Source organism: Aromatoleum evansii, from assembly GCF_045689615.1.
Taxonomy (GTDB): domain Bacteria; phylum Pseudomonadota; class Gammaproteobacteria; order Burkholderiales; family Rhodocyclaceae; genus Aromatoleum; species Aromatoleum evansii.
This window is the reverse complement of the sequence record NZ_CP141259.1, coordinates 685,214-1,139,385: the sequence shown is the minus strand read 5'-3', so window position 1 is coordinate 1,139,385 and position 454,172 is coordinate 685,214. Positions and strand designations below refer to the sequence as shown.

Below are 454,172 nucleotides of genomic sequence, written 5' to 3'. Positions count from 1 at the left end.
CGGGATGTTCACGTCCTTCAGGCGTCGCACGCCTTCGAGGTCGCCGAGCTCGAGCTTGGGCATGCCACAGCAGGCTTCCTGGCGGGCGAGCACGGCCGGGATCTCGTTGTGCGCGAGCACGGCGACGAGGTCGTGACCGATGCCGGGCTCGTTGTAATTGATGTAGCAGGTCGAGAAGATCGCGACCTTGCCGGGGGTGCGCTCGCCGTCGCGCACCGGCCACTCGGCCCGGAGCTTGGCGGCGCGACGGAAGCGAGTCGGCGCGTAAGGCGGCAGCTCGCGCCGCTTGTCGACGCCGAGCACGGATTGCAGCACGCGGCGCGCGGCACCGTTGCGGTTGGCGGCGTTGACGGTCTGGGCGACGACCGGGATGGCGGCGAGCTTGCCGAGCGCGTCGGTGCTGGTGAGCACCTTGTCGCGCAGGCGCACTTCGCCCTTGCGGAACTTGACCGCCTTGGCGCGCAGCATCAGGTGCGGGAAATCGACGTTCCACGGATGCGGAGGGACATACGGGCACTTCGTCATGAAGCACAGGTCGCACAGATAACACTGGTCGACGACCTTGGCGAAGTCCTTCTTGCCTACGCCGTCGAGTTCGCCGGTACTGCCCTCGTCGATGAGGTCGAAGAGGGTCGGGAACGCGTTGCACAGGTTCACGCAGCGCCGGCAGCCGTGACAGATGTCGAACACCCTCTCGAGCTCGTGGGCCAGCCGGGCTTCGTCGTAGTAATCGGCCCGCTGCCACGCAATCGGATGGCGCGTGGGGGCTTCGAGACTGCCTTCCCGCTTGGACATGCGACCTCCCTTGGCGCGCGACCCGCAGGCCGCGCGGCGTGGAAGAAGGAGTCAGGGCATTCGCCCGCGGCCGGATACGGCCGAGGACTCAGTCCTGCAGGGCGTCGAGCGCCTTCTGGAAGCGGTTGGCGTGCGAGCGCTCGGCCTTGGCAAGCGTCTCGAACCAATCGGCGATCTCGTCGAAGCCCTCGTCGCGGGCGACTTTCGACATGCCCGGGTACATGTCGGTGTACTCGTGCGTCTCACCTGCGATGGCGGCGCCGAGATTGGCGCGTGTGGCACCGATCGGCAGCCCGGTGGCAGGGTCGCCGCAGGCTTCGAGATATTCGAGGTGGCCGTGCGCATGCCCGGTTTCGCCTTCCGCAGTCGAGCGGAACACCGCGGCAACGTCATTCTGGCCTTCAACGTCGGCCTTTGCCGCGAAGTACAGATAACGGCGGTTGGCCTGCGATTCGCCCGCAAATGCGGCCTTCAGGTTCGTTTCAGTCCTGGATCCCTTGAGTTCCATGGTCGTCTCCTCGTTCGGTGCGTCGAAGATCCGCCCCGGTCTGTCGCCGGGGATGCTTGAAGCCTAGAACCCGCCGGCGCCATGCGAAAATTGAATGGAGCTATGTTTTCGATGGCGTCCGGCTATGGGGATGTGTCGACCGCTCAGGCCGCGATGGCGGCTTCGATCTCGGCGAAGGTGCGCGCGATCTCGGTGATCATCGGTTGCGGTTCGCCGAGTTGCCGGGCGATCTGCGAGGCGGAGAAGATGCCGCGGATCAGACCGCGACCGCCCTCCTCGCGCTCCAGCACCAGGGCATGCTGTCGCCCGGAACGCCGCAAGGTCGCGACGATGTGGCCCACGTCGGCACGCATGACCTCGCCAAGTTCGACGGCCTCAATCTTCTCGAGCGGGGTCATCACGCTGTCCACCGTCAGTTCCCCGAGCGGCACGCCGCGTTCGCGTGCCGTATGGACGGGGCGCTCGCCGAGGAGGTCGGCGACGGAGAGGACGCCGCGCACGTGGTGGCGCGCGTCGGTCACGAGGAGGAGCCGGACGCCGCGCAGCAGCATGGCGCGGTTGGCCTCGTCGAGCAGAGTTTCGCCTGAAATGGTCGCGGCCGGCACCCGGGTGAAATCGGTCATGACCTCGACTGCGGGCGAAGACGCGGAGACCTTGCGACTTTCATCCGTTCTGGCGACTTCGCAGAGCAAGCCCGCCAGGCGGGCTTGTGGCAGCGGTTCGAATTCCCGGTTCATGAGCACCTCCCATTGCAGACGATGGCGTGGAGGGGCGCTTGCGCGCCATGCAGACATCGCTCGACCGAAATCGCGCGCGCCCCGCAGACGGCGCCGTCGATGTGCGCCGCGGCCGGTCGGAAGCCGGCACAACCACTTCGACCTGCCATTCGTTCAACGGTTCAGCAGCACGTGGGAGGGGCCGAAAAAAGAACGCCGCGCCGCCCCCGGAAGATCCGGCGGTGGCGCGGCATCGTCGATGCCACATTCAGGGCTCGCGCGCTTCCGCGGCGGCCCGGTAGGCTTCGGGCAGCTCTCCGGGACGGACCCGGAACAGGTTTTTCGCCAACTCCAGCAGTGCCTGCTGGTAAACCTGCCGCTTGAACTCTATGACAGCTTCCAGCGGCACCCAATACTCGCTCCAGCGCCAGGCATCGAACTCCGGATGATTGCTGGCTCGCAGGCAGACGTCGGAATCACGGCCGACCAGCCGCAGGAGAAACCAGATCTGTTTCTGCCCGCGGTAGGTGTTGCGCCATTCCCTCTTTATCCAGTGTTTCGGAACGTCATACCTCAACCAGCCGCGCGTGCGGCCAAGAATCTTGACGTGCTCGGGGCGCAGACCCACTTCTTCGAAGAGTTCCCGGAACATCGCCTGCTCGGGGGATTCCCCGTGCTTGATGCCGCCCTGCGGGAACTGCCAGGAATGTTCGCGAATCCGTTTGCCCCAGAACACCTCGTTGCGCGCGTTGACCAGAACGATGCCGACGTTCGGGCGATAGCCTTCACGGTCGAGCATGATCAAACCTTCAATTCATGAGAGTTGCAGCAATTTTTTCACACTTACCCTGCCTTGGAAAGGCACGACCGGTGGCATGTTCCCGTATCGGCAGGGCTTTTTGCCGCACGCGCGACGAATTTTGCGCGAGCCGCGGGTCGGCTGCACGGCACATACCCGAGGCGCACGCGACCGGCTAAAATCCGTGGTTTGCCCAACCGACTACCGCGGACCCCAGAATGCGTGCCAGCCAGTATTTCATCTCCACCCTCAAGGAAGCCCCCGCCGACGCCGAGGTCGTCAGCCAGAAGCTGATGCTGCGGGCGGGCTTCATCCGCAAGGTTGCCGCAGGCATCTACAGCTACCTGCCGATCGGCCTGCGCGTCATCCGCAAGGTCGAGGAGATCGTGCGCGAGGAGATGAACCGCGCCGGCGCCCTGGAGCTGACGATGCCGATGGTGCAGCCGTCCGAGCTGTGGGCCGAGACCGGCCGCTGGGAGAAGATGGGCGAGGAGATGCTGCGCTTCAAGGATCGCCACGAGCGCGACTTCGCGCTGCAGCCGACCTCCGAGGAGGTGGTGACCGACATCGCACGCCAGGAGCTGAAGAGCTACCGCCAGCTGCCGAAGAACTTCTACCAGATCCAGACCAAGTTCCGCGACGAGCGCCGTCCGCGCTTCGGCGTGATGCGCGGGCGCGAATTCACGATGAAGGACGCCTACTCCTTCGACCGCAACGTGGACGCCGCGGGGCGCAGCTACGACGCGATGTACGCTGCCTACTGCCGCATCTTCGACCGCCTGGGCCTGACCTACCGCGCGGTGGCGGCCGACACCGGCGCGATCGGCGGCGACCGCTCGCACGAGTTCCAGGTGATCGCCGACACCGGCGAGGACGCGATCGTGTACTGCCCGGATTCGGACTACGCGGCGAACATCGAGTTGGCGGAGGCGCTGCCGCTGCTGGGGTCGCGCGCCGCGCCGATGCACGGACTGGAGAAGACCCCGACCCCGGGCGCAGCCACCTGCGCCGACGTGGCGAAACTGCTCGGCCTGCCGCTGGCGACGACGGTGAAGTCGCTGGTGCTCGCGACCGACGACGTCGATGAGAAGGGCAAGCCGGCCGGCGTGACGGTGTGGCTGCTGCTGGTGCGCGGCGACCACGCACTGAACGAGGTCAAGGCCAGCAAGGTCGAGGGCCTGAAGGCGGGCTTCCGCTTCGCGACCGAGGCCGAGATCCACGAGCACTTCGGCTGCAAGCCCGGCTACCTCGGACCGATCGGCATGAAGAAGCCGGTGAAGGTGGTGGCGGACCGTACGGTCGCGAACATGTCGGACTTCATCTGCGGCGCCAACGACGAGGATTATCACTACACCGGGGCCAACTGGGGGCGCGACCTGCCCGAACCGGACCTCGTCGCCGACCTGCGCAACGTGATCGAGGGCGACCCGAGCCCGGACGGCAAGGGGCGGCTCGCGATCCAGCGCGGCATCGAGGTGGGCCACGTGTTCTACCTCGGCACGAAGTACTCGAAGGCGATGAACGCGACCTTCCTCGACGAGGACGGCAAGCCCAAGCACTTCGAGATGGGCTGCTACGGCATCGGCGTGACGCGCATCCTGGGCGCAGCGATCGAGCAGAACAACGATGCGCGCGGCATCATCTGGCCGGACGCGCTCGCCCCCTTCCGCATCGTGGTGTGCCCGGTGGGCTGGGGCAAGTCGGAGGCAGTACGCAGCGAGGCGTTGAAGCTCTACGAAGGGCTGCTGGCCGCGGGCGTGGATGCGATCCTCGACGATCGCGACGAGCGTCCGGGCGTGATGTTCGCCGACTGGGAGCTGATCGGCGTGCCGCATCGCGTGGTGATCGGCGAACGTGGTCTGAAGGAGGGCCTGGCCGAGTACCAGGGCCGGCGCGATGCCGAGGCGACCAAGGTGGCTATCGGTGACCTGGCGGGGTTCGTTGCCGCAAAGCTGCGGGGCGAATGACTTTCGGCTATAACGGACGCATGACGAGCACGCTCCGACTGCTGCTGCGCACTGCCCTGACGGCCACACTCGCCGTCAGCGGCCTCGCATCGGCCGGCAACCAGCTGTACGAACCGATGGCCGCGAGCGTGCGGGCGGCGCTGCACGCGGCGGTAAGCGACGCGGGAGCGCCGGAGCTACTGATCGCGGACGCGGGCGAGCGTGCCCGCTGGCTGGGCGAGATGTCGCAGCGCCTGGCGAAGCGCATCCCGGATCGCATCTATCGGGAGGATCTGCTGACCTCGGTGCATTACGAGGCGACCCGCGCGGGGCTCGATCCGCAGCTCGTGCTCGGCCTGATCCAGGTCGAGAGCGGCTTTCGCAAGTACGCGGTGTCGAGCGCCGGGGCGCGCGGCTACATGCAGGTGATGCCGTTCTGGGTGAAACTGATCGGCGGAGCCGACGACAATCTGTTTCACCTGCGCACGAACCTGCGCTACGGCTGCACGATCCTGCGCCACTACCTCGACATCGAGAAGGGTGACCTGTACCGCGCGCTCGGGCGCTACAACGGCAGCCTCGGCCGGCCCGAGTACCCGAACATGGTGCGCGCGGCATGGGAACGTCACTGGAGCTATCAGCCGCTGACGCTCGCGGTGACGGAGGCTCGCGGCCAGGCAAACTGAGCCGTCCAATCTTCAGACGCGGGAACCGACGACATGGAACACCGACTGTTTCGCCGCCGATCGATCTCGATTTCGTTTCGCGTGTACGACGCCGAGACGGGGAAATTCATCGGTCGCATCGGCGACATCAGCAAGGGCGGCCTGCTCGTGTACGGCCCGAGCCAGCTGCTGACGGGCCAGCTGTACCGCCTGCGCATCGACCTGCCCGACGATCACGGCAAGGCACGCAGCGTGGTGTTGCCGGCCAAGGCGATGTGGTCGGGCTTCGACACCAATCCCGAGTTCTGCAGCACGGGCTTCCGCCTGTTCGAGCTCGACCGCCCGGAAAACGAGACAGCCCTGAAAACGATGCTGTCGCGCTTCACGGTCGGCTTCGAGGACGAAGACGACGACAGCTGAAGGATCGCAGGCAGCCGGCCTCGTCGGAGGGCGGCTGCCGCTTGCCTGAGCGCGGGGAGCCCGTCAGGCGCCGACGGCGACCTTCACGCCGGGCTCGTCGCGCCCGACCGCGCGCACGGTTTCGCGCCCGCCATCCTTGGCGTCCTTCGCGTTGGCCAGCGACTGGACGTCGCCGGAGATCTCGCCGCCTTCCTCGATCAGGATCTTGCCGTAGCGGATCTTGCCGCTGACCCGGCCGGTCGAGTGGATGATCAGCTGGCTGCGGGCGGTCAGCTCGCCTTCGAAGCGGCCGCGCACCTCAGCGACGTCGATGCCGACGGTGCCCGCGAACGAGCCGTTTTCGGCGATACGAATCACGCGGCTGTCCATCGTCGCCTCGACCCGACCTTCGACCACCAGGGTGTCGCAGTCGAGGATCTCGGCGCCCTTCAGCTTGACGTCCGGCCCGACGATGAGGCGGCTGCCGGTGTCCTGGGCGTTGTCGTCGATCGCTGCGGCGGCGGGGCTGGCCGAGACCGGCGCCTTGTCCTCAGCGACCGGAGAGGAGTCGCTGGACGAGGCCGGCAGTTCGGTCGAACTGCGCGACAGGCTTGCACCGGAGGACGCCGCCCCCGAGGTCAGACTGCCCGAGGGCGACCGCATGGTGCCGTTGTTACGCGAAGCCGGGGTGTCTGGAGCCTTGGGGAACAGGGCGGGTTTGTTGAACATGGTCTCTCCTTGAATCCATAACGTTTCCGGGTCGACGATCATCGCCCCCGTGGTTCGCCTAAGCAGCTGCCGTGCCATGAATCCAAGGTCATGAATTTAATGAAGTTATTCCCGGGAAACGGAATCTCGCGCCGAACAAGCACAGATTCTGTCGCCTGGCGGCGACACAACTTGCGTCATTAATCGTCATCCATCTGTTTTTGTTGTTTTTTTTGATGTCGCCTGGAGGCGACACTGAAATCGTCCGGAAACACTGCCTTGCACTTGCTTACGACGCGGGCGCGCGGGCGCAACCTAAACTGTCGCGCTGGTTTACGAAGATCCTCCAGCCATGTCGCGCCTGTCCTTCAGTCACTCGCTGCTTGCCAGCTTCCTGCTCGTTGCGGCGATCCTGGGCGCCACCGCGCTGGGGGGGCTGATCACGCTGGAGGAGTTCGCGTCACGACACCGCGAGAGCGTGGGCGATGCGCTGAAGTACTCCAGCGCGGTGCAGCAGTTGGGCGAACGCAGCGTGGACATGGAGCGCAGTGCGCGCCAGTTCCTCGTCCTGAGGGATCCGTTGCTGCGCGACCGCTTCGAGCTGGCGCGCCGGGAATCGCTGGCGGCGCTGCAGACGATCGCCGCGCTGCGTGCGCCGAGCGTGAGTGCGCTGGTCGAGGAATGGCAGGCTGCCGCCGACGCGGCCGGCGCGAGCCTCGCCGAAGACGCTCCCGCGGAATCGGCCGTCGCCGCGCTGGGCCGTGTGCCGCCGCTCAACGAGCAGCTCGCCGGAGAGGTGCAGGCGCAGCTCGGCCACCAGAGCCAGGCCCTGCTCGAGCAACTCGATGCGAACCGCGGCAGGCTGGCCTGGCACGTGCTCGCCGCCATCATCGCGGCCTGCACCTTCGCGGCGCTCACGGGCTGGTGGCTGCTGCGCCCGATCAACCGCCTCGAGGCCGCGATCGAGGCACTGGGCGAGAGCCGCTTCGACGAGCAGGTAGCGATTCCCGGCCCCGCCGACCTGCGCCGCGTCGGACGCCGCCTGGACTGGTTGCGCCTGCGGCTCGCGGATCTCGAGGCAAACCGCAATCGCGTGCTGCGGCATGTGTCGCATGAGCTGAAGACGCCGCTGGCTTCCCTGCGCGAAGGGATTGCATTGCTGGAGGACGGCGTGGTCGGGGAGCTGAGCGGCGAACAGCGCGAGGTGGTGGCGATCCTGCAGCACAACACGCACGCGCTGCAGGAACGAATCGAGGATCTGCTCGGTTATAACGCCGCGGTGTTCCATGCACGCAACCTGCGCCGCCGTCCGGTGCAGTTGCGCGCACTGGCAGAGTCCGTGATCGCGGAGCAGCAGCTGCCGATCCAGACGCGCAATCTCCGGGTCGTGCTGCATGGAGATCCGCCGCCGTTCAGCGCCGACCCCGACAAATTGCGCATCGTGCTGGCGAATCTGCTGGCAAACGCGGTGTCCTTCAGTCCGCGCGACGGCGAGATCCGCCTGACGCTGAGCACGCCCCCGGGCTGGGTGCGCATCGACTGCCTCGACCAGGGACCGGGCGCCGCTGCCGAGGAGGTCGAGCGCATCTTCGACCCTTTCTTCCAGGGCTCGCGCCAGCCCGAGGAACCGCGGCATGGCAGCGGCCTCGGCTTGTCGATCGTGCGCGAGTTCGTCGTCGCCCACGGCGGACGCGTGGGACTGCAACCGTCCGCCCGAGGCGCCTATTTCAGGATCGAACTTCCGAATGAGAGCTGATTCCGCCCACGAGCAGCCGCGCTGCGGCCCCGCCGCGTGGCGCTGCAAACGCAGAGCCCTTGCCTGTGTTGCGCTGGCGTTTGCAGCGGCCCTGGCCGGCTGCGCGAACGTGCGCAGCGCAACGGCGGAGTTGCCCGCCTTGCCGCAGATGCCGCCACTGCTGAGCAACGGCAGTGCGCCGGTGCGCAGCGCCCTCGCCTACCATGAATCGATTCGCGGCATGAATGCTGCGGACCTCGCACGCGAACGCTCGGCCCTGGCCGGCGCGGGCAATGCCCCGCTCACGCAGATGAAGCAGGCGATGCTGCTGAGCCATCCGCAGGGAAACAACAATCTTCAACGTGCGCAGTCCTTGCTGGAGGCGATCAACGGATCGGAGAAATCGGACGCGGTGGCGCTGCAGCCCCTCGCCCGCCTGCTGGCGGAGCAATTGCAGGAACGCGTGCGCCTCGACAACACCGCCGAACGCCTTACGCAGCAGCTCGAACGAACGGGGCAGCAGCTCAAGGACGCCCAGAAACAGAGCGAACAACTGCAGGAGAAGCTCGACGCATTGACCGAAATCGAACGCACGCTGCCGGCGCGCCCGTCCGCGCCGACGCCGCCGCTGCCGTCATCGCGGGAAAAGAGAAGCGAGAAATGAGGATGAACCCTTCCACGGCAGGTGAAGCCCGGACAGCGCCGGAAGGCGCCCATCTGCTGGTCGTCGACGACGACGCCGACCTGCTGCGGCTGCTGTCGATGCGCCTGCGCGCGAGCGGGTATCGCGTCAGCACGGCCGGAAGTGCCGAGGCTGCGCTGGCCTGCCTGGCAGTGGAACGCTTCGGCCTGGTGTTGAGCGACGTGCGCCTGCCCGACCGCGACGGGCTGGTGCTGTTCGAGGAGATCCGCCAGACCTGGCCGGCGCTGCCGGTGATCCTGCTGACCGCCCACGGCACCATCCCGGATGCGGTGGAGGCGACCTCGCGCGGGGTGTTCGGCTATCTGACCAAGCCGTTCGACAGCAAGGCGCTGCTCGGCAAGATCGCGCAGGCGCTGCAGATCGGCGGCACGCCCCACACCTCCTGCGAGGAGGGCAAGGCGACCGCAGGATGGCGCGACGGGATCATCAGCCACAGCAGCCGCATGGCGACGGTGCTGGACGAGGCGCAGCTCGTCGCCGCCTCGGACGCCAGCGTGCTGATACGCGGCGACAGCGGCACCGGCAAGGAGCTGCTGGCGCGCGCGATCCACGACGCCAGCCCGCGCGCCGCCCGTCCCTTCATCGCGATCAACTGCGGCGCGATTCCGGAGCAGCTGCTCGAATCGGAACTCTTCGGCCACGTGAAGGGCGCCTTCACCGGTGCGGCCAGTGCGCATACGGGCCTGTTCCAGGCTGCGAACGGAGGCACGGTGTTTCTCGACGAGATCGGCGACATGCCGCTCGCGCTGCAGGTGAAGCTGTTGCGGGTGCTGCAGGAGCGCGCCGTGCGCCCGGTCGGCGCCAGCCGTGCTCAGGAGATCGACGTGCGCATCCTTTCGGCGACGCACCGCGATCTCGAGGCTGCGCTGGTCGCCGGAACCTTCCGCGAAGACCTGTTCTATCGCCTTAACGTGGTCAGCCTCAACCTGCCGACGCTGGACGAGCGGCGCGAGGACATCCCGCTGCTGGCTAACCATTTCCTGCAGGGTCTCGCGCGCAAGTATCGGAAGCGTCTGCGCGGCTTCGCGCCGGAGGCGCTCGAGGCGCTGACCACGGCCGCATGGCCGGGCAACATCCGCCAGCTCCAGAATGTGGTGGAACAGGCCAGCGCGCTCGCAACGACGCCTTTGATCCCGCTTGCGCTGGTCGAGCGTGCGCTGCGCGGGCCGAGCATCGAGGCGCTGAGCTACGCCGAGGCGAAGATGCGATTCGAACGCAACTACCTGATCCAGCTGCTGAAACTCACCGACGGCAACGTGTCCGATGCGGCCCGCCTCGCGGACCGCAACCGCACCGAGTTCTACCGCCTGCTGCAGCGGCACTCCCTGACGCCCAGCCTGTTCCGCGGCGAAAGTGCCGATGTCGCCCGAGAGCGACAACACGAACTCCACTGAATCAGGCACTTACGCGACACCGCGGATCGACGTCGGGGTACAACGACAGTTTGTTGGCGCCAGCCGGGATTCCGGCCGCCGCGAGGATGCGGAAATGCGCGGGGACACCCGCACGGCCCGCATCGGCAGCGGCCTTGACGGGAGCTGGCACGCCACCTGCTGCACGAAGAGCGAAGCGCGTCCCCTAGCGCGCGCACAGAGCTACATGACTCTTTGCAGAAGGAGCCCCGACGTGATCACCCGCAAGAACATCGTTTCCCTACTCACCACCAGCGCCATCGCATTCGGTATCGGTACGCCGGCACGGGCCGACAGCCTCGTGGCGGTGGCTCAGGCAACCGCGGCCGTGGTGCGCGACGAACACGACCACAACCTCCAGCGTGAGATCAAGACGGCGATCGGGGCGGACCCCGAGCTGAACAGCGCGCACATCGCGGTCTCGGCGCATGCGGGGCGCGTGACGCTGGCCGGCGTCGTCGTCAACGAGGAACAGCGCGCGCGCGCCCAGCGCACGGTGCTGAACGTGCGCGGCGTGCGTCTGGTGGAGAACGCGCTGGAGCTGGCGGAACGCTGAACGTCGGCGCGCCGCCTGAGCCGGCATCCCCCCGCCTGCTCAGGCGGTGCCGCCGACGGTCAGCCCGTCGAGGCGCAGCGTGGGCTGGCCGACGCCGACCGGGACGCTCTGGCCGTCCTTGCCGCAAGTGCCAACGCCTGGATCGAGCGCCATGTCGTTGCCGATCATCGACACGCGCGTGAGCGCATCGGGACCGTTGCCGATCAGCGTGGCGCCCTTCACCGGACGCGTGACCTTGCCGTTCTCGATGAGGTAGGCCTCGGCGGTCGAGAACACGAACTTGCCCGAGGTGATGTCGACCTGGCCGCCGCCGAAGTTCACCGCGTACAGGCCCTTCTTCACCGACTTGATGATCTCTTCGGGCGCCTTGTCGCCATTCAGCATGTAGGTGTTGGTCATGCGCGGCAGCGGCAGGTGGGCGAAGGATTCGCGCCGGCCGTTGCCGGTGGGCTTCACGCCCATGAGCCGCGCGTTCATCGTGTCCTGCATGTAGCCGGTGAGGATGCCGTCCTCGATCAGCACCGTGCGCTCCGTGGGGTTGCCCTCGTCGTCGATGGTCAGCGAACCTCGACGGTCAGGCAGCGTGCCGTCGTCGACGACGGTGACGCCCTTCGCCGCGACCTGCTGGCCCATGCGCCCGGAAAACGCGGAACTGCCCTTGCGGTTGAAGTCGCCCTCGAGGCCGTGGCCGATCGCCTCGTGCAGCAGGATGCCGGGCCAGCCGGGACCGAGCACGACGCTCATGGTGCCCGCCGGCGCGGGGCCGGCAGCGAGGTTCACGCTCGCCTGATGCACCGCCGCGCGCGCGTACTCCTGCAGGCGGCCGTCGTCGAAGTAGCCGTAGTCGAAGCGCCCGCCGCCGCCGGCACTGCCCTGCTCGCGGTGGCCCTTGTCTTCCATGATCACGGTGACCGACACGCGCACGAGCGGACGCACGTCGGCCGCCATGTGGCCGTCGCTGCGCGCGACGAGCACCACTTCCCACGAGCCGGCGATATGCGCCATGACCTGGGTGACACGCGGATCCTCGCCGCGCGCGAAGCCTTCGAGGCGCTCGAGGAGCTTCACCTTGGCGGTGTCGTCGAGCGAGGCGAGCGGATCCTCGCCGCGGTACAGGCGCGATTTGCCGGCATGCGGGGCGATCGCGACGCTGCGCCGGCCGCCTGCGTCGGCGATCGCGCGCGTCGCCTCGGCCGCCGCGGTGAGGGCGGGCAGCGAGATGTCGTCGGAGTAGGCGAAGGCGGTCTTCTCGCCACTGATCGCACGCACGCCAACGCCCTGCTCGATGTTGAAACTGCCCGACTTGACGATGCCTTCCTCGAGGCTCCAGCCCTCCGAGCGGTGGTACTGGAAGTACAGGTCGGCATAGTCGAGGCGATGGCGCATCAGCTTGCGGAATACCTTCTCGAGCTCCACCTCGCCCAGATCGTAGGGGTTGAGGAGGTAACGGTCGGCGACCTTGAGGGGGTTCTGTGCTCGGCTCATTGTTCGTCCAGGTTGGGGTTGTCCGTCCGGTTCGACACGGGCAACGCGAATAAGGTCAAAAAGGGCGGTGCCGTCGTCAGGCGTTCGCCGTGCCGAGGCAGCGGTGGCGCAGCGCCGGCAGGCTCTCGCGCACGGCCGCAATGCGCGCGGGGTCGAGATCCGCCCACACCACGCCCGGCCCTTCGTCGCGGCACGCGAGGATTTCGCCCCACGGGTCGGCGATCAGCGTGTGGCCCCAGGTCACACGGCCGCTCGGATGGCGCCCGCCCTGGGCCGGAGCCATCACGTAGCACTGGTTCTCGATCGCGCGGGCGCGCAGCAGCACTTCCCAATGGTCGCGGCCCGTGGTGTAGGTGAAGGCGGCCGGCAGGATGATGAGATCGATCGGCCCCATCGCGCGGAAGAGCTCGGGGAAGCGCAGGTCGTAGCACACCGATAGCCCAGTGCGGCCGCAGGGGGCCTCGAAGGTCACGACTTCGCGGCCGGCCTCGATTGTCGCCGCCTCGTCGTAGCGTTCGGCGCCCTTCTGGAAGCCGAACAGGTGGATCTTGTCGTAGCGTGCGACGCGCTCGCCGCGGTCATCGAACACCAGTGTCGAATTGCGCACCTTGGCATCGGAGTCCGCGACCAGCGGGATCGTGCCGCCGACGAGCCACACGCCGTGGCGCGCGGCGGTCTCGCGCATGAAGTCCTGGATCGGACCATGCCCGTCGGCTTCGCGGATCGCCACCTTGACAGTCTCGTCGGCGGTGATCAGCGGGAAATATTCGGGCAGGGCGACCAACTTCGCGCCCACGGCCGCGGCGTCGGCGATCAGCTCGCCGGCGACGCGCAGGTTGTCGCCGACGTCGGGGCCGGAGACGGTCTGGACCGCGGCGATGCGTACGGGGGCGGAACGGTTCAAGCGGCTCACTCCTGCTTCGATGGGTCCGCCGTGCCGGAGCTCGCGGCGGAGAGTTTCTCGACTTTCGGGTCGGCCCAGTTGCCGGTGATCGAATAACTGAACGCGAACATCTTCTCGATCGGATCGCTCAAGGCCTTCTGCGCGACGTAGGCAACGACGCCCGCGACCGGATTGATGAGCCCGGCCGCGGTACCCAACGCGACCGATTCGGCCAGCGTCGGCTGCACCCTCACGCGCAGGTCCTGCGTCTCGTCCTCGAGGTCGACCGACCCGCTCATCCGCACGCGCGCCGAGGGACCGCGGATCTGCAGATCGTCGGTACGCAACTGCCCCGAAGCCGCCTTGATGCTACCGGAAATGCTGTCGAAGGCGAATCCTTCGCTGAACACGTCGCGGAAGTCCAGCGTGAGACGCCGCGGCAACGACTGCAGGCTGAGCACACCGAGCAGGCGTCCCATGCCGGGGTTGAGCTTGCGGAACTGACCGTCCTCGGCCTCGACCATCATCGTGCCGGTCAGCGAGGGATAGTGGATGCGCGTCGGCGCACCGCGCCACGCGAGCTTGCCCGCCAGCACGGCCTTGCCGCCGCGGACAACTTCGCCGTAGCCCAGCCGGCTCGCGAGCTGGCCGATATCGCGCGCCTCCAGGCGGAAATCGAGATCCGTCTGCGGCCGCGTGCCGGGACGCCACAGGCCGGAACCGCCCAGACTGCCATCCGGATTGGCGAGCGAGACCGATTCGAGATGCCACATCCCGCTGCGGTTGCGCGCCTGCAATTCGAGGCGGCCGAACTCGATGCCGCGCAGCGAGAAGCGCTCGACGACGACATCGAGCGCGGGCAAGCGGCGCGGCGGCTCGTCCGTGTCGGCGCCCCCCTCTGCCGCATCCGCGGTTTCCGGCGCGGCGTCGTGGCTGGCGCCGAGCACGAGCCGCTTAAGCCGCGCACGCAGGGTACCATCGCCGCCTTCCCGCCAGTCGAACTCACCCTCGGCCTCGCGGCTCTCGATGCGCCCCTTCCAGCCGCCCGCGTCGGAACGCACGCTGAGGTGCGCATCGCCCAGCTCATGGCCGAAGCCGATCAGGCGCTTCGCCCGCAGGTCCACCGCCGAGACGGCGACTGCGCCCCCGTCGGGTTCATCCTTGTGCACCCCCGCCGCGGCGGCATCGAACACCTTGCGCCAGGCATCGACGTCGAGCTCGTCGAGCTTGGCGGCGATTGCGAAACCGGATTCCCCGGCGGGAACGCCGGCATGCACGCCGACGCCGCCGCGCGCTGCTCCCCAGGCATCGCCTTCGCGACGGCGCTCCAGCAGCAGTTCGCCACGCCCTTCGAGCGCGATGCCCAGGCTCTCGGACTTGCCGTTGGCGGGGAAGTCCAGCGTCACGCGCAGCGGCCACGCGGCCGTGGCGCTCTTGTTCAGCGGTTCGGGCAGGCTCGACGCGACGCCCGCCAGCGTGGAGTCGACCACCACGCGCGTGCCCTGCGAGCGCACATCGATGTTGGCCTGCCACGCCGAGCCGCCCGAAAGGTGATCGAGACCGGGCCAATCGTGCGCCTCGCGCACGGCCTGCACCTTGAGCCCGCCGCGGGCATCGAACACCACGCCCCCGTCCTTCGCCGTGCTCGCCATGAGCTGCATCGGTTCACCGTACAGGCGCGCGCGCGCCTCGGGGATCGCGAGGTCGTTCTCGGTGAAGCGCACGACGCCTGCGGCCTCCGTGAGCGGCGGCAGACCCTCGACCACGGCAAGGCGATTGGCCGCGAAGCGGTATTCGCCCTTCACCGTGCTCGCATCGATATTGCGCAGCGGCAGCACCAGCTTCAGGTCGAGTGCGCCCGTGCCTTCGGCGCGCATCGCATCGGTGAATCCGTCGATGCGCCGCGATACCGGGCTCTCGGAGACGAAGCGCAGGAAATCCGCCGTCGGCCCCGATGCGCGGCCATGTATGCTCATGATCTCGCCGCCGGGGGCGTCGAGATCGGGCACATCGGCGACGACCTTCGCGAGTGCGACACCGAAGATGCGCGCGCGATCGGCGGTGATGCGCATGCCCGGCCCCTCGAAGCGCACTTCGCCGTCGATGTCGGTGATCGACGGCCACCCTTCCGCATAGTCCAGCCGCGCACCGAACACGCGCGTGGTCACGAGGAACTCGCCCGACTTGCGGTCGCGGAAGGGGAAATCGTCGAGATTGCCCCTCAGGCGCAGCCGCGCATCCGGCACGCGCCCGCCGACGATGCCGTGCCGCAGCCAGGTCCGCGTCTCGTCGTTCACGACGTGCGGCAGGTAGCGCCACACCGCACCGCTCTCGGCGCGCGTCAGGCGGGCGCTCAGGTCGATCTCGCCCGCTCCCTCGGCCGCGGGCCAGTAGCGCCCGGAAGCCGTGCCGGTCGCATCGGGATTCTCGAAGCTTGCGCTGTCGAGCGCGATTTCGAGACGTCCGGCGGATTGCGTCCAGCGCCCGTCCGCACGCAGGCTCGAAAAGCCGATGTGCGATTCGGGGAACACCGCCGGCAACTCCAGCGCGGCGTTCTGGCCGGCGATGCGGAAGCGTCCGCCGCGCTCGTCGCCCTCAACCTCGCCGGACATGCCCGCGAGCCCCGGAAGCACCCCCTGCGGATTGAGCCCGATTCCGTCGAAACGCGCATGGAGCTTCCATGTCTCGAGCTGCTCGGGCGGGCCGCGCCACTCGAGACGCAGATCATCAAGGGTACCCTGCGGGGCGAACGCACCAAGACGCTCGCGCACCGCGGGGTCGAAGGGCAGGTGCGCCGCGAGCTCGCTGAGCACGCGAAAATCGAGGCGGCCGCTGGTGAATTTTCCGCCGTCGGGTGTGCCGTCATCGGTGCCGCGCAGCGTCAGGTCCATATCCGTCGGCGCAACCACGAGGCCATCGACCGTCGACAATTCCAGTCCGTGGGCGGAAAACTCCATGCCATCCGGCGTGCGCCGCCCCGCGAGGCGCCCGCGCACGCCGGCGAGTTCGAGCACCGGCAGGTCGTCGCCGAGGCGCGTATTCACGTCGTCGAGCGCGAGATCGACCGCCAGCGATTCGATACCGCCCTTGTCCACTCCCACCCAGGCATGCACTCCGCCTTCGCCTGCGAGCGCGACGGGATAATCGATCCATGTCCGCCACCCGCCCAGGCTCGCCTCGTCCGCGGCAAGGTACAGTTGTCCCGCCCACGACGACGGATCGGCCGGCGTGCGGCTCTCCAGATCGCCACGCACCTCGACCATCGGCGCAAGCTCGGCCGGCGCGTGTGCCTGCAGCGCGAATTGGTAGCGCGGCCCGCTGCGCAGCAGGCGGAACTGCACCCCCGCGAGATTCAGCTCCGGCGCACCGCGCAGCGCGTCGGTCCAGCCGACGCTCGCATCGCGCACGACGATCTCGCGCTGTGCGAACAGCCAGTCCGCCAGCGTCCCGTCCGCGCTCGCTTCCGGGTCGATGCGCACGCCCGCGACGTAGATCGCGCCATCGACCTCGCGGCGCATGGCGAGCACCGGCCCTTTCAGCTCGATGCGATGGAAATGCGGTTCGGCGCGCAGCAGCGAGGACCAGGACAGGGTCGCGTCCACGCTTTCCAGGCGCAGAGCCGGACGCCCCGAGGCATCCTTCAGCTCGACGCCGGCCAGGTGCAGGCGCGGGCGCACGCCCGACAGGTCGGCGGACAGATTCTCGATCGACACCGGCAGGCCGGCCGCGGCCGAGATCGCGTCCGCCACCTCCGCGCGGAACTCGCCCACGCGCGGCACCAGCACCTCGCGAACCAACAGGAACCCCGCCCCCGCGACGAACCAGGCCACCAGCACGACGACCGACAGCACGCGCCACAGGCGGCCGCGGCGCGCGGTCGCGACGATGTTGCGGACGTCAGGAAGATGGGCGTGAGGAGCGTTCATCGGCAATAAGGCGGAAGCGTCACCGCAAGACGACTGAATGCGGACCGGCTTCGATACAATCCAGTGTGCATCCTGAGCGTCGGCACCAGCTCAAGCGTCCGGGGAACCGCGCATTCTATCAACGATCCTGAGCTCGCCTCCCATGTCCGAGACATCCACGCAGCCCTCCGTAGCAATTTCTTACGCCGCCACGCTGTCGCGCTACCTCCTGCGCATGCTCGACAGCCGCAGCTGGCTTGCCGAACGGCTCGCTGCCTCGCTCGACCGGCCGCTCGACGCGGAGGCGATGCAGGCCTTCATGGCCGCCTCCGGCCTCGACGAGGCCCGACTGCGCGGCACGCTGCGCAATCTCCGCACCTGGGTCATGTGCCACCTCATCGTGCGCGACCTCAACGGCATGGCCGATCTCGCCGAAGTCACGGAGACCATGACCGTGCTCGCCGAAGTCACCATCCGCGCCGCCCACGACGTGCTGCGCGAGGCCCTGGTCCAGCGCTACGGCGCGCCGGTGTCGCAGACCGGCTGGGAGCAGGAGCTGCTCGTCGTCGGCATGGGCAAGCTCGGCGGACGCGAACTCAACGTGTCTTCTGACATCGACCTGATCTTCATCTATCCCGAGGACGGCGAAACCGGCGGCGCGAAGGTCATCAGCAACTTCGAATTCTTCGAGCGCCTCGGCAAGCAGCTCATCCAGGCGCTGGCAGAGATCACCGAGCACGGCCAAGTCTTCCGCGTCGACATGCGCCTGCGCCCGAATGGCGACTCGGGTCCGCTAGTGTGCTCCTTCGACATGCTGGAGAACTACTTCATCACGCAGGGCCGCGAATGGGAGCGCTATGCGTGGATCAAGGCACGCGTGCTCGCCGGCGAACGCTTCGAGGAGCTGGAGAAGATCGCCCGCCCCTTCATCTTCCGCAAGTACCTCGACTTCGGCGCCATCAACGCGATGCGCGACCTGCACGCGCAGATCCGCCGCGAGGTCGCGCGCCGCGACCGCGCCAACAACATCAAGCTCGGCCCCGGCGGCATCCGCGAAATCGAGTTCATTGCCCAGGTCTTCCAGATCATCCGCGGCGGGCGCGAAACCCAGCTGCAGGTCCGCCCGACGCTCAAGGTGCTCGCGCGCCTCGGCGAGCGCAGCTTCCTCGCCCCCGAGGCGGTCGCCGAACTCGGCGAAGCCTACGAATTCCTGCGCCGCCTCGAACATCGCCTGCAGTACCTCGACGACGCACAGACGCACGACCTGCCCGGCAACGACGAGGACCGCGCACGCATCGCGCAAGCAATGGGCTTCCCTAACTTCGCCGCCCTGCTCGAGGTGCTCGACCGCTACCGCACAATGGTCAGCCGGCACTTCGAGCGCGTCTTCGGCGACCCGGCCGAGGAAGGCCACACCCTCGACAGCATGTGGGCCTCGGCGGGCGACTCCGGCCAGGCCGAAGCCACGCTCGCCAAGCTGGGCTACCGCGACCCGCCCGCCGCCGCACGCCGCCTGGCGGCGATCCGCACCGGCAACCGCTACCAGCAGCTGCCCAACCACATCCGCAGCCGCCTAGACGCGCTGATCCCGCGCGTCGTCGAAGCCGCAGCCAGCACCTCGGGCGCCGACGAGACGCTCGGTCGCTGCCTGGATCTGCTCGAATCGATCAGCCGCCGCGGCGCCTATCTCGCGCTGCTGCAGCAATACCCCCAGGCGCTGCGCCGCGTCGCCGACCTGATGAATGCGTCGCGCTGGGCCGCACAGTTCCTCATCCGCCACCCCATCCTGCTCGACGAGTTGCTCGACGCGCGCCTGCTGCAGACCGCCCCCGACTGGCCCGAGCTGCGCCGGCAGATCGCCGAGGCCGTGGACGCCGTCGAACCCGACATGGAGCGGCAGATGGACCTGATGCGCGAGCAACACCACGCCCTCGTGTTCCGCCTGCTGATGCAGGACATCGCCGGCATGCTCACGGTGGAAAAACTCGCCGACCACCTCTCGGCGCTCGCCGACCTGATGGTGGACCTGAGCATCCCGACGATCTGGCGCAAGATCAAGATCCGCCACCGCGACGAGCCCAAGTTCGCCGTGATCGCCTACGGCAAGCTCGGCGGCAAGGAACTCGGCTATGCGAGCGACCTCGACCTCGTGTACCTGCACGACGACGACGCGCCCGAAGCGCCCGAGGTGTACACCCGCCTCGGCCAGCGCCTGAACACCTGGCTCTCCAGCCAGACGGCCGCGGGCATCATGTTCGAGACCGACCTGCGCCTGCGCCCCAACGGCGAATCAGGCATGCTGGTGTGCTCGCTCGACTCCTTCCGCAAGTACCAGCTCGAATCCGCCTGGGTATGGGAGCACCAGGCACTCACGCGCGCGCGCTTCGCCGCGGGCGACGCCGCACTCGGCGAAGCCTTCGAGCGCATCCGCTGCGAAGTCCTGCGCCAGCCGCGCGACCTCGACAAGCTGCGCGCGGACGTGCTGGAGATGCGCCACAAGATGCGCGACGCGCACTCGGGCAAGAGCGAGCTCTTCGACCTGAAGCACGATTTCGGCGGCCTCATCGACGTCGAGTTCCTCGTCCAGTACCTCGTGCTCGGCCATGCGCACCAGTACCCGGAGCTCACCGGCAACCTCGGCAACATCGCGCTGCTGCGCATCGCCGGCGAGCTCGGCCTCATCCCCGCCGGCCTCGCCGGCCGCTGCGGCGACAGCTACCGCATGTTCCGCCACCTGCAGCACCGCCAACGCCTCAACGACCAGCCCTCCCGCGTCCAGCCGCTGGAAGTCGCATTCGCGCGCGAATCGGTGTGCCGGCTGTGGCAACTGGTGTTCGGCGAGGACTGACGCCCGTCCGGGCAGCGCGGCGCGGACCTGCCGACTGAAATATTTCAGTTCGCGCGTCCGCGCATGACGCGGACTTGGCGCCGGACTAGAATCAGCCTCCTTCCCACGGGTGAACGAGCCTCATGAGCCAGGAAATCGAACTCAAACTCGCGCTGCCCCCCCAGGCCCTGCCGGCGCTGAAGCGCCACCCGCTGGTGGCCGGCGCCGCGCGCCAGGGAAGCGCGAAGACGCTCGACAACACCTACTTCGACACCCCGGACCTGCGGCTCCAGGCCCGCCGGATTGCCCTGCGCACCCGCAAGCAGGGGCGCGTCGAACTGCAGACCGTGAAGTGCGCGGCCGAATCCACGGCCGGCCTCACGAGCCGGCCTGAGTGGGAGCAACCCTACTGCGGCAGCTTCGACTTCAGCGCGGTCGATGCCCCCAAGGTGCGCAAGCTCCTCACGCGCCACGCAGCGGCGCTCGTCCCCGCCTTCTCGACCCGCTTCCGGCGCGAAACGCGCCTGTATGCGCCCGACGACAAGGTGCGCATCCTGATGATGATCGACACCGGCGAAGTCATCGCCGGCGACCGGCGCGCGCCGATCTGCGAACTCGAGCTCGAACTCGTCGCCGGCGAGCCGCTCGACCTGCTCCTCCTCGCCTGCCGCCTCGCCGCCGACAACCCGCTGATGCCCAGCGACATCAGCAAGGCCGAACGCGGCTACGCCCTGCACCTCGGCACGCGGCCCGAACCCGCACGCGCCGAGCCGTCCACGATCCGCAGCGACGAATCCCCGCTCGCGGCCTTCCGCGCCCTCGCCTCCGCCTGCCTGCGCCAGTGGCAGGCCAACGCCGTCGGCGCCACCGAGGACGGGGCGCCCGAATTCATCCACCAGCTGCGCGTCGCCCTGCGGCGCCTGCGCACCCTGTTGAGCCTCTTCGCGCCGATCCTGCCGCCCGAATTCGTCGAACACTGGCGCGCGCGACTTGGCGAAAACGCCCGCGCCTTCGCCGAGGCGCGCGACCTGGACGTCCTGTACGAAGAGATCCTCGCCCCGGTAGCCACCGACGAGGCCGAACACAGCGGACGAGAAGCCGATTCCGTCATCGCGCTGGCCGAGCGCATCCGCAGCGAACGCGAGCGTGCGCGCGGCGAAGCCCTGCTTGCGCTCGATCCGGCCGCCCAGGGCCGCCTCATGATCGGGCTGACCGCGGCGCTGCACGCCTTGCCGGACGAACGCGCCCGGGACGAACGCGCCCTCGCCGACTTCGCCGTCCGCGAGCTGGAGCGCCTGCGCAAGAAGGTCCGGCGCCGCCATGCCGCGGCGGCCGACCGCAGCCGCACGCATCTGCACGCGCTGCGCATCGCCCTCAAGCGCCTGCGCTACGCACTCGAGTTCTTCGCCCCGCTGTTGCCGGCCAAGCCCACCCGCCGCTATCTCGCGACCATCGTGCGCGCCCAGAACGCGCTCGGCTTCGTACACGACGTCGATGTCGCCCGCACCCGCCTCGCCCACTTCGCCGGCGACGACGCACAGCTGGGCGCAGCGGTCGCCTTCGTGTGCGGCTGGCATGGCCCCGGCTACGCCCGTCTCGGCCGCCGCGCGCTGCGCGACGTCGAACGCCTGCTGCAAGAAGACGCGCCCTGGGCCGCCTCGCGCGACTGAGCCGTCATCGCATGGCAACACACACCGCATAGGCTGCGCAGCTTTGGACACGGAGGACACGATGGACCTGCTGCTGTGGCGCCATGCTGAAGCGGTCGACGGCAGCCCCGACCACACGCGTGAACTCACCGAGCGCGGCCTGCGCCAGGCGCAGCGGATGGCAGCCTGGCTGGAGGAGCACCGCCCCAAGCGCCTGCGCGTGCTCGTCAGCCCGACCGTGCGCACGCGCCAGACCGCCACGGCCTTCACCGACCGCTTCGAGATCGTCCCCTCGCTGGGCCCCGACGGCAGCGTCGCCGACCTGCTCGCCGCTACCGGCTGGCCCGACTCGGCCGGCCCCTGCCTGGTCGTCGGCCATCAGCCCGCACTCGGCCGCATGGCCGCCCTGCTGCTCGCAGGCGAAGAAGCGGACTGGACGGTCAAAAAAGGCGCATTATGGTGGTTCAGCAACCGCGTGCGCGACGGCGAAACCCAGACCGTGCTGCGCGCCGTCGTCCCGCCCGATCTCGCCTGACGGCGGCCGGGGCGCGGCCGCAGCGCCGCGTAAATATTTGTACGCGGCGCAGTTTCGCGCCAGCACGCTTGCCGTAAGATTCGCCCTGCGACAGAGGCGCAGCCCGCCAGCACCTTCCGCTCAACTCGTCCGGGCATCCACTGATGAATACTACCGTTACCGCCAACGGCACCAAGCGCGTCATCGACGGTGTCGAACGCGTGTTCTACGACGGCTACTGGATCAAGGCCTACGATCCGCCGGCCGACTCGCTGCGCATGAAGCGGCAGCTGATCGAGGGGCTCACGCGGCGCCTCTTCAACCACGTCGAACACGGCATCAACATTCCCGGCAAACGCCTCGCCGAAGCGCGCGCGTCCTACAACACCGAGCAGGATCCGGAACGCAAGCGCGTGAAGGGAGCGATGCTCGCCGGGGCGCTGTTCAACCGCGCCACCGACATCTTCACCAAGCTGATGGAGATGCAGGAACTCGGCATCGAGATCCAGACCGACAACGCCCTGATGCGCGAATGCGGCTTCTGCCTGCAGGAGGCGCTCAACCTCGGCAAGCTCGTGCGCCACCGCAGCGGCGAGGAAGGCATCGACGAACTGTGGGGCGAACCCTTCCGCGCGTTCTCGATCCCCATCGAAGCCTTCTACGACAGCCGCTACATCAAGATCTCGCAGACCCTGCGCGACATCGACCGCATCGGCGGAGTGATGGTGGAGACCTTCGCCGGCTCGCGTTTCTTCGAAGGCATCGAGGATCCCACGCTGCGCTTCACCGAAGCCGCCAAGGTCAAGTGCGAGACGCTGCGCACCGACCCGGCGATCTTCGATGTGTGGTCCGACTTCGCCGTGGCGGCGGAAAGACTTGCCACGGTCACGCCGCGCCTGGCCGGCGCGACCGCCCCCGAGGACCTGCAGCTTGCCATCGACGGCGTGGCCCTCATCGTGCAGGGCCGCGACCTCGTCAGCTACATCACCCGTGCGCGCGTGCCCATGCCCAAGAGCACGAGCGAATACGTGGAACGCTGCGAACACTGGCGCCGTGGCCTGTGCCTGCGCCTGCACCCCTCGCTGGTCGCCCCCTGAGCGCGTCTGCCACGACCGCCCTCCACAACGCGCCGCACTGCGGTGGGAATCCACACCTCATGAAAAAGACCGACCTCGAAAAACTCAACGGCCTCAAGATCCGCAGCCGCATGAAGAACACCGACACCCCTGACCGCTTCGCCAAGGCGTCGGGCGGGGCCAATGCCGGCGCCGGCGTCAATCCCCTCGTCGCAAAGTTGCTCAGGAAAGGCCTCGACGACCAAGGCAAAGCGTAAGAAGCAACGCGTAAACGGCGACGCCCGGACGGCGATCGGCACCGTCCGGGCGTCCGCGAACTGCCGCCGGGCGTCGGCTCAGACGATCACGCCACCACCCAGGCACACCTTCGATTCATACACGACGACGCTCTGCCCGGGCGTGAGCGCCCACTGCGGCTGGGCGAACACGATCTGCGCGCGACCGTCGCCCAGAGCGTCGATCTCGCACGGCATGTCCGGCGTGCGATAGCGCGGCTTGGCCGTATACACCCAGTGGGTGTGCGGGTCGCGCCCCGATATCCAGTTGAGCTCCGTCGCCGTCAGGCTGTGCTTCAGCAAGGCCGGATGGTCGTGTCCCTGCACGACGTGGAGCACGTTCGCCTTCACGTCCTTCGCGGCGACGTACCACGCGTCGTGCTCGCCCGCCTCGTCCTGCTTGCCCTTGATGCCGCCGATGTGCAGCCCCTTCCGCTGGCCGATGGTGTGGTACATCAGCCCCTGGTGCTCGCCGAGCACGCGCCCGTCGTCCAGGTTGCGGATCTCGCCCGGCTTCGTCGGCAGGTAGCGCATCAGGAACTCGCGGAACGGCCGCTCGCCGATGAAGCAGATGCCCGTCGAGTCCTTCTTCTCGGCGACATGCAGGCCCGCATCGGCCGCGATCCGCCGCACCTCGCGCTTGTACAGGCCGCCCAGCGGGAACAGCGTCTTCGCGAGCTGTGCCTGCGTCAGGCGATAGAGGAAATAGCTCTGGTCCTTGGTGCCGTCCTCGGCCTTCAGGAGCTGGTATTCGGTGCGCCCGTCATTGACCCACTCGCGCACGCCCGCGTAGTGCCCCGTCGCGATCTTGTCCGCCCCAAGCTGCATCGCGTGGTCGAGGAAGCAGCGGAACTTGATCTCCGAGTTGCACAGGATGTCCGGATTAGGCGTGCGCCCCGCCTCGTATTCGCGCAGGAAGTCGGCGAACACGCGGTCCTTGTACTCGGCCGAGAAGTTCACGACTTCGAGGTCGATGCCGATCACATCGCACACCGAGGCCACATCGACGAGATCCTGACGCGTCGAGCAGTACTCGTCGTCGTCATCGTCTTCCCAGTTCTTCATGAACAGGCCGGTCACCTGATAGCCCTGCTGCTTGAGCAGCAGCGCGGTGACCGAGGAATCCACGCCGCCGGACATGCCGACGACCACCTTCATCCCGTTCGCATCCTTCTTACTGGACATTCGGTCCTTCTCCATTCAGCCATTCCGCCAGCGGCAGCACCACCGCCGGCTCGCCATGATCCACGAACCAGCTGTCGACCGCAAAGCGCGCGCCCGGATTGTGCCCCGGCGCAAGCGCCGGCTCCAGCCCCGAAGCGGCGACGGCCGCCGGCGCGATGTCGGCCAGCACTTCGCCGCAGTCGCACAACGCCAGCATCGGCGCGACATAGTCGGGAACCCCCGCAGCCGCGGTCGGGGCGGCAGCCGGCGGCACCGGATCATCCAGTTCCTCGATCGCGGCGGAAAAATGCTGCAGCACCAGCCAGGGCGCCCGCCGCTCGACCGGCAGCACGCGATGAAAGCGCAGCCAGCCGCGCGCGGCCATCAACTCAAGAAATTGCGTCGTCGTCGTCGAATGGTCGATGCAATCCATGCGCCCGTCGACATCCCCGTCGCGGTAATTTCCGCCACGGTCCACCTCGATCGGCGTCTGCGCTGCGGCAAGCCGCTGCATCATGCCGACCGCACGGGCAATGGCTGCGCGCTCCGAGTCCGCGTCCACGGCCTGCGCCAGCACGGCCGCCACGGCGGCGAGCCCTTCCTCCGCCAGCACCACCTCGACCCGGGTCGCACAACCGTAGTTGAAGCACACCTCCAGCGCCGCCGCCCCGCGTGCCGACGGCAGCCAGGCGAGGAGGCAGGCGGACAGGCAGGTGAGCAGCGCGGCACGCATCGCGGCGGCGCTCAGCCCGGATAATGCCGGATCAGCTCGAGCGCATAGCGGCGTCCCGCGATCCAGTCATCCACGCACTGCAGCACCAGCGGGCTGCGATGCCGCTCGCGGCATTCGAGCAGTTCGTCGCGCGTCAGCCACAGCGCCCGCACGATGCCGGCATCCAGCGCGCGCCCTGCCTCCTCCCCGGCGACCGAGCCGCCAAACGCAAAGCGCAGGTAGGTGATTCCCCCCTGCGGCACCGGCCACTGATAGATCCCGACCATATACTCGGGGACGAAGCGGTGCGCCGTTTCCTCCAACGTCTCACGCGCCGCGGCCGCCACCAGCGACTCCCCCGCCTCGAGGTGGCCGGCGGGCTGATTGAAGCGCAGCCCGTCCGCGGTTTCCTCCTCGACCACCAGGAAACGTCCCTCGCGCTCGATCACCGATGCCACCGTGACATTCGGCTTCCACACTCTTTCCATTGCAGCCATCGCAGGCAAAACCGCGATATTAACGCGCCCTGCCGACCACGATGTTCGAAAGTGCAAGCGGAAGCATCCCGCGGAACGCACATAATAGGCTGCGAGGGATTATCATTCGTGGTCCTCCACGTCAGACCAAGAAGAAGATCGTGCGAAGGAGACAGCTCGTCCGAACAAGACCAACTCACAACGATCATGACACCCACTCTCGCTGGCATCCCCGTCGATTTCATCCTGTTCGCGTTCACGCTGCTCGGCGTGGCGCTGTTCCACCACTACACCCTGTATGTCGCGCTGACCGGCTTCGCCGTCATCAGCCTGTACAAGATCGTGTTCACCGGCTTCGCCGCCGGCGCCGGCGTTGCCGGATGGCTCGGACACCTCGGCCACGAATGGGTCACCTTCGCCAACCTCTTCTGCCTGCTGATGGGCTTCGCGATCCTCGCGCGCCACTTCGAGAAGAGCCACGTGCCGGTGATCCTGCCGAAGTTCCTGCCGCATGACTGGAAGGGTCCCTTCGCCCTGCTGGTGATGATCTTCTTCATCTCGGCGATCCTCGACAACATCGCCGCGGCCCTGATCGGCGGCGCGATGGCGCATCAGCTCTTCCGCGCCAAGGTGCATATCGGCTACCTCGCGGCCATCGTTGCCGCCTCCAACGCGGGCGGAGCGGGCTCCGTCGTCGGCGACACCACCACGACGATGATGTGGATCGCCGGCATTTCGCCGCTCGCCGTGCTCGAAGCCGCCCTCGGCGCCGCGGTCGCGCTGTGCATCTTCGGCACCATCGCCGCCAAGCAGCAGCACGCTTGGTCGCCGATCAACAAGCACTCGCACGAGCACACCCGCATCGACTGGGGCCGCATCGCCATCGTCGGGCTGATGCTGGGTCTCGCGATCGGCACCAACGTCACGGTGAACATCGCCGCCCCCAACATCGCGAGCAGCTTCCCCTTCATCGGCGTCGCCGTGTGGGTCGCGATCTTCATCACCACCAAACTGCGCCGCCACGACTGGGAAGTCCTGCCGGAGACGGCCAAGGGCTCGATCTTCCTGCTGTCGCTCGTCGGCTGCGCGTCGATGATGCCGGTGAACGAGCTGCCGCCCGCCTCGTGGATGAGCGCACTCGCGCTGGGTTTCGTCTCCGCCGTATTCGACAACATCCCCCTCACCGCGCTGGCGATCCGCCAGGGCGGCTACGACTGGGGCTTCCTCGCCTATGCGGTAGGCTTCGGCGGCTCCATGTTGTGGTTCGGCTCCTCGGCCGGCGTCGCTCTCTCCAACATGTATCCCGAGGCCCGCTCCGCGGTCCTGTGGCTGCGCAAGGGCTGGCACGTGCCCATCGCCTATGTCGCCGGTTTCGTCGCGATGATGGTCTTCATCGGCTGGCATCCGCAGTAAGCCGCCGCACCCGCGCATCCCGGCATTCCCGCCGGGATTGCGCTAAAATCGCGAATTCGTTCCGCCCTCCGGGGCGGATCCCCCCTGAATACAATTCCGCTGGAGAATCCCACCATGTCCATGGCTGACCGCGACGGTTTCATCTGGCAGGACGGAAAACTCGTGCCGTGGCGCGAGGCGACGACGCACGTCCTGACCCACTCCCTGCACTACGGCCTGTCCGTATTCGAGGGCGTGCGCGCGTACAAGACCGCCAAGGGCACTGCGATTTTCCGGCTCCCCGAGCACACCCAGCGCCTGATCAACTCCGGCAAGATCTACATGATGGACATTCCTTTCTCCAAGGAAGAACTCATGGAAGCCCAGCTGGAGGTCGTGCGCGCCAACAAGCTCGAATCCTGCTACCTGCGCCCGATCGCCTTCTACGGTTCGGAGAAGATGGGCATCTCGACGCGCGGCGCGCGCGTGCACGTCGCCATCGCCGCCTGGCCGTGGGGCGCCTACCTCGGCGAGGAAGGCCTCGAGAAGGGCATCCGCGTGAAGACCTCGTCCTTCGCGCGCCAGCACGTCAACGTCACCATGGCGCGCGCCAAGCTCGCCAGCACCTACGCCAACTCCATCCTCGCCAACCTCGAAGTCACGCAGGACGGCTATGACGAGGCGCTGCTGCTCGACACCCAGGGCTTCGTCGCCGAAGGTGCGGGCGAGAACCTCTTCGTCATCAAGGACGGCGTCGTCTATGAACCGGAAATCGCCTCCGCGCTGACCGGCATCACGCGCGACTCGGTGATCAACATCGTGCGCGAACTGGGCCTGCGCTTCGAATCCCGCCGCATGACGCGCGACGACATCTACATCGCCGACGAAGCCTTCTTCACCGGCACCGCGGCCGAAGTCACCCCGATCCGCGAGCTCGACAACCGCGCGATCGGCGCCGGCAAGCGCGGCCCGATCACCGAGAAGATCCAGGCGCGCTTCTTCGACATCGTCAACGGTCGCGCCCCCGAATACGAGCGCTGGCTCTCTTTCATCTGAGGATTCCTCCGCCATGGCCGACAACCAGGACAAGACCCAAACCATCGCCGTAACGGCGCACGACCTGCCCCTGCACTGCCCGCGCCCCGACGCGCCGCTGTGGGCCCGTCACCCGCGCGTCTTCCTCGACGTGCTCGCCGAAGGCGAAGCGGTCTGCCCGTACTGCAGCACGAAGTACGTGTTCACCGGCGAGCGCCCGAAGGGTCATCACTGATCCTGCGGCACGCATCAAGCGGAAATGGGGGCAGCGATGCCCCCATCGCTTTTCCGAACCCGCCCACCGTCAGAGCCGGCAGAACGTGAACAAACCCGTCTACACCACCGCACTGGAGGCCGAAGCCGCCTTCTACGACGCACTTGCGCGCTCGGACCTGGACGCGATGATGCAGGTGTGGTCCGAAGACGATGAAGTCGTATGCATCCACCCGGACGGCGCCCGCATCGTCGGCCTGCGCGCCGTGCACGAGTCATGGCGCCAGCTCTTCGCCGGCGGCACGCGTCTCGCGGTCAGCGTCTCGCAGCGTATCGTCGCAGGCAACTCCCTGCTCGCGACGCACAACGTCATCGAACACGTTGCCCTGCCGGGCGACGAGCGCATCGCCCCGCCGATGATCGCAACCAACATCTACGCCAGCGGCCCGCGCGGATGGAAGATGATCATGCACCACGCCTCGCCGGCCCTCGAAACGCAGCACGCCGTCACGCATGACGGCCCGCGCATCGTGCACTGACGCAATCGATGCGGCGCTGCAACATGCGCTTATGTTTTTTCCGCCGCCCCGAAACACCTGACTCACCCATCTGCGTTATCCTGCGCACCTCGGCGGCCCCCGACGCACGCGAGCGCCCGGCCGCGCCTCGAACCCAATCTCTGCACACGAACAGGGCGAACATGACCTCGACCTCCTATACCGTCCCGGCAGCTGAAATCTTCAAGGCCTACGACATCCGCGGCATCGTCGATCGCACTCTAACGGCCGACGCCGTGCGCGCCATCGGCCACGCCCTCGGCTCGGAAGCCGTGGCCCGCGGCCAGCGCGCGATCGCCGTCGGCCGCGACGGCCGCCTCTCCGGCCCCGAACTGGCCGGCGCACTCTCCGACGGCATCCGCGCCGCGGGTGTCGACGTCGTCGACATCGGCTGCGTGCCGACCCCGCTCACCTACTTCGCCGCCTACCAGCTCGGCACCGACTCCTGCGTCAGCGTCACCGGCAGCCACAACCCGCCCGACTACAATGGCCTGAAGATGGTGCTTGGCGGCCAGACCCTGTACGGCCCCCTGATCCAGGACCTGCGCCGCCGCATCGTCGACAACGACCTCGCCCACGGCGCCGGCCAGCTGCGCCAGGAAAACGTCGTCGGCGCCTACCTCGAGCGCATCGTTTCCGACGTCAAGCTCGCCCGCCCGATGAAAATCGTCGTCGACTGCGGCAACGGCGTCGCCGGCGCGGTGGCCCCCGAACTCTTCCGCCGCCTCGGCTGCGAGATCGTCGAACTCTTCTGCGAAGTCGACGGCACCTTCCCGAACCACCACCCCGATCCGTCCAAACCGGAAAACCTGCAGGACGTGATCCGCGCCCTGAAGGAAACCGACGCCGAACTGGGCCTCGCCTTCGACGGCGACGGCGACCGCCTCGGCGTCGTCACCAAGGACGGCGAGATCATCTTCCCCGACCGGCAGCTCATGCTGTTCGCGGCCGACGTGCTGTCGCGCGTGCCGGGCGGCGAGATCATCTACGACGTCAAATGCACGCGCAACCTCGCCGGCTGGGTGCGCCAGCACGGCGGCAAGCCGACGATGTGGCAGACGGGCCATGCCCTGGTGAAAGCCAAGCTCAAGGAAACCGGCGCTCCGCTCGCCGGCGAGATGAGCGGCCACGTGTTCTTCAAGGAACGCTGGTTCGGCTTCGACGACGGCCTCTACGCCGGCGCCCGCCTGCTCGAGATCCTGTCGCGCCACGCCGATCCCAGCGCCGTGCTGAAGGGGCTGCCGGACGCGGTCAGCACGCCCGAGCTCAACATAAAGATGGCCGAAGGCGAGCCCTTCGAACTCGTGCGCCGCCTCAAGGAAACCGCCCGCTTCGACGGTGCCACCGAGCTCATCACGCTCGACGGCGTGCGTGTCGAATACGCCGACGGCTTCGGGCTCGCACGTCCGTCGAACACGACGCCCGTCGTCGTGCTACGATTCGAGGCCGACAGCGAGGCTGCGATCGCGCGCATCCAGAGCGCCTTCCGCAACTCGATCGACCAGGTCTGGCCCGGCCTCAAGCTGCCGTTCTAAGAACACTCGATAACAAGAACAACAACAAACACGAGGCCCCGCTCCGCAAGGAGCGGGGCCTTTCCTTTTTCCCGCCATCCCGCCGTTCGCCCTGTCGAAGGGCACTGGCAAGGGCTTCGACAAACTCAGCCCGAACGGTAGTAGCGCGCTGCACGACTCCGGCCGCCCGCAGGGTGCTTCCATCGCCCAAACCGCGTAGCGCCCCCCGAATTCCTCCCCGCCAAATCACCCCTTCCGCCAGGCGCCGTCCCCTTCCCCCGCAGGGCTGTCGTGAGCGCCGCCGGCCTGGCCGTTGCGGGGGAAACACGGCGGCGCATGTCTGAGGGCGCGCAGCGCCCGAGTTTGCGCCGACGCCCCCGCGACGGTCAGGTTGGCGGGAAGCCGAAGGCCGCGAGCGTCTGCCCGGAGGGGGAAGGCGACGGCGCCGACCACGGAGTGCCTCTGCATCATCAACCGCGCCCCAAAAAAGGAAGAGCCTCGCCAGGCCATATAGCCCGCGAGGCTCTTCCCACGACCGCGCCAGCCCACGCCCTTCGACAGGCTCTGGGCGAACGGCTTACTCAGGCGACCGCTTGCAACCGGGTTCTTACAGCTTGCCCGCCACCCAGTCCGAAACCCCCGCCAGCGCCGCCGGCAGCTTCGACGGCTCGGTACCGCCCGCCTGCGCCATATCCGGCCGGCCACCGCCCTTGCCGCCCACCTGTTGCGCGACGAAGTTCACCAGCTCGCCCGCCTTCACCTTCGCGGTCTGGTCCGCCGTCACGCCCGCAATCAGGCTCACCTTGCCGTCGGCCGTCGACGCCAGCACGATCGCCGCCGACTTCAGCTTGTCCTTCAGCTTGTCCATCGTCTCGCGCAGCGTCGGCACGTCCGCGCCGTCCAGCATCGCCGCCAACACCTTGATGCCCTTCACGTCGGTCGCCTGCGCCACCAGATCGTCGCCCTGGCTCGCCGCCAGCTTCGACTTCAGCCGCGCCAGCTCCTTCTCCAGCGCGCGTACGTTGTCCAGCACCGCCGCAACACGCTCGGCCACCTCGTCCGGTTGCGCCTTCAGCAGGGCCGCAACGCCCTGCACGCGCCGCTCCTGCTCCTGCACGTACTGCAGCGCCAGCTCGCCCGTCACCGCCTCAATTCGGCGCACGCCCGCCGCCACGCCGCCTTCCGACACGATCTTGAACAGGCCGATGTCGCCCGTGCGCGCGACGTGCGTGCCGCCGCACAGTTCGCGCGTCGAGCCGATCGACATCACCCGCACCTCGTCGCCGTACTTCTCGCCGAAGAGCATCATCGCGCCCGTCTTCTGCGCCTCCTCGATCGGCATCAGCCTGGCATCGGTCGCCGCATTGGCGAGGATCTCGGCATTGACGATCTCCTCGACCTCGCGGATCTCCTCCGGCGTCATCGGCGCGGTGTGCGCGAAATCGAAGCGCGTCTTGTCCGGATCGACCTGCGAGCCCTTCTGCAGCACATGCGTGCCCAGCACTTCGCGCAGCGCCTTGTGCATCAGGTGGGTGACCGAGTGGTTGCGCTGCGTGCGCGCACGCGCCGCCGCATCCACCTTCGCCGTCACGCCCTGGCCGACCGACAGCCGGCCCGTCTTCAGCACACCGTGATGACCGAACACCGTGGCCTGGATCTTCTGCGTGTCCTCGACCGCGAAGATGCCCGCCGCGCCGCGCAGTTCGCCGCGGTCGCCGACCTGGCCGCCCGACTCGGCATAGAAAGGCGTGTTGTCCAGCACCACGACCCCCATCTCGCCTTCGACCAGCTCATTGACCGGCGCACCGTCCTTGTACAGCGCCAGCACGTTGCCGCGCTCCTCCAGCCGCTCGTAGCCGTGGAAAGTCGTCGCCGGACCGTCGTACTCGAGGTTCGCCGCCATCTTGAACTTGCCGGCCGCGCGAGCCTGCTCCTTCTGGCGCGCCATCGCCGCGTCAAAGGCCGCCGCATCGACGGTCACGTCGCGCTCGCGGCACACGTCCGCGGTCAGATCCAGCGGGAAGCCGTAGGTGTCGTGCAGCTTGAACGCCGTCTCGCCGTTGAACACCGTCACGCCCGCGGCAGCCAACGATCCCAGCTCGGCTTCCAGGATCGCCATGCCGTTCTCGATCGTCGCGAAGAAACGATCCTCTTCCTGCTTCAGCACCTCGGACACGCGCGCCTGTGCAGCCTTCAGGTCCGGATAGGCCTCGCCCATCTCGCCGACCAGATCGGCCACGAGGCGATGGAAGAAGGCCGCCCGCGCGCCCAGCTTGTAGCCATGGCGGATCGCACGGCGAATGATCCGGCGCAGCACGTAGCCGCGCCCCTCGTTGCCGGGAATCACGCCATCGGCGATCAGGAAGGAGCAGGCACGGATATGATCTGCCAGCACCTTCAGGCTGGGGCTGGAAAGATCCGTGACCTTCGTCTCGCGCGCGGCTGCGGCGATCAGCGTCTGGAAGAGATCGATCTCGTAGTTGCTATGCACATGCTGCAGCACCGCCGAGATGCGCTCGAGCCCCATGCCGGTGTCCACGCTGGGCTTGGGCAGCGGATGCATCACGCCGGCCTCGTCGCGGTTGAACTGCATGAACACGTTGTTCCAGATCTCGATGTAGCGGTCACCGTCCTCCTCGGGCGATCCCGGGGGGCCGCCCCAGATCTCGGGGCCGTGGTCGTAGAAGATCTCGGTGCACGGGCCGCAGGGGCCGGTATCGCCCATCATCCAGAAATTGTCCGAGGCGTAGCGTGCGCCCTTGTTGTCGCCGATGCGGATCACGCGCTCGGCCGGCACGCCCACTTCCTTGGTCCAGATGTCGTAGGCCTCGTCGTCCTCCGCATACACGGTGACCCACAGCTTGTCCTTCGGCAGCTTGAATTCCCCGGTGAGCAGCTCCCATGCGTAGGCAATCGCGTCGCGCTTGAAATAGTCACCGAAGCTGAAGTTGCCCAGCATCTCGAAGAAGGTGTGATGCCGCGCCGTGTAGCCGACGTTCTCGAGGTCGTTGTGCTTGCCGCCGGCGCGCACGCATTTCTGCGAGGTCGTCGCGCGCGTGTACGGACGCTTGTCGAAGCCGAGGAACACGTCCTTGAACTGGTTCATCCCCGCGTTGGTGAACAACAGGGTGGGATCCTCGTGCGGCACCAGCGAACTGGAGGCGACGATCTGGTGGCCTTTCGACTCGAAGAACTTGAGGAATTTCTCGCGGATTTCGGCGCTTTTCATGGCTGGAATTCGGTTGGGCGGCACCGCGGCGGCACCGTATCGTTCGGAAACGAAGATTCTAACCGATGCCCGCCCGCTTGCGCCCGCGCGTCAGCCCGCCAGTGACGCCGTCAACTGCATTCCCGTGTAGCCCGCCTGCGGCGAGAGCAACAAGGGAATCTGGATGAATGCGTAAGTCATGACCAGAAGGAACAAGCCCGACACGACCGCGACGAACTGACTGAAGAATTCCGTCTTGCTGAGTTTCATTGCACGCTCCCGTGGGCCCGCAAGCAGGCCACCTTGAACACGGGTCGATGCTAGGGTGACACTCGCCGCCGCCCGGTAAGACGATGAAACCCTTGGCAAGCCGATGAAACGGCTGCAGGCGGCAGCCGCCCCCGTGCGGAGCGCGGCCATCGCCTATAATTTCGGCCTTTACAGCTCAAAAGAACGGATCAACCCCATGGGACATCGACTTTCGAAGATTTACACCCGCACCGGCGACGCCGGCACCACCGGACTGGGCGACGGCAAGCGCGTGTCGAAGAACAGCCTGCGCATCCATGCCCTCGGGGAAGTCGATGAACTCAATGCCGCGATCGGCGTGCTGCTGTGCGAGGAACTGCCCGAGGACGTGCGCCCCCTGCTGACCGACGCGCAACACGATCTCTTCGACCTCGGAGGCGAAGTGTGCATCCCGGGCATGAGCATGATCACCTCGAAGCAGGTCGAGAAACTCGAACAGGAACTGGACCGCTTCAACGAACCGCTGGAACCGCTGAAGGACTTCATCCTGCCCGGCGGCACCCGCCCGGCCGCGCTCGCGCATCACGCACGCACGGTGTGTCGGCGCGCCGAACGCTCGCTCGTCGCACTGGCGCTCGAGGAGGCCGTCAACGACGGTCCGCGCCAGTACCTGAACCGTCTGTCGGACCTGCTGTTCGTGCTCGGCCGCGTGCTTAACCGCGCCGGCGGCCGGGGCGACGTGCTGTGGCAGAAGCGCAAGAACGCCTGACCGGGTACAAACCCCAGCGGTAACGGTTCCCGCGCCGCAACACCCCGGCGCGGGCAACCGCCTCACTCCAGATCGGCGCCCTTGCTGACACGCCGCTGGCGCACCGCTTCGGCAAGGATTTCGAGCACGGTCACACTGTCCTCCCAGCCGATGCACGCATCGGTGATGCTCTTGCCGTACTCCAGCTCCTTGCCGGGCACCAGATCCTGACGCCCTTCCTTCAAGTGCGACTCGACCATCACGCCGATGATGCGATCCTCGCCCGCCGCCATCTGCACCCCGACGTCGCGTGCGACGTCGATCTGCAGGCGGTGCTGCTTGCGGCTGTTGGCGTGCGAGGCGTCGATCATGACCTTGCCCGGAACGCCCGAGGCGGCCAGCTCCTTGCATGCCGCGTCGACGCTCGCCGCATCGTAGTTGGGGGCCTTGCCGCCGCGCAGGATCACGTGGCAATCCTCGTTGCCCATCGTCGACACGATCGCCGAATGGCCGGCCTTGGTCACCGACAGGAAATGGTGCGGCGACTGCGCGGCCTTGATCGCATCGACGGCGATCCTGACGTTGCCGTCGGTGCCGTTCTTGAAGCCGACCGGGCACGACAGCCCGGATGCGAGCTCGCGGTGCACCTGACTCTCGGTCGTGCGCGCACCGATCGCCCCCCAGGAAATCAGGTCGCCGATGTACTGCGGCGTGATCATGTCGAGGAACTCGGTCCCGGCCGGCAGGCCCATCTCGTTGATCTCCCACAGCAGCTTGCGCGCGAGGCGCACGCCCTCGTTGATGCGGAAGCTGTTGTCGAGGAAAGGATCGTTGATCAGCCCCTTCCAGCCGACGGTCGTGCGCGGCTTCTCGAAATACACGCGCATGACGACGAGCAGCTCGTCCTTGAAGCGCGCAGCCTCCGCCTTCAGCTTGCGCCCGTATTCGAGCGCCGCATCGATGTCGTGGATCGAGCACGGGCCGATCACGACCAGCAGGCGGTCGTCGGCACCGAACAGAATGCGATGGATCGCCTGCCGTGCCTCGAACGCCACTTCCGCCGACTTCGGGGTCGCCGGATACTCGCGCAGCACGTGCGCGGGCGGCACCAGCTCCTTGATTTCCTTGATGCGGACGTCGTCGATGTGGATCTTGACTGAAGCGGACATGGCGAAAACTCTGCAGGATGGCTTTGGCAAGCGTTCGATTCTAGCCCAAGATGGGCGTCCGCCGCTGAGACGCGGCACCCAGCGATGCTCATCGGCGCCGGTTTTGCGTTTTGCAGTACCTCGGCCGGAATAAACTGCACACGCCGATTGTTCATGGCGTAACGAACCCCGAAGGGAGCAAGTATGAACAGCCGGCACTGCGCGAACGTCCCCCGCCAAGCCCCTGTCGGACGCACGGATCCGACCTGACACGATTCGCCGCCCGCATGTTCTCCGACGACGCCCTCCTCGCCGAAATCCCGCGCCTGCGCCGCTACGCGCGCGGCCTCACGGGCGACGCCGCACGGGCCGACGACCTCGTGCAGGACACGCTGGAGCGCGCGCTGCTGAAGGGGCGCCTATGGCGCCCGGGCAACCTGCGAGCCTGGCTGCTGACGATGATGCACAACGTGTTCGTGAACCAGTACCGCGCCTCGGGCGCCTTGGACTTCCGCCCCCCCGAAGACCTGCCCGAGGTCGCGGTACGCCCCCAGCAACTGGACGGCATCGAGCTGCGCGAACTGGAACGCGCCCTGCAGCAGCTGTCGCCCGAGCAGCGCGAGGTGCTGCTGCTCGTCACCCTGGAAGACATGAGCTACGAGGACACCGCCCGCATCCTCGGCACGCCCATCGGCACCGTCATGTCGCGCCTGTCGCGCGCGCGCGAGCGCCTGCGTCAGGTGCTCGCCGGGCAATCCGCCGTACCCGATTATCTGAAGGTTGTGAAATAGCCATGCCCCGCCCGATCTGCGAAGACGATCTGCATGCCTGGGTCGACCGGCGACTAGACGCCGCCCGCCGCGCCGAGGTCGACGCCTGGCTGGCCGAGGATCCGGCACGCGCGGCGCGCGTCGAGGGCTGGCGCTCGGACAGCGAAATACTGCATCGCGCCTATCAACCTCTCCTCGCCGAGCCGATCCCGGCACGCCTGCGTGCCACGCTCGAACGGCGCCGTCCCGCGCGGACCCTCCGCTTCGCCGCCGTTGCGGCGTGGATGACCATCGGCGCGCTTGCGGGCACGGGTGTCGGCTACCATCTGGGCCAATCCTCCGTCCCGGCTGGCGACGCCCTCGCGTCCCTGCCGCATCGTGCCGCGGTCGCCCATGCCGTGTACTCCCCCGAAGTACGTCACCCGGTCGAAGTCGGGGCGGACCAGGAACAGCATCTCGTCGCCTGGCTCACGAAACGCCTCGGCGCCCCGGTGAAACTTCCTGACCTGCGTGAACAGGGGTTCGCGCTGCTCGGCGGACGGCTGCTGCCGGCAACCGACGGCCCCAGCGCCCAGTTCATGTACGAGAACGACGGCGGCCGCCGCCTCACGCTCTACCTCAGCGTGCGCGACGACGGCGACGGCACGACGGCGTTCCGCTACGCGCAGCAGGGCGAAGTGGGCGTGTTCTACTGGGTGGATGGCCGCTTCGCCTATGCCCTGTCCGGCCAGTTCGGCCGCGAGACGCTGCTGCCGCTCGCGAACAGCGTCTATCACCAGATCTCTCCCTGACCGGAGCGCCGCGTCGAGCGGGTCAAATTCCCCGATCAGACGGAACTTCGGCATCATGCGGATGCCGAACGAGCAAGCTTTCACCCCACGACATCAGGCGATGCGAATCCTCAGGCCCAGCGACATCCTGCCATCCGAAATCACGCCGCGTGCCCTGTTCGAGGAGCGGCGGCGCTTCCTCCTCGGCGCCGGTGCGACGCTCGCCGCCGGGGCCGCGATGTGGACCGGACTGCCCGCCGACGCACGCGCCACGGCCGCGAAGCTTGGCCCGCTGGCACGCTCGCCGCTCAGCAGCGACGAGACCCAGACGCCGTACAAGTCGGTCACGACCTACAACAACTACTACGAATTCGGCACCGACAAGGAAGATCCCGCAGCGAACGCCGGCAAGCTGGCGGTGCGCCCATGGACGGTGCGCGTCGAGGGGCTTGTCGGCAAACCACGCAGCTTCGACATCGACGAACTACTCAAGCTCGCCCCCCTCGAGGAACGCATCTACCGCCTGCGCTGCGTCGAGGCGTGGTCGATGGTGATCCCCTGGGTCGGCTTCCCGCTGTCGGCACTGCTGAAACAGGTCGATCCGCAAGGCAGCGCCAAATACGTCGAGTTCGTCACCCACTACGACCCTAAGATCATGCTCCGCCGTCCGGTGCTCGACTGGCCCTACACCGAAGGCCTGCGCATGGACGAGGCCATGCACCCGCTGACGCTGCTCACGCTCGGGCTGTACGGCGAAGTGCTGCCGAACCAGAATGGCGCCCCGGTGCGCATCGTCGTGCCGTGGAAGTACGGCTTCAAGAGTGCCAAATCCATCGTCGCGATCCGCCTCGTCGAGAAGGAACCCCGCACCGCGTGGAACAAGGCCGCGCCGAGCGAATACGGCTTCTATTCGAACGTGAATCCGAACGTCGACCATCCACGCTGGAGCCAGGCCACCGAGCGGCGCCTCGGCGAGTTCCGCAAGCGCCCGACGCTGATGTTCAACGGCTATGCCGAGCAGGTCGCCAGCCTGTACCAGGGCATGGACTTGCGCAAATCCTTCTGACCCGCGTTCCGGCCCGCGCGCCGACCTGAATTCCGCCCCCGCCCGCCTCCATGACGAAGACTCCGTCCGCCACCCAGCTCACCGCAATCAAGGTCGCCCTGTTCGCGCTGTGCCTCGTGCCGGTCGCGCTCTACGTCCAGCGCTGGTTCGACGACGCCCTAGGCGCCAACCCCATCGAAGCGATCACGCGCGGCAGCGGCGACTGGACGCTGCGCTTCCTGCTCATCACGCTCGCCGTCACGCCGCTGCGCAAGCTGACCGGGCTCAACTGGCTACTGCGACTGCGCCGCATGCTGGGCCTGTTCGCATTCTTCTACGCCAGCCTGCACTTCACGACGTATTTCTGGCTCGACCAGTTCTTCGACCTGCAATCGATCGCCCACGACATCATGAAGCGCCCCTTCATCACCGTGGGGTTCTCGGCCTTCGCGCTACTGATCCCTCTCGCCCTCACGTCGAACAACTATGCGATCCGGCGCCTCGGCGGCCGCCGCTGGCAATCGCTGCACCGCTCGGTGTACGCGATCGGCATCCTCGCGATCGTGCATTACTGGTGGCTGGTAAAGGCGGACGTCCTCGAACCGATGATCTACGGCCTGATCCTCGCCGCCCTGCTGGGTCTGCGCGGCTGGTGGCGCGAGCAGGAACGCCGCCGCCAGATTGCCGCAAGCATGCCGCACCCGATGCCGGGCGCAAAGGTCATCCCGCTCGTCGCGAAGTCGCGCTAGGACTGCGAATCAGCCCTGCTTCGGGCGAATCGCATTCTTCGGCCGGAAGGCCTTGATCACCGCCTCGTCGGTCTCGACATAAGGTCCGCCGATCAGGTCGATGCAGTAGGGAATCGCCGCGAAAATACCGACGTGCGCGACCGAACCGTCGGCCGCACGCAGGCCTTCCAGCGTTTCGCGGATCGACTTCGGCTGCCCCGGCAGGTTCACGATCAGCGACTTGCCGCGGATCACCGCGACCTGGCGCGACAGGATCGCCGTCGGCACGAAGTTCAGGCTGATGCGCCGCATTTCCTCGCCGAAGCCGGGCATCTCCTTCTCGCCCACCGCGAGCGTCGCCTCCGGCGTCACGTCGCGTACCGCCGGTCCGGTGCCACCGGTCGTCAGGATCAGCGAGCAGCCCACGGTATCGACGAGATCGACCAGCGTGCGCTCGATCATCGGCCGTTCGTCCGGGATCAACCGCGTCTCCGCGCGCCACGGCGAAGTCAGCGCCCTAGCGAGCCAGTCCTTCAACGCCGGGATGCCCTGGTCCTCATAGGTCCCATCGGAAGCCCGGTCGCTGATCGAGACCAGGCCGATGGTGATTTCGTCGCTCATTGCGTCTCCTTCATTGCTTCCCGATCACTCATTCTTCGGCAGCGTCTTCAGCCGCAGCATCCGCTTCGCTACCATCGCCCGCCCCGGCGTCGAGATCGCGCAGGATACGAAAGATCTCGCGGAACGCGCGCGGCGGCTTGTTCAGCTCGCGCTCCTTGATCGCATTGCGGCGCAGCGTGCGCAGCTGCTGGAAGTCGGCCTCCGGCCACTGCTCGCCGATCGCCTGCAGCGTCTTCTCGTCCTCGATCAGATCGGCGCGCAGGCGCTCGAGGCGGTGCTGGCGTGCAATCTCTGCCTTCGAGATACCGTTGAAGACATCCAGCTGCGCCTGGATCGGCGCCGGATCGACGTTGCGCATCAGCTTGCCGACATATTGCATCTGGCGCCGGCGCCCTTCGTGGCTGGTGATGCGCTTGGCCTCGCGCACCGCATCGGCGAGCGAATCGGGCATCGGCACCTTCTTCAGCTGGTCCAGCGACAAGGCCACCAGCTGCTCGCCCAGATCCTGCAGCGCATGCATGTCGCGTTTGCGCTGGCTCTTGCTCGGCCGCTCCGGAAACCCCGAATCGTCGTCCGGCAGCATTTCGTCGTCGTGGGCGTGGCTCATGAAAAGTACAGTCGGTTGGAACGGGGTAAGATTATAGCCTTTGCTCAACGGTCTCCCGCCCATGTCCGATCAAGGCTTCTCCTTCCCCTCCGACCGCCTGCAGGAAATCGCCAGCGACGTCCTCAAGTTCGCGAAGAAACGCGGCGCGTCGGCCTGCGAAACGGACGTCTCGGAAGGCTTCGGCCAGTCCGCGACGGTGCGCAAGGGCGAAGTCGATACGATCGAGTACAACCGCGACAAGGGCATCGGCGTCACGGTGTATCTCGGCCAGCAGCGAGGCCACGCCAGCACCTCGGACTTCTCGAAGGCGGCCCTCAAGGCCACCGTCGACGCGGCGATCTCGATCGCACGCTTCACTGCGCCCGACCCCTGCGCAGGACTCGCAGATGCTGCGCTGATGGCGAAGGACTGCCCCGATCTCGACCTGCACCACCCCTGGCGCCCGAGCGTCGAGGACGCGATCACCGCCGCACGCCGCTGCGAGGATGCCGCCTTCGCCGTGAGCCCGAAGATCACGAACTCCGAAGGCGCCAGCGTCTCGACGCAGGAATCGCACTTCATCTCCGCCAACAGCAACGGCTTCATGGGCGGCTACGCCAGCTCGCGCCACAGCCTGTCCTGCTCGGTCATCGCCGGCGAGGGCGACGGCATGCAGCGCGAATACTGGTACGACACGCGCCGCGACGCCGCCGAACTGACGTCCGCCGAAGAAGTGGGCCGGCGCGCCGCCGAACGCGCGCTCGCGCGCCTCGGCGCGAAGAAGATCAAGACCTGCGAAGTGCCCGTGCTGTTCGACGCGACGCTCGCCGTCTCGCTGATCGGCAACTTCGTGTATGCGGTGAGCGGCGGCTCGCTGTACCGCAAGTCCTCGTTCCTGCTCGACAGCCTCGGCCAGCCGGTGTTCTCGCCCGTCGTGAACATCTCCGAGCGCCCGCACCTGCCCAAGGCCTTCGGCTCCAGCCCCTTCGACAGCGACGGCGTCGCGACGCACGACCGCGAAGTCGTCACCAACGGCGTCCTGCAGGGCTACTTCCTGTCGACCTACTCGGCGCGCAAGCTCGGCATGCAGACCACCGGCAACGCCGGCGGATCGCACAACCTCATCGTCAAGCCGGGCGACATGGACTTCGCCGCGCTGGTCAAGCACATGGACCGCGGCCTCGTCGTCACCGAACTCCTCGGCCAGGGCGTCAATTACGTCACCGGCGACTACTCGCGCGGCGCCGCCGGCTTCTGGGTCGAGAAGGGCAAGATCAAGCATGCCGTGGAAGAAATCACCATCGCCGGCAACCTGCGCGACATGTTCCGCAACATCGTCGCGATCGGCAACGACGCCCTGCCGCGCGGCGCGAAAATCTGCGGCTCGATCCTCATCGAACGCATGAAGATCGCCGGGCGCTGAACGTCCCGCTCCTCCGCCCTCACCGCAGCGCTGTGGCATTCCCGCCGCGCTGGGCTATGATCTCGGGCACGATCCGGTGCGACGGCCTCGCATCGGATCATCTCATCGTCATTGTCTCGGTTCCAGAACGGATAACAAGGAGAGATCGTGGAACGTCGCAAGTTTCTCAAAGGGGCCGGCCTTGCCGGCGTGCTCGCCAGCGGCACCGCGCCGGCCATCGTCCATGCGCAGGAAAATATCCGTTGGCGCCTCGCCTCAAGCTTCCCGAAGTCGACCGACACCCTGATCGGCGCCGCCGAGGTGTTCGCCAAGACCGTCTCCGAGCTCACGGGCGGGAAGTTCCAGGTCACCGTGCATGCAGCCGGCGAACTGGTTCCGGCCTTCGGCGTGGTCGACGCGATCCAGCAGGGCACGATCGAATGCGCCAACACCGCCCCCTACTATTTCTTCGGCAAGGATGAAGCCTTCGCCTTCGACTGCGCCATCCCCTTCGGCATGAACGAGCGCCAGCTCAACGCCTGGATGTTCGAAGGCAACGGCATGAAGCTGCTGCGCGAGTTCTACGCGCCGTACAACATCATCAGCTTCCCGATGGGCAACACCGGCGCGCAGATGGGCGGCTGGTTCCGCAAGGAGATCAAGTCGGTCGCCGACTTCAACGGCCTGAAGTTCCGTGTCGGCGGCTTCGGCGGCCGCGTGCTCGCCAAGCTCGGCGTGGTTTCGCAGAACATCCCCGCCGGCGAAATCTATTCGGCACTGGAAAAGGGCGCGCTCGACGCGACCGAATTCGTCGGCCCGCACGACGACCTCAAGCTCGGCCTGTACCGCGTCGCGCCCTACTACTACTACCCGGCATGGTGGGAAGGCAGCGCGCAGACCACGCTGTACGTCAGCGCCAAGGCCTTCAACGGGCTGTCGAAGGAATATCAGGCCGCCGTGCGCGCCGCCGCCGCCGAGTCGCACGTCATCACCCAGGCGCGCTACGACGCGCGCAATCCGCCCGCGCTCAAGCAACTGATCTCCGAAGGCGCCAAGCTCCGCCGCCTGCCCAAGGACGTGATGGATGCCGCTTTCAAGGCATCGCGCGAGGTCTATGCTGAGCTTAACGACAAGAACCCGAACTGGAAGAAGATCTACGACGACTACTCCCGCTTCATGAAGGAGCAGTACCAGTGGACGGCGATCGCCGAGAGCAGCTACGACCAGTACATGGCGGCACAGAAGCTCTGATCCGCCGGAGCATGGGGGGCGGACTGCAACAGTCCCCGCCCCCCGTTTTCGCGCGCCGCAACGCCGTCCCGTCAGCCGCATTGCCGTTTATTAGGGTTTTCCGCGGCTTTTTCGACCTAGTCCGAACGGGGTACTCTCCGCGCCATTACAACCAGCAACACCTCTGAGAGGAGACTTCTTGTGGAACGTCGCAAATTCCTGAAGAACGCCGGTCTGGCCGGAATCATTGCTGCCGGCACGGCTCCGGCGATCGTCGGCGCACAACAGGCCATCCGCTGGCGCCTTGCGTCGAGCTTCCCCAAATCGCTCGAGACCCTCTTCGGCGGCGCGGAAACCTTCGCCAAGAACGTCACCGAAGCGACGGGCGGCAAATTCACCGTCAGCGTGCATGCAGCAGGCGAACTCGTCCCCGCCTTCGGCGTCGTCGACGCGCTGCAGCAGGACACCATCGAGTGCGCGCACACCGCGCCCTACTATTTCTTCGGCAAGGACGAGACCTTCGCGCTCGACTGCGCCATCCCCTTCGGCATGAACGCACGCCAGATGGCCGGGTGGATGCATGAAGGCAACGGCATGAAGCTGCTGCGCGAATTCTATGCCCAGTTCAACATCGTGAACTTCATGATGGGCAACTCCGGCGCGCAGATGGGCGGCTGGTACCGCAAGGAAATCAAGTCGGTCGCCGACCTCAACGGCCTCAAGATCCGCATCGGCGGCTTCGCCGGCCGCGTCATCTCGAAGCTCGGCGCCGTGCCGCAAAACATCCCGGCGGGCGAGATCTACCAGGCGCTGGAAAAGGGCACCGTGGATGCCGCCGAATGGATCGGTCCCTACGACGACCTGCGCCTCGGCCTGCACAAGGTCGCCAAGAACTACTACTACCCGGCATGGTGGGAAGGCAGCACGCAATTCTCGCTGCTCGTCAATGCCAAGGCGTTCAACGGCCTGTCGAAGGAATACCAGTCCATCGTGCGCCAGGCCGCCTCCGACGCCCACATCGAGGTGCTCGCCCGCTACGACGCCCGCAACCCGACGTCGCTCAAGCAACTCATCGCGGAAGGCGCCAAGCTCCAGCGCCTGCCCAAGGACGTCATGGACGCGGCCTTCAAGGCCTCGCGCGAAGTCTATGCCGAGCTGAACAGCAAGAACCCGGCCTGGAAGAAGGTCTACGCCGACTACTCGCGCTTCCTCGCCGACGCCTACCAGTGGCAGGGCATCGCCGAAGGCAGCTTCGACCAGTACATGGCGGCACAGAAGCTTTAAGCAGCACCCCGGACGGCCCGCTTCGGCGGGCCGTTTCCAATTCCGCCGCCGCCCGCTGCGACGCTGCAGCGGAACGGCGACGGGCAGGACCCCGCGGGCCCTGCACTTGTGTTTCCCCACGTTTCAGGCACACACCCCATGGGAACTCTACTCAAGCTCTCACAAACCATCGACGCAGTCGGGCGCCTGATCGGCCGGACCGTCATCTGGTTCATCTTCGCCACGGCGGTGATCAGCGCGTTGAACGCGGTAGCTCGCAAGGCATTCAACGTCGGCTCGAACGCCTTCCTCGAGATCCAGTGGTATCTGTTCGCGGCCGTGTTCATGCTCGGCGCGGGCTATGCGTTCCTGCAAAACGCCCATGTACGCATCGACGTCGTCGCTGGAAAACTCGGTGCGCGCACACGCAACATCATCGACATCATCGGCATCATCGTCTTCCTGCTGCCGCTGTGCTACTTCATGATCAGTTTCTCGTGGCCGGTCGTGCACGGCGCCTGGGTATCCGGTGAAATGTCCTCCAACGCGGGCGGCCTCATCCGTTGGCCGGTCTATGCGCTGGTCCCGGCCGGATTCGGCCTCCTCGCCCTGCAGGCAATCTCCGAACTCATCAAGCGCATTGCCTTCCTGACCGGCAAGGGCCCCGATTGCCTCGCCCACGACACGCATAACGACGCCGAGGAACACATCCACGCCGCCGTCGGCGACACGACCCCGAACAACGCAGCCGGCGAGTCCCAAAAATGATCGAATTCGTCACCGCCAACATCGCCCCGATCATGTTCGGGGTGATCATCTTCTTCCTCCTGTCCGGCTTTCCGGTCGCCTTCTCGCTGTCGGCCTGCGGCCTGTTCTTCGGTTTCGTCGGCCTCGAACTGGGCATCATCCCATCCACCCTGTTCCAGGCCCTGCCGCTGCGCGTGTTCGGCATCATGCAGAACGACACGCTGCTGGCGATTCCCTTCTTCACGCTGATGGGGCTCGTGCTCGAACGAAGCGGCATGGCCGAAGACCTGCTCGAGACCGTCGGCCAGGTCTTCGGTCCGGTGCGCGGCGGACTCGCCCTCGCGGTCATCTTCGTCGGCGCGCTGCTCGCGGCCACCACCGGCGTCGTAGCCGCCTCGGTGATCTCGATGGGCCTGATCTCGCTGCCGATCATGCTGCGCTACGGCTACAGCCGCCCGATCGCAGCCGGCGTCATCACCGCCTCCGGCACGCTGGCCCAGGCCATACCGCCCTCCCTCGTCCTCATCGTCATGGCCGACCAGCTCGGCCGCAGCGTCGGCGACATGTACAAGGGCGCGATGATCCCCGCGCTGGCGCTGGTCGGCCTGTACGCCCTGTTCATCATCGGCCTGGCGATCTTCAAGCCCAAGATGGTTCCCGCCCTGCCGCCCGAAGCGCTCGCCTACCGTGAACCCGACGGCAGCTCCGGCCTGCGCTCGCTCGGCGTCCTCGCGCTGCTCGTCACCGCCGCATCGGTCATCCTCGGCCAGAACTACGGCGCCCTGCTGACCTGGATGAAGGGCCCCGACGTCATTGCGCCGGCGCTCGACGAAGTGATCGTCGTAGCGCTGACCTTCGGCACGATCTTCGCGCTCGTTCTCGCCCTTATCAACAAGGGGCTCAAGCTCGGTCTCCTCTCGCGCATCGCCGAGCGCGTCACCTTCGTGCTGATCCCGCCGCTGATCCTGATCTTCCTCGTCCTCGGCACGATCTTCCTCGGTGTTGCGACGCCGACCGAAGGCGGCGCGATGGGTGCGGTCGGTGCGATGATCATGGCTGCTTCGCGCAAGCGCCTCGACTTCAAGACCCTGGTGCAGGCGCTCGAATCGACCTCGCGGCTGTCGATCTTCGTGCTCTTCATCCTCGTCGGCTCGACGATCTTCAGCTTCGTGTTCACGGCCGTCGATGGCCAGATCTGGGTCGAGCACCTGTTCGACCGACTGCCGGGCGGCCAACTCGGCTTCCTGCTGTTCGTGAACACGGTGATCTTCTTCCTCGGCTGCTTCATCGACTTCTTCGAGATCGCGTTCATCCTCATGCCGCTGCTCGGACCGGTCGCCGACAAGATGGGCATCGACCTGATCTGGTTCGGCGTCATCATCGCGATGAACCTGCAGACCTCGTTCCTCACGCCGCCGTTCGGCTTCGCGCTGTTCTACCTGCGCAGCGTCGCACCGGCGAACGCCTACCTCGACCGCATCACCAACAAGCGCATCGAGGGATTCAAGACCGGCGACATCTACCGCGGCTCGGTGGCCTTCGTGATCATCCAGATCGCCATGGTTGCCCTGATCATTGCCTTCCCCGAACTCGTGACGGGCGGTCTGGACGAGAAGACGAACGTCGACCTCGACACCATCCAGATCCAGCAGCCGCAGGGCGATGGCGGATGGGGCGAGAGCGGCGGAGGCGCATGGAAGTGAAGCCCACTCGCCTGTGCCTGGTTCGGCACGGCGAAACCGCCTGGAATGCCGAATCGCGGCTGCAGGGGCACCTCGACGTGCCCCTCAACCGCACCGGCGAGGCCCAGGCTGCGGCCACCGCAGCCGGCCTCGCCACCGTGCATTTCGCCGCTGTGTACAGCAGCGACCTGCAGCGCGCGCGCCAGACGGCCGCCGCCATCACCCGCGATCGCGCAGCCGCAGTCGAATTCCACGACCACCTGCGCGAGCGCAACTACGGCGCCTTCCAGGGACTCACCTACGCCGAGGCTGCGGCCCGCTTCCCCGACGACTATCTCCGCTTCAAGCAGCGCGACCCGCATTTCACCTTCCCCGGCGGCGGCGAAAGCCTGGCCGCGTTCGCGGGCCGCGTCGAGGCCCTGCTCGCCGACCTCGCAGCAAGTCATCGCGGCGAGCAGATCCTCGTTGTCACGCACGGCGGCGTGCTCGACGTCGTCCACCGGCTCGCCGCCGGCAAGGCACTCGAAGCCCCGCGCGACTTCGCCATCCCGAACGCCGCGCTCAATTGGATCGAATACGACGGCACGCGCTGGCATCTGGTGAGCTGGGCCGACAAGCGCCACCTCGAAAGCACGCGCGACGAGCTGCCGAACGCCTGACGCCGGGCTTCGCGCCTCACGCTGCGCCACCGCAGGCTGCGCCGGGATGCGTTTCATGCGCACTCCCCGTGCGTGCTAATATCCGCCTTTAATCACCCCTTCGAGACCGTTTCATGTTCTCTGCGCAAGACACCCTCGCCAAGGTCGATCCGGAACTGTGGGCCGCAATCCAGTCCGAAAACCGCCGTCAGGAAGACCACATCGAACTCATCGCCTCGGAAAACTACGTTTCCAACGCAGTGATGGAAGCGCAGGGTTCCCAGCTGACCAACAAGTACGCCGAAGGCTACCCGGGCAAGCGCTACTACGGCGGCTGCGAGCACGTCGACGTCGTCGAGCAGGTCGCGATCGACCGCCTCAAGAAGCTCTTCGGCGCCGACGCCGCGAACGTCCAGGCGAACTCCGGCTCGCAGGCCAACCAGGCCGTGCTGATGGCCTTCGCCAAGCCCGGCGACACCATCATGGGCATGAGCCTCGCCGAAGGCGGCCACCTCACCCACGGCATGCCGCTGAACATGTCGGGCAAGTGGTTCAACGTCGTCGCCTACGGCCTGAACGAGAAGGAAGAGATCGACTACGACCAGATGGAGCGCCTCGCCCGCGAGCACAAGCCGCGCATCATCGTCGCCGGCGCCTCCGCCTACTCGCTGCGCATCGACTTCGAACGCTTCGCCAAGGTCGCGAAGGAAATCGGCGCGATCTTCTGGGTCGACATGGCCCACTACGCCGGCCTGATCGCCGCAGGCTACTACCCGAACCCGGTGCCGCACGCCGACGTCGTCACGTCGACCACGCACAAGACGCTGCGCGGCCCGCGCGGCGGCATCATCCTGATGAAGGCCGAGCACGAGAAGGCCATCAACTCCGCGATCTTCCCCGGCCTGCAGGGCGGCCCGCTCATGCACGTCATCGCCGGCAAGGCCGTTGCCTTCAAGGAAGCGCTGAGCCCGCAGTTCCGCAACTACCAGGAACAGGTCATCGCCAACGCCCGCGTGATGGCGCGCGTGCTCGGCGAGGAGCGCGGCCTGCGCATCGTCTCCGGCCGCACCGAGAGCCACGTGTTCCTCGTCGACCTGCGCGCCAAGAACATCACCGGCAAGGCCGCCGAGGCCGCGCTGGGCGCCGCCCACATCACCGTCAACAAGAACGCGATCCCCAAGGATCCCGAGAAGCCCTTCGTCACCTCCGGCATCCGCATCGGCTCGCCGGCGATGACCACGCGCGGCTTCACCGAGATCGAAGCGGAGCAGATCGCGCACCTGATCGCCGACGTCCTCGACGCCCCCGAGGACGAAGCCGTCCTCACCCGCGTGCGCGGCAAGGTCGCCGAGCTGTGCGCGAAGCACCCGGTGTATGGAAAGTAATCCGCGGACGACCAGTCCTGCGTGAACAACCGGGGTGTGCCGTCCTTGCACGGCACACCCCGTTTTTTTGTGCGAGTTGAGAAAGGCCGACACACACCATGAAGTGTCCGTTCTGCGGCGACCCCAACACTCAGGTTACCGACACGCGCGAGAACGAAGACGGCGAGGTCGTCCGTCGCCGGCGCCGCTGCGCCCACTGCGACAAGCGCTTCACGACCTACGAGCGCATCGACCTCAAGATGCCGCACATCATCAAGCGCAACGGCATGCGCACGGAATTCGACCACGACAAGCTCACGAGCAGCCTGAAGCTCGCGCTGCGCAAGCGCCCCGTCACCCTGGAAGCCCTCGAAGCCTCCGTCGACCGCATCGAGGCAAAGCTCCTGTCGATGGGCGAAACGGAAGTCCCGAGCGAGAAGATCGGCGAGCTCGTGATGAAGGAGCTCAAGAAGCTCGACAAGGTCGCCTACATCCGCTTCGCGTCGGTGTATCGCAATTTCGCTGACGTCGACGAATTCTCCGAAGTGATCCGCGAGGTGCAGACGCGCCCGAAGCGCGCGCGCAAGGAAAACTCCGACCCCGCCGGTGCCGAGAATGACCTTTTCGGCAACTGACCACCGCGCGATGGCCCGTGCGCTGCAACTCGCTGCGCGCGGCCTGGAGACCACCACGCCGAACCCGCGGGTCGGCTGCGTGCTGATGCGCGACGGCGAGATCGTCGGCGAGGGCTGGCACCGGCGCGCCGGCGAGGCGCATGCCGAGATCGAGGCCCTCAAGGTCGCCGGCGGCGCGGCACGCGGCGCGACCGCCTATGTGACCCTCGAGCCCTGCGCCCACCACGGCCGCACGCCCCCATGCGCCGAGGCGCTGATCAGCGCCGGCATCGCGCGGGTCGTCGCGGCGATGGAGGATCCCAACCCCCTCGTCGCCGGCCGCGGCATCGCAATGCTGCACGCAGCCGGCATCGCGGCGAGCAGCGGCCTGATGGCGGACGAGGCACGCGAACTGAACATCGGCTTCATTTCGCGCATGACGCGCGGACGCCCCTGGCTGCGCCTCAAGGCCGCGAGCACCCTGGACGGCAAGACTGCGCTCAACAACGGCGTCAGCCAATGGATCACCGGCGAGGCAGCCCGGCGCGACGGCCATTGCTGGCGGGCGCGCGCGTGCGCGGTGCTCACGGGCATCGGTACGGTGCGCGGGGACGACCCGCAGCTCAACGTGCGCGCGGTGCCCTGCGAACGCCAACCGCAGCGCGTGCTCATCGACGCGCGGCTGGAGGTGCCGCTCTCGGCCAAAATCCTGCAGGGCGGGCAGTGCCTCGTCGCGGCCGCCTTCGCGGACGAGCGCAAGATCGCCGCGCTCGCCGAGCGCGGCGTCGAGGTCGTCGTGCTACCGGACGCCGCCGGGAAGGTGGATCTGCCGGCCCTGATGCTGGAGCTCGGGCGGCGCGGCTGCAACGAAGTCCACGCCGAAGCCGGCTTCAAGCTCAACGGCTCCCTGCTGCGCGAAGGCTGCGTCGACGAGATCCTGCTTTACATGGCGCCCATGCTCGTCGGCGACGCCGCACAGGGGCTGTTCAACCTCCCCGAACTCGCCACCCTCGACAAGGCAGTGCGGCTCGACATGCGCGACGTGCGCCGCATCGGCAACGACCTGCGGATCATCGCCCGCCCACGCGCGGACTGACCGGAGTCGCGTTCAGGCTTCGCCGCGGCCGGCGCACACTGCACAGCCGGGATCCCGTCCCAGCGTCACGCTGCGCCATTCCATGCCGAGGCCGTCGAGCAGCAGCAGCCGGCCATCCAGCGTAGTGCCGCAGCCGACCAGCAGCTTCAGCGCCTCGGCCGCCTGGGTCGCGCCGATGATGCCAGTGAGCGGTGCGAACACCCCCATCACCGCGCAGCGGATCTCCTCCACTTCCTGCCCCTCGGGGAACAGGCAGTGGTAGCACGGGCTCTCCGCCTGGCGCAGATCGAAGACCGAGACCTGGCCGTCGAAGCGGATCGCTGCTCCCGACACCAGCGGCTTGCGATGACGCACGCACGCGCGGTTGATCGCGTGGCGCGTGGCGAAGTTGTCCGAGCAGTCGAGCACCACGTCGGCGGCGGCCACCTGCGCCTCGAGGGCATCCCCCTCCAGCCGCTCGGCCACCGTTTCCACGCGGGCAAACGGATTTAGGCGCAGCAGCGTATCGCGCCCCGATTCGACCTTCAGACGCCCCACGCCCTCGGCGCTGTGCAGGATCTGGCGCTGCAGGTTGGTGAGATCCACCGTGTCGCCGTCGCACAGGACCAGCGTACCGACCCCTGCCGCAGCGAGATACATCGCCGCCGGCGAGCCGAGGCCGCCCGCCCCGACGACGAGCACGCGTGCGGCAAGAATCGCCTCCTGGCCTTCGACACCGATTTCGGGCAGCAGGATGTGGCGGCTGTAGCGGAGAAGCTGATCGTCATTCATCGGCAAAAAGGTCCACACGGTGCCGGCCTCAGCGCCGGCACATCAACGCCCTGAGCGAACGGGCTCACTTGTATTCGCGGAATTCCGGCGGCGTATCGTCGTGATCGCCGTGGAGGTGGTGTTCATACACCTTCACGTAGACCTCGTTCGACTTCTTCAGCAGTCGCTCGGGCGACTCGACGTTGTGCCGCTGCGTTTCCTCGCAGAAGTACACGACGGCGCGCGTCAGTTTCACGTAGAGCGAGTTGTCGAGGTGGAAGCCCGCATCGCGCAGCGCATCCTCCAGCACCTCGAGCGAGAGCTCGAGGACCGAATAGGAAACGACGATGGAATGCGGACGCTCACCGTGGGGGGCGGCATGCAGCCCCTTCAACAGGCGCAGCGAGCGCAGCGCCTGCTCCGCCTGGCGCGGCGGGTACTCGGAGAAGCGGATCTCCCGCTCCTTGAACAGCCCTGCCGCCGCCACGGGATGCTCATGATGACGGCCGGCCAGTTTGTAGGCGGTTTCTCTGCGCATCCCTGCCCCCTTCAATAGCCCTTATCGGGTCATTGCTTTTTATTCTGGACGATCTGCAGGCCTTTGAGAAGATTCACCGCCTGCCCGAGCTGATAGTCGTCCTTGCCGGCGAATTCGAAACGGTGCGGCGACGCCGCCTCGTCGTCTCCACCCGGTGCCTTGCCGCCCTCGCCAGCCGGCCGCTGCGCTTCCTTGAGCTTGCGTTCGGCATCCGGGTCCTTGTCGTTGCCGAGGTGTCCGTCGAGGTCGGCCTCACGCAGGCGACGCGAGGAACCGTTGGCGCTTTCCTCCACGACGATATCCGGCTCGATGCCCTTGGCCTGGATCGAACGGCCGTTCGGCGTGTAGTAGCGCGCGGTCGTCAGCTTGATCGCGGTGCTGGCGTTGAGCGGCAGGATGGTCTGCACGGACCCCTTGCCGAAGGTCTGGGTACCCATCACCACGGCACGCTTGTGGTCCTGCAGCGCGCCCGCGACGATCTCCGACGCCGACGCCGAACCGGCATTCACGAGCACCACCATCGGCAGCGTGCGCGCGCCCTGCGGCAGCGCCTTGAGGAAATCCTCGCGCGTGCCGCGCAGGTAGTCCTCGGGGCTTGCACGGTATTCGCGCTTCGCGTCCTCGGTGCGGCCGTCGGTGGACACCACCAGCGTATTGCTCGGCAGGAAGGCGGCGGCGACGCCGACGGCGCCGTGCAGCAGGCCACCCGGGTCGTTGCGCAGGTCGAGGACCAGGCCCTTCAGCTCATTGCCCTTGGTCAGCTTGCCGAGGTGCTCCACCACCGCCTGCGCGGTGTTCTCCTGGAACTGCGCAACGCGCAGGTAGCCGTAGCCCGGCTCGACGACCTTGGACTTGACGCTCTGCACCTTGATCACCTCGCGGGTGATCTTCAGCACGACGGGCTTCTGCTCGCCCTTGCGTGCGATCGTCAGCGTGATGTCGGTCTTCGGCTTGCCGCGCATGCGCTTGACCGCGTCATTGAGATTCATGCCCTTGACCGGCGTGTCGTCGAGCTTGACGATGAGGTCGCCCGCCTTCACCCCGGCACGGTAGGCCGGCGTGTCCTCGATCGGCGAGATCACCTTGACGAAGCCGTCTTCCATGCCGACCTCGATGCCCAGCCCGCCGAACTCGCCATGCGTGCCGACTTGCAGTTCCTTGTAGGCCTCTGCGTCAAGATAGGCGGAGTGGGGATCGAGCCCGCTCAGCATGCCGCTGATCGCGTGATTGATGAGCTTCTTGTCCTCGACGGGTTCGACGTAGCCCTGCTTGATCGCGTTGAACACGTCGGCAAACGCGCGCAGCTCTTCCACCGGCAGGGGTGCCTGCGTGGCCTTGTCGGCGCTGGCGGAAAAATTGAGGCTGATCAGCACGCCGGCAACCACGCCGGTCATCACCAATCCCGCTTTTTGAAGCTTGTTGCGCATGAGCACTCCATCGAGGAAACGTCGCCCGGCCCACGCCGGAAAATCTAGTTGAACTGCACCCACTTCAGAGGATCGAGCGGCTGACCCCGATGGCGGATTTCAAAGTATAAACCCGATTCGCTGCCGCCTCCGCTGGCGCCCACGCTGGCAATCGCGTCACCTCCGGCGATGTTGTCGCCGAGTTCCTTGAGCAGCGCATCGTTGTTGCCATAAATGGTCAGGTAGTCGCCGCCGTGGTCGACGATGATGAGGTTGCCGTACCCGCGCAGCCAATCCGAAAAGACCACCTCCCCGGCCGCCACGGCGCGCACCTGCGAGCCCCCCGCCGCACGGATGAACACCCCGCGCCACGTCGTTCCGCCTTCCGCCCTTGGAGCACCGAAGCGCCCCACGAGTTCTCCCCGCACGGGAAATCTCATCTTGCCGCGCAACTGCGCAAAGCTCACGCCGGTGGGCGTCGGTCCGGCCGACTGTCGGATTTCGCCGACGACTGGCTCGGAGCGGGCCGGCGCCGGCCGCGACTGCCGGTGTTCCGGGGAGGCATCCGGGGCGGCCCCGCTGGCGGCAAGCGCGGGGCCGTCAGGCTGCGCGGCGCCGTCGCGGGCGGAGTCGTTCCTCGCGGCCTGCTCCCGGGCGGCCCTTTCACGCGCGGCGAGCTCACGCGCCGCCTGCTCGCGGGCTGCCTTTGCCGCTGCGGCTGCGCGCGCCGCTTCGCGCTCGGCCGCGCGCCGCGCCAGCACTGCGACCAGGCGCCCGAGGCGCTCCTGATCCTGGCGCAGCGTCCGCTCCTCCTTGCGCTGGGTGCGCAGCTGCTCGGCAAGGCCGGTCACGGCTTCCTTCCGGCGCGCCTGCACGGCCTCGAGTTCCTTGCGCCGCGCCTGCTGGTCGGCCTCGAGCGCGACCAGCCGGTCACGGCGCGCGACGATTGCCTCGCCCAGGCGGCTCTTTTCCCTGAGGTCGTTGCGCAGGGTCTCGATCAGTTCGAGACGCGCCTTGCCGAGATGCTCGAGATAGTAGGCATCGCGCGCGAGCTGGTTCGGGTCGCGCGTCGACAGGAAGGGAGCGACGCCGCCCGCCGCACCATGCACGTAATGCCGCCGCAACCAGTCCGCGAGTTCGGACTGGCGCGAGACGATGCGCTCCTCGACCGCCAGCCGCTCGGCCTCGAGGACCGCGAGATTCCGCTCCGCCGCGGCACGGTTCGACGCCAGCTGCTGCAGCTCGCGCTGCACCCGCGACACGGCCCGCTCGGCCTCGGCGAGTTCCTCCGATGCGCTCGAGCGGGATTCCTCGGTATCGGCGATCTCCTTCTGCAGTTCGCGGATGCGCTGGCGCACCTCTTCGAGGTCGGAGCGCTTCTGCGCCACTTCCGGCGCATCGGTGGCGTGCACGACGGCACCCGCCAACAGCACGCCCGTGGCCAGCGCGAGACGCAGGCCACGCGGCAACAGATGTCCCTTGATCGGCAATTGCAGTCTCAGCTTCCGATCCTGCCCGGGACGGACGCGCCGGCCTGTCCGGGGCGCATGGGATCCTCGTCCATCAGGGCGTAGCTCTTGATCGGGCGCAGATTCGCATCCAGCTCATACACCAGCGGCTGCGCCATCGGGATCTCGAGGCCGGCGACGTCCTCGTCGGCGAGCCTGTCCAGGTGCTTCACGAGGGCGCGCAGGCTGTTGCCGTGCGCCACGATCAGGACGCGACGGCCGGCCAGTATCTGCGGCACGATGACGGTCTCCCAGTACGGCACCAGGCGGACCAAGGTATCCTTGAGCGATTCGGCGCGGGGAAACTGCGCGCGCGGCAAGGACGCGTAGCGCGGATCGTTCATCGTCAGGCGCTCGTCGCCCTCGGCCAGTGCGGGCGGGGTGGCATCGTACGAGCGGCGCCATGCCTGCACCTGCTCCTCGCCGAAGCGCGCGGCGGTTTCCGCCTTGCTCTGGCCCTGCAAGGCGCCGTAACTGCGTTCGTTCAGGCGCCACGAGTGCTCGACCGGCAACCACAAGGCATCGAGCTCCTCGAGCACCAGGTTGAGCGTCTTGTTGGCGCGCTTGAGCACCGAGGTGAAGGCGAGGTCGAAGGCACACCCCTCGCGCCTGAGCAATCGGCCCGCAGCGCGAGCCTCCTCGACGCCCTTCCCGGTGAGGTCGATGTCGGCCCAGCCGGTGAAACGGTTTTCCGTGTTCCAGGTCGATTCGCCGTGACGAAGCAGAACGATTCTGTACATGAGCGCTCAGAGGATGTGTTGGGAGCGAAAAGGGCCGACGCCCCCGGCAGTTGCCGTGCGGATGCCCGAAACGGGCGGACTGCGCACGGAGGCACCGATGGCGCGCTTTTACGGGCCGCGGTATTTTATACTACTCGCCTGATCTGCACTTCCCGCCATCGTGGACACCAAGACCATCATCGACCTCATCGACAAGCACGAGCACATCGAGACTGCTGCGCGCGCGCTCAAGGCCATCGCGCATCCGCTGCGCCTGAAGATCCTTTGCGTGCTGGGCGGAAACGAGGTGTGCGTCCAGGACATCGTCGAGGCGGTCGGCACCTCGCAGAGCAACATCTCGCAGCATCTGGCGATCCTGCGCGACAAGGCGGTGCTGCAGACGCGCAAGGATGCCAACCGCGTCTATTACCGCATCTGCGACCAACGCACGCTACAGCTCATCGCCCTGATGCGCGAAGTGTTCTGCAACGACCCACCCGGCCGCAACTGACAGCCGGCAGGCGGCGCCGCGCCACACACGAGCCGCAAAAGCACAAGAAAAGCAAACGGAGTAAATCTACGTGGAATTCCTGCAGCAAAACTGGTACTGGGCCGCGCTCGCGGCCGCAAGCGGCGCATGGCTGCTGTTCGACCTCGCGCGCAGCCAGGGCGACAAGTCGCAGCTTTCGCCCGTCGAGGCGACCCTTCTGATCAACCGCGAGGACGCCCAGCTCGTCGACGTGCGCGACCAGGGCGAATTCGCCGGCGGCCACATCCCCAACGCGCGCCATATTCCGCTCGCCGAACTCGAACGCCGCAGCGGCGAACTGGAAAAGTTCAAGGACCGCCCCATCATCCTGTGCTGCGCCGCGGGCAACCGCTCCGCGGCCGCCCTCGCCACCCTGAAGAAGGCCGGCTTCGAGAAGCTGTTCAATCTGCGCGGCGGTGTCGCCGAATGGGAGAAGGCGGGCCAGCCGCTCAGCCGCAAGAGGAAATGACGATGCACGCGAAGATCCGCATGTACGCCACGGCCGTGTGCCCCTACTGCGTGCGCGCCGAGCAGCTGCTGCGGCGCAAGGGGGTGCAGGACATCGAGAAGGTCCGGGTCGACCAGGATCCTGCGCGCCGTGACGAAATGATCGAGCTCACCGGTCGCCGCACCGTGCCGCAGATCTTCATCGGCGACACGCACGTCGGCGGCTGCGACGATCTCTACGAACTCGAACACCAGGGCAAGCTCGACGCGCTGCTGCTGCAGGCCTGAGTCCCCTTCCCGCTTTACCTTTTCAAACCATCCCTCAGGCACCCATATGTCCGAAAACGCCCAAGCCCCCGTCTTCTCCATCGAAAAGCTGTATGTGAAGGATCTGTCGCTGGAAGTGCCCAACGCCCCGCGCATCTTCCTCGAGCGCGAGAATCCCCAGATCAACGTGCAGTTGCGCACCGAGGCGAGCGGCGTCGATGAGGGCGTTTACGAAGTCACGCTGACGGTCACCGTCTCGGCCAAGCTCGCCGATGAACGCACGGTGTTCCTCGTCGAGGCTGCCCAGGCCGGCATCTTCCAGATCCGCAACATCCCCGAGGGCGACCTCGAGCCGGTGACGATGATCGGCTGCCCGAACATCCTCTTCCCGTATGCACGCGAGGCGATCTCGGACGCGGTCACGCGTGCCGGCTTCCAGCCCGTGGTGCTCGCCCCGGTCAATTTCGAGGCGCTGTACCAGGCCCAGCAGCAGCAATCCGAAGCCCGCGAACCGGGCGAATTGCCGATCCAGTAAACGCCATGCGCACCCTGCTCCGCTGCATCGCGCTCAGCGCCGCCCTTGCCATCCCGGCGGCGGCGCACGCGATCGAATACCGCTCGGTAGCTGAACCTGCGATCCTGTACGACTCACCGTCGGACAAGGGCAAGCGGCTGTTCATCGTCGCGGCCGGAACACCGCTCGAAGTGGTCGTGGGCCTCGACAAGTGGGCCAAGGTGCGCGATGCCGGCGGCTCGATCAACTGGATCGAGCGCCGCGCACTGTCCGAAAAGCGCACGGTGATGGTCACGAGCGCCCGCGCAGTCGTGCGCCAGCGCCCCGCAGCCGACGCCCCGGCCGCATTTGAGAGCACCAAGGACGTGGTGCTCGAGGTCACGGGCAACGCGAACGAAGGTTGGCTCCCCGTGCGCCATAAGGACGGCGCGAGCGGCTTTGTCCGGGTGACCGAGGTCTGGGGGCTTTGAGCCCGACACGCATCGCCGTGTTCGGCTCCGGCGCGTGGGGCACCGCGCTGGCGCTGGCCTTCTCGGCACAACACCGCGTGACCCTGTGGGGGCGCGACGCCGACCACATCGCCACGCTCGCCGCCGAGCGCGTCAACACCCGCTACCTTCCCGACGTGCCGCTGCCGCGGGCGCTCGAACTGAGCGCCGACTTCGACGCCGCGGCCCGCGGCGCAGATCTTCATCTGGTCGTCACCCCGCTCGCGGGATTGCGCCAGACCGCGCGCCGCCTGCATGACGTCCAGGCGCACACGCCGCTGATCTGGGCGTGCAAGGGACTGGAGGCCGGCAGCGGACGTCTGCCGCACGAGATCGTGGCGGCGGAACTGGGCGAAGGCGCCGCCTGCGGCGTCCTGACCGGCCCCAGCTTCGCCGCCGAAGTCGCCCGCGGCATGCCGACGGCGATCACCCTGGCGGCAGCCGACATCGCCTTTGCCCGCGAATGGGTGCAGAAGCTCCACCAGCCGCGGCTGCGCATCTACGCCAACAGCGACGTCGTCGGGGCTGAAATCGGCGGCGCGATCAAGAACGTGCTCGCGATCGCCGCCGGCGTTTCGGACGGCATGGGCTTCGGCCTCAACGCGCGCGCAGCCCTGATCACGCGCGGACTCGCGGAAATCGCGCGCCTGGCCACGGCGCTGGGTGGCCGTGCCGACACGCTGATGGGCCTGGCCGGCATGGGCGACCTCATCCTGACCTGCACGGGCGACCTGTCGCGCAACCGCCGCGTCGGACTCGCGCTCGCGCAGGGCAAGACCCTCCCCGAAATCCTGCACGAACTGGGTCACGTCGCCGAAGGCGTGCCCACCGCCCGCGAAGTGGTGAGCCTCGCCGCCCGCCACGGCGTGGAGATGCCCCTGTGCGCTGCCGTCGACGAATTGCTCCACGGCAACCGCCTGGGGCCGCGGGAAGTCGTCGAACAGCTGCTGTCGCGCGAACCGCGCCAGGAATAGCCGCCGGCGGCAACGAATACGGTTCGGGCCGAGCCCTTCGATACGCTCGGGGTGAACGATTGCCGGGACTCGATAGCGACTTGCTGCCCGCGGACGCAACCCGGCCCCGCGCTATTCCGCCGCGCCCGCGAATCCCAGCTGCCGCCAGGCCTCGAACACCACCACGGCCACCGCGTTCGACAGGTTCACGCTGCGGTTCGACGGGCACATCGGAATGCGCAAGGTGCTCCCCTGCGGCAGTTTCGCCATCACGTCCGCCGGCAGCCCGCTGGTTTCCCGCCCGAACAGGAGTACGTCCCCTTCGCGGTACTCGACCGTGTCGTAACGCTGCTCGCCCTTCGTGCTCAGCGCGAACATGCGCCGGCCCGCGAGGACGCGACAGCACGCATCGAAGTCGTCGTGCACGCTGACGCTCGCAAGATCGTGGTAATCCAGCCCCGCGCGTGCGAGTTGCCGGTCCGAGAGGTCGAAGCCGAGCGGTCGCACCAAGTGCAGATGGGCGCCCGTGTTGGCCGCGAGCCGGATGGAGTTGCCCGTGTTGGGCGGAATTTCGGGTTGATAGAGAACGATATGGAGCATGTCAGACCGGAGATGGGGTTCGCGCGACGACCCGGTTCACCACGCAGGCGGCGCCGTGCGATTTTAACGTGCGGGCGAGCTCGTCGAGCGTCGCGCCGGTGGTCATCACGTCATCGACGACCACCACGACTCTCCCCGCGAACGAGCCGTTGCAGCGGAAGGCACCACGCATGTTGCGCCGCCGCTCTAGCCATGGCAGCGTTGCCTGCGGCGCGGTGTCACGGACTCGCTCGACCGCATCGATTAGCAACGGCACCCCCCAGGCGCGGGCGAGCGGTCGCGCGATCTCCGCGGCCTGATTGAAACCCCGCTCGCGCAGACGCGCGGGATGAAGCGGCATCGGCACCACCACGGCCGCCCCCTGCGGCGGCGCAAACGGCTCGAGCAGGCCGGAGAGGAAGCGCGTCAACGCCAGCCGCCGTCCGTATTTCAGAGCCTGGACGAGACGGTCGACCGGGAACACATAGGGCAAGGCCGCCGCCGTCGCATCGAACGCGGGCCGCGTGCGCTGGCAAGTGCCGCAGATCAGATCCTCGCCGGACGGGATCGCGCACACAGGACAGACCGCCGCCAATCTCGGCAAGCTCGCCCGACAGGCCTCGCAAACCAGCACGGATCCGGCCTCCTGGCCGCACACGAAGCATTCGTTCGGCATGAACCGGTCCGCCAGGTGCCGCGCCATCGCCTCCATACGGTAAAGTACGTTTGACAAGTTTTCGCCGAATGAACGAATATGGGAAACTTTGCATTACATCCCGGAACTGCTTTCATGACAATGACTTCCGCGTGCCGCAACATCGATACCCAGCCCGCCGCCAATGCCGCCCCCCGCAGGAAATGGAGCGTCGCCGAGGCCGAAGCATTGTTCGAGACTCCGTTCATGGATCTCGTCTTCCGCGCCCAGCAGGTGCACCGCGAGAACTTCGACGCCAATGCCGTGCAGCGCTCGACGCTGCTGTCCATCAAGACCGGTGGCTGTTCCGAGGATTGCAGCTACTGCTCGCAGTCGGCCCGCTACAAGACCGGCCTCGACCGCCAGCAGCTGATGGCGGTCGCCGAGGTCGTGGAGAAGGCCAAGGCCGCGAAGGCCAAGGGTTCCAGCCGCTTCTGCATGGGCGCCGCATGGAAGGGCCCCAAGGAGCGCGAGATGGAGACCGTCCTCGCGATGGTGCGCGAGGTGAAGGCGCTGGGCATGGAAACCTGCGTCACGCTCGGCATGCTCAAGGGCGACCAGGCTCAGCAGCTCAAGGAAGCCGGTCTCGACTACTACAACCATAACGTCGACACCGCCCCCGAGTACTACGACAAGGTGATCACCACGCACACCCTCGCCGATCGCCTCGACACCCTTGACCAGGTGCGCAACGCCGGCATCAACGTGTGCTCGGGCGGCATCATCGGCATGGGCGAGGGGCGCAGCGGCCGTGCCGGCCTGCTCGTGCAGTTGGCGAACATGGATCGTCCGCCGGAGTCGGTGCCGATCAACAACCTCGTCGCGATCCCCGGCACCCCGCTTGCCGATGCCGAGAAGCTCGATCCGTTCGAATTCGTGCGCACCATCGCCGCTGCCCGGATCATGATGCCGTCCAGCTTCGTGCGCCTGTCCGCGGGTCGCGAGCAGATGAGCGACGAGATGCAGGCCCTGTGCTTCATGGCCGGCGCGAACTCGATCTTCTACGGCGAGCGCCTGCTCACCACGGACAACCCCGAAGCCGACCGCGACGAGAAGCTGTTCGCCCGCCTCGGTCTGCGCGCGATCTGAGCGGCCCGCAAGGGATGGCCGACGACGCAGGCTTCGCGCTCGACCGCACACTCCTGATCCGGCGCTTCGGCCGCGCGGCCGCGAGCTGCGACGAGGTCGCCGTACTCGCGCGCGAGGTCGCGCGGCGCATGGACGAGCGGCTCGACTACATCCGCATCGAACCCCGGCGCATCCTCGACCTTGGCTGCGGCACGGGCGCCGACTTCGACACGCTGGGGCGGCGCTTCCCTGCCGCACAACGCGTCGGCGCCGACTTCGCGCTGCCGATGCTCGCCCGTGCACGCGGCTCGCGCGGGCTGCTCGACCGCCTGCGCGCGCTGGGACGGCCCCAGGGTCCTTCGCTCGCCTGTGCCGACGCGGGAGCCCTGCCTTTCGGCCGCGCCAGCATGTCGCTGGTGTGGTCGAACCTGATGCTCAACTGGCTCGCCGATCCGCTGCCCGCGCTGCGCGAGATGCATCGCGTGCTGGAAGTCGATGGCATGCTGATGTTCTCGACGCTGGGCCCCGACACGCTGCGCGAACTGCGCGCCGCCCTGCCCGCCACGCACGGCGAGCGGGTGCACCGCTTCATCGACATGCACGACCTGGGCGACGCCCTGGTGCAGGCGGGTTTTTCCGACCCCGTCATGGACATGGAAGTGCTGACGCTGACCTACGCGGATGTCGACGAACTGCTGCGCGACCTGCGCCTGTCGGGCTGTGCCAACGCGAGCGTCGCACGCCCGCGCGGCCTGTCGGGAAAGGGCGGCTGGGAGGCGGCCCGGAACACCCTCGAGACGCTGCGCCGGGATGGCCGCCTGCCCGCCACCTTCGAGGTCGTGCAGGGCCATGCATGGAAGGCCCAGCCGAAGACGACCGAGGACGGCCGCGCCATCGTCCGCTTCCAGCCGCGCCCGGGTAAGGCCTGAGGCCGACGTGAGCAAGCCCTGCGCGGGGCCGGTGTGGCTCTTCGACCTGGACAACACACTGCACAACGCCAGCGCGCACATCTTCCCGCACATCAACGTCAGCATGACGGCCTATCTCGCGCGTCACCTCGCCCTCGACGCCGAGGAGGCGAACGCCCTGCGGGTGCGCTACTGGCGCCGCTATGGCGCGACGCTGACCGGCCTCATGCGCCACCACGGCGTCAATCCGCACCACTTCCTTGCGGAGACGCACCGCTTCGAACGCCTGCACGCGATGATGGTGTTCGACCGCGCCCTCGGCGCACTGCTGCGCCGCCTTCCGGGGCGCAAGATCGTGTTCTCCAACGGACCGCAGCGCTATGCCGGCGCCGTCCTCGAAGCGATGGGCATCCGCCGCCACTTTGCGGCGGTATATGGCATCGAGCAGATGCGCTTCCATCCGAAACCGCAGATGCGCGCCTTCCGTCACCTGCTGCACGACCTGCGACTGCCGCCGCAATGCTGCATCATGGTCGAGGATTCGGCCGAGAACCTGCGCACCGCCCGCCGGCTCGGCATGAAGACGGTGCTGATCGGCCGCGGCGTGAAAAAGCCGGCCTACGTCGACGTCAGGATCGCATCCATCCTGGACCTGCGCCGCGCGGCCGGCCGCCTGCTACCCCGGTAGCAATACCGGGGCCGGACGTAGCGAACCTCAGCCGGCGGCCTTCAACCAGCGCGCCGCATCGAGCGCGAAGTAGGTCAGGATGCCGTCGGCACCGGCACGCTTGAAGGACAGCAGCGCCTCCATCACGCACGCCTCCTCCGCCAGCCAGCCATTGGCGATCGCCGCCTTCAGCATCGCGTACTCGCCGCTCACCTGATAGGCGTAGGTGGGCACCTGCAGCTCAGTCTTCACGCGGCGCACGATGTCGAGGTAGGGCATGCCGGGCTTGACCATGAACATGTCGGCGCCCTCGGCGATGTCGAGCGCGACCTCGCGGATGGCCTCATCGGTGTTCGCCGGATCCATCTGGTAGGTGTACTTGTTGCCCTTGCCGAGGTTGCCGGCCGAGCCCACCGCGTCGCGGAAGGGACCGTAGAAGCTGGAGGCGTACTTCGCCGAGTAGGCGAGGATGCGCGTGTAGATGCGATTGTCTCCGTCCAGTTCGGCACGGATGCGCGCAATGCGGCCGTCCATCATGTCGGACGGCGCGACCACGTCGGCGCCCGCCTGCGCGTGGCACAGCGCCTGTTTCGCGAGTGCCTCGAGCGTCTCGTCGTTGAGCACGTAGCCGCGCGGGTCGTCCGGGTCGATCAGGCCGTCCTGGCCGTGGCTGGTGTAGGGATCGAGCGCAACGTCGGTGATCACGCCGAGTTCCGGGAAGCGCGCCTTCAGCGCCTGCACGACGCGCGGCACGAGGCCGTCCGGATTCCACGCCTCCTCCGCACCTTCGGTCTTGCCGGCTGCATCGATCACGGGGAAGAGGGCAAGCGCGGGGACGCCCAGCGACACCGCCTCCTCTGCAACGTGCAGCAGCTTGTCCAGCGACACGCGCGTCACGCCCGGCATGGACGGCACGGTCTGCGTGACGTTGTTGCCTTCGAGGACGAAGACCGGATAGATGAGATCGTCGGCCGACAGACGCGACTCGCGCATCAGGCGACGGGAAAATTCGTCGCGGCGCATCCGCCGCATGCGGGTCGCAGGAAAGGTTCCGGTAGGACGCATGTTCGATCCAGCTCCAGTTCAGTTAATCGACGGGAAACATAAGGTAACGAATTCGGGTGGGAACTTATTCAAAGTCCATTTACTCTGAAACTCCGGATGGTGACGAGCCGTCCCCCGCTTCACCTCCCTGAGCGGGTGCCTTAATCCCGTTAAGGCGTTTGACCCCGGGCTTTATCCCCTTTAGCCCGGGGTCTTTTATTTTCCGGCACCGCCCAGCCGCGCTGCAGCGGGAATCGGACGCAACTCGTCCGTCGGAAGATTCAGCCAGCCCGCGACGGTATGCTCCACCTCTTCGGCCCCGACCTTCTTCAGGCTCGAAAACAGCTGCACCGTGACCTGTGCCCCCATCGGCGCCACTTCGCGACGCACCGCGGCCAGCGTTGCAGCGGCCTCGTTGCGCGTGAGCTTGTCCGCCTTCGTCAGCAGCACGTGAATCGGCCGCCCGCTGGGCAGGAACCAGTCGATCATCTGGCGATCGAGCGGAGTCAGCGGATGGCGGGAATCCATGATGAGCACCAGCCCGACGAGGTTCTCGCGCCGGCGCAGGTAGCTCTCGAGGAGATTCACCCACTGCCGGCGGATCGCCTCCGGCACCTTCGCGTAGCCGTAGCCCGGCAGGTCGACCAGCACCGCCCCACAATCGAGACGGAAGAAGTTGATCAGCTGCGTACGCCCGGGCGTCTTCGAAACATATGCGAGACGCGTATGATCGGCAAGCGTATTGATGGCACTCGACTTGCCGGCGTTCGAACGGCCGGCAAAGGCGATCTCGGCCCCGTCGGGAAGCGGCAGATCGCCCGGTTTTGCAATGGAAATCTCGAATTTTGCGTTGCGGAAGAGCGACATCGGAAAGGAGAGAAAAACGCTTATGGTTATGCCGGTCAGCCCACATTGCATCGCGCAAATCCGGCCAGCTGTTATAGAATACCGCGTTTGCGATAACCACTCACGGCTTTCTGAGGACACCATGATCAAGCGTTCCCTGCTGCTCTCGCTGCTGCTGGTTACGGGCGGCCTTCATGCCCAAGACCAGGCTCCCGACCTCGCCAAGGCGAAACAGACTGCAGAAACCCTCTGCGTCGGGTGCCACGGCGCCGACGGCAACAGCCCGATTCCGGTCAACCCGAAACTGGCCGGCCAGCATGCCGATTACCTGTTCAAGCAGCTCAAAAACTTCAAGGGCTGGAACGGCAAAGCAGCCGAACGCGAGAACCCGATCATGGGCGGCATGGTCGCCGCGCTCGAGGAAGCGGACATGAAGGCACTCGCCATCCACTTCTCGTCGCAGACGCTGCAGCCCGATTCGGCCAAGAACCCGGACCTCGCCAAACTCGGCCAGAACATCTGGCGTGCCGGCATCCCGGCCAAGGGCGTCCCCGCCTGTGCCGGCTGCCACGGCCCCGCCGGCGCCGGCCTGCCGGCGCAGTACCCGCGCCTCGCGGGTCAGTTCGCCGACTACACGGAAGCCCAGTTGAAGGCCTTCCGTGACGGCGTGCGCAAGAACGACCCGGCGCAGATGATGCAGACCATCGCACTGAAGATGACCGATCCGGAGATGAAGGCGGTCGCCGACTACGCCGCCGGCCTGCGCTGATCGTCCGGCTCCGCCGGAATCCCGAACGGGGTGAAAGGGGTGGCTTGGCCACCCCTTTTCCTTTTCCGGTACCGCATCGTCCCACACCCGCCTTCGCATGGCGCACAAGATCGGACGATAATGCGCTTTTCGCCAGACCGAGCGAACGCAGCATCCAGGAACGATAAACATGGTACAGAACCCCGGAAGCCCGAACTCCGCCCGCTCGCCCAACTACACTGCCGCCGAGGCAAGACAGGCCATTCTCGGACGGCTCGCACCAATCGGCGGATGGGAACGCGTCAGCGTCCGTAGCGCCCTCGGGCGCGTGCTCGCCGAGGATGTCATCGCGCCGTGCAACGTGCCGGCCCACGACAATTCCGCAATGGACGGCTACGCGGTACGCCATGCCGATCTCGCGGCGCAGGGCGAGAGCGTCCTGACGGTGGTCGGCACCGCGTTCGCCGGCAAGCCCTTTTCGGGCATCGTCGGTGCCGGACAGGCCGTGCGCATCATGACCGGGGCGCCGATCCCGGAAGGCGCCGACACCATCGTCGTGCAGGAAGTGACGCGCGCCGCCGAGGGCAAGGTGCACATCCCCGCCGGCCAGCGCGCCGGGCAGAACCTGCGGCGCGCGGGCGAGGACCTGGCGCTCGGCGGCGTCGCCCTGCCCGCCGGCAAGCGCTGCGGACCGGCCGAACTGGGCCTCGCCGCATCGCTCGGCATCGCCGAGGTCGTGGTGCGCCGCCGCCTGCGCGTGGCCTTCTTCTCCACCGGCGACGAGTTGGCGTCGATCGGCAAGCCGCTGGCCCCGGGAGAGGTGTATGACAGCAACCGCTACACCCTCTTCGGCGCGCTTTCGCGCTTGGGCTGCGATCTCATCGACATGGGCGTCGTGCGCGACGACCCGCAGGCGCTAGAAACGGCCTTCCGCGACGCATCGGCCAACGCCGATGTGATCCTGACGAGCGGCGGAGTATCGGTAGGCGAGGCGGACTTCATCCGCGAGCTCGTGAATCGGCTGGGCGAGGTCGCCTTCTGGAAGATCGACATCAAACCCGGACGACCGATGGCCTTCGGCCGCGTCGGCGATGCGTGGCTGTTCGGCCTGCCGGGCAATCCGGTCGCGGTGCTGGTGACCTTCTACCAGTTCGTCCAGGACGCCCTGCAAGCCCTGGCCGGCGTGTCGCCGCTGCCCGAGCCCTCCTTGTTCGACGTGACATGCGCAGAGCGTATCCGCAAGCAGCCCGGACGGCGCGAATTCATGCGCGGGCGCCTTGCCCTCGTGGAGGGGCGCCAGACGGTGCGGCTCGCCGGGGCCCAGGGTTCCGGCGTGCTGCGTTCGATGTCGGAAGCGAACTGCTTCATCGTGCTGCCCGAAGAGCGCGGCGACGTCGAGGCGGGCGAAACGGTGCAGGTGCAGATCTTCGACGGTCTCGTGTGAGACATACCAACAGGATGACGCAATGAATCAGGACGAACTGAAGAAGGCCGCGGCGCGCGCGGCGCTGGATTATGTCGAGGACGGCATGATCGTCGGGGTCGGCACCGGCTCGACGGTCAACCATTTCATCGACGGGCTGGCCGACATGCGTGACCGTATCGCCGGAGCCGTCTCCAGCTCGGAAGCGAGCGCACGCCGGCTCGAGGCGTACGGCATCCCGCTGATCGGCCTCAACGACGTGACCGAACTGCAACTCTATGTGGACGGGGCCGACGAGATCGACGGCGGCTTTGCCATGATCAAGGGCGGCGGCGGCGCGCTCACGCGCGAGAAGATCGTCGCCGCGGTCGCCGACCGCTTCGTCTGCATCTGCGACCAGTCCAAGCTCGTGAGCTGCCTGGGCGCCTTCCCTCTGCCGGTGGAGGTGATCCCGATGGCCCGTGCCTACGTCGAGCGCCGCCTCGCACGCATCGGCGGACGCCCCGTATTGCGCGAAGGCTTCGTGACGGACAACGGCAACCTGATCCTGGACGTGCATGGGTTGCGCATTCCAGACCCGCGGAGCCTGGAAACGGAGATCAACCAGATCACCGGCGTCGTGACCAACGGCCTGTTCGCGCTGCGCGGGGCAGACCTGCTGCTGCTGGCCACGCCCGCCGGGGTCGAGCGGCGCGTCGCGGCAACTTCCTGAACCGCAGACATCGGTGCAATATTTCCGTCACATTAAGCTGCTAACCTCGCGGACTCTCGGGACCGGAACATGATGATGAACAAGCACACCTACACGCAGTTCGACAACGAACTGGAGGCCATACGCAAGCGCCTGCTGGAAATGGGCGGACTGGTGGCGCAGCAGCTGACGCGTGCGATCGAAGGGCTCGGGACGGGCAACCAGGAACTGCTCGAGCAGGTCATCGCCGATGACCGCAAGGTCAACGAAGAGGAAGTCGCGCTCGACGATGCCTGTATCCACGTCATCGCGCGCCACGCTCCGACGGCGGGCGACCTGCGCATGGTCATGACCATGATCCAGATGATCACCGACCTCGAGCGCATCGGCGACGAGGCCAAGAAGATCGCCAAGGCCGGTCGCCAGATCATCGACTCGGACGCTGCCTTCGTTCCCAAGGTGGAGCTGCGCCACGTGTCGACGATGGTCGTCGAGATGCTGCAGGGGGCGCTCGACGCCTTCGCGCGCATGGACCCGACGGCATCGCCCGACATCGTGCGGCGCGACAAGGAGGTCGATGCGATCTTCAAGGGCATCATGCGCCAGCTCATCACCTACATGATGGAAGATCCGCGCGTGATCACGCGTTCGCTGGACGTGCTGTTCATCGCCAAGTCGATCGAGCGCATCGGCGACCACGCGAAGAACCTCTCCGAATACGTGGTGTACATGGTCAAGGGCCGCGACGTGCGCCACGAGGGGGTCGAGGCGCTGGAGCGCGCATCCGGCGCCGAGTGACGGCAATCACGCTGCCCTGTGGCGGCGGGCAATGCAAAAAGGGATGGCCGCGGCCATCCCTTTTTCATTGGCGCGCGCCGATCTCCGGCGCGCAGGCTCACTGCGCCGGCGGGACGTAGCCGCCGACCTGGTCGGCGCCGCCGCCGAAGAAGTGCTTTTCCATCTGCTCCGACAGGTACTTGCGCGCACGCGCATCCATCAGGTTGAGGCGATTCTCGTTGATCAGCATGGTCTGGTACTTGACCCACTGCTGCCAGGCTTCCTTCGAGACGTTGTCGAAGATGCGCTTGCCCAGCGCACCGGGAACCGGGGGCAGGTCCAGCCCCTCGGCCTCGCGACCAAGCTTGATGCAATTGACCATACGGGCCATCGTTCAGTCCTCTCTTCTGCAATCGGGTTCATGGGATTCGGTGGGGCTCATTCTAGCGGATTCGGGGCAGCTCGCTGCCATGGTCCATTGATCGCGGCCGCTGCTCTTCGAGCGGTACATCGCCTGGTCGGCTGCCGCGATGAGCTGTTCGGAGGACGATGCGTGACGTGGGTAAATCGCGATCCCGAGGCTCGCGGTGATGCCGACGGCACGCCCGCCAAAGTCGAAGCGCAGCCCCTCGATCACCTCTATGATGCGGCGCGCAAGTTCGCACAGCTCGTTCTCGCCGGCATCGGGCACGACGACCCCGAATTCGTCGCCGCCGAGGCGGCAGAACATCTCGTTGCGGCGGATGACGTCGCCGACCTTATCCGCGAGCGTGACCAGCACCTCGTCCCCGGCCTGGTGTCCGAACTCGTCGTTGATCGGCTTGAAACCGTCAAGGTCGATCGCGAGCAGGCCGACCTCCCCCCCGCGCCGCGAGGCGTCGGCGAGCTGCCGGTCGAGCTCCTCGTGGAAGCGCCGTCGATTGTAGAGGCCGGTCAGCGGATCGTGCTCGGCCAGTTCGACCAGCCGCTGCGCCGTGCGGCGCTGCTCGGTGACGTCCTCGTAGATCCACAGGCGCCCGATGCCGCGGCGCCCCTGCGCGGCCTCGACGAGCGCGGCGATATCGGTGACGATGCGACCGTCCTTGAAATGCACTTCGTGAGGCTCACTGACGACGTAGGTGCGCAACACCGCGTCGATGTGCTCGAAGTAGGCTTCCGGCTGCTCGATCAGCTCGGCGACGCGGCTTTGCAGCACCACGTCGCGCATGCCGATGAGGTTCTCGTCGGGCGGAAAACCCCAGATGTCGAGCATCGCGCGGTTGTAATAGAGCACACGGTGGTCGCGGTCCATGAACAGGATGCCCAGCCGGATGACGTTGAGCAGGGCCGACAGGCGCTGGCGCTCGTCGTTCGAACGCGCGAGGTAGCGCTCGCGCAGCGCCTGCGCACGTCGCAGCTCGGTGACGGTTTCCAGCAGCTTGTACTCGGCTTCCTTGCGCGCCTGGATGTCCTCGGCCGACATCCTCAAGCCCGCAGGCTGTGTGCCGTCCCTGCCAAGCGGCCGCCAATGGCAGGCGACCCAACAGATGTGGCCGTCCTCGCGCAACAGGCGCATCTCGAAATCCTCGCCGGGACTCCCCTCCGCCACGCGCTGCGCCATGCGCTGGCAGTAGCGGCGATCGGACTCGTGCACCAGCAGCGCGAGCGCATCGGGCGCCTCAAGGCAGGCCGAGGGACTCCAGCCCGTCAAGCGCTGGATCGACGGGCTGATCCAGGTGAGTCGCCCACGCATGTCGAACAGGGCTTCCACGCCATGCACGCCTTCCGCAATCTCGCGCAGGCGGGACACGCCGACGGCGAGCACATCCAGCCGCTTTGCGTGATCCGCTGCGGATTCGCGACCGCCGACCTCGGGGGAAAGGTGCACGACGATGTCCAATGCATCGAGACGCGACGCGATCGCGGCGTCGTTGCCGGTCTGCCGACGCAGCACCGCATTGACGTACAGGAGCGCGACACCGGCCCCCAGCCCCCCCGCCGCAAGCAGCACCAGGGCAAGCACGCCCACGTCGCCAGCCACGCCGAAGTGCGCGCCGCCCAGCGCGCCAAGGCCCGCGAGGAGGGCGCCCGCCACGCCAGCCAGCACCGGCGCAGCCCGCGAAGGGGCTTGCCTGCCGCTCACGGGGCCTCCGCACGCGGGCTGCACGCGCACCATCGGCCGGACCATGCGCGCGCATCGGTCATAGCTTCTTCACGAACACTTTCGAGCGACGCTGGTAGTTGTACAGCTCGCGCTTCTTCTGCGGCAGGGCCTCGGGGCCGATCTCGCTGAAGCCGCGCTCGCGGAACCAGTGTGCGGTGCGTGTCGTGAGCACGAAGAGACGCTCGAGGCGCTGATTGCGTGCGCGCTGCTCGATGCGACGCAGCAACTGGTCACCGAGCCCCGCGCGGCGATATTCAGGCGTGACGGCAAGGCAGGCGAGCTCCGCCGCACGTTCGTCCGAAAACGGATACAGCGCTGCGCAACCGACGAGCACCCCGTCATGCTCGACGACCGAGAAGCGGTCGATCTCCTGCTCCAGCAGTTCGCGTCCGCGCCGCACCAGCGTGCCGTCCGCCTCCATCGGCGAGATCAGCGCAACCAGCGCGGCGACATCCTCGAAGCTTGCGTCGCGCAGGCGGAACAGGGGATCGCGCGACACGACCGTGCCCACGCCGGCGTGGGTGAAGAACTCCAGCAGCAGGCCGCCGTCCTTGTCGTGATCGATGAGGTGCACGCGGGCGACGCCACGCCGCACCGCCCGGATCGCGCACGGCAGGTACAGGTCCAGGTCCTCGGTGAGTCCCTCCCCCGCATTGAACATGCGCTCGGCCTCGTCGGCGGTCACCGAGTCGATCAGGCGCTGGTCGGCATCCAGCAGGCCCGGCGCGTCGCACAGGTAGATCAGCTTCTCGGCCTTCACCGCAACGGCCACCGCCTCGGCGACCTCCTCCATGCTGAGATTGAAGATCTCCCCCGCCGGCGACACGCCCATCGGCGAGATCAGCACGACGTTCTGCTGGTCGAGGTCGGCGTTGATCTCCTCGGCGATGATCTTGCGCACGGCACCGGTGTATTGATAGTCGACGCCATCGACGACGCCGACCGGACGCGCCGTGATGAAGTTGCCGCCCGTCACGCGCATGTAGCTGCCGGCCATCGGCGTGTTGGGCAAGCCCTGCGACAGCAGGGCTTCCACTTCGAGGCGCGTCACCGCCATCGCGGCCTTGACGCATTCGAGCGCCTCGGCGTCGGTCACGCGCAGGCCGTTGTGATAGCGCGGCTCCAGTCCGCGCCGCGCGAGTTCGGCTTCGATCTGCGGCCGGGCGCCGTGCACGAGGACGAGGCGGATGCCCAGCGCGGCGAGCAGGTTGCAGTCGTAGGCGAGGCTCTGTGCGCGAGCGCCGGCGGCGACCTCCCCGCCGAAGGCGATGACGAAGGTGCGCCCGCGGAATGCATGGATGTAGGGTGCGGCCCCGCGCACCCAGGCCACGAACTGCTCCGTCGACGCCGCAATGTCGGATGCAGCCACACTGGCGCCGGCACTGGAGTTGGGGTTGGGGTTGGGGTTGCCGCTCAAATCATCACCATCAGGAAGTCGGAAAGCTCGCCGGAGCGACGCCGCGCACGCGTGCCCGACCCATTCTAGCGGAATACATTACACGTCGCGTCGCGCATCGGGGCGTTACTTCCGCACGCGATCAGGACATCGGCACCGCCGCGCCCGTCAGTGTCCCAAGGCGGACTCGAGCCGCTCGCACAAGGTACGCAGCACCTTGATGCGGGCAAACAGCTTGTTGTCCGCCTCGACCAGGGTCCACGGCGAGGTCTCGGTGCTGGTGCGATCGACCATGTCGCACACGGCACGGGCGTAGTCGTCCCATCGTTCGCGGTTGCGCCAGTCCTCGGCGGTGATCTTGAAGCGCTTGTGCGCTTCGGCTTCGCGCTGGCGAAATCGTTCCAGCTGCTCGTCCTTGCCGATCTGCAGCCAGAACTTGACCACCACCGCCCCGGCGTCCGCCAGCTGGTCCTCGAAGTCGTTGATCTCCGAATACGCGCGCATCCAGTCCGCCTCCGAGCAGAAGCCCTCCACCCGCTCGACGAGCACCCGGCCGTACCACGAGCGATCGAAGATCGCGACGCGGCCCTGGCGCGGCAGGTGGCGCCAGAAGCGCCACAGGTAGGGCTGGGCGCGCTCCTCCTCGGTCGGGGCCGCAACCGGCACTACCTGGTACTGGCGTGCGTCGAGCGCCGCGGTGACGCGACGGATCGTGCCGCCCTTCCCCGCGGCATCCGCCCCCTCGAACACGAGCACGAGCGCGCGGTTGCGGAAGGACTCGTCGCGCGTGAGCAGCGCGAGCCGCCCCTGATAGCGCTCGAGGAGCTCCTGGTATTCCTTCTTGTCCAGCGCCTGCCGCAACACCAGGCTGCCGAGCAGGTTGCGCGCATCGGGCGCGGGCGGCAAGGGAGGCGCCGTCTGGCGCGCCACCCAGTGGTGCGCATCGGCATCGAGGCGCTTGCGCATGGCATCGAGCAGGGTGCGTGCCGCGAAGAGCTCGCGGTAGCAAGGATCGGAACCGTCGACGATCATCCACGGCGCATCGCCCGTGCTGGTATGGCGCAGCGTGTGCTCGGCGACCTCACGATAGCGGTCGTAGTGCTCGTAGGCATGCCAGTCCTGCTCGGTGACCCGCCAACGCGTGCGCGGATCCTTTTCCAGCGCCTTGAGGCGCTTGCGCTGTCCGTCCTTGGACAGGTGAAACCACAGCTTCAGGAGCAGCACCCCCTCGCGCACCAGCATCGCCTCGAAGCGGTTGATCTCGTCGAGGCGCTGGTCGAGGTCGGCCTTCTTCGACACCTTCTCGACGCGCTCGCGCATCGGATCCGTGTACCAGTTGCCGAACAGGATGCCGATGCGCCCGCGCGGCGGCAGCGCCCGCCAGAAGCGCCACATGAAGGGGCGCTCTGCCTCGTCGGTGGTCGGCGAATCGAAGGCCAGGGTCTGGATGTGGCGCGGGTCCATCCACTCGTTGAGCAGATTCACCGTCTCGCCCTTGCCGGCGCCGTCGATGCCGTTGATCAGCACCACGACGGCGAAGGACTTCGCCTCGAGGAGATCGAATTGCGCGTCGAGCAACTGCGCACGCAGCTCCGGTTCGGCTGCGTCGTACTCTTCCTTGTCGACCTTGTGGCCCAGTTCAGCCGATTCGAACATCGTGCAGCCTCCTCAAAAGTCGCCCCATACGGCCTGCAGCGCGGCGATCGCGGCCAAGCCCGCGGTCTCGGTGCGCAGCACGCGCGGCCCCAGTCCCATGCCGGCGCAGCCCGCGCGGCGACAGGCCGCCAGCTCCTCGTCGGACCAGCCCCCTTCGGGGCCGATCAGCAGGTGCACCTCCCCCGCCGGACGCCCGGCGTCGAGCAGGCGCTGCGTGGCCGCCGGATCGAGGATCAGCCGCGCCCCCTCGCAAGGACGTGCCAAGTAGTCGTGCAATCCCGTGATCGGCGCGACCGCCGGCACGCGGTTGCGTCCGCACTGCTCGCACGCCGACACGGCGACCTGCTGCCAGTGCTCGACGCGCTTCGCCGCACGCTCTCCGGCCAGCCGCAGCACGGAGCGTTCCGCCTGCACCGGCACGATGGCGGCGACACCCAGCTCGACCGCTTTCTGCACGATCCAGTCCATCTTGTCGCCGCTCGCGAGTGCCTGCACCAGCACCAGCCGCAGCGGCGACTCGCGCTCGATGTCACGCCGCTCCAGCAGTTCGGCGAAACACTGCTTGCCGCGCAGCCGCAGCACGGCGGTGACCTCGCCGCCGCTGCCGTCGAACAGGATGACTGGATCGCCGTCGCGCAGGCGCAGCACGCGCGCGGCATGATGGGCCAGCGCCTCGGGCAGCTGGATCTCGCCGGCGGCCGGCAGCGGGAGGGGGCAAAAGAAGCGCGAAATCATCGTGGTGTATTATAAGGACACTACCTTCCCGCGAGACCCTGCGCCCGATCCGGCCATGATTTTCAGCGTCCCCGACCGCCCTTTGTGCACCTCCCCCGCGCCCGCCCGCACGGCGCACGGGTTTGCCCGCGCCGGCACCCTCGCAGCCGCAGCCGGGCACATCGCAGCGGGGCGACGCTGATGCCCACGGCCAGCCAAAGGCTCGCGCAGGCGCGGGCGCTCGAATCGCTGGTGCGCGACGTCGCGCGCGAGGTGATCCTGCCGCGCTACCTCAAGACCGCGCGCAACCGCAAGGCGGACGGCACGCTGTTCACCGAGGCCGATCTCGAATCGCAACGCCGCTTTTCCGAGGAACTGCCCAAGCTTGCGCCCGGGGCCGTGCTCGGCGAGGAGATGAGCGCCGCGGAGCAGGCACACCTGTGGAGCGACGGACGAAGCGGCCTGTGGTGCATCGACCCCATCGACGGCACCACGAATTTCGCCAACGGCATCCCCTTCTTCGCCGTCTCGATCGCCTATCTGGTCAATCACGAGCCACGCTACGGCGTCGTCTACAACCCGGTGACCGACGAATCCTTCTACGCGGCCAAAGGCGCCGGCGCCTTCCTCAACGGCGTCGAACTGCCGCTGCGCGTGGCTGCAGCACATCTGTCGGATGCGGTGGCCGGCATCGACTTCAAGCGCATCAGCCACCACCTCGGCGATGAACTCGCCGTGCGCCCGCCCTATTTTTCGCAGCGCAATTTCGGCTCCAGCGCGCTCGAATGGTGCTTCGTCGCCGCGGGACGGCTGGACGTGTATGTGCACGGCGGGCAGATGCTGTGGGACTATGCGGCGGGCAAGCTGATCCTCGAGGAGGCGGGCGGCAAGGCGAGCGGACTGGATGGCGGGACGGTGATCGCCGGCCCGTCGATCAAGCGCGGCGTGATCGCCGCTGCCAGCCCCTGCCTGTTCACCGAGTGGCGCAACTGGGTCAGCGCCCACTCCTGATCGCCCGGCACCCGGCCCGAGGCGAACGCACACGAACCCTGCCATGATCCCCCGCCGCAGCGTCCCCGGAACCGATTCATGACTTCATCCGTCCCCACACCCACCGGCTTGCAGGAACGCCGCTCTCATCACCGCGTCCGCGAGATCTTCATCGAGGCATGCGAACTGATCATGCCCTTCTTTGCCCGGGAAAACCGCTGGGGCAACTCGACCCTCGACCACCTCGCCTACCGCGTGCTGCGCGACCACTACCCCGAGCTCTCCTTCGAGGAAGTGCACGTGCTGGTCGTCGCCGCACACCGCGTCCATACCAGCCGCGGCCGTAGCCCCCGCCCCGCCGACGCCTGAGCGCCGCGCACCCACGCCCCCATCGCAACGGCCACCACCATGTCGACCAAACACCCCATCATCGCCGTCACCGGCTCGTCGGGCGCCGGCACCACGACGGTCAAGCACACCTTCGAGGCGATCTTCCATCGCGAGAACGTGAATGCGGCCATCGTCGAGGGCGACAGCTTCCATCGCTACACGCGCGAGGAGATGACCAAGCTGATCGAGGAAGCCGAGCGGGCGGGCCGGCGAGGCATCAGCCATTTCGGCCCCGAAGCGAACCTCGTCGAAGAGCTCGAAGCCTTGTTCCGCGCCTACGGCAAGTCCGCCACGGGACGGCACCGCAGCTACATCCATGATGCCGAACGCGCCGCACGCACCGGCCTTCCGATGGGGAGCTTTTCCGAGTGGGAGGATCTCCCGGTCGGCACCGACTGCCTGTTCTACGAGGGATTGCACGGCGCTCTCGTAACGGACAAGGTCGATGTCGCCCGCCACGTCGATCTCCTGATCGGCGTCGCACCGACGATCAACCTCGAATGGATCCAGAAGCTGCACCGCGACACGCGCGAGCGTGGCTACTCGCCCGAGGCGGTGCAGGACACGATCCTGCGGCGCATGCACGACTACGTGCATTACATCGTCCCGCAGTTCTCGCGCACGCACATCAACTTCCAGCGCGTTCCGGTCGTCGACACCTCCAACCCCTTCATCGCGCGCGAAGTGCCCACGCTCGACGAGTCGATGGTGGTGATCCGCTTCAAGGACCCGCGCGGCGTCGACTTCCCCTACCTGCTGCGCATGATCCACGATGCCTTCATGTCGCGCGCGAACAGCATCGTGATTCCCGGCGGCAAGCTCGACCTGGCGATGCAGCTCATCCTCACGCCGCTGATCTGGAAACTCATGGAGCGCCGGCGCGAAGCGATCTGACGCCATGCGGGACGCGCCCCGGAGCGACATTTGACCTGAACGCACAGGGGTTTGTGTGCGTTTTGCAGTGCAGCAGGCGCTACCCAAGCGCCCCCTTTTTCGGCGATAATCCGCGCTTTTCCCAGCCGGCCACCAGGCCCGAGAGATCCATGCAGGCAGCCCGCAACGAGAACCCGCGCAACGTGCGGCCCCCGGTCTTCAATCCCGTCACCGGCGCGATCCGCGCCCTGGCAATGGATGCCGTCCAGCAGGCCAACTCCGGCCACCCGGGCGCCCCGCTGGGCATGGCCGAGATCGCCGAAGTGCTGTGGCGCCATCATCTGCGCCACAACCCCGCGAATCCGAAGTGGGCCGACCGCGACCGCTTCGTGCTCTCGAACGGCCACGGCTCGATGCTGATCTACGCACTGCTGCACCTCACCGGCTACGACCTGCCGATCGAGGAGCTCAAGCGCTTCCGCCAGCTGCACAGCAAGACCCCGGGCCACCCCGAATACGGCTACACCCCCGGCGTAGAGACGACCACCGGCCCGCTCGGCCAGGGCATCACCAACGCCGTGGGCATGGCGCTCGCAGAGAAGATGCTCGCCGCCGAGTTCAACCGCCCCGGCCACGCGATCGTCGACCACCACACTTACGTCTTCCTCGGCGACGGTTGCCTCATGGAAGGCATCTCGCACGAAGCCTGCTCGCTCGCCGGCACGCTGGGCCTGGGCAAGCTGATCGCCTTCTACGACGACAACAACATCTCCATCGACGGCCACGTCGAAGGCTGGTTCACCGACGACACGCCCAAGCGCTTCGAAGCCTACGGCTGGCAGGTCATCGCCGACGTGCAGGGTCATGATGCGGCCGAGATCGACGCCGCCATCCGCGCTGCCCAGGCCAACACCACGCAACCGACGCTGATCTGCTGCAAGACCGTGATCGGCGCGGGTGCCCCCAACAAGCAGGGCAGCCACGACGTGCATGGCGCGCCGCTGGGCGCTGCCGAGATCGCCGCGACGCGCGAGCACATCGGCTGGACCCACGCGCCGTTCGAGATCCCGGCCGAGGTCTACGCGGCGTGGAATGTGCGCGACAAGGGCGCTGCCCTCGAGGCGGGCTGGGACCAGCGCTTCGCCGCCTACGCCCAGGCCTTCCCCGCCGAAGCCGCACAATTCAAGCGCCGCATGGCTGGCGAGCTGCCTGCCGACTGGTCGGCGCACGTCGACGCGGTGATCGCCAAGGTCGTCGACAAGGCCGAGACCATCGCCACGCGCAAGGCGAGCCAGAACAGCATCGAGGCCTTTGCGCCCAAGCTGCCCGAACTCGTCGGCGGCTCGGCCGACCTCGCCGGCTCCAACCTCACGCTGTGGTCGGGCGCCAGGGGCGTCACCAGGGAAGCCGGCGGCAACTACATCTACTACGGCGTGCGCGAATTCGGCATGGCCGCGATCGCAAACGGCATCAGCCTGCACGGCGGCCTGATCCCCTACACCGCCACCTTCCTGATGTTCAGCGAATATGCGCGCAACGCCCTGCGCATGGCCGCGCTGATGAAGGTGCGTCAGCTGTTCGTGTTCACGCACGACTCGATCGGCCTCGGCGAGGACGGCCCGACGCACCAGCCGGTCGAGCAGACCGCGACGCTGCGCCTGATCCCCAACATGGACGTGTGGCGCCCCTGCGACACGACCGAATCGGCCGTGGCCTGGGCACACGCGATCGAGCGCAAGGACGGCCCGAGCTCGCTGCTCTTCTCGCGCCAGAACCTGCCCTTCCAGGCGCGCTCGGCCGAACAGATCGCGGCGATCCGTCGCGGCGGCTACGTCTTGTCGGAAGCCGTGGGCGGCGCGCCCAGAGCCGTGATCATCGCGACGGGCTCCGAAGTCGCGCTCGCCGTCGCGGCACAGAAGTCGCTCGCCGAGGCCGGCATCGCCGTGCGCGTCGTGTCGATGCCCTCGACCAACGTCTTCGACCGCCAGGAGCGCGCGTATCAGGTTGAAGTGCTGCCCGCGGGCGTGCCGCGCGTCGCCGTCGAAGCAGGCGTCACCGACGGCTGGCGCAAGTACGTCGGCCTCGAAGGCGCGGTGATCGGCCTCGACCGTTTCGGCGAGTCCGCCCCTGCCGGCGAGCTGTTCAAGTATTTCGGCATCACTGCCGACGCGGTCGCTGAGGCCGTGAAGCAGATCGTGAAGTAAGACGTCGTCGCCGCGCTCCCGGCGCAGTCGGCGCCGGCAGTCCGCGGCGCCGACCATCGGATTGTGCTGTTCGTATCATTGCTCCGGGAGAACCCTCGATGACCATCAAACTCGCCATCAACGGCTACGGCCGCATCGGTCGCTGCACGCTGCGCGCGCTCTACGAACTCGGTCTGCGCGACCAGTTCGAGATCGTCGCGATCAACGCCTCCGGCGACCTGGCGACCAACGCCCACCTGACGAAGTACGACACGACCCACGGTCGTTTCGCCTTCCCGGTCGAGACCGAAGGCGACAACCTCATGATCGTCAATGGCGACCGCATCCCCTTCTTCTCGACCAAGGATCCGCTGGGCGTGAACTGGGGCGACCTGGGTGTCGACGTGCTGCTCGAGTGCACCGGTGCCTACACCGCCAAGGCCAAGGCCGAAGTGCTGCTCAAGCAGGGCGCGAAGAAGGTGCTGATCTCCGCCCCGGGCGGCGACGACGTCGATGCGACCATCGTCTACGGCGTGAACGACGAGGTGCTGACCTCGGCGATGACCGTCGTGTCCAACGCCTCGTGCACGACCAACTGCCTCGCCCCGGTCGCGAAGGTGCTGCAGGACAACATCGGCATCGAGAAGGGCCTGATGACCACCGTGCACGCCTACACCAACGACCAGGTACTGGTCGACGTGCGCCACAAGGACCTGCGCCGCGCCCGTGCCGCCGCGCAGAACATCATCCCGACCAAGACCGGTGCCGCCAAGGCCGTGGGCCTGGTGCTGCCCGCGCTGAAGGGCAAGTTCGACGGCTTCGCGCTGCGCGTGCCGACGATGAACGTCTCGCTGGTCGACCTCACCTTCACCGCCAGCCGTGCGACCTCCAAGGAAGAGATCAACGCGCTGATGAAGGAAGCCGCCAAGGGCCCGCTGAAGGGCGTGCTGGCCGTCAATGAGGATCCGCTGGTGTCGATGGACTTCAACCACGACTCGCACTCCTCGATCTTCGATGCGACGCAGACGCGCGTGATGGACGGCAACCTCGTCAAGGTGCTGGCCTGGTACGACAACGAGTGGGGCTATTCCTGCCGCATGCTCGACGCAGCCCGCGTGTTCCACAACGCGAAGTAATACACCCGCGCCAAAGCAATCCGACGCCCTGCCCTGCGGGGCGTTTTCACATCGGGAAGGAATCCATGCAAGTCAAGAAACTCGTCGACCTCAACGTCGCCGGCAAGCGCGTCTTCATCCGCGCCGACCTCAACGTGCCGCAGGACGAGGCGGGCAACATCGTCGAGGACACCCGCATCCGCGCCTCGCTGCCCTCGATCAAGTACTGCCTCGATAACGGTGCCGCGGTGATGGTGACCTCGCACCTGGGCCGCCCGACCGAAGGCGAAGTGCGCGCCGAGGACACGCTCGCCCCCATCGCCGTGCGCCTGGGCGAGTTGCTCAGCAAGCCCGTGCGCCTGATCCGCGACTGGGTCGACGGCGGCTTCGAAGTGAAGCCGGGCGAGGTCGTCCTGCTCGAGAACTGCCGATGCAACAAGGGCGAGAAGAAGGACAACGAGGAGCTGGCGAAGAAGATGGCCGCGCTGTGCGACATCTACGTCAATGACGCCTTCGGCACCGCCCACCGCGCCGAGGCAACGACGCACGGCATCGCCCGCTTCGCCCCGGTCGCCTGCGCCGGCATGCTGATGGGCGCCGAGATCGACGCGCTCTCCAAGGCCACCGAAAACCCCGCCCGTCCGCTCGTCGCCATCGTCGGCGGCGCGAAGGTGTCGAGCAAGCTGACCATCCTGAAGACCTTGGCCCAGAAGGTCGACCAGCTCATCGTCGGCGGCGGCATCGCCAACACCTTCCTGCTCGCTTCGGGCCACCGCATCGGCGACTCGCTCGCCGAGCCCGAGCTGGTCAAGGAAGCGCAGGCCGTCATGGACATCATGAAGGCACGTGGCGCCGAAGTGCCGCTGCCGGTCGACGTCGTCGTCGCCGACGAAGTCTCCGCGCTGGCGCGCGCGAACCGCATCCCGGTCGAGGAAGTCGGCCCGCACGACCGCATCCTCGACGTCGGTCCGAAGACCTCGGCAAAGCTCGCCGACATCATCGCCCACGCCGGCACCATCGTGTGGAACGGCCCGGTCGGGGTGTTCGAACATAACCAGTTCGCCGGCGGCACGAAGATGATGGCCTCGGCCATCGCCCACTCCGACGCCTTCTGCATCGCAGGCGGCGGCGACACGCTGGCGGCGATTGCGAAGTTCCATATCGCCCAGGACGTCGGCTACATCTCGACCGGCGGCGGCGCCTTCCTCGAGTTCCTCGAAGGCAAGACGCTGCCGGCGATCGCGGCGCTCGAGGCGCGCTTCAACGACTGAGGACGCCTTCGTGCAAGTTGGGCCCGGGCGATCCGGGCCCAACAAGGAAACGGCCACCCGCGGGTGGCCGTTTCGCTTCCTGCGCCGCGCCTGCGCTCAGCCGCAGCTGCAGCTCCCGCAGCCGCCGCACTTCTGCTTGCGTGTGACGAGGTAGTTGGCAATCTGGTCGCGGTCGAACTCGAAATCGTCACTGCTCTCGTAACCGATCCCCGGCTGGAAACTCTGGCCGTCGATCACGATGGTCAGCGCATGCATGTCGCTCGCGGGATCGTGAGCGACCGAAAGGTCGTAGCTGCCGCCGCGCGGCAGGCTGTCGAGCAGGGAGCGGGTAACGTCGTCGATCATGGGCGCTTCATCCTTCAGGAGTGATCATTCGCCGGGCGGCAATGCATCCGGCGGAGGTGCATTCTCGCGGATCGCCCGGTGTCGGATATTGTCGGAAGTCAACCGGATGCGTCAGCGCGTGTAGTAGCCGACACCGACCAGCATGCCGTCCACCCGCCGGATGAACGAGTGCTTGCTCTCCAGCTTGTCGGTGACCGGATTGCGCCACGCGTAGTCGAGTTCACCCTCGCCCTTGCGGCTGACGATGTTGACCATGTCGGCGACGATCGCCTTGCCCTTTGGATCGCGCAGATCGTGGCCATCACTGCCGACCAGCTTGGGCATCGCGCCATGCGCGAGGAAACGCTGCGAGTTCAGGTCGATCGCGAACACGTAGAGGTCGTCCTGCATGAATCCGCCGTCGAGCGCATTGAAGGCTGCGAGCGCGGCCTGTTGCCCCTTTTCCTTCACCGCCGCAACGGCACGCTCCAGCAGGTCCTTCGCCTGCGCGGGGGTCGCTCGCGGGATGTAGTAGCCGACGGCGATGATGCGCTCGCCGACCTTGCGGAACAGCGTCACCTTCAGCTCCTCGCGCTTGTCGGCACGATTCATCCAGCGATACTCGACGCGGCCCTCGCCGCTTTTCGCCGCCGTGTCGAGCATCTCGCGGAAGAAGGGCTTGCCGGCGGCATCCTGCATGGTCGCGACGTTGCGCCCGACCAGCGCCACCGAAGAGCCGCCGCTCGCGAGCATGGTGCCATCCATGCCCAGGGCGTACACATACAGCTCGCGGTCCTTGAACTGCGGCGCGTTGTTGAACTCGTCGAACGCCGCGTCGCCGGCCTCGCGGAAACGCGCCACGGCCTTGTCGAGCAGGCGCATGCTGCGATTCTCGTCGGCGCGCTGCACGAGTCCTCCCACCGCCGTCGCAGGAACCGGTTCGGCCGCCGGAACCGGCAGCGCCAACATGACGAGTGCACACAAGGAAGCGACAGGGGCGAGTTTCATGGCGTTCGCGGGTCCACGGATTGAATTGATGAAGACAAAACTATAGGAAGCTACAGCTTCTGTCGAGTACCTGAAGTGCGCACAAGGCATATGCATCGTGCGCGACGCAAATCCTCACCCGCCGGTCCCGTCGCCCGGCCGCGCGCAGGTAGAATCGTGTTCTTGGATGCATATCGACACGGAGACAACATGCCGCGCCACACGAAGATCGTCGCCACCCTGGGTCCGGCCTCGTCCGATCCGCAAGTCCTGGAACGCATGGTGCATGCGGGGATCGATGTCGTGCGCATGAATTTTTCGCACGGCAAGGCCGACGACCACATCGCGCGTGCCACCGCGATCCGCGAGGCCTCGGCACGTGCGGGCCGGCCTGTGGGCATCCTCGCCGACCTGCAGGGTCCCAAGATCCGCGTCGGCAGGTTCGCCGGCGACCGGGTGCATCTGCACAAGGATGCGGACTTCATCCTCGACGCGCACTGCGAGCTGGGCGACACCACGCGCGTCGGCCTCGACTACAAGAACCTGCCCAGGGACGTGAAGCCGGGCGACGTCCTGCTGCTCGACGACGGCCGCATCAAGCTGGTGGTCAATCGCGTCGTCGGCGCGGAGATCCACACCACCGTGCGCGTCGGCGGCGAGCTGTCCAACAACAAGGGCATCAACCGCCAGGGCGGCGGCCTCACCGCACCGGCGCTGACCGCGAAGGACATGGACGACATCAAGACCGCCGCCCTCATCGGCGTCGACTTCGTGGCCGTCTCCTTCCCCAAGAGCGCCGCCGACATGTACATGGCGCAGCAGCTCCTGCGCGCCGCGGGCAGCGAGGCCCTGCTGATCGCGAAGATCGAGCGCACCGAGGCGGTCGCCAACCTCGACGAGATCCTCGACGCCTCCGACGGCATCATGGTCGCCCGCGGCGACCTCGCGGTCGAGGTGGGTGACGCGGCCGTCCCGGCACTGCAGAAGAAGATGATCCGCGCCGCGCGAGACCGCAACAAGCTCACCATCACCGCGACGCAGATGATGGAATCCATGATCGGCAGCCCCGTGCCGACACGCGCGGAAGTGTCGGACGTCGCCAACGCGGTGCTGGACGGCACCGACGCCGTGATGCTGTCGGCGGAGACCGCATCGGGCAAATATCCGGTCGATGTCGTCGAGGCGATGAGCCGCGTGTGCCTGGAGGCGGAAAAGTCCGCCGAGGTCACGCTCGACCGCGAGGTGCTCGACCGCGTATTCACCCGCATCGACCAGTCGATCGCGATGGCGGCGATCTGGACGGCCTGGCACCTCAAGGTCAAGGCCATCGCCTCGCTCACTCAGACGGGCTCGACCGCGCTGTGGATGAGCCGCCTCAACAGCGGCGTGCCGATCTACGCGCTGACACCGGAAACCGCGGCCCGCAACCAGATGACGCTGTACCGCGAGGTATTCCCGCTGCTGATGTCGCAGACGCACCAGGATCGTGACCTGCTGCTATGGGAAGCCGAACAGATCCTGCTCGACCAGGGCGTCGTCGAGCACGGCGACCTGATCGTGCTGACGATCGGAGAACCGATCGGCGCCTCCGGCGGCACGAACACGCTCAAGATCGTGCGCGTAGGCGAGCATCCCGCGCCGCACCTGAACGAGCAGTGAGCGTGCAGCGCTCGCGCCACGACTGCTAGACTGGCAGGCTTTCCATGACGCCTCCCGGTGCCCGCGATCCGCGGGAGAATCGGGAATGCGGTGAGGCGGTGCTGCCGGCAGCACCGCGATTCCGCAACGTGCCCAGCGCTGTGAGGGGGACCGCCGCCGCAAGATGCCACTGACCCGCGGGTCGGGAAGGCGCGGCGCGGGACGAACCCGAGTCAGAAGACCGGCCGGGAGGCAGAACAACGGCGGACTGGTCCGTTCGCCGTCCACTGCGCTTCACAAGGGGAATCGATGAAGACCGCCACGCCCGGCCACCAGGCCCACCACCAGTTCGACGACGCCGAGCGCGCCGCCGTGTATCGCAACATCCTCGCGCGGCGCGACGTGCGCGGACAGTTCCTGCCCGAGCCGGTCGCCGACGACATGCTCGCCCGCATTCTCACCGCCGCACACTTCGCCCCGTCGGTGGGCTTCATGCAGCCGTGGAGCTTCGTCCTCGTGCGCGACCAAGCCGTGAAGCAGCGCGTGCACGACGCCTTCACGCTCGCCAACGCCGAAGCCGCACAGATGTTCGAGGGCAAGCAGCGCGAGGTGTATTCCGGCCTGCGCCTGCAGGGCATCCTCGAAGCGCCGATCAACCTGTGCATCACCTGCGACCGCGACCGCGCCGGCCCTGTCGTGATCGGCCGCACGCACATCAAGGCGATGGATCTCTACAGCTCGGTGTGCGCGGTGCAGAACCTGTGGCTCGCTGCCCGTGCAGAAGGACTGGGCGTGGGCTGGGTGAGCATCTTCCGTCAGTCGGCGATCCGCGAGATCCTGTCGCTGCCCGAGCGCGTGATGGCGGTCGCCTACCTGTGCATCGGCCACGTCAGTCACTTTTTCGACCAGCCCGAACTGCAGACAGCCGGCTGGCGTCAGCGCCTGCCGCTCGACGAGCTGGTGCATTTCGACGGCTGGGGCGGCGAGCACGCGGACGCCGAGTCGCTGCGCGCGGAGCTGCGCGCAGCCCAGGCGCTCGCCGCGCGGGGCCTGCCGCCGCTCTGACGACACGACGCGGCGGCGGGTATTTGCATGCCGTTTCCTTCGCCGGACCCGCTGCCGCCCAACAAACGCTAAAATGCGAGCCAATTCGCAACCCGGCACGCTTCGCGTGCCCGCACTTGATACCGGAGAAGGACAATGCCCCTCGTTTCCATGCGCCAGCTGCTCGATCACGCCGCCGAAAACGGCTACGGTTTGCCGGCGTTCAACGTCAATAACCTCGAGCAGGTCCAGGCGATCATGGAAGCCGCGGCCGAGTGCGACAGCCCGGTGATCATGCAGGCGTCGGCCGGCGCACGGAAGTACGCCGGCGAGGCCTTCCTGCGCCACCTGATCGATGCCGCCGTCGAGGCCTATCCGCAGATCCCCGTCGTGATGCACCAGGATCACGGCCAGTCGCCGGCGATCTGCATGGGCGCGATTCGTTCGGGCTTCTCCAGCGTGATGATGGACGGGTCGCTGCTGGAAGACGGCAAGACGCCGTCCTCCTATGAGTACAACGTCGCGGTGAGCCGCGAGGTGGTGAAGTTCTCGCACGCCATCGGCGTGACCGTGGAGGCCGAACTGGGCTGCCTCGGCTCGCTCGAGACCGGTCAGGCCGGCGAAGAGGACGGCGTCGGTGCGGAAGGAACGCTGGACCACTCGATGCTGCTCACCGATCCGGACCAGGCGGCCGACTTCGTCAAGCAGACCGACTGCGACGCGCTGGCGATCGCGATCGGCACGAGCCACGGCGCCTACAAATTCACGCGCAAACCCACCGGCGACATCCTCGCGATCGACCGCATCAAGGCGATCCACGCACGCCTGCCGAACACCCACCTCGTGATGCACGGCTCGTCGAGCGTGCCGCAGGAACTGCTCGAGATCATCCGCCAGTACGGCGGCGACATGAAGGAAACCTACGGCGTGCCGGTCGAGGAGATCCAGACCGCGATCAAGTTCGGCGTGCGCAAGATCAACATCGACACCGACATCCGCCTCGCGATGACGGGCGCCGTGCGCAAGTTCCTGTTCGAGAACCCGTCCAAGTTCGATCCGCGCGAATTCCTCAAGCCGGCCCGCGAAGCCGCGAAGCTGGTGTGCAAGGCCCGCTTCGAGGCCTTCGGCTGCGCCGGCCAGGCCAGCCGCATCAAGCCCATGTCGCTGGAAAAGATCGCCGCGCGCTACAAGTCCGGCGAGCTCACCCAGGTCGTCCGCTAAGCCCCGGACGGGCCCGCGCCTTCGGGCGCGGCGCACACCCGCGCAACCATGTCCAAGCCCAACCTGAAGCTCACGGTCAGCTTCGAGTTCGAACTCGAGGCGCCCGCCGCTTTCGTTGACGCCAGTCACGAGAAGCTGTGCAAGGCCGTGCAGGAACTCCTCGGCGCCATGGTGCTGCAGGGAATGCCGACGGTGACGGCAAAGCAGCTCGCGAAGGCGGGCGTCGCGGTGCTTTCCCACCACCATCACCTCGACGTGCTGAACACCGCCGCGACGTCGGTTCCGCGCGCGGAGCTCGTCGCCGCCGGCCCGCATCTCACCGACGACGAACTCGATCAGCTTGCGCGCCGCTCGGCCGGGCGCGTGCCCCTCGCCGACGCCGAGCGCGGGCGCTTCCTGCGGCGCCATGCCCTCGCGCTCGCGGGTGAATTCCGCATGGTGCCCTGCGTGGTCGGGGCGCGCCTGAGTTCCGGCAAGGACGCCACCCTCGCCGCACGGCTGAACCTCACCAACGGCAGCGTGCTGGTCAGCGAGCAAGACCGCCAGAGCCGCTTGCAGGCCAATCAGGACGGGCTGGTGGTGGCCATCCAGGGTTCGGAAGTCCGCCTGCGCGGCGCCTGTGCCGGACACACGCTGAGCGGCCCGGTGATCGAGGTGGCGCTCGGAGAGCTCGCGGCGCACCGCGACGCCCTGGTCGCCCTCTGGCAGAAGGGCGGCTGATCCCGCCCTGCAGTTGAGGGCCCGCCCGCCGCGCGGCGGGCGATCCCGGGCAATTCTGCCGCTTGGCGCCGCTCAGTACGAGTCGGCGTGCCCTTCCCACATCTCGGGTCTGAAGCGCACGACGCGGTTGCGCCCGTCTTCCTTCGCGCGGTAGAGGGCCACGTCGGCAAACTTCACGGCCTGCCAGAAGGTCTGGCTGTCCTCGGGGAACATCGCGACGCCGATCGAGATCGTCTTCTGCAGCACGGCGCCGCCGATCTGGATCTTCAGGCCCTCGACCGTGGCGCGGATGTTCTCGGCGACACGCAGCGCGTTCTCGGCCTCGGTTTCCTGCAGGACGATGAGGAACTCCTCGCCACCGAAACGGATGACCATGTCGGACGCCCGCACCGAGGTCCGCAGCACGGCAGCCAGGGATTTCAGCACGGCGTCGCCGGCATCGTGGCCGTAGGTGTCGTTGACCATCTTGAAGTAGTCGATGTCCAGCACCAGGATGGCCAGCTCGGTCTTGCGCCGACGCGCGGTGGCGACCAGGGTGTCGACGTATTCCTCGAGGAAGCGCCGGTTGTTCAGTCCGGTCATCGCATCGCGCAGCGAAGACTCGCGCAGCGTCTCGGTGAGGCGCTTGGCCTCGAGCACGGGCGCCATCTCGCGCACGTAGACGTTCACGTACGGGACCTGCGCGTGGAAGCGCGCGGCCTCGGATTCGCGCACCACGAGCTGGACGATGCTGCCCACCGAGCCGGACTGCATGATCGGCACGCAGTAGTGGCGCCGCGTCTCGCCCGCTTCCTCGGGCTGCTTGAACGCATAGCAGATGCCCGGCTGGGTGAGCCCGTCGACGGTATGGCCGGAGCGCTTGGCGCGGCACATGTCGCTGCGCACGAGGATCTGCGGATCGCACCAGCGGCACGGACTGCCCTGCACGCCATCGACCATGAAGGGTTCCAGCTGCTTCGGCCCGGACGTCTCGTAGATGGAGAATTCGCGCACGCCGAACTGGTCGGTCAGCACGCGCCCGAAGCGGTCGAAGATCTCGGACTTGGTCTCGTCCTCCTCGATCGCCTGCTTGAAGCTGGAGGCGTCGGCGAGGCCATTGACCATGTCGATCGCGACCTCGAGCTGGTTGTCGTCCTGCCTCAGGGTGCGGCCGGTGAGCTGCACGACGCGCTGGCTGATGCGCGCGAGGCCGTCGTCGAGGAAGGCGAGCAGGCTGTTTGTTTCGCTCGCGATCTGGCCGATCTCGTCGTCGGTACGCTTCTCCACGCGCCCCTTGAAATCGCCCTTCAGGGCGCGCTGCACCGCGCGCTCCACGGCCTGTGCGGTGGACCCCACGGGCAGGATCAGGCGCCGCGCGAGCACGATGGACAGCGCCGCGAACATGGCCATCGTGATGCTGATCCAGGTCACGGTCATGAGCGCCTTCGCCTTGAGTTCGGTGAGCGACAGCTCCATGGTCACCGCGCCGAGCACCGTGCCCTCGTTGACCTTGTGGCACTGCAGGCAGTTGGGCTTGCCGCTCGAGGAGGCGGCGAACGGGATGGTGCCGCGGAACACCGAATCGCCGGCCTCGTCGCGGATCTCGTAGCGGGGCTGGCCGTCGGCGAGCACGAGTTTCTCGATTTCGTCGGCGTTCATTTCGCGGTTCATGCCGGCGCCGAACTGCTCATTCACATGCGACGAGCGCACGACTCGCGCGGTGCGCAAGCCCTGGACCTCGACCAGGCGATTGAGGAACTGCTCGCGCTTGTCGATGACGCCCTGGATCATCGCCTCGGTCAGATGGACGCGCACGATTTCCGCGGCCGTGCGCACATGCGCGGTCGAGGAGGCAATCGAATAGCTGCGGAAGGCATAGAGGCTGATCAGGATGAGCAGCACGAGTGTTCCCACCGCGATGCCGCCGAACAGCAGGGTCATCTTACGATTCAGATTCATTCGGACTCCGAGGGTACGCGACGCCCCCGCTTGTTTATTTCGCCGGGGTGCAATTATGCCCGGAAAAGCTTTGTAACACCCGACGAAAGGGGTAGTCGGGCTTGCTCGTGGCATTGCCCGGACCGATGCGCGGCGAACTCGAAGCCGCCTTGGCGGTCACACTCGCACCCCAGCCCCAGACAGCGAGAAGAAGATGATCCGCGCATTCCTCGCGGCGGCGTGTGCCGCCCTGTTCCTCCCCCTCGGCGCGACTGCGGCCGGCCCGGCCGACGGACTTGCCTACCTGGATCACTCCCTGCGCCGACTGCATTCCGACGAAGTCGTCAACCTGCGCCAGCGTTATGGGGGCAAGCCGCTGCTGATCGTCAACACCGCCAGCCACTGCGGCTTCACGGGACAGTTCAAGGCCCTCGAAGCAGTGCACAAGGCATACACGGACCGCGGCCTGAAGGTCGTCGGCTTCGCTTCGAACGACTTTCGCCAGGAAGCCGCCAACGAGGCGGAGGCCGCGCAGGTGTGCTTCGTGAACTACGGGGTGAGCTTCGACATGTTCGCGCCGATCGGCGTCCGCGGCGACGGCGCCCACCCGGTGTTCCGTGAACTGGCGCGACAATCCGGCGCCCCGCGCTGGAACTTCCACAAGTACGTGGTGGATCGCAACGGCAAGGTGATCGCAGCGTTCCCGAGCCGGGTCGAGCCGGACTCGCGCGAGGTGCGCGAGGCGATCGAGCGCGCGCTTTAGGCGGAAAGGATCCTGCGGCGCCCTGCCCGGCGGCCGATGACCGGGGCGGGCATTCGTGACATCATCCCGCTCGCCGCGGGATCCGCCCGCATGAGACACCGCCGGGGCCGCCCATGTCACCTTCCGCCGTGCAGCTCGCCACCCTCGTCGCCGCGTGGGCGCTGTACGGCGTGATCCATTCGCTGCTCGCCTCGTTCACGGCGAAGGAATTCGTCGCACGGCGCTGGCCCGCCGCAGCGCGCGCCTACCGGCTGGCCTTCAACGCGATCGCGGGCCTGCTGCTCGTGCCCCCCGCGTGGCTCACCTTCGAGCTGCGCGGTCCTCTGCTGTGGGAATGGTCGGGCATCGGCGCGTGGCTTGCGAATGCCGTCGCGCTGGGCGCCCTGGCGGGTTTCCTGTGGACCACGCGCCATTACGACATGAACAGCTTTTCCGGTCTCGCGCAGTGGCACGCGGGCGGCAATCCGCCGCTGCACGACGAAGGGCGCCTGCAGTTGTCGCCGCTGCACCGCGTCGTGCGCCACCCGTGGTACTTCCTGGGCCTGCTGATCCTGTGGACGCGCGACATGGATGCGGCGCGGCTCACGTCCTCGCTGTGCATCACCGCCTACCTGTGGATCGGCTCGCTGCTCGAGGAGCGCAAGCTCCTCGCCCTGCACGGCACGGCCTACGCCCGCTACCGAGCCGCGGTCGCCGGGCTGGTCCCGCTGCCCGGCCGCTTCCTCACCCGCGAGCAGGCCGATACGCTGCTCGCGGGGACTGATTCCCCTCCCCGGGACAAGGCTTTCCGTAACGGGGGCGGGGGAGTATAGTCCGCGGAAATTTCCTTTTTGTTACGCGTTCTTACACTTCGCCTCGGGCGTCGGACCGGTCCCCGGCAGTGACCGCGTGCGGCGCCTGTGCAAGTCCCGGATCGCCTCACGCAATGACTCCGATCAAGACCATCCGCGGACTCCTGCTGACTGCTGCCGTCGTGTTCTCGACGGCGCTCGCGCTCGCCACCCAGTACGTCGTGTCCGGCCTCCACGAGCGCTCGATCCGCGAGGAAGCGATGCGCGACGCGCACACCTTCTCGGAAATGACCTTCCAGTCGATGTTCCAGCTGATGCGCACCGGCTGGACTCGCACGCAGCTCGAGGAATTCATCCGCGCGATCGAGCGTTCGGTGGACAAGACCAAGCACCAGATCGCCATCTATCGTGCGCCGCGCGTCACCGAACTGTTCGGCGAGATCCGCCAGCGCGAGATGGATGCCGCGATCCTCGAGGTGATCGCGACCGGGGAGAGCCGGCGCGTGGATGACGGCCCGGAGGTGCGCTTCATCAATCCCCTGCGCGCCGAGGCGGAATGCCGCCAATGCCACACCAACGCGAAGCCGGGCGAGGTGCTGGGGGTGATCGACGTGCGCCAGGACATCCGGCCGCTCCTCGAGGCCGGCAAGCGCCAGTTCATGTTCGCCTTCGCGCCGGTGGTGCCGGTGGCGATCGTGGCGACGCTGCTGATGGTGGTGTATATCCGCCGCCGGCTGGACAAGGCGATCGGAGGCTTTGCGAAGAACATTCGCTCCATCAGCCGGTTGTCCGACCTCAAGCAGATCGAAAAGGCCTCGCTCGATTTCGGCTTCAGCGAATTCAGCCCGGTCGCCACCGAAGTGAAGCAGCTCACCGAGCGGGTGCGCAGCGTGGCGGTCGACAAGGAGATGCTCGAGTTCGAGATCCGCCTGCTGGAGAAATTCATCCTCACCTCGGATGTCGTCAAGGACTGGCGCGAGTACGTGAATCGCCTGCTGATCGACATCGACGGGGTGATGCCCGCCTATGCGCTGTTCTCGATCTTCAAGACCGGCGACGACATCTTCGACCTCGAGGTGTTCTGGCGCTATACGCCGTCGACCGAGAGCCGGCAGCTGTTCGAGGAGACGGTGCGCGAATCGCTGCGCCGCAATCCCTACTTCGCCGACGGCTACGCGGTGCGCATCGAGCACAACATCGCCGACAGCTCGCGCAATTCGCCCGAACTGGTGCGCAGCGACATCGAAGTGCAGACGAAGTCACTGCTGGTCGAGGCCCCCAAGATCGGCGGCATCGTCGGCATCGGCATGCAGGCCCAGGCCGGCGCGGACACGACGCGCTGGCTGGTGGTCGAGAGCATCCTGTCGACCTTGCTGAACGTGGTCGGCTCGGTGAAGGCGATCGACAAGTACACCAAGGATCTCGAGTACTACGCGACGCGCGATCCCCTGACCAATCTCTACAACCAGCGCGTCTTCTGGGAACTGCTGGACAGCGAGGCGACGCGCTCGGGCCGTCACGGCTACAAGTTCGGCCTGCTTATGATCGACGCCGACAACTTCAAGTCGGTGAACGACACCTACGGCCACGGCTTCGGCGACGTGTTCCTGCAGGAGGTCGCGACGACCATCCGGCGTGCGATCCGCGAGGACGACCTGCTGGCGCGCTATGGCGGCGACGAGTTCGTCGCGATCCTGCCCGAGACCGACCTTGCGGGCACCATCGAGGTCGCCCAGCGCATCATCGACGCCGTCACCTCGCTGGCGATCGAGACGCCGGACAATACGCGCGTGAACGGCTCGCTGTCGGTCGGCATGGCGGTCTATCCGGACCACGCCATCGAGACCAAGGACCTCTTCCTCTTCGCCGACAGCATGATGTATCGCGCCAAGGCCGATGGCAAAGGCCGCGTGGCGATCCCGACTGAACAAGACGTGGTCGAGGTGTTCCGCTCGCTGTCCGAGAAGAGCATGCTGATCCTCGCCGCCGTCGAGGCGCGCGGGGTGATCCCCTACTACCAGCCCATCATCGACCCCAGGACGGGCAAGGTGGAGGCGCTCGAAGTGCTCTCGCGCATCCGCCTCGACGACGGCTCCATCCTCGTCGCCGACGCCTTCGTCGCGATCGCCGAGAAGATGGGCCTGATGCACAAGCTCGACTACATCCTGATGGAGCGCGCGCTCGAGGCCGCCGTCGCGGCCGATTACCAGGGCCTGCTGTTCCTCAACATGTCTCCGCGCGCGCTGGTGCTCACCGATTTCGTGCAGGAGACGCGGCGCATTGCCGGCGCATCGGGCTTCGATCCCGCGCGCATCGTGTTCGAGATCACCGAGCGCGAGACGATCAAGAACATGGCGCTACTGGAACGCTTCATCAACACCCTGCGCAGCGAAGGCTTCCGTCTCGCGATCGACGACTTCGGCTCGGGCTTCTCGTCCTTCCACTACGTGAAGCGCTTCCCGATCGATTTCCTCAAGATCGAGGGCGACTTCATCGTCGGCATGAAGCACAACGACAAGGACCGCGCCCTGGTGCGCAGCATCGTCGCGCTCGCGCGTGACCTGGGCATCCGCACGGTGGCCGAATATGTGGAGGATGCCGAAGTGCTGGACAAGGTGATCGACCAGTCGATCGACCTCGCCCAGGGCTATCACATCCAGCGCCCGACACCGTCCATCGAGCAGGCCATCGGCATCGGCAGCTAAGCCCGGCACTTACAATTCGTTATGCTTCCCGGAACCCCGGATAGGCGGACACGCTCAAAATATCTGCGTTTCCCCATTCAACTCAGGAGGCAATAATGAAAAAAACATTGGTTGTCACGGCCCTGTCGGTCCTGACGATCGCCGGCTGCGCACAGAATCCCTTCTACGGCGAGAACGCGCAGACGGCGCGCGGGGCCGCCATCGGCGCCGGCGCGGGGGCGATCCTCGGCAACGTCGTTGCCGGTTCGGGCAACCGCACGACGGGCGGCCTGGTGGGCGCGGCGATCGGCGCGACCGTCGGCGGTCTGGTCGGACGCCAGATGGACAAGCAGGAAGCCGAATTGCGCCAGCAGATGGCCGGCACCGGCGTGCAAGTGCAACGCCAGGGCGACACGATCCGCCTGCAGGCACCCGAGAACATCACTTTCGACACCGGCCGCGCCGACGTGAAGCCGCAATTCCAGCCGGTACTGACGCGCGTTTCCCACAGCATCCAGCAGTATCCCGACACCGTCGTGCAGATCGAGGGCCACACGGACTCGACCGGCTCGGCGAGCTTCAACCAGACGCTGTCCGAGAACCGCGCCGAGGCCGTGCGCAGCTACATGGCCCAGCGCGGCGTGGAATCGAACCGGCTGATCGCCGTCGGCTACGGCGCATCGCGCCCCGTCGCCGACAACGGCACGCCCCAGGGCCGCGCGCAGAACCGTCGCGTGGAAGTGCTGATCGTACCGGCACAGGCCCAGCAGCAGCCGGGCATGATGCAGCCGGCCCCTGCGCCGCGCTATTGAGCACTTCCCTTCCCAACCGCCCCGCCCCGCCGCGGCAGCACACCCGGCGCGGCGGGGCTTTCGCAATCGCCCCGCGGCCGTTAACCTAGCGCGCTCGACCTCGTTGCCGCGCCATGCCTCTCTTCGACGAATATCCGCTACGCCAGAAACTGAACGACGAAGTCCACGCGCGCCCCCCGGTGACGCTGGAGACACCGGAGTTCGTCACCTACCTTGCCTTCCTGCACGTCGACGGCAGCGCCGAACGTGAGGCGGATCATCTGCGCCAGCTCGCCGAGCAGTTCGAACTGCCGCCGCCGGACACGTCCTCGGGCCACGTCTTCCTCGACGCCGGCGGGTTCCGCCTGAAGTGGGAACGCCACAACGAGTTCACCAGCTACACCTTTGTGCGCCGCATCGACTTCAGCGGCGCAAGCGACGACAACCCCTTGCTCGACGTGCCTGCCGCATGGCGGCGCGAGATCCCCGGCCAGCTGCTGGTCGCCACGCACGTCGAGCTGCGCGGCGTCGACGAGGTCGCCCCCGAGACGGTGCTCGCGCAGCTCTCGCCGACGGGCACGACCTCGGTGGCGTCGCAGGTCGCGGACGGCGCGGGCTGGGTCTTCACGGACTTCCTCATCGCCGACGGCTTTTCGCGCTTCCTCGTCCTCGACGCCTCGCTGACCCCGCGCCAGGCCGGTCGCACGGTGCAGCGCCTGCTCGAGATCGAGACCTACCGCGTGATGGCCCTGCTCGCCTTCCCGGTCGCGAAGGAAGTGGGGCGCCTGCTCGCGCTCGCCGAGGACGAGCTCGCCGACCTGATGGACGCGATGGGCACGGCGACCTCGCCGGAGGACGAGCGCCAGGTACTCGGCCGCCTGACGCGGCTCGCCGCGCACGTCGAACGCTCGGTGGCGCGCACGACCTTCCGCTTCGGCGCGGCGGCCGCCTATTACCGGCTGGTGCGCCAGCGCATCGACGACCTGCGCGAGGTGCGCGTCAAGGGCTACCCGCCGGTACGCGAATTCATGGAGCGGCGCCTGACCCCGGCGATCGACACCTGCGCGACGGTGGCGCGGCGGCAGGAAGACCTGTCGAGCCGCATCGTGCGCAACTCGCAGCTGCTGCGCACGCGCGTGGAGATCGAGCTCGAGCGCCAGAACCAGGAGCTGCTCGCCCAAATGAACCGCCGTGCGAAGCTGCAGCTGCGCCTGCAGGAGACGGTGGAGGGGCTGTCGGTGGTCGCGATCACGTATTACGGCTCGCAGCTGGTGCAGTACCTCGCCAAGGGCGTGAAGGACTACATTCATCCGGCCACGCCGGAGATCGTCACCGCGGTGTCGATTCCGGTCATTGCGGGGATCGTGGCGCTGGGGCTGCGCCGCATGCGCCGCCAGCTCGCCGCCGAGGAAGGCGGGCACTGAGGGGCGCGCGGGAGCGCTTTCGGTGTGGGAGCGGCTTCAGCCGCGAATCCACCGGCGGGGCGCTCCCTGGGCCGATTCGCGGCTGAAGCCGCTCCCACAGATGCCCCCCAGTGCCGCGTGCGCGCGATCGCCTCGGCTTCGCTGCGGCCGGAGAGACGAGTAGCTTGCAAGCTGTCCTATAATCGCGTTTTGCCCTGAAAGAGCTTTCCATCGTGGCCACTCCCCTGTTCGAATCCTCCATCAAGAGCCTGCAGCTGCTCGGGCGCGGCAAGGTGCGCGACATCTATGCCGTCGACGCCGACAAGCTGCTGATCGTCACCAGCGACCGGCTCTCCGCCTTCGACGTGATCCTGCCGGACCCGATCCCGGACAAGGGCCGCGTGCTGACCGCGATGGCGAACTTCTGGTTCTCGCGCCTCGGCCACATCGTGCCGAACCAGCTCACGGGCATCGATCCGGAGTCGGTTGTTGCTGCCGACGAGCGCGAGCAGGTGCGCGGCCGCGCGCTGGTCGTGAAACGCCTGAAGCCGCTGCCGATCGAGGCGGTGGTGCGCGGTTACGTGATCGGCTCGGGCTGGAAGGACTACCAGGACACGGGCGCGATCTGCGGCATCAAGCTGCCGGCGGGCCTCAAGCAGGCGGCGAAGCTGCCCTCGCCGATCTTCACGCCGGCCTCGAAGGCCGACGTCGGCGACCACGACGAGAACATCTCCTTCGAGCAGGCGCAGACGCGCTGCGCCGCCGCGCTCGTCAATGAGCTCGCGGGCACCGGCAAGAACGGCGCCCAGCTCGCCAGCCAGGCGCGCGATGCGGCGATCGCGCTGTACACGGAAGCGTCCAACTATGCCGCCGGGCGCGGCATCATCATCGCCGACACGAAGTTCGAGTTCGGTATCGACGCGGCCGGCACCCTTCACCTCATCGACGAAGCCCTGACGCCCGACTCATCGCGCTTCTGGCCCGCCGACAGCTACCGCGAGGGCATCAGCCCGCCGAGCTACGACAAGCAGTACGTGCGCGACTACCTCGAGACGCTGACCTGGAACAAGAAGGCGCCGGGCCCATCGCTGCCCGCGGAAGTGATCGCGCGCACCGCCGCGAAGTACCGCGAGGCCTACGAGCGCCTGACCGGCCAGACCCTGGCCTGAGCGCACCGCGCCCTGCCAAGGCCCGCCCTGCCCGGCATCACGCCGGGGACGGCGGGCTTTTTCACATCCGCCGCCCGGCGATCGTGGGAACGAGCTCGCAAACCCGCCGCAAAACGGGTGAAAATCCCCGAACTTGCCCGACCAAGGCCGCTCTAAAACTCCACCCGGGGGCTATCCCCATCGCGGCCATGCCGGACGGAACCGCCCGCGGGTACTTCGAACCCCAAGGAGGCTGCCATGGACAAGTCGTTCAATACCCTCGACCGTCATTTCACCCTGCCCCACGTCAGGCAGGTCGAAGCATCGCGACCGCTGCAGTGGCTGCGCATGGGCTGGGACGACATGCGCGCGAACATGGGCGCGAGCCTGAGCTACGGCGTGATCTTCGCGGTGCTCGGCTATGTGATCCTCGCCTACGCGACGGACATGCCTTACCTGTTCACGGCGGCGGTCTCCGGCTTCTTCCTCGTCGGGCCGCTGGCCGCGGCGGGCTTGTATGAAATTTCGCGCCGCCACGAACGCGGCGAAGGCGCCAGCTTCCTCGAGTCGATCAAGGGATTGCGCCAGCACGGCGACCATCTGCTCTACTACGGCGCCTTTCTCGCCTTCGTGCTGCTCGGCTGGGAACGCCTGTCGGCAATCCTGTTCGCGCTCTTCTATCACGGCGTGACGCCCGACATGGCGAACTTCTTCCGCGATGTCTTCCTGTCCGGCGACTATGTGCACTTCGTCGTCTCCTACCTCGTCGTCGGCGGTGCGCTCGCCGGCCTGGTGTTCGCGCTGTCGGTGGTATCGGTGCCCATGCTCATGGACCGCAACAGCGACATGGTGACGGCGATGATGACCAGCGCCCGTGCGGTCGGTTTCAACCTCGGCGCGATGGCCATGTGGGCCGCGCTGATCGTCGTGCTGATCGGACTCGGTTTCGCGACGATGATGATCGGCATGGTGGTGCTCTTGCCGCTCGTCGGCCATGCTACGTGGCATGCCTACAAGGATCTCGTCGAGTAAGCCTGCAAGGCGCTTCCGGCGTGCAGCGGCAACGTCCGGCCGCGCGCACGCCCCCGGGCGTGGCGCGGCCCCTGCGGTTAGAATGACCGGCCGGGGCAGCGCGCGTGCGCGGCTCGCAACAGCCGCGCACTGGCTTCGCCCGCCCATTCCAGAACGATCATTGCGCCAGCCGAGAACCGCATGCCCAATCCCCTGCTCGATTTCACCAGCCTGCCGCGCTTCGACGAGATCCGGCCGGAACACGTCGCCCCCGCGATCCGCCAGCTCATCGACGAGAACCGCGCGCTGATCGCCGACCTCATCGCCGACCCGGCGCCGCCCACGTGGGCGAACTTCGTCACCCCGCTCACCGAGGAAGGCGAGCGCCTCGGGCGCGCCTGGGGCGTGGTCGGCCATCTCCACAGCGTGATGGACGTGCCCGAATGGCGCGAGGCCTACAACGCGCTGCTGCCCGAGGTGTCGAGCTTCTACGCCGAGGTGGGGCAGAATCTGGAACTATTCGAGAAGTACCGCCAGCTCTTCAACAGCGCTGAGTACGACCAGCTGCCGCCGGTGCGCCGGCGCATCATCGACCACGAGCTGCGCGACTTCCGCCTGTCCGGCGCGGAGCTGCCGGACGCCGACAAGCCGCGCTTCAAGGCGATCCAGGAGGAGATGTCGGCGCTCGCGGCGAAGTTCTCCGAGAATCTGCTCGACGCGACCAACGCGCACGCCGAGTGGATCGGTGACGAGGCCGAACTCGCCGGCCTGCCCGCGGACGCGATCGACGCCGCGCGTGCCGCGGCCGAGCGCGACGGCAAGCCGGGCTGGAAATTCACGCTGCACATGCCGTCCTACCTGCCGGTGATGCAGTACGCCGACAGCCAGGCGCTGCGCGAGCGCATGTACCGCGCCTATGCGACGCGCGCGTCCGAACAGGGCAAGGCCGAACTCGACAACGGCCCGCTGATCGGGCGCATCCTCGCGCTGCGCGCCGAAGAGGCGAAGATGCTGGGCTACGCGAACTACGCCGAGGTGTCGCTGGTCGCGAAGATGGCCGACTCGCCCGCCCAGGTGCTCGACTTCCTGCGCGAGCTCGCGGCCAAGGCGAAGCCCTTTGCGGAGCAGGATCTCGCCGCACTGAAGGACTTCGCGCGCACGGAGCTGGGCCTAGACCCGCTGCAGCCGTGGGACGTCGCCTACGCGTCGGAGAAGCTGCGCCAGGCGCGCTATGCGTTCTCGGAGCAGGAGGTGAAGCAGTACTTCCCCGAGCCCAAGGTGCTCGAAGGCCTGTTCGGGGTGATCAGGAGCCTGTACGGCGTCGATATCGTCGCCGAGGACGCACCGAAATGGGATCCGGCCGCGCATTTCTTCCGCATCGAGAAGGCGGGCGAGACGGTGGGCCACTTCTACCTCGACCTGCATGCGCGCGAGACCAAGCGCGGCGGGGCGTGGATGGATTCGGCGCGCAGCCGCTACTCGAACATGCGCGGCGTGCAGACGCCGGTGGCCTACCTGGTGTGCAACTTCCCCGGCCCGGTGGGCGGCAAGCCGGCGACCTTTACCCACGACGACGTGCTGACGCTGTTCCACGAATGCGGCCACGGCCTGCACCACCTGCTGACGCGCGTCGATGAGCTCGCGGTGTCCGGCATCCACGGCGTGGAATGGGACGCGGTCGAGCTGCCGAGCCAGTTCATGGAGAACTTCTGCTGGGAGTGGGACGTGCTCTCCGGCATGACCGCCCACGTCGACACCGGCGCGCCGCTGCCGCGCGCGCTGTTCGACAAGATGATCGCGGCGAAGAACTTCCAGAGCGGCATGCAGACGGTGCGCCAGCTGGAGTTCTCGATGTTCGACCTGCGCCTGCACAGCGAAGTCGATGCCTCCGCCGGCCCGGTGCCGGTCGAGCGCGTGATGGCTCTCCTCGACGAGGTGCGCCGCGAAGTCGCGGTGATGTTCCCGCCGGCCTGGCACCGCTTCCCGCACAGCTTCTCGCACATCTTCGCGGGCGGCTATGCGGCGGGCTACTACAGCTACAAGTGGGCCGAGGTGTTGTCGGCGGACGCGTTCGCGGCCTTCGAGGAGGCTGGCGCGGGCAAGGGGACGCTGCTCGACCGCGCCACGGGGGAGCGCTTCTGGCGCGAGATCCTCGCGGTGGGCGGCAGCCGTCCGGCGCTGGATTCGTTCAAGGCTTTCCGCGGACGCGAACCGCGCGTCGATGCGCTTCTGCGCCACAATGGCATGGTGGAAGCGTAACGCTCCCGAGGGGCACGGCGGGACGTACCCCTCGCTCACACCTCACGCCCTATGCGATCAGTGAATCGCGGCGTAGCCTTCCAGCACGCGTTCCTGCACGTGGACCGGCACGCCGCGTTCCGTCATGTTTCTCCGGGCATTCGCCTGCCCCCCGCCTCGGGCGAGGTATTGGACGATGGTCTCGACGTACTGGCGCATCACCCAATCGACGCGCTGCTCCGGCCCTTGATAGTCAACCATACCAAGCCTCCCCGCCCGAGTGCACGAACTGTCGGAGCCGGTGTGTCGGCCCCCTCGGCTCAAGCGAAGCATGATCTGGGCCATTTCAAGAATTTTCTGTCTACACAAAGAGATACACCGCAGTGTTGAGGCCGCCGCGAGCGCAGCGGCGCAATCTGTAAAAGCGGCCGACATGGCAAGCGCCGGCCCCCGTGTCGCGCCTCCGACAATATACCCCCCGCGACTCAGGCCCGGGCGTCGCCCCAGCGCAGTTCGGTGCGGTCGTCACCGACGTAGAGCGTCTCGCCCGAGCGGTCCACGCAGTACTGCGGCGAGAGGATCTTCTCGCTGAAACGCTGGCCTTCGCCGACTCGGGTGTACTCGAACAGGATGCTGCGCTCGACCCGCGAGCCGGCGCGCAGATGGCTGCCGTGGCCGATCCAGGTCGGGCCGATGACGGATACGCCGGGGTCGATGCGCACGCCCGAGCCGATATACACGGGGCCGACGACCTGCACGCTGTCCCACTCGATCGAGGTGTTGAGGCCGACCCACACGCCGGGGCGGATCTCCCTGCCGGGCATGTCCATCTGCGCGACCTCGCCACGCAGCACGCGCTGCAGCACCGCCCAGTAGTCGGTGAGGCGACCGATGTCGATCCAGTTGAAGAAGCGGGTCTGCGCGTAAAAGGGGCGTTCCTCGGCGACAAGCAGGGGGAAGAGTTCGCTGCCGATGTCGAACTCGCGCCCCGGTGGGATCAGGTCGATGACCTCGGGCTCGAAGATGTAGATGCCGGTGCTCGCGAGCGTTGATTTCGCCTCCGCGGGCCGGGGCTTTTCCTGGAAGGATTTCACGCGGCCGTTGGCGTCGGTGACGACGATGCCGTAGTTCTGCACCTGCTCGCGCGGCACCTCGAGCGTGACGACGCTCGCGAGCGCCTTCTTGTGGCGGTGCTCGTCGAGCGCCGCGCGGATGTCGAGGTCGATCAGCGCGTCGCCGCAGATCACCAGCGTGGTCTCGTCGAAGAAGCCGCCGAAGTCCTGGATGCGGCGCATGCCGCCGGCCGAACCGAGCGCCTTGGGCACGATCTCGCCGTGGTCGCGCACGCCCTCGTAGGAATAGCCGATCTCTACGCCCCAGCGGTGGCCGTCGCGGAAGTAGTCCTCGATCTTGTGGTGGTTGAAGGCGACGTTGATCATGATCTCCTTCACGCCGAAGCGCGCGAGATGTTCGATCAGGTATTCCAGCACCGGCTTGCCGAGGATCGGCACCATCGGCTTGGGCACGTTCTTCGTCAGCGGGCGCACCCGCGTGCCCTGCCCTGCGGCCAGGATCATTGCTTTTGCCATCGTGACACCTCTCTCTTGATTGGAAACGGAACCCCGCCGCGCGGTCGCGGGGGTTGGAAGCGGCTCGGAAGGGTGGGACTTCAGCCGCGCCCGATACCGAAGTACTCGATGCCTTCGAAACGCACGCGCGCGGGCTCGTACATGTTGCGACCGTCGAAGATCGCCGGTTGGCGCAGGCGACTGCGGATCGCCTCGAAGTCGGGGCTGCGGAATTCCTTCCACTCGGTGATGATCACCAGCGCATCGGCGCCTTCAAGCGCGCTCCGGGGACGCCCGGCGTAGCTGATGCGCGCATCGTCGCCGAAGATGCGTTCGGCTTCGCGCATCGCGACCGGGTCGTAGGCGGTGACGCGCGCACCACGGCGCAGGAGCTCCTCGATCAGCACGCGGCTGGGGGCCTCGCGCATGTCGTCGGTATCGGGTTTGAAGGCGAGCCCCCACAGCGCGAAGCGGCGACCGCTGAGGTCCTCGCCGAAGCGGCGCACGATCTTGTCGACCAGGACGTGCTTCTGCGTGTCGTTGGCGGCCTCGACCGCGGCGAGCACCTTGAGCTCGCGGCCGTGTTCGGACGCGCTGCGGATCAGCGCCCTGACGTCCTTGGGGAAGCACGAGCCGCCGTAGCCGCAGCCGGCGTAGAGGAAGTGCCAGCCGATGCGCGGGTCGGAGCCGATACCCTGGCGCACCAGTTCGATGTCGGCACCGAGCGTCTCGGCGAGGTTCGCGAGTTCGTTCATGAAGCTGATGCGGGTCGCGAGCATCGCGTTGGCGGCGTACTTGGTGAGCTCGGCCGAGCGCACGTCCATCACCACGAGCCTTTCGTGCTTGCGCTGGAAGGGGGCGTAGAGGCGGCGCATCAGCTCGATCGCGCGCTCGTCGTCGGCGCCGACGACGATGCGGTCGGGGCGCATGAAGTCGTCGACGGCGGCGCCTTCCTTGAGGAACTCGGGGTTGGAGACGACCGAGAAGGGCAGTTCCACGCCGCGCGCGGCGAGCTCTGCGGCGATCGCGGCGCGCACCTTGTCGCCGGTGCCGACGGGAACCGTGGACTTGTCGACGACGACGCGGTAGCCGTCCATGTGGCGGCCGATGGCGCGCGCCGCGGCGAGCACGTACTGCAGGTCGGCCGAGCCGTCCTCGTCGGGCGGGGTGCCGACGGCAATGAACTGGATCTCGCCGTGCAGGGCGGCGCGCTCGGCGTCGGTCGTGAACGCGAGGCGACCGGCCTCGACGTTGCGGCGCACGATGTCGAGCAGGCCCGGCTCGTGGATCGGGATGCCGCCCTCCTCCAGGATGCGGATCTTGGCGGGGTCGACGTCCAGGCACAGCACGTCGTTGCCGACGTCGGCAAGGCAGGCGCCGGAGACCAGGCCGACGTAGCCGGTTCCGATGACGGTGAGCTTCATTGGGTTTCTTCCTTTTCTCTGGATTGCATGGGGTGTGCCGCGCGGGACGCGTTCAGCGCCACAGGTCCCACGGGAAGGCGTCGAGGAGCGGCCGCGGATCGAAGGCGAAGGCCGGCATGCCGCCCATCTCGAGCGCCTGCGGAATCGAGCTCGCGTACTCGAAGTCCGTGCGCCCGGTGCCGTAGTAGTAGTCGCGGTACTTGAACAGGTCCTCGGTTTCGCTCAGGCGCACGTAGCGCGCGGGAATGCCGAAGGCTTCGGCGATCACGAGCCCGTGCAGCGAGCTGGCGATGACCAGGCGGGCCTTGAGGATCTCGGCGACGACGACGTTCCAGCCGGCGAGCGGCGACACGACGTCGGGCTTGCCGGCGACGAGCCGCAGGTCGTGCAGGTTGGGGACGATCACGTGCGGTTTTTCGCCGGTGGGCCGGAAGCGGCCGGCGAAGAGGTGCGGCACGAGCAGCGCAGGGTCGCCATACACCGCCGGCACGCGGTGCCCGCGGCTGCGCAGGAATTCCTCGGTGAGCGGGCCGCGCACCGCGCGGATGTCGAGCCGCTGCGCGGTGAAGGCGGACTCGGGCACCTTGCCGTTGACGCCCGAGCCCCACACGACGTCGTCGTGCGCGGCGAAGTGCAGGATGGAGCCGATCGCGAGCAGGCGCGCGGACTGCTCGACCTGGTCCTCGAGCGTCAGGCCGCGCAGGCCGAGCACGCGCGAGACGAGCACTTGCGACAGGTGGTCGCCGAAGTTCACGCTGCCGTTCGCAGGGCGCCAGTGGAACAACGAAACATGGCGGTAGGGTAGCGGCGCCGCGACGGGCGGCTGGGGCACGGGCGCGGGGCCGAAGAGGTTCTTGATTCGTTTGAGCATCGTTTCGTGCGCTTGATGAGAGATTCCGATGGGTGCGGCGCGGCCCGCTCCTCAGGCCGCACGCAGCAAATTGCGGCTGCGCAGGACGTCGGCGACGCTGCGGCGGAAGGCGGGCCACAGCGCGAGCAGCAGGAGCAAGGCGGCAAGCATGGCCCCGGTGCCGACCGCGAGGCGCCCGGCGAGCGAACCCGCCCATTCCAGCGCCGCCGCGGCGGATGCGAGGCCGCACAGGGAGTAGGCAAGCATCACGCGCAGCGCGTTGCGGCCCATCGCGCCGACCGGCGCGCCGGAGTCGCGCAGCCATACGAGGCCGCCCAGCCAGGCGAGCGCGACGCCGAGGGTGTAGGCCGTCGCCACGCCCTCAGCGCCCCACTGCGCGCCGAAGACGATGCCGGCGATCAGCAGCAGGCGGGAGACGAGCGTGAAGCGAAGGTTGGAACCGGTGAGCCCCTTCGACAGGAAGACCCAGTAGCTCGCCTGCGCGGCGACCTGGAAGGCGCCGCCCACGGCGAGGATCTGGAAGATCGGCACGGCGGGAGCCCATTGCGGACCGAGCACGAGCACGATGAGCGGCTCGGCCTGGGCGCAGCCGAAGGCGAAGCTCGCCACCGTGAGGTGCAGCATCACCGCCTGCCCATGCAGCAGGAAGCGGCCGTAGCGCTCGCCGTCGTCGTGGAGGCGGGACAGCACCGGCAGCGCGATCGAGGTCGCCGGCGCATTGATCTGGTTGAGCGGCAGCATCAACAACTGGTAGGCGCGGTTGTACAGGCCGAGCAGTTCGACACCGAAGCGCTGGCCGATGATCAGCGCGTCGACGTTGCGGCTGGCGTAGACGACGAGCTGGGTGCTCATGAGGTTGCCGCCGTAGCGCAGGAAGCCGCCCATGTCGGCACCGCGGCGCGGCAGCCCCGGACGCCAGCCGCTCGTCGCGGCGAGCAGCAGCAGCGTCACGAGCGCCTGGCCGAGCTGCTGGGCGACGAGCGCCCAGTGGCCGTGGCCGCGCAGCGCTAGCGTGACGCCCGCGGCGAGCCCGAGCGCCTGCCCGCCGACGTCGGCGGCGGCGAGGCGGCCGAAGCGCATGTCGCGGTTGAGCTGGGCGCGGTATTGCGTGGCGATGCCGTTGATGACGAAGCTCAGCGCGAGCGCCTGCGCGATCGGCTGCAGCGCCGGCTGGGCGTAGAAGGTGGCGATCGCCGGTGCGCAGGCGAACACCGCGAGGGCGAGCGCGAGGCCGATGCCGCTGTTGATCCAGAAGAGGTTGCTGCGCTGCTGCGGCGACACGCTGTGCGCCTGCACCGCGGCCGAGGACAGACCGAAGTCGCGCAGCACCTCGCCGACGCCGACGATCGCCGTGACCATCGCCAGCAGGCCGTAGTCGCCCGGCGACAGCAGGCGGGCGAGCACGATGATGCCGCCGAGCTGCAGCAGGACCTTGCACGCCTGACCGCCCATCGTGACGAGCGCGCCGCGTGCCGCCAGCCGCCCCAGTCGGGGGGCGACGGCGTTCGCCGCCGCGGACACGTTGCCGCTGCTCATTCAGTCCTCGACCGGCTCGCCGCGGATTGCCGCGAGGTAGGCACGGTAGTGGCGGGCGCCGGCATCGGCCCATTCGCGCCGGGAGAAATCCGGCATCGGGGCACGCTGCACGTTCCTGACCTGCCACAGGGCGCCGATCAGCGTGTCGCGATCGAGATCGCCGTCGTACATGTAGACCCAGCCCGGGCCGACCTCCTCGGCGAGCGCCTCGTTGGCCTCGTTGCGCGGCACCAGCACCGGGCGGTTGAGCGACAGCGCGAGCAGCAAGGAACCCGAGTTGAGCATGCGGCGGAAGGGCAGCACGACGAGCTCCGCCTGGCCTATCTCGGTCGCGAGCGTGGCGTCGTCCACGTAGCTCAGGCGCGCACCGATGCGCGGATCGAGGTTGCACGCCTCGACGATATGGCGGCGCAGCGCGTCGGTGGATGCGTGGCCGACGATGTGCAGCTCCGCGCCCGGAGCCGCTTCGGGGTCCATGCGGAGGAAGCTGTCGAGCAGGGTCTCGACGCCCTTGTAGGGCCGGATCAGGCCGAAATACAAGAGGCGGCCCGGCACCGACTCGGGCACGTCCAACTGCGCAAACCAGTCGCGGTAGTGCCCGTGCAGGATGGTGACGGTTTGCGGTGCGCGCTCGGCGGTCACGGGGTTGAGACGGATCCACACGCGGGTGCGCCGGTCGAGGAGCTCCAGCAGGAAGCGCTCGACGCGGCTCGCGCCTTCGTGTGGTTCGAGGTTGTGCAGGGTGCGCACGACCGGCCGTCGCGACAGGGTCGTCCGCGCGATCAGCGCGAGGAACAGCGCGTATTGCAGCAGCCTGCTGCGCTCGGGAGCCCGCAGCAGGAACTCCGGCCAATGCACGTGCAGCACGTCGTAGCGGCCGAACAGCGCGGTGCGCCACGAAAACCAGGAAACGTCCGCATGCCGCGACACGGCGGTGACGACCTGCTTCACGTACGGGTTGTCGTCGACCTGCGGCCGCAAGGACTGCAGCACCCGGATCGGCGCCTGCGTGGCGACTGCGAGACTGGCTCCCATGAATGTCTCCAATTGATCTCGTCCGGCCCCGGTGCTCGGGCTCAGAACTGGAAGTAGATGAACGAGGCCCCGCCCGAGGAGAAGGCCAGGAGGATGAACGCGAGGCCGGCGAGCGCTCCGCCCTGCAGCACCACCGGTGCCCGCAGGTAGCCGCGGGCGGCGTGCTCGAAGAGACGCGGCGACACGTAGTGCAGCAGCGCCGCGACGAGCAGCGTCGCAACACCGACTGCGGTGAAGGGGGCCGCCTGGGCGCTTGCCGGTTGCAGCATCGCCGCGAGGTAGGCCGCCGCGCCGTCGAGGTCGGGCGCGCGGAACAGGATTCGCGACAGCGCGACGATGTGGAAGGTCACGAGCATGGCGACGAGGCGCGGCGCGAGGCCCTGCGGTTCGGCCGGCAGCCCGCGGGCGGCACGCCGGCCGCGGCGCCAGCGCTCGAAGCACACGCAGCTGCCGTGGATGACGCCGTACAGCACGAAGTTCCAGCCCGCGCCATGCCAGCAGCCGATCGCGATGAAGGTGATGTAGAGGTTCACATACACGTTGCCGCGTTGCGAGCCGCCGACGCCGAAGTAGAGGTAGTCGCGAAAGAAACCCGACATCGAGGTGTGCCAGCGCTGCCAGAAGTTCGACACGCTGAGCGCCCGGTAGGGGCGGTCGAAGTTCGTCGGCAGCTCGAAGCCGAGGAGTTTGGCGACCCCGCGCGCGATGTCGGTGTAGCCGGAGAGGTCCATATAGAGCTGGAAGCTGAAGGCATACACGGCGACGAGCAGGAACAGCGGCGAATAGTCGGCCGGCGACGCGAAGGCCGGGTTCACCAGATGCAGCGCGAGCACGTCGGCGAAGGCCATCTTCTTCACGAAGCCGCGCAGGATCAGCACGAGGCCCTCCTCCACGCGCTCGCGGCTGTCCGGCAACGGCGCTTCGAGCTGCGGCAGGAACTGGCGCGCGCGCGTGATCGGCCCGGACAGCACGGTCGGGAAGAAGGCGACGAAGAGTGCAAAGTCGCGGAAGCTGCCGGTCGCACGCTCGCGGCCGCGGAAGATGTCGAGCGTGTAGGAGAGGCTCTGGAAGGTGAAGAAGGAGATGCCGACCGGCAGCAGGAGCTGCAGCACCGGCAGGTCCGCCTCGACGCCGAAGGACGCGGCGAGGCGCGCCGCGCTGTCGATGAAGAAGTTCAGGTACTTGAAGCAGGCGAGCACGCCGAGCGAGACGGCGAGCGCGAAGGCGAGCCACAGCTTCCTGCCGCGCTCGCTGGTGCTGTCCTCGATCCTGCGCCCGGCGAGGAAGTTCACCGCGCTCATGAGGAGCAACAGGCCGGCGTAGCGCCAGTCCCAGCACATGTAGAAGTAGTAGCTCGCGGCGAGCAACAGGTTCTTGCGCGCGTCGGGACGCTGCAGCAGGCACCGGTTGAGCGCGAACACGAGGCACAGGAACAGCAGGAAATGCAGGGACTGGAAGCTCATCGCAGGTCAGGCGCCGGGCAGGCCGCGGCGCACGAGGAAGGCGAAGATGGTGTCGGCCGCGAGCCGCTCGCCGGCGAGCGTGAAATGGCTGGCGTCGGCGAAGTACGCGCGCCCGCCGGGGATGCGTTCGTGCAGGGGCAGCACCGGGACGCCCAGGCGCCGGCCCGCGTCGAGGATCTCGCCGTTGTGGCGGTCGTAGAGGGCGTTGAGCCCCGGCAGGTCGAAGCAGGGGTTGAAATGGCGCGCCTGCGCCGACAGGCGCATCTGCTCCTCGAGCGGCTGCTCGGGGCGATAGGCGCGGGCGTTGGTCGCGAGCACGAGCGGCACGCCGGCCTCGCGCGCCCGCGCGACGAGGCCCTCCAGCCGCGCGCGATAGGGCTGCAGGTCGACCGCGGCGGGGTCGAGCAGCGTCTGCCGGCTCGGTGAGCCGGCGCGCAGGAACGCGGTGTGGCGCCGCACGGCCTCGACGCTGAGCAACCAGCCGGGCAGGGTCAGCAGCGGCAGGCCCTGGCGCGTGGTGGCCGGCGCCGCGGCGCGACAGTAGTCGGCGAAGTCGTTGAAGCCGGGATAGACGATGACGAGGTCGGGCTGCAGCGGCAGCACGACCTTCTCCAGCATGCGCAGCTGGTCGGCGAGTCGGTAGCCGGAGATGCCGGCATTCACGACCTCGATCGCGCGCTGCGGATGGTGCGCCCGCAGCCGTTCGGCGAGCAGGGCCGGGAAGGTCGCGTCGTTGCTCCGCGTGAGTTCGCCCATCACCGTCGAGGCGCCGACGACGGCGACGCGCAGGCTGCCCGGCGCGCGTTGCGGCGCGAGCTCGGGGCTGCGCAGGCCGAGGCTGTTGGTCCGGATCTCGACGTCCTGACCGGGGAACACGCGGTTCGGGCGCAGCAGCTTGAGCCCGGTGCGCTCGTCCTCGACGTAGCGCGTCTCGCCGCGCAGCGCGTTGAACACGCTCTGGCCGAAGCGCAGATGCGAGCGGACCTGCAGCGCGGTCTCGACGGCGACGAAGACGAGGGCGGCGGAGACGACGATCGTCGCGATGCGCCGGCCCGCTCCGGCTGTGCGATTCATCGCGCCCAGGCCGCGCGGCAGCGCCACGCCCGCAGCATGAAGAGCGGATTGCCGATGACGTAGCGGTGGAACAGGCGGCGCGGTTCGCGCACGAGGCGGTAGGCCCATTCCATGCCCACCCGCCGCACCCAGCGCGGCGCGCGCTCGACCTTGCCGCCGAGGAAGTCGATGACCGCGCCGCCGCACACGATCAGCGGGGCGCCGCCGGCGGTCGCGCGCACGAGGCGGGCGACCGTTTCCTGCTTGGGCATGCCCATGCCGAGCACGATCAGCTCGGGGCGCGTGCGCCGTACCGCGTCGCAATAGTGCGCGGGCGCATGGAAGCCGTTCTCGGACGAGACCACCTCGACACCGAACTCGGCCTCGCAGCGCGCGGCCGCTGCGGCGAGCCACTTGTCCGAGGTCCCCCACAGCGCCACGCGCCGGCCGCGATAGGCTTCGAGCAGGCGCGGGATGAAATCGGTGCCGTTCATGTTGAGGCCGGGATCACCGTCGAGCATGCGGAACAGCATCGCCATGCCCGAGCCGTCGCGCAGCAGCACGTCGGCATCGCACAGCGCCTTGTAGAACTCGAAGTCGCCGACGGCGGAATTCATCGCGTGCGCATTGACGAAGGCGAGCATGCGTGGCTGCCTGCCGGCGGCGAGTTCCTCGACGAGCCTTGCCGCGTCGTCGTCGCTGGGAATGGTCAGGAGATGGCGCAGGACCTGGGTCCAGCGCGCCTGCAATACGGTGGGCGGATTCATGAGGCATCCCTGCGGGAGCGTACCCAGTCGACCTGGCGGCGGACGAGGAAACGCAGGTAGAGGGGGATCTTCGACAGCGCGTACAGCGGCGCGCGGACGAGATCGGCGAAGGAGACGATGTCGCGCCCGCAGGCGGCCCAGGCCAGCAACACGGCCGTCGCAAGCAGCGCGCAGGCGAGCGTGGCCAGCGCGAAGGGCAGGACCGGCCCGGCGGCCGCGGCCAGCACGCTGGTGAGCGCGAACGCGGCCACGACGGCCAGCGTCAGCAGCGCGAGCGGCGGCACGCACAGGTCGAGGACCAGCGCGGCAAGCCGCAGGTTGCGGCGAGTGAGCGCCAGGCGCAGCAGGCGCGGCGCGTCGGCGACGATCATCGCGAGGTGGCCGTGCTCCCAGCGCGTGCGCTGCGTGCGCGCGCCCTCGTCCGAGCACGGGAAGTCGCTGCCCACCCGCGCTTCCGGGCAGAAAAGCGGCGCATGACCGGCCGCGGTCAGCTCCAGCCCGAGCTTGAGGTCCTCGACGATGTGGCCGCTCGCTAGCTCGGCGTCGCGCAGCGTCGCCCACGGGAAGACCATGCCCGAGCCCATCAGCTGGCACGGCAGGCCCAGCCGCGCATAGCCGAGCGGGCGCAGGCGGTTCTTCACCGCCCAGGCAAACTCGGCGATGCGCAGCTTGAGACCGGCGCCGGCCGGCGCATGCATCAGGTACAGCGCCTGCACCGGGCGCCCGCTCGCGCCGCAGCTGCGCGCGAGGCGGTCGAGCGCGCCGTCGGCGAGGCGACAGTCGGCATCGACGATCGCCACCGCCTGCGGCGGTGCCGCCTCCAGGAAACGCATGCCGAAATCGAGCGCATAGCCCTTGCCGCGGCGCTGCGGATCCTGGCGCACGATGACCTCGGCGCCGGCCTCGCGGGCGAGCAAGGCGGTGTCGTCGCTGCAGTTGTCGGCGATGACCACAAGCCGGTCGCCGTCGCCGAGCTGGGCGCGGATGTTGCGGACCGTCGCGACGATACCGAGCGCCTCGTCATGCGCCGGCACCAGCACCGCGACGCGCGGACGCGCGGACGCCCGAACCGATCGGGACCGGCGCCGCGGCAGCGCGGCGAGGACCTGCACGAACAGCACGACCACCGGCACGAGCAGCAGCGCGGGGACGATTGCAAGGACGGTCGCGAGGAGTGCGGACAGGATGCTCACTGGGCCCCCCTCCCTGCCGCACAGGCCCCATGGAAATAGTCCCCGAGCTTTGCCGCCTCGCGGTCGACGTCGTGGCGCTCGAGCACGCGCAGGCGCCCTGCCTCGCCCATGCGCGCGAGCTCCGCGGCCGGCGTCGCCAGTACCGTTTCCAGCACGGCGGCGAGCGCCTCGACCGACCCGGCGGGGAAGAGCCAGCCGTTCTCCTGCGGGCGCACCAGCTCGGGAATCCCCGCGACGTAAGTCGTCGCCACCGGACGGCGCAGCGCCAGCGCTTCCATGATCACCACCGGCAGGCCTTCGGCGAAACTCGGCAGCACCAGCGCGCGCGCGGCGAGGATCTCGTCGCGCACCTGCTCGCTGCTGATCCAGCCGGTGATGCGGACCTGCCGCTGCAGGCCGTGCCGGGCGACGAGGCGCTCGACCTCGCCACGCAGTTCGCCGTCACCGGCGAACACCATCTCGAAATCGACCTTCTTCTCCGCCAGCCGCGCCAGCGCCTCGACCAGCAGCAACTGGCCCTTCTGCTCGCACAGGCGGCCGACGCACACGAGGCGCGGCGCGGCCGGCAGCGGCGTCGGCGGCACGGCGTGGAAGGCGGGCTCCAGCCCGCAGTGCACGAGCTTCACGCGCTCCCAGTCGCGGTGCGCGGCCCAGCGGAAGAGCTGGCTGCGGCCGAAGGAGCTGATCGCGACGACGAAGGCCGAGCGCCGGATCTTCTCGCCGGTGCCGAGGAAGCCCGGCTTGTCGAACTCGTCCGGTCCATGCACGGTGAAGCTGTAGGGCAGGCCGGCGAGCGCCTCGATCAGCATCGCGACCTCGGCCGGATTGGTGCCGAAATGGGCATGTACATGGTGTGCACCGAACTCGCGCAGGGCCGGCAAGGCGCGGCAGGCCTCGGCGAGATAGACGAGGTGGTAGGGCCACGGCCGGTCGGCGCGGCGCCCCATGCGCAGCGCGAGGCGCAGTGCGGCGAGGAAGCGGCCAGGGTCGCGCAGCGCGGCCTGCGCGACCGCCTTCGCCAACGCCCCCAGGCCGTCCTGCAGCAGGTAGGTGGTGCGCGCCTGCTCGGCGCGGTCCTCGGCGTCGACCAGCTCCGCATCCCAGCCGCGCACGGCGATGCGCAGCACGTCGAAGCCCTGCCGTTCCAGCGCGAGGATCTCGCGACGGATGAAGCTGTGGCTCACCTTCGGATACTGGTTGATCAGGTAGGCGATCCTCAACGTCCGCCCTCCAAGATCAGCTCATCGTCTTCCACGTCTTCCCTCCTGTGTTCCATGCCGGGGAGCGGCACCGCGCGTTCCCTGACGATGCGTGCCGGCGCGCCCACCGCGGTCGCGCCGTCGGGCACGTCGCACAGCACCACCGACAGCGCGCCGATGCGCGCGCCCGTGCCGATGCGCACACCGCCCAGCACCTGCGCATAGGCGCCGAACTCGACGTCGTCGCCGATCACCGGCGCCGGGCCCCCCTCGTGGCGGTTGCCGATCGTCACGCCCTGGCGCAGCGTGCAGTTGCGCCCGATCACCGCGCCGGGGTGCACGAACACGCCGCCGAAGTGCCAGATGCGCAGCCCGCCGCCGATCCGCGCGGCCTTGGGCAGGCTGATGCCCACCGCGGTCTCGACGAGCCGGAAGGCGAGCCAGTAGACGGCCGTCAGCAGGCGCTTCGCGAGCCCGTCCGGCCGCGCATCGACGCGGCGGCCGAAGCGATACACGGCGACCGCCCAGATCGACTGCTCCTTCAGGAAAGGCCGACGCACACCGTAGCGGCGCCGGTCCGCGGCCCAGTCGCGATCCCGCCGTGCGCGCCATCCGGCACGGGCGGCGACTTCCTGCTGCACGCTCATCCGCCCGTCCTCAACAGTTCGCCGCGCACCGTCGAACCGGTGCCGACCCCGCTGATCACCGTCACCACCGGCGTCACTGCACCGGTCGGCCAGACGAAGTCGGCGACCTCGTCGTTGTTCAATTCCTTGCTGTCGAACAGCGTCGCGCCGCTGGCCTTGTCGCGCAGCTGCAGGCGCAGGCGCGCCCCGCCGGTCGCGATCGCGCGCAGGCGGTAGCCCTGGCCGGCGACGGGAAGCGCCCATGCGACCGGATGCAGGCTGCGGCCGCTGCTGTTCACCATCACCGTCGCGCTCGCCGTCGGCGGGAACACGACCGCCTGCTCCCAGGTTTCGAAGCTGCCCGATACGGTGCCGCCCGTGCGCGCCCACGGCCCGCGCATCGACAGCAGGTTGAGGTTGAGGTTGCGCTCCGGCTCGACCGACCTGTCGTCGCCATCGACCCAGCCATCGACCGCGACGACCTGCCGCAGCCCCTGGCGGATGCGTTCGAGATCCGCGGCGGCGACGGTGTTCCAGCCGCCGCGATGCAGGTTGAAGCCCGACCCGTTCTCGACGTAGATCACGTAGGGCGTGCCGCGATTGCGGTCGACGACGTAGGCGCCGTAGGTCTTCAGCGTCTCGGCGACCTTGCGCACGGCCGTGGTCTTGATGCTGTCCAGGTCGAACGCGGGCGGCAGCATCACCAGCGCGCCTTCCGGGATCTGGCCGGTATTGGTCGTCGCTGCGTCGCGGTCGGCCGAAGTCGCCGGGAAGACGTAGGTCGGGTTCGCCGACAGGGCGTTGTAGGTCAGCGACATCGCCAGCGCATGGCGGTACAGCGGCCGGCCGTCGTCGATCTCGTGCTTGCGCACCAGGCCGCCGGAGGTCGGCACCGCGGCCGCCCGCGCGCCCTGGAAGTAATGCGCCGGATCGCCCCAGCCGCGGCCGTCGAGGCGCGTCCACGCGTACTGCGCGGCCATCCACTGGCCCTCCGACTGGCGCAGCTTGTAGAAGGAATGGATGACGCCGGCGAGCGGATCGACGATGTCGGCGTGGCCATCCGCAGCGCTGGCCGGAATCACGCCGGCGGGCCAGCGCGGGATCGCCACCGTGCGATGGACGCCCGCATCGGGGTCCCACACGCCCTTGCTGTTCGGCAGCCCGACCACGGTCACCGGCGGATCCTCGCTGCCCGCGAGGAACACGCCGGTCGACCACGCGCCTTCGGCGATCGACGGGTAATAGTCCGACTTCGGGATCACGAATTCGCCGAACGTCGGGTTCACGGGCCGGCTGTTCCACGGCGAAGTGGCCGCGAACGGCGTCTCGTAGCTGCCCCACACCGTGCCGTTCTGCGCCGCCGCACCGGCGCATGCGAGTGTCAGCCCGCAGGCCGCCAGACGCGCGATGATATTCGTCATGTTGTCCCTCCTTGCGTCGGTCTCGCAGCCGCAACCGGCGCCGTCCGGCTCAGCGCGACCGCGCACGCGGCGCCGAGCACGAACCACACGTACCAGTTGAAGGCGAGATAGGCGAGGACGTTGTCCGACGCGGAAATGATCAGGTACTCGATGAGCAGTGCGATCGCGACGAAGGCGCCGAGGCGGTCGACCACAGCCATGCGCCGCAGCATCGAGAACAGGCGTGCGAACAGCCACGCGAAGGCCGCAAGGCCCAGCGCGCCGAGTTCGAACAGGATCTGCACGTAGATGTTGTGCGCGCCGAAATTCACGCCGCCCGAATAGGGGAAGAAGACCGGCGCAAAATGCTTGAACGCACCCAGGCCGTAGCCGAGCGGCAGGTTTTCCGGGCGGATCCAGCGCAGGCCGTACTCCCAGATCTGCAGGCGCCAAGCGAAGGAATTGAGCTTCGCGTACTGCACGACTTCGTTGCCGCTACCCAGGTCCAGCACCCGCTCGCGCACGCCCGGCACCAGCAGCGCGAGCGCCGGTGCTAGCAGCAGGTAGACGAGGTAGCGCCGCTCGAACAGCAGCGTGTACAGCGCGAAAATCGCGAAGCACGCAACCCATGCGCTGCGCGTCTGCGTGAGCAGCAGCAGGCCCAGCAGCAGCGGCACGTAGGCCGTCAGCAGCGTGCGGCGCAGCGGCGTCAGCGCGATCGCCGGGCTCTTCAGCGCGTACAGCGACAGCAGCAGCACCAGCGTCAGGTAGAACGCGAAGATGTTCGGATGGCTGAAGGTGCTCTTCAGCCGGAAGGCCTGCAGGCCGCCCGCGAGCCCGTGCAGCGCCAGCTCTCCCAGCCCGTACGCGGCCGGCAGCAGCGAGGACAGCAGCACCAGCTTCACGCACACCTTGAAGTCGCCCTCGCCCCTCACGAAGTAAAAGGCGCTGACGAAGACCGCGAAGTAGGACAGCAGGCCGAGGTAGCTCCGCACCGCATCGCCGAGGTTCGGCGCCATCCCCACTCCGATCAGCGCGGCGATCAGGAAGGCCGCCCAGGGCGCGGCGACGCGCGTGGGAAATCGCTCCGGCCGCGCGGCGACCAGCAGCACCGCGATCAGGATCACGAAGGCATTCACCAACCCGCCGAAGCCGATCGCGAGGCCGCCGATCTCCACGCGCGTGGTCTCGAACACCAGGTCGCCCGCAGCGCGCAACAGCAGCACCAGCGCGAGCAGCACGAGGCGGTCATACAGGAACAGGATCGCGAGCACCAGCAGGGCCGGCAGCGCCAGCAGCCGCACGGCGCTGCCGGACATCGCCTGCGCGTACAGCGGCAGCGCCAGTCCCACCGCCAGCGCGACGAGCAGCGCGCCGCCGGTCAGCACGGCAGGAGGGGGCGACTGCATCGAGTGTCCCACGTCAGTACCCGAAGCGCCCCGTCATGCGCCGCTTGGCGGCACGCGCCAGCGCCACGCCGCACTGCAGCGCGCTGCCCGGGTGGCGCGTCGTCGCGAGCATGCGGCGACCGAGCCGCAGCACGTCCTCGAACGACCCTGCGCCCGCGAACACGTCGAGGTAGCCCCGCAGCGCCTGCGCCGCCCGGTCGCGCGGCAGGCGCGCGTAGTCGTCGGCAAACTTGTCAAGCATGCGCCGATGGCCCTGGATCAGGGACGCGGGATTCGACGAGATGCGATGCTTGTCTGCGCCGTTGTGGAAGTACGAGACGAGGTAATCCTCGACGCAGCAGATCTTCGTCACCCGGCTCAGGCGGATCGACAGGTCCCAGTCCTGGCAGCTCCTGAGATCCTCATCGAGCCCGCCGACGCACTCGAACACGTCGCGCCGCACGACGATGCTGGAGAAGGTGCCGACATGGTTCGCGACCAGCAGTGCATCCGCGACGCTGCCGTCGAGGCTGTGGTCCGAGCGCGACACCTCGCCGCCGTCGCGGTCGCGCCCGATGAACCAGGTGTAGGCGAAGCCGTACTCCGGCCCGCGCTCGCCCAGCAGCGCGATCTGCCGCTCCAGCTTGCGCGGCGCCCAGCTGTCGTCGCTGTCGAGGAAGGCGATGAAGTCACCCCGCGCAACGCGCACGCCGGTGTTGCGCGCTGCCGCCCCGCCGCGGTTGCGCTCGTGCGCGACATAGCGAATGCGCGCATCGCCGATCGCGGCAACGCGCTCGCGCGTGTCGTCGGTCGAGGCGTCGTCCACGACGACGATCTCGAAGTCCTCCAGCGTCTGCCCCAGCACGCTGGCGATGCACGCGCCGAGCGCGTGGCCACGGTTGTAGGACGGGATCACCACGCTCACGAGCGGCGCGGGCGCGCGGCGCAGGCACTGCTGCGCGGCGACGATCCCGGGGTCATCGGTCAGGCGGCTCATGTCTCAATCCCCGTTCATCACGGAACCCGCCAGGCCCACGCCCGACTCGCGCAGTCGCTCCGCGTAGCGGCGCACGGCCGCCATGCGGCTCGTATTGCGCCGGGCCACCATCAGCGCCGCGCGTGCGCGCGCCGCGACCATCACGCCATCGGCGCAGCGCTCGCCCGCGGCGGTGTCCAGGATCACTACGTCGAACGCCGCCGAGTACTGCTGCAGCAGCTGCCCCAGCATCGGGCGCGACAGCAGCTCCTGCGGGTTCGGCGGCACCACGCCGGCCTGCAGCACCGCGAGCGAACGCAGGCCGGGCACCGGTCGCAGCGCATCGGGCGCGGGGCGGCCGAGCAGCAGGGTGGAGAGTCCGCTGCCGGTGTCGAGGCCGAACAGGGTGTGCAGCGAAGGCCGGCGCAGGTCGGCGTCGATCACCAGCGTGCGCAGCCCGAGCTGCGAGAAGACGACGCCGAGGTTCGCCGCCATCCACGAACGCCCCGCGCCGCGATCCGCGCTCACCACCGCCAGCAGCTTGCGCCCCGCGGACGGGTCGAACCAGCGCAGCATCAGCTGGCTGCGCAGCGCACGCAGCGCCTCGACCTGCGCCGAGAACGGGTTGAACGCCGCGATCACGCGGGGCGACACCTTGCTCTCGCCCGCCTGCAGGCAGGGGTAGTCGAACTGCCGCGCCATCGCGTAGCGGATGTCGGTCTCGCTCGCGAGGCCCAGCTTCACGGCAGCCTCGCCGAAGCGCAGGCCCTTGTCACGCTGCAGGCGCACGATGCGCTCGTTCTCGTCGGCACGCAGGCGGCCCGCCGCCATCAGGATCGCGCCGATCGAATGTTCGCCCTTCGGATCGAGGGCGCCGCTCAGGGGTGCATTCATGGGATCAATAGACTCCGGCAGTTCGACTCGACACGCGCGCCCGGGAGACCCGGTCGCCCCACCGGCTGCCCGGCACGCTGCCGAGCACCGGCACGCCGGGCAGCCCGGCGAGGTCGTCCTCGCCGCGCACCCGCCGGTCGATCAGTTCGATCAGGAGCGCGCTGCCCACGCCCAGCACCACGCCGACCACCAGCGCCAGCGCCAGCATGACCAGCAGGCGCGGGCCGGACGGCCACATCGGCGCCGTCGCCGGCGTCAGCACCGCCACGTTCACCTGCTGCGCCTGACTCTCCAGGCTCGTTGCGGAGAGGCGCTGCGCCACCTGGTCGTACGCCTTCTGCGCGCCCTCGACATCGCGCTGCAGCACCGAGATCTGGTCGCGATGCTGCTGCAGTTGCAGCACACGCGCCTTCTGCGCCTGCACCGCCGCCGCCACCTCCGCCTCGCGCGCCGCGCTCATGCGACTCGACGAGCCCAGCGACGCGGCAACACGCTGCGTCTCGGCGCCGATGCGCTGCAGCAGCGAAGCGATCACCGCAGCGAGCTTGCCCACCTCGGGGTGGTTGGGTCCCAGCCGGCCGAGCATCTGCTCGCGCTCGGCCTCGCGCCGCGCGAGCTCGGCCTTCAGGCTCGCGATCAGCGGGTTCTGCGTGACCTCGGGCAGCGACTCGGCCGCACCGGCCTGGCTGTAGCGCGACCGGCTCTCGGCGCGCTGCCCCTGCACCTGCACGAGCTGGCTCGACAGCTCCGCGAGCCGCGCCGTCTCGACATCCAGCCGTCCGTCCGCGGACACGATGCCGTGTTTCTGCTGATAGTCCGACAGGCGCTTCTGCGCCGCCTCCAGTTCCTCGCGCAGGCCCTGCGTGCGCTCGTCGAACCACTGCGCATACTGTCGCGCCGGCTCCACGCGCAACTCCAGCGCCGTCTCCATGTAAGCCTTGGCGAAGGTGTTGGCGATCATCGCCGCGAATTCCGGCTGCGATGCCGTATAGCGGACGCGGATCACGTTGCTCTCGCGCGCGGGCTTCACCTCCAGGCGCGAGCGCAGCACCGCGCCGATCCAGGCGCGCAGCTCGCCCGTCCCCCCGGTCGCTTCCTGCCACTGCTCGCGGAACTGCGGCATGCGCTCCAGCCCCGCCAGCTCCACGACGCGCAGCGCGACGCGCTCCGAGCCGATGATGTCGACCTGGGTGGCGATGTGGCTCGCCATCAGCTGCGACGGCATCATGCCGCCCGCGATCGGGTCGGCCGACTTCGCGTCGATGACCAGCGCCGTCTCGGCCGAGTACTTCTGCGGCAGCACGACGCTCACCGCGAAGGCCGCCGCCATGACGACCACCACCACCGCGCACACCAGCCACAAGCGCGCACGCAGGATGCGCAGGAATTGTCCGAGATTCATGATCGGCCCCGCCTCAGAAGAGGCTCTCCTTCACGTAGATGATGTCGTCCGGCCGCAGGCGGTCCTCCAGCGTGGGCTCGATCACCGCGACCTTGCCGTCCGCACCGCGCCGATGGATGCGCAGCCCGCGCACCGTGCCGCGCAGCGTCGGCCCGCCGCCCGTCGCCAGCGCCTGCATCACCGTCATGTTGCGTTCCAGGCGGAAGGCGCCCGGCTTCTGCACCTCGCCGTAGATGTAGAACACGTCCGCACGCCGCACGAAGATCACGTCGCCGGGCGACAGCATCATGTTCGCGTCGCCATCGCCACGCTGGAACAGCGCCGGCAGGTCCAGCTCCTGCCGGATCGGCTGGCCGTCGCGCGTACCGACCAGCACGATCACGTCGTCACCGCCCGTCGCGATTCCGCCCGCGTTCGCGAGCATGTCGGTCACGCGCACGTTGAAGGTGTCGAGCGGATAGCGGCCCGGCTTGTTCACATGCCCCAGCACCGCCACCTGATTGCCGCGGATCTGCACCGGCAGCACCGTCACCTGCGGCTGCAGCACGAAGCCGCCCGTCCGCAGACGCTCCGCGATCAGAGCCTCGGCCGCCGACACCGTGAGTCCGCCCAGCGGAATGCTGCCGATCAGCGGGAAGGTCAGCGCCCCCGTCTCCGACACCCGCCCCTCGGTCGTGAGGTCGGGGTTCTGGAACACGCTGATGCGCACGATGTCGCCCGGCCCCAGCACGTACTCGCGCGCGTCCGCCCCGACCGGCGCGGCGACCGCCGCCGGTGCAGGCGGCGGCACCTGGGCCACCGCCCACGCCGACGCGCACGCCAGCCAGATCAACAGCGGAATCCGGAAAACATCTCGAATCGTTATCGACAGCAACATGAATCTCTCCCTCGATCATCGCGGCACGGACGCGCGGGGCGGCTCCGCAGGGGCGACCGCATTCGGGGTCGCTGCCGCGGGCGCATACTCGATGCGCGCGCCATCGCGCAGGCGCTCGACCTCCGCCTTGGCCAGCGCCGTCTTGCGTTCATTCACCAGATAGCGTTCGATCATCGGGCGCGCGGTCGCCAGATCCACCGGCTGCTCGCGCGACGTGACGAGATGGACCAGCAGCGCGCCGCTTCCGGTCCGGCTCAGCACCATCTGTCCATCCTTCATGCGCGCAAAGCCCTTCAGGCTCTCGAGCGGCAGCTGCTCGGCCGGCTTCACCGCGGTGGTGACGCGGAACTCGATCCGTTCGCGCGCGAGCCAGTCCTTCACCTCGTCCACGCCCGCCGCCTTCGCGCTCACGCGCTCGAGCTCGTCGAAGCGCTCTACCGGCACGCGGACCTCCAGCTCCTGCAGGCTGTAGATGCGCCGGCGCGCGAACAGCTCGGGATGGGCCGCATGGAAGGCCGAGATCTCCGCATCGCCCGGCGGCGGGATCTGTTCCGTCACCTGCTCCAGATAGGCCCGTGCAAGGATCTCCCGCTGCGCCGCCTCGAAGGACTGCAGCACGCGCGGGTCGCGATCGAGCCTGCGTTCGCGCGCCTGCTGCACCATCAGCTCCTGGTCGATCAGGCGCTCTAGCGCTCCTGTCTCGGTCGCCCCCTGCGACGCCGCGCGGGCCGCGACCGAATTCAATTCATTGGCCTGGATTTCCTGCTCATTCACTTTCGCAACCACGTCGAACGCCGGCTTTCCTTCCGCCTCGCCCTTGCTGCAGGCATTGAGGAGGAAGACGGCCAGAAGTACGGCAGGAATTGCGCCAGGAAATGGGCCGGAGAATGGGCCAGAAAATGCGCCGCGTTCAAGCGAAGACATCGATCTACCCGATTGATGATTTGAATCAGAATATGTAAAGCCGCGGTCGGCAATTGCGCGGCGCACTGCCCCGCGCAATTGCGCACATCGGATCTACTGGAATAGGGCGGAATTACGGATGCGCGGCATTGCAGATAGCCGCTGGCGCGCAATCAGGGCAAACAGTGCGAGTCCCGCCAGCAGCAGCGAATCGACCCCGCCCTCCCCGTCATCCGTCCCGTCAAGGGAAAAGCGCAGGGCCACGCCTTCGGCAAAGGAGCGCGGCGTCGCCTCGCGGCCGACCGCCGAGACCGCCGCCGTCTCACCCTTCAACGCCAAGCCCGGCGCGGCTTGCAGCCCGACCGCCGGCGACGTCACGACGAATCCGGTGCCGGCGAGACTGGCCGGCGAACTCATCATCCCGGTTGCGATCAACGACGGGGCACCCGTCAGTCGAGCTGCCCGGTCCTCGTAATGGATCGTCACACCGCGCCCCGACAGGGTCACGGCATCGGCCATCGCCGCCGGCGCGGCGACAAGCATGAACATCGAAATAAGGACTGCTTTTTTATCGATGATGAACATGGGCATCACCTCTCTCTCGGGGTGCAGGCGATTCATTTGCGCCTGCACTGTTCCGTCCATCAGGCAATAACGAACAATTGTCTTTGGAAACTTTTCCGGAACTGTTTTTGGATATTGCATCGCACCATAACGAAATTAAAAGGCGCCAGTCAATGCAAGAGAGCTTCGTTTTCATTTCACAATTCAATTGTAAAAATCACGCAACAAATTCCGCTATTACCTGCCCCATATCCGTGCAATCGGCACCAGGCAGGTGCAATCCAACAAGCATCCGGCGCGGCGACGCCCCCTTGCGGGGCATTTCCATCCTTTTCGGCTAGAAACGAAAACGCATCGACAAATCCGCGGTATCGGCCGAATAGGCACGCAGGCTGCGCGAGCCGTCGCGCTCCTGGCGCTGCAAGCTGAAGGCGAAGCTCAGCGCACGCATCGGCCGGTACTCCGCGTGCAGGCCATAGCGGCGGCTGCGGTCCTCCGGCTTCTCGCGCACCGCCCCCCCCCCGATCAAGTCCGGGTCGCCGCGGTAATCGCGTCGGCGCCACTCCAGTCCCGCCCCCAGGCTGACCTTGTCCGTCACGTTCCATCTGGGCACCAGCCGCAGCGCATCGGTCACCGCGTAGTTGGCGGCGAGATCCTGCTGGGCGCCGATTTCCCGCCGCGCGCTCAGCTCCACCGACGTCTTCGCCGTCGCGTCCCAGACGACCCCGATGCGCCCGATCGTCCCGTGGAAGTCGCGTTCGGGCGCGAGGCGGTACTCCAGCCGCGTCCGTCCGATGTAGCCGGAAACCCGCGTAGCGCCTGAGAGTTGCCACTCCCCGCCGAGGCGCACCTCCTGCTGCCGGTAGTCGCGGATCGAGCCCGCCACCGCCGGCCGATTCGCGTACTGGCCGTCGGTGTCGCGCAGCGTCAGCACCACCCGATTGCCCGTGGGCGGCCGGTAGGTGAGGTTCAGATCCACCGTATCGGCATCGAACTCCGCCGCATCGGCATCGCTGCGATCGAACCTGCTCCGCGTATGGGCGAAGCCGGCTCCGACCGCCCAGCGGGGATGCCACCAGAAGTCTGCGCTGGCGTGCGTGCGAGCATAGGCATTCATGTTGCGCTCGCTCCCGCCCGCCTCGTCGAAGCCCGTCAGCGATTCGCGATACAGGTGGCTCAGCTCTCCGCTCCAGCGGTTCCCGAGTTGCCATTCCCAGGCCAGCCGCGCATCCGGACGGTCGTGATCGAGATCGCTGTGCACCGCATAGCGCGCACTGACGAGATTCAGATCCGCCAACAAGCGCTGACGGCCATAACGGCGATCGAACTTCAGTCCAATTCCCGTTTCGCTCACCGTATCGTGCGCCTTGTTTTCGGGCGCACGCTCGCCGTCGTCGAGCCGATAGAGATTGCTCTCGTAACGGATCGATTGACTGACACTGAAATTGAGTGCATCCCCTTCATCGGCTCGCGCCACCTGGTGCACACATACCGATGCAAAGGTCATCACGCACGTAATCGAACTGAAATATCGCATGCCTTGCTTGCCATTAGCTTCGGCACAAGAATAGTCGAAACGGATCGGAAGAAAATTGAGCTTGTAAGCACATTAAAAAACGCCCGCATCCATGAATCGCGAGAAACCGCAGCGGCCGCAGCGACACCTGCGCCGACATAAAACACCATATCGTGGCAATGGTTTATAAACCTAACAAACTGATTAAACGGTATTTTTATAGCTTAAATAACTAGCAATCGGACTTAACAAATGACAATAGTATTGTTATGGCGACCGTCACCCTCCCAACCCGTTTCTCATTTGCGCAAATATTTTCTTTTACATATCGGCGGTCGTATCGGAGCCCGTTCAGTAAGATGCGCCGGACGCTACCGTAAATCGCTCGCGGCACATTCATCACACCCGAATCGATGCGAATGGACGTGATCGTGCGGCGCACAAATCTCAAATTCCTTAAATGATGCTTGCAGCCCTGGATAGACAAGGCAGCCTGCTGCGCGGCAGCTTCACCTTGAGCGGCGCAATCGAGGCATTCATCGACCCGCTCACCGTCGTCGCGGTCCTGTACGCCTGCGCCGCATGGCACGGCGAACGCCTGCTGAGTCCGCCCTACATGATCCTGGGCGCGCTCGCGTTCGCGCTCACCTTTCCCGGCAATATCGGATTGCATGAAGACGCGCGCACCATGGTGCGCAAGGTCGCGACCAACTGGCTGCTGTTCGTGGCGGCGGTGGGCGCCTTCGGTTACGCCAGCGGCTACCTGCACTACTTTCCGCAGTCGATGCTCGTGGGCTGGATCGCAGCCACCCCGCTCGCGCTCCTCTCCGTTCACGCAGTCGCCCGACAGGCCTTGCCCAGGTGGATGGCGATCGGCGACAACCAGCGCATCGCGGTCGTCGCCGGCGTGAACGACATCGGCCTGAAGCTCGCGCGCGAGTTCGGCCAGCACGCCTACCTCGGCACCCGCGTCGTCGGCTTCTTCGACGACCGACCGCGTGCGCGCCTGCCCGACAACGGCGAAATCCCCCTGCTCGGCCCGCTCGCCGGGCTCGCCGAGTTCGTCAAGCGCCGCCGCGTCGAAGCGATCTACCTCGCCCTGCCGATGGCCCCGCAGCCCCGCATCCTTGCCCTGCTCGACGACCTCAAGGACACCACAGCGTCGATCTACTTCGTACCCGACATCTTCGTCACCGACCTGATCCAGGGACGCCTGGACAACGTCGGTGGCATGCCCGTCGTCGCCGTCTGCGAGACGCCCTTCACCGGCTTCAACAACATCGTCAAGCGCGGCTCCGACTTCCTCCTCGCGCTACTGATCCTGCTGCTGCTGAGCCCCCTGCTGCTGGCCGTCGCGGCCGGCGTCAAGCTCTCCTCCCCCGGCCCCGTCGTCTTCAAGCAGCGCCGCTACGGCCTCGACGGCCGCGAGATCCTCGTCTACAAGTTCCGCTCGATGACCGTCTGCGACGATGGCGCGAGCGTGCGGCAGGCCACGCGCAACGACAGCCGCATCACCCCCTTCGGCGCCTTCATCCGCCGCACCTCGCTCGACGAATTGCCGCAGTTCATCAACGTGCTGCAGGGGCGCATGAGCATCGTAGGCCCGCGACCGCACGCCGTCGCGCACAACGAGGCCTACCGCAAGCTCATCAAGGGCTACATGATCCGGCACAAGGTCAAGCCGGGCATCACCGGCTGGGCGCAGGTCAACGGCTACCGCGGCGAAACCGAGACACTCGACAAGATGGAGAAGCGCATCGAGTACGATCTCGACTACCTGCGCAACTGGTCGCTCGGCCTCGACCTCTGGATCATCGTCAAGACGGCGCTCATGGTCGTGCGCGACCCGAACGCATACTGAGGTGAGCGGGCGCGAAACTCGCCGCGCCGCGCACCGTCAAACCGCTGTCTACCGAAACCCGACCATGATCCCTGCCCGCCCCCTCCTTCTCCTCGTGCTCGGCCTGACCGCGAACGGCATCGCCGGCGCCGCGCAACCGACCGACATCCGTCCCGGCCTGTGGGAATTCCGCTCGACCCGGCTCAACATCGCCGGCCTGCCCGACATGTCCGCGCAGATGGCCCAGGCGCAGCAATACCTCCGCAACCTTCCGCCCGACATGCGCCGCATGGTCGAACAGGAGATGAGCACACGCGGCGTCAAACTGGGCAACGACGGCACGGTGCGCAGCTGCATCACGCCTGAGCAGGCGAAGTCGGACACCATCTACTCGGGCAAGACCGAAGGCAACTGCACGCTCGACCAGGTAGTGAAATCCGGCAGCACCGTGCGCGGTCAGCTCACCTGCACGCGGCCGGCGGCCACTGGCAACTTCGAGGCGCACGTGCAGACGCCCGAGCGCTTCACAACGCGGGTGCATATGAATTCCACGCGCGGGGACATGCAGATGGACACGGACGCACGCTGGATCGGCGCCGACTGCGGCGCTCAAGGCCAAGGCTGAGTTCCCGGGGGGCGCTGCAGCGCCACACCGCGCCGCAGCTCGTGCACAATGGCGCATCCGGCCGCGCACTGCATCCGGCTGACTCCCCGACACGAAGAACTCATGAAGATCGCCACCTGGAACGTCAACTCCCTCAAGGTCCGCCTGCCCCACGTCCTCGACTGGCTCGCCGCCAACCGGCCGGACGCCCTGTGCCTGCAGGAGCTCAAGATGGAGGACAAGGCCTTCCCCGTCGCTGAACTGGAAGCGGCCGGCTACCACGCGGTGTTCAACGGCCAGAAGACCTACAACGGCGTCGCGATCCTCAGCCCGCAGGCGCCGGACGCGACGACGCGGGACATCCCCGGCTTCGCCGACGAGCAGAAGCGCATCATCGCCGCCACCATAGGCGGCGTGCGCATCGTCAGCGCCTATTTCCCGAATGGCCAGGCCGTTGGTTCCGACAAGTTCGAATACAAGCTGCGCTGGCTTGCCGCCCTCACCGAGTGGCTGCGCGACGAGATGAAGACCCACGAGCGCCTCGTCCTCGCCGGCGACTTCAACATCGCCCCCGAGGACCGTGACGCCCACCCCGACTGGAAGGAGGAGATCCACGTCTCGCCGCCCGAACGCGCCGCCTTCGCCGCACTGACCGAGCTGGGCCTCGCCGATGCCTTCCGCCTCTTCGATCAGCCCGAGAAGAGCTATTCGTGGTGGGATTACCGCATGGGCGCGTTCCGCCGCAACTTCGGCCTGCGCATCGACCACATCCTCGTCTCCCAGGCGCTGCGCGCAAGCTGCCGCGGCTGCACCATAGACAAGACCCCGCGCAAGCTCGAGCGCCCCTCCGACCACGCCCCGGTGGTCGTCGAACTGGACCTGTGAGCCCCGCCCCATGAGCACGCCGCCCCCGGACCCGACCCTCGCCGCCAACCACTATCCGATGATCGCCGCGCTGCCCGAGGCCGCGCGCCAACGCCTGCTCGCCGCGGGCCGCTGGGCGCGCGTGCCGGCCGGCACCCTACTGTTCGACGACCACCAGGCCTGCGAAGGTTTTCCCTTCGTCGTCGAAGGCTCGGTGCGCGTGGTCAAGTGCGCGCCGAACGGGCGCGAGCTGCCGCTGTACCGCGTCACGCCGGGCGAAACCTGCATCATCTCCTCGTCCTGCCTGCTCGGGCACGAGGACTACAACGCGCGCGGCATCGCGGAAACGGACACCGTGCTGCTGATGTTGCCCAAGCCCGAATTCGACGCCCTGCTCGCCGAGCCGGCCTTCCGCAGCTTTGTCTTTCATCTCTTCGCCGAGCGCATCGCCGACCTGATGCAGCTCATCGAGGAAGTCGCCTTCCACCGCCTCGACCAGCGCCTCGCCGCCCAGCTGCTGGGCAAGGGGCGCGTGCTGCACGTCACGCACCAGCAGCTCGCCGACGAGCTCGGCAGCGTGCGCGAATTCGTCAGCCGGCTGCTGAAAGGCTTCGCCGCGCAGGAACTCGTGAAACTGTCGCGCGAGCAGATCGAGATCCTCGACCCTGCGGGCCTGCGGCGCATCGCCAGCGACGGCCGACAGACCTGAGCTTCGCGACGGGGGCTGTGTAACCGAGGTTACAGACCGGCAGGAGCGCGAGTGTTGAAATACGCTCGCAAACCTGAACAACCCCGGAGAAAATCATGAATGCAAACGTCGGCGGCATCGACAAGATCCTTCGCATCGTCGCGGGCCTGGTCCTGATCGTCCTCGCGATCATGGGCATCGGCGCCCCCTGGACCTGGATCGGCGTCGTGCCCCTCGCGACCGGCCTGATGGGCTGGTGCCCGGCCTACTCGATCTTCGGCCTCAACACCTGCCCGATGAAGAAGGCCTGAGCGTCGCGCGCGACCTCACAAAAAAGCCGGGGCGACCCGGCTTTTCTTCGTTTACGACCTCCGTTTCGCCCGAGCTATGCCGGAGCGCCCTTGCGCGACACATGGTTCGCGATATTGACGTAGTCCGCAACGCTCAAGCGCTCGCCACGCAGCCCCGGATCCAGTCCCAGCGTCGCGAAATCCTGCTCGTCGATGAAGTCGCGCAGCGTGTTGCGCAAGGTCTTGCGCCGCTGCCCGAAGGCCGCTGTGACGATGCGGCCGAGCAGTTCCTCGTCCTGCGCACCGAGCTGATCGGGCGGCAGCGGCACCATGCGCACGATGCTGGAGGTCACTTTCGGCGCCGGCCGGAACGCCCCCGGCGGCACGTCGAAGAGCCGACCCATGCGGAAGCGGTACTGCAGCATCACCGATAGCCGCCCATACTCCTCGGTCCCCGGCTCGGCCACCATGCGCATCACCACCTCCTTCTGCAGCATGAAGGTCATGTCCGAAACGCTTTCGGCAAAGGTCGCGAGATGGAACAGCAACGGCGTGGAGATGTTGTACGGCAGGTTCCCCACCACGCGCAGCGGCGCGCCGAGGCTGCCGAAATCGAACTTCAGCGCGTCGCCCTCGTGGATCGTCAGCCGTTCCGGCGAGTAGCGCTCCTTCAGGCGCGCGATCAGGTCGCGGTCGATCTCGACCACGTGCATGTGCCCGAGCCGCTCGACCAGCGGATCGGTCATCGCCGCAAGGCCCGGGCCGATCTCGACGATGGTGTCGCCCGCGGCGGGGCGGATCGCATCGACGATCTTGCGGATGATGTTGGGATCGGACAGGAAGTTCTGCCCGAAGCGCTTGCGGGCGTGGTGCTCGGTCATTCGATATCTCTACAGGTTGTCGGCAACGCCGAAGCGGCGGCGCTGCCGTGATGCAGCCCGCGCGATGGCGGTTTTCGGGCCGAGGCGTCCGCCACGCGCCAACGAGGACCGGAAGCCGCCGTCGCGCGGGCGGGCCGACCGGCACTCAGGTTCAAGGAATTCGGTTTTCAGCCGCGAGCGCCCGCCATCGCGATCGCCAGCTCGATTGCCGCGAACAGACTGCCCGGATCGGCCTTTCCCGTTCCGGCAAGATCGAGTGCGGTGCCGTGATCCACCGAAGTCCGGATGATCGGCAGGCCGAGCGTCACGTTCACCCCGCCACCGAAGCTCGCGTGCTTCAACACCGGCAGCCCCTGGTCGTGGTACATCGCCAGCACGGCATCGCCCTGCGCGAGCGTGTGCGGCACGAACAGCGTGTCGGCCGGCAGCGGGCCGGTGAGCGACATGCCCTCGCCGCGCAGCTTCTCCAGCACCGGCGTGATCACCTCGATCTCCTCGCGCCCCATGTGGCCGCCCTCGCCGGCGTGCGGATTCAGGCCGGCGACGAGGATGCGCGGCGCCGCCAGGCCGAAGTGCCGCACCAGGTCGCCATGCAGGATGCGCAGCGTCGCCTCCAGCAGCTCGCGCGTGATCGCCGCCGGCACCGCCGCCAGCGGCAGGTGCGTCGTCGCCAGCGCGACGCGCATGCCGCCGCCGACCAGCATCATCACGACCAAGGGCGTGCCGGTATGCTCGGCGAGATACTCGGTATGTCCGCTGAAGGCCACCCCGGCATCGTTGATGACGCCCTTGTGCACCGGCGCCGTCACCATCCCCGCGAACTCGCCGCTGCGGCAGCCCGCCAGCGCGCGGTCGAGCAGCGCGAGCACGTAGGGCGCGTTTGCGGCGTCGAGCACACCGGCGCGCGCCGGCACGCCCAGCGGGACGTGCAGCACTTCGATTGCGTCTTCCGGCGCTGCATCGCGTGCGGGATCGAAGGGCACCACCGCCGCCCGACCATCGGCACGCTCGCGGATCAGCCCGATGTCGCCGAGGACGACGGTACGCACCGGCCAGTCGCGTCCGGCCAGGTGCGCGCACAGCTCCGGCCCGACCCCGGCCGGCTCGCCGCTCGTGACGGCGAGAATCGGCAAGCGCGTCGGCAGCCCCGGCACGCCGGCTTACTCCTTCTCCAGGCGGTACTCGACGTAGGTACGGTCACGCAGCTGGCGCAACCATTCCTCGTAGGCCTCCTCGGCCTTGCGCTCGCGCAGCGCGTTGCGCGCGGCGGCGCGCTTGCGCTCGTCGGTAACGTCCTGCATGCGGCGCTCATCGACCATGATCAGGTGCCAGCCGAAGGGCGACTTGATCGGCGCGCTGACCTCGCCCGGCTTGAGCGCGTCCATGGCACGCTCGAATTCGGGCACCGTGTCGCCCGGATTGACCCAGCCGAGGTCGCCGCCCTTCGCGGCCGACAGGTCGGCCGAGTTCACCTTCGCCAGTTCCGCGAAGTTCCCGCCGTTGATGACGCGCTCGCGCAGGCCGTTGAGGCGGCTCTCGGCGTCGGCATCGGTCACGATCTCCGAGGTGCGGATCAGGATGTGGCGCGCGCGCGTCTGCTGCATCTGCTGCAGGCCCGCCACCGCGCCGCCGCGACGCTCGACGAGCTTGACGATATGGAAACCCGCCGGACTGCGGATGACCTTCGACACCTCGCCCGGCTGCATCTGGCGCACGGCCTCCGCGAACAGCGCCGGCAGGCGGTCACGGCCGCGCCAGCCCAGGTCGCCGCCGCTCAGCCCGTCCGGCGCGTCCGAATACGAGGCCGCGAGGCGGCCGAAATCCTCGCCCGCGCGCAGGCGCTCGACGACGCTCTCCGCGCGCGCCAGGCGCTCCGACTGCTGCTGCATGGTTGCGCTTTCGGGCACGCGCACCAGGATGTGGGCGACGTGGAACTCCTCGCCCGACAGCGCATCGGCGTTGTTCGCGAGGAAGTTCTCGATCTCGGCGTCGGTCACGACGATGCGGTTGTCGACCTCGCGCTCGCGCAGACGGGTGAGCAGGATCTCGGAACGGATCTGGTCGCGAAAGCGGTTCCAGGTGATGCCATCCTTCTCCAGCGCGAGGCGCAGATCGGTCATGCCCATGCGGTTGTTGTCGGCGATGCGGCCGATCGCCCGGTCAAGCGTCGCATCGTCGACCTTGAGCGAGGTTTCCGCGGCGAGCTGTATCTGCGCACGCTCGAGCACCAGCCGTTCGAGCACCTGGCGCTCGAACACTTCGGCCGGCGGCAGCGCCGTGCCCTGGCGCGCGAGCTGGCGCTGCGCCTGCTGCACGCGCTCGCGCAGTTCCAGCGTGGTGATGACCTCGTTATTGACGACGGCGACGATGCGGTCGACCGCGACCGGGCGCGCAGGGGCGGCGTGCGCGGGCAGCAGCGCGGGTGCGCCGGCGAGGCCGAGTACCAGGGCGATGCACAGGCGCGAGGGAATTCGGATCATGTTCTGTCGTGGTGTGGATGTTGAGGCGCTCATTCGGCGCCGAAAACGCGATCGGAAACGGGATCGTTGATCTTCCCATAACCGGCGACGCTGCGTTTGAGCAGATTGACCGGACTGGTGCCCACGCTTGCGAGGTCGTTGAGCTCGAGCTGGACGAACACCGCCTGGGTCACGTCATTGGGGTCGGTCGCGAAGCGGTGCACCGCGGTGCGCACGACCCAGCAACCGCCATCGTACTCGATGCCCGCGATCGCCTCGGTGATGCGGTCTTCCGTCAGCGAGCGCGTCACGCGCCCGACGCCGTACCAGCCGCCGCCCAGCGGCCACTGGCCGGACAGGGCGAGATCCTGGATCTTGTCGCTCTCGTCGGCAAGCCGGCCGCGCGAATAGCGGTAGGAAAGGTTCAGCGCCTTGGCGAAGTCGGGCTGGTAACGCACGCCGGCGTTGAAGCGTTCGGTCCAGTTGTCGCGCGGGTTGTACTGGATGTTCGAATCGAGCCAGGTCTTCGACATGATGTAGCCGCTGAAGAGCCCCAGCACGTCGGCCCGGCGGCCGGTGCGCGGCTCCTCGCCCGGCAGCGTCACACGCTGGTCGTCGAAATAGAAACGCTGGCCGACGGTCGCGCGCAGGCGCTCGCCGCCGGTTTCGGGGTCGATCAGGCGCGAGGTCACCGCCGCCGTCACCTGGTTCGCATCGGCGATGCGGTCGCCCCCCGAATACTGGTTCTCGGAGAAGATCTGCGCGAGGCCGAAGTCGTAGCGCGAGGAGTCGAACACCGGGATGTCGGACTGGTCGCGGTACGGCGTCTTGACGTAGAACACGCGCGGCTCCAGCGTCTGCAGGAAGTCCCGGCCGAGAAGGCTTGTGTCGCGCTCGAACATCAGGCCGCTGTCGACCGAGAAGATCGGCACGGAACGCGTGATCGAGCGGCTGTTGCCGCTGAGGTCGCGATCGAGGTCGTACTGCGTGTAATGCAGGCCGAGCTTGGGCGTGACGTAATAGCCGGCGCGCTCGAAGGGCAACGAAACCTGGGGATGCAGCGTGAAGCGGCTGCCTTCGGCAACATTCGAATCCGGATGGTCGAACTGCACGTACTCGCCGCGGAACGCGAAGGCCGAGCCGCCGATCAGCTCGCCGCGGTTGGCGTTCAGCAGCAGCTGCGGCAGCTTGCGGTACGGCTCCCCGCCCGACAGGGTCTGGTAGCTCTGCACCAGCGCGGAGGCATTCCACCACTCGCTGCCGGCATAGCTCAGCGTGCCCTTGCGCACGAGGTTCGCACGCGAGGCGACCGACACGCGCGAGCTGAGATCCTCGAAATACTCCTTGTCCGTGACGCCGTTCCAGTCGATCGCCGCGAACAGGCTGGGCGTGATGACCTGCGTATGCTGGAAGGAGCCCAGCGCACGCTCCTCGCCGGTGACGTTGTCGCGCGGCAGGTATTCGACGCGCGCCTCACCGGCCTGCGTCGGCGTCAGGTAACGGAATTCGGTCGCCAGCTGCACACCGCGGCGGCCCATCACGCGCGGGGCGATCGTCGCGTCGTAGTTCGGCGCGATGTTCCAGTAGTACGGCACCGAGATGTCGAGGCCGACCTTGTTCGACATGCCGAAGGTCGGGGCAAGGAAGCCGGACTGGCGCTGGCCGACGAGCGGGAACTCCGCCCACGGCCACCACAGCATCGGCACGTCCTGGAACACCAGGGTCGCGCCCTTCGCGGTGCCGAGCTCGCGGTCGTAGTCGAGGTGCAGGTCGCTCGCCTTGAGGTACCAGTCGGGATCGCTCGCCTCGCAGGTCGACCAGGTCGCGTTCTTCAGGCGGTACTGGTTCTCGCCCTCGAAATACAGCACGTCGGCCGAGCCGCCGCCGGCGATCTCGCGCGGCGTCTCGCCGGGCTGCACGGGCTGGGTCGACTGGCGCTTGATGCGGTAGGTCGGCTCCTCGAACGAACCCAGGCGCTCCTCGAGCTTCAGCCGCGCCTCCGGTCCGCTCATCTGGTCCTCGCCGCGCCTGAGCCGCACGTTACCCTCGGCATGCGCCTCGTCGTCGAGCTCGCGATAAGTCAGCTTGTCCGCTGAAAGCAGCAGGTCGTCGCGTTGCAGCTCGGCATCGCCTTCCGCCAGCAGTTCGACCGAACGCGTGCCGCGGATGCGCAGGGCACGTACCTCGGTCGCCCCCGGCGGCAAGGCGCTCGGCGCCTGCGCGGGCTTGGTCCCGCTTACAGCCCCGGCCGGCGTCGCCACGGTGGGCGCGGGAGCAGGCGCCTTCGCTGCGGGATGGACGCCGGCAGGAACCGGCTCCACCGGAGCCGCCGCGGGCGCCGGCTTCGCCGGCGTACGGGCGCTGCCGCCCCCCATCAGGTCAGGCGACACGACCAGCGGCGGCAATCCGGCCGCCAGGGCCGAGCCCGAGAAACAGCACAGCAGCAGCGGGATCGCCCGCAGCTGCGTTCTCAATCGCATTTCGCGCAAAGCGCTTTCCCCAATCCTGGTTTCATCGCCGGCGGCCCGTGCCCGGCACGGTCGCGGCCTTTTGATAAACTCGCGGATTTTACACGAAGCGTTGCGGAGAACCCGGTGCACAGACTTGCCCAACTGAACGACTGGCTGACCACACGAATGTCCGGGAAGGCCTTCGAGCTCACGCCCGCATCGGCCGACGCCAGTTTCCGCCGCTACTTCCGGGTGAATTTCGCCGACGGCAGCCCCAGCCTCGTCGTCATGGACGCGCCGCCCGAGCGCGAGGACTGCCGTCCGTGGCTGAAGGTCGAGGAGCTGTTCCGCGCCGCCGGCGCGCACGTCCCCGAAGTGCTCGCGCAGGACCTCGACCAGGGCTTCCTGCTGCTGTCCGACCTCGGCAGCACTACCTACCTCGCCGCGCTGAACAAGGACAACGCCGCCCACCTCTACGCCGACGCCCTCGGCTCGCTCATTGCGATCCAGCGCGCGAGCCGCCCCGACGTGCTGCCGGAATACTCGCGCGAACTGCTGCTGCGCGAGCTGATGCTCTTCCCCGAGTGGTACATCGAGCGTCACAAGGGCGTCACGCTAGACGATCGCCAGCGTGTCACGCTGATGGACACCTTCGACCGCATCCTCGCAGTGAACCTCGCCGAGCCCCAGGTCTTCGTGCATCGCGACTACCACTCGCGCAACCTGATGTACCTGCCCGACCAGGCCAACCCGGGCATCATCGACTTCCAGGATGCCGTGTACGGCCCGCTGACCTACGACCTCGCCTCGCTGTTCAAGGACGCCTACATCCACTGGGAGGAGGACTTCACCCTCGACATGCTCGCGCGCTACTGGGAAGCGGCGCGCAAGCTGGGCCTGCCGGTGCGGGAAGACTTCTCCGACTTCCACCGCGACTACGAATGGATGGGCGTGCAGCGCCACATCAAGGTGCTGGGCATCTTCGCTCGGCTCTATCACCGCGACGGCAAGGACGGCTACCTCGCCGACATGCCGCTGGTGATGGACTACCTCCGCCGCGCGTGCAAACGCTATCGCGACCTCGGCCCACTGCTGAAGCTGCTCGACCGCCTCGATCCCGAACCGGTCGAAGTCGGCTACACCTTCTGATGCGCGCGATGATCCTCGCCGCCGGCCGCGGCGAACGCATGCGCCCACTCACGGACGCCTGCCCGAAGCCGCTGCTGCAGGCAGGCGGCAAGCCGCTGATCGTGTGGCACATCGAACGCCTGCGCGACGCCGGCTTCACCGACATCGCGATCAACCACGCCCACCTCGGCGCGATGATCGAGGCGGCGCTGGGCGATGGCGGCGCCTTCGGCGTGCGCCTGCGCTACTCGCCCGAAGCGGAGGCGCTGGAGACTGCCGGCGGCATCCGCCAGGCCCTGCCGCTGCTCGGCGACGCCCCCTTCCTGGTCGTGAATGGCGACGTCTTCTGCGATGCCGAGCTCGCGGCCCTGCGTGCGACGGGCGAAGGGCTGACCGCCGACGGCGACCTCGCCCACCTGCTGATGGTACCGAACCCCGAGCACCACCCCGGCGGCGACTTCCATCTCGCGGACGGGCGCCTGCACCGCGACGGCGAACCGCGCCTGACCTTCTCCGGCCTCGGCGTGTACCACCCCGCCCTCTTCGCCGGCATCGCACCGGACACGCGTGCCGCGCTCGGCCCGCTGCTGCGCGAGGCGATGGACGCCGGACGCGCAAGCGGCGCCCTGCACGCCGGCTATTGGCTCGACGTCGGCACCCCGGCGCGACTCGCCGAACTCGACGCGCGGCTGCGCCGTACCGGCACCTGAACGCACTCCGGCAGGTCCGGTCGAATCCGACATCCGTGCCCATGCCATAATCCGCCGATGAACACGCCCCTCGACCCGAAGTTCGCCCCCCTCGCGCTCGACATCGCCCCCTTCCGCGCCCGCCGCGAGCGCCTGCTCGCGCGCATGAACGCACTCGGCGGCGGTATCGCCGTGTTGCCGACGGCTCCGGAATACGCGCGCAACCGGGACACGCACTACCCGTTCCGCTACGACAGCTATTTCCACTACCTCACCGGCTTCGGCGAACCGGAGGCAGTGGTCGTGCTGATCGCCGGCGATACGCCGAAATCGATCCTGTTCTGCCGCGAAAAGAACGAGGAGCGCGAAATCTGGGACGGCTACCGCTACGGCCCCGACGCCGCACGCGAGCGCTTCGGCTTCGACGAGACCTGGACCATTGGCGAGATCGACCAGCGCCTGCCCGATCTCATGTCCGGCCAGCCCGCACTGTGGTGCAGCCTCGGCCACGACACCGACTGGGACGCCCGCGTGCTGCGCGCCCTCAACACCGTGCGCGCGAACGCCCGCGCCGGGGCGATCCCGCCGCATGCGATCCGCGACGTGCGCGCCGAGCTCGACGAGATGCGCATCCTCAAGGACGCCTCCGAAATCGCGATCATGCGCCGCGCCGGCGACATCTCCGGCGAAGCCCATCGCCGCGCGATGGCCGCGACCCGCCCCGGCCGCTTCGAATACGAGATCGAGGCCGAACTGCTCCACGCCTTCCGCCGCGCCGGCAGCCAGGCCCCCGCCTACCCGTCCATCGTCGCCAGTGGCGCCAACGCCTGCGTGCTGCACTACATCGAGAACGACCGCCAGATGGCCGATGGCGACCTGCTGCTGATCGACGCCGGCTGCGAGCTCGACGGCTACGCCTCCGACATCACCCGCACTTTCCCGGTGAATGGCCGCTTCAGCGGACCGCAGCGCGACATCTACGAACTCGTGCTCGCCGCGCAGGGCGCCGCCAAGGCCGCGATCCGGCCCGGTGCGCACTGGAACATGCCGCACGACGCCGCCGTCGAGGTGCTCGCGCAGGGCATGCTCGACCTCAAGCTCCTTTCCGGCAGCCTCGCCGAAGTCCTCGAGCAGGGCCACTACCGCCGCTTCTACATGCACCGCACCGGGCACTGGCTCGGGCGCGACGTGCACGACGCGGGCGAATACAAGCTCGACGGGGACTGGCGCCCGCTCGCCCCGGGCATGGTGCTGACGGTCGAGCCGGGCTGCTACATCCGCCCTGCCGAAGGCGTGCCGGAAGCCTTCTGGAACATCGGCGTGCGCATCGAGGACGACGCGCTGGTCACTGCGGACGGCTGCGAATACCTCACCGAAGCCGCACCGCGCTCGGTCGCCGACATAGAGGACGTGATGCGCGAGGCCGCCGATGGCGCAGCATGACCTGCTGATCGTCGGCGCAGGCCCGGTCGGCCTCTCGCTCGCCCTCGCACTGAAGGACAGCGGCCTCGCGATCGCACTGGCAGACGCGCGGCCGCGCGATGCCGTCGCCGCCGACCCGCGCGCGCTCGCGTTGGCCCACGGTACGCGCCTCACCCTCGAACACCTTGGGGTGTGGAACGCGTTACCAGCCACGCCTATCCGCCACATCCACATCTCGCAGCAGGGCGGCTTCGGCCGCACCCGGCTCGATGCGGACGACTACGGCCTGCCCGCACTCGGCTATGTCGTCCGGGCGGGCGCTCTCGCCGAAGCCCTGCGCGACGCCGTCGAGCGCACCGGCATCACGGTCATGGACCAGACCGAAGTCACCGGACTGACCGCAGGCGCCGACGCGGTAACGGCCAGCCTCGCCGGCGACGGCAGCACCCTCCATGGCGCCACCGCCTGCGCCCGCCTCGTCGCCTGCGCCGAAGGCGGGCTGCAGGCGGGCACGCCCGACATCGTCGAACGGGACTACGGCCAGCACGCGATCATCGCCAACGTGGGCATTGCCGGCAGACACGGCGAAACCGCCTTCGAGCGCTTCACCAGCGAGGGCCCCATCGCCCTGCTGCCCCACGGCGACCACTATGCCCTAGTGCATGTCGCCTCGCCCCGGCGCGCCACCGAACTCCTGGCCCTACCCGACGCCGCCTACCTGCAACACCTCCGGCAGCGCTTCGGCAGCCGGGTCCAGCTCGCAAGCGTTGCCGGGCGGCAGCGCTACCCGCTGGTGCTGCGCTACCGTCGCGACCCCGTCGGCTCGCGGACGGTGTGGCTGGGCAACGCCGCTCAGACCCTGCACCCCGTCGCCGGCCAGGGTTTCAACCTCGCGCTGCGCGACGTCTGGGCGCTCGCCCGCACCCTCCTCGACTACCGCGGCGACCCCGGCCTCGCCGGCACGCTCGCCGCGTGGCGCGACGCCCGGCGACTGGACCGCTTCGGCGCGATCAACTTCACCGACAGCCTCGTGCGCATATTCAGCAACGACTTCGCCCCCCTGCACCATGCACGCGGCGCAGCGCTGTTCGCCCTCGACATGCTGCCGCCGCTGCGCCACTTCATCGCCCGCCGCATGATGTTCGGCGCCCGCGCCTGGCCGTGACTCCGGGGATGCCGACCCCGCCGGCACGCCATCGTTATATGATTGCGTCCGAACAATCCCGGACCTGACGTTTCATCACATGAACAAGAACATGCGGATTCGCTACAAGATCACCCTTGCAGTCGGCATTGCGGTCACTGCGGTCCTCGTGGCGATGGCGCTCTTCTACACGCACTTCCAGGAACAGTCGGTCCTGAGCCAGAACGAGCGCACGATGGAAAAGCTCACCGAAAGCGTGGCCCAGGGCCTGCAGGCGGTGATGCTGGCGGGTTCCGCGGACATCGCCGAGTCCTATGCCGACCGCCTCAAGAAGGTTACCGACATCATCGACTTCCGCATCCTGCGCACCAACGGCGACGAAGCCTTCCGCGACAACAAGACCATCGACGACGTGAACCGCCGCCGCGGCGAGGAAACCTTCACTCCGCGCGACCACGAACAGCAGATCCCGGTCCTGCCGGCTGACGACCCCAACCTGCTCGCGACAGTGAACGAAGGCCGCACGCTCGCGGTGTACGAACCCGGCCTCGATGGCCACCGCACCCTCACCTTCCTCGCCCCCATCAAGTACGCCGACGCCTGCAGCAAGTGCCACGGCACGGCCAACAGGGTGCGCGGCGTGATCAAGCTGACAACCTCGCTCGCCGCCGTCGAGCGCGACATCTACGAGGTGCGCCAGTACGCGATCGGCGGCCTCGCCCTGGCGCTGATGGCGACCATGCTGCTCACCGGCTACATGCTCGGTCGCACCATCGTCGAACCGCTCGAGAAGGTCACCCACGCGATGAGCCGCGTCTCCGACGGCGACCTCGACCACCAGGTGCCGATCCACAGCCGCGACGAGATCGGCACGATGGCCAACAGCTTCAACCGCATGACCTCGGAGCTGCGCACCACGTACGACGGTCTGCGCCGCGAGCAGGACAAGCTCACGACCATCATCCACGGCGCGGGCGAAGGGATCGTCGTCACCGACAGCACCGGCGAGATCGTGCTGGTGAACCCCGCGGCCGAACGCCTGCTCGAAAAACCCGCGAGCCAGATCGTCCGGGAAGGTTTCTATGCGCTCCTCGACGACGAGGAGCAGATGCGCCTGTGGCTGTCGGACCCCGAGCAGGGCGGCTCGATCACGACCGCCTACAGGGAGCGCGTCCTGCAGATCTTCGCGTCCACGATCTTCGGCAACGACCACAACATCGTCGGCTCGGCCGCACTGCTGCGCGACATCACCGAGGAGAAGCGCCTCGAGGAGGAGTTGCGGCGACTTTCGACCACCGACGGCCTCACCGGCCTGTTCAACCGCCGCCACCTGGATGCCACGCTGGACACCGAATACAACCGTGCCCAGCGCACCGGCACCTCGCTCGCGGTGCTGATGTTCGATATCGACCATTTCAAGAAATTCAACGACACCTACGGCCACGACCAGGGCGACCGCGTGCTGCAGTCCGTCGCGAAGAATTTCCACGACGCGCTGCGCAAGTACGACCTCGCGTGCCGCTACGGCGGCGAGGAGTTCGTCGGCATCCTGCCCAACACCACGCTCGAGGGCGCGTTCTGCGTCGCGGAGCGCCTGCGGGTGGAAATCGAGGCGGCCGAAGTCGACGGCCTCAAGGTCACGATCAGCGTCGGCGTCGCGGCTTTCCCCGAGATTCCCGTCGGCGGCCCCGAAGGCCTCGTCGAGGCCGCCGACGCGGCGCTTTACCGCTCCAAGGAAGGCGGACGCAACCGCAGCACGCGCGCGCTTCCTCCCGAGCCGAGCACGCCCGCGGCGACGGGCGCGGATACCACACCGGTGTGACGCAGTCGCTGCCCGGGGCGAGCATTCGGCTGCTCGCCCGGCTCGGCATGGGGTAAAATCCCGACCTTTCCCCCGCACCACGCCCCGCCCATGCAGTACGCCGGTTTCACCCTGCGCAACAATCTTTTCGTCGCCCCGATGGCCGGCGTCACCGATCGTCCCTTCCGCCAGCTGTGCAAGAAGCTCGGCGCGGGCGTCGCGGTGAGCGAGATGGTCACGTCCAACTCGCTGCTCTACGGCAGCGCGAAGACGCTCCGGCGTGCCAACCACGAGGGCGAAGTCGATCCGATCTCGGTGCAGATCGCCGGCGCCGACCCGCAGATGATGGCCGAAGCCGCCCGCCACAACGCGGACAACGGCGCCCAGATCATCGACATCAACATGGGCTGCCCGGCCAAGAAGGTGTGCAACGTGATGGCGGGCTCGGCGCTGATGCAGGACGAGCCGCTCGTCGCGCGCATCCTCGAAGCCGTCGTCGCCGCCGTGCCGAACACCCCGGTCACGCTCAAGTTCCGCACCGGCTGGAACCGACAGAACCGCAACGCGCCGACCGTCGCGCGCATCGCAGAGGAATCCGGCATCCGCGCCATCGCCATCCATGGCCGCACGCGTGCCGACCAGTACATGGGCGAGGCCGAATACGACACCATCGCGCACGTGAAGACCCTGGTGAAGATCCCGGTCATCGCCAACGGCGACATCACCTCGCCCGAGAAGGCGAAATACGTGCTCGACTACACCGGCGCCGACGGCGTCATGATCGGCCGCGCCGCCCAGGGCCGGCCGTGGATCTTCCGCGAGACCGAGCACTACCTCGCGACCGGCGAGCTGATGCCGCCGCCGCTCGTCAGCGAGATCCTCCAGGTGTGCCGCGAGCACCTGGCCGACCTGTACGCCTTCTACGGCGAAGATACCGGCGTCAAGGTCGCCCGCAAGCACATCTCCTGGTACACGAAGGGCCTGGTCGGATCGGCCGCCTTCCGTCGCGCCATGAACCAGCTCCCCGACGTCCGCTCGCAGCTGACGGCCGTCGAGGACTTTTTCGGCCAATTGGCCCAGCAGGACGCCCGCCTGCGCTACGAAGAAGACCTCCCGCAGGAACTTGCCGCATGAGCCGCCCCAACGAAATCGCCACTTCGGTGCAGCGCACCCTGGACCAGTATTTCCGCGACCTCGACGGTGAAAAACCGGCCGCGATCTACGAGATGGTGATCCGCAACGTCGAACGCCCGATGCTCGAATTCGTCCTCCGCCAGGCCAACGGCAACCAGACCGTGGCCGCGGAGATGCTCGGCATCAACCGCAACACGCTGCGGCGCAAGCTCACCGAATACGAACTGCTGTAAGCCCGACTGCCGCCGTGCGCCGCAACTTGCGCACGGCTCCCCGCCTTCCGATTCATTCCTGCGATACGAACGATGAAAGTCTCCCAAGCCCTGATCAGCGTCTCCGACAAGCACGGCGTCCTCGAATTCGCCCAGGCCCTGCACGGCCTCGGCGTGAAGATCCTGTCGACCGGCGGCACCGCCTCGATGCTGCGCGACGCCGGCCTGCCGGTCACCGACGTATCGGAGCACACCGGCTTCCCCGAGATGCTCGACGGCCGCGTCAAGACCCTGCACCCGAAGGTGCACGGTGGCATCCTTGCGCGCCGCGACCTGCCCGAGCACATGGAGACCATCGCCGCGCACGGCATCTCGCGCATCGACCTCGTCGTCGTGAACCTCTACCCCTTCGCGCAGACCGTCGCCAAGCCCGACTGCACGCTCGAGGACGCCATCGAGAACATCGACATCGGCGGCCCGACCATGGTGCGCGCGGCAGCGAAGAACCACGGTGACGAGAAGGGCGGCGTGGGCATCGTCACCGACCCCGAAGACTACGGCTGCATCATCGACGAGCTGAAAGCGAACGGCGGCGAGCTGAGCTACAAGACCCGCTTCGCCCTCGCGGTGAAGGCCTTCACCCACACCGCCCGCTACGACAGCGCGATCTCCAACCACCTCACCGCGCTGACCTTCGGCGACGAGGGCGAAGTGGCCAAGCAGGCCTACCCCGAGCGCTACCAGGTCGCCTTCGACAAGGTGCAGGACCTGCGCTACGGCGAGAACCCGCACCAGTCCGCCGCCTTCTACCGCGAGCCGAACGCTCCCGAGGGTGCGATCGCGTCCTACAGGCAGCTGCAGGGCAAGGAACTGTCGTACAACAACATCGCCGACGCCGACGCGGCGTGGGAATGCGTCAAGGCCTTCGAGGCGGCCACCCCCGCCTGCGTCATCGTCAAGCACGCCAACCCCTGTGGCGTGGCGATCGCCGAATCGCCGGTCGCTGCCTACCGCAAGGCCTTCTCGACCGACCCGACCTCGGCCTTCGGCGGCATCATCGCGTTCAATTGCGAAGTCGACCGCGCGGCGGCAGAAGCGGTCTCCGCGCAGTTCCTCGAGCTGGTGATCGCCCCGTCCTACACGGCCGATGCGCTGGCGCTGCTGGCCGCCAAGCAGAACGTGCGCGTGCTCACCTGCCCGCTCGGCAAGCCCGCCGGCGCACTCGACTACAAGCGCGTCGGTGGCGGCCTGCTGGTGCAGAGCGCCGACGAGGCCCGCATCGCCGTGGCCGACCTCAAGGTCGTCACCAAGCGCGCGCCGACCGAACAGGAACTGCGCGACCTCCTCTTCGCCTGGCGCGTCGCCAAGTACGTCAAGTCGAACGCCATCGTCTACTGCCGTGACGGCATGACCGTCGGCGTCGGCGCCGGCCAGATGAGCCGTGTCGACTCCGCCCGCATCGCCGCGATCAAGGCCGAGAACGCCGGCCTCACGGTCAAGGGCACGGTGGTCGCCTCCGACGCCTTCTTCCCGTTCCGCGACGGCCTCGACGTGCTCGCCCAGGCCGGCGCGACCGCCGTCATCCAGCCAGGCGGCTCGATGCGCGATGCCGAAGTGATCGCCGCGGCCGACGAACAGGGCGTCGCGATGGTGTTCACCGGCTTCCGCCACTTCCGCCACTGATCCGCAGCGCAGGTAACAGCATGAAAGTTCTCGTCATCGGCTCCGGCGGCCGCGAACACGCACTGGCCTGGAAACTCGCCCAGTCGCCCAAGGTCACGCGCGTCCTGGTTGCGCCGGGCAACCCGGGCACGGCCCGCGAGCCGCTGCTCGAGAACGTCGCCGTCACCGCGATTCCCGACCTCGTCGAACTCGCAAAGCGTGAGCAGGTGCAGTTCACCGTCGTCGGACCCGAGGCCCCCCTCGCGGCCGGCGTCGTCGACGCCTTCCGCGCGGCCGGCCTGCCGATCTTCGGACCGACGAAGGCCGCGGCCCAACTCGAGAGCTCCAAGGACTTCGCCAAGCGCTTCCTGATCCGCCACAACATCCCGACGGCGAAGTACCAGACCTTCTCCGACGCCGCCGCCGCGCACGACTATGTGAAGGCCCAGGGCGCGCCCATTGTCATCAAGGCCGACGGACTCGCCGCCGGCAAGGGCGTGGTCGTCGCGATGACGCTCGACGACGCGCACGCCGCGATCGACATGATGCTCACCGACAACCGCATGGGAGTGAGCTACGGTGAGGCGGGCGCCCGCGTCGTGATCGAGGAATTCATGGCCGGCGAGGAGGCAAGCTTCATCGTCATGGCCGACGGCAGGCAGGCGCTCGCGCTCGCGACCAGCCAGGATCACAAGCGCCTAAAGGACGGCGACGAAGGCCCCAACACCGGCGGCATGGGCGCCTACTCGCCCGCCCCGGTGGTAACGCCCGAGGTGCATGCGCGCGTGATGCGCGAGATCATCCAGCCGACGCTCGCCGGCATGGCGGCCGACGGCCATCCCTATACCGGCTTCCTTTACGCCGGCCTGATGATCGACGACGCCGGCCAGCCGCGCGTGGTCGAGTTCAACTGCCGCATGGGTGATCCGGAAACCCAACCGATCATGATGCGGCTGAAGACCGATTTCTCCGACCTCATCGAAGCCGCGATCGGCGGCCGCCTCGACCAGATCGAAGCCGAGTGGGACCGTCGCGTCGCGCTCGGTGTCGTCCTCGCGGCTGCGGGCTATCCCGAGGCACCGCGCAAGGGCGACGCCATCACGGGCCTACCGGGCACCGAAGTCGAGGACGTGCATGTCTTCCACGCCGGCACCGGCGAGCAGGATGGCCAGGTCGTCACCGCCGGCGGACGCGTGCTGTGCGTCACCGCGCTCGGCGACAACGTGCGCAGCGCACAGAAGCGCGCGTACGAAGTGGCCGACGCGATCGTGTTCGAGGGCCGCCAGTTCCGCCGCGACATCGGCCACCGCGCCGTCGCGCGCAAGAACTGAGGGCGCCGCCGCGATGAGTGCGCCCGACCGTTCCGTCGTCAAGAACTACCTCCTCGACCTGCAGCAGCGCATCGTCGCGGCGCTGGAGGCCTTCGACGGCGACGCATTCCGCACCGACGCGTGGGACCGCCCCGGAGGCGGCGGAGGCATCACCCGCGTGATCGAGGAAGGCCGTTTCTTCGAGCGCGGCGGCGTAAACTTCTCGCACGTGATGGGCGCCGGCATGCCGGCCTCCGCAACGGCGCACCGCCCCGAACTCGCCGGCCGCTCCTTCGAGGCGATGGGCGTGTCGCTGGTGCTGCACCCGCGCAACCCGTACTGCCCTACCGCGCACATGAACGTGCGCTTCTTCATCGCCCTGCCGCCGGCAAACGAGCCCGATGCGGCGCCGATCTGGTGGTTCGGAGGTGGCATGGATCTCACGCCCTACTATCCGTTCGAAGAGGATGTGCGCCACTTCCACCGCACCTGCAAGGCCGCGGTGTTGCCTTTCGGCGGCGAGGCGGAATACCGCCGCCTCAAGGAATGGTGCGACAGCTACTTCTTCCTCAAGCACCGCAACGAGCCGCGCGGCGTCGGCGGCCTGTTCTTCGACGACCTGGGCGCGGACGGCAAGATCGACTTCGATGCCGCCTTCGGACTGATGACCAGCGTCGGCGACGCCTTCGTGCCGGCCTACCTGCCGATCCTCGAACGCAGGAAGGACGTCGCCTATGGCGAGCGCGAGCGCGACTTCCAGGCCTACCGTCGCGGTCGCTATGTCGAATTCAACCTCGTCTTCGACCGCGGCACGCTGTTCGGCCTGCAGTCGGGCGGACGCACGGAATCCATCCTGATGTCGCTGCCGCCGATCGTGAAGTGGCGCTACGACTGGCAGCCCGAAGCTGGCAGCGCGGAGGCGAAACTCTACGACGAGTTTCTCAAGCCGCGCGACTGGTGCTGACGCACCCGAAATAGCCGGGCGGGAAGCGATTCAACCGCCGCCCCACTGTGGGCTTCAGCCGCGAAGGGACGTTCTCGCATGCGTTGCGGCCCATTCGCGGCTGAAGCCGCTCCCACGGGTATTGTGAACCCGCTCCCATCGGCATACGTTTCTAGGCGGCCGAACGCTGTGCCGCGGCGCGGTAGTGCGCCTGCGCCTCGTCTGCACGCTCAAGCTTTTCGAGCAGACCGGCCAGCGCCAGATGCGTCTCGACCGAGGGCGCGAGGTTGAGCGAGGCCTCGAGGTAGCTCTGCGCCTTGCCCCATAGCTGCGCGTTGAGGCACAGACGCCCGAGCGCGAACAGCAGGCCCGCATCCTTGGGATACATGCGCAGCCATTTCTCGCCGCGGGCGAGGCAATCGACCGCGTCGCCCTCGCAGCAATAACCGTACAGGCGGGCGAGTCCGCTGTCCCATTCCACGTCGAGCAGACGCTCCAGCGTACGGCGCGCAAGCGCCCCCTGCCCCGCCTCGGCGAGGTAGGGCACGGCCCGCTCGACCAGGCGCCGGTCGTTCAGCTCGTCCGCCGGGATCTCCCGCCAGTAAGCCGCCAGCCCATCGGCATCGCCGGCCAGCTCGCGCATGCGCTCGAGATGCGCGCGCCGCAGCACGGACCGCACCTGGTCCTCCGACATGGCCTTGTGCTTGTGCAGCTGGCGTGCAGTGCGCAGCACCTCGTCCCAGCGCGCCAGCGCCGACGCGACACGCAAGGACAGGCGCAGCGCGGCGATATGGCGATGCCCTGCGAGGCGCAGGTTTTCCAGCCGTTCGGCCGCCTCGTCGAAGCGGCGCCCCTCCACCGCAAGCTCGGCCTCGGTCATCAGGCGCGCGACGCGCGACTCGTCTTCCTGTTCGGCCGACTTTCCCAGCCAGATGCGATAACGCGTGTCGTCGCGCATCGCATGCGCAGCCCGCGCCGCAACGAGGGCTGCCATCGAGCGGTTGTCGCTGTCCCCGAACGCCGCCGCGGCGAACTTGACCGATTGTGCGAAACGCCCCTCGAACAAGGCTCGCAGCGCGTCGCGCAGGGCGCGACCGGCCTTTTCCTTGCGACGCCGCTCACGGTACTGGACGACGCGCCCGGGTAGCGCCATCGTCCGGCGCACGATCCGCAGCACGACGTAGGCGCTGACGAACGCGAGGACCAGGCCGACGATGAGCAGGTTGAGCGAAAGCTGGATTCGCCACGGCGGCACGACGACCAGCACGTAGCCGTCGTTGACGCTCGCGAGCATCGCGACACCGGCCGCGAGCGCGAAGATTCCGATGAGCCAGATCAATGCACGCATGATCGGCTCCTCAGCGCGTGGCGCCGGCAGGCTGGCGCGCAGCGTTCCCCTTCGCCGGCTCCTCGGCGGGCGGCGCGGCCGGCGGCACAACGACGGCCGGAGCATTCCGGCTCGCCTCGCCCGCGCGCGCCTGCAGGAGCCGCAGCGCGGCGATGCTCTCCACCGGCGCCGGCTGCTCCACCTTGACCGGCATCGCCCCGAGGGTCGCCAGCTCGGACAGGGTCTCCTGCACCTTGGCATCGCGCTTGTCGAAGTAACGTTCGATCCAGCCCTGGGCCTGCATCAGGTCCGCCGAGAAGGTGCGCCCGTCGCGCGCCAGCAGCGCGAGGCGGGCGGTCAGCAGGCGGATCTTGAGGTTCTCGCGCAGGTAGGTGCTCTGGGCGGGCGCGAGCAGCACCGGTTCGGGCTGATCAAGACGCTCGATGCGCACCAGAGCGAGGATCTCATGCCACACCTCGTGGGCCACGCCCTTGATGAAATCCATCGGCGAGGGCTCGGCCGCGGCGGGCGCAGCAGCCGTGTCGGCATCGACGGACGGCTGCGCGGCGAGCTCCCCTGCGAACGCCAGGGGCAGACGATCCACCCGCTCGAGCAGGCCCTGGAGGCGCAGCGCGATCCCCGGGACATCCACCTGCGGCGCGGCCTTAAGCGTTTCGATATCGCGCGCCAGCGCGCGCCGCAACGGCAACAGCTGTCCCCCGTCATGCGCGGCGATACGCGCCTCGGCCCCCTGCAGGGCAACCAGCGCAGCCTCGGCATTGCCGGCGAGCTGGAGCTGCTGCGTCGCCATCCCGACGGCGTATTCGGCCTCGGCGATGACGCGATCCTCACGCGTGCGCGAGAACTGCTGATAAAGCGTCTCGAGCGCAGCGGCCTGACCTTCGGTGGCAGCCACCTGTGCCTCGAGTGCGCCTAGCTTGCCCTGCAGCGCGGCGATGGCCTCCTGCTGCTGGCGGGCGAGCGCACGGTATTCGGTTGCCGCCGAATCGCCGGCGGCGAGGCGCTGGGCGACCTCCTCACGCACGGTGGCGACGCCGCCACGCATGTCGTACACGTACCAGCCGAGCACGCCGGTGCCGACGAGCGCAATCACGGAGATCGCAGCGACCAGGCCGCCACGGGAACTGCCGCCGGCGGCAGCGGAGGCTGACGATCGCCCGGTCGTTTCACGGTTCGGAGCGGGAGCGGCATCGGTCGAGCCGGACTGGGTGAGCGCAGATTGTTCTTGGTTCATGGCCTGAGTGTAACCGAGGCGTGTCGAAAATGAGACTCCAGGGCGCCGAGCAACCCCTCGTCGCCCGGCGGCGTCTCGAACACGAGCTCGAAGCCTGCCGCGCGGGCATGCGCGACGATGCGCGGATGCGGCGCGAAGACGGCGACCGTGCGCAGCGCGCGCCAGCCCTCGTCGCCGACCATGGTGCGCAGGTTGCCCACGCCTTCGCTGCTGGTGAGCGTGATCGCGTCGAGGTGCCCGTCGACGGCAAGGTCCAGCAGGGGCGCCGGGTCGGTCTCGGGGCAGTAGCGACGGTAACAGGTGACGTACTCGACCGTGGCGCCCCGCTCGCGCAAGGTCTCGCCGAGCAGGTCGCGCCCGCCGTCGCCGCGGAAGATCGCGACGCGCCTGCCGGCGACCGCATCCGCCTGGAACTCCGGCAGGGCCAGCACAGACTCGCTGTCGAAGCCGCTCCGCGGCGCGATGACGTCCTTGAATCCGTAGCCCGCCAGCGCCCGCTCGCTACCCTTGCCGACCGTGGCGACGCGCAGGCCGGGAGGCCAGGCGCGTCTTGCGAGGATTGCCCCGAGGGCGTGACTCACGGCATTCGGACTGACGAAGAAGGCGAGCTCGAAGCCGTCGAGCCGCGCGATCACCTCATCGAGGGCGCGGCCGTCCTGCGGCTCGCCGATTGCCAGCACGGGGAAACGCAGCGCGATGCCGCCCCGCGCTTCGATCGCCGCGCACAGGCCGTCCGCCTGTCCGGACGGCCGGGTCACCACGATGTGGCGCCCGGACAGCGTCGCCGCGGTCATGATCGCCACCGTCGCGGCCGGCGTCAGCCGATCTGGGCGAGGATGTCCTCGGCTCCCTGCTCACGCAGGTCGGCCGCCAGCGCCAGCCCCAGCGTCTCGCAGTCCGCCGGATTGCCCTCGAGCTCGGCGCGCACGATGCGGCTGCCGTCGGGCAGCGCGACAAAGCCGCGCAGCCACAGCTTGCCGGCGCGGATCTCGGCGTACGCCCCCAGCGGCACCTCGCAGCTGCCGGCGAGCGCGCGCGACACGGCGCGCTCCGCGCGCACGCATGCCGAGGTGTCGGCGTCGTTGAGCGGCGCGAGCCAGGCGGCAACGTCCTTGCGGCTGGCGAGGCATTCGATGCCCAGCGCGCCCTGCCCGGCGGCCGGCAGCGAAACCGTGGACGGCAGCTCGCAGCGGATGCGATCGGCCAGGCCCAGGCGCTTGAGGCCGGCCGCAGCGAGGATGATCGCGTCGTACTGGCCCTCGTCGAGCTTGCGCAAGCGCGTGTCCAGATTGCCGCGCAGGCTGGTCACGGCGAGCATCGGGTACATCGCGTGCAGCTGCGACTCACGGCGCAGCGAGGAGGTGCCGACCACGGCCCCCGGCGGAAGCTCGTCGAGGCTCGCGTAGCGCGGCGACACGAAGGCGTCGAGCGGAACCTCGCGCTCCGAGATGCAGGGCAGCGCGAAGGGCTCGGCGAGCTGCATCGGCACGTCCTTCATCGAATGCACGGCGATGTCGGCGCGACCTTCGAGCAGCGCCGCCTCGAGTTCCTTCACGAACAGCCCCTTGCCGCCGACCTTGGCCAGCGGGCGATCGAGGATCTGGTCGCCGCGGGTCGTCATGCCCAGCAGCTCGACCCGGCAACCTGGGTACAGCCCCTCGAGGCGGGCCTTGACGTGCTCGGCCTGCCACAGTGCGAGCCGGCTTTCGCGGGTGGCGATTACGATGCGTTCGGGCGGGTTGAATTCGGCGGAAATTGCGCTCACGGTAAACGGACTCGTCGGCAGATGATTTAGGATCCTGAAGGGCGCGGCACATGCCGCACTGCAACATCAGGGTTCGCGCCAATGGCGTCGTAGCAGGACAGCATTCTAGCATGGACGTCCGAGCGCACCTCTCGCCCCCGAACCCCAACACTGCCACGGAAAGATCATGACCCAGGACAAGGACGCACCACTGCGCGAAGACATCCGACTGCTCGGCCGCATGCTCGGTGACACCGTGCGCGACCAGCAGGGCGAGGCCGTGTTCGGCCTCATCGAACGCATCCGGCAGACCTCGGTGCGCTTCCGCCGCGACGACGACCGCGCCGCGCGCCAGGAACTCGAAGGCATCCTGGATGCGCTGTCGCGCGAACAGACGATTCAGGTCGCGCGCGCGTTCAGCTATTTCTCGCACCTCGCCAATATCGCCGAGGACCAGCACCACATCCGCCGCAGCCGCGCCCACCTCATCGCCGGCTCCGCGCCGCGCGAAGGCAGCCTCGCGCACGCGCTCGCCCGCGCCTTCGCGAGCGGCCACGAGGCGGCGGAATTGGCCGCGTTCTTCGACACCGCATCGATCTCGCCGGTGCTCACGGCCCACCCGACCGAAGTGCAGAGGAAGAGCATCCTCAACTGCGAAACCGACATCGCCCGCCTGCTCGACCGGCGCGACCGCATGGTGCTCACGCCGGAAGAGCGCGAGTACAGCGATGAAGCCATGCGCCGCGCGGTGCTGATCCTGTGGCAGACGCGCATGCTGCGCCCGGCCAAGCTGTCGGTCGTCGATGAGGTGGCCAACGGCCTGTCGTATTTCGACGCGACCTTCCTGCGCGAAGTGCCGCGCCTCTATGCCGCCCTCGAGGACCAGCTCGCGAAGCGCGACCCGGCGCTGGGCGCGCTCGAACTGCCCGCCTTCCTGCGCGTCGGCAGCTGGATCGGCGGCGACCGCGACGGCAATCCCTTCGTCACCGCCGAAGTGCTCGAACGCGCGCTCGCGATGCAGGCCGGCGCCGTGCTGAGCTTCTACCTCGACGAGCTGCACACGCTCGGCGCGCGCCTGTCTCTCGCGGCCGGACTCGTGAGCGCCTCGGACGCCCTCCTCGCCCTCGCGAACCGCTCGCCCGACCAGTCCCCCCACCGCAAGGACGAGCCCTACCGGCGCGCGATCTCCGGTATCTACGCACGCCTTGCCGCGACCCATCGCGCCCTGCTCGGCAGCGAACCGCCGCGCCACGCCGTCGCAGACGCCGAGCCCTACCTGAACGCGTACGAACTGTCCGAGGACCTCGACATCCTCCACCGCTCTCTCGTCGCCAACGGCTCGGCGGCGCTGGCGCGTGGCCGCCTGCGCCTGCTGCGCCGCGCCGTGCGCGTGTTCGGCTTCCACCTCGCGCCGATCGACCTGCGCCAGAACTCCGACGTGCACGAGCGCGTCGTCGCGGAACTGCTGGCGACCGCCCAGCCCGGCATCGACTATCGCGCGCTCGACGAGACCGACCGCTGCGAGGTGCTGCTCACCGAGCTCGCCACGCCGCGACCGCTCGCCTCGCCCCACGTGCGCTATTCCGACGAGACCGAGGGCGAGCTGGCGATCTTCCGTGCCGCCCGCAGCGCGCACCTGCGCTTCGGCAAGGAAGCGATCACCAACTGCATCATCTCGAAGACCGATGACGTCTCCGACATGCTCGAACTCGCCCTGCTGCTGAAGGAAGCGGGACTGCTGCGCCCGCATGAGCAGGCGCTCGACGTGAACATCATCCCGCTGTTCGAGACCATCGAGGATCTCGCCAACGCCCCGACCGTCATGGATCGCCTGTTCGCGCTGCCGGCCTACATGAGCCTGCTGGAATCGCGCGAGCGGATGCAGGAGATCATGCTGGGTTACTCCGACAGCAACAAGGATGGTGGCTTCCTCACCTCCGGTTGGTCGCTGTACAAGGCCGAGATCGGGCTCGTCGAGGTGTTCGCCAAGCACGACGTGCACCTGCGCCTCTTCCACGGCCGCGGCGGCTCGGTCGGCCGCGGCGGCGGCCCGAGCTACCAGGCCATCCTCGCGCAGCCTGGCGGCGCCGTGCAGGGCCGCATCCGCCTCACCGAGCAGGGCGAGGTCATCGCCGCCAAATACAACAACCCCGAGGTGGGCCGACGCAACCTCGAGGTGCTGGTCGCCGCGACGCTGGAGGCGAGCCTGCTCACGGATCGCGCCCCGGCGCCGCGCGCCGAGTTCCTCGACACCATGCAGGCGCTCTCGGACACGGCCTTCGCCGCCTACCGCGGCCTCGTCTATGAAACCGAGGGCTTCGAGCGCTATTTCTGGGAGTCGACGGTGATCTCCGAGATCGCCGAGCTCAACATCGGCTCGCGCCCCGCCTCGCGCAAGAAGGGCACACGCATCGAAGACTTGCGCGCGATCCCGTGGGTGTTCAGCTGGGCCCAGTGCCGCCTGATGCTGCCCGGCTGGTTCGGCTTCGGCGCGGCGGTGAAGGCATGGCGCGCCGCCCATCCGGACGACGGCCTCGCGCGGCTGCAGGCGATGTACAAGGAGTGGTCCTTCTTCGCGACGCTGCTGTCGAACATGGACATGGTGCTCGCCAAGTCCGACCTCGCAATCGCCTCGCGCTACGCCGGCCTGGTCAAGGATCCGGCACTGCGCGACGCGATCTTCGGCCGCATCCGCGCCGAATGGCAGGACACCGTCGACGCGCTGCTTGCCATCACCGGCCAGAAGGAGCTCCTGGACGACAATCCGCTGCTCAAGCGCTCGATCCGCAACCGCTTCCCCTACCTCGACCCGCTCAACCACGTGCAGGTCGAGCTGCTGCGCCGCCACCGCGACGGCCACGACGACGCGCGCGTGCGACTGGGCATCCACATCTCGATCAACGGGGTCGCGGCCGGCCTCAGGAACAGCGGCTGAGGGGGGGATACGGCCTTCAGATCCCGAGCGTCTGCTTCACCGCCGGCCACTGCCGGCGGCTGACCGGCAAGCCTTCGGCCAGCCCGCCGAGCAGGATGTCCCAGTGCGGCTCGCCGTCCTGCTCGCCCGCGCGCTCGACGCCGACCACGGCAGCGCGCGCGACGAGGCAGTTACGGTGGATGCGCAGGAAGCGGCCGGCGAACTCCTGCTCGAGCTGCACCAGCGATTCGTCGAGCAGGTATTCGCGCTCGGTCGTTCGCGCGGTCACGTATTTCAGCTCCGCACGCAGGAACAGCACGTCCGCGACCGGCACCAGCAGGATGCGGCCGCGCTCATTCACGCTGAAATGCTGCCGCGCACCGGGCGCCAGTGCCGCCAGCGCGGCATCCGGCAGCGGCTGGCGGCGGCGCACCTTCGCCAGCGCGTCGGCCAGACGCTGCGCCCGCACCGGCTTCAGCAGGTAGTCGACCGCCGACAGCTCGAAGGCCTGCACCGCGTATTCGTCGTAGGCCGTTGTGAAGATCACCGCGGGGGGCTTCTCCAGCCGGCCGAGGTGGCGAGCCAGCTCGACGCCGTCCATCACCGGCATGCGGATGTCGGCCAGCACGACGTCGGCGGGCTCGCTCTCCAGCAGGCGCAGGGCCTCGACGCCGTTGGCCGCGACACCGACGACGGCGGTCGGCTGCTCCTGCGCAATGTCGCCGAGCAGGTCGCGCAAGCGCGCGCGCGCGGGCGCCTCGTCATCGACGATCACCACCCGCAGCAGCTGTGCCGACTCCATCGAACACCTCCCCCTGCGCTGCACGCCGGGCCGGCCCGCCGGCCCCCAAGGCACGCAGGCCTTTTGCTTTATAATTTCGGCCTGTTTGCGCGGCGCCCGCAACAACCGGCGCCCCGCCCCTAGCCGGCCGCGAACGGCCACGCCATACCAATGACGGACATTATGACAGACACCACTTCCTCGCAGCCGGCCAAGGCCTGGTCGGGCCGCTTCAGCGAACCCGTCTCGGACCTCGTGAAACGCTACACCGCCTCGGTGTTCTTCGACCAGCGCATGGCGCGCCAGGACATCCGCGGCTCGCTCGCGCACGCGAAGATGCTCGCGCGCCAGGGCATCATAGGCGCGCAGGATCTAGCCGACATCGAGCGCGGCATGACGCAGATCCTCGGCGAGATCGAGCGTGGCGAGTTCGGCTGGAACCTCGACGACGAGGACGTGCATCTCAACATCGAAAAACGCCTCACCGCGCTCGTCGGCGACGCCGGCAAGCGACTGCACACGGGCCGCAGCCGCAACGACCAGGTCGCGACCGACATCCGCCTGTGGCTGCGCGACGCCATCGACCAGATCCTCGCGCTGATCGGTGACTTCCAGAAGAACCTGCTCGACGTCGCCGAAGCCAACGCCGCGACGCCGATGCCCGGCTTCACGCACCTGCAGGTCGCCCAGCCGGTGACCTTCGGCCACCACCTGATGGCCTATTACGAGATGAGCCGTCGCGATGCCGAGCGCTTCGCCGACTGCCGCAAGCGCGTGAACCGCCTGCCGCTGGGCAGCGCCGCGCTCGCCGGCACCAGCTACCCGATCGACCGCGAATTCGTCGCGCAGGAACTCGGCTTCGACGAGGTCTGCTACAACTCGCTCGACGCCGTCAGCGACCGCGATTTCGCGATCGAATTCTGCGCCGCCTCGGCGCTGCTGATGACGCACCTGTCGCGCTTCTCCGAGGAGCTGATCCTGTGGATGAGCCCGCGCGTGGGCTTCATCGACCTCGCCGACCGTTTCTGCACCGGCAGCTCCATCATGCCGCAGAAGAAGAACCCCGACGTCCCCGAACTCGTGCGCGGCAAGACCGGGCGCGTCAACGGCAGCCTGATCGCGCTGCTGACCCTGATGAAGGGCCAGCCGCTCGCGTACAACAAGGACAACCAGGAAGACAAGGAGCCGCTGTTCGACACCGCCGACACGGTGATCGACACGCTGCGCATCTACGCCGACATGATCACCGGCATCCGCGTGAAGACCGACGCGATGCGCGATGCGCTGAAGCAGGGCTACGCGACCGCGACCGACCTCGCCGATTACCTCGTCAAGAACGGCCTGCCCTTCCGCGACGCGCACGAAGCGGTCGCACTCGCCGTGCGAGCGGCCGACGTGAAGGGCTGCGACCTGCCGCAGTTCTCGCTCGACGAGCTGCGCACGGCCATGGCGCACGTGCCGGGCGCGGCCGAGCGCGTCAAGGACGACGTCTTCGCGGTGCTCACCGTCGAAGGCTCGCTCGCCTCGCGCAAGCACGTCGGCGGCACGGCTCCCGAGCAGGTCCGCGCAGCCATCGCGCGGGCGCGCAGCGCCCGGGCCTGAGGGCCCCACCAACGGATCGGCCAGTACGCAAAGAGGCGCCCGCCCGGGGGCGGGCCCTCGCACTCCGCTCGACTGGTGTGAATCCTCCGCCGGACGCGAGTTCTCGCGTACGAACAACACCTCGCCCGTCCTCCCTCATCGCCCCGGCGTCACGAAAGACCGGAATTCACCCGGCCCCCATGTGCAAGGTCGGCATGACGAAGGTCACGACGCCGAGGCCCTTGTACTTGAAGCACACGGGGCACTCGGCTAGCTTAAGGACGACGGATCAAGTCGCAGCGAGTCCGCCGAGCGAACGTCGGAATTATTTACACCTGACTAGAACCGGCACATCGCTCGCACCATAAGCCTCTAATTTTCAGCACCTTGGAACACCTGCGAATTCGGCACGAATCGTGCTCGAATGCTTGCGACAAGGCGCACGCATCGAAATTCGCCATCAGGAACCGAGAAAATGGGGATCCCCCCGGAACCGAGCGATACCTGCCGCAGCGAGCTGCCCGAGGGAAGTCCGGCGGCCCCGCCCAAGGGGTCACGTCGTCGCTTCATCGGGGCGACCGCTGGCGGGGTGGGTGTGCTGCTGGCCGTTCAGGCGAAGTCGGCGCTCGCCGGCACCTGTCTGAGCCCGTCAGCGCTGGTGAGCGGGAATCTGAGCCGGCCGGCGGATACCCAGAACTGCATAGGCGGTCTTTCACCGGCGGACTGGAAACGTCAAGACCAACAGGGCCAGATGGTCAATGCGTGGCCGGCCGGGTATGTTGCACCCACTTTCAGCACGGCCCTGGCGGATCAGACAAGCTGCAACGGGGGGCATGACATCACCAATCCGAAGGGGATCTTTGCGCTTGGCCCCTCAGGTCCGCTATTGGGTACGCTTGTGAGTGAAGTATTCGCCGGCGCCCCGCCAGACACCGGAATCTGGGAGGTCCTGGCCTTCCCTCACCTGTTTGATTCGCCGTCGGGCGAATTCATGAGCCACCTGCTGGCCGCGTTGTTCAATGCCCTGACCATTCCCGGCTACCCGGTAAAGACGTGGCACGTATTCGAAATGTGGGAAGCCTTGAAGGGCGGCGCGAATTCGCTGTATTGCCCATCGAGCCTGGTGTGCAATCCGGACTCGGGACTGAGGCAGGAAGACGTCATTGCCTACCTCAGCAGCACCTACGACGTGAAGTCCGGCCTGTTGGCGGTCTGCACGGTCAACGGCAACAGCCTTTCCAGCGTCGGCAAGGTCGGCGGTGGGAAAATCAATCCGTAGAATGATTAATCCGTGGCAAGAAACGAACCTGGTGCCCGTGACTCCGCAGCGCTGCGCGGCTTTCCGGGGCGCGTGATTGTCCGCTCGCCAGACTGGCGCGACGATCACGCGCACGTGCTGTTCGATGTCAACTCCGGTGATTACTGGATTGTTTCGTCCCTTGCATGCGAGATCGTGAAGCTGTCGACCCGCGACGGGCCGTCGGATGTCGCAAGCCTGATTCAGCACCTCGTCGGGCACGGAGCCGACAGCGGAGCCGACGACGTCGATGAAACGACGATCCGGCGCGTGATCGATGAACTGGTGCAGCTCTCGATTCTCGCGCACACTTGAGCCCAACTCGTTCCGCGATGCGAGCTGGCTACCGGATTGATCGACGTCACCCTCTACCTCGCCCCGGTCACGGTGCGCTTGCGCGCGCCTTTCGGCGCGGTGCGCCAGCATCTCGAAACCTTCTACCCGGAGGCGCTGCACCCGGGCGCGAGGGCGCGGCATTTCATCGACTTCGACATCCGCATCACCCACGGCGCGGGATGGCGCCGCTGGGTCCGGCCGCAGGCGCGCTTCCTGCTGGATCACACGGAACCCTTCCTGCCTCTGCCGGCCAGCCAGGCCGCCCCCCTGTTCGAGTGGGGCCTCAACTGGTGCCTGGCATCCCGTCCGCTCGGCTATCTCGTCATGCATGCCGCGGTCGTCGCCCGTGACGGCGACGCGATCGTGATGCCGGGATCACCGGGAGCTGGCAAGAGCACGCTCTGCGCGGCGCTGACCTTCATCGACCAGTGGCGGCTGCTGTCCGACGAACTGGCGATCCTCGCCCCCGAATCCGGCAAGCTGCAACCCAACCCGCGCCCAATCAGCCTCAAGAACGAATCGATCGACATCGTTGCGCGCTTTCCCGACGCCAGGCTCGGGCAGCGCTACGCGGACACCCGCAAGGGCACGATCAGCCACGCGGCCGCGCCCGCTTCATCGCGCGCCGCAGCCGCCAGTCAGGCGCGATGCCGCTGGGTGATCTTTCCCCGCTTCGCCCCCGGGGCCGATCCGCACTGCGAGGAAATCGGCCGCGCCGAGGCGTTCGCCCGCATTGCGGAGCAGTCCTTCAATCGTGATCGCATGGGCGAGACTGGATTTCATGCGCTGTGCGCGATGCTCGACACGGCGCGCTGCTTTGAAATCGGCTACGACTCGACCGACACCGCCCTCGCGATGGTACGCGACATCACCGGGCGCTGACGCGATGAGATCGGCAGCCTGCGAACGCCTGATCGCGGTCCTGAAGACGCCGAGACAGGCTGAGGCGCTCGACCTTGCCGGATGGTCCGAGCTGGTCGCCAGCGCGCGGGCGGCGAACCTTGCGGGCCTGCTCGCCGAACGTGTCGCAGCGGCAGGAATCACGGCCCCACCCGAGGCCACGCGACACCTCGAAGCCATACGCCAGCTCAGCCGGCGCCAGACGCAGTCGGTCCGCTGGGAGGTGCATGGATTGCAGCGCGCACTGTGCTGCCTGGGCATTCCGCTGGTGCTGCTGAAGGGGGCGGCCTATGCAGTCTCCGACCATCCCGTCGGCCGCGGCCGCCTGTTCGGCGACATCGACATCCTCGTCCCGCGCCACACGCTCGGCGACGTCGAACTGCGGCTGATGGTGGCCGGCTGGGCATCGGCCAAGACCTCGCCCTACGACCAGCGCTACTACCGCAGGTGGATGCACGAACTACCCCCGATGGTGAATGTCCGGCGAGGAACCGTGCTCGACGTCCACCACACCATCCTCCCGCTCACATCGCGCCACGCCCCCCAGGCCGAGACGATCATCCGGGCTGCATCGGCACTGCCGGACCTGCCTGCCGTCCGCATCCCGCGCCCCGAGCATCTGCTGGTCCACAGCATCGTTCACCTGCTGCACGAAGGCGAACTTCACAACGGCCTGCGCGACCTCTTCGATATCGACGGGTTGCTGCGCGCGGGAGCCGGCGAAGCGGATTTCTGGCCGCGGGTGGTCGAGGCCTCACGAACGCTCGACGTCGTCGCGCCGGTCGCATTCGGACTCCACCTTGCCAGGCATCTGCTCGACAGCCCGATTCCGCCGCAGGTAATCGAGGACTTGTTTAACGCAGCGGGCGGGCCGGCCTCGCGGCTGCTGACGATGCTGTACACAACCGCCCTGCGCCCCGAGAACGAGGCGGCCGAAAGCGCGGCGGCGACGCTCGCGCGCTTTGCCATCTACGTGCGCGCCCATTGGCTGCGCATGCCGCCGCATCTGCTACTGCGGCACCTCGCGCACAAATCGATCGTGCGGCTCAGAAAAGACGAGCCCGCCACAGACGGGCGGGCCTGATCGCTACCCCGGCACGGACGGACGCCGCGCCGGTCGAAGCAAATTACTTGACGCCGGCTTCGGCGAGCATCGTCTTCAGCTCGCCGTTCTCGTACATCTCGCGCATGATGTCACAGCCACCGACGAATTCGCCCTTGATGTAGAGCTGGGGAATCGTCGGCCAGTTGGCGAACTCCTTGATACCGCTGCGAATGTCCTCGTTCTCCAGCACGTTCACCGAAAAGAGCTCGGTCACGCCCAGGTTCTTGAGGATCTGCACCGCAGTCGCCGAGAAGCCGCACATCGGGAACTGGGGCGTGCCCTTCATGTAGAGGACGACCGGGTTGCTGGTGACCTGCTCGCGGATGACGTTCTGGATGTCCATGTTGCCGTTCCAAAAGTTGAGTAATTAACTCGGGAAATTCTAGGGATTGGCACCGCGGCCGTCAATAGGCACGGCAACGGGAGTGGATTCAGCGCGAGTCCTCGCGCCCCAGCCACTGACCGCCCGACACGCGCTCGATGCCGCCGAGGTCCTTCCACGACGTGATCGACGAGAATCCCGCATCGGTAAGCAAACCGCGCACGGCCGCCGCCTGGTCGTACCCATGCTCCATGAAGAGCCAGCCGCCCGGCTCCAGGTGGCGCGGCGCCTGCGCGGCGATCGCCGCGAGGTCGTCCAGCCCCTGCGGCCCCGCAGCCAGCGCCGTTCCCGGCTCGAAGCGCACGTCCCCCTCGCCCAGATGCGGGTCGTCCGCCGCGACGTAGGGAGGATTGGCCACGATCAGCTGGTAGCGGTCGCCCCCGAGCTGCGAAAACCAGTCGCCGAGCACGAAGGACACGCTCGCCCTGAGTCGTGCGGCATTGGCCATCGCAACCAGCAAGGCCTCGCGCGAGCGATCGACCGCCGTCACGTCGGCATCGGGCAACTCGAGCGCGAGGGTCACGGCCAGCGCGCCGCTGCCGGTGCCCAGGTCGAGCACCCGCGCGTGCGGCCTGTCGCCGAAATGCGCGAGTGCCAGCTCGATCAGCAATTCGGTATCGGGCCGCGGGATCAGGACCGCCGGGCCGACCATGAAGGCACGCCCGTAGAACTCGCGCTCGCCGATCAGGTAGGCCACCGGCTCCCCCGCCTCGCGCCGCTCCACCAGACTGAGAAATTCCGCCCATTCGCGTTCGTCGAGCCGCGCCTCCGGGTAGGCGGCAAGGCGTGCTGCGGAACATTGCAGCACATGGCGCAGCAGCACCCGCGCATCGACAACCGCGATGCGGGCTCGCGCCCAATTCAGTGCGCCGGCGATGTCGGGCGCCGCGTCGGGCGTATTCATCAGCGCCCCCACCCGCGCAGAGTCGACGTTTGCGGCCTCACGCCCATGTCACTCACCGGCGAGCGCCGCGAGCTGTTCGGCCTGATGTTCCGCGATGAGCGCGCCGATCAAGTCGTCGAGTTCGCCCTCCATCACCGCGTCCAGCTTGTACAGCGTGAGGTTGATGCGGTGGTCGGTGACGCGACCCTGGGGGAAATTGTAGGTGCGGATGCGCTCAGAGCGATCGCCGCTGCCCACGAGGCTCTTGCGCGTTGCGGCCTCCCGGGCCTGCTGCTCGCGCAGCTGCACGTCGTGGATGCGCGCAGCCAGCACGGACATCGCCTGCGCCTTGTTGCGGTGCTGCGAGCGGTCGTCCTGGCATTCGACGACGATGCCCGTGGGCAGGTGGGTGATGCGCACCGCCGAATCGGTCTTGTTGATGTGCTGACCGCCCGCGCCGCTTGCACGGAAGGTGTCGATGCGCAGATCCGCCGGGTTGATGTTGACGGCCTCGAGCTCGTCGGCCTCGGGCATCACCGCGACGGTGCAGGCGGACGTGTGGATGCGCCCCTGCGTCTCCGTCGCCGGCACCCGCTGGACGCGATGCCCGCCCGACTCGAACTTGAGTTTGGAATACGCCCCGGCGCCGATCACGCGCGCGATGACTTCCTTGTAACCGCCGAGATCCGATTCGCTCGCCGACACGATCTCGACCTTCCAGCGCTGGCGTTCGGCGTAGCGCGTATACATGCGCAGCAGGTCGCCGGCGAACAGTGCCGCCTCGTCGCCCCCGGTGCCGGCGCGAATCTCGAGGAACAGGTTGCGCTCATCGTCCGGGTCGCGCGGCAGCAGCGCGCGCTGCAGCTCGTCCTCCAGCGCGGAAATCCGCTCCGCACAGGCCGCCATCTCCATTTCCGCGAGCTCGCGCATCTCCGCATCGGCGAGCATCTCGCGCGCACTCGCGGCCTCGCTCTCGGTCTTGCGCCATGCCTCGTACAGGGCCACGACAGGTTCGATCTCGGCGCGCTCGCGCCCGAGCGCGCGGAAGGCATCCATGTCGCGCGCGGCATCCTCGGAGGCGAATTCGCGATCCAGTTCGGCAAGTCGACTACTCAGGAAATCGAGCTTTTCGCGGATGCTCTGCTTCATCGGGAACCGGAAAGGGGGCACGGAGGCCGGCAGCGCACCCGCAACGGGCGCGCACCCGACTAATCGTGCGAATTGAGATTGAAGAGTTGCTGCACCAGCCGCGAGGCGTCTGCCTGCTGCTCGCCCTCGGACTGGTTGAGGAAGCGGGTCGGCCCGTGCATCAGCTTGTTGATCAGGCCATGGCTCAGCGCATCGAGCACCTTCTGCGGATCCTCGCCCTTCGCAAGCAACTTGCTCGCGCGTTCGAGCTCCACGGTGCGCAGCATCTCGGCATGCTGGCGCAGCGCCTTGATCGTCGGCACCGCATCGCGCGCCTGCATCCAGTGCAGGAAACCATCGACGCGCGTATTGATGATCTCCTCGGCCTCGATCACCGCCTGCTGGCGCGATTCGAGACCGGCGTCGACGACCTGCGCCAGGTCATCGACCGTGTACAGGAAGATGTCGTCCAGCGCGCCGACCTCGGCTTCGATATCACGCGGCACGGCGAGGTCGACCATCACCATCGGCTTGTGGCGGCGCGCCTTGATCGCACGCTCGACCATGCCCAGACCGACGATCGGTAGCGGGCTGGCCGTACAGGAGACGACGATATCGAATTGCGCCAGCACGTCGCCGATCGCATCCAGCCGCATCACCTGCGCCCCGAAGCGGCTCGCCACCACCTGGGCACGCGCCTCGGTACGGTTGGCAACGACCATTTCCCTGGGGTTCGCCCCCGCGAAATGCGCGGCGCACAGCTCGATCATCTCGCCCGCGCCGATGAACAGCACGCGCTGGTCGGAGATGCGCTCGAAGATGCGCTCGGACAGGTGTACCGCCGCCGCCGCCATCGACACGATGTTCGCGCCGATTGCCGTCGTCGAGCGCACCTCCTTGGCGACCGCGAAGGTGTTCTGGAACAGCTTGTGCAGCAGGGTCCCCATGGTCCCTGCCTCTTCCGCCCGCCGCGCCGCGTCCTTGACCTGGCCGAGAATCTGCGGCTCGCCCAGCACCATCGAATCGAGCCCGCTGGCGACGCGGAACACGTGGCGGATCGCGTCGCGCTGCGGATAGGTGTAGAGATAGGGCGACACTTCCTTCAGCGACAGCTGGTGGAAGCTCGCCAGCCAGTCGGCCGCATGCTGCGGCTGCTCGGTGGCGAAGTACAGCTCGGTGCGGTTGCAGGTCGACAGGATCGCGGCCTCACGCACCGTGCGCGCATGCGTCAGGTTGTGCAGGGCATCGTCCAGCCGCTCGGGCTGAAACGCCACCCGCTCCCGTATGCTGAGCGGAGCGGTGTGATGATTCAAGCCAAGAGCATAAAGTTGCATGCGCGATCGCAAAGAAAAGCCTAATTCTGCGGATTATAGCACCGTGAAAAACGTCGCAATATTGCGCGAAATCAGACCTTTCTGTTGCGCATACTGCAACGTCAACGAAAACGGGCCGACAAGCGCCGACCCGTTTCGATTACAGGCGATTCTAACACGCCACGGACGCAAGCTGCGCCACGGGGCGCGAACGCACGGAGCCCCCGCACCCGCAACGCCCCCGCTGGCGGCCTTACCTTACCTTCCTCGCGACGGGCTTCGGGACGGTCAGCATGATCGACAGGATCGCGACGAGCACCATGAAGACGTTGAACATCAGAGCGATGATCGCAGCCTGGCGCACCGCCAGATTGTCCTGCCGCCCGTAGAAGGTGATCACGCCGTCCAGCCATGCCACGCTCTCCGGGTTCGCGCGCAGCGCCGTGAAGATCGCCGCGGAGACCGCCACGCCGAACGCGGCGCCGAGCGAGGACGCCATCTTGTAGATACCGGCCCCCGAGCCCGCCTGCGCGGACGGCAGGCTCGACAGCGCGGCGTCGGTCGACGGCGTGGCATAGAAGGCCAGCCCGATGCCGAACAGGGCATACGCCACCATGGCCATGAGCTTGTACGTACCGAGCATGACGTTGGCCGGAGAGAGCATCAGGATTGCCACCCCCGTGATGACACAGCCCCAGATCATCGGCTTGCGTGCGCCGAAGCGCTGCAGCAGCTTCTCGCCCACGCGGATGAAGGCGATGATCGCAATCGCATAGCCGAGCGTCAGCGTGCCCGCCTCCTGCGCAGTCATGTTGCCGCCCAACTGGACGAGCTGCAGCGATACGAGCAGGGTCCCGGCCACGCCATTGAGCAGGAAGTTCGAGATCGTCGCACCGGCATAGGTCCGATTGCGGAACAGCTTGAAATCGACGAAGCCATGTGGACTGACGCTCTCGATGCGGAAAAACAGCGAACCGACGATGATGACGACCGCGATCAGCCCCAGGATCAGCGGACTCGTCCAACCCAGCTTGTTGCCCTGGGTGACGACGATCTGCAGGGCAACCATCGTGATCATGAACGCGATCACGCCGGCGAAATCGAACTTGTAGCTGCCGCTCGTCTCCGCCTTGCTCTCCGGCGTGCCGCGCACCAGGAACAGGCCGACCAGGGCGACGACGATGGAGACCAGGAAGATGTAGCGCCAGCCGAAGTTCGCGGTCATCAGACCGCCGAACAGCGAACACATGCCCGATCCGCCCCACGAACCGATGGACCACAGGCTGACCGCGCGCTGCCGTCCCGCCCCGTCCCAGTAGGTTTTCACCAGCGCGAGGCTGGCTGGCATGATGCATGCCGCCGACACCCCCTGGAGCGCACGCCCGACCATCAGGAAGGCTGTGCCGAAACTGCCGACCGGAGCCGTTGCGATCAGGGCCGAACCTAGGACGCTCAGATAGAAGCCGATGGTCATCATCCGCAAGCGCCCGATGCGGTCCGCGAGCCCCCCGAGCACGACGGTGAAGATGCCGGAGAACAGCGCCGTCACGGCCACCGCAATATTCATGACACTTGGATCGAGCCCGAGATCCCGTTGCATGTCCGGCGCGATATTGAGCGTCGTCTGGGCAAACAGCCAGAAGGTGATGACCCCGAGAATGATGCCGACAAGCAGTCTGTCGGTACCCTGGTAACTGCTGGAACTGCTCGCCCCCTGGTTCATCGCGCCCTCCTCGAAACAAGTTGCAGATGTTAACATTTCGAGTACGTTGAAGTAATCAACTTTTTGAGGGCCGGACGCAGGACGCCACGGAGCGCCGACCCGCTCGGCCGGGCAGAGCAAGCCCTGACGCGAAATATGGCGTGTACGGGATTGGCAGAGGAACGTCAGAAAAGCAAAAAGCCCGCCGATGAGGGCGGGCTTTTTGCCTGTAATTCCTTGGTGGCCAGGGACGGAATCGAACCGCCGACACGCGGATTTTCAATCCGCTGCTCTACCAACTGAGCTACCTGGCCGGTGAAGACGCGCATTATAGCGGGTCTCGACGAAGTGTCAAAGATATTTTCGTCACGACATCGAAATATCCGCCAGGCAAAAAAATGGGGCAGCAATCGCCGCCCCGAATCATTCACCCAACCACCGGCCCGAAGGCCGGCGGCATTACAGCCCTCAGTGGCCGGAAGCGCCTTCCGCGCCGATACCGGTTTCCGAACGCACCTTCTGCGCGAGGTAGCCCGCACGGTCTTCCTGGGCACGCGCGCTGTTGTCGAGGATCGAGAACAGCCAGATGCCGATGAAGCCCGCGGCCATCGAGAAGAGCGCCGGCGAGGTGTAGGGGAACAGCGCCGAACCCTTCGGGTTGCCCAGCGTGGCTTCCCACACCGACGGCGACACGACGGTCAGCGCGACGGCGGTGATCAGGCCGATGAAGCCGCCGATGCACGCCCCGCGGGTAGTGCAATCCTTCCACAGCACCGACATGAACAGTACCGGGAAGTTGGCCGAAGCCGCGATCGCGAAGGCCAGCGACACCATGAAGGCGATGTTCTGCTTCTCGAACGCGATACCCAGCACCACCGCGATGATGCCCAGGGCGATCGTCGTCATGCGCGAAACACGCAGCTCCGATGCGGAATCGGCGTTGCCGTGCTTGAACACCGTGGCGTAGAGGTCGTGCGACACCGCGGAAGCTCCCGACAGCGTCAGGCCGGCAACCACCGCCAGAATCGTTGCGAACGCAACGGCGGAGATGAAGCCGAGGAAGACGTTGCCGCCGACTGCATTGGCGAGGTGGATAGCGGCCATGTTGCTGCCGCCGATCAGCCCGCCCTTGGCATCGAGGAAGCCGGGGTTGGTCGAAACCAGCACGATCGCGCCGAAGCCGATGATGAACGTGAGGATGTAGAAGTAGCCGATCCAGGTGGTGGCCCAGAACACCGACTTGCGTGCTTCCTTCGCATCGGGAACGGTGAAGAAGCGCATCAGGATGTGCGGCAGGCCGGCGGTACCGAACATCAGCGCCATACCGAAGGAGATCGCGGAGATCGGATCCTTGATGAAGGAGCCCGGGCCCATGATCGCCTGGCCGAGAATCCCGGCCTCTTCGGGGGTCTTGCCCGCTGCGGCAGCCACACCTGCCTTCACGCGCACGGCGTCGGCGAACAGCGCCTCCGGCGAGAAGCCGTAGGCCAGCAGCACCATGAAGGCCATGAAGGACGCGCCGGCAAGCAGCAGGCAGGCCTTGATGATCTGCACCCAGGTGGTTGCGGTCATGCCGCCGAAGAGCACGTACACCATCATCAGCGCGCCGACGATGACGACGGCCATCCAGTACTCGAGGCCGAACAGCAGCTTGATCAGCTGGCCGGCACCGACCATCTGCGCGATCAGGTAGAACGCCACCACGACCAGCGTGCCCGAAGCCGCGAAGGCGCGGATCGGGGTCTGCTTGAAGCGGTAGGCGGCGACGTCGGCAAAGGTGAACTTGCCGAGGTTGCGCAGGCGTTCCGCCATCAGGAAGGTGATGACAGGCCAGCCGACGAGGAAGCCGATCGAGTAGATCAATCCGTCGTAGCCGTTGGCCATGACCGCGGCGGAAATACCGAGGAAGGACGCAGCCGACATGTAGTCGCCCGCGATCGCGAGGCCGTTCTGGAAGCCGGTGATGCCGCCCCCGGCGGTGTAGAAATCGGCCGCCGACTTGGTCTTGGCCGCTGCCCACTTGGTGATCCACAGGGTGCCGACGACGAAGACCGCGAACATGATGATCGCGGTCCAGTTGGTTGCCTGCTTTTCCGCCTGACCGAGGTCAGCGCCGGCCGCCAGGGCTGCGCCCGCGGCCAGGGCGAGCGCGAGTCCGCCGCCGAGTTTCATGAAGCGGCCGCTCATTTGCTGCTCTCCTTGACGATATCCTGGGTCAGCGCGTCGAACTCGGAGTTCGCACGGCGTACATAGAGGCCGGTGATGATGATCGTAAACACGATCACGCCGAGACCGACCGGGATGCCCACGGTCATGACGCCGTCGCCCAGGCGCTGGGCGAACAGTCCCTTGTTGAACGCGATGACCGCGATGTAGCCGTAGTACACGACCATCATGATCGCCGTCAGAATCCAGCCGAACGACGAGCGGGCGCTCACGAGCTGCTGGTACTTCGGGTTGGCGACGATTCTTGTCACCATATCGTTTTGCATGTCTCCCTCCTTGAAACGGTGGTCAGCCGGGATTTTTCTCCGGTTGCCGCAACCTTAATGCGGGAGACTTACGATGCCCTTACGCGGGCCTGCAGGACCGCATCCGACCGCAACGCGGCCGGCCAGCCCATCTACCCGAGCGGGAAATCGCCGTATACCTGTATCGGCGGAGGGACGTGGCCGCGCGGGAAGACGACCTGGACGATCGTGCCCTGGCCCGCGGGATTGGGATTGAGCGTGACGGTCGCGCGATGCAGCTCGGCAATCTCGCGCACGATCGGCAAGCCCAGACCGGAACCGTCCTCGCCGCTGCCGAGCACGCGATAGAAGCGCTCGAACACCCGCTCGCGATCGGCCTCGGGGATGCCGACGCCGGTATCCTCGACTTCCAGGATCGGCGCACCGGCGTAACGCGTGTTGGCCGTGACGCTACCGCCCACCGGCGTGTATTTGATGGCGTTATCGACGAGATTCTTGATCATCTCCCGCAGCAGCACCGGATTGCCCTCGACCGTCAGCACGTCGGAGCCGCCCTCCACGCCGAGGTCGATGTTCTTCGCCTGGGCCCGCGGGAAGAGATCGAGCGCGACGTCACGCACGAGTGCGCGCAGGTCGATGGTTTCGACCGCGTAGAGCTTCTCGAAGCTCGCCTCGGCGCGTGCGAGCGACAGCAGTTGGTTGATGAGGTGGCTCGCGCGTTCCGTGCTCTGGGCGATGCGCGACAGCGACTCGCGCAGCGCGACGGGGTCGGTTTCCTGCAGCGCGAGCTCGGTCTGCATGCGCAGGCCGGTAAGCGGCGTGCGCATCTGGTGCGCGGCATCGGCGATGAAGCGTTGCTGGGCGTGCAGGTTCTCCTCCAGCCGCGCCATCATGTCGTTGAAGGCGACGATCAACGGGCGCACCTCCTCCGGCACGCTGGCCGCCGCGATCGGCGAGAGATCGGTGGGACGGCGACGGCGGATCAGGCTCTGCAGGCGGTTGAGCGGCGCGATGCCGCGCGTCAGACCGACCCACACCAGCACGACGGCAAGCGGGATGATGGCGAACTGCGGCAACAGCACGCCAGTAACGACGCGCGAGGCGAGATCGCTGCGCTTGTTGCGGGTTTCCGCGACCTGCACGAGCACGAGGGGACTGGCGGGCTCCGGCCACGGGCGCAGGAACTGATAGGCGATACGCACCTCTTCACCTTGGATCACATCGTCGCGGTAGAGCACGTCCTCGGGTATCAGGATGGGAGGGGCGGGCGTCCAGCCGATTTCGCGGTCGCCGGTAACCAGATCGCCGCTTTCGTTCGCGACCTGGTAGTAGACGACGTCGTCCTGGTCGGCACGGAACAGCGCCCGCGGCGGCGCGGGGAAGTGCACCGCCACCTTGCCCTCCTCCACCGTGACCAGGCGCGCCAGCGCGCGCACGCTGTCGGCGAGGGCGCGGTCGTAAGGCTGGTTGGCGATGTTGTCGGCGACGTTGTGCGTGACGATGATGGAGATCGGCCACAGGAACAGCAGCGGCGCGAGCATCCAGTCGAGGATCTCGCCGAACAGCGAGTTCGGCTGCGTCGGCGAGCGCCCGCCCGCCGCCGTCTTGTCAGGCTTTCGCCGCCTGGCCAGCATCCACCGTTTCCAGGCAGTACCCCAGCCCGCGCACCGTCACGATGCGCACGCCGCTGTCCTCGAGCTTCTTGCGCAGGCGATGGACGTACACCTCGATCGCGTTGCTCGACACCTCCTCGCCCCATCCGCACAGGTGGTCCACGAGCTGATCTTTGCTGACGAGACGCCCCACCCGCAGGACGAACACTTCGAGCAGACCGATCTCGCGCGCGGAAAACTCGACCACCTGGCCGTTGATCTTCACGACGTGGTCAGCCTGGTCGTAGGACAGGCTCCCCACCTCGATGCAGCGTGCCTGGCCGGTGCCACGGCGGGTGAGCGCACGCACGCGCGCCTCCAGTTCCGGCAACGCAAAGGGCTTCGTGAGATAGTCGTCGGCGCCCGCATCGAGGCCGCGCACGCGATCCTCGACGCCGTCCTGGGCGGTGAGGATCAGCACCGGGATGGTCGACTTGCGCGCCCGCAGGCGCTTCAGGACCTCGATCCCCGGCAGGCGCGGCAAGCCCAGGTCGAGAATCACAAGATCATACGGTTGCGATGCCAACGCGGTATCCGCCTCGATGCCGGAAGACACGTGATCGACTGCAAAGCCGCCGCGACGAAGCGCGCGACACAAACCGTCTGCAATGACGGCATCATCTTCAGCAAGCAGAATCCGCATGGAATCAGGATGTAAGTTACATGTAAGCGGGCGCGCCTAGATTTACACCCGCTGTTCTCCTTTACCCGGTCAGAGGAATGGCCGCGCCGCCAGCGCGCCCGCTCCCGGGAGCTTCCGGCCGACTGCGCCGGAAACTCCCGACCGCCTTTTTTTGCCCATCTCCCCGAATTATCACACGCTTCGAGCGCGACCGCGCAGCGAGGGCCGTCTTGCGTGCACAACGTCGGCCGAAAAGCACAACGGCCCCGCCGAAGCGGGGCCGTTGTGCACCGGACCCGAAGGCCCGGAAGGTGAGCTGGCGCTCAGACAGGCATTACATGCCCATGTCCATGCCACCCATGCCGCCCATGCCACCCATGCCGCCCATGCCGCCGCCCATCGCGGGCTTGTCTTCCTGCAGCTCGCCGACCATGCAGTCGGTGGTGAGCATCAGGCCGGCAACCGAAGCGGCATTCTGCAGCGCGGTGCGCTCGACCTTGGTCGGGTCCAGCACGCCCATCTCGACCATGTCGCCGTACTCGCCGGTGGCGGCGTTGTAGCCGAAGTTGCCCGTACCTTCATTGACCTTGTTGACGACCACCGAGGGCTCGTCGCCGGCGTTGGCGACGATCTCGCGCAGGGGCTGCTCCATCGCGCGCAGCACGATCTTGATGCCGGCGTCCTGGTCGTGGTTGTCGCCCTTGAGGTTGCCCAGGTTGGCGCGGGCACGCAGCAGCGCGACGCCGCCGCCGGGGACGATGCCTTCTTCAACGGCCGCACGGGTGGCGTGCAGCGCGTCTTCGACGCGGGCCTTCTTTTCCTTCATTTCGACTTCGGTGGCAGCACCGACCTTGATCACCGCGACACCGCCGGCGAGCTTGGCGACGCGCTCCTGCAGCTTCTCGCGGTCGTAGTCGGAGGTGGCTTCCTCGATCTGCACGCGGATCTGCTTGACGCGGGCCTCGATGCGGTCGGCCTGGCCGGCGCCGTCGATGAGGATGGTGTTTTCCTTGCCGATCTCGATGCGCTTGGCCTGGCCGAGGTCGTTCAGGGTGGCCTTCTCGAGGGTCAGGCCGACTTCCTCGGCGATGACCTGGCCGCCGGTCAGGACGGCGATGTCTTCCAGCATGGCCTTGCGACGGTCGCCGAAGCCCGGGGCCTTGACGGCGCAGGTCTTGAGGATGCCGCGGATATTGTTCACGACCAGGGTCGCCAGCGCTTCGCCTTCGACGTCTTCGGCGATGATCAGCAGCGGACGGCCGGCCTTGGCGACCTGCTCGAGCACCGGCAGGAGGTCACGAATGTTCGAGATCTTCTTGTCGAACAGCAGAACGAACGGGTTCTCGAGGATCGCGACCTGCTTGTCCGGGTTGTTGATGAAGTACGGCGACAGGTAGCCGCGGTCGAACTGCATGCCCTCGACGACGTCGAGTTCGTTCTGCAGCGACTTGCCGTCCTCGACGGTGATGACGCCTTCCTTGCCGACCTTGTCCATCGCACGGGCGATGATGTCGCCGATGTCCTGGTCCGAGTTCGCGGAGATCGAGCCGACCTGGGCGATTTCCTTGTTGGTCGAGCAGGGCTTCGACAGCTTCTTCAGCTCTTCGATCGTGGCGATTACGGCCTTGTCGATGCCGCGCTTGAGGTCCATCGGGTTCATGCCGGCGGCAACGTACTTCATGCCTTCGCGGACGATCGACTGGGCCAGCACGGTCGCGGTGGTGGTGCCGTCACCGGCGATGTCCGAGGTCTTGGAAGCGACTTCCTTGACCATCTGCGCGCCCATGTTGGCGAACTTGTCCTTCAGTTCGATTTCCTTGGCGACCGAGACGCCGTCCTTGGTCACCGTCGGGGCGCCGAACGAGCGCTCGAGCACGACGTTGCGGCCCTTCGGGCCCAGGGTCACCTTGACCGCGTCGGCCAGGATGTTGACGCCTTCGACCATGCGGGCACGGGCGGAATCACCGAACTTGACTTCTTTAGCTGCCATTGTTGATTGCTCCTAGGATTCGTTTGACGAGGCGGAACGGGAGGCTCAGGCCTCGACCACGCCCATGATGTCTTCTTCGCGCATGACGAGCAGCTCGTCGCCTTCGACCTTGACGGTCTGGCCGGCGTACTTGCCGAACAGGACCTTGTCGCCGACCTTGACGGCCATCGGGCGGACCTTGCCGTCGTCGAGGATCTTGCCGTTGCCCACGGCCAGCACTTCGCCCTGGTCGGGCTTCTCGCCGGCCGAGTCGGGGATCACGATGCCGCTGGCGGTCTTGCGTTCGGCTTCGAGGCGCTTGACGATCACGCGATCATGCAAGGGACGGATTTTCATTGACTCACTCCTTGTTATCACATCGAGCACGGGCAGGGCCCGTCTGGAAAATTCGCAGTGGCCGCGGGCGCTGCCCGGGCCGTTAGCACTCACTGCCAACGAGTGCTAATAATAGGGACGCACTTTTGGGATTTCAAGTGCGGGATGGACATTTCCTTCGCGCGCCTGTCAGGCTGACGGAACACCACCCTGCATGCCGTGAGCGGCGGAAAAAAGCGCGATGGTTGAAGGGCTGGCGGATTCAGCCCGGAGTGGCGCGGCCATTAACATCAGTGGCATTATAATTTGCATACATTTACTTGCTTTGCCCACTCCAGCATCGGGGTTAGCCCCACAGGGCCATGACAGAGACCGTCCAGATCACCCCAAGCGTGCTCCTAGTCGACGACGAGCCAAGCATCTTGTCGTCGCTGCGGCGGCTATTGCGCCCCGCCGGCTACAAGATCCACACGGCGGAGGGCGGCAGGGCCGGCCTGGAGATCCTGGAGCGCGAACACGTCGACCTGGTGGTGTCCGACATGCGCATGCCGGAGATGGACGGCGCGACCTTCCTGGAGCAGGTGCGCACGCGCTGGCCCGACGTGATCCGCCTGCTGCTGACCGGCTACGCGGACATGGGCTCGACCATCGACGCGATCAACCGGGGCGAGATTTATCGCTACATCGCCAAACCCTGGGACGACAGCGAACTGGCGCTGACGGTCAGGGATGCGCTCGAACGGCGCCGGCTGCAAGCGGAAAACGCGCGCCTGCTGGCACTTACCCAGCAGCAGAACGAGGCCCTGCGCGAGCTCAACGCCGGACTCGAGGACAAGGTGCGCGAGCGCACCGACGCGCTGGAGCAGGCCAATGGCTCGCTCAAGCAGGCCAACGAGCGTCTGAAGCAGAATTTCCTCGTCTCCATCAAGACCTTCTCGGGCCTGATCGAATTGCGCGGCGGCGGCGTCGCTGGCCATGCCCGCCGGGTTGCAGACCTCGCGCGCCGGCTGGCAGCTCGACTCGAAGTGGATGCCAAGGGCCAGCAGGACATTTTCGTTGCCGGCCTGCTGCACGATATCGGGAAGATCGGTTTTTCCGATGCGGTGCTCGCCAAACCGGTGCCGCGATTGACCAGCGAGGAGCTCGCGCATTACCGCAAGCACGCGATCGCCGGCGAATCGGCGCTGATGCCGCTCAACGAGCTCAAGGACGCTGCGCACCTGATCCGCTCGCACCACGAACGCTTCGACGGGCAGGGCTTTCCCGATGGGCTGCAGGGCCTGACCATTCCCTTCGGGGCGCGCATCCTGAGTGTCGTGAACGATTACGATGGCTTGCAGAACGGGACGCTGTCCGACAAGCGCATGACGCGCGACGAGGCGCTGGCGATGATCGTGCGGGCGCGAGGCAAACGTTACGACCCGCAGGTCGTCGATGCCTTCGTCGAGATGCAGGGCGGCGTCACACCCGAGCCGCCGTCGCGCGACCTGCCGGTGGCGGCGGCCGACCTGCGGCCGGGCATGGTCCTCGCTCGCGATCTGGTCGGCAGAGACGGTGCCCTGCTCCTCGCGGCCGATTACTTGCTCGACGAATCCCTGACGCGCCAGATCCAGAATTACGCTCGACGCGAAGGCATCACACTGACCTTGTACGTGCGCAACGACAAATGACACGCAGCACCGGCGCCCGGCGTGCCGGTGTTTCGCCTGGGAGGTCCCATGAGCCGCATCCTGATCGTCGATGACGAGGAGTCGATCCTGAAATCGCTGAGGCGACTGCTGTCGCTGACGCCCTGCGTGGCGGGAGGAAAGGTCTATCCGCTGCAGATCGACGTCTTCAGCAACCCGGCCGACGCTCTCGACAAGTCGTGCCACACCGCCTACGACCTGGTGCTGTCCGACTATCGCATGCCCGGGATGGACGGCGTGCAGTTCCTCAAGGCCTTCCGCGAGATCCAGCCGGATGCCGCGCGCCTGATCCTTTCGGGCTACGCCGACCTGAACGGCCTGATCGGCGCCATCAACGAGGCCGGCATCAGCCGCTTCCTGTCCAAACCCTGGAACGACTATGAGCTGGTCGCCGCGATCGGCCAGGCGCTGGCGGTTCGCGAGCTGACGCTCGAAAACCAACGCCTGGCGGATCAGGTGCGCGTCACGGCGGGCGCCATGTCTGCGGAAGAGCTAGAGCGCAAGCGCCTCGAAGCCGAGGAGCCGGGCATCACCAAGGTGATCTGGAGCGAGGACGGTTCGGTGCTGCTCGACGAGTCGCTGCTCGACGATCCGGACGCGGGGCGGCATTGAGATGCCGGAGCTGGAGCGTGACGCCGGCCGGCTGACGTTCAAGCTGGTGTATTACGGCCCCGCGCAGGGCGGCAAGACCACCAACCTGATGCAGTTGCACGATCTGGTGGGCGCCGAGATGAAGGGCGAGCTGATGACCCTCGAGACGCAGCACGACCGCACGCTGTTCTTCGACCTGCTGCCGCTGGGCTTTCGTGCGCCGTCAGGGCTGACGATCCGCTTCCGGTTGTTTACGGTGCCCGGCCAGGTCGCTCATGACGGTACCCGCAAAGCGGTGCTGTCGCGCGCCGACGGCGTGGTCTTCGTCGCCGATTCGCAGCGCACGGAGGCGACGAACAACGGCGAATCCTTCCAGAATCTGGTCGAGAACCTCGGCCGCGTCGGCCTCGACCTGGAGCACCTTCCGATCGTCGTCCAGTTCAACAAGCGCGACCTGCCCTCCATCCTCAGCGAGGACGAGGTGCGCGAACGCTATGAAGGGGCGCCGTGGCCGCTGGTGTTCGCCAGCGCGATCAGCGGCAGCGGCGTCGTGCAGACCTTCCGCGTCCTGTTGCAGGGGGTGTGGCGGCAGTTTGCGTCCGAGCTCGAACTCGACACGGTTCACGGGCTCGACGAGGCGGCCTTCCTCAGGGCCGCACTGGGAGAGGCGCAATGAGCGGCGAGGCCGGTTTCGATCGGGAGTTCGTGCTCGGCGAACTGATCGCTGCCCGCGATGCCGATGAACTGTGCGCCCAGTTGACGCCCGTGCTGGGGGCCCCGGTGGCGCTGCTCGACGCCACCGGAGCGCCGTTCGGCACCGCCGCCGAACCGCCCGGCGCGATCCGCGCGCCCCTGGTGCTGGAACTCGAACCGCTCGCTTATCTCGCCTGCGCCTGCGATGCCGCCGCGCTCAAGGCGGCGGCCCGTGTCGTACGCTGGGGGCTGCTGTCACGCGCACGCTTCCGCATGGTGTCGGATCTGCACCTCGAGGCGGTGCGTGCGGACTACGCCAAGCTACAGCAGCAGAACGAGGCGCTCAGGGCCTCCGAAGCGAAATACCGGGAGCTCGCCGAGGCGCTCGACGCGAAGGTGAAGGAACAGGTCCGGATCATCGACGAGCGCCAGCGCCAGCTCTACCAGGCGGAGCGCCTCGCGTCGATCGGACAGCTCGCGGCGGGCGTTGCGCACGAAATCAACAATCCCCTCGGTTTCGTCACCAGCAACCTCTCTTCGGCCGAACGCTACCTCGCACAGTTGGAAGCCTTGCGCGAATACGTCCCGGCAGAGCGCTGGAAGACGGCCGACATGGACTTCGTGCTGGAGGACTTTGCCGAACTGATCTCGGACTCTCAGCAGGGGGTCGCCCGCATCGCGCGCATCGTTCGCGACCTCAAGGGCTTTTCCAGCGTGGACAAGCCCGACGTGCAGCTCGCGAATCTGAACGAGCACCTCGAGTCGCTGTTTGCGGTGATCGCCGGCCAGAAACCCGCGGGCGTCACCCTCGAGAGCGAGCTGGGGCCGCTTCCGCCCCTGACCTGCCTGCCCGGCCATCTCAACCAGGCCTTCCTCAACATCCTGCAGAACGCGCTGCAGGCAGTCGATCAGCACGGCACCGTGACTTTGCGCTCCTCCGCGACCGACACCCACATCATCGTGCAGATCGACGACGACGGCCCCGGCATCGCGGCGGAGGTCCTGCCCCACATCTTCGACCCTTTCTACACGACGCGCGGCGTGGGCGGGGGCACCGGCCTGGGGCTGACCGTGGCCCGCGACGTCGTTCTCACGCACGGCGGCACGATCACCGCCGACAACCGCCCCGAGGGCGGAGCACGCTTCACCGTGGAGTTGCCGCTGTAGGCCCGCCATGAGCAATTACGCCGCCTTCTTCACCGGTCAGAAGGACGCCGCCGACCCTGCCGCGGCCGCCGAGAAGCCCCGCTACCGCATCCTGTTCGTCGACGACGAGCCGGCGATCCTCAAGGCGCTGACGCGCATCTTCCGCAGCCAGTCCTACGAGGTGCTGACGGCCGGCAACAGCACCGAGGCCCTTGCGCGCCTGAAGGAGGCGCCGGTGCAGGTCATCATCAGCGATTACATGATGCCCGGCATGAACGGCGCCGAACTGCTCAAGCACGTCAAGAAGCTGTATCCGGACACCATCCGCATCATGCTCACCGGCCACGCCGACACCGGGGCGGTGATGGGGGCGATCAACGAAGGAGCGGTCTACAAGTTCATCCTCAAGCCGTGGAACGACGACGACCTGCGCGTCACGGTGTCACTCGCGCTGGAGCAGTTCGACCTGGTGCAGAAGAACCGCGCGCTGACGGCGGAGAACGCGAAGAAATCGAAGGAGATTTCCGCGCTGTCGCGCATGGCGGTGTCCAACCGCAGCCAGCTTGGCACGATGCTGCACAAGAAAGGGCTGATCACCGGTACGCAATGGCAGGAGCTCACCCGGCTGCAGGGCATCCACAAGGAGCCCCTGATCAAGCTGCTGCTCGAGCGCGGCTGGGTGGCCGAGAAGGCCCTGCGCAAGATCCTGCGCGAGGACCTGCTGGTCGAGGAGGTATCGCTCGGCGAATTCCGCGTCGACCCGGCGATTGCAGAGCTTATTCCGCGCTCGTTCTGCCGCAAGCAATGGGTGGTGCCGCTCAAGCTCGAGGGACGGCGCCTGATGCTTGCGGTGGCCGATCCGATGGATGCGGGGCTGATCGACGACATCCGCTTCACGGCCGGGCTGGACCTGAAGGTCGTGATGGCCGACTCCGAGGCGATCCAGAGCAAGATCACCGAGGTATACGGCAGCGACGACGGCAGCGACATCCGCGAACTCGAGACCCTGGTAGGCAATATCGATCCCTACGAGGGCATCGAGATCGTCATCGACGAAGACGAGGCGGTGCCGCTCGACGAGTTGATGGCCGCGACCAACGAGCCCCCGGCGATCCGCCTCGTCAATGCCATCATCCTGGAGGCGATCCGCCTCGGCGCTTCCGACATCCACATCCAGCCGAAGACCAAGAATGTCGTAGTGCGCTTGCGCATCGACGGCGTGCTGCAGGACAAGATCCAGATTCCGCACGCACTGCACAGCCCGCTGGTGTCGCGGCTGAAGATCATGGCCGAGCTAGACATCTCGGAGCGCCGCCGCCCCCAGGACGGGCGCATCACCGTGAAGTCGCCGCTGCGCATCGTCGACCTGCGCATCTCCACCCTGCCGACGATCAATGGCGAAAAGGTCGTGATGCGCATCCTCGACCGCAACTCGCAGGTGCTGAGCCTCGCGGGCCTGGGCTTCGGCGAGACGGGGCTGGCCAAGGTGCGGGTGATGGTCGACAAGCCGCAGGGCCTCGTGCTCGCGACGGGACCGACCGGCAGCGGCAAGACCACCACGCTTTATTCGCTGCTGCAGGCAAACGCCTCGCCTGCGAAGAACTACATCACGATCGAGGATCCGGTCGAGTATTACCTCGACAGCGCGGGCCAGGTACTGGTCAAGGAAAAGATCGGGCTCACCTTCCCGGCGGTACTGCGCGCGATCCTGCGCCAGGATCCGGATGTCGTGCTGATCGGCGAGATCCGCGACTACGAAACCGCCGAGGTCGCGTTCCACACGGCGCTGACGGGCCATCAGGTGCTCTCCACGCTGCACACCAACTCCGCGCTGGCAACCATCGCGCGCCTGCTGGATCTCGGCCTCAAACCCTTCATCGTCGCGAGCGCTCTCGAAGGCGTCATCGCACAGCGCCTGGTGCGTCGCATCTGCCGTCACTGCCGCCGCGAGGCTGCTCCCGACCCCGCCCTCGCCGCCCGCGTCGGCAGCCGCTTTGCCCGACTCGAACGGGTCTTCGCCGGTGAAGGTTGCGCGCAGTGCGACGGCACCGGCTACCACGGACGACTGGGGCTGTACGAGATCCTGCTGCCGGACGAGCGGCTGCGCGATCTGATCACGCGCGGCGCGAGCATCCGCGAGATCACCGAGCACTCGCGGGCAAGCGGACATGAGACGCTGTGGGATGACGCGTTGACGAAGATTGCACGGGGCGACACCACGCTGGAGGAGATCCTGCGCGTGCTCGGCCCGGAACCCGAATGACCGATCAATCCGATGAATTGCTCAGTGAGTGAGTGACATGACCGAACAGGCGTGGGGCGAGGAATTCAGGACCGGCAACCCGGAGCTCGACGAGCGCATCCGGTGGACGATGGCGGATCTCGTGGCGCGGGTCGAGCGGACGCAGGGGCAATTGCTGCAATCGGAAAAGATGGCGGCGGTAGGCCAGCTGGCCGCGGGCGTCGCGCACGAGATCAATAATCCCGTCGGTTTCGTGAGCTCGAACCTGGGGTCGCTGGAACTCTACGTCAAGCGCCTGTTTGACCTCCTGACGGCTTATGAGGCGCTCGAGCAGGCGCTGCCGACGGACCATCCGGCGCGCATTGCCGTCGCCCGCGCGCGGGAAACGGCCGAGATCGATTACCTGCGGCAGGATATCCCCGACCTCTTGCGCGAATCCGGGGAGGGGCTCGCCCGGGTCAAGCACATCGTCAACGATCTGAAGAATTTCTCGCGCAACGACGAGGGCGAATGGCAGGACGCGGACCTCAATGGCGGACTCGCGAGCACGCTGAACGTCGTGTGGAACGAGCTGAAGTACAAGGCCCACGTGGTTCGGGAACTCGGCGACCTTCCGCCGGTGCGCTGCATCCCGGCACAGATCAACCAGGTCTTCATGAATCTGCTGGTGAACGCCGCCCAGGCGATCGAGGGCAGCGGCACGATCACCCTGCGCAGCGGCGCCGACGATGCCAATGCGTGGGTGGAGATTGCGGATACCGGCAAGGGGATGACGCCGGACGTCATGGAGCGCATCTTTGAGCCCTTCTACACGACCAAACCGGTCGGCAAGGGTACCGGCCTTGGACTGTCGATCTCCGCGGAGATCATGAAGCGCCACCACGGAACGCTGACTGTGCAAAGCCGGATCGGCGAGGGCAGCTGCTTCCGGCTGGAACTTCCCCTTGTGGCCGCCCAGCCGGATGAAAACAAGGAGTCCACGCCGTGAGCGGCAGCGTGCCCGTACCGGCGGCCTGGGACGCGCTCCCGTGCCTCGTCCTGGGCCTCGATCGCGATGGGCGGATATGCTCGGTCAATCGCCATGGACAGCAACGCCTGGGCCATGCGGCGCTGCCGGGCATGTTCTTGAAGGAGCTCCTGGTTGAGGACGATCCGGCCGGCGCGCGGCTGCGGGCGCAGTTTCAGGAAATCGGCCCCGGCAGCGAGACCTTGCACGGCGAGTGCATGTTCCTGTGTGCCGACGGCAGCAAATCGGCCCTGGCATGGAGCCTGGCGTGGCAGGGGACACCCGATGCTCCGGCTCCGCTTCAATTGGTCGGCGTCGAGTGCGACCTCGCGGCCCGGCAGGACGATAGCCACCTCTTCCGCGCACTCGCCATGCAGTCGCGACGCGGCATCCTCGTCACCGACCCCGACAACGTGATCCTGTTCGCCAATCCCGCGATGGCGCGGATTTGCGGTTATCCGCTGTCGGAACTGATCGGCCGTACGCCGGCCATGCTGAAGTCCGGCCAGACGCCCCGCGAGGTCTATCAGGACCTCCAGCGCGCACTCGACGACGACAAGGTGTGGCAGGGCGAATTCGTCAATCGGCGCAAGAACGGCGAACGCTATCTCGAGGCGCGCACGATCTGGGCCATTCGCGACAACCAGGGCGAAGTCCGCTACTACGTATCGATCAGCGAAGATCTTGCGGAACGCCAGCGGTACGAGCAGCACATTTCCCACCTCTCGAACATCGACCAGCTCACGGGACTCCAGAACCGTCCGTCCTTCATGCGCGCGCTGTCGGCGGAACTGGAGATGGCGCACCGCGACGGTCACCAGTTGCTGTTGCTGCATCTGGACCTGGACGATTTCGCCGAGATCAACCGGCGACTCGGAGCCGAACTGGCCGATCGGCTGCTCGCCGAGTTCGGCCAGCGGCTACGCGAAGTGTTGCGCCAGTCGGACCGCATCGCCCGCCTTTCGGGGGACAACTTCGCGATATTGCTCCGTCCGCGTGCCGACGACGGGGAGTCCGAGGGGCGTGACATCGCGGAGCGGCTGCTGGCGGCCATCCGGCGCCCCTTCGCGATCGCGGCCAGTGGAAAGAGCATCTTGCGCGCCTCCATCGGGATCGCCTGCTATCCGAACGACGCTGCATCGGCGGACGAACTCCTCGATTGCGCACTCACCGCAACGCAGTCGGCCAAACATGGCGGCGGCAACCGTTCATGCCGTTTTGAAACGACCATGGCACAGCACAGCGACGAATTGCGGCGCCTACGCGCGGCGCTCCCCGGCGTCGCCATGCGCGGGGAGCTGGTGCTGCACTATCAACCCCAGTTGAGCCTCCACTCGGGTCACATCGTCGGCGTCGAGGCCCTGGTGCGCTGGCAGCATCCCGAACTGGGACTACTGAGCCCGGCCGCCTTCATTCCGCTTGCCGAGGAATGCGGCTGCATCGCCGAGATCGACGACTGGGTGCTCGAATCCTCCTGCCGCCAGATGCGCGCATGGCGCGACGCGGGCCTGCCGCCGGTTCGCATGGCCGTGAATTTCTCGGCCCGCCAGTTCCGCCGTGAAGGGCTGCAGGAAACGGTCGCCCAGGCACTCGCGAAGCACGGCGCAGATGCGCGCATGCTCGAGATCGAGATCACCGAAAGCACGGTGATGCAGGACATGGGGGCTGCGATGCGCACCATCACCCAGCTCAAGTCCCTGGAAGTGCGCCTGTCGCTCGATGACTTCGGCACCGGCTACTCCTCGCTCGCCCATCTGTCGCGCTTCCCGATCGATGTCCTGAAGATCGATCAGAGTTTCGTGCGCGACATCGTGACCAACCCGGCCAATGCTGCGATCGTGCAAGCCACCATCGCGATGGCGCAAAAGCTCGGCAAGCTCGTGATCGCCGAAGGGGTCGAAACCGAAGAACAACTGCATTACCTGCGCCGCAGTGAATGCGACGAGTTGCAAGGCTATTTCTTTTCCCGCCCGGTCCCGGCCGACGCCCTCGCGCTCATGCTGCGTGAGGGGCGCGCGCTCAGCTTCACGTCCTCGGCCGAGCAGTCGGTGCGGGACATCGTGCTGCTCGTCGATGACGAAGCGAGCATCCTGTCCGCCCTGCGCCGCACCTTGCGCCGTGAGGGCTACGACATCCTTGCCGCGAACAGCGCCGAGGAAGGCTTCTCCATGCTGGCAAAGCACAATGTGAAAGTCATCGTGTCGGATCAGCGCATGCCCGGCATGAGCGGAACGGAATTCCTGGCGCGGGTGAAGACCCTGTATCCGCGCACGGTACGCATGGTGCTGTCCGGCTATTCGGAAATTTCAGCGGTCACCGATGCGATCAATCGCGGCGCGATCTATCGTTTCCTCGCCAAGCCCTGGGATGACGAACAACTGAAGGAGGAGATCCGCGCCGCGCTGCGCGAATGGCGTTCGCTGTTCGAGCGCCAGCGCGACTAGGCATCGCCGCGCCCGCCAACGGGCAGCCACACACGAACGGCCGTGCCGGCGCCCGGCGTGCTGTCGACCTCGAACCGGCCGTCGTGACTGCGCACGATGCTGTAGCACACCGACAGACCGAGCCCCGTGCCTTCGCCGACCGGCTTGGTGGTGAAGAACGGGTCGAACATGCGCGCGCGCTCGGCCGCGTCCATGCCGCGCCCGTCATCGGCAATCTCGATGCAGACCTCGTCGCCGACATGGCGCGTGCGCAAGGTGATCGTGCCGCGCTCGCGGATTGCATGCGCGGCATTGAGCAGCAGGTTGACGAACACCTGATTGATCTGTCCCAGATCGCAGCGCACGGGGGGGATCGGCTCGTAGTCGCGCACGACCTCGGCCTTTTCCTCGAGCGTCGCGTGCATCACACGGACAGTGTTGTCGAGCGCTTGCTGCAAGTCCGCATCGGCCGTCACATTCGTCGCGTCGAGACGCGCAAAATCCTTCAGATCGGTGACGATGCGCGCAATGCGCCGGACACCTTCACGCGTTTCGGAGAGCAGCACGGTGACGTCTTCGCGGATGAAATCGAGTTCCGAGCGCGCCTGCAGCTGCATGAATTCCTCATGCAAGCCGCTGTCGCCGCGCTGTCGAACGAGCATATCGAAATCCAAGATCAGCTCGAAGAGATCCTTCACGTAGGTCTCCAGGGCATTGAGGTCGGACTGGATGAAACCGATCGGATTATTGATCTCGTGTGCCATGCCCGCGGCCAGCTGACCGAGGCCGGCGAGTTTCTCGGCCTGCAGCAGCTGGCTCTGGGTTTCGCTCAGGCGCGCGTTGGTCTGTTCCAGCTGGGCGATACTCTCGCGCAACAGGCGATCGCTCTCCAGCCGTTCGCTGATGTCGTGGAATACCACCACACAGCCCCCCTGACCGTCGCCCGCGCGCAATGGGGCGCTGGTCAGTTCGACCGGAAAGTGCGAGCCGTCCTTGCGGAAGAACACATCGCCGACGTGCGTCACGACCTTTCCGGAACCACGCGACGCATAGACCGGACAGTCCGCGAGAGGATACGGACGCCCGTCGGCGTGATGGTGATGCATCAGCGTGTGCGAGTGCTGACCCAGCGGCTCGTGCTCCTCGTATCCCAGCATCGCCAGCGCCGCCGGATTGACGAAATTGATGCGGCCGGTCTCGTCGATGCCGTAGATCCCTTCCGCGACGGCATCGAGGACAGTGCGCTGGCGCTGCATCAGACAGGAGATGGCAACCTGCTTATCGCGCAGGCGGGTGACCGTGCGGTTGATCGCATCGGCGATGCGCGACATCTCGTCCTCGCCGCGCCCGTATGGCACCGGTCTGACCTCGCCGCCGGCGGCGACCTGCTCCAGCGCCGTCTCGATGTTCGCGACACGGCGCGTCATGTAGCGCATCAGGCCGATCGCGAAGCCGCTCAACAGTAGCATGCCGAGTCCGAGCAATGAGCCGACGAGCAGCTCGGCACGCCGGCGCGAATCGGCAAGATTCTGGCGGGCATGCTCGACATGCTGATCCTGCGCCGCAGCCAACTCCTGCAAGGGCTCGAAAATCGTCTGACGCAACGAGTACCAATCGAACCTGAGCAGCCGGTCGAGTTCCTTCGCGTCCTGGCTGCGGCTTGCCGTACTCGCGCGCTCCAGGAAGCTCCACAGCCCGGGCAAGGCCAGCTCCATCTCGGTAATGCGCCCCGCCTCGAAGGGATCCGTGGGCGAGACCCGGTGCGCCTGCAGGAAGGTCTGCCAGCTCTCCCGGATGAGCGCACCTTCACGCGTGATCATCTCGGGCATGCCAGCCGGCGACGCGATGCCCAGCAGGACGTCCTGCAGGTGCCCATGGATGGATAGCAGCCGCCGTTCGACGCCGTGCAGCTGTTTCGCCGGGGCGAGCTCATGCTCGAAGATGCGGCGCTCGGCTTCGTCCGACGCGCGCTGCGAGAGCAGGAACACGAAGGACAAGGCCAGCATCACAAATCCGGTCAGAACGACGTGCAGCGCAAGACGCCGTCGGATGCTCAACCGCTTGAACATGAGGTGCGGACGTGCCTTGTCATGAAGAATGGAATGATATTCTAATACCCCGAGTCCTCGGGATCGGGATACAGTTGGCGGAATCGTACGACGAAAGTGGTAAGAGGTGTGCACACGGATCGAATCAGCCTTTCGAGGGTATCGTCACCACGCCCGGCCACATCCATCATGATGCCCGCATGGCCTGAGCGTGCTCCGCGACGGACGGTTTCGGCACGAACCACCGGAACATCGCGACGACAACGCGCGCCGGCTTCGGTCGCCCGGCCGCGCCGGCACACGACCGAACGGAGAAACGGATGACAGCGCACGACGGCGGACAGCCCGGGCATGGAATCGACGCCGGGCTCTATTCGGGCCTGCAGGAGCTCGCCGCGAGCGCCTTCCCCAAACGCTGTCCGGCCTGCGGACGGAGTTATCGCGACGCCGCCGACTATGTCGCGCAGACCCTTCACGTTGGCAACGGCAGCAGCGGGCTCAAGCAGGCCATCGACGACGACGGGCAGGTCATCGTCGAATTGTTCCGCAACTGCGTTTGCGGCTCCACACTGATGGACAGCTTTCGCAACCGGCGCGACTGCAGCGAGGCCGGCCAGCGACGGCGCGCACGCTTCGCCGAAGTTCTCGCGACCCTCGTCGCGCGAGGGCTCGAGCCCAGTCAGGCTCGAGCGGAGCTGCTGAAGATGTTGCGAGGCGAACCGAGTCTGATTCTCAAGGTCCGCCCGCGCACGCCGTGACCCGCTTGCGGTGGTCAATCTGTCGCAAGCGGGGCGCGCAGCCCGTGTGCGAAAGCCCCAAGTACGGCAGTACTCGGCCCGGCCAGCCGGATACAAACGGGCCGCGCCCCCGCCGTGCCGCCAGATACGGGAATCGGCCGAGTCGGTGCCGGATGGTTCGCGACGGCCGCGATTGCCGCGCGGTATTCGGCGCGAATCCGGCGTGCGGCGGCCCCCCGGGCGACAGAACTGGTAAATTGTCGCATTCGAGCAGGAGCGCCCGCCAACCAATGTGCGAACCGGAAACCGGCGCCTTGCACCAGCCGACGGACATGCCGTGGAACGCCACAGCGCTTCCCACCTCTCGAACATGATGAACACAGAAGACACCCCCACGGTTCCGCACGTCGCCATCGTCGACGATGATGCGTTCTTCCGGCGCGCGCTCGAGCGCATCTTTTCTTCGGCCGGCTTCCGCGTCGAGAGTTTCGGCGATGCGGAAAACTTCCTGTCCGGCTACATCCCGAAGCCCGACGCCTGCATCATCCTCGACCTGCGCATGCCCTTCATCGGCGGCCTCGAGATCCAGCAGCGGCTCAAGGATCGGCACATCGACGTTCCGGTGATCATCTACACGGGAAACGCCGACGTCCCGGTGACGGTCGCCGCAATGCAGGCCGGCGCGTTCGCGGTACTCGAAAAGCCCTTGAGCAGCGAATTGCTCATCATGCAGACCCGCGCAGCCATCGCCAGTTCGAAAGAGCGGCGGGCCAAACGCGAGCAGACCACGCTCGCCAGAGCACGGCTAGAAATTCTCACGGAAAGGGAGCGCGAAACCGCCCAGCATCTGGCCGAGGGGCTCTCAGCCCCCCGGATCGGAGAGGCGCTCGGGATCAGCCCGCGCACTGTCGAAGCCCACCGCGTCAACGTGTTTCGCAAGCTGGAGGTCAAGTCGGCCGCCGAGCTGGCGCGTTTGATCGTTCTCGCCGAATTGGGCGAAACCTGACTGCCCCGGGGCGCGGTCCCGCGGCGCGGCGCAGGGCCCCGGTTGCACGACGATCAGTCACGTCGTCGATCGTCCGCAGCCCGCTCAGACCACCGCATGCAGCAGTTGGCCGGGCACGAGCCTGCCGACCGCCTCGTCGAGGACATGCGACCGCCCCAGCTCGTACTCCCGGATCACCTGGCCCGACTCCCGGTCGATGAGTCGCACGGCAAGCTTGCGCGGGTCCGGCGACATGGCAAATTCGAGCGACTTCGCCTGCACGCGAAGAACATCATTCGCCAGACGCACGAAGTCGCTGGCAACTACCGGCAAGGGTTGCTGCGCCGCGGCTCCGGCAGCGTCCTGTGGCAGTCCGCCCTGCCCGCCCCCGTTTGCTCGATCACCAGCCCCAGCGCGGGGCGTCCTGCCCGGCGGCAGGCGGCCTCCGGCATGGATAATCGCGTCGCCGACGGCCAGGCGGGGCGCAAAGTGCATCGATCCGATTTCCATTTCCCGTCCCTTCACGACCTCGATCCGACGATCGGACGCAATCCGGGCGCGAGCGGCGCGGCACTGCAAAACCGCAGCCTTGCACCCGTGCAGGAAGTCTAGGAAACAATCCAGTACGTGTGAATTCGCGAAATTTCCCGGTCGGCTAGGGGAATCTACGTAGTAAGGGCGAAAGGGCGAGCGCGGGCGATGCCAGGACGGGGCCCGGCACGCCCGACATGGCGTGAACGAGCCCCCGAACCAGGATCATGCCAAGCTTTCGGTCTCGGCCGCGGGATGCCTGGGCAGAACGACTCGAAACACCGCTCCCTTGCCGAGCTCACTCTTGACCTCGATGTGCCCTTGGTGCCGCTTGACGATCCCGTAGGACAGGGATAGCCCGAGGCCGGTGCCCTTGCCGACGTCCTTGGTCGTGAAGAACGGCTCGAAGATGCGGCTCAGATGCTCGGGCGGGATTCCCTTGCCCGTGTCCTCGACTTCGACCCACACGACGTCATCGTCGAAGCCGGTGCGCAAGGTGATGCGTCCGTGCGTTTCTATCGCATGCGCAGCATTCACCAGCAGGTTCATGAACACCTGGTTGAGCTGCGACGGAATGCATTCGAGTTCGGGGAGCTTGCCGTACTCCTTGACGACGTCGGCCTTGTACTTGAGCTCGTGCCACACGACATTGAGCGTGCTCTCCAGGCCCGCTTCGAGATTCGCCAGCTCGCGCTCGCCCTTGCCGACATGCGAGAAGTCCTTCAGGTCCTGCACGATGCGCCTGACGCGCTGCAGGCCCTCGAGCGATTCCTTCAGCAGGTCGCCGATGTCCTCGCGGAGGTAGGCGGCGTCGATGTCCTCCTTCATGCGCGCGATGTCAGCCTGCTGCGCGGCGTTGAGTGAGTCTTCGACGCCTTCGTAGGCGGCAAGCAGACGCAACAGGTCTTCGGAATAGCGCTGCAGCGTTCCCAGGTTGGAATTGACGAAACCGACGGGGTTGTTGATCTCGTGCGCGACGCCCGCGGCGAGCTGGCCGATGGATGCCATTTTTTCCGACTGGAGCAACTGGTTCTGGGCCGCCTCCAGTTTTCGGATCAAGGTCTCCTGGTGCCGCTTTTCCGCCTGCAGCGTTGCATTGGCCCTTTCCAGTTCGGCCGTGCGCTCGCGAACCCGGTCCTCGAGGCGGTCGCGCGACTCGCGCAGCGCTTCCTCGGCGAGCGTGCGCTCGGTGATGTCGCTGTACGCGAAAACCCGTCCGACGATCCGCTCGCCCATGTACTGGGGGTGCGAGCGGCACTCGAACACGCGGCCATCGGCCAGGCGATACAGATCCTCGGTGTCTGCACTATCGACGGTGGCTCGCAGCCGCGCGCGGCACAGCTCGCCGTCCGTCACACGGCTGGCAATGAATTCGAGGATTGCGGCATCGTCGCGCTCGCGCAGCAGTTCGTCGGGGATTCCCCACATGTTGCTGGCGAGCCGGTTCATGTTGGTGATTCTGCCCTGCCAGTCGATGACGAGGATGCCATTGCCCGTCGACTCGAGCGTTGCGCGCAGTTGGGAAAGCGTCTGCTCGAGTGCATCCTCCATCTGCAGCTCGTTCCGGGTATCGCGCGCGGATACCAGGATGAGCGGCGCGCCTTCATGGGTGACCACGCGGACGGACTTCATCACCGACATCATCGACTCGTCCGCGCAGCGGTAGAGCCCCTCCTGCTCCTCGATCTCCTGATACTGACCGTTGTGCACGTCCTCCCAATAGAAGACGTCCTGCAGGGAACTCTCGATGTCGGTGATGCACATCTCCGCCAGCTGATCGCGCGAATAGCCGAGCGTCCCGGTCACGGGCCGATTGACCAGCAAGATGCGTAGCGAGGCGGGGTCGACCGCCAGCATCATCTGCGAGCTGTGGTCGAGCATCAGTTCGGCGAGACTACTCATTGGGGCACCGCGTCCTGTCCGGCTTTTCCGGGGTCGAAATAATAGCTGACACGCTTGCGCGGGCTCAGGTAGTTGTAGATCTCGATCGGCACTTGCGCCGGCCGGAGCGCCTTGGCGATATTCAGGTCCTGCTCCCGCGCCAGGTCGACGAGTATCGCGTCGTCCCGGGGAATGCTTGCGTCGTAGATGACGATCACCGGCTTCATCGGCTTGGCGGTATTGACCGTGGCCACCATCGCAACCAAGCCGTTCGAGAGTTGCACGATGGTCCCCGGCGGATAGACGCCAAGGCAGCGAATGAACGCCTGCAGCATGCGCTGATCGAATTTCGGGCGCAGCTTCGCGTACATCCGCGAAAGGGCCTCGTGCGGCGTCAGGGCGCTGGCGATATCCGCCGGATTGCACAGTTCGTCGTAATAGTTCGCGACCGCGACGATGCGCGGCAGCAGGCCGATGGCATCCCCCTTGAGGCCGGCCGGATAGCCGGTACCGTCATAGAGCTCATGATGGTCGCGGATGACCTCCAGGGCAGGTTTGGACAGCTGCAGACGGCGACCGATGTCCACCCCGAACTGGCAATGCATCTGATAAAGATTGCGCTCGGCCTGGGTGAGCGGCTCGGTCTTGTGCAAGATCTTTTCCGGGATCTCCTTGCGCCCGATGTCGTGCAGCAGCGCGCCCATCCCGAGCGCCGAGAAGACTTCCTGCGGCGCCCGGACCTCACGGGCGATCATCAGCGACAGCATCGCGACGTTGAGCGAGTGGAAGTAGAGCTCCTCGCCGCCCGTGCGATCGCCCATTACGTGAATGGCAAGGTCGGGAGAAGACAGGATCGAGTCCGCGATCTGGTCCACCAGCAGCCCTGCCTGCTGCACCGACTCCGCGGGATTTGAGTACAGGTTCCGCTCGATATCCCGGATCGCCTTCGCCGCGTGCACAAAGGCCGCCTCGACCCTCACCGCGGCCTCGCGCTGCGCCCGGATGCGCTCGACCAGCGCCCGCTTCGCCGCCAGAGCAGGCAGGATCGCTGCGCTTGTTGCGCCGGCCGGGGCGTCGGAGTTCGCTGCCGGGGCCGCAGTCCCCTCCCCCGCATCGGGTGCGCCGGGGGGCGATGGCGGTGACGAAGGGTCGGGCGCCGCCGCGGCATCCGGGGAGGAAGGGGCCTGGCGCGCCGTCATGTCGCTCAGGGCCGGGTTGTAGCGCACCGTCGTCAGGCCGAGACTCCGGATCTCCCGGATCTGGTCCTCGGACTTGATCTTGAACTGGCTGAAGGCAAATGGATGCTGGAACCAGCTCAGATCCAGCATGACGTACAGCCCGACCCGCAATTGATCCATCGTAACGGTGTTCGTGTCCGACATCACTGGCTCCGCATCATGACTCATGCATCCTTGGCATCCCGGGGCCACTCGCCGACCCGGACCCCGTCCGCGGCGACCGTCACCGGCACGCCGGTCAGGGACTCTCCCTGACAATCCCCGCGCACGCAGACGCCATCGGCCCAGCGGAATACGGCGTAATGCACGTTGCACTCGATCGACACCCCGGGCTCGAGGTAGAGGTGCCTGTCCAGGCGTGCGAGTTCCGAGCCGAGATGGGGGCAGCGATTCAGAAAGCATCGGACCGTCTCGTGCTGCCTCAGCACGATGAGCGAGATTTCGATTCCGCCCCGCAGCAATCGGACGACATGGCCTCCCGTGGGCGGAACCTCGTCGAGCCTGCAGATGAACGTGCCTGCGGGCAATTCGCTTGCCAGGCTTGCGCGAATGTCGCCGCGATGAACGTTCATGCGCCCTACCCCGCCTCGGCGATGGCCACTTCGAGACGGTCGCGCGCGCCGGCAAAGTCGAAGCTCCGGGCCGCCTGAAGCACCGCATCGAAACTCCCGCCGAGCGCCGCGCGCAAGTCGGCGGCATTGCTTTCGAGCAGCGCCACACTCGCAAAATCGTCGGCTGCCAGGCGATCGAGGACGGCCCGGCAGAGTTCCCGTGCGGCGGTGTCGACCGCTGCTGTCTGCGCGACACCCGCCGTCGCCGGGGGAACTGGTTGCGACGGCGAGGTTGGCGATCGCACAGCGGTCTGCGGCCCGATCCAGCGCTGCAGGGCTTCCTGAAGTCGGGTGGGGTCGACCGGCTTCGTGAGGTAATCGTTCATCCCGGCCGCGAGACATCGCTCGCGGTCTCCGGGCATGGCACTGGCCGTCAGCGCGACAATCGGCAAACCCTGCAAACCGGGCAGCTTGCGCATCTCACGCGTTGCCGTGATGCCGTCCATGACGGGCATCTGCATGTCCATGAGGACGAGCTGCCAGACCTGTTCCTGCGCGCGGCGAAGCGCCTCCGCACCGTCTTCCGCGAAGCCGACCTCGACGCCCGAATCGCGCAACAGCGCCGCCACAACCTCGCGATTCAGCTCATTGTCCTCCACCAGCAGCACCCGGGCGCCCGCCACGACCGCTCCCGACGCAGGCAAGGCGGGGGACGGAACAGGAGGGGAAGACGCACGTCGGGAAACGCCCACCTTGCACGTAAACCAGAAGGTCGAGCCTCCTCCCGGCGCGCTGTCGACGCCGACCGCACCGCCCATGAGTTCGGCCAGACGCTTACTGATTGCCAGCCCCAACCCCGTGCCGCCGTACTTGCGCGTGATCGAGCTGTCGGCCTGCTCGAAGCTGCGGAACAGGCGCGAGCGTTGTTCTTCCGCGATGCCGATGCCGGTGTCGCTGACCTCGAAACGCAGCTCGAGCTCGTCGTGCATCGCGTGCTGGACGCGGGTGCGTAGCACGATCCGGCCGCGCTCGGTGAACTTGACCGCGTTGTTTGCGTAGTTGAGCAGCACCTGCGAAATGCGTAACGGATCACCGAGAACGAAGGTCGGCACGTCGGGCGCCAACTCGATGACGAGGTCGAGCCCCTTGCCCTTCGCCTTGTCGGCGATCTGCGCCCCCACTTCGCCAACCAGTCCCGGCAGATCGACATCGATGTGTTCGGGTGTCAGCTTGCCGGCCTCCATCTTGGACAGGTCCAGAACGTCGTTGATGATGCCGAGCAGGTGTTTGCTCGAGGCCTGCACCTTCTCCAGCAGCCCGCGCTGCTGCGCTGCGAGATCGCCCTTGAGCACCAGATGGGTGATGCCGATGATGACGTTGAGCGGCGTGCGCATCTCGTGGCTCATATTGGCGAGGAAGGCCGACTTGGCGTTCGCCGCCTCTTCGGCCAGCGCTCGCGCGCACTCCATGTTCTCGAGGACGGCGTGCTCCGCGCTGATGTCGTCGATGACCCACACCGTACCCTTGCTGCGGTCATGCACGTCCACCGCGATGCCGGTCAGGCGGGCCCAGAACAGCGACCCGTCGCGCCGCATCAGCTGCTGTTCGCGCCGATGCGGCCTGCCCTGCCAGATCGTCTCGTACACCTCGCCGCCGCCCGCTTCGCAGGCCGCCTCGTCGGGATACCAGATTGCGGTCGACTGCCCCGCCATCGCGCCTGGCGGCCAGCCCAGCATCTCGTGCAGCCGCCGATTGCAGCGGACCAGCACGCGATCCCTGATCAGGGCGATGCCCGATGAAGTCGTATCGAAGATCGCCTGCTGCTCATCGATTGCAGCTTTGAGGGAATCCGTGGCCGCCGCGAGCTCGGCCGTCCGCTCGGCGACCAGGGTTTCGAGCCGTTCGCGATAACGCTGAACCTCCCGCTCGGCCTCCTTCTGCGCGCTGATGTCGGACCAAGCCGCGTGCAGCAGCATGCGTTCGCCCTCGGGGATCACCGTGAGCAGCACCTCGGCGGGGAAGGTCTCGCCGTTTGCCCTGAGGTGCAGCCACTCGAAGCGACTGCTGCCCTCCGCAAGCGTACGCGCGATGATTTCCGCTGCCTTGGCCGCCGAGGGCTGGCCGTCGGGCTGCAGCACGGGGGAAATGTCGGCCGGGGAGCGACCGAGGACCTGGTCTAGCCGCTCCATCCGCAACATCTTCAGCGACGCCTTGTTGGCAGCGACGATACGCCCGTCCTCGATCAGCGTAACGCCCTGTTGCGTCTCCTCGAACAAGCGCCGGAAGCGCGCCTCGCTCGCCTCCAGCTCGGCCGTGCGCCGGGCCACCGCACGCCGCAAGGCACGCAGCCAGACAATGAGGCCGAGCGCCGCGAGCGCGAGGACGATGAGCGCCGCGGCGAGGTAGCGCAGATATCGACCGTATTCGACCGCCGGGGGGGGCATCCACTTCGCGCGCAGGGCCGCGTCCTCCTCGGCGCTGATGGCGGCGATGCCGCGCTCGACAAGCCGCAGCGCTTCGACATTGCCCTTCTTCACTGCCCGGTGAAACCGCCCCTCGTAGAGCGTGAAAACCTTCGGGAACAGTTGCTGCGCTTCATTGCGGTAGAGGTAGTAGTTTGCCGGGTATTCATCCAGGCAGAACAGGCGCACTTCGCCCGCCAGGGCACCGACGATCAGGCGGGCGTAATCGGGGTACTCGCGAAACTTGTCGACGCCCTGTCTGCCCAGCTCTTCAATGCAGGCATCTCCGGCCATCACGCCAACCATGAAGCCGCGCAGCCCGGCGACGTCGTGGATCCCCTGGATGGACTCGTCCGCATAGACCCCTACCGGGACCTTCGCGTAGGGGGGAGAAAACTCATACAGGGGTTCGCGCGCGGGCGTGCGGAAAATCATGTCGATGACATCCGCCTCGCCCTCCAGCAGGCTGCGTTGCGCCTCGGACCACTGGATGGCCTGCAGCTCGACCTTGACGCCGGTCTTTTGCTCCCAGAGGCGCCAGTAGTCCACCAGATAACCGGTCGGTGCGCCCGCCGGGTCGAGGAACAGGAAGGGCGGATAGTTGTAGTCGCTGACCACTCTCAGCACCCGCGGCTCGGCGCGGGGCTGGGCGTGGCTCGCGCCGGCCGCCAGCAGAACGGCCAGAAAGGCCGCCGCGAGCAGGACAAGTCGCCGCAGCGAGAGGAATCCGCTCATGAGGCGGTCTCCAGGTGCTCGCGCGCCTCGCGCAGCGAGGCGCGTGCCTCGGCGAAGGCGAACGCGTCGATCTCGCTCTCGATTCGGCGCGCCAGGGGGCCGAAAGCCGCTTCGAAGTCCGCGCGGTGTTCCCGGTAGACCCGACATGCCGACACGTCATCGCACGCCAACAGGGCTTCCAGCAAATCGGCGACCTCGCGCAGCGCGGCGAGATCGGGAACCTTCTCGAGCCCTGCGCCCAGCCCAGACGCATCGCTGGCGGGGGCCCGGCCGGGCGATTCATCGCGCACCGGAGCCCTGCGCTGGCTACCGCCGTCCGCCGGCAGCCAGCGGCGCAGCGCGGCGTAGAGCTTCCGGGGATCGACCGGCTTGGGGATGTGGTCGTTCATGCCCGCTTCAATGCAGGCAGCACGATCCTCGTCGAAGGCATTGGCAGTCATCGCGAGGATGGGGGTGGTCGCGTAGCCTGGCAACGCGCGTATCGCGCGAGTGGCTTCGAGCCCCCCCATGACCGGCATCTGGATGTCCATGAGAATGAGGTCGTAGGCCTCGCATGCGGACTTGTCGAGCGCGATGCGGCCGTTTTCCGCCACGTCGGGCACGATGCCTGCACGCGCGAGAAGCGCGAGCGCAACTTCGCGATTGACGGCATTGTCTTCGGCGAGCAGCACCCGCGCATCGGGCGCCAGTTCGGACTGCACGGACAACTCGCCCTGATCGTTTGCGGGCGGGCTCGCCGCCGCCCCGCATGCCTCGGCGTGGGGATATCCCATCGGCACCTCGAGCCAGAAGGTCGAACCCTCGCCCGGCTGACTCGTAACGCCAATGCGCCCGCCCATCAGTTCGACCAGACGGCGACAGATGGCGAGCCCGAGCCCGGTGCCGCCGAAGCGCCGCGTCGTGGAGCTGTCGGCCTGCTCGAAGGCGTGGAAGATGCGCTCCTGTTCGTCCAGGGCAATGCCAATGCCGGTATCCCTCACCTCCAGGCGCACCCACAAACGTTCGGGTTCGAACCCCACGACCTCGCCGCTCACGCGCACCGCTCCCCGCTCGGTAAACTTGATGGCGTTGCCGACGAGGTTAAGCAGCACCTGCTCCAGACGCAGCGCATCGCCGTGCAGCCCGCGTGGCAACGCGCCGAGGTCCGCCTCCAGTTCCAGTCCTTTATGCTCGGCGCGGTCCCGCAGCAGGCTGAAGACGTTGGCGACGACGTGAGGCGGTTCGAAATACACCGCCTCCAGTTGCACCTTGCCGGCCTCGATCTTGGAGAGGTCGAGGATGTCGTTGATGATCCGCAACAGATGCCGGGCCGCCGACGAGATCTTGCGGAGCCGGTCGAGCTGCCCGGGCTCGCCGATGTCGCGCTCGAGCAGGTGAGTGAGACCGATGATCGCATTCATCGGCGTGCGGATCTCGTGACTCATGTTGGCGAGGAATTCGCTCTTGCTACGGCTCGAAGCCTCCGCCGCGAGCTTCGCCGCATTCAGTTCCGCGGTTCGCGCCACCACCAGCTGCTCGAGGTTCTCGCGGTGGGCCGCGAGCTCCTCCAGAAGCCGCTTGCGCTCGGTGATGTCCTCCTTGATCGCGACATAATGGGTGACGCTGCCGCCGCGTTCCCGCAGCGGAATGATCGTCGCGCTCTCGATCACCTCGCGCCCGTCCCGCGTGACATTGACCAGCTCGCCGCGCCAGGCCTCGCCACGCTTGAGCGTGGCCCACAGGTCGCTGTAGGTCGAAGCGGGCGTCTTGCCCGATTTGAGGAAGCGCGGATTGCGACCGATGGCCTCGGCGCGCGAATAGCCGGTCACGTGCACGAACGCGTCATTGACGTATTCGATCCGCGCGTTCAGGTCGGCCACGATGACGGCAATCGGGGCCTGTTCCACGACCAGCGAGAGCTTGCGCACCTCGGCCTGCGTCGCTGCCTCCAGGGCGGCTGCCCGCCTGCGCTCCAGCGCGGCCCCCAGATGCGCGGCGGCGGACTCGAGCAGGCGGCGCTTCTCGTCCCGGAACTGCGCCGCCTCCTCGGCGCCAGGCGGCGCAATCGGGTCGACACAGATGCGCCAGCGCTTGTCCGCCATGTCGGCGAACTCCGCCACCAGAAGCGGCCGACCGTCCGGGGTTCTGGCGCCGTCCGCCGCCTCGACCCTTGTCACGGCAAGGGCCGGGAAACGCATCGCGGCACGCAGCCGCTCGACGACCGCGTCCACCAGCAGGTCCGGCGCGATGTCCGCACGGTCGCACATGCGCGCGACATCATAGACGCAGCTCATCTCCTTGAGGCGTTCGCGCAACCTGCGCTCGGCATCCTCGCGCGAAATGAGCGAATCGCGGAACGCCAGCGCCGCACTCGCGATATCCCCGAGCAAACTTCCCGGCTGCTTGGCGATCTCACGCACCAGCGGCAGGGACTCGGGATCCTGTTCTTCGCGGGCGAATGCGCGCAAGGCGCTGCCGAGGGCGAACAGCCGTTCGCTGAGCCAGGAGCTGAGAACGAACCACGCCAGCACCAGCGTGGACATGAGCGCCCCCCCGACGATCAGGGTGTTACGGATATAGGCGTCGAAGTCGCTCTCGTCGGCGTGCGCACGGGCCCGCTCGTCTTCGATTGTCCGCAGGGTGAGCGCCCGGGTATGGGTCGTGAACTCCACGAAGTGCCGCGACGCCTCGAAGCCGCTGCTCATCGCGGCGCGCGGATCGGACATCAGCAAGCCCATCGTCCCGATGACGCTCGCGCGGTAGTCCTGAAAGTGGAATCGTCCCTCGCGCGCTTCGTGGCGCGAAACGTCGAGTTCAGCGAGACCCGCCACGCGCCCGTCCAGCTCGACGAGGCGGCGCTGCACATCCTCAGCGAGGCGCGCGGCGGCAGCACCATCGAGGCGCCCGACCGCGGCCCCTTCGACTGCCAGATTGACAAGGTGCTGGACCTCGCTCATGTCCTTGTTGATGTGGGTGAGGCGACCGATGAGCTCCAGATGCCCGGACTCGGCCACCCTCCCCGCCCGATGCGCGTCGCGCAGGTCGGTGAAGGAAGCGATCACCAGGACTCCGACCAGCAGCGCCAGGAGGGCGATCGGCAGGAACACGGCCAACAGCAAGGGCGGAATGCGCGCGCGCTTCGGGCTCACGGCCTGCCCCCCCGACATACTCCGATGTCTGCGATCATGATCGCGACCTTCAGGTCTGCGCCTCCGGTTCGTGTTCGGGCTCGGGCTCGGCGTAGCGCGTGGCGATGCTCGCGAACTCGTCTCTGCATGCGAGGAAGGCGTCCACGACATCGGGGTCGAAATGCCGGCCGCGACCGGCCAGGATGATCTCGGTGGCCTGCTCGAGGGGCATAGGCGGCTTGTACACGCGGCGGCTGATCAGCGCATCGAACACGTCGGCGAGCGCCATCAGGCGCGCCGACACGGGGATGGCGTCGCCTTCCAGCGCCTGCGGATAACCGCTGCCATCCCATTTCTCGTGATGCCCGCCCGCAATCTCGTTCGCCACCCTCAGGAATGCAAACGCCCCCGGGGCGTGCTCGGCAACATCGTCGCTGGCTTCCGCGAGCGCCTCTTCCATCGCCTTGCTGATGGCGGCCGTACCGATCAAGGGGTGGGTCTTCATGATCTCCCATTCGCGGGCATCGAGCGGACCGGGCTTGAGCAGGATTGAGTCGGGAATCCCGACCTTGCCGATGTCGTGCAGGGGAGCCGCCTTGACGATGAGTTCGAGCTGCGTTCCGGCGAGCGCCTCGGCAAAGCGCGGATGGTTCCCGAGGTGGCGCCCGAGCGTTTCGACGTAGGACTGGGTACGGACGATGTGCAGGCCGGTCTCGTTGTCGCGCGCCTCGGCGAGGCAGGCAAGCGCCCGGATGCCGAGATCCTGGATGAGGAGGTTCTCGGCCATGCGCCGCGAGATCTCGCGTTCCAGCCAGTTGTTCTGGGCCGACAGGCGGTCACGCGCGCGCTTGAGTTCGAGATGAGTTGCCACCCGCGCGAGGACGATGGCGGGACTGAAGGGTTTGACGATGTAGTCGACGGCGCCGAGCTTGAGCCCCCGCTCCTCGTTTTCCGCCGCATCCATCGCGGTGACGAAGATCACCGGAATGTCGCGCGTTGCAGGATCCTCCCGCAACCGCCCGAGGACCTCGTATCCATCCAGTCCCGGCATCATCACGTCGAGCAGGATCAGGTCCGGCCTGGGCGCGGTGTTCGCCACGCGCAACGCCCGTTCGCCCGAATTTGCGGCGCGAACGCGACACAGCGGCTGCAATAGTTCGCCAAGCACGGTCAGATTCTGTGGCGTGTCATCGACGATCAGGATCGTCGGTTCATCCATCGCACTCAGGTTTTGCTGGCTTTTCATCTGCTTGGTCCCATGACTGCGGCAACCGTGCCGCGCTCCGGAGCGACATGTCGCCACCGTCCGGCCCGTCATCGCGCCGAAGTGGCAAGCCGGCAGAACCGATTATGTACATATCTTGCGATTCGCTGCAGCATCGAATCCCCCGGGTGTGGTTCGAATCTTACGGCGCAAGGCTGGAAACACGCGTCGGAAGGGCCTGCGACAGTCGCACCGCCGGCGAACGCTGCGGCAGCGCCTGGGAGGTGTGCGCCAGCGAAGTGACAAAGACGCACAAATCGCTTCGAAGATGTCGTTTGCTCCGCCAGGTCATATTCCCTAGCATGATCCCGGCACAGCGCCCGAATGTCCGCGCGCCGCAGGAGCGGGGCCGGCGGATCGCCGCGCACCGCGCACATACCCGGCGGGGCTCGTCGCCTGCACGCCAGCAGTTCGCTTTTTTCACAACGTCGACCGCCGCCGCAGGCGACGGGGTTTTCCGCAGGTCGAGGCCTCATGGCAAGCGCACTTTCACACATCCGCGTACTGGACCTTTCGCGCATCCTGGCCGGGCCGTGGTGCAGCCAGATGCTGGCCGACCTCGGCGCCGACGTGATCAAGGTCGAGCGCCCCGGCACGGGCGACGACACGCGCGGCTGGGGGCCGCCGTGGCTCAAGGACGAGCATGGCGCCGACACGGATGTCGCCGCCTACTACCTGTGCGCAAACCGCAACAAGCGTTCGGTCGCAATCGACATCACGCGCGCCGAGGGACAGGCGCTGGTGAGGCGGCTCGCCGCCCAGTCCGACGTGGTGCTGGAGAATTTCAAGGTCGGTGGCCTCGCTCAGTACGGACTCGATTACGCATCGCTGAAGGCGGTCAATCCGCGCCTCGTGTATTGCTCGGTGACCGGTTTCGGCCAGGATGGCCCCTACGCGCCACGCGCCGGTTACGACTTCCTGATCCAGGGCCTGGGCGGCCTGATGAGCGTTACCGGCCGGCCCGACGGCGAGGAAGGGGGCGGTCCGATGAAGGCCGGCGTGGCACTGACGGACATCCTCACCGGACTGTATGCCTCCAACGCGATCCTCGCTGCGCTGGCATGGCGCGAGCACAGCGGCGAAGGGCAATACATCGACCTTGCATTGCTCGACGTGCAGGTCGCCTGCCTTGCCAACCAGGCCGCCAACTACCTCGCGACCGGCCGCTCGCCGGGCAGGCTGGGGAATGCGCATCCGAACATCGTGCCCTACCAGGACTTTCCCACCGCCGACGGCTACATGATCCTGGCCATCGGCAACGACGGGCAGTTTGCGCGCTTCTGCGCGGAAGCAGGCCGGCCGGCGCTGGCCGACGATCCGCGCTTTGCGACCAACGCGGAACGCGTCAGGCACCGCGCCACGCTGATTCCGCAGCTCAAGCAGCTCACGGTGCTGCGCAGCACGGCCGACTGGATCGCGGCGCTGGAATCCCTCGCCGTGCCCTGCGGCCCGATCAATACGCTCGCCGACGTGTTCGCCGACCCGCAGGTGCAGGCGCGCGGACTCAAGGTGACGATGCCGCACCCGGTCGCCGGCACAGTGCCGCTCGTGGCGAACCCGATGAAGCTTTCGGCGACGCCGCCGGATTACCGCCTTCCGCCGCCGGCGCTCGGCGAACATACCGACGAGATCCTGGGCGGAACGCTGGGCCTGACGGACGCGGAGATCGGGCGTCTGCGCGCCGCCGGCGTGCTCTGACAGTCTGCGCAGGACCGCCCCCGGCGGACCGGGGGGCGGCGCGCTACGGCCTCAGTCCTTGAGGACCGCGGCCATCGCCTCGGCGACGTATTCGACGTTGCGCGTGTTGAGGCCGGCAACGCACATGCGGCCCGAGCGCACGAGGTACACGGCGAACTCCTCGCGCAGGCGGTCGACCTGCGCGGGGCTGAGGCCGGTGTAGCTGAACATGCCGCGCTGCTTGATGAAGTAGCTGAAATCGCGCCCGGGCACGCGTGCGCTAATCACTTCATGCAGCTTCTGGCGCATCGCACGGATGCGGTCGCGCATCGCGTCCACCTCGCCGGTCCATTCCCCATACAGCGCGGGGTCGTCCATCACCATCGCGGTGACGCGCCCGCCGTGGAAGGGCGGGCTGGAGTAGTTGCGGCGCACGGTGAACTTCATCTGGCCGAGCACGCGCGCGGCTTCCTCGGCGTCCTTGCACACGATGGACAGGCCGCCGCAGCGTTCGCCGTAGAACGACAGGTTCTTGGAGAAGGAATTGCTGACGAGGAAGCTCACGCCGGCATCCGCCAACGCGCGGATCGCGAAGGCGTCGTCGTCGAGGCTGTCGCCGAAGCCCTGGTAGGCGATGTCGAGGAAGGGGATGAGATTGCGTTCCTTCGCCACCACGATGACCTCGCGCCACTGCTCCTGCGACAGGTCGACGCCGGTCGGGTTGTGGCAGCACGGGTGCAGCAGGACGATGCTGCGCGCGGGCAGGGTCTTGAGCGTCGCGAGCATGTCGGCGAAGCGCACGCCGCCCGTGGCCGCATCGTAGTAGGGGTAGTCATTCACGGCGATGCCGGCGCCCTCGAAGATCGAGCGGTGGTTGTCCCAGGTCGGATCGCTGACCCACACCTCGCTCGCCGGGAAGTAGCGCTTGAGGAGATCGGCGCCGACCTTGAGCGCGCCCGAGCCGCCGATGGTCTGAATCGTGGCGATGCGCCCCGCCTTGAGCGCGGCGTGTTCCGGGCCGAACAGCAGGCGCTGCACGGCGGCGCGATAGTCGGTCGCGCCTTCCATGGGCAGGTAGGAGCGCGGCAGCGGCGTCGCGGCGAGCGCGACCTCGGCCTTGCGCACGGAGCCGAGCAGCGGGATGCGGCCTTCCTCGTCGTAGTACAGGCCGATGCCGAGGTTGACCTTCTGCGCGCGCGGATCCTGCATGAAGGTTTCGACGAGGGTGAGGATGGGGTCGCCGGGGTAGGCGTCGACGTGTTCGAACATGGGCAGGCAGCTCCGCGGTGATCGGTCGGGTTGTATGGTCGCTGGCGGCGCCGGAGAAATGACACGGCGCGCGCGGGCAGCAGTTACGGGAGTGTATCCGATCGGCTCGGCGCGTCGGAGGCCCTGGCGATGTCGAACGGCGAGCGCAGTCGGCCGGAAAAATATTTTCGCGCGCGGTGTAAGAAACGGACGGGTTCGCGCGACTACGGAAGCAACACGACGATCAACCGATCCGCGTGTTTCCCCAACCGAACCAAGGAGACGAACATGTCCGCCACAACCCTCCACAAGGTTTCCGCCGCCGCCCTCGCTCTCGCGCTGGGTAGCGCTCTGTCGATGTCGTCCGCGCTCGCCGCCGATCCGCCGGCCGACAAGGAGAAGTGCTTCGGCGTCGCGATGAAGGGCAAGAACGACTGCGCCGCCGGCCCCGGCACGAGCTGCGCCGGGACGTCGAAGATGGATCACCAGGGCAATGCGTGGTCGCTGGTGCCGAAGGGCACGTGCGAAAAAACGATGTCGCAGACTTCGCCGACCGGCTTCGGCCAGATGATGGCCTTCAAGGAAAAGAAGAGCTGAGCGCGGCTGCATGACAGGGGAGCGTCCGGCATGACGACCATGAACGCACGGCCTTCGTCCGTGCAGGCCACTGCCCTGCCCGCCCGCGCGGGCCTGGGCCTGAAGCCCGCGCACTTCGGGGAGATCCTCGCGACGCTGCCCGACCTCGGGTTCTTCGAGGTGCATGCGGAGAACTACATGGTGCCGGGCGGCCCCTTCCACCATGCGCTGACGCGCATCCGCGAGCACTATCCGCTGTCGCTGCACGGCGTGGGCCTGTCGATCGGCGGCACCGGCCCGCTCGACGACGCCCATCTGGAGCGCCTCGCGGCGCTGCTGCGGCGCTACGAACCGCAGTCGTTCTCGGAGCACCTGGCGTGGGCGAGCCACGGCGGCGTGTTCCTCTACGACCTGCTGCCCCTGCCCTACACGGGCGAGACGCTGCGGCGCGTATGCGAACACGTCGACGCGGTGCAGGAGCACCTCGGCCGCCGCATGCTGCTGGAGAATCCCGCGACCTACGTGGAGTTCGCGGCGTCGAGCTGGGCGGAGGGCGACTTCATTGCCGAGGTGGTGCGGCGCACGGGCTGCGGGCTGCTGCTCGACGTGAACAACCTCCATGTGAGCTGCGTGAACCACGGCCGCGACGCGCTCGCCTGTCTCGACGCGCTTCCACTCGACGCGGTGGGCGAGATCCACCTCGCCGGTTTCGCGATGCAGCAGGACGCAGCCGGCGCACCACTGCTGATCGACAGCCACGGGGCTCCGGTGGCGCAGGCGGTGTGGGCGCTGTACGACGCCGCGCTGGAACGCGTCGGTGCGCAGCCGACGCTGATCGAGCGCGACAACGACATCCCGCCCTTCGCGGTGCTGCTCGCCGAGGCGAAGCTGGCCGAGCGCCGGTTGAGCGCCTTGCGCACCGCGCTGCCCCCGGAGTTGGCGGCATGAACACGCAAGCCGACTTCGCCGCGGCGCTGCTCGACCCGGCACACCCCTGCCCCGCCGGCCTCGTCGCCTGGAACGGGTCCGACCCCGCCTCACGGTTCGCGGTGTATCGCAACAACGTCGTCGTATCGCTGGTCGATGCGCTGGCGGACACCTTTCCGGTGACGCTCGCCACGGTGGGAGATGCATTCTTCCGCGCGATGGCGCGCGAATTCGTCTTCGCGCACCCGCCGCGCTCGCCGCTGCTGAGCTTCCATGGCCGCGGTTTCGCCGATTTCGTCGCGGCTTTCGCGCCCGCCGCGTGCGTGCCCTGGCTGGCCGACCTCGCGCGGCTGGAGATGCTGCGCGTCGAGGCCTACCACGCAGCCGATGCCGAGCCGCTGCCGGCAGCGGCGATCGCGGCCCTGCTTGCCGACCCCGGGCGCCTGCCCGGACTGCGCCTGCGCTGCCACCCGTCGGCCGCCATCCTGCGCTCGTCGTGGGCGGTGCATTCGCTGTGGGAAGCCCATCAGGACGATCGCGATCCGTCGGCGGTGGATCCGTGCCGGCCGGAGGCCGTGCTGATCGTGCGTAGCGGCTTCGAAGTCGCGACGGTAGGGCTGCCGCACGCGGGCGCCGCCTTCATCGCTGCGCTGAAGCGGGGCGAGCACCTGGCCGCTGCCGCGCAGGCCGGGCAGTCCGTCGACGGCGGCTTCGACCTCGCCCTGGCCTTCGCGACGCTGCTGCACCGGCAGATGATCGTCGCGATCGATTCCGGACCCGGAGGACAAGATAATGAGCTCCATACCTGAGACCCTTCCGCATCGGAACGGACGGATCGCCCCGCAAGTCCTGCATCGCGCGCTCGCGCTGCTGTCGCGCATTCCGGACTCGCTGATCGCCTTCGTCGCCCGCTTCTCGATCGCCGCGGTGTTCTGGAAATCCGGCCAGACGAAGATCGAGGGACTGGCGATCGACCTCGTCAGCGGCGAATTCCGGCTCGGCCTGCCGCGCCTGTCCGACGACGCGCTGTTCCTCTTCCGCGAGGAGTACCGCCTGCCGCTGATCCCGCCGGAGATCGCCGCACCGCTGGCCGCCACGGCGGAGCACGTCTTTCCGCTGCTGCTTCTCGTCGGTCTGGCGACGCGCCTGAGCGCCGCGGCGCTGCTCGTGATGACGCTGACGATCCAGCTCTTCGTCTATCCGGACGCCTACCCCACCCACGGCACTTGGGCGGCGGTGTTGCTGTACCTTATGGCGCATGGCCCGGGCCGAATCTCGCTCGACCACTGGATCGCGCAGCGCTGCAGCCGTCGCTGAAGGACCCCGCGCGCAAGGGCTACTTGTCTTTCTCGTCGCGCCCTTTCGCGTAGGCGCGCATCGCGTCGCGCAGGAACGCCATCTGCTCGCCGAAATTGCGGCAGCCCGAGCACATCGCGATGTGCATGCGCAGCAGCGCCCGCTCCTTGAAGGTCAGCTCGCGCTCCCGTGCCTCGGAATACAGGCGCGTTGCTTCTCTGCAGTTCAGCATGCTCGCTCTCCGTCGAGGAACCAGCGGTTTTCGAGGCATTCGCGCAGGCGCACGCGGGCACGGTACAACATCACGTTGAGATTGCTCACGCTCACCCCGACCGCCGCGCAGATCTCGTCCGATTCGAGTTCGACAAACTCGCGCATCATGAACACCCGCGCCTGATTGGCCGGGAGGTTCTCCAGGCAGACCTCGAACACCTGCCAGAACTCGCGTTCGCGCAGGGATTCGTGCGGATTCCCCCACGCGGCGGGACGTTCATCGACCTGCCAGTGACCACTGCGGTCGAACAGCACGGAAAAATCCTCGTCCTCCTCTTCCTCGCGCAGCAGGCTGGAAGCGTCCACGAGCCGCATGCGCTGGCGCAGGATGTCCGCGATCTTGTGCCTGAGAATGGCGAACACCCAGGTCTTCAACGCAGCCTGACCGGAAAACGATTCCGCGTTGCGCAGCGCGCCGATCAGCGCCTCCTGCACCGCATCCTCGGCGAGTTGCGAGTCAGACAGCTGCAAGGAGGCGAAGCGCAACATCTGGCCGCGCAGCGCGGCGAGAAAGGACTCGTCGCGCAATACCCAAGCCGAGGACGGATCTGCAGCATGGTCTCCGGTGAATGTCGTTCCGCTCATGCAAGGCTCTCCTGCATCGGGCTCCGCGATGCCCGTCAAGAGGGCATTCCACTCACGATAGCGCACGCCACCGGGAGCCGCCACGGCGCCTGCAAACATCCCTACGACATGAAATCGGTAACTTTGTGTGACAATAGCGCGAGTACGCCTTAGGTGATAGCCAAACGAACGGATGCAACCAGCGATGCCATCGAGAAAAATCCTTGTTCCGCTGTTCGCCGCCGCCCTGTGCGCAAGCGCAGTGCTCGTCGCGCCCGCGGCATCGGCCGGCGAGCAGGCTTTCAAGGCCGTCGCCGCGGTGCGCAAGCTGATCGCGTCGGGCGAGGTGCCGGCGGGTTCGCGGCTCACCCTGGGATTCAAGCAGGGCAACATGAACGCCTTCCTCGGCAACGACCTGGCCTTGCAGAAGGAATGGGAAAGCCTGACCGGCATCGTGCTCGACGTGCTCATCGTGCCGCAGCAGCCGATCCGCGAGACGCTGCGCAGCACGCCCGACATCGACATCGCTGTGGCGCGCAACCACGAGTACCCGGACCTGCTGGCCGACGGGCTGATCACGGAAGTCGGGCCGTTCATGGCCGAATACGGCTATCGCTTCGACGACAACGCCAACGACGGCTACATCCGACCGGAACTGCAGTCGCGGGTGGGCGAGCGCACCGTCGCCATTCCGGCAGACGGGGACGTGGTGCTGCTCTACCTGCGGCGCGACCTGATGGACGACGCGCAGGAGCAGGCCGCTTTCCGCAAGGCATATGGGCGTCCGCTCGCGGTACCGAAGACCTGGGCCGAGTACGAGGAGCTGGTGCGCTTCTTCCACCGCCCGGCGCAGGGCCTTTACGGCGTGGCCGAGGAGCGCGACGAGGAAGGGGCGTGGATGAACTGGATGCCGCGCTTCCTGTCTTCGGCCGCGCCGCACGCGGAACTGTTCGACGAGCAGATGCGGCCGCGCCTGACCACCCCCGGCGCCGTCGCCGCAACCGAAAGCTACGTCGCGCTGGTGAAATACTCGCCGCCGGGCATCACGGATCCGGGGCGCAACTACAACTTCACCTTGCCACTGTTTGCCCAGGGCAAGGCGTTCGCGACGCTGAACACCATCGCCGGCGCACGCATGTTCAACTCCGAAGGTTCGACGGTGCGCGGTAAGTTCGTGGCTGTTTCCCTGCCCGGCACACGCGTGGACAACCGCATCGTGCGGCAAAACACACTGATCTACGGCAACAACCTCGTGATTCCGAGATCGGCCCGCAATGCGCGCCTCGCCTTCCTGTATGCGATGTGGCTGACCGACCCCGACGTATCGACGCGCTCGATCGGCGTGGCGGGCGGATTCGCCGACCCGTATCGCTGGAATCACCTGCGCGACGCGCGCGTCCGCAAGATCTACACACCGGAGACCCTCGAGACCTTCGGCGCGGAATGGGCCGTGACGCAGCCGGCCGGCACCGGGCTGCGCGGCGATGCGCTGTATCTCGCTGCGCTCGACCGCAACCTCACGGCCGCCGCCCGCGGCGAGATCGGCGCGCAGGAGGCGATGAGCCGCACCGCTACAGAGTGGGAACAGATCACGGAGAAGCTCGGCCGCGCGGAGCAGATCCGGCAGTGGGCGGAGTTCCGTCGCCAGTTCGGTAAGCGCCAATGAATCTGCCGCACTCACCCTCCCCCGCCGCCGCCACAGCAGTCCGCCGAAGCCCCTTCCGCCAGTCCCTGCTGGTACGCCTTTCCATCATGTTCGCGCTGGGCGGGCTGCTCGTGGCCGCCATCCTGGTCATCGGCAACCGCGTGCTCGAGGATGCGAAGCAGAGGCTCGAGAACACCGTCATCCGCCAGGTGCAGCCGCTCGCCGCGACCCATCGCCTGCAGACGCGCAGCCACGAACTGCGCACGCTGGAGCTCGAACTGCCCACGGTGCGCGACGTGTTTGCGCTCCCGCAGTACGCCGAACGCATGCAGGTGGAAATCGAGGCGATGACGGCAGAGCTGGCGCCCTTCCTCGCCGTGCTCGCCTCCACCCGTCCGGACGACGCGCGCCGGCTGGAAAGGCACTGGGCGAACTACCGCGGCGACTTGCAGGAAGTCATCCATCTCGCGGGCAAGATGGATCTTGCAGCGGCCGAAGCGATCACCAGCACGCGCACGCGCACCGCGCACGCGGCGATCTCGTCGATCCTGCGTGAACTCGTGAGCACGACCGAGCAGGCCGCAACCGAAGCCTACCGGCAGGCGCGTGAAGAGCAGCAGCGGCAGCAACGCTTCTTCCTCATGCTGTCGCTGGGCGGTTTCCTGTTCCTCGCGGCCGGCCTGGTCGTGTTCGCGCGCTCGCTCTCGCGGCGGCTGCGCACGGTGCGCGATGCCGCGAGCCGACTTGCAGCGGGCGAACACCGCACGCCGATCGCGATCTCCGGTGACGACGAGATCAGCGACCTGGGCCAGGCGTTCAATGCGATGCAGGAGATCGTCGTGTCGCGCGAACGGAGCCTGCGCGCCGCCCAGGAGGAACTCGAGGATCGCGTGGCGCAGCGCACACAGGCGCTGGCGACCGCCAATGCGCGGCTGTGGATGCTGTCGCAGGCAGTCGAACAGAACCCCATCGGGGTGCTGATCGCGAGCGCGGACCGGCGCGTGGAGTATGCCAATGCGGCCTATGTGCGGGTCACCGGCCGTCCGGCGGACACGCAACTGGCAAGCGCGCTGCCTGAGGCGGCCGACCCCGAACGCAGCCGGGAAGTCGACGCCGAATTCCGCGCCGCCCTGCTGGCCGCCCGGGACTGGGACGGCGAACGGCGCAGCCGCCGCCCAGACGGCAGCGAATACTGGGAGCACCTGCGCCTGGTCACGATGCGCACCGAGCAGGGGCGGCCCGAGCACCTCCTGCTGATGCGCGAGGACATCACCGAACGGCGCACGCAGGAAGAGAAGGTCGCCTACCAGGCGTACTACGACAGCCTCACCGCGCTGCCGAACCGCACGCTGGCGCTCGACCGACTGCAACAGGCGACCGGGCGCGCGGCGCGCGAAGGCACGATGTGCGCCGTGATGTTCATCGACCTCGACAACTTCAAGCAGATCAACGACACGCTCGGCCACGTCGCCGGCGACGAGCTGCTGTGCCAGGCGTCCGTGCGCCTGCGCTCGGTGATCCGCGCCGAGGACACCGTCGCGCGCCTGGGCGGCGACGAATTCCTGATCATCCTGGGCATCGCGCAGGCGAGCGACGCCGATGCGGTCGCCGCCAAGATCATCCAGGCCTTCACACCGCCCTTCGAGATCGAGGGGCGCGAGTTCGCGGCCTCGCCCAGCATCGGCGTCTCGCTCTTCCCCGACGACGGCAACGACCCGTCCGTGCTGCTGCGCAATGCCGACCTGGCGATGTACGAAGCCAAGGACGCGGGCCGCAACACCTTCCGCTTCTTCAACCAGAAGATCCACGACGACTCGGTCGCGCGCATGGAGATGGAGCGCGAGCTGCGCGGCGCGCTGGAGCGCGGGGAACTGCAGGTGCATTTCCAGCCGCTGGTGGCCGCGCGCGACTGTCGCCTGGTCGGCGCGGAGGCGCTGCTGCGCTGGAATCATCCGGTGCTCGGGCGCGTGCCGCCGGATCGCTTCATCCCCATCGCCGAACAGAGCGGCCTGATCGTCACCATCGGCAACTGGGTGCTGGACGAGGCCTGTGCCCACGCGGCACGCTGGCGCGAGGCCTGCGACGGCGAGTTCGTGATCGCGGTGAACGTCTCGCCGCGCCAGTTCGCCGCCCCCGGCCTCGTGGACACCATCCGGGCCTGCGTCGATCGCCACGCGATTCCGCGCAACCAGCTCGAGATCGAGGTCACCGAGGGCCTGCTGATCCGCAACCCGGCCGAGGTGCGCGAGGCGATGCTCGCACTCGAGAAGATCGGCGTCACCGTCGCCCTCGACGACTTCGGCACCGGCTACTCGTCGCTGAGCTCCCTGCGCGCCTTCCCCTTCCATACGATCAAGATCGACCGCAGCTTCATCCGCGACCTCTCCGAAGACGCCGAGGACTGCGCACTGGTGGTCGCGGCGATCCGCATGGCACGCGCGCTGGGCCTGCGCGTGGTCGCGGAGGGGGTCGAAACCGAGGTGCAGTCCCGTTTCCTCGCCCATCAGGAATCGGACGTGCTGCAGGGATATCTTTTCGGCCCACCCATCCCGCCTGAAGATTTTGTTGCAGATTGGGTGCACAATCCTATCCGTCGAGCATCGAAATCATGAGAGGACATGGGCAAGGGCGGCGCAACGGGATCGGGTAGACCGGAAGCAGAGGGCAAACCGGGCGGGCGGAGGGAGCTGATCGCGGCGACCGACGCGCGCCTGGGCATGTTCGTCGTCGAGCTCGACCGCCCGTGGATCGGCACGCCATTCCTGATGCAGGGTTTCCTGATCGACGACGCCAGGACGCTCGAGCAGCTGGGCGAATGCTGCCGCTTCATCTACATCGACCGCAGCCGCTCGATCGGGGAGCACTATGCCCCGCCGCAGGAAGATGCGGGCATGCCGCAACCCCGCCACGCTGCCGCAGGCCGGGCGGTGAGCGATGCCGGTGCCGGCGGAAACCAGCTGGGCTTCATGGAAGCGCTTGCGATCGTACGCAAGGGCGGCCTCGACGCAGCCGCCGCACGCCGGCTCGCCGGCGAGGCGCTTGCCGACCGGCCCGAAACCCAATCCGTCGAACGCGAGCTGGTCCGCGCATCTCCCGTGATGGCCGAGGCCGAAGCGGTGTTCGAGCAAGTCATCGCGGACGTGCGCGAGAACCGCAAGCCGGACATCGTCCAGGTGACCGAGAGCGTCGACGACATGCTGCAGAGCGTCAAACGCAACCCCGACGCCCTGCTGTGGCTGATCCGGCTCAAGCAGTACGACCGCTACAGCTACCACCACGCGCTCGACGTGACCGTGCACCTGCTGGTGTTCGCCCACTGCATGGGCTTTTCCGAAGACGGCGCGACCGTGCTGGGCGTGGCCGGCATGATGCAGGACATCGGCAAGATCCGCCTGCCCGAGCGCGTGCTGCAGAAGGCCGGGCGCCTGAGCCGGCTCGAGATGGAGATCGCCAAGTCGCACGTCGACTTCTCGATCGAGATCATCCGCCAGGATCCGAACCCCATGCCCGGCCTGATCGAGATCGTCAGCCGCCACCACGAACGCATCGACGGCTCGGGCTATCCCGACGGGCTGCGCGGCGCGGCCATCGGCCTGCGCGCCGAAATGGCCGGCCTCGTCGATACCTTCTGCGCGATGACGAGCAAACGTGCCTACGACGAACCGCTGAGCACCCAGCGCGCGCTCGAAGCGCTGGTGCGGCAGCGCGAGACGCGATTCTCGGGCAACGTCGTCGATGGCTTCATCCAGTGCATCGGCCTCTATCCGGCCGGCACGCTGGTCGAACTCAATTCCGGCGAAGTGGCCGTCGTCATCGCACAGAACCGCGTGCGGCGCATGCAGCCGCGAGTGCTGGTGCTGCTGTGCGCCGACAAGACGCCCAACCGCCACCCACCGACACTGGACCTGCTCTATTCGCCGCTGACCCCGGCCGGCGAGCCCTACCGCATCCTGCGCGCACTGCCCAGCGGCGCCTACGGCATCAACTCGTCGGAGTTCTACCTATCCTGAACGCGACCCAGCCCGCCCCCCAGAGCCGAGCCGCCGATGCACTCACGGCGGTGGCCTATTCCGCGGCCGATGCAGCGGCCCTGCGGGCGTTCGCGCTCACCGTCCCTGCCGGCGCGCTCGACACCGCGTTTGCCGCGAGCCTCGCGCACAGCAACGTCCATCCGCCTGCGCCCGCCGATACCGTGCTGTATGCGCGACTCCTGGACCGGCCGCAGTGGGGTACGCACGAATGGCTCGACGCGCTCACCGCGACCTGGCTCGACTGTCAGCAGCACGGCAGCCCGCCGACCCTGCCGGCCACCGCCTGCGCCTGCCTGATCGAAGCGGTACGCGCCTCGCTGCGTGTCGACGGCAAGCCCCCAGGGAGTGCGGACTGCGACATCATCGTCGCCGCCGCGAAGCTCGCGCAGGCGGTGCACGCAACGCTGGCGACGGCCGCGCTGGCACGCGTGGACCAGCGCCTGGCGGCCGGCGAGGGCGTCGACCTGCTCACCGGCCTGCCCACGCGCACGCAGTTCGTGCACACGCTCGAGCGCTGGATGAATCAGGCGGAACGGAAACCGGTCGGGCTGCTGCTGCTGCACGTCACCTGGGGCGCGGGAAGCCCGCAACAGCTCAGTGCCCAACGCGACCGGCTGCGCAGGCAGCTCAGCGATGCGATGAGCAGCGCGCTGCGCCCGGTCGACATGCTGTGCTCGATCGCGGACCAGGAATGGGCGCTGATCATGCCCGAGCTGCGCAGCACCGGCCAGGTGCAGCTGGCCGCGCGCAAGCTGATCGAGATCTGCGAGCGCTCGCCCGAACACGGCATCCCGCATCTGCGCGGCGCGATCCATGCGGGCACCGCATGCGCCCCCGAAGACGGCGATACGGCCCACGATCTGGAGCACGCCGCCCGCGCCGCACTGCTGCGCGCGATCCGCGCCGACATGCCGGTCGTGTGCTTCCACGCAGACATGATCGCGCGCATGGAACACGAGCTCGACCTCGAGCGCGACATCGCGCGCACCATCGCGCATCCGCCGTTCCAGGTCTGGCTGCAGCCGCAGATCCATCTCGCCACCGGCCGCTGCGCGGGCGCCGAGGCGCTGCTGCGCTGGCAGCGCGAGGACGGCGAATGGGTATCCCCGCCGAAGATCATCGACATCGCCTGCCGCCTGGGGCTGATGCCCGACCTGTCGCGCTGGATCCTCGGCCAGACGGTGCGCATCCTATCGGAACTCGATGCGCAGGGCATCGACATCCCCGTGGCGCTCAACCTCGTCGCCGAAGACCTGCACGACGAGGATCTACCCCACCTGGTCGCCCAGGCCCTGGCAACCTGGCGCGTGCCCGCGCCCAACCTGGTCCTCGAGGTGACCGAGGGCGCTCTCATCTCGGACCGCGACAGCGCCGCGCGCGTGATCCAGGGACTGCGTGCGCTCGGCTGCGGCGTGTCGCTGGACGACTTCGGGACGGGGTTTTCCTCCTTCGCCTACATGCGCGACCTGCCGGTCAGCGAGCTCAAGATCGACCAGCTCTTCGTGCGCGACATGCTGAACTCGAGCCGCGACCACGCGATCGTCGCGACGGTGCAGGCGCTCGCGCACGGTTTCGGGATGCGCGTGGTGGCCGAAGGGGTCGAGGACCAATCGACCGCCGACGAACTCCAGCGCATGGGCTGCGACCTCGCGCAGGGTTTCCTGTACGCCCGCGCGATGCCGGCGTCGGATTTCACACCCTGGGTGAAGGCGCGCAACGGGGAGTGAGGCCGCGCAGCGTCCGCCGTCAGAACGCGATCGCGATGCCGAAGTGCAGGCGCAGACGCTGCTCGGCCTGCCCCCAGGCGAGGTCGAGCGCGAGCGGGCCGGCTGGACTCTTCCAGCGCGCACCGACGCCGTAGCCCTTCTTCAGCTCGAAGATGTCGCGATCATCCGCCGCATCGCCCGCATCGACGAAGGCCGCCACACCCCATTGCGGCTTGAACCAGTGCACGTACTCGGCGCTCGCTGCCGCGAGGTAGCGCCCGCCGACGATCGCGTCCGCCTCCTGCACGCCGAGGCTCTGGTAGGCATAGCCGCGCACCGTCTGCGTGCCGCCGGTGCGGAAGAGGAAATCCTGCGGCACGCCGTCGCGGCTCTTGGCCAGCGTCGCGCCACCCTCCGCACGCAGGATCAGCACGTCGCGCGCGGCCACCGGCATGTAGCGCACATAACGGCCGTACAGGCGCACGAAGTTCTGGTCCGATAGCAGGGCACGCGAACCGCCGCCGATCTCGAGCTGCAGCACGTCGCCGCGGCGCGGATCGAGCGCATCATCGACCATGCGCCGCGTCCACGACCAGTTCAGCGTCAGCGCCTTGTGCCGGGTCGTATCGCCGCCGTCGAGCTTGCGCTCCTCCTGCTGCAGGCGCAGCGCGACCCGCGTGTCTATGGTGCCGCCGGCCAGCGCGCGGGTGTTCGTGCGCGCCACGCCCACCGCCTGGGTGGTCAGCGTGAGCCCCTCCACGGTACTGCGCTCGGCCGCCGCGCCGACGCTGTCGCGATGGCCCTCCGGCGCCGGCGGCAGGAACACGTCGGCAAACAGCGACTGGCGCAGCTGCTCCAGGCGCAGCGCGCTGGCAAGCTCCCAGCCGCGACCGAAGAGGTTCACGTCGCGCCAGCTGATCTCGCCACGAAAGCCGGTATTGCTCGAATAGCCGGCGCCGAAGCCGAGCTGGCGCGAACGCGCCTCGGAGACCTGCACGCGCACCGGCACTGCTGCGGCGAGCGCCGGGTCGCGCTCGATGTCGACCACCACGGATGCGAACTGCGGGACGTTCTGCAGCGTCCCCTGCAGCGCCAGCAGCTCGTCCTGGTTGAAGGGGCGACCGGCTTGCAGCCGGCTGAAGCGCGCCACCAGATCGGGCGGGAGATGCTTCAGGCCGGACACCTCGATGGGACCGAGGAAGAAAGGCGGCCCGGAATCGACAGTCACCGCCAGGCGCACGGTCGCCGCATCCGGATCGACCTCCGCGCGGCTGTCGGCGATCCGCGCGGCCGCGTAGTCGCGCGAGGAGACTTCATCGAGCAGGCGCCGCTTGGCGTCGTCCCAGGCCGACTGGCGAAACACCTGCCCGGCGGCGAGCGCCCAGGCATTGCGCAGCTGCGCGCGCCGCGCCACGAGCGCCTCGCCCTCGCCCGCCAGCGCCCCCTCGAACTGCACGTCGACCGCGACGACCTTCGCCGGTGTGCCGGGCACGACGGTGAGCTTCCAGTCGTCTTCGTCCTCGCGCTCCAGCTTCACCTCGGGCGAGAAGTAGCCCTCGGTCGCAAGCAGCTCGGCCGCTTCGCGCCGCGCGCGACGAGCGAGCGCCACGCGGTCGGCGCGCTCGGCGGGCAGGGTCTGATCGCTGCGAAGGATGCGCAGGTGCCGCTCGAGCAGCGGACGCACGCTCTCGGGCGCCGCGAGCTGCACGCGCAGCGCCTGCTGCGCCGCCGCGAGGGGCGGCAGCACGGCAAGGCACAGCGCGGCAAGCACGCGCGCGCCGGACGCTCGGACACGACGGACGGTCATGGCCGGATTGTACCGGCCATGGCCACGCCCCGGGCGTGCCGGCGAGCGCCGTTGCGGGCCGTTACCTTGCGTTGCCCTCAGTTCCCCCTCAGTTGCCCATTGCCATCAGGCTCGCATTGCCGCCGGCCGCCGCGGTGTTGATGCTGAGCGTGCGCTCGGCCACCAGCCGGCCGAGGTCGTACTCGGGCAACGGACGCACCAGCGGCAGGATCGGCCCGTCGCGGCGCGCGAGACGCACGCGCCATTCGTCCGCTGCGCCCTCGTCGCCGTCGCACAGCAGCGCCCCGAATTCGCCGTCGAACCATTTCGCGTCGACGCGCACGCATTGCGCGATCTCCGCCGGCAGCGCGGCGACGAACCGGCGCGCGAGCGCGTCGTCGCCCAGCACGAGGCCGTTGCCGGTCGCGAGCGCCGCCATCAGCTGGTGGAAGTAGCCCGCCATGGAAGCCGCAACCGCCGCAACGGTGCCGCGCGGCCGGAAGCTCAGGCTGTTGTCCTCGCCGGTCGGCCCGGGGAGCGCGAGCCGCAAGTTGGCGAGGTGATGACTGCGGTAGGCTTCCGCGCGCAGGCGCAGCGCCATGGTGTCGTCGCCCTCCACGAGCGCGCGCCCGGCCTCGTCGACCCACGCGGCGAAGCGTTCGAAACGTTCCGGCACCGCGCTCGCCGTCGGGAATTCCGCGCCCGGGCTGCGGCGCAGCAGGCGGTGCAGGTACAGCGGGCCGCCCGCTTTCGGTCCGGTGCCCGAGCGTCCCTCGCCGCCGAAGGGCTGCACGCCGACGACCGCGCCGATCATGTTGCGATTGACGTAGATGTTGCCGACATGGGCGCGCGCGACGACGTCGTTGATGGTCTCGTCGATGCGCGAATGGATGCCCAGCGTCAGGCCGTAGCCGGTGGCGTTCACCTCGTCCACGACGCGCATCAGCTCCTGCGCCGGGAAGCGCAGCACGTGCAGCACGGGGCCGAAGACCTCGCGCTGCAGCTGCGACAGCGAGCGGATCTCGATCATCGTCGGCGGCACGTAGGTCCCCTTCGCGCAGTCCGCGGGCACGGGCAGCTGGAACACCCTCGCGCCGGCCTTGCGCATCGCCTCGATGTGCGCGAGCAGCCCGGCCTGCGCCTCGGCGTCGATCACCGGACCGATGTCCGCACGCACGTCGGCGGTGTTGCCCACCGTCAGCTCGCGCACCGCCCCTTCGATCATCTCGATCACGCGGTCCGCGATGTCCTCCTGCAGGCACAGCACGCGCAGCGCCGAGCAGCGCTGGCCGGCCGAATCGAAGCTCGACGCGATCACGTCGCCGACGACCTGCTCGGGCAGCGCCGTCGAATCGACGATCATCGCGTTCTGGCCGCCGGTCTCGGCGATCAGCGGCACATCGCCGCCGCGCTCGGCGAGCGTGCGGTTGATGATCATCGCGACCTCGGTCGAGCCGGTGAACATCACGCCGCGCACGCGCGCATCGCGCACCAGCGCAGCGCCGACGACCTCGCCGCGGCCGGGCAGCAGCTGCACGACCGCGTCCGGCACGCCCGCCTCGCGGAACAGGCGCACCGCCCAGGCGGCGATCAGCGGCGTCTGCTCCGCCGGCTTCGCCAGCACCGGGTTGCCCGCCACCAGCGCCGCGGCGACCTGCCCGGCGAAGATCGCCAGCGGGAAGTTCCACGGGCTGATGCACAGCACCGGCCCGAGCGGCAGGTGCTGGGCATTGTCGAGCTCACGCGCCTGCTGCGCGTAGTAGCGGCAGAAATCCACCGCCTCGCGCAGCTCGGCGATGGCGTTCGACCACGACTTGCCCGCTTCGCGCACGGCAAGCGCGATCAGCGCCGGCCCGTCGCGTTCGAGCAGGTCCGCGGTGCGTTCGAGACACTCGGCCCGCTGCACCGGCAGACGTGCCGCCCAGTCGTGGGCGGCCGCCTCGGCGGCGCGCAGCGCCGCCTCGACCTCGGCCAGGTCGGCCTCGATGACTTCCCCGACGACGTCCTCCAGGTCGGCCGGATTGCGCACCGGCTGCGGCGAACCCTGGATCACCAGGCCGGCCACCAGCGGCCCGGCCGCGTGACGCTGCCTGCGGCCGTGCGCGAGCGCTGCGGCGATGGAGGAGCGCACCGGTTCGCTCGACAGGTCGAAGCCCTGCGAATTGCGCCGCCCCTGTCCGTACAGGTCCTTGGGCAGCGGAATACGCGGATGCGGCGATCCCGCGAGCGGCTCCGCGAGCGCCACCGGGTCGCGCACGAGCTCCTCGACCGGAACGTTCTCGTCCACGATCAGGTTCACGAAGCTGGTGTTGGCGCCATTCTCGAGCAGGCGACGGACCAGATAGGCGAGCAGCGTCTCGTGGCTGCCCACGGGCGCATAGATCCGCACCATGCGGCGCAGCGCGGGGTCGCCGACGATCTGGTCGTACAGCGGCTCGCCCATGCCGTGCAGGCACTGGAACTCGTAGTCGCCGTCGCGGTAGTCGCCTTCGGCCATGTGCATCACCGAAGCCATCGAGTGCGCGTTGTGGGTGGCGAACTGCGGGTAGATCACGTCGCGCGCGGCCAGCAGCTGCTTCGCGCACGCAAGATAGGATACGTCCGAGTAGACCTTGCGCGTATAGACCGGATAGCCCTCCAGGCCGTCGATCTGGGCGCGCTTGATCTCGGCGTCCCAGTAGGCGCCCTTCACGAGGCGCACCATCAGGCGCCGCGCGTTGCGGCGGGCGAGATCGACGATCCAGTCGATCGCGAAGGGGGCGCGCTTCTGGTAGGCCTGCACGACGAAGCCGATGCCGTCCCAGCCGCCGAGATCGGGGTCCTCGACCAGTGCTTCGAGGAGATCGAGGGAGATGTCGAGGCGGTCGGCCTCTTCGGCGTCGATGTTGAGACCGATGTCATAGCCGCGTGCCAGTACGCACAGTTGCTTGAGTTTCGGCAGCAGCTCGCCGAGCACACGGTCGCGTTGCGCCCAGTTGTAGCGCGGATGCAGCGCCGAGAGCTTCACCGAGATGCCGTTGCCCTGGACCACGCCGCGCTTCGCCGAGGAGTTTCCGATCGCGTGGATCGCGTGCTCGTAGTCCTTGTAATAGCGTTCGGCATCGGCTGCGGTCATCGCCGCCTCACCGAGCATGTCGAAGGAATAGCGGTAGCCGCGCGTCTCGCGTTCGGCGCCGCGCTCGAGGGCCTCCTCGATCGTGCGCCCGGTCACGAACTGCTCGCCCAGCAGCCGCATCGCGAGATCCATGCCCTTGCGGATCAGCGGCTCGCCGCCGCGCGTCAGCAGCTTGGAGAGCGCGCTCGCGAGCCCTTCCTCGCTGCGCGTCGCGACCAGCCGCCCGGTGATCAGCAGACCCCAGGTCGCCGCATTCACGAACAGCGAGGGGCTCTGCCCGAGGTGGGCACGCCAGTCGCCACGCGACAGCTTGTCGCGGATCAGGCGGTCCGCCGTGGCCTTGTCGGGCACCCGCAGCAGCGCCTCGGCGAGGCACATCAGCGCGACCCCCTCCTGGCTCGACAGCGAGAACTCCTTCATCAGCGCATCGACGCCACTGGAGCGGGCGCGCTTCGAGCGCAGGCCGACGACGAGCTGGCGCGCGAGATCGTGGATGCGCCGCTGCAGCGTCGCGTCAACGCGGGCGGCGTCGACGAGCGGCGGCACGCATTGCGGTTCGGGGCAGCGATAGGCGTCGAAAATGCGCCGGCGCAGTTCGGAACGCGGCTGGGCGGGGATGGCGGCGAGGAGGTCAGGATTGTTGTGGGTGCTCATGGGCGAAAACTCCGCAAAGGATTCCCGGCGGGGTCTCCAGCCGCCGGCCCGGACGGGCGAACCCGCCCGTCGAAAACCCGATTCTTCACCCGGAATCGTAGTTTATGGCTCCGAAATTCGCTTCCAATAAGTCATAATTCCTGACGAAATCATCATTTTTAGACGAAGAGACTGGCAGCGAAGGGAATGGACCGCATAGATCTCAAGATTCTCGCCGAACTCCAGAAGGATGCCCGCCTGTCATTCGTTGAGCTCGCGCGCCGCGTCGGCCTGAGCAAGACGCCGTGCGCCGAGCGGGTGCGCAAGCTGGAGGAAAGCGGCGTGATCCGTGGCTACCACGCCGACCTGGATCCGGTCGCGATGGACCGCTCGCACGTCGTGATCGTGCAGGTGCTGTTGAGCGGGACGACCGCACACGAACTGAAGCTCTTCAACGAGGCGGTGCAGCGCATCCCCGAGATCCAGACCTGCCAGATGATCGCGGGCGATTTCGACTACCTGCTGACGGTGCGCACGCGCGACATCCAGACCTACCGCAGCGTGCTGGGCGAAAAGATCTCCGAGCTGCCGTGCGTCAAGCAGACGCACACCTACGTCGTCATGGAAGTCGTGAAGGACGAGAAGACGATAGAGATCCGGACCGGCGAGGGGCGACGGCCGGGGTGAGGGGCGTCGTTCCCGATCAACAAGCGTCCGGTCGGTGCCTACTTGAACGAGCCCGCGGTCCGGTGCCCTCTGCCGGGCAGGCGCTCGCGGCCTTCGGCTTCCCGGTCCGATACAGTCTGCGGGGGCGGCGACGCAAACTCGGGCGCGTTGCGCCCTCAAACATGCGTCGCCTCGTTTCCCCCGCAGACCGCATCGGACCGGCGCTCACGGACAGCCCGGCAGAGGACACCGGACCGCCTGAAATGTGAGCGATATGTCGTTGCGTAAGGGTTAAGTGATCGGTTAAACGCAAAAAACCGATCGAGTCGAGCTTATCGAAGCCCTGAGATGTTCGAGCTGCCTTGGTAGGCTGGGAGATGGACGACTTTCCGCCCGAGTGCGGTCCGGGTTCTGGCCCGGGCTGTCCGCGAGTGCCGGAGCTGCGTGCATTGCGGGAGAAAAAAGGCGACGCATGTCTGAGCCGGCGCAGCCGGCGAGTTTGCGTCGCCTCTCCCGCAATGCACGCAGCTCCGGGAAGCCGAAGGCCACGAGCGCCTGCCCGGGCCAGAACCCGGACCGCGCTCGGGCGGGCGCCCCGAGGGGGCGCCTTCTCAGCCTCAAGCTTCCAAGTGATACTGCGTCACGCGCTCGACTTCAGCCGCCGACCCCAGCACCACCGGCACACGCTGGTGCAGCTTGGTCGGCTGCACGTCCATGATGCGCTCGCGACCCGTCGTCGCCGCACCGCCCGCCTGCTCGATGATCATCGCCATCGGATTGGCCTCGTACATCAGGCGCAGCTTGCCGCCCTTGTCGCGGCACTTCTCGTCCAGCGGATACATGAAGATGCCGCCGCGGGTCAGGATGCGATGCACGTCCGCGACCATCGAGGCCACCCAGCGCATGTTGAAGTCCTTGCCGCGCGGGCCGGTCTTGCCCGCCTGCAGCTCCGCGATGTAGCGCTGCACCGGCGGCTCCCAGTAACGCGCGTTCGAGGCGTTGATCGCGAACTCCTGCGTCTCCTCCGGCACCGTCATGAACGGATGGGTGTAGATGAAGCTGCCCATCTCGCGGTCCAGCGTGAAACCATGCACGCCGTTACCCACGGTCAGGATCAGCTGCGTCGACGGCCCGTACAGCGCATAACCCGCGGCCACCTGCTCGCGACCCGGCTGCAGGAAGTTCTTCTCGGTAGGCTCGCCCACGCCTTCCGGGTTGCGCAACACCGAGAAGATCGTCCCGACCGAGATGTTCACGTCGATGTTCGACGAACCGTCGAGCGGATCGAACAGCAGCAGGTAACCGCCCTTCGGATAGTCGAAGGGGATCTGGTGCACCTCCTCCACCTCTTCCGAGGCCATCGCCGCCAGGTGGCCGCCCCACTCGTTGGCCTGCAGCAGGATCTCGTTCGCGATCACGTCCAGCTTCTTCTGGGCCTCGCCCTGCACGTTGTCCGTGCCCGCCTCGCCGAGCACGCCGGCAAGCGCGCCCTTCGACACATTGACGCTGATCGCCTTCACGGCGCGGGCGACGACCTCGATCAGCAGGCGCAGCTCGGGCGTGGTCCGGCCCGCGCGCTGCTGCTCGATCAGAAACTGGGTTAGCGTGACGCGTCGCATGAAATGACTCCTTGTGGATCCGGCCGAGCCGGATGCAGATAGTGGCGCAAACTGAAAAAAGCGGATTATCCCGCGTACCGTGGCAGAACGCATCAAGATCCGCGCACCCGCAACGCTCGAAGAGGTTATGATCGTCATTCCGCGGGCTTCCCCGCGCAGTGGCGGCGACGACCCTTCCGGCGACCGCAAGACCCGATCACTCACTATGCACGTTCTGGTTCTCGGCGCCGGCGTCACCGGCGTCACGACGGCCTGGTTTCTCGCCAGGGCCGGATTCGAAGTCAGCGTCGTCGATCGCGAGCCCGCAGCGGCACTCGAAACCAGCCGCGCCAACGGCGGCCAGATCTCCATCAGCCACCCGGAACCCTGGGCCAACCCCGGCGCACCGCTCACTGCACTGCGCTGGCTCGGGCGCGAGGACGCCCCGCTGCTGTTCCGCCCCCATGCCGACAGCGCGCAATGGCGCTGGGCCATGTCCTTCCTGCGCGAATGCCTGCCCGGGCGCACCCGCCGCAACACGGCCGCGATCGCCAGCCTGGCCGTGCATAGCGGGCAGAAGCTGCGGCAGCTGCGGGCCGAGACGGGCCTTGCCTACGACCACCTCGAGCGCGGCATCCTGCACCTGTTCTTCACGCCGGCGGAGTTCGCGCACGCGCGCGGACGGGTCACCGAGCTGGCCGCCTACGGCATTGCCGCACGCGCCTGCGAGTCCGATGAGTGCGTGGCGCTCGAACCGGCCCTCGGCGCCGTGCGTACCCAGCTCGCCGGTGGCCTGTACGCCCCCGACGACGAATCCGGCGACGCCTGTCGCTTCACCCAGGGACTGGCGCAGCTCGCCGCCGAAGCGGGCGTGCGTTTCCACTACGACACGACGATCACCGGCCTGTCACGCTCGAGCGGTGCCATCGAGGCGGTCGAAGTGCGGGATGCGCAGGGCCGCGCGGGCGCGCTGACCGCCGACGCCTACGTGGTCTGCCTGGGAAGCTACGGCCGCGCGCTCGTCGCCCCGCTGGGCGAGACGCTGCCGATCTACCCGGTGAAGGGCTATTCGATCACCGCCCCCATCGTCGATGCCGCGCGCGCACCCAGCGTCAGCCTCACCGACGAATCGCGCCGCATCGTCTGCTCGCGCCTCGGCGAACGCCTGCGCGTGGCGGGCACCGCGGAGCTCAACGGCTTCGACACCGCCATCAACGCGGCACGCTGCCAGGCGATCCTGGACTGGATCGAGGCGCGCTTTCCCGGCGCGGTGGACCTCGACCGGGCGGAGCGCTGGACCGGCCTGCGTCCGGCGACCCCGGGCAACATCCCGCTGATCGGACGCAGCCGCATCTCCCGTCTGTGGTACAACACCGGCCACGGCACGCTGGGCTGGACGCTTGCCTGCGGATCGGCGAGCGCGATCACCGATCTCATCCGCGGCCAGCGCCCGCCGGTCGAGCATTTTCCCTTCCTCGACGGGCGCCGCTGAGCGCCCGTCGCCGCGCATCGCGACGGGTCGGCCGGACGGCCGTCCCGCTGCCTGCTACTTGATGACCTTGAGGTGATTGCGACCGGCGCTGCGGCCCGCCGCCGACGGCGTATCCGGCCCATCGCCGTCACCCGCACCGGAATCGGCCTCCTCCCTCACCTCCTCGTCCGACTGAGCCTCGCCACCGGCGACCTCCTGCTCGAACGCCATGCCATGCCCGTTCTCGCGGGCGTAGATGGCCAGGACATTGGCCACCGGCAGGGACAAGGCATGCGCGACACCGCCGAAACGGGCCTGAAAGGTGATCAGGTCATTGCCCATCACCAGATGGTTGGTCGCGTCCGGCGCGAGGTTGAGCACGATCTGGCCGTCACGTGCATAGCCGGGCGGAACGACCGTGCGCTCGTCGACGGCAACCGCGATGTAGGGCGTGAAGCCCTGGTCCAGGCACCAGTCGTAGATGGCGCGCACCAGGTAGGGTTTGGTCGATACCTTGCTCATGGATGGGATCCGTGGGGCCCCGGCTGGCGGGGCCACCTGCGCGTCAACGACGCATTACCTTTTCGGACGGCGTCAGGGCGTCGATGAAGCCCTGGCGGCTGAAGATGCGCTCGGCGTACTTCTGCAGGTTGGCGGCGGCCTTCGGCAGCTCGATGCCGTAGTGCTCGAGGCGCCACAGCAGCGGCGCGATCGCGACGTCGAGCATCGAGAATTCGTCGCCGAGCATGAACTTCTGCTTCGTGAAGATGGGTGCGAGCTGGACGAGCTGGTCCCGAACGTGCGCCCGGCTCTTCTCGACCGTGCCTTTCTGGTTCTTCTCGAGCGCCTCGATGTGCGAGAACAGCTCGTGCTCGAAGGTGTGCAGCAGCTGGCGCGCACGGGCACGCATGATCGGGTCGGGCGGCATCAGCTGCGGATGCGGGAAGCGCTCGTCGATGTACTCGTTGATGATGTTCGACTCGTACAGGATGAGGTCGCGATCGACCAGAACCGGCACGCGGTTGTACGGATTGATGACAGCAATATCTTCCGGTTTGTTGTAGAGATCGACGTCGATGACTTCGAAGTCCATCCCCTTCTCGAACAGCACGATCCGGCAGCGATGGCTGAACGGATCGGTGGTGCCGGAATAGAGGTTCATCATGGTGTTACAGCTCCCGATACAAAAACAAAGCGCACCACGCGAGGCTCGCGTGGTGCGTCAGACTTCAAGGCGCCGAATCAGTTCGCGCGGACGTTCAATGAATGTCCTTCCAGTAGTTCTTCTTCAGCGCGAAGCTGAGCGCGAACAGGCCGGCCAGGAAGATCAGCACGACAACGCCGATGGTCTTGCGCTTCTCGGCGACGGGCTCGCCCATCCACACGAGGAAGGAGACGAGATCGGCGACGGTCTTGTCGTATTCCTGCGCCGACAGCTTGCCGGGCTTGGCGAGTTCGAGCTCGATCGACTTCGCACCGTCATGCTCGGTCACCTTGGCGATCTGCTCGCCCTGCAGTTCCCACAGCACATGCGGCATGCCGACGTTCTCGAACACCTTGTTGTTCCAGCCCGTCGGACGGTTCGGGTCGCGGTAGAACTGGCGCAGGTAGGTGTACAGCCAGTCGGCGCCGCTGCCGAACTCCGAGGCGCGCTGGCGCGCGATCAGGGTCAGGTCCGGCGGGGTCGCACCGAACCACGCCTTCTGCTCCTTCGGGCTGGCCGAGATCTTCATCAGGTCGCCCACGCGCTCACCCGTGAACATCAGGTTGTCGCGGATTTCCTGCTCGGTCAGGCCGATCTGCGTCAGCGTGTTGTAGCGGACGAAGCTCGCGCTGTGGCAGTTCATGCAGTAGTTGACGAAGGTCTTCGCACCCGCCTGCAGGGCGGCCGGATCCTTGCTCACCGGGGCCTTGTCGAGGTGCAGCACCGCACCGGCGGCCAGCGCCAGCGTCGGCGCGAACAGCGCCGCAGCGGCAAGGCGCTTCAGGGTCTTGATCACGTTGATTGTCATTTGAAAGTCACCCTATCCGGTTCGGGTTGGCACTTGTCGATTTTGCTGTACCAGGGCATCGCCAGGAAGAAGGCGAAATAGATCACCGAGCAGATCTGCGCCACCAAGGTACGACCCGGGGTCGGCGGCAGAACGCCGAGGTAGCCGAGGATGAAGAAGGAAACGATGAAGACCGCGAGGATGCCCTTGAAGAGGCCGCCCTTGTAGCGGATCGACTTCACCGGGCTACGGTCGAGCCACGGCAGGAAGGCGATGATGACGACTGCGGCGCCCATCGCGACCACGCCCCAGAACTTTGCGTCGATGCCGAACAGCGGGTAGGTCACCGCGCGCAGGATCGAGTAGAAGGGGGTGAAGTACCACACCGGAGCGATGTGCGGCGGGGTCTTCAGCGGGTCGGCCGGGATGAAGTTGTTGTACTCGAGGAAGTAGCCGCCGCCTTCGGGGGCGAAGAACACGATCGCCGAGAAGAAAATCAGGAAGCCGACCACGCCGACGATGTCCTTCACCGTGTAGTACGGATGGAAGGGGATGCCGTCGAGCGGAATGCCGTTCGCGTCCTTCTTCTTCTTGATCTCGACACCGTCGGGGTTGTTCGAGCCGACTTCGTGCAGCGCGACGATGTGCGCGACGACGAGGCCGATCAGCACCAGCGGCACGGCGATGACGTGGAAGGAGAAGAAGCGGTTCAGCGTGGCGTCGGAGACGACGAAGTCGCCGCGGATGACGACGGACAGGTCGGGACCGATGACCGGGATCGCCGAGAACAGGTTCACGATGACCTGCGCGCCCCAGAAGGACATCTGACCCCACGGCAGCAGATAGCCCATGAAGGCTTCAGCCATCAGCGCGAGGAAGATCAGCGTGCCGAAGATCCAGATCAGCTCGCGCGGCTTGCGGTAGGAACCGTAGAGCAGGCCGCGGAACATGTGCAGGTAGACGACGATGAAGAAGGCCGAGGCGCCGGTCGAGTGCAGGTAGCGGATCAGCCAGCCACCGGGGACTTCGCGCATGATGTACTCGACGCTGGCGAACGCGACGGGGATGCCCGAGGCGTTGAGCGAGGCGTCCGGCTTGTAGTGCATGACCAGGAAGATGCCGGTCAGGATCTGGATCACCAGCACCAGCAGCGCCAGCGAACCGAAGAAGTACCAGAAATTGAAGTTCTTCGGCGCGTAGTACTCGGACAGGTGCGCCTTCCAGGTCGACGTCAGCGGGAAACGCTCATCGACCCAGTTGAGCAGTTGTTGTGATTTTGTGGTCATCGCTTAGGCCTTGGAGTCGTCACCGATGAGGATCGTGGTATCGGAAAGGTACTTGTGCGGCGGCACTTCGAGGTTGTCCGGCGCCGGCATGCTCTTGTACACGCGACCGGAAAGATCGAATTTCGAACCGTGACAGGGACACAGGAAGCCGCCGTGCCAGTCGTCGCCCATGCCGCTGTCGGCACCGACCTTGAACTTGTCGCTGGGCGAGCAGCCGAGGTGGGTGCAGATGCCGACGGCGACGAGGTATTCGGGCTTGATCGAGCGGCTCTTGTTCTTCGCGTACTCCGGCTGCATCTCCTTGGCGGATTCCGGATCGCTCACGGCGGCATCGGTCTTGTCGAGCGAAGCCAGCATTTCCGGGGTCCGGCGCAGGATCCATACCGGCTTGCCACGCCACTCAACCGTCATCATCTCGCCCGGCGCCAGCTTGCTGATATCCGCCTCGACCGGCGCACCCGCAGCCTTCGCACGCTCCGACGGCGTCAGACTGGCGACGAACGGCACAGCCGTCGCCACCGCAGCCACGCCACCGGCGGCCGACGTCGCGACAAGCAGTTGCCGGCGGCCACTGTCCATCTTCTGATCCACGCTCATGACCTCATCCCTGAAAAGAAACCCGTTTCCGGATACAAAAAAACTGCGGGATTTTAGCAAAAAGCCTGATACATAAAAAGAGGGCATGCCGAATCCATGCCATTGACATTGACTCCGGACGCACCCCCGCATGACAGCGCGGATTCGATGGAAACCGATTGCTGCAGCGCAGCTTTCGCAGCGCAGCAAACCTCTTTGTCAGAGTGCGCGACGCTCGACCAGGGCTTGCGCAATCGTGCCCGTATCGGTGTGCTCGAGCTCGCCGCCGACAGGCACGCCGCGCGACAGGCGACTCACCTTCACGCCGCGTGCCGCAAGCAACTCGGCGATGACGTGCGCGGTGGCTTCGCCTTCGTTGGTGAAGTTGGTGGCGAGGATCACTTCCTTCACGTCGCCGTCCGCGGCACGCGCGAGGAGCTTGTCGAGGCGCAGCTCGCGCGGCCCGATACCGTCCAGCGGCGACAGGCGCCCCATCAGGACGTAGTACAGGCCGTTGTAGAGCTGGGTCTGCTCCATCATTGCAAGGTCGGCAGGCATCTCGACGACGCACAGCAGCGAGTGGTCGCGCTGCGGGTTGGCGCAGCGCTGGCAGACGTCGGTCTCGGAGAAGGTGTTGCAGCGCTCGCAGTGGCGCAGCACTTCGAGGGCGTGCGCGAGCGCCCGCGCGAGCCGGCCGGCGCCGCGTTGGTCCCGCTGCAACAGGTGGTAGGCCATGCGCTGCGCCGACTTGGGGCCGACGCTGGGCAGCGCGCGCAGGGCTTCGATCAGTTCGTCGAGACTCGAGGGGGAGCTCATCAGAACGGGAGCTTCATCCCGGGCGGCAGGTTGAGACCGGACGTGAAGCCCGCCATCTTCTCCTGCGTGGTGGCCTCGGCGCGGCGAACCGCGTCGTTCATCGCCGCGGCGACGAGATCCTCCAGCATTTCCTTGTCGTCCATGACCGAGGGATCGATCGTGACGCGACGGACGTCATGCTTGCAGGTCATGAGGATCTTCACCATGCCGGCTCCCGCCTGACCCTCGACTTCGACGAGGGCGAGCTGGTCCTGCATCTTCTTCATGTTTTCCTGCATCTGCTGGGCCTGCTTCATCAGGCCGGCAATTCCGCCTTTCATCATGGTGCGATTCTCCGCAATTGGGGATTCAAAGAGGTTTTACCGACGCTTCCACGAGGGTTGCGTCGAATCGTTCGATCAGTTCGCGTACGAAAGGATCGCTTTCGAGCGCCGCCACGGCCTCGGCGTGGCGCGCACGCCGGTCGGCCTCGTCGCGCTGCGCGGGCGTCTCGCCGGCGATCGCGCCGACTGTGGCGCGCAGCTTGAGCGGCGCCCCGTACAGGGAGACGAGCTGGTCCTGGATACGCTCCACCACGCCCGGATTCATGTCGAGGAGGTGGCGGTGGGCGTTCGACAGGCGCAGGTCAATCACGCCGTCGACGAGGCCCAGCCACTCGCAATGCTGGGCGAACTCGCGCACGAGCCCCCCGAGGCCGAGACGGCGGATGAGCCCGTGCCAGTTGCCGGCCGCGAAGTCCCCCGCGGCGTCGCCGTCGACGGGCGCAGGCACCGCCGCCGCGACCGCAGATGCCGGCGACACGGGGGGGGCTTCGGGCTGCGGAGCGGGCTGCGCGGCCTTCTCCGGCTGCGCAGCCGCCGCAGGCGGCGTTGCAACCGGGGGCGGAGCGGCTTCGGCCGGCGGTTCAGTTCGAAGGACCGCTAGCTCGGCGCTCTGGCCGACGAAGGCTTCCGGCGGGAGATCCTCCCAGGGAGGCACCGAGTTGGAGGGCTCGGGACGACTTTCCGCCGGGGCGCTTTTCAAGACCGGTGCCTGGCGCAGCGCGGATTCGGCCACCAGTGCCGGGGCTGGCGGCACCGACACGGCCGCGGACACAGGGGACGACGCAGGCGCAACGGATGGCGCCGGAGTCGCGGCAGCCGACGGGGCGGCCTGCATGGACGGGGCGCCGGCGTTCGCGGAAGCGGGTCGCGCGGCTGCCGCGGGCCGCGGCGGCGCGGGCGGCAGGCTGCGCGCGACACCCCCTCCCCCGCCTTCGGCCGCGGCGCTGCCGAGGGCCGCCGACTGGTCGGGGCGGAAGGCGTGCAGGCGCAGCAGCGTCATCGTGAAGCCGGCGTAGTCGTCGGGTGCGAGCGGCAGCTCGTCGCGGCCGTGGATCGCGATCTGGTATGCGAGCTGGAGGAACTCCGCGTCGAAGGCCTCGGTATAGGGCAGCAGGCGCTGGCGCTCGGCCTCGTCGGCGATCGCCGCGGGGGCGAACTGCGCGAGGGCGACACGGTGCAGGATGGACGCGAGGGCCTGCAGCGCGGCGTCGAACGAGAGGCTGCGCGCTTCCATGCGATCGGCGACGGCAAGCAGCGCCGTGACGTCGCCGGCGGCGAGCGCGTCGAGCACGGCATACAGGTGGTCGTCGCCGACCGTGCCGAGCATGTGAGTGACCTGCTCTTCCTCGACCTTGCCGGTGCCGTGCGCGATCGCCTGGTCGAGCAGCGACAGGGCGTCGCGCATCGAGCCGTTGGCGGCCTTGGCGAGGTGACGCAGCGCCGGGGCCTCGAACGGGACGGTCTCGGCCTCGAGGATGCGCGACAGGTGCTCGACGATGTGGCCCGGCGGCATCTGCTTGAGGTTGAACTGCAGGCAGCGCGACAGCACCGTGACCGGAATCTTCTGCGGATCGGTGGTCGCGAGGATGAACTTGACGTGCTCGGGCGGCTCCTCGAGGGTCTTCAGCATCGCGTTGAACGCATGCCCGGTGAGCATGTGCACTTCGTCGATCATGTAGACCTTGTAGCGCCCCTGCACCGGCGCATAAACGGCCTTGTCGAGCAGCGCGGCCATGTCCTCCACGCCGCGGTTCGACGCAGCGTCCATCTCGACGTAGTCGGGGAAGCGGTCGGCGTCGATCGCCTGGCAGGCGGCGCACTGGTTGCAGGGCTCGGCCGTGACGCCGGTCTCGCAGTTCAGCGCCTTGGCGAGGATGCGCGAGATCGTGGTCTTGCCGACGCCGCGGGTGCCGGTGAACAGCCAGGCGTGGTGCAGCCGGCCGGTCGCCAAGGCATGACTGAGCGCGCGGACGACATGCTCCTGGCCGACCAACGTCGCAAAGGATTTCGGCCGCCACTTGCGGGCGAGAACTTGATAGCTCATGGCGCAGGATTCTAGCAGAGCGCCGGGCACGCCCCCGGGGCGATTCGCTGCACGTGCTGCGACGTCAGGGCTGCCCCACCTGCAGGTAGTAGCGCACGTCGCCGACTTCGGGCGAGTAGCTCGCGCCGACGTAGATGGGGCCGAGCGCGGTGTCGGCTCCGAGGAAGATCGAGTATGCGCGGTGCCGACCGGGGTCGGGCGTGAGCGAGGTGCCGTAGTTGCGCAGCTCTGCCCATTCGGCGGTCGCACCGGCATACACGCCGCGGCCGAGCGTGTCGGGCAGGCGGGTGATCTGGCGATAGTAGGCGGCGCTGACGAGCGCGACCTGGTCGGCGGCCAGCTCGCCATAGCGGTAGCCGGACAGGCGGAAGGGCCCGCCCAGCAGGGTGCGGCCGACCTCGGGGAGGTCGCGGTCGGGACTGCCGGCGAACAGCCCGCGCAGGCGCCACACGTTGGGTCCGAAGGAGGTCGCGGTGTCGCCGTCGAGCTCGGTGAAGAAGTAGCGCTGATCGGCACCGAAGGCCGGCGAGTGCAGCTCCGCACGCAGGCGCGCGGCGTAACCGCGGCGCGGGAAGAAGGGACTGTCGAGGCGGTCTATGGTGGCGGTGCCATGCACCCAGCCGTCCTCGATGAGGCGCTCGGGATAGAGTTCGGGTCCGGAGATCACCTCCGAGTTGCGCCGCCCGCGCCGCCAGCCGGCGCGCAGCTCGCCCCACATGCCCATCTCGTAGCCCGCGTCGAGGCCGACGACGCCGCCCTTCTCCTTGTTCTCCGACAGCTTGCGCCCGTCGACGAAGACCGGCAGCACGCGATTGAACAACTCCACGGACGGCGCCACGAACCAGCCGCTGTCGAGGTCGAGCGGCTGGAACAGCTCGCTGCGGATGCGGTTCGTCGTGCCGAGCTGCAGGTCGGTGTCCCAGCGCCCGCCGCGGGTGTTGAGCCAGCGGCGCGAGAAGCCGGCGTAGAGACCGACCTGGGAGCCGCCCTCGAAGTCAGCCGCGAGGCCGCCGCCGAAGCGCAGCAGGTTGGGTCCCGACGCCTTCTCGTCGGCGTCGAGCTGCACCGTGGCGCGCGGCCCGTCGTGCAGCACGCTGTAGCGCAGGCGGTCGAAGTCGCCGCGCTCGTAGATGCGGGCGATGTCCTGCTCGAGCTTCTGGGGATCGAGCGGCTCGCCGGCCTTCTGCGTGAGCGTGGCGCCGAAAAGGCGCTCGGGCACGAACTTGAGGCCTTCGACCTTGACGTCGGCGACGACGGGCGCGCGCTTGTGCCAACGGAACTGGCGCAGGGTCTGCCACTTCGCGTAACTGTCCTCATCGACGCTGAAGCGGGCAAGCGACGCGGACTGGCGCAACGCGGCCTCGGTGCCGTAGGGAATGGTCTCGAGCACGCGCTCGAAATCACGCGAGGTGATGCCGGGCAGCTCGACCTGGATCAGTGCGTCCTCGGGGCCGAGGCGCGCTAGCTGTTGGCGCACGTTCTGTTCGAGCGCGAGGTTGATCGCCTGCAGCGCGATGTCGGTCGCCGAGCGCAGGCGTTCGCGCGCGTGCGGAGGCGTGCCGAGGTTCACGGCGATCACGCGCCCGCCGCACAACTCGCGGCCGATGTCGACGGGCAGGTTCATCACGAGGCCGCCGTCGACGAGCAGGCGCCTGTCCTGCTCGATCGGCAGGAACACGCCGGGCACGGCCATGCTCGCGCGCATCGCGCGCCACAGCGGCCCCTTGTCGAGCAGCACCAGTTCGCCGGTCTCGAGGTCGGTGGCAACCGCGCGGTAGGGCAGCGCGAGACTGTCGAAGGTGTCGAGCACTTCGGCGTCGCCGGCGAGCCGCGTGAGGAAGCGGTCCATCGCCTGGCCCGAGATCGCGCTCTGCGGCAGCAGCAGCGCGCCGTCGCCATAGCCCAGCGTGATCGCCGAACGGTTGCGCGCGGCGTCCTGCTTGTCGCGGAAGGGCTGGTCCTCACGCGGCACGCTGCTGGCGAACATGTTCACCCAGTCGACGGCGTGGATCTCGCGCACCATGTCACCCAGCTCCATCCCCGCCGCGTAGGCCCCGCCGACGATGGCGCCCATAGAGGTGCCGACGATGCAGTCGACGGGAATGCGCATGTCCTCGAGCACCTTGAGCACGCCGACGTGGGCGATGCCGCGCGCGCCGCCACCCGAGAGCACCAGCGCGACGCCCTGCGGCGGTTTGCTTGCTTCGGCGCACGCGGGCGCGGCGGCGAGGCCGGCCAGACACAGCAGGGACAGGACTAGGGGACGCAGGTTCAAGCGCGTGCTCGGCGAAGGAATGGACCGACGATACCGTATCGACCGTAGCGTGTACGTAACGGAAGTCCGCCAAGGAAGCACAAAATGAAACGGGCGCCCCGTTTCCGGAGGCGCCCGTTCGCGAATGAGGGTGGCGAGCCCGACCCCCGGCACTTGCAGGGAACGGCTGTGGCTGCTGCCTTCCGGCCCTGACCAGGTTCACCGCGCTGCAATGCGGGGAGACCCGCCACGGGGCACATTGTAGCAGCTAATGGCGCCGCTGCACGCGCCCCTTGATGCAATGCGCAATGCGCCGCGACTCAGCCCTTGAGCTCGGGGAAGTCCTCCTCGAAGAACTCGAGCGCGCCGCGCACGCTGGCGTCCTTGCCCTCTTCGCTCTTGCGCAGTTCGACGCGGCGGATCTTGCCCGAGATGGTCTTGGGCAGATCCGAGAACTCGAGGCGGCGGATGCGCTTGTACGGGGCGAGCTTATCGCGCGTGAAGGCGAAGATGTCCTTCGCGAGTTCCTTCGACGGCTCGTGGCCGGCGGCGAGGATCACGTAGGCCTTGGGCACGGCGAGACGCACCGGGTCCGGGCTCGGGACGACGGCGGCTTCGGCGACGGCCGGGTGCTCGATCAGCACCGATTCGAGCTCGAACGGGCTGATGCGGTAGTCGGAGGCCTTGAACACGTCGTCGGCGCGCCCGACGTAGGTGATGTAGCCCTCCTCGTCGATGCTCGCGACGTCGCCGGTGCGGTAGTGGCCGTCACGCATGACTTCGGCAGTCTTGGCCTCGTCGCCGGCATAGCCGAGCATCAGACCGAGCGGGCGCTTGGCGAGCACGAGGCTGATCTCGCCTTCGTCGACCGGCTTGCTGTCGGCGTCGAGCAGCGCGATGGTGTAGCCGGGCAGCGGGCGGCCCATGGAGCCGGGCTTGAGCTTCTGGCCGGGGGTGTTGCCGATCTGCGCGGTGGTCTCGGTCTGGCCGAAGCCGTCGCGGATGGTGATGCCCCAGGCCTTCTTCACCTGCTCGATGACTTCGGGGTTGAGCGGCTCGCCGGCGCCGATGAGTTCGCGCAGGTTGGTCTTCACCGAGGCGAGATCCTGCTGGATCAGCATGCGCCACACGGTCGGGGGCGCGCACATGGTCGTGATCTCGTACTTCACCAACACGTCGAGCAGGGCCTTGGCGTTGAAGCGATTGTAGTTGTACAGGAACACGCAGGCACCGGCGTTCCACGGGGCGAAGAAGCAGCTCCAGGCGTGCTTGGCCCAGCCCGGCGAGCTGATGTTCATGTGGCGGTCGTTGGGCTGCAGGCCGATCCAGTACATCGTCGACAGGTGGCCGACGGGGTAGGACTGGTGGCTGTGCTGCACGAGCTTCGGCTTCGAGGTGGTGCCGGAGGTGAAGTACAGCAGCAGCGGGTCGGTGACCTTGGTGACGCCTTCGGCCTTGAACTCGGGCGAGGCCTGGTAGGCGTCCTCGAAGGACAGCCAGCCGGCGGTCGCGCCGCCGACGCTGACGCGAGTGTAGGCGCCGGCGAGGTCGGCGAACTTGTCGGTGTGGGCCTTGCCGATCACGACGTGCTTGACCTGGCCGCGCTCGAGGCGGTCGGCGAGGTCGTCCGGAGTCAGCAGCGTGGTCGCGGGGATCACGACGGCGCCGAGCTTGATCGCGGCGAGCATGGTTTCCCACAGCGGCACTTCGTTGCCGAGCATGATCAGGATGCGGTCGCCGCGCGCCACGCCCTGGTCGCGCAGCCAGTTGGCGACGCGGTTCGAGCGCGCCGACATCTCGGCGAAGGAGAGCTTCGATTCGCGGCCGTCTTCCTCGACGATCCACAGCGCGGGCTTGTCGTTACCCTGCGCCATGGAGTCGAAGTAATCGAGCGCCCAGTTGAACTCGGTGAGCTGCGGCCACTGGAACCCGGCGTACGCGGTCGCGTAGTCGGTGCGGTTGGCCAGCAGGAAGTCGCGCGCTTTCAGAAACTCGGCAACAGCAGTCATTTCCTCTCCTTTCCCAGAAGCGGCGTAGCGGATGCATATCCGTCACGCCCGATGTACGCCCGCTTGCCCCGGGGCCCCCGGCCGTACACCCGGGGTCGCGTGCCGCAGGCGACTTTGATTGGATTGCGACGCCCCTATGGAACGCCGGGCGGTATTTTGACGTTGACGTAAACGTCATGCAACCATCGTTCGCCTCCGGCCTGCCCATTTTGACCATCCTCGCGCGGGACAGCGGGAGCAGCCGCCGACGGTGCGCGCGACGCCCGGCATCCACGCCGGAAGCGAGCCGCGGCCAGCCGGCATTGTGTGTAACAACAATTGTCCGGGGCCGGCGCGAGCGGTAGACTCCGCCGCTTTTTCGCTTGGGGAACAAGATGTTGGAACGCTTCTTCCAGCTCTCCGTGCACGGCACCAACGTCAGGACGGAGCTGCTGGCCGGTCTGACGACCTTCCTCACGATGGCCTACATTATCTTCGTCAATCCCGACATCCTGTCCGCTGCGGGGATGCCAAGGGAGTCGGTCTTCGTCGCGACCTGCATCGCGGCCGCGCTGGGTTCGGCGATCATGGGCCTGTATGCGAACTACCCGATCGCGCTGGCGCCGGGCATGGGCCTCAACGCCTACTTCGCGTTCGCGGTGGTGAAGGGCATGGGCTTCACCTGGCAGGCGGCGCTCGGGGCGGTGTTCATCTCCGGTTGCCTGTTCGTCCTCGTGAGCCTGTTCCGGCTGCGCGAGGCGATCGTGAATTCGATCCCGCGCTCGATGAAGTTCGCGATCTCGGCCGGCGTGGGGCTGTTCCTCGCGATCATCGGCCTCAAGAACGCGGGGATCATCACCGGCCATCCGGCGACGCTGCTGACGCTGGGCGACCTGCACCAGCCGGGGCCGCTGCTGGCGGTGCTGGGCTTCATCCTGATCGTCGCGCTGGAGCAGCGGCGCGTCCACGGCGGGATCATCATCGGCATCCTCGCGATCACGGTGATCGCGATCGCGCTGGGACTGACGCCGTTCAACGGCATCGTCGCCGCACCGCCCTCGATCGCGCCGACCTTCATGCAGATGGACATCGCCGGGGCGCTGAATGCGGGCCTGCTGACGGTGATCCTGACCTTCTTCCTGGTCGAGCTGTTCGACGCCTCGGGCACGCTGATCGGCGTCGCGCACCGGGCGGGGCTGCTGGACAAGGATGGCAAGCTGCCGCGGCTGAGGAACGCCCTGCTCGCGGATTCCGCCGCGATCGTCGCCGGCGCGGGACTGGGGACTTCGTCCACGACCGCCTACATCGAATCGGCGGCGGGAACGTCGGTCGGCGGACGCACCGGGCTCACTGCCGTCACCGTCGCGGTGCTGTTCCTCGCCGCGCTGGTGCTGGCGCCGCTCGCCGGCACGGTGCCCGCCTTCGCGACCGCGCCGGCGCTGTGCTATGTGGCGGTGCTGATGATCCGGGGTCTCGCCGAGATCGACTGGGACGACCTCACCGAGGCGACCCCGGCGGTGGTGACGGCGATCACGATGCCGTTCACGTTCTCGATCGCGCACGGCATCGCCTTCGGTTTCGTGTCCTATGCTGCGCTCAAGGTCCTCGCCGGCCGCAGTCGCGACCTCTCGCCGATGGTGGTCGGCATCGCCATCGTATTCGTCCTCAAGTTCGCCTTCCTGTCATGACCATACAGCTCGACACCGCCTTCCTGAAGAACGCGATCCGCACCGTGCCGGACTGGCCGCAGCCGGGCGTGATGTTCCGCGACATCACGCCGCTGCTGCAGGACCCGAAGGCCTTCCGCCTGCTGGTCGATGTGTTCGTGCTGCGCTACATGGACCGCGCCATCGACGTCGTCGCCGGCATCGATGCGCGCGGCTTCATCCTCGGCAGCGTGGTCGCGCACCAGCTCAACGTGGGCTTCGTGCCGGTGCGCAAGAAGGGCAAGCTGCCCTTCACGACGATCGCCGAGGACTACGAACTCGAGTACGGCAACGCGACCGTCGAGATGCACACCGATGCCGCACGCAAGGGCGACCGCGTGCTGCTGATCGACGACCTGATCGCGACCGGCGGCACGATGATGGCCGCTGCGCGCCTGCTCGCACGTCTCGGCGCCGAGGTCGTCGAGGCGGCGGCGATCGTCGACCTGCCCGAGCTCGGGGGCTCGAAGCTGCTGCGCGACGCGGGGCTCGAAATCTTTACCGTTTGCGATTTTTCCGGACACTGAACCAATGAGCGTCGATCTCAACGAAATCAAACTGGCGATGGCCGAGGCGGACTGCCTCGCCACGCCCGCCGAAGTCAGCGCCGCGCTCGACCGCATGGCGACCGCGATCACCGCGCGCCTCGCCGACAGCAACCCGGTGTGCTACTGCGTGATGAACGGCGGGCTGGTGATTGCCGGGCGCCTGCTGTCGCGGCTGAATTTCCCGCTGGAAGTGGCCTACCTGCACGCGACGCGCTACGGCCACGCGCTCAACGGCCAGACCATGCTCGACTGGCGCGTGCGCCCGACGCAGGACCTGAAGGGGCGCACGGTGCTGGTCATCGACGACATCCTCGACGAGGGCCACACGCTGGATGCGATCGTCGCGCATTGCCGCGAGGAAGGCGCGGCCGAGGTGCTCACCGCGGTGCTCGTCGACAAGCAGCACGGGCGCAAGGCCCGCCCTGACATGAAGCCGGACTTCCACGGCCTGGACATCCCCGACCGCTTCCTCTTCGGCTGCGGCATGGACTACAAGGGCTACTGGCGCAACGCGGCCGGGATCTATGCGCTGAAAGGCGCCTGAGAGCGGGAGCAGGAGTCTGCGCGGGCCGGCGCCGCGAATCCCGCGCGCGGGGCGTCCCCATCCGGGAGCCCGCTCCGCGGCGCCTCCTAGCCCTCCAGCGCTTCCGCGAGGTCGCGCGCGAGGTGGTCCACCGCCGCCTCGGTCGTCGCCCACGAGCACATGAAGCGGGCGCCCCCGCCGATGAAGGTGTAGAACACCCAGCCGGCTGCACGCAGGCGTTCGATCGCGGCCTCCGGCAGGTTGATGAACACGCCGTTGGCCTCGGTCGGCAACAGCATCTCGGCGCCGGCGAGCGGCGCGATGCGCTCGCGCAGGCGCTGTGCCATCGCGTTGGCGTGCGCGGCGTGCCGCAACCAGACGCCGTTTTCCAGCATCGCAAGCCAGGGCGCGGACAGGAAGCGCATCTTGGATGCGAGCTGGCCGGCCTGCTTGCAGCGGTAGGCGAATTCCTCGCCCATCGCCTTGTCGAAGAACACGATCGCCTCGCCGACCGGTAGGCCCATCTTCGTGCCGCCGAAGCACAGCACATCCACACCTGCCCGCCAGGTGATGTCGGCGGGGGCGAGGCCCAGCGATGCGACGGCGTTGGCGAAGCGCGCGCCGTCCATATGCACCTTCAGGCCATGTTCGCGTGCGACCCGCGCAATGCCGGCAATCTCGCCCTGCTGGTACAAGGTGCCGAGTTCGGTCGCCTGGGTGAGCGTGACGACCTTGGGGCGCGGATAGTGGATGTCGTTGCGCCGCGTGATGACTTCGCGCACGCCGGCGGCCGTGAGCTTGCCGTGGCGGTGTGGCGCGAGGAGCAGCTTCGCGCCGTTGGAGAAGAATTCCGGGGCGCCGCATTCGTCGGTGGCGACGTGGGCCGTATCGGCGCAGACAACGCCCTGGTAGGACTGGCACATGGACGCGAGCGCGAGCGAGTTCGCGGCGGTGCCGTTGAAGGCGAAGAAGATCTCGGCGTCGCGCTCGAAGAGCGCGCGCAGGCGATCGCAAACGGCCGCGGTGGCCTCGTCGTTGCCGTAGGACGAGGCGAAGCCGCGATTGGCCTCGTTGAAGGCGGCGAGCGCCTCGGGACATGTGCCGGCGGTGTTGTCGCTGGCGAACTGCAGTCTGTAGCCGTGGGTCGGGGATGCGGTCTCGGTCATGGTTTCGTCACCTTGTGGGTGCTGGGGATGCGATGGGTTCGATGCTCCGGCTGCGGAGCTTAGCAGCATCCCCCCGAAGCGACGATCGTCCCCTTCCCGACCCGTCACCGGCCCTGCTCGCGCCGTGCGCGCGCCGATTCAGGGCGTCCCTATGGCTTCTTGCGGAGCACGTAGAAGAGGTTGGGCTCGCTGACGACATAGAGGTTGCCGTCCGCGTCCATCGTGACGCCCTCGGGCGAAGGCGCGTCGTTCGCGAGCCCTGACCCCCGGCCCGCCAGCGGGCGCGAGCTCACGAAGTGGCCTTCGGCATCGAGTTCGACGAGTTCCTTCGACTCCTCGCTCAGCAGCACGAGGTGCCCCGTCTTCGGATCGAAGGACACGTCGGCGAGGTCACCCGTGGACACATCGCGGTCGATCCAGTCGGTGTGATCCTGCAGGGCCAGTTGCAGCCGGCCGCCGAGCGAGGCGGCGACGCCGTCCACCTCGAACAGCTGGCGCGGGTCGCGCTCCTTGGCGATGAAGACGCGATCGCCGGCCACATCGTAGGCGAGCCCCTCGAAGCCCTTGTTTCCGCGGTGCATGTTGAGGCCGAGGGTGAGGAAAGGGGATCCCTTCGCGTCGATCGTGCCCGACTGCGGCGGGAGGTCGACGAAATTGAGGCGCTGCAGGGTCTCGTTGGCGATCGCGACCCGGCCGTTGCCCATGTAGGCGATCGCTTCGGTGTCGTCGAAGCCTTCCAGGCGGTAGCGCTCGAGCACCTCGCCCGTGCGGCTCAGCGCGACGACCTCGGCCGGTCCGTCGTTGCTCACTGCGAGCAGGCGGTCGCGATCGAAGTCGTAGGTGATTCCGGACAGCTCGGCAGCACCGGGGATCGGCTTCGCGTCGATGACGACTTCGTAGTCCTGCAACGCGATCGCCGGGGTCGCCGCATGCAGCGCTGTCGCAGCATGCGGCGAGATCTTCCGGCCCCAGTGCAGCTTGTGGTTCGCGATGCCGATGATCGCAAGTGCGGTGATCAGCGCGAGCCCATACAGGCTCCTGCGGGCGGTGCGTGCTGCGCGGGCGGCTCCGGCCATTGTGGTCTCCTCGTCCTTGTTGTTCGTGTGTCAGAGCGGCGCCTGCCACGCGAAGCGGAATTCGCGCGGTTTGAGATCGCTGCGGCACTGTCCGTTATCGGCATCGGCAGCGACGACATACCACTCCGCGCGCGAGGTGCTCCCCGCCCTGCGAGCCTTGTCCGGGATGAAGCAGCGTGCAAGCTCGCGCGCCGGCACGAGGGCATAGGCATCCGGATGGCTGCGCAGCCAGCGGGCGGCCTCGCCGACGCCGGCGCGGGACTGGAAGCCGAAATGCACGATGGGCTGGCGCGCGAACAGCCAGTGCCCCTCGCGCCAGTCGACGAGGAGGAGCTCTGCGCCGCCGGTCAGCTCGGCGGCCGAGCGCATCACGTCCTGATGGGGATTCGGACCTTCCCGCAGTGGCTCGACGAAGCCGGCGACGAACCAGGCGACGAACCAGCTCGCGGCGATCCCGCGGAAGATGCGCAACGCACGCGGACGGCCGGAGAACCAGCGCCGCAGCAGCCAGGGCACGAGCGGCGCGACCGCCAGCACCGCGCCCATGAGCGCAGGGAAGATGTAGAGCTTGCGTTTGCCGGTGCTCAGGGAAAAGAACAGCACGATCAGCAGGGTCCAGCCGAGCAGCACCAGCAGGCGGCCATCGCGCCGGGCGAGTTGCTGTCGCCACGCAGGCACCAGCCACGGCAGGCCGAGGACGAGCGGCAGCCAGACCTCAGGGATCACGTTCGCGACGAAGTACCACGCCGGTTCGCGGTGCATCCATGCATTGGTGTAACGCTCGGCGGTCTGGTGCAGGGTCACGTCCCGCACGTAGGCGAGGCTTTCGGCGTCACCTTGCAGCAGCACCGTGGCCGCGAGCGGCGCCGCCCATACGGCGACCGCCCCCAGCATCACGGCGAGGCCCAGCGCCCAGCGCCATGGGTCGCGCGGCACCGGGGCGAGGCCATGCCAGTCCTTGCGCACTGCCCACGCGTAGGGCAGCAGCATGAAGAGCGGCAGGAAGCCGATGACCTTGGTGATGACGCCGAAACCCATCGCGGCACACGCGACGTAATACCAGCCCCAGGCCGGGCCGGCCATCAGGTGCCGCACGAGGCCGTACATGCCGAGCGCGATCCACAGGCACAGCAGCCCGTCGAGCTGGCCCGCGCGCAGCACGTTGTAAGTCTGGAAGCAGGCGAGGAACAGCAGCGCCGCGGCAACGCCGGTGCGGCGGTTCCACAGGCGCCGCCCGAGGTCGTACAGACAGCCGGTGGCGACCGCCCCGGCGACCAGGGCCGGCAGGAACAGGGCGACCTTCGGCGAGCCGGTGGCGCGGACGAGGAACGCGACGACCCACATGAAGAGCGGGGGCTTGTCCGGGTAGATCTGGCCGGCCCGGTGCGGAATGATCCACGAGCCGTGCTGCAGCATTTCGAGCGCGATGCCGAGGAAGCGCTCCTCGTCCACATTGGCCGGTTCGCGCAAGCCGATGCCGGCGCCGATCAGCAGCAGCGCCAGCAGCATCAGCGCGATCAGTTCGGCGAGCGGATGGTTTAACGTGAATGCAAAGGGGCGCCGGAATGGAGCCGGACCGAGGACCGAAACTTGGGTGTCGTCGCGCATGCCTTTCTCGATTTGGGCCCCCGCCCGGCACGAGGCCAATCAGGAACGACCCTGGTGGGCGTGCGCTGCGACAGCCATGGACCTCGGAATTGCCGCGAGACGGCGCAAGGGCCACCCGCAGGCAAGGCGCGACTCTAGCGAGCGGGGTGTCAAGAATTCGTCAAATCCGCGTCATGCGGAAATGCGGTCGCGGCGGGCAGGGAGCCCTGGAGCGAGAGATCCCCCTTGGGCAGCCGGCCCGACGGGCGATCCGTCTCGCCTCATCGGGCCGGCGGCACGACGCCATCTTTCAGGCGGCGGTCCGCCCCGCGGCAACCATCCGCCGGATCTCCGGCACGCAGGAGCCGCAGCTGGTGCCGCACTTGAGCTTGTCCTGCAGCGCGTCGAAACCGGCGCCGCCGGCGATCGCCGCGGCGATGTCGCTCTCGGAGACGTTGAGGCAGTTGCACACGATGCGCCCGCGGCTCTTCGCGGCAGCCGGCGGGCTCGCGAGCGGCGCGAGGATCCAGCGGCGCAGCTCGGCGGTCGGCTGGCGCTCGACCAGCACGTCGCGCAGCCAGCCGGCGGCCGCGGTCTCGCCGGTGAGGCGCAGGCCGACCAGCAGGCCGTCCTCGATGCGCGCGCGTTTGGTGATCCCGCGCCGCGCGTCGCTATAGGCGAGGCAGTGCTCGTCGTCGAGGCCCAGCAGCGCGTCGAGCTCGGCCAGCCACGCCGGCGGGATCGGCTGGTCGTGCGCAATGCGCAGCACCACCGCGGGATGGTCGCGGCCGGCGAGCGCGAGCGACGCGTAGGCGAAGCGCTCCAGCCACGGGATGAGGCGCGCGGCGCGCTCGAGTGTGACGCCGGCGGGATCCCTCTCCTCTTCTCCCTCTCCCGTCGTCGCCTCGCCCCCTTCTTTGTCACCCTCGCCGCGCATGATCAGTGCCTGATGCGGCAGATTCGCTTTCTCGACCTGCACGGTCGCGTGTTTCAGTTCCGGCTGCTTCGAGTAGGGGTCGAACTCGCGCAACGTCAGCGCATTGATGCCGGCCGAGTTGAGCGCGTTGGCGCCCCAGTGCATCGCGACGAAGGCCTGGCCGGAGCGGATCTCGTTCGACGCGGCGGCGCGCAGCACGATCTCGCCGCGCCGGCTCTTCACGCGCACGAGGTCTCCATCCTCGAGGCCGCGCAGGTGCATGTCGTCGGCGTTGAGCTCGATGCGCGCCTCATCGACGTGGTTGTAGAGGCGCGCGACCTTGCCGGTGCGGCTCATGCCGTGCCACTGGTCGCGCAGCCGGCCGGTGGTCAGGCGCAGCGGGTAGCGCGCGTCGGCGCGCTCGGCGGTGAGTTTTGCGGTCGGCACGACGAAGCGCGCTTTGCCGTCGGCGGTCGGAAAGCGGCCGTCGGCATAGAGCCGCGCACGGCCTTCGCTCGCGCCTTCCGGGAAGGGCCACTGCTGCGGCCCCTTGCCGTCGAGCACGGCGTAGGACAGGCCGGTGATGTCGAGGTCGCGCCCGCGCGTCGTCTGCGCATGTTCGGCGAAGATCGCTTCGGGGCCGGCGTAGCCGAACATGCGTGCGGCCTCCGGCTTGCCGATCAGGGGCCCGAGACGGCGCGCGAAGTCGCACACGATGTCCCAGTCGGCACGCGCTTCGCCCGGCGCGGGGATGGCGCGATTGACATGCGTGATGCGGCGCTCGGAGTTCGTGACCGTGCCCTCCTTCTCGCCCCAGGTCGCGGCCGGAAGCAGGAGATCGGCGAAGGGCGCGGTCTCTGTGTTGCCGTAGGCTTCCTGCAGCACGACGAAGTCGCAGCGCGCCAGCGCCTCACGCACGCGTTCCAGTTCGGGCAGCGATTGCGCGGGGTTGGTGCAGGCGATCCACAGCGCCTTGATGCGGCCCTCGTGCATCGCGTCGAAGAGCTCGACGGCAGTCAATCCCGGCTTCTCGGGCACGTCCGGCACGCCCCACAGGCGGGCGACTTCGGCGCGGTGCTCGGGGTTCGAGAGATCGCGGTGCGCGGACAGCAGGTTCGCGAGGCCGCCGACCTCGCGCCCGCCCATCGCGTTGGGCTGTCCGGTCATCGAGAAGGGGCCGCAGCCGGGCTTGCCGATCTTGCCGGTGGCGAGCGACAGCGCTATCAGCGCGGCGCCGTTGTGCGTGCCGTGCGTGGACTGATTCAGACCCTGGCACCACAGCGACATCGCGCGCGGCGCCTCGCCCCACCAGCGCGCAGCGGTGCGGATGTCGTCGGCCTTCACCCCGCACACCTCGGCCGCGACCGCCGGCGTGATCTCGCGTACGTGCTCGCGCAGCGCGTCGAAACCTTCCGTGTGTTCGCGGATGAAGGCGGTGTCGACAAGGCCTTCCCACAGCAGCACGTTGAGCATCGCGTTGAAGAGCCAGATGTCGGTACCGGGCAGGATGGGCAGGTGCAGGTCGGCGGTGGCCGCGGTGTCGGTGCGGCGCGGGTCGACGACGATGAGCTTCATGTCCGGGCGCGCGGCCTTCGCATCCTCGATGCGGCGGAAAGCGATGGGGTGCGCGTAGGACGGGTTGCCGCCGGCGACCAGCAGACAGTCGGTCTCGGCGAAGTCCTCGTAGGAACAGGGCGGCGCGTCGGCGCCCAGGGTCTGCTTGTAGGCCGCGACCGCGCTGGACATGCACAGGCGCGAGTTGGTGTCGACGTTGTTCGAGCCGATCAGGCCCTTCATCAGCTTGTTGAAGACGTAGTAGTCCTCGGTCAGCAGCTGGCCGGAGATGTAGAAGGCGACGGCGTCGGAGCCGTGTTCCTTGATGACTTCGGCGAAGCGCTGCGCGGCGGTGTCGAGCGCCTCGTCCCAGCCCACGCGGCGGCGCGCTTCGCCTTTCGTGGCGCGCAGTTCGGGATGCAGCAGGCGGGTCTCGGGGCGCGCGGTGAAATGCAGCGTCGAGCCCTTGGTGCACAGGCGGCCGAAGTTCGCCGGATGCTCGGGGTCGCCGCGCACGCCGGTGATGCGCGCGCCGTCATGTTCGATGAGGACGCCGCAGCCGACGCCGCAGTAGGGGCAGGTGGCTTTCGTTTCCATCGTGATCTCTCCGGGGGTCGTCACCATTTTTTAAATCCGCCAACTCGTTACCGTTCAGGACAGGCCTTTTGTCTTGCTCACGAATATCCTCGGAGCGCAGCCGAACCCTGCCCTTCGACAAGCTCAGGGCGAACGGGGTATCTGGTTGCCAGCTTGATAGTCATGCAGTCACCCGCCTCGACTCAGCAAATACAGCAAAACCAGATTTGCCAGCAGTGACAAGACCGCGACGATCTTCAGCGTCAGCGTCGGATTGCGCGCGGCCAGCGGTGCCCGCCTGTGCGTCGCGAGCGGGCGGTGCGCACCGCGCTCCAGCGCGAGCAGGAATTCCTCGGCGGTCTCGAAGCGCTCCTTCGCCTCCCGCGCACAGGCTTTCAGCAGCACCCGTTCCAGCCACTCGGGCGCATCGGGGCGGAAGCGCGTCGGCGGCACCGGCTCGCCGAAGCGCGGGCGCTGGAAAGGCTCGATCTCGCCGTAGGGGTATTTGCGCGTCAGCAGCTCGTACAGCGTCACGCCGCAGGCATAGAGGTCGCTCGACTCGTTCGCCTGCTTTCCCGCGAAGAGTTCGGGAGCCATGTAGGACGGCGTGCCGGGGTTATTGATCTCGCGCAGATCCTCGCCGTCGGACGCCGCGACGCCGAGGTCGAGCACACGCAGCTCGCCCTTGCGGTCGATGTGGATGTTGTCGGGCTTGATGTCGCGATGCACGATGCCGAGCCGGTGCAGCGCCGCGACGGCGCGCAGCAGCGCGGTGCCGATGCCCACCAGCTCGTGCGCCGCATAGCGGTGGCCACGTGCGAGGCTCGCCTTCAGCGTCTCGCCCTCGTGCCAGCTCATCAGGTAGTACAGGTGATCGCGCCCGGAATGCTCGCACACGCGCGGAAAGCCCTGCCCCGGCACGCGGCGCGCGATCCATTCCTCGCGCACCAGGGACGCCATCGCCTCCTCGTCGCCCTCCTCCTGGCGCAGGGTCTTCAAGACCAGCGCCGCGCCGTCGGAAAGACGCGTCACGCGGTACAGCAGCGTCACGCGCGACTCGTGCAGCAACTCTTCGACGCGCAGTCCGTCCAGCGTCTCGCCAACCTTGAGCCGCGGCGGCAGGGGCAGGCGCCGGCCGCTCGCGAGACGGTCGCGCAGGTTGTCCGCGGGAACGGCATCCACGTTCGCGACGAGCGCCGTGCAGTTGTCGGTGGCACCGGCACGCAGCGCCTCCAGCACCAGCGCATCGGCGGCGGCCTGCGGGTCTTCTTCGCGCGCCACGAGCTCGCCAATCAGCTCGTCGCCCAGCGTGTTCCACACACCGTCGCTGACCAGCACGAAGCGGGCGCCGATCGCGAGCTCGCCGTCCGCGAAGTCGATCAGCAGTTGCGCGTCCAGCCCCACCGCGCGGCGCAGCACGTTGTCGAGCTCGGGGTGTTCCCAGGTGTGATCCTCGGTGAGCCGCCGCAGCGCGCCTTCCTGCCACAGATAGGCGCGCGAGTCGCCGACGTGGGCGACGTAGTAACGCCGCCCGCGCAGCACCACCGCCGTGAGCGTCGTCGCCATGCCCGCGTAGTCGCGCGACTTCGCCGACTGGGCGAGCAGCCAGCGGTTGATGGCGCCGACCACGGTGTCGATGGACTTCTCGACGCTCCAGGTGTCGGGCGTCGCGTAGTAGTCGGCAAGCAGGCCGCGCACCGTGTATTCCGCCGCCTCCCGGCCGTTCGCATGGCCGCCGACGCCGTCCGCGACCGCCAGCATCAACCCCTTCGCCTCGAGCTCCACCCCTTCCGGGGTCGCCGCGCCAACGAAATCCTCATTGCGCGGCCGCAGGCCTTGCTCGGTGGCGTGACCGAGGCGCACGGAGAGCGGCATCCCATTGCCCGGGCGGCGCGCAGCGGCGGGTGCGGCCGTCACCGACCCACCCTCTACATCCCGTTCGGGCTGAGTCCTTCGGCCGAGCTCAGCACAGGCCTGTCGAAGCCCTTCCGAGCCCCGCCCTTCGACGGGCTCAGGGCGAACGGGTGACGATAAGGCCGCGACCTTGTTCATGCCTGCGCTCTCCTCCTGAGCCCCGGTCCCTGCCTCAGATCCGCGCCGACGTGAGGTGCGCCGCACCCCAGGTCGTGCGCCAGCGCGTCTTCACCGATGTGAGCCCGATCAACGCCGCAAGGGCGAGCCCGGCGAAGATCATGAAGCCCATCTGGTAGCTGCCGGTCGCCTGCTTCGCGTAGCCCAGCGAGGACGCGAGGTAGAAGCCGCCGACACCGCCCGCCATGCCCACGAGGCCCGTCATCACGCCGATCTCCTTGCGGAAGCGCTGCGGCACGAGCTGGAACACCGCGCCGTTGCCCATGCCCAGCGCCAGCATCGCCGCCACGAACACCGCGAGCGCCATCCACGCCTCCGGCAGGCCCAGCCCGACGATGGCGAGGAAGAGCGCCGCGAACACGTACATCACCGACAGGCTCTTGATGCCGCCGACACGGTCCGCGACGCGACCGCCGATCGGGCGCACCAGGGAGCCCGCAAACACGCAGGCGGCGGTGAAGTAACCGGCCATCTTCGCATCGAGCCCGTACTGGGTATTGAAGTAGATCGTCAGCGAGGACGCCAGGCCGACGAAGCCGCCGAAGGTCACCGAGTAGAAGAACATGAACCACCACGCGTCCTTGTCCTTCAGCACCTTGAAGTACTCGGTCAGCGGCTTCGCGGGCGGGCATTCGGGCGCGTCCTTCGCGACGACGAGGTAGAACGCGAACACCAGCACCAGCGGGATCAGCGCGAGGCCGAAGACGTTGGTCCAGCCATAGGCCATCGCCAGCCCCGGCGCGAACAGCGCCGCGAGCGCGGTGCCCGAGTTGCCGGCGCCGGCGATGCCGAGCGCCGTGCCCTGATGCTCCGGCGGATACCAGCGCGAGGCAAGCGGCAGCGCGACTGCGAAGGCTGCACCGGCAAAGCCTAGGAACACGCCCAGCAGCAGTGTCTGTTCGTAGCTGTGGATGCCGAACTGCCACGCGACGAAGAGTGCGCCGATCACGATGACCTGACCGATCGCCCCGGCCATCTTCGGCTTCAGGTGATCGACCAGCACGCCCATCAGGATGCGCAGGATCGCGCCGGCCAGCACCGGCACCGCGACCATCAGGCCCTTCTGCGCGTGGTCCAGGCCCAGGTCCTTGGCGATCTGCACGCCCAGCGGCCCGAGGATGACCCACACCATGAAGGCGAGGTCGAAGTACAGGAAGGAGGCCAGCAGCGTCGGCGGGTGGCCTGCCTTGAGGAAGGATTGCTTGTCCATTACTAACTCCGAAATTCGAATGCGGCTACCGTAGGGCGGGAGGAGCCGAAGGCGTATCCCGCCGCGCGGCGGTCGGGAGGGTCTCGACCGTTGGTTTGGCGGGATGCGCTTCGCTCCTCCCGCCCTACGATTCGCGGTAACTCAAACCTTCAGCAGCACCCGGCCGCCCTCGACCTTCACCGCGAAGGGCTTCGTGCAACCCACATCCGGCGCAACCGCGTTGCCCGAGTCGAGCTCGATCTTCCAGCTGTGCAGCGGGCAGGTGACCTGGCGCCCATGCACGATGCCCTGCGACAGCGGGCCCTGCTTGTGCGGGCACTTGTCGTGCAGCGCGAAGACCTCGTTGTCCGCGTTGCGGAAGATCGCGATGTCGCCGCCGCGCGCAGCCTTCACGACGCGCGAACCGAGCACGGGGATGTCCTCGACGGCGCAGATGTCCTTCCAGCCGGCTTCGACGCTGATTTCAAAGGTGTTCATCGATTCGCTCCGCTCTCAGGCTTCAAGGATTTCGAATTCGCGGCGCACGGCGGGCACGGCATCGGCGGCATAGCGCTCGGCCCACGGGTCCTTCGCGTCCTGCAGCGCGTAGAGCAGTCGCTCGAACAGGGCCTTCCGGCTCTCGGCGTTCTCCAGCACGTGCTTCTTCACATGCTCCAGCCCCACGCGCTCGACGTAATGCACCGTGCGCTCGAGGTAGAAGCCCTCTTCGCGGTAGAGCTGCAGGAAGGCGCCCGAGTACTCCATCACCTCCTCGCGCGTCTGCACCTTGCACAGGAACTGCGCCACCTCCGTCTTGATGCCGCCGTTACCCGCGACGTAGAGCTCCCAACCCGAATCGACCCCGATCACGCCGACGTCCTTGATGCCGGCCTCGGCGCAGTTGCGCGGGCAGCCGGACACCGCGAGCTTCACCTTGTGCGGGCTCCACATGCCGAACAGCATTTTCTCCAGATCGATGCCCATCGCCATCGAACGCTGCGTGCCGAAGCGGCAGTGTTCGGCGCCGACGCAGGTCTTCACGGTGCGGATGCTCTTGCCGTAAGCGTGGCCCGAAGGCATGCCGAGGTCCTTCCACACGTGCGGCAGGTCCTCCTTCTTGATGCCCAGCAGGTCGATGCGCTGGCCGCCGGTCACCTTCACCGTCGGCACCTTGTACTTCTCGGCGACCTCGGCGATGCGCTTCAGCTCCGCCGGCGTCGTCACGCCCCCCAGCATCTGCGGCACGACCGAATAGGTGCCGTCCTTCTGGATGTTGGCGTGCGCGCGCTCGTTGATGAAGCGGCTCTGCGGGTCGTCCTTGGCCTCGTGCGGCCAGGTCGAGATCAGGTAGTAGTTGAGCGCCGGCCGGCAGGTCGAGCAGCCGTTCGGCGTCTTCCACGACAGCGTCTCCATCGCATCGGGGATGTTCAACAGCTTGTGGTCGCGGATCGCCTTCCTCACGTCGCCGTGCGACAGCTCGGTGCAGCCGCACACCGGCTTGTCGTGCGCCGACACCGCCTGATAGGCGCCTCCGACCGTCGAAGCGAGGATCTGCTCGACGAGGCCCGTGCAGGAGCCGCAGGAGGACGCGGCCTTGGTGTGCTTCTTCACCTCGTCCAGAGTGAAGAGCCCCTTCTCCTTGATCGCCTTGACGATGGTGCCCTTGCACACCCCGTTGCAGCCGCACACCTCGGCCGTGTCGGCCATCGCAGCGGCCTTGTTCTCGCCCTTGTGGCCCGCGTCGCCGAGATGGTTCTGGCCGAACATCAGGTGGTCGCGGATCTCGTGGATGTCCTGGCCATCCTTCATCAGCTGGAAGTACCACGAGCCGTCCGCCGTGTCGCCGTACAGCACCGAGCCCACGATGCGGTTGTTCCTGATCACGATGCGCTTGTAGACGCCGCCCTGCTTGTCGTGCAGCACGATGTCCTCGGTGTCCGGCCCGCCCGAGAAGTCGCCCGCCGAGAAGACGTCGATGCCGGTCACCTTGAGCTTGGTCGAGGTCACCGAGCCTTCGTAGCGGCCGATACCGAAGTTCGCGAGATGGTTCGCGCACACCTTGCCCTGCTCGAAGAGCGGCGCGACCAGGCCGTAGGCGATGCCGCGGTGCGCGACGCACTCGCCGACCGCATACACGCGCGGGTCGGTCACGGTCTGCAGCGTGTCGGACACCGCGATGCCGCGCGCACGTCCCGTGCCGCAGTAGATGCCCGCCGATTCCGCCAGCGCGAAGTTCGGGCGGATGCCGGCGGCGACGACGACGAGGTCGGCCGGGATCTCCATGCCGTCCTTGAAGCGCACCGCACCCACGCGCCCACTCTCGCCGCGCACCAGCGCCTCGGTCTGCTTCGACAGCAGGAAGTTCATGCCCTTCGCTTCGAGCGAAGCCTGCAGCATGTCGGCGGCCGGCTTGTCGAGCTGGCGCTCCATGATCCAGTCTGCCAGATGCACGACGGTGACGCTCATGCCGCGCAGCATCAGGCCGTTCGCGGCCTCCAGGCCCAGTAGGCCCGCGCCGATCACGACCGCGTGCTTGTACTTGGTCGAAGCCTCGATCATCGCCTCGGTGTCGCCGATGTCGCGGTAGGCGAGCACGCCCGGCAGGTCCGCACCCGGGATAGGCGGGATGAAGGGGGTCGAGCCGGTCGCGATCAGCAGGCGGTCGTACTCGGCTTCGGTACCGTCGGCGGCGATGACCCTGCGCTTGATGCGGTCGATCTTCGTCACCATCTTGCCGGCGTGCAGCGTGATGGCGTTGTCGCGGTACCAGTCGAGATCGTTGAGCATGATCTCCGGCAGCGTCATCTCGCCGGCGAGCACCGGCGAGAGCAGGATGCGGTTGTAGTTGCCGTGCGGCTCGGCGCCGAACACCGTGATGTCGTACAGGTCCGGGGCGAGCTTCAGCAGTTCTTCGAGCGTGCGACAGCCGGCCATGCCGTTGCCGATCATCACGAGTTTCATTTTTTTCATGGCGGGCTCCTTCAGGCAGCGCGGGATGCGAATTCAGTGTTGGGGAGAGCAAGGCGGGCTTCGGCGTAGGCCGCGACCTCGCCGATGACGACCAGCGCGGGCGCGGGCAGCACGGCTTCGCGGGCGCGTTCGGCGATGTCGGCGAGCGTGCCGACCACCTGCTGCTGCGTCGGCAGCGTGCCGTGGGCGATCACCGCGGCGGGGGTCGAACAGGACAGGCCGCCCGCGGCGAGCCGCTCGGCGATGCGCGGCAGCGCGCCCAGCCCCATGTAGATCACCAGTGTCGTGCCGCTTTTCGCCAGCGCGGACCAGTCGGGCTCGGTTCCGTCCTCCGTGTGGCCGGTCACCATCGTCACGCCGAAGCAATGCGCGCGATGCGTGACCGGAATCCCCGCAGCACCCGCCACGGCAACGCCGGCGGTGAGGCCGTGGATCACCTCGACCTCGATGCCCAGCGCGCGCAGGTAGTCCATCTCCTCGCCGCCGCGCCCGAACACGAAAGGGTCACCCCCCTTCACCCGCGCGACCGTCAGCCCGCGCCGCGCATAACGCGCCATCGCGCGGTGGATGAACTCCTGTGCCGCCGACTTCATCCCCGCGCGCTTGCCGACCCGCAGCACGCGCGCCGTCGGCTTCGCCAGCGCCAACACCTCGTCCGTCACCAGCGCATCGGCCAGCAGCACGTCGGCCTGCCCGATGGCGCGGGCCGCGCGCAGCGTCAGCAGGTCTGCAGCTCCGGGGCCGGCACCGACGAGAAACACCTTGGCCATGATCGTTCTCCACTCCGAAAGGCGAAAAAAAACGGCGCCACGTCGCCCCCGGGAACTGATTTCCCGAAGAAACGACGGACGCCGTTGTCCGCATGCTCTGCACCAAGCACTTCGCCGGAGCCTCATTGCCCCGGCTTGCGGTTCACCTATCGCAAAATGGGTGCCAGCCCCCAAAAATCACGCCAACACACTGAATTTATTTATGTTTACCTTAAAACCGCCGAATCATCCGGTTGAACGGGAAGGCACCATGCCGGTGCATTCAAGCGGATGCTGCACCACAACATCGCAGCGATCGATACGCCGTGGGGAACGATCTTTCTCCAGACGGGCGTGGCTGAGAGCCTCGGCCATGAACAGGAGCGGAGGCGAATCAAGTAAGGGGAAAACTGATACGCCGGTTCAGGACGAAGGCGGGGAAGAAGGGGCCTTGCGGCAGTTCTGGTACTCGCCGAGCCTTCCGTTGCAGAGGCTCCGCATGATCGCGGCCGACTTTCACATTGCCGCGCGAGCAATTTCGGTCGCGGCGCCCCGATCGGGGGGCGCCGCGAACCCTATTCACTCGAAGATCACGATATCCGACCCATCCAGGTCGGCCATGCGTCCCTTCACAATGGCCAGCAGCACGGCGGACGATTCCTGCCCGTTGCCGTCCGCGTCGTAATAGAGTTTTCCTGAGGTCGTGTCGTAAATCAGGAAATCGTCCGCGCCGGTCTGGTTCGGGCTGGCTCCGGCGCCCTTGAAGAAGTTGGCCGCGGTGAAGCCGGCAAGGGACTCGAACTCCTCGACATCGAAGCCCAGCTTATCCACCGTGGCATCGAAGTCGTTGATGCGATGCACGGACGTCTTGACGACCTGCGTGCCGTCCTGCTTGAACACGGTCTCGCTTGGCGGCGTGAACAGCTTGTCGAACACGAAGGTGTCGCTGCCCGTGCCGCCCCACACCTTGTCCTCACCCTCGCCGAGGAAGATCAGGTCGTCGCCGGCGCCGGTCCGGATCGTGTCGTTGCCAGAGGATTCAACGCCATCCTCGACGTAGTAGCCGTCCGGATCGATGATGTCATTCCCGGCGCCGGTGGTGATGATGTCATTTCCTTCACCGCCGATCACGACGTTATTGCCGTCGCCGGCCTTCACGATGTCGTTGCCCGTTCCCGAAGCGATGAAATCGTCGCCGCCGCCAGCGGTGACACGGTCGTTGCCGTCGTCATCGTCGACAAGGCCGACCTCGGCGAACACTATGTTGTCGCCATTACCCGCATGGACGTTGTCGTTGCCCTTGCCCATGTAGATGAGGTCATGCCCTTCACCCGCCTTGACCGTGTCGTTGCCGGCATTGCCGTCGATCACGTCGTCGTCCGCGGTGCCGACCAGCTTGTCGTTGCCCAGAGTGCCGATCAGCCCGTCCCACTCGACGACCGACCACAGCAGGTTCGCGCCGTCCAGATCGTTCCACTGCCCGGGCACGCCGATGCCGCCGGCGGGCGCAGGCCACTTGCCCGTGGCAATGGCGAGGAAGTCCTGCATGCCAAGGAAATCGTCCGGCTCGCTGCCGAGGCTGCCTGAGCCCCAGTTCTGGTAGCCCGAGCCGACCGATGTGCCGTCCAGCCATTGCCAGCTGCCTTCGCTTTGCACGTCCGAGGCCCCGAGCCAGAGATAGCTCGCGCCTCCACCGTCCGCGGCCGTGCTTGCGCCCTTGGCGACGGAAGCCTTAAGGTTCTTCAGGATCGCGGCGTTTTCCCCGGCGGATCCGATGGTCGACAGATACGACGACACGACAAAGGGAGCGTCCTCCACGCCTGTCAGGCGTCCGCCGTCGTTCCACGCGAGCCCCAGCGCATTCGACGAGGCATCATCCCAGCTCAGCGGGGCCGGCTCGATCTCGTAGGTGTGTCCGTTGTAGTAGAAGTGCATTGCCATCGCAGTCGTTCTCCGGTTCCGGGCTTTCGCGATGATAACCGCACATCATTGCCGCGTCACCCGGACATCCTGTCCCGCAGGTCCTTCCACCGCACAACCGCGAGGATGAGCAGGCCCATCGGCAGGACATCCCCCGTCCCGCCGACGCGCCAATGCCGCCTCAGGCCGCGTGCTTCAGCTGCTTCTTGTACAGGAAATCCAGCACCGCCGCGCGGCAGTGCGCGAACTCCGGCTGCTCGGCCAGCGCCAGGCGATCGCGCGGACGCGCCAGCTTCACCTCCAGGATCTCGCCGATCGTCGCCGCCGGCCCGTTGGTGAGCATCACGACGCGATCCGACAGCAGCACCGCCTCATCGACGTCGTGCGTCACCATCACCATCGTCGCCTTCGTCGCCGCGAGGATCTTCACCAGCTCGTCCTGCAGCATCGCACGCGTGAGCGCATCGAGCGCGCCGAAAGGCTCGTCCATCAGCAGGATGCGCGGCTCCATCGACAGCGCGCGGGCGATGCCGACCCGCTGCTTCATGCCCCCCGAGATCTCGTGCGGAAACTTCGTCTCTGCGTGCGACAGGCCCACCAGCGCCAGCGCATCCTGCGTGCGCTGCTTGAGCTTCGCCTTGCCCTCCTTCGCGCCGAACACGCGATCGACCGCGAGATACACGTTGTCATAGCACGTGAGCCACGGCAGCAGCGAATGATTCTGGAACACCACCGCACGCTCCGGCCCGGGCCCCGCGATCTCGCGCCCGTCGCACAGCATCACGCCCGAGGTCGGCCGCGTGAGTCCGGCGATCAGGTTCAGCAGTGTCGACTTGCCGCAGCCCGAGTGGCCGATCAGGCTGATGCTCTCGCCCTCGTGGATGTCCAGGTTGATCCCGCGCAGCGCCGTGAAGGGTCCGTTCTTCGTGTTGAAGGTCTGCCCGACATTCTCGATCTGTACGATCTTTTTCATGATGTCTCCTTCACCGCTCAGCGGCTTTCATAGTTGAAGCGGCGGGCAAGCAGCATCAGCGCCTGCTCGAGGATCAGACCGACGATGCCGATCACGAAGATCGCGATGATGATGTGCTCGACCTTGAGGTTGTTCCACTCGTCCCACACCCAGAAACCGATCCCCACGCCGCCGGTCAGCATCTCGGCCGCGACGATCACCAGCCACGCCGTGCCGATCGACAGGCGGATGCCGGTCAGCATGTAGGGCAGCACCGCCGGGAACAGGATCTTCGTGAACACCTTCCACTCGGACAGGTTCAGCACCCGCGCCACGTTGAGGTAGTCCTGCGGCACGCGCGTCACGCCCTGGGCGGTGTTGAGAATCATCGGCCAGATCGAACAGATGAAGATCGTCCAGGTGGCCGCCGGATCGGCGCGCTGGAACACCAGCAGGCCGATCGGCAACCACGCGAGCGGGCTCACCGGGCGCAGCAGGCTGATGATCGGGTTCATCATCTGAGACAGCACCGCGAAGCGCCCCAGCAGGAAGCCTGCCGGGATGCCCACCAGCGCCGCGATGCCGAAACCGATCGCCACGCGCTGCAAGGACGACAGCACGTTCCAGCCGATGCCCTGGTCGTTCGGCCCGGCGCGGTAGAACGGGTCGGAGAAGATCGCCACCGCCGCCTCCCAGGTCTTGCCCGGCGTCGGGATGCCGCCGCCGTTCATCGTCGCCAGATGCCACAGGCCGATCAGCAGCGCGAGCCCCGCCAAGGGCGGCAGCACGGCCGCGGCCAGCGCGCGCATCCAGCCGCCCAGGCGCGCGCCGTAGCCCCTGCCCGGCGCCGCAGCAGGCGCATCGGCCGCCACGACCTTCACCGCCCGGCCCTTGCCGCGCGCCGCCAGCACCGCGCGCAGCCCCCTCACCTCCGCGGTCCCGGCGTCAGTCCGGTCCGCCACCACTGCCAGCGTCATCGCCGCGCCCTCCCGCTCACGCCCTGACCTTGAACGAACCGGCGTACTTCGCCGGATCCTTGCCGTCCCACACCACGCCGTCGATAAGCTTGTGGCTGCGCATCTCGCTCTTGGGCAGCGGCACCTTCGCCGCCGTTGCCGCCTGCTTGTAGATGTCGATACGATTGATCTGCTTCGCCACCGCGAGGTAATCGACATCCTTGTCGAGCAGCCCCCAGCGCCGGTGCTGCGTCAGGAACCACATGCCGTCCGACAGGTAAGGGAAGTTCACCGCGCCATCGCTGTAGAACTTCATGTAGTTCGGATCGTCCCAGCTCTTGCCCAGCCCGTTCGAGTAACGACCCAGCATGCGCTCGAGGATCACGTCCATGTCCGTGTTGATATAGGACTTCTGCGCGACGGTCTCGGCGGTCGTGCGGCGGTTAGGCAGCGACGAGTCGATCCAGCGGCCGGCCTCGAGGATCGCGGCGGTCAGCGCGCGCGCCGCGTTGGGATGCTTCGCAACCCAGTCGGCGGTGGTACCGAGCACCTTCTCCGGGTGGTCGGTCCAGATGTCCTGCGTCGTCACCGCGGTAAAGCCGATCTTGTCCATGATCGCGCGGTTGTTCCACGGCTCGCCGACACAGAACCCGTCCATGTTGCCCACGCGCATGTTCGCGACCATCTGCGGCGGCGGGACGGTGATGACCTTCACGTCCTTCATCGGGTTGATGTCGTGCGCCGCCAGCCAGTAGTACAGCCACATCGCGTGCGTGCCGGTCGGGAAGGTCTGCGCGAAGGTGTATTCGCCCGGCTTCGCGGTGATCAGCTTCCTCAGCCCCGCGCCGTCGGTGACGCCCTGCTCCTTCAGCTTGCTCGCGAGCGTGATTGCCTGGCCGTTGTTGTTCAGGCTCATCAGCACCGCCATGTCCTTCTTCGGCCCGCCGATTCCCAGATGCACGCCATACACGAGTCCGTACAGCACATGCGCCGCATCGAGCTCGCCCGACACCAGCTTGTCGCGCACCGCCGCCCAGCTCGCCTCCTTGCTCGGGATGATCTTGATGCCATACTTCTCGTCGAACTTCTGCACCGCCGCCATCACCACCGACGAGCAGTCCGTCAGCGGGATGAAGCCGACGCGGATCTCCTTCTTCTCCGGCGCGTCCGAACCTGCCGCCCACGCGCCTCCGCTCACGCCCAAGCCCGTCGAGCCCATCATCGCTGCTCCCGAAAGCACCATCGTCCGCCGCACGAACTCCCGCCGCGACATGCCCTTGTCCTCGAACGCACTCATCTTCATCTCCCTGCAGGCTGGAAAACGAAAACGGCGCACATCGCCCGTGGCAAATCGCGAGGATTCCGCCCGGGGATGGACGCCGTTGTCCGTAGCTTGCACGACCCCGACATTGGGGCCGGTCAATCCGTCGCCGAACCGCCATTGATTCGACTCAGGGCTTCCATAGCAGATGCTGTGCCAGGCGCGGCGAACAACGCCTAACACCTTTATCGGCAAGGGTTTCCGTAGCAACGAAGCATGATGAAACATGCGGCGGGAACGCATGGCAACCGCACTATTGCAGTGCACAACACAGGGGTATCGCACCAATCGTGCGCGGCTGTTCCCGGTCGAACAAGTTGGGCAGGCCGCCCTGTGGGAGCGGCTTCAGCCGCGAATCGGCGATGTCGCCATGACTGCGTCCATTCGCGGCTGAAGCCGCTCCCACAGGGGAACTCGGCTTGCATTCGCCGCCGAACGGGTCCTGCACCGGGTGGTGCAGCACCTGCTACAGCAAGTACTTCGCCATGTCGATGAGATCCTGCGCGACCGCCGCCATCGGCTTCGCGCGCTCCATCGCAAGCTTGCGCAGCGCCGCGTAGGCCTCGGCCTCGGCCATTCCGCGCGACTTCATCAGCAGGCCCTTGGCGCGGTCGATCAGCTTGCGCTCGGAGAGCTTCTTTGTCGCAGCCGCGAGCTCGCTGCGCAAGGCCTGATGCTCCTCGAAGCTCGCCACCGCGACGTCGATCACGGGCTTCAGGCGCTGCGGGTCGAGGCCATCGACGACATAGGTCGACACCCCCGCCTTCACCGCCGCACGTATCGTCTCCTGGTCGCCTTCCTGCGCGAAGATGATCACCGGTCGCGGCATCTCCGCGTTCATCACCGCCAGGTTCTCCAGCGTGTCGCGCGACGGCGCATCCGTCTCGATCAGGATGACGTCCGGCCGGATCGCCTCGATCTGCGCGCTCAGATCCGACGAGGACGCCAGCACCGCCGCCACCTGATGACCGGCGAGCGCGAGCCCGGCGCAGATTTCCGCCGCCCGGGCCCGGGATTCATCGATGACGAGTACGCGAAGCATGGTGTGCTCCATGCAAGATTCACGCCGCAGCCAGGCGACGCGGCGTCACCCGCCGCGCTGGCGCCGCGCCTCGAACAGGCAGATCCCGCTCGCGACCGATACGTTGAGGCTCTCGACGGTGCCGAGCATCGGGATCTTCGCCAGTTCGTCGCAGGTCTCGCGCGTCAGCCGGCGCAAGCCCTCGCCTTCGGCGCCCATCACCCACGCGACCGGCCCCTTCTGGTCGATCTCGTAAAGCGACTTCTCCGCCTCGCCCGCAGCCCCCACGACCCATACGCCCGCCTCCTGCATCTCGCGCAACGCGCGCGCCAGGTTGGTCACCGTGATGTAGGGCACCGAATCGGCCGCACCGCTCGCCACCTTCACCGCGGTCGCATTGAGGCCCACCGCACGGTCCTTCGGCGCCACCACCGCGTGCGCTCCGGCCGCGTCCGCAACACGCAGGCAGGCGCCGAGATTGTGCGGATCCTGCACGCCATCGAGAACGAGGATCAGCGCATTTTCTTCAAGCACGTCGAGCACGTCGGCGAGCTTGATGTCGCGGCTGCGCGCATCGACGCGCGCCACCACGCCCTGGTGCCGGCGCGTGCCGACCATCCCATCGAGGCGATCGGCCTCAGCCTGGATCATGCGCACCTTCTGCGCCTCGGCCAGCCGCACGACGTCCTTCGAACGCGCATCGGTGCGGCTCGACGACAAATACAGCTCGAACACCGCCTCGGGGTCACGGCGCAGCTTACCCAGCACGGCATGGAAGCCGTAGATCAGGCGCGATTCCGCGCGACCAGCGGCGGGGGCCTCGTCATGGCCCGGCTGCTGCGGGCGGGAACGGCTTGGGGGTTTGTTAGCCACGGAGTTTCACTTTCCTTGTAGATGCTGCAGTTTCTTTCTTCGGCTCGGCCACCTCGCCGGCCTTCGGAGCCTTGCTTGCCTTCGCGGCCCTGTCCGTTTCCGGGGCCTTGGCCTCGGGGGCCGGCACTTCCGCCCTTGCCTTCTTCGCGCCCGCGGTCCTGCCAGCCTTCGACGGGGCAACCGGTTCGGCAGGCTGCGCAGGCTTCGCGGCCTTCTTCGCAGCGGCCGCCTTCGTCGGCTTTGCTACAACCGCGTCCGACGCCACCGTGGACTTCCGGGCGCGCTTGTCCGGCGACGCCGCCGCAGCCTCGGGAACCGCCACGGCCACGACCTTGCGCGTCGTCCGCGCCTTCTTCACCGGAGCGACGGGCGCATCGGCCGTCGACGTCACGCCGGCTGCCTTCACGGCCTGTGCGGGCGCGGTTTCAGCCGTGGTTGCGGCAGCAGAACGCTTGGAGCCCCGAACGGATGCTACTGCCGGCTGCGCAGGTGCGCTCCCCGGAGCAGCGGCCTTGCGCCCGGCCTGCGCCTTCGGCTGTGGTGCAGGCTCAGCCGCCGGCCGCGGTGCCGCGAGCACCGCAGCGGAGACGACCGTCTTCTTCCTGCCACCCTTCGCCTTCGGCGCAGCGGTTTCCGGAGCCGCGATCGCGACGACGGCCTCGGGCACTGCTTTCACCTCCGGAGGCACCTTCGCCGCGGCCCTGTCCTTCGCCGTCTTGCCGGTCCGCTCGGTCGCCCGCGGCGCACCTTCGATCAGGCGGAAGTCGATCTTGCTCGACTCCAGATCGACCCGCACGACCTGCACCCGCACGCGATCCGACAGACGGAAGCGCGCACCTGTGCGCTCACCGGCGAGCTCGTGGCGCGTCTCGTCGAAGTGGAAGTAGTCGCTGCCGAGGTCCGAAATGTGGACCAGTCCCTCGATGAAGATGTCGTCGAGGGCGACGAAGAGGCCGAAGGGTACCACCGCCGACACACTGCCGGTGAACTCCTCGCCGACCTTGTCCTGCATGTAGTAGCACTTCAGCCACGCCACGACATCGCGCGTCGCCTCATCCGCGCGCCGCTCGGTCGCGGAGCAGTGCAGGCCTATTTCGTCCCAGTCGCCCGCCGCGTAGGTGCGGTTCTCCAGCGCCGCCTTGATCGACCGGTGCACCAGCAGATCGGGATAACGGCGGATCGGCGACGTGAAGTGCGTATAGGCCTCGTACGCCAACCCGAAATGGCCGACGTTGTCCGGGCTGTACACCGCCTGGCGCAGCGAGCGCAGCATCACCGTCTGCAACAACTGGGCATCGGGGCGGTCCTTCACCTTCTCCAGCAGCGTCGCATAGTCGCCGGCCTTCGGCTCGTCGCCGCCGCCCACACCCAGGCCGAACTCGGCGAGGAAGCCGCGCAACTTCTCGAGCTTTTCCGGCGTCGGGCCTTCATGCACGCGATACAGCGCCGGATGCTCGCGTTCGTGCAGGAATTCGGACGCGCACACGTTGGCCGCGAGCATGCATTCCTCGATCAGGCGGTGCGCATCGTTGCGCACCTCCGGCACGATGCGCTCGATCTTTCCGTCGGCATCGAAGATCATGCGCGTCTCGGTCGTCTCGAAATCGATCGCACCACGCTTCGCACGCGCCTTCAGCAGCACGCGGAAGAGCTTGTCGAGGTCCTCGAGGTGCGGCAGCAATCCGCCGACCAGCTCGCGCGCCGCGACGTCCTTGTCGTACAGCGCCGCCGCGACCTGCGTGTAGGTCAGGCGCGCGTGCGAGAACATCACCGCGGGGTAGAAGCGGTACGCCTTGATCTCCCCTGTCGGGCCGATGCTCATGTCGCATACCATGCACAGGCGCTCGACTTGCGGGTTGAGCGAACACAGCCCGTTGCTGAGCTTCTCCGGCAGCATGGGGATCACGCGGCGCGGGAAATACACCGAGTTGCCGCGCTCCTGCGCCTCGACGTCCAGCGCGCTGCCGGGCTGCACGTAATGCGAGACGTCCGCGATCGCGACGACCAGGCGGTAGCCGCGCCCCTGCCGCTCGCAGTACACCGCGTCGTCGAAATCCTTGGCCGTCTCGCCATCGATGGTCACCAGCGGCAGCTGCGTGATGTCCTCGCGCCCCGCCCAGTCCATCTTGCGCACCTTCGCCGGCAGCTTGCGCGTCTCGACCTTCGCCTCCGGCGAGAACTCGAACGGCAGCTCGTGCTTGCGCAGCGCGATCTCGATCTCCATGCCCGGATCGGCATAGTTGCCGAGAACCTCCACGATGCGGCCGATAGGCTGCGTGAATTTCGTCGGCTGCTGCACGAGTTCGGCCGTGACGATCTGCCCAGGCCGCGCCCGCTTGCCGCCCGCGGCGACCAGGATGTCCTGCGCGATGCGCCGGTTCTCCGGCACCACCACCTGCACGCCGTGCTGATCCAGCACGCGCCCGACGATGCGCGTATTCGCGCGCTCGAGCACTTCGACCACCTTGCCTTCTGGACGCCCGCGCCGGTCAACGCCGGTGATGCGAGCGATCACCCGGTCGCCGTGCAGGACCTCGCGCATCTCCTTCGGACCGAGGAAGATGTCCGGCTGCCCGTCTTCACGGATGATGAAGCCGAAGCCGTCCGCATGTCCCGACACGCGGCCCCGGATCAGGTCGGCCTTGTCGGGCAACAGGTAAGCATCACGCCGGTTACGCATCAGTTGCCCGTCGCGCTCCATGGCGCGCAGGCGGCGCTCGAACAGCACGGCCTCGTCACTGCGCACATCGAGCGCCGCGCACAGCGCCTCGAAGCTCAGCGGCACGCCCTTGTCGGCGAGCACCTGCACCACGTATTCGCGGCTCGGCAGCGGGTGCTCGTACTCGGCCGCCTCCCGCGCATAGAAGGGATCGGCGCGGCGGATGGCACTCGGAGCCGGCACACGGCCAGAGCCCGGCTTGCGCGCGGCGGAGCCGCGCGAGTTGCTGTCGGATTTCGTTTTTTGTTTTTTCATGCTTTCAATGGTTGACTTTCGTTGTTCGGCGCTTATAATGCGCGGCTCTTGCCCAGATGGCGGAATTGGTAGACGCACTAGTTTCAGGTACTAGCGCTGCGAGGCGTGGAGGTTCGAGTCCTCTTCTGGGCACCAGTTTCACGGAAAAGCCGACCTTGTGTCGGCTTTTTTGTTGCCCGTCGCATAGCGACGGATGAAAGAATTTGCAGGGCGGCGGCAATGCCTCGGCTCCCGCCGACCCAGGGCTCGCAAGCTGTACGATCGCCACGCGGGGACGATTATTCTGTGGGAGCGGCTTCAGCCGCGAATGGGCCGCGATGCGTGCGATACCGCCGATTCGCGGCTGAAGCCGCTCCCACCGGACACCCCGCCCGGTCCTTAGTGCGATTGCCAAATCCCCCTTGGCCGAGTGCAAACTTGCCGCTATAATGCGCGCTCTTGCCCAGATGGCGGAATTGGTAGACGCACTAGTTTCAGGTACTAGCGCCGCGAGGCGTGGAGGTTCGAGTCCTCTTCTGGGCACCAAATCCAGGCAAAAGCCGGTCGAAAGACCGGCTTTTGCTTTTTGTGCTTCCCGTGCGGAATCGCCGCAAGCGCTGCGCCCCACCCCGCGAACGACCACGCTGCCCGACGACGCGCCCGCCACGACCGGCAGGCGCGCGAAGCCGGTCGCTGCCGGCCCCGTTTCGTTCAGCGCTTCCGTTCCGGTCAAGCCTGCTCAGGCTCCGAACGGATGGCGGCGCAGGATCGTTTCGTCGCGCTCCGGACCGGTCGAGATCACGTCGATCGGGATTTCGATGATCTCCTCGATGCGGTGCAGGTAGGCACGCGCCTCCTGCGGCAGCGCATCCCAGCTCTGCGCGCCGAAGGTCGTGCCGCTCCAGCCCGCCATCGTCTCGTAGATCGGCTCGCAACGCGTTACTTCCTCCGAGCCCATGGGCAGGAGGTCGATGCGCTTGCCGTCGAGCATGTAACCCGTGCACAGCTTCAGCTCGGGCAGCCCGTCGAGCACGTCGAGCTTGGTGATGCACAGACCCGTGACGCCGTTGATGATGATCGAGCGCTTGAGCGCCGCGAGGTCGAGCCAGCCGCAACGGCGCTTGCGCCCGGTCACGGTGCCGAACTCGCGCCCCTTGGTCGACATCTGGTGACCCGGCACGCCGGCGGTCTCGATGTCGAGCTCGGTCGGGAATGGACCGCCGCCGACGCGGGTGCAGTACGCCTTGGTGATGCCCAGCACGTAGTGCAGGCGCCCCGGACCGACACCCGATCCAGCCGCAGCCTGGCCCGCGACGCAGTTGCTGGAGGTGACGAAGGGATAGGTGCCGTGATCGATGTCGAGCAGCGTGCCCTGGGCACCTTCGAACAGCAGGTTGCCGCCGGCCTTGTTCACCGCGTACAGCTCGGCCGAAACGTCAGCCACCATCGGGCGGATTTCCTCGGCGTCGGCCATCGCCTGGTCGAACACGGTCTGGAAGTCGACCGCATCGGCACCGAGGTGCTGCGTCAGCACGAAGTTGTGGTATTCGAGGTTCGCGCGCAGCTTCTCGGCGAAGCGTTCGCGGTCGAACAGGTCATACACGCGCAGCGCGCGGCGGGCGACCTTGTCCTCGTAAGTCGGGCCGATGCCCTTGCCGGTCGTGCCGATCTTGTCGGAGGCGCTCTTCGCCGCCTCGCGCGCGCGATCGAGCGCGGAGTGGTAACCGAGGATCAGCGGGCAGCCCGGGCTGATGCGCAGGCGCTCGCGCACCTTGATGCCACCTGCTTCGAGCACGCGGATCTCGGACAACAGATGATGCGCGTCGAGCACCACGCCATTGCCGATGTAGCAGGCCACGCCTTCGCGCACGATGCCCGAAGGCACGAGGTTGAGCTTGTATTCGTTGGCCCCGATCACCAGCGTATGGCCGGCGTTGTGGCCACCCTGGAAGCGCACCACGCCCTTGGCATGGTCGGTGAGCCAGTCAACGATCTTGCCCTTGCCCTCGTCGCCCCACTGGGTGCCGACAACCACTACGTTCTTTGACATTTACTTCATTCTCCCTGAAGCGCCTCGACCGTCCAGCGGCCGTCACGCCCGATCAGTTGCCGGTCGCAACCGGCCTCCTTCCAGCTTCCATCATGTCCCGGCAGGGCCGTCATCACGACCTCGCCCTGCGCGCGCAACTGCGCGACCATTTCCTGCAAGGCCTCGTCCGCGACGGCCGGCGCGAGGATGGCGCCCGGCTCCGCCGCATCGGGCAGATGTAACGCCAGCTCGCGCAGGTCGAGGCTGAAACCCGTCGCCGGCCTCGCACGGCCGAATGCCTGACCGATACGGTCGTAGCGCCCGCCCAGCGCGAGCGCCGCCGGCGAGCCGCTGCCGTAGGCGGCGAAGACCACTCCGTTGTGATAGTGGTAGCCGCGCAGATCGGCAAGGTCGAAACTGATCGGCAAATCGGCAAGCGCGGTCGCGAGCGTGCTCAGATCGTCGAGCGCGGAACGGATTGCCGGCTCATCGGGCAGGCAGCGGCGCGCCTCGTCCAGCACCTCGGCGCCGCCATACAGGGCCGGCAAGGCCAACAGCGCCGAGCGCGCCGGCTCGGCAACGTCGGCCAGCAGTTCGCGCAGGCCCGGCACGTCCTTCGCCTGCAGCAGATCGAAAAGCTCTTCCTCACGCTCCGGCACCATCCCGGCCTGCGCTGCGAGCACGCGGAACAGGCCGACGTGTCCCAGGTCGATGCGGCTCGCGGGCACCTCGGCGAGACGCATCACTTCGGACAGCAGGCGCACAATCTCGATGTCGGCATCGATGCCGGCATGTCCATACAGCTCGGCACCGAGTTGCAGCGGCTCGCGCGTGGCCGTGAGCGTCGACGGCAGCGCGTGCAGCACGCTGCCGCAGTAACACAGGCGCGACACGCCCTTGCGGTTCAGCAGGTGGGCGTCGATGCGCGCGACCTGCGGGGTCATATCGGCACGCACGCCCATCGTCTTGCCCGAGAGCTGGTCGACCAGCTTGAAGGTGCGCAGCTTGAGATCCTGGCCGGCACCGGTCGTCAGCGAGTCGAGGTATTCGAGCAGCGGCGGCACCACGAGCTGGTAGCCGTGGCTGCGGAAGGCGTCGAGCAGGCGCCGGCGCAGGCGCTCGAGCTTTTCGGCCTCGGACGGCAGCGCGTCCTGGATGTGATCGGGAAGTACCCAGCGCATGATATTTACGAGAACACCACGAGCAGCGCGACACCGATCAGCATCGAGGTCAGTCCGATGAAACGGATCTGACCGTCAGCCATCTGCGCGAGCCGCAAAAAAGTTTCGCGCCAGGCGGCTGGCGCGACAAAGGGCAGGATGCCTTCGATCACCAACATCAGTGCGAAGGCCATCAGCAGCTTGTTGCTCATGAGCTCAGTTCTTCTTGCCCCCGCCGGAATCCTTCATGAACCTGAAGAACTCGGAGCTCGGATCGACGACCATCACGTCGTTCTTGGTTGCGAAGCTTTCGCGGTACGCCTCGAGGCTGCGGTAGAAGGAATAGAACTCGGCGTTCTGGCCATAGGCCTGCGCGTACGTCGCGGTGGCCTTGGCGTCGCCGGCACCCTTGATCTGCTGCGCCTCGCGGTAGGCTTCCGCGATGATGACCTCGCGCTGGCGATCGGCGTCGGCACGGATCTTCTCGGCGATCGCCCCGCCCTCCGAACGCAGCTCGTTGGCGACACGCTTGCGCTCGGCCTCCATGCGGCGATACACGGATTCGGACACTTCGAGCGGCAGATCGACGCGCTTCAGGCGCACGTCCAGGATCTGCACGCCGATCTTGCGCGCGTCCAGGTCGGCGCGGGTGCGCATGTCTTCCATGATCTTGTCGCGGGCGCCGGACACCACGTCATGCACGGTGCGGCGACCGAACTCCTCGCGCAGGCCGGCGTTTACGGTCTGCAGCAGACGGATGCGCGCACGCGCCTCGTCGCCCGCCACGGAGACGTAGTAGAGCTGAGGGTCGACGATGCGCCACTTGACGAAGTGGTCGACCAGCACGTTCTTCTTTTCCGCCGTGATGAAACGCTCGGGTTCCGGCGTGTCCATCGTCAGGATGCGGCGATCGAAGTAGCGCACGTTCTGGATCATGGGCCACTTGAAGTTCAGGCCCGGCTTGTCGATCACTTCCTTGACCTCGCCGAGCTGGAATACCACGGCGAACTGCCGCTGATCCACAGTAAACAGCGTCATCGAGGCGAGTGCGGCGAGCAGCAGCAACGCGCCCGCGAAAATCGGCATCTTGTCACGCATCAGCGCTCTCCCCGTTCACGATCGCGCGCCATCAGATCGCGGCTGCGTGAATCCATCGAACTGTCGCCCCGCCCTGCCGGTGCCGGAGCCGCGGCGGTCGGTGTCGGCGCCGGATTCGCGTCGTGCGCTCCCTGGCTGCCGGTTGCCTGCATCAGCTTGTCGAGCGGCATGAACAGCAGGTTGCCGTTGCCCTTGGCGTCGACCATGACCTTGCTGGTCTTCGACATGACCTGCTGCATCGTTTCGAGATACAGGCGCTCACGCGTTACTTCCGGCGCGCGTCGGTACTCGGCCAGGATCTGCGTGAAGCGGCTCGCATCGCCTTCCGCGTTCGCGATCACCCGCGCCTGATAGGCGTTGGCTTCCTCGATCAGACGGGACGCGGTACCGCGCGCGCGCGGAATCACGTCGTTGGCGTAGGCCTCACCCTCGTTGCGCAGGCGTTCGCGATCCTGTCCGGCCTTCACCGCGTCGTCGAACGCGGCCTGCACCTGCTCGGGCGGCTGGGCGTTCTGCATCGTCACGCGGCTGATCTGGATACCCGTATCGTAGCGGTCGAGGATCTTCTGGATCGATTCATGTGCGCTCGAGGCCATCTGCTCGCGCCCTTCGTAGAGCACGAAGTCCATCTTGCTCTTGCCGACGATCTCGCGCATCGCGGATTCGGCCGCATGCATCACGGACTCGTCGGCATAGCGGTTATTGAACAGGTACTTCTCCGGACTCGTCAGTATGTACTGCACCGCGAACTGGATGTTGATGATGTTCTCGTCATCGGTGAGCATCAGCGCTTCGCGCAGCATCTTGTTACGCTCGGAACCGCGATAGCCGACCTCGACGGTACGCACGCCGGTCAGGTCGACCACGTCGCTCGTCTCGATCGGATAGGGCAGGCGCCAGCGCAGGCCCGGCTCGGTCGTCTCGACATAGCTGCCGAAGCGCAGGACGACGCCGCGCTGGTTGGCGTCGACGATGTAGAAGCCGCTGGCGAGCCAGATGACCGCGACGAGCCCCAGCAGCGCGCCGATGCCGCCACCGAACTGTTTGAACGAGAGCTGCGGGAATTGCGGCCCGCCGCCATCGCCACCACCGCCGCCACGCGGCCCGCGCTTGCCGCCGAGCATGCCCGACAGGCGCTGATTGAAGTCGCGCCACAGGTCCTCGAGGTCGGGAGGCCCTTGGTTGCCACCGCGCCTGTCGTCGCCGCGCTTGTCGTCGCCATTCCCCTGGTTGCTACCCCAGCGTGGATCGTTGAGAGACATTAGAACGCCTGTAATCACGTTTGAATTGGGTCTTTATCGGTGAAATCCGGCCCGATCCCGACTGGATCGGCCGACGCGTCCGTCGCTGCGTCGCGCGCTGCCTCGGCGAGGGCCTCGCGCAACAGCCCGAGTCCTTCGCCAGTCCTGGCGCTCAGAAAAACGCGCACGATCTTACCATACTCGTCCCGCTGAACTCCGGGCTCGGCGCGGGTCAGGTCGATCTTGTTCATGACCATGATCTGCGGCACGGCACCGGCACCGATCTCGGCGAGCACCCCATTGACGGCCTCGATCTGGGCCTCGCGGTCCTCGCTCGCGCAGTCTACGACGTGCAAAAGCAGGTCCGCGTTCGCGGTTTCCTCGAGCGTCGCATGGAAGGCCGCGACGAGCGCGTGCGGCAGGTCGCGGATGAAGCCTACCGTATCGGAGAGCACGACGTTGCTCCCCTCGCCCACATAGAGACGGCGCGAGGTCGTGTCCAGGGTCGCGAAGAGCTGGTCGGCCGCATACGCGCCGGCCTTGGTCAGCGAATTGAACAGCGTCGACTTGCCGGCGTTGGTGTAGCCGACGAGCGACACCGACAGCACGTTGCGCCCTTCGCGCCCGCGGCGGCGTACGCGGCGCTGCTTCTCGATCTGCGCGAGGCGCTCCCGGAGCACCTTGACGCGCTTGCCCAGCAGCCGGCGGTCGGTCTCGAGCTGGGTTTCGCCCGGACCACGCAGGCCGATGCCGCCCTTCTGGCGCTCGAGGTGGGTCCAGCCGCGCACGAGGCGGGTCGAGAGGTGGTCGAGCTGTGCGAGCTCGACCTGCAGCTTGCCCTCGTGGCTGCGCGCACGCTGCGCGAAGATGTCGAGGATCAGGGCCGTGCGGTCGACCACGCGGCACTGCAAGTTGCGTTCGAGATTGCGCTGCTGGGCAGGCGACAGCGCGTGGTTGAAGATGACGAAATCGGCACCATGGGCGCGCAGCGCTTCGCCGATCTCGTCGACCTTGCCGCGTCCGGCGAAAAGCGCCGGATCGGGCCGCGCCCGCCGGCCGCCGATGACTGCCTCGACGCTGGCGCCGGCGCTGAGTGCGAGCAGCTTGAGTTCGGAAAGGCGCTCGTCCAGCGCGCCCTGGTTCAGGTCGAGCTGGACAAGTACCGCGCGCTCACCGGCATCGGGGCGCTCAAACATGGAGGAACTTGGCGTCCATGGGGCGCCCGCGGGACTCAGCTATTGCCGTCACCCGAGTCCTGTTGCTGGATGTTGACCGGGCGTGCGGGCACGACGGTCGAGATCGCGTGCTTATACACCATCTGGGTGACGGTGTTCTTCAGCAGCACGACGTACTGGTCGAAGGATTCGATCTGGCCCTGCAGCTTGATGCCGTTGACCAGGTAGATCGCCACGGGGACATGCTCCCTGCGCAGGGTGTTCAGGAACGGGTCTTGTAGAAGTTGCCCTTTGTTGCTCATTTTCAAACCTCGAGGCTGCGTTTTATTGTGAATGTAAAGGATTTCATGTTGCACTGCCACATTCGTACAAACAATCGATCCCGGTGCGGAGTTGGAAACTAATCTTTTCCGATATACGGATTGTGCGAGGTGCGGAATTGTATCCGCAAGGGCGTGCCCTGCAATTTGAACGCTTCCATGAAGGTGCGTTCCAGAAAACGCACGTAGGACGCGGGCACCTGATCCAGGGCCGCGCCGTGGATCACCACGACCGGCGGATTGTTGCCGCCCTGGTGGGCGTAGCGCATCTTTGGGCGGAACATGCCGCTGCGCGGCGGCGCCTGCTTCGCCAGCGCCGCTTGGAGCGTGCGGGTCAGGCGCGGGGTGGGCAGGTTCACCATCGCCGCCGCATAGGCGGAATCGACCGACTTCATGACCGCTGCAACGCCTGCGCCCTTGAGGGCCGAGATGTAATGGAAACGCGCGAAGGACAGGAAGCCCAGCTTGTGCTCGATGGCCCGCTTGATCAGTTCGCGGCGGTAGTCATCCACGCTGTCCCACTTGTTCACCGCGACGACCAGGGCGCGGCCCGAATCGAGGATGAAGCCCGCGATGTGGGCATCCTGGTCGGAGATGTCCTGCGACGCGTCGAGCACCAGCACGACGACGTTGCATTGCTCGATGGCCTGCAGCGTTTTGATGACCGAGAACTTCTCGATGGCCTCGAAGATCTTGCCGCGACGGCGCAGGCCTGCGGTGTCGATCAAGGTGTAGTTGCGCCCTTCACGCTCGAACGGAATCGCGATCGCGTCGCGCGTGGTCCCCGGCATGTCGAAGGCGATGACGCGCTCCTCGCCGAGCAGGCTATTCACGAGCGTCGATTTGCCGACGTTCGGACGACCGACGATGGCGATGCGCGGGCCGCGATCCTCGGCCTCTTCCGGTTCTTCGTCGAGCGGGAAGTCGGCGAGCACAAGGTCGACGAGTTGCTTGATGCCGTCGCCGTGGGCGGCCGAGACGGGCAGCGGCGCCCCCAGGCCCAGAGCGTGGAAGTCGGCGGAGACGATGCTGCGCTCCATGCCTTCGGCCTTGTTCACGACCAGGTGCACGGGACGTCCGGCGCGGCGCAGGCGCGCGGCGATCTGCTCGTCGTGCGGGGTAAGGCCGGCGCGGCCGTCGACGAGGAACAGCAGCACGTCGGCTTCGGCGATCGCCTGTTCGGCCTGACGGGCCATCTCGTGCATGATGCCGGCCTTGGCGACGGGGTCGAAACCGGCGGTGTCGACGACGAGGTAGTCGCGATCGCCGACGCGGCCGATGCCGTAGTGGCGGTCGCGGGTGAGGCCGGGCTGGTCGGCGACGAGGGCGTCGCGCGTACGCGTGAGCCGGTTGAACAGCGTCGACTTACCGACGTTGGGGCGACCGACGAGGACGATGGTGGGTTTCAAGCGCTCAATCCCGCTCAGCGGGCCTCATACACATGGATGCCGCCATCGCGCGTCTGGACGACGAAGCCGCCGCCGCCGAAACGGCGCATGTCGGCGCTAACGGAGCTGCTGTCGGCGCGCGTGCGAGCGGCGAACGTGCCGTCGTCGCGCTTGAGCAGATGGATGTAGCCTTCGAAATCGCCGACCGCGACGTAGTCGCCGACGATCAGCGGACGCGAGAGGCCGCGGCGCGGCAGGGCACTCTGCTTCCACACGTTGGCACCGCTCGAACCATCGAGCGCGTGGACCGCGTCGCTGTCGTCGGTGATCACGACGAAGCGGCTGTCGCGGTCCATGCCGACGCTGCTGGAGAACTCGCGCGACCATAGGGCATTGCCGTTGCTGGCGTCGAAGCACGCCGCACGCCCCTGATAGGTGACCGCACACAGGTCCTTGCGGCCGATCACCGGGGTGCCGGCGACATCGGCGACGCGCTCCAGCTCGGTCGCACCCTTGGGCGTGGCGACCGTGAGTTCCCACAGTTGGCCGCCGTTGGCGAGACTCACCGCGACGAGCTTGCCGCCGGGATAGCCGGCCACTGCAGCCGGCCCTTCCAGCGTGACGCCGGCGACACTGCGCAGCGACAGCGGCGGCGTCGCGCGCTGGAACACCCAGCGGCGGGCACCGGTATTGGCGTCGAGGCCGATCAGACGGCTGTCGGACGCGCGCACGACGACGATCGCGTCGCCGACCGCCGGCGAAGCGAGCACCTCGGCACCGATCGCGACCCGCCAGCGCTCGGCACCGTTCGCCGCGTCGAGCGCGACGACCTCGCCGCCGGTGGTGGCGACGACGGCGAGCTTGCCGTTGCTGCCCACGCCTGCGGACAGGCGCTTGGCGGCATTGACGGACCACACCGCCTTGCCGTCCTTGAAGCGCGCCACGGCGCCGTCATGGGCGGCGGCATAGACGTCTTCGCCGACAACCGCGGGCTGGAACACATACGGGCCGGCCTTGCCGATGCGCGCCTGCCACAGCGGGCGCAATTCGGCGGTGGCCTTGAAGTCAGGCAGCTTGGCCGGCTTCGGTCCCGATTCGGCGAAGGGGTTGAGCGAAGAGCAGCCGGCGAGCAGCGCCAGCGAAGCCGCAAGGGCGAACGCGGTGAACGGTCGCTTCATCGCTCAGCCCTCCAGGGCCTGCTGCTTGACGCGGATGACTTCGCGCAGGGTTTCGCCGCCGTCGGCAGCGTCCGCGGCCAGCGCATCGAGCGCGGCCTGGTAGGCGCTGCGGGCCTCGGCGGGCTTGCCGCTGGCCGCCAGCACGTCGCCGCGCAGGTCTTCGAAACGTGCCTTCAGGGCCGGGGCCGGCGCGTTCGCGAGCTGTGCGAGCGCCTGGTCGAAAGCGCCCTCGTCGAGCAGCAGGGCAGCCAGTCGCAGCCGCGCGATGTCCTTGAGCGCGGGATCGCTGCCCTTGGCGAGCAGCCATTCGAGCTGGGCGCGCGCGTTCTTCGCGTCACCCTTCTCGACCTGGACCCCGGCCGAGGCGAGCGCGCCCATTTCGGCATAGGCCGTCGAGGGGAATTTCTCGATGAGCTGGCCGGCCGCTTCGCGCGTCTTCTGTGCGTCGCCGTTGATCATCGCCTGCTCAAGCGCGAAGTACAGCGCTCCGGCTTCACCGGCCTGGCGGTTCTTGTAGTACTGCCAGCCCTGCCAGCCGACCGAGGCCAGCGCGGCAGCCACTGCGATCGCAGTCACGAAATTGCCGTAGCGGGCCCACCAGGCCTTCAGCTCGGAAATCTGTTCCTGCTCTTCGAGGTCATACACTGCCATCGTTTTCCTCTTCTTCTTGAGTAAATAGGCACCCGGCGACCGCATCGCCGAGGACGTCCAGGGCGACACGCTGCTGGCCGCCGGGGCCGCGCAGGGGCTTGAGGCCGACCTCGCCCGCCGCGGCCTCGTCGTCGCCGATGACGACGGCGAGCTGGGCGCCGCTGGCATCGGCCTTCTTCATCTGCGACTTGAAGCTGCCGCCGCCGCAGTGGGTGAGCACCGCGAAACCGTAGCCGCGCAAGGCCTCGGCCGCGCGGAAGGCGAGCCGCTGGGCCTGCTCGCCGAGATGCACGACATAGACATCGGGCAGCGCACGCTCGATCTCGCCGCCGCCTTCGCGCCACAGCGCCAGCAGGCGCTCGACGCCCATCGCGAAACCCGCCGCCGGGGCGGGCTTGCCGCCGAGCTGCTCGACCAGGCCGTCGTAGCGGCCGCCCGCGCAGACCGTGCCCTGCGCCCCGAGCCGCGTCGTGACCCATTCGAACACGGTGCGGTTGTAGTAGTCGAGGCCGCGCACGAGGCGCGGGTTGATGCGGTAGGGGATGCCGGCATCCTTGAGCAGGGCCTGCACGCCGTCGAAGTGCTTGAGCGATTCCTCGCCGAGGAAGTCGATCAGCCGCGGCGCGGCCTCGACGAGCTCCTGCAGGTCGGGGTTCTTGGTGTCGAGGATGCGCAGTGGGTTGGTGTGCAGGCGGCGCTTGCCGTCCTCGTCGAGGCGGTCCTGGTGCGCGGACAGGTAGGCGATCAGCTCAGCGCGGTGACGCGCGCGCTCCTCGCTGGAGCCCAGGGAGTTGAGTTCGAGCCGGACGTCCTCGAGGCCGAGGTCGTCCCACAGGCGCGCGCACATCAGGATGTGCTCAGCGTCGATGTCGGGACCGTCGAAGCCCAGCGCCTCGACACCGATCTGGTGGAACTGGCGGTAGCGGCCTTTCTGCGGGCGCTCGTGGCGGAACATCGGCCCGTGGTAGTACAGGCGCTGGGCGCCCGTCGCCAGCATCTTGTGCTGGATCGCGGCGCGAACGCAGGAGGCGGTGCCTTCGGGGCGCAGCGTAAGGAGCTCGCCGTTGAGGGCGTCCTCGAAGGAGTACATCTCCTTCTCGACGATGTCGGTGACTTCGCCGATGGCGCGCTTGAACAGCGGCGTCGGCTCGACGATGGGCATGCGGATCGGGCGGTAGCCGTAGCTGCGCAGCCAGTCGCGCACGATGTCTTCGAAATGTTCCCAGGCTTCGGCGTCGTCGGGCAGGATGTCGTTCATCCCGCGCACGGCCTGAAGGGTCTGCATCACAGGTTTCTTTTCAGTCATAGGTGGACGGCTCAGGCCGCCTTTTTTGTGTATTTGGTCGCGACGTAGTTGTCGATGATCGCAATGAATTCGGCCGCGATGTTGTCCCCGCGCAGGGTAACCGTTTTTTCGCCGTCGACGAACACGGGCGCGGCGGGGGTTTCGCCGGTGCCGGGGAGCGAGATGCCGATGTTGGCATGCTTGCTCTCGCCGGGGCCATTGACGACGCAGCCCATGACGGCGAGCGTCATGTTCTCGACGCCGTCGTACTGCTCGCGCCAGGCGGGCATCTGCTCGCGCACGTAGGTCTGGATCGTCGACGCGAGCTCCTGGAAGAAGGTGCTCGTCGTGCGACCGCAGCCGGGGCAGGCGGTGACCATGGGCGTGAACGCGCGCAGGCCCATGGTCTGCAGGATCTCCTGCGCGACGACGACTTCCTGCGTGCGGCTGCCGTTGGGCTCGGGCGTAAGCGAGATGCGGATGGTGTCGCCGATGCCTTCCTGCAGCAGCACGGCGAGCGCGGCCGTGGACGCGACGATGCCCTTCGAGCCCATGCCGGCCTCGGTCAGGCCCAGGTGCAGGGGATAGTCGCAACGGCGCGCCATGTCACGGTACACGGCGATCAGGTCCTGCACGCTCGACACCTTCGCCGAGAGGATGATGCGGTCGCCGCCGAGGCCGTATTCCTCGGCCTTGGCCGCGGATTCGAGGGCGGAGACGACGAGCGCTTCGCGCATCACCGCACCGGCGTCGCGCGGCTCGGCGAGCTTCGCGTTCTGGTCCATCACGCGCGCGAGCACGGACTGGTCGAGGCTGCCCCAGTTCACGCCGATGCGCACGGGCTTGTCGTACCTGCAGGCGAGCTCGACGATGGCCGCGAACTGCGGGTCGCGCTTGGCACCCGCACCTACGTTGCCCGGGTTGATGCGCAGCTTGGCAAGCGCCTCCGCGCACGCGGGAAAGTCGGTGAGGAGCTTGTGGCCGTTGTAGTGGAAGTCGCCGACCAGCGGGACGTCGATGTTGAGCGCCAGCAGGCGGTCGCGGATGTGCGGCACGGCCTTCGCTGCGGCCTCGTTATTGACCGTGATGCGCACCAGCTCGGAACCGGCGCGTGCGAGCTCGGCAACCTGCATCGCGGTGCCGAGGACGTCCGCGGTGTCGGTGTTGGTCATCGACTGCACCACGACGGGGGCGTCGGAACCGATCAGGACGCGCCCGACGCGGACTTGGCGCGTGCGGTGCCGCGGCAGGGGGCCGGCGTGGTTGTCGAGGGTTGGGGTTGTAGCCACTTCAGCTCACTCCAGGGTGAATCTCGCGACGCTGACGCGCACGTGGGGCGTCAGGTCGTACGGCTTGCCGCGATAGTCGAGGGACACTTGTTTGGCGTTGCCGACGACCAGCGCGAAGGGGGGCTTGCCCTGCACGGTGCGCGAGCTGCCGGCGCCGTTGACCCCGGAATAGACGATGGAACCGCCCGCATCGCGCACCTCGATCCACGATTCGCCCTCGAATCGGAACACGATGTGTTCGACGCCCGGAGCGGATGCCGGCGCCGGGGGAACGGCAGCGGCCGCTGCGGCGGCGGCCGGAGGCACAACCGGTGCAGGTGCGACCGGCGCGAGCGCGGCTGCGGGCCCCGGCTGAACGGAAGCGGGAGCTGTCGGCTGCGCGGCCGCCGGTACCGGCGTATCCGGCGTGGTGGTGGCGGCGAGCGGAAGCGAGGGCACGACGCCGCTCTCGGCGAGCGCGGACTCGGACACCTGCCCTTGCGGCGCCGCGGCGGCGCTGGTCAGGGGAGGCGTCACGGGGGTCGCGGGTTCGGCGACGCTCTCGGCGACCTCGGCGTTTTCCTTCGGCATGCGGAACCAGTCGAAGTACCAGCCCACCAACACGGCGAGCAGCAGCAGGCCGGCGAGCAGGCCGACGGGAAGCTGCATCGGGCGCCCGCCGCTGCCGCTCGGCATCACGCCGATGGCGTTCGACACCGGCGCGAGTTCGACCGCCTGGGGAGCGACGTCGGACTCGAAGGCTGCCAGCACGATGGCCGGATCGACCCCGAGGTAGCGGGCGTAGTTGCGCAGGAAGCCGCGCGCGAACGCGGCGCCGGGCAGGAGGTCGAGCCGCCCTGCCTCCATGGCCTCGATCTGCCGGCTGGTCAGCTTGAGGGAATGCGCGACGTCGCTCGCCGTTTCGCCGCGGGCCTCACGCAACTGCCGAAGTTGCGCGCCCATCTCGGCAGCCTGGTCGGACGATGCCGCCTCCTGCCGGTCCAGATGCACTTCTGTCACTCGTAATTTCCCTGGATCATCGTCTGGTATTCGGGGCTGTCGGCGAAGCGGCCGCGCAGCTGGGCAGCATAGCTCGCCTCGGCGTCGCGGTTGCCCAGGCGGCGCGCGGTGCGCAGCCCCAGCCACACCGACTGCGGCGTCGGCTCGCCCTGCTGGTGCAGGTCGACGAGCAGCGCGCTCGCGACGTTATAGGTGCCGCGCCGGTAGGCGATGCCGGCGAGCTGGTAGATCGCCTGGCGGTTCGCCGGGTCGGCCTGCACGGCACGGCGGAATTCCGCCTCCGCCGCAGTGTCGTTGTTCTGGCGCAGATGGCACAGACCGGCGTTGGTGTAGGGCCGCGTCGGGTTGCGGTAGTACGGATTGCGCGCCGCCGAGGCGAGCCGCGCCAGGCCGTCCGGCACGCTTCCGTTGACGCACTGGAACCAGCCGAAGCTGTTGTTGAACTCGGGGTCGTTGGGCGCAATCTCGAGGGCGCGCAGGAAGTTCTCGCGCGCCGCGTTGGCGTCGTCGATCGACATGTACACCAGCCCCATCAGGTGATAGGCCGGCGCGTAGTTGGACTGGTTCTGCAGTGCCACGCGCGCCTCGTCGAGCGCGACGGCGTAGTTGCCGAGCTGGAGGTAGGCGACACCCAGCTCGACGTGAACCTTGGCCGTCGCCTCGCCCTTGCCCGACACGGGCATGTCCGCCACGGGACGATCCGCAAGCGGCGAGCCGACGGTGTTCATGGTGGCATTGCAGCCGGCGAGCGCCAGCGCGAACAGCGGGAGCGACAGCTTCACGAAGAGCCGGGTCATGCACGATCCTCCATCGATTTCACCAGGCGAACGGTGCGGCGCGTGCGGTCTTGGACCTGCCCCGCGAGCTGGCCGCAGGCGGCATTGACGTCGTCGCCGCGCGTCTTGCGGGTGGTCGTGACGATGCCCGCATCGATCAGGATACCTGCAAAGCGGCGTATGCGTTCCGGCTGGGAGCGGTCGAAGCCGGAATTCGGGAAGGGGTTGAACGGGATCAGGTTGAACTTGCACGGCACGTCGCGCACGAGGGCGACGAGCGCGCGCGCATGCGCGTCGGAATCATTGACGCCGTCGAGCATGACGTATTCGAAGGTCACGAAGTCGCGCGGCGCGCGTTCGAGGTAGCGCCGGCACGCGGCCATCAGCTCGCGCAGCGGGTATTTCTGGTTGATCGGCACGAGGCGATCGCGCAGCGCGTCGTCGGGCGCGTGCAGCGACACGGCGAGCGCGACCGGGCATTCCTCGCGCAGGCGGTCCATCGCCGGCACGATGCCGGAGGTGGACACCGTCACGCGGCGGCGCGACAGGCCGTAGGCGTGGTCGTCGAGCATCAGGCGCAGCGCGGTGACGACGTTATCGAAGTTCGCGAGCGGTTCGCCCATGCCCATCATGACGACGTTGCTGATGACGCGGCCGTTGTCCGCATCGCCGTCGGCATCCTTCGCCCCCGCGGGCGTCGCGGTGCCGCCCAGCAGCTTGTTGGCGAGCCACAGCTGGCCGATGATCTCGGCCGCGCTGAGGTTGCGGTTGAAGCCCTGCTTGCCGGTCGAGCAGAAGGCGCAGTCGAGCGCGCAGCCGGCCTGCGAGGAGATGCACAGCGTGCCGCGGTTGGTCTCGGGGATGAACACGGCCTCGACCGCATTGGCGTTGCCGACATCCAGCAGCCACTTGCGCGTGCCGTCTTCCGAGACGCTGTCACGGATGGCCTGCGACGGACGGATGCACGCCTCCTGGGCGAGCTTCGCGCGCAGGCTCTTCGCGACGTCGGTCATGTTGTCGAATTCGGTTTCGCCGAAGCGGTGCATCCAGCGCATCACCTGGCGCGCGCGGAAGGGCTTTTCGCCGCGCTCGGCAAACCAGGCGACGAGGCCGTCGACGTCGAAATCGAGCAGATTGACCGGTGTTTCCATGTGTTTCCTGTACTGCCCTCAAAATGCAATCGGCCCGCGACGCACGAAGTGCGCGGGCCGATGCGCGGGCGTAGCCCTGAGAGGCTTAGCGGGCGTAAACGTTCATTCCGGGGAAGAAGAACGCGACTTCGACCGCGGCGGTTTCGGGCGCATCCGAACCGTGCACGGCGTTGGCGTCGATCGAGTCGGCGAAGTCGGCGCGGATGGTGCCCGGCGCGGCCTTCTTCGGGTCGGTGGCGCCCATCAGGTCACGATTCTTGGCGATGGCGTTCTCGCCTTCGAGGACCTGGATCATCACCGGACCGGAAACCATGAAGGACACCAGATCCTTGAAGAAGGGGCGCTCCTTGTGCACGGCGTAGAACTGGCCGGCTTCGCGCTCGGACAGGTGCACCATCTTGGAGGCGACGATCTTCAGCCCCGCATCTTCGAAGCGCTGGTAGATCTTGCCGATCACGTTCTTGGCGACGGCGTCGGGCTTGATGATGGACAGGGTGCGTTCGATAGCCATTTGAAAAAACTCCGGTTTGAATCGGTCAGCGAAAAATGGGGCGCAAAAAGCGTAGCTCGCGATTCTAGCAGTTTTTCTTGACGGACTCCCAGCGGGGGAAAATGCAGCCCTCACGCGAGGCCCTGCCGAATGCGCAGATTTTGCATTGCAGCAAAGGTGGCGCACTTCTTGCGGAAGACCATGGAACAAACATGGACATAGAGGCTCCGCCATGACGCATTCGGGGAATTACCGCCGCACATCCGACATCGATCTGCTGACAATTTACGAGATCAGCAAGGTTCTGACTTCATCGCTGGACTTCAGGCAGTGCGTACACAGCGTGCTGCGCCTGCTGCTGACGCAGTTGCACATGCGCCACGCGCTGGTCGGCCTGGTGCAGGCGGACGAACAGCTGCACATTCTTGGTGCGGCGGGCGTGCCCTGGCCGATGAGCGAGGCGCCCGTTCTCGACCCCGGCGTGGGGGTGATCTCCAAGGTTCTGCGCAGCGGCTCGCCGATCGTGATCCCCGACATCGCCGCGGACGCGAATTTCACCAATCGCACCGGGCGCGACCCGCAGCAGCTCGCGCGGGTGTCCTACGTCGTCGTGCCGCTCAAGCTCGACCGCGAGGTGATCGGCATCCTCTCGGCCGACCGTCATCCCGACGCCGAGCAGCCGGTCAACTTCGAGCGCGACGTGCGCATCCTGTCCCTGGTCGCGAACCTGCTGGCGCAGACTTACCGGCTGCAGCAGTCGGTGGCGGCGGACCGGCAGGTGCTGATCGAGGAGTCCGCCCGCCTGCAGAAGCAGCTGCAGGGGAGCTACGACATCGAGAACGTGGTGGGGCGCTCGAAGCGCATGAAGGAGGTGTTCGCGGACGTGCATCAGGCCGCCCCGTCCGGCGCGACGGTGCTGCTGCGCGGCGAGTCGGGCACCGGCAAGGAGGCGATCGCGCATGCGATCCATTACTTGTCGCCGCGCGCGAAGGGACCGTTCGTGAAGCTGAACTGTGCGGCGCTGCCCGAGACGCTGCTGGAGTCGGAGCTGTTCGGCCACGAGAAAGGCGCTTTCACCGGTGCGACTTCGGAGCGCAAGGGGCGTTTCGAGCTCGCCAAGGGGGGCACGATCTTCCTCGACGAGATCGGCGACATCTCGCCGGCCTTCCAGGCGAAGCTGCTGCGCGTGCTGCAGGAGCAGGAGTTCGAGCGCGTTGGCGGCAACAAGACGCTGCGCGCCGACGTGCGGCTGGTGGCGGCGACCAACCGCAACCTGGAGGAGATGGTGCAGAAGAACGAGTTCCGCGCCGACTTGTATTTCCGCCTCAATGTGGTGACGATCTTCATGCCGTCCTTGCGCGAGCGCAAGGATGACATTCCGCTGCTGGTGGATTTCTTCCTCGATCGCTTCAACCGCGAGAATCGCCGCCAGCTGACGATCACGCCCGGCGCGCTGGAGATCCTGATGCGGTGCAACTGGCCGGGGAACGTGCGCGAGTTGGAGAACTGCATCCAGCGCGCGGCGACGATGACGCGCTCGAACACGATCCGCGAAGTGGATATGCGCTGCCAGAAGGGGCAGTGCTTCTCGGCGGTATTGCTGGAGAGCGCGCAGTCGCGGGCATGTTTTCCGGTGATCGGGATGCCGGCGCGCAGTACGCCGCCCGCGCGGGCGATGCCTGCAGCTCCGGCAGGAGATGCGGGCGATGACATCGCGGCCGGGAGGGCGCCGACCAGCGAGCGCGAGCGCCTGGTCGATGCGATGGAGCGCTGTGGCTGGGTGCAGGCGAAAGCGGCGCGGATGCTGGGGCTCACGCCGCGGCAGATCGGCTATGCGCTGAGGAAGTACAACGTGGAGGTGAAGCAGCTGTGACGGCCGGGGGACTCGCTCCGAGGCAGAGGTGGCTTCGACCCGCCCGAGCGCGGGGAACTCCCCTTCGGGCAGGCGCTCGCGGCCTTCGGCTTCCCGGATCGGGGCGGCTTGCGGGGGCGGCGACGCAAACTCGCCGGCTGCGCCGGCTCAGACATGCGTCGCCTTCATCCCCCGCAAGCCGCCCCGATCCGGCGCTCACGACAGCCCGGCGGAGAGCCCCCCGCACTCGGGCTGCGTGAGTGCATTGTTCGTCGGCCGATTACACCGGCCGGTTGTCGGCGACCTTCACCGGCCCCATCTCGGCCAGTGCCTGCGCGTACTCGGCGCGCGGGAAGCCGCCGCCGATCTTCGCGGCGGCATCGACGATGGCGTCGATCTTGCCCTCGGAGGACATTTTCTTGAGATCGCCCTTTTCCAGGTACAGGAGGTCGAGGAGCTCGTTGTATACGGTCGCCTCGTCGAGGGGGAGGACGTGGTAGCTCACGCTGTCGATGTCGAGCAGGTACTTCTTCGAGATGTCGACGTTGCCCGCGAAGATGAAGTATTTGCCCGCCGGGACAAGCGCGGCGCCGAAGGTGGCGCGGACCTCGTCGAGGTGCGCAAGCGAGTCGACGTGCAGGGCGAGGAAGCTGACGGTTTCGCCTTCGACGGCGAGGATGACCTGGTCGGCCTTGATCTCTGGGGGGCGTTTTTCGCCCGCGACCGAAGGCGGGAACTTGAGGCCAAGTTCGCCGCGGAAGCCATAGCGGGCGGTCTTGGCAGTGGGCCCGGAGAAGGTCGGGGACAGGAGCTTGCCGTCGAGGGCGCTGAAGAGGGTGGGCTGGGTCATGGCACGGTCTCGCGTGGTGATTGGTCGAGCCCGTGCAGCGAGAACCATGCCACCGGTTTCTTTCCGTGTAATTGGCTCATTCGCGCCCGGCACGGCGGGGATCTGTCGCGACAATGTGCGGTATCTGACAGACAGCGTGCGATTGCAACGCGAATGGGTAATGCCGCCACTGACAGGCGAGAGGTCCATGTGACAATAGTAAGCTGTCTGACGAGCCTGTAACGATGCCGAATCCCGCGCGCCCGGACGACCCACCCCTCCTGAACGTGCCGCGCCAGCGCGTCCGCATCGTCGCGACGATGGCGATCATGGTGCTGGCGGGGCTGTTTGGTTGGTACGGCGTTGCCGACCGCCGCACGATCATGGACGAGGGCGTCGAGGCGGCCGAGCAGATGGCGAGCCAGACCGCGCTGATCGCCGCGGGAACGCTGGAGGCGGGCGAGCAGTTGCTCCACGCGATGGAGCTGCTCGTGAAGCCGCCGGTCGCGGACGGCCGTCCGGACCCCGACGCGGTACGCGCGGCACTGCTGGATCTGCGCGCCGCGGCGCCGCACCTGATGGATCTGCTGATCCTGTCCGGCGACGGACGTATCGTGCACTGGACGGGTTCCGGCACACCGCCCCCCGTCGCGGAACGCGAGTATTTCACCGCTCACCTCGAGGGCGACAGCCGGCTCTATGTCGGCCCACCGCAGCTGTCGAAGGTACATGCCGGCCGATGGTTCTTCGCATTGAGCGAAGCCCTGCGCGACCCGGCGGGCGCTCTCACCAATGTCCTCGTCGTGATCATCGACGTCGGCCTGCTGCGCGAGCGGCTGACCCTGCGCAACCCGCGCACCGGTATCAGCCAGGCGCTGCTCACCGAGGACGCCCGCGTGTATTCGCGCACCCCCGATCACGAACGCCACGTCGGCAAGCAGTTGCCGCTCTCGGCCGAACGCGCCGGGCTATCCGCCGACCAGCCCTACGCAAGCACCGTGACTGTTTCGCCGCTCGACGGGCAGGAACGCATCGTCGCCTACCAGCACCTCCGCCGCTACCCGATGGTGGCCGCGGCGACCCTGCCGGTCGCCGAACTTCTCGCGCCGTGGCGCAAGAGAATGACCATCGCATGTCTACTGTGGCTGGCGCTGAGTGCAGCCATCGTCGCGATCGCGCTGCGCGCAGCGGCGATAAGCCGCATCCAGCAGGAACAGGCGAGCCTCGACGGACTCACGGGGGTGTATAACCGGCGCTCGATCATGGCACATGCGGATGAGTTCGCGCGCGCGCTCGATCGCCGCGGCGAACTGTCGATGCTGATGATAGACATCGACCACTTCAAGGAAATTAACGACACCTACGGCCATCTGGCCGGCGACGACGCGATCCGCCGCATCTCGCAACTGCTGCGCGACGAGGTGCGTGGAAGCGATATCGTCGGGCGCTACGGCGGCGAGGAGTTTCTCGTCCTGATGCCCGACACCGGCACGGAGGGGGCGACCCACGTGGCGGAGAAGCTGCGGGCAGCCGTCGCAGCGCAAGTCACGACGCCGACGATGGTCACGATCAGCGTCGGGGTCGCGACGAGTGCGCGCGGGGAACGGTCGCTCGAACCCACCCTCGCACGCGCCGACGCCGCGCTTTACGCGGCCAAGCAGGCTGGTCGCAACTGTGTGCGTGTCGCCGAGCCCGCCAGCGAACCCGCCGGCGCCGCGGGCTGATCGGCGACCGGGGTGAGAGTGTCGCGCTTGCGCCGCGATTGTCCCGAACCGGACACAGGCGAGGCGATCCATCAGACCCAATCAAGTCATTAACAATCAACAGCTTAACCCCCACGCAGGCGAGTGGCACGGGCATTGCACTGAGGGTATCGATGGCGCAGCCGCGCCGAACCCACATGCCCGAGGGAGAATGCCATGCCTGCGCCCCTGCCGTTCGCGTCACCGTCGCCCGCAGTCCCTGCCCGCCGCGTGATCCCGCTTGCGCCGGCCGGCGTCGCGGGGCGCGGCGGCACCTGCGGGACGGCGACCAAAGGCGGCTGCGGTTCGGGCAGTTCCGCCGGCCTGCCCCGGCACATCCTCGACCGGGTGCATGATCACCCCTGCTACAGCGCCGAGGCGCATCACCACTTCGCGCGCATGCATGTCGCCGTCGCCCCCGGCTGCAACATCCAGTGCAACTACTGCAACCGCAAGTACGACTGTGCGAACGAGAGCCGGCCGGGGGTGGTGTCGGAGAAGCTGACGCCGGAGCTGGCGGCGAAGAAGGTGCTCGCGGTGGCCGCGCGGATTCCGCAGCTGTCGGTGGTGGGCGTCGCGGGGCCGGGCGACGCGCTGGCGATCCCGGAGAAGACCTTCCGCACCTTCGAGCTGATCAGGGAGGCGGCGCCGGACATCCGGCTGTGCCTGTCGACCAACGGGCTCGCGCTGCCCGACCACGTCGAGCGCATCAAGGCGCTGGGCGTGGACCACGTGACGATCACGATCAACATGATCGACCCGGCGGTCGGCGCGCAGATCTATCCGTGGATCTTCTTCGATCACAAGCGCCGGCGCGGGCTGGAGGCGGCGCGCATCCTGCACGAGCGGCAGATGCTGGGGCTGGAGATGCTGGTCGCCGCCGACGTGCTGGTGAAGGTCAATTCGGTGATGATCCCCGGCATCAACGACCGCCACCTCGCCGAGGTGAACGAGGCGGTGAAGTCGCGCGGTGCCTTCCTCCACAACATCATGCCGCTGATCTCGGATCCGACGCACGGCACGCATTTCGGCCTGACCGGCCAGCGCGGGCCGACGCCGGCGGAGTTGAAGGCGCTGCAGGACGCGTGCGAGGGCGAGATGCAGATGATGCGCCACTGCCGCCAGTGCCGCGCCGATGCGGTGGGGATGCTGGGAGAGGACCGCGGCGCGGAGTTCACGTCGCACAACATCGACTCGATCGCGGCCGGGGTCGATGCAGCGGCGGTTGCCGAATCGCGCGCGGCCTATCGCAGCTTCGTCGAGCGCGAGCGTGCGGACCGCGATGCGGCGACGGAAAGCGCCCAGGCGCGGCTCGGGACGACGGCCGAGACGCGGCTGGTCGCGGTGGCGACCAAGGGATCGGGGCGGATCAACCAGCACTTCGGCCACGCCGAGGAGTTCCAGGTGTACGAGGTGTCGGCGGCCGGCGCGAAGTTCGTCGGCCATCGCAAGGTGTCGCTGTACTGCCAGGGCGGCTACGAGGACGACGAGGCGATGCCGGGCATCGTCGAAGCGCTCGCGGGCTGCGGCGCGGTGTTCGTCGCGAAGATCGGCCACTGTCCGCGCAAGGACCTCACGGCGGCGGGCATCGCCGCGGTGGAGGACTACGCGCATGACTACATCGAGGCCTCGCTGATCGACTGGTTCGCGAAGTCGGTCGCGGGCGCCACCACCATCGCCGCCTGAAGGAGGACCCAAAGCATGTGCGTGACCCTCACCCCCGCCGCCGCGAGCTTCATGAAGCGCATCGTGCGCTTCGGCGGCGGCAGCGCCGACAGCGGCTTCCGGCTGTCCGTGCAGCCCGGCGGCTGTTCGGGTTTCGATTCGAATTTCACCGTCGAGACCGCCCCGGCCGCGGGCGACGCGGTGATCGAACAGCTCGGCGTGCGCCTCTTCCTCACCGAGGCGAGCTGCGCGCTGCTGCGCGGCTACACGGTGGATTTCACCGAGAACAGCATCGACAGCCGCCTGAGCTACCGCAAGGAGGGCGCGCCGGAGGCCTGCGGCTGCGGGTCCGGCGAGCGGCAGCGGGCGGGCGCCGCGGTTGCGGTGACGTTCTTCAAGCCCGACGGCAGCTGCCGCAAGACATAGGAGGCGGCCATGTTCGCGCGCGATTCGGACATCGTGGAACTCGACGGCCCGCCCGCCTTCGACTACGGCGAAAAGGTCATCTCGCGGAAGAACGTCAGGAACGACGGCACCTTCCAAGGCCGCGAGATCGGCGACGTGCTGGTGAAGAAAGGCGACGTCGGCTACGTGAAGAGCATCGGCACCTTCCTGCAACAGTTCTACATCTATGGCATCGACTTCGTCGACCGGGGCTACGTGGTGGGCATGAAGGGACGCGAACTGCGCTCGCTCGACGCGCCCTCGCCCGGCCCCTACGACGAGGACGACGCGCTCCATTTCGACGAAGAGGAAACAGTCCGATGAAAGTCACAGTGCGCAGGGAAGCCGCCGGCCATTATTCGATCTACGTGGCGAAGAAGGATCTCGAGGCGCGCATCGTGAGCGCCGAGCAACCGGCCATCTGGGGCGGCAGAGTGGAGCTCGACAACGGCTGGACGCTGGAGATGCCGGCGCTGGCGGCCGACACCCGGCTGCCGATCACCGTCGAGGCGCGACGGCTCGGCGAAGGCTGAGACCGCCCGCGCAACAGCGAACGAGGCGTTCAGTCGCCGTCGAGCGCCAAGACCCGGCCGGCCGCCAGCAGCGCCGCGTAGTCGGCTGCCGGCACCGGCCGGCTGAACAGGAAGCCCTGCATCTCGTCGCAGGCGTTGGCGCGCAGGAAGTCGAGCTGGGGGCGGGTTTCGACGCCCTCTGCGACCACCGTCAGGTCCAGGCTGTGTGCGAGCCCGATGACCGCGCGGCAGATCGCCGCATCTTCGGGGTCGCTCGCGATGTCGCGCACGAAGGCGCGATCGATCTTCAGCTGGTCGATGGGGAAGCGCTTGAGATAGGCGAGGCTTGAATAGCCGGTGCCGAAATCGTCCAGCGCGACCCGGATGCCGATCGCGTTGAGCTCGCGCAGCATCGCGACCGCGCGGTCGACGTCGTGCATGACCGTGCTTTCGGTGATCTCGAGGTGCAGGCGGTGCGGGTCGAGACCGGCCGCCGACAGGGCGGCGCGCACCGTCTGCGGCAGATTCTCCTGGCGGAACTGGCGGGCCGAGAGGTTGACCGCGACGGGCGGCACTGCGAGCCCCTCGGCGATCCAGGCAGCCTGCTGGCGGCAGGTTTCGCGCAGCACCCATTCACCGAGCGGCACGATCAGCCCGGTGTCCTCGGCGACGGGGATGAAGTCGGCCGGCGAGACCATGCCGCGCTCGGGGTGCTGCCAGCGGACCAGGGCCTCGGCGCTGGTCACCCGGCCATCGCCCAGGCTGACCTTGGGCTGGTAGAAGACCCGCATCTCGCCCCGCTCGATCGCGCTCCGCAGCGCGCTGGCCAGCGCGAGCTGCGCGTTGACCCGCAGGTTCATCTCCGGCGCGTAGAAGCGGAAGGCGTTGCCGCCCGCCATCTTGGCGTTGTGCATGGCGATGTCGGCGGTTCCGAGCAGGGCTTCGGCGTCCTGTCCGTCGCGCGGGAAGAGGCTGATGCCGAGACTTGCGGTCGAGTACACCCCGTGGCCGGCGATATCGAGCGGCGCAGCGACGTCCTCGAGCAGCCGCCCGACCAGCGGCGCGACGTCCTCGACGGCGGCCAGATCGTCGAGCAGGATCGCGAACTCGTCGCTGGCCAGACGCGCGACGGTATCCCCGTTGCGCAGCGGTCCCTGCAGGCGGCGTGCGGTTTCCTTGAGCAGGGTGTCGCCGCGGGCCTGGCCGAGGGTGTCGTTGATGGCCTTGAAGCGGTCGAGGTCGAGCAGCGCGACCGCAACCGCCCGTCCGTTGCGCCGGGCATGCACCAGCGCCTGCTCGACGCGGTCGCGGAACAGGTGGCGGTTGGCGAGCCCGGTCAGCGTATCGTAGTGCGCCTGGTGGGCGAGCTCGCGTTCGGCACGCTGGCGCGCATCGCTCTCGCGCAGGCTGCGCAGGCCGTAGGCCAGGTCGTTGGCGAGCTCCTCGAGCAGGGCCACCTCCTGGGGGTCGAAGGCGTCGCGCTCGCTGGCGTAGATGTTGAGCGCACCGACCGTTCGTCCGGCCGCAGTCAACGGCAGTGCGATGCTGGAGGAGAAGCCGCGGCGCAGCGCCTCGGTGCGCCACGGCGCGTAAGCCGGGTCGCCGGGGATGTCGATGCAGGTTTGCGTGGTGCCCAGCCGGATCGCGCGGCCGGTCGGCCCCTGGCCGGCAGGAACGTCCGCCCAGCTCACGTCGAGCGTGCGCAGGTAATCCGCGCCCAATCCCGCAACCGCCGCGGGGCGCACTGATCGGGCGGGATCGTCGAGCGCGAGGCCGACCCATGCCAGCCGGTAGCCGCCATGTTCGACGAGGTGGCCACACACGGTCTCGAGTAACTCCCCCTCATCCTGCGCACGCACCAGCGTTTCATTGCACAAGGTGAGCATGCGCAGGGTCCGGTTCAGGCGGCGCAGCTCGTTCTCGGCACGCACTTGCGCCGAGATGTCGCGCACGACGGCGATGACCTGCGTCTCGCCGTCGTGCGCCATGACGGCCCTGCTGATGTCGGCCGGGAACTCGCTGCCGTCGCGCCGCCGGGCGAAGATACCGGGACGCCGCATGCCGATCACATCGGAATGCGGCGTCCGGTTATAGTCCGAACGCTGGTCCGAATGATGCGCCCGGAAACGTTCGGGCACGAGAAGCTCGACCGTCTGGCCGAGCAGTTCGCTGCGCGGGTAGCCGAACAGCATCTCGGTGCGCGCGTTGACCATCGTGATGCGTCCCGCGGCGTCGGTGATGACGATGCCGTCGGCGGCCGACTCGAGGATGCTGCGGAAACGCGCCTCGCTGGCGCGCAGGGTGCGTTCGGCCTGGCTGCGTTCATCGACCTCGTGCAGCAGCGCCGCATTGCTGGAGGCCAGTTCGGTGCTGCGCTGCGCTTCACGCCGCTGCCCCGCCTGCAAGGCGCCGGCCATGTCGTTGAGGGCGACGTTGAGCGTCGCGAATTCGTCGCCGCCGTCGCTGCGCAGGCGCACGTCGAGATCACCCGCCGCCAGGCGTTGCGCGAAACTCATCGTCTGCCCGATCGAGCGCCGGATGCTGCGCGAGAAGAAATTTCCGATGGCCAGGCCGAGCGCGGCCGCGAGCACAGCGGTCATGAGCAGGGCCGTGCCGGCGAAGCGTTCGAAACCCAGCAACTCGTCGCGGGTGCTTGTAGCGTGGCCGCTCGCATGGGCATGCAGGCGCTGCAGTTGCGACTCGATTTCATGCACCGCCTCGAGATACTTTTCCCGGGTCGTCTCGAGCTCGCCGCGGACCGCCACGTAGGCGAGGAAGGCCTCGCGATAGTCGTGCAGCGCAACGGCGAACGCGCTGCGCAACGCGGCCGGCAGGGACTCGCCCGCGACGGCGACGGCAAAGCGCTCGGCCGCATCGGCGAAGCGCCGGGCGTCGCGCGCGCTGTCGGTGAGCACGTAATCCTTCTCGAACCGTCGCATCTGGAGCAGATCCGCACGCAAGCGATGCGCGCCGGCCGGAATCAGCGCCTCGATGCGGTGCGCGGCCGCGCGCAGCGTACCGGCCAGGCCGTCGTCGCGGCGGCCGAGCTGCCCCTGAAGCGCGGCCGCCGCCAGGAATTCCTTCTCGAAGCCGATGGCAGCGGCCTCGATCCGCCGCACTTCCTCCCGCATGTCGGTTTCGCGCGCGAGCCCCCCGATCGCCGCCAGGTGCTCGCGCAGCGCCTCGAGGTTGGTGCGCACGAGCGTCACATAGCGCGTGCGGCTCTCCTCATAGCCCAGCACCGGCACCGCGAGCAGAAAGTCCTTCTCGTAGCGGCGCGCCCGGAGCAGCGCATGATTGGCGAGCAGGCTCAGCTCGGCGATCCGCAATTCGACCGTGAAGTGCTCCTCGAACAGCGTGCCGATCCGGCGATGGCTGGCCAGCGAGGCGATCCCGACGGCCAGGGTGATTGCCACCATCAGGGCGAAGCCGATCCTCAGGCGCGCACCGAGGCTCAGCCGGGCCAAGGTCTCGGGCAGGGAGCCGCCGCGTTCGGGGCGCGTGCTCTCCATGGCGCTAATCCACGTAGGGAACGAAATCGAGCTGCCGGATCAGCCCGGTCACGCTCGACGACATCGCGAACTCGATGAATTCGCGCGCCAGCCCCTGCGGCAGCCCCCGGGTCACGAGGGTCAGCGGCCGCGCGATCGGAAAGTCGCCCTTGCGCACGCTGCGGCTGCTGGCGTCGATGCCATCGACCGCAACCAGCCGGACCGGCTGCCCCGCCTCCACGGCCCGCTCGGCCTCGCCGATCGACATGAACACGATCGCGCCGCGGTCGCCGGCCACCGCCTGCAGGCGCTGCTGGTTGTCGGTGAGGATGTTGGCGGCGGGAACGGCCGCATAATCGATGCCGAAATGCCTGGCGAAGAGTTCGGACGAACTGCGCCCCTGCTCCGTAGCCAGGACGCGGATCGGCCGATCCTCGCCACCCACCGCTCGCCAGTTGCCGATCCGTCCGCGATAGATGGCGGAGATCTGTCCCGAACTCAGGTTCCTGACCGGATTGTCGCGATGGATCACCAGCGACACCCCGTCGCGGGCGATCGGCACTCCGACCAGATCCGTCTCGCCTTCGGGCAGCGCGCGCGAGAACATTGCAATATCGGCCTGCGCGTCACGCAAGGCCTGCAGCCCCCGATCCGAGCCCAGGGGGCGTATGTCGATGACGACGTCCGGACGGCGCTCGCGAAAGCGTTCGGCGATCGCCTTGACCAGCGGGCTCATCGTGCCGGAGCCCGCGATGACGAGGGCGTTACGCGAACCCTGGGCACCGTGTGGGCCCGACTTCAAAGGCGCGGCCGACAGCGCCGGCCCGACCGCGCACAGGGCAAGCAGCGCCCCGAGGAGCAAGCCGCTGCGGCCGGCAGCGGGCGGCCGACCACCGGTCAGGGCACGTCCACTGCCAACGGCTCGCCTGGCCACGCGTCGACACCACTCGACTGCGGCCGCGAGGACGTGCGCGCATCCGCGCCGGGGCATTTGCCCCCATGCCGCGGAGCTGGTCGATTCCATCTGGAATGTGTGCAGTTATTCAGTGTCCGGCGAGTCTAGTGCAATCGGCATGGACGGGCAATTCCGGGCCGATACAGCCACTTCGGCATCCTGCCGCGCAGCGCCACGTGCCGCGACGTTGTCATGCGCCCTGCAGCGCGAGCAGTGCGGGCGCCTGCCGCTCGACCTCGCGCAGCACCGCACCATCGAGACGCTTCAGCCAACGCGCGGGGATGGCGGCGACGCCGAAATGCGCCCCCGCCAGCATGCCGGCGATCGCTCCGGTCGTGTCCGCGTCGCCGCCGCAATTGACGGTTGCGACCAGGCAGGATTCGAAACTATCGGTGGCGAAGAAGGCGTGCAGCACGGTCTGCACGGTGTCGACGACGTAGCCGGTCGCGCGCCCGGGGTAGGGGTCGAAGCGGAACTGGCGGTGCGCCGCGACCAGCGCCTTCGCGTGCGCGCGCAACTTCGCCAGGTTGTCGCGCCAGTGGCCGCCGGCAAGGAGGTCCGCGAGCATATGCGCGAAGCACAGCGTCGCGGCATCCGACAGCGGGTGGTTGTGCGTGACGTGGGCCTGCTCGATGACGCAGCGGTCGAGCCGATCGGCGTCGCGGAAGGCGAAGAGGATCGCGGGCAGGACGCGCATCAGCGCGCCGTTGCCGGCGTCCCCGTCCGAGAAGGGCGATTCGAGCGAGCCGTCCGACGCGAAGCGCTGGAGGCCGCGGCGACAGGTGTTGCCGACGTCGATCGGCTTCGACTTCAGCCACGCGAGCCAGTGCTCGGCGATGTTCTTGAGATCCCATCCGCCCGATTCGAGGATCGCGGCGCCGAGCGCGAGCGACATCTGCGTGTCGTCGGTGACCTGCCCTGCCCTCAGTCTGAGCCAGCCGCCGCCGACGATGTCGCGCAACTCGCCGTACTGGTGGCGGATCTCGGAGGGCGTCAGGAATTCGACCGTGGCGCCCAGGGCGTCGCCAACGGCGAGTCCAAGGTAGGCGCCCAGTGCGCGTTCGCGCAGGCTCGGTTCGGGCGCGTTGGTCATAGGGTCGCCATCCTGACACGATAGTCGCCGCCGAGCACGAGCATCTCGCCTTCCCCACGCAGCAGCGGCCCCGGCATCAGCGCATTGCAGTAGACGATCTTGCACAGCGGCACCTCCACTTCGAGGATGGTGTCGCCGAACTGGTCGGCAACGTCGCGCCGTGTCGTGAACGAGACAAGGTTGTTCTGCCGCGCGATGGCCTCGCGCGCACGGCGTGCCCTACCCTCGGCGCGCGGCAGCCAGGCGACCACCTGGTGTTCGGCGAAGTCGTTCACTCCCCGGTAGAGCGTGAGGTGGCGCCGCCCCGGGTAGAGCCAGCGGCCGAACATGTGCTGGGCGTATTCGTACAGCAGGTCGAGCTGCGCGTGGATGCAGTTATTGTGGAAGCGCGCGTGCATCTTGTCCTCGACGTACTGCATCCACGCTTCCGACGGGTAGCGGCCGAGCGGGCGTTTGTGGAAGGTCGGATGCAGGCCGAAGCGCGCTTCCGCCCAACCCTTGAGCACCGCGCCCTCGCGGCCGTTGGCGTCGAAGCCCCAGCCGCGCAGCAGGCGCAGGTAGCTCGCGCGGTAGCGCTTGCGGCCCGTCCGGTCGCGCTCGCCCGGCAGGTCCAGCTCGAACACCGTGCGCATGTAGATCTGGAAGGCGAGCACGGCCTCGTCGACGCTCGTCGCGTCGGCCAGCATCGCGAACAGCGCGCGGTTGGTCTCGCGCACGCCGTGGATGTGCAGCGGCAGCGGATGGGCGTTGAACGCCACGCTCGCGACGAGTCCCGTCGGGATGCCGACGAGATTGGTCGAGTGGCCGTACCCGGCCGGCGCGCCGGCGAGGGGCTCAGTAGTTGCTGAAATGGCCTTCACGCCTCGCCTGCGCACGCGCCCGCTTCACGAGCTCGCCCGATTGTGGAGGCGCGGCGGGCGCGGACACCTGTTTTTCTAGCGTGGTGTTGCCGCAATGCGGACACGGAGGCGCTTCGCCGGAGCGCACGAGCAACTCGAAGGTCCGGTCGCAGACCGGGCAGCGGTAGTCGAAGATGGGCATGGTCATTCCGTAGCGTTTGTCGGCTCACCCGAACCCGCAAGAACGATGCCATCCACAAGGCCGACGACCGGGAAGCGAGTGAGGGGCTTTCGTAGGGAGGGAGAAGCGCAGCGTATCCCGCCCATTCCCCCGCACGTCGCATTCGGGGCTGCATGGCGGGATACGCCTTCGGCTCCTCCCGCCCTACCGTCCGCGCCAATGCCATTCGGGAGGGGCCGGGCGAAGGGGAGTCATACGTCCCATGACCCCGTCCCCGACACGCCGATGTCCGACAGTCGCCGCCATCTTGTCGCGTTGCCGACAGCGCCGACCTCGCCCCGACAGCCCGCCCCTCCACGCCCAAAACCCTTGCTGTGCCTGGCTTTAGTGTCTTTTCCACGCCATTGGCACAGCCCTTGCCATAGGGGAACTGTGCCGGTTCGCCGGGTGTGAAAGCAGGACTCACTTTTCTTGAGGAGAAATGAAATGTCCCTTCGTCAAATCGCGTTCTACGGAAAGGGTGGCATCGGCAAGTCGACCACGTCGCAGAACACCCTCGCGGCGCTGGCCGAGATGGGCCAGAAGATCCTGATCGTCGGCTGCGACCCGAAGGCCGACTCCACCCGCCTGATCCTGCACGCCAAGGCTCAGGACACGGTGCTGTCGCTCGCGGCCGACGCCGGTTCGGTGGAGGACCTCGAGCTCGAGGACGTGCTGCGCGTCGGCTACCGCGACATCCGCTGCGTCGAGTCGGGCGGCCCGGAGCCCGGCGTCGGCTGCGCCGGTCGTGGCGTCATCACCGCGATCAACTTCCTCGAGGAAAACGGCGCCTACGACGGTGTCGATTACGTGTCCTATGACGTGCTCGGCGACGTCGTGTGCGGCGGCTTCGCGATGCCGATCCGCGAGAACAAGGCGCAGGAGATCTACATCGTGATGTCGGGCGAGATGATGGCGATGTATGCCGCCAACAACATCTCGAAGGGCATCCTGAAGTACGCCAACGCCGGCGGCGTGCGCCTGGGCGGCCTGGTGTGCAACGAGCGCAAGACCGACAAGGAATGGGAACTCGCCGACGCGCTGGCGAAGAAGCTCGGCACCCAGCTGATCCACTTCGTGCCGCGCGACAACGTCGTGCAGCACGCCGAGCTGCGGCGCATGACGGTGCTGGAGTACGACCCCGAATGCAAGCAGGCGCAGGAATACCGCGAACTCGCGCGCAAGGTGCACGAGAACAAGGGCAAGGGCGTGATCCCCACGCCGATCACGATGGAAGAGCTGGAAGACCTGCTGCTCGAGTTCGGCATCATGCAGAAGGAAGACGAGTCGATCGTCGGCAAGGCCAAGGCCGCCTGATCGCGCGCGCACTGACAGGAGATCCGTTATGAGTGCGGTACTGGATGACAAGACGCGCAATCGCGCGCTGATCAACGAGGTGCTCGAGGTCTATCCCGAGAAGGCGGCGAAGAAGCGCGCCAAGCACCTCAACGTGTATGAAGAAGGCAAACCCGACTGCGGCGTGAAGTCCAACATCAAGTCGCTGCCCGGCGTGATGACGATCCGCGGCTGTGCCTACGCCGGCTCGAAAGGCGTGGTGTGGGGCCCGATCAAGGACATGGTCCATGTCAGCCACGGCCCGGTCGGCTGCGGCCAGTACTCGTGGGCCACGCGCCGCAACTACTACAACGGCACGACCGGGGTGGATGCCTTCGGCGCGATGCAGATCACGTCGGACTTCCAGGAGAAGGACATCGTTTTCGGCGGCGACAAGAAGCTCGACAAGCTGGTCGACGAGATCACGCAGGTCTTCCCGCTGGCGAAAGGCATCTCGGTACAGTCCGAGTGCCCGATCGGCCTGATCGGGGACGACATCGAGGCCGTGTCGAAGAAGAAGTCCAAGGAAGTGGGCCTGCCGATGGTGCCGGTGCGCTGCGAAGGCTTCCGCGGCGTGTCGCAATCGCTCGGCCACCACATCGCCAACGACGCGATCCGCGACTGGGTATTCGACAAGGCGGACTACAACGCGCCCTTCGAATCGACGCCCTACGACGTCGTGCTGATGGCCGACTACAACATCGGCGGCGACGCGTGGAGCTCGCGCATCCTGCTCGAGGAGATGGGCCTGCGCGTGATCGGCCAGGGCACGGGCGACGCGACGCTCAAGGAAATCGAGATGATGCCGCGCGCGAAGCTGCTGCTCTTGCACTGCTATCGCTCGATGAACTACATCGCGCGCCACGTCGAGGAGAAGTACGGCGTGCCGTGGTTCGAGTACAACCTCTTCGGGCCGACCAAGATCGCCGAATCGCTGCGCGGCATCGCCGCCTTCTTCGACGACTCGATCAAAGAGAAGGCCGAGCAGGTCATCGCCAAATACACGGCGCTGTCGCAGGCGGTCATCGACAAGTACAAGCCGCGCCTCGCGGGCAAGAAGGTGATGTTGTATGTGGGCGGCCTGCGCCCGCGCCACGTCGTCGGCGCGTACGAGGACCTCGGCATGGAAGTCTGCGGCACCGGCTACGAGTTCGGCCACGGCGACGACTACCAGCGCACGACCCATTACGTTAAGGACGGCACGCTGATCTACGACGACGTCACCAGCTTCGAGCTCGAAAAATTCGCCGAAAAGATCCGCCCCGACCTGATGGCCTCCGGCGTCAAGGAAAAATACATCTTCCAGAAGATGGGCATTCCCTTCCGCCAGATGCACTCGTGGGACTACTCCGGCCCGTATCACGGCTACGACGGCTTCGCCATCTTCGCCCGTGACATGGACATGGCGATCAACTCGCCGGTTTGGGGCATGACCAAGGCCCCCTGGAAGAAATAAGGAGCACGACCATGCCTCAATCAGCTGAAAAGGTCCTCGACCACGCCGGCCTGTTCAAGGAGCCGGAATACCAGGAGATCTTCGAGCGCAAGAAGGCCCAGTTCGAAGGCGGCTGCGGCGCGGACAAGGTCCGGGAGGTCGCCGACTGGACCAGGACGATGGAATACCGCGAGATCAACTTCAAGCGCGAAGCCCTCGTCATCAACCCCGCCAAGGCCTGCCAGCCGCTGGGCGCGGTGCTGTGCGCCTCGGGCTTCGAGGGCACGCTGCCCTACGTGCATGGCTCGCAGGGGTGTGTCGCCTACTTCCGCTCGCACTTCAACCGCCACTTCAAGGAACCGTGCTCGGCCGTGTCCGACTCGATGACCGAGGACGCGGCGGTGTTCGGCGGCCTCAACAACATGGTCGACGGCCTCGCCAACGCCCATGCGCTGTACAAGCCGAAGATGATCGCGGTGTCGACGACCTGCATGGCCGAAGTCATCGGCGACGACCTCGACGGCTTCATCAAGATCGCCAAGCAGAAGGGCTCGATTCCCGAGGATTTCCGCGTGCCGTTCGCGCACACCCCCAGCTTCGTCGGCAGCCATGTCACCGGCTACGACAACATGCTCAAGGGCTTCCTCACGAGCTTCTGGGACGGCAAGACGCGCGCCGAGACCACGGCCCCGGCGATCAACATCAACGGCGGCTTCGACGGCTACTGCGTTGCCAACAACCGCGAACTCAAGCGGATGATGAAGGAGATGGGCGTCGAGGCGACCATCATCTCCGACCCGTCCGAGGTCTTCGATACCCCGACCGACGGCGAATTCCGCATGTACGCGGGCGGCACCACCGCCGCGCAGATGGAAGCGGCGCTCGACGCCAGGGGCACGGTGTTCATGCAGGGCATCTCGGCGGCGAAGTCGGCCGAGTACGTCGAGAAGGCGGGCCAGAAGGCGGTGTCGCTGCACTGCCCGGTCGGCGTCACCGGCACCGACGCCTTCCTGATGGCGGTGTCCGAGCTCACCGGCCAAGCCATTCCGGCCTCGCTGGAGCTCGAGCGCGGCCGCCTCGTCGATGCCATCGCCGACTCGCAGGCCCACCTGCACGGCAAGCGCTTCGCGCTCTTCGGCGACCCCGACATGCTGCTGGGCCTCACCGCATTCCTGCTCGAACTGGGCGCCGAGCCGGTGCATATCCTCTGCACCAACGCGACCAAGGACTGGACCGAGAAGATCAACGCGCTGCTCGCCGCCAGCCCCTTCGGCAAGGACGCCAAGGCCTGGCCGGGCAAGGACCTGTGGCACCTGCGCTCGCTGCTCGCCACCGAGCCGGTCGATTTCCTGATCGGCAGCTCGCACGGCAAGTACCTCGAGCGCGACATCGGCACGCCGCTGATCCGCATCGGCTTCCCGATCTTCGACCGCCACCATCATCACCGCTTCCCGATCTGGGGCTACCAGGGCGGCCTGAACGTTCTCGTGAAGATCCTCGACAAGATCTTCGACACGCTGGACGCGAAGACCACCGACTCGGCGAGCTTCGATCTCGTGCGTTGAGGAGGAGCGCAATGCCCAACGTGACCTTCAGCTCGCCGAAGATGCGCCGCGACCTCACCGTCTATGCCCCTGCGGGCGACCGCAAGAGCATCCTCGGCGTCGCCCGGGATCATGGCGTCGCGATCGACTGCGAATGCCAGAAAGGCGAATGCGGTTCCTGCACGGTCGAGGTGATCCACATCGGCAACAAGCCGCCGATGGCGGTGCACCTCACCGAGAAGGAAAAGCTCACGCTGCTCACCTCCGGCAAGCTCGCGCGGCAGGAGTTCGAGGAACTGGAACTGCTGGATCTCGCGCCGCGCTACCGGCTCGCGTGCCAGTACCTGCTGCTCGACGAGGACATCGTGGTGAAGTTCTGAGCGCCTGAAACCCGCTCACTGCATCCGGCGTTCTCTCCACGACGGATGCCGGTCCGGCCCGCCCGCAAGGCGGGCCGTTTTTCTTCCGGCCATGCCTCGGCCCTGCCCCGCTCTCGCCGGGCCGTCCGGTCAGGCAGTCAACCCCAGCGCATCGACAAGCCCGCTCAGGTCGGTCACTTCCAGATGCGGCTGCTCGGGATGCGGCCACGCGGCCTGCCCGCGATTCACCCACACCGCCTGCATGCCCGCACTACGCGCCCCCAGCACATCCATGACCATGTCGTCGCCCACGTGCAGCACCTCGTGCGGCTGCACACCGACGGCCTCGGCTGCGACCTGGAAGATGCGCACATCGGGCTTGGACACGCCCACCTTGAGCGCTGCAATGCCGGCGACGAAGTATGGCGCCAGGCCGACGCGCGCGAGATCGGCGTTGCCGTTGGTAATGCTCACCAGCGGATAACGCGCGGCCAGGAATTCCACCGCGGGGAGCGCGTCGGGAAAGAAGCTCACGTTGTGGCGTTCGGCGATGAAGACGTCGAAGGCGGGCCCGGCCAGCGAAGGGTCGTCCCCGGCGCTCGACAGCGCCACACGGATCGACTCGCGGCGCAGCGCGGTCATGTCGTGCGCCAGATCCGGACGCTGCACTTCCATGGCGTCGCGGACCTCGCGCAGCGCCCGCGGGCTCGCGTACATGGCCGCCGTCGCCGGGGCATTCGTCACGAGCCATTCGTGGAGGACCTTTTCCGCGCGGTCGATGGTGGGCCAGATGGGCCACAGCGTGTCGTCCAGATCCAGCGAGACGGCCTTGATTTGGTTCAGGTTCAGCATACCGGCGATGGTACCCGACAGTGCTTCGGTTCTGTGCGTCGACAGGTGGAACTCGGCCGACGCGATTGCACGCCGCTACCGTCATCCCCGCCGTGCAGCTTCGATCGCGGCGATGTCGATCTTCCCCATCTTCATCATGGCGTCGAAGGCGCGCTTTGCCGCCGCCCGGTCCGGGTCGGCAATCGCGGCCGTCAGGGCGCGCGGCGTGATCTGCCACGACACCCCCCACTGGTCCTTGCACCAACCGCACGCGCTTTCCTGACCGCCGTTGCCGACGATCGCGTTCCACAAGCGGTCCGTTTCGGCCTGGTCGTCGGTCGCGACCTGGAACGAGAAGGCCTCGCTGTGACGGAATGCCGGACCGCCGTTCAGACCGATGCAGGGAATGCCCATGACGGTGAACTCGACCGTCAGGACGTCGCCCTGCTTGCCGGAGGGATAGTCGCCGGGGGCGCGATGGATCCTGCCCACGGCGCTGTCCGGAAACGTGCGGGCGTAGAACTGCGCGGCATCCAGGGCGGTGCCGTCGTACCAGAGACAAATCGTGTTCTTGCTCACCATTTGCTTGCTCCATTGGCCGTCATTGCCGGCGCGCCGGATGTGCGCACCGGCGTTCTGGAGAGGCTGCGCCCGCGGCGACGTCAGTGCGGGCCCTGCATGGCCGTGAAGCCTTCTGCGGCCTGCTGCACGTCGGGCGGGAAGTCGGACATCTCCTGGACCTGGCGGATCTCGATGATCTCGTTGTCCGCCATCGGGCAGCGCGACGCCCAGGCGATCGCCTCCTCCTTCGACTTCACGTCGATCATCCAGTAGCCGCCGAGCACTTCGTTGGTTTCGATGAAGGGGCCGTCCGTGACGGTCGGCTTCCCGCCGGCGAAGGACACGCGCGCGCCCATGGACGGCGGGTGCAATCCCTCGAGCGAGAGCAGGACGCCGGCCTTCTGCAGTTCCTCGTTGTACCTCATCATCGCCTCGACCGCCTTCGCGTCGGGGACCGTTCCGGGCGGCGCCTTCTCGTAGCCCTTCGGGATCACGAGCATCATGAAGCGCATGTCAAATCCCCCCCCTTGTCGGTCTCGCAATTGATCATCCACGGCACGCCGAAGCGGTCCGTGCACATGCCGAAGCGGGCCGCCCAGAAGGTGGGGCCGAGCGGCATCTGTACCGTGCCGTTGTCCGCGAGGGCGGCGAAGATGCGCTCGGCCTCGGCGATCGAATCGACGTTGAGCGAGACCGAGCAGCCCTTGATGCCCTCATACGGATACTGGGGCGTCGTATCCGACGCCATGAGCATCTGGCCGTCGATGAGCAGGCAGGCATGCATGATGCGGTTGCCGAACTCGGCCGGAATCGGCCCGCAACCGGGCTCACCGTCGGCCCCCTTGGGCGCATCGGCAAACCGGAGCAGGGCCTGCAGGGTCGCGCCCAGGTGTTGTTGATAGAACTTGAAGGCGGCTTCGCAGTCGCCGTTGAAGATGAGATAGGGGTTGAGTCGCATCGTATTCTCCTCGTTGGGGTCAGGGCGTCAGCCACAGGGCCGTGTTGCTCTGCGGGTCGAAGGGAGCGGAGAAGTGCTCGTGCACGATTCGCCACTTGCCGTGCTGCTTGAGCAGGCAGCTCGTCATGCGCATCCAGCCGGACATCTCCTTGCCGTCCGGTCCGGTGCCGCCGCAGCGGTTGAGGGCGTGGGCAAAGGCCAATTCCGCACCGGTGGTGATCTCCAGCTCGTGCACCTCGAAGATCATCGCGCCGGTGCACATCGTCAGGCAGCTTTCCCAGTGCTTGCGGTAGGCGTCGTTGCCCTTGAACTGGAGTTGCGCGATGGCGTCGAAGGCGACGATCTCCGGTGCGTAATGCGCGAAGATGCGGTCGACGTCCTTGGCGCGGACCGCGTCTGCCCAGTCTTCCAGTTCGTTGCGGATTTCCGTTTCGCTGAGTGCGAGGGTGGATCTCGTGTCCATGGTGGATCTCCCGGGGTTGGATGAGGCGCTTGCGGCGCCGGCTGGTCGAACGGTGCGTGGCCGGATCGACCTCGTTGTTCCCTTCAGGCGGCGGCTTCCTGCGTGTCAAAGCCCAGTGCCTGCAGGGTTTGTGCGTCCTCCGCGACCGGCCGTACCTCGACGCAGCCGAAGCGCGCGCCTGGTATGCGCGCCGCCACCTGGATGGCCTCGTTCAGATCCCGGGCCTCGATCAGGTAGTAGCCGCCGAGCTGCTCCTTGGTTTCGACCCACGGCCCGTCGGTGACCGAGATCCGGCCGTCGCGCACCCGGACGGTGCTGGCGGCGTCAGGGGGCAACAGGCGGTTGCAGCCGAGGTAGTGGCCGCTCTTGCGCACCGCGTCGGTGAACTCGCGGTACTCCTCGAAGTGCTTGTCTGCATCGGGGCGCGGCATCTGCTCCATGACCTTCTCTGCACAGATCAGGCAAAGGTATTTCATCGGGCTTCTCCTCTTGAATGCGCGGTGTGGACCGCCTTCGGCAGCCTGCGCCGATCGGCGCGATCGGGGCCTCCGTACCCCTGGTCGAACGGCGCACGACGAAATCGACATCGCGTTGCAAAAAGAAACATCACGCCGCCAGTTCCGCGAGCCGTCGCTCGAGGAAACGGCGCTCGGTGGCCTGCCGGGTCAGCGCCAGAGCGCGCCGGTAGGCCACCCTCGCCTCTTCGTGGCGGCCCAGGCGCCGGCACAGATCGGCCCGCGCCGCGTGGGCGAGGTGGTAGTCGGAGAGTTCGCCGCGGTTCAGGATCGTGTCGATCACCGCGAGCCCGGCCGCCGGGCCGTCGCGCATCGCTATCGCCACGCCACGGTTCAGTTCGACCACCGGGGACGGTTCGCGCTGCAGCAGCAGGTCGTAAAGACCGACGATCTGGGCCCAATCGGTTGCCCCGGCAACAGGGGCCTCCGCATGCACGGCGGCAATTGCGGCGTGCAGCGCATAAGGGCCGGCGGGTCCGGCCAGGAGCGCGCGCTCGACCAGTGCCGTGCCCTCGGCGATCAGCTCGTGCAGCCATCGCGAGCGGTCCTGTGCGTCGAGCAGCACCAGATCGCCGGCTGGCGTGGTGCGCGCGGCACGGCGCGACTCCTGGATCAGCATCAACGCGAGCAGCCCGATCGCTTCGGGTTCGGGAAGCAGTTCGACAAGCAGCCGTCCGAGCCGGATCGCTTCGCCCGACAGATCGGCACGGGTGAGCGAATCGCCGGCCGAGGCCGAGTAGCCTTCGTTGAATACCAGGTAGATCACGCGCAGCACGCTGTCGAGCCGGGCCGGCAATTCGGCGCGCTCGGGCACTTCGTAGCGCAGGCGCGCGTCGCGGATCCTGGCCTTGGCGCGCACGATGCGCTGCGCCACGGTCGGCGGCGCGGTGAGGAAGGCGCGCGCGATCTCTTCGGTGGTGAGGCCGCACACCTCGCGCAGCGTCAGCGCGGTGCGGGCCTCCGTGGGCAGTGTCGGGTGGCAGCAGGTGAAGATCAGCCGCAGACGGTCGTCCTCGACGCTGTCGCCGGGATTGCCTTCGTCGGCCGATTCGTCGCCGACCGGATGGGGGCGGTCATCCAGATCCTCGACGAAGTCGAAGCGCGCACGGCGGCGCAACGTGTCCACCGCCTTGAAGCGCCCCGTGGAAACCAGCCAGGCACGCGGATTGGCCGGTACGCCCTGTTCGGGCCACTGTTCGAGAGCCGCGCGGAAGGCGTCGTGCAGTCCCTCCTCGGCGAGGTCGAAGTCGCCGAGCAGGCGGATCAGCGTGGCGAACACCCGGCGCGACTCGGTGCGATAGATTTCTTCCACCTTCGCTCGCACCGCCGCGGCCGCCGGCATGGATTGGCGCACTGGGTCCGATGAGGCATCGCGGTCGACCATCCCGGGCTGCTCCGCTTGTCGAAGGACATCCCTTAGACTAGTCCATCTCGCCCTCAGCTCAATGGCGGGCGCGATCGCACTTTGTGATCCTTTGCTTCAGAACGGACGCGAGCTGTGGCGCGGCGCTCGGCAGGTCAGCGACTTTGCGCTGACGACGATCCGCATTCCCGCGCGGGAGAAGGATCCCGAAGCGACTGTGCAGGAAGGAACAAGGCCGGCGAGAGCCCGTAACGGTTCGACCTCACCCGGGAGCAAGCCATGTACGAAAAGATCCTGGAGTTCTGGTTCGACGAGGTTTCCCCCGCGCAGTGGTGGAAGAAGGACGCCGCTTTCGACCGCATGGTCGCCGAACGCTTCGGCGCAATACACGCGCAGGCTGCGCGCTGCGAGTTGTACGCGTGGCGTGCGACGCCCACCGGGAGGCTGGCGGAGGTGATCGTGCTGGATCAGTTTTCGCGCAACATGTTTCGCGATTCGCCCGCGGCCTTCGTGTGCGACGCCCTGGCCCTGGCGCTGGCGCAGGAGGCGATTGCGGCGGGGGCGGAGCAGGCGCTGCGGCCGGTGGAGCGCAGCTTCCTGTACATGCCCTTCATGCACAGCGAGTCGCCGAGGATCCAGGAGATTGCGGTGCAGCTCTTCGAGCGCAACGGCATCGCGGACAGCCTCGACTCCGCGCTGCGGCACAAGGCGATCATCGAGCGCTTCGGGCGCTATCCGCATCGCAATGCGATTCTGGGAAGGGAATCGACGCCGGAGGAGGTCGAATTCCTGAAGCGGCCGGGTTCGCGCTTCTGAACCCGGCCGCTTCGGCCCGCCGCGGAGGACGGACCGTTCGGTCAGTGCAGATCGCTCAGAGGATGATGCGGCCGACGTACCACGCGCCGGCTGCGATCAGCGCGCTGCAGGGGATGGTGAGGATCCACGCCCAGACGATGCTGCCCGCCACGCCCCAGCGCACCGCCGAGACCTTGCGCGAGGAGCCGACGCCGACGATCGCGCCGGTGATGGTGTGGGTGGTCGATACCGGGATGCCCAGCGCGGTGGCGAGGAACAGCGTCATCGCGCCGCCGGTTTCGGCGCAGAAACCGCCGACCGGCTTGAGCTTGGTGATGCGCTGGCCCATGGTCTTGACGATGCGCCAGCCGCCGAACATCGTGCCGAGGCCGATGGCGAGGTAGCAGGTGACGACGACCCACATCGGCACCGGGTCCGAGCCCTGGCTGATGCCGGCGGCGATCAGCAGCATCCAGATGATGCCGATGGTCTTCTGCGCGTCGTTGCCGCCGTGGCCGAGGCTGTAGAGCGAGGCCGACACGAGCTGCAGGCGGCGGAACCACTTGTCGACCTTGCGCTGTGACGTTCGGAAGCACACCCAGGACACTATCACCATCAGTATCGACCCGAGCAGGAAGCCCAGCATCGGCGACACGAGGATGAAGGCGACGGTCTTGATGAGGCCGGCGGCGAGCAGGGAGCCGAAGCCGCCCTTGGCGACCGCGGCACCGACCAGGCCGCCGATCAGCGCGTGCGAGGAGCTGGACGGGATGCCGTAGTACCAGGTGATGACGTTCCACGCGATCGCGCCGACCAGTGCGCCGAACACGACGACGTGGTCGACCACCGCGGGATCGATGGTGCCCTTGCCGATCGTGGTCGCGACCTTCAGCTGGAAGATGAAGATGGCGACGACGTTGAAGAAGGCCGCGAAGGCGACCGCATGCTGCGGCTTGAGCACGCCGGTCGAGACGACCGTCGCGATCGAGTTCGCCGCATCGTGGAAGCCGTTCATGAAGTCGAACAGCAGGGCCAGCACCACGAGGAACATCACCGTGGCCAGCCCGATCTCCATAGTTGCCATGTCGTTTTCCTGGAGATCGCGGATCAGGAGTTTTCGAGCACTACGGCCTCGAGGATCTTGGCGACGTCCTTGCAGCGATCGGTGACCGATTCGAGCAGCTCGTACACACCCTTCATCTTCAGGACCACGCGAACGTCCGGTTCGTCGCGGAAGAGGCCCGACAGCGCCTTGCGCAGGACGCGGTCGGCGTCGGATTCGAAGCCGTCGATCTCGTGGCAGATGCGCAGGATCTCGCGGCCGTTGTCCATGTTGGACAGCAGCACGACTGCCGCACGCACGCTCTCGGCGCAGGACAGCGACAGCTCGGCGATGCGCAGGGCCTCCTCCGTCGACTCGCCGATGTCGTACAGCGAGACGGTTTCGGCGACGTCCTGGATGGTATCGAGCACGTCGTCCATGCGCGAGATGAGCTGGTGGATCTCGTCGCGGTCGAGCGGCGTGATGAACGTGGAATGCATCAGCGCCATCACGTCATGATTCACCTTGTCCGCACGGGTCTCGATCTCGTCGATGTCGGCGGTGGCCTTGGCCGCTGCCGATGCGTCCTTTCCGACGGCCTGCATCAGCGCGACCAGGGCCTTGGCACCGGTCACGATCTCATCTGCATGGGAGTTGAAAAGCGTGAAGAACTGACCCTCACGGGGCATGAAGCGCGAGAACATGATGTTGTTTTGCCGGACGGCCGTATGGAGTTAGGCCGCGATTTTACCAGCGGAAACAATCCTGTAATGTTTCATCCGGAAATATTGCGCAGGAATATGCGCGCGCCGGGGCATATCCCCCAACGCGTCCGTATCCTGCGCGCGGCTGCGCCCGGGGAAACTTCATGCGCCGAGCGCCGCCCGGGCGCGCACCGCTTACATGCGCAGGCCGAAGGCCTTGCCGATGGCCTCGACGGTATCGGGGCTGTCCCACTCCTTGGCGCCGTAAACCTTGTGCAGGATCTTCCCGTCGGCATCGACCAGCACCGTGAGCGGGATGCGGTTGGCGCCGAGCATGTTCTCGAGCGCGAGTTTGCGGTCGATGAAGTGCGGGAAGCTGGTCTTCGCCTGCGCGAGGAAGGCCTGCGCGCGCTCGGGGTAGTCGTCGATGGAAATGCCGATCACGTTGAACTGCTTGCCGTAACGCTTCGACAGGCGCTCCAGCGAGCCCATCTCGGCCAGGCAGGGCGGGCAGTAGCTGGCCCAGACGTTGATGATCAGAGGCTTGCCGCGATAGTCGCCGAGCAGCTTCGAGCCGCCGGTAAGGCCCTGCATCGGCATCTGCTGCAAGGTGCCGCCTTCGGGCACTTCTCCGGGGGCAGCGACGGCCGGTCCGGACATTGCGGCGAGGCTCAGGGCGAGGGAAAGGAGGGCTTTCTTCATCTTGGCTACGGGTCGGAAGCGCGGCGCGGTACGCCGCGAAAGCCTGAGCATAGCAGGGCTGAGGAAGCTCCGACACGGCGGCGCCCGTGCTGTTCCGTCGGAGCGGCTTCAGCCGCGAATGGGCGGAGTCTCAAGGGCTGCGGCCGATTCGCGGCTGAAGCCGCTCCCACTGCGCCCCGTGTCGCCTCCCCGACAAATTGACTGTCGCGAGTTCGACAGCATTCGCGTAATGCCTGCAAGTCATTGATTTTACGTACCGCTGAGTCTGGCACCGATCGTGCATCGGTTTCCCCGTCCCCCGACCCCCGCGCCACGGGCGCATACAGGAAACCGACATGAGCGCACTCAAACAGAGAATCGACAGCCTGCTGATCGAGCCCGGCTGCGCGACGAACCAGGCGAAGAGCGACAAGGCACGCAAGGAAGGCTGCAAGAAGCCGCTGACGCCGGGTGCGGCGGCCGGCGGCTGTGCCTTCGATGGCGCGAAGATCGCGCTGCAGCCGGTGGTGGACGTCGCCCACCTCGTGCATGGGCCGATCGCGTGCGAAGGCAATTCGTGGGATTCGCGCCACGTGTATTCGTCCGGCCCGCAGACTTACCGCACGGGCTTCACCACCGACATGGCGGAGTTCGATGTGATCTACGGCGGCGAGAAGCGCCTGTACCGCGCGATCAAGGAGATCGTCGACAAGGTGAATCCGCCGGCGATCTTCGTGTACCAGACCTGCCTGCCGGCGATGATCGGCGACGACGTGGAAGGCGTGTGCAAGGCGGCCTCCGCGAAGTTCGGCACGCCGGTGATCCCGGTGAATGCCCCAGGTTTCGCGGGCAGCAAGAACCTCGGCAACAAGCTCGGCGGCGAGGCGCTGCTCGACCACGTCGTCGGCACGCTGGAGCCGGAATACACCACGGACTGCGACATCAACCTGATCGGCGAATACAACGTGGTCGGCGAGTTCTGGCAGGTGAAGCCGCTCTTCGACGAGCTGGGCATCCGCGTGCTGGCGACCTTCTGCGGCGACGCGCGCTACCGCGACATCGCGGGCTCGCATCGCGCAAAGGCGGCGATCATGCTGTGCTCGCAGGCGCTGATCAACATCGCGCGCAAGATGCAGGAGCGCTACGACATCCCGTTCTTCGAGGGCAGCTTCTACGGTATCGCGGACATGTCGGACTGCCTGCGCAGGATCTCGCGCCTGCTGGTCGAGCGCGGCGCCCCGGCAGACCTGCCGGCGCGCGCCGAGGCGCTGATCGCACGCGAGGAGGCGCGCGCGTGGGCGCGGCTGGAGAAGTACCGTGCGCGCCTCGCGGGCAGGCGCGTGCTGCTGTTCACCGGCGGGGTGAAGTCGTGGAGCGTGGTGTCGGCGCTGCAGGAGGTGGGCATGGAGATCGTCGGCACCTCGATGCGCAAATCGACGCAGGGCGACCGCGCGAAGGTCGTCGAGATCATGGGCACCGACGCGCACATGTTCGACGAGCTGCCGCCGCGCGAGATGTACCGGATGCTGAAGGAGTCGAAGGCCGACGTGATGCTGTCGGGCGGACGCTCGCAGTTCGTCGCGCTGAAGGCGAAGACGCCTTGGGTGGAGATCAACCAGGAGCGCCATCACGCGCTCGCGGGCTACGAGGGCGTGGTGAATCTGGTCGCGGAGATCGACAAGGCGCTGTACAACCCGATCTGGGCGCAGGTGCGACAGCCGGCGCCGTGGGAGCAGCCGGAGGGCTGGGGCGAGCGCGTGGCCACGGCGTGAGCGTCCGCGACAAGCCCGTGAGGACTACAGGACCGTTTCGGGAGCCGGCAGCGCCCGGGTCATCGCTTCGATCAGGTCGGCGAGCGCGCGCGCGGCACGGTCGCGGGCGTCGTCGATCTCCGCGGCGGGGGCGCCTTCATGGAGACAACGCTCGAGTCCGGCCGCGACCTCCTGCATCGGCGCGGCGCCGATCTGCCCCGCCAGTCCTTTCAGCGAGTGGGCGAGACGCTCGGCCGCGGCGAGGTCGCCGCCGGCGAGGGCCGCGTCCAGGCGCGCGGTGAAATCCCCATAGCCGCTGACGAACTTGCGCAGCAGGGAGAGGTAGAAGTCCTCCTTCCCCATCAGGCGGCGCACACCGAGGTCGGGATCGAGTCCCGGAATCAGCCTGAGCCTTGCCAGCACGACGCGCGGCGCGGCAGCGGCAGGCGCCGTCGCTGCCGGACTGTCCGCGGCCGTCGCGTCGCCGCGCGGCGCGATCCAGCGCAGCAGCGCCGCCCACAGGCGGTCGGGCTGGATGGGCTTGGCGACGTGATCGTTCATCCCCGCGTCGATGCATTGCTCGCGATCGCCTGCCATCGCATTGGCGGTCATCGCGACGATAGGCAGGCCGGCGCAGGCGGGCAGGCGGCGGATCGCACGCGTCGCGGTCACGCCATCCATCACCGGCATCTGCATGTCCATCAGCACTAGGTCGTAGGAGGCCTGCTGCACGCGCTGCACCGCCTCTTCACCATTGGCGGCGATATCGACACGGAAGCCGGCGGCGCCGAGCAGCTCGCTCGCGACCTCCTGATTGAGCTCGTTGTCCTCGACGAGCAGCAGCCGCGCACCGCGGATCGCAGCGAGGTCGGCCGGGGCGTCGCCGGTGGCGGCGTGCGCCCTGGCCGGACGCAGGGCGCCGTCGAGCAGCCGGATGGCCGTGTCGAACAAGGCGGAGGCGGTGACCGGCTTGAGCAGGATGTCGTCGACGCCGGAGCCCACGGCGGCGCGCGCAACGTCCTCACGCCCGTAGGCGGTGACGACGATGCGCACGGGCAGCCGCGGCAGCCCGAGCCGGCCCATCTCGCGCGCGGCGGCCACGCCGTCGAGCCCGGGCATCTGCCAGTCGATCAGGACGATGTCGTAGGGTTCGCCGGCGCCTGCGGCGCGCGCCACTTCGGCGACCGCCGCGTGCCCGCAGTCCACGGCATGCACCCGGAAGGTCATGCAGCGCATCATCTCGGCGAGCACCTCGCGCGAGCTGAGGTTGTCGTCGGCGACCAGGGCGCGCAGGCCGCGCAGGTCAGGCGCGGGCATGAGCAGGTGCCCCTCGGCGCGGCCGATGCCCAGGCGGCAGGTGAACCAGAAGGTCGAGCCGGCGCCCCGCTGGCTGTCGACGCCTACGCTGCCGCCCATCATGCCGGCGAGCCGCTTGCTGATTGCGAGTCCGAGCCCGGTGCCGCCGTACTTGCGCGTGGTGGAGGTGTCGGCCTGCTCGAAGCTGCGGAACAGGCGCTCGCGCTGCTCTTCGGCGATGCCGATGCCGGTGTCGCGCACTTCGAAGCGCAGCACCACGTCGCCATCCTCGAAGCGTTCGCGCCGGACGCGAATGACGATCTCGCCGTGGTCCGTGAACTTGACCGCGTTGTTGGCGTAGTTGAGCAGGATCTGAGTGATGCGCAGGGGGTCGCCAACGAGGCTGGACGGCACGTCCGAGGCGACGTCGATGACCAGTTCCAACCCCTTCGCGTTGGTCTTCTCGACGATCTGGGCGCCGACGTCGGCGACGGTCTTCTCGAGGTCGAAATCGATGCGCTCGATGACGAGCTTGCCGGCCTCGATCTTGGAGAAGTCGAGCACGTCGTTGATGATGCCGAGCAGGTGCTGGCTGGAGGCCTGGATCTTCTCGATGTAGTCGCGCTGGCGCGCGTCGAGCTGGGTGCGCAGGACGAGGTAGGTCATGCCGATGATGGCGTTCATCGGCGTACGGATCTCATGGCTCATGTTGGCGAGGAAATCCGACTTGATGCGCGCGGCGTCCTCGGCGAGCGCGCGGGCCTTCTGCATCCGCTCGACGGCTTCGATCTCGGCGGAGATGTCGTCGATGACCCACACGGAGCCCTTGCTGCGGTCGGTCGTATCCACCGCAGTGCCCGTCAGGCGCGCCCAGAACAGGGAGCCGTCGCGGCGCATGAGCTGCTGCTCCCGCCGGTGCGATTCGCCTCGCCAGATGGCTGCGTACACCGGTTCGCCGCCCGCGATGTGCGCTGCATCGTCGGGATACCACACCGCCGTGCGCTGCCCGACAAGCCCGCCCGGCGGCCAGCCGAACATTTCGTGCAGGCGCCGGTTGCAGCGGACCACCACGCGGTCCTTGATCAGCGCGATGCCCGAGGTCGCGGTATCGAGGATCGCCTGCTGCTCGGCATTGACCTCGCGCAGCGACGCACTGACCGCGGCCAGTTCGGCGGTGCGCTCGGCAACGAGCGCCGCGATCCGCTGGGAACGATCCACAGGCATCCGATAGTCGGGCATCGGTGTTCCTCGTGTCCTGAAATCGAAGTTCATTGACATGCTCGCCGATGGGCGGGGGTGGCCGGATGCCAGCGTACCCGCGGCTGCCCCCCGAATCGACGCGCCGGCTCCAGCCGGTCGTCATCATGATACCGCGCAAGGGCATGCTTGCCGCGCGGGATTGTCGCCCGGACCGACCCGGGCCCGCGTCACGGGGCGTGTGTGGCGCTTGCGACACGTCGGTGTCGGACATCCGCCAAAGCTGCACCGGAGCAGCCTGGCAACGAGGCCATGTCACTGATTTTTGGCGCTTATGCCTCGCTGGCACCGTTCCTGCTGTGTTGTACCCGTACCCTTCCGAGCACGCATCATGGCCACGATCATTCCCGGCAGGAAAGCCTGCACGACGAACCCGCTGAAGATGAGCGCACCGATCGGCGCCGCGCTGGCCTTCCTCGGCATGGACCGCGCGCTGCCGCTGCTGCATGGCTCGCAGGGGTGCACGGCGTTCGGGCTGGTGCTGTTCGTGCGCCATTTCCGCGAGACGATCCCGCTGCAGACGACCGCGATGAACGAGGTCACGACCATCCTCGGCGGCCTGGAGAACATCGAGCAGGCGCTGCTGAACATCAAGAAGCGCGCGAACCCGGCGCTGATCGGGTTGTGCTCGACCGGCATCACGGAGGCCAAGGGCGACGACGTCGCGGGCTTCCTGAAGCTGATCCGCGAGAAGCACCCGGAGCTCGCCGGCACGGAAGTGGTGTTCGCGCCGACGCCGGATTTCGTCGGCGGTTTTTCCGACGGCTGGGCGAAGGCCGTCGGCGCGATGATCGATGCCCTGGTGCCGACGACCAAGGTGCGCACGCCGTGGCAGGTGAACATCCTCGCCGGCTGCCATCTGACGCCGGGCGACATCGAGGAGGTCCGCGAGACGGTCGAAGCCTTCGGCCTCACGCCGATCGTGCTGCCGGACCTTTCCGGCTCGCTCGACGGCCACATCCCCGAGACCTTCCTGCCGCACACGCTGGGCGGCACCCGGCTCGAAGACGTGCGCGCGATGGGCGCATCGGCCATCACGATCGCGATCGGCGAGCAGATGCGCCCGGCGGCAGAGCTGCTGGAGAAGAAAACCGGCGTGCCGTTCCGCGTGTTCGACCGCCTCACCGGGCTCGCCGCCTGCGACGCCTTCATCGCGCTGCTGTCCGACTTGTCCGAACAGGACGTGCCGCTGAAATACCGCCGCCAGCACAGCCAACTGCAGGACGCGATGCTCGACGGCCACTTCTACTTCGGCGAGCAGAAGGTCGCAATCGCCGCGGAGCCGGATCTGCTGTTCGCGCTGTCGCACTTCTTTGCCGACATGGGCGCGCAGGTGGCGTGCGCGATCGCGCCGCAGGACGCGCCGGTGCTCGCACGCGTCGCAGCGGAGACGGTGCGCATCGGCGACCTGGGCGATTTCGAGGAACACGCCGCCGGCTGCGACCTGCTGGTGACCCATTCGCACGGCCGCCAGGCGGCGGCGCGGCTGGGCATCCCCTTCTGGCGCGCCGGCCTGCCGACCTTCGACCGGCTCGGCGTCGCGCACAAGGTCACTGTCGGCTATCGCGGCACGCGCGATCTGATCTTCGAGGTGGGCAATGTCTTCATGGAGCAACTGCACGCGCATGAACAGCACGTCACCCCCGCCAGCCTCCGGCCCGACCACCACCGAACCGGCCCCGCGCCGGCCGTGGATGCGCCGGCTTGCGCTGGTCACTGATTCGCCATTGGGAGAACTCGGCATGAAAGTCGCCTTTGCAACGGAAAACCTGATCGACGTGGATGCCCACTTCGGCTGGGCGAAAAAGATTGCGATCTACGAAGTGCAGCCGGACGCGAGCCGGCTCGTCGAAGTCGTCGAGTTCGCCGGCGATCTCGCCGAGGACGGCACCGAGGACAAGCTCGTCCCCAAGCTCGACGCGGTGCGCGATTGCGCGATGCTGTACGTCGCGGCGATCGGCGGCTCGGCGGCGGCCAAGGTCGTGAATCTGCGCGTGCATCCGGTGAAGGTGGCGAACCCGCAACCGATCGCGACGATCATCGAGCGCCTGCAGGAAGTGCTCAAGGGCACGCCGCCGCCGTGGCTGCGCAAGGTGCTGCTGAAGGGCCGGGAGCGCAGCTTCGATTTCGATGCGGAGCATGACGCCGCGAGCGAGGCCGAACATGTCTGACACCCTCGCACCGGATGAGGCGGCCGTCGTCATCGCCGCATCGCCCTTCCTCGCGGAGCTGGTCAAGCTGATCCGCGCCCAGGACACCTTCGGCCGGCGCGAGCACAAGAGCGACGCCGACATCCTCAAGCCCTTCGTCGTCGACAAGGCCGCGCGCAAGCTGATCTCGATCATCGACGATCCGGGCCCGGAGGTGATGGCGCGGGTGGATCTCTTCTACAACGCCGCCGGCCTCGCGATCGAGCGCCGCACGGGGCTGATCGCATCCCCGACGATCAAGCTCAACCACGAAGGCTTCGGCCGCGCGATGCTGACCACGGGCCGCCTGATCGTGTTCTCGAAATACCACCGCGACATCCACCGCTTCGGCTTCGACACGCTGCAGGCGCTCGCGGAGGCCGGCGACCGCATCGTCGGCGAGGCGGCGGATCTCATCGGCCGCTTCCCCGAAGTGGCGAATTTCTGAGGTGATGCGATGACGAGCGACGAACTGAAAGCGCTGGTGAAGAAGCTCAACGCCCAGGCGACGCAGGCCAAGATGGACCTGCACGACCTGTCCGAGGAACTGCCGATTGGCTGGGAGCGCATCCCCGAGCAGGCGCAGAAGACCTTCGACGCCTACGCGAAACTTGCCGAAGCGCGCGCCCGGCTGGCCGCCGCCGGCTGAGCCCGGATCCCAACCGCCCCTTTCACGGAGCAACCATGTCCCACTTCACCGTCACCCTGCCCTCGGGCATCGCCTGGACGCCCAACTTCATCGCCGCGATCAACCACGACAAGTGCATCGGCTGCGGCCGCTGCTTCAAGACCTGTGCGCGCGAAGTGCTGCAGCTCATGGCCGTCGACGACGACGGCGAGATGTTCGCGATCGAGGACGAGGACGAGGAGTACGAGAAGAAGGTGATGCACATCGCGCACCCGGAGAACTGCGTCGGCTGCGAGTCCTGCAACAACAACTGTGCGCGGCGCTGCATCTCGTATGCGCCGAAGGCGATGTGACATGCGCCCCGCCGCCGCCTACCTCGCGATGATCGATGCGCGCTGGAAGCCCGGCGGCAGCCTGTTCGCCAGCGGCGCACGCCACGACGAGTACGAGGACGTGCGCCGCCTGCTGCTGCAGGGCGCCGCGGGGCGCAGCTCCGACGTGGTCGCGCTGGCCGAATGCGTCGCCCGCGCCTGCATGGGCGAGGACCACTTGTGGCACGACCTCGGCCTGCCTTCGCGCGCCGAGCTGTCGGCGCTGCTGCACGAGCACTTCCCGCGCCTCGCCGGGCGCAACGTGAACGGCATGCGCTGGAAGAAGTTCTTCTACAAGCAACTATGCGAAGAGGTCGGCATCAGTGCCTGCCGCGCGCCGTCCTGCGGCGTATGCGCGCACCACGGCGAATGCTTCGGCAGCGAGGAATTGCCGCTGCTCGCGTTCGCCTGAGGGTGGTTCTCCCGCTCAATCGCGCCGCAGCAGCACGAGGGGCACCCGCGGCAGCGCCCGCGTGACGAGCACGCCGAGCACGAGGCCGCCAAACGCGCCCAGCGCCGCAGCGATGTCGGTGTGCGCGAGCCGGTCCCCGCCGACCGCGCCGGCGACGATCAGCAGCGCCGGCAACAGATAGCCGAAAAGCGCCGCGCGGTTGATCGCGTCCGGGTCGGCCGCGAGCGTCACCGCATCGCCCGGCGCGAGGCCGGCGCATGCGGGCACCGTCACGAGCGACACCTTGCCGCCGCCCGCGAGCTTGCCGACCCCGCAACGGCTACGTTCGCCGCAGCTGGAGCAGCCCTGCACCGGCACCGCGACGAGAGCCCTGCCCCCCTCGACCGACCGGACCACGCCCTCATGCGTCAGTGCACCGGACATCGCACCAGGCCTCCGTTCAGAACGCATACGGCCGGTGCAGCCACTGTCGCACCACCGCCAGATCGCGCTCGGGAAGATAGGAGAACCCCGCCGCCGCGTCGGAGGCCACCGCGGCCGGCACCCAGTGCCCCACCGCCTTGCCGGCGAGCAGGCCGAAGTACCACGCCATCGGATAACCGACGGCGCGGTCGAAGGCGAGCAGCGCCGCATGCAGCGACAACCCGCTCGCGCCCTCGCGCGCGCCGAAGCGCGGGGCCTCGCCGGTCAGCGCGGGGATGGGCGTCGCACGCACGATGGTCTGCCGGAAGCGGTCCAGATGCTCGCGCAGCGCGATCGCCCAGTGGTTGCAGAAGGCGGTCGCCGGCCCCGCGCTGGACGCATCCCAGTCCGCGACGAAGCGGTGGATGGGTTGCGGCTCGAGCGCCTGCGTGCGCATCCGCGCGAGCAGATCGCCGACATGCGTGAGGCGGCGGAAGCGGTAGTGCGCGGCCTCGACGGGCGTGCCGCAGCGCGGCCCATGCTCGCCCGCGCACGCCTCGCCGCCGCAGGGCGCGTCGATCAGCTCGTCCAGCGTCCCCGGCGCGGCCTCGTCGCGGAACAGCGGCGACGCCCAGGTCTCCTGCAGCTCCTCGACCTCCAGCTGGACGAAGTCCGTGCTCGCCCGCCCCGGCGTCGCGGCCGCGAAGTAGTGCGTGCGGCCTCGCAGGTGGGTTGCACGCAGCGTCGAGCCCGCATAGTCGTCGAGCAACGCGCCGAGTTCGCCGTCGCGCGCCTCCAGTTCCGCGACCGCCCATTGCTCGAGATTGTCGGACACGCGCACGCCGTCGGCGTCCATCACGCCCCCCAGCCGGTACCAGCCGCCGCGGCATAGCACCTCGCGGAACGGCCAGTCGGGCAGGTGCTTGCGGATCTCGTGTGCGAGTGCCGCCGGCCCTGCGGCAGCCGGGGTCACGGAGCAGGCTTCCACGACGGGCTCGGCGAGCTGGCGGCAGCGCACCCCCCAGGCAGTGGGCGCATTCATTCGGACCTCGTTCCCGGATGGCCAGGCGACGCGCGCCCGGCCGCGGTTTGCACGCGCATCACAGATAGACGATGCAGTTATCGCCGGCCGGGCACACCGCCAGGCATTGCGGCGAATCGGCATCGCCGTCGCATTCCGTACAGGTGTCGACGGTGATGCGAAAGACGCCGCCCTTCTCGGTGATCGACTTGGTCGGGCAGGCGGGCTTGCAGTCGCCGCAGGCAGTGCATTCGTCGGCGATGATCTTCATGGCCATGGTGGGCTCCTTCATGACAGGGTGGATCGGGTCACGAGGTTTATCGCAAGGACGGTGCCAAGCGCGAAATATCTACCCAAGCCATTGAAAACAAATAACAACATGACCGGCACGAATCTTCGTGCGCCGCGTTGCGAATGTAGGGTTTGTGACATGCGAAGCGCCACGTCGCACGGAACCCGCCGACATCAAAACCATCGAACATTCGCCCGCCCCGAGAAGACGAGACCATGCGCAACCCCACCCGCCCCCCGAACTCCGACACGCTCCGCCGCCGCATCCTGCGCTGGCTGGGCGGCCTGCCCTTCCTTCCGCTGGGGCTGGCCGCAACCACGGTCCCGGCCGGAGCGGCCGCACTGCGCCCCACGCCCGAGGACGACATCGGCCCCTTCTATCCGCTCGACTGGAACGGCGACATCGACGCCGACCTGACGAAGCTCGCAGGCGGACCGGGCGGCAGCGTCGAAGGTACGCTGCTGCGCGTCAGCGGCGCCGTGCGCGATACCACCGGCAAGCCGGTCGCCGACGCCGCCGTCGAGATCTGGCAGGCCGACACGCGCGGTCGCTATCGCCACCCCGGCGTCGATCCGCGCACGCGCGACCCCGCTTTCCAGGGCTTCGGCCGCACGATCACCGACGCCCAGGGCCGCTACAGCTTCCTCACGGTCCTGCCCGGCAACTACGGTTCGCGCCCGCCGCACATCCACTTCCGCGTCGCGCAGCCGGGGCGGTCGGAATTCATCACGCAGATGTACTTCCGCGGCAACAACCGCGAAGGCAACGGCTACGCCCCGCCCGAGCGCGAGGCGCTGAGCGTCGACGTCGCCCCGGCAAGAGCCGGAACCCCCGCCGCGGCCACCTTCGACATCGTCCTCGCCGCCCGCTGAGCACGCCCGACGGACTGTCGCAAAGACGACAGCGGCGTCGACTTTGTCCGGACTGTCCCGGCGTCCCGCCTGCACGCGAGAGCGCCTGGGCAGCGCCGCAAATCGCTGAATCCGCGAGACTTTCACCCCGCAACGGAGTCCGTGGCACGCTCCATGCACTAGCGCCCTCGTAGCGGCCCCTGCCGCGACCGAGACACTGCGCAAGCCATGACTGCCACGACCGAAATCCTGTTGCTGCTGCTCTCGACCGCCCTCGTGAACAACGTGGTGCTGGTCAAGTTCCTCGGCCTGTGCCCCGTGATGGGCGTCTCCAAGAGCATGGACGCCGCCCTCGGCATGGGGCTCGCGACCACCTTCGTCATCACGCTGGCGTCGGCGCTGTGCTGGATGCTCGACCGCTGGCTGCTCGCCCCCTTCGCGCTCGGCTTCCTGCGCATCCTGTGCTTCATCCTCGTGATCGCCGCCGCGGTGCAGTTCGTCGAGATGGTCATCAAGAAGACCAGCCCCGCGCTGTACCAGAGCCTGGGCATCTACCTCCCGCTCATCACGACCAACTGCGCCGTGCTCGGACTCGCCCTGCTCAACGTGCAGCAGAGCCTCGGCTTCATGAAGAGCGTGCTGTACGGCTTCGGCTCGGCGCTCGGCTTCACGCTGGTCCTGCTGGTCTTCGCCGGCCTGCGCGAACGCCTCGCGCTCGCCCGCGTGCCCGCCGCGTTCGACGGCGCGCCGTCCGCATTCATCACCATCAGCCTGCTGAGCCTCGCCTTCATGGGCTTTTCCGGCCTGATCTCCTGAGGAGCGTCACCATGCTCGTTGCCGTCTCCAGTCTCACCGTCCTCGGCGCCGTTCTGGGCGTGCTGCTCGGTGTCGCGAGCCGCCGTTTCCACGTCGAAGGCAACCCCGTCGTCGCCGAAGTCGAGGCGCTGATGCCCGGTTCCAACTGCGGCCAGTGCGGCTTCCCCGGCTGTGCCGGCGCCGCGGCGGCCATCGCCGGCGGCGAGGCGCCCGCCACCTGCTGCCCGCCCGGCGGCAAGGCGCTCGCGCAAGGCATCGCCGCCAGGCTGGGACTCGACATCGACCTCTCGGCGGTCGCCGATGCCGGCCCGCAGCTCGCCGTCGTCACCGAAGACATCTGCATCGGCTGCTGCCGCTGCATCAAGGCCTGTCCGACCGACGCGATCCTCGGCGGCGCCAAGCAGATCCACGCAGTGCTGCACGAGGCCTGCACCGGCTGCGGCAACTGCGTCGAACGCTGTCCGACCGAAGCCATCGGCCTGAAGCCGGTCCCGCTCACGCTGCAGCACTGGGTGTGGCCCAACCCAGCCCGCGCCTGAACCCGGAACGCACATCATGGGATTCTTCGACAAGATCTTCCGCCACCTCGCCCGCAGCGAACCCTGGGGCGTGCATCCGGACGAGCGCAAGCGCCCGGCCTCGGAAGCGCCGATCCGCAGCCTGCCGCTCCCGCCGCTCCTGTACCTGCCGCTGTCGCAGCACGTCGGCGCCGCGGCCGAGCCCATCGTGCGGATCGGCCAGAAAGTCCTCAAGGGCGAGTGCGTCGCGACCGCCAAGGGCAACATCTCCGCGCCGGTGCACGCGCCGACCTCCGGCGAAGTCGTCGCGATCGGGCCGATCACCGCGCCGCACCCCTCGGGCCTCGAGATGATGGCGATCACGCTGCGCAGCGACATGGAAGACCGCTGGGCGCCCCTCGAAGGCATTGCCGATCCGCTCGCCCACGCGCCCGAGGAACTCGCACGCCGCGTCGCCGAAGCCGGCATCGTCGGCCTGGGCGGCGCGACCTTCCCCGCCTCGGTGAAGCTCGGCCTCGGCCACCGCTCGCGCATCCGCACGCTGATCCTCAACGGCAGCGAGTGCGAACCCTACCTGTCGTGTGACGACCGCCTGATGCGCGAACGCGCCGGGGGCGTCATCCGCGGCGCGGTGCTGATGCGCCACGCCACCGGCGCGCGCGAAGTGCGCATCGGTATCGAGGACAACAAACCGGAGGCGATCGCCGCGATGCGCGCCGCCGCAGAAGGCCACGCCGACGTGCAGGTGTGCGTCGTCCCCGCACGCTACCCGATGGGCTCCGATCGCCAGCTCATCATCGAGCTCACCGGCATCGAGGTGCCGGCCGAGTCGCGCGCGGCCGACGTCGGCGTGCTCGTGCACAACGTCGGCACGGCCTTCGCGATCCACCAGGCCATCGACCTCGGCCGCCCGCTGGTGAGCCGCCTGATGACACTCAACGGCGAAGCCCTCGCCCAGCCGGGCAACTACGAGGTTCCGATCGGCACCCTCGTCGAAGACCTCCTCGCCTTCGCCGGCGGGGTGCGCGGCGAACCCGCGCGCCTCGTCATGGGCGGCCCGATGATGGGCCTCGTCCTGCCCTCCGCCAAGGTGCCCGTCGTCAAGGGCTGCAGCGGCATCCTCGCGCTGTCCGCCGGCGAAGTCGCGCGCGACGAGCCCGGCCCGTGCATCCGCTGCGGCAGCTGCACCCGGGCCTGCCCGGTCGGCCTGCTGCCGCTGGAAATGAACGCCCGCATCGCCAACGCCGCGCTCGAAGCCGCCGTCGCCCTCGGCCTGCACGACTGCATCGGCTGCGGCTGCTGCGCCTACGTGTGCCCCGCGCGCATCCCGCTGGTACAGGCCTTCAACCATGCGAAGGGCGAACTCGCCACGCACGAGCGCGACAAGAAGCGCGCGGACGCGACGCGCCGGATGGCCGAAGCGCGCAGCGAGCGCCTCGAACGCGAAGCGCGCGAGAAGGCCGAGGCCGCCGCCCGCCGCGCCGCCGAGCGCAAGGCACAGAAGGCCCGCGAAGCCGCCGAGAGCGCGGCATCCAACTCCGAAGGAGCCCCGGCATGAGCCCCGTTCCCGCCTCCGCCGACGACGGCGCCCTGCCCGCCCTCGCCGCCTCGCCCCACGCCCACGGAGGCATGACCATCGCGCAGGTCATGCGGCGCGTGATGCTCGCACTCGCCCCCGCGACGCTGTTCGGCTTCTGGCTGTTCGGCTGGCCGGCGATCAACCTCTTCGCCGTCACCATCGGCGCCAGCCTCATCGCCGAGCGCTTCTGCGAACGCCTGATGGGCCGCAAGAGCAGCCTCGGCGACGGCTCGGCGCTGCTCACCGGCTGGCTCCTCGCGCTGTCGCTGCCGCCCTGGGCGCCGGCCTGGATCGGCCTCCTCGGCGGCTTCATCGCCATCGTCGTCGGCAAGCAGGTCTTCGGCGGCCTCGGCCAGAACCTCTTCAACCCGGCGATGGTCGCGCGCGTCGCCCTCCTCGTCTCCTTCCCCGTCGTGATGACGCAGTGGGTCGTCCCGCAGCCGCTGTTCTCGGCAGGCGCCCCCGGCTTCATCGACAGCCTGCGCATCACCGCTGAAGCGCCCGCCCACCCCGACGCCGTCACCTCCGCATCGCTGCTCGGCCACAGCAAGACCGAGCTCGCGCGCGGCATCGAACTCCCGCAAGCCCTCGCCCGCGGCCCGCAGGCACTCTTCGACTGGGCCGGCATGCGCACCGGCAGCCTCGGCGAAACCGGCACCCTCCTGGTGCTCGCCGGCGGGCTCTACCTCCTCGCCAGTGGCATCATCCGCTGGCATATCCCGGCGGCCGTGCTCGCCGGCATCGCCCTGCCCGCCCTCATCGGGCATGCCGCGGATCCGGCACGCTACCTCTCCGCCACCCAGCACCTCCTCTCGGGCGCGGCACTCCTCGGCGCCTTCTTCATCGCCACCGACTACGTCACCTCGCCCAACACCCCGGCGGGCCAGCTCATCTTCGGCTTCGGCATCGGCATCCTCACCTGGATCATCCGCAGCTGGGGCGGCTACCCGGAGGGCATGGCCTTCGCCGTGCTGCTGATGAACGCGCTGACCCCGGTGATCGACCGCTACTGCCGCCCGCGCATCCTCGGCCGTCGGCGCGACGGACGCGCGCTCGAACCGACCCCGATCGACAACACCGGAGGCGCATGATGGGCACCGAGCAATCCCCCGGCTTCTCGCTCGACGCACTGCGCGACCGGCTCGCCTACCAGCCGCTGCTGCTCGGCGGCGTCGCCCTCGTCGCCGGCACCGCGCTCACGCTCGCCAGCAATGCGACGCGCGCGCCCATCGCCGCCGCCGAGGCGCACGACACGCAGATGACGCTCGCGCAGGTCCTGCCTGCCGGCAGCACCGACAACGACCTGCTCAAGGACGTCCTCGAACTCCCCGGCCCCGCCGCCGGCAGCGCCCGCAGGATCCACATCGCACGCAAGGCCGGCGTCGTCACCGGCGCCGTCTTCAACGTCTCCGAGCGCGGTTACGCGGGCGAGATCCGCCTGCTGATGGCCGTCGATCCCGCGGGCAGGGTGCTGGGCGTGCGCGTCCTCAAGCACACCGAAACGCCCGGCCTCGGCGACAAGATCGAGATCGCCCGCAATCCGTGGATCACGAGCTTCAACGGCCATTCGCTCGGCGACCCCGCAGCCGAACAATGGGCCGTCCGCAAGGACGGCGGCATCTACGACAGCTTCGCCGGCGCCACCATCACGCCGCGCGCAGTGGTCAAGGCCGTCAAGGGCGGCCTCGACTACTTCGCCGCCCATCGCAACGAAATCCTCGGAGCGCAGCCATGAACGCCGCCAAACTGATGCGCGACGGCCTGTGGGACAACAACGTCGTCTTCGCCCAACTCCTCGCGATGTGCCCGGCGATGGCCGTCACGACCTCGGCCACCAACGGCCTCGGCATGGGCCTCGCGACCACCGCGGTACTGATCGTCTCCAACATCCTCGTCGCCTCGATCCGCCATGCGGTCAGCGCACAGGTGCGCATCCCCGTGTTCGTCGTCCTCATCGCGACCCTCGTCACGATCATCGACCTCGTCCTCAACGCCTGGCTGCACGAACTCTACAAGGTGCTCGGCCTCTTCATCGCGCTCATCGTCGTCAACTGCGCGATCCTCGGCCGCGCCGAAGCCTTCGCGGTGCGCAACACGGTCGCCGCGTCCGCGATCGACGGCCTCGCGATGGGCCTCGGCTTCACCTGCGCGCTCACCGTCATCGGCCTGATCCGCGAGATCCTCGGCAGCGCCACCGTGTTCGCGCAGGCCAGCGCGCTCCTCGGCAGCCACTTCGCCTTCCTCGAGATGAAGATCGGCGCGTGGAACGGCGCCCTGCTGATGATCCTGCCCCCCGGCGGCTTCGCCGTGCTCGGCTTCCTGCTCGCGGGCAAGCGCGCGTGGGAGCTGAAGCACCGGCAGACCGCGCGCGCCAGCGAATCCCACTGCTCCGTCCCCGGCCCGGCGTCGGCGTGAGCGGAACGACCAGCGAAGGAGAGCCCCCATGCAAGTCGGCGTTGCCTACACCGAACCGGGCCGGCAGGCCTGGGTCACCATCGACGTCCCCGACCAGGCGACCGTCCGCGACGCCATCGAGCGCTCCGGCATCCTGCGGCAGTTTCCGCACATCGACCTCGCCACGCAGAAGATCGGCGTGTTCAGCAGGCTCGTGAAGCTCGACGCCCCGCTGCGCGCCGGCGACCGCGTCGAGATCTACCGCCCGATCACCTGCGACCCGCAGACCGTCCCACGCCGCGATCTCGGCGAGGGCGACGAGGATTGAACCTGCGTGCGGTGGCTGTTGCCCGTGCGTCCGCATCGGGCACGTGGCACTGTGGGAGCGGCTTCAGCCGCGAATCGGCGGTGTCGCGAGTGGCGCGGCCGATTCGCGGCTGAAGCCGCTCCCACGGAATGCGCCCGCCTCGGTGCGCCCCCTCAGAACCCGGCCTTGCGCCGCAGCCCGTCGATCGCAACGCGGTGCTCGCCCTGCGCCGTCTGGAACACCTTGAACACCTTCTGTTCGATGCCGCTCGACGCGACGAAATCGTTGTGCGCCCGCGCGAGCAGCGCGCGACAGGCGGCAAACGCCGATGCGGCAGGCAGGCTCTCGACCCCGCCCACGTGCGCCAGATACTGCTGGAAGCGCTTCAGGATGTGCAGACGGCTCACCTGCACGACCGCGACGTCGTAGGGGATCGCGAAGTAATTGAGGAAATCCTCCGCGCTTTCGAGATGCTTCAGATCTTCGACAAGGGTATTCACGGCATCACTCCTTCGGTCAGCAGTGCACGGCATTCACGGTGGAAGCGCATCAACTCGCGCAGATCGGGACTACTCTTGGTCCGCATCGCATGCTCGCGCACGCGCTCGAGCACAAGGCGCGCCGTCACCGCATCGACCTCCAGCCCCAACTCGCGGCACGCATTCACGACCGACGCCGCGCCCGAATGCTTGCCCAGCACCAGGCGATGGCTGCGCCCGACCTCGGCCGGATCGAAGCTCTGGTAATTGCCCGCGTCCTTCACCAAGCCATCGACGTGGATACCCGCCTCGTGCGTGAACACCCAGCCGCCGACGATCGGCTTGTTCGCCGCCACCGGCCGTCCCGACGCCTCCGCGACCAGCTCGGAGATCACCGGCAGCTGCCGCGTGTCGATGCCCGACTCGATGCCATGCAGGTGGCGCAGGCCCATCACCGCTTCCTCGAGCGGCGCATTGCCGGCCCGCTCCCCGAGACCGTTGACCGTCGTGCTGATGTGCGTCGCACCGGCCGTCACCGCCGCCAGCGTGTTCGCGGTCGCGAGCCCCAGATCGTCATGCGCATGCATCTCGATGTCCAGGTCGCTCGCGGCCCGCAGCCGTGCAATTGCCGCATGGGTCGAGAACGGATCGAGCACCCCCAGCGTGTCCGCGTAGCGGAAGCGCACCGCACCGGCCGCCTGCGCAGTCTCCAGCACTCGGCACAGGAAATCGGGATCCGCGCGCGACGCATCTTCGCCCCCGAGCGACACCACCAGCCCGCGCTCGCGCGCCGCGCGCAAGGTATCGCGCAGCTGCGCCAACGCCCAGTCGCGGCTCCGCCCCAGCTTGCGCTCGATCTGCTGGTCCGACACCGGCAGCGCCAGATGCACGATATCGGCCCCGCAGTCGGCCGCGGCATCGAGGTCCGCCACGCACAGGCGGCACCACACCATCAGCCGCGCCGGCAACTTCAACGCGACGATCGCGCGGATCACCGCGCGTTCGACCTCCCCCATCGCGGGCACGCCGATCTCCATCTCGCGCACCCCGGCCGCCGCCAGCGCCTGCGCGATCGCCAGCTTCTCGTCGGCGGTGAAGGCGACCCCGGCGGTCTGCTCGCCGTCACGCAAGGTCGTGTCGTTGATCGTCACCATGATGCATCGTTCTCCGAGGCTCAATGCCTCCGATTCGCAAGGACGATGCCACCTGCAACCCGGCTCCCGCACGTTCTTGGAAGCCACGCCACACGCGGGCTTGCGCGCCCCCCTTTGTGCGGCCTCCCTCGTCGCCACCGCGACAAACGCGACAATTGGCGGAATCCCGACACACTCCCCGTCACGCGGGGTGCCCGTAGACGAAAAAAGCGCCGGACCAGCCGGCGCTTTTCGGTGCAGCGGAAGAAAGGACGCTTACAGCATCGCCTTCAGCAGCTTGCCCATCTCGGACGGGTTGCGCGTCACCTTGAAGCCGCACTCTTCCATGATGGCGAGCTTGGCGTCGGCGGTGTCGGCACCACCCGAGATCAGCGCACCGGCGTGGCCCATGCGCTTGCCGGCCGGCGCGGTCACGCCGGCGATGAAGCCGACGATCGGCTTCTTCATGTTGGCCTTGCACCACATTGCCGCTTCGGCTTCGTCCGGACCGCCGATCTCGCCGATCATGATCACCGCGTCGGTGTCCGGATCGTCGTTGAACATGCGCATCACGTCGATGTGCTTCAGACCGTTGATCGGGTCGCCGCCGATACCGACCGCCGACGACTGGCCCAGGCCGATTTCGGTCAGCTGTGCCACGGCTTCATAGGTCAGCGTGCCCGAACGCGACACGACGCCGATGCGGCCCTTGCGGTGGATGTGCCCCGGCATGATGCCGATCTTGACTTCGTCGGGCGTGATCAGGCCCGGGCAGTTCGGCCCCAGCAGCAGGGTTTCCTTGCCGCCCTTGGCAACCTTCTGCTTCATCTTGTTGCGCACGATCAGCATGTCGCGGACGGGGATGCCTTCCGTGATGCAGATCGCCAGATCCAGGTCGGCCTCGCAGGCTTCCCAGATCGCGTCGGCAGCGCCTGCCGGCGGAACGTAGATCACGGAGACGGTCGCGCCGGTGTCGGCAGCGGCTTCCTTCACCGAAGCGTAGATGGGCACGTCGAAAATCTTCTCGCCGGCCTTCTTCGGGTTCACGCCGGCCACGAAGCAGTTCTTGCCGTTCGCGTACTCGATGCACTTCTCGGTATGGAACTGGCCGGTCTTGCCCGTGATGCCCTGGGTGATGATCTTGGTGTCTTTGTTGATCAGGATGGACATTCAAACTCTCCTTACTTGACCGCCGCGACGATCTTGGTCGCAGCTTCCGCCATCGTGTCGGCGGAGATGATCGGCAGGCCCGACTCGGCGAGGATCTTCTTGCCGAGGTCCTCGTTGGTGCCCTTCATGCGCACCACGAGCGGGACGGAGAGATTGACTTCCTTGGCAGCCGCGACCACGCCGGTGGCGATGGTGTCGCACTTCATGATGCCGCCGAAGATGTTCACCAGGATGCCCTTGACCTTCGGGTTCTTGAGCATGATCTTGAACGCTTCGGTGACCTTCTCGGTCGTCGCGCCGCCGCCGACGTCGAGGAAGTTGGCCGGCTCGGCGCCGAACAGCTTGATCGTGTCCATCGTGGCCATCGCCAGACCGGCGCCGTTCACCAGGCAGCCGATGTTGCCGTCGAGCGAGATGTAGGCGAGGTCGAACTTCGACGCTTCGATCTCGTCGGCGTCTTCCTCGTCGAAGTCACGGAAATCGACGATTTCCGGGTGACGGTAGAGCGCGTTCGAATCGAAGTTGAACTTGGCGTCGAGCGCCTTGATGTTGCCGTTGCCTTCCAGGATCAGCGGGTTGATTTCCGCCAGCGAGGCATCGGTTTCCATGTAGCAGGTGTACAGGCGCTTCAGCGTATCCACCGCCTTCGCGACGGAAGCTTCCGGCACGCCGATGCCGCGCGCCAGGTTCTCGGCCTGCGCGTCCGTCAGGCCGACCAGCGGGTCCACGAATTCCTTGAGGATCTTCTCAGGCGTGCTGTGCGCGACTTCCTCGATGTCCATGCCGCCTTCGGAGGAGGCCATCATGGCGACCTTCTGCGTGGCGCGGTCGGTCAGCGCAGCAACGTAGTATTCCTTCTTGATGTCGGCGCCTTCCTCGATCAGCAGGTTGCGCACCTTCTGGCCTTCGGGCCCGGTCTGGTGCGTGATCAGCTGCATGCCGAGGATGTCGTTCGCGTACTGGCGCACTTCGTCCAGCGAGCGCGCGAGCTTCACGCCGCCGCCCTTGCCGCGGCCACCGGCGTGGATCTGCGCCTTCACGACCCAGACCTTGCCGCCCAGCTCCTCGGCGGCCTTCACCGCACCATCCACCGACACGGTATGGAAACCGCGCGGCGTCACGACGCCATACTTCCTTAGTAGTTCTTTTGCCTGATACTCATGAATCTTCATGGTTGCCCTTCGATCGAAGCCGCGACGCAAGGCGCGCCGCGCAGGTTGATGGGACGCTTCGGAGCATCGCTCCACGACATACGCCGTCTCCCTCGACCGACGCATACCGCTGCCGACCGGTCGAATGTCGCCCGGTCCGATCTCTTGACCCGCCCCTAACAGGAACGAAGGTCGCAAGATCGCAGGATTATAACCGCAATTGCGCAGTGCAGAATCGCGAGCCCGGGGCGAACTTTCCGCCCTCGCGCGGGGTCGCGTCTACGCCTCGCCCGCGGGCTTGCGGTACCACTTCGGGTAGTACAGCCGCACCGTCTCGCGCGAACTCTCGAGCGCATGGCACTTGTCGAGCTGGAACGGCTTCTCGACCGTGTCCTCGTTGTCGCGCCGGAAGGTCGCAAAGGTCTGTATGGCCGCCGTCGGCAGGCTCATCAACATCTCGGTGATATGCGAGCAGCCGCGCACGTCGGCGAACATCTCCCCGACGTTGCGGCGGAAACCGCGGATCAGGTTCAGCCCGACGAGCCGCCCGTAGGCGGGCCCGATCGTGTCGCATTCGCCCGCATAGGGCACACGGTCGGAACACGCCTCGGCATCGACGATGTTGAACCCCTCGTCGATCGTGATCCGCACCCGCATCTCGTGCACGGGGTCGCCCGCACGGCGCACGCCGGACGCGAGCGGGTAATCGACCGACTTCGTGTCGCGCAGGCAGGCCTCGAGCTCCAGCAGACCATCGTCGCGGCGGAAGCCCTCGATCGAGATCTGGCGCAGATGCGCCGGACTGCGTGCGCACTTGGGAGGAGAGAGCGGCATCGGACGTACGGCAACGTATGGAAAACCGCATGTTACCGCGAATCGCGACGATGTCCGCGTGCACAGGCCGCCCGTCGCGGGCAACCCACCCGGCGTGGCACCACCCGCCTGTCCGCCGGCGGGGTGCCGAAATTTCCGGACGTCATACCGCGGCGTTACAATCCACTGTTTTTGCAGGCAGCGGGAATGCAAATTCGTTACAATGCTCCGCAAAGATTTGATACAAGATATCGGTTTACGCCCGGGCCCTGGCCAAAGTACGAACGGACGATGACAAAAAAGCAGCGCCTGCAACCAAGGAATCCTACGCCCCTGCTCCTGGGGGCGCTGCTCGCGCTCGCGCCGACGCCGTCCGGCGCCTTCGTTCTCGGCGAACCCGTGCCGCTATCCAGGATCGGCGAACCCCTCAGGGTCGAGATCCCCGTCCTCCAGGGCGAGCTTGCACAAGTCGCCGAGTGCCTGCGTCCTGCAACCCCGTCAGCAGCGTCCGACGGCCTGCCGCGGGTACGCAACGCCCGTATCGAGCTCGCCGGACGCGCGCCCAACGTCCGGCTCGTGCTCTCGCACCGCCTGCCCAGCTTCGACCCCGCGCTGCGGTTCGCCATCGAAGACATCTGCGACAGCCGCCTGCGCCGCGAATACACCGTGCTCCTGGCCTTCCCCGACGACACCGCCGCAGCGACCGAATCCGCAGGGGCGCAGCCCCAGGCGAGATCGGGCGAAACGCTGGCCGAGGCCCCTGCCCAGGAAGCGCCGCGCCGGGCACGGCCGAGCCGTCGCACCATTGCCGCCGGCGACGCCCCGGCCACCGCATCCGCAGCGCCCCCGCGCGCCACAGCCCCGGCCGCCCGAGGCGGCGACCGACTGGAACTCGGCGGCGGAGAATCCGAGGTTCCCGGTGCCGGCCTGCGCCTGAGCACCCAGCTCGGCAGCGTCGCGCGCATCGACGCCACGACGGAAGCCCAGCGGGAGCAGTTGCGCCGCGAGCAGTCCGTCATCATGGCGATCGACCGGACCATCGTTGCCCAGCTCGAGCTGAACGAGCGCATCCGGCAACTCGAAGCGGCGCAGGCCCGCCTGATGGCCGAACACATCCGCACCCCGGCCGCCGGCCCCGCCCCCATCCCGCTCCCCGCCGCAACGGAGGAGCAGCCCGCACCGAAGGTCGAACCGCTCGAGCCCGATCACAGCGTCGCCGAAGCCTGGAAACAGGGCACGCTGACGGTCGGGTTCGTGTCGCTGGCGCTCGCCGCCGCCCTCGCCTGGATCCGCAAGCGCCGCGAGAAGGCGCCGCCCGCGCAGGACGAGGAAACGAAACCCCGGCCCGCGGCGGCCAGACAGAAAGCGCCTGGCCGCCCATCCGTCGCGCGGACGGAGCCGATCGCACGCCCGGCCCCGGCCAGCCCCGCCCCCGTCAGCACCGCAGCGCCCGCGTCCGAGCGGCCGGACCTGACATCCGACCTCGCGCCCGATCCTGCGCCGGCCCGGCGCCCGCCCGAGCGCGCGCCACTGGGCTGGGACACGGAAGAGGACGCCTTCGCTCACCCCATCTCGCTCGCTCCGATCGCGTCGATCGACCCCATAGCCCCGATCGCCCCTATCACGGACGAGGAATCCGCCGAAGAACACGAATCGGCGATCGAACTCGCCGAGATCATGATGGGCTTCGGACGCATTCGCGGCGCGGCCGACACGCTGGCCGAATTCATCGCCTCCAATCCGAAGAAGGCCGTCACGCCCTGGCTCAAGCTCATGGAAGTGTATCGGGCCGCCGACCTGCGCGCGGAATTCGACGCCCTAGCCAAACAGCTCAACAAGACCTTCAACGTCAAGGCCGTCACCTGGGAGAGCTTCGACGAGGCGCGCGCGGCGACCAACTCGATGGAACAGATGGCGCACGTGACGAAGAATGTCCAGCAGATGTGGGGCACGCCCGAATGCCAGGCCTACCTCGAGCACCTGCTGCGCGACAATCGCGACGGCACGCGCGAAGGCTTCCCCCTCAGCGTCATCGACGAGATCCTGCTGCTCGAGGCGATCCTCGATGACCAGCTCGGGCCCTACCGTCCCGCCACCGCACCGCTTCTGCCGGCGGACGGCGATCCCTCCCGCGAGACCCCGCCCCAGCCCGCCTGAGCGGCCGGGGCGCGTGCCGAGGCCACGCGCGGCGTCAGACGCTCAGACCGGATTGTCGAGATCGACGAAGCGCGCCTCGATACCAAAGGTCTGTTGCAGATATTGCGCCAGCGCATGGATCCCGTAACGCTCGGTCGCATGATGCCCCGCGGCGAGGTAGGGCACGCCCGATTCGCGCGCGAGATGCACCGTCTGCTCGGAAATCTCCCCCGACACGTAAAGATCCGCGCCTGCCGCGATCGCCTGTTCGAAATAGCCCTGCGCGCCGCCGGTACACCACGCGACGCGGCTCACTGACCGGACCCCGTCCCCCACCAGCAGCGGCTCGCGCCCGAGCCGGGCGGCAAGCGAACGCGCGACCTGCTCGGCGGTACCCGGCTGTTCGGGCCGGCCGATCCACGCGAGATCCTGTTCGCCGAACCGCCCCTCGCCGACCCAGCCCGCGACGGCCGCCAGCTGCGCGTTGTTGCCGAGCTGTGGGTGGGCGTCGAGCGGCAGGTGATACGCGAGCAGGCTGATGTCATTGCGCAGGAGGCTCGCGATGCGGCGCTTGCGGATGCCCGTGATGCGCCCGTCCTCGCCGCGCCAGAACCAGCCGTGATGCACGATGACGGCATCGACCCCGTCCTCCACCGCGAGGTCGAGCAGCGCCTGGCTCGCGGTGACGCCGCACAGCACGCGATGCACCTCGGCGCGTCCTTCCACTTGCAGGCCGTTTGGGGAATAATCCCGGAACCGAGGGACTTCCAGCAGTTCATCCAGATGGGCTTGCAGTTCGGCGAGTTGCATTCGGTCTCCACTCCTGTATTCCGGGCCTCATGGCGAACGCGACATCGAGCGCTCGCCCAATTCGAGCAACATTATGCGCCGCCTGTGGCTGATCTTCGCTCAGGCCGTGACGGTGAGCGTCGCGGTCCTGTTTGTACTGAATACCCTGAAGCCGGAATGGTTCAAGAACGCTGCTCCGGCAGCGGTCGTCTCCATCCTCGAAGCCCCCGGCAACGATTCGCAGGCACCCGCCCCGGCGCCCAACTCCTACGCCGATGCGGCACGGCGCTCGATGCCGGCCGTGGTCCATATCTACACCGCCAAGGACATCGCCCGCCCGCGCCACCCGCTGCTCGACGACCCCATCTTCCGCCATTTCTTCGGAGAGCGGCGGGACAATGCGCCGGCGCAGCGCGCATCCGGACTCGGCTCGGGGGTCATCGCGAGTGCCGATGGCCTCGTCCTGACCAACAACCACGTCATCGAAGGCGCTGACGAGATCGAGATCGCGCTCAACGATGGCCGCAAGTTCCCCGCGCGCCTGGTCGGCCGCGACCCCGAGACCGACCTCGCGGTGCTCCGCCTCCAGGGCAACGGCAAGCTGCCGGCCATCACCTTCGCGCAGCAGGATGCACTGCAGGTCGGCGACGTCGTGCTCGCCATCGGCAACCCCTTCGGCGTAGGCCAGACCGTCACCATGGGCATCGTGTCGGCGCTCGGGCGCAGCCAGCTCGGCATCAACACCTTCGAAAACTACATCCAGACCGACGCGGCGATCAACCCGGGCAATTCGGGCGGCGCACTGGTCGACAGCCAGGGCAACCTCGTCGGCATCAACACGGCGATCTACTCGCGCTCGGGCGGCTCGCTCGGCATCGGTTTCGCGATCCCGGTGTCGACCGCGCGCAGCGTGCTGGAGCAGATCATCGCGACAGGCCAGGTCACACGCGGCTGGATCGGGGTCGAGATCCAGGAAATCACGCCCGAACTCGCCGAATCCTTCGGCTTTGCGGGCACCGAAGGCGCCCTCATCGCGGGCGTGCTGCGGGACAGCCCGGCCGAGCAGGCCGGCATCCGTCCGGGCGACATCCTGATCGGCGTCGACGGCAAGCCGGTGCATGACCCGAAGGGCATGCTGGAAATGGTCGCTGGCCTGATGCCCGGTCACAGCGCGAACTTCCGCGTGCGCCGCGCCGACGCCGAGGTCGAGTTGAAGGTGGAAATCGGGCGCCGCCCGGCGCCTTCGCTGCAGCGCTGAACGCCGCCGACCGCGCGCCGCTCAGCTCCCCTCGATGCGCTCGATCGCCTGCTCGCCGCCGTCGAGCCGGTCCTTGACGATGATCCGTGCGATGATCACCCCCGCCTCGTAAAGCAGGCACATCGGGATCGCCAGCAGCAGCTGCGACACCACGTCCGGGGGCGTGATGATCGCGGCGATGACGAAGGCGCCGACGATCACGTAGGGACGCGCCGCGACCAGCTTGTCGACGCTGACCACGCCCGTTTTTGCAAGCAGGATCACCGCTACCGGGACCTCGAAGGTCAGGCCGAAGGCAATGAACATGGTCATCACGAAGGACAGGTACTGCTCGATGTCCGGCGCCGGCGTGATGCTCTTGGGCGCGAACTCGGCGATGAAACTGAACACGGTGCCGAACACGAAGAAGTAGCAAAACGCCATCCCGAGCAGGAACAGGACCGTGCTGCCCATCACCAGCGGCAGCCCCATCCGCCTTTCGTGCGCATACAGCCCGGGCGCGACGAAGGCCCAGGCCTGGTAGAGGACGATCGGCAGCGCGATCACGAAGGCGGCCATCATCGTCACCTTCACCGGCACGAAGAACGGCGTGACCACGCCGGTCGCGATCATGTGCGTGCCCTCGGGGAGCGTCCTCATCATCGGCAGTGCCAGCAGATCGTAGACGTCACCCGCCCAGGGCATCAGGCACAGGAACACGACGAGCACGGCCAGCATCGCGCGCAACAAGCGGTCACGCAACTCGACGAGATGCGAAATGAAGGTTTCCTGCACAGCGCTCATGCCTTATCCGTGGACGTGTTCGCGAGCGGCGCGGCAGCCGGGGCAAGACCGAGCTCCAGCTGGCGGCTATCGACGGCCGGCTCGCCGGGCGGCGCGTCCGGAAGGAGCGCGCCCTCAGCCGCAACGGGCGCGGGCACGGCCTCGGCTACGGGAGCCGCGACCGACGCAGCCGAGGTCGCAGGCTGCGCGTCCAATGCGCTCTTCGCCTCGGCCGCGGTCTGTGCGAGATCGGCCTCCACGCTCTGGACCTGGCCGCGCATCGAGGTTTCGAGTTCGCGCGCCTGCTGCTCGACCTGCTGCTGCAACTTCTTGAGCTCCTCGAGCTGCATCTCGCGCTGGATGTCCGACTTGACGTCGCTGACGTAACGCTGCAGCCGGCCGAGGAGATGGCCCGCGGTGCGCGCCACCTTCGGCAGGCGCTCGGGTCCGACGACGACGAGCGTCACCACGGCGATGAGGATGAGTTCCGAAAAACCTAGATCGAACATGATTTAAGTGCCTTTGCCGGCGGGATCATGCGTACTGCCACGGCATCAAAACGAAGGGGCGCACTGACGCCGCGCCCCTTGCCGCAGACATCGCCCGGACAGGCTCAGGAATGCAGCTTGTCGGACTTTTCGCGCGCCTGGGCGTCGATGGTCTCGCCGCCGATCTTCTGCTGCACGTCTTCGGACTTCTCGGACTCCTTCATGCCGTCCTTGAAGCCCTTCACCGCACCGCCGAGATCCTGGCCGATGTTGCGCAGCTTCTTGGTGCCGAACACCAGAACCACGATCACCAGGACGATCAGCCAGTGCCAGATGCTGAATGAACCCATACTGCTCTCCTTAACGCTTCAACATGGCCGGAAGCACTTCCGGACCACCCAGGACGTGAACATGCAGATGATACACTTCCTGCCGCCCCACCCTTCCGGTATTGATGATGGTGCGGAAGCCCTCCCCGCACCCGTTCTCGCGCGCCAGCCGCGCCGCCGTGGTCATCACCCGCCCCATCACCTCGACGTGTTCCGGCCCGAGTTCTGCCATCGACGGAACATGCAGCTTCGGGATCACGAGGAAGTGCACCGGTGCGACCGGGTTGATGTCGTGGAAGGCGAGGACGTGCTCGTCTTCGTACAGTTTCTTCGCGGGAATCTCGCCGGCCGCGATCCGGCAGAAGATGCAGTCGCTCATGCTCGCCTCAGGCCGTCGTGCGGGACTTCTTCTCGTCAATCCCTGAGACACCCTCGCGGCGACGGAATTCGGCCAGGACGTCGTCGACCGACAAGCCGAAATGCGACAGCAGCACCATCGAGTGGAACCACAGGTCGGTGACTTCCCAGACGATGTGCAGCATGTCCTTGTCCTTGGCCGCCATGATGGTCTCGGCGGCTTCCTCGGCGACCTTCTTGCAGATCGCGTCGGTGCCCTTGGCGTACAGGCTGGACACATAGGAGGAATCGGGGTCGGCCTTCTTGCGCTCCGCGAGGGTCGCGGCGACGCGGTGCAGCACTTCGATGTCGATCATTTGTAGATATCCTTGGGATCCTTCAGCACGGGGTCCACGGCCTCCCACGAACCCGCGCTCAGATAGCGCTGGAAAAAGCAGCTGTGGCGGCCGGTGTGGCAGGCGATGCCGCCGACCTGTTCGATCTTGAGCAACACGACGTCGTTGTCGCAGTCGATGCGGATCTCATGCACCTTCTGCACATGGCCGGATTCCTCGCCCTTGTGCCACAGCTTGCGGCGCGAGCGCGACCAGTAAACCGCCTCGCCCGTCTCGGCGGTGCGCTGCAGTGCCTCGCGGTTCATCCACGCGAACATCAGCACGTCGCCGGTCGAGGCCTCCTGCGCGATCACCGGCACGAGGCCCTGATCGTCCCAGTTGATCTCGCTGAGCCAGCGGGCGGAATGGGCGTTGCTCACAGTCGTACCTCGATGCCGCGGCTGCGCATCAGCTCCTTCGCCTCACGCACCGTATGCTGACCAAAATGGAAGATGCTCGCGGCGAGCACGGCGTCGGCGCGGCCTTCCGACACGCCTTCGGCCAGATGCTCGAGCGTGCCGACGCCGCCGCTGGCGATCACCGGGATTGGGACGGCATCCGACACCGCGCGCGTGAGGGCGAGATCGAAGCCGATCTTGGTGCCGTCGCGGTCCATGCTGGTGAGCAGGATCTCGCCGGCGCCGAGGGCCGCGACCTTCTTCGCCCACTCGATCGCGTCGAGTCCGGTGTTGTTGCGCCCGCCGTGCGTGAACACCTGCCACTTGCCCGGCGCCGTCTGCTTGGCATCGATCGCAACGACGATGCACTGGCTGCCGACCTTGCCCGCCGCATCGGCGACGACCTGCGGATTGTTCACCGCCGCGGTGTTGATGCTGACCTTGTCGGCGCCGGCATTGAGCAGGCGCCGCACATCCTCGACCGTGCGCACGCCGCCACCCACCGTCAGCGGGATGAAGACCTGCTCGGCGACCTGCTCGACCACGTGAATGATGGTATCGCGCGCCTCCGAGCTCGCGGTGATGTCGAGGAAGGTGATCTCGTCCGCGCCCTGCTCGTCGTAGCGACGCGCGATCTCGACCGGATCGCCGGCGTCGCGCAACTCGACGAAATTGACGCCCTTGACCACGCGCCCGGCATTAACGTCCAGGCAGGGGATGATGCGCTTGGCGAGCATCAGGCAGTTTCGCCGCTGAGTTCGTCCGCGCGCGCCTGCGCCGCGGCGAAGTCCAGCGTGCCTTCGTAGATCGCGCGCCCGGTGATCGCTCCGGTAATGCCTTCGGATTCGACCGCGCACAGCGCGTCGATGTCCGCGAGCGAGGCGATGCCGCCGCTGGCGATGACCGGGATGCGCAGCGCCTGCGCGAGGCGCACGGTGGCCTCGATGTTCACGCCCGAGAGCATGCCGTCGCGGCCGATGTCGGTGTAGATCACGGCTTCGACGCCGTAGTCCTCGTATTTCTTTGCCAGATCGACGACGTCGTGCCCCGTCATCTTCGACCAGCCGTCGACGGCGACCTTGCCGTCCTTGGCATCAAGACCGACGATGATGTGCCCGGGGAAGGCACCGCACGCGTCGTGCAGGAAACCCGGATTCTTCACCGCGGCGGTGCCGATGATGACATAGGAGATGCCGTTGTCGAGGTAGTGCTCGATGGTGTCGAGATCGCGGATGCCGCCGCCGAGCTGCACCGGGATGTCGTCACCGACTTCATCGGCGATCGCGCGGATCGCGGCGCCGTTCTTCGGCTTGCCGGCAAAGGCGCCGTTCAGGTCGACCAGGTGCAGGCGGCGCGCACCGAGATCTATCCAGTGCCGGGCCATCGCGGCCGGATCTTCGGAGAACACGGTGGCGTCGTCCATCTCGCCCTGCTTGAGGCGCACGCAGTGGCCGTCCTTCAGATCGATAGCGGGAATCAGCAGCATACGGGGAAGAGTTGCATCTGAGGAGTGGAAGGGAAGCTACAGGCGGGTCCGGACGACGCGCGTCAGGGAGCCCAGGAAATGAAATTTGCAAGCATCCGCAGGCCAGCCTGCGCACTCTTTTCGGGGTGAAACTGAACCGCGAAGATGTTATCCCGCGCTACCGCACTGGTAAACATCAAACCGTAATCGGTTTCGGCCGCAACCAGCGAGCGCTCGTCGGGCCGAACAAAATAGCTATGCACGAAATAGAAGCGCTCGCCGTCGGGAATGCCGTCCCACAACGGGTGCGCGATACGCTGGCGCACCTCGTTCCAGCCCATGTGCGGCACCTTCAGGCGCGAGCCGTCGGCCGCGACCATCTTCGCATCGGGGAAGCGCACGACATTGCCGGGAAGGATGCCGAGGCCGGGCACGTCGCCCTCCTCGCTGTGTCCGAACAGCATCTGCTCGCCGATGCAGATACCGAGGAAGGGCTTGGAGGCGGCGGCCTCGAGCACCGACGCGCGCAGTCCGCGCAGGTCCAGTTCGCGCATGCAGTCGGGCATCGCGCCCTGCCCCGGAAACACCACGCGGCCGGCCGCCGTGACCTCCGCGGGATCGGAGGTCACGACCACGGTCTTGCCGGGCGCTACGTGTTCGACCGCCTTGGCAACCGAACGCAGGTTGCCCATGCCGTAGTCGATGATGGCTACGTCGCTCATCGCGGAATCGCTCGCAGGAAAATCAGAAGGTTTGGCGGGGAATCTGGCGGAACCTCAGAGGGCGCCCTTGGTCGAGGGGATCACGCCGGCGGCGCGCTCGTCGCGCTGGGCCGCCATGCGCAAGGCGCGTCCGAAGGCCTTGAAGATGGTTTCGCACTGGTGATGGGCGTTGTCGCCGCGTAGGTTGTCGATATGCAGGCTCACACCGGCATGATTGACGAAGCCCTGGAAGAATTCGCGCGCGAGGTCGACATCGAAGTTGCCGATGCGCGCACGCGTGTAGTTCACGAAGTAGTGCAGTCCCGGGCGGCCGGAAAAGTCCACGACGACACGCGACAGCGCCTCGTCGAGCGGCACGTAGGCGTGGCCGTAGCGGAAGATGCCTTTCTTGTCGCCGAGCGCCTTCGCGAAGGCCTGCCCGAGGGTTATGCCGACGTCCTCGACGGTGTGATGGTCGTCGATGTGGATGTCGCCCTCCGCCTTGATGTCGAGGTCGATCGCACCGTGGCGGGCGATCTGGTCGAGCATGTGATCGAAGAAGGGCACACCAGTGGCGAGACTGGCCTTGCCGCTGCCGTCCAGGTCGATGCGGACGGTGATCCGGGTTTCCAGGGTGTCGCGAGTTACTTCGGCTTGCCGCATGAGATTCTGCTTCGAATTGACGAGAAGGGTGGAGTTGAGCGGGTGCTCGTACGCGCTCGGGCGTCACTCTCGGGCATGATACCATCGCCAGACTGTCCCGCCGCAACGCCGGCTGCAGCCCCGCCGGGCCTGCGCGGGCCTCTTCCGACAATCCTGCCCCGACCCGCCGATGAGCCAATACTGGAGTGCCGTCGTCCACGGCCTGACCCCCTATGTCCCGGGCGAACAGCCCAAGCTCGCCAACCTGGTCAAGCTCAACACCAACGAGCACCCGTACGGCCCATCGCCGAAGGCGATCGAGGCAATCCGTGCCGAGGCATCCGACGCACTGCGCCTCTATCCCGACCCGACCTCGGAACGGCTGCGCGCCGCCATCGCCGCGCGCCACGGCATCACGGTGCAGGAAGTGTTCGTCGGCAACGGCTCCGACGAGGTGCTCGCACACGCCTTCCTCGCGCTGCTGAAGCACGACCGCCCGCTGCGCTTCCCGGACATCTCGTACAGCTTCTACCCCGTGTACTGCGGGCTCTACGGCATCGAGTTCGATACCGTAGCGCTCGACGAGAACCTCGCGATCCGCCCCGACGACTACCTGCCCGCCGACGGCAAGGCCGCGGGCGGGATCATCTTTCCGAACCCGAACGCGCCGACCGGGCGCCTGCTGCCGCTCGCCGAGATCGAGCGCATCGTGGCCGGCAACCCGCAGTGCGTCGTCGTGATCGACGAAGCCTACGTGGATTTCGGCGGGGAGTCGGCAATTCCGCTCACGGCACGCTATCCCAACCTGCTGGTGGTGCAGACCTTCTCCAAGTCGCGCTCGCTCGCGGGCCTGCGCGTGGGCTTCGCGATCGGCCATCCCGCGCTGATCGAGGCGCTGGTGCGCGTGAAGGACAGCTTCAACTCCTACCCCCTGGATCGGCTGGCGATCGTCGGCGCCACCGCAGCCATCGAAGACGAGGAGTATTTCGAGCGCACGCGCCAGGCGGTGATCCGCACGCGCGGCCAGCTCGTTTCCGACCTGTCCACCCTCGGCTTCGAGGTGCTGCCCTCGGCGGCGAACTTCGTGTTCGCCACGCACCCGACGCGCGACGCGGGCGAGCTAGCCACGGAGCTGCGCCAGCGCGCGATCATCGTGCGCCACTTCCGCCAGCCACGCATCGAGCAGTTCCTGCGTATCACGGTGGGCACGGACGAGCAGTGCGCCGCATTGATCGGCGCGCTGCGGCAGATCCTCGGGTAGCAGATTCAGTTAGTTCCTGCGGGAACGGTTTGAGGGGCTCCCGTGGGAGCGGCTTCAGCCGCGAACGGGCCGCAGCGCGCGCTACACCGCCGATTCGCGGCTGAAGCCGCTCCCACGGCGCGCGTTCTGCCGCGGTCCTTACTTGCGCAACCGCATCTCCGCCGAACGCGCGTGCGCCTGCAGCCCCTCGCCGTGGGCGAGCGTGGAGGCGACGCGCCCCAGCGTCTGCGCACCTGCTTCCGATATCTGGATGATGCTGGTGCGCTTCTGGAAGTCATACACGCCCAGCGGCGACGAGAAGCGCGCGCTGCGCATCGTCGGCAGCACGTGGTTGGGGCCGGCGCAGTAGTCGCCCAGCGCCTCGACCGACCAGTGGCCGACGAAGATCGCGCCGGCGTGGCGGATGCGGTCGATCCAAGGCTCTGGCTCGTCGAGCGAGAGCTCCAGGTGCTCAGGCGCGATGCGGTTCGCGATCGCGCAGGCCTGCTCCAGGCTCTCGACGTGGATCAGCGCGCCGCGGTTCGCGAGCGACGCGGCGATCGTCTCGCGGCGCGGCATCGTCGGCAGCAGGCGCTCGATCGAGGCCTCGACCGCATCGATGAACGCGGCGTCGGTGCACAGCAGGATCGACTGCGCGAGCTCGTCGTGCTCGGCCTGCGCAAAGAGGTCCATCGCGACCCAGTCGGAATGGCCGCTGCCGTCGGAGATGACGAGCACCTCCGAGGGGCCGGCGACCATGTCGATGCCGACCGTGCCGAAGACGCGGCGCTTGGCCTCCGCGACATACGCGTTGCCCGGCCCGACGATCTTGTCGACCTGCGGCAGGGTCTGCGTGCCATAGGCGAGCGCGGCCACGGCCTGGGCGCCACCGATAGTGAACACGCGATCGACGCCGGTGATCGCGGCAGCGGCCAGCACCAGCGGATTCTTCTCGCCGTTGGGGGTCGGCACGACCATGATCAGCTCGCCGACGCCGGCGACCTTGGCCGGCACGGCGTTCATCAGCACCGAGCTGGGGTAGGACGCGCGCCCGCCGGGCACGTACAGGCCGACGCGATCGAGCGGCGTGACCTTCTGGCCGAGACGCGTGCCGTCGGCTTCGACGTAGTCCCAGGATTCGGCACGCTGGCGCTCGTGGTAGAGGCGCACGCGATCGGCGGCGATGCGCAGCGCCTCGCGCTGCTCGACGGTCAGGCTGTCGAGCGCGGCCTTCAGTTCGGACTTCGGCAGCTCCAGCCCGGCCATCGACTTGACGTCGAGGCGGTCGAAGCGGCGCGTGTATTCGATCACCGCGGCGTCGCCGGTGGTGCGTACGGCGCTCAGGATCTCGGTGACGGCCGCGTCGATGCGTGCGTCCGCGCCGCTCTCGAAGGCGAGGAGCGCGTCCAGCGTGGGTAGAAAGTCGGGATCGCGCGCGTCGAGGCGGCGGATCAGGCGGTTCGCATCGCTCATTTGACGGCTCCGGCAAAGGCGTCCAGCAGGGGCTGGAGGAGTTCGCGCTTGAGCTTCAGCGAGGCCTGGTTCACGACCAGGCGCGAGCTGATCTGCATGATCTCCTCGACTTCCTCGAGGTTGTTCGCGCGCAGCGTGTTGCCGCTCGAGACGAGGTCGACGATCGCGTCCGCGAGGCCGACCAGCGGCGCGAGCTCCATCGAGCCGTACAGCTTGATCAGGTCGACATGCACGCCCTTCGCGGCGAAGTGCGCCTTCGCGCTGTTGATGTACTTGGTCGCGACGCGGATGCGCCCGCCGGGGCGCGTCGCTGCGGCGTAGTCGAAGCCCTTCTGCGTCGCGACGCACAGGCGGCACTTCGCGATGTTGAGGTCCAGCGGCTGGTACAGCCCGGCCCCGCCGTGTTCGAGGAGCACGTCCTTGCCCGCAATGCCGAGGTCGGCCGCGCCGTACTGGACATAGGTCGGCGTGTCGGTCGCACGCACGATCACGAGGCGCACGTCCGGGCGGTTCGTGCCGATGATGAGCTTGCGCGAGGTCTCGGGGTTGTCGGTCGGGGTAATGCCGGCGGCCGCGAGCAGGGGCAGCGTTTCCTCGAAGATGCGGCCCTTGGACAGGGCAAGGGTGATGCTGGACACGAAGGGTGCCTCGTGAAAATTCGGGCTGACATTGTAACCTGCCCGCCCTTCTGTTAGCCTTCGGAGACTGGCTGAACCGCGCTGCGGTTCGGCCTTTTTTACTTTTTGCCCGACGCAGGGAGTCGAAACGCCATGAAACCCGATATCGTGATTTCCTCGCAGGACCTCGATCGCCTCGAGGGACTTCTGGCCGCACCGGCCGCCCGCAACCGCAGCGACCTCAACGGGCTGCGGGACGAGCTCGCGCGCGCCGACGTGCGCGAGCCCCAGGACATGCCGCCCGACGTCATCACGATGAACAGCCGCGCGCGCTTCCGCGAACTGCCCGGCGGACGCGAGCATGAGCTCACCCTGGTCTACCCCGGCGACGCGGCGGCGGACGCCGGCCGGGTCTCGGTCTTCACCCCGGCCGGGAGCGCCCTGCTGGGCCTCTCGGTAGGCCAAACGATCGACTGGGAGAATTCGGACCGGCAGCCGATCCGGCTCGAAGTGCTGGGCGTGACCTGGCAGCCGGAGGCCGCGGGGCGCTTCGACCTGTAGGACGTACGGGCGCCGGCACAGCGGCCGACGCCCCCGCGATCAGGCCAGCCGGCGCACCCGTGCACCGAGGTCGGCGAGCTTCTGCTCGAGGCGCTCGTAGCCGCGGTCGAGATGGTAGATGCGCTCGATCACGGTCTCACCCTCAGCGACCAGTCCGGCGATCACGAGGCTCGCCGACGCACGCAGATCGGTGGCCATCACGGTCGCACCCTGCAGACGCTCCACCCCTTGCACCATCGCGGTGTTGCCGTCGATGCGGATGTCGGCGCCGAGGCGCTGGAGCTCGACCGCGTGCATGAAGCGGTTCTCGAAGATCGTCTCGCGGATCACCGCCGCACCGTTCGCGACCGCATTGATCGCCATGAACTGCGCCTGCATGTCGGTGGGGAAGGCCGGGTAGGGCGAGGTGCGGATGCTCACCGACGTGAGGCGCTGCGGCGCCTTGAGGCGGATCGCGTCGCGCTCGGAGACCACGTCGCAACCGGCGTCCATGAGCTTGTCGATCACGGCGTCGAGATAGGCCGACGAGGTGCGCGTGAGGCGGATCTCGCCGCCCGTGGCGGCGGCGGCGCACAGGTAGGTGCCGGTCTCGATGCGGTCCGGCATGATGCGATGGGTCGTGCCCGTCAGGCGCTCGACGCCGCGGATGCGGATCACGTCGGTGCCGGCGCCCGAGATGCGCGCCCCCATCGCGACGAGGCAGTTCGCCAGATCGACGACCTCGGGCTCGCGTGCCGCGTTCTCGATGACCGTCTCGCCGTCGGCGAGGCAGGCCGCCATCATCAGGTTCTCGGTGCCGGTGACGGTGACCATGTCGGTGAACAGGCGTGCGCCCTTGAGGCGCGGCACCTGCGCATGCACGTAGCCATGCTCGACCGCGACCTGCGCGCCCATCGCCTGCAGGCCCTTGATGTGCTGATCCACCGGTCGCGCACCGATCGCGCAGCCGCCGGGCAGGCTCACCTTCGCCTCGCCGCAGCGCGCGACCAGCGGGCCGAGCACCAGAATCGACGCACGCATGGTCTTGACCATCTCGTAGGTCGCGACCGGATTGTCGAGTTCGGAAGCATCGAGCGTCACGGTGCCGGCATCGTCGCCGGAACCGCGGCTGACCTTCACGCCCATCTGCGCGAGGAGCCTCAGCAGCGTGCCGATGTCGTTGAGCTGAGGCACGTTCGTGAAGGTGACCGGCTCGCGCGTCAGCAGCGCCGCGCACAGAATGGGCAAGGCCGCGTTCTTCGCGCCGGAAATGGCGGTTTCGCCCGTGAGACGGGCGCCGCCTTCGATCAGAAGCTTGTCCATCGCGTCCCGCTCAGAAGCCCAGGTCGGTGCGCACTTCGGCCCACTTGGTGGGGGTGTAGGTCTGCAGCTGCAGCGCGTGAATCTCGTTGCCCATGAACCTGCCGAGCGTCGCATACACGGCCTGGTGCTGGCGCACCTTGGGCTTGCCCTCGAATTCGGCGCTGACGACGATGCCGGTGAAATGCACCCCGTCGTCGCCCTGGACCTCCACGAATTCGCAGGCCATGCCCTGCTCGATGAGACGCTTGATTTCTGCTGCTTCAAACATTTTGACTACCCTCAAGCCCGCAGCTTGTAGCCCCGGGCGAGCATCGCCAGGGTCAGCACTGCGAGGAACACGAAACAGACACCCACAACCGCAAGGCTCAGCCACGGCGAGACGTCGGACTGGCCGAAGAAGCCGTAGCGGAAACCGTCGATCATGAAGAAAAACGGGTTGATGTGCGAGACCTTCTGCCAGAACGCCGGCAGCGAGTGGATCGAGTAGAACACGCCGGACAGCATCGTCAGCGGCATGATCAGGAAGTTCTGGAAGCCCGCGAGCTGGTCGAACTTGTCCGCCCAGATGCCGGCGATGACGCCCAGCGAACCGAGGATCGCGCCCCCCATGAGGCCGAACGCCAAGATCCAGCCCGGCGCCGCCAGCGGCAGCTCGACGAAGAGGAAGGACACGAGCAACACCCCGCAGCCGACGAACAGCCCTCGCAGCACCGACGCAATCACGTAGGCGGCATAGAACTCGCGGTAGGACAGCGGCGGCAGCAGCACGAAGATGATGTTGCCGGTGATCTTGCTCTGGATCAGCGACGAGGAGCTGTTGGCGAAGGCGTTCTGCAGCAGCGACATCATCACCAGCCCCGGCACGAGGAAGGCGGTGTAGGCGACGTCGCCATAGACCGTCACGTGTCGGTCGAGCACATGCGAGAAGATCAGCAGGTAGAGCAGCGCATTGAGCACCGGCGCGCCGACGGTCTGGAAGCTCACCTTCCAGAAGCGCAGCACTTCCTTGTACAGCAGCGTGCGGAATCCGATCAGGCGGTCATGCACGATTCATGACCTCCACGAACACGCGCTCGAGGTCCGCCTCACCGAGACGCAGCTCGAGGATCCTTGCCCCCGCCTCGCGCAGCCGCGCGAGCAGCGGCTCGAGATCCTCGTAGCGCTCGAGCGGGAAATCGGCCCATCCGCCCACCGCAAGCGTTCCGCCGAGTGCGGCGGCCATCTCGGGGTTCTCCAGGCGGACACCGAGCGAGTGGCTCGCGAAACGCCGCAGCAGGTTCTCCGTGGTGTCCAGCGCGACGACCTTGCCGGATTTCAGCATCGCGATGCGACCGCACAGCGTTTCGGCCTCCTCGAGGTAGTGCGTGGTCAGCACGATGGTGTGGCCGTCACGGTTGAGCTTGCGGATGAACTGCCACAAGCCCTGCCGCAATTCGACGTCGACGCCCGCGGTCGGCTCGTCGAGCACGATCACCGGCGGACGATGCACGAGCGCCTGCGCGACGAGCACGCGCCGCTTCATGCCGCCCGAGAGCATGCGCATGTTGGCGCCGGCCTTGGCGGTCAGGTCGAGGCTCGCGAGGATCTCGTCGATCCAGTCGTCGTTGTTGCGGATGCCGAAGTAGCCCGACTGGATGCGCAGCAGTTCGCGCACCGAGAAGAAGGGATCGAAGACCAGCTCCTGCGGCACGACGCCGAGGTTGCGCCGGGCATTGCGGTAATCGGAGACGACGTTGTGGCCCATGATCTCGAAGATCCCGCCATCCGGGCGCACGAGACCCGAGAGGGCCGAGATCAGCGTCGTCTTGCCTGCGCCGTTGGGCCCGAGCAGGCCGAAGAACTCGCCCTGCGCGACTTCGAGGTCGACGCCGGCGAGCGCCTGGAGGGAAGCATAGCGCTTGGTCGCCGAAACGATCCGTATTGCGGGTGTAGTCATCGACTGCAGCGGCTCAGGCGTCGGCGGGCAGCAACTCGTCGACACCGTAGAGCGTCGCAAGGCTGCGCATCCCCGCCGGCATGCCGGTCTGGCGAACCTTGTTCCCGCTCGCGCGGGCAACGCGCATCCAGTCGAACAGCAGTGCCAGCGCGGACGAATCCGCCGCGGTGACGCCGGACAGGTCGACGACGAGATCCTCCGTGCGTGCCTGTGCGCGACCGCGCTCGATCCACTGCGCGGCCGTCGCCATCGTCAGCTCGCCGTCGATGGCGAGGACCTTGCCCGAAGCGGCGCTCATGTACGTGCCGGCGCGGCGAGGTCGCGGTTCTTCTGCTCCAGCGACTTGATCAGGCCATCCACGCCACCGGAGCGGATCTCCTGGGCGAAGGTGCCTCGGTAGTTGGTCACGAGGCTCACGCCGGCGACGACCACGTCGAAGACCTTCCAGCCCTCGGCGGTCTTTTCGAGCGTGTAGTCGATGTTGATCGGCTGCGCGCCGGCCTGGCGGACTTCGGTCTGCACGCGCACCGAGGTGTCGGCCTCGCCGAACTTGGCGGGCTTGTAGCCGATGGTCTGGTCGCGATACTGCGTCAGCGCGTTGGAATAGGTGCGCACGAGCAGGGTGCGGAAGGCCTCGACGAGCTTGCCCTGCTGCTCGGGGCTCGCCTGGCGCCAGTCCTTGCCCACCGCCAGCATGGTCATGCGGCGGAAGTTGAAATGCGGGAGGACCTTTTCCTCGACCAGGTCGATCACACGGCGCGTGTCGCCGGACTGGATCGCCTTGTCCTGACGCACGATGGTCAGGACATCGTCGCTCACCTCGCGCACGAGCGCATCGGGCGCCTTGGGCGCGTCGCCCGCAAACACCGGCAGCACCGCGAACATCAGACACAGGGAAAGCAGGAACTTCTTCATCATCACTCCTCGGGAACTCCGGCGACCATGCGCGGGCCCCTGTTGTCCTTCAAACACTTATTGCGCGCCGCTTTCCGCCAGCAGCTCGGCGTCATCCTGCTGCCTGCGGGCGCCGTTGAAATCGATCTCCTCGAGCGGCGGATTGCCGTCGAACACGCGGTAGCGGCGCTGCTGCAGGTAGAAATCGCGCGCATACGCATACTTGTCCAGCGTGCCTTCCTCGAGCGTCTTGTCGATGCCGAGCAGGTTGGCGCGTGCATGCACGAGACGCAGTGCCGTGAGGCTGTTGCGCGTCGGGACATCCCGGATGCCCCACACGTCGTCGCCGTACAGGTCGATCGGCAACACCGCGGCATCGCGGACGGTGCGGGGGCCGAAGAAGGGCACCACGAAGTAGGCGCCTTCACCCACACCCCACCAGCCCAGGGTCTGACCGAAATCCTCGTCGTGCTTGGGCAGATCGAGCTCGCTGGCGACATCGAAGAAGCCGAGGATGCCGACCGTCGAGTTGATCGCGAAGCGTAGCAGGTCGCTCAGGCCATCCGCGAATTTGCCCTGCAACAGGTTGTTGCCGCCGATCCACACGTCGCCGACGTTGCCGAAGAAGTTGCCGACGCCGGTACGCACCGGCAGCGGCGTGATCTTGTCGTAGGCCTTGGCGACGGGTTCGATCGCCGCTTGGTCGACCTTCTCGTTGAAGGTGAACATCGCGCGGTTGTAGCCTTCGAGCGGATCGTCCGGATTGGCGACGCGCGCGGTGCAGCCGGCCAGCGCGAAACAGGCGGACGCGAGGGCGAGCGCCTTGACGAACTTGGGGGAGGTCTTCTTTTTCATTATGGGATTCAGAGTGCGCCCGACCGGATCAGTTCGCGGGCGCCGACCCTTCGGCAGCCTTGTCGAACATGAACTGGCCGATGAGCTTCTCCAGCACGACCGCCGACTGGGTGATCTGCAGCGCGTCGCCGCTCTTCAGCATCGCCTCGTCGCCCCCCGGCTCGAGGCCGACATACTGCTCGCCGAGCAGGCCGGAGGTCAGGATGGTCGCAATCGTGTCGCGCGGGAACTGGTAGCTCGCATCGAGCGACAGGGAGACGACGGCGCGATAGGTCTTGGAGTCGAAGCGGATCTCCTTGACGCGGCCGACGACGACACCGGCACTCTTCACCGGCGCCCTCACTTTCAGGCCGCCGATGTTGTCGAACTGTCCGCTCACGAGATAGGTCTCGCCGCCGTTGGCAGCCCCCAGATTGCCGACCTTGAACGCGAGGAACATCAGCGCGGCCATGCCGATGATCACGAAGAAACCGACCCACAGGTCGAGCGTTGTACGCCTCATGACTGCCCTCGGAACATAAGAGATGTAAGCACGAAATCGAGCGCCAGGATCGCCAGCGCGGAGGTCACGACGGTGCGGGTGATCGCACGCGACAGCCCCTCGGCGGTCGGCGTGCAGTCGTAGCCCTCGAACACGGCGATCAGCGCAACCGTCGCGCCGAACACGAAGCTCTTGATCACGCCGTTCATGATGTCGAAGCGAAAATCCACGGCCGCCTGCATCTGCGACCAGAATGCGCCGTCATCGACACCGATGAACACGACACCGATCAGCCAGCCGCCGAACACGCCCATCGCGGAGAACAGCGCGGCCAGCAGCGGCATCGAAATCACGCCGCCCCAGAAACGCGGCGCGACGACGCGGGCGATGGGATTGACCGCCATCATGTCCATCGCATCGAGCTGCTCGGTGGTCTTCATCAGGCCGATCTCCGCGGTCACGGCGAGGCCGGCGCGGCTGGCGAAGAGCAGCCCCGCGACGACCGGGCCGAGCTCGCGCGTCAGCGACAGCGACACCAGCACGCCGAGCGCATCGCCCGAACCGTAGCGCTGCAGCGTCTCGTAGCCCTGCAGGCCCAGCACCATGCCGACGAAGAGACCCGAGACGACGATGATCAGCAGCGAGAGCACCCCGCTGAAGTAGATCTCGCGCACCGTCAGGTGGATGCGCGTCAGCGATTGCCCCGAATGGCGCAGCAGCAGCATGAAGAAGCGTGCGGCGAAACCGATGCGCCACACCCCCTCGACCGCCATTGCGCCCAAGCGGCGGATGAAGTTCAGCAGGCCGTTCATGCGGCCCTCCCGCCGATGAGGCACTCGTCCAGCGCCTCGGCCGGATAGTGGAAGGGCACGGGGCCGTCGGGCTCGGCGTGGATGAACTGGTACACCCAGGGATCCTTGGAGGCGCGCAGCTCGTCGGGCGTGCCTTCCGCGACGATGCCGCCTTCGGAGACGAAATAGATGTAGTCGACGATCTGCAGCGACTCCATGATGTCGTGCGTCACCATGATCGTCGTCGCGCCGAGCGCATCGTTGAGCTTGCGGATCAGCTGACCGATGACGCCGAGCGAGATCGGATCGAGGCCGGCGAAGGGCTCGTCGTACATGATCAGCATCGGATCGAGCGCGATCGCGCGGGCCAGCGCGACGCGGCGTGCCATGCCGCCCGACAGTTCCGCCGGCATGAGATCCGCCGCGCCGCGCAGTCCGACGGCGTTGAGCTTCATCAGCACCATGTCGCGGATGAGCCCGAACGGCAGGTCGGTGTGTTCGCGCAGGGGGAAGGCGACGTTGTCGAACACCGACATGTCGGTGAATAGCGCGCCAAACTGGAACAGCATGCCCATGCGCCGGCGCATCTCGTACAGCTCGGCCGTATCCAGCGACGAAACATTGCGGCCCGCGACCTCGACGGTGCCGGCCGTTGCGCGCAATTGCCCGCCGATCAGGCGCAACAGCGTGGTCTTGCCGCAACCGCTGCCACCCATGATCGCAACGACCTTGCCCCGCGGCACCTTCAGGTTGACGCCGCGCAGGATCTCGCGCTCGCCGTAGGCGAAGCGGACATCCTTCAGGCTCACCAGCAGATTGTCGGTTTCGGAAACCAAGTCGAGGCCCCTCGGGGATCTTCAAAGCCTGCTAGTTTAGCAGACAGGGCGGAAGCGGCAGCCATTGCCGCCGCCCCGATGCGGAACGAATACACGAACACAGTGTTGCGCCCTGCGGCGCATTCGTAAGCACGAACGCCGCCATCGGCGTCGCAGCGGCTCACCTTCCTCGCAGCAGCCGCCCTTCCGCCTGCTCGAGGTCGGCGGGCACGCCCATCAGCACGACCACGTCACCCGCCTGCATCAGCGTTTCCGCACTCGGCGCGAGGCCGCGGATGTTGCGCCGGCGCACGGCCGACACGCTCACGCCGAACTCGTCGAGCGCCATCGCCCCCAGGGTGCGGCCGACCGCATGCGCGCCGGCCGGAAGGGTCACGGGATGCAGGCGCACCTGGCGTGCCTCGGGGCCGTCGGCCGCATCGGAGGTACCGTGGAAGAAGCCGCGCATGAGGGCATAGCGCTGGTTGCGCACGTCGCGGATGCGCCGCACGACGCGATTGAGCGGCACGCCGATGAGCGCGAGGGCGTGCGACGCCAGCATGATGCTGCCCTCGAACGCCTCCGGCACGACCTCCGCGGCACCGCCTTGCGCCAGGCGATCCATGTCCTTCTCGTCGGCGGCGCGCGTGACGACGGGCAGGTCCGGTCGCAGCGCGAGTGCGCGATGCAGCACGCGCAGCGCCGCCTCGACCTCGCCGAAGGAGATCACCAGCGCGCTCGCGCGCATGATGCCGGCCGCCATCAGCGTCTCGTGGCGCGAGGCGTCGCCGTAGACGACGGTATCGCCGGCCGCCGCGGCCTCGCGCACGCGCTCGGGATCGAGATCCAGCGCGACGTAGCTGACGTTCTCCTGCTCGAGGAAGCGCGCCATGTACTGCCCGCTACGCCCGTAGCCGCAGATGATGATGTGCTTGCTGGTGTTCATCGACTGCGCCGCGACGCGCGTCAGCTCCATCGAACGCAGCAGCCATTCGGAGGCAACGAAGCGCAGCACGATCCGGTCGCTCGCCTGCACGACCAGCGGTGCGAGCAGCATCGACACGACCAGCGCGGCGACCGTGGTCTGCAGCAGCGCAGGCGGCATCAGGCCGAGGCCGTCGATCTGCGACACCAGCACGAAACCGAATTCGCCGCCCGCGCACAGCCACAGGCCGGTGCGCAACGCCGTGCCGGCAGAGGAACCGAAGGCGCGCGAGGCCGCGAACACGATCGCGCACTTCACGGCCAACAACGCCGCGACCATGCCCAGCACTGCGAAGAGATGGCTCGCGATCACATGCACGTCGAGGAACATGCCGACCGTGACGAAGAAGAGCCCAAGCAACACGTCGCGAAAAGGCTTGATGTCCTCCTCGACCTGATAGCGGAACTCGGTCTCCGAAATCAGCATGCCGGCGAGGAAGGCGCCGAGCGCCAGCGACAGCCCGACCCACTGCGACAACCACGCCAAGCCGAGCGTGATGAGAAGCACGTTGAGCATGAAGAGCTCGCCCGAGCGGCGCCGCGCGACGATGGTGAACCAGGCGCGCATCAGCCGCTGACCGAAACCGAGCACCAGAGCCAGCAGGACGGCGGCTTTCAGCGCCGCGATGCCCAGGGTCTCCGCCAGCGCTTCGGCCGGCTGTGACAGCGCCGGAATCAGGATCAGCAGGGGCACGACGGCGATGTCCTGGAACAGCAGCACGCCCATGGTCTCGCGCCCGTGCTTGCTGTCGAGCTCCATGCGATCGGACAGCAGCTTGGACAGGATCGCGGTCGAGGACATCGCCAGCGTACCGCCGAGCGCGAGCCCCGCCCCCCAGGGCAGGCCGAACAGATGGCCCAGCCCCATCACGAGCGCGATGCAGCCCAGCACCTGCGCCGAGCCCAGGCCGAACACGGTCCGCTTCATCGCCAGCAGGCGGGGCAGCGAGAACTCGAGGCCGATCGAGAACATCAGGAACACGACGCCGAACTCGGCGAGATGGCTCGCACCGTCCGACGCCGGCACCAGCTTGAGCGCATGCGGCCCCACGGCCGCGCCGACCAGCAGATAGCCGAGCACCGGCGGCAGATTGAGGCTGCGGAAGATCGCCACCGTGACGACCGCCGCGGCCAACAGGAGGAGAACCAACTCCAGGGTATTGGGCATGGGGCTCCGCGTTGTGCATCGGGTTCGACGGGCGGTTCGGGTATACTCGCCTGTCTTGGTGCGCTGCAGCGTCGTTGCATTATCGACGACTCGTGACGCGCGACGCGATCTATAAAAGAAAAGTGTAACCGCTCCGAACGCCATGAACCCACCCCAGCCCAAATCCGCGCGGGAAGCAGGCGCCATCCCCCTCGCACGGCGCGTGCTGCGCATCGAGGCCGATGCGATCGTCGCCCTCGCGGACCGTCTCGGCGCCGAATTCGAACAGGCGGTGGACCTGATCCTGCAGCGCCGCGGGCGCGTCATCGTCACCGGCATCGGCAAGTCGGGCCACATCGGACGCAAGCTCGCGGCCACCCTCGCCAGCACCGGCACCCCGGCCTACTTCGTTCACGCGGCGGAGGCCGCGCACGGCGACCTCGGCATGATCACCCCGGAAGACATCGTGATCGCGCTGTCGAACTCCGGCGCGAGCGAGGAAGTGCTCACCATCGTGCCGCTGGTCAAGCGGCAGGGCGCCAAGCTCATCTCGATCACCGGCAGACCGGAATCCCCGCTCGCGCGCGAAGCCGATGTGCATCTGGACGCGGCCGTGGCCGAGGAAGCCTGTCCGCTGAATCTCGCCCCGACGGCGAGCACCACGGCCGCGCTCGCGCTCGGCGACGCCCTCGCGGTGGCGCTGCTGGATGCGCGCGGCTTCGGCGCCGACGATTTCGCCCGTTCGCACCCGGGAGGCAGTCTCGGTCGCCGCCTGCTGACCCATGTCAGCGACGTGATGCGCCCCGGCGAGCGCGTGCCGCAGGTACGCGAGGACGCCTCGATGATGGCGGCGCTGATCGAGATGTCGCGCGGCGGCATGGGCATGACCGCGGTCGTCGCCACCGACGGCCGCCCGATCGGCATATTCACCGACGGCGACCTGCGCCGGACGCTGGAACGCGGCTGCGACGCGCGCAGCGCGACGATCGCCGAGGTGATGACGCGCAGCCCGCGCAGCATCGGCCCCGACGCGCTCGCCGTTGCCGCCGCCGAGATGATGGAACGGCAGCGCATCAACCAGCTGCTGGTTGTCGACGATCGGGGCGCCTTGGCCGGTGCACTGACGACCCACGACCTCATGCTCGCGAAGGTGATCTGATGCGCTTCGCCCTGTCCCGCCCGACACCCCGGCCGTGAAACCGTCCGTCCAGCAACTCTACCCCCTCGCCGGCCTGCTCATCGTGGCCGGCGCCTCGCTGTGGCTGGAGCGTGTCACCACCGGAGACGAGGCCCGCCCGTCGGCGCAGACGCGCGCCGAACCGGACTTCATCGCCGAACGCACGCGCCTGATCGCATTCGACCGCGAAGGCCGCCAACATTACGAATTGCTGGCCGACCGGATCACGCACCACCCGCAAACGAATACCACGGGGCTGGAGCGCCCCCGCCTGCGTTACGAGGCCGACGGACGCGAATTGCATCTCAGCTCGGAACAGGGCGAGGTGCTGCGCGAGGGCGAAGAGGTACGCCTGACCGGCGACGTGCGAGCGCGACGCGATGCGGCAGAAGGCAGCCCGGAAATGACGCTCGCCTCGTCCTCGCTGACGATCTGGCCCGACGACGAGCGCGCCGCGAGCTCCGACCCGGTCGCGATCACGCAGGGGACGAGCACGGCCCACGCGAACGGCATGAAGTCCGACAATATCTTCGGCACCCTGGAACTCATCGGCAACGCGCGCGTGCACATCCCGCGCACCAACCGGAACTCACCATGACGCGCACTTCCCTCCCTGCCCTGCTGGCGCTCGCTCACGCACTCGTTCTGGGCCTGCTGTCGCAACCCGCGCTGGCCGAGCGCGCCGACCGCGACCAACCGGTCAACATCGAAGCCAACCGCGTCACCGTAGACGACCGCAACAAGGTGCACGTCTTCGAAGGCGACGTGGTGCTGACCCAGGGCACCCTCGTGATCAAGGGCGCGAAGCTGGTCGTGACCCAGGGGGCGGACGGCTTCCAGTCGGGCGTCGCAACCGGCAGCGAGAAACGGCTCGCGACCTTCCGCCAGAAGCGCGAAGGCAGCAACGAGTACGTCGAAGGCGAGGCCGAGCGCATCGAGTACGACAGCCGCGCCGAGCGCGCACGCCTGTTCAACCAGGCCCACGTGAAATCCGGCGCCGACGAGGTGCGCGGGCACTATATCGAGTACGACTCGCTGAGCGAGAACTACCTGGTCACCAACCAGCCCGGCAAGACCGAGACGCGCGCCGCCGGCGACGGGCGCGTGCGCGCCGTGATCCAGCCGAAGAATTCCGGCACCGAGAAGACCAACTGACCGCTTCACCCTGCAACCGAGGAGAACGCATGGAGTACAACAACATCATCGTCGAAACGCGCGGACGGGTCGGACTGATCACGCTCAATCGCCCGAAGGCGATGAACGCCCTCAACGACCAGCTGATCGATGAAGTCGGCCACGCGCTCGACGGCTTCGAGAAGAACGAGGACATCGGCGCGATCGTCATCACCGGCTCGGAAAAGGCCTTCGCGGCCGGCGCCGACATCGGCGCGATGGCAAACTACTCGCACATGGACGCCTACAAGGGCGACTACATCACGCGCAACTGGGAGCGCCTGAAGACCTGCCGCAAGCCGATCATCGCGGCCGTCGCCGGCTTCGCGCTGGGCGGCGGATGCGAGCTGGCGATGATGTGCGACATGATCTTCGCCGCCGACACCGCCAAGTTCGGCCAGCCCGAAGTCAAGCTGGGCGTCCTGCCCGGCGCCGGCGGCACGCAGCGCCTCCCGCGCGCGATCGGCAAGGCCAAGGCGATGGACATGTGCCTCACCGCGCGCATGATGGACGCCGCCGAGGCCGAACGTGCCGGCCTCGTCGCTCGCATCATCCCCGCCGACCGCCTCGTTGAAGAGGCGATCGAGGCCGCCACGATCATCGCCAGTTTCTCTCTGCCGGCCGTCATGATGATCAAGGAGTCGGTGAATCGCGCCTTCGAGAGCAGCCTCACCGAAGGCCTGCTGTTCGAACGTCGCACCTTCCATTCCGCCTTCGGCCTGGAAGACCAGAAGGAAGGCATGGCCGCCTTCGTCGAGAAGCGCAAGCCCGTCTTCAAGCATCGCTGATGCTTTTTGCGCCGCCGCAATCCTGCGGCGGCGCCCTCCTCCCGTAATTTTCGTGTAATCTTCGCGGCGCATGCTGCGTAGCGGCATCAATGCCGTTGGCACATAACCGCAACCTGCCGCTTGGCATTTGTTTCAATATGAAACAAAGAAAAAACAGGCACATAGAGAAACGCGGGACGCCGGCAAGCGCTGCAAGAATTTTTTTGTGCAATGCACAAAAGAGCTTGACACGCAGTTGCGCCGACCTATAATCGAATCCATGTTGCGACGCACCACGCACTGCGGCCGGCGCGAAGCAAACCAAATCCAAACGTAACCTTCATCAGGAGATGAAAATGTTTGCTACTCCCGAGCAATTCGCCGCCGCCAACAAGACCAACGTCGAAACCCTGCTGACCCTGGCCAACAACGCCTTCGCCAGCGCCGAGCGTTTCGCCGCCCTGAACCTGAACACCGCCCGTTCGATCCTCGAAGACGGCCTGGCCAACTCCAAGGCCCTGCTCGGCGCGAAGGACGCCCAGGAATTCCTGGGCCTGCAGGCCGCGCTGGTTCAGCCGTTGGTCGAGAAGGCCGTGGCCTACAACCGCAGCGTGTATGAAATCGCTTCGCAGGGTCAGGAAGAAGTCTCGAAGCTGGTCGAAGCCCAGATCGCCGAGCTGAACAAGAACGTCGCCGCCGCTCTCGACAAGGCTGCCAAGTCGGCTCCCGCCGGTTCGGACGTCGCCGTCGCCGCCGTCAAGTCGGCCATCGCCGCCGCCAACAGCGCCTACGACAGCGTCAGCAAGGCTGCCAAGCAAGTCGCCGAGATCGCCGAGGCGAACGTCGCTGCCGCGACCAACGCCACCGTCAAGGCCGTGAGCGCCACCGCCAAGACCGCTTCGAAGAAGGCTGCCTGATCGCTGTCTGATTTGATCGACGCGCCCGCCCCGTCCGGGGCGGCGCGGCAGCAAAAAGCCCCGCAGAGCAATCTGAGGGGCTTTTTGTTTTACGGCGGGAATCGCAGGGGCGCGGCCGCTAACGGCGGCGAACGATCAAAATCCTCCGATCTTGCTCAGGGCTGGATTGTCGACGGGAATCGGCAAGGCTTCGACAGGCCTGTCCTGAACGAAGTCGAAGGGCTCGGCCGAACGGAATCCGCGTGCCCGATCGACGACTCGCCACCTAGGAGCCTGTCGGACCTAAAGGAAATCGGCGGCAAATCCGCCTGGGCGGTCCATATTTCGCCGCTTTTTTGGTCAATAGAATGACTATTGACCTGCAAAATCGACAAAATCTGTCCTCGCACAGCCGAATTTTCGCTTCGATTCTTCAAGTCCGACAGGCTCCTAGCCAGCGACCTTCACGCCCGGAGCGGCGGAGCCCTCGGCCTCCTCCTCGTCCTTCTCCTCCTCGATCGACAGGCTCAATTCCGCGGCCGCGGAGGTCTTCGGCTGGCCGCGCTCGGCCTTCAGCTTGATCTGCAGGCGCAGCTCGTTGGTCGAGTCGGCGTTGCGGATGGCCTCCTCGTAGCTGATGAAGCCGGCGTCGTAGAGGTCGAACAGGGCCTGGTCGAAGGTGCACATGCCCAGCTCGCGCGACTTCGCCATGATCTCCTTGATGGACTGGAACTGCCCCTTGAAGATCATCTCCGCGATCGTCGGGGTGTTGAGCAGGATCTCGATCGCGGCCTTGCGCCCCTTGCCGTCTTCGGTGCGGATCAGGCGCTGCGACACGATCGCCCGCAGGTTCGACGACAGATCCATCAGGAGCTGGTTGCGGCGCTCCTCGGGGAAGAAATTGACGATGCGGTCTATCGTCTGGTTGGCGTTGTTCGCATGCAGCGTGCCCAGGCACAGGTGGCCGGTCTCGGCGAAGGCAATCGCGTGTTCCATCGTCTCGCGGTCGCGGATCTCGCCGATCAGGATCACATCGGGCGCCTGGCGCAGCGTGTTCTTCAACGCGTGCTCCCAGGAGTGCGTGTCCACGCCGACCTCGCGGTGGGTGACGAGGCACTGCTTGTTGCGATGGACGTACTCGACCGGATCCTCGACGGTGATGATGTGTCCCGGCCCCGAGCTGTTGCGGTGATCGATCATCGCCGCGAGCGTCGTCGACTTTCCCGAACCGGTGCCGCCCACGACCAGCACGAGGCCGCGCTTGGTCATGATGATCTCCTTGAGCACCTCGGGCAGACCTAGCTTGGCGAGCGAGGGAATCTCGGACGCGATGGTGCGGATCACCATCCCGACGTGCTGCTGCTGGACGAAGACGTTCACGCGAAAGCGGCACACACCGGGGATGGAGATGGCGAAATTGCACTCCATCTCTGCCTCGAACTCTGCGCGCTGGCGGTCATTCATGAGGCTAAGCGCCAGCGAACGCGTGATGTCGGGCGTGAGCCGCTGCTGGCTGAGCGCCTTCATCGTGCCATGCGCCTTCACGGTCGGCGGAAAATCCACCGAGATGAACAGGTCGGACCCGTCCATCTGGTGCATCGCATTGAGCAGCCTGTGCATGTAGGAACGGGCTTCTTCTATGCCCAGGGCGGACGACATAAGGATTCCTTCAGGGGGCAAGCCTGGCATGAAACCGCCAGACCACCGGATTCAGCAACGAAAGCGAAATTTTAGGACATCCCCGGCAAGGCCGGATACGGTACCGCGGGAAGGTCAGCCGGAAAATCAGGACGCGGGCGCGACCGGCGCATGGGCCGGCAGGGCGATCTCGTAGTACGAGCGCTCGCGCGTGACGCGGCCGCCCAGGCTCCGCATGCGCCGCCTAACGACATCGAAGCGGCTGTCCTCGAAACGCTCATGGTCCTTGCAGACGCCCGGATAGGCCTTGCACTCGCTGGAGATGCGGATCAACAGCTCGGCACCGCTGGTCATCGTCTCGACGATGATGGCGCCCCCCTTTCCGCCCGGACCTGCCGGACATTCCGTGCAGGCCTGCAGCAGGTTCATCAGCACTTCGTTGAGATAATCGGGGATCACCGTGACAGCCGGAAGATCGGCACCTCCCTTGAATTCGAGGCGAATCGAGCGGAAACGGCGGTCGAAGCCGAGAAAATCGAGGACCGACTTGACCATCGTGTTGATATCGATGAGTTCGCGCGACTCCCGTCGCGCCGCGGCGAACTCCGAGATCTGCCGCGTCATTCCGGCAATGCGGCGGGTCTGCTCGAGAATCAGCGCCGGCTGGCAGGTTTCGCACCCGCCGCGCTGCTTGTTGAGCTGGATCTCCTGCGCGAGCATCGAGATCGTTGCCAAGGGATTGCCGACCTCGTGCGAGACGTTCGCGGCCATCGTCGCCAGGGCGGCCATCTTCTCATGATGCCAGCGCTCTTCGCGCTCCGCGGCGCGCTCCTGCGCCCCTGCCTGTGCGTCGATGATGCGCTGTCCGATGCGGACTATCGCCCACAGGGCGCCGTAGAGGACGACCAGCGTACCTCCCACGATGAGCAGAAAGACTTCCGAGCTGCCCCGGACCTTGGCCTCGTTCTGTGCCAGCGTCCGCTCCAGCTCGGTCTGGTTCGCACGCGCGAGCCCCCCGAGTTCGGCCGAAACCGCCTGGATGTGTCCCAGGAAGGAAGTGACGTCGGAATAGATCTCGAACACGCCGATGACGCGATCGCTGCCACGCTCGCGCACGGGGATGTAGCTCGAGATCAGGTCGCGGTTCTCGACCACGCCTTCGAAGGCGCTGAAGCGCTCGCGATGGGTCATCTCGCTCGCGGGCACGCCGGCGGCAGCGCTCCTCCACCCCTGGTTATCCGCCTTGTCCTCGCCGATCTGCGCGTGCTCCGACGAGTAGATCGTGATGCCGCGCAGATCGAACACCTTGATCTTGAACACGCTGCTCGCCCGCATCGTCTCATAGGCCTTGGCGTCGAGCTCGGCGAATCCCGGCAGCGCCATGATCGTCCGGCCCAACTCCGCAAAGCATGCGCGCCGCGGATCGTTGCTGCCCGCGACGGAAGGGGGAACGCTGCGGCAGGGGGCCGCTGAAATGGCCTGCGCACGCGCGGCGAAAGGCGCGATGTGCGTATCCCACAGCACATTGCCGACAACGCGCGTGAGGGTGACATGCCCGGCTTCGTGCAGCGCAAGCAGACTGGCGCGCGCGGCCTGGTCCTGCTTGGCAGCCAGATCCGTCTGCGCACGGGAGAAGAACTCGCCCTGCTCGCGCTGGACTTCGGAGAAGAACGTGATCTCGCCGCGCTGCAGGAAATACAGGACGACGGCGACGATCACGAACGCGGCAAGGCTGGCGAGCGTGAAATAGCGCATCAGGCGGAAATGACCGACGGGCTCGCCCGCCTGCGATCGCGCCGGACGGGACGAGATCCTGCCGCGACGATCCATCATCTGCACTTCTTCCGCCCCATCCATTCCACGCTCCGTGCCCCGGAGGGCCGCTTGCGGGACGACCGAAGCCGCCCGGTTCACTCCGCCTCTTCGACCTCGCCGGGCACTGCACCGGCGCTGCTGCGCCCACTCCGGTAGTGGTGCGGGAACAGGCGGTGCATCTCGCCTTCGATCCACGCCGCGGAGCGGCGATTGACCTCGGCGGCATCCAGGCCCGTCGGATCGATCGCGGGGCCGATGCTGACGGTGATCTCGCCGGGATACTTGAGGAAGGCCTCGCGGCCCCAGAACTCCCCGGCATTATGCGCCACCGGGACCGCGGGCACGCCCGCCTGCTGCGCCAGCGCAGCCCCGCCCGCCTTGTAGCGGCGCTTGGCGCCGGGAGCGGTGCGCGTCCCCTCGGGGAAGACCGCCACCCAATAGCCTTCAGCGAGCCGGGCACGGCCCTGATCGACCACCTGGGCGAGCGCATCCTTCCCGGCTGCGCGATCGATGGCGATGCCCGGAATGGCGGCGAGCCCCCAACCGAAGAACGGCACCCTGAGGAGCTCGCGCTTGAGGACGAAACACAAGGGCGGAAAGATCACCTGCAGGGCCATCGTCTCCCATGCCGACTGGTGCTTGGAGAGGATCACGGAAGGCACGGAAGGGATGTTCTCGCGCCCGATGACCTTGTAGCGGATGCCCAGGATGCGCGGGATGAACCACATCATCAGCGGCGCCCAGGCCGTGACGATGCGGTGGCGCGTGCGGGGAGACAAGGGATAGGCGAGGATGCCGAACAGAGCGAACGGCGGGGTGAAGATCGCCAGGACGATGGCGAACAGCAGGGAGCGCAGGACGACCACGGTATCCTTCAGGCGGTGAGATCGGCGACGAGGGCCGCGAGATCGGGGTAGATGAGCGTGCCTTCGGGCAGCGCGGGATCGTCGCGCGTCTTCATGCCCTTGCCGGTGAGGACCAGGTAGGGCTTGCAGCCGACCGCGACGCCGGCCTGCAGGTCGCGCAGGCTGTCGCCGACCACCGGCACGCGGTCGAGGTTCGCGTTGAAACGCTCGGCGATCTGCAGGAACAGACCCGGTTTGGGCTTGCGGCAGTCGCAGGTGGAATCGGCCGAATGCGGGCAGAAGAAGATCGCGTCGAGCCGGCCACCGACCTGGGCGAGGCTCTTCACCATCTTCTCGTTGATCGCGTTGAGGGTGTCCATGCCGAAGAGGCCGCGCCCGACACCGGACTGGTTCGACGCGACGACGACACGCCAACCCCACTGGTTGAGGCGCGCGATCGCCTCGAGGGAGCCCGGGATCGGCTTCCACTCGTCGGGCGACTTGATGAACTGGTCGGAGTCGTAATTGATGACGCCGTCGCGGTCCAGGATGATCAGCTTCTGCGGCATGGAATGCTTCCCGTCGTCAGGCGGACAGGCGCGACAGGTCCGCCACCTGGTTCATCAGGCCGGCGAGTTGGCGCAAGAGTGCCAAGCGGTTCTGGCGCGTCATCGGCTCCTCGGCCATCACCATGACCTCGTCGAAGAAGGTGTCGACTGCCGCACGCAGGCCGGCGAGCACGCACAGGGCGTCGGTGTAGTCCTCGTTCGCCATGTGCGAGCGCACCAGCGGCGCGACCTCGACGACGCGGTGGAACAGCGCCTTCTCGGCGTCTTCCTGCAGCAGCGCGACGTCCGGCTCGGGCAGTTCGCCTTCGACCTTCTTGAGGATGTTGACGATGCGCTTGTTCGCCGCAGCGAGCACCTCGGCCTCGGGCAGCGCGCGGAAGGTGCGCACGGCTTCGAGCTTGGCGGGGACGAGATCCATGCGCGTCGGGCGCAGCGCGAGCACCGCGTCGATGACGTCGCCCGCGTGGGCGGCATCGCGCAGCAGGTTCTTGAGGCGCTCGAACATGAAGTCGAGGAGCTGCGCTTCGAAACCCTGGGCGGTCAGCAGGCCCGGCTTGAAGCCGGCGGCGGCGTCATTGATGAGCTCGGCAAGGTCCAGCGGCAGCGGCGTTTCGATGAGGATGCGCAGCACGCCCAGCGCGGCGCGGCGCAGGCCGAAGGGGTCCTTGTCGCCGGTCGGCAACTGGCCGATGCCGAAGAAGCCCACGAGCGCGTCGAGCTTGTCGGCGAGCGCGACGGCGCCGGCGACGTTGCCGGCGGGCAGCGCATCGCCGGCGAAGCGCGGCTGGTAGTGCGACTGGATCGCGTCGGCGATGACCTCGCCCTCGCCGTCGTTGAGCGCGTAGTAGCGCCCCATGACGCCCTGCAACTCGGGGAACTCGCCGACCATGTCGGTGACGAGGTCCGCCTTGGCGAGGCGCGCGGCGCGGGCGGCCGCCTTCGCATCGCCGTGCAGCCTGGCGGCGATCGCGCCGGCGAGGCGCTCGAGGCGTTCGACGCGCTCGAGCTGGCTGCCGAGCTTGTTGTGATAGACGACCGGGGCGAGGCGCGGCAGGCGGCTGTCGAGCGTGTGCTTGCGGTCCTGCTCGAAGAAGAAACGCGCATCCGACAGGCGCGGGCGCACGACGCGCTGGTTGCCGGTGATGATGTTGGAGGCGTCCTCGAGTCGCATGTTCGACACGATCAGGAAGCGGTTGCGCAGCTTGCCGGCGGGGTCGAACAGCGGGAAGTACTTCTGGTTCGCGCGCATCGTCAGGATCAGGCATTCCTGCGGCACGGCGAGGAATTCGGCTTCGAATTCGCCGACATAGACGGTGGGATGCTCGACCAGCGCAGCGACCTCGTCGAGGAGGTCGGCGTACTCGCCCAGGCTGGAGCCCTCGCGCGCGGCGGTGGCGAGGAGCTGGCGCTCGATCTCGGCGCGCCGTTCGGCGAAGTCCGGCATCACCTTGCCTTCGGCGAGCAGCGTGGGCTCGTAGGCATCGGCGGTCGCGAGCGCGATGTCGCCGCGGCTCATGAAGCGGTGGCCGCGTGTGACGCGGTCGGCGTCGAGGTCGAGCACGCGGCCCGGAACGACGCGATCGCCGTGCAGCAGCGTGAGCTTGTGCACCGGGCGGACGAACTGCGCATCACCCGCGCCCCAGCGCATCAGCTTGGGGATGGGCAGGGCCTTGACGGCTTCCTGGACGATCTCGGCGAGCACGGCGTCGAGCGTGGCGCCGTCTTCATTGCGGGTGTAGAACAGCGCTTCGGCCTTGCCGTCCATGCGACGTTCGAAGCTCGCGACGGCCTCCGCCGAAATGCCCTTGACTTCGAGCTTCTTGAGCAGCGCCGCGGTCGGACGACCGTCGGCGTCGAGCGCGACCTGCACCGGCATGATCTTCTCGGTGACTTCGCGCGCCGGGGCGGCCGCGCGGACGTGCGGCACGGTGATGGCGAGGCGGCGCGGCGCAGCGAACCAGCGGAAGCCGCGATCCTCGGCGACGAGGTCGCGCGCCTTGAGGCCGTCGAAGATCTTCGCGGCAAAGGTTTCGCCGAGGCGCGGCAGCGCCTTGGGCGGCAGTTCCTCGGTGAGCAGTTCGACGAGCAGGGAGGCGGTCATCATGCGGCCTCCGTCTTGTTTGCGGCGGTGTTGAGCATCGGGAAGCCCAGGCTCTCGCGGGAGTCGTAATAGGCCTGCGCGACGGCGCGCGACAGGTTGCGGATGCGACCGATGTAGGCGGCGCGTTCGGTGACGGAAATGGCGCCGCGCGCGTCGAGCATGTTGAAGCTGTGCCCGGCCTTCAGCACCATCTCGTAGGCGGGCAGCGCGAGGCCGATTTCGATCAGGCGTTTCGCCTCGGATTCGTAGTTGTTGAACAGCGAAAACAGGAACTCGACGTTGGCGTGCTCGAAGTTGAAGGTCGATTGCTCGACCTCGTTCTGGTGGTAGACGTCGCCGTAGGTGACCTTGCGGCCGTCCGGATAGACCGCCCACACGAGGTCATAGACGTTCTCGACGCCTTGCAGGTACATCGCGAGGCGCTCGAGGCCGTAGGTTATCTCGCCCAGCACCGGCTTGCAGTCAATGCCGCCGACCTGCTGGAAGTAGGTGAACTGCGTGACTTCCATGCCGTCGAGCCACACTTCCCAGCCCAGGCCCCAGGCGCCGAGCGTGGGGTTCTCCCAGTCGTCCTCGACGAAGCGCACGTCGTGCGCATTGGTGTCGATGCCGAGCGCACGCAGCGAGTCGAGGTAGAGCTCCTGGAACTCGAGCGGCGAAGGCTTGAGCACGACCTGGAACTGGTAGTAGTGCTGCAAGCGGTTGGGGTTCTCGCCGTAGCGGCCGTCCTTGGGGCGGCGCGAGGGCTGGACGTAGGCGGCGTTCCACGGCTCGGGCCCGATCGCGCGCAGGAAGGTCGCAGTGTGCGAGGTGCCGGCGCCGACTTCGAGGTCGTAGGGCTGCAGCAGCACGCAGCCTCGTTCGGCCCAGAACTGCTGGAGCGTCAGGATGACTTGCTGGAAGGTGGGTTTGTGCAGGGACATGGTCTCTCGACAGCTGTTGGCGACGACAAGGGCGCCGCGCGGCGGACGCAAAGGGTGGATTTTAATGGCATTCCGGGGACAGGGCGAAGTTCCCCGACGGAAAATGCGCGTCTCGCGGGCGAAACGCCGCGCACGCCGGCGTCAGATCCCGCGCCGGGCGTGCCCATCACGCCGCAGGCGGCCCGCGACGGCAAGCGCCAGCACGCCCAGCAGCAGCGCGGCAAAATCGCCCCAGCGCGCATAAGGGGTGAGCCCTTCGTAGCCCTGCACCGACACGCTCAGCACCCCCTGCATGAAGGCCGGCAGGACCTCGGCGACACGGCCGTCGGGCTGCACCAGCGCAGTCATGCCGGTGTTGGTCGAGCGCAGCATCGGCCGCCCGGTTTCCATCGCGCGCACGCGGGCGATCTGCAGGTGCTGCGGCTGGGCGAAGGAGTCGCCGTACCAGGCGAGGTTAGACAGATTCAGCATCAGCGTCGCCTCGGGCAGGCTGCGGATCAGCTCGCGACCGAAGAGGTCCTCGTAGCAGATGTTGATCGCGACGCGCTGCGCGCCCAGGCGCAGCGGCGGCTGGTCGGGGGCGCCGCGCGTCTGGTCTGACATGGGAATGTCGACTAGGTCGTAGAACCAGCCGAAGAGCGGCGGGGAATATTCGCCGAAGGGCACGAGGTGCTGCTTCGCGTAGCTCTGCGAGGGGGATGCGCCGAGGCTCAGCGCGGCGTTGTAGATCGCACCGCGCGCATCGCGCAGGAATACGCCGAACACCACGTCGCCACCGCGCGCTGCGACCGGGGCGGCAAGCTCTTCGAGGTAGCCGTCGGGCAGGCGGTCTGCCAGCAGCGGCAGCGTCGTCTCGGGCAACACGACGAGGTCCGCGGGGTTTTCGCGCACGAGGCGCGCGTTGCTCTCCAGCCAGTCGGACAGCAATTCGGGGCGCCACTTCAGGCTCTGCTCGATATTGGTCTGGATCAGCACGACTTCGAGCGGCTCGCCGACAGGGGAGGTCCAGGCGATACGCCCCAGGCCGAAGCCTGCCCCGCTCAGGACGAGGATCGCGGCGAGGGCCTCCGCGGCGGGACGCGCGCTACGCCAGCGAGTGAGGGCGACGAGCGCCGCAAGGAAGGCGACAAGGCCGCCCACGCCATACACGCCCAGCACGGGGAAGAATCCTGCGAGCGGGCTCGGCGGGGTCTGCGAATAGCCGGCCGCGAGCCACGGGAAACCCGTGAACAACCAGCCGCGCAAGAGCTCGGAGCCCATCCACAGGCCGGCGAAGAGCAGCGCGCGCCGCCACGCCCCACCCCGCCCGAAGCGCACGAACAGCGCCCCGACCGCAGCCGGGAAGAGGGCGAGATAGGCACAGAACAGCAGGATCGCCAGTGCCGCGAGCGGCATCGGCATGCCGCCGTAGCGATTGAGCGCGACATAGAGCCAGGACACCCCGGCCAGGAAGGCGCCCAGCCCCCACGCGAAGCCGAGCGCAAAGCCGGCACGTGCGCGCGTTTGCCGCGCAGCCAGGCCCGCCAGCACGGCGAGGCTCAGCACCGCCAGCGGAAAGATACCGAAGGGCGCAAAGGCAAGGACCGACGTGCCGCCCGCGAGCAGCGCCGCCAGCAGGCCGCGCCCCCGCCCGCCCGCCGGTGCGGCGCCCGAGTCCTGCACCGGATGGGTCACGCTTCGGCCGTTCCGGCGAGGGGCTGCACGAGCAGGGTATGCACGCGCCGGCCATCCACGCGTAGCGCGGTGACGCGCAGGTTTCCGAGCATCACCACCTCGCCGCGGCGCGGCAGGCGGCCTAGCTGGCAGATGAGCAGGCCGCCGACGGTGTCGACCTCGGCGTCGCTGAAGTCGGAGCCGAAGGCGGCATTGAACTCGCCGATCTCGGTGGTGGCGCGGACACGGTAGCGGCCATCCGCATCGAGCTGGATGTTGTCGCTGGGCTCGAGCCGGTCGAATTCGTCCTCGATGTCGCCGACGATCTGCTCGAGCACGTCCTCGATCGTTACCAGGCCCGCGACGCTGCCGTATTCGTCGACGACGATGGCCATGTGGTTGCGGCTGACGCGGAATTCGCGCAGCAGCACGTTCAGTCGCTTCGACTCGGGCACGAACACGGCCGGACGCAGCAAGGTGTGCATGTCGAAGTCGCGACCGGCGTAGTAGCGCAGCAGATCCTTGGCGAGGAAGATGCCGACGATGTCGTCCTTGCTGTCACCGACCGGGAAGCGCGAGTGGCCGGTATCGACGACGTGCGCGGCGATGCGGTCCACCGGCTCGTCGAGGCGGATGATGTCCATCTGCGCGCGCGGGATCATCACGTCGCCGACCTGCAGCTCGGACATCTGCAGCGCGCCTTCGATGATCGCCAGCGCATCGGCGTCGAGCAGGTTGCGTTCGAAGGCCGCGTGCAGCAGGGCCAGGAGTTCCTCGCGGTCCTCGGGCTCGCGCGACAGCAGCGCGGAGAGGCGTTCGAGCAGACTAGGTCGGGGTGATGCGGGGTCCATATGTCGGAAGAATCGGTCGGGCGGGTCAGGCGGAGCGTTCGGCGTAGGGATCAGGATAGCCCAGTTCGGCGAGAATCCGTGTTTCGAGCGCCTCCATCTCCTCGGCCTCGTCGCTGTCCTCGTGGTCGTAGCCCTGCAGATGCAGCATGCCATGCACGATCAGATGGGCGTAATGCGCGGCCAGCGGCTTGCCCTGCTCGGCGGCCTCGCGCACGACGACGGGCACGCACAGCACGAGATCGCCGGCGAGCGGCGCATCGTCATCCTGGTCCGGCATGCCCTCGCCTTCACCATAGACGAAGGTCAGCACGTTGGTGGCGTAGTCCTTGCCGCGGAAGTCGCGGTTGAGCTCACGCCCCTCGGTCGCGCCAACGAGACGCACCGTGACTTCGGCATCGACGCCCTGCAGCGCGGCCTGCGCCCAGCGGCGCATGTCGGTGGAAGACGGGGCGTTGTCGCGATTGGCCTTGCCGATGGCCTTCTGGATCGTCAGCGCCAGATGCGGCGGGGAATCGATCATCAGGCCTGCTCCTTCTTTGCAAGCGCGGCCTGCATCGCGGCGCGCGTCGCCTGGTTGTCGTAGGCCTCGACGATGCGCGCGACCAGCGGGTGGCGCACGACGTCTTCCTTCTGGAACTCGGTGAAGGCGATGCCGCGCACGGCGGCCAGCACCTCGCGCGCCTCCAGTAGGCCGCTGCGATGGCCGCGAGGCAGGTCGATCTGCGTGAGGTCGCCGGTGACGACGGCCTTCGCGCCGATGCCGATGCGGGTGAGGAACATCTTCATCTGCTCGGGCGTCGTGTTCTGCGCCTCGTCGAGGATGATGAAGGCGTGGTTGAGCGTGCGCCCGCGCATGAAGGCGAGCGGCGCGATCTCGATGCTGCCGCGCTCGAACAGCTTGGCAACGCGATCGAAGCCCATCAGGTCGTAGAGCGCGTCGTAGAGCGGGCGCAGGTAGGGGTCGACCTTCTGCGCGAGGTCGCCGGGCAGGAACCCGAGGCGTTCGCCCGCCTCGACCGCCGGACGCGTCAGGATGATGCGCTCGACGAGCTGGCGTTCGAAGGCATCCACCGCGCTCGCGACCGCAAGATAGGTCTTGCCGGTACCCGCGGGACCGATGCCGAAGGTGATGTCGTGCGCCTGGATGTTGCGCAGGTACTCGACCTGGCGCGGCGTGCGGCCGTGCAGCTCGGTCTTGCGCGTCAGCAGCGCCGGCGCGGCCTGATCCGACTTGCGGCGATTGGCGATCTCGATCAGGCCGAGCTGGATGTCATCGACGCTGAGATGCTCGCCAGCCTGCTCGTAGAATTCGCGCAGCGCCTTCGCCGCCAACGCCGCCTGCGCGGCCCCGCCCTGCAGCGTGAAGCGCTCGCCGCGGCGCGCAATGGTCACGTCGTACGCGGTCTCGATCTGGCGCAGGTTTTCGTCCAGCGCGCCGCACAGGTTCGCAAGCCGCTGGTTGTCCAGCGGCTCCAGCACCACTTCGGTGGGTCGGCCCATTCAGACCTCTCTCGTCACGATTTCGCCGCGCAGGCTGTGCGGCAGGGCGGCGGTGATCGTCACGTCGACGAACTGCCCGATCAGGCGCGCATTGCCGGGAAAGTTCACGACGCGGTTGTTGGCGGTGCGCCCGGCGAGCTCGGTCTCGTCCTTGCGCGCATGCCCCTCGACCAGCACGCGTTCGACTCGCCCCACCATCGCTTGGCTGATCGCCTGGGCCTGCTCGTCGATGCGCTTCTGCAGGCGTGCGAGCCAGCGCAGCTTGGTCTCCTGCGGCACCGGGTCTTCCAGATCCGCGGCAGGCGTGCCGGGACGCGGGCTATACACGAAACTGAAGGACGCATCGAACCCGACCTCGTCGATCAGCTTCATCGTCTTCTCGAAGTCCTCCTCGGTCTCGCCGGGAAAACCGACGATGAAGTCCGACGACAGCGACAGGTCGGGGCGGGCCGCGCGCAGCTTGCGCACCACCGACTTGAACTCCAGCACCGAGTAGCCGCGCTTCATCGCTGCGAGGATGCGGTCGGAACCCGACTGCACCGGCAGGTGCAGGTGGCTCACGAGCTTGGGGATGTTGGCGTAGGCGTCGAACACGCGGGGCGTCATCTCGCGCGGATGCGAGGTCGTGTAGCGCAGGCGCTCGATACCGGGGATCTCGGCGACACATTCGAGCAGGAAGGCGAAGTCGCCCAACTCGCCGCCCTGCTTCGTGATCGGCCCGCGCCACGCATTGACGTTCTGGCCCAGCAGGGTCACTTCCTTGACTCCCTGGCCGGCGAGGCCGGCGACCTCGGTGAGGATGTCGTCAAGCGGCCGCGACACCTCCTCGCCCCGCGTGTAGGGCACGACGCAGAAGGTGCAGTACTTGGAGCAGCCTTCCATGATCGACACGAAGGCACTCGCCCCCTCGACGCGCGCGGGCGGCATGTTGTCGAACTTTTCGATCTCGGGGAAGGAGATGTCGACCTGCGAGCGGCCGCTGTAGCGCCGCTCGGCGATCAGTTGCGGCAGGCGGTGCAGCGTCTGCGGTCCGAACACGACGTCGACGTAGGGCGCACGCGCGACGATCGCCTCGCCCTCCTGGCTCGCGACGCAACCGCCGACGCCGATGATGAGGTTCGGATTCGCCTGCTTCAGGTGCTTCACCCGCCCGAGGTCGTGGAACACCCTCTCCTGCGCCTTCTCGCGCACCGAACAGGTGTTGAAGAGGATCACGTCCGCCTCTTCGGGGTTGTCGGTCTTCACCAGTTCCTCGGTCGCCCCGAGCACGTCCGCCATCTTGTCCGAGTCGTACTCGTTCATCTGGCAGCCGAAAGTGCGGATATACAGTTTCTTCATTGAAGCGTGTTGACGCGCAGATTCCCAAACCGCTATATTAGCAGGCTCGAGCGGTGATGTAGCTCAGACGGTTAGAGCGATGGATTCATAACCCATAGGTCGGCAGTTCGATTCTGCCCATCACCACCACGAACTCTCAAGCCCCTGATATTCAAGTTTATCCTTGGAATCAGGGGTTTGTCCTTTCTGGCTTCAATACATGGTTCAATACAGCCATGAGAAAAAAAGCCAGCATGCCTACGCCGTGGAAGCATCCCACAACGGGCAATTTCTATCTCATCAAGCGGATTCCCGCCGATCTCGTGTCCCTCTACGGAGGGCGCACGCAGGTCCAGAAGAGTCTCCGAACGAAGGACCGTGCCACCGCAGAGAAGCTCCTCTGCCAAGAGTGGCTGAAGCTTGACGCAGAGTTCGAGCAGAAGCGCCGCACTGCCGCTCCAACACCCTCCGGACGTACAAGCATTACCGACGATGAGATTCAGCAGATCGTCAGGGCTTACACTCGCCATCGGCTTTTCCACGATGAACTAGAGCGATCCGCAGGGCTCACGGATCATTCGTACAGCGAAACAGACCGCCTCCTTGACGAGACCGAGGCACGCGACCGAGCCGCCATCGCCCGTGGTAATTTCCGTGCCGATGATGGACCCATGCAGGGACCGTCGCTACTCCTCGCCGCGGAGGACTGGCTAACCGAGCATGGCTTCGACCTCCCTCCTGACTCCCCTGATTACCGTCGCTTCGTTACAGAGTTCGCCAAAGCATCCAGCCGCGTTACTGCTCTCGTTCGCAAGCGGCAAGCTGGCGATCCCGTCGATACGCCTCCCGCCGAAGCAGTGGAGAAATCAATTCGTCTCTCGGACGTGATCAAAGATTTTCTCCGGGACAAGAAGCCTGAGGGGATGGGCAAGAAGCTGCACGCGGCCCTCCCGAAGTTCCTGGAGATCGTCGGGGACAAGGAAATCTCCAAGGTCCGTCAGACGGATGTCCTTGAATTCCTCCGTCTTATTCAACGCATTCCAACGCAACGAGGGGCACCGAAGCGGCTTCAAGGTGTGGCTCTGCGGGACATGGTTACCGATGAAGTTACGATGGCTCCCGCGACGTTCGATAACAACTACATCTCACCGCTGCGCCTGTTCCTCAAATGGGCACGCACCACGTATCAGGACCAAGGATTTCCGGTAACGCTCACAGTCGAAGGAATCGAATACCAAGGGACACGGCGCGAAGGAGACGAGAAGCAGCGGGCGCTTGAACAATCCGAACTCGTACGGCTCTTCACCGGTCCCGAGATGAAAGCCTTCGCTGCCTCGTCGGACCAGTTGCACAAGTATTGGTTGCCCCACCTGTGTCTATTCACCGGAGCGCGTATCAACGAGCTTTGCCAGCTCAACCCGCAGACGGACATCATCCAGAGCGGTAACGCGTGGGTTCTGCGTCTCGATCCAGAGACCGAGGGCGATGAACGGGTTACCAAGTCCCTGAAGAACACTTCATCCAAGCGGCTCGTGCCGATCCACCCCCAACTGCTGGAACTCGGTTTCTTGGATTACGTCACGGCGATCCAGAAGACCGGCGCCAAGCTCTTGTTTCCTGCATTCCGTCCCGCAGCCGGGAAGGCATCGAAGGTTGCCCGCGAGTGGTTCGCGGATTTCCTGCGGGACACGGGCCTTCGCGACGAGACACCGGGCAAGGGCGTTCGCGGCTCTCATGTCTTCCGCCACACCCTGATTACCGCTGCCAGTCGTCACCCTGATCCCGTCATCTATCAGCAAATCGACTGGGTCACAGGTCACGCCGGGGAGGCATCGGCGGTCAAGCGGGGATACACGGAGGAGCAAGCCACTGCGAACAAGCTGCAAGTTCTCTCGCAGATTCAGTTCGCGCTCGACTTTATCCGGCCCGTATTGTTGCTACGCATTGAAAATTGACCCCCTTTCGCGGGTTATGCGCGCTGAAAATTGACCCCGGTGATTAACCTGCCTGCTCGATGTTTGAGCAGGGTTCGAGGAGATGATCACCATGAACATGCTGGGCAAGATTCGGCGGTTGCACTTTCGCGACGGGCTGTCGATCAAGGAGATCTGCCGGCGCACGGGGCTGTCGCGCAACACGGTGCGGCAATGGCTGAGGGCGGGCGAAGGGGCCGAACCGAAGTACCGGCGAACGGCGCGGGAGACGGTGCTGGCGCCCTTCGAGACGCGCCTCGTTCAGTGGCTCGAGGCGGACGCCCGCCGGGCGAAGCGGGAGCGGCGCACGGCGCTGGTGCTGTTTCGGCAGTTGCAGGAGTTGGGCTTCACGGGCAGCTACTCGCGGGTGAGCGAGTACGTGCGACGCTGGCGCGAGGCCGGTGGGAAGCCGGCGAAATCGAGCTTCATCCCGCTCAAATTCGAATTCGGCGAGGCCTTCCAGTTTGACTGGAGCGAGGAGTCGCTGGTGATCGGCGGCTTCCATCGCAAGGTGCTGCTCGCGCACACGAAGCTCTGTGCGAGCCGCGCCTTCATGCTCGCGGCCTACCCGACGCAGAGCCATGAGATGCTGTTCGATGCGCACACGCGTGCGTTCCGGGTGTTCGGCGGCATTCCCCGACGCGGCATCTACGACAACATGAAGACCGCCGTCGATAAGGTTGGCGTGGGCAAGCGGCGCATCGTCAATACGCGGTTCGCGGCGATGGCGTCGCACTACCTGTTCGATCCGGACTTCTGCAACGTCGCCAGCGGCTGGGAGAAAGGGGTCGTCGAGAAGAACGTGCAGGACAGCCGGCGGCGCCTGTGGCAGGAGGCGCTGCAACGGCGCTTCGGCAGCTTCACCGAACTGAACGCCTGGCTCGAGGTGCGCTGCCAGGCGCTGTGGTCGGAACTGGCGTACCCGGACGCCGAGCACCTCACCATCGCCGACGCCCTCACGCTTGAGCGCGATGCCTTGATGCCAATGGTGCCGAGCTTCGATGGCTACGTGGAGGCGATCGTGCCGGTGTCCAGTACCAGTCTCGTGACGAACGAGCGCAATCGCTACTCGGTCCCGTGCGCCTTCGCCAACCAGAAGGTGAGCCTGCGGCTGTACCCCGAGCGGATCGAGATCCATGCCGAGGACGGCCTGGTCGCCACCCATGCGCGCAGCTTCGAGCGCGGCCAGGTCATCTACGACTGGCAGCACTACCTGCCGCTGCTCGAACGCAAGCCGGGTGCCTTGCGTAACGGTGCGCCCTTCGAGGGCTTGCCGGCGCCGCTACAGCGACTGCGGGCGCTGCTCGTCAAACGCCCGGGCGGCGATCGGCTGATGGCCGACATTCTGGCGCACGTCCCCCGACACGGCCTGGAGAACGTGCTGGTGGCGGTCGAACTGATCCTCGAATCCGGCACGCCCAGCGCGGAGCACGTCAAGAATGTGCTCGCCCGCCTGCGCCAGGCGCCCCCACCGACACCACTCGACACGGTACTCGCGGTGACCGAGGCACCGCTTGCCGACGCCGGCCGCTATGACCGTCTGCACGCGGAGAACGATCATGCGTGAGATTGTCGCCGAACTGAAATCGCTGCGTCTGCACGGCATGGCCCAGCGTTACGATGAATTGCTCGCGGAAGGCGGGGTCGGCATCCAGAGCGCCGGCTGGCTCATTCAGTGTCTGCTCGAGGCCGAGGTCACCGACCGGCATGTGCGTTCAATCCGCTATCAGATGGGGGCGGCGCGTTTCCCCATGCACCGCGATCTGTCCGGCTTCGACTTCGGCAAGTCGAAAGTCGATGCGAAGTTGATCGATGAACTCGCCACCGCCGCCTTCACCGATGCCGCCGCCAACGTCGTGTTCATCGGCGGCACCGGGACCGGCAAGACTCATCTGGCGACCGCACTGGGCGTCAAGGCGATCACTGAGCACGGCAAGCGGGTACGCTTCTTCTCCACCGTCGAGCTCGCCAACAGTCTGGAACTGGAGAAGGCCGCAGGCAAACAGGGGCGGCTCGCGCACGCGCTGATGCACGTCGATCTCGTGATCCTCGACGAACTGGGCTATCTACCCTTCAGCCAGGCCGGGGGAGCCTTGCTCTTCCACCTGATCTCCAAGCTCTACGAGCGCACCAGCGTGATCATCACGACGAACCTGACCTTTGCCGAATGGCCCGCCGTGTTCGGCGACGCGAAGATGACCACTGCGCTGCTCGACCGTCTCACGCACCACTGCCACATCGTGGAAACGGGCAACGAATCCTTCCGTTTCCAGCAAAGCAGTCAGACGGCCAAGGCGCGCGTCCGGGCGCGCGAGGTGAGCCGAGCGGCGCGGCCCGTCGAGTCCCTGGATGTGACCGCGGAGCCGGACGCGCCATTCTGAGCCCCGAGGGGGAGGAAGCGGCTGCGGGCTACGCCCTTCGCCGCTTCCTCCCCCTCGGTCGATACGACTACACTTCACTCCAGCCAATCAATGATGAACGGCTAAACCCCCGGGGTCAGAATTCGGTGCACACGGGGGGTCAAAATTCAACGCGCGCGGACACCCGCAGCAACAAGACGTCAAGCCGATCGCCCTCCTTCCACTCCGCAGCGACCTTTCCCAAAAACTCAAATAGTTGCGGATCAACGAACCCCGTTTGAACCCCGTTTGGCTCCTGTTCGGCAGCCGATGGATCGGAAAAATGGATAGCGGAATCGCCCATACAACTCGGAGTACGACAAATGGAAAGCTTGAGTTTGCTGCAGTCATTCGCGATGGACAAGAACGGCCGCATCCGTTCTGTGGAAGAGGTCAGCCGCGGTCTCGCCTGCGACTGCGTCTGCCCCTGCTGTGGAGAACCGGTCCTTGCGCGTCAGGGCGACGTTCGGGAATGGCACTTTGCCCACGCATCAGGGGCCGAATGCGACGGCGGCGCGGAAGGAGCGCTGCACGCCGCAGCAAAGCAGGTTCTCATCGAAAGTGGCGGAATGGCGATCCCGGAACGACGGGTCTCCACGAAAGCGACGCTGCCCGACGGGCGACAAGGGACCGGCGACGCTGTGCGTCCTGAAGCGTGGATCGAGTTCGCGACCATCGAGGCCGAAAAGAAAGTCGGCGAGCTACGCCCCGACATCGTCGCGACCGTTGGCACGGAAGTCCTTTTCGTCGAGGTCGCCGTTACGCACTTTGTCGATGATGATAAGAGCCAGAAGCTCGAATCCCTCGGTTTCCCGACGATTGAAATCGACCTCGCCAAGATGCACCGCGAGAAATGGGCGTGGGAGGATGTGTTCGAGGTCGTGGTCGAAGGCGTCCAGGCAAAGCGCTGGATTCGGCTCATGGACGCAAGCCCCCTGCATGACGAGGCACACTACGCGGCAATGCAGGCTGCGCTTGCATTGCCCGCTCCCACACCGGTCGAAGCAAGTCCCCAGAAAGCGCCGCGCACCCGATTTCTCATTGGTGGCCGGATCGTTGACCTCATCGAGCACCCCTTCGGCATTGCCTTGTGGAGCAGCTACGATCCCTCGGTCAACGCGGTGATCAAGTCGCTGATGCGGATCGTGGGTGGCCGGTGGCAACCACGATTCAAGAACTGGCTGGCACCGACTGCGGCCCGCGATTACCTCTTTGAGGAATTGGCAAAGCTTTCGACCACGTCACCGGCACGGGTTTGAAGGCGCCGTCGGTCAGGAATCCGCTTCCACCGGACTCCACACCGACGGTCAGCGCGGTGCTTTATTCAGCGATCCAATGCGTTCGTTCAGATCTGCAACCGGGTAAAAGACAAAGGCATTTCCCTGTTTCACTTTCTCGAGTAACCCGAGTCTTTCGAGATCCAGGAGGTCGGCGCGTGCCGTCTGGTACACGACGTTGTGGACGCTCTGATGCTTTCCGACGCGGTACGCCTCGCCGGGATGCCGGAGCGCGTGGGTCAGCAGCGCGACCTGCCGATGGTTCAACGCGCTGCGCAGAATACCCGCGCTCGCCAGCATGCGTTCGGCGTCCTTCTGCTCCAGGGTCTTCCTCGCCAAATATTCGTGCAGTGCCGCGATCGAACGCCGGATGATGTCGAGTTGGTGCAGTACGAAATAGGTCGTGTCGTTGTGGTCGGTTTCCGTTTGCAGGTAGGCCTGCACATACTGACGTGGGGCGCGGCGAAGAAAGTGGGAGATCGACAGGAATTCCATCAGCCAATAGCCGCTCCTCGCCATCGACCAGTAGAAGAGCGCCCGCGCTGTGCGGCCGTTGCCGTCCGCGAACGGGTGGTCGTAGCCGATCATGAAGTGCAGGAGGATTGCCCGGACGACCGGATGGACGAAAGGCGTCGAGTCCTCGGCTGCGTTCGCGAAGGCGCAAAGCCGTTCAAGACGCTCCGGTAGTTCCTTGTAGCTGGGCGGTTCGTGCAGGAGCGCCCCGTCGCGGTTATCGACAACATTCACATCATCCGCCACGCGCAGTCTCCCTGCATCGGCGGGGTCGTCGAGTGTGTCGAGGGTGAGCATGCGGTGCAACTCAAGAACACGGTCAGGGGTGATCGGCTCGGAACGCAGACCACGAATGTGTTCCATGGCCTGATAGTTGTTGAAGATCATCGCCTCACTGCGATCACGCGGCTGACGCCCTTCGCGCAGCATCGCCTCCGCTACACGACGCGTCGTCGAGGCCCCTTCCAGCTGACTTGAGGTAATCGACTCTTCGATCAGCGAGTGCAAAAGGTAGCGCTCGCGGTTTTCGTGGATGGGCGCAGCCTCCGGCGCGCGGATCTGTCCGGCGGCATCCCGGTCTATGTGATGAAGGTGGATCAACACCGGTTCCGGGATGGCGAACACGAACGCTGTACCGGCCTTGTCGAGGAACGGAAGCTTCTGCAGCATCGAGTTGCGGGCTAACCTGACGGACAACCACCACTCGTCGATTGACAGCCCCGCGGGCGGAGTCCGGTACCGCAACTCGTCCCAATGCAGGTATTTTCCGTAGGGCAGAGGCGAGGAATGGGTGAGCAGGCGTGACAGGCGTTCTGGCCCGACTTCGGTCATCAGCCTCGCCGCATTCGGAGGGGGCATGGGAAGCTTCATATCTACTAATCTTATTTTGAATTAGTAGAGTTTAGTACACTGCAACCCGAACATGAACCGATTGTTTACTAAAAAACAACAAAATTAGTAAACAGCAGTAGACGCTCCCCCGGGTTCTTGTTCGACGTTACCGCCAACTCGACCCTTACCCTGCCCCCCTTCCCTTCCGCCGCCTCAGCATTGCGGACTCCCGCTGCTGCGAGCATGGCCGCAGTCGCCTTCTCGACCGCCAGGCGAACAGGATCGAGATCGAGCCGAACATAGATCGCCGTTGCTTGCTGGCTCTTGTGGTTGAGGCTCTTCCCGATGAACGTCAGCGATGCACCCGCCGAGCTTCTCGACGTCCGACAAGGCGCGGGGGATCATCGGGGTAGTGGCATGAAGCGGATACACGCTATCGAGACGCAAGGCGATTCACCCTGGCCATCGCATCGATCTCGACCAGCGCATCAAGCGGCAGGCGCGCGACTTCCACGCACGAGCGCGCCGGGAAATCCGTCGCAAAGTAGTTGGCATACACGGCATTCACGGCGGAAAAGTCGTCCATGTTCGTCAGAAAGACGGTCACGCGGACAACCTGGTTCAGGCTGGATCCAGCCGCGCGCAGGATCGCCTCGATGTTGTGCAGCGCCTGATTGGCTTGCGTCGCCACGTCAGGGCCAACCAGTTCCCCCGTGGCCGGATTCAAGCCGACTTGCCCGGAGGTCCAGACCCACCCATCCATGATTACGCCCTGCGAATACGGGCCGACAGGAGTGGGGGCGTCCTTGATGAGGACGATCCGCTTGTTCATGCGCAGTCAGAGGAAGCCGATGTGCTTGCGGTCCGGACTGGAGATGACGACCTTGACGAAGCGGTGCGGGATGAAAGCCTCGGATTCGATCGTCGGGCGGTCGTCCTTGACGCATTCCGCGACCACATGGAAGTAGTTGCGCCCCGGGTCGGCCTCCCGGCAGTACAGGTAGGTGCCGATGGGGCCTTCGTGCAGATAGTCCTTCAGGACCGGCGCCAGTTCGGAAAGCCCGTCCGGCGTCAGCACCAGGCAAAAGTATTTGCTTGCCACACGACACTCCGTGAATGGTTGCGGCCGCAGAATGCGGCGTGCCCATCCAGAATAGTCGATGCATTGCACATTCGCCCCGCCGCGCCGTGCAGACGGCGGCGCGACGCTCAGCGCCCCAGCCGCTTCGCCCAGAACGCCGCGACGTCCAGCATGCGGCGCGAGAAGGCCCATTCGTTGTCGAACCACAGCATCAGGTTCACGAGCCGCTCCCCGCTCGCATGGGTCTGGCTGCCGTCGACGATGGCGGAGAAGCCGTTGTGGTTGAAGTCCACCGACGCGTGCGGGCCGTCGGAGTATGCGAGCACGCCGTGGCGGTCCTCCTCGGCGACGCGGCGCATCAGGCGGTTGATCGTTTCGACCGTGGCGTTGCGCCGGAGCGTCACCGTCAGGTCGATGGCCGACACGTTCGGCACGGGAACGCGGATGGCCTTGGCGACGACGCGCCCTTCCAGCGCCGGCAGCAGGCGGGAGATGCCTTTCGCGAGGCCGGTCTGGACCGGGATCATCGACTGCATCGCCGAGCGGGTCATGCGCAGGTCGGTGGCGTGGTAGCCGTCGATCACGGGCTGGTCGTTCATCACCGAATGCAGCGTCGTGGTCAGCGCGTGCTCGATGCCGAATGCCTGCTCGAGGATCGCGAGGATGGGCACGACGGCATTGGTGGTGCAGGAGGCGGCGGAGACGATGCGCTCGTTGCCTTCGAGCGACTCGTGGTTCATGCCGAACACGACGGTGCGATCGACATCGGCGGCGCTGTGGCCGGGGTGCGAGAGCAGCAGGCGCGGACAGCCGGCGCCGAGGAAGGCTTCGAGTTCGTGCCGGTAGCGGTAGCGCCCGGAAGCCTCGACGAGGAGGTCGGCATCGAAGGCCCGCCAGTCGACGCCATCGGGCGTCGTCGCGTGGGTCACGGTGATGTCCTGGTCGTCGATGTGCAGGCAGCCGTCACGGATGCCGACGGTACCGGGGAAACAGCCGTGGGTCGAGTCGAAGCGCGTCAGATAGGCCATGCTCTCGATGTCTGCCGGCTCGTTTATGGCGACGACGGATAGCGACTGGCGCAGCGGCGATTCGTGGAGGGCGCGCAGGAAGCAGCGGCCGATACGGCCGTAGCCGTTGATTGCGATGCGGAAGCTCATTCGGGGAACGGGACGGACGGGCCATGCGGTTGAATGTTCAAACCGAAGCATAGCCGGAGAAAGGGGGTGCCGTCGCGTTCGCCCGATGCGCCTTGCCGTTCGAAGACCATTGCCCCCTCACCGGACGCGCCCGCGCTGGGGCGAGACACTTCCGGCAAGGGGGGGGAAACTTCCGGCGAGCCTCGCCGTCATGCGGCGAAGCTCGCTGCCGACTTGGTCTCAGCCGACTGTCTCGGTCTCGAACTCCGACTCATCCTCCGGATGGGTGTCGTCGGCTCCCTTCTTGGCGACGACCGCATGGCAGATGTCGGTACCGTTATCATCGCAGCCGGTATCGTCGGGCCGCGGCTTGCGACCTCCGCCATCGTCCGCACCCTTCTTCGCGACGATCGCGTTGCAGATGTCGGTGCCGTTATCGTCGCAGCCGGTGTCATCGGGGCGGGGCTTGGGAGCGCCATCGTCCGCCCCTTTCCTGGCCAGCATCGTTACCGGGGCGGCAGGCGCGCTTGCCTGGCTGCCTTGCGCTGGAGCGGTGGCGGACACGGTGGCTGCGTAGCTCGCGGTGGTCGCGAATCCGAGGACGATGATGGCTGCGGCAAGCTTGCGCGGAAAGGTTTTCATTTTGTCTCTCCTGTCGAGGTTGGGGCACGGGCCGGAACGCCCATTACGATCTGAGTCGTCGAGCGCTGCCCGACACTGCTCTTATGCACTGCGCGTGCCAGCCCGTCCCCGCGAGGAGAGATTTTCTTCAATCCCCTGTTTTAATTGATTTTTGTCAACATCCGGCGACATGACTCCGCAGGCAGCCGCGAGCCTGTGGCCGCCCCGCTGCGCGATTCGCCCCACCGGCATGGGTCAATTCCACCAGAACGCCCCCCGCCCGTCAGTCCACGTTCGCCCTCATCCACCCCAGTCCGTCCTCGGTCCTTCCGCGCGGCCGGTACTCGCAGCCGACCCAGCCGGCGTAGCCGAGTTCGTCGAGCAGGCGGAAGAGGTAGCGGTAGTCGAGTTCGCCGTCGTCCGGCTCATTGCGCGCGGGCACGCCCGCGATCTGTATGTGGCCGATGTGAGGCAGGTAGCGGCGCAGCTTGGTGGCGATGTCGCCTTCCATGATCTGGGCGTGGTAGAGGTCCATCTGCACCATCAGGTTGGGCTCGCCGACTTCCTCGCGGATCGCATGCGCCTCGGCCTGGGTGCTCAGGAAATAGCCCGGCATGTCGCGCGTGTTGATCGGCTCGATCAGCACCTTGACGCCGTGCTGCGCAGCAGCCCGCGCCGCATGGCGCAGGTTGTCAACGTACAGGGCGCGCTGCACGCCGGGCGCAACGCCGGGCACGGCCAGGCCTGCCATCACGTGCAGGCAAGGCGTCCCGAGCGCCTGCGCGTATTCGAGCCCGCGCGCGACACCCGCGCGGAATTCCGCCTCGCGCCCCGGCAGCGACGCGAGGCCGCGCTCGCCCGCGGCCCAGTCGCCCGGCGGCATGTTGAAGAGTACGTTGGCGAGTCTGTTGTCTTGCAGCCACGCTGCGACCTCGGCCGGCGCGTGCTCGTAGGGGAAGAGGAACTCGACGGCCGCGAAACCGGCACGCGCGGCGGCGGCGAAACGCTGCGGAAACGGCTGCTCGTTGAACATCATCGTCAGGTTGGCGGCAAACCTGGGCATCGCGGCGTCCTCGGCAAACGGCAGGAAAAGCGACAAGGGGCGAACGCCCCGCGGAGCGGCGATTGTCGCGGACTTCTCCGCACCACGCCAGCATTGCGGCGCCATTCGGATCGCGCCTCGCGGCATGACAGTCACCTTCCCCCGGAGCATAATCGGGCGATGCCGATCCGGTAGCGGCGCCGCCCCGTCTCCGCCGGACCCGCACAACAATTCCAACGTCGTACGGAGAGCACTAATGAGTCAAGTCCTGTTCGAGTGGTCCGACAGCTTCAACGTCGGCATCCAGGAGATCGACGAACAGCATCGCACGCTGGTCGATCTGCTCAACCAGCTGCACGCCGCGATCCGCGACCACAAGGGCAGCCAGGCCTGTCGCGCGATCCTCGACCAGCTGGCGGAATACACGCGCACCCACTTCCTGCTGGAAGAGAGCCTGATGCGAGTGTCGCATTATCCCGGTCTCGAACTGCACAAGCAGCAGCACGAAGACCTCATCGCCCAGGTCAAGTCGCTGCAGGACAAGCTCGACAGCGGCCAGGCCTCGATCAGTTTCGAACTGCTGCACTTCCTGCAGGTGTGGCTGACGAAACACATCAACGAGAGCGACAAGCGCTTCGGCAACCACTTCGTCCGCAACACCGACCTGAAGGGCTATTCGGAGTGGTCCGAAGAGGTGAAGACGACGATGCAGAAAAAGAAGTGGTGGTGGAAGTTCTGGTAATCCTCGCAACGCAGCGCGTCGGGGACGCATGCGGGTTTGCGTCGCCCGGCGCGAGCGCTCAGAATCGCCGCTGGCGCCAATGCGCCGACAGACCCTGAGCACAGGGCGCGCCCCCGAACCCCGACGAGAACAGAGATGGATCTTCCTGCACACCAACTCACGATGACGGTGCTGATGACACCGGACATGGCGAACTTCTCCGGCAAGGTGCACGGCGGCGCCGTGCTCAAGCTGCTCGACCAGGTTGCCTACGCCTGCGCGAGCCGCTACGCCGCACGCTACGTCGTCACGCTGTCGGTGGATCAGGTGATGTTCCGCCAGCCCATCATGGTGGGTGAGCTCGTGACCTTCCTCGCGAGCGTGAACTACACCGGCAAGTCGTCGATGGAGGTGGGCATCAAGGTCGTCGCGGAGAACATCCGCACCCAGGAAGTGCGCCACGCCAATAGTTGCTTCTTCACCATGGTGGCCGTCGACGACGACGGCAAGCCGGTGCCGGTGCCGGCGCTGCGCCCGTTCAGCCCGAAGGAGAAGCGGCGTTTCGAGGCGGCGGAGGCGCGCAAGGCGCTGCGGCTGGAGCTCGAGAAGCGCTTCGCCGAGACCCACGGGTCGGCCGACAAGGCCTGACCCCGCCCCTGCGCCCCGCGGGTGGCGCACTTATCAAGGAAAACCGATGCAGGATCACCCGCAAATCGTCTGGCAGGATGAGACCGGCGCGACACATTCGGCCCGCTGGCGCTCGGAAAGCGGCAGCCCGCCGCCGCGGCGGGTCGTGCTCGTCGACGACCAGACGCCCGCGGACCAGGCCTACCGGCTCGCGTGCGAGGGCACGGCGCTGCTGTACCGCGGCGACTTCCACAATGCGAAGCAGCTGCTGCAGGCGATGGCGCGGCGCATCGAGCGCAAGCCGCGCCGCTCCGGCAAGCCTGCCGCCGCGAAGAGCGCGACGGAGACCTTCCACCTGCACCGCCAGGCACAGGCGCAGCGCGCGCGCGTGCTGGGCATGCTCCTGCTGCCTTTCGAGGCCGGCCACGGCCTGCCGCTGCGCCGCGCACCGGATGTGCGACAGGCCTGCCTCGAAGCCTACGGCGCCGCCGACGAAGCCTATGTCGCGTCGCTGCGCGAGCTGCTGGGCCTGATCGGGGCGCACGAGTGGCGCAAGAAGGGCGTGCCGATCCCGGCGCTTGGCGCGGCGATCCATCCGCATTACGGCGTGTTCTCGCCGGTGCGCGGCGAATACGTCGATCTCGTCGCCAGGGCGCCCCTGCCGGCTGCCCTCGCGGGCGACGCGGCGGCCTTCGACGTGGGGACCGGCACGGGCGTGATCGCGGCTGTGCTCGCGCGCCGCGGCGTCGCGCGCGTCGTCGCGACCGACCAGGATCCGCGCGCGCTGGCCTGCGCGGGCGAGAACCTCGCGCGCCTCGGCTATGCGGGGCAGATCGAAGTCGTGCAGGCGGACATGTTCCCGGAAGGCCGTGCGGCGCTGGTGGTGTGCAACCCGCCGTGGGTGCCGGCGCGCCCGAGCTCGCCCGTCGAATACGCCGTGTACGACCCCGACAGCCGCATGCTGCGCGCCTTTCTCGCCGGCCTCGCGGCGCATCTCGCGCCCGGCGGGGAAGGCTGGCTGATCCTGTCGGATCTCGCGGAGCATCTGGGCCTGCGCTCGCGCGAGGAGCTGCTCGCGGCGATCGACGCGGGCGGCCTGCAGGTGCTGGGAAGGCTCGACGCCCGTCCCCGGCATGGCAAGGCGAGCGACGCCGACGATGCGCTGCACGCGGCACGCGCCGCGGAAGTCACGTCGCTGTGGCGCCTCGCCGCGCGCTGAGCCGGCGCGAGCGCTGTCGCCTCATTCCTCCTGCAGCATCTTCTTGAGGTACTCGGGCAGGCCCGACAGCACCAGCGTGTCGCTCGCACGGTCGTAGTGCACGGCGCCCGAATGCAGGCTCGCGCGGTCGAATTCCAGCTTCCACTGCTCTCCGGCGGCACGGAAACGCACCAGCGGGCGGATTGCGCGGCGGTCGGGGACGAAGCCGCTGGCGAGCGGCGCCTCGCCGGACGAGAGGGCCGCGTCGAGGCGCTCCGGCTGCTCGGGCCACACCTTGCGCGCGATCTCATCGAGCGCGAGCGGCGAGCCGGCCTCGCCCAGCTCGTCCAGGTAGCCGTGCGCGCGTTCCAGCATCGCGTCGCGCGCGGGCGCCTCGAGGCGCTGCGTGTCGGCGAAGTCGGAGAGACGCTGCACGAGCTTCTTGGTTTCCTTCAGCGCGATCACGACGTCGCCACAGCCGAGGAAGCGCTTGAACCAGGGCGCGACATCGCCGCGCCCCTTGAGGAAGCTGATGTAGCGCTCGTCGCCGCGTTGCCAGCCGGTGAGGTCGATGCGCCCCACTGCGGGCAGCGCCGTGAAGTCGAGATGCAGGCAGTCGACGATGTCGAGCGCGCCGGTGACGGCGCTGCCGACGGCCTCGCCGACCACGGCGATCCACAGGCAGTCGGTCGAGCCTTCGAGGATGCGCGCGATCACGACGTAGCCCGTGACCTCCGCGCCTTCCTCGTCCGCGCACAGGCGCAGCGCGTCCATCATGCGATGCGACAGCGCGGCGAAGTCGAGGCTCTTGTCCACGACGTGCTCGCGCACGAGACGCGGCAGGGGCGTGTCCGACTCCGCCTCCTCCGCGAAGCGCCCGTAGCCCCTGCTGCTGCGGTCCGCGTAGTGGCCGCACAGGCGCTCGACCAGGCGCAATGCGGCATCGTCCACACGGCACGCGCCCTCGCGCAGCTCGGCGCTCGCCGGGCTCTCGCCGGCGCGGTGAAGTTTGTGGACGACGAGGTGGGTGACGGTGTGCTGGACCTGGCTCATTGCGGCATCTCGTGCAGACGGGGGCGCGATTCTCGCACGCCCGGAGCTGCACGTGACCGCCTTCGCGTCACGCGTGCCAGGCGTTGAAGCGGGATTCCGCCTGGTCGAACAGCGCTTTCACCTTCTCCACTTCCCAGGGCTCCTCGACGAGCGTTTCGTGATCCCACATGCTGCGCTGCTGCGGCGGGGCGAAGAAATCGCCGCCATATACGTGGATTGCGCAGCTCATCTTGCCGATCGGGTTGAGCACCGAATGGATCGCGTCACGCTCGAGCGCGGTGACATCCCCTTCCCCCAGCGAAGTCGCGCCGAACGCCTCGATACCCTGCGGGGACCGGCGCCAGAACACGTTGTCCTCGCGCCCCGCGTAGATTCCGACCACCGAGAACATCCAGTGGTTGTGCGGCATCAGGCTCATGCAGGGGGCCCACACGAAATTGATGATCGTGAGCTCGGGCGAACGGAGCAACGCGTTGATGCCGGCATGTGCGGGAGCGCCGAGCGCGGCGATGATCGAGGGGCCGTCCGAGACGGCCTCCGCGACGATCTCGCGCACCGCCGCCGGGCCTTCCGCCACGGCCTGCGTGCAGTCGTGGATGAACCGTTCCTTGTCGAACATGGTCGCTGCTCCTGCACCGATTCACGGCCGTCGCGTCCGTGAATGCTGCCGTGCCCCGGCTGCGGGCACCTTCCGCCCGTATACGGACGGTCCGAGCTTCATTAATAGGACAGCTTGCAGGCGGTTACCAGCGGGGACTCCCAACTTCACGCCACCCTCTCCAGTTCGCCGAAGATCCAGTCCTGGAAGCTGCGGATCTTGGGCAGCTCGGCGCGCGATTTCAGCAGGTTGAAGGTGTAGCTCTGGACCTTGGGCCCCTCCAGGCCGAAGGGGGCGACCAGGCGCCCGGTCTCCAGCTCGCGCTGAACGAGAAGCAGGCTTTCGAGGCACACGCCGAGGCCGTCCACCGCGGCGCTGATCGCCATGAAGGAGCGGTCGAAGCGCAGGCCGCGGGAGATGTCCAGCTTGACCTTACGATGCTGGCGCATCCAGTCGCGCCAGCTCACGAGGCAGACCTCGCTGTGGATCAGGGTGTGGTGCTGCAGGTCCTCGGGCGTGCGCAGCGGGTGGGGGCCGTTCGCGAGTTCGGGCGTGCACAGCGGCACGATGGTCTCGGGCGGAAAGAGCAGCACCATGGTGCCGGCCGGCTGCAGTCGCCGCATGCCCCAGCGGATGTCGATATCGACGCCCTGCGTGAGCAGGTCCGGCGGTGGCGGGTAGGACGAGTTCAGGCGCACGTCGATGTCGGGATGGGCCGCGCTGAACCGCGCCAGCCGCGGCATCAGCCACTGCGTCGCGAAACTGGGCGTCGAATGCACGGTGAGGATGTCGCTCTTTTCGGTGCGCCCGAGCTCGCGGGTGGCCAGGTCGATGCGCGAGAACGCTGCGGATACCTCCTCCGCGTAGCGCCGCCCGGCGTCCGTCAGGACCACCGCACGGTGCACGCGATGGAAGAGACGGACCCCGAATTGCTCCTCCAGGAGCTTGATCTGGTGGCTCACCGCGGAGGGCGTCACGAACAGTTCTTCTGCTGCAAGCGCAAAAGAAGACAGCCGCGCAGCGGCTTCGAAGGCTTGCACGGCCTTGAGGGGGACACGATTTTGCATTGCACCACTCACATGAATCCAGTTCACCTATCAGCCATGATTATTCGTTTGAGCGCGATTTGGCAAGGGAATACGATTTCTCCACTCGCCGGACGGACCGCGGACGGCCCGAGCGAAGGCGGAGAGACCCCCTCTCACGACAGAGAAAGAACCCCCTCCCGACGTCGTCGGACGGCGGGACCTACAAAGGAGATTTGCGTGGATATCAGCGTGGCAGCCAATCGCGCCCGAGTCGCCGAACACGCCTACTGCATCCGGCGCAACGCGCTGCGGATGGGTGAGGTGCAAGGCCAGGGCTACATCGCCCAGGCGCTCGACATCGCCGACGTGCTGGCGGTGGCCTACTTCAACTCGATGCGTTACCGCCCGGAGGATCCGGACTGGGAAGGCCGCGACCGCTTCCTGCTGTCGAACGGCCACTACGCGATCGCGCTGTACGCGGCGCTGATCGAGGCGGGCATCATCCCCCAGGAAGAGCTCGAAACCTACGGCAGCGACGACAGCCGCCTGCCGATGTCGGGCATGGCGAGCTACACGCCGGGCATGGAGATGTCGGGCGGATCGCTGGGCCAGGGGCTGACGATCGCCGTCGGCCGCGCGCTCGGCCTGAAGCGCAAGGGCTCGGACGCCTTCGTGTATACGCTGTTCTCGGACGGCGAACTCGACGAAGGCGCGATCTGGGAAGGCCTGATGTCGGCCGCGCATCACAAGCTCGACAACATGATCGCGATCGTCGACGTCAATAACCAGCAGGCCGACGGCCCGTCGTCGCAGGTGATGGCCTTCGAGCCGCTTACCGAGAAGATGCAGGCCTTCGGCTGGTTCACGCAGCGCATCGACGGCAACGACCTCGACGCCGTGATCGCCGCCTTCGACACCGCACGCAACCACCCCCTGCCCCAGCCGCGCATGATCATCGCCGACACCCTGATGGGCTGCGGCGTGCCCTTCCTGGAAGCGCGGGAAAAGAACCACTTCATCCGCGTCGATGCGCACGAATGGCAACTGGCCCTGGAAGCGCTGGAAGCCGGGAGGAACCAAGCATGAGCACTGCAACCGCAGCAAAACCCAAACTCAAGACCTCGGCGATGATCGCGTCGATCGCCGGCGAAGGCCAGCGCACCGTCGCCGCGCCCTTCGGCCACGCGCTCGTGAAGCTCGCTGCCGAGCGCCCCGAAGTGGTCGGCATGACGGCCGACCTCGCGAAATACACCGATCTGCACATCTTCGCGCAGGCCTACCCCGAGCGCTTCTACCAGATGGGCATGGCCGAGCAGCTGCTGATGGGTGCGGCGGCCGGTTTCGCGCATGAAGGCGCGATGCCCTTTGTGACCACCTACGCGGTGTTCGCGACGCGCCGGGCCTACGACTTCATGCACCAGACGATCGCCGAGGACGACCTGAACGTGAAGATCGCCTGCGCGCTGCCCGGCCTCACCACCGGCTACGGCCCGAGCCATCAGGCAGCCGAGGACCTCGCGCTGATGCGGGCAATGCCGGGCATGACGATCATCGACCCGTGCGACGCGCTCGACATCGAGCAGATGGTGCCGGCGGTGGCCGAGCACAAGGGTCCGGTGTACATGCGCCTCTTGCGCGGCCAGGTGCCGCTGGTGCTCGACGAGTACGACTACAAGTTCGAACTCGGCAAGGCCAAGCTCGTGCGCGACGGCCGCGACGTGCTCGTGATCTCGTCCGGGATCATGACGATGCGGGCGCTGGAAGTCGCGAAGGCGCTCGAAGCGGATTCGGTGGACGTCGGCGTGCTGCACGTGCCGACGATCAAGCCGCTCGACACCTCGACCATCCTGCGCGAAGCCGGCCGTTCGGGCCGCCTCGTCGTCGTCGCCGAGAACCACACGACGATCGGCGGCCTGGGCGAAGCCGTTGCGACCGCTATGCTCAGCGCTGGCGTCACCCCGCCGTTCCGCCAGATCGCGCTGCCCGACGCCTTCCTCGACGCCGGCGCGCTGCCGACCCTGCACGACCGCTACGGCATCTCAACGAACGTGATGGCTTCGACCATCAAGAACTGGCTCGGCTGAGCCGGCCCCGACCCCAAGGAACTATGATGAGCAATTCGCTTCTACTCGAAGGCAAGGTCGCGATGATCTCCGGCGCGGCATCCCCGCGCGGCATCGGCCTCGCCACGGCGCGCATGTTCGCCAGGCACGGCGCCAAGGTCGCCATCCTGGATCTGGACGAGAAGGCCGCCGCCGACGCCGCCGCTTCCATCGGACCGGAACACCGCGGTTACGCCTGCAACGTCGCCGACCGCGACGCCTGCCAGATCGCAGCCGGTCGCGCCATCGCCGACTTCGGCCGCATCGACATCCTGATCAACAATGCGGGCATCACGCAGCCGGTGAAGACGCTGGAAATCGACCCGGCGAGCTGGGATCGCATCCTCGACGTCAATCTGCGCGGCGTGCTGTACCTGTCGCAGGCCGTGATCCCGCAGATGAAGAAGCAGGGCGGCGGCTCGGTTGTCAGCATGTCGTCAGTGTCGGCGCAGCGCGGCGGCGGTATTCTCGGCGGCCCGCACTACTCGGCGGCCAAGGCCGGCGTGCTGGGCCTCGCGAAGGCGATGGCGCGCGAATTCGGTCCGGACAACATCCGCTTCAACTGCGTGACCCCCGGCCTGATCGACACCGACATCACGAGCGGCAAGCTCGACGATGCGAAGAAGGCCGAGATCGCGGCGACGATTCCACTCAACCGGCTGGGCAAGGCGGACGAGATCGCCGGAGCCTACCTGTTCCTCGCGTCCGAGCTGTCCGGCTACATCACCGGTGCGGTGATCGACGTCAATGGCGGCATGCTGATCCACGGCTGACGCGGCAATCTAAAACTATCGAACCCACCCCTTCGCGCGGGCTCGCAAAGACCCGCTGCGAGGGGACATCGGAAGGCAGGAGACCCTCATGAAAAAGACCTTGATCGCGATCGCAGCCGGCCTCGCACTGGCCGCCACCCCCGTCTGGGCGCAACAGGTGCTGCGCCTGTCGCACAACGCCGCGCCCGGCAACCCGAAGGCCGAGGCGTCCAAGAAATTCGCCGAACTCGTCGCGCAGAAGACCGGCGGGCGCGTCAAGGTGGAAGTCGGCGGCAGCGCACAGTTCGGCGACGACACGGAGTCGCTGACCAACATGCGCCTGGGCACGCTCGCCTTCAGCGCGAATTCGCAGGGAGCGACCTCGGGCGTCGTCCAGGAATTCTCGGTCATCGGCCTGCCCTTCCTGTTCCGCGACCTCAATCACGCCTACCGCGTCGTCGACGGCCCGGTCGGCGCGAAGCTCGATGAGCTTGCCCGCAAGAAAGGACTCGTCGTCCTCGCGCTGTGGGACAACGGCATCCGCCACACCAGCAACAACAAGCGGCCGATCGTGAAACCGGAGGACCTCGCCGGCATCAAGGTGCGCACGCCGCCGGACCCGATCACCCTCGACATCTTCAAGTCGCTGGGCGCGAACCCCGGCCCGCTCGCCTTCTCCGAGCTCTACATCGCGCTCCAGCAAGGCGTCTTCGACGGCCAGGAGAACCCGCTGATGAACATCTACTCGTCCAAGCTGCATGAGGTCCAGAAGTACATCTCGCTCACCGGCCACAAGTACGAGACCACGCCGCTGCTGGCGAGCAAGATGGTGTGGGACGGCCTCTCGAAGGCGGACCAGCAGGCCGTGAAGGAGGCCGCGGTCGAAGCCGGCACGCTGAACCGCCAGATGTCGCTCGCGGCCGACGCCGATCTGCGCAAGAAGCTCGCCGACGCCGGCGTGAAGATCAACGACGTCGATCAGGCGGCTTTTGCCGCGAAGACCAAGCCGGTCTATGACAAGTGGGCGCAACAGTACCCCGACCTCGTCAAGCTGATCGTTGCCGAGGCGGGCAAGCAATGACTGCCGCTCACTCCTCTCCCCACGTTGTGGAGCCAGCCGGTTTCGCAGCTCCGGTGGTGAAGTGGGTGGACAGCGCGATCGTGGCGGCGAGCGTCGCGATCGCCGTCGGCTCGCTCGTCGCGATGTTCGTCTCGCTGATGGCCGAGGTGATCGTCCGCTACCTCACCAACCAGGGCATGGGCTGGCCGACCGAAATGCCCAACATCCTGTTCCCGTGGCTGGTCATGAGCGGCATCGTGCTGGCGGCGCAGCGCGGCCAGCACATCGCGGTCACCGCGCTCAACACCCTGCTGGGCCGCAAGGGTAACCGCGTGCTGCTGCTCGGGCAGCAGGTCCTGGTCGCCGCGACCTTCTTCTATCTCGCCTGGGTCGGTCTCGACGTCATCGAAATCACCGGCAGCGAGGAGTTTCCGGTCACCGGCATCTCTGCGCGCTGGGCGTATCTCGCGCTGATCGCGGGCTTCGTCGGCCTCGGGATCACGGCGCTGACGACTTTCGTGCATCTGCTGGTGGCGAGCGACCCGCTTGCCGTGCGCGCACACAACATCGAGGAGGACGTATGACCCTCATGATGATCCTGGTGTTCGGGGCCCTGCTCGCCCTGGCCCTCCCCGTCGGCTACGCACTGGTGATCAGCTCCGGCCTCGCGGCGATCACCGTCGGCGAAATGCCGAGCGTCGCCGCGGTCGTGAAGATCTTCCAGCCGACGCAGAGCTTCCCGCTACTGGCGATCCCGTTCTTCATGCTGTCCGGAAACCTGATGATGGGCGGCACGCTCGGCAAGCGGCTGATCCACTTCGCCACCTCGCTCGTCGGCCGCTTCCACGGCGGTCTCGGGCAAGTCACGGTGGTCGGTTCGACGGTGTTTGGCGGCGTGTCCGGTTCCGCGGTCGCCGAAGCGTCCGCGCTCGGCTCGATGCTGATCCCGTGGCAGAAGCGCGAAGGCTATCCCGGCGCGTTCGCCGCCGCGGCCACCGCCTCGTCGTCGGTGATCGCCGGCCTGATCCCGCCGTCGATCCCGCTGATCCTGTTCGCCGCGGTGTCCAACGAGTCGATCGCCTCGCTGTTCCTCGCCGGCATCCTGCCGGGCCTGCTGCTATGCAGCGGCTTCATGCTGACCTGCTATCTCTCGGGACGGCTGCGCGGCTTCAAGCGGCTCACCGAGAAGATCACGCTGCGCGACATCCTGCGCGCCACGGTCGCCGCGGCTCCGGCGCTCGCGATGCCGGCCTTCATCGTCGTGCTGCTGCGCGCCGGCATCGCGACCCCGACCGAGGTCAGTGTGATCGCGGTCTCGTATGGCCTGCTCGTCAGCGCACTCGTGTATCGCGACCTGACCCTGCGCAGGCTCTACGATGCGCTCGTGCATACCGCGCTGACGACCGGCGTCGTGATGCTGGTGATCGCGGCGTCGAACCTCGTCGGCTACGTGCTCACCGTCGAGTCCGTGCCGACGGCAGTGGCCGAATGGACCGTGAGCGTGCTCCAGTCGCCGGTCATGATCATCCTGATGCTGAACCTGATCATGCTGGTGGTCGGCATGTTCCTCGACCTGCCCGCCGCGATCCTGCTGCTCGGCCCGACCTTCGTCGCGATCGGCAACGCGATCGGCCTCGATCTCGTCCAGCTCGGCATCATGATGGCGGTCAATCTGAGCATCGGCCTCTTCACGCCGCCCGTGGGCACGACGCTGTTCATCTCGGCGGCGATCTCGCGCGAGCCGGTCGGCAAGATCGTCCGCGAGCTGTGGCCGTTCTACCTGGTCGCCGTAACGGTGCTGGTGCTCATCTCCTACGTGCCCGCCTTCACCCTCTACTGACTCCATCGGGACCCCGTCGCGCGCGGGGTCCCTTGCCCGAAGGACAACCATGACGACGATCGCATTCGCCGGCCTCGGCGCGATGGGCATGCCCATGGCGCGCAATCTCCTCGCCCGCGGCTACCGCGTCCGCGGCATCGACATCAATCCCGGGGCGCTCGACGCGCTGGCGGCGGCCGGCGGCGAGCGCACACCCGGCGCGGCCGCTGCGGCCCACGGCGCCGACGTGCTGATACTGATGGTCATCAACGCCGCCCAGGCCGAGCAGGTGCTCTTTGCCGACGGCGCACTGCGGGCCCTGCCTGAGGGCGGCATCGTGTGCCTGATGGCGACCTGTCCGCCGGGGGCCGTCGCGCACATCGCCGAGCGGGTGGACGCCGCCGGGCGGCGCTTCGTCGACGCGCCCGTGTCGGGCGGCACCGCCGGGGCCATCGCGGCCTCGCTCACCATCATGGCCGCCTGCGAGCGCGCAAGCTTCGAGACGATGCAGCCCGTCTTCCAGGCGATCGGCCAGCGCATCTTCCACGTGGGCGAGCGCCCCGGCCAGGGCGCGACGGTCAAGACGGTAAATCAGCTGCTGTGCGGCGTGCATATCGCCGTCGTCGCCGAAGCCTTCTCGCTCGCGGCGAAGGTCGGCATCAACCTGAACGTGCTGCTGGAGATCATGGGCGGCTCCGCGGCATCGAGCTGGATGCTCAAGGACCGCGGCCCGCGCATGCTGCAGGCCGAGCCGGAAGTCAGCAGCGCCGTCGACATCTTCGTCAAGGATATGGGCATCGTCCTGGAGGCCGGACGCGAGGCCAAGGCCGCGCTGCCCATCGCGGCGGTCGCACACCAGATGTTCCTCGCCACGTCCGGACGTGGTGAAGGCCGGGCCGACGACAGCCAGGTCATCCGCAGCTACCACCGCCTGAACGGCCTGACCTGACACCCACCGCTTCCGCCTTCGGCGCGCACAAGGCGAAGCGGGAAACGCCCATGCTCATCCAGATCGTCAGCATCGTCTTCCCGATCTTCGCCGTCATCGTCGTCGGCTACCTCTACGGCCGCCGCCACCGGCCCGACATGATCGCGACCAACCAGGTCAACATGGAGGTGTTCGTGCCGGCGCTGGTGTTCCTGGCGCTGGCCGGACGGTCCTTCGAGTTCGCCGAGGTGAAGATGATCGCCCTCGGCGGCGCGGTGATCGTACTCGGCTCGGGCCTGCTCGGCTGGCCGATCGCGCGGCTGATGGGCTATTCGCCCAAGACGCTGCTGCCGCCGATGATGTTCAAGAACGCCGGCAACATGGGCCTGCCGCTCCTGTTGCTGGCCTTTGGCGAGCGCGCCCTGCCGGCCGCCGTGATCCTCTTCCTGATCGAGAACGTCCTGCACTTCACGATCTCGACCTGGTGGCTCGGGCACAACGTGAAGCTGTGGAAGCTGTTCCGCGAACCCGTCTTCGCCGCCGGCATGGCGGGCATCCTGGTGAGCCTGTCGGGCTTCGCGCTGTGGCCGCCGCTCATGTCCGGGGTCAAGGTGATCGCCGACGTATCGACCGGGCTCATGCTCTTCTCGCTCGGCGTGCGCCTGAACACCGCGCCCTTCGCCGAATGGCGCATCGGCCTCGTCGGCGCCGTCGCGACGCCGCTCACCGGCATGCTGATCGCCTGGCTGTTCTGCCTCAGCTTCGGCCTGTCCTCCGCGGAGACGGACGTGCTCCTGCTGTTCGGCGCCCTGCCTCCGGCCGTCCTCAATTTCATGTTCGCCGAACGCTATGGCCAGGAGCCGCAGAAGGTCGCGTCGATCGTGATCATGGGCAACGTCGCCGCCCTCGCATTCATCCCGGCCGCGCTGGCGATCCGGCTTTCCGCCTGATCGCGGGCGCGAGCCGAGAACGCGCACAATATCGCACCACAGCTCACATTTGCGTCCCGTCCGCCGAGCGCCTGGACTACGATGTTCGGAGTAGGCGCCCCCGGCCGCTGCGGGAACCGATCCCCGCCGCGGCGGATCAACAACAGGCGCGCCTCATGAGAACAGGGCGGCGGCGCCGGCTCGCGAGCACGGATCACCCGCACGTCCCGCCACACTGCCCGGAGAGGAGACGATGGAAGGACCCGGCACTTCGCACGCAGAGGAGATCGCACGCCTGGAAGCCGAGCTCGCGCGCAGCCGCGCGACCGCGGAGCGTGCCCGCCAGCTCATCGAGACCGCCCCCGATGCCATCGTCGTCGTGGACGCCGACGGTCGCATCATCCTCGTCAATGCCCAGACCGAGCGGCTCTTCGGCTACGCGCGCGAAGAGCTCGTCGACCAGTCGATCGAGATGCTGGTGCCGCAGCAATTGCGTGGCAACCACGTCGGCAAACGCAACGCCTATATCCGCCAACCCAGCGTGCGCCCGATGGGCACCGGGCTGGACCTCGCCGGCCAGCGCAAGGACGGCTCGCAGGTGCCGATCGAGATCAGCCTCAGCCCCCTCGGCAACGGCGACAACGTACTGATCTCGGCCGCGATCCGCGACATCAGCGAGCGCCGCGCCGCCCAGGAGGCGCTGCGCCAGGCACGCGACGAGCTCGAACTGCGTGTGCGCGAACGCACCGCCGAACTCGAGCAGGCCAATCGCGCCCTGCAGTCGGAGATGGAGGAGCGTGCCACGGCCGAGCGCGCGCTCCATCAGGCACAGAAGATGGAAGCCGTCGGGCAGCTCACCGGCGGCATCGCACACGATTTCAACAACCTGTTGACGGTGGTGATGGGCAACCTGCAGCTCCTCGCGCGCCGCGTGCAGGACGACCCCGCGGCGGCCGAGCTCATCAAGGGCGCGATGGATGCATCCTGGCGCGGCGCCGAGCTCAACCGGCGCCTGCTCGCCTTCTCGCGCAAGCAGCGCCTGGCCCCTGTGCCGCTGGACCTCAACGACCTCGTCGCCGGCATGACCAGCCTGCTGCAGCGCAGTCTCGGCGAGCACATCAACATCAAGTTCCACGCCGCCACGGACCTGCCGGCCGCGCTCGCGGATGTCACCCAACTCGAATCGGCGCTGCTCAACCTCGCAGTCAATTCACGCGACGCGATGCCCGAGGGCGGCTCGCTGACGATCGAGACCGGCGCCATGAGTCTCGACGAACACTACGCGGCGCTCGAAGGCGACGTGAAACCAGGCGCCTACGTGATGCTGGCCGTCTCGGACACCGGCTGCGGCATGCCGCCGGAAGTCGTCCAGCGCGCCTTCGACCCCTTCTTCACGACCAAGGAAACCGGCAAGGGCAGCGGCCTCGGCCTCGCGATGGTGTACGGCTTCGTGAAACAGTCCGGCGGCCACGTGAAGATCTACAGCGAGCCGGACACCGGCACCACGGTGAAGCTCTTCCTGCCGGTCATCGCCCGCCCAGCGGGCGCGCGGCCTGCCGACGCGCCCGCCCCCCGTCCCGACGCGTCCGGCAACGAGACCATCCTCGTGGTCGAAGACGAGGACAAGGTGCGCGAACTCGTATGCCGCGTGCTCGGCGCGCTCGGCTACCGCATCCTGCAGGCCGCCGAGGGCAGGACGGCGCTCGCGCTCCTCGCCCAGGACCCCGGCATCGACCTGCTGTTCACCGACGTGGTCCTGCCCGGCGGCATGAACGGCCCCGAGATTGCCCGGCGCGCGCGGCGACTGCGCCCGGACCTGCGACTGCTCTACACCTCGGGCTACACCGGCAATGCGCTGCTGGAACTGGAGGCGATCCCCGGCGAGTTCCGCATGATCAGCAAGCCCTACGTGATCGAGGACCTCGCGCAGATGGTGCGCGAAGTCCTCGACACCCCGTCGATGTAGGCCTCAAGGCATCCTCAGGGCATGACCTCGACATACTCGTAGATCTCGCAGTCCGAGATCTCGCGCCGCACCGGCAGCGTCGCCCGCGCGTACCACGCGTGCGGGTCGCGCCGGTCGATCTCCGCGCCCATGAACTTGACCAGCTCGCAGATCGGCTCCACCACCCGCTCGCGGTAGGGCACATCGTCCTGCACATACCCGACGTACAGATTCTTCATGCAGTTGCGGCGGCAGAAGGACAACGCCTCGCAGCCCTCGCACGGCATCTCGGGCGCCGGCTGCAGCGGGCTCGGCTTCAGCCAGTTGGCGTTCAGGTCGCCGCTCTGCAACTCGGGAAGATGCGTCAGGTCCGGGCACGGGAAGATGCGCCCGTCCGGCAGGATGTTGAGGATGTGCGTAGACGAACGGCACTGCGTGTGCCCGCTGCACGCCTCACGCGCCCGCGACGGCAGCACCTTGTTGCGCACCGTGCCCATCAACGGGATGAACGGATACAGGCCGTCGACGGCGAAGAACTTGTCGATCAGCTGCACCAGCGCCTCCTTCTTGCGGCGCATGTGTTCGGGACGATAAAAGCCGTGCGCCTGGGCGAACTGCCAGTAAACGTAATCGAAGGTCGGCAGCAGGCTGTCGAGTTCCTCGAAGCTGATGTCCTCGTGCCCCCAGGTCACGCGCGCGGTGAGCTTGCCGCCGAGCTTTGGGCGGATCTTCTCGATGTTGGACGTGACCTTGCGATACACCCCTCGCCCACGGTAATGGTCGGTCGTGTGCTCCGCGCCATCCACCGACACCAGCACGTTGGAGAGCTTCGCCAGCACAGCGTCGGGCAGGCGGTGCAGCAGCGTCCCGTTGGTCTGCAGCTGGTAGCGCCAGGTCGGGTGACGCTCCATCAGGCCGACGATGAAGGGGATGTTGAGCGTCGGCTCGCCGCCGTAGAAGGTGACGTAGATCTCCTTGTCCGCGAGATGCGTTGCGACGAAGGCATCCAACGTGTCGAGCGAATACTGCGCCTTGCCCTGCGAACCGACGACATCGCCGACCGCGATGGAGCAGTACGAGCACTTCAGGTTGCAGGTCAACGTCGTGAAGATGTTCAGCTCGACGCGATTGCCGACGATGGGCGAACGCAGTTCCGGCGCATTCATGTGCGAGTCCGATTCCGAAGAAAGATTTACCCCCAACATTGGGGGCGGAGATTATAGCGGGGACCGCGCAATGCGGGGTGGGTCATCGCACGCGCACTCCGGAAGCCTTTCTCTGTGGGAGCGGCTTCGGCCGCGAATCAACCGTTCACGCCCGACAAGCGTCGATTCGCGGCTGAAGCCGCTCCCACACGACCGCCCGTCGTCTCAGCGCAGCCTTTCCGCCAGATGCCGACGCACCGAAATCGCGCTGCCGAGCCAGCCGAGCAAGACCGCGAAACCGAGGATCGCCGCGCTCTCCAGAGGCCCCGGCCCGCTCAGCGCGAACACCGCGCCGTAGGTCTCCGCCAAGCTCGCGACGGGGCGGCCCAGCGCCTGCACCGTCGCCCACACCGTCGCCAGCGCCACGCACCCGCCGAGCAGGCCCTGCAGGCTCCCGAACCAGTAGAACGGACGGCGGATGAAGGGGTCGGTCGCCCCCAGCAGGCGGCTCACGTCGATCTCGTGGCGCTGCGTGAGGATCTGCAGCCGGATCGTGTTGAAGGTCACGATCACCAGCGCAAAACCCAGCAGGCCCGCGAGCAGCAACACTGCCGAACGGCCCAGTCCCAGCAGCGCGTGCAGGCGCTTCACCCACGCGGAATCGAGCTGCACGTGGGCCACTCCCGGCCAGGCGGCGAAGCGCGCGTGCAGGCTGTCGTAGACGGCCGGATCCTCGCCGCGGGGCGTCACGATGAAGGCATCCGGCAGCGGATTCGCGGTCAGCCCGCCGAGCACGTCGCCCAGCCCGCTCTTCTCGAGCTGGCGCAGGGCCTCGTCCTTCGTCACATGCCGATACCCCGCGAGCTGCACATCGCCGCGCAGCCGCTTCTCGGCCGCCGCGATGTCCTCGGCCGACGCATCCTGCTTCATGAACACGCTGATCTCCGGCGTGCCGGACACCCCGCGCGCCAGCGACGCGACGTTGTCGATCAGCAGGTAGCCCGCCGCCGGCAGCGACAGCGCGATGCCCACCACCAGCGCCGACAGCAGCGTGCCCAGCGGCTGCGAGGCGAGGCGCCGCAGCGCCTGCGCAAAGGCCCGCCCGTGAAGATAGAACCAGTTCATCATGCGCCCGCCCCCTGCAGCAGCCCCTTGTGCAGCACCAGCCGGCGCGGGCTGTGCTGCGCGAACAGGCGCTCGTCGTGCGTCGACACCAGCACCGTGACCCCCGCGGCATTGAAGGACTTGAACAGGCTTGCGATCTCGTTCGCGTAGGCCGTGTCGAGATGCGCGGTCGGCTCGTCGGCGATCAGGATGGACGGGCGATTCACGATCGCACGCGCGATCGCCACACGCTGCTGCTCGCCCCCCGACAGACCCGCCGGCATCTCGCGCCCGCGCCCGGACAAGCCGACGCGCTCGAGCGCCGCCGCCACCCGCTTGGCCGCATCGCGCGGCGGATGGCCGGTGATGACCAGCGGCAGCATCACGTTGTCGTACACGCTGCGGTCGTACAGCAGGCGGTGCTCCTGCAGCACCAGGCCGAGATTGCGGCGCAGGTAGGGAATCGCGCGCGGGCGCAGCGCCGAGACGTCCTGTCCGTTGATGCTCACGCTGCCCGAAGTCGGCCGCTCGATCGCGGCGATCAGCTTCAGCAGCGTGCTCTTGCCCGCCCCCGAGTGGCCCGACAGCACCGCCAGCTCACCGTGGCGGATCTCGAAACTGACCCCGGCCAGCGCCGTATAGCCGCCAGGGTACTGCTTCACGACTTCGTTGAAGACGATCATGCCGCGCCGCCGGCTCCTGCGACGGGTTCGAACAGCGCATCGACGAACTCGCGCACCTTGAACGGCTGCAGGTCGTCGATACCCTCGCCGACGCCGATGAAGCGCAGCGGTCGCGGATACTGGCGTGCGATCGCCGCGAGCACGCCGCCCTTGGCCGTGCCGTCGAGCTTGGTGACGACCAGTCCGGTAACGCCGATCGCGGCATCGAAGGCCTTCACCTGCGCCAGCGCGTTCTGGCCGATGTTCGCGTCGAGCACCAGCAGCACCTCGTGCGGCCCGGTCGGCTCGGCCTTCGCGATCACGCGACGCACCTTGGCGATCTCCTCCATCAGGTGGAGCTGCGTCGGCAGCCGCCCCGCGGTGTCCGCCAGCACGACGTCGATGCCGCGCGCCTTCGCCGCGTTGATCGCATCGAAGATCACCGCCGCGGCATCGCCGCCCTCCTGCGCGATCACGGTGACGTTGTTGCGCTCGCCCCAGGTCATGAGCTGCTCGCGCGCCGCCGCGCGGAAGGTGTCGCCGGCCGCGAGCAGCACGCTCTTGCCCTGCGACTGGAAATACTTCGCCAGCTTGCCGATCGAGGTCGTCTTCCCGGAGCCATTCACACCCGCAATCATGATGATGTAGGGCGAATGCCCCGTCACCTCGAGCGGCTGCTCGAGCGGCTGCAGCAGCGCCAGCAGCTCGTCGGCGAGCGCCTTCTGCAACTGGTCGGCAGTCTCGAGCTTGTCGCGCTTCCAGCGCTTGCGCAGCTCATCCAACAGATGCTGCGTCGCCTCGACGCCGCAATCGGCCATCAGCAGCGTCGTCTCGAGCTCTTCGAGCAGATCCTCGTCGATCTTGCGCAGCCCGAACAGGCTCGCAAGGCCGCCGCCGATCTGCTGGCGCGTGCGGGACAGGCCCGCCTTCAGCCGCTCCGCCCAGGAACGCTTGACCACCGGCTCGGGCGCGGGCTCGACCACCGGCGCAGGCACCGATGCGGGCGCGGACGGCGTGGCGGACGGCGCGACCTCGGCCTGCGGTTGCTCGACCGGCTCGGGCTTCGGGGACTTCTTCAGGAAACCAAACATGCTCACTCGGGTCTGTTGTGAGGTTTTAACGACGGCGGACGCCGAGCCGCCAATAACGCTAAGATGCGGCTTCGCGTCGAATCGGATGCCCGAACCACGGGCGACGTGAACCGCAAATTCTACCAGATGCAGGACATGTCCATGTTTCGCCAGACCTTTCCACGCGCCGCACTCGTGGCCGCCGCATTCGCCGTGGCGGCCGGCCCCCTGCAAGCCAATCCGTACGAGACCACGCTTGCGAACGGCATGAAGATCATCGTCAAGGAAGACCGCCGCGCCCCGTCCGTCGTCCACATGGTGTGGTACGGCGTCGGCGCGATGGACGAGCCCGCCGGGGTCTCCGGCATCGCCCACCTGCTCGAGCACATGATGTTCAAGGGCACCGACAAGGTCGGTCCGGGCGAATTCAACAAGCGCGTCGCCGCGGTCGGCGGCCGCGACAACGCCTTCACCTCGCACGACTACACGGCCTACTTCCAGCAGATTCCGTCCGCGCGCCTCGCAGACGTGATGCAGCTCGAAGCCGACCGCATGAGCAACCTGAAGATCACCGACGCCAACTTCAAGCCCGAGCTCGACGTCGTGAAGGAAGAGCGCCGCCTGCGCACGGACGACCAGCCGCGCTCGCTCGTCAGCGAACAGCTGATGGCGACCGCGTTCCAGGCCAACCCCTACGGGCGCCCGATCATCGGCTGGATGACGGACCTCGACACGATGACCGCGGAAGACGCGCGCAAGTGGCACAAGACGTGGTACACGCCGAACAACGCGCGCCTGGTGGTGGTCGGCGACGTCGATCACAAGTCCGTGTTCGACATGGCGCGCAAGCACTACGGCGCGATCAAGGCGCGCCCGCTGCCGCCGCGACGCATCACCACCGAGCCCGAGCAGCTCGGACCGCGCGAGACCGTCGTGAAGGCGCCCGCCGAGCTGCCCTACCTCGCGCTCGCATGGCGCGCGCCGACGCTGCGCGACCCCGAGAACGACCGCGACGTGCACGCGCTGAAAGTACTCGCCGCAATCCTCGACGGCTACGACGGCGCCCGCCTGCCGCGCCGCCTGGTGCGCGAGAACCAGGTCGCCGTATCCGCCGGCGCCGGCTACGACGGCACCGGGCGCGGCCCGCAGCTCTTCGTCATGGACGGCTCCCCCGCCGCCGGCAAGACCGTCGCAGACGTGGAGGCCGCGCTGCGCGCCGAGATCGAACGCATCCAGAAGGAAGGCGTCGCCGAGGACGAACTGCGCCGGGTCAAGACGCAGACCGTCGCCGGCCAGGTCTACAAGCGCGACTCGCTGATGGGCCAGGCGATGGAGATCGGTTTCCTCGAAGCCACCGGCCTGTCCTGGCGCGACGACGACAAGCTCCTCGAAGGCATCCGCAAGGTCACCGCCGAGGACGTCCAGGCCGTCGCCCGCAAGTACTTCACCGACAACACCCTCACCCGCGCCCGCCTCGACCCGCTGCCGCTGCCCGCCGACGCGAAGCCGCGCGCGGCCGCCCCGGGAGCGAGGCACTGACATGCAGACGAAGCCCATGACCGCGTTCTTCCGTCCAAATTTCCGTCCGTTCCGCACCCTGCTCGCCCTCGCGGCCCTGCTCGGCCCGCTCGCGAGCCCGAACGCCGCCGCCGGCCCGGACATCAAGCACTGGAACGCCGCAACCGGCGCGCGCGTGTATTTCGTCGAGAGCCACGCGCTGCCCCTCATCGACATCCAGATCTCCTTCCCCGCCGGCAGCGCCTACGAACCCGACGGCGCCACGGGCGTCGCCAGCCTCACCCGCAGCCTGCTCGACGCCGGCACCGAAGGGCTGAACGAGCAGGAGATCGCCGAGCGCATCGCCGACACCGGCGCGCGCATCGGCGGCGGGGCCGACACCGACATGGCGACGCTGTCGGTGCGCACGCTGTCAAGCGCCGCCGAGCGCGATGCCGCGATCGCGCTCGCCGCCCGCCTGCTCGCAAAGCCGACCTTCCCTGCCGACATCCTCGAACGCGAACGCGCGCGCGCAATCGCCGGCCTCAAGGAATCGCTCACCCAGCCCGACACCCTCGCGTCGCGCCGCTTCATGGCGATGATCTACGGCAGCCACCCCTACGGCCGCTCCGTCACCGTGGAATCGCTGCAAGCCATCACGCGCGACCAGCTGCAGGCCTTCCACCGCACCCACTACACCGCAGGCAGCGCCGCGGTGACCATCGTCGGCGACGTCAGCCGCGACGAGGCCGATGCCATCGCACGCCAGCTCACCGAGGGCCTCCCCGCCGGCACCGCGCCCGCGCCGATCGCCGCACCGCAACTGCCCGCACGCAGCAGCGAGCACATCGCCCACCCCTCGGCGCAGGCCCACATCCTGATGGGCATGCCCGGCATGAGCCGCGACGATCCGGACTACTTCCCGCTGCTCGTCGGCAACTACGTGCTCGGCGGCGGCGGCTTCGTGTCGCGCCTGACCAGGGAAGTGCGCGAGAAGCGCGGCTTCGCCTACAGCGTGTCGAGCTACTTCATGCCGCTGCGCGTCGCCGGCCCCTTCGAGATCGGCCTGCAGACCCGCGGCAGCCAGGCGGAGGAGGCACTCAAGGTCATCAACGGCGTCCTCGACGACTTCGTCGCCAAGGGACCGACGCCCGCCGAGCTCAAGGCCGCGCGCGACAACATGGTGAATGGCTTCGGCCTGCGCCTCGACTCCAACCGCAAGATCCTCGACTACGTCGGCATGATCGCCTTCTACCAGCTGCCGCTCGACTGGCTCGAGACCTACCCGAAGAAGGTCGCGGCGGTCACCGTGGAATCGGTACGCGACGCCTTCGCCCGCCGCGTCAAGGCGGAGCACCTCGTCACGGTGGTCGCTGGCGGCGACGGCGACAACGGCACGGGCAGCGCAGCCCCTGCGGCGAAGAAGGCAGGCCACGGCAAGTGAGTCGGGTTCGCATCGTCGGCGGCGCATGGCGTTCGCGTCTCCTTGAAGTCGCGCACGTCCCCGGCCTGCGCCCGACACCGGACCGCGTGCGCGAGACGCTGTTCAACTGGCTGGGGCAGGACCTGGACGGCCTCAGCTGCCTCGACCTCTTCGGCGGCTCGGGCATCCTCGGCTTCGAGGCGGCCTCGCGCGGGGCCGAGCGTGTCGTGATCGTGGAGTCGGACGCGCGCGCCTTCGCGGCACTGCGCCAGGCCGCAATGACCCTGCAAGCATCGCAGGTGGAGCTCATTCGCGGCGATGCGCTAAAATTCGCGCAAACCACCTCCGACAGGTTCGACGTGGTGTTCCTCGATCCGCCCTACAACCAGGGCTGGCTCGAGCGGCTGGAGCCCTGGCTCGGCCGGGTGCTGAAGCCGGACGGCTGGATTTACGCCGAATCTGAAACAGCAGTGACTGAACTGGCAGGATTGAGCACGGTCAAGGCGGGCCGCGCCGGCCAGGTGCATTTTCATCTTCTGCATGGGAGGCAGGAATGAGGGAAGGGGTGGCGATCTATCCGGGGACCTTCGACCCCTTCACGCGCGGGCACGAGGATCTCGTGCGGCGCGCGTCGCTGCTGTTCAACAAGGTGGTCGTCGCCGTCGCCGAAAGCCGCGGCAAGGGGCCGATCTTCACGCTCGCCGAACGCGTCGAGATCGCCCGCGAGGTCGTGGCGCCGTTCGGCAACGTGGACGTCATCGGCTTCGACGGCCTGCTCATGGATTTCCTGCGCGCCCAGAACGCGCGCCTGATCCTGCGCGGCCTGCGGGCCGTGTCGGACTTCGAGTACGAATTCCAGATGGCCGGAATGAACCGGAAACTCTTCCCCGACGTCGAAACGGTATTCTTGACGCCGGCGGAGGAATACATGTTCATCTCGGCCACGATGGTGCGCGAAATCGCCCGCCTGGGTGGCGATGTCAGCAAGTTCGTGCAGCCGGCCGTCTATCAGCGGCTGCTGCAGAAAGTTTCAGTGAAGTGAATACGAGGAATTGAAAGATGGCTCTGATGATTACGGACGAATGCATCAACTGCGATGTGTGCGAGCCGGAATGTCCCAATGGCGCGATCTCGCAGGGTGACGAGATCTACGAGATCGATCCGAACAAGTGCACCGAGTGCGTCGGCCACTTCGACGAGCCGCAGTGCCAGCAGGTCTGCCCGGTCGACTGTATCCCGCTCAACCCGGATGTGGTCGAGACCAAGGAACAGCTGATGGAGAAGTTCGTCCGCCTGACCGGCAACAAGGCCTGAACTCCCCGGCCGGCGCCGGAGGATTCACGAAAAAGCGGACCGAAACGGTCCGCTTTTTCGTTCACGCCCCCCCCCGGGGCGACATGCGTCCCCGGCCCCCGGGGCACTCAGGCCGCGCGCCCCTGCATCATCGCGGCGTCGGCCGCGACCGGCGCCGCCGCCCCCAGCGCCGCGTGGATACCGCCGGCGATCTCCTTCAGTTCCGCCAGTTGTGCGAGCATGGCCGCTTCGGCCTGCTCCAGTTCCGCGACGCGCTCCTCCAGCGTATCGGTCGCCTGATGGATGCGCTTGACGCTCTCGAGGCGGCGCTTCAACTGCAGCTGGTACTCGCGCACCTGCGTCTCCAGCGGCGACATCACCGCGCGCAGCCACTGCTCGACGTCGCGGTTCGCCACCTCGAAGGTCCGCCGCGCCTCGACCGCCACGGTCTCGAAGAACTTCTGCGTCAGCGTGTGCTTCTCGGTCGTCACCAGCGCCAGCGCGGAGTTGATCTGGCGGTTGAAGGCCGACTCGAGCCGGTCGAGTTCGCGCTCGTAGCGCAGCGTCGAGAAGGCCTCGGGCGCCGCGAGCTTGAGCCCGTGCTCGACGCTGAAGCGCTTGTACATGCTGTCGAGCATGCGCGTGATCTCGGCGATCTCGTCCGCCGAGCGCGCCAGGTTGCCGCGCAGCGAAAAGAAGAAACTCTCCATCGCCTGGCGCAGGCCCTTCGTGAAGGTCGATTCCAGCATCGCCTCGCGCGTGCGCCGCGTCTCGTCGCGCAGCGCATCCATGCCCAGATGCCCCAGCAGGTTGTTTGTCAGCGTCGAGAACACGCTGCGCACCGCGTAATACTTCTGCAGCCCCTGCTCGAACTCCGTCTTCTCGCTGCGGATCTTGCGCATCATGTACTCGATCACGCTCTGGTTCTTGCCGCGCAGGTCGGTCAGCTCCTGCAGCTGCTCGCGCAAGCCGCTGAGCCGCGCGCCGAGCAGCCTATCGGTCTGCGTCACCAGGTCGTCGACCTCCGCGAGGGTGCTGTCGCGCACGATCACCTGCTTGGTCGGCAGCAGGTCCTCGGCCAGCGCTCGTTCCAGCTCGCCCAGACGACTGCGCTCGACCAGCGCGGCATCGCCGGAAATCCGTCCCACCAGCCCCTTCTGTGCCGACACCGGGAACACCGTCGTCTCGGGAACCTCCAGCGTCTCCGCGACCGAGCTCACCTGGCGCGCGATCTCCGCGTCGATCTGCGCTTCATCGCGCAGCCCGTCCCACAGGCCGTCGATCTTGTTCAGCACCACGAGGCGGCCCTTGCGCCGGCTCTGCCCGCCCTGCACGTATTCGCGCCACACCGCCATGTCGCTCTGCGTGACACCGGTATCGGCCGCCAGCACGAACAGCACCGCGTGGGCATTGGGCAGCAGCGACAGGGTCAGCTCCGGCTCCGCGCCGATCGCGTTGAGGCCCGGCGTGTCGAGCACGACCAGTCCCTGCTCGAGCAGCGGATGCGGGAACTGGATCACCGCGTGACGCCAGCTCGGGATCTCGACCATGCCGTCGGCCCCCGGCTTGAGGCCCGTCTCGCCCTTCTCGTCGATGTCGAAGCCCAGGCGCGACGCAAGTTCGGTCGCCACCCGCTCGGTTTCGCCGACGCGCGCAAAAGCCTGCTGCAGGTCCGTGAGCGACCCCGCATCGAGCCGCAGCACCATCCACTCTTCCGGGAACTGCTTGAGTTCGCTCACGCTCGCATGCGTCGCACGCGTGCGGATCGGCAGCATGCGGATCTCGGCGCGCGCACCCGGCGTCCACTGCAGTTCGGTCGGGCACATCGTCGTGCGCCCGGCGCTCGACGGCAGCACGCGATCGCCGTGAGCGGAAAAGAAGATCGCATTGATGAGTTCGGACTTTCCGCGCGAGAACTCGGCCACGAAGGCCACCGTGAGCTTGTCGTCGCGCAGGCGGTCGAGCACGTACTGCAGCCGCAGGTCGCCCTGCACGTCGCCGAGCTCGTTGCGCGACAGCCACTGGCGCAGGCGCGCGACCGCCCCCGCCGCATCGGCACGCCACTGGCTGTAAGCGGAAAATTGATCCACGAGGGTCATGAAGGTCTCGCTCGCGCGGTCCCGCAGGCCGGGCGCGCACAGGTTTCAGATCCTGCGAGCATAGCGCCGAATCGGGCGCCATCCAATGCGTGGGAACACGGGCTCGACCGGCGGCGCGCCGGCGCCGACGAACGACATCCGCGGCCGACCACGCATCGTCGCCGCCCTTCCGGTCACATGCGCTGGCAGCGCGGGCAGAAGAAGGTCGAGCGCTGGCCGCACACCACCCGCTGCACGCTCGTCCCGCACACACGGCACGGCAGCCCTTCGCGGCCGTAAACGAAGTACTCCTGCTGGAAGTAGCCCTTCTTCCCGTCGCCGCCGACGAAGTCCCGCAGTGTGCTGCCCCCGGCGGCGATCGCCGCCAGCAGCGTCCCGCGCACCGCCTCGGCGAGGCGCCCCACACGCCGCGGCCCGACGCTTCCGGCCGGCGCCAGCGGATGGATGCCCGCGCGGAACAGGCTCTCCGACGCATAGATGTTGCCGACCCCGACGAGACGATGGCCGTCCATCAGCGCCTGCTTGATCGGCGCCCGCACGCCCTTGAATGCACGGTGCAGCCACGGGCCGGAGAACTCTTCCCCGAGCGGCTCGACGCCGAGGCGCGCGAGCAGCGGGTGCGCGAGCGCATCGCCCGGCTGCCACACGACCAGCCCGAAGCGCCGCGGATCGCGCAGACGCAGCGCCCGGTCGCCGAAGACCAGATCGACGTGATCGTGCACACCCGGCGGCTGGTCCGCATCGACCACCCGCAGGCTGCCCGACATGCCCAGATGCACGATCACGCTGCCGGCGGGAAAATCGAGCAGCAGGTACTTCGCCCGCCGCCGCACGCCCTGCAGCGGCGCGCCGGCGACGCGCTCGCCCAGGTCGGGCGGCACGGGCACGCGCAGCCGGCCGTTGCGCACGCGCACGCCGGTCATGATCCGGCCGTCGATCGCCGGGCGTATGCCGCGGCAGGTCGTTTCGACTTCAGGCAATTCAGGCATTCACGACACTCGAAATCACTGGAGACAAACTGCGGGAAACGGCCCATACAGCCGCCGCGCTTGCCCGCCAACGAAGAAACTGCATAACATCGGGCGAACGCATCCGCATTCGGGCCTTCTAACGGACGACTGCCGACGCACCGCGGCAACAGCATACGTCAGACACGACCGCAGGGCCGGTTTGAAGTTCGTGCAATCCCCTCTGGGCCAAGTACATGAATCGCCTCATCTCCTCGTTCGCTTCCGGTCTGGGACTGGCCATCGCGCTGGCCTTCCCGGCCTCCGCCCAGTCAGCACCCGCCCCGGACGACACGGCGCCCGCAGCCGCGCTGCCCGGCCAGGAACTCAGCGCCCGCACGCTATATACCTTCCTGCTGGCCGAAATCGCGGGCGCACGCGGCGAGATCGGCGTCGCCGTGCAGGCCTATGCCGACCTCGCCCAGCGCACGCGCGACCCGCGCATTGCGCGCCGCGCGATGGAAGTCGCGCTGTATGCGCGCAACATGCCCGCGGCGATCGACGCCGCCCGCATCTGGTCCGAAGCCGACCCCGACTCCGAGGAAGCGCGCCGCATCCTCGCCGGCCTGCTGGCCGGCGGCGACGGACAGCTCGAACAGGTCCAGGCACAACTCGCACGCCTGCTCGCGCAGTCCCCCGAGAACCTCGACAACCACCTGATGGGCCTCAACCGCGCCTTCTCGCGCGTGCAGGACAAGGAAGCCGTCAAGGGCATCGTGATGCGCCTGACGGAGCCCTACACCAGCCATCCCGAAGCCCATTTCGCCCGCGCCCAGGCCGCCGTCGGCGCCGGCGACATCATGGAATCCATCGCATCGATCGACACCGCGCTGCGCCTGCGCGCGGACTGGGAGCCCGCCGTGCTGTTCAAGGCGCAGCTCCTGTCGCAATCCGGCGCGATGCAGGAGGCCACGAAACTCGTTCGCGAATACCTCGAGCGCCACCCCGACAGCCGCAACGCCCGCCTCGCCCATGCGCGCGCGCTGGTGTCGACGCGGCAGTTCGAGGCGGCGCGCGCGGAATTCCGCCGGCTGCTCGACGGCGCGCCCGACGACCGCGAGCTGATGTACGCCGTCGGCCTGCTGTCCGCCCAGCTGGAAGACTACGACGTCGCGGTGACCCAGCTCGAACGCGCACTCAACGCCGGCCACCCGGACGACGACAGCATCCGCCTCAACCTCGGGCAGGTCGCCGAACGGCGCAATGACAGCGAAACCGCCCTGCGCTGGTATCGTGCCATCGAACCGGGGCCGCAGCACTTCGACGCCCAGTTGCGCATCGCCTCGGTGCTCGCACGCGACGGCAAGCTCAAGGAAGCGCGCGAGCACCTGCGCGGCGTCAAGGTCGAACAGTCCGAGCGCAAGCGCCTGCTGCTCGCCGAGGCCCAGCTCCTGCGCGGCGCAGGCAAGGACGCCGAAGCCTTCGAGCTGATCGACAGCGCCCTGCGCGACAACGCCGACGACACCGACCTGCTGTACGAATCGTCGATGCTGGCCGAGAGCCTCGGCAAGCACGAGATCATGGAAGGGCGGCTACGCAAGCTGATCGCGCTGCGCCCGGACTTCTCGCACGCCTACAACGCGCTGGGCTACTCCCTCGCCGACCGCGGCCTGCGCCTCGACGAGGCCGAGGCGCTGATCGTGCGCGCACTCGAACTCACCCCCGACGACCCCTTCATCCTCGACAGCATGGGCTGGGTACGCTTCCGCCGCAACGACGCGGCCGGCGCCCTCGCCCACCTCGAAAAGGCCTACGGCATGCGCCAGGATCCCGAGATCGCTGCCCACCTCGGCGAAGTGCTGTGGACCCTCAAGCGCCAGTCCGACGCATCGCGCGTGTGGGACGAGGCGCTCAAGACCAACCCCGACAACGACGCGCTGAAATCCACCGTCAAGCGCCTGCGCGGCCAATGAAGCGCGCAGCCCCCCGGACCGCCGTGCGGGCGTTCGCCGCGACGCTCGCCGCCCTGGTGCTGGCCGGCTGCGCGAGCCAGACGGCACGCAGCCTCGCCGCCGTGCCGCGCCCGGTGGCCGCGGCGTTCGAGCTTGAAGGACGCCTCGCCGCCAGCGACGGCGAACGCGCCGCGAACGGATCCATCACCTGGTCGCACACGCCGGTCGCCGACGAATGGACCGTGTATAGCCCGCTCGGGCAGATCGTCGGCCAGCTCGTGCGCACCCCGCGCGGCGCGATGCTGCTCACCGCCGACGGCAGCGCCGAGCAGGCCGCCGACGCCGACACCATCCTGCCGCGCCTGCTGGGCGTCCCCGCCCCGATCGACGGACTGCAGCACTGGGTGCAGGCCTCGACCCGACCCGGCGCGCGCGTGCTGAGCCTCGACGAAGCCGGCCGCCCGACACGCATCTCCGACGCCGGCTGGATCATCGACTACGTCGAGTACGCCGGCCCGGCAGCCGACGCCCCGCCGCGCCGCATCGACGCCACCTGGGGCGATGCCCGCATCCGGCTCCTCATCGACCAATGGACGCCCCGCCGTTGACCCGCCTCGAACGCTGTCCCGCACCGGCCAAGCTCAACCTCTTCCTGCACGTCGTCGGCCGCCGCGCCGACGGCTATCACCTGCTGCAGACTGCCTTTCGCATGCTCGACTGGGGCGACAGCCTCGACTTCGCCCTGCGCGCGGACGACGCCGTGCGCCGCACGACCGAAGTCGCCGGCGTACCGGCGGAACAGGATCTCGTCGTGCGCGCGGGCCGCTTGCTGCAGCAGGCGACCGGTTGCCGCCGCGGCGCGGACATCTCCATCGACAAGCGCCTGCCCATGGGCGGCGGCCTGGGTGGCGGCAGCTCCGACGCCGCAACCACCCTGATCGCGCTGAACCGCCTGTGGGGCACCGGACTGAGCCGCCCCGCGCTCGCGCATCTGGGCCTGCAGCTCGGTGCCGACGTCCCCTTCTTCATCTTCGGGCGTGACGCCTTCGCCGAGGGCGTCGGCGAGGAACTGCAGCCGCTCACGCTGCCGCCGGCGTGGTACGTCGTCGTCGCACCGCCGGTGCTGGTGCCCACCGCAGAAATTTTCCGCGCAGAGGAGTTGACGCGAAACACGGAACCAATCAGAATTACGGACTTCGCAGCAAGCACCACCCGTAACGATCTGCAACGCGTAGCATGCAATCGGTATCCTGAGGTCGGTGCGGCAATCGAGTGGCTGGCGCAGTTTGCGCCCGCGCGGATGACCGGATCGGGCGCCTGCGTGTTTGCCGAGGTTGGCAGCGAGATGAAAGCGAAAGACGTCGTCGAAAGATGCCCTGCGCCGATGCGGGCATGGAAGGCGAAAAGTCTGGCGAGACATCCGCTGAGCGACTGGCTCGATTGAGCAGGCGAAACAGGTTTCATTGGGGAGTCGCCAAGTTGGTCAAGGCACCGGATTTTGATTCCGGCATTCGAGGGTTCGAATCCTTCCTCCCCAGCCAACACATTCGGGCAGGCCTCGCGCCTGCCCGAGTCGTTTTTACCCTGCCATTCTAGCGGCATCGGAGATTCGGACATGGCCTACGGCAGCCTGATGGTCTTCACCGGCAACGCCAACCCCAAACTCGCGGCGGATGTCGTGCGCAGACTGGGCATTTCCATCGGCTCGGCCACGGTGGGCCGCTTCTCCGACGGCGAGGTCAACGTCGAGCTGCTCGAGAACGTGCGCGGCAAGGATGTCTTCATCCTCCAGCCGACCTGCACGCCGACGAACGAAAACCTGATGGAACTGGTGGTCCTGGTCGACGCCCTCAAGCGCGCGTCGGCCGGCCGCATCACCGCCGCCATCCCCTACTTCGGCTACGCCCGCCAGGATCGCCGCCCGCGTTCGGCGCGTGTGCCGATCACCGCGAAGGTGGTCGCCAACATGCTGCAGGCCGTCGGCGTCCAGCGCCTGCTGACGATGGACCTGCACGCCGACCAGATCCAGGGCTTCTTCGACATCGCCGTCGATAACGTGTATGCCGCACCGGTGCTGCTCGCCGACCTCGACAAGCAGAACTACGACGACCTGCTGGTCGTCTCCCCCGACGTCGGCGGCGTGGTCCGTGCGCGCGCCTTCGCGAAGCGCATGGAATGCGACCTCGCGATCATCGACAAGCGCCGTCCGAAGGCCAACGTCTCGGAAGTCATGAACATCATCGGCGAGGTCAAGGATCGCACCTGCGTGATCATGGACGACATCGTCGACACCGCCGGCACGCTGTGCAAGGCGGCCACCGCGCTGAAGGAGCACGGCGCCCGCCGCGTGCTGGCCTACTGCACGCACGCCGTGCTGTCGGGCGCCGCGGTCTCGCGCATCTCCGAGTCCGACCTCGACGAGCTGGTCGTCACCGACACAATCCCGCTGCGCGACGACGCCAAGGCCTGTTCGCGCATCCGCCAGGTTTCGGTTGCCTCGCTGCTCGCCGACACCATGCTGCGCATCAGCAACGAGGAATCGGTCAGCTCGCTGTTCATGGAATGAATTTCGTCCCCGGCTCTGCCGGGGATTCAACCCATCCGTCTGGTCGCGGACGGATCGTTTCAACCAGGAGTATCGCAATGCAAATCGAATTCAAGGCCACCAAGCGCGTGGAACAGGGCACGGGTGCGAGCCGCCGCCTGCGTCGCGCCGGCCAGATCCCGGGCATCATCTACGGTTCGGGCGAAGCCCAGGCCATCGCGCTGGACCACAACGAGCTGTACCACCTGCTGCGCAAGGAAGCCTTCCACGCATCGATCCTGTCGGTGAACGTCGACGGCGTGAAGCAGCCCGTCCTGCTGCGTGACACCCAGTGGCACCCGTTCCGCCAGCAAGTCCTGCACCTGGACTTCCAGCGCGTCGATGCGAGCCAGAAGATCCACCTGAAGGTGCCGCTGCACTTCGTGAACGGCGACGTGAGCCCGGCCGTCAAGCTCGGCGGCTGCATGATCTCGCACACCATCACCGAAGTCGATGTCTCCTGCCTGCCGGGCAACCTGCCGGAGTTCATCGAAGTCGACCTCGCCAACCTGCAGGCCGGCGAGTCGATCCACGTGTCGCAGCTCCCGCTGCCGGCCGGCGTCGAGCTGGTTGCGCACGGCGAGGGCGACCCGGTCGTCGCGACCGCCGTCACCGTCAAGGGCGCTGCCGCTGAAGAAGGCGCCGAAGGCGCTGCTGCCTGAGGCTGACGCCTCGGGAAGCCCCGCCGGGATGACGCAGGAACCGACACGATGAGCGCCGCAGCACCGCGTCTCATCGTCGGCCTCGGCAATCCCGGCGCCGAATACACCGAGACCCGGCACAATGCCGGGTTTTGGTTTTGTGAGCGCCTTGCCGACAAGCTCGGCGTGCGCTTCAGCCACGAATCGCGTTTCCACGGCCTGGTCGCCAATGCCCGCGAAGCCGGCGTCTGGCTGCTGATGCCCCAGACCTTCATGAACCGCTCGGGGCAAGCCATCGGCGCCCTCGCGCGCTTCTACCGCATCACCCCGGCCGAGATCCTCGTCGTCCATGACGAACTCGACATCCCTCCGGGCCAACTGCGCCTGAAATTCGGCGGCGGCCTGGGCGGCCACAACGGCCTCAAGGACACCTCGGCCCATCTCGGCACCAACGACTACTGGCGCCTGCGCATCGGCATCGGCCATCCGGGCGACCGCAACGAGGTCGTCAACTTCGTGCTGAAGCCCGCGCGCCGCGAGGAGCAGGCGCTCATCGACGAAGCCATGGAACGCGCGCTCGCGACCTGGCCGACAATCGCCCGCGGCGACTGGAACGCTGCCGGAACCCGCCTGAATGCCCGTCCGGCCGCACCAAAACCGGCCAAATCCAAGGAAGAACCCAGCCCATGAGCCTCAAATGCGGCATCGTCGGCCTGCCCAACGTCGGCAAGTCGACCCTGTTCAATGCCCTCACGAAGGCCGGCATCGAAGCGGCCAACTACCCGTTCTGCACCATCGAGCCGAACGTCGGCATCGTCGAGGTGCCCGATCCGCGCCTCGCCGCGCTGTCCGAGATCGTCAAGCCGCAGAAGATCCAGCCCGCGATCGTCGAGTTCGTCGACATCGCCGGCCTGGTCGCGGGCGCGTCGAAGGGCGAAGGCCTGGGCAACCAGTTCCTCGCCAACATCCGCGAGACCGACGCGATCGTGCACGTCGTGCGCTGCTTCGCCGATGACAACGTCGTGCACGTCTCCGGCACCGTCGATCCGATCCGCGACATCGAGGTCATCGATACCGAACTCGCGCTGGCCGACATGGCCACCGTCGAGAAGGCCGTCAATCGCTACAAGCGCCCCGCCGCGGCGGGCGACAAGGACGCCAAGATCCTCGTCGCGGTGCTGGAGAAGTGCCTCGCCCAATTGAACGAGGCGAAGCCGGTGCGCGCGCTGGACCTCAGCAAGGAAGAATGGGCGAGCCTCAAGCCCTTCTGCCTGATCACCGCGAAGCCCGTGCTGTATGCGGCAAACGTCGCCGAGGACGGCTTCGAGAACAATCCGCACCTGGACGCCGTGCGCGCCCACGCGAAGGCGGAAGGCGCCGAAGTCGTGGCGCTGTGCGCCGCGATCGAGGCCGAGATCGCCGACCTCGACGACGCCGACAAGAAGGATTTCCTCGAGTCGATGGGCCTTGACGAGCCGGGCCTGGATCGCCTGATCCGCGCCGGCTACAAGCTGCTGGGCCTGCAGACCTACTTCACCGCCGGCGTGAAGGAAGTGCGCGCCTGGACGATCCACGTCGGCGACACCGCCCCGCAGGCCGCAGGCGTGATCCACACCGACTTCGAGCGCGGCTTCATCCGTGCGCAGACGATCGCCTACGACGACTTCATCGCCTACAAGGGCGAAGCGGGCGCGAAGGAAGCGGGCAAGATGCGTGCGGAAGGCAAGGAATACGTCGTCAAGGACGGCGACGTCTTGAACTTCCTGTTCAACGTCTGAGCCGCCTCGCCCCCCCCCCCCGAAAAGCCCGGTCCGCCGGGCTTTCTTGTTTCTGCCGTTCAGAACGGCACGGGGCTGACGAACTTCATCGGCCGCTTCGTTTCGGGGTGCGCGAACGCGAGCATCGCCGCGTGCAGGTGCAGCCGCGGGTGACGCTCGGCGCTTTCGGGCGGGGCGTAGAGCGAATCGCCGAGGATCGCGTGACCGATCGTCATCATGTGGACGCGCAACTGGTGCGAGCGCCCGGTCACGGGTTCGAGCTCGACGCGCGAGACGGCTTCGGCGCCCATGCCGCTGCGCTCGAGGACGCGGTAGTTGGTCAGCGCGCGCCGGCCGTTCACGGGATCCACCATCTGGCGCGGGCGGTTCGGCCAGTCGACGATCAGCGGCAGGTCGACCTCGCCGTCCTGTGACAGGACGTGGCCGTGCACGAGCGCAAAGTAGCGCTTGTCCACCTCACGCTTCTCGAAAGCCATGCTGAGCCGGCGGTGCATCTCCGCACCGCGCGCAAGGACGATCAGGCCAGAGGTGTCGTAGTCCAGACGATGGACGATGCGCGCATCCGGGTAGGTCTTCTGGATGCGGGCAATGAGGCAGTCCTGCTTGTGTTCGCCGCGACCTGGCACTGACAGCAGGCCGGCGGGCTTCTCGGCGACGATGATGTAGTCGTCGGCGTAGACGATCCGGGGTTCGAGATGTGGCACGTTAGTCGAGACGGAGAAAGCGGCTGAGCTTCGCGGTGCGTTCGCTGCAGATCGGAACAGCGCCCATTCTAACGCTCGCCACGCGTGCCCGCCGGATGCTTGCGGAAGGTCCACAAGGCATTGCCGACGTAATGCCAGCCGAGCAGGATGGCCGTCGTGACGATCTGCGCAATGAGGTAATGCACGCCCACGAGATCGACGAACAGATACATCAGCAGGGCATTCCAGCACAGACCCATGCCGGCGATCGCGAGGAAGCGCGGCAGCGCCTCGACGTGGGCGCGGTCGGAGCGGAACACGAGGCTGCGGTTCATCGTGTAGTTCACGAGCGCGCCGAGCAGGAACCCCGCGACCGATCCGACGATCGGATCGACGCCCGCGCCTTCGACCAGCGCGAGCAGCAGGGCGTAATGGGCGGCGGTGCCGACCGCTCCGACGGCGGCAAAGCGCAGGACGCGGCCGGCGTGGCCACGCAGACGATCGCGCACGCTCATTGCGGCGGACGCGGTTCGCGATCAGCGCCGACGAGCATGCGCCGGTCGCGCACGACGGCCAAGGCGACGCTTTCGCGCGCAACTTCACCGATGATCTCGCCCTTCACCGCCGTGTCGCAGTCCATGTGCGTCGGCGAGAGGAAGAAATCGGCGGCACGCCAGTCGCGCGTGACCTCCAGCCCCGGCGCGAGCCACGCCGCGCCTTGCACCGATTCGGCGCATACGGCGACGGTCCAGGTGCGCGGTGCGGCCCCCTCGGCCGCGACGCGGGCATTGAGGAGTCCCGCCGCCTCGCGCAGCGCGTCGCCCCAGTAGTCCTGCTCCCAGCGTCCTTCGGTGCCGCGCAGGCCGCCGGTGAGGCCGTTGTAGGCTACGTACTCGTATGGATGCAGGCGCACGAGCGTCACGAGATGCGTGACGGCGAGCAGCGCACAGACGCCCCCGGCCAGCACGCGCATGGCCGGAAACCGGGCAAGGCGCGCCGCGGTCGCAACGAGTCCCGCGCCGCCGAGCACCGCCAGCGGCGGCAGCAGGAAGGTGAAATGCCGGATGCCGTTGTAGAGCGGCGGCGCCGCGAGCAGCGTGTAGGTGAGCGGAAATGCGGCTGCGAGCGTCACCGGCAGCCAGCGCAGGGTCGCGCTGCGGCCCTTTTCCGACGCGAACAGGCCGGGGAGCGCGCGCAGCGCGCTCAGCAGGGCGAGCGCGACGCCGAGCAGGAACAACTCGGGCAGGCGCACGAGCAGATAGCTCGCGAGGTAGTGGCCGGGCACCTCGCCGTTCTTCATCACCGCGCCGTCGAGGATCGTGTACAGCTCGAAGGAGAAGCGCGAGAAGGTCGTCATCGCCTTCACGAGGTTGCCCCCCGATTGCACCGCCCACGGCCAGAAGAGGCCCAGCAGCGCGAACGCGAGCACGGCCGAAGGCAGCAGCGCAAGGATCGCGCGCCGCAGCACGGCGAGCCGCGCACGCAGATCCGCGCCGTTCAGCCAGGCCGCCGCGAGCACGGCGACCCCGAGGTAGAACACCGCGAACACGGCGCCGACGCGCAGGCCGAAGGCGCAGCCGAGCGCGATGCCAAGGCCGACGAGATCGCCCGCCTTCACTGCCGGCAGGCGGCTTGCGAAACGTGTCGTGAAATACAGCGACCACACCATCGTCGTCGCGAAGGGCACGTCCTTGGTGTGCGTGAACATCGCGCCGGACCACGCACCGGTCAGGGCGAGAAGCGCGAGGGCGACCAGCCCCGCGGCCTCGCCCATCAGCAGGCGCGCGAGCAGCCAGGTGCCCGCCAGCCCGAGCAGGCCGAAACCTGCCGACAGCAGGTGGCGCAGATCCCACACGTTCATCGGCACGACGCGCTCGAGCGCCGCGGCAATCAGGTCGAAGAGGCCGCCGTAGAGATAGAGGTTCTTGTAGGCGAAGGCGCTGCGGTCGGCGAAGCCCGAGGCGTAGAAGTCGAGCAGCAGGCGCCCGTAGACGTGCTGCACCTCCTCGTCGTTGCTGATGCCGTGCTGGTCGAACGCGAACAGCACATAGGCGCCGAGGACGGCGAACACGAGCAGCGCGAGGCGGAAGGCGAGCTGCGGCGACAAGATGCCTGCGGACGCGCCCGGCGCGCCCGGAACGACGGCACGATCGCTCACTTGGCCGCCTCGTCGAAGCCGATGCGCTCGGATACCAGGTACAGCGGCCGCTGCTTGACCTCGGTGAAGATGCGCCCGACGTATTCGCCGAGCACGCCCAGGCTGATCAGCTGGATGCCGGACAGGAACAGCACCGAGACGATGAGCGACGCGTAGCCGGGGACGTCGATGCCGAAGATCGCGGTGCGCACCACCAGCCAGCCGCCGTACAGCACGGACAGGCCGGAAATGCAGATCCCGACCATCGACCACACGCGCAGCGGCAGCGTGCTGAAGGCCGACAGCCCGTCGATCGCGTAGCGCAGCAGGCGCAGCAGCGACCAGGCGGACGCCCCCGCGGCGCGCTCGGCAGGCTCGAAGTCGATCGTCTCCTGGCGGAAGCCCACCCAGCTCGTGATGCCCTTCATGAAGCGGGTACGCTCGGGCAGGCTGTTGATGGCATCGACGACCGCGCGGTCGAAGAGGCGGAAGTCGCCGCCCCCCTCCTCCAGCGCGACTTCCGAGACACGCTTGAAGAGGCCGTAGAAGCCGCGCGAGAGCTGGCGCCGCAGCCAGGGATCGGTGTCGCGCGAGCGACGCACGGCGGTCACCATCTTCGCGCCGCTCTGCCAGCGCGCGAGCATCTCTGGGATGAGCTCGGGCGGATGCTGCAGGTCGCCGTCCATCAGCACGATGACGTCGCCGCGCGCCGCGCGCAGGCCGGCGGCCATCGCGGCCTCCTTGCCGAAGTTGCGCGCAAAGCGGATCGCCCGGATCGCGGGGTCGATGGCGGCCAGCGCCGCGACCTCGTCGAAGGTCGTGTCGCGGCTGCCGTCGTCGACGAAAACCAGTTCGTGCCCGGCCAAGGGCAAGCCGGCTATGGCCGCCTTCACGCGCCGGTGCAATTCCCCGAGCGAGCCGCTCTCGTTGTACAGCGGGATCACGACCGACAGCAGCGGTGGGGAAACGGGGGACGGAGCGGCACGCACGGGTGCGCGGGTGGTGGAAGCAGGCACGTTATTCCGGCGGATGATGGATGGGCGAGGCGCCAAACCTCGCAGGATAAACGCAAACGGGCGCTGGCGCGTTGACGCCGGAGCCGCTATAAGGAGGGCCATGAACGAACAGCCCTCCACCGACCGCCTTCCGGCCCGCCCGATCATCGTCTGCGCCGACGACTACGGCATCGCACCGGGCGTCAGCGAAGCGATCGCCGGACTGATCGCGGCCGGACGCCTGTCCGCGACGAGCTGCATGACTCCGCTGCCCGACTGGAAACGGCGCGCGGGCCTGCTGCGCAAAACCGTCGCGACGCATCCGGCCGACGTCGGGCTGCATCTCACGCTGACCGATCACGTGCCGCTCAGCGCGGCGACCGGATTCGCGCAGGCCGGCCGGCTGCCGTCGATGGGCCGGCTGCTTCCACGCGCGCTCGCACGGGCACTGCCGCGACAGGCGATACGCACCGAGCTGTGCGCGCAGCTGGACGCCTTCGAGGACGCCTGGAACGCCCCGCCCGACTACATCGACGGCCATCAGCACGCCCACGTGCTGCCGGGCATACGCGAGGTTGTCGTCGAGGAACTGTTGCGTCGCTACCCCGCCGGCTCGGTGTGGGTGCGCGATTGCTGCGAGCCGCTGACGCGCTGTCTGCAGCGTCGCACGGCCCTGCCGAAGGCCTTGCTGATCTCCACGCTCGGCGTCGGCCTGCACCGGCTGCTGCGCCGCCGCGGCCTGCCCGCGAACAGCGGCTTCGCGGGGCTGCACGACTTTTCCGGGCGGATCCCGTTCCGTACGCTGATGCAGTCCTTCCTCGCCGGCAGCGGGCCGCGGCCGCTTGTGCATGTGCACCCGGGCCGTGTCGATGACGAACTGCGCGCGTGCGACACGCTCACGACGCCGCGCGAGACCGAACTCGCCTACCTGGCCTCGCCCGCGTTCGCCGAGGACCTGGCTGCGGCGGGTCTGCATCCGGCACGCTTCGCCGCTTTCGCGCGCCCCGCGCCGGCGATCAGCCAGACCAGCCCGCCCGACGCGAGCAGCGGGTCGATCAGGTAGTCCCACAGGTTGCTCGATTCGAGCAGCTGCAGACGCCACATGGCGAGCGCGGCCGCGAGCGCCGTGGCGATCACCCACCGCCGCGCCGCAGCCGCCGCAAGCGCGACTGCGCCAACAGCCAGCGGCATCGCCGCACCGCCGTAGCCCCACGCATAGGGATCGACAGCCCCCAGCCCCAGCGCGGGCGGGTAGAACAACGGCCCGGTGACGGCAGCCAGCGCCGCAACGAGCACGCGCTCGCTGCGGGGAAACACGCATTCGCCCGCGCAGCGCGCGCACAGCAGGGCCGCGAGGGTTGCCACCGTCGCCACCGATGCGGCCCCGACGGCACCGCTCAGCACCGCCAGCAGGCTCGTTCCGCCAAAGGGCACCCACAGCAGCGTCGCGACTGCAAGGACCACCGCCGCGGCGGCTCCGGGCCGACCGCGCAGTCCCGGCACGCACAGTGCGAACGCACAGGCCCACGCGAGGGAGTCGAACAGCGCGGGGATCACAGTCTTTCCTCCAGCCAGGCCCGGTTGAAGCGCAGATGGCGGATGAAGGAGCGATTCCACGTATACACGAGGTGGAAGTCGCCGTCGGCGCCGCGCACGAGGTAGGGATAATCGTACTGCCAGGAGCAGGTCTCGCCGCGGCAGAGGTTCGCCTCGGCATTGCGCAACACGGAGTCCGTCGCCGGCCCCGGCCCGAGCGACTCGACGTCGCGCGTCAGCAGGGGGCGCAGCACGTCGGGGCCGAAGCTGCGGCCGAGGAACTCCTCGCGATCCTCGAAACGATGGATCGCGCGCCAGTGGCGGCCGTCGTCGTCGCTCACCAGGAGCGACAGGCGCAGCCGCTCGTCCTCGGTGTCGTTGGCCACCGCGATGAGGCGGCCGTCTTCCAGCGCGAGCGCGGCCAGCGCCGAATTCGGGTTCGCGAGATCGCTCGCCTCGACGGCGGACCACGTGCGCCCGCCGTCGCGCGTCTCGCTGCGCCAGGCGCGCGGCGGCTTGCTCTCGCCCGCAAAGCGCTGCAGCACGACCGCAGCCAGCGCATCCTTGACCAGGACCACCGGCTGCAGCGAACGGTTGCCGTGATCCAGACGCTGCTTGCGCCGCACCCGACCATCCGGCGTCAGCACGAGCAGTTCGCCGAACTTGCCGGCCATCTCGTGATACACCGGCAAACCGATGTCGCCGTCGGCGAAGAACACCGGGGCGCCCTTCGCGAGCGTGCTGAGGTTCAGGAACGGCGAGGCGACCAGCCGCGTCGCCGGAGCCCAGGTCCGCCCCTGGTCGGACGAACGGATCAGATTGAGGTGGCTGGTCGCCCAGCCGCCCACGGTCACGCTCACATACACGACCCACAGCTCGCCCGATGGCACCATGAAGGCGACCGGGTTACCCATCTTGCGCACGAGGCGGCCGAGATCGCGCGTCGTCTGCTCCGGCGTCGCGATCGTGAGCTGCTCGCCCCAGCGCCCGGCCGCCGGATCGAAGAAGGCGGCATGGACCTTCACGTCGGTCGCGCCCTCGCGCGAGCCGCCGAACCAGGCCGAGAACAGCCTTCCGTCGGGTAGCGCGGCGATCGAGGCGGCGTGCACGCGTGCCGGCTCGGCCGCATTCACGACGAAGCTCGCGAGCTGCGGCACGCTCGCCTCGCCACTGCGTGCCGGTGCCGCCGGGACGACGAAGCCCGCCGCCGGCGCAGTCTGAACCCCCGGCCAGGCCGCCCACACGCTCACGCCGGCGATCGCCGCGAAGGCCAGTGCACGCAGGCCGCGCGATGCTTTGCGATTCATTGCTGTCCTCCCCCCGTGACACGCAGCACGTAATGGCGCGACAAGGTCTGCTCGCGCCGGCCCGGATCGAGGAAGCGGATGTTGAGCCGCGTGACGCGGAACTCGGGGTTCTCGGCCAGCACCTCGACCCGCAGGCCGGCCTCCTCGATCGCCTTGCGTCCGCCCTCGCCCGCATACACCAGAACCGGCTCGCGGGCCGCCTTCAGCTCGTCCAGCGTCACAGGCCGGGTGAGTTGTCCGGTGTAGACATCGAAACTGTTCGCGCGCGCGTCGAGATGCCTCACCGCCCGGGTGTCGATGCCGCGCGCCTGCAAGGCCTGCGCCAGATTGTTGCCGGCCTGGTAGCGCAACAGCTGCGGATAGACGTTGAAGTTCTGCAGGAAATTGAACACCGCCGCCACCGCCACCGAAGCGAGCACCAGTCGCGCCATGCCCTGCGCCCGGCGCGCGAGGACGAGTCCTGCGACCGTCAATGCCACGGCACCGGCCGCGACGACGACGCGATCGAGCGGGAAGGCCCAGGCATTGAGCGCGAGCGCCAGCGCCCCCATCAGGCCCCACACCAGCCACTGCGCCAGTTTTGCGCCGCGCGGGGCCGGCGCCCGCATGCGCGGCACGAGCCAGGAGGCGAGCAGCACCGAGAACAGCGGCAGCAGGATGTTGAGGTAGTGCGGCAGCTTGAATCCGGAGCTCGAGATGATGCCGAACATCACCGCGATCGTGCCCAATGTCAGCATCTCCTGCCCGGGCACCGGCCGCAGCCGTGCCGCGACCAGTTCGCGCCCCCGCGCCCACACCGCCGCCGCGCCGAGCAGGCACCATGGCAGGAAGGCCCACAGGAAGGTGTGGAAGAAGAACAGCGGATCGCTCCCGCCCGCCGTGCCGAAGCGACCACCGGACAGGCGCTCGAAGTTCTGCGACCACAGGATGAACTTCACCCCGTCGATGCCGAATTGCTGGTAATAGGACCACAGCACCGGCGCCGCGAAGGCCAGGGTGAGCAGCGCCAGCACGAGCCAGCGCGGATCGAAGAGCCCGCGCCAGTCGCGGCGGTACAGCAGATGCACGAAGATCGCGATCGCCGGCATCGCCACGCCTATCATCCCCTTGGTCGCAAAACCCAGCGCGAGCCCCACTGCGGCGAGCACGAGGCTGGTCCAGCGACGGTAGTGCGCGAACTCCGCGAGCTGCCAGATCGAGAACGCGATCGCCGCGGTGAGCACCGCGTCCATGCGCACGTCGTTGTTCGCGAGGATGAAGGCGAGCGAACTCGCGAGCACGAGCGCCGCGACCCGTCCCACCTCGCGCGAATACAGCACACGCCCGAGGCCGTAGGTCGCATAGACGCCCAGTACGCTGAACAGCAGCGACGGCAGCTTGAACGCGAAGGTGGTGACGCCCAGCAGCTTGTAGGCGCCGGCCGCGAGCCAGAACAGCAGGTGCGGCTTGTCCAGGTAGGGTTCGCCCTGGGTCACGAGCGACGCATAGTCGCCCGTGAGGTGCATGTGCAGCGCGATCGTCGCGTGGTGCGCCGAATCGTTGTTCATCAGCGGCACGCAGAGGCCGCCCAGATACACCACGCCCAGCAGCAGGTAGAAGCCGTACAGGTTTCGGGAATCGGGCGTCACGATGGGTCGGGGCGGAAGCCTAAACAGGGAAACGTGGTCGGGAACCGCAGGCGCCGGCGGGGCGCAGGTCGCCGGGGCGCGCAATGTTATCATGCGCGGCTTGCGCCCCTGCGACCGCACCGCGACCGCACCCTCCTCCGCCCCATGCCTCCCGCACCGCCACCGTACATCGGCCGCTTCGCGCCCTCCCCGACCGGGCCGTTGCATTTCGGCTCGCTCGTCGCCGCGATCGGCAGCTATCTGGAGGCGCGCAGCCGCGGAGGTCGCTGGCTGCTGCGCATCGAGGACGTCGATGCCCCGCGCACGGTGCCCGGCGCCGCCGACGCCATCATCGCGACGCTGGCACGCTTCGGCTTCGATTGGGACGGCGAAATCGCCTGGCAGAGCCGACGACTGGACGCCTATCGCGCCGCATTCGAACAGCTCAGGGCCGCGGGCCACGTCTTCCCCTGCGCCTGCACGCGCCGCGAGATGGCCGACTCCGCGCTCGCGCGCGACGGCTCGCGCATCTATCCCGGCACCTGCCGCAAGGGCCTGCCGCCCGGGCGCAGCGCCCACGCGTGGCGGGTGCGCGCACAAGGCACGGTGACGTTCGACGACCGCGTGCAGGGCCGGCAGGAAGAGGATCTCGCACGCGACGTGGGCGACTTCGTCGTGCTGCGCGGCGACGGGCAGTTCGCCTACCAGCTCGCGGTGGTGGTCGATGATGCGGCCGCCGGCGTCACCGACGTCGTGCGCGGCGCCGACCTGCTCGGCTCGACCGGCCGCCAGATCCACCTGCAGCATCTGCTGGGCGTGCCGACGCCCGGTTACGCGCACCTGCCGGTGGTCGTCAATGCGGCGGGCGAAAAGCTCTCGAAGCAGACGCTCGCGGCGCCGATCGACGTCCTGCCGCAGGGCACGGCGCTTGCGGCGGCGCTCGCCTTCCTCGGCCACCCGCCGCCCGCCGAACTCGCGCACGGTCCCCTGGCCGGGCTATGGGCCTGGGCGATCGCGAACTGGAAGCTCGAACGCGTGCCGCGACGGACTCAGGCGCAGGCCCCGGCCGGACTGGCCGCCACGCTCTCCTGAAGCCGGGCTACCACGAAATCGGCTCACAGTCGCGGAAGAAGCCGCCGCTCGGCCCGTCGTCGGGCAAGGTCGCAGCCCACACCACGACTTCGACGCCCTCCTCGGGCAGGCGCGGCGCCTCCGACCCGCCGAGATCCGTGCGGCACCAGCCCGGGCACACCGAATTGACCTTGATCCGCGTCCCCGCGAGCTCCGCCGCGAGGATGCGCGTCAGCGCGTTGAGCGCCGTCTTCGACATGCGGTAGGCGGGCGTGCCCGCATCCATTTCCGCCAGCTGTCCCATGCTCGAGGCGACATTGACGATCCGCCCCGCGCGGCTCGCTCGCATCAGCGGCAGCAGCGCCTGCGTGAGGCGCAGCGTCCCGACCAGGTTCGTCTCCAGCGTCTCGCGCAGCTGTTCGAGCGGCAGCTCGAGGATGCTGGTCGAATGGCGGTCGATCAGGATGCCGGCGTTGTTGACGAGCACGTCGACGCGACCGAAGCGCGCCGCGATCCAGTCGCGCAGCGCGATCACCGATGCATCGTCGGTGATGTCGAGCTGATGCGGTTCGATGACGTGGCCGCTGAGGGCGAGCTTGGAGCGCAGCGGCTCCAGGTCCTCCGGGTTGCGCGCCGTGGCAACCACCAGATGCCCGTCCATCGTCGCGAGCCGGTGCGCCGCGGCACGCCCGAGCCCGCGGCTGGCCCCGCTGACGACGGTGATGATGCGCTCTTCCATGATGAAACTCCCCGTCCCGCACCGAAGCGCGGCACCTCCGGACGAGCATCAGGAACGCAAGCGGACGTTGAGCTGGTCGACGATCTCGGCCCAGTCCGCATCCTCCTTCAGCTCCTCGCTGAGGAAGGCCGCCTGCTGCGGCGACCAGAACGGCGCCCGGGCGAGCTCCACGTCGCGCGGCAAGGGCGCATGCGCGGCGATGAAGCGTTCGATCTCTGCTTCGTCGGAAGGCAGCCCGAGCTGGGCAAACAGATGGCTCATCGTGTGGAGCGGCTGTTCCATGGCACACCTCCAGGGAATGGGCGGCGCCTGCGCGTCGCCGGACACGCCTTTGGACTTTCACGCCGCGGTCGAGTTCAGCCCGGCACGGAATCAGTCGTGCCGGCTGCCGTAGCCGGCCACGCCGATCGCCAGGCGCACGAGTTGGTACGCCGCCCAGCTCGCGACCCGGCGCAGTCGCGACAGGCGCCCCCAGTCGCCGCTGCGCAGTTCATGCGCGCCATTCGCGCGCGCGCGCTCGAGGCTCGCGCGCAGACTCGCCGCAAAGCCGGCATCGTCGATCACCACATTTGCCTCGCGGGCGAGCAGCAGACTGAACGGATCGATGTTGCTCGACCCCACCGTCGCCCACCGCCCGTCGATCGCGGCCACCTTCGCGTGCATGACGCTCTGCCGGTACTCGAACAGGCGGATGCCGCGGGCGAGGAAGAAGGGGTACAGGGCTCGCGTCGCGTACAGCAGCATCGGGTGGTCCGACACTCCCTGCAGCAGCAGGACCACCTCCACGCCGCGTTCCGCGGCATCGACCAGCGCCTGGCGGAAGCGCCGTCCGGGGAAGAAATACGCGCACGCGATCACCACCTCGCGTCGCGCCGCGCCGATCGCATCGAGGTAGGCCTCCTCGATGTCGCGGCGATGGCGCAGGTTGTCCCGGATCAGGAAGCTCGCGCGCACGCTGCCCGCGGGATCGGTGCGCGCCGACGCAAGGAGCGGCTGCGGGCGCCGCTGCCGCAGCCCGGCCCAGGCAACCAGCCGCCACACGTGATGCACCGAGTGCAGGATGGGCCCGACCAGCGGCCCCTCGACGCGTACCGCGTAGTCGTAGCGCGGGTGCGGCGGACCGTCGGGCGTCAGGTCGTCGACGATGTTGATGCCGCCGACGAAGGCCACGCGCCCGTCGATGACGACGAGCTTGCGATGCAGGCGGCGCAGCCGGTGGCGCCGCATCGCGAAGACGCGCAGCTCGCGCCGGTAGATCTGCACGCTCACGCCGCTCGCTACCAGCCCCGGCATCAGCGAGCGCACGAAGCTGCGGCCGCCGAAGCCGTCCACCAGCACGCGCACCGCGACGCCGCGCGCGGCCGCACGGGCCAGCGCGGCCGCGACGCGCGCGCCGGCCTCGTCGTTCTCGAAGATATAGGTTTCGAGGAAGATCTCCCGCCTGGCACCTTCGACTTCCTGCAGCAAGGCTGGGAAATAATCGGCGCCGTTCTCCAGCAGGGTGATCGCATTGCCGCCGACGAAGGCGCTCACCCGGCGGGCTCCAGTTCCGCGGTCAGTGCGGCGTGATCGGAAATGCGTGACCAGGGAGGCCCGGAATGCACCGCTGCCTGCGTCACCGCGAAGCCCCGCACGTAGATGCGATCGAGCCGGAACACCGGCATCTTGCTCGGGAAGCTGCGCGGCGGACGGCCGCGTCCGGAATCGAACGCATCGCGGACGTGCAGGCGCTCGACCAACAGGTCCTGCGCCCGGTTGCGCCAGTCGTTGAAGTCGCCCGCGATGATCAGCGGCGCGCCGTCCGGCGCCAGCCGCTCCATGCGATCCGCGAGCGCCTCCATCTGCCGCCGCCGGCTGCCCGCGAAGAGCCCCAGGTGCGCACACACGCAGTGCACCGGCTGCGCCATGCCGGGCATCTGCACCTCGCAATGCAGCAGACCGCGACGCTCGAAGCGGTGGTCGGAGACGTCCTGATTGCTCGCCGAAACGATGGGGAAGCGGCTCAGGATCGCGTTGCCGTGGTGGCCATGGTCATACACGGCGTTGCCGCCGTAGGCGGTCTGGTGCCACACGTCCTGGGCGAGGAACTCGTGCTGCGGGGGCTCGGGCCAGTTCGCATGACGGCTCGCGTGCCCCAGATGCAGGCCCTGGACCTCCTGCAGGAACACGAGGTCGACGTCGAGGCTGCGCAGGCGGTCGCGCAGCTCGTGGATCACCATGCGGCGATTGAACTGCGAGAAGCCCTTGTGGATGTTGTAGGTGCAGATGCGCAGCTTCATGCTCCGGCCTCCGCACCGTCGGTCACGACACCGCCAGCATCCGGTCCAGCGCCACCTTGGCGAGTTCGGCCTCGTGCGGCGGCACCTGGATGTGATTGACGATCCTGCCGTCGGCGAGGTTCTCCAGCGTCCACGCCAGATGCTGCGGATCGATGCGCTGCATCGTCGAGCACATGCACACCGTCGGCGCCATGAACTGCACGATCTTGCCTTCCGGCTTCACTTCCTCGGCCAGGCGATTGACCAGGTTCAGCTCCGTGCCGACCAGCCAGTGCGTGTTCGGCGCCGCGTTCTTGATCACGTTGATGATGTACTCGGTCGAACCGACGTAATCCGAATTCACGCACACCTCGAGGCTGCTTTCCGGGTGCGAGATCACCAGGCCCTCGGGATGCTGCATGCGCCAGCGGCGGATATGGCTTTCCTGGAACATCTGGTGCACCGAGCAGTGCCCCTTCCACAGCAGGATCTTCGCATTGCGGATCTGCTCCGGCGTGAGGCCGCCGTATTCCAGGTCGGGATCCCACACCACCATCTGCTCCAGCGGGATGCCCTTCTTGTAGCCGGTCCAGCGCCCCAGATGCTGGTCGGGGAAGAACAGCACCTTCTCGCGCTGCGCGAAGGCCCAGTCGAGGATCACCGGCGCGTTCGTCGAGGTGCACACGATGCCGCCGTGCTCGCCGCAGAAGGCCTTCAGGTCGGCCGCCGAGTTGATGTAGGTCACCGGCGTGATGAGCGTGTCCGGCGTGCCGAGCACTTCGCGCAACTCGCGCCAGCAGCGCTCCACCTTGGCGAGGTTCGCCATGTCCGCCATCGAGCAGCCGGCCGCGAGGTCGGGCAGGATGGCCTTCTGGTGCGGCTGCGACATGATGTCGGCCACCTCGGCCATGAAATGCACGCCGCAGAACACGATGAATTCGGCGTCGGTCTGCGAGGCGAGCCGCGACAGCTTCAGCGAGTCGCCGGTGAGGTCGGCGTGCTGGTACACGTCGGCACGCTGGTAGTGATGGCACAGCAGCACGGCGCGCTCGCCCAGGCGGGCACGTGCGGCACGAATGCGCTCCTGGGCCTCGTCGTCGCGCAAGGCATTGAAACGGTCGAAACTGATGGTCGCGGTCTGCATCGTCTTCGGTATTTCTGTCGCAAGAATCATCAATCAAACCGGCAGCGTGCCGGCGGTTCAAACGGGCGAACGGGCGCGTTCAGCCCTGCTGCCAGGGCAGCCCGGCGTGGCGCCAGCCGCCGATGCGGTTGCGCTGGCCGTTCGCATCGCGGTCGCCCTCGAATCCCTCGAGCACGTTGTAGCAGCTCTGGTAACCGGCCTCGGTCGCGGCGCGCGCCGCCTTGTCCGAGCGCGCCCCCGAACGGCACAGGAACATCACCAGCGCCTCGGGGTCGACCTCGCGCTTGAACTGCGCGAGGAAGTGCGCGTTGGGCACATTGCCCGGATAGCTCATCCACTCGATCTCGACCGCACCGGGCACGCGACCGACCCAGTCCCATTCGGCACGCGTACGCACGTCGACCAGCTTCGCGCCGGGCGCGAGCCGCCACACCTCGCAGGCCTCGGCCGGGGTGAACGCGCCCGCGTACGGGAGCTTCATCTCCTGCGCACGCTGCTGGGCGAGGCGGAGCAGGTCGGTCAACTTTCCCATTGCATCCATCCGGATAGAATTGCTCGATCGGAACCTGAGTATACCCATACCGCTGGCGCCATGGACCACCCGACATCAGGCAAGTCGCGCGGAAGCCCCCCCGACGAGGCACGCAGCCGCGGCATCCAGCGCGTCGCGCTCGTCGCGATCGCCACGAACACCGCGCTAACCATCGGCCAGATCGCGGTCGGACTGTTCGCCAACGCCTTCAGTCTCGTCGCCGACTCCGCGCACACGCTGTCCGACCTGTTCACCGATCTCCTCGTGCTGATGGCCGGGCGACGCGGCGCCGAACCGGCCGACCGCGACCACCCCTACGGCCACGGGCGCATCGAGACGGCCGTCTCGCTGCTCCTCGGGCTCGTGCTCGCCGGCGTGGGCATGGGCTTCCTGTGGAGTTCGGGCCTGCGCCTTCAGCACATGGACGCGGCCCTGCCACTGCACCCGGCCGCACTCGGCATGGCGCTCGCGACCCTCGTCGCGAAGGAGCTCCTGTTCCGCTACACCCTCACCGCGAGCCGGCGGCTGAAGGCGCCGGTGCTCGAAGCCAACGCCTGGCACGCGCGCTCGGACGCTGCGTCCTCGCTGGTCGTCGCCGCAGGCATCGGCGGCGGCCTGGCCGGCTACCCATTTCTCGAACCACTCGCGGCCGCGGTCGTCGGCTTCCTGATCCTGCACATGGGAGTGAGACTCGGATGGAAGGCCGTGCGCGAACTCATCGACACCGGCCTGTCGGAGCAGGACGTGGCACGCATCCGCGACACCATCCGTGCAACCCCGGGCGTCATCGGCCTGCACGACCTGCGCACCCGCCGCATGGCCGACCGCGTGCTGTGCGACGCCCACATCCAGGTCGACCCGCGCATCACCGTGTCCGAAGGGCACCAGATATCCGACACCGTGTACTTCCGCGTGCGCGCCGCACACCCCGAAGTGCGGGAGGTCCTGGTGCATGTGGATGCCGAGAACGATGCGGCGATGCAGGGCACCGGGCTCGCGCCGCTGCCCGAACGCACCGAAATCGTGCATACCCTCGAAACCCTTTTCGACCGCCCGCTCGCGACACCTCCGCGCGTGCTGATCCACTACCTCGGCGACCGTATCGAGGCCGAGGTGATCCTCGGCGCGACCGACCTCGACGGCATCCCCCGCGACGAGCTGCGCCTGCGCATCGACACGCTGCTCGCCGAACGTCCGCACTACCGCACCATCACCATTCTGGGCAGGATTGCACCATGACAGTGCGCGCATCGCACATTGCGCACACTTTCGGTGCATTCTGATGATATTCCGCCATCCCGCCCTGGCTTCGCGCACGCCCCAGCCTCTCCCGCCCCGGCGCAACCACCGCCGCATCGCCCGCGTACACGCGCGTCCGCGATACGCGCGCCCGCCCTTGTGGCACAATGCCCGACAACGTCGAACTTGCGCATGGCACGGATACTGCTTACATCCGCTCCATCGGAAGTTTCCGTCACCAACAACCGCTTTCGCCTCTTTTCACCAGGAGTGAATATGAACGCTCAAGACGTCATGAAGATGATCCAGGAAAACGAAGTCCGCTTCGTCGACCTGCGCTTTACCGATACCCGTGGCAAGGAACACCACGTCGGCCTGCCCGTTTCGGCGTTCGAGGAAGATCACTTCGAGCACGGCCACCCCTTCGACGGCTCCTCGCTGGCCGGCTGGAAGGGCATCCAGGCCTCCGACATGATCCTCCTGCCGGAAGCACGCACCGCCTACATCGACCCGTTCTTCGACGAAACCACCCTCGTCCTGACCTGCGACGTCATCGAGCCGTCGGACGGCAAGGGCTATGACCGCGACCCGCGCTCGATCGCCAAGCGCGCCGAGGCCTACCTGAAGAGCACCGGCCTGGGCGACACCGCCTTCTTCGGCCCGGAACCCGAATTCTTCATCTTCGACGCCGTCGAGTGGTCCGTCGACATGTCGGGCGTGTACAGCAAGATCATCTCGGAAGAAGCCGCGTGGTCGACCGCCGACAAGTTCGAAGGCGGCAACACCGGCCACCGTCCGCGCGTCAAGGGCGGCTACTTCCCGGTTCCCCCGGTCGACAGCCTGAACGACGTGCGCGCCGCCATGGTGCTCGCGCTCGAAGCCGCCGGCGTGCCGGTCGAAGTGCATCACCACGAAGTCGCGAACGCCGGCCAGTGCGAGATCGGCACCAAGTTCAGCACGCTGACCCAGCGCGCCGACTGGACCCAGATCCTCAAGTACATCGTGCATAACGTTGCGCACCAGTACGGCAAGACGGCGACCTTCATGCCGAAGCCGATCGTCGGCGACAACGGCTCGGGCATGCACGTGCACCAGTCGATCTGGAAGGACGGCCAGAACCTGTTCGCGGGCAACGGCTACGCCGGCCTGTCGGAAACCGCCCTGTACTACATCGGCGGCATCATCAAGCACGCTCGCGCGCTGAACGCGATCACCAACCCGGGCACCAACTCGTACAAGCGCCTCGTGCCGCACTACGAAGCCCCGACCAAGCTGGCCTACTCGGCACGCAACCGTTCGGCCTCGATCCGCATCCCCTACACCGCCAACCCGAAGGGCCGCCGCATCGAAGCGCGCTTCCCGGATCCCCTGGCCAACCCGTACCTGTGCTTCGCCGCGCTGATGATGGCCGGCCTGGACGGTATCCAGAACAAGATCCACCCGGGCGATCCGGCCGACAAGAACCTGTACGACCTGCCGCCGGAAGAGGATGCATTGATCCCGACCGTGTGCACCAGCCTCGACCAGGCGCTCGAGTACCTCGACAAGGACCGCGAATTCCTGACCCGTGGCGGCGTGTTCTCGAACGACTTCATCGATGCGTACATCGCGCTGAAGATGGAAGAAGTCGACCGCATGCGCATCACCACCCACCCGGTGGAATTCGACATGTACTACAGCCTGTAATCCCCGGATTGCGCTGAGTCGAAGAGGGACGGGCATTGCCCGTCCCTTTTTTCTGGGGTCTAATGCCCCACGTATGCGTTGCGGGAGGGCCAGCCGCCACTCCGGACGCATCCCAGACTCACCGACCGACGGACATGCGAACACTTCCGGTACTGCTCCTTCTGCTCGCATCACCCCTGGCCCAGGCTCAGGTCTTCAAGTGCGTCGACGCCAACGGCGCCGTCACCTACACCAACGACCGCAACCAGGGCCGCGGCTGCAAGCAGCTCAGCGACGACCAGGCCGTCTCTTCGGTTCCCTCCCCACCCAAGCGCTCGTCCGCACAGCCGACGCCGTCGAACTTCCCCCGCGTCGCCCCCGATGCCCAGCGTGCCCGCGACGACACCCGGCGCCAAGTGCTGGAAAAGGAGCTCGCCACCGAGGAAGCCGCCCTTGCCGAAGCCCAGAAAGCCGTCACCGAGCAGGAAGGGCGTTACCAGGGCGCAGAGCGTCGGCTGCCTGTCGTCCAGGCCCGCCTGCAACCGCTGCGCGACACGGTCGAACTGCACCAGCGCAACATCGAGGCCCTCAGGAAGGAACTCGGCAACCTGAAGTAAGGGGGCGGCTGCCTGGCGTGTTTTTTGCGAGACCCGAGGGGATTCCGAGAACACACCCATGCCCAACACACCCAAACCCCCCGGTCTCGCAGGCCCCTTCGCCGGACTCGACCTGCTCTCGTCGGCCGTCGTCGTCGTCGACGACCACCTGCTGATCCGCTACCTCAACGCCGGCGCGGAGAACCTCTTCGCCGTCAGCCACCGCCGCCTCATCGGCGCGCCGCTGTCGCAGCTCCTCGGCGAACCCGCCGGCCTGGCCGCCGCGCTCGACAACGCGCTGCGCAAGAACTGGAGCTATACCGGGCAGGACCTGAAGATCGCCCGCCCCGACGCCGAACCGCTGCATGTCGACTGCACCGTGAGCCCGGCCGAGGCGGCCGGCCTGCGCCTGCTCCTGGAGTTCCGCCCCATCGACGCGCAACTGCGCGTCGCGCGCGAGGAACAGCTGCTGCAACAGCAGCAGGCCAACCGCGAGCTGATCCGCAACCTCGCGCACGAGATCAAGAACCCGCTCGGCGGCATCCGCGGCTCGGCACAGCTGCTCGAGCGCGAGCTCGCCGATCCGCAGCTGCGCGAATACACCGAGGTCATCATCGCCGAGGCCGACCGCCTGCAGGACCTGATGAACCGGCTGCTGACCTCGCACTGCATGATGCGGCCGGACCAGCTCAACATCCACGACGTGCTCGAACGCGTGCGCCGCCTGATCCTCGCCGAGTTCCCCGAGATCGCGATCCGCCGCGACTACGACACGAGCCTGCCCGAGGTCACCGCCGACCGCGAACAGCTCATCCAGGCCATCCTCAACATCGCGCGCAATGCCGCGCAGGCGCTGGAAGGCCGCGGCGAGATCCGCCTGCGCACGCGCGTCGCACGCCAGGTCACCCTCGCGAAGCGCCGCTACAAGCTGGCACTGGAATTGCAAGTGATCGACAACGGCCCCGGCATCCCGGAGGAGATCCGCGACAAGATCTTCTATCCGCTGGTCTCGGGGCGCGAAGGGGGGAGCGGCCTCGGTCTGTCGCTGGCACAGAGCTTCGTCGAGCAACATCAGGGCATGATCGAAGTCGAAAGCCGCAAGGGCCGCACCTGCTTCACCATCCTGTTGCCGATCATCGACCGTGCCTGACGCCCCAGGATGCGGCACGATCGCACCAAAAAGGTGCATTAGAGTATGAATACCGTCTGGATCGTTGATGATGACCGCTCCATCCGCTGGGTGCTGGAAAAGGCGCTCGGCCGCGAGGACATCCCGCACCGCAGTTTCTCGTCCGCAAACGAGGCGCTGTCCGCGCTGGAGATCGAACCGGTCCCGCCCAAGGTACTGATTTCCGACATCCGCATGCCCGGCGAGTCGGGCCTCGGCCTGCTCAAGCGCGTGAAGACGCTGCACCCGCAGTTGCCGGTCATCATCATGACCGCATACTCGGACCTGGAGAGCGCGGTGTCGGCCTTCCAGGGCGGCGCCTTCGAATACCTGCCCAAGCCTTTCGACGTCGATCAGGCCGTTGCACTGGTTCAGCGCGCGATCGCGCAGAGCGCGCACCAGAAAGGTGCATCTGAAAGCACTGCGCTCGCCCCCGAAATCCTCGGCCAGGCGCCGGCGATGCAGGAGGTGTTCCGCGCCATCGGCCGCCTCGCCCAGTCCCACGCCACCGTGCTGATCAACGGCGAATCGGGCTCCGGCAAGGAACTCGTCGCCCGCGCGCTGCACCGCCACAGCCCGCGCTCGGACGCCCCCTTCATCGCGATCAACACCGCGGCGATCCCGCGCGACCTGCTCGAATCGGAGCTCTTCGGCCACGAACGCGGCGCCTTCACCGGAGCGGCCGCGCAGCGGCGCGGACGCTTCGAGCAGGCAGACGGGGGCACCCTCTTCCTCGACGAAATCGGCGACATGCCCGCCGAACTGCAGACGCGCCTGCTGCGCGTGCTCTCGGACAACCACTTCTACCGTGTCGGCGGCCAGCAGCCGATCCGCGCCAACGTCCGCGTCATCGCCGCGACCCACCAGAACCTCGAGGACCGTGTCCGCCAAGGCCTGTTCCGCGAAGACCTGTTCCACCGCCTTAACGTCATTCGCCTGCGCCTGCCGCCGATGCGCGAGCGCCGCGAGGACATCCCGCTGCTGGTCCGGCACTTCCTGCAGAAGAGCGCTCAGGATCTCGGCGTCGCGCCCAAGCGCGTGTCCGACGCCGCGATCAAGTACCTGCAGGCCCTGCCCTTCCCCGGCAACGTGAGGCAGCTGGAAAACCTGTGCCACTGGCTCACCGTGATGGCGCCCGGCCAGGTCGTCGAGATCGCCGACCTGCCGCCCGACATGAAGGCGCAGCCCGACCGCGAGGCCCCCATCAGCTGGGCGGACGGGCTTGCGCTGGAAGCCGACCGCCTGATCGCGACCTCGCCGGGCGAAGTGTTCGACCGCCTCACGCGCGACTTCGAACGCACGCTGATCCGCCGCGCGCTCGGCGCAACCGGCGGCCGCCGCATCGAAGCCGCGCAACTCCTGGGAATCGGCCGCAACACCATCACGCGCAAGATCCAGGAGCTCGGCATGGACGACGAACGCCCGGCGCCACCGCCCGCCTGACGCCGCATGGCCCGTCGGCGGGACGACGGCACGTGGCCGTGCGCAGGCGCCGATCTCCCCTGTGGGAGCGGCTTCAGCCGCGAATGGGCCGTGCAGCCTGCGGCACCGTCTATTCGCGGCTGACGCTCCCACATAGTCGCGCCCACAAACCACGCGCCTGCACGGATGCAGCGCACCGCACTCGTGCATGCGCATGCAATGTCGGATAATGCAGGTTTTCACGTAATGCACGGGAAGACCTGCTTGAGTCCCTCCGCCCCCGACGCGCCGCTGAACGCCGCAGCCATCCTCCAGCAACTCGGCACCCTCGCCGGCACCTTCGACGTACAGGTGCTCGACGAGTGCGCCTCGACCAACAGCGTGCTCATGGATGCGACGCCCGTCGACGACGGACGCATCCACGTCGTCGTCGCCGAACGCCAGACCGCGGGCCGCGGCCGGCGCGGACGCCAGTGGCAGTCATGGCCCGGCGGCAGCCTGACCTTCTCGACGCTATGGCGATTTGCGCCTGGCGCGCCGGTGCCGGCCGGACTCTCGCTCGTCGCGGGCCTCGCCGTCGTCCGCGCCCTCGAGACGCTCGGGGTGCAGGGCCTGCAGCTCAAGTGGCCCAACGACGTGCTCGTGAACGGCCACAAGCTCGCGGGCATCCTCGTCGAACTGCTACCCGGCCGCGGACGCACCCCGGCAGCCATCGTCGGCATCGGCATCAACCTCCACCTGCCCACCGGAACGCAGATCCCCGACCAGCCCGCCGTCACCGACCTGAGCGAACACCTCGCGACGCTGCCGGAGCGCAACCGGCTCCTCGCGGCCATCCTCGCCGAGCTGTATGCGCTCTTCGACACCTACGCCGCCGCAGGCTTTCCCGCGCTGCGCGGCGCATGGCAGCAGCGCAATGCCTTCGCCGACCTGCCCGTGCGCATCACCGGCGATGGCAAGGAGATCACCGGCATCTGCGTTGGCGTCGACGACGACGGCGCCCTGCTGCTGCGCACCGCAGAGGGACAGGTCCGCATCCTCACCGGCGAAGTCTCGCTGAGGGCCGCGCAGTGATCCTGCTCATCGACGCGGGCAACACCCGCGTCAAATGGGGTCTGTTCGGCGACGGGACGTGGCACGACGAGGGCGCGCTCGAACACGCGCATGTCGGCGATCTCGCCGCCGTCGCCGCGGCCCGGCCGGACATTGCACGGGTTTTTGGCTCCAACGTCGCCGGCGGCAGCGTCGCCGACGCGATCGCGCGGGCGCTGCACGGGCGCGCGCCGGCTCCGGAATGGCTGCGCTCGTCCGCCGCGTGCTGTGGCGTGCGCAACGCCTACGACAATCCGGCCCAACTCGGCACCGACCGCTGGGCCGCGTTGATCGGCGCGCGCGCGCTGCACCCCGCTGCGTGCCTGGTCATCAATGCCGGCACCGCGACCACGGTCGACCTGCTCGACGCCGACGGCCTGTTCCGCGGCGGCCTCATCCTCCCCGGCGAACACCTGATGCGCCGCTCGCTCGCCCGCGACACCGCGCAGCTCCCCTTCGCCGAAGGACGCTTCGACGCCGCGCCGCGCAATACCGCCGACGCCATCGTCTCCGGCTGCCTGAATGCGCAGGCCGGCGCCGTCGAACGCATGTTCCGCCACATCGCCGGCGAGCCGCGGGCGCTGTGCCTGCTGAGCGGCGGGGGCGCCGATGCGCTCGCCGAACTGCTCGCCATCCCGTTCCGCCGCGTCGACAACCTGGTCCTCAAGGGTCTCGCGGTCGCCGCCACGCAGCCCGACGCGCCATAGCGCAGCGCGTCGCACCACCACCAAACGACAACGAGGGAGAAGACCAGATGACCGAACCGACCCGCATCCTGCTCGACGAGAACGAGATCCCGACGCACTGGTACAACGTCGTCGCCGACATGCCCAATCCGCCCAGCCCCTCGCTCGGGCCCGACGGCAAGCCGGTCAGCCCCGAGCAGATGATGGCGATCTTCCCCGGCCAGATTCTCGAGCAGGAAATGAGCGCCGAGCGCTGGATCGCGATCCCGGAGGAAGTGCGCGAGATCTACAAGATCTGGCGCCCCAGCCCGCTGATGCGCGCCGTGCGCCTCGAACGCGCCCTCGGCACCCCGGCGAAGATTTTCTTCAAGTACGAAGGCGTCTCCCCCGCCGGCTCGCACAAGCCCAACTCCGCCGTACCGCAGGCCTTCTACAACAAGCAGGCCGGCATCAAGCGCCTCGCCACCGAGACCGGCGCCGGCCAGTGGGGTTCGTCGATCTCCTTCGCCGGCCAGATGTTCGGCCTCGACGTGCGCGTCTACATGGTCAAGGTCAGCTACCACCAGAAACCATACCGTCGCCTGATGATGCAGACCTGGGGCGCCGAGGTGTTCGCGAGCCCGTCCGACATGACGCAGACCGGCCGCGATGCGCTCGCGAAGGATGCCGACAACCCCGGCTCGCTCGGCCTCGCCATCTCCGAAGCCGTCGAGGAAGCCGCCAGCCGCGCCGACACCAACTACACCCTCGGCTCCGTGCTCAACCACGTGCTGCTGCACCAGACCATCATCGGCCTCGAGGCGAAGAAGCAGTTCGACAAGATCGGCCTCTACCCCGACGTGGTGCTGGGCCCCTGCGGCGGCGGCTCGAGCTTCGGCGGCATCGCCTTCCCCTTCCTCGCCGACAAGGCCTCGGGCGACAAGCGCGCCGAGAAGCTGCGCTGCGTGGCCGTCGAGCCGACCTCCTGCCCGACGCTCACCAAGGGCCAGTACGCCTACGACTTCGGCGACGCCTCGGGCTTCACGCCGTTGATGAAGATGTACACGCTGGGCCACGACTTCATGCCCCCCGGCATCCACGCCGGCGGCCTGCGCTACCACGGCGACTCGCCGCTGGTGTCGCAGCTCTACCACGAGGGCCTGCTCGAAGCCGTCGCCGTCCCGCAACTCGCCACCTTCGAAGCCGGGGTCATGTTCGCGCGCAGCGAAGGCATCATCCCGGCGCCCGAGTCGTGCCACGCGATACGCGCCGCCATCGACGAGGCGCTCGCCTGCAAGTCCACGGGCGAACCCAAGGTCATCCTCTTCAACCTTACCGGACACGGCCACTTCGACATGAGCTCCTACGACCGCTTCTTCTCCGGGCAGCTCGAGAACTACGACTATCCGGCCGAGGCAGTCGCCGCGTCGCTCGCCCATCTGCCGAAGTTCGGTTGAACGGCATCCAGTGACTCGGCCGCCTATCCGGTAAAGTTCGCCCATGCGCATCGTGTTCGTCATCCTCGTGCTGCTCAACCTGCTCGCCCTGGCGTCGATCCAGGGCTGGCTGGGCGGTTCCGCGCCGAAGGGCGAACCCGAGCGCCTGAGCAACCAGCTCAACCCCGACCGCATCGTGCTGCGGCCCGGCGGCAGCACCCCGCCGGGCGAGGCCGAAGCCGCCCCGCCGGCAAGCCCCCAGGAGCAGACGGCTGCCGCACCCGAGGCGGGCAATGGCCGCGACGCGACACCCGCCGCAGCACCTGTCGCAACGGCGCCGACATCGCCGCCGGCCTGCACCGTCATCGGCGGGCTCGCCGAGGGCGAAGCCGACGCGCTCATGCAGACGGCCATCTCAGGCAAACCCGGACTGCGCAGCGAACGCAAGACCAGCACCACCCCCACGGCATGGTGGGTGCGCATCCCGCCCAACGGCGGACGCGACGCCGCCGAACGGCGCGTCGCCGAACTGCGCGGACAAGGGGTGTCGGACCTTTTCATCGTCAACGATCCCGGCCCCAACCAGAACGCGATCTCGCTCGGCCTTTTCAAGACCGAGGCCAAGGCCCAGCAACACCTCGCCAGCCTGCAGGCGAAGCAGGTACGCGGCGCCGGCATCGCGTCGCGCACGACGACCATTCACCGCATCGAGGTGCGCGGCCCGGCCGGCGCACTCAAGACCCTCACCAGTTCGCCGGCCGTGCGCCGGTCGGGCGCAACCATCAGCGAATGCACACCATGAGCAAGAGCCCCTACGTCGTCGGCCTCACCGGCGGCATCGGCAGCGGCAAGAGCGCAGCGGCAGACCGCTTTGGCGAACTCGGCGCCGCGATCGTCGACACCGACGCCATCGCGCACGCCCTCACCGGCCCCGGCGGGCAGGCGATCCCCGCCATCCGTGCGGCCTTCGGCGACGCCGTGATCACGCCCGAGGGCGCCCTCGATCGCAAGGCCATGCGCGACCGCGCGTTCGCCGATCCCGACGAGCGCCGGCGGCTCGAAGCGATCCTGCACCCCGCGATCGGCGCAGAGAGCGCGCGTCAGGTAGGCGCGGCCCGCAGCCCGTATGTCGTGCTGGTCGTGCCGCTGCTGGTCGAATCCGGCAAGTATCGCGAACGCTGCGACCGCCTGTGCGTCGTCGACTGCCCCGTCGAGGTCCAGATCGCACGCGTCATGACGCGCAGCCGGCTGCCCGAAGAGCAGGTGCGCGCCATCATGGCGACCCAGGCCAGTCGCGAGCAGCGCCTCGCCGTTGCCGACGACGTCATCGACAACGGCGGCGACCTTGCCACCCTCATCGCCCAGGTCGACCGCCTGCATGAAGACTACCTCGCCGCTGCCCGCGCCGTCGCCTGAAAACGCCCACGGACAAAGGCTTTTCAGGTGATTCCGCCGCGCAGACTGACGGGCCGCGGCATATCCCCTGTGCTATCATCCCCGCACTAACGGGAGATCCGGTTTTCTCAGGCGCAAATGCGGTGATCAGCTACGAATATCCTCTTAACGAGCGTATCCGCACCCTCCTGCGCCTGGAAGACCTGTACAACAAGCTCGCCCATTTTTCGCGCGGCGATGCCCCCCAGGATCACCACGTCACGCTGCTCACCCTGTTCGAAATCCTCGAGGTCGCCGGCCGTGCCGACCTCAAGGTCGACCTCGTGCAGGAACTCGAACGCCAGCGCCAGATCCTGATCTCCTTCCGCAACAACCCGGAGATCTCCGAGGAGGCCCTGTCCGGCGCCCTCTACGAGATCGAGCAGGCCTCGTCGTCGCTGCTCGCCATGGCCGGCAAGATCGGGCAGTACCTGCGCGAGAACGAGTGGCTGATGGCGATCCGCAGCCGCGCATCGATTCCCGGCGGCGTCTGCCAGTTCGATCTGCCCTCCTACCACTACTGGCTGCAGCGCGACGCCGACCAGCGCCGGCACGACCTGTCCAACTGGGTGCACCCCATGCTGCCGATCCGTGACGGACTCGCGATCGTGCTGCGCCTGCTGCGCGCCAGCGGACGCCCCGAGACGCAGCTCGCCCGCGGCGGCACCTACCAGCTCATGATGGCCGGCCGCAGCGCCCAGATGCTGCGCCTGCGCCTGGCGCCGACCGACACCGTCGTGCCCGAGATCAGCGCCAACAAGTACGCGCTCAACGTCCGCTTCATGCTCTCGGAGACGGTGATCCGCCCTCGGCTCGCCGAGCGCGACGTCAACTTCGAACTCACCTTCTGCAGCCTCTGAGGCCACCCGCAACATGGCGCAGGTCCGCACCGTCAAATGCCCGCAATGCGGCGCCCCCGTGCGCTGGGTGCCCGAGAACCGTTTCCGGCCCTTCTGTTCCGAACGCTGCAAGCAGATCGACCTGGGCGCCTGGGCATCCGAGGACTACCGCGTTCCCGCCGCCGACGAGGGCGATCCGGGCGAGCAAAGCCCCCCCGGCCGCTCCGCTCAGGACTGATCCCAGCTCGCGCGGATCGCCGCGATGCCGTGCGCACCGGCCGCGCGTGCGCGCTCCATGTCGGCGCGCCGCAGCCCACCGAGCGCCAGCACGGGCATCGGCAGGCCGCCGACCAGTTCCGCGAAGCGCTCCCAGCCCAGCGTCGGCTGCCCGGGATGCGTCGCCGTCGGCAACACCGCTCCCAGCACCGCATAGTCCAGGCCGAATCCGGCCGCCCGCTCGAGTTCGGCGCGCGTATGGCAGGAAGCGCCCACCCACTCCAGCGCCGGTCGCGCCTCCAGGCCTGCGAGCTGCGCCGCGGACAGATGCACGCCGTCCGCCCCCACCTCGGCTGCGAGCTCGGCATTGCCGTTCACCACCACCAGGGCCCCGCGGGGCCGCGCGCGTTTCACCACTGCGGCGGCGAAGGCGCACAAGTCGCTCGCACCCATCCCCGGCTCGCGCACCTGGACCAGGCGCAAGCCCGAGGCCAGTGCCGCATCCAGCAGTTCGAGCTGACGCGCGACGCCGATATCCGTCGCGTGCGTGATCCCCATCCAGCGCGGCAGGCGCAGCGCTTTCAGGATCGGTCCGTTCGCCGGCAGCATGGGCCCGACCTCCGGCGCATCCACCGGCTCCCACGACAGCGCGCTATGCACGTGATCGCGCAGCTCCCCTTCCCAGTCGGCAACCTCGAAGAAGTGCAGCCGCACATGCGCATGCTCGTACAGGTGCTCGCGCGTGATCCACGGCCGCAGGACCCGCACGCGGATGCCCAGCTCCTCGTCGAGCTCGCGGACCAGCGCGTCGGCCGGCGACTCGCCCGGCTCGACCTTGCCGCCGGGAAACTCCCAATAGCCCGCGTAGAAAGTATCGGGCGCCCGCTGTCCGAGCAGGAAACGCCCGTCCCCGCCGAAGATCACGCCCGCAGCCACCTCCACGCGCTTGCTCATCGTGCGCCACCCGTATCGAAACGCCCAGCCCAGTCGCGCGCGAACTGCCAGGCGACGCGCCCGGAGCGCGAACCGCGCATCAGCGCCCACTGCAAGGCCTCCTGGCGTGCGCCGTCGATCGCCTTGCGCTCCAGCCCGAAATTCTTCAACCAGTACGCGACGATCTCGAGATACTCGTCCTGGCTGAACGGATAAAAGGAGATCCACAGGCCGAAACGCTCGGACAGCGAGATCTTCTCCTCGACCGCCTCGCCCGGATGGATCTCGCCATCCACATGCCGCGCCTGCAGGTTCTCGTCGTGGTACTCCGGCATCAGGTGGCGCCGGTTAGACGTCGCGTAGATCAGCACGTTGTCGGGCACTGCAGCCACCGAGCCGTCGAGCACGCTCTTCAGCGCCTTGTAGGCGGGCTCGGCATCTTCGAAGGACAGATCGTCGCAGAACAGGATGAAACGCTCGGGGCGTCCCTGGACCAGCTCGATGATCTCGGGCAAATCCATCAGATCGTCACGATCCACCTCGATCAGGCGCAGCCCCTTGCCGGCGTAGGCATTCAGCAGCGCCTTCACTAGCGAGGACTTGCCCGTGCCACGCGCGCCGGTCAGCAGCACGTTGTTCGCGCGCCTGCCCGCAAGGAACTGGCGCGTGTTGAGATCGATGCGCTCCTTCTGGTCGTCGACGTCGCGCAGATCCTTGAGACGGATCCCATGCGGCCGCGTCACCGGCACCAGGCTCGCATGGCCGTTGCGTCTGCGCCACAGAAAGGCCGGCGCCGCGGCCCAGTCGGGAGCCTCGACCGGCCGCGGCAACAACTGCTCCAGGCGTCCGATCAGCTGCTCGGCACGCACCACCAACTGGGCTAGTTCATTCATCTCGATTCGTTCGTCCTTCGTTCGTTTCGCCCTCGCGCCGCTTCGGCCACGTGGCCCACACGATCACCAGCAGCAGCGCGAGCGCAACGCCCGCCTCCAGAAAGATCACCCACATTTGCACGCTCCTGCGGGAATGGCGATTCGGGCCTGTCCGGCCAAGCCGGTATACTGACGACCCTTGCCTTCACGAGTCTACCCGATCCACCCCATGAACCGGCGCGCCCCGAAATCTCCCGCGCAGCGCCTGCTGTGTCTGCTGCCCTTCGCCTTTCTCGCCGCCTGCGCCAGCCAGCCGCCTGCCCCCGCGACCGCCACCGCCCCGTGCGCCGCAGCCAAACCCTGTCCGTCGTGCCCGAGTTGTGCCGCCCCGTCGACGCCAGCCCCCTCTGCCCCGACGGCGACGCAGCCACCAGCTCCAGCGCCCGCGGCGGAAGCCTTGCAGCGCACGAGCTGGGACGAACTGCCCGACTGGCGCAGCGACGACCTCGCGCAAGCCTGGCCGGCCCTGCGCCAATCCTGCAAGGCGCTCGTCAAGCAGGCACGCTGGCAGCGCGTGTGCGAGGACGCGCAACGCCTCGGCGACGCGCCGAGCGCGGGCACCGTCCGCCAGTTCCTCGAAACGCGCCTCACCCCATGGGCCGTGCGCAACCCCGACGGCACCAGCGAAGGCCTGATCACCGGCTACTACGAGCCCATCATCAAGGGCAGCCGTGCGCGCTCCGAGCGCTACCGCTGGCCGGTCCATGGCGTGCCCGCCGACATGCTCACGATCGACTTCGGCGACCTCTACCCCGACCTGCGCGGCTTGCGCCTGCGAGGCCGCCTGGTCGGCAACAAGGTCGTTCCCTACTGGTCGCGCGCGGAACTCGACGGCATGCAGGAGCGCGCCCCCGCGCCGACCCTGATGTGGGCGGCCGACCCCATCGACCTCTTTTTCCTGCAGGTTCAGGGCTCCGGCCGCGTGGAGTTGCCCGACGGCAGCCAGGCCCGCATCGGCTACGCAGACCAGAACGGTCACCCCTATCAGTCGATCGGCCGCTGGCTCGTGAACCAGGGGGAACTCCCGCTCGAGAAGGCCTCGATGGACGGCATCAAGAACTGGGCGCGCAACAACCCCCAGCGTCTCTCGGAGTTGCTGCACAGCAACCCGAGCTACGTGTTCTTCAAGGAAATGCCGCCCTCGAACGGCGGCCCGACCGGCGCGCTGGGCGTGCCGCTCACCGCGGGCCGCAGCCTGGCCGTCGATCCGCGCACCATCCCGCTCGGCGCGCCCGTATTCCTCGCCACCACCGCGCCGAACAGCGAGCGCCCCTTGCGTCGGCTGATGCTTGCCCAGGATACCGGCGGCGCCATCAAGGGCGCGGTCAGGGCGGACTTCTTCTGGGGCCTGGGCGCCGACGCCGGCGTGCAGGCCGGCCGCATGCGCCAGCAGGGCCAGCTGTGGGTCCTTCTGCCGAACGATGCGAGCCCGCTCGGAGCGGGCACCGCCGGGATGTGAGAACGGCGCCCGCGGGCGCCGTCGTGCTCTCGTCTTACTTCGCGACGCTCACCAGCTGCTGTTCGAGCTCCGCCGCCGGCACATAGCCACCCAGCCGGCGCCCGTCGGCGAGGAAGATCGTCGGTGTGCCGTTGATGCGCAGCTTCTGGCCCAAGGCCACGTTGCGATCGACCACGGCGCTGTCGCACTTCGCGGCGGCCGGCGTCTTCGCCTCGAGGATCCAGTCGTTCCAGGCCTTCGCGCGGTCCTTCGCGCACCAGATGTTGCGCGACTTCTCCGTCGAGTCGGGACTCAGGATCGGGAACAGGAAGGTGTACAGCGTCACGTCCTTCATCTGCGCGAGTTCCTTGCCGAGCCGCTTGCAGTACGTGCAGTTCGGATCCTCGAAGGTCACGACCACGCGCGAACCGTTGCCGCGCACCTGCTTGATCGCCTGATCGAGCGGCAGCGCGGCGAAGTCGATCGACGACAGCTGCGCCATGCGCGCCGCGGTGACATCCTTGCGCGTCTTGGTGTCGATCAACCGCCCGTCGAGGAAGAAGCTCGCCTTCTCGTCCGTGTAGACCAGCTCCCCGCTCTTCATGACGACCTCGTACAGCCCGCCATACGGCACCTTCGCCACCGACTCGACCGCGGGCGCGCCAACGAAGGCCTCCACAGACTTCTTCACGTCCGCCTCGTCCGCGCGGGCCGCCCCCTGAGCCGCCAGCACCAGGCCGAGGGCCGCAACCAGAGGACGAATTACCTTCTTCAGCATCTGCATCTCCATGGAATCAGAATCGGCCGCTCGCTGCATAACGCACGAGCGCGTTCCGTACGACCGGCAAACGGTCCGTGAGGTTCAAACCGGCGTTGCGCACCGCCGCAAGCAGCGGATTGCGCGAGCCGAACAGGCGGTTCAGTCCGTGCGTCGCATATTGCACGAGAAACGGCTCTTCTGCGCGCGCCCTGGCATAGCCCCGCAGCACGGCAAGCTCGCCGGGGTCGCGCCAACTCGGAAGCTTCTTGAGCTGCTCGGCGAGCGCCCGTGCATCCTGGAAACCCAGATTGATGCCGTGGCCCGAAAGCGGGTGGATCGCATGCGCGGCGTCGCCGACCAGCGCAACACGCTCCTTCACCACCGATGCGACGCGCATGAAACGCAGCGGGAATGCCTGCGCGGGGGTCACCAGTTCCATCGCCCCCAGCACACCGTCCGCGGCGTCAGCGAGGCGCCGGCACAGCTCGGCACCGTCAAGCGCCAGCAACGAATCCGCGACCCCGTCCGCGCACGACCAGACCATCGAGACCATCCGTCCCGGCAGAGGCAACAATGCGAGGACCCCATCCTCGCGGAACCACTGGAAGGCGCGATTGCGGTGATCCTCCATACAGGAGAAATTGGCCACCACACCACGCTCCCCGTAGGGCGTGATCTCAGCGTCGATGCCCGCCTGCGCCCGCACCCACGAATTCACCCCATCCGCCCCCACCACCAGCCGGCCGTAAACCGTCTTGCGGCCGGGCAGCGCGAGCGAGACACTGTCCCGCTCCACCGCCATCGCTTCCGGTACTCCGCCCACCAGCATGGTGACGTTGTGCTGCCGCTTTACCGTTTCCCACAACTCGCGCTGCATGCGCCCCGACTCGACGATCCAGGCAAGCTCCGACAGGCCGCTGTCGTAAGACGAAAACCCGAGCTCCCCGCCCGCGTCCCCTCGAATGGACATCGCGTGTACGGGGGCAATCCGCGCTGAATCGAGATGCTGCCAGATCCCGATTTCGCGCAGGAAATCCGCACATGAAGGACTGATCGCATAGACACGCGGATCCCAGCCTTCGACGACAGCCGGTGCGCGCGCCTCGACAAGGGCGATGCGGTAGCGGGTTCCCTGCAGGGCGGCTGCGAGGCTTGCACCGGCGAGCCCGCCACCCACGATGATCAGATCGAAATCCATGAAAAGCCAATCCGGTGAAGAGTGGCGATTCTGCACGATGCGCCCGCTCAAGTCACGGTCGCAGGACACGGACCGTGCGGGACGTAGACGTGAAAAAGCCGCTCGACCTGTGGAGGAGGAGCGGCTTTTTCGGAATAGTTAGTCTGACGATGACCTACTTTCGCACTCACGAAGAGCACTATCATCGGCGCGGTCCTGTTTCACTGTCCTGTTCGGGATGGGAAGGAGTGGTTCCGGGACGCTATGGTCGTCAGACTGTAAGGGGTGACAAAGGGGGAGAAGTGAAGTGTGTGGGGGTGTGATTGTTTAGCGTGTCGTTCGCTGTGATCCAGGGTTATAGGATCAAGCCTCACGGGCAATTAGTATCGGTTAGCTTAACGCATTACTGCGCTTCCACACCCGACCTATCAACGTTGTGGTCTTCAACGACCCTTCAGGGGGCTCGAGGCCCCGGGGAAGTCTCATCTTGAGGCGAGTTTCCCGCTTAGATGCTTTCAGCGGTTATCTCTTCCGTACTTAGCTACCCGGCGATGCGACTGGCGTCACAACCGGTACACCAGGGGTACGTCCACTCCGGTCCTCTCGTACTAGGAGCAGGTCCTCTCAAACTTCCAGCGCCCACGGCAGATAGGGACCAAACTGTCTCACGACGTTTTAAACCCAGCTCACGTACCACTTTAAATGGCGAACAGCCATACCCTTGGGACCGGCTACAGCCCCAGGATGTGATGAGCCGACATCGAGGTGCCAAACTCCGCCGTCGATGTGAACTCTTGGGCGGAATCAGCCTGTTATCCCCAGAGTACCTTTTATCCGTTGAGCGATGGCCCTTCCATACAGAACCACCGGATCACTATGACCTGCTTTCGCACCTGCTCGACTTGTCGGTCTCGCAGTCAAGCCGCCTTTTGCCATTGCACTATCAGTACGATGTCCGACCGTACCTAGGCGACCTTCGTACTCCTCCGTTACCTTTTAGGAGGAGACCGCCCCAGTCAAACTGCCTGCCATGCACGGTCCCCGACCCGGATTCACGGGCCCAGGTTAGAACCTCAACGACACCAGGGTGGTATTTCAAGGTTGGCTCCACGGCAACTGGCGTCACCGCTTCAAAGCCTCCCACCTATCCTACACAAGTCCCGTCAAAGTCCAATGCAAAGCTACAGTAAAGGTTCATGGGGTCTTTCCGTCTAGCCGCGGGTAGATTGCATCTTCACAAACATTTCAACTTCGCTGAGTCTCAGGAGGAGACAGTGTGGCCATCGTTACGCCATTCGTGCAGGTCGGAACTTACCCGACAAGGAATTTCGCTACCTTAGGACCGTTATAGTTACGGCCGCCGTTTACCGGGGCTTCGATCAAGAGCTTGCACCCCATCACTTAACCTTCCGGCACCGGGCAGGCGTCACACCCTATACGTCCACTTTCGTGTTTGCAGAGTGCTGTGTTTTTAATAAACAGTCGCAGCCACCGATTCTCTGCGGCCCCTTCGCCCTTCGGATGTACTCCTACAAGCTAGTGGGGCATACCTTCTCCCGAAGTTACGGTATCAATTTGCCGAGTTCCTTCTCCTGAGTTCTCTCAAGCGCCTTAGAATTTTCTTCCTGCCCACCTGTGTCGGTTTGCGGTACGGTCGATTTTAGACTGAAGCTTAGAGGCTTTTCCTGGAAGCATGGTATCAATCACTTCGGGCTCAAAGAGCCCTCGTCATCACGCCTTGGCTCAGCCCCGCGGATTTGCCTACGGGGCACGCCTACACGCTTAAACCGGGACGTCCAACACCCGGCTGACCTAACCTTCTCCGTCCCCCCATCGCATCTAAAACCGGTACGGGAATATTGACCCGTTTCCCATCGACTACGCATTTCTGCCTCGCCTTAGGGGCCGACTCACCCTGCGTCGATGAACGTTGCGCAGGAAACCTTGGGCTTTCGGCGAGGGTGCTTTTCACACCCTTTATCGCTACTCATGTCAGCATTCGCACTTCCGATACCTCCAGCATCCCTCTCGAGACACCTTCGCAGGCTTACGGAACGCTCCCCTACCATCTCTTTCGAGATCCGCAGCTTCGGTTCATGGCTTGAGCCCCGTTACATCTTCCGCGCAGGACGACTCGACTAGTGAGCTATTACGCTTTCTTTAAAGGGTGGCTGCTTCTAAGCCAACCTCCTAGCTGTCTATGCCTTCCCACTTCGTTTCCCACTTAGCCATGTATTTGGGACCTTAGCTGGCGGTCTGGGTTGTTTCCCTCTTGTCCCAGGACGTTAGCACCCCAGGACTGTCTGCCGTATATCACTTTGCGGTATTCGGAGTTTGCTATCGCGGGGTAGATCGCAGTGACCCCCCCAACGATTACAGTGCTCTACCCCCGCAAGTGTCCGTACGACGCACTACCTAAATAGTTTTCGGGGAGAACCAGCTATTTCCGGATTTGTTTAGCCTTTCACCCCTATCCACAGCTCATCCCCTAATTTTTCAACATTAGTGGGTTCGGACCTCCAGTACCTGTTACGGCACCTTCATCCTGGCCATGGATAGATCATCCGGTTTCGGGTCTACGCCCAGCAACTATGTCGCCCTTATCAGACTCGGTTTCCCTACGCCTCCCCTATTCGGTTAAGCTCGCTACTGAACGTAAGTCGCTGACCCATTATACAAAAGGTACGCAGTCACCCCACAAGGAGGCTCCCACTGTTTGTATGCATGCGGTTTCAGGATCTATTTCACTCCCCTCCCGGGGTTCTTTTCGCCTTTCCCTCACGGTACTGGTTCACTATCGGTCGATCACGAGTATTTAGCCTTGGAGGATGGTCCCCCCATCTTCAGACAGGATTTCTCGTGTCCCGCCCTACTTGTCGCACGCTCAGACCCGCCACCTACTTTTCGCATACGGGACTATCACCCTGTATCGTCGGACTTTCCAGACCGTTCTGCTAAGTAAATGGTTTAGTCGTGCAGGCTACTCCCCGTTCGCTCGCCACTACTTGGGGAATCTCGGTTGATTTCTGTTCCTGCGGCTACTTAGATGTTTCAGTTCGCCGCGTTCGCCTCCTCTGGCCTATGTATTCAGCCAGGGATACTCCATAAGGAGTGGGTTTCCCCATTCGGACATCGGGGGATCAAAGCTCCATTGCCAGCTCCCCCCCGCTTTTCGCAGGCTTGCACGTCCTTCATCGCCTGTGATCGCCAAGGCATCCACCACATGCACTTAGTCGCTTGATCCTATAACCCTGGACCCTGTCGCCAGGGACCCAGTCATAGGCGAACTCACGCTTGTGCGCAACCGCCTGCTGCTGGTTCAAAGCGCAGACGATTGCAATGCAATCACACAACCCATGTTCGATCTTCGTCTTCACGCGCCGCTGACACAGCGCAACGAAGATCGCACACTTTACTTCTTCCACTTTGTTAAAGAACACTGGCACTAGGCCTAAGCCCTGCACACCAAACGTGCGCACGGCTTAGCCCTACTCTCGAGCCCACCTGAACATGTGGTGGAGGATGACGGGATCGAACCGACGACCCCCTGCTTGCAAAGCAGGTGCTCTCCCAGCTGAGCTAATCCCCCTCATGATGCGGTGGTGGGTCTGGTTGGGTTCGAACCAACGACCCCCGCCTTATCAAGACGGTGCTCTAACCAGCTGAGCTACAGACCCTCTCGTCCATCTCGAGGCTCTTGCCTGAACAACCGATAAGTTGTGAGTACTCGGACAGCGGACCTGTCTCTTGAAAGGAGGTGATCCAGCCGCACCTTCCGATACGGCTACCTTGTTACGACTTCACCCCAGTCATGAATCTCACCGTGGTAAGCGCCCTCCCGAAGGTTAAGCTACCTACTTCTGGTGAAACCCACTCCCATGGTGTGACGGGCGGTGTGTACAAGACCCGGGAACGTATTCACCGCAGCATGCTGATCTGCGATTACTAGCGATTCCGACTTCACGTAGTCGAGTTGCAGACTACGATCCGGACTACGATCGGCTTTAAGGGATTGGCTCCAGCTCGCGCTTTGGCAGCCCTCTGTACCGACCATTGTATGACGTGTGAAGCCCTACCCATAAGGGCCATGAGGACTTGACGTCATCCCCACCTTCCTCCGGTTTGTCACCGGCAGTCTCGCTAAAGTGCCCAACCAAATGATGGCAATTAGCGACAAGGGTTGCGCTCGTTGCGGGACTTAACCCAACATCTCACGACACGAGCTGACGACAGCCATGCAGCACCTGTGTCCTGGCTCCCGAAGGCACTCCCTGATCTCTCAAGGATTCCAGGCATGTCAAGGGTAGGTAAGGTTTTTCGCGTTGCATCGAATTAATCCACATCATCCACCGCTTGTGCGGGTCCCCGTCAATTCCTTTGAGTTTTAACCTTGCGGCCGTACTCCCCAGGCGGTCGACTTCACGCGTTAGCTGCGTCACTCAGTGAGTTACCTCTCCGAACGACTAGTCGACATCGTTTAGGGCGTGGACTACCAGGGTATCTAATCCTGTTTGCTCCCCACGCTTTCGTGCATGAGCGTCAGTATCGGCCCAGGGGGCTGCCTTCGCCATCGGTGTTCCTCCACATATCTACGCATTTCACTGCTACACGTGGAATTCCACCCCCCTCTGCCGTACTCTAGCCGTGCAGTCACAAGCGCAGTTCCCAGGTTAAGCCCGGGGATTTCACACCTGTCTTACACAACCGCCTGCGCACGCTTTACGCCCAGTAATTCCGATTAACGCTCGCACCCTACGTATTACCGCGGCTGCTGGCACGTAGTTAGCCGGTGCTTCTTCTGACAGTACCGTCATCCACCTCCCGTATTAGGGGAAGCGTTTTCTTTCCGTCTGAAAGAGCTTTACAACCCGAAGGCCTTCTTCACTCACGCGGCATGGCTGGATCAGGGTTGCCCCCATTGTCCAAAATTCCCCACTGCTGCCTCCCGTAGGAGTCTGGGCCGTGTCTCAGTCCCAGTGTGGCGGATCATCCTCTCAGACCCGCTACGGATCGTCGCCTTGGTAGGCCTTTACCCCACCAACTAGCTAATCCGACATCGGCCGCTCCAATCACGCGAGGTCTTGCGATCCCCCGCTTTCCCCCTCAGGGCGTATGCGGTATTAGCTACGCTTTCGCGTAGTTATCCCCCATGACTGGGTACGTTCCGATGCATTACTCACCCGTTCGCCACTCGCCGGCAGGCCGAAGCCCCCGCTGCCGTTCGACTTGCATGTGTAAAGCATGCCGCCAGCGTTCAATCTGAGCCAGGATCAAACTCTTAAGTTCAATCCAACAAAGCACTCAAAGAAATCATTACTGACTTACAGTTGAGCACTCAATCTTTGCAACATTAAAACTGCCGAAGCAGTCTCGGTCGCGCCAACCAAGCACTCACACTTATCGGTTGTCCAATTTTTTAAAGAACCGCCGCCGAAGCAGCGAGAAAGAGATTCTGACAAACTTACTTCACTTCGTCAAGCACCGCAGCGATTTATTTTTTACACCGCTACCGCACCACCCTCTCTTTCCTGCCCCCGCCGCTGCCTCGAAACCGCTGCAGCGCTGAAGAGGCGCGAATTATATAGAGCTCAATTGAACCGTCAAGCGCTTTCCGAAAGAAATCCGGAAATTTATTCGCTCTGATAAAAACCCGAGCCGCCGGCGTAATTCTCGAATCGTGTGCATTCGCCGATGAAGGTCATGCGGACGGTGCCGGTCGGACCATTACGATGCTTGCCGATAATCAGTTCCGCGGATCCCTTGTCCGGCGAATCCGGGTTATAGACCTCGTCGCGGTAGATGAACATGATGATGTCCGCGTCCTGCTCGATGGCGCCGGATTCGCGCAGGTCGGACATCACGGGGCGCTTGTTCGGGCGCTGCTCGAGACTCCGGTTCAACTGGGACAGCGCGATGATCGGAACGTGCAGCTCCTTCGCGAGCGACTTGATCGAGCGCGAGATCTCGGAGAGTTCGGATGCGCGATTGTCGCTGTCCTTGCTGCCGACCATGAGCTGCAGGTAGTCGATGACGATGAGACCGAGCTTGCCGCACTGGCGCGCGAGGCGGCGCGCGCGGGCGCGTAGGTCGATAGGGTTGAGGCCGGGCGTTTCGTCGATGAAGAGCGGGGCGTCGTAGAGCTTGCCCATCGCCATCGTGAGGCGCTGCCAATCCTCGTCGCCGAGCCGGCCCGTGCGGATCTTGCCCTGATCGATACGACCGACCGAGGAGATGAAGCGGGTGGCGAGCTGCGTACCCGGCATTTCCATCGAGAAGATGGCTACTGGAAGCTTGCAGTCGACGGCGACGTGTTCGGCAACGTTGAGCGCGAAGGTGGTCTTGCCCATCGCGGGACGGCCGGCGACGATGATCATGTCGGAGGGCTGCAGGCCGGAGGTCTTGTCGTCGAGATCGACGAGGCCGGTCGGCACGCCGGTGACCTCGGACGGGTTGTCGCGGTCGTAGAGGTCCTGCACGCGGTCGACGACCTGCTTGAGGATGGGCTGGATCGAGACGAAGCCGGTGGTGGTGCGCGCCGTGGATTCGGCAATCTCGAACACCTTGGCTTCGGCTTCGTCGAGCAGGGTCTTGGCGTCGCGGCCTGTGGCACTCAGCGCGGACGCGGCGATCTCGTCGCCGACGGTGACGAGCTTGCGCAGGATGGCGCGCTCGCGGACGATCTCGGCGTAGCGGCGGATGTTGGCCGCGGACGGGGTGCTGTTGGCGATCTCCGCGAGATAGGCGAGGCCGCCCGCCTGCTCGGATTCGCCGTTCTTCTCGAGCGACTCGAAGACGGTGACGACGTCGGCGGGCTTGCCGAGGTCGAGCAGCTTGCTGATGTGGCGGAAGATGCGCCGGTGGTCGTCGCGATAGAAGTCGGCTTCGCTGGCGAGATCGGCGACGCGCTCCCAGGCCTGATTGTCGAGCAGGATGCCGCCGATGAGGGATTGCTCGGCTTCGAGCGAGTGCGGCGGTAGCTTGATTGCCGAGATCGCGGGGTCGCCGGAGTTCTCGGCAAAGCGGCGCTTTTGAGTGGCCATCGGAGGCGGTCTTCCTGGGGAGCGAGAACGGAATTCTACCGAAGCGGCAGGCGCTTCTGAAAAAGGAAAGGGGCTGCCGAGGCAGCCCCTTCCGGATCGCGTTACCGCTGGCGGATTACTGTTCGCCGAGCACGGAAACGGTGACCGGAACGACGACGTCGTGGTGCAGGGCGATATCGATCTGCACGTCGCCGATGGCCTTGATCGGGCCTTCCGGCATGCGGATCGCGCTACGCTCGACCTTGAAGCCCTGACCTTCCAGCGCTTCGGCGATGTCGATGTTGGTGACGGAGCCGAACAGGCGACCGTCCATCCCGGCCTTGCGGGCGATCTGCAGCATCAGGCCTTCGAGCTTGGTGGCGACAGCCTGGGCCTCGCCGAGCTTCTCGGCTTGGGCCTTCTCGAGTTCGGCGCGCTTGGCTTCGAATTCGGCCATGTTGGCCTGGGTCGCACGCTTGGCCTTGCCTTGCGGGATCAGGAAGTTGCGGGCGTAGCCGTCCTTGACCTTGACGACGTCGCCGAGGGTGCCGAGGTTGGCGACTTTTTCGAGCAGAATGATTTGCATGTCCGATCTCTCCTGATTACTTGTGCAGATCGGTGTAAGGCAGCAGGGCGAGGAAGCGCGCGCGCTTGATCGCGGTCGACAGCTGACGCTGGTAGCCGGCCTTGGTGCCGGTGATGCGGGCCGGCATGATCTTGCTGTTTTCGGTGATGAAGTCCTTCAGGATATCGACGTCCTTGTAGTCGACTTCCTCGATCTTTTCCGCGGTGAAGCGGCAGAACTTGCGACGCTTGAACAGGCCGCGATTGCCGCGGTCATCCTTTTTCTTTGCAAACTTCTTGTTGAAAGCCATTTTCGTTTCCTTCCAGAAATTCGATCTTGCTCAGGTGCAGTACCGGGCTTCGGCTGCGAAGGCTTTTCGCGGCGAGAAATCCGGCGACCCTTATCCTCATGCCGGGGGATGCACTGGCCAGCACACTAGCCAGCTCACCGACTGCAACCGCCTGCAGTTCCACCGAAACGTCGCGGCTCAGTCCCGCTTCCAGTTGTTTCGATTCATGCGCGAGGCCGCAAGCGGCGATCGGCACTCCTGCCGGGGTTCGACGCAGGGGCTGGAGTTCAGCGATCCGGGCGTCGAGGTGCAGCTGGTTGATTCCCTCGTCAGTCACCTCAGGCGGATTCGGCCTCGGACTTCGCTTCTTCCGCGGCGGGCGCGGCGGTCAGCGAGCGGGACTTCTCTTCCTTCATCATCGGCGACGGGGTGGTCACGGCGCCCTTCATCTTGACGACGAGGTGACGCAGGACGGCATCGTTGAACTTGAACGAGTGCTCGAGTTCGCCGAGGGCTTCGCCGTCGCACTCGATGTTCATGAGCACGTAGTGGGCCTTGTGCACCTTCTGGATCGGATAGGCCATCTGGCGGCGGCCCCAGTCTTCGAGGCGGTGGATCTTGCCTTCGCGGGCGGTGACGATCGACTTGTAGCGCTCGATCATCGCCGGGACCTGTTCCGACTGGTCCGGGTGGACGATGAATACAACTTCGTAATGTCGCATGGAGACTCCTTGCGGTTGATGACAGCTCCCCGGCATGCGAACCGGTGGAGCAAGGGAAAGCCGGGAAGAATAACAGGAAAAGCTTGACGGATCAAAGGGCGATGTTTAATGGCGTGCGTTGGTTGCCGTGCTGCTAATCCGGGAGTCCGGGCGAACTGGCCAGGGCAGGCGTTCGCGGCCTTCGGCTTCCCGGATCGGAATGCGCCGCGGAGGCGGCGCGGCAAACTCGCCGGCTGCGCCGGCTCAGACATGCCGCGCCTTGTTTCCTCCGCGACGCATCCCGATCCGGCGCTCTCGACAGCCCCGACCAGCCCACCCGGACACCCTTGCGTGTGCGCGATCTCGAGGAGTCGTCTATCGGGGGCGGGCGTCCCAGATTTTTTGCAGGCGCTTGACCGACATCGGCATGGGGGTCTTCAGTTCCTGGGCAAAGAGGCCGACGCGCAGCTCTTCGAGGAGCCAGCGGAATTCTTCCAGCGCGGGGTCGTCAACGCCGGCCTTGCGCTTGGCGAGACGCTCACGTTCGAAGGGCTGGGCGAGACTGCGCCATTCGGCCAGCAGTTGAGCGTCGCGCGCGGGGTTGTTGCGCAGCTTGTCGAGACGCACGCCCGCGGCCTTGATGTAGCGCGGGAAGTGGGCCAGGCGTTCCCAGGGATACGCGACGAGAAAATCCTTGGGCATCAGCTCGCGGACCTGGGACTGGATGTCGGCGGCGACTTCGGGGAAGCCTTTCATGCCGGTGAGGCGCTTCTGCAGCGCGGAGTGTTCGGCGATCAATGTCGTCGCGAGGCGCATGAACTCCTGCGCGATCAGCGTGATGCGCGGCTTGGCCTCGCTGCAGCGCTGCTCGAAGCTCGCGGCATCGACGGGGAGCGGATCGAGCAGGCAGGTGCGCGCGAGGGTGGCGGCGACGAGTTGGGCCTTGAGCTCGGCCTCGGTGCCGAAGGGGATGAAGGCGAGCGCGAGGTCGCGCAGGCCGGGCAGGCGTTCGACCGCACGCACCTGATCCTTGAGCGTGAGCGCGAAGAGACGTGCGAGACCCTTGCGGTGGATTCTGGCGGCTTCTTCCGGGGTGTCGTAGGGGCGCAGCGAGACACTATCGCCGTCGTCGTGCAGCGCGGGGAAGCCGATGATCTCGCGCCCCGCGACCTTCACTTCGAGGAGTTCGGGCAGCGCGCCGAAGGTCCACGCGGTGAAGCCACCGAGCGATGCGGGCGAGGATTCGGGCGCGGCCTTGGCCGGGGCGCCCTGCCCTTTGGCCGGCGGCACGGGCGATGACGGGGCGGCGGCTTTCGGGGCGGCAGCCCTGGGCGCGACGGCCTCGGGCAGCGTGATGCGCGCGCCGCGGAAGCGTTCGGCGACCTGGTCGCGCAGCCGCGTGCGCAGTTCGGCGAGGTTGCGCGACTGGCCGAGCACGCGACCGTGCTCGTCGATCACGCGGAAGTTCATGAAGCAGTGCGGATTGAGGTTTTCCGCACGGAAGGATTCCATCGGCAGCTTGAGCGACACGCGGTCCTCGACGAAGCGCTGCAGTGCGCGCAGGAGGGGTTCGTCGGTATTCCATTCGCCGGCGTCGAAGAGCTCCAGGAAGGCGGCGGCGCTTTCGCCGATCGGCTGCAGGCGGTGGCGGTGCTTCTGCGGGACGGTGCGCAGCAGCGCGGCGACCTTTTCCTCGAGCAGGCCCGGCACAAGCCATTCGCAGCGGTGCGCGGGGATCTGGTTGAGCATCGCGAGCGGGACGGTAAGCGTGACGCCGTCGTCGGGTTCGCCGGGCTGGTGCAGGTAGACAAGCTTGAGCTTCTGGCCGAGGACTTCGAAGGTCGCGGGGAAGCGGTCGGTGGTGATGCCTTCGGCCTCGTGGCGCATGAGCTGGTCGCGCGAGAGGTACAGGAGCTTGGGCTCGGCCTTTTCGGCCTGTTTGCGCCAGGCTTCGAAGCCCGGGACGTCGAGGACATCCGCCGGGAGCTTGGCATCGTAGAAGGCGTGGATCAGCTCCTCGTCGACGAGGACGTCGGGGCGACGCGACTTGTGTTCGAGGCGTTCGATCTCGGCGACGAGGCGGCGGTTGTGCTGCAGGAAAGCCATGCCGCGCGCCGGCCCTTCGGCGATCTCGCCCTGGACGAGGCCTTCGCGGATGAAGAGTTCGCGGCACAACCGTGGGTCGGTGTCGCGGTAGCCGACGCCACGCCGCGCGTAGAGGACGAGGCCGTGCAGCGTGCCGCGCTCCCAGGCGCGCACAGCACCGGTGGTCTTGGACCAGTGCGGCTCATAGACCTGGCGCTTGATGAGGTGGGCACCCACTTCCTCCAGCCATTCGGGCTCGATCTTCGCGAGGCAGCGGCCGAAGAGGCGCGAGGTGTCGACGAGTTCGGCGCCGACGATCCATTTGCCGGCCTTCTTCGCGAGCGCGGAGCCGGGGTGCGGCCAGAACTTGATGCTGCGCGCGCCGAGGTAGCTGCCGGCCTGCGGGCCGCTGGCGTCCTCGATCTTGCAGCCGACGTGACCGAGGAGCCCCGCCAGCAGCGCCTTGTGGAGGGCGTCGTACTGCGCGGGCTTGTCATTCTCCTTCCAGCCATGTTCGGTGCACAGGGTGTGGAGCTGGGTGTGCACGTCGCGCCATTCGCGCAGGCGCATGTAGGAGAGGTGGTGCTGCTTGGCCCACGCCTTCTGCTTGCTGCCGGTCTCGTGGCGCAGCACTTCGCTCCACGCCTTCCACAGGTTCCAGTACCACAGGAACTCCGAGCGCTGGTCCTGATCGCCGCCGCGGAACTTGGCGTGCGCCTGGTCGGCGGCGCCGGGGCTCTCGGGGTTGCGCTCGCGCGGATCCTGCGTCGACAGGGCGGCGGCAATAACCAGGACTTCAGCGAGGCAGCCACGGTCGCGCGCGGCGAGGATCATGCGACCGATCTTGGGGTCGAGCGGGAGCCTGGCGAGCTCGACGCCAGTGGGCGTGAGTTCGCGTGCGTCGTCATCGGTGACGGCACCGAGCTCGGTGAGGAGCTGGTAGCCATCGGCGATCATGCGCGGCAGCGGGGCGTCGATGAAGGGGAAGTCCTCGACGGCACCGAGACGCAGCGACTTCATGCGCAGGATCACGCCGGCGAGCGAGGAGCGCAGGATCTCGGGGTCGGTGTGCGCGGGGCGCTTGCCGAGCTCGTCCTCGTCGTAGAGGCGGAAGCAGATGCCGTCCATGACGCGGCCGCAGCGCCCGGCGCGCTGCTTGGCGGCCGACTGGGCGATCTTCTCGACCTGCAGCTGCTCGACCTTGTTGCGGTGCGAGTAGCGTTTGACGCGCGCGAGGCCGGTGTCGACGACGTAGCGGATGCCGGGAACCGTGAGCGAGGTCTCGGCGACGTTGGTCGCGAGGACGACGCGGCGGCCCTTGCCGGGGGCGAAGACGCGCGTCTGTTCCTGCGCGGACTGGCGTGCGTAGAGCGGCAGGATTTCCGTGCCGGCGGCGTGGTGGGCCTTCCTCAACGCCTCGGCGGCCTCGCGGATTTCGCGCTCGCCGGGCAGGAACACGAGGGTGTCGCCGGGGCCGCTGCGGTGGGCTTCGTCGACTGCGTCGACGATGGCGTCGTAGAGATCGCGGTCCTTGCGGCGGTCAGGGCCGGGGCGGCGGGATTCCGGGGCGGGTTCGTCGTCCGATTCGACGGGGCGGTAGCGCAGCTCGATCGGATAGAGGCGACCCGAGACTTCGATCACCGGCGCGGGCTTGCCGTCGGCGCTCGCGAAATGGCGCGCGAAGCGGTCGGCGTCGAGCGTCGCGGAGGTGACGATGACTTTGAGGTCGGGGCGGCGCGGCAGCAGGGTCCTGAGGTAGCCGAGCAGGAAGTCGATGTTGAGGCTGCGCTCGTGGGCCTCGTCGATGATCAGCGTGTCGTAGGCGGCGAGCGAGGGGTCTCCCTGCGTCTCGGCGAGCAGGATGCCGTCGGTCATGAGCTTGATGCAGCTCGACTCGCTGAGGCGGTCGGTGAAACGGATCTTGTAGCCGACGGCCTGGCCGAGTTCGCTCTTCAGTTCCTGCGCGATGCGGGTCGCGGTGGCGCGGGCGGCGAGTCGACGCGGCTGGGTGTGGCCGATGAGGCCGGCGGCGCCGCGGCCGAGCGCGAGGCAGATCTTGGGGAGCTGGGTGGTCTTGCCGGAGCCGGTCTCGCCGCAGACGATGACGACCTGGTGGGCGGCGATCGCGGCGGCGATCTCGTCGCGCTTTTGCGTGACGGGCAGCTCGGCCGGAAAGTCGGGTCTGGGCAGGCGGGCCTGGCGTTCGGCCAGAGCGGCGCGCGAACGGGCGAACAGCGCATCGAGGTCGGCCTGCAGACGCTCGCGCCTGGCGCCGGATTGGCGGCCGAGCTCGCGCGCGAGGCGGCGCAGGCGCGGGCGGTCGGCGCTCAGGCAGTCGGAAAAGTCGTCGCGCCGGCGCTCATCGCGGGGCCGGGAGTCGGTAGCAGTCACGTTCGGGGTCGTCGGCGGGACCGCCATGCCCCAACAGTCGCAGGCGGTCGTTCATTGCCCGCCGGGCGGCGGGTCACATCGGGAAAGTCGCGCAGATTATGCCAGAACGGGCGGATGGGGCATCACTCGCGCGCCCAGCCCCATCCGCACCGCTCATTCCCCCGCGGCGGACAGGATCAGGCGCACGCGTTCGGGCGTCGGCGGGTGGGTCGAAAGGTAGCCCCGCTTCTCGTCCGCGTCCGGATCGACCCGCTGCAGGATGTCGACGAGGCGCTGCGGGTTGATGCCATGACGGCGCAACGTGTCGACCGCGTGGCGATCGGCTTCCCGCTCGAAATCGCGGGAGTAGCCCATCTGCGTGAGCATCAGCGGCAGCGCGGTGACCACCGAGGATACGGACGAAATGTCGCCGACGACGAGGGTCGAGAGCAGGCCCAGGAAGGAGGCCTGCAGCGAGGCGCGCATGGCGTGGCGGTGCGCGACGTGGCCGATCTCGTGGGCAAGCACGCCGATGAGCTCCTCGTCGTGCTGTGCACGCTGGATGAACTGGTCGGTGAAGATGATGGTGCCGGCGGGGAGCGCCAGCGCGTTGGGGCCGATGGTGCGTGCGGCATCCCGGAACGCGACCCGAACGGGTTGCCCTTCCCCCACGAGCGGCGCAAAGGCGGCCAGCAGGCGGGTCTGCTCCTGCGCGGGCAGGCGGCTTGGTTTGAGGAGTTGGCGATCGAGGAGCTCGAGCACTACGTTCTCGGCGTGCGCATTGAGTTCGACGGGCAGCGCCTGCGCCGCGACGCGCGCCAGCGCCGGGACGCCCCACTGCATGCAGGCCCAGACGAACACGACGGTAAACGCCAGCCCGACGAGGGCATAACGCAGCTTCGACTCCAGCCGATGCGCGAGCCCGCTCGCGGGCGCACGGCGCGCAAGGAGCCGGTCGACCGCGTCGTTATCGGCGGTCTCGAAGCTGGCGCCGCCCGGAAAACGGAGAAAGCGCGGCGTATTGCCGACCCGGGACGAGAACTCGACGCCATCGAGTTCGCAGGCGGGATGCAGGGTTTCGCCCGCCGCGCCCTCGACCCGCAGAAGGCCGTTCGCGACCGCCACGCTCGCCGGGTGGCTGCGCGAGCTGTGGCCGTCGAAGAAGTGCCCCTCGAGCCGCATCAGATGCCCAGGTCCACGTCGAACAGGTCGCCGATCTCCCCGCCGGCCGCGGACACCTGTTCGCGCTGCGCGGCGGCGAAGGCGTCGAGGTCGCCGTCGGCCACCAGCGAGATGTGCTCGGCGGCGTAGCGGGCACTGCGCACCTTGGCCCAGGGATAGAACAGGCCGAAGGTCAGGCCGAGCGCCAGCGTGTTGGTGAGCATCAGCATTGCGTAGGAGCCGAAGCGGTAGTTCGCCTGCAGAAGATGTGCGCCGAGCGCCGTGCTGTTGTAGCGGAGATTGGTGATCATCACGTTGGACACCGCGAAGATCGCCAGATACGCGGCAGGCATCGCCACAAGGCTCAGTGGCGGGAACACCGCGCCCGCCAGCATGGAGAGCAGGAAGCCGCCCACGCCGATGCCGATGACGGCCAGGGCGATCATGTAGAACGCTCCGGCCCGCGCCTCGAACCGGAGCGGCTCCACACCGTAGCGGCTCCTGCCGATGATGAACTGCTGCTGTCGGTACGCCGCGTAGGGCAGGAGCAGGCCGAGCGTGATCGCACCGGCGATCGGCCACAGCAGGAACACGCGATAAGCCTCGCCGAGGCGGCCATCGAAGCCGAAACGCACGCCGCGCCAGGCGGAGTTGTGGTTCCGGAAGGCGAGCCCGCGCACCATGATCCAGGGGAAGATCGCGAGGAAGACGAGGGTCACGACGATACGGAGCAGGGGAACGAAGCCGTCTGCAAGGATGTAGACGAGGACCAGCGCAAAGGCGATCAGGCGGCCCTTGAGGATGCTCAGCGGTTCGGCCAGATACGCGAAGCTCGCGCCCTCGCAGCGCGTATTGCCGTAGAAGTAGCGCTGCGTGCGTACCTTGGCCCAGGCCGAATAGATCCCCAGCGTGACGATGCTGAGGACGAGGTTGACGATCCAGATGCGAAAGAACTCGAAGCCGTTGCCGGAAAACTCGAAAGGCAGCTCGCGCGGCTGATCGTTGTCGCGGGCGGCGGAGGAGACCAGGGGCGTCGGGACAACGGATGCAGTCGCAGCACGCAGATCGGACGCGCCGCTCTGCTGCGAAGTCGCCGTCGGCTGCGGCGCGACGCTCGCCGGAAGCGGCGCCTCACGCGTCGCATCCGCGTCGGACGTCCGCGACACCGGCAGCGGGTCGGGCGTCGCGGGCTGCGCCTCGTCGAGTCGGACCGCCATGCCGATGCCGGCAAGCCGGCCGAGGAATGCGTCCGCAGCCGCGCGATCGAGGTTGCGCTTGAGCACGACGCGCGGATGACCGAAGATCTTCTCGACGTCTTCTGCCGACACGCGGAATAGTTGCCCGAAACGCTGCATCACCTGTTCGCGCTCGAAGCCGTCCAGGATGCCGCCTTGAAACACCAGCGTATAGCTTGCCTCTGCCATCATGTCCCCGAGGATTCGTCACACGCGCCCGACCGACGGTCGCGGCCGCAGGATGCGACCTCATGCGCCTCATCAAATGACATGATGGTAACACCCCGCACCACCACCGTCGTCATAAGGGCGGCGCAGGGCAACAGAACGGGCGCCGGACGCCTCGCGGCATCCGGCGCGGCAGGCATGCGTTCAGCGCAGCCCGACGATCATGCTCATCGCGAGCGCGAGCACGACCAGCAACGCGCCCCAGGCGATCACGCCCGCCGTGAGCACGAAGGAGCCCATCAGGCGGGACTTGCTCGTGTCCTCGAGCTTGAAGAGCGGATAGACGCCGTGATAGATGAGCGCCGCCGAGGCGACCCACGCAGCCGCGACGACGATCCCGGCCACCCAGGCGGAGGGGATGAACAGCGCCAGCGCGGAGAGCCACAGCGGGGTCGGCGCAACCGCGGCGAGGATGAAGGACTCGGAGTACGGCGGCTTGGCATCCACGACGTCGCCCATCTGCTGGATGATGGATGCCATCAGCGCGACCATCGCCAGTTCCGCGACATAAAACGCGACCGCCGCGGCGAGCGCCTCGGCGACGCTGATGTGCGGCACCAGCTCCGGGAACACCGCGCCCGGCGTGGCGAACATCGAGTACAGGAACATCGCCGGCGGGATCAGGGACATCGGCATCACGTACATCGTGAAGATCTTCGCGACGGTCGGATGCACCTGGATCAGGTCCTGCCAGCCCTCCGAGTACGAGTAAAACATCTTGGGCAAGTTGTGCGTATTCATTGCGACCTCCTTGTCTCCTCCGATGGGACAAACATTCGACCGGCCGCCGCGGCAAACGATCCTTCCGCATGCACGTCTTGCGGGAGCGGGCGCGGCTCGGTACCGTGCGTGCCGTCTCCCGCCACGCGCAGCCCGATGTCCCGACTCGAAGGATTCCCGCCGATCGCCCTGCCCCATGCGCACACCCTGATCCTGGGCAGCATGCCGGGGGCGGCCTCGCTTGCCGCCGGTCAGTACTACGCCCATCCGCGCAACGGCTTCTGGCCCATCGTGTGCGCAGTACTGGGCATCGACGCCGCCCTGCCGTATGCGGAGCGCACGCGGCGCTTCGCCGAGTGCGGCTACGCGCTGTGGGACGTTCTCGGCGCGTGCCGGCGCCGGGGCAGCCTGGATACGGACATCGAACCCGCGTCGATGGAGGTGAACGATTTCGCGACCTTCTTCGCCGCGCATCCGGAGATCGCGCGCGTATTCCTCAACGGCACTGCGGCCGCGACGCTGTTCCGGCGACACGTCGCGCCTGCGCTCGGCGCGACGATCGCCTGCACGCGGCTGCCATCAACGAGTCCGGCGAACGCGAGCTGGTCGTATGCACGGAAGCTCTCAGCCTGGGAGGAGATTGCACGATGAGCGACAGGACGGCACCGCGGGTCGCGGTAATCGGCGCCGGCCCGGCCGGGCTGATGGCGGCGGAAACGGCCGCGGCGCGCGGCTGCACCGTCGACGTCTACGACGCGATGCCTTCGCCGGGGCGCAAGTTCCTGCTCGCGGGGATCGGCGGGCTGAACCTCACCCATGCCGAGCCGTCGGCAGCCTTCGTCACCCGCTACCGCGAACGACAGCCCGAGCTCGCGCCCCTGCTGGAGCGTTTCGGCGCCGCCGCATTGCGCACCTGGGCGGCGAAACTCGGCATCGAGACCTTCGTCGGCAGCTCCGGCCGCGTCTTTCCCAAGGAGATGAAGGCCGCGCCACTGCTGCGTGCCTGGCTGCACCGCCTGCGGCAGGCGGGGGGGCGCCTGCACGTGCGGCATCGCTGGCTCGGCTGGGATGACGCGCGCGGCGGGGACAAGGATCCGACGCGCGGCCTGCGCTTCGCGACGCCCGAAGGGGAATGCCTCATTGCGGCCGACGCCGTAATCCTCGCGCTGGGCGGCGGCAGTTGGGCAAAGCTCGGCTCGGACGGCGCCTGGATGCCGTGGCTCGCGCAACGCGGCGTGGAGCTTGCCCCGCTGAAACCGGCAAACTGCGGTTTCGACGTCGGCCTCCTCGCCGGCAACGCGGCAGCCGGCTGGAGCGCGCATTTTCGCGAACGCTTCGCCGGCGCGCCGGTGAAATCGGTTGCGGCCCACATCACGGACGCCCGCGGGCAGACGCACGAACGCGCAGGCGAGTGCATGATCTCGGTCAGCGGTATCGAGGGCGGGCTGATCTACGCGCTGTCGGCGCCGCTGCGCGACACGATAGAGGCCACCGGTTCGGCGACGCTGCACCTCGACCTCGCGCCCGGTCGCAGCCTGGAGCGCCTCGCGACGGATCTCGCGCGGCCGCGCGGCGCGCGCTCGATGGCGAGCCACCTGCAGAGCAAGGCCGGGATCGAGGGCGTGAAGGCGGGCCTGCTGCGCGAATGCACGACGAAGGACGTCCTTGCCGACGCAAACCGCCTCGCCGCCGTGATCAAGGCCCTGCCGATCGTGCTGGCCGCGGCGCGCCCGCTCGACGAGGCGATCAGCAGCGCGGGCGGGGTGCTGTTCGAGGCGCTCGACGACCGCCTGATGCTGCGCGCGCTCCCCGGCGTGTTCTGCTGCGGCGAGATGCTCGACTGGGAGGCACCGACCGGCGGTTATCTGCTCACGGCCTGCTTCGCCACCGGAAGGGCTGCAGGGCTGGGCGCCGTTGATTGGCTCGATGCGCTACATGCTGGCGACTGAGCGTCACCGGATCGAAATTGACGCCCCGCCGATCTTCCGTTCAGGTATTTCGCGCTTCCCGCCCTTTCAACCACGCCCGCGAGACACCCCATACACATAGCCAGGCGAGAAGAACCGAGGTTGCGACAACCACGATCAGCTCCAGGTCGGAGACAAATGACGGATCCTGCCCGCGCCGGATTCGCGCATTGAGCCAGGTCCAGGCGGCCTCGGACCAAGCGGAGGCAAACCAGGTCCGCGCAAAAAAATAAGTCAGCCCAAGACAAAGCGCGATGCGAACGACAGGCAGGAGCGTCATCACCGGACCACCAGCGTTCCATATGCCTTGAGCTGCCCCCCTTGGACCTCCTGAGGCTGCGCACTGCGCAGGATGCTGCGAAGAAGGATGTAATCCTGTTCGCGCTCGACCACGATGCATCCCTCGCTCCTCCCAAGCCTGCCTTTCGGGTGAAGCCGGAAGTTTCCTCTTGCGAGCTCGTTGCAGAATGTCTCGTCGTCGATCCGGCCGTCCACCGCATAGAGAGCGAACCAGTCATCCCGGCCCGTGAGCAGGTCCCGGATCGGCCCCAACATGCCACCCGACTGGCGATCGAAGATGTAATACGTGCCGGGAGGAATGGGGCCCAGACCTCGCAAGCATGCTGCGGATCGACGATTGGCCTGCTCGCCGGAACCGGAGAAGGCGGGAAACTCGTGAGCGCCCAGACACAACCGACTCATCGGCTGATCATTGAGAGCGAATGCACAATGAAACATGCGTGACTCCAGATTCTGCGCAGCACGGCAAGCGTCACGCGGGCGGGGGGGGACAACGCGACGATAATGCCATCAGCATTCACAAATTCCAATATCCCGGCGCGCTCGCCCAGCAAGCAGGAGCGCCCTGCCTCAACCACGCCAGGCGTTGAATGCCGCGTAGCCCGCCCAGGCCATCGTCAGCGATCCCAGCACGTGCAGTAGCGTGTGCAGCGCGAGCCAAGCCCATTCGCCGCGCTGCACGAGGTGCAGGCCTTCCGCGGAGAAGGTCGAGAAGGTCGTGAGGCCGCCGAGAAAGCCGGTGGTGAGCAGCAGGCGCAGGGTCGGCGACATCTCCGGCACCGCGTGGATCCACGCCAGCGCGGCGCCCATCAGCAGGCCGCCGAGGAGATTGGCGCAGAGGGTGCCGAGCGGAACCACCAGGAACAGCGGGTTGAGCAGCAGGCCCAATCCCCAGCGCAGCCACGCGCCGAGCGCGGCACCGATACCGATCGCCGCGAATGCGGGCAGGGTCGCCAGCGGCGCGCTCATCGCCCGGCTCCCGTGCAAACAAGGGCGCTTCCGGGCATCGGGCGCTCGCCGCGCAGGCCGATTCGGCTGAAATGCATGGGTCGTCCAGTGAATGGCAATCGGATGGAATTCTAGCCCAGCAAGGCCCGCCCCCGATGCGGCAGCCGGTGCCGGGGGCTCATTCCGGGCGCCGACGCGCTAAAATCGCGGATTAGTGAAATTTTCGCCCTTAGAATCGAGGCTTCTCCCCGTGTCCGACACTCCGAAATCCGGTGCCGCCGCTGCCGCACCGGCGAGCAATTTCATCCGCAACATCATCGACGAGGACATCCGGAGCGGCAAATGGGGCGGACGGGTCGAAACCCGTTTCCCGCCCGAGCCCAACGGCTACCTGCACTACGGCCATGCCAAGTCGATCTGCCTGAACTTCGGCCTGGCGCAGAGCTATGCCGGCGTGTGCCACCTGCGCTTCGACGACACGAACCCTGAGAAGGAAGAGCAGGAGTACGTCGACTCCATCGTCGAGGCGGTGAGCTGGCTGGGCTTCGACTGGGGCAAGCACCTGTACTTCGCGTCCGACTATTT

421 protein-coding genes, 7 tRNA genes, 3 rRNA genes, 1 other RNA gene and 1 riboswitch (2 of these 433 running past the window's edge) are annotated in these 454,172 nt (G+C 67.3%); of the genes, 191 read left to right on the top strand and 241 right to left on the bottom strand.

Annotated features, from left to right (window positions below; translation table 11 throughout):
- The 4 genes from U5817_RS05120 to U5817_RS05105 all read right to left on the bottom strand — a co-directional run.
- Window positions 1-795 carry the 5' portion of a heterodisulfide reductase-related iron-sulfur binding cluster gene (locus U5817_RS05120; protein WP_407279919.1) on the bottom strand. 546 nt of this gene lie to the left of the window's left edge, so 795 of the gene's 1,341 nt are visible here — the first part of the coding sequence; it begins with the start codon at window positions 793-795; its stop codon lies off the left edge, out of view.
- Between the two features lie 88 nt (window positions 796-883).
- Window positions 884-1,303, bottom strand: coding sequence for a rubrerythrin family protein (locus tag U5817_RS05115; RefSeq protein WP_191658376.1), 420 nt, complete (start codon window positions 1,301-1,303; stop codon window positions 884-886).
- A gap of 143 nt (window positions 1,304-1,446) precedes the next feature.
- The gene (locus tag U5817_RS05110; RefSeq protein WP_407279918.1) at window positions 1,447-1,926 is read right to left on the bottom strand and encodes a CBS domain-containing protein; all 480 of its coding nucleotides are present in this window, start codon (window positions 1,924-1,926) and stop codon (window positions 1,447-1,449) included.
- Between the two features lie 361 nt (window positions 1,927-2,287).
- Window positions 2,288-2,818 (bottom strand): RNA pyrophosphohydrolase, encoded by a 531-nt coding sequence (locus U5817_RS05105; protein WP_076601672.1) that lies wholly within the window; start codon window positions 2,816-2,818, stop codon window positions 2,288-2,290.
- Window positions 2,819-3,036: 218 nt separating this feature from the next.
- On the opposite strand from U5817_RS05105, the gene U5817_RS05100 reads away from it, so the two are divergent.
- Genes U5817_RS05100 through U5817_RS05090 form a run of 3 tightly spaced genes read left to right on the top strand, consistent with a single transcriptional unit; the run spans window position 3,037 to window position 5,849 of the window.
- Entirely contained in the window at window positions 3,037-4,785 is a 1,749-nt protein-coding gene (locus U5817_RS05100; protein WP_169128457.1) for a proline--tRNA ligase, read from the top strand.
- 20 nt (window positions 4,786-4,805) lie between these two features.
- Window positions 4,806-5,450: a lytic transglycosylase domain-containing protein gene (locus U5817_RS05095; protein ID WP_407279917.1), complete on the top strand. Its 645-nt coding sequence runs from the start codon at window positions 4,806-4,808 to the stop codon at window positions 5,448-5,450.
- A 33-nt stretch (window positions 5,451-5,483) separates the two neighbouring features.
- Window positions 5,484-5,849 (top strand): PilZ domain-containing protein, encoded by a 366-nt coding sequence (locus tag U5817_RS05090; protein WP_169128461.1) that lies wholly within the window; start codon window positions 5,484-5,486, stop codon window positions 5,847-5,849.
- Window positions 5,850-5,912: 63 nt separating this feature from the next.
- Here U5817_RS05090 and U5817_RS05085 read toward each other — a convergent pair whose 3' ends face one another.
- Entirely contained in the window at window positions 5,913-6,557 is a 645-nt protein-coding gene (locus tag U5817_RS05085) for a polymer-forming cytoskeletal protein (RefSeq protein ID WP_407279916.1), read from the bottom strand.
- Window positions 6,558-6,888: 331 nt separating this feature from the next.
- Between U5817_RS05085 and U5817_RS05080 the strand changes: the two genes are divergently transcribed.
- The 4 genes from U5817_RS05080 (at window position 6,889) to U5817_RS05065 (ending at window position 10,942) form a co-directional block, all read left to right on the top strand.
- Window positions 6,889-8,292 (top strand): HAMP domain-containing sensor histidine kinase, encoded by a 1,404-nt coding sequence (locus U5817_RS05080; protein ID WP_169128465.1) that lies wholly within the window; start codon window positions 6,889-6,891, stop codon window positions 8,290-8,292.
- Entirely contained in the window at window positions 8,282-8,935 is a 654-nt protein-coding gene (locus U5817_RS05075; protein ID WP_407279915.1) for a hypothetical protein, read from the top strand. The genes U5817_RS05080 and U5817_RS05075 overlap by 11 nt, the downstream gene beginning before the upstream one ends.
- A complete protein-coding gene (locus U5817_RS05070; RefSeq protein WP_169128469.1) occupies window positions 8,932-10,368 on the top strand; it encodes a sigma 54-interacting transcriptional regulator in 1,437 nt (478 codons plus the stop codon). Before U5817_RS05075 ends, U5817_RS05070 begins: the two co-directional genes overlap by 4 nt.
- 232 nt (window positions 10,369-10,600) lie before the next feature.
- On the top strand, window positions 10,601-10,942 hold the full coding sequence (locus tag U5817_RS05065; RefSeq protein WP_169128471.1) for a BON domain-containing protein: 342 nt from the start codon (window positions 10,601-10,603) through the stop codon (window positions 10,940-10,942).
- 39 nt (window positions 10,943-10,981) lie between these two features.
- Here the strand turns inward: U5817_RS05065 and tldD are convergent, their stop codons facing one another.
- From tldD to U5817_RS05050, 3 genes are all read right to left on the bottom strand, one after another.
- On the bottom strand, window positions 10,982-12,427 hold the full coding sequence (tldD, locus tag U5817_RS05060; protein ID WP_169128473.1) for a metalloprotease TldD: 1,446 nt from the start codon (window positions 12,425-12,427) through the stop codon (window positions 10,982-10,984).
- A 76-nt stretch (window positions 12,428-12,503) separates the two neighbouring features.
- The gene (locus tag U5817_RS05055; protein ID WP_169128475.1) at window positions 12,504-13,340 is read right to left on the bottom strand and encodes a carbon-nitrogen hydrolase family protein; all 837 of its coding nucleotides are present in this window, start codon (window positions 13,338-13,340) and stop codon (window positions 12,504-12,506) included.
- On the bottom strand, window positions 13,337-17,236 hold the full coding sequence (locus U5817_RS05050) for a YhdP family protein (RefSeq protein ID WP_407279914.1): 3,900 nt from the start codon (window positions 17,234-17,236) through the stop codon (window positions 13,337-13,339). Before U5817_RS05050 ends, U5817_RS05055 begins: the two co-directional genes overlap by 4 nt.
- A 142-nt stretch (window positions 17,237-17,378) precedes the next feature.
- Here U5817_RS05050 and glnE point away from each other — a divergent pair, with 142 nt between their 5' ends.
- From glnE to U5817_RS05025, 5 genes are all read left to right on the top strand, one after another.
- Complete coding sequence (gene glnE / locus U5817_RS05045; RefSeq protein ID WP_407279913.1) at window positions 17,379-20,063, top strand: bifunctional [glutamate--ammonia ligase]-adenylyl-L-tyrosine phosphorylase/[glutamate--ammonia-ligase] adenylyltransferase; 2,685 nt, start codon at window positions 17,379-17,381, stop codon at window positions 20,061-20,063.
- Window positions 20,064-20,185: 122 nt separating this feature from the next.
- A complete protein-coding gene (locus U5817_RS05040; protein WP_407279912.1) occupies window positions 20,186-21,712 on the top strand; it encodes a CHAD domain-containing protein in 1,527 nt (508 codons plus the stop codon).
- A 61-nt stretch (window positions 21,713-21,773) separates the two neighbouring features.
- Window positions 21,774-22,226, top strand: coding sequence for a histidine phosphatase family protein (locus tag U5817_RS05035; protein ID WP_169128483.1), 453 nt, complete (start codon window positions 21,774-21,776; stop codon window positions 22,224-22,226).
- A 143-nt stretch (window positions 22,227-22,369) separates the two neighbouring features.
- A complete protein-coding gene (locus tag U5817_RS05030) occupies window positions 22,370-23,302 on the top strand; it encodes a hypothetical protein (RefSeq protein WP_407279911.1) in 933 nt (310 codons plus the stop codon).
- A 59-nt stretch (window positions 23,303-23,361) separates the two neighbouring features.
- The gene (locus U5817_RS05025; RefSeq protein WP_169128487.1) at window positions 23,362-23,538 is read left to right on the top strand and encodes a hypothetical protein; all 177 of its coding nucleotides are present in this window, start codon (window positions 23,362-23,364) and stop codon (window positions 23,536-23,538) included.
- 78 nt (window positions 23,539-23,616) lie between these two features.
- On the opposite strand, the gene mnmA is transcribed toward U5817_RS05025, so the two are convergent.
- From mnmA to U5817_RS05010, 3 genes are read right to left on the bottom strand one after another with little or no spacing between them, the layout of a single operon-like run.
- Window positions 23,617-24,714, bottom strand: a complete 1,098-nt coding sequence (mnmA, locus tag U5817_RS05020) for a tRNA 2-thiouridine(34) synthase MnmA (protein WP_169128587.1) — start codon at window positions 24,712-24,714, stop codon at window positions 23,617-23,619.
- 16 nt (window positions 24,715-24,730) lie between these two features.
- Window positions 24,731-25,453, bottom strand: coding sequence for a hypothetical protein (locus U5817_RS05015; protein ID WP_407279910.1), 723 nt, complete (start codon window positions 25,451-25,453; stop codon window positions 24,731-24,733).
- Between the two features lie 11 nt (window positions 25,454-25,464).
- Window positions 25,465-25,920: an NUDIX hydrolase gene (locus tag U5817_RS05010; protein ID WP_169128489.1), complete on the bottom strand. Its 456-nt coding sequence runs from the start codon at window positions 25,918-25,920 to the stop codon at window positions 25,465-25,467.
- Between the two features lie 195 nt (window positions 25,921-26,115).
- Here U5817_RS05010 and U5817_RS05005 point away from each other — a divergent pair, with 195 nt between their 5' ends.
- The 5 genes from U5817_RS05005 (at window position 26,116) to U5817_RS04985 (ending at window position 30,640) form a co-directional block, all read left to right on the top strand.
- Window positions 26,116-27,321, top strand: a complete 1,206-nt coding sequence (locus U5817_RS05005) for a citrate transporter (protein ID WP_407279909.1) — start codon at window positions 26,116-26,118, stop codon at window positions 27,319-27,321.
- Between the two features lie 114 nt (window positions 27,322-27,435).
- On the top strand, window positions 27,436-28,356 hold the full coding sequence (locus U5817_RS05000) for a branched-chain amino acid transaminase (RefSeq protein WP_169128493.1): 921 nt from the start codon (window positions 27,436-27,438) through the stop codon (window positions 28,354-28,356).
- 13 nt (window positions 28,357-28,369) lie between these two features.
- Entirely contained in the window at window positions 28,370-28,570 is a 201-nt protein-coding gene (locus tag U5817_RS04995) for a zinc-finger domain-containing protein (RefSeq protein WP_169207521.1), read from the top strand.
- 85 nt (window positions 28,571-28,655) lie between these two features.
- Window positions 28,656-29,087: a YybH family protein gene (locus U5817_RS04990; protein WP_407279908.1), complete on the top strand. Its 432-nt coding sequence runs from the start codon at window positions 28,656-28,658 to the stop codon at window positions 29,085-29,087.
- A gap of 161 nt (window positions 29,088-29,248) precedes the next feature.
- Window positions 29,249-30,640 carry a phosphomannomutase/phosphoglucomutase gene (locus U5817_RS04985; protein WP_407279907.1) on the top strand — a complete coding sequence of 464 codons (1,392 nt, stop codon included), beginning with the start codon at window positions 29,249-29,251 and terminating at the stop codon, window positions 30,638-30,640.
- A gap of 586 nt (window positions 30,641-31,226) precedes the next feature.
- Here the strand turns inward: U5817_RS04985 and alaS are convergent.
- Together alaS and U5817_RS04975 are read right to left on the bottom strand one after the other, a co-directional pair.
- Window positions 31,227-33,848: an alanine--tRNA ligase gene (gene alaS, locus U5817_RS04980; RefSeq protein WP_407279906.1), complete on the bottom strand. Its 2,622-nt coding sequence runs from the start codon at window positions 33,846-33,848 to the stop codon at window positions 31,227-31,229.
- A gap of 90 nt (window positions 33,849-33,938) precedes the next feature.
- The gene (locus U5817_RS04975; protein ID WP_407279905.1) at window positions 33,939-34,097 is read right to left on the bottom strand and encodes a hypothetical protein; all 159 of its coding nucleotides are present in this window, start codon (window positions 34,095-34,097) and stop codon (window positions 33,939-33,941) included.
- A gap of 196 nt (window positions 34,098-34,293) precedes the next feature.
- Here U5817_RS04975 and U5817_RS04970 point away from each other — a divergent pair, with 196 nt between their 5' ends.
- Window positions 34,294-34,845 (top strand): cob(I)yrinic acid a,c-diamide adenosyltransferase, encoded by a 552-nt coding sequence (locus U5817_RS04970; RefSeq protein WP_407279904.1) that lies wholly within the window; start codon window positions 34,294-34,296, stop codon window positions 34,843-34,845.
- 62 nt (window positions 34,846-34,907) lie between these two features.
- Here U5817_RS04970 and aroG read toward each other — a convergent pair whose 3' ends face one another.
- Complete coding sequence (aroG, locus tag U5817_RS04965; protein WP_169128503.1) at window positions 34,908-35,993, bottom strand: 3-deoxy-7-phosphoheptulonate synthase AroG; 1,086 nt, start codon at window positions 35,991-35,993, stop codon at window positions 34,908-34,910.
- 266 nt (window positions 35,994-36,259) lie between these two features.
- Here aroG and U5817_RS04960 point away from each other — a divergent pair, with 266 nt between their 5' ends.
- From U5817_RS04960 to U5817_RS04945, 4 genes are all read left to right on the top strand, one after another.
- Complete coding sequence (locus U5817_RS04960) at window positions 36,260-36,763, top strand: sigma-70 family RNA polymerase sigma factor (protein ID WP_169128504.1); 504 nt, start codon at window positions 36,260-36,262, stop codon at window positions 36,761-36,763.
- 2 nt (window positions 36,764-36,765) lie between these two features.
- On the top strand, window positions 36,766-37,533 hold the full coding sequence (locus U5817_RS04955) for an anti-sigma factor (RefSeq protein ID WP_169128505.1): 768 nt from the start codon (window positions 36,766-36,768) through the stop codon (window positions 37,531-37,533).
- 100 nt (window positions 37,534-37,633) lie between these two features.
- Window positions 37,634-38,578, top strand: coding sequence for a protein-methionine-sulfoxide reductase catalytic subunit MsrP (msrP, locus tag U5817_RS04950; RefSeq protein WP_407279903.1), 945 nt, complete (start codon window positions 37,634-37,636; stop codon window positions 38,576-38,578).
- Between the two features lie 50 nt (window positions 38,579-38,628).
- Window positions 38,629-39,306 carry a sulfite oxidase heme-binding subunit YedZ gene (locus U5817_RS04945; protein WP_169128507.1) on the top strand — a complete coding sequence of 226 codons (678 nt, stop codon included), beginning with the start codon at window positions 38,629-38,631 and terminating at the stop codon, window positions 39,304-39,306.
- Between the two features lie 9 nt (window positions 39,307-39,315).
- On the opposite strand, the gene mog is transcribed toward U5817_RS04945, so the two are convergent.
- Together mog and yjgA are read right to left on the bottom strand one after the other, a co-directional pair.
- The gene (mog, locus tag U5817_RS04940; protein WP_169128509.1) at window positions 39,316-39,906 is read right to left on the bottom strand and encodes a molybdopterin adenylyltransferase; all 591 of its coding nucleotides are present in this window, start codon (window positions 39,904-39,906) and stop codon (window positions 39,316-39,318) included.
- 28 nt (window positions 39,907-39,934) lie between these two features.
- Window positions 39,935-40,513 (bottom strand): ribosome biogenesis factor YjgA, encoded by a 579-nt coding sequence (yjgA, locus tag U5817_RS04935; RefSeq protein WP_407279902.1) that lies wholly within the window; start codon window positions 40,511-40,513, stop codon window positions 39,935-39,937.
- 61 nt (window positions 40,514-40,574) lie between these two features.
- On the opposite strand from yjgA, the gene pmbA reads away from it, so the two are divergent.
- The 9 genes from pmbA (at window position 40,575) to ribD (ending at window position 50,528) form a co-directional block, all read left to right on the top strand.
- Window positions 40,575-41,915, top strand: a complete 1,341-nt coding sequence (pmbA, locus tag U5817_RS04930; RefSeq protein ID WP_407279901.1) for a metalloprotease PmbA — start codon at window positions 40,575-40,577, stop codon at window positions 41,913-41,915.
- 147 nt (window positions 41,916-42,062) lie between these two features.
- The gene (locus U5817_RS04925; protein ID WP_169128515.1) at window positions 42,063-43,145 is read left to right on the top strand and encodes a twin-arginine translocation signal domain-containing protein; all 1,083 of its coding nucleotides are present in this window, start codon (window positions 42,063-42,065) and stop codon (window positions 43,143-43,145) included.
- Between the two features lie 180 nt (window positions 43,146-43,325).
- Window positions 43,326-44,408, top strand: a complete 1,083-nt coding sequence (locus tag U5817_RS04920) for a TRAP transporter substrate-binding protein DctP (protein ID WP_169128517.1) — start codon at window positions 43,326-43,328, stop codon at window positions 44,406-44,408.
- A gap of 138 nt (window positions 44,409-44,546) precedes the next feature.
- Window positions 44,547-45,155 (top strand): TRAP transporter small permease subunit, encoded by a 609-nt coding sequence (locus U5817_RS04915; protein WP_407279900.1) that lies wholly within the window; start codon window positions 44,547-44,549, stop codon window positions 45,153-45,155.
- On the top strand, window positions 45,152-46,837 hold the full coding sequence (locus tag U5817_RS04910; protein ID WP_407279899.1) for a TRAP transporter large permease subunit: 1,686 nt from the start codon (window positions 45,152-45,154) through the stop codon (window positions 46,835-46,837). Before U5817_RS04915 ends, U5817_RS04910 begins: the two co-directional genes overlap by 4 nt.
- On the top strand, window positions 46,828-47,475 hold the full coding sequence (locus tag U5817_RS04905) for a histidine phosphatase family protein (protein ID WP_407279898.1): 648 nt from the start codon (window positions 46,828-46,830) through the stop codon (window positions 47,473-47,475). The genes U5817_RS04910 and U5817_RS04905 overlap by 10 nt, the downstream gene beginning before the upstream one ends.
- 113 nt (window positions 47,476-47,588) lie before the next feature.
- A complete protein-coding gene (gene glyA / locus U5817_RS04900) occupies window positions 47,589-48,839 on the top strand; it encodes a serine hydroxymethyltransferase (RefSeq protein WP_169128525.1) in 1,251 nt (416 codons plus the stop codon).
- 98 nt (window positions 48,840-48,937) lie between these two features.
- Complete coding sequence (gene nrdR, locus U5817_RS04895) at window positions 48,938-49,453, top strand: transcriptional regulator NrdR (protein ID WP_169128527.1); 516 nt, start codon at window positions 48,938-48,940, stop codon at window positions 49,451-49,453.
- The gene (ribD, locus tag U5817_RS04890; protein ID WP_407279897.1) at window positions 49,434-50,528 is read left to right on the top strand and encodes a bifunctional diaminohydroxyphosphoribosylaminopyrimidine deaminase/5-amino-6-(5-phosphoribosylamino)uracil reductase RibD; all 1,095 of its coding nucleotides are present in this window, start codon (window positions 49,434-49,436) and stop codon (window positions 50,526-50,528) included. The genes nrdR and ribD overlap by 20 nt, the downstream gene beginning before the upstream one ends.
- A gap of 12 nt (window positions 50,529-50,540) precedes the next feature.
- Here ribD and U5817_RS04885 read toward each other — a convergent pair whose 3' ends face one another.
- The 5 genes from U5817_RS04885 to gpmA form a co-directional block, all read right to left on the bottom strand.
- On the bottom strand, window positions 50,541-51,299 hold the full coding sequence (locus U5817_RS04885; RefSeq protein ID WP_169128531.1) for a molybdopterin-synthase adenylyltransferase MoeB: 759 nt from the start codon (window positions 51,297-51,299) through the stop codon (window positions 50,541-50,543).
- 64 nt (window positions 51,300-51,363) lie between these two features.
- The gene (locus U5817_RS04880; protein ID WP_407279896.1) at window positions 51,364-51,816 is read right to left on the bottom strand and encodes a hypothetical protein; all 453 of its coding nucleotides are present in this window, start codon (window positions 51,814-51,816) and stop codon (window positions 51,364-51,366) included.
- Window positions 51,817-51,845: 29 nt separating this feature from the next.
- Window positions 51,846-53,243 carry a S41 family peptidase gene (locus tag U5817_RS04875; RefSeq protein ID WP_407279895.1) on the bottom strand — a complete coding sequence of 466 codons (1,398 nt, stop codon included), beginning with the start codon at window positions 53,241-53,243 and terminating at the stop codon, window positions 51,846-51,848.
- Between the two features lie 44 nt (window positions 53,244-53,287).
- The gene (locus tag U5817_RS04870; protein WP_211167080.1) at window positions 53,288-54,712 is read right to left on the bottom strand and encodes a murein hydrolase activator EnvC; all 1,425 of its coding nucleotides are present in this window, start codon (window positions 54,710-54,712) and stop codon (window positions 53,288-53,290) included.
- A gap of 8 nt (window positions 54,713-54,720) precedes the next feature.
- A complete protein-coding gene (gene gpmA, locus U5817_RS04865) occupies window positions 54,721-55,470 on the bottom strand; it encodes a 2,3-diphosphoglycerate-dependent phosphoglycerate mutase (RefSeq protein WP_407279894.1) in 750 nt (249 codons plus the stop codon).
- A gap of 160 nt (window positions 55,471-55,630) precedes the next feature.
- On the opposite strand from gpmA, the gene U5817_RS04860 reads away from it, so the two are divergent.
- The 6 genes from U5817_RS04860 to U5817_RS04835 all read left to right on the top strand — a co-directional run bounded on the left by U5817_RS04860 (window position 55,631) and on the right by U5817_RS04835 (window position 58,668).
- Complete coding sequence (locus U5817_RS04860; RefSeq protein WP_169128539.1) at window positions 55,631-55,960, top strand: metalloregulator ArsR/SmtB family transcription factor; 330 nt, start codon at window positions 55,631-55,633, stop codon at window positions 55,958-55,960.
- 70 nt (window positions 55,961-56,030) lie between these two features.
- Entirely contained in the window at window positions 56,031-56,447 is a 417-nt protein-coding gene (locus tag U5817_RS04855) for a rhodanese-like domain-containing protein (RefSeq protein WP_169128541.1), read from the top strand.
- 2 nt (window positions 56,448-56,449) lie between these two features.
- On the top strand, window positions 56,450-56,713 hold the full coding sequence (gene grxC, locus U5817_RS04850) for a glutaredoxin 3 (protein ID WP_211167081.1): 264 nt from the start codon (window positions 56,450-56,452) through the stop codon (window positions 56,711-56,713).
- Between the two features lie 46 nt (window positions 56,714-56,759).
- Window positions 56,760-57,227, top strand: coding sequence for a protein-export chaperone SecB (secB, locus tag U5817_RS04845; protein WP_169128543.1), 468 nt, complete (start codon window positions 56,760-56,762; stop codon window positions 57,225-57,227).
- Between the two features lie 5 nt (window positions 57,228-57,232).
- Window positions 57,233-57,676, top strand: coding sequence for an SH3 domain-containing protein (locus U5817_RS04840; protein WP_169128545.1), 444 nt, complete (start codon window positions 57,233-57,235; stop codon window positions 57,674-57,676).
- Window positions 57,673-58,668 (top strand): NAD(P)H-dependent glycerol-3-phosphate dehydrogenase, encoded by a 996-nt coding sequence (locus U5817_RS04835; RefSeq protein ID WP_407279893.1) that lies wholly within the window; start codon window positions 57,673-57,675, stop codon window positions 58,666-58,668. Before U5817_RS04840 ends, U5817_RS04835 begins: the two co-directional genes overlap by 4 nt.
- A gap of 111 nt (window positions 58,669-58,779) precedes the next feature.
- On the opposite strand, the gene U5817_RS04830 is transcribed toward U5817_RS04835, so the two are convergent.
- Window positions 58,780-59,247: a tRNA (cytidine(34)-2'-O)-methyltransferase gene (locus U5817_RS04830; protein ID WP_169128549.1), complete on the bottom strand. Its 468-nt coding sequence runs from the start codon at window positions 59,245-59,247 to the stop codon at window positions 58,780-58,782.
- Window position 59,248: 1 nt separating this feature from the next.
- The gene (locus U5817_RS04825; RefSeq protein ID WP_407279892.1) at window positions 59,249-59,929 is read right to left on the bottom strand and encodes a ComF family protein; all 681 of its coding nucleotides are present in this window, start codon (window positions 59,927-59,929) and stop codon (window positions 59,249-59,251) included.
- A gap of 93 nt (window positions 59,930-60,022) precedes the next feature.
- On the opposite strand from U5817_RS04825, the gene bioB reads away from it, so the two are divergent.
- The 3 genes from bioB to U5817_RS04810 are packed head-to-tail and all read left to right on the top strand — an operon-like array spanning window position 60,023 to window position 62,584.
- On the top strand, window positions 60,023-61,009 hold the full coding sequence (gene bioB, locus U5817_RS04820; protein ID WP_407281023.1) for a biotin synthase BioB: 987 nt from the start codon (window positions 60,023-60,025) through the stop codon (window positions 61,007-61,009).
- 14 nt (window positions 61,010-61,023) lie between these two features.
- A complete protein-coding gene (locus U5817_RS04815) occupies window positions 61,024-61,917 on the top strand; it encodes a methyltransferase domain-containing protein (RefSeq protein ID WP_169128555.1) in 894 nt (297 codons plus the stop codon).
- Between the two features lie 7 nt (window positions 61,918-61,924).
- Window positions 61,925-62,584 carry a pyrimidine 5'-nucleotidase gene (locus U5817_RS04810; protein ID WP_407279891.1) on the top strand — a complete coding sequence of 220 codons (660 nt, stop codon included), beginning with the start codon at window positions 61,925-61,927 and terminating at the stop codon, window positions 62,582-62,584.
- A 27-nt stretch (window positions 62,585-62,611) separates the two neighbouring features.
- Here U5817_RS04810 and hemB read toward each other — a convergent pair whose 3' ends face one another.
- Both hemB and yihA read right to left on the bottom strand, forming a co-directional pair.
- The gene (gene hemB / locus U5817_RS04805) at window positions 62,612-63,628 is read right to left on the bottom strand and encodes a porphobilinogen synthase (RefSeq protein WP_169128559.1); all 1,017 of its coding nucleotides are present in this window, start codon (window positions 63,626-63,628) and stop codon (window positions 62,612-62,614) included.
- A gap of 195 nt (window positions 63,629-63,823) precedes the next feature.
- On the bottom strand, window positions 63,824-64,474 hold the full coding sequence (gene yihA, locus U5817_RS04800; RefSeq protein ID WP_169128595.1) for a ribosome biogenesis GTP-binding protein YihA/YsxC: 651 nt from the start codon (window positions 64,472-64,474) through the stop codon (window positions 63,824-63,826).
- Between the two features lie 121 nt (window positions 64,475-64,595).
- Here yihA and U5817_RS04795 point away from each other — a divergent pair, with 121 nt between their 5' ends.
- From U5817_RS04795 to phoU, 4 genes are all read left to right on the top strand, one after another.
- Window positions 64,596-65,222: a cytochrome c gene (locus U5817_RS04795; RefSeq protein WP_169128561.1), complete on the top strand. Its 627-nt coding sequence runs from the start codon at window positions 64,596-64,598 to the stop codon at window positions 65,220-65,222.
- 169 nt (window positions 65,223-65,391) lie between these two features.
- Window positions 65,392-66,645, top strand: a complete 1,254-nt coding sequence (gene glp, locus U5817_RS04790; protein ID WP_407279890.1) for a gephyrin-like molybdotransferase Glp — start codon at window positions 65,392-65,394, stop codon at window positions 66,643-66,645.
- A 22-nt stretch (window positions 66,646-66,667) separates the two neighbouring features.
- Window positions 66,668-67,336: a ribose-5-phosphate isomerase RpiA gene (gene rpiA / locus U5817_RS04785; protein WP_169128565.1), complete on the top strand. Its 669-nt coding sequence runs from the start codon at window positions 66,668-66,670 to the stop codon at window positions 67,334-67,336.
- Window positions 67,337-67,411: 75 nt separating this feature from the next.
- A complete protein-coding gene (gene phoU, locus U5817_RS04780) occupies window positions 67,412-68,113 on the top strand; it encodes a phosphate signaling complex protein PhoU (RefSeq protein ID WP_169128597.1) in 702 nt (233 codons plus the stop codon).
- Between the two features lie 97 nt (window positions 68,114-68,210).
- On the opposite strand, the gene U5817_RS04775 is transcribed toward phoU, so the two are convergent.
- The 5 genes from U5817_RS04775 to U5817_RS04755 all read right to left on the bottom strand — a co-directional run bounded on the left by U5817_RS04775 (window position 68,211) and on the right by U5817_RS04755 (window position 74,022).
- Window positions 68,211-68,483, bottom strand: a complete 273-nt coding sequence (locus U5817_RS04775; RefSeq protein ID WP_169128567.1) for an oxidative damage protection protein — start codon at window positions 68,481-68,483, stop codon at window positions 68,211-68,213.
- Between the two features lie 3 nt (window positions 68,484-68,486).
- Entirely contained in the window at window positions 68,487-70,214 is a 1,728-nt protein-coding gene (locus U5817_RS04770) for a diguanylate cyclase domain-containing protein (RefSeq protein WP_407279889.1), read from the bottom strand.
- A gap of 58 nt (window positions 70,215-70,272) precedes the next feature.
- Window positions 70,273-71,604 (bottom strand): amino-acid N-acetyltransferase, encoded by a 1,332-nt coding sequence (argA, locus tag U5817_RS04765; RefSeq protein ID WP_407281022.1) that lies wholly within the window; start codon window positions 71,602-71,604, stop codon window positions 70,273-70,275.
- Window positions 71,605-71,799: 195 nt separating this feature from the next.
- The gene (gene pap, locus U5817_RS04760; protein WP_407279888.1) at window positions 71,800-73,287 is read right to left on the bottom strand and encodes a polyphosphate:AMP phosphotransferase; all 1,488 of its coding nucleotides are present in this window, start codon (window positions 73,285-73,287) and stop codon (window positions 71,800-71,802) included.
- A gap of 12 nt (window positions 73,288-73,299) precedes the next feature.
- Window positions 73,300-74,022 (bottom strand): 16S rRNA (uracil(1498)-N(3))-methyltransferase, encoded by a 723-nt coding sequence (locus U5817_RS04755; RefSeq protein WP_407279887.1) that lies wholly within the window; start codon window positions 74,020-74,022, stop codon window positions 73,300-73,302.
- A 180-nt stretch (window positions 74,023-74,202) separates the two neighbouring features.
- Between U5817_RS04755 and U5817_RS04750 the strand changes: the two genes are divergently transcribed.
- From U5817_RS04750 to U5817_RS04725, 6 genes are all read left to right on the top strand, one after another.
- Complete coding sequence (locus U5817_RS04750; protein ID WP_407279886.1) at window positions 74,203-75,012, top strand: inositol monophosphatase family protein; 810 nt, start codon at window positions 74,203-74,205, stop codon at window positions 75,010-75,012.
- Window positions 75,013-75,090: 78 nt separating this feature from the next.
- The gene (locus U5817_RS04745) at window positions 75,091-75,360 is read left to right on the top strand and encodes a hypothetical protein (protein ID WP_407279885.1); all 270 of its coding nucleotides are present in this window, start codon (window positions 75,091-75,093) and stop codon (window positions 75,358-75,360) included.
- 39 nt (window positions 75,361-75,399) lie between these two features.
- Entirely contained in the window at window positions 75,400-76,275 is an 876-nt protein-coding gene (locus U5817_RS04740; protein WP_169131306.1) for a phosphoribulokinase, read from the top strand.
- Between the two features lie 149 nt (window positions 76,276-76,424).
- Window positions 76,425-78,458: a transketolase gene (tkt, locus tag U5817_RS04735; RefSeq protein ID WP_407279884.1), complete on the top strand. Its 2,034-nt coding sequence runs from the start codon at window positions 76,425-76,427 to the stop codon at window positions 78,456-78,458.
- Between the two features lie 98 nt (window positions 78,459-78,556).
- Window positions 78,557-79,573, top strand: coding sequence for a type I glyceraldehyde-3-phosphate dehydrogenase (gap, locus tag U5817_RS04730; protein WP_169131310.1), 1,017 nt, complete (start codon window positions 78,557-78,559; stop codon window positions 79,571-79,573).
- A gap of 65 nt (window positions 79,574-79,638) precedes the next feature.
- Window positions 79,639-80,823 (top strand): phosphoglycerate kinase, encoded by a 1,185-nt coding sequence (locus tag U5817_RS04725; protein WP_169131312.1) that lies wholly within the window; start codon window positions 79,639-79,641, stop codon window positions 80,821-80,823.
- A 96-nt stretch (window positions 80,824-80,919) separates the two neighbouring features.
- On the opposite strand, the gene U5817_RS04720 is transcribed toward U5817_RS04725, so the two are convergent.
- Window positions 80,920-81,168, bottom strand: coding sequence for a hypothetical protein (locus U5817_RS04720; RefSeq protein ID WP_169131314.1), 249 nt, complete (start codon window positions 81,166-81,168; stop codon window positions 80,920-80,922).
- Window positions 81,169-81,279: 111 nt separating this feature from the next.
- Window positions 81,280-82,155 (bottom strand): cache domain-containing protein, encoded by an 876-nt coding sequence (locus U5817_RS04715; protein WP_407279883.1) that lies wholly within the window; start codon window positions 82,153-82,155, stop codon window positions 81,280-81,282.
- Between the two features lie 189 nt (window positions 82,156-82,344).
- On the opposite strand from U5817_RS04715, the gene pyk reads away from it, so the two are divergent.
- The 4 genes from pyk to U5817_RS04695 all read left to right on the top strand — a co-directional run bounded on the left by pyk (window position 82,345) and on the right by U5817_RS04695 (window position 86,757).
- Window positions 82,345-83,793, top strand: a complete 1,449-nt coding sequence (gene pyk, locus U5817_RS04710) for a pyruvate kinase (protein ID WP_407279882.1) — start codon at window positions 82,345-82,347, stop codon at window positions 83,791-83,793.
- A 38-nt stretch (window positions 83,794-83,831) separates the two neighbouring features.
- Window positions 83,832-84,037: riboswitch (cobalamin riboswitch) on the top strand.
- Between the two features lie 44 nt (window positions 84,038-84,081).
- Window positions 84,082-84,837 (top strand): 5,6-dimethylbenzimidazole synthase, encoded by a 756-nt coding sequence (gene bluB, locus U5817_RS04705; RefSeq protein WP_407279881.1) that lies wholly within the window; start codon window positions 84,082-84,084, stop codon window positions 84,835-84,837.
- A gap of 135 nt (window positions 84,838-84,972) precedes the next feature.
- Window positions 84,973-86,037: a class II fructose-bisphosphate aldolase gene (gene fba, locus U5817_RS04700; protein ID WP_169131323.1), complete on the top strand. Its 1,065-nt coding sequence runs from the start codon at window positions 84,973-84,975 to the stop codon at window positions 86,035-86,037.
- A gap of 48 nt (window positions 86,038-86,085) precedes the next feature.
- On the top strand, window positions 86,086-86,757 hold the full coding sequence (locus U5817_RS04695) for a hypothetical protein (RefSeq protein WP_169131325.1): 672 nt from the start codon (window positions 86,086-86,088) through the stop codon (window positions 86,755-86,757).
- Window positions 86,758-86,829: 72 nt separating this feature from the next.
- Here the strand turns inward: U5817_RS04695 and U5817_RS04690 are convergent, their stop codons facing one another.
- Entirely contained in the window at window positions 86,830-88,695 is a 1,866-nt protein-coding gene (locus tag U5817_RS04690; RefSeq protein WP_169131327.1) for a diguanylate cyclase, read from the bottom strand.
- Between the two features lie 193 nt (window positions 88,696-88,888).
- Between U5817_RS04690 and U5817_RS04685 the strand changes: the two genes are divergently transcribed.
- The 8 genes from U5817_RS04685 to U5817_RS04650 all read left to right on the top strand — a co-directional run bounded on the left by U5817_RS04685 (window position 88,889) and on the right by U5817_RS04650 (window position 99,524).
- Window positions 88,889-89,437: a glutathione peroxidase gene (locus U5817_RS04685; RefSeq protein WP_169131329.1), complete on the top strand. Its 549-nt coding sequence runs from the start codon at window positions 88,889-88,891 to the stop codon at window positions 89,435-89,437.
- A 113-nt stretch (window positions 89,438-89,550) separates the two neighbouring features.
- Entirely contained in the window at window positions 89,551-90,249 is a 699-nt protein-coding gene (locus tag U5817_RS04680; RefSeq protein ID WP_169131331.1) for a hypothetical protein, read from the top strand.
- A gap of 113 nt (window positions 90,250-90,362) precedes the next feature.
- Complete coding sequence (locus tag U5817_RS04675; RefSeq protein ID WP_407279879.1) at window positions 90,363-92,933, top strand: putative bifunctional diguanylate cyclase/phosphodiesterase; 2,571 nt, start codon at window positions 90,363-90,365, stop codon at window positions 92,931-92,933.
- A gap of 95 nt (window positions 92,934-93,028) precedes the next feature.
- The gene (locus U5817_RS04670) at window positions 93,029-93,724 is read left to right on the top strand and encodes an OmpA family protein (protein ID WP_169131335.1); all 696 of its coding nucleotides are present in this window, start codon (window positions 93,029-93,031) and stop codon (window positions 93,722-93,724) included.
- A gap of 113 nt (window positions 93,725-93,837) precedes the next feature.
- Window positions 93,838-95,127 (top strand): DUF3422 family protein, encoded by a 1,290-nt coding sequence (locus U5817_RS04665; protein WP_169131337.1) that lies wholly within the window; start codon window positions 93,838-93,840, stop codon window positions 95,125-95,127.
- 212 nt (window positions 95,128-95,339) lie between these two features.
- Complete coding sequence (locus tag U5817_RS04660; RefSeq protein WP_169131339.1) at window positions 95,340-96,275, top strand: phosphoribosylaminoimidazolesuccinocarboxamide synthase; 936 nt, start codon at window positions 95,340-95,342, stop codon at window positions 96,273-96,275.
- A 237-nt stretch (window positions 96,276-96,512) separates the two neighbouring features.
- Window positions 96,513-97,286 (top strand): DUF2189 domain-containing protein, encoded by a 774-nt coding sequence (locus U5817_RS04655; protein ID WP_169131341.1) that lies wholly within the window; start codon window positions 96,513-96,515, stop codon window positions 97,284-97,286.
- Window positions 97,287-97,466: 180 nt separating this feature from the next.
- A complete protein-coding gene (locus U5817_RS04650; RefSeq protein ID WP_407279878.1) occupies window positions 97,467-99,524 on the top strand; it encodes a M3 family metallopeptidase in 2,058 nt (685 codons plus the stop codon).
- Window positions 99,525-99,581: 57 nt separating this feature from the next.
- On the opposite strand, the gene U5817_RS04645 is transcribed toward U5817_RS04650, so the two are convergent.
- From U5817_RS04645 to epsL, 21 genes are all read right to left on the bottom strand, one after another.
- A complete protein-coding gene (locus tag U5817_RS04645) occupies window positions 99,582-99,764 on the bottom strand; it encodes a hypothetical protein (protein WP_169131345.1) in 183 nt (60 codons plus the stop codon).
- Window positions 99,765-99,988: 224 nt separating this feature from the next.
- Entirely contained in the window at window positions 99,989-101,092 is a 1,104-nt protein-coding gene (locus U5817_RS04640; protein ID WP_407279877.1) for a sugar phosphate nucleotidyltransferase, read from the bottom strand.
- 80 nt (window positions 101,093-101,172) lie between these two features.
- Window positions 101,173-102,495 (bottom strand): UDP-glucose dehydrogenase family protein, encoded by a 1,323-nt coding sequence (locus U5817_RS04635; protein ID WP_407279876.1) that lies wholly within the window; start codon window positions 102,493-102,495, stop codon window positions 101,173-101,175.
- A gap of 52 nt (window positions 102,496-102,547) precedes the next feature.
- Entirely contained in the window at window positions 102,548-103,366 is an 819-nt protein-coding gene (locus U5817_RS04630; protein WP_407279875.1) for a polysaccharide pyruvyl transferase family protein, read from the bottom strand.
- A 51-nt stretch (window positions 103,367-103,417) separates the two neighbouring features.
- The gene (locus U5817_RS04625) at window positions 103,418-104,902 is read right to left on the bottom strand and encodes a lipopolysaccharide biosynthesis protein (RefSeq protein ID WP_407279874.1); all 1,485 of its coding nucleotides are present in this window, start codon (window positions 104,900-104,902) and stop codon (window positions 103,418-103,420) included.
- A complete protein-coding gene (locus U5817_RS04620) occupies window positions 104,903-105,937 on the bottom strand; it encodes a glycosyltransferase (protein WP_407279873.1) in 1,035 nt (344 codons plus the stop codon).
- Between the two features lie 41 nt (window positions 105,938-105,978).
- Window positions 105,979-107,400, bottom strand: a complete 1,422-nt coding sequence (locus U5817_RS04615; RefSeq protein WP_169131357.1) for an MBOAT family protein — start codon at window positions 107,398-107,400, stop codon at window positions 105,979-105,981.
- Window positions 107,401-107,406: 6 nt separating this feature from the next.
- Complete coding sequence (locus U5817_RS04610) at window positions 107,407-108,474, bottom strand: GDSL-type esterase/lipase family protein (RefSeq protein WP_169131359.1); 1,068 nt, start codon at window positions 108,472-108,474, stop codon at window positions 107,407-107,409.
- Window positions 108,471-109,220 carry a WecB/TagA/CpsF family glycosyltransferase gene (locus U5817_RS04605; RefSeq protein WP_169131361.1) on the bottom strand — a complete coding sequence of 250 codons (750 nt, stop codon included), beginning with the start codon at window positions 109,218-109,220 and terminating at the stop codon, window positions 108,471-108,473. The genes U5817_RS04610 and U5817_RS04605 overlap by 4 nt, the downstream gene beginning before the upstream one ends.
- Entirely contained in the window at window positions 109,217-110,413 is a 1,197-nt protein-coding gene (locus U5817_RS04600; RefSeq protein ID WP_407279872.1) for a glycosyltransferase family 2 protein, read from the bottom strand. Before U5817_RS04600 ends, U5817_RS04605 begins: the two co-directional genes overlap by 4 nt.
- Window positions 110,410-111,633 carry a glycosyltransferase gene (locus U5817_RS04595; RefSeq protein ID WP_407279871.1) on the bottom strand — a complete coding sequence of 408 codons (1,224 nt, stop codon included), beginning with the start codon at window positions 111,631-111,633 and terminating at the stop codon, window positions 110,410-110,412. Before U5817_RS04595 ends, U5817_RS04600 begins: the two co-directional genes overlap by 4 nt.
- Window positions 111,630-112,259, bottom strand: coding sequence for a serine O-acetyltransferase (locus tag U5817_RS04590; RefSeq protein ID WP_407279869.1), 630 nt, complete (start codon window positions 112,257-112,259; stop codon window positions 111,630-111,632). Before U5817_RS04590 ends, U5817_RS04595 begins: the two co-directional genes overlap by 4 nt.
- Window positions 112,256-113,659, bottom strand: coding sequence for an Atrophin-1 multi-domain protein (locus U5817_RS04585; protein ID WP_407279868.1), 1,404 nt, complete (start codon window positions 113,657-113,659; stop codon window positions 112,256-112,258). Before U5817_RS04585 ends, U5817_RS04590 begins: the two co-directional genes overlap by 4 nt.
- Window positions 113,656-115,047, bottom strand: a complete 1,392-nt coding sequence (locus tag U5817_RS04580; protein ID WP_407279867.1) for an O-antigen ligase family protein — start codon at window positions 115,045-115,047, stop codon at window positions 113,656-113,658. Before U5817_RS04580 ends, U5817_RS04585 begins: the two co-directional genes overlap by 4 nt.
- 13 nt (window positions 115,048-115,060) lie before the next feature.
- The gene (locus tag U5817_RS04575) at window positions 115,061-116,023 is read right to left on the bottom strand and encodes a glycosyltransferase family 2 protein (RefSeq protein ID WP_407279866.1); all 963 of its coding nucleotides are present in this window, start codon (window positions 116,021-116,023) and stop codon (window positions 115,061-115,063) included.
- Window positions 116,024-116,026: 3 nt separating this feature from the next.
- Window positions 116,027-116,896, bottom strand: coding sequence for a chain length determinant protein tyrosine kinase EpsG (gene epsG, locus U5817_RS04570; RefSeq protein WP_169131371.1), 870 nt, complete (start codon window positions 116,894-116,896; stop codon window positions 116,027-116,029).
- A gap of 4 nt (window positions 116,897-116,900) precedes the next feature.
- The gene (gene epsF, locus U5817_RS04565; RefSeq protein WP_407279864.1) at window positions 116,901-118,298 is read right to left on the bottom strand and encodes a chain length determinant protein EpsF; all 1,398 of its coding nucleotides are present in this window, start codon (window positions 118,296-118,298) and stop codon (window positions 116,901-116,903) included.
- Window positions 118,299-118,311: 13 nt separating this feature from the next.
- On the bottom strand, window positions 118,312-119,175 hold the full coding sequence (gene epsE / locus U5817_RS04560) for a polysaccharide export protein EpsE (RefSeq protein WP_407279863.1): 864 nt from the start codon (window positions 119,173-119,175) through the stop codon (window positions 118,312-118,314).
- Window positions 119,176-119,190: 15 nt separating this feature from the next.
- Window positions 119,191-120,099, bottom strand: coding sequence for an EpsD family peptidyl-prolyl cis-trans isomerase (locus tag U5817_RS04555; RefSeq protein WP_407279862.1), 909 nt, complete (start codon window positions 120,097-120,099; stop codon window positions 119,191-119,193).
- A gap of 93 nt (window positions 120,100-120,192) precedes the next feature.
- Window positions 120,193-120,699, bottom strand: a complete 507-nt coding sequence (locus U5817_RS04550; protein ID WP_407279861.1) for a hypothetical protein — start codon at window positions 120,697-120,699, stop codon at window positions 120,193-120,195.
- Window positions 120,700-120,979: 280 nt separating this feature from the next.
- Window positions 120,980-122,149, bottom strand: a complete 1,170-nt coding sequence (epsL, locus tag U5817_RS04545; protein WP_407281021.1) for an XrtB/PEP-CTERM-associated polysaccharide biosynthesis outer membrane protein EpsL — start codon at window positions 122,147-122,149, stop codon at window positions 120,980-120,982.
- A 469-nt stretch (window positions 122,150-122,618) separates the two neighbouring features.
- On the opposite strand from epsL, the gene U5817_RS04540 reads away from it, so the two are divergent.
- From U5817_RS04540 to U5817_RS04520, 5 genes are all read left to right on the top strand, one after another.
- Window positions 122,619-124,019, top strand: a complete 1,401-nt coding sequence (locus U5817_RS04540) for an undecaprenyl-phosphate glucose phosphotransferase (protein WP_407279860.1) — start codon at window positions 122,619-122,621, stop codon at window positions 124,017-124,019.
- Window positions 124,020-124,083: 64 nt separating this feature from the next.
- The gene (locus U5817_RS04535; protein WP_407279859.1) at window positions 124,084-124,623 is read left to right on the top strand and encodes a DUF3617 domain-containing protein; all 540 of its coding nucleotides are present in this window, start codon (window positions 124,084-124,086) and stop codon (window positions 124,621-124,623) included.
- A 102-nt stretch (window positions 124,624-124,725) separates the two neighbouring features.
- Window positions 124,726-125,487 (top strand): exodeoxyribonuclease III, encoded by a 762-nt coding sequence (xth, locus tag U5817_RS04530; RefSeq protein ID WP_407279858.1) that lies wholly within the window; start codon window positions 124,726-124,728, stop codon window positions 125,485-125,487.
- Window positions 125,488-125,497: 10 nt separating this feature from the next.
- Window positions 125,498-126,175, top strand: coding sequence for a Crp/Fnr family transcriptional regulator (locus tag U5817_RS04525; RefSeq protein WP_407279857.1), 678 nt, complete (start codon window positions 125,498-125,500; stop codon window positions 126,173-126,175).
- A 95-nt stretch (window positions 126,176-126,270) separates the two neighbouring features.
- Window positions 126,271-126,465, top strand: coding sequence for a DUF2892 domain-containing protein (locus U5817_RS04520; protein ID WP_169126606.1), 195 nt, complete (start codon window positions 126,271-126,273; stop codon window positions 126,463-126,465).
- A 74-nt stretch (window positions 126,466-126,539) separates the two neighbouring features.
- On the opposite strand, the gene rsmA is transcribed toward U5817_RS04520, so the two are convergent.
- The 4 genes from rsmA to U5817_RS04500 form a co-directional block, all read right to left on the bottom strand.
- Window positions 126,540-127,325 carry a 16S rRNA (adenine(1518)-N(6)/adenine(1519)-N(6))-dimethyltransferase RsmA gene (gene rsmA, locus U5817_RS04515; protein ID WP_407279856.1) on the bottom strand — a complete coding sequence of 262 codons (786 nt, stop codon included), beginning with the start codon at window positions 127,323-127,325 and terminating at the stop codon, window positions 126,540-126,542.
- A 167-nt stretch (window positions 127,326-127,492) separates the two neighbouring features.
- Window positions 127,493-128,479, bottom strand: coding sequence for a 4-hydroxythreonine-4-phosphate dehydrogenase PdxA (gene pdxA / locus U5817_RS04510; protein ID WP_407279855.1), 987 nt, complete (start codon window positions 128,477-128,479; stop codon window positions 127,493-127,495).
- 6 nt (window positions 128,480-128,485) lie between these two features.
- A complete protein-coding gene (locus U5817_RS04505; RefSeq protein WP_169126602.1) occupies window positions 128,486-129,805 on the bottom strand; it encodes a peptidylprolyl isomerase in 1,320 nt (439 codons plus the stop codon).
- 29 nt (window positions 129,806-129,834) lie between these two features.
- On the bottom strand, window positions 129,835-132,264 hold the full coding sequence (locus U5817_RS04500) for an LPS-assembly protein LptD (protein ID WP_407279854.1): 2,430 nt from the start codon (window positions 132,262-132,264) through the stop codon (window positions 129,835-129,837).
- Window positions 132,265-132,378: 114 nt separating this feature from the next.
- Between U5817_RS04500 and U5817_RS04495 the strand changes: the two genes are divergently transcribed.
- From U5817_RS04495 to hemF, 10 genes are all read left to right on the top strand, one after another.
- Window positions 132,379-133,383: a phosphotransferase gene (locus U5817_RS04495; RefSeq protein WP_169126598.1), complete on the top strand. Its 1,005-nt coding sequence runs from the start codon at window positions 132,379-132,381 to the stop codon at window positions 133,381-133,383.
- Between the two features lie 8 nt (window positions 133,384-133,391).
- Complete coding sequence (gene murU / locus U5817_RS04490) at window positions 133,392-134,072, top strand: N-acetylmuramate alpha-1-phosphate uridylyltransferase MurU (protein ID WP_407281019.1); 681 nt, start codon at window positions 133,392-133,394, stop codon at window positions 134,070-134,072.
- Between the two features lie 57 nt (window positions 134,073-134,129).
- Window positions 134,130-135,494 (top strand): aminopeptidase P N-terminal domain-containing protein, encoded by a 1,365-nt coding sequence (locus U5817_RS04485; protein ID WP_407279853.1) that lies wholly within the window; start codon window positions 134,130-134,132, stop codon window positions 135,492-135,494.
- On the top strand, window positions 135,481-136,638 hold the full coding sequence (locus tag U5817_RS04480) for an FAD-dependent monooxygenase (protein ID WP_407279852.1): 1,158 nt from the start codon (window positions 135,481-135,483) through the stop codon (window positions 136,636-136,638). Before U5817_RS04485 ends, U5817_RS04480 begins: the two co-directional genes overlap by 14 nt.
- Window positions 136,639-136,717: 79 nt before the next feature.
- Window positions 136,718-138,439, top strand: a complete 1,722-nt coding sequence (locus U5817_RS04475; RefSeq protein ID WP_407279851.1) for a diguanylate cyclase — start codon at window positions 136,718-136,720, stop codon at window positions 138,437-138,439.
- Between the two features lie 90 nt (window positions 138,440-138,529).
- Window positions 138,530-139,552: a tRNA dihydrouridine synthase DusB gene (gene dusB / locus U5817_RS04470; RefSeq protein ID WP_407279849.1), complete on the top strand. Its 1,023-nt coding sequence runs from the start codon at window positions 138,530-138,532 to the stop codon at window positions 139,550-139,552.
- Window positions 139,549-139,785 (top strand): helix-turn-helix domain-containing protein, encoded by a 237-nt coding sequence (locus tag U5817_RS04465; RefSeq protein WP_169126581.1) that lies wholly within the window; start codon window positions 139,549-139,551, stop codon window positions 139,783-139,785. Before dusB ends, U5817_RS04465 begins: the two co-directional genes overlap by 4 nt.
- A 72-nt stretch (window positions 139,786-139,857) precedes the next feature.
- A complete protein-coding gene (gene purH, locus U5817_RS04460; protein ID WP_407279848.1) occupies window positions 139,858-141,447 on the top strand; it encodes a bifunctional phosphoribosylaminoimidazolecarboxamide formyltransferase/IMP cyclohydrolase in 1,590 nt (529 codons plus the stop codon).
- 20 nt (window positions 141,448-141,467) lie between these two features.
- Window positions 141,468-142,757 (top strand): phosphoribosylamine--glycine ligase, encoded by a 1,290-nt coding sequence (gene purD, locus U5817_RS04455; protein ID WP_169126577.1) that lies wholly within the window; start codon window positions 141,468-141,470, stop codon window positions 142,755-142,757.
- A gap of 13 nt (window positions 142,758-142,770) precedes the next feature.
- On the top strand, window positions 142,771-143,700 hold the full coding sequence (gene hemF / locus U5817_RS04450; protein WP_169126575.1) for an oxygen-dependent coproporphyrinogen oxidase: 930 nt from the start codon (window positions 142,771-142,773) through the stop codon (window positions 143,698-143,700).
- Window positions 143,701-143,851: 151 nt separating this feature from the next.
- Here hemF and U5817_RS04445 read toward each other — a convergent pair whose 3' ends face one another.
- The 4 genes from U5817_RS04445 to hemC are packed head-to-tail and all read right to left on the bottom strand — an operon-like array spanning window position 143,852 to window position 148,026.
- Window positions 143,852-145,027, bottom strand: a complete 1,176-nt coding sequence (locus tag U5817_RS04445) for a heme biosynthesis HemY N-terminal domain-containing protein (RefSeq protein WP_169126573.1) — start codon at window positions 145,025-145,027, stop codon at window positions 143,852-143,854.
- Between the two features lie 10 nt (window positions 145,028-145,037).
- Complete coding sequence (locus U5817_RS04440; RefSeq protein ID WP_407279846.1) at window positions 145,038-146,261, bottom strand: uroporphyrinogen-III C-methyltransferase; 1,224 nt, start codon at window positions 146,259-146,261, stop codon at window positions 145,038-145,040.
- A complete protein-coding gene (locus U5817_RS04435; RefSeq protein WP_407279845.1) occupies window positions 146,258-147,055 on the bottom strand; it encodes a uroporphyrinogen-III synthase in 798 nt (265 codons plus the stop codon). Before U5817_RS04435 ends, U5817_RS04440 begins: the two co-directional genes overlap by 4 nt.
- 23 nt (window positions 147,056-147,078) lie before the next feature.
- A complete protein-coding gene (gene hemC, locus U5817_RS04430) occupies window positions 147,079-148,026 on the bottom strand; it encodes a hydroxymethylbilane synthase (protein WP_339379978.1) in 948 nt (315 codons plus the stop codon).
- Between the two features lie 166 nt (window positions 148,027-148,192).
- Between hemC and ppc the strand changes: the two genes are divergently transcribed.
- Window positions 148,193-150,940, top strand: a complete 2,748-nt coding sequence (gene ppc / locus U5817_RS04425; RefSeq protein WP_169126569.1) for a phosphoenolpyruvate carboxylase — start codon at window positions 148,193-148,195, stop codon at window positions 150,938-150,940.
- A 16-nt stretch (window positions 150,941-150,956) separates the two neighbouring features.
- Here ppc and U5817_RS04420 read toward each other — a convergent pair whose 3' ends face one another.
- Window positions 150,957-151,721 carry a LytTR family DNA-binding domain-containing protein gene (locus U5817_RS04420; protein WP_169126567.1) on the bottom strand — a complete coding sequence of 255 codons (765 nt, stop codon included), beginning with the start codon at window positions 151,719-151,721 and terminating at the stop codon, window positions 150,957-150,959.
- A 162-nt stretch (window positions 151,722-151,883) separates the two neighbouring features.
- On the opposite strand from U5817_RS04420, the gene argH reads away from it, so the two are divergent.
- From argH to U5817_RS04395, 5 genes are all read left to right on the top strand, one after another.
- On the top strand, window positions 151,884-153,302 hold the full coding sequence (gene argH / locus U5817_RS04415) for an argininosuccinate lyase (RefSeq protein WP_407279844.1): 1,419 nt from the start codon (window positions 151,884-151,886) through the stop codon (window positions 153,300-153,302).
- A gap of 454 nt (window positions 153,303-153,756) precedes the next feature.
- Window positions 153,757-154,560: a hypothetical protein gene (locus tag U5817_RS04410; protein ID WP_407279843.1), complete on the top strand. Its 804-nt coding sequence runs from the start codon at window positions 153,757-153,759 to the stop codon at window positions 154,558-154,560.
- Window positions 154,561-154,572: 12 nt separating this feature from the next.
- Window positions 154,573-154,893, top strand: coding sequence for a hypothetical protein (locus tag U5817_RS04405; RefSeq protein WP_407279842.1), 321 nt, complete (start codon window positions 154,573-154,575; stop codon window positions 154,891-154,893).
- A 36-nt stretch (window positions 154,894-154,929) separates the two neighbouring features.
- Window positions 154,930-155,796, top strand: a complete 867-nt coding sequence (locus U5817_RS04400) for an HprK-related kinase A (protein ID WP_407279841.1) — start codon at window positions 154,930-154,932, stop codon at window positions 155,794-155,796.
- A gap of 4 nt (window positions 155,797-155,800) precedes the next feature.
- Window positions 155,801-156,898, top strand: a complete 1,098-nt coding sequence (locus U5817_RS04395) for a nucleotidyltransferase family protein (RefSeq protein ID WP_407279840.1) — start codon at window positions 155,801-155,803, stop codon at window positions 156,896-156,898.
- A gap of 43 nt (window positions 156,899-156,941) precedes the next feature.
- Here U5817_RS04395 and grxD read toward each other — a convergent pair whose 3' ends face one another.
- The 12 genes from grxD to groES all read right to left on the bottom strand — a co-directional run bounded on the left by grxD (window position 156,942) and on the right by groES (window position 169,398).
- Window positions 156,942-157,262: a Grx4 family monothiol glutaredoxin gene (gene grxD, locus U5817_RS04390; RefSeq protein WP_169126555.1), complete on the bottom strand. Its 321-nt coding sequence runs from the start codon at window positions 157,260-157,262 to the stop codon at window positions 156,942-156,944.
- An 88-nt stretch (window positions 157,263-157,350) separates the two neighbouring features.
- A complete protein-coding gene (gene prmC, locus U5817_RS04385) occupies window positions 157,351-158,205 on the bottom strand; it encodes a peptide chain release factor N(5)-glutamine methyltransferase (RefSeq protein ID WP_407279839.1) in 855 nt (284 codons plus the stop codon).
- 48 nt (window positions 158,206-158,253) lie between these two features.
- Window positions 158,254-159,333, bottom strand: coding sequence for a peptide chain release factor 1 (prfA, locus tag U5817_RS04380; protein ID WP_169126551.1), 1,080 nt, complete (start codon window positions 159,331-159,333; stop codon window positions 158,254-158,256).
- A gap of 59 nt (window positions 159,334-159,392) precedes the next feature.
- On the bottom strand, window positions 159,393-160,646 hold the full coding sequence (hemA, locus tag U5817_RS04375; RefSeq protein ID WP_169126549.1) for a glutamyl-tRNA reductase: 1,254 nt from the start codon (window positions 160,644-160,646) through the stop codon (window positions 159,393-159,395).
- 232 nt (window positions 160,647-160,878) lie between these two features.
- Complete coding sequence (locus U5817_RS04370; protein ID WP_407279837.1) at window positions 160,879-162,348, bottom strand: MFS transporter; 1,470 nt, start codon at window positions 162,346-162,348, stop codon at window positions 160,879-160,881.
- Window positions 162,349-162,565: 217 nt separating this feature from the next.
- A tRNA-Phe gene (locus tag U5817_RS04365) sits at window positions 162,566-162,641 on the bottom strand.
- 154 nt (window positions 162,642-162,795) lie between these two features.
- Window positions 162,796-164,514, bottom strand: coding sequence for a cation acetate symporter (locus U5817_RS04360; RefSeq protein ID WP_407279836.1), 1,719 nt, complete (start codon window positions 164,512-164,514; stop codon window positions 162,796-162,798).
- Window positions 164,511-164,819 (bottom strand): DUF485 domain-containing protein, encoded by a 309-nt coding sequence (locus U5817_RS04355; protein ID WP_169126543.1) that lies wholly within the window; start codon window positions 164,817-164,819, stop codon window positions 164,511-164,513. The genes U5817_RS04360 and U5817_RS04355 overlap by 4 nt, the downstream gene beginning before the upstream one ends.
- 131 nt (window positions 164,820-164,950) lie before the next feature.
- The gene (locus tag U5817_RS04350; RefSeq protein WP_407279835.1) at window positions 164,951-166,432 is read right to left on the bottom strand and encodes a sensor histidine kinase; all 1,482 of its coding nucleotides are present in this window, start codon (window positions 166,430-166,432) and stop codon (window positions 164,951-164,953) included.
- Window positions 166,407-167,093, bottom strand: coding sequence for a response regulator (locus tag U5817_RS04345; RefSeq protein ID WP_407279834.1), 687 nt, complete (start codon window positions 167,091-167,093; stop codon window positions 166,407-166,409). The genes U5817_RS04350 and U5817_RS04345 overlap by 26 nt, the downstream gene beginning before the upstream one ends.
- Before the next feature lie 313 nt (window positions 167,094-167,406).
- Complete coding sequence (gene groL / locus U5817_RS04340) at window positions 167,407-169,062, bottom strand: chaperonin GroEL (RefSeq protein WP_407279833.1); 1,656 nt, start codon at window positions 169,060-169,062, stop codon at window positions 167,407-167,409.
- Window positions 169,063-169,107: 45 nt separating this feature from the next.
- A complete protein-coding gene (gene groES, locus U5817_RS04335; RefSeq protein ID WP_004311482.1) occupies window positions 169,108-169,398 on the bottom strand; it encodes a co-chaperone GroES in 291 nt (96 codons plus the stop codon).
- Window positions 169,399-169,739: 341 nt separating this feature from the next.
- Here groES and U5817_RS04330 point away from each other — a divergent pair, with 341 nt between their 5' ends.
- Genes U5817_RS04330 through U5817_RS04300 form a run of 7 tightly spaced genes read left to right on the top strand, consistent with a single transcriptional unit; the run spans window position 169,740 to window position 179,187 of the window.
- On the top strand, window positions 169,740-171,047 hold the full coding sequence (locus tag U5817_RS04330) for an HD domain-containing phosphohydrolase (protein ID WP_169126535.1): 1,308 nt from the start codon (window positions 169,740-169,742) through the stop codon (window positions 171,045-171,047).
- A gap of 48 nt (window positions 171,048-171,095) precedes the next feature.
- On the top strand, window positions 171,096-171,677 hold the full coding sequence (locus U5817_RS04325; protein ID WP_169126533.1) for a response regulator: 582 nt from the start codon (window positions 171,096-171,098) through the stop codon (window positions 171,675-171,677).
- Between the two features lies 1 nt (window position 171,678).
- Window positions 171,679-172,332: a GTP-binding protein gene (locus U5817_RS04320; protein WP_407279832.1), complete on the top strand. Its 654-nt coding sequence runs from the start codon at window positions 171,679-171,681 to the stop codon at window positions 172,330-172,332.
- Window positions 172,329-173,516 carry a sensor histidine kinase gene (locus U5817_RS04315; RefSeq protein WP_407279831.1) on the top strand — a complete coding sequence of 396 codons (1,188 nt, stop codon included), beginning with the start codon at window positions 172,329-172,331 and terminating at the stop codon, window positions 173,514-173,516. The genes U5817_RS04320 and U5817_RS04315 overlap by 4 nt, the downstream gene beginning before the upstream one ends.
- A gap of 7 nt (window positions 173,517-173,523) precedes the next feature.
- Complete coding sequence (locus U5817_RS04310) at window positions 173,524-175,758, top strand: ATPase, T2SS/T4P/T4SS family (RefSeq protein WP_407279830.1); 2,235 nt, start codon at window positions 173,524-173,526, stop codon at window positions 175,756-175,758.
- Window positions 175,759-175,795: 37 nt separating this feature from the next.
- On the top strand, window positions 175,796-176,725 hold the full coding sequence (locus tag U5817_RS04305; protein ID WP_407279829.1) for an ATP-binding protein: 930 nt from the start codon (window positions 175,796-175,798) through the stop codon (window positions 176,723-176,725).
- A complete protein-coding gene (locus tag U5817_RS04300; RefSeq protein WP_407279828.1) occupies window positions 176,722-179,187 on the top strand; it encodes an EAL domain-containing protein in 2,466 nt (821 codons plus the stop codon). The genes U5817_RS04305 and U5817_RS04300 overlap by 4 nt, the downstream gene beginning before the upstream one ends.
- On the opposite strand, the gene U5817_RS04295 is transcribed toward U5817_RS04300, so the two are convergent.
- On the bottom strand, window positions 179,184-181,235 hold the full coding sequence (locus tag U5817_RS04295) for an ATP-binding protein (RefSeq protein ID WP_407279827.1): 2,052 nt from the start codon (window positions 181,233-181,235) through the stop codon (window positions 179,184-179,186). The two genes, U5817_RS04300 and U5817_RS04295, sit on opposite strands and share 4 nt — an antisense overlap.
- Before the next feature lie 299 nt (window positions 181,236-181,534).
- Between U5817_RS04295 and U5817_RS04290 the strand changes: the two genes are divergently transcribed.
- On the top strand, window positions 181,535-181,972 hold the full coding sequence (locus tag U5817_RS04290; protein ID WP_407279826.1) for an oxidoreductase: 438 nt from the start codon (window positions 181,535-181,537) through the stop codon (window positions 181,970-181,972).
- Window positions 181,973-182,288: 316 nt separating this feature from the next.
- Window positions 182,289-182,957: a response regulator transcription factor gene (locus U5817_RS04285; protein ID WP_407279825.1), complete on the top strand. Its 669-nt coding sequence runs from the start codon at window positions 182,289-182,291 to the stop codon at window positions 182,955-182,957.
- 84 nt (window positions 182,958-183,041) lie between these two features.
- On the opposite strand, the gene U5817_RS04280 is transcribed toward U5817_RS04285, so the two are convergent.
- The 7 genes from U5817_RS04280 to U5817_RS04250 form a co-directional block, all read right to left on the bottom strand.
- The gene (locus tag U5817_RS04280) at window positions 183,042-183,446 is read right to left on the bottom strand and encodes a hypothetical protein (protein ID WP_407279824.1); all 405 of its coding nucleotides are present in this window, start codon (window positions 183,444-183,446) and stop codon (window positions 183,042-183,044) included.
- Window positions 183,447-183,692: 246 nt separating this feature from the next.
- Complete coding sequence (locus tag U5817_RS04275; RefSeq protein ID WP_407279823.1) at window positions 183,693-185,369, bottom strand: ATP-binding protein; 1,677 nt, start codon at window positions 185,367-185,369, stop codon at window positions 183,693-183,695.
- Window positions 185,366-186,730 carry an HD-GYP domain-containing protein gene (locus U5817_RS04270; protein WP_407279822.1) on the bottom strand — a complete coding sequence of 455 codons (1,365 nt, stop codon included), beginning with the start codon at window positions 186,728-186,730 and terminating at the stop codon, window positions 185,366-185,368. Before U5817_RS04270 ends, U5817_RS04275 begins: the two co-directional genes overlap by 4 nt.
- Before the next feature lie 20 nt (window positions 186,731-186,750).
- Window positions 186,751-187,158: a Rieske (2Fe-2S) protein gene (locus tag U5817_RS04265; RefSeq protein WP_407279821.1), complete on the bottom strand. Its 408-nt coding sequence runs from the start codon at window positions 187,156-187,158 to the stop codon at window positions 186,751-186,753.
- A 5-nt stretch (window positions 187,159-187,163) separates the two neighbouring features.
- Window positions 187,164-190,334: a response regulator gene (locus U5817_RS04260; protein WP_407279820.1), complete on the bottom strand. Its 3,171-nt coding sequence runs from the start codon at window positions 190,332-190,334 to the stop codon at window positions 187,164-187,166.
- Entirely contained in the window at window positions 190,331-193,462 is a 3,132-nt protein-coding gene (locus U5817_RS04255; RefSeq protein ID WP_407279819.1) for an ATP-binding protein, read from the bottom strand. Before U5817_RS04255 ends, U5817_RS04260 begins: the two co-directional genes overlap by 4 nt.
- A gap of 49 nt (window positions 193,463-193,511) precedes the next feature.
- The gene (locus U5817_RS04250) at window positions 193,512-194,687 is read right to left on the bottom strand and encodes a two-component system response regulator (protein ID WP_407279818.1); all 1,176 of its coding nucleotides are present in this window, start codon (window positions 194,685-194,687) and stop codon (window positions 193,512-193,514) included.
- Window positions 194,688-195,179: 492 nt separating this feature from the next.
- Here U5817_RS04250 and U5817_RS04245 point away from each other — a divergent pair, with 492 nt between their 5' ends.
- Window positions 195,180-196,403 carry a CaiB/BaiF CoA transferase family protein gene (locus tag U5817_RS04245; RefSeq protein ID WP_407279817.1) on the top strand — a complete coding sequence of 408 codons (1,224 nt, stop codon included), beginning with the start codon at window positions 195,180-195,182 and terminating at the stop codon, window positions 196,401-196,403.
- Window positions 196,404-196,454: 51 nt separating this feature from the next.
- Here U5817_RS04245 and U5817_RS04240 read toward each other — a convergent pair whose 3' ends face one another.
- Window positions 196,455-197,651: an amino acid aminotransferase gene (locus U5817_RS04240; RefSeq protein WP_169126491.1), complete on the bottom strand. Its 1,197-nt coding sequence runs from the start codon at window positions 197,649-197,651 to the stop codon at window positions 196,455-196,457.
- Between the two features lie 267 nt (window positions 197,652-197,918).
- On the opposite strand from U5817_RS04240, the gene U5817_RS04235 reads away from it, so the two are divergent.
- From U5817_RS04235 to U5817_RS04220, 4 genes are read left to right on the top strand one after another with little or no spacing between them, the layout of a single operon-like run.
- Window positions 197,919-198,227 carry a DUF2282 domain-containing protein gene (locus U5817_RS04235; RefSeq protein WP_169126489.1) on the top strand — a complete coding sequence of 103 codons (309 nt, stop codon included), beginning with the start codon at window positions 197,919-197,921 and terminating at the stop codon, window positions 198,225-198,227.
- Window positions 198,228-198,257: 30 nt separating this feature from the next.
- Window positions 198,258-199,154, top strand: a complete 897-nt coding sequence (locus U5817_RS04230; RefSeq protein ID WP_169126487.1) for a DUF692 domain-containing protein — start codon at window positions 198,258-198,260, stop codon at window positions 199,152-199,154.
- Window positions 199,151-199,942 carry a DUF2063 domain-containing protein gene (locus U5817_RS04225; protein ID WP_169126485.1) on the top strand — a complete coding sequence of 264 codons (792 nt, stop codon included), beginning with the start codon at window positions 199,151-199,153 and terminating at the stop codon, window positions 199,940-199,942. The genes U5817_RS04230 and U5817_RS04225 overlap by 4 nt, the downstream gene beginning before the upstream one ends.
- Window positions 199,926-200,450, top strand: a complete 525-nt coding sequence (locus U5817_RS04220) for a DoxX family protein (RefSeq protein ID WP_169126483.1) — start codon at window positions 199,926-199,928, stop codon at window positions 200,448-200,450. Before U5817_RS04225 ends, U5817_RS04220 begins: the two co-directional genes overlap by 17 nt.
- A 19-nt stretch (window positions 200,451-200,469) precedes the next feature.
- Here the strand turns inward: U5817_RS04220 and U5817_RS04215 are convergent, their stop codons facing one another.
- Window positions 200,470-200,661 (bottom strand): zf-HC2 domain-containing protein, encoded by a 192-nt coding sequence (locus U5817_RS04215; protein WP_169126481.1) that lies wholly within the window; start codon window positions 200,659-200,661, stop codon window positions 200,470-200,472.
- Window positions 200,655-201,287, bottom strand: a complete 633-nt coding sequence (locus U5817_RS04210; RefSeq protein ID WP_169126480.1) for an RNA polymerase factor sigma-70 — start codon at window positions 201,285-201,287, stop codon at window positions 200,655-200,657. The genes U5817_RS04215 and U5817_RS04210 overlap by 7 nt, the downstream gene beginning before the upstream one ends.
- Window positions 201,288-201,471: 184 nt before the next feature.
- Between U5817_RS04210 and U5817_RS04205 the strand changes: the two genes are divergently transcribed.
- The 4 genes from U5817_RS04205 to U5817_RS04190 are packed head-to-tail and all read left to right on the top strand — an operon-like array spanning window position 201,472 to window position 208,669.
- Window positions 201,472-202,932 carry an ABC transporter substrate-binding protein gene (locus tag U5817_RS04205; protein ID WP_407279816.1) on the top strand — a complete coding sequence of 487 codons (1,461 nt, stop codon included), beginning with the start codon at window positions 201,472-201,474 and terminating at the stop codon, window positions 202,930-202,932.
- Window positions 202,929-205,523 (top strand): EAL domain-containing protein, encoded by a 2,595-nt coding sequence (locus U5817_RS04200; protein WP_407279815.1) that lies wholly within the window; start codon window positions 202,929-202,931, stop codon window positions 205,521-205,523. Before U5817_RS04205 ends, U5817_RS04200 begins: the two co-directional genes overlap by 4 nt.
- Before the next feature lie 6 nt (window positions 205,524-205,529).
- On the top strand, window positions 205,530-206,921 hold the full coding sequence (locus U5817_RS04195) for an HD-GYP domain-containing protein (protein WP_407279814.1): 1,392 nt from the start codon (window positions 205,530-205,532) through the stop codon (window positions 206,919-206,921).
- Window positions 206,922-206,971: 50 nt separating this feature from the next.
- Window positions 206,972-208,669 carry an EAL domain-containing protein gene (locus tag U5817_RS04190; protein ID WP_169126472.1) on the top strand — a complete coding sequence of 566 codons (1,698 nt, stop codon included), beginning with the start codon at window positions 206,972-206,974 and terminating at the stop codon, window positions 208,667-208,669.
- A 19-nt stretch (window positions 208,670-208,688) separates the two neighbouring features.
- Here U5817_RS04190 and U5817_RS04185 read toward each other — a convergent pair whose 3' ends face one another.
- Window positions 208,689-210,455: an autotransporter assembly complex protein TamA gene (locus U5817_RS04185; RefSeq protein ID WP_407279813.1), complete on the bottom strand. Its 1,767-nt coding sequence runs from the start codon at window positions 210,453-210,455 to the stop codon at window positions 208,689-208,691.
- Window positions 210,456-210,543: 88 nt separating this feature from the next.
- The gene (gene putA, locus U5817_RS04180) at window positions 210,544-214,203 is read right to left on the bottom strand and encodes a trifunctional transcriptional regulator/proline dehydrogenase/L-glutamate gamma-semialdehyde dehydrogenase (RefSeq protein WP_407279812.1); all 3,660 of its coding nucleotides are present in this window, start codon (window positions 214,201-214,203) and stop codon (window positions 210,544-210,546) included.
- Window positions 214,204-214,389: 186 nt separating this feature from the next.
- Here putA and U5817_RS04175 point away from each other — a divergent pair, with 186 nt between their 5' ends.
- On the top strand, window positions 214,390-214,869 hold the full coding sequence (locus U5817_RS04175; protein ID WP_169126466.1) for a winged helix-turn-helix transcriptional regulator: 480 nt from the start codon (window positions 214,390-214,392) through the stop codon (window positions 214,867-214,869).
- Window positions 214,870-215,465: 596 nt separating this feature from the next.
- Here the strand turns inward: U5817_RS04175 and U5817_RS04170 are convergent.
- Entirely contained in the window at window positions 215,466-216,467 is a 1,002-nt protein-coding gene (locus U5817_RS04170; protein WP_407279811.1) for a class 1 fructose-bisphosphatase, read from the bottom strand.
- A 205-nt stretch (window positions 216,468-216,672) separates the two neighbouring features.
- Between U5817_RS04170 and U5817_RS04165 the strand changes: the two genes are divergently transcribed.
- Window positions 216,673-217,938 (top strand): D-amino acid dehydrogenase, encoded by a 1,266-nt coding sequence (locus tag U5817_RS04165; protein WP_407279810.1) that lies wholly within the window; start codon window positions 216,673-216,675, stop codon window positions 217,936-217,938.
- A gap of 54 nt (window positions 217,939-217,992) precedes the next feature.
- Here U5817_RS04165 and U5817_RS04160 read toward each other — a convergent pair whose 3' ends face one another.
- The 11 genes from U5817_RS04160 to U5817_RS04110 form a co-directional block, all read right to left on the bottom strand.
- Entirely contained in the window at window positions 217,993-218,439 is a 447-nt protein-coding gene (locus tag U5817_RS04160) for a ClpXP protease specificity-enhancing factor (RefSeq protein WP_407279809.1), read from the bottom strand.
- A gap of 43 nt (window positions 218,440-218,482) precedes the next feature.
- A complete protein-coding gene (locus U5817_RS04155) occupies window positions 218,483-219,082 on the bottom strand; it encodes a glutathione S-transferase N-terminal domain-containing protein (RefSeq protein WP_169126461.1) in 600 nt (199 codons plus the stop codon).
- 94 nt (window positions 219,083-219,176) lie between these two features.
- Window positions 219,177-219,929, bottom strand: coding sequence for a cytochrome c1 (locus U5817_RS04150; RefSeq protein ID WP_169126460.1), 753 nt, complete (start codon window positions 219,927-219,929; stop codon window positions 219,177-219,179).
- Window positions 219,926-221,194, bottom strand: coding sequence for a cytochrome bc complex cytochrome b subunit (locus U5817_RS04145; RefSeq protein ID WP_169126459.1), 1,269 nt, complete (start codon window positions 221,192-221,194; stop codon window positions 219,926-219,928). Before U5817_RS04145 ends, U5817_RS04150 begins: the two co-directional genes overlap by 4 nt.
- 3 nt (window positions 221,195-221,197) lie before the next feature.
- On the bottom strand, window positions 221,198-221,791 hold the full coding sequence (petA, locus tag U5817_RS04140; RefSeq protein ID WP_407279808.1) for a ubiquinol-cytochrome c reductase iron-sulfur subunit: 594 nt from the start codon (window positions 221,789-221,791) through the stop codon (window positions 221,198-221,200).
- 198 nt (window positions 221,792-221,989) lie between these two features.
- The gene (gene recR / locus U5817_RS04135; protein ID WP_169126457.1) at window positions 221,990-222,586 is read right to left on the bottom strand and encodes a recombination mediator RecR; all 597 of its coding nucleotides are present in this window, start codon (window positions 222,584-222,586) and stop codon (window positions 221,990-221,992) included.
- A complete protein-coding gene (locus tag U5817_RS04130; RefSeq protein WP_050414651.1) occupies window positions 222,586-222,909 on the bottom strand; it encodes a YbaB/EbfC family nucleoid-associated protein in 324 nt (107 codons plus the stop codon). The genes recR and U5817_RS04130 overlap by 1 nt, the downstream gene beginning before the upstream one ends.
- A 25-nt stretch (window positions 222,910-222,934) precedes the next feature.
- Complete coding sequence (dnaX, locus tag U5817_RS04125; protein ID WP_407279807.1) at window positions 222,935-224,953, bottom strand: DNA polymerase III subunit gamma/tau; 2,019 nt, start codon at window positions 224,951-224,953, stop codon at window positions 222,935-222,937.
- Window positions 224,954-225,017: 64 nt separating this feature from the next.
- Window positions 225,018-227,228 carry a patatin-like phospholipase family protein gene (locus U5817_RS04120; RefSeq protein WP_407279806.1) on the bottom strand — a complete coding sequence of 737 codons (2,211 nt, stop codon included), beginning with the start codon at window positions 227,226-227,228 and terminating at the stop codon, window positions 225,018-225,020.
- A gap of 129 nt (window positions 227,229-227,357) precedes the next feature.
- Window positions 227,358-227,456: signal recognition particle sRNA small type (ffs, locus tag U5817_RS04115), an RNA gene on the bottom strand.
- A gap of 71 nt (window positions 227,457-227,527) precedes the next feature.
- Window positions 227,528-229,216 carry an AMP-binding protein gene (locus U5817_RS04110; RefSeq protein ID WP_169126452.1) on the bottom strand — a complete coding sequence of 563 codons (1,689 nt, stop codon included), beginning with the start codon at window positions 229,214-229,216 and terminating at the stop codon, window positions 227,528-227,530.
- 374 nt (window positions 229,217-229,590) lie between these two features.
- Between U5817_RS04110 and U5817_RS04105 the strand changes: the two genes are divergently transcribed.
- The 3 genes from U5817_RS04105 to U5817_RS04095 are packed head-to-tail and all read left to right on the top strand — an operon-like array spanning window position 229,591 to window position 231,993.
- Window positions 229,591-230,883, top strand: a complete 1,293-nt coding sequence (locus U5817_RS04105) for an NCS2 family permease (protein ID WP_407279805.1) — start codon at window positions 229,591-229,593, stop codon at window positions 230,881-230,883.
- Window positions 230,880-231,428: an adenine phosphoribosyltransferase gene (locus tag U5817_RS04100; RefSeq protein ID WP_169126448.1), complete on the top strand. Its 549-nt coding sequence runs from the start codon at window positions 230,880-230,882 to the stop codon at window positions 231,426-231,428. Before U5817_RS04105 ends, U5817_RS04100 begins: the two co-directional genes overlap by 4 nt.
- A gap of 4 nt (window positions 231,429-231,432) precedes the next feature.
- Window positions 231,433-231,993: a hypoxanthine-guanine phosphoribosyltransferase gene (locus U5817_RS04095; RefSeq protein ID WP_407279804.1), complete on the top strand. Its 561-nt coding sequence runs from the start codon at window positions 231,433-231,435 to the stop codon at window positions 231,991-231,993.
- A gap of 86 nt (window positions 231,994-232,079) precedes the next feature.
- Here the strand turns inward: U5817_RS04095 and U5817_RS04090 are convergent, their stop codons facing one another.
- The 16 genes from U5817_RS04090 to rnr form a co-directional block, all read right to left on the bottom strand.
- A complete protein-coding gene (locus U5817_RS04090; RefSeq protein ID WP_407279803.1) occupies window positions 232,080-233,138 on the bottom strand; it encodes a threonine aldolase family protein in 1,059 nt (352 codons plus the stop codon).
- 149 nt (window positions 233,139-233,287) lie between these two features.
- The gene (locus tag U5817_RS04085) at window positions 233,288-234,214 is read right to left on the bottom strand and encodes an SdiA-regulated domain-containing protein (RefSeq protein WP_407279802.1); all 927 of its coding nucleotides are present in this window, start codon (window positions 234,212-234,214) and stop codon (window positions 233,288-233,290) included.
- A 30-nt stretch (window positions 234,215-234,244) separates the two neighbouring features.
- Window positions 234,245-235,822 (bottom strand): ArnT family glycosyltransferase, encoded by a 1,578-nt coding sequence (locus U5817_RS04080; RefSeq protein ID WP_407279801.1) that lies wholly within the window; start codon window positions 235,820-235,822, stop codon window positions 234,245-234,247.
- Between the two features lie 289 nt (window positions 235,823-236,111).
- Window positions 236,112-238,868: a molybdopterin-dependent oxidoreductase gene (locus U5817_RS04075; RefSeq protein WP_407279800.1), complete on the bottom strand. Its 2,757-nt coding sequence runs from the start codon at window positions 238,866-238,868 to the stop codon at window positions 236,112-236,114.
- Between the two features lie 168 nt (window positions 238,869-239,036).
- The gene (locus U5817_RS04070; RefSeq protein WP_407281017.1) at window positions 239,037-240,722 is read right to left on the bottom strand and encodes a protein kinase domain-containing protein; all 1,686 of its coding nucleotides are present in this window, start codon (window positions 240,720-240,722) and stop codon (window positions 239,037-239,039) included.
- A 211-nt stretch (window positions 240,723-240,933) separates the two neighbouring features.
- A complete protein-coding gene (locus U5817_RS04065; protein WP_169126440.1) occupies window positions 240,934-242,148 on the bottom strand; it encodes a NarK/NasA family nitrate transporter in 1,215 nt (404 codons plus the stop codon).
- Window positions 242,149-242,289: 141 nt separating this feature from the next.
- On the bottom strand, window positions 242,290-242,625 hold the full coding sequence (gene nirD, locus U5817_RS04060; protein WP_407279799.1) for a nitrite reductase small subunit NirD: 336 nt from the start codon (window positions 242,623-242,625) through the stop codon (window positions 242,290-242,292).
- A 15-nt stretch (window positions 242,626-242,640) separates the two neighbouring features.
- Window positions 242,641-245,097 (bottom strand): nitrite reductase large subunit NirB, encoded by a 2,457-nt coding sequence (nirB, locus tag U5817_RS04055; protein ID WP_407279798.1) that lies wholly within the window; start codon window positions 245,095-245,097, stop codon window positions 242,641-242,643.
- Between the two features lie 11 nt (window positions 245,098-245,108).
- Window positions 245,109-245,867, bottom strand: coding sequence for a uroporphyrinogen-III C-methyltransferase (gene cobA / locus U5817_RS04050; protein WP_407279797.1), 759 nt, complete (start codon window positions 245,865-245,867; stop codon window positions 245,109-245,111).
- Between the two features lie 558 nt (window positions 245,868-246,425).
- Window positions 246,426-247,787, bottom strand: coding sequence for a hypothetical protein (locus U5817_RS04045; RefSeq protein WP_407279796.1), 1,362 nt, complete (start codon window positions 247,785-247,787; stop codon window positions 246,426-246,428).
- A gap of 160 nt (window positions 247,788-247,947) precedes the next feature.
- Complete coding sequence (locus U5817_RS04040; RefSeq protein ID WP_407279795.1) at window positions 247,948-248,739, bottom strand: ABC transporter ATP-binding protein; 792 nt, start codon at window positions 248,737-248,739, stop codon at window positions 247,948-247,950.
- 17 nt (window positions 248,740-248,756) lie between these two features.
- Window positions 248,757-249,695 (bottom strand): nitrate ABC transporter permease, encoded by a 939-nt coding sequence (ntrB, locus tag U5817_RS04035; RefSeq protein WP_407279794.1) that lies wholly within the window; start codon window positions 249,693-249,695, stop codon window positions 248,757-248,759.
- 16 nt (window positions 249,696-249,711) lie between these two features.
- The gene (locus U5817_RS04030; protein ID WP_407279793.1) at window positions 249,712-250,977 is read right to left on the bottom strand and encodes a CmpA/NrtA family ABC transporter substrate-binding protein; all 1,266 of its coding nucleotides are present in this window, start codon (window positions 250,975-250,977) and stop codon (window positions 249,712-249,714) included.
- Between the two features lie 484 nt (window positions 250,978-251,461).
- Window positions 251,462-252,037 (bottom strand): ANTAR domain-containing response regulator, encoded by a 576-nt coding sequence (locus U5817_RS04025; protein WP_407279792.1) that lies wholly within the window; start codon window positions 252,035-252,037, stop codon window positions 251,462-251,464.
- Between the two features lie 45 nt (window positions 252,038-252,082).
- Window positions 252,083-252,805 carry a 23S rRNA (guanosine(2251)-2'-O)-methyltransferase RlmB gene (gene rlmB / locus U5817_RS04020; RefSeq protein WP_407281015.1) on the bottom strand — a complete coding sequence of 241 codons (723 nt, stop codon included), beginning with the start codon at window positions 252,803-252,805 and terminating at the stop codon, window positions 252,083-252,085.
- 76 nt (window positions 252,806-252,881) lie between these two features.
- Window positions 252,882-255,863 (bottom strand): ribonuclease R, encoded by a 2,982-nt coding sequence (gene rnr / locus U5817_RS04015; protein ID WP_407279791.1) that lies wholly within the window; start codon window positions 255,861-255,863, stop codon window positions 252,882-252,884.
- 50 nt (window positions 255,864-255,913) lie between these two features.
- On the opposite strand from rnr, the gene U5817_RS04010 reads away from it, so the two are divergent.
- A tRNA-Leu gene (locus U5817_RS04010) sits at window positions 255,914-255,998 on the top strand.
- A 305-nt stretch (window positions 255,999-256,303) separates the two neighbouring features.
- Window positions 256,304-256,388: transfer RNA gene (locus tag U5817_RS04005), tRNA-Leu, on the top strand.
- Between the two features lie 193 nt (window positions 256,389-256,581).
- On the opposite strand, the gene U5817_RS04000 is transcribed toward U5817_RS04005, so the two are convergent.
- The 16 genes from U5817_RS04000 to ndk form a co-directional block, all read right to left on the bottom strand.
- A complete protein-coding gene (locus tag U5817_RS04000; RefSeq protein WP_169130677.1) occupies window positions 256,582-257,892 on the bottom strand; it encodes an adenylosuccinate synthase in 1,311 nt (436 codons plus the stop codon).
- A 5-nt stretch (window positions 257,893-257,897) separates the two neighbouring features.
- The gene (locus U5817_RS03995) at window positions 257,898-259,052 is read right to left on the bottom strand and encodes an ATP phosphoribosyltransferase regulatory subunit (RefSeq protein WP_169130679.1); all 1,155 of its coding nucleotides are present in this window, start codon (window positions 259,050-259,052) and stop codon (window positions 257,898-257,900) included.
- Window positions 259,053-259,057: 5 nt separating this feature from the next.
- Window positions 259,058-259,243 carry a DUF2065 domain-containing protein gene (locus tag U5817_RS03990; RefSeq protein ID WP_169130681.1) on the bottom strand — a complete coding sequence of 62 codons (186 nt, stop codon included), beginning with the start codon at window positions 259,241-259,243 and terminating at the stop codon, window positions 259,058-259,060.
- A 4-nt stretch (window positions 259,244-259,247) separates the two neighbouring features.
- Entirely contained in the window at window positions 259,248-260,129 is an 882-nt protein-coding gene (gene hflC, locus U5817_RS03985) for a protease modulator HflC (RefSeq protein ID WP_169130683.1), read from the bottom strand.
- The gene (gene hflK, locus U5817_RS03980; protein ID WP_169130686.1) at window positions 260,129-261,391 is read right to left on the bottom strand and encodes an FtsH protease activity modulator HflK; all 1,263 of its coding nucleotides are present in this window, start codon (window positions 261,389-261,391) and stop codon (window positions 260,129-260,131) included. The genes hflC and hflK overlap by 1 nt, the downstream gene beginning before the upstream one ends.
- Window positions 261,392-261,405: 14 nt before the next feature.
- Complete coding sequence (hflX, locus tag U5817_RS03975) at window positions 261,406-262,566, bottom strand: ribosome rescue GTPase HflX (protein ID WP_407279790.1); 1,161 nt, start codon at window positions 262,564-262,566, stop codon at window positions 261,406-261,408.
- 35 nt (window positions 262,567-262,601) lie between these two features.
- Window positions 262,602-262,847, bottom strand: a complete 246-nt coding sequence (hfq, locus tag U5817_RS03970) for an RNA chaperone Hfq (RefSeq protein WP_026295813.1) — start codon at window positions 262,845-262,847, stop codon at window positions 262,602-262,604.
- Between the two features lie 98 nt (window positions 262,848-262,945).
- Window positions 262,946-264,274 carry a ribosome biogenesis GTPase Der gene (gene der, locus U5817_RS03965; RefSeq protein WP_407279789.1) on the bottom strand — a complete coding sequence of 443 codons (1,329 nt, stop codon included), beginning with the start codon at window positions 264,272-264,274 and terminating at the stop codon, window positions 262,946-262,948.
- Window positions 264,275-264,288: 14 nt separating this feature from the next.
- A complete protein-coding gene (gene bamB / locus U5817_RS03960; protein WP_169130692.1) occupies window positions 264,289-265,431 on the bottom strand; it encodes an outer membrane protein assembly factor BamB in 1,143 nt (380 codons plus the stop codon).
- Window positions 265,432-265,434: 3 nt separating this feature from the next.
- Complete coding sequence (locus tag U5817_RS03955; protein ID WP_169130694.1) at window positions 265,435-266,082, bottom strand: tetratricopeptide repeat protein; 648 nt, start codon at window positions 266,080-266,082, stop codon at window positions 265,435-265,437.
- Window positions 266,069-267,370: a histidine--tRNA ligase gene (gene hisS / locus U5817_RS03950; RefSeq protein WP_169130696.1), complete on the bottom strand. Its 1,302-nt coding sequence runs from the start codon at window positions 267,368-267,370 to the stop codon at window positions 266,069-266,071. The genes U5817_RS03955 and hisS overlap by 14 nt, the downstream gene beginning before the upstream one ends.
- Before the next feature lie 29 nt (window positions 267,371-267,399).
- Window positions 267,400-268,656, bottom strand: a complete 1,257-nt coding sequence (ispG, locus tag U5817_RS03945; RefSeq protein ID WP_169130698.1) for a flavodoxin-dependent (E)-4-hydroxy-3-methylbut-2-enyl-diphosphate synthase — start codon at window positions 268,654-268,656, stop codon at window positions 267,400-267,402.
- Between the two features lie 6 nt (window positions 268,657-268,662).
- Window positions 268,663-269,655 (bottom strand): RodZ domain-containing protein, encoded by a 993-nt coding sequence (locus U5817_RS03940; protein WP_339380071.1) that lies wholly within the window; start codon window positions 269,653-269,655, stop codon window positions 268,663-268,665.
- Window positions 269,652-270,452 carry a type IV pilus biogenesis/stability protein PilW gene (gene pilW / locus U5817_RS03935; RefSeq protein ID WP_169130700.1) on the bottom strand — a complete coding sequence of 267 codons (801 nt, stop codon included), beginning with the start codon at window positions 270,450-270,452 and terminating at the stop codon, window positions 269,652-269,654. Before pilW ends, U5817_RS03940 begins: the two co-directional genes overlap by 4 nt.
- Window positions 270,449-271,582 (bottom strand): 23S rRNA (adenine(2503)-C(2))-methyltransferase RlmN, encoded by a 1,134-nt coding sequence (gene rlmN, locus U5817_RS03930; RefSeq protein WP_407279788.1) that lies wholly within the window; start codon window positions 271,580-271,582, stop codon window positions 270,449-270,451. The genes pilW and rlmN overlap by 4 nt, the downstream gene beginning before the upstream one ends.
- Window positions 271,583-271,667: 85 nt before the next feature.
- Entirely contained in the window at window positions 271,668-272,093 is a 426-nt protein-coding gene (ndk, locus tag U5817_RS03925; protein ID WP_169130704.1) for a nucleoside-diphosphate kinase, read from the bottom strand.
- Window positions 272,094-272,304: 211 nt separating this feature from the next.
- Between ndk and nifA the strand changes: the two genes are divergently transcribed.
- A complete protein-coding gene (gene nifA, locus U5817_RS03920; protein WP_169130706.1) occupies window positions 272,305-273,945 on the top strand; it encodes a nif-specific transcriptional activator NifA in 1,641 nt (546 codons plus the stop codon).
- 259 nt (window positions 273,946-274,204) lie between these two features.
- Here the strand turns inward: nifA and U5817_RS03915 are convergent, their stop codons facing one another.
- On the bottom strand, window positions 274,205-274,774 hold the full coding sequence (locus tag U5817_RS03915; protein ID WP_169130708.1) for a hypothetical protein: 570 nt from the start codon (window positions 274,772-274,774) through the stop codon (window positions 274,205-274,207).
- A gap of 224 nt (window positions 274,775-274,998) precedes the next feature.
- Here U5817_RS03915 and U5817_RS03910 point away from each other — a divergent pair, with 224 nt between their 5' ends.
- The 5 genes from U5817_RS03910 to nifT all read left to right on the top strand — a co-directional run bounded on the left by U5817_RS03910 (window position 274,999) and on the right by nifT (window position 279,137).
- Window positions 274,999-276,477, top strand: coding sequence for a diguanylate cyclase (locus U5817_RS03910; protein ID WP_407279787.1), 1,479 nt, complete (start codon window positions 274,999-275,001; stop codon window positions 276,475-276,477).
- A gap of 195 nt (window positions 276,478-276,672) precedes the next feature.
- Window positions 276,673-278,181, top strand: coding sequence for a nitrogenase cofactor biosynthesis protein NifB (nifB, locus tag U5817_RS03905; RefSeq protein WP_407279786.1), 1,509 nt, complete (start codon window positions 276,673-276,675; stop codon window positions 278,179-278,181).
- A gap of 15 nt (window positions 278,182-278,196) precedes the next feature.
- Window positions 278,197-278,586, top strand: coding sequence for a HesB/IscA family protein (locus U5817_RS03900; protein ID WP_407279785.1), 390 nt, complete (start codon window positions 278,197-278,199; stop codon window positions 278,584-278,586).
- Window positions 278,587-278,595: 9 nt separating this feature from the next.
- A complete protein-coding gene (locus U5817_RS03895; RefSeq protein WP_407279784.1) occupies window positions 278,596-278,928 on the top strand; it encodes a nitrogen fixation protein NifZ in 333 nt (110 codons plus the stop codon).
- Window positions 278,925-279,137 (top strand): putative nitrogen fixation protein NifT, encoded by a 213-nt coding sequence (nifT, locus tag U5817_RS03890; protein WP_169130719.1) that lies wholly within the window; start codon window positions 278,925-278,927, stop codon window positions 279,135-279,137. Before U5817_RS03895 ends, nifT begins: the two co-directional genes overlap by 4 nt.
- 29 nt (window positions 279,138-279,166) lie before the next feature.
- Here the strand turns inward: nifT and U5817_RS03885 are convergent, their stop codons facing one another.
- The 5 genes from U5817_RS03885 to U5817_RS03865 form a co-directional block, all read right to left on the bottom strand.
- Window positions 279,167-282,628 (bottom strand): EAL domain-containing protein, encoded by a 3,462-nt coding sequence (locus tag U5817_RS03885; RefSeq protein ID WP_407279783.1) that lies wholly within the window; start codon window positions 282,626-282,628, stop codon window positions 279,167-279,169.
- 4 nt (window positions 282,629-282,632) lie between these two features.
- Complete coding sequence (locus U5817_RS03880) at window positions 282,633-283,541, bottom strand: phosphate ABC transporter substrate-binding protein (RefSeq protein WP_169130722.1); 909 nt, start codon at window positions 283,539-283,541, stop codon at window positions 282,633-282,635.
- Between the two features lie 211 nt (window positions 283,542-283,752).
- Window positions 283,753-284,655, bottom strand: coding sequence for an ADP-ribosyl-[dinitrogen reductase] hydrolase (gene draG, locus U5817_RS03875; RefSeq protein ID WP_407279782.1), 903 nt, complete (start codon window positions 284,653-284,655; stop codon window positions 283,753-283,755).
- On the bottom strand, window positions 284,652-285,515 hold the full coding sequence (locus U5817_RS03870) for an NAD(+)--dinitrogen-reductase ADP-D-ribosyltransferase (RefSeq protein WP_407279781.1): 864 nt from the start codon (window positions 285,513-285,515) through the stop codon (window positions 284,652-284,654). Before U5817_RS03870 ends, draG begins: the two co-directional genes overlap by 4 nt.
- Entirely contained in the window at window positions 285,490-285,696 is a 207-nt protein-coding gene (locus tag U5817_RS03865; protein WP_407279780.1) for an FmdB family zinc ribbon protein, read from the bottom strand. Before U5817_RS03865 ends, U5817_RS03870 begins: the two co-directional genes overlap by 26 nt.
- Window positions 285,697-286,161: 465 nt before the next feature.
- On the opposite strand from U5817_RS03865, the gene nifH reads away from it, so the two are divergent.
- The 4 genes from nifH to U5817_RS03845 are packed head-to-tail and all read left to right on the top strand — an operon-like array spanning window position 286,162 to window position 290,408.
- Window positions 286,162-287,031, top strand: coding sequence for a nitrogenase iron protein (gene nifH, locus U5817_RS03860; protein ID WP_169130728.1), 870 nt, complete (start codon window positions 286,162-286,164; stop codon window positions 287,029-287,031).
- Window positions 287,032-287,059: 28 nt separating this feature from the next.
- Window positions 287,060-288,505, top strand: a complete 1,446-nt coding sequence (gene nifD, locus U5817_RS03855) for a nitrogenase molybdenum-iron protein alpha chain (RefSeq protein ID WP_407279779.1) — start codon at window positions 287,060-287,062, stop codon at window positions 288,503-288,505.
- Between the two features lie 11 nt (window positions 288,506-288,516).
- Entirely contained in the window at window positions 288,517-290,049 is a 1,533-nt protein-coding gene (nifK, locus tag U5817_RS03850) for a nitrogenase molybdenum-iron protein subunit beta (protein ID WP_169130732.1), read from the top strand.
- 11 nt (window positions 290,050-290,060) lie between these two features.
- Window positions 290,061-290,408 carry a 2Fe-2S iron-sulfur cluster binding domain-containing protein gene (locus tag U5817_RS03845; RefSeq protein ID WP_169130734.1) on the top strand — a complete coding sequence of 116 codons (348 nt, stop codon included), beginning with the start codon at window positions 290,061-290,063 and terminating at the stop codon, window positions 290,406-290,408.
- A 129-nt stretch (window positions 290,409-290,537) separates the two neighbouring features.
- Here U5817_RS03845 and U5817_RS03840 read toward each other — a convergent pair whose 3' ends face one another.
- From U5817_RS03840 to U5817_RS03810, 7 genes are all read right to left on the bottom strand, one after another.
- Window positions 290,538-291,239: an HAD family hydrolase gene (locus tag U5817_RS03840; protein ID WP_169130774.1), complete on the bottom strand. Its 702-nt coding sequence runs from the start codon at window positions 291,237-291,239 to the stop codon at window positions 290,538-290,540.
- Between the two features lie 81 nt (window positions 291,240-291,320).
- Complete coding sequence (locus U5817_RS03835) at window positions 291,321-291,800, bottom strand: VOC family protein (RefSeq protein WP_407279778.1); 480 nt, start codon at window positions 291,798-291,800, stop codon at window positions 291,321-291,323.
- Window positions 291,801-291,880: 80 nt separating this feature from the next.
- Window positions 291,881-292,291, bottom strand: coding sequence for a YciI family protein (locus U5817_RS03830; protein WP_407279776.1), 411 nt, complete (start codon window positions 292,289-292,291; stop codon window positions 291,881-291,883).
- A complete protein-coding gene (locus U5817_RS03825) occupies window positions 292,279-292,737 on the bottom strand; it encodes a VOC family protein (RefSeq protein WP_407279775.1) in 459 nt (152 codons plus the stop codon). Before U5817_RS03825 ends, U5817_RS03830 begins: the two co-directional genes overlap by 13 nt.
- A 19-nt stretch (window positions 292,738-292,756) precedes the next feature.
- Complete coding sequence (locus tag U5817_RS03820; protein WP_407279773.1) at window positions 292,757-293,200, bottom strand: YybH family protein; 444 nt, start codon at window positions 293,198-293,200, stop codon at window positions 292,757-292,759.
- Between the two features lie 83 nt (window positions 293,201-293,283).
- Window positions 293,284-293,676 (bottom strand): YciI family protein, encoded by a 393-nt coding sequence (locus tag U5817_RS03815; protein WP_169130744.1) that lies wholly within the window; start codon window positions 293,674-293,676, stop codon window positions 293,284-293,286.
- A gap of 130 nt (window positions 293,677-293,806) precedes the next feature.
- A complete protein-coding gene (locus tag U5817_RS03810) occupies window positions 293,807-295,027 on the bottom strand; it encodes an RNA polymerase sigma factor (RefSeq protein WP_407279772.1) in 1,221 nt (406 codons plus the stop codon).
- A 330-nt stretch (window positions 295,028-295,357) separates the two neighbouring features.
- Here U5817_RS03810 and U5817_RS03805 point away from each other — a divergent pair, with 330 nt between their 5' ends.
- Window positions 295,358-295,894, top strand: a complete 537-nt coding sequence (locus U5817_RS03805) for a DUF924 family protein (RefSeq protein ID WP_407279771.1) — start codon at window positions 295,358-295,360, stop codon at window positions 295,892-295,894.
- A gap of 55 nt (window positions 295,895-295,949) precedes the next feature.
- On the opposite strand, the gene U5817_RS03800 is transcribed toward U5817_RS03805, so the two are convergent.
- From U5817_RS03800 to U5817_RS03790, 3 genes are all read right to left on the bottom strand, one after another.
- Window positions 295,950-296,957, bottom strand: a complete 1,008-nt coding sequence (locus U5817_RS03800) for an inorganic phosphate transporter (RefSeq protein WP_169130750.1) — start codon at window positions 296,955-296,957, stop codon at window positions 295,950-295,952.
- A gap of 23 nt (window positions 296,958-296,980) precedes the next feature.
- Window positions 296,981-297,619, bottom strand: coding sequence for a DUF47 domain-containing protein (locus U5817_RS03795; RefSeq protein WP_407279770.1), 639 nt, complete (start codon window positions 297,617-297,619; stop codon window positions 296,981-296,983).
- Between the two features lie 195 nt (window positions 297,620-297,814).
- Window positions 297,815-298,321, bottom strand: coding sequence for a TlpA family protein disulfide reductase (locus tag U5817_RS03790; protein WP_407279769.1), 507 nt, complete (start codon window positions 298,319-298,321; stop codon window positions 297,815-297,817).
- Between the two features lie 335 nt (window positions 298,322-298,656).
- Here U5817_RS03790 and nifE point away from each other — a divergent pair, with 335 nt between their 5' ends.
- On the top strand, window positions 298,657-300,072 hold the full coding sequence (nifE, locus tag U5817_RS03785) for a nitrogenase iron-molybdenum cofactor biosynthesis protein NifE (RefSeq protein WP_407279768.1): 1,416 nt from the start codon (window positions 298,657-298,659) through the stop codon (window positions 300,070-300,072).
- Window positions 300,073-300,096: 24 nt separating this feature from the next.
- On the opposite strand, the gene U5817_RS03780 is transcribed toward nifE, so the two are convergent.
- Entirely contained in the window at window positions 300,097-302,586 is a 2,490-nt protein-coding gene (locus U5817_RS03780; protein ID WP_407279767.1) for a response regulator, read from the bottom strand.
- Between the two features lie 349 nt (window positions 302,587-302,935).
- Between U5817_RS03780 and nifN the strand changes: the two genes are divergently transcribed.
- Genes nifN through U5817_RS03750 form a run of 6 tightly spaced genes read left to right on the top strand, consistent with a single transcriptional unit; the run spans window position 302,936 to window position 306,204 of the window.
- Window positions 302,936-304,324, top strand: coding sequence for a nitrogenase iron-molybdenum cofactor biosynthesis protein NifN (gene nifN / locus U5817_RS03775; RefSeq protein ID WP_407279766.1), 1,389 nt, complete (start codon window positions 302,936-302,938; stop codon window positions 304,322-304,324).
- A gap of 22 nt (window positions 304,325-304,346) precedes the next feature.
- Complete coding sequence (nifX, locus tag U5817_RS03770; RefSeq protein WP_407279765.1) at window positions 304,347-304,775, top strand: nitrogen fixation protein NifX; 429 nt, start codon at window positions 304,347-304,349, stop codon at window positions 304,773-304,775.
- Window positions 304,768-305,241 (top strand): NifX-associated nitrogen fixation protein, encoded by a 474-nt coding sequence (locus U5817_RS03765; protein ID WP_407279764.1) that lies wholly within the window; start codon window positions 304,768-304,770, stop codon window positions 305,239-305,241. Before nifX ends, U5817_RS03765 begins: the two co-directional genes overlap by 8 nt.
- A gap of 9 nt (window positions 305,242-305,250) precedes the next feature.
- On the top strand, window positions 305,251-305,442 hold the full coding sequence (locus tag U5817_RS03760; protein WP_407279763.1) for a CCE_0567 family metalloprotein: 192 nt from the start codon (window positions 305,251-305,253) through the stop codon (window positions 305,440-305,442).
- Window positions 305,443-305,477: 35 nt separating this feature from the next.
- A complete protein-coding gene (gene fdxB / locus U5817_RS03755; RefSeq protein WP_407279762.1) occupies window positions 305,478-305,774 on the top strand; it encodes a ferredoxin III, nif-specific in 297 nt (98 codons plus the stop codon).
- A 1-nt stretch (window position 305,775) separates the two neighbouring features.
- Window positions 305,776-306,204 (top strand): nitrogen fixation protein NifQ, encoded by a 429-nt coding sequence (locus tag U5817_RS03750; RefSeq protein ID WP_169133023.1) that lies wholly within the window; start codon window positions 305,776-305,778, stop codon window positions 306,202-306,204.
- 15 nt (window positions 306,205-306,219) lie between these two features.
- Here U5817_RS03750 and U5817_RS03745 read toward each other — a convergent pair whose 3' ends face one another.
- Genes U5817_RS03745 through U5817_RS03735 form a run of 3 tightly spaced genes read right to left on the bottom strand, consistent with a single transcriptional unit; the run spans window position 306,220 to window position 307,904 of the window.
- On the bottom strand, window positions 306,220-306,627 hold the full coding sequence (locus tag U5817_RS03745; RefSeq protein ID WP_169133024.1) for a SoxR reducing system RseC family protein: 408 nt from the start codon (window positions 306,625-306,627) through the stop codon (window positions 306,220-306,222).
- A gap of 16 nt (window positions 306,628-306,643) precedes the next feature.
- Complete coding sequence (locus tag U5817_RS03740; RefSeq protein ID WP_169133025.1) at window positions 306,644-307,648, bottom strand: hypothetical protein; 1,005 nt, start codon at window positions 307,646-307,648, stop codon at window positions 306,644-306,646.
- A gap of 58 nt (window positions 307,649-307,706) precedes the next feature.
- Window positions 307,707-307,904 carry a 4Fe-4S dicluster domain-containing protein gene (locus U5817_RS03735; protein WP_407279761.1) on the bottom strand — a complete coding sequence of 66 codons (198 nt, stop codon included), beginning with the start codon at window positions 307,902-307,904 and terminating at the stop codon, window positions 307,707-307,709.
- A 230-nt stretch (window positions 307,905-308,134) separates the two neighbouring features.
- On the opposite strand from U5817_RS03735, the gene U5817_RS03730 reads away from it, so the two are divergent.
- The 8 genes from U5817_RS03730 to U5817_RS03695 all read left to right on the top strand — a co-directional run bounded on the left by U5817_RS03730 (window position 308,135) and on the right by U5817_RS03695 (window position 314,405).
- Window positions 308,135-308,791, top strand: coding sequence for a hypothetical protein (locus U5817_RS03730; RefSeq protein ID WP_407279760.1), 657 nt, complete (start codon window positions 308,135-308,137; stop codon window positions 308,789-308,791).
- A 207-nt stretch (window positions 308,792-308,998) separates the two neighbouring features.
- Window positions 308,999-309,586 (top strand): electron transport complex subunit RsxA, encoded by a 588-nt coding sequence (rsxA, locus tag U5817_RS03725; RefSeq protein WP_407279759.1) that lies wholly within the window; start codon window positions 308,999-309,001, stop codon window positions 309,584-309,586.
- A gap of 11 nt (window positions 309,587-309,597) precedes the next feature.
- Window positions 309,598-310,125, top strand: coding sequence for an RnfABCDGE type electron transport complex subunit B (locus U5817_RS03720; protein WP_407279758.1), 528 nt, complete (start codon window positions 309,598-309,600; stop codon window positions 310,123-310,125).
- Window positions 310,126-310,141: 16 nt separating this feature from the next.
- A complete protein-coding gene (gene rsxC, locus U5817_RS03715; protein ID WP_407279757.1) occupies window positions 310,142-311,662 on the top strand; it encodes an electron transport complex subunit RsxC in 1,521 nt (506 codons plus the stop codon).
- Window positions 311,659-312,774 (top strand): RnfABCDGE type electron transport complex subunit D, encoded by a 1,116-nt coding sequence (locus U5817_RS03710; protein ID WP_407279756.1) that lies wholly within the window; start codon window positions 311,659-311,661, stop codon window positions 312,772-312,774. Before rsxC ends, U5817_RS03710 begins: the two co-directional genes overlap by 4 nt.
- Window positions 312,771-313,418 (top strand): electron transport complex subunit RsxG, encoded by a 648-nt coding sequence (gene rsxG / locus U5817_RS03705; protein WP_407279755.1) that lies wholly within the window; start codon window positions 312,771-312,773, stop codon window positions 313,416-313,418. Before U5817_RS03710 ends, rsxG begins: the two co-directional genes overlap by 4 nt.
- A complete protein-coding gene (locus U5817_RS03700; RefSeq protein ID WP_169132881.1) occupies window positions 313,415-314,098 on the top strand; it encodes an electron transport complex subunit E in 684 nt (227 codons plus the stop codon). The genes rsxG and U5817_RS03700 overlap by 4 nt, the downstream gene beginning before the upstream one ends.
- Before the next feature lie 28 nt (window positions 314,099-314,126).
- Window positions 314,127-314,405: an RnfH family protein gene (locus tag U5817_RS03695; protein WP_407279754.1), complete on the top strand. Its 279-nt coding sequence runs from the start codon at window positions 314,127-314,129 to the stop codon at window positions 314,403-314,405.
- Window positions 314,406-314,557: 152 nt separating this feature from the next.
- Here U5817_RS03695 and nifW read toward each other — a convergent pair whose 3' ends face one another.
- The 5 genes from nifW to U5817_RS03670 form a co-directional block, all read right to left on the bottom strand.
- Entirely contained in the window at window positions 314,558-314,884 is a 327-nt protein-coding gene (gene nifW / locus U5817_RS03690) for a nitrogenase-stabilizing/protective protein NifW (protein ID WP_407279753.1), read from the bottom strand.
- On the bottom strand, window positions 314,881-316,017 hold the full coding sequence (gene nifV, locus U5817_RS03685; protein WP_407279752.1) for a homocitrate synthase: 1,137 nt from the start codon (window positions 316,015-316,017) through the stop codon (window positions 314,881-314,883). The genes nifW and nifV overlap by 4 nt, the downstream gene beginning before the upstream one ends.
- Window positions 316,018-316,272: 255 nt before the next feature.
- A complete protein-coding gene (gene sucD, locus U5817_RS03680) occupies window positions 316,273-317,166 on the bottom strand; it encodes a succinate--CoA ligase subunit alpha (protein WP_407279751.1) in 894 nt (297 codons plus the stop codon).
- An 11-nt stretch (window positions 317,167-317,177) separates the two neighbouring features.
- Window positions 317,178-318,338: an ADP-forming succinate--CoA ligase subunit beta gene (gene sucC, locus U5817_RS03675; protein WP_169132886.1), complete on the bottom strand. Its 1,161-nt coding sequence runs from the start codon at window positions 318,336-318,338 to the stop codon at window positions 317,178-317,180.
- 258 nt (window positions 318,339-318,596) lie between these two features.
- Window positions 318,597-319,151, bottom strand: coding sequence for a DUF2889 domain-containing protein (locus U5817_RS03670; protein ID WP_407279750.1), 555 nt, complete (start codon window positions 319,149-319,151; stop codon window positions 318,597-318,599).
- Window positions 319,152-319,421: 270 nt separating this feature from the next.
- On the opposite strand from U5817_RS03670, the gene U5817_RS03665 reads away from it, so the two are divergent.
- Window positions 319,422-321,287: a FimV family protein gene (locus U5817_RS03665; RefSeq protein ID WP_407279749.1), complete on the top strand. Its 1,866-nt coding sequence runs from the start codon at window positions 319,422-319,424 to the stop codon at window positions 321,285-321,287.
- A gap of 42 nt (window positions 321,288-321,329) precedes the next feature.
- Here the strand turns inward: U5817_RS03665 and U5817_RS03660 are convergent, their stop codons facing one another.
- On the bottom strand, window positions 321,330-322,076 hold the full coding sequence (locus U5817_RS03660; RefSeq protein ID WP_407279747.1) for a Nif3-like dinuclear metal center hexameric protein: 747 nt from the start codon (window positions 322,074-322,076) through the stop codon (window positions 321,330-321,332).
- 73 nt (window positions 322,077-322,149) lie between these two features.
- Between U5817_RS03660 and U5817_RS03655 the strand changes: the two genes are divergently transcribed.
- Window positions 322,150-323,313, top strand: coding sequence for a Do family serine endopeptidase (locus U5817_RS03655; protein WP_407279746.1), 1,164 nt, complete (start codon window positions 322,150-322,152; stop codon window positions 323,311-323,313).
- 21 nt (window positions 323,314-323,334) lie between these two features.
- Here U5817_RS03655 and tatC read toward each other — a convergent pair whose 3' ends face one another.
- From tatC to hisB, 10 genes are all read right to left on the bottom strand, one after another.
- Window positions 323,335-324,096 (bottom strand): twin-arginine translocase subunit TatC, encoded by a 762-nt coding sequence (gene tatC / locus U5817_RS03650; protein ID WP_407279744.1) that lies wholly within the window; start codon window positions 324,094-324,096, stop codon window positions 323,335-323,337.
- A complete protein-coding gene (gene tatB, locus U5817_RS03645) occupies window positions 324,093-324,584 on the bottom strand; it encodes a Sec-independent protein translocase protein TatB (protein ID WP_407279743.1) in 492 nt (163 codons plus the stop codon). Before tatB ends, tatC begins: the two co-directional genes overlap by 4 nt.
- Window positions 324,585-324,688: 104 nt before the next feature.
- Entirely contained in the window at window positions 324,689-324,913 is a 225-nt protein-coding gene (tatA, locus tag U5817_RS03640) for a Sec-independent protein translocase subunit TatA (protein WP_407279742.1), read from the bottom strand.
- A gap of 10 nt (window positions 324,914-324,923) precedes the next feature.
- Window positions 324,924-325,271, bottom strand: a complete 348-nt coding sequence (locus U5817_RS03635) for a histidine triad nucleotide-binding protein (protein WP_407279741.1) — start codon at window positions 325,269-325,271, stop codon at window positions 324,924-324,926.
- A gap of 7 nt (window positions 325,272-325,278) precedes the next feature.
- Entirely contained in the window at window positions 325,279-325,605 is a 327-nt protein-coding gene (locus U5817_RS03630) for a phosphoribosyl-ATP diphosphatase (RefSeq protein ID WP_169130097.1), read from the bottom strand.
- Window positions 325,602-326,003, bottom strand: coding sequence for a phosphoribosyl-AMP cyclohydrolase (hisI, locus tag U5817_RS03625; RefSeq protein WP_169130095.1), 402 nt, complete (start codon window positions 326,001-326,003; stop codon window positions 325,602-325,604). Before hisI ends, U5817_RS03630 begins: the two co-directional genes overlap by 4 nt.
- On the bottom strand, window positions 326,000-326,761 hold the full coding sequence (gene hisF, locus U5817_RS03620) for an imidazole glycerol phosphate synthase subunit HisF (RefSeq protein WP_407281013.1): 762 nt from the start codon (window positions 326,759-326,761) through the stop codon (window positions 326,000-326,002). The genes hisI and hisF overlap by 4 nt, the downstream gene beginning before the upstream one ends.
- Window positions 326,758-327,507, bottom strand: a complete 750-nt coding sequence (gene hisA / locus U5817_RS03615; protein WP_169130091.1) for a 1-(5-phosphoribosyl)-5-[(5-phosphoribosylamino)methylideneamino]imidazole-4-carboxamide isomerase — start codon at window positions 327,505-327,507, stop codon at window positions 326,758-326,760. The genes hisF and hisA overlap by 4 nt, the downstream gene beginning before the upstream one ends.
- Before the next feature lie 62 nt (window positions 327,508-327,569).
- Window positions 327,570-328,208 carry an imidazole glycerol phosphate synthase subunit HisH gene (gene hisH / locus U5817_RS03610; protein WP_407279740.1) on the bottom strand — a complete coding sequence of 213 codons (639 nt, stop codon included), beginning with the start codon at window positions 328,206-328,208 and terminating at the stop codon, window positions 327,570-327,572.
- A 54-nt stretch (window positions 328,209-328,262) separates the two neighbouring features.
- A complete protein-coding gene (gene hisB, locus U5817_RS03605; RefSeq protein ID WP_407279739.1) occupies window positions 328,263-328,850 on the bottom strand; it encodes an imidazoleglycerol-phosphate dehydratase HisB in 588 nt (195 codons plus the stop codon).
- Window positions 328,851-329,019: 169 nt separating this feature from the next.
- Here hisB and hisC point away from each other — a divergent pair, with 169 nt between their 5' ends.
- Complete coding sequence (gene hisC / locus U5817_RS03600; protein ID WP_407279738.1) at window positions 329,020-330,090, top strand: histidinol-phosphate transaminase; 1,071 nt, start codon at window positions 329,020-329,022, stop codon at window positions 330,088-330,090.
- A gap of 138 nt (window positions 330,091-330,228) precedes the next feature.
- Here the strand turns inward: hisC and hisD are convergent, their stop codons facing one another.
- Both hisD and hisG read right to left on the bottom strand, forming a co-directional pair.
- Entirely contained in the window at window positions 330,229-331,542 is a 1,314-nt protein-coding gene (hisD, locus tag U5817_RS03595) for a histidinol dehydrogenase (protein WP_407279737.1), read from the bottom strand.
- On the bottom strand, window positions 331,539-332,180 hold the full coding sequence (hisG, locus tag U5817_RS03590) for an ATP phosphoribosyltransferase (protein ID WP_407279736.1): 642 nt from the start codon (window positions 332,178-332,180) through the stop codon (window positions 331,539-331,541). The genes hisD and hisG overlap by 4 nt, the downstream gene beginning before the upstream one ends.
- A gap of 132 nt (window positions 332,181-332,312) precedes the next feature.
- Here hisG and rnk point away from each other — a divergent pair, with 132 nt between their 5' ends.
- Complete coding sequence (gene rnk, locus U5817_RS03585; RefSeq protein WP_407279735.1) at window positions 332,313-332,720, top strand: nucleoside diphosphate kinase regulator; 408 nt, start codon at window positions 332,313-332,315, stop codon at window positions 332,718-332,720.
- A gap of 39 nt (window positions 332,721-332,759) precedes the next feature.
- Here the strand turns inward: rnk and murA are convergent, their stop codons facing one another.
- The 11 genes from murA to U5817_RS03530 form a co-directional block, all read right to left on the bottom strand.
- Window positions 332,760-334,022 carry a UDP-N-acetylglucosamine 1-carboxyvinyltransferase gene (murA, locus tag U5817_RS03580; RefSeq protein ID WP_407279734.1) on the bottom strand — a complete coding sequence of 421 codons (1,263 nt, stop codon included), beginning with the start codon at window positions 334,020-334,022 and terminating at the stop codon, window positions 332,760-332,762.
- A 10-nt stretch (window positions 334,023-334,032) separates the two neighbouring features.
- The gene (locus U5817_RS03575) at window positions 334,033-334,290 is read right to left on the bottom strand and encodes a BolA family protein (protein WP_407279733.1); all 258 of its coding nucleotides are present in this window, start codon (window positions 334,288-334,290) and stop codon (window positions 334,033-334,035) included.
- 11 nt (window positions 334,291-334,301) lie between these two features.
- Complete coding sequence (locus U5817_RS03570) at window positions 334,302-335,069, bottom strand: ABC transporter permease (RefSeq protein WP_407279732.1); 768 nt, start codon at window positions 335,067-335,069, stop codon at window positions 334,302-334,304.
- Window positions 335,062-335,958 (bottom strand): ABC transporter ATP-binding protein, encoded by an 897-nt coding sequence (locus U5817_RS03565; protein WP_407279731.1) that lies wholly within the window; start codon window positions 335,956-335,958, stop codon window positions 335,062-335,064. The genes U5817_RS03570 and U5817_RS03565 overlap by 8 nt, the downstream gene beginning before the upstream one ends.
- 13 nt (window positions 335,959-335,971) lie before the next feature.
- Complete coding sequence (locus U5817_RS03560) at window positions 335,972-336,256, bottom strand: lipid asymmetry maintenance protein MlaB (protein ID WP_169130069.1); 285 nt, start codon at window positions 336,254-336,256, stop codon at window positions 335,972-335,974.
- Window positions 336,253-336,873 (bottom strand): phospholipid-binding protein MlaC, encoded by a 621-nt coding sequence (locus tag U5817_RS03555; RefSeq protein ID WP_407279730.1) that lies wholly within the window; start codon window positions 336,871-336,873, stop codon window positions 336,253-336,255. The genes U5817_RS03560 and U5817_RS03555 overlap by 4 nt, the downstream gene beginning before the upstream one ends.
- 57 nt (window positions 336,874-336,930) lie before the next feature.
- On the bottom strand, window positions 336,931-337,707 hold the full coding sequence (locus tag U5817_RS03550) for a VacJ family lipoprotein (protein ID WP_407279729.1): 777 nt from the start codon (window positions 337,705-337,707) through the stop codon (window positions 336,931-336,933).
- A 28-nt stretch (window positions 337,708-337,735) separates the two neighbouring features.
- Complete coding sequence (gene mlaD / locus U5817_RS03545; RefSeq protein WP_169130063.1) at window positions 337,736-338,209, bottom strand: outer membrane lipid asymmetry maintenance protein MlaD; 474 nt, start codon at window positions 338,207-338,209, stop codon at window positions 337,736-337,738.
- Complete coding sequence (gene mlaE / locus U5817_RS03540; RefSeq protein WP_169130061.1) at window positions 338,206-339,000, bottom strand: lipid asymmetry maintenance ABC transporter permease subunit MlaE; 795 nt, start codon at window positions 338,998-339,000, stop codon at window positions 338,206-338,208. Before mlaE ends, mlaD begins: the two co-directional genes overlap by 4 nt.
- Window positions 338,997-339,815: an ABC transporter ATP-binding protein gene (locus tag U5817_RS03535; RefSeq protein ID WP_169130059.1), complete on the bottom strand. Its 819-nt coding sequence runs from the start codon at window positions 339,813-339,815 to the stop codon at window positions 338,997-338,999. The genes mlaE and U5817_RS03535 overlap by 4 nt, the downstream gene beginning before the upstream one ends.
- A gap of 160 nt (window positions 339,816-339,975) precedes the next feature.
- Window positions 339,976-341,946 (bottom strand): monovalent cation:proton antiporter-2 (CPA2) family protein, encoded by a 1,971-nt coding sequence (locus tag U5817_RS03530; protein WP_407279728.1) that lies wholly within the window; start codon window positions 341,944-341,946, stop codon window positions 339,976-339,978.
- Between the two features lie 142 nt (window positions 341,947-342,088).
- Between U5817_RS03530 and U5817_RS03525 the strand changes: the two genes are divergently transcribed.
- The 5 genes from U5817_RS03525 to U5817_RS03505 all read left to right on the top strand — a co-directional run bounded on the left by U5817_RS03525 (window position 342,089) and on the right by U5817_RS03505 (window position 345,959).
- Window positions 342,089-343,084 (top strand): SIS domain-containing protein, encoded by a 996-nt coding sequence (locus tag U5817_RS03525; protein ID WP_407279727.1) that lies wholly within the window; start codon window positions 342,089-342,091, stop codon window positions 343,082-343,084.
- 34 nt (window positions 343,085-343,118) lie between these two features.
- A complete protein-coding gene (gene lptC, locus U5817_RS03520) occupies window positions 343,119-343,700 on the top strand; it encodes an LPS export ABC transporter periplasmic protein LptC (RefSeq protein WP_169130053.1) in 582 nt (193 codons plus the stop codon).
- A complete protein-coding gene (gene lptA / locus U5817_RS03515) occupies window positions 343,697-344,257 on the top strand; it encodes a lipopolysaccharide transport periplasmic protein LptA (RefSeq protein ID WP_169130051.1) in 561 nt (186 codons plus the stop codon). Before lptC ends, lptA begins: the two co-directional genes overlap by 4 nt.
- 29 nt (window positions 344,258-344,286) lie before the next feature.
- On the top strand, window positions 344,287-345,063 hold the full coding sequence (locus U5817_RS03510; RefSeq protein ID WP_169130049.1) for an enoyl-CoA hydratase: 777 nt from the start codon (window positions 344,287-344,289) through the stop codon (window positions 345,061-345,063).
- Window positions 345,064-345,392: 329 nt separating this feature from the next.
- Window positions 345,393-345,959 carry a phasin family protein gene (locus tag U5817_RS03505; RefSeq protein ID WP_407279725.1) on the top strand — a complete coding sequence of 189 codons (567 nt, stop codon included), beginning with the start codon at window positions 345,393-345,395 and terminating at the stop codon, window positions 345,957-345,959.
- 429 nt (window positions 345,960-346,388) lie between these two features.
- Here U5817_RS03505 and U5817_RS03500 read toward each other — a convergent pair whose 3' ends face one another.
- The 11 genes from U5817_RS03500 to miaB all read right to left on the bottom strand — a co-directional run bounded on the left by U5817_RS03500 (window position 346,389) and on the right by miaB (window position 359,171).
- On the bottom strand, window positions 346,389-347,597 hold the full coding sequence (locus tag U5817_RS03500; RefSeq protein ID WP_169130043.1) for a PilT/PilU family type 4a pilus ATPase: 1,209 nt from the start codon (window positions 347,595-347,597) through the stop codon (window positions 346,389-346,391).
- A 126-nt stretch (window positions 347,598-347,723) separates the two neighbouring features.
- Window positions 347,724-349,433, bottom strand: a complete 1,710-nt coding sequence (locus U5817_RS03495; RefSeq protein WP_407279724.1) for a sensor histidine kinase — start codon at window positions 349,431-349,433, stop codon at window positions 347,724-347,726.
- 53 nt (window positions 349,434-349,486) lie between these two features.
- Window positions 349,487-350,257 (bottom strand): lysophospholipid acyltransferase family protein, encoded by a 771-nt coding sequence (locus tag U5817_RS03490; RefSeq protein WP_169130039.1) that lies wholly within the window; start codon window positions 350,255-350,257, stop codon window positions 349,487-349,489.
- Between the two features lie 8 nt (window positions 350,258-350,265).
- Window positions 350,266-350,805: a D-glycero-beta-D-manno-heptose 1,7-bisphosphate 7-phosphatase gene (gene gmhB, locus U5817_RS03485; RefSeq protein WP_169130037.1), complete on the bottom strand. Its 540-nt coding sequence runs from the start codon at window positions 350,803-350,805 to the stop codon at window positions 350,266-350,268.
- A gap of 16 nt (window positions 350,806-350,821) precedes the next feature.
- Complete coding sequence (glyS, locus tag U5817_RS03480; RefSeq protein WP_407279723.1) at window positions 350,822-352,909, bottom strand: glycine--tRNA ligase subunit beta; 2,088 nt, start codon at window positions 352,907-352,909, stop codon at window positions 350,822-350,824.
- Entirely contained in the window at window positions 352,906-353,829 is a 924-nt protein-coding gene (glyQ, locus tag U5817_RS03475) for a glycine--tRNA ligase subunit alpha (RefSeq protein ID WP_407279722.1), read from the bottom strand. The genes glyS and glyQ overlap by 4 nt, the downstream gene beginning before the upstream one ends.
- Window positions 353,830-353,970: 141 nt before the next feature.
- Complete coding sequence (gene lnt, locus U5817_RS03470; protein WP_407279721.1) at window positions 353,971-355,503, bottom strand: apolipoprotein N-acyltransferase; 1,533 nt, start codon at window positions 355,501-355,503, stop codon at window positions 353,971-353,973.
- Entirely contained in the window at window positions 355,500-356,333 is an 834-nt protein-coding gene (locus tag U5817_RS03465; protein ID WP_169130031.1) for an HlyC/CorC family transporter, read from the bottom strand. The genes lnt and U5817_RS03465 overlap by 4 nt, the downstream gene beginning before the upstream one ends.
- Window positions 356,334-356,358: 25 nt before the next feature.
- Complete coding sequence (gene ybeY, locus U5817_RS03460) at window positions 356,359-356,853, bottom strand: rRNA maturation RNase YbeY (protein ID WP_169130020.1); 495 nt, start codon at window positions 356,851-356,853, stop codon at window positions 356,359-356,361.
- Window positions 356,853-357,833 carry a PhoH family protein gene (locus tag U5817_RS03455; RefSeq protein WP_169130018.1) on the bottom strand — a complete coding sequence of 327 codons (981 nt, stop codon included), beginning with the start codon at window positions 357,831-357,833 and terminating at the stop codon, window positions 356,853-356,855. Before U5817_RS03455 ends, ybeY begins: the two co-directional genes overlap by 1 nt.
- The gene (gene miaB / locus U5817_RS03450; RefSeq protein ID WP_407279720.1) at window positions 357,834-359,171 is read right to left on the bottom strand and encodes a tRNA (N6-isopentenyl adenosine(37)-C2)-methylthiotransferase MiaB; all 1,338 of its coding nucleotides are present in this window, start codon (window positions 359,169-359,171) and stop codon (window positions 357,834-357,836) included.
- A 52-nt stretch (window positions 359,172-359,223) separates the two neighbouring features.
- Between miaB and U5817_RS03445 the strand changes: the two genes are divergently transcribed.
- The 5 genes from U5817_RS03445 to U5817_RS03425 all read left to right on the top strand — a co-directional run bounded on the left by U5817_RS03445 (window position 359,224) and on the right by U5817_RS03425 (window position 364,781).
- A tRNA-Met gene (locus U5817_RS03445) sits at window positions 359,224-359,300 on the top strand.
- Between the two features lie 86 nt (window positions 359,301-359,386).
- The gene (locus tag U5817_RS03440; RefSeq protein WP_407279719.1) at window positions 359,387-361,105 is read left to right on the top strand and encodes a DUF6538 domain-containing protein; all 1,719 of its coding nucleotides are present in this window, start codon (window positions 359,387-359,389) and stop codon (window positions 361,103-361,105) included.
- 91 nt (window positions 361,106-361,196) lie between these two features.
- Window positions 361,197-362,690, top strand: a complete 1,494-nt coding sequence (istA, locus tag U5817_RS03435) for an IS21 family transposase (RefSeq protein ID WP_407278191.1) — start codon at window positions 361,197-361,199, stop codon at window positions 362,688-362,690.
- Window positions 362,680-363,504 carry an IS21-like element helper ATPase IstB gene (gene istB / locus U5817_RS03430; RefSeq protein WP_407281012.1) on the top strand — a complete coding sequence of 275 codons (825 nt, stop codon included), beginning with the start codon at window positions 362,680-362,682 and terminating at the stop codon, window positions 363,502-363,504. The genes istA and istB overlap by 11 nt, the downstream gene beginning before the upstream one ends.
- Before the next feature lie 341 nt (window positions 363,505-363,845).
- Window positions 363,846-364,781 carry a competence protein CoiA family protein gene (locus U5817_RS03425; RefSeq protein ID WP_407279718.1) on the top strand — a complete coding sequence of 312 codons (936 nt, stop codon included), beginning with the start codon at window positions 363,846-363,848 and terminating at the stop codon, window positions 364,779-364,781.
- Window positions 364,782-364,829: 48 nt separating this feature from the next.
- On the opposite strand, the gene U5817_RS03420 is transcribed toward U5817_RS03425, so the two are convergent.
- The 6 genes from U5817_RS03420 to otnI all read right to left on the bottom strand — a co-directional run bounded on the left by U5817_RS03420 (window position 364,830) and on the right by otnI (window position 370,044).
- The gene (locus U5817_RS03420; RefSeq protein WP_407279717.1) at window positions 364,830-366,143 is read right to left on the bottom strand and encodes a Fic family protein; all 1,314 of its coding nucleotides are present in this window, start codon (window positions 366,141-366,143) and stop codon (window positions 364,830-364,832) included.
- A 433-nt stretch (window positions 366,144-366,576) separates the two neighbouring features.
- Window positions 366,577-366,975 carry a RidA family protein gene (locus U5817_RS03415; RefSeq protein ID WP_407279716.1) on the bottom strand — a complete coding sequence of 133 codons (399 nt, stop codon included), beginning with the start codon at window positions 366,973-366,975 and terminating at the stop codon, window positions 366,577-366,579.
- Window positions 366,976-366,981: 6 nt separating this feature from the next.
- Entirely contained in the window at window positions 366,982-367,245 is a 264-nt protein-coding gene (locus U5817_RS03410) for a hypothetical protein (RefSeq protein WP_407279715.1), read from the bottom strand.
- Between the two features lie 107 nt (window positions 367,246-367,352).
- Complete coding sequence (locus U5817_RS03405; protein ID WP_169130010.1) at window positions 367,353-368,381, bottom strand: type I glyceraldehyde-3-phosphate dehydrogenase; 1,029 nt, start codon at window positions 368,379-368,381, stop codon at window positions 367,353-367,355.
- A 219-nt stretch (window positions 368,382-368,600) separates the two neighbouring features.
- Window positions 368,601-369,002, bottom strand: a complete 402-nt coding sequence (locus U5817_RS03400; RefSeq protein WP_169130008.1) for a hypothetical protein — start codon at window positions 369,000-369,002, stop codon at window positions 368,601-368,603.
- Window positions 369,003-369,264: 262 nt separating this feature from the next.
- A complete protein-coding gene (otnI, locus tag U5817_RS03395) occupies window positions 369,265-370,044 on the bottom strand; it encodes a 2-oxo-tetronate isomerase (protein WP_169130006.1) in 780 nt (259 codons plus the stop codon).
- A gap of 235 nt (window positions 370,045-370,279) precedes the next feature.
- Here otnI and U5817_RS03390 point away from each other — a divergent pair, with 235 nt between their 5' ends.
- From U5817_RS03390 to U5817_RS03380, 3 genes are all read left to right on the top strand, one after another.
- Complete coding sequence (locus tag U5817_RS03390; protein ID WP_169130004.1) at window positions 370,280-370,765, top strand: bacteriohemerythrin; 486 nt, start codon at window positions 370,280-370,282, stop codon at window positions 370,763-370,765.
- Between the two features lie 135 nt (window positions 370,766-370,900).
- A complete protein-coding gene (locus U5817_RS03385) occupies window positions 370,901-371,392 on the top strand; it encodes an acyl-CoA thioesterase (protein ID WP_169130002.1) in 492 nt (163 codons plus the stop codon).
- Window positions 371,393-371,438: 46 nt separating this feature from the next.
- Window positions 371,439-372,590 (top strand): methyltransferase, encoded by a 1,152-nt coding sequence (locus U5817_RS03380; RefSeq protein ID WP_407279714.1) that lies wholly within the window; start codon window positions 371,439-371,441, stop codon window positions 372,588-372,590.
- 21 nt (window positions 372,591-372,611) lie between these two features.
- Here the strand turns inward: U5817_RS03380 and U5817_RS03375 are convergent, their stop codons facing one another.
- The 3 genes from U5817_RS03375 to gcvA form a co-directional block, all read right to left on the bottom strand.
- A complete protein-coding gene (locus U5817_RS03375) occupies window positions 372,612-373,622 on the bottom strand; it encodes a nucleoid-associated protein (protein WP_169129998.1) in 1,011 nt (336 codons plus the stop codon).
- Window positions 373,623-373,689: 67 nt separating this feature from the next.
- Complete coding sequence (locus U5817_RS03370; protein WP_407279713.1) at window positions 373,690-374,241, bottom strand: hypothetical protein; 552 nt, start codon at window positions 374,239-374,241, stop codon at window positions 373,690-373,692.
- Between the two features lie 146 nt (window positions 374,242-374,387).
- Window positions 374,388-375,287 (bottom strand): transcriptional regulator GcvA, encoded by a 900-nt coding sequence (gene gcvA, locus U5817_RS03365; protein WP_211167183.1) that lies wholly within the window; start codon window positions 375,285-375,287, stop codon window positions 374,388-374,390.
- A gap of 198 nt (window positions 375,288-375,485) precedes the next feature.
- On the opposite strand from gcvA, the gene U5817_RS03360 reads away from it, so the two are divergent.
- The 9 genes from U5817_RS03360 to U5817_RS03320 all read left to right on the top strand — a co-directional run bounded on the left by U5817_RS03360 (window position 375,486) and on the right by U5817_RS03320 (window position 384,804).
- Complete coding sequence (locus tag U5817_RS03360) at window positions 375,486-376,334, top strand: transketolase (protein WP_407279712.1); 849 nt, start codon at window positions 375,486-375,488, stop codon at window positions 376,332-376,334.
- Window positions 376,331-377,332: a transketolase family protein gene (locus U5817_RS03355; RefSeq protein WP_407279711.1), complete on the top strand. Its 1,002-nt coding sequence runs from the start codon at window positions 376,331-376,333 to the stop codon at window positions 377,330-377,332. Before U5817_RS03360 ends, U5817_RS03355 begins: the two co-directional genes overlap by 4 nt.
- Before the next feature lie 26 nt (window positions 377,333-377,358).
- Window positions 377,359-378,123 (top strand): SDR family NAD(P)-dependent oxidoreductase, encoded by a 765-nt coding sequence (locus tag U5817_RS03350; RefSeq protein ID WP_169129990.1) that lies wholly within the window; start codon window positions 377,359-377,361, stop codon window positions 378,121-378,123.
- 88 nt (window positions 378,124-378,211) lie between these two features.
- The gene (locus U5817_RS03345; protein WP_407279710.1) at window positions 378,212-379,183 is read left to right on the top strand and encodes a TRAP transporter substrate-binding protein; all 972 of its coding nucleotides are present in this window, start codon (window positions 378,212-378,214) and stop codon (window positions 379,181-379,183) included.
- The gene (locus U5817_RS03340; RefSeq protein ID WP_211167182.1) at window positions 379,180-379,746 is read left to right on the top strand and encodes a TRAP transporter small permease; all 567 of its coding nucleotides are present in this window, start codon (window positions 379,180-379,182) and stop codon (window positions 379,744-379,746) included. Before U5817_RS03345 ends, U5817_RS03340 begins: the two co-directional genes overlap by 4 nt.
- Complete coding sequence (locus U5817_RS03335) at window positions 379,743-381,002, top strand: TRAP transporter large permease (RefSeq protein WP_407279709.1); 1,260 nt, start codon at window positions 379,743-379,745, stop codon at window positions 381,000-381,002. Before U5817_RS03340 ends, U5817_RS03335 begins: the two co-directional genes overlap by 4 nt.
- A gap of 49 nt (window positions 381,003-381,051) precedes the next feature.
- On the top strand, window positions 381,052-381,930 hold the full coding sequence (locus tag U5817_RS03330) for an NAD(P)-dependent oxidoreductase (RefSeq protein ID WP_407279708.1): 879 nt from the start codon (window positions 381,052-381,054) through the stop codon (window positions 381,928-381,930).
- Between the two features lie 50 nt (window positions 381,931-381,980).
- A complete protein-coding gene (locus tag U5817_RS03325; protein ID WP_407279707.1) occupies window positions 381,981-382,859 on the top strand; it encodes an AEC family transporter in 879 nt (292 codons plus the stop codon).
- Window positions 382,860-383,091: 232 nt separating this feature from the next.
- Window positions 383,092-384,804: a PAS domain S-box protein gene (locus U5817_RS03320; RefSeq protein ID WP_407279706.1), complete on the top strand. Its 1,713-nt coding sequence runs from the start codon at window positions 383,092-383,094 to the stop codon at window positions 384,802-384,804.
- A 14-nt stretch (window positions 384,805-384,818) separates the two neighbouring features.
- On the opposite strand, the gene U5817_RS03315 is transcribed toward U5817_RS03320, so the two are convergent.
- From U5817_RS03315 to ftsY, 4 genes are all read right to left on the bottom strand, one after another.
- Window positions 384,819-385,949, bottom strand: coding sequence for a radical SAM/SPASM domain-containing protein (locus tag U5817_RS03315; protein WP_169129978.1), 1,131 nt, complete (start codon window positions 385,947-385,949; stop codon window positions 384,819-384,821).
- A 204-nt stretch (window positions 385,950-386,153) separates the two neighbouring features.
- Window positions 386,154-387,056 carry a permease-like cell division protein FtsX gene (gene ftsX, locus U5817_RS03310; protein ID WP_407279705.1) on the bottom strand — a complete coding sequence of 301 codons (903 nt, stop codon included), beginning with the start codon at window positions 387,054-387,056 and terminating at the stop codon, window positions 386,154-386,156.
- Window positions 387,053-387,715: a cell division ATP-binding protein FtsE gene (locus U5817_RS03305; RefSeq protein WP_169129974.1), complete on the bottom strand. Its 663-nt coding sequence runs from the start codon at window positions 387,713-387,715 to the stop codon at window positions 387,053-387,055. Before U5817_RS03305 ends, ftsX begins: the two co-directional genes overlap by 4 nt.
- A complete protein-coding gene (gene ftsY / locus U5817_RS03300) occupies window positions 387,712-388,785 on the bottom strand; it encodes a signal recognition particle-docking protein FtsY (protein WP_169129972.1) in 1,074 nt (357 codons plus the stop codon). Before ftsY ends, U5817_RS03305 begins: the two co-directional genes overlap by 4 nt.
- A 141-nt stretch (window positions 388,786-388,926) precedes the next feature.
- Here ftsY and U5817_RS03295 point away from each other — a divergent pair, with 141 nt between their 5' ends.
- Genes U5817_RS03295 through U5817_RS03275 form a run of 5 tightly spaced genes read left to right on the top strand, consistent with a single transcriptional unit; the run spans window position 388,927 to window position 392,998 of the window.
- Window positions 388,927-390,303, top strand: coding sequence for a M16 family metallopeptidase (locus U5817_RS03295; protein WP_407281011.1), 1,377 nt, complete (start codon window positions 388,927-388,929; stop codon window positions 390,301-390,303).
- Between the two features lies 1 nt (window position 390,304).
- Window positions 390,305-391,705: a M16 family metallopeptidase gene (locus U5817_RS03290; RefSeq protein WP_407279704.1), complete on the top strand. Its 1,401-nt coding sequence runs from the start codon at window positions 390,305-390,307 to the stop codon at window positions 391,703-391,705.
- Complete coding sequence (gene rsmD / locus U5817_RS03285; protein WP_407279703.1) at window positions 391,702-392,241, top strand: 16S rRNA (guanine(966)-N(2))-methyltransferase RsmD; 540 nt, start codon at window positions 391,702-391,704, stop codon at window positions 392,239-392,241. The genes U5817_RS03290 and rsmD overlap by 4 nt, the downstream gene beginning before the upstream one ends.
- Window positions 392,238-392,726 carry a pantetheine-phosphate adenylyltransferase gene (gene coaD / locus U5817_RS03280; protein ID WP_169129966.1) on the top strand — a complete coding sequence of 163 codons (489 nt, stop codon included), beginning with the start codon at window positions 392,238-392,240 and terminating at the stop codon, window positions 392,724-392,726. Before rsmD ends, coaD begins: the two co-directional genes overlap by 4 nt.
- A gap of 17 nt (window positions 392,727-392,743) precedes the next feature.
- Window positions 392,744-392,998: a YfhL family 4Fe-4S dicluster ferredoxin gene (locus tag U5817_RS03275; RefSeq protein WP_169129964.1), complete on the top strand. Its 255-nt coding sequence runs from the start codon at window positions 392,744-392,746 to the stop codon at window positions 392,996-392,998.
- Window positions 392,999-393,105: 107 nt separating this feature from the next.
- Here U5817_RS03275 and U5817_RS03270 read toward each other — a convergent pair whose 3' ends face one another.
- Both U5817_RS03270 and mutM read right to left on the bottom strand, forming a co-directional pair.
- Window positions 393,106-395,076, bottom strand: a complete 1,971-nt coding sequence (locus tag U5817_RS03270; RefSeq protein ID WP_407279702.1) for a dynamin family protein — start codon at window positions 395,074-395,076, stop codon at window positions 393,106-393,108.
- Window positions 395,077-395,249: 173 nt separating this feature from the next.
- Window positions 395,250-396,065: a bifunctional DNA-formamidopyrimidine glycosylase/DNA-(apurinic or apyrimidinic site) lyase gene (mutM, locus tag U5817_RS03265; protein ID WP_169129960.1), complete on the bottom strand. Its 816-nt coding sequence runs from the start codon at window positions 396,063-396,065 to the stop codon at window positions 395,250-395,252.
- 215 nt (window positions 396,066-396,280) lie between these two features.
- On the opposite strand from mutM, the gene U5817_RS03260 reads away from it, so the two are divergent.
- From U5817_RS03260 to ychF, 8 genes are all read left to right on the top strand, one after another.
- A complete protein-coding gene (locus U5817_RS03260; protein WP_407279701.1) occupies window positions 396,281-397,996 on the top strand; it encodes a tetratricopeptide repeat protein in 1,716 nt (571 codons plus the stop codon).
- Window positions 397,993-398,583 (top strand): outer membrane lipoprotein LolB, encoded by a 591-nt coding sequence (locus U5817_RS03255; RefSeq protein ID WP_169132088.1) that lies wholly within the window; start codon window positions 397,993-397,995, stop codon window positions 398,581-398,583. Before U5817_RS03260 ends, U5817_RS03255 begins: the two co-directional genes overlap by 4 nt.
- Window positions 398,565-399,419, top strand: a complete 855-nt coding sequence (gene ispE, locus U5817_RS03250) for a 4-(cytidine 5'-diphospho)-2-C-methyl-D-erythritol kinase (protein WP_407279700.1) — start codon at window positions 398,565-398,567, stop codon at window positions 399,417-399,419. Before U5817_RS03255 ends, ispE begins: the two co-directional genes overlap by 19 nt.
- 20 nt (window positions 399,420-399,439) lie before the next feature.
- A tRNA-Gln gene (locus U5817_RS03245) sits at window positions 399,440-399,516 on the top strand.
- A 74-nt stretch (window positions 399,517-399,590) separates the two neighbouring features.
- Window positions 399,591-400,541 (top strand): ribose-phosphate pyrophosphokinase, encoded by a 951-nt coding sequence (locus tag U5817_RS03240; RefSeq protein ID WP_169132090.1) that lies wholly within the window; start codon window positions 399,591-399,593, stop codon window positions 400,539-400,541.
- A 77-nt stretch (window positions 400,542-400,618) separates the two neighbouring features.
- The gene (locus tag U5817_RS03235) at window positions 400,619-401,221 is read left to right on the top strand and encodes a 50S ribosomal protein L25/general stress protein Ctc (protein WP_169132091.1); all 603 of its coding nucleotides are present in this window, start codon (window positions 400,619-400,621) and stop codon (window positions 401,219-401,221) included.
- 48 nt (window positions 401,222-401,269) lie between these two features.
- A complete protein-coding gene (gene pth, locus U5817_RS03230; RefSeq protein ID WP_407279699.1) occupies window positions 401,270-401,890 on the top strand; it encodes an aminoacyl-tRNA hydrolase in 621 nt (206 codons plus the stop codon).
- Window positions 401,887-402,978, top strand: a complete 1,092-nt coding sequence (gene ychF, locus U5817_RS03225) for a redox-regulated ATPase YchF (RefSeq protein ID WP_169132093.1) — start codon at window positions 401,887-401,889, stop codon at window positions 402,976-402,978. The genes pth and ychF overlap by 4 nt, the downstream gene beginning before the upstream one ends.
- 59 nt (window positions 402,979-403,037) lie before the next feature.
- Here ychF and U5817_RS03220 read toward each other — a convergent pair whose 3' ends face one another.
- From U5817_RS03220 to U5817_RS03205, 4 genes are all read right to left on the bottom strand, one after another.
- Window positions 403,038-403,682, bottom strand: coding sequence for an RluA family pseudouridine synthase (locus U5817_RS03220; protein ID WP_407279698.1), 645 nt, complete (start codon window positions 403,680-403,682; stop codon window positions 403,038-403,040).
- Window positions 403,683-403,750: 68 nt separating this feature from the next.
- Window positions 403,751-404,176: a GtrA family protein gene (locus U5817_RS03215; RefSeq protein ID WP_407279697.1), complete on the bottom strand. Its 426-nt coding sequence runs from the start codon at window positions 404,174-404,176 to the stop codon at window positions 403,751-403,753.
- Complete coding sequence (locus tag U5817_RS03210; RefSeq protein ID WP_407279696.1) at window positions 404,173-405,819, bottom strand: glycosyltransferase family 39 protein; 1,647 nt, start codon at window positions 405,817-405,819, stop codon at window positions 404,173-404,175. Before U5817_RS03210 ends, U5817_RS03215 begins: the two co-directional genes overlap by 4 nt.
- On the bottom strand, window positions 405,816-406,814 hold the full coding sequence (locus U5817_RS03205) for a glycosyltransferase family 2 protein (RefSeq protein ID WP_339380109.1): 999 nt from the start codon (window positions 406,812-406,814) through the stop codon (window positions 405,816-405,818). The genes U5817_RS03210 and U5817_RS03205 overlap by 4 nt, the downstream gene beginning before the upstream one ends.
- 100 nt (window positions 406,815-406,914) lie before the next feature.
- Between U5817_RS03205 and U5817_RS03200 the strand changes: the two genes are divergently transcribed.
- Entirely contained in the window at window positions 406,915-407,856 is a 942-nt protein-coding gene (locus U5817_RS03200) for a ChbG/HpnK family deacetylase (protein ID WP_169132097.1), read from the top strand.
- A gap of 490 nt (window positions 407,857-408,346) precedes the next feature.
- On the opposite strand, the gene U5817_RS03195 is transcribed toward U5817_RS03200, so the two are convergent.
- Window positions 408,347-409,636 (bottom strand): exo-alpha-sialidase, encoded by a 1,290-nt coding sequence (locus tag U5817_RS03195; protein ID WP_407279695.1) that lies wholly within the window; start codon window positions 409,634-409,636, stop codon window positions 408,347-408,349.
- The gene (locus tag U5817_RS03190) at window positions 409,633-411,264 is read right to left on the bottom strand and encodes an ArnT family glycosyltransferase (protein ID WP_407279694.1); all 1,632 of its coding nucleotides are present in this window, start codon (window positions 411,262-411,264) and stop codon (window positions 409,633-409,635) included. Before U5817_RS03190 ends, U5817_RS03195 begins: the two co-directional genes overlap by 4 nt.
- 144 nt (window positions 411,265-411,408) lie before the next feature.
- Between U5817_RS03190 and gluQRS the strand changes: the two genes are divergently transcribed.
- Complete coding sequence (gene gluQRS, locus U5817_RS03185; RefSeq protein WP_407279693.1) at window positions 411,409-412,335, top strand: tRNA glutamyl-Q(34) synthetase GluQRS; 927 nt, start codon at window positions 411,409-411,411, stop codon at window positions 412,333-412,335.
- A gap of 7 nt (window positions 412,336-412,342) precedes the next feature.
- Here gluQRS and U5817_RS03180 read toward each other — a convergent pair whose 3' ends face one another.
- From U5817_RS03180 to U5817_RS03155, 6 genes are all read right to left on the bottom strand, one after another.
- Window positions 412,343-413,053, bottom strand: coding sequence for an SDR family oxidoreductase (locus tag U5817_RS03180; RefSeq protein ID WP_407279692.1), 711 nt, complete (start codon window positions 413,051-413,053; stop codon window positions 412,343-412,345).
- Window positions 413,054-413,101: 48 nt separating this feature from the next.
- Window positions 413,102-413,335, bottom strand: coding sequence for a DUF2789 domain-containing protein (locus tag U5817_RS03175; RefSeq protein WP_169132102.1), 234 nt, complete (start codon window positions 413,333-413,335; stop codon window positions 413,102-413,104).
- Window positions 413,336-413,425: 90 nt separating this feature from the next.
- Entirely contained in the window at window positions 413,426-414,586 is a 1,161-nt protein-coding gene (gene clsB / locus U5817_RS03170) for a cardiolipin synthase ClsB (protein ID WP_407279691.1), read from the bottom strand.
- Window positions 414,583-415,332, bottom strand: a complete 750-nt coding sequence (locus U5817_RS03165) for an endonuclease/exonuclease/phosphatase family protein (RefSeq protein WP_407279690.1) — start codon at window positions 415,330-415,332, stop codon at window positions 414,583-414,585. Before U5817_RS03165 ends, clsB begins: the two co-directional genes overlap by 4 nt.
- A 22-nt stretch (window positions 415,333-415,354) precedes the next feature.
- The gene (gene nadA, locus U5817_RS03160; protein ID WP_407279689.1) at window positions 415,355-416,455 is read right to left on the bottom strand and encodes a quinolinate synthase NadA; all 1,101 of its coding nucleotides are present in this window, start codon (window positions 416,453-416,455) and stop codon (window positions 415,355-415,357) included.
- A 79-nt stretch (window positions 416,456-416,534) separates the two neighbouring features.
- Window positions 416,535-416,987, bottom strand: coding sequence for a rhodanese-like domain-containing protein (locus U5817_RS03155; RefSeq protein WP_169132106.1), 453 nt, complete (start codon window positions 416,985-416,987; stop codon window positions 416,535-416,537).
- A 60-nt stretch (window positions 416,988-417,047) separates the two neighbouring features.
- On the opposite strand from U5817_RS03155, the gene U5817_RS03150 reads away from it, so the two are divergent.
- From U5817_RS03150 to U5817_RS03095, 12 genes are all read left to right on the top strand, one after another.
- Window positions 417,048-418,226, top strand: a complete 1,179-nt coding sequence (locus U5817_RS03150; protein ID WP_407279688.1) for a cation diffusion facilitator family transporter — start codon at window positions 417,048-417,050, stop codon at window positions 418,224-418,226.
- A 276-nt stretch (window positions 418,227-418,502) separates the two neighbouring features.
- On the top strand, window positions 418,503-419,912 hold the full coding sequence (gene glnA, locus U5817_RS03145; RefSeq protein ID WP_169132108.1) for a type I glutamate--ammonia ligase: 1,410 nt from the start codon (window positions 418,503-418,505) through the stop codon (window positions 419,910-419,912).
- Window positions 419,913-420,046: 134 nt separating this feature from the next.
- Window positions 420,047-420,508, top strand: a complete 462-nt coding sequence (locus U5817_RS03140; RefSeq protein ID WP_407279687.1) for a DUF4124 domain-containing protein — start codon at window positions 420,047-420,049, stop codon at window positions 420,506-420,508.
- A gap of 58 nt (window positions 420,509-420,566) precedes the next feature.
- On the top strand, window positions 420,567-421,637 hold the full coding sequence (glnL, locus tag U5817_RS03135; RefSeq protein WP_407279686.1) for a nitrogen regulation protein NR(II): 1,071 nt from the start codon (window positions 420,567-420,569) through the stop codon (window positions 421,635-421,637).
- Window positions 421,638-421,682: 45 nt separating this feature from the next.
- Entirely contained in the window at window positions 421,683-423,098 is a 1,416-nt protein-coding gene (gene ntrC / locus U5817_RS03130) for a nitrogen regulation protein NR(I) (protein WP_169132111.1), read from the top strand.
- A 243-nt stretch (window positions 423,099-423,341) separates the two neighbouring features.
- On the top strand, window positions 423,342-424,151 hold the full coding sequence (locus tag U5817_RS03125) for a biotin--[acetyl-CoA-carboxylase] ligase (RefSeq protein ID WP_407279685.1): 810 nt from the start codon (window positions 423,342-423,344) through the stop codon (window positions 424,149-424,151).
- Window positions 424,148-424,876, top strand: coding sequence for a type III pantothenate kinase (locus tag U5817_RS03120; RefSeq protein WP_407279684.1), 729 nt, complete (start codon window positions 424,148-424,150; stop codon window positions 424,874-424,876). The genes U5817_RS03125 and U5817_RS03120 overlap by 4 nt, the downstream gene beginning before the upstream one ends.
- 47 nt (window positions 424,877-424,923) lie before the next feature.
- Window positions 424,924-426,291: a TrpB-like pyridoxal phosphate-dependent enzyme gene (locus tag U5817_RS03115; RefSeq protein WP_169132114.1), complete on the top strand. Its 1,368-nt coding sequence runs from the start codon at window positions 424,924-424,926 to the stop codon at window positions 426,289-426,291.
- 43 nt (window positions 426,292-426,334) lie between these two features.
- Window positions 426,335-427,072 (top strand): SPOR domain-containing protein, encoded by a 738-nt coding sequence (locus tag U5817_RS03110; RefSeq protein ID WP_407279683.1) that lies wholly within the window; start codon window positions 426,335-426,337, stop codon window positions 427,070-427,072.
- Window positions 427,069-427,686 carry a dephospho-CoA kinase gene (coaE, locus tag U5817_RS03105; RefSeq protein WP_407279682.1) on the top strand — a complete coding sequence of 206 codons (618 nt, stop codon included), beginning with the start codon at window positions 427,069-427,071 and terminating at the stop codon, window positions 427,684-427,686. Before U5817_RS03110 ends, coaE begins: the two co-directional genes overlap by 4 nt.
- A 122-nt stretch (window positions 427,687-427,808) precedes the next feature.
- On the top strand, window positions 427,809-428,564 hold the full coding sequence (gene zapD, locus U5817_RS03100; protein WP_169132117.1) for a cell division protein ZapD: 756 nt from the start codon (window positions 427,809-427,811) through the stop codon (window positions 428,562-428,564).
- A 13-nt stretch (window positions 428,565-428,577) separates the two neighbouring features.
- Entirely contained in the window at window positions 428,578-428,781 is a 204-nt protein-coding gene (locus U5817_RS03095) for a DNA gyrase inhibitor YacG (protein WP_169132118.1), read from the top strand.
- On the opposite strand, the gene U5817_RS03090 is transcribed toward U5817_RS03095, so the two are convergent.
- Genes U5817_RS03090 through U5817_RS03080 form a run of 3 tightly spaced genes read right to left on the bottom strand, consistent with a single transcriptional unit; the run spans window position 428,772 to window position 430,700 of the window.
- The gene (locus U5817_RS03090) at window positions 428,772-429,713 is read right to left on the bottom strand and encodes a Nudix family hydrolase (protein ID WP_407279681.1); all 942 of its coding nucleotides are present in this window, start codon (window positions 429,711-429,713) and stop codon (window positions 428,772-428,774) included. The two genes, U5817_RS03095 and U5817_RS03090, sit on opposite strands and share 10 nt — an antisense overlap.
- Window positions 429,710-430,585 (bottom strand): ATP-binding protein, encoded by an 876-nt coding sequence (locus U5817_RS03085; protein ID WP_407279680.1) that lies wholly within the window; start codon window positions 430,583-430,585, stop codon window positions 429,710-429,712. The genes U5817_RS03090 and U5817_RS03085 overlap by 4 nt, the downstream gene beginning before the upstream one ends.
- Window positions 430,578-430,700, bottom strand: coding sequence for a hypothetical protein (locus tag U5817_RS03080; RefSeq protein ID WP_280516645.1), 123 nt, complete (start codon window positions 430,698-430,700; stop codon window positions 430,578-430,580). The genes U5817_RS03085 and U5817_RS03080 overlap by 8 nt, the downstream gene beginning before the upstream one ends.
- 93 nt (window positions 430,701-430,793) lie before the next feature.
- On the opposite strand from U5817_RS03080, the gene U5817_RS03075 reads away from it, so the two are divergent.
- Window positions 430,794-432,083: a murein transglycosylase A gene (locus U5817_RS03075; protein WP_407279678.1), complete on the top strand. Its 1,290-nt coding sequence runs from the start codon at window positions 430,794-430,796 to the stop codon at window positions 432,081-432,083.
- Between the two features lie 34 nt (window positions 432,084-432,117).
- Here the strand turns inward: U5817_RS03075 and U5817_RS03070 are convergent, their stop codons facing one another.
- From U5817_RS03070 to U5817_RS02995, 16 genes are all read right to left on the bottom strand, one after another.
- The gene (locus U5817_RS03070) at window positions 432,118-432,840 is read right to left on the bottom strand and encodes a DsbC family protein (protein ID WP_407279677.1); all 723 of its coding nucleotides are present in this window, start codon (window positions 432,838-432,840) and stop codon (window positions 432,118-432,120) included.
- 16 nt (window positions 432,841-432,856) lie between these two features.
- On the bottom strand, window positions 432,857-434,020 hold the full coding sequence (locus U5817_RS03065; protein WP_407279676.1) for a UbiH/UbiF family hydroxylase: 1,164 nt from the start codon (window positions 434,018-434,020) through the stop codon (window positions 432,857-432,859).
- A gap of 141 nt (window positions 434,021-434,161) precedes the next feature.
- Window positions 434,162-434,275: ribosomal RNA gene (gene rrf / locus U5817_RS03060) — 5S ribosomal RNA — on the bottom strand.
- An 83-nt stretch (window positions 434,276-434,358) separates the two neighbouring features.
- Window positions 434,359-437,242: ribosomal RNA gene (locus U5817_RS03055) — 23S ribosomal RNA — on the bottom strand.
- A gap of 270 nt (window positions 437,243-437,512) precedes the next feature.
- A tRNA-Ala gene (locus U5817_RS03050) sits at window positions 437,513-437,588 on the bottom strand.
- Window positions 437,589-437,599: 11 nt separating this feature from the next.
- Window positions 437,600-437,676, bottom strand: a tRNA-Ile gene (locus tag U5817_RS03045).
- Window positions 437,677-437,749: 73 nt separating this feature from the next.
- Window positions 437,750-439,285 (bottom strand): 16S ribosomal RNA (locus U5817_RS03040).
- The 16S, 23S and 5S rRNA genes sit together here with 2 tRNA genes alongside, the layout of an rRNA operon.
- A gap of 344 nt (window positions 439,286-439,629) precedes the next feature.
- The gene (gene dnaB / locus U5817_RS03035; protein ID WP_169129318.1) at window positions 439,630-441,039 is read right to left on the bottom strand and encodes a replicative DNA helicase; all 1,410 of its coding nucleotides are present in this window, start codon (window positions 441,037-441,039) and stop codon (window positions 439,630-439,632) included.
- A 115-nt stretch (window positions 441,040-441,154) separates the two neighbouring features.
- Complete coding sequence (gene rplI, locus U5817_RS03030) at window positions 441,155-441,604, bottom strand: 50S ribosomal protein L9 (protein ID WP_169129316.1); 450 nt, start codon at window positions 441,602-441,604, stop codon at window positions 441,155-441,157.
- 16 nt (window positions 441,605-441,620) lie between these two features.
- Complete coding sequence (rpsR, locus tag U5817_RS03025; protein ID WP_169129314.1) at window positions 441,621-441,893, bottom strand: 30S ribosomal protein S18; 273 nt, start codon at window positions 441,891-441,893, stop codon at window positions 441,621-441,623.
- Window positions 441,856-442,209, bottom strand: coding sequence for a primosomal replication protein N (priB, locus tag U5817_RS03020; RefSeq protein WP_169129312.1), 354 nt, complete (start codon window positions 442,207-442,209; stop codon window positions 441,856-441,858). The genes rpsR and priB overlap by 38 nt, the downstream gene beginning before the upstream one ends.
- Window position 442,210: 1 nt before the next feature.
- A complete protein-coding gene (gene rpsF / locus U5817_RS03015; protein WP_169129310.1) occupies window positions 442,211-442,594 on the bottom strand; it encodes a 30S ribosomal protein S6 in 384 nt (127 codons plus the stop codon).
- Between the two features lie 354 nt (window positions 442,595-442,948).
- Entirely contained in the window at window positions 442,949-447,049 is a 4,101-nt protein-coding gene (gene hrpA, locus U5817_RS03010; RefSeq protein WP_407279675.1) for an ATP-dependent RNA helicase HrpA, read from the bottom strand.
- Window positions 447,050-447,202: 153 nt separating this feature from the next.
- A complete protein-coding gene (locus U5817_RS03005) occupies window positions 447,203-448,210 on the bottom strand; it encodes a M48 family metallopeptidase (RefSeq protein WP_407279674.1) in 1,008 nt (335 codons plus the stop codon).
- Window positions 448,210-449,616: a DUF898 family protein gene (locus U5817_RS03000; protein WP_407279673.1), complete on the bottom strand. Its 1,407-nt coding sequence runs from the start codon at window positions 449,614-449,616 to the stop codon at window positions 448,210-448,212. The genes U5817_RS03005 and U5817_RS03000 overlap by 1 nt, the downstream gene beginning before the upstream one ends.
- Window positions 449,617-449,796: 180 nt before the next feature.
- Complete coding sequence (locus U5817_RS02995) at window positions 449,797-450,393, bottom strand: Yip1 family protein (protein WP_407279672.1); 597 nt, start codon at window positions 450,391-450,393, stop codon at window positions 449,797-449,799.
- Between the two features lie 135 nt (window positions 450,394-450,528).
- On the opposite strand from U5817_RS02995, the gene U5817_RS02990 reads away from it, so the two are divergent.
- Window positions 450,529-451,023, top strand: coding sequence for a DNA-deoxyinosine glycosylase (locus tag U5817_RS02990; protein ID WP_407279671.1), 495 nt, complete (start codon window positions 450,529-450,531; stop codon window positions 451,021-451,023).
- A complete protein-coding gene (locus U5817_RS02985; RefSeq protein WP_407279670.1) occupies window positions 451,020-452,321 on the top strand; it encodes a TIGR03862 family flavoprotein in 1,302 nt (433 codons plus the stop codon). The genes U5817_RS02990 and U5817_RS02985 overlap by 4 nt, the downstream gene beginning before the upstream one ends.
- Window positions 452,322-452,361: 40 nt before the next feature.
- Here the strand turns inward: U5817_RS02985 and U5817_RS02980 are convergent, their stop codons facing one another.
- The 3 genes from U5817_RS02980 to crcB all read right to left on the bottom strand — a co-directional run bounded on the left by U5817_RS02980 (window position 452,362) and on the right by crcB (window position 453,608).
- On the bottom strand, window positions 452,362-452,619 hold the full coding sequence (locus U5817_RS02980; protein ID WP_407279669.1) for a hypothetical protein: 258 nt from the start codon (window positions 452,617-452,619) through the stop codon (window positions 452,362-452,364).
- Window positions 452,619-453,077 carry a DUF2778 domain-containing protein gene (locus tag U5817_RS02975; protein WP_407279668.1) on the bottom strand — a complete coding sequence of 153 codons (459 nt, stop codon included), beginning with the start codon at window positions 453,075-453,077 and terminating at the stop codon, window positions 452,619-452,621. The genes U5817_RS02980 and U5817_RS02975 overlap by 1 nt, the downstream gene beginning before the upstream one ends.
- A gap of 132 nt (window positions 453,078-453,209) precedes the next feature.
- Window positions 453,210-453,608: a fluoride efflux transporter CrcB gene (crcB, locus tag U5817_RS02970; protein WP_169129298.1), complete on the bottom strand. Its 399-nt coding sequence runs from the start codon at window positions 453,606-453,608 to the stop codon at window positions 453,210-453,212.
- Between the two features lie 229 nt (window positions 453,609-453,837).
- Here crcB and U5817_RS02965 point away from each other — a divergent pair, with 229 nt between their 5' ends.
- Window positions 453,838-454,172 carry the 5' end (the start) of a glutamine--tRNA ligase/YqeY domain fusion protein gene (locus tag U5817_RS02965; RefSeq protein WP_407279667.1) on the top strand. Its footprint extends 1,402 nt past the window's final position, so 335 of the gene's 1,737 nt are visible here — the first part of the coding sequence; the start codon lies at window positions 453,838-453,840; its stop codon lies beyond the right edge, outside the window.

Excerpts from the sequence above, each read along its gene's own strand:
- U5817_RS05115 (WP_191658376.1), bottom strand. The coding sequence starts at position 1,303 with ATGGAACTCAAGGGATCCAGGACTGAAACGAACCTGAAGGCCGCATTT.
- U5817_RS05110 (WP_407279918.1), bottom strand. The coding sequence starts at position 1,926 with ATGACCGATTTCACCCGGGTGCCGGCCGCGACCATTTCAGGCGAAACT.
- U5817_RS05105 (WP_076601672.1), bottom strand. The coding sequence starts at position 2,818 with ATGCTCGACCGTGAAGGCTATCGCCCGAACGTCGGCATCGTTCTGGTC.
- U5817_RS05100 (WP_169128457.1), top strand. The coding sequence starts at position 3,037 with ATGCGTGCCAGCCAGTATTTCATCTCCACCCTCAAGGAAGCCCCCGCC.
- U5817_RS05095 (WP_407279917.1), top strand. The coding sequence starts at position 4,806 with ATGACGAGCACGCTCCGACTGCTGCTGCGCACTGCCCTGACGGCCACA.
- U5817_RS05090 (WP_169128461.1), top strand. The coding sequence starts at position 5,484 with ATGGAACACCGACTGTTTCGCCGCCGATCGATCTCGATTTCGTTTCGC.
- U5817_RS05085 (WP_407279916.1), bottom strand. The coding sequence starts at position 6,557 with ATGTTCAACAAACCCGCCCTGTTCCCCAAGGCTCCAGACACCCCGGCT.
- U5817_RS05080 (WP_169128465.1), top strand. The coding sequence starts at position 6,889 with ATGTCGCGCCTGTCCTTCAGTCACTCGCTGCTTGCCAGCTTCCTGCTC.
- U5817_RS05075 (WP_407279915.1), top strand. The coding sequence starts at position 8,282 with ATGAGAGCTGATTCCGCCCACGAGCAGCCGCGCTGCGGCCCCGCCGCG.
- U5817_RS05070 (WP_169128469.1), top strand. The coding sequence starts at position 8,932 with ATGAGGATGAACCCTTCCACGGCAGGTGAAGCCCGGACAGCGCCGGAA.
- tldD (WP_169128473.1), bottom strand. The coding sequence starts at position 12,427 with ATGAGCCGAGCACAGAACCCCCTCAAGGTCGCCGACCGTTACCTCCTC.
- U5817_RS05050 (WP_407279914.1), bottom strand. The coding sequence starts at position 17,236 with ATGAACGCTCCTCACGCCCATCTTCCTGACGTCCGCAACATCGTCGCG.
- glnE (WP_407279913.1), top strand. The coding sequence starts at position 17,379 with ATGTCCGAGACATCCACGCAGCCCTCCGTAGCAATTTCTTACGCCGCC.
- U5817_RS05040 (WP_407279912.1), top strand. The coding sequence starts at position 20,186 with ATGAGCCAGGAAATCGAACTCAAACTCGCGCTGCCCCCCCAGGCCCTG.
- U5817_RS05035 (WP_169128483.1), top strand. The coding sequence starts at position 21,774 with ATGGACCTGCTGCTGTGGCGCCATGCTGAAGCGGTCGACGGCAGCCCC.
- U5817_RS05030 (WP_407279911.1), top strand. The coding sequence starts at position 22,370 with ATGAATACTACCGTTACCGCCAACGGCACCAAGCGCGTCATCGACGGT.
- U5817_RS05025 (WP_169128487.1), top strand. The coding sequence starts at position 23,362 with ATGAAAAAGACCGACCTCGAAAAACTCAACGGCCTCAAGATCCGCAGC.
- mnmA (WP_169128587.1), bottom strand. The coding sequence starts at position 24,714 with ATGAAGGTGGTCGTCGGCATGTCCGGCGGCGTGGATTCCTCGGTCACC.
- U5817_RS05015 (WP_407279910.1), bottom strand. The coding sequence starts at position 25,453 with ATGCGTGCCGCGCTGCTCACCTGCCTGTCCGCCTGCCTCCTCGCCTGG.
- U5817_RS05010 (WP_169128489.1), bottom strand. The coding sequence starts at position 25,920 with ATGGAAAGAGTGTGGAAGCCGAATGTCACGGTGGCATCGGTGATCGAG.
- U5817_RS05005 (WP_407279909.1), top strand. The coding sequence starts at position 26,116 with ATGACACCCACTCTCGCTGGCATCCCCGTCGATTTCATCCTGTTCGCG.
- U5817_RS05000 (WP_169128493.1), top strand. The coding sequence starts at position 27,436 with ATGTCCATGGCTGACCGCGACGGTTTCATCTGGCAGGACGGAAAACTC.
- U5817_RS04995 (WP_169207521.1), top strand. The coding sequence starts at position 28,370 with ATGGCCGACAACCAGGACAAGACCCAAACCATCGCCGTAACGGCGCAC.
- U5817_RS04985 (WP_407279907.1), top strand. The coding sequence starts at position 29,249 with ATGACCTCGACCTCCTATACCGTCCCGGCAGCTGAAATCTTCAAGGCC.
- alaS (WP_407279906.1), bottom strand. The coding sequence starts at position 33,848 with ATGAAAAGCGCCGAAATCCGCGAGAAATTCCTCAAGTTCTTCGAGTCG.
- U5817_RS04975 (WP_407279905.1), bottom strand. The coding sequence starts at position 34,097 with ATGAAACTCAGCAAGACGGAATTCTTCAGTCAGTTCGTCGCGGTCGTG.
- U5817_RS04970 (WP_407279904.1), top strand. The coding sequence starts at position 34,294 with ATGGGACATCGACTTTCGAAGATTTACACCCGCACCGGCGACGCCGGC.
- aroG (WP_169128503.1), bottom strand. The coding sequence starts at position 35,993 with ATGTCCGCTTCAGTCAAGATCCACATCGACGACGTCCGCATCAAGGAA.
- U5817_RS04960 (WP_169128504.1), top strand. The coding sequence starts at position 36,260 with ATGTTCTCCGACGACGCCCTCCTCGCCGAAATCCCGCGCCTGCGCCGC.
- U5817_RS04955 (WP_169128505.1), top strand. The coding sequence starts at position 36,766 with ATGCCCCGCCCGATCTGCGAAGACGATCTGCATGCCTGGGTCGACCGG.
- msrP (WP_407279903.1), top strand. The coding sequence starts at position 37,634 with ATGCGAATCCTCAGGCCCAGCGACATCCTGCCATCCGAAATCACGCCG.
- U5817_RS04945 (WP_169128507.1), top strand. The coding sequence starts at position 38,629 with ATGACGAAGACTCCGTCCGCCACCCAGCTCACCGCAATCAAGGTCGCC.
- mog (WP_169128509.1), bottom strand. The coding sequence starts at position 39,906 with ATGAGCGACGAAATCACCATCGGCCTGGTCTCGATCAGCGACCGGGCT.
- yjgA (WP_407279902.1), bottom strand. The coding sequence starts at position 40,513 with ATGAGCCACGCCCACGACGACGAAATGCTGCCGGACGACGATTCGGGG.
- pmbA (WP_407279901.1), top strand. The coding sequence starts at position 40,575 with ATGTCCGATCAAGGCTTCTCCTTCCCCTCCGACCGCCTGCAGGAAATC.
- U5817_RS04915 (WP_407279900.1), top strand. The coding sequence starts at position 44,547 with ATGGGAACTCTACTCAAGCTCTCACAAACCATCGACGCAGTCGGGCGC.
- U5817_RS04910 (WP_407279899.1), top strand. The coding sequence starts at position 45,152 with ATGATCGAATTCGTCACCGCCAACATCGCCCCGATCATGTTCGGGGTG.
- U5817_RS04905 (WP_407279898.1), top strand. The coding sequence starts at position 46,828 with ATGGAAGTGAAGCCCACTCGCCTGTGCCTGGTTCGGCACGGCGAAACC.
- glyA (WP_169128525.1), top strand. The coding sequence starts at position 47,589 with ATGTTCTCTGCGCAAGACACCCTCGCCAAGGTCGATCCGGAACTGTGG.
- nrdR (WP_169128527.1), top strand. The coding sequence starts at position 48,938 with ATGAAGTGTCCGTTCTGCGGCGACCCCAACACTCAGGTTACCGACACG.
- ribD (WP_407279897.1), top strand. The coding sequence starts at position 49,434 with ATGACCTTTTCGGCAACTGACCACCGCGCGATGGCCCGTGCGCTGCAA.
- U5817_RS04885 (WP_169128531.1), bottom strand. The coding sequence starts at position 51,299 with ATGAATGACGATCAGCTTCTCCGCTACAGCCGCCACATCCTGCTGCCC.
- U5817_RS04880 (WP_407279896.1), bottom strand. The coding sequence starts at position 51,816 with ATGCGCAGAGAAACCGCCTACAAACTGGCCGGCCGTCATCATGAGCAT.
- U5817_RS04875 (WP_407279895.1), bottom strand. The coding sequence starts at position 53,243 with ATGCGCAACAAGCTTCAAAAAGCGGGATTGGTGATGACCGGCGTGGTT.
- gpmA (WP_407279894.1), bottom strand. The coding sequence starts at position 55,470 with ATGTACAGAATCGTTCTGCTTCGTCACGGCGAATCGACCTGGAACACG.
- grxC (WP_211167081.1), top strand. The coding sequence starts at position 56,450 with ATGCACGCGAAGATCCGCATGTACGCCACGGCCGTGTGCCCCTACTGC.
- secB (WP_169128543.1), top strand. The coding sequence starts at position 56,760 with ATGTCCGAAAACGCCCAAGCCCCCGTCTTCTCCATCGAAAAGCTGTAT.
- U5817_RS04840 (WP_169128545.1), top strand. The coding sequence starts at position 57,233 with ATGCGCACCCTGCTCCGCTGCATCGCGCTCAGCGCCGCCCTTGCCATC.
- U5817_RS04830 (WP_169128549.1), bottom strand. The coding sequence starts at position 59,247 with ATGCTCCATATCGTTCTCTATCAACCCGAAATTCCGCCCAACACGGGC.
- U5817_RS04825 (WP_407279892.1), bottom strand. The coding sequence starts at position 59,929 with ATGGCGCGGCACCTGGCGGACCGGTTCATGCCGAACGAATGCTTCGTG.
- bioB (WP_407281023.1), top strand. The coding sequence starts at position 60,023 with ATGACTTCCGCGTGCCGCAACATCGATACCCAGCCCGCCGCCAATGCC.
- U5817_RS04815 (WP_169128555.1), top strand. The coding sequence starts at position 61,024 with ATGGCCGACGACGCAGGCTTCGCGCTCGACCGCACACTCCTGATCCGG.
- hemB (WP_169128559.1), bottom strand. The coding sequence starts at position 63,628 with ATGCGTCCTACCGGAACCTTTCCTGCGACCCGCATGCGGCGGATGCGC.
- yihA (WP_169128595.1), bottom strand. The coding sequence starts at position 64,474 with ATGTCGCTCTTCCGCAACGCAAAATTCGAGATTTCCATTGCAAAACCG.
- U5817_RS04795 (WP_169128561.1), top strand. The coding sequence starts at position 64,596 with ATGATCAAGCGTTCCCTGCTGCTCTCGCTGCTGCTGGTTACGGGCGGC.
- glp (WP_407279890.1), top strand. The coding sequence starts at position 65,392 with ATGGTACAGAACCCCGGAAGCCCGAACTCCGCCCGCTCGCCCAACTAC.
- rpiA (WP_169128565.1), top strand. The coding sequence starts at position 66,668 with ATGAATCAGGACGAACTGAAGAAGGCCGCGGCGCGCGCGGCGCTGGAT.
- phoU (WP_169128597.1), top strand. The coding sequence starts at position 67,412 with ATGAACAAGCACACCTACACGCAGTTCGACAACGAACTGGAGGCCATA.
- U5817_RS04775 (WP_169128567.1), bottom strand. The coding sequence starts at position 68,483 with ATGGCCCGTATGGTCAATTGCATCAAGCTTGGTCGCGAGGCCGAGGGG.
- pap (WP_407279888.1), bottom strand. The coding sequence starts at position 73,287 with ATGTTCGAATCGGCTGAACTGGGCCACAAGGTCGACAAGGAAGAGTAC.
- U5817_RS04755 (WP_407279887.1), bottom strand. The coding sequence starts at position 74,022 with ATGATTTCGCGCTTCTTTTGCCCCCTCCCGCTGCCGGCCGCCGGCGAG.
- U5817_RS04750 (WP_407279886.1), top strand. The coding sequence starts at position 74,203 with ATGCCCACGGCCAGCCAAAGGCTCGCGCAGGCGCGGGCGCTCGAATCG.
- U5817_RS04745 (WP_407279885.1), top strand. The coding sequence starts at position 75,091 with ATGACTTCATCCGTCCCCACACCCACCGGCTTGCAGGAACGCCGCTCT.
- U5817_RS04740 (WP_169131306.1), top strand. The coding sequence starts at position 75,400 with ATGTCGACCAAACACCCCATCATCGCCGTCACCGGCTCGTCGGGCGCC.
- tkt (WP_407279884.1), top strand. The coding sequence starts at position 76,425 with ATGCAGGCAGCCCGCAACGAGAACCCGCGCAACGTGCGGCCCCCGGTC.
- gap (WP_169131310.1), top strand. The coding sequence starts at position 78,557 with ATGACCATCAAACTCGCCATCAACGGCTACGGCCGCATCGGTCGCTGC.
- U5817_RS04725 (WP_169131312.1), top strand. The coding sequence starts at position 79,639 with ATGCAAGTCAAGAAACTCGTCGACCTCAACGTCGCCGGCAAGCGCGTC.
- U5817_RS04720 (WP_169131314.1), bottom strand. The coding sequence starts at position 81,168 with ATGATCGACGACGTTACCCGCTCCCTGCTCGACAGCCTGCCGCGCGGC.
- U5817_RS04715 (WP_407279883.1), bottom strand. The coding sequence starts at position 82,155 with ATGAAACTCGCCCCTGTCGCTTCCTTGTGTGCACTCGTCATGTTGGCG.
- pyk (WP_407279882.1), top strand. The coding sequence starts at position 82,345 with ATGCCGCGCCACACGAAGATCGTCGCCACCCTGGGTCCGGCCTCGTCC.
- bluB (WP_407279881.1), top strand. The coding sequence starts at position 84,082 with ATGAAGACCGCCACGCCCGGCCACCAGGCCCACCACCAGTTCGACGAC.
- fba (WP_169131323.1), top strand. The coding sequence starts at position 84,973 with ATGCCCCTCGTTTCCATGCGCCAGCTGCTCGATCACGCCGCCGAAAAC.
- U5817_RS04695 (WP_169131325.1), top strand. The coding sequence starts at position 86,086 with ATGTCCAAGCCCAACCTGAAGCTCACGGTCAGCTTCGAGTTCGAACTC.
- U5817_RS04690 (WP_169131327.1), bottom strand. The coding sequence starts at position 88,695 with ATGAATCTGAATCGTAAGATGACCCTGCTGTTCGGCGGCATCGCGGTG.
- U5817_RS04685 (WP_169131329.1), top strand. The coding sequence starts at position 88,889 with ATGATCCGCGCATTCCTCGCGGCGGCGTGTGCCGCCCTGTTCCTCCCC.
- U5817_RS04680 (WP_169131331.1), top strand. The coding sequence starts at position 89,551 with ATGTCACCTTCCGCCGTGCAGCTCGCCACCCTCGTCGCCGCGTGGGCG.
- U5817_RS04675 (WP_407279879.1), top strand. The coding sequence starts at position 90,363 with ATGACTCCGATCAAGACCATCCGCGGACTCCTGCTGACTGCTGCCGTC.
- U5817_RS04670 (WP_169131335.1), top strand. The coding sequence starts at position 93,029 with ATGAAAAAAACATTGGTTGTCACGGCCCTGTCGGTCCTGACGATCGCC.
- U5817_RS04665 (WP_169131337.1), top strand. The coding sequence starts at position 93,838 with ATGCCTCTCTTCGACGAATATCCGCTACGCCAGAAACTGAACGACGAA.
- U5817_RS04655 (WP_169131341.1), top strand. The coding sequence starts at position 96,513 with ATGGACAAGTCGTTCAATACCCTCGACCGTCATTTCACCCTGCCCCAC.
- U5817_RS04650 (WP_407279878.1), top strand. The coding sequence starts at position 97,467 with ATGCCCAATCCCCTGCTCGATTTCACCAGCCTGCCGCGCTTCGACGAG.
- U5817_RS04645 (WP_169131345.1), bottom strand. The coding sequence starts at position 99,764 with ATGGTTGACTATCAAGGGCCGGAGCAGCGCGTCGATTGGGTGATGCGC.
- U5817_RS04640 (WP_407279877.1), bottom strand. The coding sequence starts at position 101,092 with ATGGCAAAAGCAATGATCCTGGCCGCAGGGCAGGGCACGCGGGTGCGC.
- U5817_RS04635 (WP_407279876.1), bottom strand. The coding sequence starts at position 102,495 with ATGAAGCTCACCGTCATCGGAACCGGCTACGTCGGCCTGGTCTCCGGC.
- U5817_RS04630 (WP_407279875.1), bottom strand. The coding sequence starts at position 103,366 with ATGCTCAAACGAATCAAGAACCTCTTCGGCCCCGCGCCCGTGCCCCAG.
- U5817_RS04625 (WP_407279874.1), bottom strand. The coding sequence starts at position 104,902 with ATGAGCAGCGGCAACGTGTCCGCGGCGGCGAACGCCGTCGCCCCCCGA.
- U5817_RS04620 (WP_407279873.1), bottom strand. The coding sequence starts at position 105,937 with ATGGGAGCCAGTCTCGCAGTCGCCACGCAGGCGCCGATCCGGGTGCTG.
- U5817_RS04615 (WP_169131357.1), bottom strand. The coding sequence starts at position 107,400 with ATGAGCTTCCAGTCCCTGCATTTCCTGCTGTTCCTGTGCCTCGTGTTC.
- U5817_RS04610 (WP_169131359.1), bottom strand. The coding sequence starts at position 108,474 with ATGAATCGCACAGCCGGAGCGGGCCGGCGCATCGCGACGATCGTCGTC.
- U5817_RS04605 (WP_169131361.1), bottom strand. The coding sequence starts at position 109,220 with ATGAATCCGCCCACCGTATTGCAGGCGCGCTGGACCCAGGTCCTGCGC.
- U5817_RS04590 (WP_407279869.1), bottom strand. The coding sequence starts at position 112,259 with ATGAGCGTGCAGCAGGAAGTCGCCGCCCGTGCCGGATGGCGCGCACGG.
- U5817_RS04585 (WP_407279868.1), bottom strand. The coding sequence starts at position 113,659 with ATGACGAATATCATCGCGCGTCTGGCGGCCTGCGGGCTGACACTCGCA.
- U5817_RS04580 (WP_407279867.1), bottom strand. The coding sequence starts at position 115,047 with ATGCAGTCGCCCCCTCCTGCCGTGCTGACCGGCGGCGCGCTGCTCGTC.
- U5817_RS04575 (WP_407279866.1), bottom strand. The coding sequence starts at position 116,023 with ATGAGCCGCCTGACCGATGACCCCGGGATCGTCGCCGCGCAGCAGTGC.
- epsG (WP_169131371.1), bottom strand. The coding sequence starts at position 116,896 with ATGAATGCACCCCTGAGCGGCGCCCTCGATCCGAAGGGCGAACATTCG.
- epsF (WP_407279864.1), bottom strand. The coding sequence starts at position 118,298 with ATGAATCTCGGACAATTCCTGCGCATCCTGCGTGCGCGCTTGTGGCTG.
- epsE (WP_407279863.1), bottom strand. The coding sequence starts at position 119,175 with ATGTTGCTGTCGATAACGATTCGAGATGTTTTCCGGATTCCGCTGTTG.
- U5817_RS04555 (WP_407279862.1), bottom strand. The coding sequence starts at position 120,099 with ATGTCTTCGCTTGAACGCGGCGCATTTTCTGGCCCATTCTCCGGCCCA.
- U5817_RS04550 (WP_407279861.1), bottom strand. The coding sequence starts at position 120,699 with ATGAATCGCCTGCACCCCGAGAGAGAGGTGATGCCCATGTTCATCATC.
- epsL (WP_407281021.1), bottom strand. The coding sequence starts at position 122,149 with ATGACCTTTGCATCGGTATGTGTGCACCAGGTGGCGCGAGCCGATGAA.
- U5817_RS04540 (WP_407279860.1), top strand. The coding sequence starts at position 122,619 with ATGATGCTTGCAGCCCTGGATAGACAAGGCAGCCTGCTGCGCGGCAGC.
- U5817_RS04535 (WP_407279859.1), top strand. The coding sequence starts at position 124,084 with ATGATCCCTGCCCGCCCCCTCCTTCTCCTCGTGCTCGGCCTGACCGCG.
- xth (WP_407279858.1), top strand. The coding sequence starts at position 124,726 with ATGAAGATCGCCACCTGGAACGTCAACTCCCTCAAGGTCCGCCTGCCC.
- U5817_RS04525 (WP_407279857.1), top strand. The coding sequence starts at position 125,498 with ATGAGCACGCCGCCCCCGGACCCGACCCTCGCCGCCAACCACTATCCG.
- U5817_RS04520 (WP_169126606.1), top strand. The coding sequence starts at position 126,271 with ATGAATGCAAACGTCGGCGGCATCGACAAGATCCTTCGCATCGTCGCG.
- rsmA (WP_407279856.1), bottom strand. The coding sequence starts at position 127,325 with ATGACCGAGCACCACGCCCGCAAGCGCTTCGGGCAGAACTTCCTGTCC.
- U5817_RS04505 (WP_169126602.1), bottom strand. The coding sequence starts at position 129,805 with ATGATCCGAATTCCCTCGCGCCTGTGCATCGCCCTGGTACTCGGCCTC.
- U5817_RS04500 (WP_407279854.1), bottom strand. The coding sequence starts at position 132,264 with ATGCGATTGAGAACGCAGCTGCGGGCGATCCCGCTGCTGCTGTGCTGT.
- murU (WP_407281019.1), top strand. The coding sequence starts at position 133,392 with ATGATCCTCGCCGCCGGCCGCGGCGAACGCATGCGCCCACTCACGGAC.
- U5817_RS04485 (WP_407279853.1), top strand. The coding sequence starts at position 134,130 with ATGAACACGCCCCTCGACCCGAAGTTCGCCCCCCTCGCGCTCGACATC.
- U5817_RS04480 (WP_407279852.1), top strand. The coding sequence starts at position 135,481 with ATGGCGCAGCATGACCTGCTGATCGTCGGCGCAGGCCCGGTCGGCCTC.
- U5817_RS04475 (WP_407279851.1), top strand. The coding sequence starts at position 136,718 with ATGAACAAGAACATGCGGATTCGCTACAAGATCACCCTTGCAGTCGGC.
- dusB (WP_407279849.1), top strand. The coding sequence starts at position 138,530 with ATGCAGTACGCCGGTTTCACCCTGCGCAACAATCTTTTCGTCGCCCCG.
- U5817_RS04465 (WP_169126581.1), top strand. The coding sequence starts at position 139,549 with ATGAGCCGCCCCAACGAAATCGCCACTTCGGTGCAGCGCACCCTGGAC.
- purH (WP_407279848.1), top strand. The coding sequence starts at position 139,858 with ATGAAAGTCTCCCAAGCCCTGATCAGCGTCTCCGACAAGCACGGCGTC.
- purD (WP_169126577.1), top strand. The coding sequence starts at position 141,468 with ATGAAAGTTCTCGTCATCGGCTCCGGCGGCCGCGAACACGCACTGGCC.
- hemF (WP_169126575.1), top strand. The coding sequence starts at position 142,771 with ATGAGTGCGCCCGACCGTTCCGTCGTCAAGAACTACCTCCTCGACCTG.
- U5817_RS04445 (WP_169126573.1), bottom strand. The coding sequence starts at position 145,027 with ATGCGTGCATTGATCTGGCTCATCGGAATCTTCGCGCTCGCGGCCGGT.
- U5817_RS04440 (WP_407279846.1), bottom strand. The coding sequence starts at position 146,261 with ATGAACCAAGAACAATCTGCGCTCACCCAGTCCGGCTCGACCGATGCC.
- U5817_RS04435 (WP_407279845.1), bottom strand. The coding sequence starts at position 147,055 with ATGACCGCGGCGACGCTGTCCGGGCGCCACATCGTGGTGACCCGGCCG.
- ppc (WP_169126569.1), top strand. The coding sequence starts at position 148,193 with ATGACCCAGGACAAGGACGCACCACTGCGCGAAGACATCCGACTGCTC.
- U5817_RS04420 (WP_169126567.1), bottom strand. The coding sequence starts at position 151,721 with ATGGAGTCGGCACAGCTGCTGCGGGTGGTGATCGTCGATGACGAGGCG.
- argH (WP_407279844.1), top strand. The coding sequence starts at position 151,884 with ATGACAGACACCACTTCCTCGCAGCCGGCCAAGGCCTGGTCGGGCCGC.
- U5817_RS04410 (WP_407279843.1), top strand. The coding sequence starts at position 153,757 with ATGGGGATCCCCCCGGAACCGAGCGATACCTGCCGCAGCGAGCTGCCC.
- U5817_RS04395 (WP_407279840.1), top strand. The coding sequence starts at position 155,801 with ATGAGATCGGCAGCCTGCGAACGCCTGATCGCGGTCCTGAAGACGCCG.
- grxD (WP_169126555.1), bottom strand. The coding sequence starts at position 157,262 with ATGGACATCCAGAACGTCATCCGCGAGCAGGTCACCAGCAACCCGGTC.
- prmC (WP_407279839.1), bottom strand. The coding sequence starts at position 158,205 with ATGAATACGCCCGACGCGGCGCCCGACATCGCCGGCGCACTGAATTGG.
- prfA (WP_169126551.1), bottom strand. The coding sequence starts at position 159,333 with ATGAAGCAGAGCATCCGCGAAAAGCTCGATTTCCTGAGTAGTCGACTT.
- hemA (WP_169126549.1), bottom strand. The coding sequence starts at position 160,646 with ATGCAACTTTATGCTCTTGGCTTGAATCATCACACCGCTCCGCTCAGC.
- U5817_RS04370 (WP_407279837.1), bottom strand. The coding sequence starts at position 162,348 with ATGAACCAGGGGGCGAGCAGTTCCAGCAGTTACCAGGGTACCGACAGA.
- U5817_RS04360 (WP_407279836.1), bottom strand. The coding sequence starts at position 164,514 with ATGAGCGGCCGCTTCATGAAACTCGGCGGCGGACTCGCGCTCGCCCTG.
- U5817_RS04355 (WP_169126543.1), bottom strand. The coding sequence starts at position 164,819 with ATGCAAAACGATATGGTGACAAGAATCGTCGCCAACCCGAAGTACCAG.
- U5817_RS04350 (WP_407279835.1), bottom strand. The coding sequence starts at position 166,432 with ATGCTGGCCAGGCGGCGAAAGCCTGACAAGACGGCGGCGGGCGGGCGC.
- U5817_RS04345 (WP_407279834.1), bottom strand. The coding sequence starts at position 167,093 with ATGCGGATTCTGCTTGCTGAAGATGATGCCGTCATTGCAGACGGTTTG.
- groL (WP_407279833.1), bottom strand. The coding sequence starts at position 169,062 with ATGGCAGCTAAAGAAGTCAAGTTCGGTGATTCCGCCCGTGCCCGCATG.
- groES (WP_004311482.1), bottom strand. The coding sequence starts at position 169,398 with ATGAAAATCCGTCCCTTGCATGATCGCGTGATCGTCAAGCGCCTCGAA.
- U5817_RS04330 (WP_169126535.1), top strand. The coding sequence starts at position 169,740 with ATGACAGAGACCGTCCAGATCACCCCAAGCGTGCTCCTAGTCGACGAC.
- U5817_RS04325 (WP_169126533.1), top strand. The coding sequence starts at position 171,096 with ATGAGCCGCATCCTGATCGTCGATGACGAGGAGTCGATCCTGAAATCG.
- U5817_RS04320 (WP_407279832.1), top strand. The coding sequence starts at position 171,679 with ATGCCGGAGCTGGAGCGTGACGCCGGCCGGCTGACGTTCAAGCTGGTG.
- U5817_RS04315 (WP_407279831.1), top strand. The coding sequence starts at position 172,329 with ATGAGCGGCGAGGCCGGTTTCGATCGGGAGTTCGTGCTCGGCGAACTG.
- U5817_RS04310 (WP_407279830.1), top strand. The coding sequence starts at position 173,524 with ATGAGCAATTACGCCGCCTTCTTCACCGGTCAGAAGGACGCCGCCGAC.
- U5817_RS04305 (WP_407279829.1), top strand. The coding sequence starts at position 175,796 with ATGACCGAACAGGCGTGGGGCGAGGAATTCAGGACCGGCAACCCGGAG.
- U5817_RS04295 (WP_407279827.1), bottom strand. The coding sequence starts at position 181,235 with ATGTTCAAGCGGTTGAGCATCCGACGGCGTCTTGCGCTGCACGTCGTT.
- U5817_RS04290 (WP_407279826.1), top strand. The coding sequence starts at position 181,535 with ATGACAGCGCACGACGGCGGACAGCCCGGGCATGGAATCGACGCCGGG.
- U5817_RS04280 (WP_407279824.1), bottom strand. The coding sequence starts at position 183,446 with ATGGAAATCGGATCGATGCACTTTGCGCCCCGCCTGGCCGTCGGCGAC.
- U5817_RS04275 (WP_407279823.1), bottom strand. The coding sequence starts at position 185,369 with ATGAGTAGTCTCGCCGAACTGATGCTCGACCACAGCTCGCAGATGATG.
- U5817_RS04270 (WP_407279822.1), bottom strand. The coding sequence starts at position 186,730 with ATGTCGGACACGAACACCGTTACGATGGATCAATTGCGGGTCGGGCTG.
- U5817_RS04265 (WP_407279821.1), bottom strand. The coding sequence starts at position 187,158 with ATGAACGTTCATCGCGGCGACATTCGCGCAAGCCTGGCAAGCGAATTG.
- U5817_RS04260 (WP_407279820.1), bottom strand. The coding sequence starts at position 190,334 with ATGAGCGGATTCCTCTCGCTGCGGCGACTTGTCCTGCTCGCGGCGGCC.
- U5817_RS04250 (WP_407279818.1), bottom strand. The coding sequence starts at position 194,687 with ATGAAAAGCCAGCAAAACCTGAGTGCGATGGATGAACCGACGATCCTG.
- U5817_RS04245 (WP_407279817.1), top strand. The coding sequence starts at position 195,180 with ATGGCAAGCGCACTTTCACACATCCGCGTACTGGACCTTTCGCGCATC.
- U5817_RS04240 (WP_169126491.1), bottom strand. The coding sequence starts at position 197,651 with ATGTTCGAACACGTCGACGCCTACCCCGGCGACCCCATCCTCACCCTC.
- U5817_RS04235 (WP_169126489.1), top strand. The coding sequence starts at position 197,919 with ATGTCCGCCACAACCCTCCACAAGGTTTCCGCCGCCGCCCTCGCTCTC.
- U5817_RS04230 (WP_169126487.1), top strand. The coding sequence starts at position 198,258 with ATGACGACCATGAACGCACGGCCTTCGTCCGTGCAGGCCACTGCCCTG.
- U5817_RS04225 (WP_169126485.1), top strand. The coding sequence starts at position 199,151 with ATGAACACGCAAGCCGACTTCGCCGCGGCGCTGCTCGACCCGGCACAC.
- U5817_RS04220 (WP_169126483.1), top strand. The coding sequence starts at position 199,926 with ATGAGCTCCATACCTGAGACCCTTCCGCATCGGAACGGACGGATCGCC.
- U5817_RS04215 (WP_169126481.1), bottom strand. The coding sequence starts at position 200,661 with ATGCTGAACTGCAGAGAAGCAACGCGCCTGTATTCCGAGGCACGGGAG.
- U5817_RS04210 (WP_169126480.1), bottom strand. The coding sequence starts at position 201,287 with ATGAGCGGAACGACATTCACCGGAGACCATGCTGCAGATCCGTCCTCG.
- U5817_RS04205 (WP_407279816.1), top strand. The coding sequence starts at position 201,472 with ATGCCATCGAGAAAAATCCTTGTTCCGCTGTTCGCCGCCGCCCTGTGC.
- U5817_RS04200 (WP_407279815.1), top strand. The coding sequence starts at position 202,929 with ATGAATCTGCCGCACTCACCCTCCCCCGCCGCCGCCACAGCAGTCCGC.
- U5817_RS04195 (WP_407279814.1), top strand. The coding sequence starts at position 205,530 with ATGGGCAAGGGCGGCGCAACGGGATCGGGTAGACCGGAAGCAGAGGGC.
- U5817_RS04185 (WP_407279813.1), bottom strand. The coding sequence starts at position 210,455 with ATGACCGTCCGTCGTGTCCGAGCGTCCGGCGCGCGCGTGCTTGCCGCG.
- putA (WP_407279812.1), bottom strand. The coding sequence starts at position 214,203 with ATGAGCACCCACAACAATCCTGACCTCCTCGCCGCCATCCCCGCCCAG.
- U5817_RS04175 (WP_169126466.1), top strand. The coding sequence starts at position 214,390 with ATGGACCGCATAGATCTCAAGATTCTCGCCGAACTCCAGAAGGATGCC.
- U5817_RS04170 (WP_407279811.1), bottom strand. The coding sequence starts at position 216,467 with ATGCGACGCGTCACGCTAACCCAGTTTCTGATCGAGCAGCAGCGCGCG.
- U5817_RS04165 (WP_407279810.1), top strand. The coding sequence starts at position 216,673 with ATGCACGTTCTGGTTCTCGGCGCCGGCGTCACCGGCGTCACGACGGCC.
- U5817_RS04160 (WP_407279809.1), bottom strand. The coding sequence starts at position 218,439 with ATGAGCAAGGTATCGACCAAACCCTACCTGGTGCGCGCCATCTACGAC.
- U5817_RS04155 (WP_169126461.1), bottom strand. The coding sequence starts at position 219,082 with ATGATGAACCTCTATTCCGGCACCACCGATCCGTTCAGCCATCGCTGC.
- U5817_RS04150 (WP_169126460.1), bottom strand. The coding sequence starts at position 219,929 with ATGACAATCAACGTGATCAAGACCCTGAAGCGCCTTGCCGCTGCGGCG.
- U5817_RS04145 (WP_169126459.1), bottom strand. The coding sequence starts at position 221,194 with ATGACCACAAAATCACAACAACTGCTCAACTGGGTCGATGAGCGTTTC.
- petA (WP_407279808.1), bottom strand. The coding sequence starts at position 221,791 with ATGAGCGTGGATCAGAAGATGGACAGTGGCCGCCGGCAACTGCTTGTC.
- recR (WP_169126457.1), bottom strand. The coding sequence starts at position 222,586 with ATGAGCTCCCCCTCGAGTCTCGACGAACTGATCGAAGCCCTGCGCGCG.
- U5817_RS04130 (WP_050414651.1), bottom strand. The coding sequence starts at position 222,909 with ATGATGAAAGGCGGAATTGCCGGCCTGATGAAGCAGGCCCAGCAGATG.
- dnaX (WP_407279807.1), bottom strand. The coding sequence starts at position 224,953 with ATGAGCTATCAAGTTCTCGCCCGCAAGTGGCGGCCGAAATCCTTTGCG.
- U5817_RS04110 (WP_169126452.1), bottom strand. The coding sequence starts at position 229,216 with ATGACTGCTGTTGCCGAGTTTCTGAAAGCGCGCGACTTCCTGCTGGCC.
- U5817_RS04105 (WP_407279805.1), top strand. The coding sequence starts at position 229,591 with ATGTTGGAACGCTTCTTCCAGCTCTCCGTGCACGGCACCAACGTCAGG.
- U5817_RS04100 (WP_169126448.1), top strand. The coding sequence starts at position 230,880 with ATGACCATACAGCTCGACACCGCCTTCCTGAAGAACGCGATCCGCACC.
- U5817_RS04095 (WP_407279804.1), top strand. The coding sequence starts at position 231,433 with ATGAGCGTCGATCTCAACGAAATCAAACTGGCGATGGCCGAGGCGGAC.
- U5817_RS04090 (WP_407279803.1), bottom strand. The coding sequence starts at position 233,138 with ATGACCGAGACCGCATCCCCGACCCACGGCTACAGACTGCAGTTCGCC.
- U5817_RS04085 (WP_407279802.1), bottom strand. The coding sequence starts at position 234,214 with ATGGCCGGAGCCGCCCGCGCAGCACGCACCGCCCGCAGGAGCCTGTAT.
- U5817_RS04080 (WP_407279801.1), bottom strand. The coding sequence starts at position 235,822 with ATGCGCGACGACACCCAAGTTTCGGTCCTCGGTCCGGCTCCATTCCGG.
- U5817_RS04075 (WP_407279800.1), bottom strand. The coding sequence starts at position 238,868 with ATGGAAACGAAAGCCACCTGCCCCTACTGCGGCGTCGGCTGCGGCGTC.
- U5817_RS04070 (WP_407281017.1), bottom strand. The coding sequence starts at position 240,722 with ATGCCGCTCTCCGTGCGCCTCGGTCACGCCACCGAGCAAGGCCTGCGG.
- U5817_RS04065 (WP_169126440.1), bottom strand. The coding sequence starts at position 242,148 with ATGGACAAGCAATCCTTCCTCAAGGCAGGCCACCCGCCGACGCTGCTG.
- nirD (WP_407279799.1), bottom strand. The coding sequence starts at position 242,625 with ATGAACACCTTTGAAATCAGCGTCGAAGCCGGCTGGAAGGACATCTGC.
- nirB (WP_407279798.1), bottom strand. The coding sequence starts at position 245,097 with ATGAAAAAAATGAAACTCGTGATGATCGGCAACGGCATGGCCGGCTGT.
- cobA (WP_407279797.1), bottom strand. The coding sequence starts at position 245,867 with ATGGCCAAGGTGTTTCTCGTCGGTGCCGGCCCCGGAGCTGCAGACCTG.
- U5817_RS04045 (WP_407279796.1), bottom strand. The coding sequence starts at position 247,787 with ATGGCAATGCACTTCTACTACAACGGACACACCTACGAGATCGAGCCG.
- U5817_RS04040 (WP_407279795.1), bottom strand. The coding sequence starts at position 248,739 with ATGAAAAAGATCGTACAGATCGAGAATGTCGGGCAGACCTTCAACACG.
- ntrB (WP_407279794.1), bottom strand. The coding sequence starts at position 249,695 with ATGACGCTGGCAGTGGTGGCGGACCGGACTGACGCCGGGACCGCGGAG.
- U5817_RS04030 (WP_407279793.1), bottom strand. The coding sequence starts at position 250,977 with ATGAAGATGAGTGCGTTCGAGGACAAGGGCATGTCGCGGCGGGAGTTC.
- U5817_RS04025 (WP_407279792.1), bottom strand. The coding sequence starts at position 252,037 with ATGCTTCGCGTACTCGTCATCGATGAATCCCGGGCCCGGGCGGCGGAA.
- rnr (WP_407279791.1), bottom strand. The coding sequence starts at position 255,863 with ATGAAAAAACAAAAAACGAAATCCGACAGCAACTCGCGCGGCTCCGCC.
- U5817_RS04000 (WP_169130677.1), bottom strand. The coding sequence starts at position 257,892 with ATGTCAAAGAACGTAGTGGTTGTCGGCACCCAGTGGGGCGACGAGGGC.
- U5817_RS03995 (WP_169130679.1), bottom strand. The coding sequence starts at position 259,052 with ATGCGCTGGGTACTTCCCGATCACATCCAGGACGCGCTGCCGTCCGAG.
- U5817_RS03990 (WP_169130681.1), bottom strand. The coding sequence starts at position 259,243 with ATGAGCAACAAGCTGCTGATGGCCTTCGCACTGATGTTGGTGATCGAA.
- hflC (WP_169130683.1), bottom strand. The coding sequence starts at position 260,129 with ATGCGTGACAAGATGCCGATTTTCGCGGGCGCGTTGCTGCTGCTCGCC.
- hflK (WP_169130686.1), bottom strand. The coding sequence starts at position 261,391 with ATGTCTCTCAACGATCCACGCTGGGGTAGCAACCAGGGGAATGGCGAC.
- hflX (WP_407279790.1), bottom strand. The coding sequence starts at position 262,566 with ATGTTTGAGCGCCCCGATGCCGGTGAGCGCGCGGTACTTGTCCAGCTC.
- hfq (WP_026295813.1), bottom strand. The coding sequence starts at position 262,847 with ATGAGCAACAAAGGGCAACTTCTACAAGACCCGTTCCTGAACACCCTG.
- bamB (WP_169130692.1), bottom strand. The coding sequence starts at position 265,431 with ATGAAGCGACCGTTCACCGCGTTCGCCCTTGCGGCTTCGCTGGCGCTG.
- U5817_RS03955 (WP_169130694.1), bottom strand. The coding sequence starts at position 266,082 with ATGGCAGTGTATGACCTCGAAGAGCAGGAACAGATTTCCGAGCTGAAG.
- pilW (WP_169130700.1), bottom strand. The coding sequence starts at position 270,452 with ATGACCCGGCTCTTCGTGAAGCTGTCGCTCCCGCTGTTCGCGCTGGCG.
- rlmN (WP_407279788.1), bottom strand. The coding sequence starts at position 271,582 with ATGGAAACACCGGTCAATCTGCTCGATTTCGACGTCGACGGCCTCGTC.
- ndk (WP_169130704.1), bottom strand. The coding sequence starts at position 272,093 with ATGGCTATCGAACGCACCCTGTCCATCATCAAGCCCGACGCCGTCGCC.
- nifA (WP_169130706.1), top strand. The coding sequence starts at position 272,305 with ATGACGCATTCGGGGAATTACCGCCGCACATCCGACATCGATCTGCTG.
- U5817_RS03915 (WP_169130708.1), bottom strand. The coding sequence starts at position 274,774 with ATGACCCAGCCCACCCTCTTCAGCGCCCTCGACGGCAAGCTCCTGTCC.
- U5817_RS03910 (WP_407279787.1), top strand. The coding sequence starts at position 274,999 with ATGCCGAATCCCGCGCGCCCGGACGACCCACCCCTCCTGAACGTGCCG.
- nifB (WP_407279786.1), top strand. The coding sequence starts at position 276,673 with ATGCCTGCGCCCCTGCCGTTCGCGTCACCGTCGCCCGCAGTCCCTGCC.
- U5817_RS03900 (WP_407279785.1), top strand. The coding sequence starts at position 278,197 with ATGTGCGTGACCCTCACCCCCGCCGCCGCGAGCTTCATGAAGCGCATC.
- U5817_RS03895 (WP_407279784.1), top strand. The coding sequence starts at position 278,596 with ATGTTCGCGCGCGATTCGGACATCGTGGAACTCGACGGCCCGCCCGCC.
- nifT (WP_169130719.1), top strand. The coding sequence starts at position 278,925 with ATGAAAGTCACAGTGCGCAGGGAAGCCGCCGGCCATTATTCGATCTAC.
- U5817_RS03885 (WP_407279783.1), bottom strand. The coding sequence starts at position 282,628 with ATGGAGAGCACGCGCCCCGAACGCGGCGGCTCCCTGCCCGAGACCTTG.
- draG (WP_407279782.1), bottom strand. The coding sequence starts at position 284,655 with ATGACCAACGCGCCCGAACCGAGCCTGCGCGAACGCGCACTGGGCGCC.
- U5817_RS03865 (WP_407279780.1), bottom strand. The coding sequence starts at position 285,696 with ATGCCCATCTTCGACTACCGCTGCCCGGTCTGCGACCGGACCTTCGAG.
- nifH (WP_169130728.1), top strand. The coding sequence starts at position 286,162 with ATGTCCCTTCGTCAAATCGCGTTCTACGGAAAGGGTGGCATCGGCAAG.
- nifD (WP_407279779.1), top strand. The coding sequence starts at position 287,060 with ATGAGTGCGGTACTGGATGACAAGACGCGCAATCGCGCGCTGATCAAC.
- nifK (WP_169130732.1), top strand. The coding sequence starts at position 288,517 with ATGCCTCAATCAGCTGAAAAGGTCCTCGACCACGCCGGCCTGTTCAAG.
- U5817_RS03845 (WP_169130734.1), top strand. The coding sequence starts at position 290,061 with ATGCCCAACGTGACCTTCAGCTCGCCGAAGATGCGCCGCGACCTCACC.
- U5817_RS03840 (WP_169130774.1), bottom strand. The coding sequence starts at position 291,239 with ATGCTGAACCTGAACCAAATCAAGGCCGTCTCGCTGGATCTGGACGAC.
- U5817_RS03835 (WP_407279778.1), bottom strand. The coding sequence starts at position 291,800 with ATGGTGAGCAAGAACACGATTTGTCTCTGGTACGACGGCACCGCCCTG.
- U5817_RS03830 (WP_407279776.1), bottom strand. The coding sequence starts at position 292,291 with ATGCGCTTCATGATGCTCGTGATCCCGAAGGGCTACGAGAAGGCGCCG.
- U5817_RS03825 (WP_407279775.1), bottom strand. The coding sequence starts at position 292,737 with ATGCGACTCAACCCCTATCTCATCTTCAACGGCGACTGCGAAGCCGCC.
- U5817_RS03820 (WP_407279773.1), bottom strand. The coding sequence starts at position 293,200 with ATGGACACGAGATCCACCCTCGCACTCAGCGAAACGGAAATCCGCAAC.
- U5817_RS03815 (WP_169130744.1), bottom strand. The coding sequence starts at position 293,676 with ATGAAATACCTTTGCCTGATCTGTGCAGAGAAGGTCATGGAGCAGATG.
- U5817_RS03805 (WP_407279771.1), top strand. The coding sequence starts at position 295,358 with ATGTACGAAAAGATCCTGGAGTTCTGGTTCGACGAGGTTTCCCCCGCG.
- U5817_RS03800 (WP_169130750.1), bottom strand. The coding sequence starts at position 296,957 with ATGGCAACTATGGAGATCGGGCTGGCCACGGTGATGTTCCTCGTGGTG.
- U5817_RS03795 (WP_407279770.1), bottom strand. The coding sequence starts at position 297,619 with ATGTTCTCGCGCTTCATGCCCCGTGAGGGTCAGTTCTTCACGCTTTTC.
- U5817_RS03790 (WP_407279769.1), bottom strand. The coding sequence starts at position 298,321 with ATGAAGAAAGCCCTCCTTTCCCTCGCCCTGAGCCTCGCCGCAATGTCC.
- nifE (WP_407279768.1), top strand. The coding sequence starts at position 298,657 with ATGAGCGCACTCAAACAGAGAATCGACAGCCTGCTGATCGAGCCCGGC.
- U5817_RS03780 (WP_407279767.1), bottom strand. The coding sequence starts at position 302,586 with ATGCCCGACTATCGGATGCCTGTGGATCGTTCCCAGCGGATCGCGGCG.
- nifN (WP_407279766.1), top strand. The coding sequence starts at position 302,936 with ATGGCCACGATCATTCCCGGCAGGAAAGCCTGCACGACGAACCCGCTG.
- nifX (WP_407279765.1), top strand. The coding sequence starts at position 304,347 with ATGAAAGTCGCCTTTGCAACGGAAAACCTGATCGACGTGGATGCCCAC.
- U5817_RS03765 (WP_407279764.1), top strand. The coding sequence starts at position 304,768 with ATGTCTGACACCCTCGCACCGGATGAGGCGGCCGTCGTCATCGCCGCA.
- U5817_RS03760 (WP_407279763.1), top strand. The coding sequence starts at position 305,251 with ATGACGAGCGACGAACTGAAAGCGCTGGTGAAGAAGCTCAACGCCCAG.
- fdxB (WP_407279762.1), top strand. The coding sequence starts at position 305,478 with ATGTCCCACTTCACCGTCACCCTGCCCTCGGGCATCGCCTGGACGCCC.
- U5817_RS03750 (WP_169133023.1), top strand. The coding sequence starts at position 305,776 with ATGCGCCCCGCCGCCGCCTACCTCGCGATGATCGATGCGCGCTGGAAG.
- U5817_RS03745 (WP_169133024.1), bottom strand. The coding sequence starts at position 306,627 with ATGTCCGGTGCACTGACGCATGAGGGCGTGGTCCGGTCGGTCGAGGGG.
- U5817_RS03740 (WP_169133025.1), bottom strand. The coding sequence starts at position 307,648 with ATGAATGCGCCCACTGCCTGGGGGGTGCGCTGCCGCCAGCTCGCCGAG.
- U5817_RS03735 (WP_407279761.1), bottom strand. The coding sequence starts at position 307,904 with ATGGCCATGAAGATCATCGCCGACGAATGCACTGCCTGCGGCGACTGC.
- U5817_RS03730 (WP_407279760.1), top strand. The coding sequence starts at position 308,135 with ATGCGCAACCCCACCCGCCCCCCGAACTCCGACACGCTCCGCCGCCGC.
- rsxA (WP_407279759.1), top strand. The coding sequence starts at position 308,999 with ATGACTGCCACGACCGAAATCCTGTTGCTGCTGCTCTCGACCGCCCTC.
- U5817_RS03720 (WP_407279758.1), top strand. The coding sequence starts at position 309,598 with ATGCTCGTTGCCGTCTCCAGTCTCACCGTCCTCGGCGCCGTTCTGGGC.
- rsxC (WP_407279757.1), top strand. The coding sequence starts at position 310,142 with ATGGGATTCTTCGACAAGATCTTCCGCCACCTCGCCCGCAGCGAACCC.
- U5817_RS03710 (WP_407279756.1), top strand. The coding sequence starts at position 311,659 with ATGAGCCCCGTTCCCGCCTCCGCCGACGACGGCGCCCTGCCCGCCCTC.
- rsxG (WP_407279755.1), top strand. The coding sequence starts at position 312,771 with ATGATGGGCACCGAGCAATCCCCCGGCTTCTCGCTCGACGCACTGCGC.
- U5817_RS03700 (WP_169132881.1), top strand. The coding sequence starts at position 313,415 with ATGAACGCCGCCAAACTGATGCGCGACGGCCTGTGGGACAACAACGTC.
- U5817_RS03695 (WP_407279754.1), top strand. The coding sequence starts at position 314,127 with ATGCAAGTCGGCGTTGCCTACACCGAACCGGGCCGGCAGGCCTGGGTC.
- nifV (WP_407279752.1), bottom strand. The coding sequence starts at position 316,017 with ATGGTGACGATCAACGACACGACCTTGCGTGACGGCGAGCAGACCGCC.
- sucD (WP_407279751.1), bottom strand. The coding sequence starts at position 317,166 with ATGTCCATCCTGATCAACAAAGACACCAAGATCATCACCCAGGGCATC.
- sucC (WP_169132886.1), bottom strand. The coding sequence starts at position 318,338 with ATGAAGATTCATGAGTATCAGGCAAAAGAACTACTAAGGAAGTATGGC.
- U5817_RS03670 (WP_407279750.1), bottom strand. The coding sequence starts at position 319,151 with ATGCCGCTCTCTCCTCCCAAGTGCGCACGCAGTCCGGCGCATCTGCGC.
- U5817_RS03665 (WP_407279749.1), top strand. The coding sequence starts at position 319,422 with ATGACAAAAAAGCAGCGCCTGCAACCAAGGAATCCTACGCCCCTGCTC.
- U5817_RS03660 (WP_407279747.1), bottom strand. The coding sequence starts at position 322,076 with ATGCAACTCGCCGAACTGCAAGCCCATCTGGATGAACTGCTGGAAGTC.
- U5817_RS03655 (WP_407279746.1), top strand. The coding sequence starts at position 322,150 with ATGCGCCGCCTGTGGCTGATCTTCGCTCAGGCCGTGACGGTGAGCGTC.
- tatC (WP_407279744.1), bottom strand. The coding sequence starts at position 324,096 with ATGAGCGCTGTGCAGGAAACCTTCATTTCGCATCTCGTCGAGTTGCGT.
- tatB (WP_407279743.1), bottom strand. The coding sequence starts at position 324,584 with ATGTTCGATCTAGGTTTTTCGGAACTCATCCTCATCGCCGTGGTGACG.
- tatA (WP_407279742.1), bottom strand. The coding sequence starts at position 324,913 with ATGGGTTCATTCAGCATCTGGCACTGGCTGATCGTCCTGGTGATCGTG.
- U5817_RS03635 (WP_407279741.1), bottom strand. The coding sequence starts at position 325,271 with ATGAGCGACTGCATCTTCTGCCGGATCGCGGCCGGCGAGATTCCCGCG.
- U5817_RS03630 (WP_169130097.1), bottom strand. The coding sequence starts at position 325,605 with ATGATCGACATCGAAGTGCTGCACCGCGTCGCCGCGACCCTCGCGGAG.
- hisA (WP_169130091.1), bottom strand. The coding sequence starts at position 327,507 with ATGCTGCTGATTCCCGCTATCGATCTGAAGGACGGCCACTGCGTGCGC.
- hisH (WP_407279740.1), bottom strand. The coding sequence starts at position 328,208 with ATGAGCGACGTAGCCATCATCGACTACGGCATGGGCAACCTGCGTTCG.
- hisB (WP_407279739.1), bottom strand. The coding sequence starts at position 328,850 with ATGCGGCAAGCCGAAGTAACTCGCGACACCCTGGAAACCCGGATCACC.
- hisC (WP_407279738.1), top strand. The coding sequence starts at position 329,020 with ATGAGCCAATACTGGAGTGCCGTCGTCCACGGCCTGACCCCCTATGTC.
- hisD (WP_407279737.1), bottom strand. The coding sequence starts at position 331,542 with ATGAGCGATGCGAACCGCCTGATCCGCCGCCTCGACGCGCGCGATCCC.
- rnk (WP_407279735.1), top strand. The coding sequence starts at position 332,313 with ATGAAACCCGATATCGTGATTTCCTCGCAGGACCTCGATCGCCTCGAG.
- murA (WP_407279734.1), bottom strand. The coding sequence starts at position 334,022 with ATGGACAAGCTTCTGATCGAAGGCGGCGCCCGTCTCACGGGCGAAACC.
- U5817_RS03575 (WP_407279733.1), bottom strand. The coding sequence starts at position 334,290 with ATGTTTGAAGCAGCAGAAATCAAGCGTCTCATCGAGCAGGGCATGGCC.
- U5817_RS03565 (WP_407279731.1), bottom strand. The coding sequence starts at position 335,958 with ATGACTACACCCGCAATACGGATCGTTTCGGCGACCAAGCGCTATGCT.
- U5817_RS03560 (WP_169130069.1), bottom strand. The coding sequence starts at position 336,256 with ATGAGCGCCGCTTCGGGCAAGGTCCTCGCCATCGACGGCGAGCTGACG.
- U5817_RS03555 (WP_407279730.1), bottom strand. The coding sequence starts at position 336,873 with ATGAAGAAGTTCCTGCTTTCCCTGTGTCTGATGTTCGCGGTGCTGCCG.
- U5817_RS03550 (WP_407279729.1), bottom strand. The coding sequence starts at position 337,707 with ATGAAAAAGAAGACCTCCCCCAAGTTCGTCAAGGCGCTCGCCCTCGCG.
- mlaD (WP_169130063.1), bottom strand. The coding sequence starts at position 338,209 with ATGAGGCGTACAACGCTCGACCTGTGGGTCGGTTTCTTCGTGATCATC.
- mlaE (WP_169130061.1), bottom strand. The coding sequence starts at position 339,000 with ATGAACGGCCTGCTGAACTTCATCCGCCGCTTGGGCGCAATGGCGGTC.
- U5817_RS03530 (WP_407279728.1), bottom strand. The coding sequence starts at position 341,946 with ATGCCCAATACCCTGGAGTTGGTTCTCCTCCTGTTGGCCGCGGCGGTC.
- U5817_RS03525 (WP_407279727.1), top strand. The coding sequence starts at position 342,089 with ATGAACCCACCCCAGCCCAAATCCGCGCGGGAAGCAGGCGCCATCCCC.
- lptA (WP_169130051.1), top strand. The coding sequence starts at position 343,697 with ATGACGCGCACTTCCCTCCCTGCCCTGCTGGCGCTCGCTCACGCACTC.
- U5817_RS03510 (WP_169130049.1), top strand. The coding sequence starts at position 344,287 with ATGGAGTACAACAACATCATCGTCGAAACGCGCGGACGGGTCGGACTG.
- U5817_RS03505 (WP_407279725.1), top strand. The coding sequence starts at position 345,393 with ATGAAAATGTTTGCTACTCCCGAGCAATTCGCCGCCGCCAACAAGACC.
- U5817_RS03500 (WP_169130043.1), bottom strand. The coding sequence starts at position 347,597 with ATGTCGTCCGCCCTGGGCATAGAAGAAGCCCGTTCCTACATGCACAGG.
- U5817_RS03495 (WP_407279724.1), bottom strand. The coding sequence starts at position 349,433 with ATGGATGGGGCGGAAGAAGTGCAGATGATGGATCGTCGCGGCAGGATC.
- gmhB (WP_169130037.1), bottom strand. The coding sequence starts at position 350,805 with ATGCCGCAGAAGCTGATCATCCTGGACCGCGACGGCGTCATCAATTAC.
- glyS (WP_407279723.1), bottom strand. The coding sequence starts at position 352,909 with ATGATGACCGCCTCCCTGCTCGTCGAACTGCTCACCGAGGAACTGCCG.
- glyQ (WP_407279722.1), bottom strand. The coding sequence starts at position 353,829 with ATGTCCCTGCACAAACCCACCTTCCAGCAAGTCATCCTGACGCTCCAG.
- U5817_RS03465 (WP_169130031.1), bottom strand. The coding sequence starts at position 356,333 with ATGGACCCCGCATCACCCCGACCTAGTCTGCTCGAACGCCTCTCCGCG.
- ybeY (WP_169130020.1), bottom strand. The coding sequence starts at position 356,853 with ATGATCGATTCCCCGCCGCATCTGGCGCTGACGATCCAGAAGGCCATC.
- U5817_RS03455 (WP_169130018.1), bottom strand. The coding sequence starts at position 357,833 with ATGGGCCGACCCACCGAAGTGGTGCTGGAGCCGCTGGACAACCAGCGG.
- miaB (WP_407279720.1), bottom strand. The coding sequence starts at position 359,171 with ATGAAGAAACTGTATATCCGCACTTTCGGCTGCCAGATGAACGAGTAC.
- U5817_RS03440 (WP_407279719.1), top strand. The coding sequence starts at position 359,387 with ATGAGAAAAAAAGCCAGCATGCCTACGCCGTGGAAGCATCCCACAACG.
- istA (WP_407278191.1), top strand. The coding sequence starts at position 361,197 with ATGAACATGCTGGGCAAGATTCGGCGGTTGCACTTTCGCGACGGGCTG.
- U5817_RS03425 (WP_407279718.1), top strand. The coding sequence starts at position 363,846 with ATGGAAAGCTTGAGTTTGCTGCAGTCATTCGCGATGGACAAGAACGGC.
- U5817_RS03420 (WP_407279717.1), bottom strand. The coding sequence starts at position 366,143 with ATGACCGAAGTCGGGCCAGAACGCCTGTCACGCCTGCTCACCCATTCC.
- U5817_RS03415 (WP_407279716.1), bottom strand. The coding sequence starts at position 366,975 with ATGAACAAGCGGATCGTCCTCATCAAGGACGCCCCCACTCCTGTCGGC.
- U5817_RS03405 (WP_169130010.1), bottom strand. The coding sequence starts at position 368,381 with ATGAGCTTCCGCATCGCAATCAACGGCTACGGCCGTATCGGCCGCTGC.
- U5817_RS03400 (WP_169130008.1), bottom strand. The coding sequence starts at position 369,002 with ATGAAAACCTTTCCGCGCAAGCTTGCCGCAGCCATCATCGTCCTCGGA.
- otnI (WP_169130006.1), bottom strand. The coding sequence starts at position 370,044 with ATGCCCAGGTTTGCCGCCAACCTGACGATGATGTTCAACGAGCAGCCG.
- U5817_RS03390 (WP_169130004.1), top strand. The coding sequence starts at position 370,280 with ATGAGTCAAGTCCTGTTCGAGTGGTCCGACAGCTTCAACGTCGGCATC.
- U5817_RS03385 (WP_169130002.1), top strand. The coding sequence starts at position 370,901 with ATGGATCTTCCTGCACACCAACTCACGATGACGGTGCTGATGACACCG.
- U5817_RS03380 (WP_407279714.1), top strand. The coding sequence starts at position 371,439 with ATGCAGGATCACCCGCAAATCGTCTGGCAGGATGAGACCGGCGCGACA.
- U5817_RS03375 (WP_169129998.1), bottom strand. The coding sequence starts at position 373,622 with ATGAGCCAGGTCCAGCACACCGTCACCCACCTCGTCGTCCACAAACTT.
- U5817_RS03370 (WP_407279713.1), bottom strand. The coding sequence starts at position 374,241 with ATGTTCGACAAGGAACGGTTCATCCACGACTGCACGCAGGCCGTGGCG.
- gcvA (WP_211167183.1), bottom strand. The coding sequence starts at position 375,287 with ATGCAAAATCGTGTCCCCCTCAAGGCCGTGCAAGCCTTCGAAGCCGCT.
- U5817_RS03355 (WP_407279711.1), top strand. The coding sequence starts at position 376,331 with ATGAGCACTGCAACCGCAGCAAAACCCAAACTCAAGACCTCGGCGATG.
- U5817_RS03350 (WP_169129990.1), top strand. The coding sequence starts at position 377,359 with ATGAGCAATTCGCTTCTACTCGAAGGCAAGGTCGCGATGATCTCCGGC.
- U5817_RS03345 (WP_407279710.1), top strand. The coding sequence starts at position 378,212 with ATGAAAAAGACCTTGATCGCGATCGCAGCCGGCCTCGCACTGGCCGCC.
- U5817_RS03340 (WP_211167182.1), top strand. The coding sequence starts at position 379,180 with ATGACTGCCGCTCACTCCTCTCCCCACGTTGTGGAGCCAGCCGGTTTC.
- U5817_RS03335 (WP_407279709.1), top strand. The coding sequence starts at position 379,743 with ATGACCCTCATGATGATCCTGGTGTTCGGGGCCCTGCTCGCCCTGGCC.
- U5817_RS03330 (WP_407279708.1), top strand. The coding sequence starts at position 381,052 with ATGACGACGATCGCATTCGCCGGCCTCGGCGCGATGGGCATGCCCATG.
- U5817_RS03325 (WP_407279707.1), top strand. The coding sequence starts at position 381,981 with ATGCTCATCCAGATCGTCAGCATCGTCTTCCCGATCTTCGCCGTCATC.
- U5817_RS03320 (WP_407279706.1), top strand. The coding sequence starts at position 383,092 with ATGGAAGGACCCGGCACTTCGCACGCAGAGGAGATCGCACGCCTGGAA.
- U5817_RS03315 (WP_169129978.1), bottom strand. The coding sequence starts at position 385,949 with ATGAATGCGCCGGAACTGCGTTCGCCCATCGTCGGCAATCGCGTCGAG.
- ftsX (WP_407279705.1), bottom strand. The coding sequence starts at position 387,056 with ATGATGAACTGGTTCTATCTTCACGGGCGGGCCTTTGCGCAGGCGCTG.
- U5817_RS03305 (WP_169129974.1), bottom strand. The coding sequence starts at position 387,715 with ATGATCGTCTTCAACGAAGTCGTGAAGCAGTACCCTGGCGGCTATACG.
- ftsY (WP_169129972.1), bottom strand. The coding sequence starts at position 388,785 with ATGTTTGGTTTCCTGAAGAAGTCCCCGAAGCCCGAGCCGGTCGAGCAA.
- U5817_RS03295 (WP_407281011.1), top strand. The coding sequence starts at position 388,927 with ATGTTTCGCCAGACCTTTCCACGCGCCGCACTCGTGGCCGCCGCATTC.
- U5817_RS03290 (WP_407279704.1), top strand. The coding sequence starts at position 390,305 with ATGCAGACGAAGCCCATGACCGCGTTCTTCCGTCCAAATTTCCGTCCG.
- coaD (WP_169129966.1), top strand. The coding sequence starts at position 392,238 with ATGAGGGAAGGGGTGGCGATCTATCCGGGGACCTTCGACCCCTTCACG.
- U5817_RS03275 (WP_169129964.1), top strand. The coding sequence starts at position 392,744 with ATGGCTCTGATGATTACGGACGAATGCATCAACTGCGATGTGTGCGAG.
- U5817_RS03270 (WP_407279702.1), bottom strand. The coding sequence starts at position 395,076 with ATGACCCTCGTGGATCAATTTTCCGCTTACAGCCAGTGGCGTGCCGAT.
- mutM (WP_169129960.1), bottom strand. The coding sequence starts at position 396,065 with ATGCCTGAATTGCCTGAAGTCGAAACGACCTGCCGCGGCATACGCCCG.
- U5817_RS03260 (WP_407279701.1), top strand. The coding sequence starts at position 396,281 with ATGAATCGCCTCATCTCCTCGTTCGCTTCCGGTCTGGGACTGGCCATC.
- U5817_RS03255 (WP_169132088.1), top strand. The coding sequence starts at position 397,993 with ATGAAGCGCGCAGCCCCCCGGACCGCCGTGCGGGCGTTCGCCGCGACG.
- ispE (WP_407279700.1), top strand. The coding sequence starts at position 398,565 with ATGGACGCCCCGCCGTTGACCCGCCTCGAACGCTGTCCCGCACCGGCC.
- U5817_RS03240 (WP_169132090.1), top strand. The coding sequence starts at position 399,591 with ATGGCCTACGGCAGCCTGATGGTCTTCACCGGCAACGCCAACCCCAAA.
- U5817_RS03235 (WP_169132091.1), top strand. The coding sequence starts at position 400,619 with ATGCAAATCGAATTCAAGGCCACCAAGCGCGTGGAACAGGGCACGGGT.
- pth (WP_407279699.1), top strand. The coding sequence starts at position 401,270 with ATGAGCGCCGCAGCACCGCGTCTCATCGTCGGCCTCGGCAATCCCGGC.
- ychF (WP_169132093.1), top strand. The coding sequence starts at position 401,887 with ATGAGCCTCAAATGCGGCATCGTCGGCCTGCCCAACGTCGGCAAGTCG.
- U5817_RS03215 (WP_407279697.1), bottom strand. The coding sequence starts at position 404,176 with ATGAGCGTGCGCGATCGTCTGCGTGGCCACGCCGGCCGCGTCCTGCGC.
- U5817_RS03200 (WP_169132097.1), top strand. The coding sequence starts at position 406,915 with ATGAACGAACAGCCCTCCACCGACCGCCTTCCGGCCCGCCCGATCATC.
- U5817_RS03195 (WP_407279695.1), bottom strand. The coding sequence starts at position 409,636 with ATGAATCGCAAAGCATCGCGCGGCCTGCGTGCACTGGCCTTCGCGGCG.
- gluQRS (WP_407279693.1), top strand. The coding sequence starts at position 411,409 with ATGCCTCCCGCACCGCCACCGTACATCGGCCGCTTCGCGCCCTCCCCG.
- U5817_RS03180 (WP_407279692.1), bottom strand. The coding sequence starts at position 413,053 with ATGGAAGAGCGCATCATCACCGTCGTCAGCGGGGCCAGCCGCGGGCTC.
- U5817_RS03175 (WP_169132102.1), bottom strand. The coding sequence starts at position 413,335 with ATGGAACAGCCGCTCCACACGATGAGCCATCTGTTTGCCCAGCTCGGG.
- U5817_RS03165 (WP_407279690.1), bottom strand. The coding sequence starts at position 415,332 with ATGAAGCTGCGCATCTGCACCTACAACATCCACAAGGGCTTCTCGCAG.
- nadA (WP_407279689.1), bottom strand. The coding sequence starts at position 416,455 with ATGCAGACCGCGACCATCAGTTTCGACCGTTTCAATGCCTTGCGCGAC.
- U5817_RS03155 (WP_169132106.1), bottom strand. The coding sequence starts at position 416,987 with ATGGGAAAGTTGACCGACCTGCTCCGCCTCGCCCAGCAGCGTGCGCAG.
- U5817_RS03150 (WP_407279688.1), top strand. The coding sequence starts at position 417,048 with ATGGACCACCCGACATCAGGCAAGTCGCGCGGAAGCCCCCCCGACGAG.
- glnA (WP_169132108.1), top strand. The coding sequence starts at position 418,503 with ATGAACGCTCAAGACGTCATGAAGATGATCCAGGAAAACGAAGTCCGC.
- U5817_RS03140 (WP_407279687.1), top strand. The coding sequence starts at position 420,047 with ATGCGAACACTTCCGGTACTGCTCCTTCTGCTCGCATCACCCCTGGCC.
- glnL (WP_407279686.1), top strand. The coding sequence starts at position 420,567 with ATGCCCAACACACCCAAACCCCCCGGTCTCGCAGGCCCCTTCGCCGGA.
- ntrC (WP_169132111.1), top strand. The coding sequence starts at position 421,683 with ATGAATACCGTCTGGATCGTTGATGATGACCGCTCCATCCGCTGGGTG.
- U5817_RS03115 (WP_169132114.1), top strand. The coding sequence starts at position 424,924 with ATGACCGAACCGACCCGCATCCTGCTCGACGAGAACGAGATCCCGACG.
- U5817_RS03110 (WP_407279683.1), top strand. The coding sequence starts at position 426,335 with ATGCGCATCGTGTTCGTCATCCTCGTGCTGCTCAACCTGCTCGCCCTG.
- coaE (WP_407279682.1), top strand. The coding sequence starts at position 427,069 with ATGAGCAAGAGCCCCTACGTCGTCGGCCTCACCGGCGGCATCGGCAGC.
- U5817_RS03095 (WP_169132118.1), top strand. The coding sequence starts at position 428,578 with ATGGCGCAGGTCCGCACCGTCAAATGCCCGCAATGCGGCGCCCCCGTG.
- U5817_RS03090 (WP_407279681.1), bottom strand. The coding sequence starts at position 429,713 with ATGAGCAAGCGCGTGGAGGTGGCTGCGGGCGTGATCTTCGGCGGGGAC.
- U5817_RS03085 (WP_407279680.1), bottom strand. The coding sequence starts at position 430,585 with ATGAATGAACTAGCCCAGTTGGTGGTGCGTGCCGAGCAGCTGATCGGA.
- U5817_RS03080 (WP_280516645.1), bottom strand. The coding sequence starts at position 430,700 with ATGTGGGTGATCTTTCTGGAGGCGGGCGTTGCGCTCGCGCTGCTGCTG.
- U5817_RS03075 (WP_407279678.1), top strand. The coding sequence starts at position 430,794 with ATGAACCGGCGCGCCCCGAAATCTCCCGCGCAGCGCCTGCTGTGTCTG.
- U5817_RS03070 (WP_407279677.1), bottom strand. The coding sequence starts at position 432,840 with ATGCTGAAGAAGGTAATTCGTCCTCTGGTTGCGGCCCTCGGCCTGGTG.
- U5817_RS03065 (WP_407279676.1), bottom strand. The coding sequence starts at position 434,020 with ATGGATTTCGATCTGATCATCGTGGGTGGCGGGCTCGCCGGTGCAAGC.
- dnaB (WP_169129318.1), bottom strand. The coding sequence starts at position 441,039 with ATGGCCACTCAAAAGCGCCGCTTTGCCGAGAACTCCGGCGACCCCGCG.
- rplI (WP_169129316.1), bottom strand. The coding sequence starts at position 441,604 with ATGCAAATCATTCTGCTCGAAAAAGTCGCCAACCTCGGCACCCTCGGC.
- rpsR (WP_169129314.1), bottom strand. The coding sequence starts at position 441,893 with ATGGCTTTCAACAAGAAGTTTGCAAAGAAAAAGGATGACCGCGGCAAT.
- rpsF (WP_169129310.1), bottom strand. The coding sequence starts at position 442,594 with ATGCGACATTACGAAGTTGTATTCATCGTCCACCCGGACCAGTCGGAA.
- U5817_RS03005 (WP_407279674.1), bottom strand. The coding sequence starts at position 448,210 with ATGCGGCTCGAGGGGCACTTCTTCGACGGCCACAGCTCGCGCAGCCAC.
- U5817_RS03000 (WP_407279673.1), bottom strand. The coding sequence starts at position 449,616 with ATGATGGCAGAGGCAAGCTATACGCTGGTGTTTCAAGGCGGCATCCTG.
- U5817_RS02995 (WP_407279672.1), bottom strand. The coding sequence starts at position 450,393 with ATGAATACGCACAACTTGCCCAAGATGTTTTACTCGTACTCGGAGGGC.
- U5817_RS02990 (WP_407279671.1), top strand. The coding sequence starts at position 450,529 with ATGTCCCGACTCGAAGGATTCCCGCCGATCGCCCTGCCCCATGCGCAC.
- U5817_RS02985 (WP_407279670.1), top strand. The coding sequence starts at position 451,020 with ATGAGCGACAGGACGGCACCGCGGGTCGCGGTAATCGGCGCCGGCCCG.
- U5817_RS02980 (WP_407279669.1), bottom strand. The coding sequence starts at position 452,619 with ATGACGCTCCTGCCTGTCGTTCGCATCGCGCTTTGTCTTGGGCTGACT.
- U5817_RS02975 (WP_407279668.1), bottom strand. The coding sequence starts at position 453,077 with ATGTTTCATTGTGCATTCGCTCTCAATGATCAGCCGATGAGTCGGTTG.
- crcB (WP_169129298.1), bottom strand. The coding sequence starts at position 453,608 with ATGAGCGCGCCGCTGGCGACCCTGCCCGCATTCGCGGCGATCGGTATC.